The organism is Caballeronia sp. 11_S32, from assembly GCF_056930355.1.
On record NZ_JBXOWH010000002.1, the window covers coordinates 113966 to 575338 of the forward strand.

Annotated in this window: 390 protein-coding genes and 31 pseudogenes (2 of these 421 only partly in view); 231 read left to right on the plus strand and 190 right to left on the minus strand. The window is 61.9% G+C overall.

Annotation, left to right across the window (positions count from 1 at the left end):
• The 10 genes and pseudogenes from AC1Z32_RS08715 to ssuD form a co-directional block, all read left to right on the plus strand.
• A protein-coding gene (locus AC1Z32_RS08715) for an ABC transporter substrate-binding protein (RefSeq protein WP_483478333.1) crosses the window boundary here: on the plus strand, window positions 1-25 show its final stretch. The gene continues 989 nt to the left of window position 1, outside the view; the window shows 25 of its 1014 coding nt (coding positions 990-1014); its start codon lies beyond the left edge, outside the window; it ends in the stop codon at window positions 23-25.
• A 19-nt stretch (window positions 26-44) separates the two neighbouring features.
• The gene (locus AC1Z32_RS08720; protein ID WP_483478334.1) at window positions 45-845 is read left to right on the plus strand and encodes an ABC transporter ATP-binding protein; all 801 of its coding nucleotides are present in this window, start codon (window positions 45-47) and stop codon (window positions 843-845) included.
• Window positions 846-866: 21 nt separating this feature from the next.
• Complete coding sequence (locus AC1Z32_RS08725) at window positions 867-1658, plus strand: ABC transporter permease (protein ID WP_483478335.1); 792 nt, start codon at window positions 867-869, stop codon at window positions 1656-1658.
• Complete coding sequence (locus AC1Z32_RS08730; protein ID WP_483478336.1) at window positions 1655-3271, plus strand: FAD-dependent oxidoreductase; 1617 nt, start codon at window positions 1655-1657, stop codon at window positions 3269-3271. The genes AC1Z32_RS08725 and AC1Z32_RS08730 overlap by 4 nt, the downstream gene beginning before the upstream one ends.
• Window positions 3268-3591 carry a 4Fe-4S dicluster domain-containing protein gene (locus AC1Z32_RS08735; RefSeq protein WP_483478337.1) on the plus strand — a complete coding sequence of 108 codons (324 nt, stop codon included), beginning with the start codon at window positions 3268-3270 and terminating at the stop codon, window positions 3589-3591. Before AC1Z32_RS08730 ends, AC1Z32_RS08735 begins: the two co-directional genes overlap by 4 nt.
• Window positions 3592-3871: 280 nt before the next feature.
• The gene (locus AC1Z32_RS08740) at window positions 3872-4693 is read left to right on the plus strand and encodes an ABC transporter substrate-binding protein (protein ID WP_483478338.1); all 822 of its coding nucleotides are present in this window, start codon (window positions 3872-3874) and stop codon (window positions 4691-4693) included.
• A 12-nt stretch (window positions 4694-4705) separates the two neighbouring features.
• Window positions 4706-5437, plus strand: coding sequence for an amino acid ABC transporter permease (locus AC1Z32_RS08745; RefSeq protein WP_483478339.1), 732 nt, complete (start codon window positions 4706-4708; stop codon window positions 5435-5437).
• Window positions 5434-6129, plus strand: coding sequence for an amino acid ABC transporter permease (locus tag AC1Z32_RS08750; protein ID WP_483478340.1), 696 nt, complete (start codon window positions 5434-5436; stop codon window positions 6127-6129). The genes AC1Z32_RS08745 and AC1Z32_RS08750 overlap by 4 nt, the downstream gene beginning before the upstream one ends.
• A gap of 54 nt (window positions 6130-6183) precedes the next feature.
• Window positions 6184-6438: a hypothetical protein gene (locus tag AC1Z32_RS08755; protein WP_483478341.1), complete on the plus strand. Its 255-nt coding sequence runs from the start codon at window positions 6184-6186 to the stop codon at window positions 6436-6438.
• A 113-nt stretch (window positions 6439-6551) separates the two neighbouring features.
• Window positions 6552-7674 (plus strand): annotated as a pseudogene (ssuD, locus tag AC1Z32_RS08760) (FMNH2-dependent alkanesulfonate monooxygenase).
• A gap of 39 nt (window positions 7675-7713) precedes the next feature.
• On the opposite strand, the gene AC1Z32_RS08765 reads toward ssuD, so the two are convergent.
• From AC1Z32_RS08765 to AC1Z32_RS08785, 5 genes and pseudogenes are all read right to left on the minus strand, one after another.
• Window positions 7714-8589: an ABC transporter permease subunit gene (locus tag AC1Z32_RS08765; protein ID WP_483478342.1), complete on the minus strand. Its 876-nt coding sequence runs from the start codon at window positions 8587-8589 to the stop codon at window positions 7714-7716.
• A complete protein-coding gene (locus tag AC1Z32_RS08770) occupies window positions 8586-9365 on the minus strand; it encodes a taurine ABC transporter ATP-binding protein (protein ID WP_483478807.1) in 780 nt (259 codons plus the stop codon). Before AC1Z32_RS08770 ends, AC1Z32_RS08765 begins: the two co-directional genes overlap by 4 nt.
• Window positions 9362-9847, minus strand: a pseudogene (locus AC1Z32_RS08775) (taurine ABC transporter substrate-binding protein); the annotation flags it as partial. The gene AC1Z32_RS08770 and the pseudogene AC1Z32_RS08775, both read right to left, overlap by 4 nt.
• Before the next feature lie 19 nt (window positions 9848-9866).
• A pseudogene (locus AC1Z32_RS08780) lies at window positions 9867-10352 on the minus strand (LLM class flavin-dependent oxidoreductase); the annotation flags it as partial.
• Window positions 10331-10477, minus strand: coding sequence for a hypothetical protein (locus tag AC1Z32_RS08785; RefSeq protein WP_483478343.1), 147 nt, complete (start codon window positions 10475-10477; stop codon window positions 10331-10333). The gene AC1Z32_RS08785 and the pseudogene AC1Z32_RS08780, both read right to left, overlap by 22 nt.
• 53 nt (window positions 10478-10530) lie before the next feature.
• Between AC1Z32_RS08785 and AC1Z32_RS08790 the strand changes: the two genes are divergently transcribed.
• The 7 genes from AC1Z32_RS08790 (at window position 10531) to AC1Z32_RS08820 (ending at window position 16775) form a co-directional block, all read left to right on the plus strand.
• Window positions 10531-10965, plus strand: a complete 435-nt coding sequence (locus AC1Z32_RS08790; protein ID WP_483478344.1) for a hypothetical protein — start codon at window positions 10531-10533, stop codon at window positions 10963-10965.
• A gap of 435 nt (window positions 10966-11400) precedes the next feature.
• A complete protein-coding gene (locus AC1Z32_RS08795; RefSeq protein WP_483478345.1) occupies window positions 11401-12090 on the plus strand; it encodes a hypothetical protein in 690 nt (229 codons plus the stop codon).
• Window positions 12083-12733, plus strand: coding sequence for an RES family NAD+ phosphorylase (locus AC1Z32_RS08800; RefSeq protein WP_483478346.1), 651 nt, complete (start codon window positions 12083-12085; stop codon window positions 12731-12733). Before AC1Z32_RS08795 ends, AC1Z32_RS08800 begins: the two co-directional genes overlap by 8 nt.
• Window positions 12734-13207: 474 nt before the next feature.
• Window positions 13208-14284 carry a fatty acid desaturase family protein gene (locus tag AC1Z32_RS08805; protein WP_483478347.1) on the plus strand — a complete coding sequence of 359 codons (1077 nt, stop codon included), beginning with the start codon at window positions 13208-13210 and terminating at the stop codon, window positions 14282-14284.
• A 38-nt stretch (window positions 14285-14322) separates the two neighbouring features.
• Entirely contained in the window at window positions 14323-14646 is a 324-nt protein-coding gene (locus AC1Z32_RS08810; RefSeq protein ID WP_483478348.1) for a MocE family 2Fe-2S type ferredoxin, read from the plus strand.
• On the plus strand, window positions 14636-15868 hold the full coding sequence (locus tag AC1Z32_RS08815; RefSeq protein WP_483478349.1) for an NAD(P)/FAD-dependent oxidoreductase: 1233 nt from the start codon (window positions 14636-14638) through the stop codon (window positions 15866-15868). The genes AC1Z32_RS08810 and AC1Z32_RS08815 overlap by 11 nt, the downstream gene beginning before the upstream one ends.
• A 31-nt stretch (window positions 15869-15899) precedes the next feature.
• A complete protein-coding gene (locus AC1Z32_RS08820; RefSeq protein WP_483478350.1) occupies window positions 15900-16775 on the plus strand; it encodes a sugar phosphate isomerase/epimerase family protein in 876 nt (291 codons plus the stop codon).
• Between the two features lie 5 nt (window positions 16776-16780).
• Here AC1Z32_RS08820 and AC1Z32_RS08825 read toward each other — a convergent pair whose 3' ends face one another.
• The gene (locus AC1Z32_RS08825) at window positions 16781-17875 is read right to left on the minus strand and encodes a LacI family DNA-binding transcriptional regulator (RefSeq protein ID WP_483478351.1); all 1095 of its coding nucleotides are present in this window, start codon (window positions 17873-17875) and stop codon (window positions 16781-16783) included.
• A 253-nt stretch (window positions 17876-18128) separates the two neighbouring features.
• Between AC1Z32_RS08825 and AC1Z32_RS08830 the strand changes: the two genes are divergently transcribed.
• The 14 genes and pseudogenes from AC1Z32_RS08830 to AC1Z32_RS08895 all read left to right on the plus strand — a co-directional run bounded on the left by AC1Z32_RS08830 (window position 18129) and on the right by AC1Z32_RS08895 (window position 34469).
• Entirely contained in the window at window positions 18129-18974 is an 846-nt protein-coding gene (locus tag AC1Z32_RS08830; RefSeq protein WP_483478352.1) for a TIM barrel protein, read from the plus strand.
• 114 nt (window positions 18975-19088) lie between these two features.
• Window positions 19089-20015: a sugar ABC transporter substrate-binding protein gene (locus AC1Z32_RS08835; RefSeq protein WP_483478353.1), complete on the plus strand. Its 927-nt coding sequence runs from the start codon at window positions 19089-19091 to the stop codon at window positions 20013-20015.
• 99 nt (window positions 20016-20114) lie between these two features.
• A complete protein-coding gene (locus AC1Z32_RS08840) occupies window positions 20115-21668 on the plus strand; it encodes a sugar ABC transporter ATP-binding protein (protein ID WP_483478354.1) in 1554 nt (517 codons plus the stop codon).
• Window positions 21669-21715: 47 nt separating this feature from the next.
• The gene (locus AC1Z32_RS08845; protein WP_483478355.1) at window positions 21716-22738 is read left to right on the plus strand and encodes an ABC transporter permease; all 1023 of its coding nucleotides are present in this window, start codon (window positions 21716-21718) and stop codon (window positions 22736-22738) included.
• Between the two features lie 42 nt (window positions 22739-22780).
• The gene (locus AC1Z32_RS08850) at window positions 22781-24745 is read left to right on the plus strand and encodes a bifunctional 5-dehydro-2-deoxygluconokinase/5-dehydro-2-deoxyphosphogluconate aldolase (protein WP_483478356.1); all 1965 of its coding nucleotides are present in this window, start codon (window positions 22781-22783) and stop codon (window positions 24743-24745) included.
• Window positions 24745-26646 (plus strand): 3D-(3,5/4)-trihydroxycyclohexane-1,2-dione acylhydrolase (decyclizing), encoded by a 1902-nt coding sequence (gene iolD / locus AC1Z32_RS08855; protein WP_483478357.1) that lies wholly within the window; start codon window positions 24745-24747, stop codon window positions 26644-26646. The genes AC1Z32_RS08850 and iolD overlap by 1 nt, the downstream gene beginning before the upstream one ends.
• On the plus strand, window positions 26643-27587 hold the full coding sequence (gene iolE, locus AC1Z32_RS08860; protein ID WP_483478358.1) for a myo-inosose-2 dehydratase: 945 nt from the start codon (window positions 26643-26645) through the stop codon (window positions 27585-27587). The genes iolD and iolE overlap by 4 nt, the downstream gene beginning before the upstream one ends.
• Window positions 27584-28381, plus strand: a complete 798-nt coding sequence (iolB, locus tag AC1Z32_RS08865) for a 5-deoxy-glucuronate isomerase (RefSeq protein WP_483478359.1) — start codon at window positions 27584-27586, stop codon at window positions 28379-28381. The genes iolE and iolB overlap by 4 nt, the downstream gene beginning before the upstream one ends.
• 148 nt (window positions 28382-28529) lie before the next feature.
• Window positions 28530-29651, plus strand: a complete 1122-nt coding sequence (locus AC1Z32_RS08870; RefSeq protein ID WP_483478360.1) for a porin — start codon at window positions 28530-28532, stop codon at window positions 29649-29651.
• A gap of 14 nt (window positions 29652-29665) precedes the next feature.
• Window positions 29666-29896: pseudogene (locus tag AC1Z32_RS08875) on the plus strand (MurR/RpiR family transcriptional regulator); the annotation flags it as partial.
• Between the two features lie 15 nt (window positions 29897-29911).
• A complete protein-coding gene (locus AC1Z32_RS08880) occupies window positions 29912-30490 on the plus strand; it encodes a MurR/RpiR family transcriptional regulator (protein ID WP_483478808.1) in 579 nt (192 codons plus the stop codon).
• Entirely contained in the window at window positions 30483-31502 is a 1020-nt protein-coding gene (gene iolG / locus AC1Z32_RS08885; RefSeq protein ID WP_483478361.1) for an inositol 2-dehydrogenase, read from the plus strand. The genes AC1Z32_RS08880 and iolG overlap by 8 nt, the downstream gene beginning before the upstream one ends.
• Window positions 31503-31923: 421 nt before the next feature.
• Window positions 31924-33114 (plus strand): porin, encoded by a 1191-nt coding sequence (locus AC1Z32_RS08890; RefSeq protein WP_483478362.1) that lies wholly within the window; start codon window positions 31924-31926, stop codon window positions 33112-33114.
• A gap of 23 nt (window positions 33115-33137) precedes the next feature.
• Window positions 33138-34469 carry an MFS transporter gene (locus AC1Z32_RS08895; protein WP_483478363.1) on the plus strand — a complete coding sequence of 444 codons (1332 nt, stop codon included), beginning with the start codon at window positions 33138-33140 and terminating at the stop codon, window positions 34467-34469.
• A gap of 7 nt (window positions 34470-34476) precedes the next feature.
• Here the strand turns inward: AC1Z32_RS08895 and AC1Z32_RS08900 are convergent, their stop codons facing one another.
• Window positions 34477-35190, minus strand: coding sequence for a FadR/GntR family transcriptional regulator (locus tag AC1Z32_RS08900; RefSeq protein ID WP_483478364.1), 714 nt, complete (start codon window positions 35188-35190; stop codon window positions 34477-34479).
• A 109-nt stretch (window positions 35191-35299) separates the two neighbouring features.
• On the opposite strand from AC1Z32_RS08900, the gene AC1Z32_RS08905 reads away from it, so the two are divergent.
• From AC1Z32_RS08905 to AC1Z32_RS08915, 3 genes are all read left to right on the plus strand, one after another.
• The gene (locus tag AC1Z32_RS08905; RefSeq protein ID WP_483478365.1) at window positions 35300-36505 is read left to right on the plus strand and encodes a mandelate racemase/muconate lactonizing enzyme family protein; all 1206 of its coding nucleotides are present in this window, start codon (window positions 35300-35302) and stop codon (window positions 36503-36505) included.
• Between the two features lie 120 nt (window positions 36506-36625).
• Complete coding sequence (locus AC1Z32_RS08910) at window positions 36626-38029, plus strand: sodium:solute symporter family protein (protein WP_483478366.1); 1404 nt, start codon at window positions 36626-36628, stop codon at window positions 38027-38029.
• 33 nt (window positions 38030-38062) lie between these two features.
• Complete coding sequence (locus tag AC1Z32_RS08915) at window positions 38063-39037, plus strand: 2-hydroxyacid dehydrogenase (RefSeq protein ID WP_483478367.1); 975 nt, start codon at window positions 38063-38065, stop codon at window positions 39035-39037.
• Here AC1Z32_RS08915 and AC1Z32_RS08920 read toward each other — a convergent pair.
• The 3 genes from AC1Z32_RS08920 to AC1Z32_RS08930 are packed head-to-tail and all read right to left on the minus strand — an operon-like array spanning window position 39034 to window position 44806.
• Entirely contained in the window at window positions 39034-40515 is a 1482-nt protein-coding gene (locus AC1Z32_RS08920) for an efflux transporter outer membrane subunit (RefSeq protein ID WP_483478368.1), read from the minus strand. The two genes, AC1Z32_RS08915 and AC1Z32_RS08920, sit on opposite strands and share 4 nt — an antisense overlap.
• A complete protein-coding gene (locus tag AC1Z32_RS08925) occupies window positions 40508-43630 on the minus strand; it encodes an efflux RND transporter permease subunit (protein WP_483478369.1) in 3123 nt (1040 codons plus the stop codon). Before AC1Z32_RS08925 ends, AC1Z32_RS08920 begins: the two co-directional genes overlap by 8 nt.
• Before the next feature lie 6 nt (window positions 43631-43636).
• On the minus strand, window positions 43637-44806 hold the full coding sequence (locus tag AC1Z32_RS08930) for an efflux RND transporter periplasmic adaptor subunit (RefSeq protein ID WP_483478370.1): 1170 nt from the start codon (window positions 44804-44806) through the stop codon (window positions 43637-43639).
• A 185-nt stretch (window positions 44807-44991) separates the two neighbouring features.
• Here AC1Z32_RS08930 and AC1Z32_RS08935 point away from each other — a divergent pair, with 185 nt between their 5' ends.
• Both AC1Z32_RS08935 and AC1Z32_RS08940 read left to right on the plus strand, forming a co-directional pair.
• Window positions 44992-45711 (plus strand): response regulator transcription factor, encoded by a 720-nt coding sequence (locus tag AC1Z32_RS08935; protein WP_483478371.1) that lies wholly within the window; start codon window positions 44992-44994, stop codon window positions 45709-45711.
• On the plus strand, window positions 45711-47030 hold the full coding sequence (locus AC1Z32_RS08940) for an ATP-binding protein (protein WP_483478372.1): 1320 nt from the start codon (window positions 45711-45713) through the stop codon (window positions 47028-47030). Before AC1Z32_RS08935 ends, AC1Z32_RS08940 begins: the two co-directional genes overlap by 1 nt.
• A gap of 791 nt (window positions 47031-47821) precedes the next feature.
• Here the strand turns inward: AC1Z32_RS08940 and AC1Z32_RS08945 are convergent.
• A pseudogene (locus tag AC1Z32_RS08945) lies at window positions 47822-48053 on the minus strand (transposase); the annotation flags it as partial.
• A 247-nt stretch (window positions 48054-48300) separates the two neighbouring features.
• Window positions 48301-48993, minus strand: coding sequence for a FadR/GntR family transcriptional regulator (locus AC1Z32_RS08950; protein WP_483478373.1), 693 nt, complete (start codon window positions 48991-48993; stop codon window positions 48301-48303).
• Window positions 48994-49198: 205 nt separating this feature from the next.
• Between AC1Z32_RS08950 and AC1Z32_RS08955 the strand changes: the two genes are divergently transcribed.
• From AC1Z32_RS08955 to AC1Z32_RS08980, 6 genes are read left to right on the plus strand one after another with little or no spacing between them, the layout of a single operon-like run.
• Window positions 49199-50413, plus strand: a complete 1215-nt coding sequence (locus tag AC1Z32_RS08955; RefSeq protein ID WP_483478374.1) for a mandelate racemase/muconate lactonizing enzyme family protein — start codon at window positions 49199-49201, stop codon at window positions 50411-50413.
• Between the two features lie 46 nt (window positions 50414-50459).
• Entirely contained in the window at window positions 50460-51230 is a 771-nt protein-coding gene (locus AC1Z32_RS08960) for an HpcH/HpaI aldolase family protein (protein WP_483478375.1), read from the plus strand.
• 48 nt (window positions 51231-51278) lie between these two features.
• Window positions 51279-52598 (plus strand): MFS transporter, encoded by a 1320-nt coding sequence (locus AC1Z32_RS08965; protein ID WP_483478376.1) that lies wholly within the window; start codon window positions 51279-51281, stop codon window positions 52596-52598.
• Window positions 52591-53763 (plus strand): M24 family metallopeptidase, encoded by a 1173-nt coding sequence (locus tag AC1Z32_RS08970; RefSeq protein WP_483478377.1) that lies wholly within the window; start codon window positions 52591-52593, stop codon window positions 53761-53763. The genes AC1Z32_RS08965 and AC1Z32_RS08970 overlap by 8 nt, the downstream gene beginning before the upstream one ends.
• 43 nt (window positions 53764-53806) lie before the next feature.
• Window positions 53807-55684: a thiamine pyrophosphate-dependent enzyme gene (locus AC1Z32_RS08975; protein WP_483478378.1), complete on the plus strand. Its 1878-nt coding sequence runs from the start codon at window positions 53807-53809 to the stop codon at window positions 55682-55684.
• A 19-nt stretch (window positions 55685-55703) separates the two neighbouring features.
• Window positions 55704-56504: an SDR family NAD(P)-dependent oxidoreductase gene (locus AC1Z32_RS08980; RefSeq protein WP_483478379.1), complete on the plus strand. Its 801-nt coding sequence runs from the start codon at window positions 55704-55706 to the stop codon at window positions 56502-56504.
• A gap of 231 nt (window positions 56505-56735) precedes the next feature.
• On the opposite strand, the pseudogene AC1Z32_RS08985 reads toward AC1Z32_RS08980, so the two are convergent.
• From AC1Z32_RS08985 to AC1Z32_RS09010, 6 genes and pseudogenes are all read right to left on the minus strand, one after another.
• A pseudogene (locus AC1Z32_RS08985) lies at window positions 56736-57139 on the minus strand (error-prone DNA polymerase); the annotation flags it as partial.
• Between the two features lie 165 nt (window positions 57140-57304).
• Window positions 57305-57997 (minus strand): 2Fe-2S iron-sulfur cluster-binding protein, encoded by a 693-nt coding sequence (locus AC1Z32_RS08990; RefSeq protein WP_483478380.1) that lies wholly within the window; start codon window positions 57995-57997, stop codon window positions 57305-57307.
• A gap of 358 nt (window positions 57998-58355) precedes the next feature.
• Window positions 58356-59162 (minus strand): acetoacetate decarboxylase family protein, encoded by an 807-nt coding sequence (locus tag AC1Z32_RS08995; protein ID WP_483478381.1) that lies wholly within the window; start codon window positions 59160-59162, stop codon window positions 58356-58358.
• Window positions 59163-59239: 77 nt separating this feature from the next.
• Complete coding sequence (locus AC1Z32_RS09000) at window positions 59240-59662, minus strand: tautomerase family protein (RefSeq protein ID WP_483478382.1); 423 nt, start codon at window positions 59660-59662, stop codon at window positions 59240-59242.
• Between the two features lie 60 nt (window positions 59663-59722).
• A complete protein-coding gene (locus AC1Z32_RS09005; RefSeq protein ID WP_483478383.1) occupies window positions 59723-61162 on the minus strand; it encodes a coniferyl aldehyde dehydrogenase in 1440 nt (479 codons plus the stop codon).
• Window positions 61163-61215: 53 nt separating this feature from the next.
• Entirely contained in the window at window positions 61216-62760 is a 1545-nt protein-coding gene (locus AC1Z32_RS09010) for an acetolactate synthase large subunit (RefSeq protein WP_483478384.1), read from the minus strand.
• A gap of 154 nt (window positions 62761-62914) precedes the next feature.
• Between AC1Z32_RS09010 and AC1Z32_RS09015 the strand changes: the two genes are divergently transcribed.
• The gene (locus tag AC1Z32_RS09015; RefSeq protein ID WP_483478385.1) at window positions 62915-63901 is read left to right on the plus strand and encodes a LysR family transcriptional regulator; all 987 of its coding nucleotides are present in this window, start codon (window positions 62915-62917) and stop codon (window positions 63899-63901) included.
• Between the two features lie 250 nt (window positions 63902-64151).
• On the opposite strand, the pseudogene AC1Z32_RS09020 reads toward AC1Z32_RS09015, so the two are convergent.
• Window positions 64152-64522, minus strand: a pseudogene (locus AC1Z32_RS09020) (HEAT repeat domain-containing protein); the annotation flags it as partial.
• Between the two features lie 102 nt (window positions 64523-64624).
• On the opposite strand from AC1Z32_RS09020, the gene AC1Z32_RS09025 reads away from it, so the two are divergent.
• The 3 genes from AC1Z32_RS09025 (at window position 64625) to AC1Z32_RS09035 (ending at window position 65938) form a co-directional block, all read left to right on the plus strand.
• Window positions 64625-64819, plus strand: coding sequence for a DUF7713 domain-containing protein (locus tag AC1Z32_RS09025; protein WP_483478386.1), 195 nt, complete (start codon window positions 64625-64627; stop codon window positions 64817-64819).
• A gap of 39 nt (window positions 64820-64858) precedes the next feature.
• Window positions 64859-65257, plus strand: a complete 399-nt coding sequence (locus AC1Z32_RS09030; RefSeq protein WP_483478387.1) for a hypothetical protein — start codon at window positions 64859-64861, stop codon at window positions 65255-65257.
• A 366-nt stretch (window positions 65258-65623) separates the two neighbouring features.
• Window positions 65624-65938, plus strand: a complete 315-nt coding sequence (locus tag AC1Z32_RS09035; RefSeq protein WP_483478388.1) for a hypothetical protein — start codon at window positions 65624-65626, stop codon at window positions 65936-65938.
• Window positions 65939-66368: 430 nt separating this feature from the next.
• On the opposite strand, the gene AC1Z32_RS09040 is transcribed toward AC1Z32_RS09035, so the two are convergent.
• A complete protein-coding gene (locus AC1Z32_RS09040) occupies window positions 66369-66575 on the minus strand; it encodes a hypothetical protein (RefSeq protein ID WP_483478389.1) in 207 nt (68 codons plus the stop codon).
• 78 nt (window positions 66576-66653) lie between these two features.
• On the opposite strand from AC1Z32_RS09040, the pseudogene AC1Z32_RS09045 reads away from it, so the two are divergent.
• The 3 genes and pseudogenes from AC1Z32_RS09045 to AC1Z32_RS09055 all read left to right on the plus strand — a co-directional run.
• A pseudogene (locus tag AC1Z32_RS09045) lies at window positions 66654-66801 on the plus strand (IS110 family transposase); the annotation flags it as partial.
• Between the two features lie 286 nt (window positions 66802-67087).
• Complete coding sequence (locus tag AC1Z32_RS09050) at window positions 67088-67459, plus strand: BON domain-containing protein (RefSeq protein ID WP_483478390.1); 372 nt, start codon at window positions 67088-67090, stop codon at window positions 67457-67459.
• A gap of 531 nt (window positions 67460-67990) precedes the next feature.
• Window positions 67991-70920, plus strand: a pseudogene (locus AC1Z32_RS09055) (Tn3 family transposase).
• A 138-nt stretch (window positions 70921-71058) separates the two neighbouring features.
• On the opposite strand, the gene AC1Z32_RS09060 reads toward AC1Z32_RS09055, so the two are convergent.
• From AC1Z32_RS09060 to AC1Z32_RS09075, 4 genes are all read right to left on the minus strand, one after another.
• Window positions 71059-71313: a hypothetical protein gene (locus AC1Z32_RS09060; protein WP_483478391.1), complete on the minus strand. Its 255-nt coding sequence runs from the start codon at window positions 71311-71313 to the stop codon at window positions 71059-71061.
• Window positions 71314-71428: 115 nt separating this feature from the next.
• Entirely contained in the window at window positions 71429-72907 is a 1479-nt protein-coding gene (locus AC1Z32_RS09065; protein WP_483478392.1) for an efflux transporter outer membrane subunit, read from the minus strand.
• On the minus strand, window positions 72904-76104 hold the full coding sequence (locus AC1Z32_RS09070; protein WP_483478393.1) for an efflux RND transporter permease subunit: 3201 nt from the start codon (window positions 76102-76104) through the stop codon (window positions 72904-72906). Before AC1Z32_RS09070 ends, AC1Z32_RS09065 begins: the two co-directional genes overlap by 4 nt.
• Window positions 76101-77351: an efflux RND transporter periplasmic adaptor subunit gene (locus tag AC1Z32_RS09075; protein WP_483478394.1), complete on the minus strand. Its 1251-nt coding sequence runs from the start codon at window positions 77349-77351 to the stop codon at window positions 76101-76103. Before AC1Z32_RS09075 ends, AC1Z32_RS09070 begins: the two co-directional genes overlap by 4 nt.
• A 272-nt stretch (window positions 77352-77623) precedes the next feature.
• On the opposite strand from AC1Z32_RS09075, the gene AC1Z32_RS09080 reads away from it, so the two are divergent.
• Entirely contained in the window at window positions 77624-78118 is a 495-nt protein-coding gene (locus AC1Z32_RS09080) for a winged helix-turn-helix transcriptional regulator (protein WP_483478395.1), read from the plus strand.
• 18 nt (window positions 78119-78136) lie between these two features.
• Here the strand turns inward: AC1Z32_RS09080 and AC1Z32_RS09085 are convergent, their stop codons facing one another.
• Window positions 78137-79066 (minus strand): LysR family transcriptional regulator, encoded by a 930-nt coding sequence (locus AC1Z32_RS09085; RefSeq protein ID WP_483478396.1) that lies wholly within the window; start codon window positions 79064-79066, stop codon window positions 78137-78139.
• Between the two features lie 84 nt (window positions 79067-79150).
• On the opposite strand from AC1Z32_RS09085, the gene AC1Z32_RS09090 reads away from it, so the two are divergent.
• From AC1Z32_RS09090 to AC1Z32_RS09100, 3 genes are all read left to right on the plus strand, one after another.
• Entirely contained in the window at window positions 79151-79654 is a 504-nt protein-coding gene (locus tag AC1Z32_RS09090) for a DUF1993 domain-containing protein (RefSeq protein ID WP_483478397.1), read from the plus strand.
• A 263-nt stretch (window positions 79655-79917) separates the two neighbouring features.
• A complete protein-coding gene (locus AC1Z32_RS09095) occupies window positions 79918-80766 on the plus strand; it encodes an LOTUS domain-containing protein (RefSeq protein ID WP_483478398.1) in 849 nt (282 codons plus the stop codon).
• A gap of 294 nt (window positions 80767-81060) precedes the next feature.
• Window positions 81061-81765, plus strand: coding sequence for an RraA family protein (locus tag AC1Z32_RS09100; RefSeq protein WP_483478399.1), 705 nt, complete (start codon window positions 81061-81063; stop codon window positions 81763-81765).
• Between the two features lie 400 nt (window positions 81766-82165).
• On the opposite strand, the gene AC1Z32_RS09105 is transcribed toward AC1Z32_RS09100, so the two are convergent.
• On the minus strand, window positions 82166-82858 hold the full coding sequence (locus AC1Z32_RS09105) for a FadR/GntR family transcriptional regulator (protein WP_483478400.1): 693 nt from the start codon (window positions 82856-82858) through the stop codon (window positions 82166-82168).
• A gap of 338 nt (window positions 82859-83196) precedes the next feature.
• On the opposite strand from AC1Z32_RS09105, the gene AC1Z32_RS09110 reads away from it, so the two are divergent.
• The 7 genes from AC1Z32_RS09110 to AC1Z32_RS09140 all read left to right on the plus strand — a co-directional run bounded on the left by AC1Z32_RS09110 (window position 83197) and on the right by AC1Z32_RS09140 (window position 91005).
• Window positions 83197-84411: a porin gene (locus AC1Z32_RS09110; RefSeq protein WP_483478401.1), complete on the plus strand. Its 1215-nt coding sequence runs from the start codon at window positions 83197-83199 to the stop codon at window positions 84409-84411.
• Window positions 84412-84462: 51 nt separating this feature from the next.
• The gene (locus AC1Z32_RS09115) at window positions 84463-85617 is read left to right on the plus strand and encodes a mandelate racemase family protein (RefSeq protein WP_483478402.1); all 1155 of its coding nucleotides are present in this window, start codon (window positions 84463-84465) and stop codon (window positions 85615-85617) included.
• Window positions 85618-85708: 91 nt separating this feature from the next.
• On the plus strand, window positions 85709-87310 hold the full coding sequence (locus tag AC1Z32_RS09120) for an ABC transporter substrate-binding protein (protein WP_483478403.1): 1602 nt from the start codon (window positions 85709-85711) through the stop codon (window positions 87308-87310).
• A gap of 42 nt (window positions 87311-87352) precedes the next feature.
• The gene (locus AC1Z32_RS09125) at window positions 87353-88402 is read left to right on the plus strand and encodes an ABC transporter permease (RefSeq protein WP_483478404.1); all 1050 of its coding nucleotides are present in this window, start codon (window positions 87353-87355) and stop codon (window positions 88400-88402) included.
• A 77-nt stretch (window positions 88403-88479) separates the two neighbouring features.
• Window positions 88480-89367 carry an ABC transporter permease gene (locus tag AC1Z32_RS09130; protein WP_062607477.1) on the plus strand — a complete coding sequence of 296 codons (888 nt, stop codon included), beginning with the start codon at window positions 88480-88482 and terminating at the stop codon, window positions 89365-89367.
• 15 nt (window positions 89368-89382) lie between these two features.
• Window positions 89383-90246, plus strand: coding sequence for an ABC transporter ATP-binding protein (locus AC1Z32_RS09135; protein WP_062607425.1), 864 nt, complete (start codon window positions 89383-89385; stop codon window positions 90244-90246).
• 15 nt (window positions 90247-90261) lie between these two features.
• Window positions 90262-91005, plus strand: coding sequence for an ABC transporter ATP-binding protein (locus tag AC1Z32_RS09140; RefSeq protein WP_062607476.1), 744 nt, complete (start codon window positions 90262-90264; stop codon window positions 91003-91005).
• A 235-nt stretch (window positions 91006-91240) separates the two neighbouring features.
• Here the strand turns inward: AC1Z32_RS09140 and AC1Z32_RS09145 are convergent, their stop codons facing one another.
• The 5 genes and pseudogenes from AC1Z32_RS09145 to AC1Z32_RS09165 form a co-directional block, all read right to left on the minus strand.
• The gene (locus AC1Z32_RS09145) at window positions 91241-91957 is read right to left on the minus strand and encodes a hypothetical protein (protein ID WP_483478405.1); all 717 of its coding nucleotides are present in this window, start codon (window positions 91955-91957) and stop codon (window positions 91241-91243) included.
• 744 nt (window positions 91958-92701) lie between these two features.
• Window positions 92702-93394, minus strand: coding sequence for an alpha/beta hydrolase family protein (locus AC1Z32_RS09150; RefSeq protein WP_483478406.1), 693 nt, complete (start codon window positions 93392-93394; stop codon window positions 92702-92704).
• 347 nt (window positions 93395-93741) lie between these two features.
• Entirely contained in the window at window positions 93742-94020 is a 279-nt protein-coding gene (locus AC1Z32_RS09155; RefSeq protein ID WP_483478407.1) for a LysE family translocator, read from the minus strand.
• Window positions 94021-94420: 400 nt separating this feature from the next.
• Window positions 94421-94684 (minus strand): annotated as a pseudogene (locus AC1Z32_RS09160) (DUF4158 domain-containing protein); the annotation flags it as partial.
• A gap of 400 nt (window positions 94685-95084) precedes the next feature.
• The gene (locus tag AC1Z32_RS09165) at window positions 95085-95468 is read right to left on the minus strand and encodes a VOC family protein (RefSeq protein ID WP_483478408.1); all 384 of its coding nucleotides are present in this window, start codon (window positions 95466-95468) and stop codon (window positions 95085-95087) included.
• A gap of 1469 nt (window positions 95469-96937) precedes the next feature.
• Here AC1Z32_RS09165 and AC1Z32_RS09170 point away from each other — a divergent pair.
• Together AC1Z32_RS09170 and AC1Z32_RS09175 are read left to right on the plus strand one after the other, a co-directional pair.
• The gene (locus AC1Z32_RS09170; protein WP_483478409.1) at window positions 96938-97531 is read left to right on the plus strand and encodes a hypothetical protein; all 594 of its coding nucleotides are present in this window, start codon (window positions 96938-96940) and stop codon (window positions 97529-97531) included.
• Window positions 97532-97674: 143 nt separating this feature from the next.
• Window positions 97675-98046: a hypothetical protein gene (locus AC1Z32_RS09175; RefSeq protein WP_483478410.1), complete on the plus strand. Its 372-nt coding sequence runs from the start codon at window positions 97675-97677 to the stop codon at window positions 98044-98046.
• Between the two features lie 149 nt (window positions 98047-98195).
• Here AC1Z32_RS09175 and AC1Z32_RS09180 read toward each other — a convergent pair whose 3' ends face one another.
• From AC1Z32_RS09180 to AC1Z32_RS09190, 3 genes are all read right to left on the minus strand, one after another.
• Complete coding sequence (locus AC1Z32_RS09180; RefSeq protein WP_483478411.1) at window positions 98196-98699, minus strand: hypothetical protein; 504 nt, start codon at window positions 98697-98699, stop codon at window positions 98196-98198.
• Window positions 98700-98911: 212 nt separating this feature from the next.
• Window positions 98912-99973, minus strand: a complete 1062-nt coding sequence (locus AC1Z32_RS09185; protein WP_483476817.1) for an IS630 family transposase — start codon at window positions 99971-99973, stop codon at window positions 98912-98914.
• A gap of 39 nt (window positions 99974-100012) precedes the next feature.
• Window positions 100013-100906 (minus strand): LysR family transcriptional regulator, encoded by an 894-nt coding sequence (locus AC1Z32_RS09190; RefSeq protein WP_483478412.1) that lies wholly within the window; start codon window positions 100904-100906, stop codon window positions 100013-100015.
• A 106-nt stretch (window positions 100907-101012) separates the two neighbouring features.
• Between AC1Z32_RS09190 and mdlC the strand changes: the two genes are divergently transcribed.
• The 12 genes from mdlC to AC1Z32_RS09250 all read left to right on the plus strand — a co-directional run bounded on the left by mdlC (window position 101013) and on the right by AC1Z32_RS09250 (window position 114326).
• Window positions 101013-102590, plus strand: a complete 1578-nt coding sequence (gene mdlC / locus AC1Z32_RS09195; RefSeq protein ID WP_483478413.1) for a benzoylformate decarboxylase — start codon at window positions 101013-101015, stop codon at window positions 102588-102590.
• 19 nt (window positions 102591-102609) lie between these two features.
• Window positions 102610-103782: an alpha-hydroxy-acid oxidizing protein gene (locus AC1Z32_RS09200; RefSeq protein ID WP_483478414.1), complete on the plus strand. Its 1173-nt coding sequence runs from the start codon at window positions 102610-102612 to the stop codon at window positions 103780-103782.
• Between the two features lie 12 nt (window positions 103783-103794).
• Window positions 103795-104874 carry an enolase C-terminal domain-like protein gene (locus tag AC1Z32_RS09205; protein ID WP_483478415.1) on the plus strand — a complete coding sequence of 360 codons (1080 nt, stop codon included), beginning with the start codon at window positions 103795-103797 and terminating at the stop codon, window positions 104872-104874.
• Between the two features lie 105 nt (window positions 104875-104979).
• Window positions 104980-106326, plus strand: a complete 1347-nt coding sequence (locus tag AC1Z32_RS09210; RefSeq protein WP_483478416.1) for an MFS transporter — start codon at window positions 104980-104982, stop codon at window positions 106324-106326.
• A 41-nt stretch (window positions 106327-106367) separates the two neighbouring features.
• Window positions 106368-107831 (plus strand): benzaldehyde dehydrogenase, encoded by a 1464-nt coding sequence (locus AC1Z32_RS09215; protein WP_483478417.1) that lies wholly within the window; start codon window positions 106368-106370, stop codon window positions 107829-107831.
• 277 nt (window positions 107832-108108) lie between these two features.
• Window positions 108109-108444 carry an amidase family protein gene (locus tag AC1Z32_RS09220; RefSeq protein WP_483478809.1) on the plus strand — a complete coding sequence of 112 codons (336 nt, stop codon included), beginning with the start codon at window positions 108109-108111 and terminating at the stop codon, window positions 108442-108444.
• A gap of 204 nt (window positions 108445-108648) precedes the next feature.
• A complete protein-coding gene (locus tag AC1Z32_RS09225; protein ID WP_483478418.1) occupies window positions 108649-109602 on the plus strand; it encodes an AraC family transcriptional regulator in 954 nt (317 codons plus the stop codon).
• A gap of 117 nt (window positions 109603-109719) precedes the next feature.
• Entirely contained in the window at window positions 109720-111114 is a 1395-nt protein-coding gene (locus tag AC1Z32_RS09230; RefSeq protein WP_483478419.1) for a Rieske 2Fe-2S domain-containing protein, read from the plus strand.
• Complete coding sequence (benB, locus tag AC1Z32_RS09235) at window positions 111111-111608, plus strand: benzoate 1,2-dioxygenase small subunit (RefSeq protein ID WP_483478420.1); 498 nt, start codon at window positions 111111-111113, stop codon at window positions 111606-111608. Before AC1Z32_RS09230 ends, benB begins: the two co-directional genes overlap by 4 nt.
• A gap of 54 nt (window positions 111609-111662) precedes the next feature.
• Entirely contained in the window at window positions 111663-111914 is a 252-nt protein-coding gene (locus AC1Z32_RS09240) for a hypothetical protein (RefSeq protein ID WP_483478421.1), read from the plus strand.
• Between the two features lie 56 nt (window positions 111915-111970).
• The gene (locus AC1Z32_RS09245; RefSeq protein ID WP_483478422.1) at window positions 111971-113314 is read left to right on the plus strand and encodes an MFS transporter; all 1344 of its coding nucleotides are present in this window, start codon (window positions 111971-111973) and stop codon (window positions 113312-113314) included.
• 88 nt (window positions 113315-113402) lie between these two features.
• Window positions 113403-114326, plus strand: coding sequence for a LysR family transcriptional regulator (locus tag AC1Z32_RS09250; RefSeq protein ID WP_483478423.1), 924 nt, complete (start codon window positions 113403-113405; stop codon window positions 114324-114326).
• A 188-nt stretch (window positions 114327-114514) separates the two neighbouring features.
• Here AC1Z32_RS09250 and AC1Z32_RS09255 read toward each other — a convergent pair whose 3' ends face one another.
• Window positions 114515-115417, minus strand: a complete 903-nt coding sequence (locus tag AC1Z32_RS09255) for a LysR family transcriptional regulator (protein WP_483478424.1) — start codon at window positions 115415-115417, stop codon at window positions 114515-114517.
• 200 nt (window positions 115418-115617) lie between these two features.
• On the opposite strand from AC1Z32_RS09255, the gene AC1Z32_RS09260 reads away from it, so the two are divergent.
• The 8 genes from AC1Z32_RS09260 to AC1Z32_RS09295 all read left to right on the plus strand — a co-directional run bounded on the left by AC1Z32_RS09260 (window position 115618) and on the right by AC1Z32_RS09295 (window position 124622).
• Entirely contained in the window at window positions 115618-116508 is an 891-nt protein-coding gene (locus AC1Z32_RS09260; protein WP_483478425.1) for an NAD(P)-dependent oxidoreductase, read from the plus strand.
• Window positions 116509-116534: 26 nt separating this feature from the next.
• Window positions 116535-118034, plus strand: coding sequence for an aldehyde dehydrogenase family protein (locus tag AC1Z32_RS09265; protein WP_483478426.1), 1500 nt, complete (start codon window positions 116535-116537; stop codon window positions 118032-118034).
• A gap of 83 nt (window positions 118035-118117) precedes the next feature.
• Window positions 118118-119422: an MFS transporter gene (locus tag AC1Z32_RS09270; protein ID WP_483478427.1), complete on the plus strand. Its 1305-nt coding sequence runs from the start codon at window positions 118118-118120 to the stop codon at window positions 119420-119422.
• Between the two features lie 6 nt (window positions 119423-119428).
• On the plus strand, window positions 119429-120424 hold the full coding sequence (locus tag AC1Z32_RS09275; protein ID WP_483478428.1) for a glutamate cyclase domain-containing protein: 996 nt from the start codon (window positions 119429-119431) through the stop codon (window positions 120422-120424).
• The gene (locus AC1Z32_RS09280; RefSeq protein WP_483478429.1) at window positions 120405-121781 is read left to right on the plus strand and encodes a PLP-dependent aminotransferase family protein; all 1377 of its coding nucleotides are present in this window, start codon (window positions 120405-120407) and stop codon (window positions 121779-121781) included. Before AC1Z32_RS09275 ends, AC1Z32_RS09280 begins: the two co-directional genes overlap by 20 nt.
• Window positions 121782-121783: 2 nt before the next feature.
• A complete protein-coding gene (locus AC1Z32_RS09285) occupies window positions 121784-122794 on the plus strand; it encodes a glutamate cyclase domain-containing protein (RefSeq protein WP_483478430.1) in 1011 nt (336 codons plus the stop codon).
• Window positions 122795-123105: 311 nt separating this feature from the next.
• Window positions 123106-123297: a hypothetical protein gene (locus AC1Z32_RS09290; RefSeq protein WP_483478431.1), complete on the plus strand. Its 192-nt coding sequence runs from the start codon at window positions 123106-123108 to the stop codon at window positions 123295-123297.
• Between the two features lie 17 nt (window positions 123298-123314).
• Entirely contained in the window at window positions 123315-124622 is a 1308-nt protein-coding gene (locus AC1Z32_RS09295; protein ID WP_483478432.1) for an NAD(P)/FAD-dependent oxidoreductase, read from the plus strand.
• Window positions 124623-125056: 434 nt separating this feature from the next.
• On the opposite strand, the gene AC1Z32_RS09300 is transcribed toward AC1Z32_RS09295, so the two are convergent.
• Both AC1Z32_RS09300 and AC1Z32_RS09305 read right to left on the minus strand, forming a co-directional pair.
• Window positions 125057-125362: a hypothetical protein gene (locus tag AC1Z32_RS09300; protein WP_483478433.1), complete on the minus strand. Its 306-nt coding sequence runs from the start codon at window positions 125360-125362 to the stop codon at window positions 125057-125059.
• Between the two features lie 221 nt (window positions 125363-125583).
• Window positions 125584-126036, minus strand: coding sequence for a monooxygenase family protein (locus tag AC1Z32_RS09305; RefSeq protein ID WP_483478434.1), 453 nt, complete (start codon window positions 126034-126036; stop codon window positions 125584-125586).
• 60 nt (window positions 126037-126096) lie between these two features.
• On the opposite strand from AC1Z32_RS09305, the gene AC1Z32_RS09310 reads away from it, so the two are divergent.
• The 4 genes from AC1Z32_RS09310 (at window position 126097) to AC1Z32_RS09325 (ending at window position 128324) form a co-directional block, all read left to right on the plus strand.
• A complete protein-coding gene (locus AC1Z32_RS09310) occupies window positions 126097-126660 on the plus strand; it encodes a TetR/AcrR family transcriptional regulator (protein ID WP_483478435.1) in 564 nt (187 codons plus the stop codon).
• A gap of 118 nt (window positions 126661-126778) precedes the next feature.
• Entirely contained in the window at window positions 126779-127585 is an 807-nt protein-coding gene (locus AC1Z32_RS09315) for a hypothetical protein (protein WP_483478436.1), read from the plus strand.
• A gap of 176 nt (window positions 127586-127761) precedes the next feature.
• On the plus strand, window positions 127762-127998 hold the full coding sequence (locus tag AC1Z32_RS09320; protein WP_061172474.1) for a type II toxin-antitoxin system ParD family antitoxin: 237 nt from the start codon (window positions 127762-127764) through the stop codon (window positions 127996-127998).
• Window positions 127995-128324 (plus strand): type II toxin-antitoxin system RelE/ParE family toxin, encoded by a 330-nt coding sequence (locus AC1Z32_RS09325; RefSeq protein WP_483478437.1) that lies wholly within the window; start codon window positions 127995-127997, stop codon window positions 128322-128324. The genes AC1Z32_RS09320 and AC1Z32_RS09325 overlap by 4 nt, the downstream gene beginning before the upstream one ends.
• Window positions 128325-128373: 49 nt before the next feature.
• On the opposite strand, the gene AC1Z32_RS09330 is transcribed toward AC1Z32_RS09325, so the two are convergent.
• From AC1Z32_RS09330 to AC1Z32_RS09340, 3 genes are all read right to left on the minus strand, one after another.
• Window positions 128374-128661, minus strand: a complete 288-nt coding sequence (locus tag AC1Z32_RS09330; RefSeq protein WP_483478438.1) for a CppA family protein — start codon at window positions 128659-128661, stop codon at window positions 128374-128376.
• Between the two features lie 102 nt (window positions 128662-128763).
• Window positions 128764-129186, minus strand: coding sequence for an RES family NAD+ phosphorylase (locus tag AC1Z32_RS09335; RefSeq protein ID WP_483478439.1), 423 nt, complete (start codon window positions 129184-129186; stop codon window positions 128764-128766).
• 239 nt (window positions 129187-129425) lie between these two features.
• Window positions 129426-130100 carry a hypothetical protein gene (locus tag AC1Z32_RS09340; RefSeq protein ID WP_483478440.1) on the minus strand — a complete coding sequence of 225 codons (675 nt, stop codon included), beginning with the start codon at window positions 130098-130100 and terminating at the stop codon, window positions 129426-129428.
• Between the two features lie 346 nt (window positions 130101-130446).
• Between AC1Z32_RS09340 and AC1Z32_RS09345 the strand changes: the two genes are divergently transcribed.
• Window positions 130447-130716 (plus strand): CopG family ribbon-helix-helix protein, encoded by a 270-nt coding sequence (locus AC1Z32_RS09345; RefSeq protein WP_483478441.1) that lies wholly within the window; start codon window positions 130447-130449, stop codon window positions 130714-130716.
• Window positions 130713-131036 (plus strand): type II toxin-antitoxin system RelE/ParE family toxin, encoded by a 324-nt coding sequence (locus AC1Z32_RS09350; RefSeq protein WP_483478442.1) that lies wholly within the window; start codon window positions 130713-130715, stop codon window positions 131034-131036. The genes AC1Z32_RS09345 and AC1Z32_RS09350 overlap by 4 nt, the downstream gene beginning before the upstream one ends.
• 375 nt (window positions 131037-131411) lie before the next feature.
• On the opposite strand, the gene AC1Z32_RS09355 is transcribed toward AC1Z32_RS09350, so the two are convergent.
• Both AC1Z32_RS09355 and AC1Z32_RS09360 read right to left on the minus strand, forming a co-directional pair.
• Window positions 131412-132242, minus strand: a complete 831-nt coding sequence (locus tag AC1Z32_RS09355) for an HAD hydrolase-like protein (RefSeq protein WP_483478443.1) — start codon at window positions 132240-132242, stop codon at window positions 131412-131414.
• A gap of 343 nt (window positions 132243-132585) precedes the next feature.
• Window positions 132586-133479 carry a cupin domain-containing protein gene (locus AC1Z32_RS09360; RefSeq protein ID WP_483478444.1) on the minus strand — a complete coding sequence of 298 codons (894 nt, stop codon included), beginning with the start codon at window positions 133477-133479 and terminating at the stop codon, window positions 132586-132588.
• Window positions 133480-133711: 232 nt separating this feature from the next.
• On the opposite strand from AC1Z32_RS09360, the gene AC1Z32_RS09365 reads away from it, so the two are divergent.
• The 12 genes from AC1Z32_RS09365 to gpmA all read left to right on the plus strand — a co-directional run bounded on the left by AC1Z32_RS09365 (window position 133712) and on the right by gpmA (window position 149299).
• The gene (locus AC1Z32_RS09365) at window positions 133712-135253 is read left to right on the plus strand and encodes a GMC oxidoreductase (RefSeq protein WP_483478445.1); all 1542 of its coding nucleotides are present in this window, start codon (window positions 133712-133714) and stop codon (window positions 135251-135253) included.
• Between the two features lie 13 nt (window positions 135254-135266).
• Complete coding sequence (gene aroE / locus AC1Z32_RS09370) at window positions 135267-136115, plus strand: shikimate dehydrogenase (protein ID WP_483478446.1); 849 nt, start codon at window positions 135267-135269, stop codon at window positions 136113-136115.
• A 634-nt stretch (window positions 136116-136749) separates the two neighbouring features.
• Window positions 136750-138291 (plus strand): sugar ABC transporter ATP-binding protein, encoded by a 1542-nt coding sequence (locus AC1Z32_RS09375; RefSeq protein WP_483478447.1) that lies wholly within the window; start codon window positions 136750-136752, stop codon window positions 138289-138291.
• 18 nt (window positions 138292-138309) lie between these two features.
• Window positions 138310-139347 (plus strand): ABC transporter permease subunit, encoded by a 1038-nt coding sequence (locus AC1Z32_RS09380; protein ID WP_483478448.1) that lies wholly within the window; start codon window positions 138310-138312, stop codon window positions 139345-139347.
• An 82-nt stretch (window positions 139348-139429) separates the two neighbouring features.
• A complete protein-coding gene (locus tag AC1Z32_RS09385) occupies window positions 139430-140380 on the plus strand; it encodes an ABC transporter substrate-binding protein (RefSeq protein WP_483478449.1) in 951 nt (316 codons plus the stop codon).
• Window positions 140381-140478: 98 nt separating this feature from the next.
• Window positions 140479-141390 (plus strand): carbohydrate kinase family protein, encoded by a 912-nt coding sequence (locus AC1Z32_RS09390; RefSeq protein ID WP_483478450.1) that lies wholly within the window; start codon window positions 140479-140481, stop codon window positions 141388-141390.
• Window positions 141391-141421: 31 nt separating this feature from the next.
• Window positions 141422-142903 carry a glucose-6-phosphate dehydrogenase gene (zwf, locus tag AC1Z32_RS09395; protein WP_483478810.1) on the plus strand — a complete coding sequence of 494 codons (1482 nt, stop codon included), beginning with the start codon at window positions 141422-141424 and terminating at the stop codon, window positions 142901-142903.
• 163 nt (window positions 142904-143066) lie between these two features.
• Window positions 143067-144095 (plus strand): hypothetical protein, encoded by a 1029-nt coding sequence (locus AC1Z32_RS09400; RefSeq protein ID WP_483478451.1) that lies wholly within the window; start codon window positions 143067-143069, stop codon window positions 144093-144095.
• 90 nt (window positions 144096-144185) lie between these two features.
• Window positions 144186-145820: an NADP-dependent glyceraldehyde-3-phosphate dehydrogenase gene (locus AC1Z32_RS09405; protein ID WP_483478452.1), complete on the plus strand. Its 1635-nt coding sequence runs from the start codon at window positions 144186-144188 to the stop codon at window positions 145818-145820.
• Window positions 145821-145834: 14 nt separating this feature from the next.
• Complete coding sequence (gene pyk, locus AC1Z32_RS09410; protein WP_483478453.1) at window positions 145835-147250, plus strand: pyruvate kinase; 1416 nt, start codon at window positions 145835-145837, stop codon at window positions 147248-147250.
• A 4-nt stretch (window positions 147251-147254) separates the two neighbouring features.
• Window positions 147255-148550, plus strand: coding sequence for a phosphopyruvate hydratase (gene eno, locus AC1Z32_RS09415; protein ID WP_483478454.1), 1296 nt, complete (start codon window positions 147255-147257; stop codon window positions 148548-148550).
• A complete protein-coding gene (gene gpmA, locus AC1Z32_RS09420; RefSeq protein ID WP_483478455.1) occupies window positions 148550-149299 on the plus strand; it encodes a 2,3-diphosphoglycerate-dependent phosphoglycerate mutase in 750 nt (249 codons plus the stop codon). The genes eno and gpmA overlap by 1 nt, the downstream gene beginning before the upstream one ends.
• Window positions 149300-149787: 488 nt before the next feature.
• Here the strand turns inward: gpmA and AC1Z32_RS09425 are convergent, their stop codons facing one another.
• The 5 genes and pseudogenes from AC1Z32_RS09425 to AC1Z32_RS09445 all read right to left on the minus strand — a co-directional run bounded on the left by AC1Z32_RS09425 (window position 149788) and on the right by AC1Z32_RS09445 (window position 155181).
• Window positions 149788-150177 carry a hypothetical protein gene (locus AC1Z32_RS09425; RefSeq protein ID WP_483478456.1) on the minus strand — a complete coding sequence of 130 codons (390 nt, stop codon included), beginning with the start codon at window positions 150175-150177 and terminating at the stop codon, window positions 149788-149790.
• Between the two features lie 486 nt (window positions 150178-150663).
• Entirely contained in the window at window positions 150664-151815 is a 1152-nt protein-coding gene (locus tag AC1Z32_RS09430) for a porin (RefSeq protein ID WP_483478457.1), read from the minus strand.
• A 487-nt stretch (window positions 151816-152302) separates the two neighbouring features.
• Window positions 152303-152626, minus strand: coding sequence for a ProQ/FINO family protein (locus tag AC1Z32_RS09435; protein ID WP_483478458.1), 324 nt, complete (start codon window positions 152624-152626; stop codon window positions 152303-152305).
• A gap of 53 nt (window positions 152627-152679) precedes the next feature.
• Window positions 152680-153576: pseudogene (gene hisD, locus AC1Z32_RS09440) on the minus strand (histidinol dehydrogenase); the annotation flags it as partial.
• A 717-nt stretch (window positions 153577-154293) separates the two neighbouring features.
• Entirely contained in the window at window positions 154294-155181 is an 888-nt protein-coding gene (locus tag AC1Z32_RS09445) for a LysR family transcriptional regulator (RefSeq protein WP_483478459.1), read from the minus strand.
• A 103-nt stretch (window positions 155182-155284) separates the two neighbouring features.
• Here AC1Z32_RS09445 and AC1Z32_RS09450 point away from each other — a divergent pair, with 103 nt between their 5' ends.
• The 5 genes from AC1Z32_RS09450 (at window position 155285) to AC1Z32_RS09470 (ending at window position 160997) form a co-directional block, all read left to right on the plus strand.
• A complete protein-coding gene (locus AC1Z32_RS09450; RefSeq protein WP_483478460.1) occupies window positions 155285-156721 on the plus strand; it encodes an N-acyl-D-amino-acid deacylase family protein in 1437 nt (478 codons plus the stop codon).
• A 24-nt stretch (window positions 156722-156745) separates the two neighbouring features.
• Window positions 156746-158062 carry an MFS transporter gene (locus tag AC1Z32_RS09455; protein ID WP_483478461.1) on the plus strand — a complete coding sequence of 439 codons (1317 nt, stop codon included), beginning with the start codon at window positions 156746-156748 and terminating at the stop codon, window positions 158060-158062.
• 103 nt (window positions 158063-158165) lie between these two features.
• Window positions 158166-159509, plus strand: coding sequence for an aspartate aminotransferase family protein (locus AC1Z32_RS09460; RefSeq protein WP_483478462.1), 1344 nt, complete (start codon window positions 158166-158168; stop codon window positions 159507-159509).
• Entirely contained in the window at window positions 159506-159676 is a 171-nt protein-coding gene (locus AC1Z32_RS09465) for a hypothetical protein (RefSeq protein WP_483478463.1), read from the plus strand. The genes AC1Z32_RS09460 and AC1Z32_RS09465 overlap by 4 nt, the downstream gene beginning before the upstream one ends.
• Window positions 159660-160997 carry an AtzE family amidohydrolase gene (locus AC1Z32_RS09470; RefSeq protein ID WP_483478464.1) on the plus strand — a complete coding sequence of 446 codons (1338 nt, stop codon included), beginning with the start codon at window positions 159660-159662 and terminating at the stop codon, window positions 160995-160997. Before AC1Z32_RS09465 ends, AC1Z32_RS09470 begins: the two co-directional genes overlap by 17 nt.
• Before the next feature lie 1118 nt (window positions 160998-162115).
• Here the strand turns inward: AC1Z32_RS09470 and AC1Z32_RS09475 are convergent.
• From AC1Z32_RS09475 to argH, 7 genes are read right to left on the minus strand one after another with little or no spacing between them, the layout of a single operon-like run.
• Window positions 162116-163492: an MmgE/PrpD family protein gene (locus AC1Z32_RS09475; RefSeq protein ID WP_483478465.1), complete on the minus strand. Its 1377-nt coding sequence runs from the start codon at window positions 163490-163492 to the stop codon at window positions 162116-162118.
• A complete protein-coding gene (locus tag AC1Z32_RS09480; protein WP_483478466.1) occupies window positions 163489-164370 on the minus strand; it encodes a polysaccharide deacetylase family protein in 882 nt (293 codons plus the stop codon). Before AC1Z32_RS09480 ends, AC1Z32_RS09475 begins: the two co-directional genes overlap by 4 nt.
• A complete protein-coding gene (locus AC1Z32_RS09485) occupies window positions 164367-165224 on the minus strand; it encodes a polysaccharide deacetylase family protein (RefSeq protein WP_483478467.1) in 858 nt (285 codons plus the stop codon). Before AC1Z32_RS09485 ends, AC1Z32_RS09480 begins: the two co-directional genes overlap by 4 nt.
• A complete protein-coding gene (locus AC1Z32_RS09490) occupies window positions 165211-166047 on the minus strand; it encodes an ABC transporter substrate-binding protein (RefSeq protein WP_483478468.1) in 837 nt (278 codons plus the stop codon). The genes AC1Z32_RS09485 and AC1Z32_RS09490 overlap by 14 nt, the downstream gene beginning before the upstream one ends.
• Before the next feature lie 47 nt (window positions 166048-166094).
• Window positions 166095-166871 (minus strand): amino acid ABC transporter ATP-binding protein, encoded by a 777-nt coding sequence (locus AC1Z32_RS09495; protein WP_483478469.1) that lies wholly within the window; start codon window positions 166869-166871, stop codon window positions 166095-166097.
• Between the two features lie 10 nt (window positions 166872-166881).
• Window positions 166882-167751: an amino acid ABC transporter permease gene (locus AC1Z32_RS09500; protein WP_483478470.1), complete on the minus strand. Its 870-nt coding sequence runs from the start codon at window positions 167749-167751 to the stop codon at window positions 166882-166884.
• The gene (argH, locus tag AC1Z32_RS09505) at window positions 167745-169178 is read right to left on the minus strand and encodes an argininosuccinate lyase (RefSeq protein ID WP_483478471.1); all 1434 of its coding nucleotides are present in this window, start codon (window positions 169176-169178) and stop codon (window positions 167745-167747) included. The genes AC1Z32_RS09500 and argH overlap by 7 nt, the downstream gene beginning before the upstream one ends.
• A gap of 127 nt (window positions 169179-169305) precedes the next feature.
• Here argH and AC1Z32_RS09510 point away from each other — a divergent pair, with 127 nt between their 5' ends.
• Window positions 169306-170193, plus strand: a complete 888-nt coding sequence (locus tag AC1Z32_RS09510; protein WP_483478472.1) for a LysR substrate-binding domain-containing protein — start codon at window positions 169306-169308, stop codon at window positions 170191-170193.
• A gap of 554 nt (window positions 170194-170747) precedes the next feature.
• On the opposite strand, the gene AC1Z32_RS09515 is transcribed toward AC1Z32_RS09510, so the two are convergent.
• Entirely contained in the window at window positions 170748-170915 is a 168-nt protein-coding gene (locus AC1Z32_RS09515) for a hypothetical protein (protein WP_483478811.1), read from the minus strand.
• 478 nt (window positions 170916-171393) lie between these two features.
• On the minus strand, window positions 171394-173643 hold the full coding sequence (locus AC1Z32_RS09520; protein WP_483478473.1) for a beta-glucosidase: 2250 nt from the start codon (window positions 173641-173643) through the stop codon (window positions 171394-171396).
• Between the two features lie 206 nt (window positions 173644-173849).
• Here AC1Z32_RS09520 and AC1Z32_RS09525 point away from each other — a divergent pair, with 206 nt between their 5' ends.
• Window positions 173850-174839, plus strand: coding sequence for a LacI family DNA-binding transcriptional regulator (locus AC1Z32_RS09525; RefSeq protein ID WP_483478474.1), 990 nt, complete (start codon window positions 173850-173852; stop codon window positions 174837-174839).
• A 73-nt stretch (window positions 174840-174912) separates the two neighbouring features.
• On the opposite strand, the gene AC1Z32_RS09530 is transcribed toward AC1Z32_RS09525, so the two are convergent.
• From AC1Z32_RS09530 to AC1Z32_RS09540, 3 genes are all read right to left on the minus strand, one after another.
• Entirely contained in the window at window positions 174913-175182 is a 270-nt protein-coding gene (locus tag AC1Z32_RS09530) for a DUF3140 domain-containing protein (RefSeq protein ID WP_483478475.1), read from the minus strand.
• Between the two features lie 515 nt (window positions 175183-175697).
• Window positions 175698-176213 (minus strand): DUF3455 domain-containing protein, encoded by a 516-nt coding sequence (locus AC1Z32_RS09535; RefSeq protein ID WP_483478476.1) that lies wholly within the window; start codon window positions 176211-176213, stop codon window positions 175698-175700.
• 360 nt (window positions 176214-176573) lie between these two features.
• The gene (locus tag AC1Z32_RS09540) at window positions 176574-177107 is read right to left on the minus strand and encodes a hypothetical protein (RefSeq protein WP_483478477.1); all 534 of its coding nucleotides are present in this window, start codon (window positions 177105-177107) and stop codon (window positions 176574-176576) included.
• A 475-nt stretch (window positions 177108-177582) separates the two neighbouring features.
• On the opposite strand from AC1Z32_RS09540, the gene AC1Z32_RS09545 reads away from it, so the two are divergent.
• On the plus strand, window positions 177583-177933 hold the full coding sequence (locus tag AC1Z32_RS09545) for a hypothetical protein (RefSeq protein ID WP_483478478.1): 351 nt from the start codon (window positions 177583-177585) through the stop codon (window positions 177931-177933).
• A gap of 675 nt (window positions 177934-178608) precedes the next feature.
• On the plus strand, window positions 178609-179670 hold the full coding sequence (locus AC1Z32_RS09550) for an IS630 family transposase (protein ID WP_483476817.1): 1062 nt from the start codon (window positions 178609-178611) through the stop codon (window positions 179668-179670).
• Between the two features lie 1710 nt (window positions 179671-181380).
• Here the strand turns inward: AC1Z32_RS09550 and AC1Z32_RS09555 are convergent.
• Window positions 181381-182442 (minus strand): IS630 family transposase, encoded by a 1062-nt coding sequence (locus AC1Z32_RS09555; RefSeq protein ID WP_483476817.1) that lies wholly within the window; start codon window positions 182440-182442, stop codon window positions 181381-181383.
• Window positions 182443-182562: 120 nt separating this feature from the next.
• Between AC1Z32_RS09555 and AC1Z32_RS09560 the strand changes: the two genes are divergently transcribed.
• Both AC1Z32_RS09560 and AC1Z32_RS09565 read left to right on the plus strand, forming a co-directional pair.
• A complete protein-coding gene (locus tag AC1Z32_RS09560) occupies window positions 182563-183480 on the plus strand; it encodes a LysR family transcriptional regulator (protein ID WP_483478479.1) in 918 nt (305 codons plus the stop codon).
• Window positions 183481-183577: 97 nt separating this feature from the next.
• On the plus strand, window positions 183578-183808 hold the full coding sequence (locus AC1Z32_RS09565) for a hypothetical protein (protein ID WP_483478480.1): 231 nt from the start codon (window positions 183578-183580) through the stop codon (window positions 183806-183808).
• Between the two features lie 495 nt (window positions 183809-184303).
• On the opposite strand, the gene AC1Z32_RS09570 is transcribed toward AC1Z32_RS09565, so the two are convergent.
• A complete protein-coding gene (locus AC1Z32_RS09570; RefSeq protein ID WP_483478481.1) occupies window positions 184304-184432 on the minus strand; it encodes an HU family DNA-binding protein in 129 nt (42 codons plus the stop codon).
• Window positions 184433-185634: 1202 nt separating this feature from the next.
• On the opposite strand from AC1Z32_RS09570, the gene AC1Z32_RS09575 reads away from it, so the two are divergent.
• The 3 genes from AC1Z32_RS09575 to AC1Z32_RS09585 all read left to right on the plus strand — a co-directional run bounded on the left by AC1Z32_RS09575 (window position 185635) and on the right by AC1Z32_RS09585 (window position 188622).
• Window positions 185635-186186, plus strand: coding sequence for a hypothetical protein (locus AC1Z32_RS09575; RefSeq protein WP_483478482.1), 552 nt, complete (start codon window positions 185635-185637; stop codon window positions 186184-186186).
• Between the two features lie 625 nt (window positions 186187-186811).
• On the plus strand, window positions 186812-187372 hold the full coding sequence (locus AC1Z32_RS09580) for an aminotransferase class I/II-fold pyridoxal phosphate-dependent enzyme (protein WP_483478483.1): 561 nt from the start codon (window positions 186812-186814) through the stop codon (window positions 187370-187372).
• 77 nt (window positions 187373-187449) lie between these two features.
• Window positions 187450-188622 carry a glutamine amidotransferase-related protein gene (locus AC1Z32_RS09585; RefSeq protein ID WP_483478484.1) on the plus strand — a complete coding sequence of 391 codons (1173 nt, stop codon included), beginning with the start codon at window positions 187450-187452 and terminating at the stop codon, window positions 188620-188622.
• 47 nt (window positions 188623-188669) lie between these two features.
• Here AC1Z32_RS09585 and AC1Z32_RS09590 read toward each other — a convergent pair.
• Window positions 188670-189645, minus strand: a pseudogene (locus tag AC1Z32_RS09590) (threonine ammonia-lyase).
• A 295-nt stretch (window positions 189646-189940) separates the two neighbouring features.
• Entirely contained in the window at window positions 189941-190072 is a 132-nt protein-coding gene (locus tag AC1Z32_RS09595) for a hypothetical protein (protein WP_483478826.1), read from the minus strand.
• Between AC1Z32_RS09595 and AC1Z32_RS09600 the strand changes: the two are divergent.
• Together AC1Z32_RS09600 and AC1Z32_RS09605 are read left to right on the plus strand one after the other, a co-directional pair.
• Window positions 190026-190670: pseudogene (locus AC1Z32_RS09600) on the plus strand (NAD(P)-dependent oxidoreductase); the annotation flags it as partial. The gene AC1Z32_RS09595 and the pseudogene AC1Z32_RS09600 sit on opposite strands and share 47 nt — an antisense overlap.
• A gap of 280 nt (window positions 190671-190950) precedes the next feature.
• Window positions 190951-191666: pseudogene (locus tag AC1Z32_RS09605) on the plus strand (IS5 family transposase); the annotation flags it as partial.
• A 259-nt stretch (window positions 191667-191925) separates the two neighbouring features.
• On the opposite strand, the gene AC1Z32_RS09610 reads toward AC1Z32_RS09605, so the two are convergent.
• A complete protein-coding gene (locus AC1Z32_RS09610; RefSeq protein ID WP_483478485.1) occupies window positions 191926-192840 on the minus strand; it encodes a LysR family transcriptional regulator in 915 nt (304 codons plus the stop codon).
• Window positions 192841-192959: 119 nt separating this feature from the next.
• On the opposite strand from AC1Z32_RS09610, the gene AC1Z32_RS09615 reads away from it, so the two are divergent.
• From AC1Z32_RS09615 to AC1Z32_RS09625, 3 genes are read left to right on the plus strand one after another with little or no spacing between them, the layout of a single operon-like run.
• Complete coding sequence (locus tag AC1Z32_RS09615) at window positions 192960-193703, plus strand: SDR family oxidoreductase (protein WP_483478486.1); 744 nt, start codon at window positions 192960-192962, stop codon at window positions 193701-193703.
• Between the two features lie 19 nt (window positions 193704-193722).
• Entirely contained in the window at window positions 193723-194520 is a 798-nt protein-coding gene (locus AC1Z32_RS09620; RefSeq protein WP_483478487.1) for a sugar phosphate isomerase/epimerase family protein, read from the plus strand.
• Between the two features lie 40 nt (window positions 194521-194560).
• Window positions 194561-195910, plus strand: a complete 1350-nt coding sequence (locus AC1Z32_RS09625; RefSeq protein ID WP_483478488.1) for an MFS transporter — start codon at window positions 194561-194563, stop codon at window positions 195908-195910.
• A 408-nt stretch (window positions 195911-196318) separates the two neighbouring features.
• Here the strand turns inward: AC1Z32_RS09625 and AC1Z32_RS09630 are convergent, their stop codons facing one another.
• The gene (locus AC1Z32_RS09630) at window positions 196319-196549 is read right to left on the minus strand and encodes a hypothetical protein (protein ID WP_483478489.1); all 231 of its coding nucleotides are present in this window, start codon (window positions 196547-196549) and stop codon (window positions 196319-196321) included.
• A gap of 475 nt (window positions 196550-197024) precedes the next feature.
• On the opposite strand from AC1Z32_RS09630, the gene AC1Z32_RS09635 reads away from it, so the two are divergent.
• The 4 genes from AC1Z32_RS09635 (at window position 197025) to AC1Z32_RS09650 (ending at window position 203069) form a co-directional block, all read left to right on the plus strand.
• Window positions 197025-197366 carry a hypothetical protein gene (locus AC1Z32_RS09635; protein WP_483478490.1) on the plus strand — a complete coding sequence of 114 codons (342 nt, stop codon included), beginning with the start codon at window positions 197025-197027 and terminating at the stop codon, window positions 197364-197366.
• Complete coding sequence (locus AC1Z32_RS09640; protein WP_483478491.1) at window positions 197350-198630, plus strand: hypothetical protein; 1281 nt, start codon at window positions 197350-197352, stop codon at window positions 198628-198630. Before AC1Z32_RS09635 ends, AC1Z32_RS09640 begins: the two co-directional genes overlap by 17 nt.
• A 696-nt stretch (window positions 198631-199326) precedes the next feature.
• Window positions 199327-200826, plus strand: coding sequence for a metallophosphoesterase family protein (locus tag AC1Z32_RS09645; RefSeq protein WP_483478492.1), 1500 nt, complete (start codon window positions 199327-199329; stop codon window positions 200824-200826).
• A complete protein-coding gene (locus AC1Z32_RS09650) occupies window positions 200823-203069 on the plus strand; it encodes a CHAT domain-containing protein (protein ID WP_483478493.1) in 2247 nt (748 codons plus the stop codon). The genes AC1Z32_RS09645 and AC1Z32_RS09650 overlap by 4 nt, the downstream gene beginning before the upstream one ends.
• Window positions 203070-203366: 297 nt before the next feature.
• On the opposite strand, the gene AC1Z32_RS09655 is transcribed toward AC1Z32_RS09650, so the two are convergent.
• The gene (locus tag AC1Z32_RS09655) at window positions 203367-204170 is read right to left on the minus strand and encodes a hypothetical protein (protein ID WP_483478494.1); all 804 of its coding nucleotides are present in this window, start codon (window positions 204168-204170) and stop codon (window positions 203367-203369) included.
• On the minus strand, window positions 204163-204474 hold the full coding sequence (locus AC1Z32_RS09660) for a hypothetical protein (RefSeq protein ID WP_483478495.1): 312 nt from the start codon (window positions 204472-204474) through the stop codon (window positions 204163-204165). Before AC1Z32_RS09660 ends, AC1Z32_RS09655 begins: the two co-directional genes overlap by 8 nt.
• A 210-nt stretch (window positions 204475-204684) precedes the next feature.
• Here AC1Z32_RS09660 and AC1Z32_RS09665 point away from each other — a divergent pair, with 210 nt between their 5' ends.
• From AC1Z32_RS09665 to AC1Z32_RS09680, 4 genes are all read left to right on the plus strand, one after another.
• On the plus strand, window positions 204685-204963 hold the full coding sequence (locus AC1Z32_RS09665; protein WP_483478496.1) for a hypothetical protein: 279 nt from the start codon (window positions 204685-204687) through the stop codon (window positions 204961-204963).
• Between the two features lie 770 nt (window positions 204964-205733).
• Complete coding sequence (locus AC1Z32_RS09670) at window positions 205734-207308, plus strand: methyl-accepting chemotaxis protein (RefSeq protein ID WP_483478497.1); 1575 nt, start codon at window positions 205734-205736, stop codon at window positions 207306-207308.
• Between the two features lie 7 nt (window positions 207309-207315).
• Window positions 207316-207996 (plus strand): PAS domain-containing protein, encoded by a 681-nt coding sequence (locus AC1Z32_RS09675; protein WP_483478498.1) that lies wholly within the window; start codon window positions 207316-207318, stop codon window positions 207994-207996.
• Window positions 207944-208735, plus strand: a complete 792-nt coding sequence (locus tag AC1Z32_RS09680) for a putative bifunctional diguanylate cyclase/phosphodiesterase (RefSeq protein ID WP_483478499.1) — start codon at window positions 207944-207946, stop codon at window positions 208733-208735. The genes AC1Z32_RS09675 and AC1Z32_RS09680 overlap by 53 nt, the downstream gene beginning before the upstream one ends.
• Before the next feature lie 210 nt (window positions 208736-208945).
• Here the strand turns inward: AC1Z32_RS09680 and AC1Z32_RS09685 are convergent, their stop codons facing one another.
• Window positions 208946-209458, minus strand: a complete 513-nt coding sequence (locus AC1Z32_RS09685; protein ID WP_483478500.1) for a lipocalin-like domain-containing protein — start codon at window positions 209456-209458, stop codon at window positions 208946-208948.
• Between the two features lie 1571 nt (window positions 209459-211029).
• Here AC1Z32_RS09685 and AC1Z32_RS09690 point away from each other — a divergent pair.
• The 3 genes and pseudogenes from AC1Z32_RS09690 (at window position 211030) to AC1Z32_RS09700 (ending at window position 215123) form a co-directional block, all read left to right on the plus strand.
• Window positions 211030-212214 (plus strand): porin, encoded by a 1185-nt coding sequence (locus AC1Z32_RS09690; RefSeq protein ID WP_483478501.1) that lies wholly within the window; start codon window positions 211030-211032, stop codon window positions 212212-212214.
• 307 nt (window positions 212215-212521) lie between these two features.
• Entirely contained in the window at window positions 212522-213181 is a 660-nt protein-coding gene (locus AC1Z32_RS09695; RefSeq protein ID WP_483478812.1) for a response regulator transcription factor, read from the plus strand.
• Window positions 213182-213970: 789 nt separating this feature from the next.
• Window positions 213971-215123, plus strand: a pseudogene (locus AC1Z32_RS09700) (porin).
• 595 nt (window positions 215124-215718) lie between these two features.
• Here the strand turns inward: AC1Z32_RS09700 and AC1Z32_RS09705 are convergent.
• From AC1Z32_RS09705 to AC1Z32_RS09725, 5 genes are all read right to left on the minus strand, one after another.
• The gene (locus AC1Z32_RS09705; protein ID WP_483478502.1) at window positions 215719-216666 is read right to left on the minus strand and encodes an electron transfer flavoprotein subunit alpha/FixB family protein; all 948 of its coding nucleotides are present in this window, start codon (window positions 216664-216666) and stop codon (window positions 215719-215721) included.
• A gap of 2 nt (window positions 216667-216668) precedes the next feature.
• Window positions 216669-217418, minus strand: a complete 750-nt coding sequence (locus AC1Z32_RS09710; RefSeq protein ID WP_483478503.1) for an electron transfer flavoprotein subunit beta/FixA family protein — start codon at window positions 217416-217418, stop codon at window positions 216669-216671.
• Window positions 217419-217452: 34 nt separating this feature from the next.
• A complete protein-coding gene (locus AC1Z32_RS09715) occupies window positions 217453-218592 on the minus strand; it encodes an acyl-CoA dehydrogenase family protein (protein ID WP_483478504.1) in 1140 nt (379 codons plus the stop codon).
• Window positions 218593-218604: 12 nt separating this feature from the next.
• Window positions 218605-219813, minus strand: coding sequence for an acyl-CoA dehydrogenase family protein (locus AC1Z32_RS09720; RefSeq protein WP_483478505.1), 1209 nt, complete (start codon window positions 219811-219813; stop codon window positions 218605-218607).
• Window positions 219814-219986: 173 nt separating this feature from the next.
• Window positions 219987-221387, minus strand: a complete 1401-nt coding sequence (locus AC1Z32_RS09725) for a GntP family permease (RefSeq protein WP_483478506.1) — start codon at window positions 221385-221387, stop codon at window positions 219987-219989.
• 636 nt (window positions 221388-222023) lie between these two features.
• Here AC1Z32_RS09725 and AC1Z32_RS09730 point away from each other — a divergent pair.
• From AC1Z32_RS09730 to AC1Z32_RS09775, 10 genes and pseudogenes are all read left to right on the plus strand, one after another.
• On the plus strand, window positions 222024-223478 hold the full coding sequence (locus AC1Z32_RS09730; protein WP_483478813.1) for an aldehyde dehydrogenase family protein: 1455 nt from the start codon (window positions 222024-222026) through the stop codon (window positions 223476-223478).
• A gap of 58 nt (window positions 223479-223536) precedes the next feature.
• Entirely contained in the window at window positions 223537-224760 is a 1224-nt protein-coding gene (locus tag AC1Z32_RS09735) for a CaiB/BaiF CoA transferase family protein (RefSeq protein WP_483478507.1), read from the plus strand.
• Window positions 224761-224856: 96 nt separating this feature from the next.
• Entirely contained in the window at window positions 224857-226398 is a 1542-nt protein-coding gene (locus tag AC1Z32_RS09740; protein ID WP_483478508.1) for an acetolactate synthase large subunit, read from the plus strand.
• Window positions 226399-226496: 98 nt separating this feature from the next.
• Window positions 226497-227405, plus strand: a complete 909-nt coding sequence (locus AC1Z32_RS09745) for an NAD(P)-dependent oxidoreductase (protein WP_483478509.1) — start codon at window positions 226497-226499, stop codon at window positions 227403-227405.
• A gap of 44 nt (window positions 227406-227449) precedes the next feature.
• On the plus strand, window positions 227450-227917 hold the full coding sequence (locus AC1Z32_RS09750) for a cupin domain-containing protein (protein WP_483478510.1): 468 nt from the start codon (window positions 227450-227452) through the stop codon (window positions 227915-227917).
• A gap of 58 nt (window positions 227918-227975) precedes the next feature.
• Window positions 227976-228308, plus strand: coding sequence for a DUF1330 domain-containing protein (locus AC1Z32_RS09755; RefSeq protein ID WP_483478511.1), 333 nt, complete (start codon window positions 227976-227978; stop codon window positions 228306-228308).
• Entirely contained in the window at window positions 228308-229264 is a 957-nt protein-coding gene (locus AC1Z32_RS09760) for an SDR family NAD(P)-dependent oxidoreductase (RefSeq protein WP_483478512.1), read from the plus strand. The genes AC1Z32_RS09755 and AC1Z32_RS09760 overlap by 1 nt, the downstream gene beginning before the upstream one ends.
• Before the next feature lie 297 nt (window positions 229265-229561).
• Complete coding sequence (locus tag AC1Z32_RS09765) at window positions 229562-230356, plus strand: IclR family transcriptional regulator (RefSeq protein WP_483478513.1); 795 nt, start codon at window positions 229562-229564, stop codon at window positions 230354-230356.
• A gap of 389 nt (window positions 230357-230745) precedes the next feature.
• Complete coding sequence (locus tag AC1Z32_RS09770) at window positions 230746-231621, plus strand: site-specific integrase (protein ID WP_483478514.1); 876 nt, start codon at window positions 230746-230748, stop codon at window positions 231619-231621.
• A 21-nt stretch (window positions 231622-231642) separates the two neighbouring features.
• A pseudogene (locus tag AC1Z32_RS09775) lies at window positions 231643-232811 on the plus strand (IS91 family transposase).
• Window positions 232812-233442: 631 nt separating this feature from the next.
• Here AC1Z32_RS09775 and AC1Z32_RS09780 read toward each other — a convergent pair.
• Window positions 233443-234470: pseudogene (locus AC1Z32_RS09780) on the minus strand (IS110 family RNA-guided transposase).
• 374 nt (window positions 234471-234844) lie between these two features.
• On the opposite strand from AC1Z32_RS09780, the pseudogene AC1Z32_RS09785 reads away from it, so the two are divergent.
• Window positions 234845-234976 (plus strand): annotated as a pseudogene (locus tag AC1Z32_RS09785) (IS5-like element ISCARN85 family transposase); the annotation flags it as partial.
• Between the two features lie 79 nt (window positions 234977-235055).
• On the opposite strand, the gene AC1Z32_RS09790 reads toward AC1Z32_RS09785, so the two are convergent.
• From AC1Z32_RS09790 to AC1Z32_RS09845, 12 genes are all read right to left on the minus strand, one after another.
• Window positions 235056-236450, minus strand: a complete 1395-nt coding sequence (locus tag AC1Z32_RS09790) for an ATP-binding protein (RefSeq protein WP_483478515.1) — start codon at window positions 236448-236450, stop codon at window positions 235056-235058.
• A gap of 356 nt (window positions 236451-236806) precedes the next feature.
• Window positions 236807-236968, minus strand: coding sequence for a hypothetical protein (locus tag AC1Z32_RS09795; RefSeq protein WP_483478516.1), 162 nt, complete (start codon window positions 236966-236968; stop codon window positions 236807-236809).
• A gap of 261 nt (window positions 236969-237229) precedes the next feature.
• On the minus strand, window positions 237230-237502 hold the full coding sequence (locus AC1Z32_RS09800; protein ID WP_483478517.1) for a hypothetical protein: 273 nt from the start codon (window positions 237500-237502) through the stop codon (window positions 237230-237232).
• Window positions 237503-237703: 201 nt separating this feature from the next.
• Entirely contained in the window at window positions 237704-238375 is a 672-nt protein-coding gene (locus AC1Z32_RS09805) for a hypothetical protein (RefSeq protein ID WP_483478518.1), read from the minus strand.
• A 25-nt stretch (window positions 238376-238400) separates the two neighbouring features.
• On the minus strand, window positions 238401-239642 hold the full coding sequence (locus AC1Z32_RS09810; RefSeq protein ID WP_483478519.1) for a cytochrome P450: 1242 nt from the start codon (window positions 239640-239642) through the stop codon (window positions 238401-238403).
• 37 nt (window positions 239643-239679) lie between these two features.
• On the minus strand, window positions 239680-240438 hold the full coding sequence (locus tag AC1Z32_RS09815) for a glucose 1-dehydrogenase (protein WP_483478520.1): 759 nt from the start codon (window positions 240436-240438) through the stop codon (window positions 239680-239682).
• A 133-nt stretch (window positions 240439-240571) separates the two neighbouring features.
• Complete coding sequence (locus AC1Z32_RS09820; protein ID WP_483478521.1) at window positions 240572-241813, minus strand: cytochrome P450; 1242 nt, start codon at window positions 241811-241813, stop codon at window positions 240572-240574.
• 44 nt (window positions 241814-241857) lie between these two features.
• Window positions 241858-243078: a porin gene (locus AC1Z32_RS09825; RefSeq protein WP_483478522.1), complete on the minus strand. Its 1221-nt coding sequence runs from the start codon at window positions 243076-243078 to the stop codon at window positions 241858-241860.
• A gap of 84 nt (window positions 243079-243162) precedes the next feature.
• Window positions 243163-243645 (minus strand): hotdog family protein, encoded by a 483-nt coding sequence (locus AC1Z32_RS09830; protein WP_483478814.1) that lies wholly within the window; start codon window positions 243643-243645, stop codon window positions 243163-243165.
• A 46-nt stretch (window positions 243646-243691) separates the two neighbouring features.
• Window positions 243692-244837, minus strand: coding sequence for a CaiB/BaiF CoA transferase family protein (locus AC1Z32_RS09835; RefSeq protein ID WP_483478523.1), 1146 nt, complete (start codon window positions 244835-244837; stop codon window positions 243692-243694).
• A complete protein-coding gene (locus tag AC1Z32_RS09840; protein WP_483478524.1) occupies window positions 244834-245841 on the minus strand; it encodes a ketopantoate reductase family protein in 1008 nt (335 codons plus the stop codon). Before AC1Z32_RS09840 ends, AC1Z32_RS09835 begins: the two co-directional genes overlap by 4 nt.
• Window positions 245842-246002: 161 nt before the next feature.
• A complete protein-coding gene (locus AC1Z32_RS09845; RefSeq protein WP_483478525.1) occupies window positions 246003-246935 on the minus strand; it encodes an AraC family transcriptional regulator in 933 nt (310 codons plus the stop codon).
• A 118-nt stretch (window positions 246936-247053) separates the two neighbouring features.
• On the opposite strand from AC1Z32_RS09845, the gene AC1Z32_RS09850 reads away from it, so the two are divergent.
• The 3 genes from AC1Z32_RS09850 to AC1Z32_RS09860 are packed head-to-tail and all read left to right on the plus strand — an operon-like array spanning window position 247054 to window position 249036.
• Entirely contained in the window at window positions 247054-247851 is a 798-nt protein-coding gene (locus AC1Z32_RS09850; protein WP_483478526.1) for an SDR family NAD(P)-dependent oxidoreductase, read from the plus strand.
• Between the two features lie 20 nt (window positions 247852-247871).
• Window positions 247872-248075: a hypothetical protein gene (locus tag AC1Z32_RS09855; protein ID WP_483478527.1), complete on the plus strand. Its 204-nt coding sequence runs from the start codon at window positions 247872-247874 to the stop codon at window positions 248073-248075.
• 1 nt (window position 248076) lies between these two features.
• Window positions 248077-249036: a LysR substrate-binding domain-containing protein gene (locus AC1Z32_RS09860; protein WP_483478528.1), complete on the plus strand. Its 960-nt coding sequence runs from the start codon at window positions 248077-248079 to the stop codon at window positions 249034-249036.
• Window positions 249037-249052: 16 nt separating this feature from the next.
• Here the strand turns inward: AC1Z32_RS09860 and AC1Z32_RS09865 are convergent, their stop codons facing one another.
• The 16 genes from AC1Z32_RS09865 to AC1Z32_RS09940 form a co-directional block, all read right to left on the minus strand.
• Window positions 249053-250213, minus strand: a complete 1161-nt coding sequence (locus tag AC1Z32_RS09865; protein WP_483478529.1) for a CaiB/BaiF CoA transferase family protein — start codon at window positions 250211-250213, stop codon at window positions 249053-249055.
• Between the two features lie 24 nt (window positions 250214-250237).
• Window positions 250238-251485: an NAD(P)/FAD-dependent oxidoreductase gene (locus AC1Z32_RS09870; protein WP_483478530.1), complete on the minus strand. Its 1248-nt coding sequence runs from the start codon at window positions 251483-251485 to the stop codon at window positions 250238-250240.
• Window positions 251482-251733 carry a ferredoxin gene (locus tag AC1Z32_RS09875; RefSeq protein WP_483478531.1) on the minus strand — a complete coding sequence of 84 codons (252 nt, stop codon included), beginning with the start codon at window positions 251731-251733 and terminating at the stop codon, window positions 251482-251484. Before AC1Z32_RS09875 ends, AC1Z32_RS09870 begins: the two co-directional genes overlap by 4 nt.
• Before the next feature lie 43 nt (window positions 251734-251776).
• Window positions 251777-252952 carry a cytochrome P450 gene (locus tag AC1Z32_RS09880; RefSeq protein ID WP_483478532.1) on the minus strand — a complete coding sequence of 392 codons (1176 nt, stop codon included), beginning with the start codon at window positions 252950-252952 and terminating at the stop codon, window positions 251777-251779.
• 87 nt (window positions 252953-253039) lie between these two features.
• Window positions 253040-253735: an SDR family NAD(P)-dependent oxidoreductase gene (locus tag AC1Z32_RS09885; protein ID WP_483478533.1), complete on the minus strand. Its 696-nt coding sequence runs from the start codon at window positions 253733-253735 to the stop codon at window positions 253040-253042.
• Window positions 253736-253901: 166 nt separating this feature from the next.
• On the minus strand, window positions 253902-255569 hold the full coding sequence (locus AC1Z32_RS09890; RefSeq protein ID WP_483478534.1) for an ATP-dependent acyl-CoA ligase: 1668 nt from the start codon (window positions 255567-255569) through the stop codon (window positions 253902-253904).
• Between the two features lie 20 nt (window positions 255570-255589).
• A complete protein-coding gene (locus tag AC1Z32_RS09895; protein ID WP_483478535.1) occupies window positions 255590-256462 on the minus strand; it encodes an acyl-CoA thioesterase in 873 nt (290 codons plus the stop codon).
• An 11-nt stretch (window positions 256463-256473) separates the two neighbouring features.
• Window positions 256474-256785 (minus strand): 2Fe-2S iron-sulfur cluster-binding protein, encoded by a 312-nt coding sequence (locus AC1Z32_RS09900; RefSeq protein ID WP_483478536.1) that lies wholly within the window; start codon window positions 256783-256785, stop codon window positions 256474-256476.
• Between the two features lie 22 nt (window positions 256786-256807).
• Window positions 256808-258064 (minus strand): NAD(P)/FAD-dependent oxidoreductase, encoded by a 1257-nt coding sequence (locus AC1Z32_RS09905; protein ID WP_483478537.1) that lies wholly within the window; start codon window positions 258062-258064, stop codon window positions 256808-256810.
• 6 nt (window positions 258065-258070) lie between these two features.
• A complete protein-coding gene (locus AC1Z32_RS09910; RefSeq protein ID WP_483478538.1) occupies window positions 258071-259234 on the minus strand; it encodes a CaiB/BaiF CoA transferase family protein in 1164 nt (387 codons plus the stop codon).
• Window positions 259231-260097, minus strand: coding sequence for an enoyl-CoA hydratase-related protein (locus AC1Z32_RS09915; protein ID WP_483478539.1), 867 nt, complete (start codon window positions 260095-260097; stop codon window positions 259231-259233). The genes AC1Z32_RS09910 and AC1Z32_RS09915 overlap by 4 nt, the downstream gene beginning before the upstream one ends.
• A 29-nt stretch (window positions 260098-260126) precedes the next feature.
• A complete protein-coding gene (locus AC1Z32_RS09920) occupies window positions 260127-261626 on the minus strand; it encodes an aldehyde dehydrogenase family protein (RefSeq protein ID WP_483478540.1) in 1500 nt (499 codons plus the stop codon).
• Between the two features lie 22 nt (window positions 261627-261648).
• Entirely contained in the window at window positions 261649-262791 is a 1143-nt protein-coding gene (locus AC1Z32_RS09925; protein WP_483478541.1) for an acyl-CoA dehydrogenase family protein, read from the minus strand.
• Window positions 262788-263753, minus strand: a complete 966-nt coding sequence (locus tag AC1Z32_RS09930; RefSeq protein WP_483478542.1) for a cupin domain-containing protein — start codon at window positions 263751-263753, stop codon at window positions 262788-262790. Before AC1Z32_RS09930 ends, AC1Z32_RS09925 begins: the two co-directional genes overlap by 4 nt.
• 43 nt (window positions 263754-263796) lie before the next feature.
• Entirely contained in the window at window positions 263797-264702 is a 906-nt protein-coding gene (locus AC1Z32_RS09935; protein ID WP_483478543.1) for a fumarylacetoacetate hydrolase family protein, read from the minus strand.
• Window positions 264699-266378 (minus strand): FAD-dependent oxidoreductase, encoded by a 1680-nt coding sequence (locus AC1Z32_RS09940; protein ID WP_483478544.1) that lies wholly within the window; start codon window positions 266376-266378, stop codon window positions 264699-264701. The genes AC1Z32_RS09935 and AC1Z32_RS09940 overlap by 4 nt, the downstream gene beginning before the upstream one ends.
• A 440-nt stretch (window positions 266379-266818) precedes the next feature.
• Between AC1Z32_RS09940 and AC1Z32_RS09945 the strand changes: the two genes are divergently transcribed.
• The 4 genes from AC1Z32_RS09945 (at window position 266819) to AC1Z32_RS09960 (ending at window position 271746) form a co-directional block, all read left to right on the plus strand.
• Window positions 266819-268474: a spinster family MFS transporter gene (locus AC1Z32_RS09945; protein ID WP_483478545.1), complete on the plus strand. Its 1656-nt coding sequence runs from the start codon at window positions 266819-266821 to the stop codon at window positions 268472-268474.
• Between the two features lie 71 nt (window positions 268475-268545).
• The gene (locus AC1Z32_RS09950) at window positions 268546-269301 is read left to right on the plus strand and encodes an electron transfer flavoprotein subunit beta/FixA family protein (RefSeq protein ID WP_483478546.1); all 756 of its coding nucleotides are present in this window, start codon (window positions 268546-268548) and stop codon (window positions 269299-269301) included.
• Window positions 269301-270230, plus strand: coding sequence for an electron transfer flavoprotein subunit alpha/FixB family protein (locus tag AC1Z32_RS09955; protein ID WP_483478547.1), 930 nt, complete (start codon window positions 269301-269303; stop codon window positions 270228-270230). The genes AC1Z32_RS09950 and AC1Z32_RS09955 overlap by 1 nt, the downstream gene beginning before the upstream one ends.
• 37 nt (window positions 270231-270267) lie before the next feature.
• Window positions 270268-271746 (plus strand): MmgE/PrpD family protein, encoded by a 1479-nt coding sequence (locus AC1Z32_RS09960; RefSeq protein ID WP_483478548.1) that lies wholly within the window; start codon window positions 270268-270270, stop codon window positions 271744-271746.
• Window positions 271747-271765: 19 nt separating this feature from the next.
• Here AC1Z32_RS09960 and AC1Z32_RS09965 read toward each other — a convergent pair whose 3' ends face one another.
• From AC1Z32_RS09965 to AC1Z32_RS09980, 4 genes and pseudogenes are all read right to left on the minus strand, one after another.
• Window positions 271766-272533 carry a glucose 1-dehydrogenase gene (locus AC1Z32_RS09965; RefSeq protein WP_483478549.1) on the minus strand — a complete coding sequence of 256 codons (768 nt, stop codon included), beginning with the start codon at window positions 272531-272533 and terminating at the stop codon, window positions 271766-271768.
• Window positions 272527-273759 carry a cytochrome P450 gene (locus AC1Z32_RS09970; RefSeq protein ID WP_483478550.1) on the minus strand — a complete coding sequence of 411 codons (1233 nt, stop codon included), beginning with the start codon at window positions 273757-273759 and terminating at the stop codon, window positions 272527-272529. Before AC1Z32_RS09970 ends, AC1Z32_RS09965 begins: the two co-directional genes overlap by 7 nt.
• A gap of 26 nt (window positions 273760-273785) precedes the next feature.
• Window positions 273786-275156, minus strand: a complete 1371-nt coding sequence (locus AC1Z32_RS09975; protein WP_483478551.1) for an MFS transporter — start codon at window positions 275154-275156, stop codon at window positions 273786-273788.
• A gap of 511 nt (window positions 275157-275667) precedes the next feature.
• A pseudogene (locus AC1Z32_RS09980) lies at window positions 275668-275887 on the minus strand (3-keto-5-aminohexanoate cleavage protein); the annotation flags it as partial.
• On the opposite strand from AC1Z32_RS09980, the pseudogene AC1Z32_RS09985 reads away from it, so the two are divergent.
• The 8 genes and pseudogenes from AC1Z32_RS09985 to AC1Z32_RS10020 form a co-directional block, all read left to right on the plus strand.
• Window positions 275887-276324: pseudogene (locus AC1Z32_RS09985) on the plus strand (IS5 family transposase); the annotation flags it as partial. The pseudogenes AC1Z32_RS09980 and AC1Z32_RS09985 overlap by 1 nt on opposite strands.
• Window positions 276325-276343: 19 nt before the next feature.
• Window positions 276344-276502: pseudogene (locus AC1Z32_RS09990) on the plus strand (HEAT repeat domain-containing protein); the annotation flags it as partial.
• Window positions 276503-276684: 182 nt separating this feature from the next.
• Window positions 276685-277929: an acyl-CoA dehydrogenase family protein gene (locus AC1Z32_RS09995; protein ID WP_483478552.1), complete on the plus strand. Its 1245-nt coding sequence runs from the start codon at window positions 276685-276687 to the stop codon at window positions 277927-277929.
• 29 nt (window positions 277930-277958) lie between these two features.
• A complete protein-coding gene (locus tag AC1Z32_RS10000; RefSeq protein ID WP_483478553.1) occupies window positions 277959-279356 on the plus strand; it encodes an LLM class flavin-dependent oxidoreductase in 1398 nt (465 codons plus the stop codon).
• Window positions 279353-281053, plus strand: coding sequence for an ABC transporter ATP-binding protein (locus AC1Z32_RS10005; protein ID WP_483478554.1), 1701 nt, complete (start codon window positions 279353-279355; stop codon window positions 281051-281053). Before AC1Z32_RS10000 ends, AC1Z32_RS10005 begins: the two co-directional genes overlap by 4 nt.
• Window positions 280995-282710 (plus strand): ABC transporter substrate-binding protein, encoded by a 1716-nt coding sequence (locus AC1Z32_RS10010; RefSeq protein ID WP_483478555.1) that lies wholly within the window; start codon window positions 280995-280997, stop codon window positions 282708-282710. Before AC1Z32_RS10005 ends, AC1Z32_RS10010 begins: the two co-directional genes overlap by 59 nt.
• 5 nt (window positions 282711-282715) lie before the next feature.
• Window positions 282716-283708, plus strand: a complete 993-nt coding sequence (locus AC1Z32_RS10015) for an ABC transporter permease (RefSeq protein ID WP_483478556.1) — start codon at window positions 282716-282718, stop codon at window positions 283706-283708.
• Entirely contained in the window at window positions 283705-284583 is an 879-nt protein-coding gene (locus AC1Z32_RS10020; protein WP_483478557.1) for an ABC transporter permease, read from the plus strand. Before AC1Z32_RS10015 ends, AC1Z32_RS10020 begins: the two co-directional genes overlap by 4 nt.
• 23 nt (window positions 284584-284606) lie before the next feature.
• Here AC1Z32_RS10020 and AC1Z32_RS10025 read toward each other — a convergent pair whose 3' ends face one another.
• Window positions 284607-285419 carry a MetQ/NlpA family ABC transporter substrate-binding protein gene (locus tag AC1Z32_RS10025; RefSeq protein ID WP_483478558.1) on the minus strand — a complete coding sequence of 271 codons (813 nt, stop codon included), beginning with the start codon at window positions 285417-285419 and terminating at the stop codon, window positions 284607-284609.
• A gap of 179 nt (window positions 285420-285598) precedes the next feature.
• On the opposite strand from AC1Z32_RS10025, the gene AC1Z32_RS10030 reads away from it, so the two are divergent.
• The gene (locus tag AC1Z32_RS10030; RefSeq protein ID WP_483478559.1) at window positions 285599-286774 is read left to right on the plus strand and encodes an acyl-CoA dehydrogenase family protein; all 1176 of its coding nucleotides are present in this window, start codon (window positions 285599-285601) and stop codon (window positions 286772-286774) included.
• A gap of 46 nt (window positions 286775-286820) precedes the next feature.
• Here AC1Z32_RS10030 and AC1Z32_RS10035 read toward each other — a convergent pair whose 3' ends face one another.
• The 3 genes from AC1Z32_RS10035 to AC1Z32_RS10045 form a co-directional block, all read right to left on the minus strand.
• Window positions 286821-287171: a DUF3088 domain-containing protein gene (locus tag AC1Z32_RS10035; protein WP_061169310.1), complete on the minus strand. Its 351-nt coding sequence runs from the start codon at window positions 287169-287171 to the stop codon at window positions 286821-286823.
• Window positions 287172-287269: 98 nt separating this feature from the next.
• Window positions 287270-288601 carry an LLM class flavin-dependent oxidoreductase gene (locus AC1Z32_RS10040; protein WP_483478560.1) on the minus strand — a complete coding sequence of 444 codons (1332 nt, stop codon included), beginning with the start codon at window positions 288599-288601 and terminating at the stop codon, window positions 287270-287272.
• A gap of 80 nt (window positions 288602-288681) precedes the next feature.
• Window positions 288682-289326 carry a peroxidase-related enzyme gene (locus tag AC1Z32_RS10045; RefSeq protein ID WP_483478561.1) on the minus strand — a complete coding sequence of 215 codons (645 nt, stop codon included), beginning with the start codon at window positions 289324-289326 and terminating at the stop codon, window positions 288682-288684.
• 207 nt (window positions 289327-289533) lie between these two features.
• Here AC1Z32_RS10045 and AC1Z32_RS10050 point away from each other — a divergent pair, with 207 nt between their 5' ends.
• Both AC1Z32_RS10050 and AC1Z32_RS10055 read left to right on the plus strand, forming a co-directional pair.
• Window positions 289534-290106 carry a peroxidase-related enzyme gene (locus AC1Z32_RS10050; protein WP_483478562.1) on the plus strand — a complete coding sequence of 191 codons (573 nt, stop codon included), beginning with the start codon at window positions 289534-289536 and terminating at the stop codon, window positions 290104-290106.
• Between the two features lie 22 nt (window positions 290107-290128).
• Window positions 290129-291331 (plus strand): acyl-CoA dehydrogenase family protein, encoded by a 1203-nt coding sequence (locus tag AC1Z32_RS10055; RefSeq protein ID WP_483478563.1) that lies wholly within the window; start codon window positions 290129-290131, stop codon window positions 291329-291331.
• 39 nt (window positions 291332-291370) lie between these two features.
• Here AC1Z32_RS10055 and AC1Z32_RS10060 read toward each other — a convergent pair whose 3' ends face one another.
• From AC1Z32_RS10060 to AC1Z32_RS10080, 5 genes are all read right to left on the minus strand, one after another.
• The gene (locus AC1Z32_RS10060; protein WP_483478564.1) at window positions 291371-293308 is read right to left on the minus strand and encodes a family 2A encapsulin nanocompartment cargo protein cysteine desulfurase; all 1938 of its coding nucleotides are present in this window, start codon (window positions 293306-293308) and stop codon (window positions 291371-291373) included.
• Window positions 293283-294215 carry a family 2A encapsulin nanocompartment shell protein gene (locus tag AC1Z32_RS10065; RefSeq protein WP_483478565.1) on the minus strand — a complete coding sequence of 311 codons (933 nt, stop codon included), beginning with the start codon at window positions 294213-294215 and terminating at the stop codon, window positions 293283-293285. Before AC1Z32_RS10065 ends, AC1Z32_RS10060 begins: the two co-directional genes overlap by 26 nt.
• Window positions 294216-294313: 98 nt before the next feature.
• Window positions 294314-294544, minus strand: coding sequence for a helix-turn-helix domain-containing protein (locus tag AC1Z32_RS10070; RefSeq protein ID WP_483478566.1), 231 nt, complete (start codon window positions 294542-294544; stop codon window positions 294314-294316).
• Window positions 294541-295485 carry a serine O-acetyltransferase EpsC gene (gene epsC / locus AC1Z32_RS10075; RefSeq protein ID WP_483478567.1) on the minus strand — a complete coding sequence of 315 codons (945 nt, stop codon included), beginning with the start codon at window positions 295483-295485 and terminating at the stop codon, window positions 294541-294543. The genes AC1Z32_RS10070 and epsC overlap by 4 nt, the downstream gene beginning before the upstream one ends.
• 31 nt (window positions 295486-295516) lie before the next feature.
• Window positions 295517-295984 carry a rhodanese-like domain-containing protein gene (locus tag AC1Z32_RS10080; protein ID WP_483478568.1) on the minus strand — a complete coding sequence of 156 codons (468 nt, stop codon included), beginning with the start codon at window positions 295982-295984 and terminating at the stop codon, window positions 295517-295519.
• A 284-nt stretch (window positions 295985-296268) separates the two neighbouring features.
• On the opposite strand from AC1Z32_RS10080, the gene tauA reads away from it, so the two are divergent.
• Genes tauA through AC1Z32_RS10095 form a run of 3 tightly spaced genes read left to right on the plus strand, consistent with a single transcriptional unit; the run spans window position 296269 to window position 298951 of the window.
• Window positions 296269-297303: a taurine ABC transporter substrate-binding protein gene (gene tauA, locus AC1Z32_RS10085; RefSeq protein ID WP_483478569.1), complete on the plus strand. Its 1035-nt coding sequence runs from the start codon at window positions 296269-296271 to the stop codon at window positions 297301-297303.
• Window positions 297300-298079, plus strand: coding sequence for a taurine ABC transporter ATP-binding protein (locus tag AC1Z32_RS10090; protein ID WP_483478570.1), 780 nt, complete (start codon window positions 297300-297302; stop codon window positions 298077-298079). Before tauA ends, AC1Z32_RS10090 begins: the two co-directional genes overlap by 4 nt.
• Entirely contained in the window at window positions 298076-298951 is an 876-nt protein-coding gene (locus tag AC1Z32_RS10095; protein ID WP_483478571.1) for an ABC transporter permease subunit, read from the plus strand. The genes AC1Z32_RS10090 and AC1Z32_RS10095 overlap by 4 nt, the downstream gene beginning before the upstream one ends.
• 39 nt (window positions 298952-298990) lie before the next feature.
• Here the strand turns inward: AC1Z32_RS10095 and AC1Z32_RS10100 are convergent.
• The 7 genes and pseudogenes from AC1Z32_RS10100 to AC1Z32_RS10130 form a co-directional block, all read right to left on the minus strand.
• Window positions 298991-299149, minus strand: a pseudogene (locus tag AC1Z32_RS10100) (alkanesulfonate monooxygenase); the annotation flags it as partial.
• Between the two features lie 374 nt (window positions 299150-299523).
• Window positions 299524-300207, minus strand: a complete 684-nt coding sequence (locus AC1Z32_RS10105) for an SDR family NAD(P)-dependent oxidoreductase (protein ID WP_483478572.1) — start codon at window positions 300205-300207, stop codon at window positions 299524-299526.
• Window positions 300208-300223: 16 nt separating this feature from the next.
• Window positions 300224-301564 carry an NAD(P)/FAD-dependent oxidoreductase gene (locus AC1Z32_RS10110; RefSeq protein WP_483478573.1) on the minus strand — a complete coding sequence of 447 codons (1341 nt, stop codon included), beginning with the start codon at window positions 301562-301564 and terminating at the stop codon, window positions 300224-300226.
• Window positions 301565-301587: 23 nt separating this feature from the next.
• Window positions 301588-302385: an amino acid ABC transporter permease gene (locus AC1Z32_RS10115; RefSeq protein WP_483478574.1), complete on the minus strand. Its 798-nt coding sequence runs from the start codon at window positions 302383-302385 to the stop codon at window positions 301588-301590.
• A 51-nt stretch (window positions 302386-302436) separates the two neighbouring features.
• On the minus strand, window positions 302437-303246 hold the full coding sequence (locus AC1Z32_RS10120) for an ABC transporter substrate-binding protein (protein WP_483478575.1): 810 nt from the start codon (window positions 303244-303246) through the stop codon (window positions 302437-302439).
• 34 nt (window positions 303247-303280) lie between these two features.
• Window positions 303281-304006: an amino acid ABC transporter ATP-binding protein gene (locus AC1Z32_RS10125; RefSeq protein WP_483478576.1), complete on the minus strand. Its 726-nt coding sequence runs from the start codon at window positions 304004-304006 to the stop codon at window positions 303281-303283.
• A 46-nt stretch (window positions 304007-304052) separates the two neighbouring features.
• Complete coding sequence (locus AC1Z32_RS10130; RefSeq protein WP_483478577.1) at window positions 304053-305378, minus strand: NAD(P)/FAD-dependent oxidoreductase; 1326 nt, start codon at window positions 305376-305378, stop codon at window positions 304053-304055.
• A 147-nt stretch (window positions 305379-305525) separates the two neighbouring features.
• On the opposite strand from AC1Z32_RS10130, the gene AC1Z32_RS10135 reads away from it, so the two are divergent.
• Window positions 305526-306428 carry a LysR substrate-binding domain-containing protein gene (locus AC1Z32_RS10135; RefSeq protein ID WP_483478815.1) on the plus strand — a complete coding sequence of 301 codons (903 nt, stop codon included), beginning with the start codon at window positions 305526-305528 and terminating at the stop codon, window positions 306426-306428.
• A 73-nt stretch (window positions 306429-306501) separates the two neighbouring features.
• Here AC1Z32_RS10135 and AC1Z32_RS10140 read toward each other — a convergent pair whose 3' ends face one another.
• Both AC1Z32_RS10140 and AC1Z32_RS10145 read right to left on the minus strand, forming a co-directional pair.
• Window positions 306502-307266 (minus strand): glutathione S-transferase family protein, encoded by a 765-nt coding sequence (locus AC1Z32_RS10140; RefSeq protein WP_483478578.1) that lies wholly within the window; start codon window positions 307264-307266, stop codon window positions 306502-306504.
• The gene (locus AC1Z32_RS10145) at window positions 307238-307450 is read right to left on the minus strand and encodes a hypothetical protein (protein ID WP_483478579.1); all 213 of its coding nucleotides are present in this window, start codon (window positions 307448-307450) and stop codon (window positions 307238-307240) included. Before AC1Z32_RS10145 ends, AC1Z32_RS10140 begins: the two co-directional genes overlap by 29 nt.
• 65 nt (window positions 307451-307515) lie before the next feature.
• On the opposite strand from AC1Z32_RS10145, the gene AC1Z32_RS10150 reads away from it, so the two are divergent.
• Window positions 307516-308859 carry a polyhydroxyalkanoate depolymerase gene (locus tag AC1Z32_RS10150; RefSeq protein ID WP_483478580.1) on the plus strand — a complete coding sequence of 448 codons (1344 nt, stop codon included), beginning with the start codon at window positions 307516-307518 and terminating at the stop codon, window positions 308857-308859.
• A gap of 228 nt (window positions 308860-309087) precedes the next feature.
• On the opposite strand, the pseudogene AC1Z32_RS10155 reads toward AC1Z32_RS10150, so the two are convergent.
• Together AC1Z32_RS10155 and AC1Z32_RS10160 are read right to left on the minus strand one after the other, a co-directional pair.
• Window positions 309088-310089: pseudogene (locus AC1Z32_RS10155) on the minus strand (LysR substrate-binding domain-containing protein).
• Window positions 310090-310114: 25 nt separating this feature from the next.
• Window positions 310115-311443, minus strand: a complete 1329-nt coding sequence (locus tag AC1Z32_RS10160) for an MFS transporter (RefSeq protein ID WP_483478581.1) — start codon at window positions 311441-311443, stop codon at window positions 310115-310117.
• Between the two features lie 257 nt (window positions 311444-311700).
• On the opposite strand from AC1Z32_RS10160, the gene AC1Z32_RS10165 reads away from it, so the two are divergent.
• The 7 genes from AC1Z32_RS10165 to AC1Z32_RS10195 all read left to right on the plus strand — a co-directional run bounded on the left by AC1Z32_RS10165 (window position 311701) and on the right by AC1Z32_RS10195 (window position 318913).
• Entirely contained in the window at window positions 311701-312519 is an 819-nt protein-coding gene (locus AC1Z32_RS10165; RefSeq protein WP_483478582.1) for a class II aldolase/adducin family protein, read from the plus strand.
• Window positions 312520-313064: 545 nt separating this feature from the next.
• Window positions 313065-314333, plus strand: a complete 1269-nt coding sequence (gene oxlT, locus AC1Z32_RS10170) for an oxalate/formate MFS antiporter (protein ID WP_483478583.1) — start codon at window positions 313065-313067, stop codon at window positions 314331-314333.
• A 309-nt stretch (window positions 314334-314642) separates the two neighbouring features.
• Entirely contained in the window at window positions 314643-315347 is a 705-nt protein-coding gene (locus tag AC1Z32_RS10175) for a hypothetical protein (RefSeq protein WP_483478584.1), read from the plus strand.
• Between the two features lie 211 nt (window positions 315348-315558).
• The gene (locus AC1Z32_RS10180; protein ID WP_483478585.1) at window positions 315559-315975 is read left to right on the plus strand and encodes a CopG family transcriptional regulator; all 417 of its coding nucleotides are present in this window, start codon (window positions 315559-315561) and stop codon (window positions 315973-315975) included.
• A gap of 33 nt (window positions 315976-316008) precedes the next feature.
• Window positions 316009-317112, plus strand: a complete 1104-nt coding sequence (locus AC1Z32_RS10185; RefSeq protein ID WP_483478586.1) for an extracellular catalytic domain type 1 short-chain-length polyhydroxyalkanoate depolymerase — start codon at window positions 316009-316011, stop codon at window positions 317110-317112.
• A 607-nt stretch (window positions 317113-317719) separates the two neighbouring features.
• Complete coding sequence (locus tag AC1Z32_RS10190) at window positions 317720-318151, plus strand: hypothetical protein (protein ID WP_483478587.1); 432 nt, start codon at window positions 317720-317722, stop codon at window positions 318149-318151.
• Window positions 318152-318469: 318 nt separating this feature from the next.
• The gene (locus AC1Z32_RS10195) at window positions 318470-318913 is read left to right on the plus strand and encodes a GreA/GreB family elongation factor (RefSeq protein WP_483478588.1); all 444 of its coding nucleotides are present in this window, start codon (window positions 318470-318472) and stop codon (window positions 318911-318913) included.
• Window positions 318914-319119: 206 nt separating this feature from the next.
• Here AC1Z32_RS10195 and AC1Z32_RS10200 read toward each other — a convergent pair whose 3' ends face one another.
• The 11 genes from AC1Z32_RS10200 to AC1Z32_RS10250 all read right to left on the minus strand — a co-directional run bounded on the left by AC1Z32_RS10200 (window position 319120) and on the right by AC1Z32_RS10250 (window position 329294).
• Entirely contained in the window at window positions 319120-319323 is a 204-nt protein-coding gene (locus AC1Z32_RS10200; RefSeq protein ID WP_483478589.1) for a DUF2970 domain-containing protein, read from the minus strand.
• A 113-nt stretch (window positions 319324-319436) separates the two neighbouring features.
• Complete coding sequence (gene scpA / locus AC1Z32_RS10205) at window positions 319437-321605, minus strand: methylmalonyl-CoA mutase (RefSeq protein WP_483478590.1); 2169 nt, start codon at window positions 321603-321605, stop codon at window positions 319437-319439.
• The gene (locus AC1Z32_RS10210; RefSeq protein WP_483478591.1) at window positions 321602-322429 is read right to left on the minus strand and encodes a Pnap_2097 family protein; all 828 of its coding nucleotides are present in this window, start codon (window positions 322427-322429) and stop codon (window positions 321602-321604) included. Before AC1Z32_RS10210 ends, scpA begins: the two co-directional genes overlap by 4 nt.
• Window positions 322430-322438: 9 nt before the next feature.
• Window positions 322439-323728 (minus strand): MSMEG_0569 family flavin-dependent oxidoreductase, encoded by a 1290-nt coding sequence (locus AC1Z32_RS10215; RefSeq protein ID WP_483478592.1) that lies wholly within the window; start codon window positions 323726-323728, stop codon window positions 322439-322441.
• A 24-nt stretch (window positions 323729-323752) separates the two neighbouring features.
• On the minus strand, window positions 323753-324037 hold the full coding sequence (locus tag AC1Z32_RS10220; RefSeq protein WP_483478593.1) for an MSMEG_0570 family nitrogen starvation response protein: 285 nt from the start codon (window positions 324035-324037) through the stop codon (window positions 323753-323755).
• A 13-nt stretch (window positions 324038-324050) separates the two neighbouring features.
• Window positions 324051-325238: an MSMEG_0565 family glycosyltransferase gene (locus AC1Z32_RS10225; RefSeq protein WP_483478594.1), complete on the minus strand. Its 1188-nt coding sequence runs from the start codon at window positions 325236-325238 to the stop codon at window positions 324051-324053.
• The gene (locus AC1Z32_RS10230; RefSeq protein WP_483478595.1) at window positions 325226-326176 is read right to left on the minus strand and encodes a sll0787 family AIR synthase-like protein; all 951 of its coding nucleotides are present in this window, start codon (window positions 326174-326176) and stop codon (window positions 325226-325228) included. The genes AC1Z32_RS10225 and AC1Z32_RS10230 overlap by 13 nt, the downstream gene beginning before the upstream one ends.
• Window positions 326173-326733, minus strand: a complete 561-nt coding sequence (locus AC1Z32_RS10235; RefSeq protein ID WP_483478596.1) for an MSMEG_0567/Sll0786 family nitrogen starvation N-acetyltransferase — start codon at window positions 326731-326733, stop codon at window positions 326173-326175. Before AC1Z32_RS10235 ends, AC1Z32_RS10230 begins: the two co-directional genes overlap by 4 nt.
• Window positions 326734-326735: 2 nt before the next feature.
• Window positions 326736-327806: an MSMEG_0568 family radical SAM protein gene (locus AC1Z32_RS10240; RefSeq protein ID WP_483478816.1), complete on the minus strand. Its 1071-nt coding sequence runs from the start codon at window positions 327804-327806 to the stop codon at window positions 326736-326738.
• Window positions 327799-328806 carry a Nit6803 family nitrilase gene (locus tag AC1Z32_RS10245; RefSeq protein WP_483478597.1) on the minus strand — a complete coding sequence of 336 codons (1008 nt, stop codon included), beginning with the start codon at window positions 328804-328806 and terminating at the stop codon, window positions 327799-327801. The genes AC1Z32_RS10240 and AC1Z32_RS10245 overlap by 8 nt, the downstream gene beginning before the upstream one ends.
• A gap of 5 nt (window positions 328807-328811) precedes the next feature.
• The gene (locus AC1Z32_RS10250; RefSeq protein ID WP_483478598.1) at window positions 328812-329294 is read right to left on the minus strand and encodes an MSMEG_0572/Sll0783 family nitrogen starvation response protein; all 483 of its coding nucleotides are present in this window, start codon (window positions 329292-329294) and stop codon (window positions 328812-328814) included.
• A 36-nt stretch (window positions 329295-329330) separates the two neighbouring features.
• On the opposite strand from AC1Z32_RS10250, the gene AC1Z32_RS10255 reads away from it, so the two are divergent.
• From AC1Z32_RS10255 to AC1Z32_RS10280, 6 genes and pseudogenes are all read left to right on the plus strand, one after another.
• Window positions 329331-329624, plus strand: coding sequence for a hypothetical protein (locus tag AC1Z32_RS10255; protein WP_483478599.1), 294 nt, complete (start codon window positions 329331-329333; stop codon window positions 329622-329624).
• A gap of 51 nt (window positions 329625-329675) precedes the next feature.
• A complete protein-coding gene (locus tag AC1Z32_RS10260; protein WP_483478600.1) occupies window positions 329676-331067 on the plus strand; it encodes an aminotransferase-like domain-containing protein in 1392 nt (463 codons plus the stop codon).
• A gap of 409 nt (window positions 331068-331476) precedes the next feature.
• Window positions 331477-332369, plus strand: a pseudogene (gene rbsK, locus AC1Z32_RS10265) (ribokinase).
• 52 nt (window positions 332370-332421) lie between these two features.
• Window positions 332422-333741 (plus strand): MFS transporter, encoded by a 1320-nt coding sequence (locus AC1Z32_RS10270; RefSeq protein WP_483478601.1) that lies wholly within the window; start codon window positions 332422-332424, stop codon window positions 333739-333741.
• Window positions 333742-333779: 38 nt separating this feature from the next.
• The gene (locus AC1Z32_RS10275; protein ID WP_483478602.1) at window positions 333780-334739 is read left to right on the plus strand and encodes a dihydrodipicolinate synthase family protein; all 960 of its coding nucleotides are present in this window, start codon (window positions 333780-333782) and stop codon (window positions 334737-334739) included.
• A 65-nt stretch (window positions 334740-334804) separates the two neighbouring features.
• Window positions 334805-335920: a LacI family DNA-binding transcriptional regulator gene (locus tag AC1Z32_RS10280; protein WP_483478603.1), complete on the plus strand. Its 1116-nt coding sequence runs from the start codon at window positions 334805-334807 to the stop codon at window positions 335918-335920.
• Window positions 335921-335926: 6 nt separating this feature from the next.
• Here AC1Z32_RS10280 and AC1Z32_RS10285 read toward each other — a convergent pair whose 3' ends face one another.
• Window positions 335927-336121, minus strand: a complete 195-nt coding sequence (locus AC1Z32_RS10285; RefSeq protein WP_483478604.1) for a hypothetical protein — start codon at window positions 336119-336121, stop codon at window positions 335927-335929.
• Between the two features lie 41 nt (window positions 336122-336162).
• Complete coding sequence (locus tag AC1Z32_RS10290; protein WP_483478605.1) at window positions 336163-336792, minus strand: CGNR zinc finger domain-containing protein; 630 nt, start codon at window positions 336790-336792, stop codon at window positions 336163-336165.
• Window positions 336793-336934: 142 nt separating this feature from the next.
• Between AC1Z32_RS10290 and AC1Z32_RS10295 the strand changes: the two genes are divergently transcribed.
• Both AC1Z32_RS10295 and AC1Z32_RS10300 read left to right on the plus strand, forming a co-directional pair.
• The gene (locus AC1Z32_RS10295; RefSeq protein WP_483478606.1) at window positions 336935-337789 is read left to right on the plus strand and encodes an alpha/beta fold hydrolase; all 855 of its coding nucleotides are present in this window, start codon (window positions 336935-336937) and stop codon (window positions 337787-337789) included.
• Window positions 337790-337834: 45 nt separating this feature from the next.
• Window positions 337835-338806, plus strand: coding sequence for a zinc-binding alcohol dehydrogenase family protein (locus tag AC1Z32_RS10300; protein ID WP_483478607.1), 972 nt, complete (start codon window positions 337835-337837; stop codon window positions 338804-338806).
• Between the two features lie 20 nt (window positions 338807-338826).
• Here the strand turns inward: AC1Z32_RS10300 and AC1Z32_RS10305 are convergent, their stop codons facing one another.
• Both AC1Z32_RS10305 and AC1Z32_RS10310 read right to left on the minus strand, forming a co-directional pair.
• Window positions 338827-340164 (minus strand): NAD(P)/FAD-dependent oxidoreductase, encoded by a 1338-nt coding sequence (locus tag AC1Z32_RS10305; protein WP_483478608.1) that lies wholly within the window; start codon window positions 340162-340164, stop codon window positions 338827-338829.
• Window positions 340165-340181: 17 nt separating this feature from the next.
• On the minus strand, window positions 340182-340607 hold the full coding sequence (locus AC1Z32_RS10310) for an HAD family hydrolase (RefSeq protein WP_483478609.1): 426 nt from the start codon (window positions 340605-340607) through the stop codon (window positions 340182-340184).
• A gap of 343 nt (window positions 340608-340950) precedes the next feature.
• On the opposite strand from AC1Z32_RS10310, the gene catB reads away from it, so the two are divergent.
• A complete protein-coding gene (catB, locus tag AC1Z32_RS10315) occupies window positions 340951-341640 on the plus strand; it encodes a type B chloramphenicol O-acetyltransferase (protein WP_483478610.1) in 690 nt (229 codons plus the stop codon).
• 250 nt (window positions 341641-341890) lie between these two features.
• On the opposite strand, the gene AC1Z32_RS10320 is transcribed toward catB, so the two are convergent.
• The gene (locus AC1Z32_RS10320; RefSeq protein ID WP_483478611.1) at window positions 341891-342451 is read right to left on the minus strand and encodes a hypothetical protein; all 561 of its coding nucleotides are present in this window, start codon (window positions 342449-342451) and stop codon (window positions 341891-341893) included.
• A gap of 317 nt (window positions 342452-342768) precedes the next feature.
• Between AC1Z32_RS10320 and AC1Z32_RS10325 the strand changes: the two genes are divergently transcribed.
• Window positions 342769-342966, plus strand: coding sequence for a hypothetical protein (locus AC1Z32_RS10325; protein ID WP_483478612.1), 198 nt, complete (start codon window positions 342769-342771; stop codon window positions 342964-342966).
• A 118-nt stretch (window positions 342967-343084) separates the two neighbouring features.
• Here AC1Z32_RS10325 and AC1Z32_RS10330 read toward each other — a convergent pair whose 3' ends face one another.
• The 3 genes from AC1Z32_RS10330 to AC1Z32_RS10340 all read right to left on the minus strand — a co-directional run bounded on the left by AC1Z32_RS10330 (window position 343085) and on the right by AC1Z32_RS10340 (window position 346731).
• Window positions 343085-344104, minus strand: a complete 1020-nt coding sequence (locus AC1Z32_RS10330; protein ID WP_483478613.1) for a porin — start codon at window positions 344102-344104, stop codon at window positions 343085-343087.
• Window positions 344105-344227: 123 nt separating this feature from the next.
• Complete coding sequence (locus tag AC1Z32_RS10335) at window positions 344228-345352, minus strand: L-talarate/galactarate dehydratase (protein WP_483478614.1); 1125 nt, start codon at window positions 345350-345352, stop codon at window positions 344228-344230.
• Between the two features lie 83 nt (window positions 345353-345435).
• Entirely contained in the window at window positions 345436-346731 is a 1296-nt protein-coding gene (locus AC1Z32_RS10340; RefSeq protein WP_483478817.1) for an MFS transporter, read from the minus strand.
• 368 nt (window positions 346732-347099) lie between these two features.
• On the opposite strand from AC1Z32_RS10340, the gene AC1Z32_RS10345 reads away from it, so the two are divergent.
• Window positions 347100-348170 (plus strand): LacI family DNA-binding transcriptional regulator, encoded by a 1071-nt coding sequence (locus AC1Z32_RS10345; RefSeq protein WP_483478615.1) that lies wholly within the window; start codon window positions 347100-347102, stop codon window positions 348168-348170.
• A gap of 348 nt (window positions 348171-348518) precedes the next feature.
• On the opposite strand, the pseudogene AC1Z32_RS10350 reads toward AC1Z32_RS10345, so the two are convergent.
• Window positions 348519-348932: pseudogene (locus AC1Z32_RS10350) on the minus strand (IS30 family transposase); the annotation flags it as partial.
• Window positions 348933-349134: 202 nt separating this feature from the next.
• Between AC1Z32_RS10350 and AC1Z32_RS10355 the strand changes: the two are divergent.
• From AC1Z32_RS10355 to AC1Z32_RS10370, 4 genes are all read left to right on the plus strand, one after another.
• Window positions 349135-349557, plus strand: coding sequence for an ACT domain-containing protein (locus tag AC1Z32_RS10355; protein WP_483478616.1), 423 nt, complete (start codon window positions 349135-349137; stop codon window positions 349555-349557).
• A 151-nt stretch (window positions 349558-349708) separates the two neighbouring features.
• Complete coding sequence (locus AC1Z32_RS10360; protein ID WP_483478617.1) at window positions 349709-350011, plus strand: hypothetical protein; 303 nt, start codon at window positions 349709-349711, stop codon at window positions 350009-350011.
• A gap of 94 nt (window positions 350012-350105) precedes the next feature.
• On the plus strand, window positions 350106-350951 hold the full coding sequence (locus tag AC1Z32_RS10365) for a DUF3667 domain-containing protein (protein WP_483478618.1): 846 nt from the start codon (window positions 350106-350108) through the stop codon (window positions 350949-350951).
• A gap of 821 nt (window positions 350952-351772) precedes the next feature.
• Window positions 351773-353695: an SMP-30/gluconolaconase/LRE-like region family protein gene (locus AC1Z32_RS10370; RefSeq protein ID WP_483478619.1), complete on the plus strand. Its 1923-nt coding sequence runs from the start codon at window positions 351773-351775 to the stop codon at window positions 353693-353695.
• Window positions 353696-354185: 490 nt separating this feature from the next.
• Here the strand turns inward: AC1Z32_RS10370 and AC1Z32_RS10375 are convergent, their stop codons facing one another.
• From AC1Z32_RS10375 to AC1Z32_RS10390, 4 genes are all read right to left on the minus strand, one after another.
• Complete coding sequence (locus AC1Z32_RS10375) at window positions 354186-354446, minus strand: hypothetical protein (RefSeq protein ID WP_483478620.1); 261 nt, start codon at window positions 354444-354446, stop codon at window positions 354186-354188.
• A 171-nt stretch (window positions 354447-354617) separates the two neighbouring features.
• Window positions 354618-355070: a thioesterase family protein gene (locus AC1Z32_RS10380; protein WP_483478621.1), complete on the minus strand. Its 453-nt coding sequence runs from the start codon at window positions 355068-355070 to the stop codon at window positions 354618-354620.
• Window positions 355071-355078: 8 nt separating this feature from the next.
• Complete coding sequence (locus AC1Z32_RS10385) at window positions 355079-355981, minus strand: alpha/beta fold hydrolase (protein ID WP_483478622.1); 903 nt, start codon at window positions 355979-355981, stop codon at window positions 355079-355081.
• 11 nt (window positions 355982-355992) lie between these two features.
• Window positions 355993-356736, minus strand: coding sequence for a class I SAM-dependent methyltransferase (locus AC1Z32_RS10390; protein ID WP_483478623.1), 744 nt, complete (start codon window positions 356734-356736; stop codon window positions 355993-355995).
• 73 nt (window positions 356737-356809) lie between these two features.
• Between AC1Z32_RS10390 and AC1Z32_RS10395 the strand changes: the two genes are divergently transcribed.
• Both AC1Z32_RS10395 and AC1Z32_RS10400 read left to right on the plus strand, forming a co-directional pair.
• On the plus strand, window positions 356810-357775 hold the full coding sequence (locus tag AC1Z32_RS10395; protein WP_483478624.1) for a LysR family transcriptional regulator: 966 nt from the start codon (window positions 356810-356812) through the stop codon (window positions 357773-357775).
• Window positions 357776-358118: 343 nt separating this feature from the next.
• Window positions 358119-358276, plus strand: a pseudogene (locus AC1Z32_RS10400) (peptidase M19); the annotation flags it as partial.
• A 141-nt stretch (window positions 358277-358417) separates the two neighbouring features.
• Here AC1Z32_RS10400 and AC1Z32_RS10405 read toward each other — a convergent pair.
• Window positions 358418-359641 (minus strand): GlxA family transcriptional regulator, encoded by a 1224-nt coding sequence (locus tag AC1Z32_RS10405; RefSeq protein ID WP_483478625.1) that lies wholly within the window; start codon window positions 359639-359641, stop codon window positions 358418-358420.
• On the opposite strand from AC1Z32_RS10405, the gene AC1Z32_RS10410 reads away from it, so the two are divergent.
• The 3 genes from AC1Z32_RS10410 (at window position 359595) to AC1Z32_RS10420 (ending at window position 363689) form a co-directional block, all read left to right on the plus strand.
• Window positions 359595-361205, plus strand: coding sequence for an L-serine ammonia-lyase, iron-sulfur-dependent, subunit alpha (locus tag AC1Z32_RS10410; protein WP_483478626.1), 1611 nt, complete (start codon window positions 359595-359597; stop codon window positions 361203-361205). The two genes, AC1Z32_RS10405 and AC1Z32_RS10410, sit on opposite strands and share 47 nt — an antisense overlap.
• A 9-nt stretch (window positions 361206-361214) precedes the next feature.
• Window positions 361215-362237 carry a proline racemase family protein gene (locus AC1Z32_RS10415; RefSeq protein ID WP_483478627.1) on the plus strand — a complete coding sequence of 341 codons (1023 nt, stop codon included), beginning with the start codon at window positions 361215-361217 and terminating at the stop codon, window positions 362235-362237.
• 111 nt (window positions 362238-362348) lie between these two features.
• Window positions 362349-363689 (plus strand): MFS transporter, encoded by a 1341-nt coding sequence (locus AC1Z32_RS10420; RefSeq protein ID WP_483478628.1) that lies wholly within the window; start codon window positions 362349-362351, stop codon window positions 363687-363689.
• 409 nt (window positions 363690-364098) lie between these two features.
• Here the strand turns inward: AC1Z32_RS10420 and AC1Z32_RS10425 are convergent, their stop codons facing one another.
• Window positions 364099-365388: a cytochrome-c peroxidase gene (locus tag AC1Z32_RS10425; protein WP_483478629.1), complete on the minus strand. Its 1290-nt coding sequence runs from the start codon at window positions 365386-365388 to the stop codon at window positions 364099-364101.
• 23 nt (window positions 365389-365411) lie between these two features.
• A complete protein-coding gene (locus AC1Z32_RS10430; protein ID WP_483478630.1) occupies window positions 365412-365855 on the minus strand; it encodes a FixH family protein in 444 nt (147 codons plus the stop codon).
• A gap of 231 nt (window positions 365856-366086) precedes the next feature.
• On the opposite strand from AC1Z32_RS10430, the gene AC1Z32_RS10435 reads away from it, so the two are divergent.
• Window positions 366087-366755 carry a helix-turn-helix domain-containing protein gene (locus tag AC1Z32_RS10435; protein WP_483478631.1) on the plus strand — a complete coding sequence of 223 codons (669 nt, stop codon included), beginning with the start codon at window positions 366087-366089 and terminating at the stop codon, window positions 366753-366755.
• A 121-nt stretch (window positions 366756-366876) separates the two neighbouring features.
• Here AC1Z32_RS10435 and AC1Z32_RS10440 read toward each other — a convergent pair.
• The 3 genes and pseudogenes from AC1Z32_RS10440 to AC1Z32_RS10450 all read right to left on the minus strand — a co-directional run.
• Window positions 366877-367495 (minus strand): annotated as a pseudogene (locus AC1Z32_RS10440) (aldehyde dehydrogenase family protein); the annotation flags it as partial.
• Window positions 367496-367550: 55 nt separating this feature from the next.
• A pseudogene (locus tag AC1Z32_RS10445) lies at window positions 367551-367601 on the minus strand (hypothetical protein); the annotation flags it as partial.
• Window positions 367602-367796: 195 nt separating this feature from the next.
• On the minus strand, window positions 367797-368978 hold the full coding sequence (locus tag AC1Z32_RS10450) for a M24 family metallopeptidase (protein ID WP_483478632.1): 1182 nt from the start codon (window positions 368976-368978) through the stop codon (window positions 367797-367799).
• A 384-nt stretch (window positions 368979-369362) separates the two neighbouring features.
• Here AC1Z32_RS10450 and AC1Z32_RS10455 point away from each other — a divergent pair, with 384 nt between their 5' ends.
• The 5 genes from AC1Z32_RS10455 (at window position 369363) to AC1Z32_RS10475 (ending at window position 373596) form a co-directional block, all read left to right on the plus strand.
• A complete protein-coding gene (locus tag AC1Z32_RS10455; RefSeq protein ID WP_483478633.1) occupies window positions 369363-369674 on the plus strand; it encodes a cupin domain-containing protein in 312 nt (103 codons plus the stop codon).
• 2 nt (window positions 369675-369676) lie between these two features.
• Window positions 369677-371311 (plus strand): choline dehydrogenase, encoded by a 1635-nt coding sequence (locus tag AC1Z32_RS10460; RefSeq protein ID WP_483478634.1) that lies wholly within the window; start codon window positions 369677-369679, stop codon window positions 371309-371311.
• 80 nt (window positions 371312-371391) lie between these two features.
• Window positions 371392-372258, plus strand: a complete 867-nt coding sequence (locus tag AC1Z32_RS10465; protein WP_483478635.1) for a glycine betaine ABC transporter substrate-binding protein — start codon at window positions 371392-371394, stop codon at window positions 372256-372258.
• Window positions 372259-372377: 119 nt separating this feature from the next.
• Entirely contained in the window at window positions 372378-372644 is a 267-nt protein-coding gene (locus AC1Z32_RS10470) for a hypothetical protein (RefSeq protein WP_483478636.1), read from the plus strand.
• Between the two features lie 70 nt (window positions 372645-372714).
• The gene (locus AC1Z32_RS10475; RefSeq protein ID WP_483478637.1) at window positions 372715-373596 is read left to right on the plus strand and encodes a LysR family transcriptional regulator; all 882 of its coding nucleotides are present in this window, start codon (window positions 372715-372717) and stop codon (window positions 373594-373596) included.
• A gap of 274 nt (window positions 373597-373870) precedes the next feature.
• Here the strand turns inward: AC1Z32_RS10475 and AC1Z32_RS10480 are convergent, their stop codons facing one another.
• On the minus strand, window positions 373871-374452 hold the full coding sequence (locus AC1Z32_RS10480) for a TetR/AcrR family transcriptional regulator (protein ID WP_483478638.1): 582 nt from the start codon (window positions 374450-374452) through the stop codon (window positions 373871-373873).
• Window positions 374453-374730: 278 nt separating this feature from the next.
• Here AC1Z32_RS10480 and AC1Z32_RS10485 point away from each other — a divergent pair, with 278 nt between their 5' ends.
• Window positions 374731-375624, plus strand: coding sequence for an NmrA family NAD(P)-binding protein (locus AC1Z32_RS10485; protein WP_483478639.1), 894 nt, complete (start codon window positions 374731-374733; stop codon window positions 375622-375624).
• A 666-nt stretch (window positions 375625-376290) separates the two neighbouring features.
• Here AC1Z32_RS10485 and AC1Z32_RS10490 read toward each other — a convergent pair.
• Both AC1Z32_RS10490 and AC1Z32_RS10495 read right to left on the minus strand, forming a co-directional pair.
• Complete coding sequence (locus AC1Z32_RS10490) at window positions 376291-377862, minus strand: glycoside hydrolase family 3 C-terminal domain-containing protein (protein WP_483478640.1); 1572 nt, start codon at window positions 377860-377862, stop codon at window positions 376291-376293.
• Window positions 377859-378539, minus strand: coding sequence for a glycoside hydrolase family 3 N-terminal domain-containing protein (locus AC1Z32_RS10495; protein ID WP_483478641.1), 681 nt, complete (start codon window positions 378537-378539; stop codon window positions 377859-377861). The genes AC1Z32_RS10490 and AC1Z32_RS10495 overlap by 4 nt, the downstream gene beginning before the upstream one ends.
• 206 nt (window positions 378540-378745) lie before the next feature.
• Here AC1Z32_RS10495 and AC1Z32_RS10500 point away from each other — a divergent pair, with 206 nt between their 5' ends.
• Window positions 378746-379735 (plus strand): LacI family DNA-binding transcriptional regulator, encoded by a 990-nt coding sequence (locus AC1Z32_RS10500; protein WP_483478642.1) that lies wholly within the window; start codon window positions 378746-378748, stop codon window positions 379733-379735.
• Window positions 379736-379938: 203 nt separating this feature from the next.
• On the opposite strand, the gene AC1Z32_RS10505 is transcribed toward AC1Z32_RS10500, so the two are convergent.
• Together AC1Z32_RS10505 and AC1Z32_RS10510 are read right to left on the minus strand one after the other, a co-directional pair.
• Complete coding sequence (locus tag AC1Z32_RS10505) at window positions 379939-380205, minus strand: DUF3140 domain-containing protein (protein WP_483478643.1); 267 nt, start codon at window positions 380203-380205, stop codon at window positions 379939-379941.
• A 340-nt stretch (window positions 380206-380545) separates the two neighbouring features.
• On the minus strand, window positions 380546-381061 hold the full coding sequence (locus tag AC1Z32_RS10510; protein ID WP_483478644.1) for a DUF3455 domain-containing protein: 516 nt from the start codon (window positions 381059-381061) through the stop codon (window positions 380546-380548).
• A 496-nt stretch (window positions 381062-381557) separates the two neighbouring features.
• Between AC1Z32_RS10510 and AC1Z32_RS10515 the strand changes: the two genes are divergently transcribed.
• The 4 genes from AC1Z32_RS10515 (at window position 381558) to AC1Z32_RS10530 (ending at window position 387011) form a co-directional block, all read left to right on the plus strand.
• Window positions 381558-381974 (plus strand): nuclear transport factor 2 family protein, encoded by a 417-nt coding sequence (locus AC1Z32_RS10515; protein ID WP_483478645.1) that lies wholly within the window; start codon window positions 381558-381560, stop codon window positions 381972-381974.
• A gap of 1119 nt (window positions 381975-383093) precedes the next feature.
• On the plus strand, window positions 383094-385412 hold the full coding sequence (locus AC1Z32_RS10520) for an EAL domain-containing protein (protein WP_483478646.1): 2319 nt from the start codon (window positions 383094-383096) through the stop codon (window positions 385410-385412).
• A 6-nt stretch (window positions 385413-385418) separates the two neighbouring features.
• The gene (locus tag AC1Z32_RS10525; protein WP_483478647.1) at window positions 385419-386156 is read left to right on the plus strand and encodes an iron-containing redox enzyme family protein; all 738 of its coding nucleotides are present in this window, start codon (window positions 385419-385421) and stop codon (window positions 386154-386156) included.
• 123 nt (window positions 386157-386279) lie between these two features.
• Entirely contained in the window at window positions 386280-387011 is a 732-nt protein-coding gene (locus tag AC1Z32_RS10530) for an OmpW/AlkL family protein (RefSeq protein WP_483478818.1), read from the plus strand.
• 588 nt (window positions 387012-387599) lie between these two features.
• On the opposite strand, the gene AC1Z32_RS10535 is transcribed toward AC1Z32_RS10530, so the two are convergent.
• Window positions 387600-388502, minus strand: a complete 903-nt coding sequence (locus AC1Z32_RS10535; protein ID WP_483478648.1) for a LysR family transcriptional regulator — start codon at window positions 388500-388502, stop codon at window positions 387600-387602.
• Between the two features lie 106 nt (window positions 388503-388608).
• Between AC1Z32_RS10535 and AC1Z32_RS10540 the strand changes: the two genes are divergently transcribed.
• The 5 genes and pseudogenes from AC1Z32_RS10540 (at window position 388609) to AC1Z32_RS10560 (ending at window position 394546) form a co-directional block, all read left to right on the plus strand.
• Window positions 388609-389268, plus strand: a complete 660-nt coding sequence (locus AC1Z32_RS10540; protein ID WP_483478649.1) for a peroxiredoxin-like family protein — start codon at window positions 388609-388611, stop codon at window positions 389266-389268.
• A 115-nt stretch (window positions 389269-389383) separates the two neighbouring features.
• Complete coding sequence (locus tag AC1Z32_RS10545; protein WP_483478650.1) at window positions 389384-390181, plus strand: LysR substrate-binding domain-containing protein; 798 nt, start codon at window positions 389384-389386, stop codon at window positions 390179-390181.
• Window positions 390182-390334: 153 nt separating this feature from the next.
• Window positions 390335-390916 (plus strand): annotated as a pseudogene (locus tag AC1Z32_RS10550) (efflux RND transporter periplasmic adaptor subunit); the annotation flags it as partial.
• A 23-nt stretch (window positions 390917-390939) separates the two neighbouring features.
• Entirely contained in the window at window positions 390940-394194 is a 3255-nt protein-coding gene (locus AC1Z32_RS10555; protein WP_483478651.1) for an efflux RND transporter permease subunit, read from the plus strand.
• Between the two features lie 10 nt (window positions 394195-394204).
• The gene (locus tag AC1Z32_RS10560) at window positions 394205-394546 is read left to right on the plus strand and encodes a TolC family protein (protein WP_483478652.1); all 342 of its coding nucleotides are present in this window, start codon (window positions 394205-394207) and stop codon (window positions 394544-394546) included.
• On the opposite strand, the gene AC1Z32_RS10565 is transcribed toward AC1Z32_RS10560, so the two are convergent.
• Window positions 394510-395421: a LysR family transcriptional regulator gene (locus tag AC1Z32_RS10565; RefSeq protein ID WP_483478653.1), complete on the minus strand. Its 912-nt coding sequence runs from the start codon at window positions 395419-395421 to the stop codon at window positions 394510-394512. The genes AC1Z32_RS10560 and AC1Z32_RS10565 overlap by 37 nt on opposite strands.
• A 488-nt stretch (window positions 395422-395909) precedes the next feature.
• Between AC1Z32_RS10565 and AC1Z32_RS10570 the strand changes: the two genes are divergently transcribed.
• A complete protein-coding gene (locus AC1Z32_RS10570) occupies window positions 395910-396548 on the plus strand; it encodes a glutathione S-transferase family protein (RefSeq protein ID WP_483478654.1) in 639 nt (212 codons plus the stop codon).
• A 545-nt stretch (window positions 396549-397093) separates the two neighbouring features.
• Here the strand turns inward: AC1Z32_RS10570 and AC1Z32_RS10575 are convergent.
• The 10 genes from AC1Z32_RS10575 to AC1Z32_RS10620 form a co-directional block, all read right to left on the minus strand.
• A complete protein-coding gene (locus AC1Z32_RS10575; RefSeq protein ID WP_087660052.1) occupies window positions 397094-397282 on the minus strand; it encodes a hypothetical protein in 189 nt (62 codons plus the stop codon).
• A gap of 81 nt (window positions 397283-397363) precedes the next feature.
• Window positions 397364-397549 carry a hypothetical protein gene (locus AC1Z32_RS10580; protein WP_483478655.1) on the minus strand — a complete coding sequence of 62 codons (186 nt, stop codon included), beginning with the start codon at window positions 397547-397549 and terminating at the stop codon, window positions 397364-397366.
• Window positions 397546-398607: an IS630 family transposase gene (locus AC1Z32_RS10585; RefSeq protein ID WP_483476817.1), complete on the minus strand. Its 1062-nt coding sequence runs from the start codon at window positions 398605-398607 to the stop codon at window positions 397546-397548. Before AC1Z32_RS10585 ends, AC1Z32_RS10580 begins: the two co-directional genes overlap by 4 nt.
• A 52-nt stretch (window positions 398608-398659) precedes the next feature.
• Window positions 398660-399721 (minus strand): IS630 family transposase, encoded by a 1062-nt coding sequence (locus AC1Z32_RS10590; protein WP_483476817.1) that lies wholly within the window; start codon window positions 399719-399721, stop codon window positions 398660-398662.
• 97 nt (window positions 399722-399818) lie between these two features.
• Window positions 399819-400721 (minus strand): NAD(P)-dependent oxidoreductase, encoded by a 903-nt coding sequence (locus AC1Z32_RS10595; protein WP_483478819.1) that lies wholly within the window; start codon window positions 400719-400721, stop codon window positions 399819-399821.
• An 81-nt stretch (window positions 400722-400802) separates the two neighbouring features.
• Window positions 400803-401117, minus strand: a complete 315-nt coding sequence (locus AC1Z32_RS10600) for an EthD family reductase (protein ID WP_483478656.1) — start codon at window positions 401115-401117, stop codon at window positions 400803-400805.
• Between the two features lie 106 nt (window positions 401118-401223).
• On the minus strand, window positions 401224-401718 hold the full coding sequence (locus AC1Z32_RS10605; RefSeq protein WP_483478657.1) for a (2Fe-2S)-binding protein: 495 nt from the start codon (window positions 401716-401718) through the stop codon (window positions 401224-401226).
• Window positions 401715-402575, minus strand: a complete 861-nt coding sequence (locus AC1Z32_RS10610) for an FAD binding domain-containing protein (RefSeq protein WP_483478658.1) — start codon at window positions 402573-402575, stop codon at window positions 401715-401717. Before AC1Z32_RS10610 ends, AC1Z32_RS10605 begins: the two co-directional genes overlap by 4 nt.
• Window positions 402572-404959 carry a xanthine dehydrogenase family protein molybdopterin-binding subunit gene (locus tag AC1Z32_RS10615; protein ID WP_483478659.1) on the minus strand — a complete coding sequence of 796 codons (2388 nt, stop codon included), beginning with the start codon at window positions 404957-404959 and terminating at the stop codon, window positions 402572-402574. The genes AC1Z32_RS10610 and AC1Z32_RS10615 overlap by 4 nt, the downstream gene beginning before the upstream one ends.
• A 50-nt stretch (window positions 404960-405009) precedes the next feature.
• Window positions 405010-406347: an MFS transporter gene (locus AC1Z32_RS10620; protein WP_483478660.1), complete on the minus strand. Its 1338-nt coding sequence runs from the start codon at window positions 406345-406347 to the stop codon at window positions 405010-405012.
• A gap of 361 nt (window positions 406348-406708) precedes the next feature.
• Here AC1Z32_RS10620 and AC1Z32_RS10625 point away from each other — a divergent pair, with 361 nt between their 5' ends.
• From AC1Z32_RS10625 to AC1Z32_RS10635, 3 genes are all read left to right on the plus strand, one after another.
• Complete coding sequence (locus AC1Z32_RS10625) at window positions 406709-407473, plus strand: enoyl-CoA hydratase/isomerase family protein (RefSeq protein ID WP_483478661.1); 765 nt, start codon at window positions 406709-406711, stop codon at window positions 407471-407473.
• Between the two features lie 52 nt (window positions 407474-407525).
• Window positions 407526-408437: an SMP-30/gluconolactonase/LRE family protein gene (locus tag AC1Z32_RS10630; RefSeq protein WP_483478662.1), complete on the plus strand. Its 912-nt coding sequence runs from the start codon at window positions 407526-407528 to the stop codon at window positions 408435-408437.
• Window positions 408438-408559: 122 nt separating this feature from the next.
• The gene (locus AC1Z32_RS10635; protein ID WP_483478663.1) at window positions 408560-409336 is read left to right on the plus strand and encodes a TetR/AcrR family transcriptional regulator; all 777 of its coding nucleotides are present in this window, start codon (window positions 408560-408562) and stop codon (window positions 409334-409336) included.
• A gap of 880 nt (window positions 409337-410216) precedes the next feature.
• Here the strand turns inward: AC1Z32_RS10635 and AC1Z32_RS10640 are convergent.
• From AC1Z32_RS10640 to prpB, 6 genes are all read right to left on the minus strand, one after another.
• Window positions 410217-410714, minus strand: a complete 498-nt coding sequence (locus AC1Z32_RS10640) for a hypothetical protein (RefSeq protein ID WP_483478664.1) — start codon at window positions 410712-410714, stop codon at window positions 410217-410219.
• Between the two features lie 12 nt (window positions 410715-410726).
• On the minus strand, window positions 410727-411023 hold the full coding sequence (locus tag AC1Z32_RS10645; protein WP_483478665.1) for an LLM class flavin-dependent oxidoreductase: 297 nt from the start codon (window positions 411021-411023) through the stop codon (window positions 410727-410729).
• A gap of 321 nt (window positions 411024-411344) precedes the next feature.
• The gene (gene prpF / locus AC1Z32_RS10650; protein WP_483478666.1) at window positions 411345-412538 is read right to left on the minus strand and encodes a 2-methylaconitate cis-trans isomerase PrpF; all 1194 of its coding nucleotides are present in this window, start codon (window positions 412536-412538) and stop codon (window positions 411345-411347) included.
• A gap of 58 nt (window positions 412539-412596) precedes the next feature.
• Entirely contained in the window at window positions 412597-415194 is a 2598-nt protein-coding gene (gene acnD / locus AC1Z32_RS10655; protein ID WP_483478667.1) for a Fe/S-dependent 2-methylisocitrate dehydratase AcnD, read from the minus strand.
• A 277-nt stretch (window positions 415195-415471) separates the two neighbouring features.
• Entirely contained in the window at window positions 415472-416638 is a 1167-nt protein-coding gene (prpC, locus tag AC1Z32_RS10660; protein ID WP_483478668.1) for a bifunctional 2-methylcitrate synthase/citrate synthase, read from the minus strand.
• A gap of 23 nt (window positions 416639-416661) precedes the next feature.
• On the minus strand, window positions 416662-417558 hold the full coding sequence (prpB, locus tag AC1Z32_RS10665) for a methylisocitrate lyase (RefSeq protein ID WP_483478669.1): 897 nt from the start codon (window positions 417556-417558) through the stop codon (window positions 416662-416664).
• A 197-nt stretch (window positions 417559-417755) separates the two neighbouring features.
• On the opposite strand from prpB, the gene prpR reads away from it, so the two are divergent.
• The 4 genes from prpR to AC1Z32_RS10685 all read left to right on the plus strand — a co-directional run bounded on the left by prpR (window position 417756) and on the right by AC1Z32_RS10685 (window position 426179).
• On the plus strand, window positions 417756-419702 hold the full coding sequence (prpR, locus tag AC1Z32_RS10670; protein WP_483478670.1) for a propionate catabolism operon regulatory protein PrpR: 1947 nt from the start codon (window positions 417756-417758) through the stop codon (window positions 419700-419702).
• Window positions 419703-420253: 551 nt separating this feature from the next.
• Entirely contained in the window at window positions 420254-421453 is a 1200-nt protein-coding gene (locus tag AC1Z32_RS10675; protein ID WP_483478820.1) for a DUF2235 domain-containing protein, read from the plus strand.
• 318 nt (window positions 421454-421771) lie between these two features.
• Window positions 421772-422746 carry a cysteine synthase A gene (locus tag AC1Z32_RS10680; protein WP_483478821.1) on the plus strand — a complete coding sequence of 325 codons (975 nt, stop codon included), beginning with the start codon at window positions 421772-421774 and terminating at the stop codon, window positions 422744-422746.
• 604 nt (window positions 422747-423350) lie between these two features.
• Entirely contained in the window at window positions 423351-426179 is a 2829-nt protein-coding gene (locus AC1Z32_RS10685) for a bifunctional YncE family protein/alkaline phosphatase family protein (protein WP_483478671.1), read from the plus strand.
• Between the two features lie 395 nt (window positions 426180-426574).
• Here the strand turns inward: AC1Z32_RS10685 and AC1Z32_RS10690 are convergent, their stop codons facing one another.
• The gene (locus AC1Z32_RS10690; protein ID WP_483478672.1) at window positions 426575-428068 is read right to left on the minus strand and encodes a replication initiation protein; all 1494 of its coding nucleotides are present in this window, start codon (window positions 428066-428068) and stop codon (window positions 426575-426577) included.
• A 1308-nt stretch (window positions 428069-429376) separates the two neighbouring features.
• Between AC1Z32_RS10690 and AC1Z32_RS10695 the strand changes: the two genes are divergently transcribed.
• The 3 genes from AC1Z32_RS10695 to AC1Z32_RS10705 all read left to right on the plus strand — a co-directional run bounded on the left by AC1Z32_RS10695 (window position 429377) and on the right by AC1Z32_RS10705 (window position 435269).
• Entirely contained in the window at window positions 429377-430597 is a 1221-nt protein-coding gene (locus AC1Z32_RS10695; RefSeq protein WP_483478673.1) for a ParA family protein, read from the plus strand.
• Window positions 430594-431571 (plus strand): ParB/RepB/Spo0J family partition protein, encoded by a 978-nt coding sequence (locus AC1Z32_RS10700; RefSeq protein WP_483478674.1) that lies wholly within the window; start codon window positions 430594-430596, stop codon window positions 431569-431571. The genes AC1Z32_RS10695 and AC1Z32_RS10700 overlap by 4 nt, the downstream gene beginning before the upstream one ends.
• A gap of 3461 nt (window positions 431572-435032) precedes the next feature.
• Window positions 435033-435269, plus strand: a complete 237-nt coding sequence (locus AC1Z32_RS10705; protein WP_483478675.1) for a hypothetical protein — start codon at window positions 435033-435035, stop codon at window positions 435267-435269.
• Between the two features lie 195 nt (window positions 435270-435464).
• Here AC1Z32_RS10705 and AC1Z32_RS10710 read toward each other — a convergent pair whose 3' ends face one another.
• Complete coding sequence (locus AC1Z32_RS10710; protein ID WP_483478676.1) at window positions 435465-435935, minus strand: YbhB/YbcL family Raf kinase inhibitor-like protein; 471 nt, start codon at window positions 435933-435935, stop codon at window positions 435465-435467.
• A gap of 1137 nt (window positions 435936-437072) precedes the next feature.
• Between AC1Z32_RS10710 and AC1Z32_RS10715 the strand changes: the two genes are divergently transcribed.
• From AC1Z32_RS10715 to AC1Z32_RS10735, 5 genes are all read left to right on the plus strand, one after another.
• Window positions 437073-437957: a LysR substrate-binding domain-containing protein gene (locus tag AC1Z32_RS10715; RefSeq protein WP_483478677.1), complete on the plus strand. Its 885-nt coding sequence runs from the start codon at window positions 437073-437075 to the stop codon at window positions 437955-437957.
• Between the two features lie 138 nt (window positions 437958-438095).
• A complete protein-coding gene (locus tag AC1Z32_RS10720) occupies window positions 438096-439337 on the plus strand; it encodes a CaiB/BaiF CoA transferase family protein (RefSeq protein ID WP_483478678.1) in 1242 nt (413 codons plus the stop codon).
• On the plus strand, window positions 439334-440110 hold the full coding sequence (locus tag AC1Z32_RS10725) for an enoyl-CoA hydratase-related protein (RefSeq protein ID WP_483478679.1): 777 nt from the start codon (window positions 439334-439336) through the stop codon (window positions 440108-440110). Before AC1Z32_RS10720 ends, AC1Z32_RS10725 begins: the two co-directional genes overlap by 4 nt.
• 28 nt (window positions 440111-440138) lie before the next feature.
• Entirely contained in the window at window positions 440139-440960 is an 822-nt protein-coding gene (locus tag AC1Z32_RS10730; RefSeq protein ID WP_483478680.1) for an enoyl-CoA hydratase-related protein, read from the plus strand.
• A 64-nt stretch (window positions 440961-441024) separates the two neighbouring features.
• On the plus strand, window positions 441025-442398 hold the full coding sequence (locus AC1Z32_RS10735; RefSeq protein WP_483478681.1) for an MFS transporter: 1374 nt from the start codon (window positions 441025-441027) through the stop codon (window positions 442396-442398).
• 49 nt (window positions 442399-442447) lie between these two features.
• Here the strand turns inward: AC1Z32_RS10735 and AC1Z32_RS10740 are convergent, their stop codons facing one another.
• Entirely contained in the window at window positions 442448-443824 is a 1377-nt protein-coding gene (locus tag AC1Z32_RS10740; RefSeq protein ID WP_483478682.1) for an NAD-dependent succinate-semialdehyde dehydrogenase, read from the minus strand.
• A gap of 164 nt (window positions 443825-443988) precedes the next feature.
• Between AC1Z32_RS10740 and AC1Z32_RS10745 the strand changes: the two genes are divergently transcribed.
• Window positions 443989-444972 (plus strand): AraC family transcriptional regulator, encoded by a 984-nt coding sequence (locus AC1Z32_RS10745; RefSeq protein ID WP_483478683.1) that lies wholly within the window; start codon window positions 443989-443991, stop codon window positions 444970-444972.
• A gap of 46 nt (window positions 444973-445018) precedes the next feature.
• On the opposite strand, the gene AC1Z32_RS10750 is transcribed toward AC1Z32_RS10745, so the two are convergent.
• The 3 genes from AC1Z32_RS10750 to AC1Z32_RS10760 are packed head-to-tail and all read right to left on the minus strand — an operon-like array spanning window position 445019 to window position 447973.
• Complete coding sequence (locus AC1Z32_RS10750) at window positions 445019-445366, minus strand: NIPSNAP family protein (protein ID WP_483478684.1); 348 nt, start codon at window positions 445364-445366, stop codon at window positions 445019-445021.
• Window positions 445363-447093 carry an FAD-dependent oxidoreductase gene (locus AC1Z32_RS10755; protein WP_483478685.1) on the minus strand — a complete coding sequence of 577 codons (1731 nt, stop codon included), beginning with the start codon at window positions 447091-447093 and terminating at the stop codon, window positions 445363-445365. Before AC1Z32_RS10755 ends, AC1Z32_RS10750 begins: the two co-directional genes overlap by 4 nt.
• A 34-nt stretch (window positions 447094-447127) precedes the next feature.
• Entirely contained in the window at window positions 447128-447973 is an 846-nt protein-coding gene (locus AC1Z32_RS10760) for an SDR family NAD(P)-dependent oxidoreductase (protein ID WP_483478686.1), read from the minus strand.
• Between the two features lie 124 nt (window positions 447974-448097).
• Between AC1Z32_RS10760 and AC1Z32_RS10765 the strand changes: the two genes are divergently transcribed.
• Window positions 448098-449030, plus strand: coding sequence for a helix-turn-helix domain-containing protein (locus AC1Z32_RS10765; RefSeq protein ID WP_483478687.1), 933 nt, complete (start codon window positions 448098-448100; stop codon window positions 449028-449030).
• A 27-nt stretch (window positions 449031-449057) separates the two neighbouring features.
• Here the strand turns inward: AC1Z32_RS10765 and benC are convergent, their stop codons facing one another.
• The 3 genes from benC to AC1Z32_RS10780 form a co-directional block, all read right to left on the minus strand.
• Window positions 449058-451856 carry a benzoate 1,2-dioxygenase electron transfer component BenC gene (benC, locus tag AC1Z32_RS10770; protein WP_483478688.1) on the minus strand — a complete coding sequence of 933 codons (2799 nt, stop codon included), beginning with the start codon at window positions 451854-451856 and terminating at the stop codon, window positions 449058-449060.
• Window positions 451857-452186: 330 nt separating this feature from the next.
• Window positions 452187-452903: a transposase gene (locus AC1Z32_RS10775; protein WP_483478689.1), complete on the minus strand. Its 717-nt coding sequence runs from the start codon at window positions 452901-452903 to the stop codon at window positions 452187-452189.
• A 271-nt stretch (window positions 452904-453174) separates the two neighbouring features.
• On the minus strand, window positions 453175-454389 hold the full coding sequence (locus tag AC1Z32_RS10780) for a LacI family DNA-binding transcriptional regulator (RefSeq protein WP_483478690.1): 1215 nt from the start codon (window positions 454387-454389) through the stop codon (window positions 453175-453177).
• A gap of 145 nt (window positions 454390-454534) precedes the next feature.
• On the opposite strand from AC1Z32_RS10780, the gene AC1Z32_RS10785 reads away from it, so the two are divergent.
• Both AC1Z32_RS10785 and AC1Z32_RS10790 read left to right on the plus strand, forming a co-directional pair.
• Window positions 454535-455839: an MFS transporter gene (locus AC1Z32_RS10785; RefSeq protein ID WP_483478822.1), complete on the plus strand. Its 1305-nt coding sequence runs from the start codon at window positions 454535-454537 to the stop codon at window positions 455837-455839.
• Window positions 455840-455878: 39 nt separating this feature from the next.
• The gene (locus AC1Z32_RS10790) at window positions 455879-457039 is read left to right on the plus strand and encodes an L-talarate/galactarate dehydratase (RefSeq protein WP_483478691.1); all 1161 of its coding nucleotides are present in this window, start codon (window positions 455879-455881) and stop codon (window positions 457037-457039) included.
• Window positions 457040-457098: 59 nt separating this feature from the next.
• Here AC1Z32_RS10790 and AC1Z32_RS10795 read toward each other — a convergent pair whose 3' ends face one another.
• The gene (locus tag AC1Z32_RS10795) at window positions 457099-458007 is read right to left on the minus strand and encodes a LysR family transcriptional regulator (protein WP_483478692.1); all 909 of its coding nucleotides are present in this window, start codon (window positions 458005-458007) and stop codon (window positions 457099-457101) included.
• A 107-nt stretch (window positions 458008-458114) separates the two neighbouring features.
• Between AC1Z32_RS10795 and AC1Z32_RS10800 the strand changes: the two genes are divergently transcribed.
• The 3 genes and pseudogenes from AC1Z32_RS10800 to AC1Z32_RS10810 all read left to right on the plus strand — a co-directional run.
• Window positions 458115-459191, plus strand: a complete 1077-nt coding sequence (locus tag AC1Z32_RS10800; RefSeq protein WP_483478693.1) for an Ldh family oxidoreductase — start codon at window positions 458115-458117, stop codon at window positions 459189-459191.
• Between the two features lie 68 nt (window positions 459192-459259).
• Window positions 459260-460579, plus strand: coding sequence for an MFS transporter (locus AC1Z32_RS10805; protein ID WP_483478694.1), 1320 nt, complete (start codon window positions 459260-459262; stop codon window positions 460577-460579).
• 150 nt (window positions 460580-460729) lie between these two features.
• A pseudogene (locus tag AC1Z32_RS10810) lies at window positions 460730-461005 on the plus strand (enolase C-terminal domain-like protein); the annotation flags it as partial.
• Window positions 461006-461115: 110 nt separating this feature from the next.
• On the opposite strand, the pseudogene speB reads toward AC1Z32_RS10810, so the two are convergent.
• Window positions 461116-461373 (minus strand): annotated as a pseudogene (speB, locus tag AC1Z32_RS10815) (agmatinase); it runs 683 nt beyond the window's last position.

Genomic DNA, 461373 nt, shown 5'->3' on the forward strand with positions numbered 1-461373 from the left:
CAATCAGGCAGTGGCCAGCCACTGATGCATCGGGAGGCGCAGCTATGAGTGCATCGATCGATGTGCGCAATGTCGCGAAGGGATATCGCGTGAATCAGCGCGATCGGTTTGCGGTCCTCGACGACATTTCCTTTCGCGTGCGCGCGGGCGAATTCGTCTCGCTCGTCGGCCCGAGCGGATGCGGCAAGACCACGCTGCTCGATCTCATCGGCGGACTGACGCTGCCGGATTCAGGCGACATTCTGATCGGCGGCCGCGAGGTCGAAGGGCCGGGACTGGATCGTGGCATCGTGTTTCAGCAGTACGCGCTGTTTCCGTGGAAGACGGCGCTCGGCAATGTCGCGTTTGGCCTGGAAGCGAAGGGCGTCGCGAAGGCGGAGCGTCATGCGAGGGCGCGGCGCTTTCTGGAACTCGTGGGTCTCGACGAGTTCGCCGACCGCTATCCGCATCAATTGTCGGGCGGCATGAAGCAGCGCGTCGCCATCGCGCGTTCGCTCGCTTACGAACCCGACGTGCTGCTGATGGACGAGCCCTTTGCCGCGCTCGATGCGCAGACGCGCGAATCCTTGCAGGACGAATTGCTGCGCATCTGGAAACGCACGGGGACGACCATCGTCTTCATCACGCATTCGATCGACGAAGCCATCTATCTCGGTCAGCGCGTGCTGGTCATGGCGGCGACGCCGGGACGCATCACGCATGTGCTGCCGGTGAACGTGCCGAAGAGCGATACGAACGAGGACGTGCGCGCGACGCCCGAGTTCGTGCGCTTGCGGCACGAGATCTGGCAACTCATCCGCTCGCGTCGCGGCGCGGGACATTTGCAGGTCGCGCATGCGGCCTGATCCAACTTAGAAGGAGAATCGATGAGTACGGTCATCGCAGCGCCCGCGCGTCTCGCGTGGGGCTTGCCGCGTGCGGTTCGGTCGAGCATCGCAATCGTGGCGTTCTTGGCGCTGTGGGAAGCGCTGCCGCGTCTGAACTGGGTCGACGCGACTTTTCTGCCGCCGTTTTCCGTGGTGCTTCGCGCGTTGTACGACATGGCGCTGTCGGGCGAGTTGTGGCTGCATCTGCTCGCCAGCGCGGCGCGCGCGCTGAGCGGCTTCGCCATCGCGGTAGCGATCGGTGTGCCGCTGGGCTTGTTCATCGGCTGGTATCGCACGCTGGCCGAAGTACTCGATCCGCTGCTCGAACTGTTTCGCAATACCGCGCCGCTCGCCTTGCTGCCGGTGTTCGTGCTCATGCTCGGCATGGGCGAAACGTCGAAGGTGTCGATGGTCGTCTATTCGTGTATCTGGCCCGTCGTGCTCAACACCGTGAGCGGCGTGCGCAACGTCGATCCGCTGCTGATCCGCTCCGCGCGATCGATGGGTCTCAGGCCGCTGCAATTGTTCGTCAAGGTCGTATTGCCTGCTTCGGTGCCGTCGGTGTTCACGGGCATTCGCATCGCGGGCGCGTATTCGATACTCGTGCTCATCGCGGCGGAGATGGTCGGCGCGAAGGCGGGGCTCGGATATCTCGTCAACTATTCGCAATTCACCTTCGAGATTCCGAAGATGTACGCGGGCATCATAACGCTGGCGTTGCTCGGACTCGCCTTCAATCAGGCGGTGCTGATCGCCGAGAAGCGGCTCGCCGCATGGAAGGAGCAGGCATGACGCAACGCGTTGGCGTATCCGGTGGACAAGGTCATTACGACGCGGACGTGCTCGTGATCGGCGGCGGGCCGGCGGGCGCGTGGGCCGCGCTCGGCGCCGCCGCGAAAGGCGCGCGCGTGGTGCTCGCGGACAAGGGCTTTTGCGGTACATCGGGCGCGACGGCGCCCTCGGGCACCGGCGTTTGGTACGTGCCCCGCGACGAGGAAGCGCGCGCACGCGCCAGGGCGAGCCGCTACGCACTCGGCGGCGAACTGGCCGAGCACGCGTGGATGGATCGCGTGCTGGAGCAGACTTACATCAACTGCGAGCGCCTGGCGGAATGGGGCTATCCGTTTCCCATCGACGCTGCCGGAAACGCGCGCCGCACCTCGTTGCAGGGCCCCGAATACATGCGGCTGATGCGCAAGCGCGTGAAGGAAGCGGGGGTGCGCATTCTCGATCACAGTCCGGCCCTGGAACTGCTTGTCGACGAGGGCGGCGCGGTGGCGGGCGCGGCGGGCGTGCATCGGCAGATCGCCGAGAGTTGGCGCGTGCGGGCCGGCAGCGTCGTCATCGCGACGGGCGGCTGTGCGTTCCTGAGCAACGCGCTCGGCTGCAACGTGCTGACGGGCGATGGCCATCTGATGGCCGCCGAAGCCGGCGCCGAGTTCTCCGGCATGGAGTTTTCGAACGCATACGGTCTGGGACCGGCGTTTTCATCGGTGACGAAATCGCTGTTCTACAACTGGGCCTCTTTCTACGATGCAAGCGGCGCGGCGATCCCTGGCGCGGGTTCATCGCACGGACGTGGGGTCATCGCGAAGACGCTGGAATCGCAACCGGTGTTCGCGTGCCTCGACCGCACGGATGCCGATATTCGCGCGTGGATGCGCCGCTCGCAGCCGAACTTCTTTCTGCCGTTCGACCGGATGAACGTCGATCCCTTTACGCAGCATTTCCCGATCACGTTGCGGCTCGAAGGCACTGTGCGCGGCACGGGCGGCCTGCACGTGACCGACGCGACCTGCGCGACCTCCGTTCCCGGCCTCTACGCCGCCGGCGACGCCGCCACGCGCGAGCTGATCTGCGGCGGCTTCACGGGCGGCGGCAGCCACAACGCCGCATGGGCGATGTCGTCGGGTCTGTGGGCAGGCGCGGGCGCGGCCGATCACGCCCGCACGGTGCGCGCACGGCGCACGCCGCGTACGCTGCTCCGCGCAGGCGGCGCGGCCTTGCGCGACGGCGGCGGAAACGCGCCCATCGATGCCGCCGCGATCATCCGCGCGGTGCAGGACGAAGTGCTGCCGACGCAGCGCAACTGGACGCGTCGCGCGGATCTGCTCGAAGACTCCCTCGGGCGCCTCGATACGCTGTGGCATCAAGTGCGAGGCGCGGCGGTATCGGATCGAAACCAGGCGGTGCGTGCGCGGGAAGCCGCCGCGATGCTCGCCGTGTCGCGCTGGATGTATCGCAGTGCGCTCGCCCGCACGGAGACGCGCGGCATGGCGCGCCGGCAGGATTACGAGGCGGCCGATGCGGCGCAGCGGCATCGTCTGCTGAGCGGGGGTCTCGACGAAGTCTGGGTCGCGCGCCACACGGTGCGTCAGGTAGCGAAGGAGGATGTGGCCGCATGATCGAACGCATCGATAACGAACGCTGCACCGGCTGCGATATCTGCGTGCGCGTGTGCCCGACCAATGTGTTCGATGCATCGGCACGGCCGGACGGCGCGCCGGTCATCGCGCGGCAGGACGATTGTCAGACGTGCTTCATGTGCGAACTGTACTGCCCCGAAGACGCGCTGTACGTCGCGCCTCAGACGACATCAGGCGTGAACGTCGACAGAGCGGCGACGCTCACGGGCAGTTATCGACAAGTTGTGGGCTGGCGTCGCGGCCAGCGTTCGAGTGCAGCGGATGACGCGAGCTACGAACTACTGGGCCGCGCGCACTGAGAAAGCTGCGTCAAAGGCATAGCGCCGCGCGCAATCATGCACCCGCGCGACGCAGTCCGCGGGAACTGCATCGTCGGATGCGGTTGGATGTCGCGCATCGGCGTTCGAGTCGATCACGCGTAAATGCGCGGCCGCGCGCATCCCGCCAAATCGCGCTGCCTTCTTTCGACGTGACAAAAACTTCGTTCCACCGGGGCCGCCGCGCCGATAGAGTGCGAGCCTCGTCATCGTGCCGACGCATCGCGACGCACACCGGCGTAACACACAAGGAATCTCATCCATGAAAATCAAGACCTGGGGCGCGGTGCTTGCTGCACTGCTGGCGGTGGCATCGGCCGCCGCGCATGCGGATCGGCTGGACGACATCAAAAAGGCGGGCGTGCTGCGCGTCGCGGCGTTCGACAGCAACCCGCCGTTCGGCTTCGTCGATCCGAAGGACAACCAGATCGTCGGTCTCGATGTCGATTACGCGCGCGCCGTGGCGAAGAGCCTCGGCGTCAAGCTGGAAGTGCAGCCGACCAATCCGGCTAATCGCATCGCGTTCCTGAAGTCGGGCAAGGTCGATCTCGTCTTCGCCAACTTCACCATCACCGACGAACGCAGGAAGGAAGTCGATTTCAGCACGCCGTACTTCGCATCGGGCACGCAGTTCATCGCGAAGAAGGGCGTGTTGAAGTCACCCGCTCAACTCAACAGCCTGCGCATCGGCGCGGACAAGGGCACGACCAACGAACAGCAGGTGCGCGCGAAATTCCCGAGTGCGACCATCGTCGCTTATGACGACACGCCTTTCGCGTTCGCCGCGCTGCGCACGGGCAACGTGCAGGCGATCACGCAGGACGGGCCGAAGCTGGTCGCGCTGCTCGCACGCGTGCCCGACAAGGCCAGCTACGAGATTCCCGCCTTCACGATCTCCAACGACTACGAGGGCGTCGGCGTGCCGAAGGGCGAGACGCGCCTGCTCGATGCCGTGAACGGCACGCTCACGAAGCTCGAAACGGACGGCGAAGCCACGCGCATCTACGACAAGTGGTTCGGACCGAAGAGCGCCGCGCCGCTCCCGCGACTGTTCAAGATCGGCGATCCGCAGAAGATTGGCTGATCGCCGTCGACCATGCAAGGCTGGCTCGATCCGAAATATCTCGCGTGGCTGGAGCAGGGCCTCGCCGTCACGCTGAATCTTTCCACGTGCGCGGCGATCTGCGCGACGCTGCTCGGCTTCGTGCTGGCCATCGCGCGGACTTCGCGCAATGCAGCGCTTGCATGCGTTGCGGCATCGTATGTCTTCGTCTTTCGCAATTCGCCGCTGCTCGTGCAACTGCTCTTCTGGTATTTCGGCGCGGCCGCCTTGCTGCCGTCCGGCTGGATGACGTGGCTCAACACGCCGCATGCCGCGACGCTCGGACCATTCGCATTGCGCTGGCCGAGTTTCGAGTTGTTCGCCGGCTGGGTCGGCTTGACGTGCTACACGACGGCGTTCATCGGCGAGGAGTTTCGCGCGGGGATGCGCGGCGTGAGTGCCGCGCAGGAGCAGGCGGCGGCCGCGCTCGGCATGAGCCGTTACGCGGCGCTTCGCTATGTCATCCTTCCGCAGGCGTTACGCATCGCGACGCCGCCGCTCGCGGGGCAGTACATGAACGTCGTGAAGAACTCGTCGCTGACTATGGCCATCGGGGTCGCGGAGCTTTCTTACATGTCGCGTCAGATCGATACCGAAAGTTTCCGGACGTTTCAGGCATTCGGCACGGCGACGGCGTTCTATGTGCTGACGATCGCTGTCATCGAGGTGGCACTGGTTGTCTGGCAGCGCACTGGCGTACACGCGCTGCACCGGGGCAACGCATGACCGACTTCGACTGGCTTGCCTCGCTGCGCTATCTCCTGCTCGGCGCGTTTCCGTCGGGACCATTGGGCGGCATCGCGCTGACGGTGGCGCTCTCGATAGCCTCCGCGTTGCTCGCGGCGATCGTCGGGCTTGCGGGCGGCATCGCGCTCGCCATGACGCGCGGCTTCGTGCAGCTCGCATTGACCGCAATCGTCGCGTTCTTTCGCGCCATTCCCGTGCTGATGCTGATCTTCTGGACCTTCTTTCTGATGCCGATTCTGCTGCACGTGAACGTGCCCGGACTCGCGACGGTCGTGTGCGCGCTGGCGCTGATCGGCGGCGCGTATCTGTCGCATTCGGTGCATGCGGGCATCGTGTCGATCGGCAAGGGGCAGTGGCAGGCGTCGCTGTCGCTCGGGCTCACGCGCTGGCAGGCGCTGCGCGAAGTCGTGCTGCCGCAGGCCGTGCGCGTGATGATGCCGTCGTTCGTCAATCAGTGGGTGTCGCTTATCAAGGACACGTCGCTCGCGTATATCGTCGGCGTGCCGGAATTCACGTTCCTCGCGAATCAACTCAATAACCGGTTGATGGTTTATCCCGCGCAGGTCTTTCTATTCGTCGGCTTCGTTTATCTGATGCTGTGCGGTGCGCTGCAAGGGCTTGCACATGTGCTTCTTGCGCCTGCAATGCATCGCAGAAAAGCTCGTTTGTGAAATGCATCGTGCGGGCCTAGATTGAGAGCCATCATTCTTCGAAGGTAGCGAGTCATGGCGCCACTCCTGACGCATTACTGGCACATCCTGTCCAACCGCTTCGACCAGTCGGGCGAGCAACGCTTTCTGCGCGAAGCGCGGCGCGCGATGGGCGCATGCGATGCGCCGCGCCCGGTCTCGCCCGGCAACGACGAGGCGAGCCGCACCGAGCGGCTCAGGTACATCGCATTATTCGCGCAGGCCGGGTACTTCAACATGGGCCATGCCGTCGATCTGTGCCAGCCGCCGGTCGAACTCCCGCCTTTCTGAATTCGCCGGAGCGCGTCTTAGCAACGCCAGGCATATCCATAGCTGCATTCGATGGTTAGCGCGTAGTGCGCGTGTCGCTAGACTCGGCGCGATTCGCTGCTTCGGAGTGCATGATGAGTCTCGACGTTTTCTGGTTCCTGCCCACCTCGGGAGACACACGCTACTTGGGTGTGTCGGATTTCGGCCGCGCGCCGACCAACGCCTACATGCGGCAGATCGCCGTCGCCGCCGATGAGCTGGGCTACGACGGCCTGCTGATTCCGACCGGCAGCAGTTGCCTCGATCCGTGGGTGACCTCGGCGAGTCTCGCGCCGGTCACGCGCCGCATCAAGTTGCTCGTCGCGCTGCGCACGTCGCTCGGAAACGTCACGGCGTCCGCGCGTCAGGCCGCAACGCTCGACGAAGCACTGGGCGGCCGGCTGCTGCTCAATGTCGTGCCGGGCGGCGATGCGACCGAACTCGCCGCCGATGGCGTCTTTCTCGATCACGAAGCGCGCTACGAATACGCGGACGAGTTCCTGCGCGTGTGGCGCAAGCTCTTCACGGGCGAATCGATCGATTTCGACGGCAAGCATGTGCGCGTCCGAGGCGCGAAGAACTTCCATGAGCCCGTGCAGAAGCCTTATCCGCCGTTGTATTTCGGCGGTGCTCGTCGGAGGCCGCGCACGAGATCGCGGCGGAGCACGTCGATACGTATCTGACCTGGGGCGAGCCGCCCGCCGCCGTCGCGAAGAAGTTCGCGGACGTGCGCGAGCGCGCCGTGGCCGCACGGTGCGCTTCGGTGTGCGCCTGCATGTGATCGTGCGCGAGACGAACGAGGAAGCATGGGCCGCGGCAGATTCCCTGATCAGCCGCCTGACCGACGAGGACATCGCGCAATCGCAGCAGAACTTCGCGAAGATGGATTCGGTCGGGCAGCGCCGCATGGCGGAACTGCACGGCGGACGGCGCGATCGACTGGAGATCGGCCCGAACCTGTGGGCGGGCGTCGGGCTGGTGCGCGGCGGCGCGGGAACGGCGCTCGTCGGCGATGCGCAGACGGTGGCCGCGCGCCTTCAGGGATATGTCGATGCAGGCGCAGACAGCTTCGTCCTGTCGGGCTATCCGCATCTGGAAGAGGCGTATCGCTTCGCGGAGCTGGTGTTCCCGCTGCTGCCCGGCAAAGGCCGCGTGACGAGCGATGCGCGCCAGACCGGAGGCGCATTCGATATCCGCGCGGGTCAGGCCGCGCGCTGAGGTCTCGCGGTGAGGTCGCAGTGAGGTCTCGCGGCGCGATCACCTTCCTTTCCACGGCACGAGCCGCCGCTCCAGCGCGCGCATGCCGAAGTCGAAGATCCACGCGGTCGCGCCGATCAGCACGATGCCCATCACCACCACGTCGGTACGCAGGAAGCTCGATGCGTTGAGCACCATCTGCCCGAGCCCGGCGGTCGCGGCCACCATCTCAGCGGCGACGAGCGTGGTCCATCCGAACCCGACCGCGATGCGCAGGCCCGTCAGGATTTCGGGCAGCGCGGCGGGCAACACTACGTGCCACACCACTTGCCTGAAGTTCGCGCCGAGCGACCACGCCGCGTTCACCTGTTCGGCGCTCGCGCTCCGGACGCCCGCGCGCGCGGCCATCGCGATCGGCGCGAAGCACGCGAGCCAGATGACGACGATCTTCGCGGTCTCGTCGATGCCGAACCAGATCACGACGAGCGGCAGATACGCGAGCGGCGGCAGCGGCCGATAGAACTCCAGCGGCGGATCGAGCACGCCGCGCGCGATGCGGCTCACGCCCATCAGAATGCCGATCGGCACTGCGGTGATCACCGCCAGCGCGAATGCGCCGAACACGCGAATCGCGCTCCATAGCAGATGCTCGTAGAGCGGCAGGCCACCCTGCAGCCGCCCGTGCACGGCATCGACGAAGGCGCGCCACACCGCTTCGGGCGAAGGCAGAAAGAGCGGCGGCAGCCAGTGAAAATGCGTGGCCGCCCACCAGAGCAGCGCGAGTGTCGCGACGCACAGCACGCTGGGCACGGCCGTCGGGCCCGCGCCCGGCATGCCGCGATAGCGCGCACCCCGTTTGACGCGGGTGGCGCGTCGTGCAATGCGCGGCGGTGTCGCTGCGCGCGGCAGTCGCGCGTCCTGAGCGGGATGGGTCATGCCACCTCCGTTTCAGTGCGATGCAGGCGGCGCGTCAGCCGCTCGCGCCACTCGATGAACGCAGGCGATGATTTCACGGCGCGCGCATCCCGGTTCCGGACGAATTCACGCGAGAACGGCAGTTCGTGCACCTCCTCGATCCGCCCCGGACCGGGCGTCATCAGCACGAGCCGCGTCGCGAGGAAAAGCGCTTCCTCCACGCTGTGCGTGATGAAGAACACCGTCTTGCCCGTGCGCGCCCACACGTCGAGCACCAGTTCCTGCACGGTTTCGCGCGTGAGGGCGTCGAGTGCGCCCATCGGTTCGTCCATCAGCAGCACTTCGGGATCGCTCGCGAGCGCGCGCGCGATGCCCACGCGCTGCTGCATCCCGCCCGACAACGCGTAGACCTTCGCGTGCTCATGCTGCGCGAGGCCGACGAGCGCGAGCGTACGGCGTGCGATCGCGTGCCGCTCGCTTCGCTTCATGCCGCGAAAACGCAGTCCGAGCGCGACGTTGTCGAGCACGTCGAGCCACGGCATCAACGCATATTTCTGGAACACCACGCCGCGCTCGGCGCCGGGCCCGACGATCGGCTCGCCGTTGAGCGACGCCTCGCCTTCGGTCGGATCGAGAAAACCGGCGAGGCAATTGAGCAGCGTGGTCTTGCCGCATCCCGACGCGCCCAGCGCCACCACGAATTCGCCGCTGCCTATCTGCAAGTCGACGCCCTTCAGCGCGGGCGTGCTCGCGCCTTCGTACGTGACGCCGAGATTGCGGATGGAAAGCGACGTCATTTCGCGGCCTGCTGCGCGAAGCGCGGATCGACACCCGTGGAGTAATCCGCGAGCACGTTCTGGATCGTGCCCTGCTGCTTGAGGAACTGCGCGGTCGCGGCGAGCGATTTTGCCGCGCCCGACTGCTGGCCGCCGCCGAGCCATGTCGGCGACGCCTGCTCGCCCGCGTTCGGGAAGGCATAGAGCGCGAGGCTCGCGGGCACGTCGGCGGCCTTCGCGCCCGACTCCTGCGCGACCGCCTGAACCTGTTTCGAGCCGGCGCCCCAGTCGGCCTTGTGATCGCGGTATTGAGCGTCGGTGTCGGCGAGCACCTTGACGAGGCCGTTCAGGAACGCGGGATTGTCCTGCGCGAACTTGCGCGAGGCGACGAAGCCGTCGAAGGTCGCCTTGCCGGATTCGGTGGCGACCTGTCCCGACGTGATCAGCACACGGCCGTTCTGCTTGACCTTGGCGAGCACGGGGTCCCAGATATAAGTCGCGTCTTTCGGTGTGGCCCATCGCGCGCGCGGCGCTGTCGAGATAGCCGGTCACGATGTTCCAGCCGATGCGGCCATCGGTCAAATGATCGAGCGTGGAAAAGCGCCGCGCGAGCAGATAGGGCGCCTCGTACGTGAGATTGACCGTGATGCCGAAGCCGAGATTCCGCGTGGCGGCCGCCATCGCGGAGACGAGCATCATCGGATCGTTGACGGGCAATTGCACCGACTCCTTCAGCGTGACATCAACTGATTGTCGATAGATTTCGTACACGCCGACGATATCCGCGATGAAAATCCCGTCGAACAGGCCGCGCTCCAGCAGCTTCGCGAGATCGGTCCAGTAGGAGAGCTTCCGATAATCCGTCGAACGATCGCGCGGATGGGTCCACAGGCCATGATTGATATGGCCAACACAGTTCATGTTGAACACGTTCAGAATGATTTGCTTCTTGCTCATGGCAGGGCGTGTGGCGAAAGAAGGGAAAGTCAGGCCACTGCGATGCGCCATTGCCCCGGCGGCAACGTGCCGTTCACGGCGAAGTCGCCGACGATGCGGTCCTTGTAGATGCGCGGGTTATGCGAAGCGATGGTGCGCGCGTTGCGCCAGTAGCGATCGAGTCCCGAAGTGCGCAACGTCGCGAAGCGCCGAGTGCGTCGAAGACGTTCGCGCTGGCGTCGAGAATCAGTTGCGACGCGACGGTCTGCGCCTGCAAGATCTCGATCTCGGTTTCCGCGATGATGGCGAGCGCATCCGGCTCGTCGAACGACGCCACCGCGCGTTCGAGCGCGCGCGCCGCCTGCGCGACGATCGCGCCGGCCGTCCATGCGTGCACGCGGGCGCGGCCGATTTCCGATACGGCGCGCACAAGCTACAACCGGCTGGCACGCTAGTACTCGATTTGACGTCGGAGACTATCGTGCCGCTGTGTTCGCCGAAGCTGATGGAAGGCGTGCACCCGATTCGCACGGTGGCGGATCTGAAGCATCACACGCTGATCCACAGCGAGAACTGCCTCGTCGGATGGCGCGACTGGATGCGCATTGCATCGAAAGACGCCGCTCGATATTTCACGCGGGCCGCGCTTCGATCGCTCGTTCATGGCGATCAGTGCGGCGGCTGATGGGGTCGGCGTGTGTCTGGAGAGTTTGCTGCTGGTGCAGCGGGAACTTGATACGGGCAAGCTCGTGGCGCCGTTCGGGTTCGATGGGTTGAGCGTGAATGGGTAGCTGGAGTAGTCGTGTGTCACGTCGCTTCGGGCCAAAGGGTCGGTCGTGAAGCGCGTCGACGCCCGATAGCGCGACAAAGCGTATCCGCAGCCGCGGGTCATGCCGCCGCACTCTATTTGGGGTCGGAATCGAACTAGTTTCATTGGAAACGTTTGCCTCGGCAACGAACCGATATAAGGTTACGAATGCGCCTCACGACTGCGCTGTGCGCTGCCGTCCCCGCGGTCGCTGGTACGAGGAGAGATCCCGATGCTCCGTGCCTCAATCAATTGAAATGTGAGAATTATGATATATATAGAAACTATCACAATCCTAATTTGAGGATGAACATGGCCAAGGCGCAATCGGCGGGTCCGAAGGGTGCGGCCGCCGCGCATATTGCGTTGGTATCGCCCCTGGGGAGTACCATCCAGGCGGTCGCCAGCGATATCGGTCGCTACGTGATGGCGCTCGACGCCACTCGAGCGGCCGCGACAATGTTAATCGACAAGATCCAGACAGCGGATTTCACGCCGGCAGCGAAGATCGAGATGACACGCCAGGTCCGCCTTAGCGTCAGTGAGCAGGAAGGGCTTGTGTTGCAGGGGCTTGTCGACGCGTCTCCCGTCACGCTGTTGACTGACTCGCTGGCAGAATTGGAAGCGAAGGCGGTGAAAGCTGTACTTAACGGGACGACGTGGTTAACTGCGCAGAGGGTCGGCGAGCGGCAAAATCCTGACGCGACGAATCAGCATGCAGTGACGAGCCGGTGGAAGAGGGAGGGCAAGATTTTTTCGATTGAGCGCGCCGGGCAGACACTTTATCCCAAGTATGCCTTCGACGAGCTCGGCAACCCAATCCCTGAAGTCACGCAGATCCTGGAGATTTTCAAGGGCTACCGGCCGTTTCGAATCGCGTCTTGGTTCGAGTCGACGAATAGTATGCTCCGCGGCAAGCGCCCGCGTGAGGTTCTCGCAACGAATCCACAAGCTGTGATCGAAGCGGCGAAGGATCACATTGTTGGGGCCGTGCATGGTTAGTTCGGTGTTCCCGCCGCCGGCGTTTCCACTCACGCTCAGCAAGGTCTCGACTGGTACGTGGTTCCGTGTTCACCCGCTCGACTCGACGACAGGCAACTACGCGCCGGACGCTTTCAACGATTCCGGTCTTGGTAACGCTCATTTCAGTCCTCTGCATCGACCGGACAACGGGACAGTCATTCCGACAATCTATGCCGCCGCATCTGAGCGAGGGGCGATCATGGAAGTGGTTCTGCATGACGTGCCTACGCCGTCTGCCGGCTATCAGCACGACTTGGAGAGGGACCTCGCTTCGTCTTTGCACCTGAGCCAAATCGGGTTGGCGGACCTGAAACTGGCGAATCTGACCGCAACGGGATTGCGTGGACCGGGCCTGGCGCCATCGGATCTGTTTGATGGCGACAAGACCGACTATCCGCGCACACGTGAATGGGCGCTATGGGTATGGCAAAACATGCCCGAGGCGCAAGGGCTGATGTGGATGTCAAAGCAGGACAACCAGTCAATGGCCGTGATGCTGTTTGGCGACCGGATGTCCGCACCCATCGTCGATTTGAAGCGGTCCCGTCACATTGAGCGCTACGAGCATCTGATCGTCGAGTTGCTGGCCGAAATGGGCGCAACCGTCACGCCGGCCCTTTAGGATGTAAAGCTTGTGAAACGAACTATGAGTTAGCCATTTACAATGAATGAAAATGTGCGCTAATTCTATTTATGTGAATCGACTTACGACGCGGAGATGCTGATGCACCCGCTTCGGTCTAAGTCATCCGCGGTCGGGCCATGAGGAGTCGTACGTCTGCACCGATCTCCAGACGCTCGGACGACGGCTCCCCAACAGCGAGCTGACGCTCGATCGTGATCGCAAGCATTGCTCGATCGTACAAACAGCGTCATTTCGCACTTCCCCGGGTTTCCGGAAGGGTTGGGCGCCGATATGAGCCTGCATGGACCTGCTGACGGTTAAAGATTAGACATTGGTTTCGTCACGTCCTGTGAACGGTTGACGATATTTCATCAACGTTTCCGTTGAGCGTCGCCACCCCGGCGCTTATGTTTGATTCCAACAACACAACGCCGTTCGAAGCACGCGGCATATGGGATCAAGGAGACGTAAGTGTCGAACACGGAGACAGGCTCGCGCGATGCGGGCACCCCTGCAGGTCATCAGGCTTACCGGCTCATTGACGGCGCCGGCGATCGTGCGCAAGCCGCGGGACTTGTCAATGCCGAATGGTACAAATGCCCGGTGCCGCGCCCCACGATGAAATCGCTGATGCAGCGTGACGATTCGCGCGCGATCCGCGACACCGTGATCTGGTATGCGACGATCATTGCGAGTGGCGTGCTCGCATGGCTCGCGTGGCGCGCGGATTCGTGGTGGGCGGTGCCCGCGTTCTTCCTGTACGGCACGCTCTATTGCAGTCCGGCCGATTCGCGTTGGCACGAGTGCGGGCATGGCACGGCGTTCAAGACACGCTGGATGAACGACGTGCTGTATCAGGTCGCTTCGTTCCAGGTATTTCGCCGCGCGACCGTCTGGCGCTGGAGCCATGCGCGCCATCATACCGACACGCTGATCGTCGGCCGCGACCCGGAGATCGCCGCGCCGCGTCCGACGGACTGGATTGCGCTGCTGCTCAACATCTTCGCGATCAAGCACGTGTGGAACGAGTTGCCGAAGATGGTCCTGGCGGCGTTCGGGAAGATCGGTACGGAGGAGAAGACCTTCGTGCCGGAGTCCGAGTTGCCGAAAGTCATCCGCGAGGCTCGCGTGTCGCTGCTGGTCTATGCAGTCGTGATTGGCGCGTGCTTCGTGTTCCGCTCGCCGTTGCCGTTGTTGTACATCGGATTGCCCAGTCTCTACGGCGCGTGGCTCTATCTCTACTTCGGCTTGACGCAGCATGCGGGCCTGCCGGAAAACGTCCTCGATCATCGCAAGAACTGCCGCACGGTGAAGATGAATCCGGTGTTCCGGTTTCTCTACTGGAACATGAACTACCACATCGAGCACCACATGTTCCCGATGATCCCGTTCCACGCGCTGCCGCGCCTGCACGAGACCGTCAGGGCGGATATGCCGCCGCCTTATCCGAGCAGTCTGTCCGCCTATGCGGAGATTATTCCGGCGCTGATTCGCCAGACGCGTGACCCGGCTTATCACGTCACGCGGCCCGTGCCGAGCGCATCCTGAACTGGCGCGGACAAACACAAAACACAAGGAGACACGAAATGAGCCAATGGATCGATGCAGTCGCATTCGACGAGATCGACGACGAGGACGTGACGCGTTTCGACCACGCGGGCCGGACCTATGCGATCTACCGCGTGGAGGACGCCGTGTACGCGAGCGACGGACTCTGCACGCACGAGCACGTTCATCTCTGCGATGGCCTCGTGATGGGGCACGTGATCGAATGCCCGAAGCACAATGGCCGCTTCGACGTCCGCGACGGCCGTCCGCTCGGCGCGCCCGTCTGCGAGAAGCTCAGGACCTATCCGGCGAAAGTCGAGGGCGGCCGCATCTTCCTCGAGGTCCAGCGCGATGTCCAATGAACGTGTCATGGCGATCGTCGGGGCCGGCCACGTCGGCGGCCGCGCCGCGCAGACGTTGCGCGAAGCGGGCTGGCGCGGCGGCATCGCGCTGATCGGGGCGGAACCGCATCTGCCGTACGAGCGGCCGCCGCTGTCGAAAGATCTGCTGACGGGCGAGCGCGACGCGCGACAGTGCGGCCTGCGCGCGCCCGAAGCCTGGCGCGATGACGGCATCGATCATGTGGTCGCGACCGTGCAGTCGTTCGATCCAGCGGCGCGCACGCTGAAGCTGTCGGATGGCCGGACGATCGCCTACGAAGCAATGCTGCTCGCGACGGGCGGCCATGCGCGCCGTCTTTCGATTCCCGGTGCAAACGGCGCGGGCGTGCACTGTCTGCGCACGCTCGACGACGCCGACGCGATCGCGCGGCGGCTCGCGCCCGCGTCGCGGATCGTCATCGTCGGCGGCGGTTTTATCGGTCTCGAAGTGGCTGCGTCTGCCCGTGCGCGCGGGTGTGAGGTGACGGTCATCGAAGGCGGTGCGCGGCTGCTCGGGCGTGCCGTGCCTGCCGCGATCGCGGCGCGCGCCCACGAACTGCACGAGCGCAACGGCGTGAAAGTGCTTTTGGGCGCGATGCCCAAAGCGTTCGAGCGGCGCGAAGACGGCACGCTTGCCGTGACTCTGGACTCGGGCGAGAGGCTCGACGCCGGTACGGCGGTCGTCGGCATCGGAATCGAGCCTGCTGACGAACTCGCGCGCGCGGCGGGCCTCGACGTCGAGCGCGGCATTCTCGTCGATGAAGCGCTCGAGACATCAGCGCCCGGTGTCTATGCCGCGGGCGATGTCGCGGTGTTCCCGAGCCGCTTCGGGCCGCATCGCATTCGTCAGGAAACCTGGCACAACGCGGAAACGCAGGCGCGCGGGGCCGCACGCAACATGCTGGGCGCACGCGAAGCGTATCGGGAGCTGCCCTGGTTCTGGTCGGATCAGTACGACCACCAGCTTCAGGTCGCGGGCGAACCGTCGCTCGGAAAGCGCTCGATCGTGCGCAACATCAGCGGCGACGCGGAGATTCACTTCGACGTCAACGAAGCGGGGCAGCTCGTCGGTGCGAGCGGCTTCGGTCCGATGAGTGGCTTGGCGAAGGAGATGCGGCTTGCACGGATGCTGGTCGAGCGCGGCGTCTTGATCGAAGGCGCGCAACTGGCGAACCGCGACGTCAAGCTCAAGAGCCTGCTCTGATGCGGGCGACAACGATACGAAAGGAGATGTAATGGCGCAACGACTGCTTGTGTTCCAGTCCCTCTGGGCGATGGAGCGCCGCCATACCGATGGCTACGAGCGCTCGCTCGAAGAGAACATGCGCTTGATCGCCGAAGCCGGTTTCGACGGCATCAGCGCGCACTGTACGGACCGCGACAGCGTGAAGCGGATGGCAGGGTTGCGAAGGCAATACGGGCTGGCAGCGGAAGGGCAATGCTTCCCCAGGACTGTCGATGACCTGCAGCCGGTGCTCGATCTGGCGACGGAGTTCGGTCTGCATCACATCGATCTGCAACCCGACACGCGTCCACGGACGACACGCGAAGCGCTCGCGCTGCTGGATGGCTGGCGACGCCTGGCGGAGCAGGTGGATTTCCCCGTGTACATCGAGACGCATCGCGACCGTATGACGACGGACCTGTACTTCACGCTCGATCTGCTCGACGCGCGTCCCGAACTCACGCTGTTGGGCGACATTTCGCACTACGTCGTCGGGCGCGAAATGGCGTACCCGGTTTCCGTCGAAAATCACGCGCTCATGCAGCGCATTCTCGACCATTCATGGGCTTTTCACGGCCGTGTCGCGAGCCCCGAGCAGGTGCAGATCGAGTTGTCTTTCGCGCCGCACCGGAAATGGGTGGACCTGTTTCTCGACTGGTGGCGCTATGGTTTTCGATCGTGGCGCCGCCGCGCGGGTGCGGACGAAACCCTCGCGTTCACCTGCGAGCTCGGGCCGCAGCCTTACGCGATCATCGGACCCGACGGCAACGACACGACGGACCGGTGGGCCGAGTCGCTGCAGCTACAGGACTGGATACGCGAGCTATGGCGCGAAGTGGAAGCGGACAGCGCCGACGAGCATCGGGCGTTGGCCGCTTCGAGCTGAACCGCTCACCTCGCTGAAATCGCGAGGGGTGACTGCGTTCCGCCGTCGACCAGATACGGGCTCGTCCGTACGTTGGCCGAGCAGAAGATTCTGAACTCCACGGGTCCGGGCGGCGCGGGCGCATCCACCACGCCGCATGCATTGAGCGCATGCTGCAAGGCAGAGATGACCTGACCGTCAGGGTCCTGATCGATCGCGATATCCATCGTTCCCCGCTCGATGTACTGTTTGTGGCGGTCGAGCATCTCGTGACCGACCCAGACCACGTTCCCGGCCGCGCCCGTCTTGCGCAGCGCGGCCTCGATCCCCTCCGATCCATATCCGCTGTTGTAGATGCCGACCACGTTGCCGCGTTTGAGCGCATTCAGCACGGCGCGATGACAGCGATCGACGTCGTCCAGTGTTTCCATCTCTTCGTCCTCGCAGACGAGGTGCGGAAACGCGTCGACCAGCGCGGCGCGGCATCCGCTGATCCGGTCGATATGCGCCCGGTAGTCCTTGCGCGTGCACAGCAGCAGCACGCGGCCCGGCTGAGACGCGAGCCGTCCGACGAAGTAGCCCGCCGTGCGGCCCGCGGTTGCATTGTCGATGCCTGCGTAGTGCAGGCGCTCGATGCCCGCGATGTCGGTCACCATCGTCACGACAGGCACGCCCTCGGCGATCACCGTATGCAGCGCCTCGCGCACGGCGGGCGTGTCGTGCGTGGTGACGATCAGGCCGGAGCGCCTGTAGCCCGGCTTGAGGATCGCGCGCGTGATGATGTCGTCGTCGGCCTCGGGAAGGATCTGGCGATGCAGGACGATTCTGCGGTCCAGCATCTGCATCGAGCGTTGCAGCGCCACGTTGAGCCGCTGGAAAAACGGCGTGTCGTTGTGCGGGATCAGCACGTCGATATGCACAAGACCATGCCGCGTATCCGGCAGCACGCGCGGCACGCCGAGCTGCTGGGCCGCCGCCACGACGCGCGCCCGCATCGCGGCGGACACGCTTCCGCGCTCGTTCAGCACGCGGTCCACCGTCGCGGGACTCACGCCCGCGGCCTCTGCAATCTCGACGAAACGCGGCGTGCGCTTGCGCCGGGGCGAGCTCGCGTGGGTCATGTCCTTGTCTCCGTGTTGTCGGCTCGTTCGGCCGCTTGCTTGTTCATCGCATTGCAGCACGTCTTCCGCGTGCTTTCGATGCTGCCGCTGACGATAAATCATCAACGTTTTCGTTGAGGCGCGTCAATGGGTCACTTACCTTTTCTCATATCGGCGAGGCCTTCGAATCAGTGTCCAGCGCCCGATGACGCAGCGAGAGAACGAAGAACGCCTCGGCCAGAAAAATTCCAAGTTGCATACACCGGAGACAACGATGAGCGATGAACTGAAGTTTTCCCTTAACCGCATGAGCGCGCCGAAGCTGACGTTCGCCGAATATCTGGCGCTGTGCCAGCGTCTCGGCATCGAGGCGATCGAGATTCGCAACGATCTGCCCGGCGTCGAAATCAGCGACGGCACGCCGGCCACGCAGATCAAGGAGCAAACCGATACGTCCGGCATCCGCATCCTCTCGATCAACGCACTGCAGCGCTTCGAGCAGTTCGATGCGACGCGGCTGAAGGAAGCGGTCCAGCTCGCCAAGTACGCGGCGGCGTGCGGCGCGATGGCGCTCGTGCTGTGCCCGACCAACTCGCTGCTCGATACGCGCACGGCGGCCGATCGTCATGCCGATCTCGTTCATGCGCTTACGCAACTGAAGCCGGTATTCGACGATCACGGTCTCGTCGGCCTCGTCGAGACGCTCGGGTTCGAAGAATGCGCCTTGCGCCGCAAGTCCGATGCAGTGAAGGGCATCTACGATGCCGCGGGCGAGCGTCACTTCAAGCTGGTGCACGACACCTTCCATCATCACCTGTCCGGCGAGGACATCTTCTATCCCGATCTCACGGGCCTCGTGCATATCTCCGGCGTCGAAGAGGCTGCGCTGCCGGTTGGCGAGATGCGTGACGGCCATCGCGTGCTGGTAGGCCGTGATGACCGTCTCGGCAATGTTCGTCAACTCGCGACGCTGCGCGCGCGCGGCTATCGCGGTCATGCGTCGTTCGAGCCGTTCGCCGAGGAAATCGCCCAGGCCGTCGATATCGAGCAGCGTCTGCGCGAAAGCATCGACCACATCCGTCAGGGCCTCGAATCGGGCGCCCTGCGCGAGGCCGCGTAACGCGCCTTTCTCGCACCGCACATCAGCATCGAAAAGCAGTCGCAGACCGTGAATAACACGGCATGAAGGTTCGGCGCGCCTCGCGCCGGACCAGTCAACATAACGGAGACAACCATGAAGTTCCTCACACGATCGCTGCTCGCGCTGGCGGTGGCGGCAGCACTTCCTCTCTCGGCTCAGGCAGCCACGACCATCGGCGTCTCGATGGCGCACTTCGACGACAACTTCCTGACGACGGTCCGCGAAGCGATGGCGACCGAAGGCAAGGCGAAAGCGGTCAACCTCGACTTCGAAGACGCACAGGGCGATGTCGGCCGCCAGGTGAGCCAGGTCGAAGCCTTCGTCGCGCAGCACGTCGCGGCGATCATCGTGAATCCCGCCGATGCATCGGCGACGAAGCGCATGACGGATGCCGCGCGCAAGGCCGGCATTCCGATCGTCTATGTCAATCGCAAGCCGAATGAAGCGATGGGCAACGGCGCTTATTTCGTCGGCTCCGACAGCCTCATCGCCGGTCATCTGCAGATGGAGTACCTCGCGAAGAAGCTGAACGGCAAAGGCAATATCGCCGTCATGCTCGGCGAGCTCTCGACCGATGCGACCCGCGACCGCACGCGCGGCGTCAAGGACATCGTGACGAAGAATCCGGACATTCATGTCGTCGCGGAACAGACGGCCAACTTCGATCGCAGTCAGGCCATCAACCTGATGAGCCAGTGGCTCAGCGCGGGCAAGAAGTTCGACGCCGTCGCCGCGAACAACGACGAAATGGCGCTCGGCGCTCTCATCGCGATGCGCCAGGCGGGCGTCTCGCCGAAGACGGTGCTGATCGCCGGCGTCGATGCGACCAAGGACGCGCTGTTCGCGATGTCGAAGGGCGACCTCGCCGTCACCGTGTTCCAGGACGGCAAGGGACAGGGCAAGACCGCCGTCGACATGGCCGCGAAGCTCGCGGGCGGCGACAAAACCGTGCAGAGCGAAGCATGGATTCCGTATCAGCTCGTCACACCTGACAACTACAAGACCTTTGTGAACCGGTGAGCCGTTCACCCTCGTGAATGGCGACGGGCAAGGCTCTCATGCCATGCCCGCATCGGGCGGGGAAGTGTCCTCTACACGCTTTGTCAGGAGAGAGCGAAGATGCTGGACTCAACCATCGCAGCACACCGCTCGCAGGAGCGGCGCAATACAGTTCAGGGACAGGCCGGGCCGCTTTTCGCGGCGAGCCACGTCCGCAAGGCATTTCCGGGCGTGGTCGCGCTCGCCGACGTTTCCATCGACATTCATGCCGGCAGGGTTCACGCGCTCATGGGCGAGAACGGGGCGGGCAAGTCCACGATGATGAAGGTCATCGCGGGCATCCATGCGCCCGATGAAGGCACGCTGCATTTCAGGGGCGAGCCGGTCACGCTCAGGTCGCCGCGCGACGCGCTCGACCGCGGCATCGCGATGATCCATCAGGAACTGAACCTGCTGCCGGACATGACGGTGGCGGAGAACATCTGGATTCGCCGCGAGCCGCGCAACCGGCTCGGGCTCGTCGATCATCGCGCGCTGAACCGGCGCACGCGCGAGCTCTTCGCGCAGCTCGATATCGACATCGATCCGCAAGTCGATCTCGGTACGCTCAGCATCGCGAACCGGCAGATGGTGGAGATCGCCAAGGCCGTCTCTTTCGACTCCGACCTGCTGATCATGGACGAGCCGACCTCGGCCATCACCGACAAGGAAGTCGAGCATCTGTTCCGCATCATCGGCGAGCTGAAGGCGCGCGGCAAGGCGATCATCTACATCACGCACAAGATGGACGAGGTGTTCCGCATCGCCGACGACATCTCGATCTTCCGCGACGGGCATCACATCGTCACGCGGGCGGCGCGCGAGTTCGACAAGCAATCGCTGATCGCCGCCATGGTCGGCCGCGAACTCACTCAGGTCTTCCCGAAAGAGACCGTGCCAATCGGCGACGTGGCGCTTTCGGTGCGTGGCCTGGGAAGGCGCGGTGCGTTTTCCGATGTGAGCTTCGATGTCCGCTACGGCGAGATTCTCGGCGTAGCGGGTCTGATGGGCTCGGGCCGCACCGAGGTGATGGAGTCGATCTTCGGCATCTATCCGGCCGACGAAGGCGAGATCCGCTTCGAACGCGAGGTAGCCACGATCCGCACGCCCGCCGATGCGATTCGCGCCGGCGTCGCATTCCTCACCGAGGATCGCAAGGGCACGGGACTCTTTTTGCAGCTTTCCGTCGGCGACAACATGGAGATCTCGGCGCTCAGGCGCAATTGCGCATTCGGCTTCGTCAGGCAGCAGCGGATGAACGAGGAATGCGAGGACATGTGTCGCAGCCTCAAGGTGAAGACGCCGGGTCTCGATCAGATCATCGAGAACCTGAGCGGCGGCAATCAACAGAAGGTGCTGCTCGCGAGATGGCTGCTCAACCAGCCGAAGATCCTGATTCTCGACGAGCCAACGCGCGGCGTCGACGTCGGCGCCAAGGCCGAGATACATGCGCTCATCACGCAGCTCGCAAGGAATGGCGTGGCGATCGTGATGATCTCGTCGGAGCTGCCCGAGGTGATCGGCATGAGCGATCGCGTCGCAGTGATGCATGAACGCAGGCTGGGCGGCATTCTGCCCCGCGAGCGCGCGACCCAGGAAAACATCATGACGCTCGCATCCGGCGAGCGCATCTGAACCGATATCCCAAGCGATATCTGAAGCGATAACGGAAGGAGACGAACATGCGTGTACCCGCTATTTCCGCAACCCCCGATTCGGAGCGCGCCGCGCCGCGCAAGTGGCGCCTGCCTCAGGAATCGAGCATTCTCGTCGTGCTGATCGCCATTGCGCTCGTATTCGAGGCGCTCGGCTGGATCGAGCGCGGCCAGTCGTTTCTCTATAACCCGCAGGGACTGCTGATCATGGTGCTGCGGGTGGCGGAGATCGGGCTCATCGCGGTCGGCGTGACGATGGTCATTATCGCGGGCGGCATCGATCTGTCGTCGGGCTCGGTCGTCGCGTTGTCGGCGATGGTGGCGGGCAGCCTCGCGCAAGCGGGCGACTTCGGCGCGACGGTGTTTCCCGGCGTCGCCGATCTGCCCGTCATCGTGCCCGTGCTCGCCGGCGTCCTGGTGGGCGGCGCATGTGGACTGCTCAACGGCACGCTGATCGTGCGCTCGAACGTGCCGCCCTTCATCGTCACGCTCGGCATGATGGTGTCGGCCCGCGGTCTCGCGCGCTACTACACGCACGGCCAGCCGATCAGCATGTTCACCGACGCGTATTCGGCCATCGGCGCGGGCGCCAGGCCCGTTGCGATCTTCCTCGTCGCCGCGCTGGTGTTTCATGTCCTGCTGCGCTACACGCGTTTCGGCAAGTGCCTCTACGCGATCGGCGGCAATGTGCAGGCGGCGCGCGTGTCGGGCATCGGCGTCGGCCGCAACCTGATCGCCGTCTATGTGATCGCGGGTCTCCTGAGCGGGCTGGCGGGCGTGGTGGTCTCGGCGCGTGCGCAGACGAGCCAGTCGGGCATGGGCCTCTCGTATGAACTCGATGCCATCGCCGCCGCCGTCATCGGCGGGACGAGTCTCGCGGGCGGCATGGGACGCATCACCGGCACGGTGATCGGTGCGCTGATTCTCGGCGTGATTTCGAGCGGGTTCATCTTTCTCGGCATCGATTCGTATATCCAGGAGATCGTCAAGGGCGGAATCATCGTCGCCGCCGTGATCGCCGACCAGTACCGCAAGCGCCGCGCCCGGTGAACGCGGACTTCCATCGACATTCATACGCTTGCACACACACTCATGATCCGACATCTTTCCTTTGCCGCGAACCGTCCGCTCGACATCATCTGCCTCGGGCGCCTCGCGGTCGATCTGTACGCGCAGCAAATCGGCGCGCGCCTCGAAGACGTGACGAGCTTCTCGCGTTACCTCGGCGGCTCGTCGGCCAATATCGCATTCGGCTGCGCGCGTCTCGGGCTCAGGTCCGCGATGCTCTCGCGCGTCGGCAACGATCATATGGGCCGCTTTCTGCTGGAGGCGCTCGAACGCGAAGGCTGTGACATCAGCCACGTGAACGTCGACCGCGAACGCCTCACCGCGCTCGTTCTGCTTGGACTCAAGGATCGCGACACGTTCCCGCTCGTGTTCCACCGCGAGAACTGCGCGGACATGGCGATCGACGAAACGGACTTCGACGAGGCGTTCATTGCTTCGAGCAAGGCGCTGCTCATCACGGGGACGCACTTTTCGACCGAGGGTGTGCTTCGGGCGAGCATGACGGCGCTGAAGTATGCGCGGCGCAATCATGTACGCACCGTGCTTGACATCGACTACCGGCCGGTGCTGTGGGGACTGACGGGCAAGGCGGACGGCGAAACGCGCTTCATCGCCGATGGCAGCGTCAGCGAGCATCTGCAAGGCATCCTGCCCGAGTTCGACCTGATCGTCGGGACGGAGGAAGAGTTTCGTATTGCCGGTGGACACGATGACCTGCTTGCCGCGTTGCGCCGCGTGCGCGAAGTGAGCGCGGCGACGCTGGTGCTCAAGCGCGGTCCGCTCGGCTGCACGATCATCGACGGCGACATTCCCGCCGATCTCGACGGCGAATCGCATTTTCGTGGCGTACAGGTGGAGGTGCTGAACGTGCTGGGCGCGGGCGACGCGTTTCTCTCCGGCTTCCTCAAAGGCTGGCTGCGCGGTGAGGATTACGCGACGTGCTGCGCGTACGCGAATGCATGCGGTGCCCTGGTGGTGTCGCGTCATGCGTGCGCGCCGGCGATGCCCACGCCCGTCGAGCTCGATTATTTCCTAGCGAATGCAGCGAAACTGTCGCGCCCGGATCAGGACGCGGCGCTGAACCGGTTGCATCGCGTGAGCGTGCCGCGCCGGGAATGGAATGAAGTGCTCGGATTCGCGTTCGATCATCGGCGGCAGTTCTTCGAACTCGCGCAGCAGACGGGCGCCGACGAAGCGCGCATTGCCCGGCTCAAGCAGCTTTTTGTGCGGGCGGTGCAAGAGACGGAAGCGGCAGGTGGTCATGCAGGCAAGATGGCCGTTCTCATCGATGATCAATATGGTCAGGACGCGTTGAACGCGGCGACCGGACGCGGCTGGTGGATCGGACGGCCGGTCGAGCTGCCGGGCTCGAATCCGCTGCAATTCGAGCATGGGCGTTCGGTCGGCTCCGAGCTCGTGAGCTGGCCCGCCGAGCACATCGTCAAATGCCTGGTCCAGTATCACCCCGACGATGAGCCGATGCACCGGCTCGAACAGGAAAGCCAGCTACGCGCGCTGTATGACGCAACGCAAGCAAGCGGGCACGAGCTGCTGCTCGAAGTGATTCCGCCGAAGCGGCTTCCGCATGCGCCGGGTACCGTCTTGCGCGCGCTCAAGCGGCTCTACAACCTCGGCATCCATCCGGAGTGGTGGAAGCTCGAACCGGTGAGCGCGGCCGAATGGCGCGATATCGACGCGCTGATCGAAGAGCGCGATCCGTATTGCCGCGGCGTCGTGCTGCTGGGTTTGAACGCGCCTGTCGCGCAGCTCGCCGCAGGATTCGAAGCGGCGAGCACGAGCAGGACATGCCGCGGCTTCACCGTAGGCCGCACGATCTTCCAGGAACCGAGCCGCGCGTGGCTGGCCGGAGAAATCGGCGATGAGGCGTTGATCGCGGATGTGCGCCGCAACTTCGAATCCCTGATCGGGCTCTGGCGCGAGTCGCGCGCCCAGGCCTTGCAACCCGCACGTGAGGAGCGCGCCGCGTGATGAACACAATTCGACTCACTGCCGCGCAGGCCCTCGTGCGCTATCTCGCGGCGCTGCGCACACGCGATGAAGAGACGGAAGGCGCGCCGCTCGTGCCGCTCTTCGGCGGCGTGTTCGCGATCTTCGGACATGGCAATGTGGCGGGCATCGGTGAAGCGCTGCATCAGCATCGCGATGCGCTGCCGACGTATCGCGCGCATAACGAGCAGGCGATGGCGCACTCGGCCATTGCGTATGCAAAGGCGCATATGCGGCGGCGGATGATGGCCTGCACAACATCGATCGGCCCGGGCGCGACGAATCTGGTGACGGCGGCGGCGCTCGCGCATGTGAATCGCCTGCCGGTGCTGCTGCTTCCCGGCGATACCTTCGTCTCGCGCGCACCCGATCCGGTTCTGCAACAGATCGAAAGCTTCGGCGATGCCACCGTGTCCGCGAACGACTGTTTCAAGCCGGTGTCGCGATACTTCGATCGCATCGTCGCGCCCGAGCAGTTGTTGAGCGCGCTGCCTCGCGCGATTCGCGTATTGACCGATCACGCGTTGTGCGGACCGGTTACGCTGGCGCTTCCTCAGGACGTGCAGACGCACGCCTACGACTTTCCGCTCGATTTCTTCGAGCCCCGCGTCGTCGCATTTCGCAGCACGCAGCCGGCGACCGATGAAATCGCGGCCGCTGTCGAAGCGATTCGCGCGGCGCGGCGTCCGTTGATCGTGGCGGGTGGCGGCGTGTTGTACGCGAAGGCGTCCGCTTCGCTGCGCGCGTTCTGCGAACGTCATGAAGTCCCCGTGTGCGAAACGCAGGCAGGCAAGGGCGCGCTGGCGTGGGATCACCCGGTGCAACTCGGGGCTGTGGGCGTGACGGGTTCGCCCGCCGCGAATGCGCTCGCGCGTGACGCCGATCTCGTGATTGCCATCGGCACGCGCCTGCAGGATTTCACCACCGGCTCGCACTCGCTGTTCGGCGCGGCGACGGCCGTCAGCATCAACGTGAATGGTTTCGATGCGGGCAAGGCGTGCGGCATCGAAGTGCTCGCGGACGCGCGGCTCGCGCTCGAAGCGCTCTCGCTCGAACTGAGCGGCGAGAAGGCGGGCGCGCGTGCCGTGTGGCAAAGCAGCGAAGCATGGCAAGAGCAGGCGCGCGTCGCGGCGCGGGACTGGCGCGCGACCGTCGCCGAAGTGTCAGGCAGGCGTGAGCCGCCGTCCGGCAAGCTGCCCTACGATGCCGAAGTCATCGGCGCCGTGCAGCGCTCGCGGGCCGATTCGACGTCGCACGATATCGTCGTCTGCGCCGCCGGCACGCTGCCCGCCGAGCTTCACAAGCTATGGCGCACGAGCCGCCCCGGCGGCTATCACGTCGAGTACGGCTATTCGTGCATGGGCTATGAAATCGCGGGCGGGCTCGGCGCGAAGATGGCGCGGCCGGAGCGTGAGGTCATCGTGATGGTCGGCGACGGCAGCTATCTGATGATGAACAGCGAGATCGCGACATCGGTGATGCTCGGCATGAAGCTGATCGTCGTCGTGCTCGACAACCGCGGCTATGGCTGCATCAACCGGCTTCAGCAGGCATGCGGTGGCGCGCCATTCAACAACCTGCTCGACGACTGCCTGCAAGGACCGCACGGCGCGCCGCCGATCGACTTCGCCGGGCACGCGCGGGCGATGGGCGCGCACGCGGAGCATGTCGCGAACCTGGCCGAATTCGAAACCGCGATGCAACGCGCGCGCGATGCCGATCGCACGTTCGTGATCTGCATCGACACGGACCCGGCGCGCACGACGGCCGAAGGCGGCTGCTGGTGGGAAGTCGCCGTGCCGGAAGTGTCGGAACGCGACGAAGTGCGCCGCGCGCGTTCCGCTTACGAACAACACAAGCAATCGCAAAAGAGCTCCCTATGACAACGGCAACTTCTTTCGACGTGAAAATCGGCATCAATCCGATCTCCTGGTTCAACGACGATCTTCCCTCGCTCGGCGGAGAAACGCCGCTCGAAGTCGCGCTCTCGGAAGGCAGCGAGATCGGCTATCAGGGCTTCGAACTCGGCAACAAGTTTCCGCGCGAGCCGCGTGCATTGCGCGAAGTATTGTCGCGTCATCGGCTCGAACTGGTTTCGGGCTGGTATTCGGGGCGTCTCGCCGAACGATCCGCGGATGAAGAGATCGCCGCGATCGCGCCGCATCTCGAACTGCTCGCGCAAGGCGGGGCGAACGTGATGGTCTACGGTGAAGTGTCCGGATCGATCCAGGGCGAACGCGGCGTGCCGATGCACAAGCGCCCCCGCTTCATCTCGGACGAGCAATGGCGCGGCTATGCGCAGCGGCTCGACAGCCTCGCGCGCTTCACGCTTGCTCGCGGCGTCCGGCTCGCGTATCACCATCACATGGGCGCGCATGTCGAGTCGCCCGATGACATCGACCGCCTGATGGCGCTGACATCGAACGATGTCGGCCTGCTGTTCGATAGCGGTCATGCGTCGTTCGGCGCGAGCACGTCGACCTTCGATGCTGTGGCGCCTTTGGAAGTGCTGCAGCGTCATATCGCGCGCGTCTGTCATGTTCACTGCAAGGACGCGCGTCCGCGCATCATCGAAGCGGCGCGCAACCGCGACTGGAGCTTTCTCGATGCCGTCATCAACGGCGCGTTCACGGTGCCGGGCGACGGAGCGATAGATTTCGAACCTCTGATCGAGGTGCTGCGCGCGCATGGCTATCGCGGTTGGCTGGTCGTCGAGGCCGAGCAGGACCCGGCCGTGGCGCCGAGCTATAAGTATGCGCAAGCGGGTTTTCGTCATCTGCGCACGCTCGTCGATGGCGCGAACGCCCGCCGGGAGGCCGCATGAGTCTCATTGTCAAGGGAAAGCAGGAGGGGCGGGTCATTGCTTCGGTCACGCCGCAAAGCGCGCAATGGCGCTACGTCGGATTCGCGGCGCATCGTCTTGCACGGGGTGAAACGCTGTCGTTCGACACGGGCGAATCGGAAGTCTGCCTGGTGGTGATGACGGGCATCGTCAGCGTTGGAATTCCGGGGCAGACGTGGCGCGAAATCGGCTCGCGGCGCAGCGTCTTCGATGCGCAGTCTCCTTATGCCGTCTATGTTCCGCCACGAACCGCCGTATCGGTCGATGCCCGCGACGCGGCTGAAATCGGCATCGCGAGCGCACCGGCGCAAGGCCGCCTGGAGCCACGGCTGATCGAGCCCGCCACGATGACGCGCTCGACGCGCGGCGACGGCGCGAACCTGCGCCACGTGTGCGACATCCTTCCGCAAACGGAGCCTGCGGAGTCGCTGCTGGTGGTGGAAGTGGTGACGCCGGCCGGGCATTCGTCGAGCTATCCGCCCCACAAGCATGATATCGACGCCATCCCCGCCGAGAGCTTTCTCGAAGAGACGTATTACCACCGGATCAACCCGCCGCAAGGGTTCGGGTTTCAGCGCGTCTACACGGACTCGCGCGATATCGACGAAGCGCTGCTCGTCGAGGATCACGATGTCGTGATGGTGCCGCGCGGCTACCATCCGGTCGTGATGCCGCACGGCTATGACGGCTACTACCTGAACGTGATGGCCGGGCCGAAGCGCGTCTGGCATTTCAGGAACGATCCGGCGCATGAGTGGATGCTGAACCCGGCCTGAAGATAGACGCGAGTTCTGCCTGCTGATCTGAACGATCCGGACGACTATCAAGCGATAAGCCCGGATCGAGATGATCTTTTCACGTCAGTTAGAGATACGAAGTAAATCGACGAAGTCGAATACATAACTAAGCATGTTTGGAGACACGATGAAGAAGTCAATGACGGCCGGACTGGCGACGATGGCATCGCTGGCGTGTGCGGCGGCGCATGCGCAAAGTTACGTGACGCTTTACGGCGTCGCGGATGCGGGCTTCGACTATCTCAGTTCGGTGCAGACGGGCACGGGCGGCACCGCATCCCGCGTGCGTGCCCAAAGCAGCGATTGGGGCGCGAGCCGCTTCGGCCTCACCGGTCGCGAAGACCTGGGCGGGGGCTTCGGCGCGATCTTCAGTCTCGAATCGGGCATCAATATGATGTCGGGTACGGCGGGCAATGGCAATGGCCGCCTCTTCAGTCGCAAGGCGCTCGTCGGCGTGCAGAACGACCGCTACGGCAAGTTCACGATGGGCCGCAACCTCTTCATCGCGAACGATCAATGGGATTTCGATCCGCTGATGCAGCAGGCGTATTCGGCGACTGCGCTGGTGCGCAGCCGCAATGTGCCGATCACGAGCAACAACGTCGAGTATCAGTCGCCGAAATGGGGCGGGCTCAGTCTTCACGGTCAGTACACGTTCGGCAATCAGCCGGGCGGCTTCAATCTGGGCGCGCCGAACGAAGCGGGCCGCAGCGATGGCATCCAGATTACGTACGCCAACGCGTACTTCATGTTGCGCGGCATGTATGACGAGCTCCGCGACGTGAACGGCCAGATGAGCAACGTCTTCACGAGTTCGCGCGAGTTCTTCGCAGGCGCAAACGTCTATCTGGGCACAGTCATTCTGCAGGCCGCCTACACGCACCTGAGCGCACCCGACACGCCCGCGGGCCTCGCGCATACGGCCGATCATTACTGGGCGGGCGCGAAGTATCAGGTGACGCCAATGCTCGGCATCGACGGCGCGGTCTATCACATCCGTGTTGGATCCGGCGGGGGCGATGCGACGCACGACCCGTCCGGACACGCAACGATGCTCGCGCTCGGCACCACCTACAACCTGTCGAAGCGCACGCTGCTCTACGCAACGGTCGCCCATGTGTGGAACTCGAGCGCGTCGAGTTTCTCGGTGGCGAACAACAATCCCGGCAGCAATAACGACAATCTCGACAATCCCTTGCCGGGACATTCGCAAACGGGCGCGTACTTCGGCATCAATCACGCGTTCTGAATGCGCCAGAAGCCATGTGTGCTGCCGCCACTGTCGAGACACTACTGCAGCGTATCGCCGCCATGTATCCGCGCTTGCCTCGGCGACTGCGGGAAATTGCGCACTACGTCGAGCGAAATCAGGCGTGGCTGGCGCTCGATAACGCGTCCGACGTTGCGATCCGATGCAACGTGCGGCCCGCGACGGTCTCTCGCTTTGCGCAACGAATGGGCTTTTGCGGCTTCAGGGACTTTCGCGCGGTGTTTCGGGATGAATTCGTCATGGAGGAACGCGGTTGCTCAGGCAGCGCTTCGCAGAGGCAATCGCTGCACGCATTGCTGGACGAGTTGAGGTTTTCATTTGCGGACTCGCTTTCCGCTATCGACGACGAGACCTATCACACAACCGTCGATCTGCTCGCCGGTGCGACGCAGGTGCATGTGCTCAGCACGCCACGCGGCGAGGCGCTCGCAGCCCACTGGAGTTACGCATTGCAGTTTCTCGGCAGACGCGCAAGCGTCATCGACATGCACGCAGAAGCGGCATATGGACGCTGGCATGTCGCAGCCTTGGACGAGGTGTTGATAGCGGTCTTGTTCGCACCATATCCGGCGCGCGTGCTGTCGGAGATTCGTGAAGCGTCGCAACGCGGCGTGGACGTGATTTGCATCACCGACCGCACGCATCCGCGCTTCGTGCGCGATGCCGCGATCGTTCTTCGCGTGCCCGCGCCTTGTGGTCTCGATTTTGATTCAGTCGCCGTCACGATGTGCATGTGTCAGGCGCTGCTAACCGCTCTTGCCGCAAGGCTCGGGCTTTATTTCGATGAAACCGTTCAAACGGGAGAATACGATGATTGAAGTGGCATTGTTCGGAGCGGGCCGCATTGGCAAGATCCACGCGTCGAATCTGGTTCGCCAGCCGGGCGTGCGGCTGAAGTATGTCGTCGACATGCACGCGCCTTCCGCGCAGGCGCTCGCTCAGACGCACGGCGCGAAGGTGGCCGACGTCGGCCTGGCGCTCGGCGATCCGGCGGTGAGCGCGGTGGTGATCGCGTCGAGTACGGATACGCACGCGAATTTGATCATTGCCGCGGCGAATGCCGGAAAGGCGGTGTTCTGCGAGAAGCCCGTCGATCTCACGGTCGAACGCTCGCGCGAAAGTGCCGAAGCGGTCCGTCGCAACGGTGTCGTTTGCATGATCGGGTTCCAGCGCAGGTTCGATCCGACGTTCGCGGCACTGAAGGCGCGGATCGAACGCGGCGAGATCGGCGATCCCGAGATGCTCGTTATCACGAGCCGCGATCCCGGCGCGCCGCCCGTCGACTACATCAAGAGCTCGGGCGGGATTTTCAAGGACATGCTGATCCACGATCTCGACGTCTTCCGCTGGATCATGGGCGATGACGCGCAAACGCTGCACGCGACCGGCAGTTGCCTCACCGATCCCGCCGTGCTCGCCGCGGGCGATATCGATTCGACCGCGGTCACTATCCGCACGAAGCGCGGCTTGCTGTGTCAGATCAACACGTCGCGGCGCGCGGCTTATGGATACGATCAACGCTTCGAAGTGCTCGGCAGCAAGGGAATGCTGCAAGCCGGAAACGTGCGTCCGACTGAAGTGGCGGCGTGGTTGGCCAACGGAATATCGACGGATGTGCCGGAGCCCTTTTTCCTCGAGCGCTATCGGCAGGCATACGCGGCGGAAATCGCGCACTTCGTCGAGGCGTTGACGAAAGGCACGCCGGTTCGGACGAGCATCGAAGACGGCGTCAAGGCGCTCGAGCTTGCCGAACTTGCGACATCGTCATGGCAAAAGGGCGCGGCGCTCGCCGTATCGAACGAAGAACCGTCCGAAGCGGTCGCCGTCTGAGAAATCTTCTCGCTTGCGCCTTGCGAAATATCTCGTTGGGCGCAAGCGTCTCGTGTCTTGTCACCGGGAGCGGCGGAAAAAGCTGCGGCTCCAGGCCAGCCGATGAACTCCGCGAGTCGCGCCTTTAGCGCCACTCGCGGCCAACTCCTGCCCCAGGCGTCCCTGCCCTTCATAGCGTTCGAACTCGTTCAAACACTCGCGCTTCAATCGACGCCAGCATTTCCGCGTCTCCCTGTCAGACAGATTTTTCGATTTGTTTGACGGCGGTCTAGGCTTTTTCATAATATTCGTCAGCCGCTTGCAACGCACATGACTCTCGGTTCATCGGGCTAAAGACTTGCGGATCGACGCGTTTCGTGTTGCACGTCGACAATTAATCCTATTAGATTCGTACAACTACACAAACTCTTGCGGAGACAAGATGTACAACCATCGCCAACGCCTTCTTCTGGCGGCTATCAGCTCTGCCTGCCTGGCAACCGCGGCCCACGCTCAAAGCAGCGTGACGCTCTACGGGATTATCGATGAGGGCATCAACTACAACAGCAACGTCGGCGGCAGCCGGTCCTATGCGCTGCAAAGCGGCGTCACGAACGGCAGTCGCTGGGGCATGCGCGGCACGGAAGATCTCGGCGGTGGCCTCAAGGCGGTTTTCGTGCTGGAGAACGGCTTCGACGTGAATAACGGCAAGATTGGGCAGGGCGGTCTACTCTTCGGGCGGCAGGCCAACGTGGGACTCGGCAACGGCGTCGGCACCGTGACCGTCGGGCGTCAGTACGATCCCGAAGCCGATCTCGTCGGTCCGTTTGAAGCCGGCAATCAATGGGCGGGCAACATCGGCGCGCATCCGGGCGACCTCGACAACTTCAACAACGCTTATCGCACCAACAACTCCATCAAGTTCAGGAGCGTGGCGTTCAACGGGCTTTCGGTTGCGGCGGCCTATAGTCTCGGCGGCATGGCTGGCGACGCGACCAGGAATCAGATCTGGTCGCTCGCGGCGCTGTATTCGAACGGCCCGGCGTCGATCGCGGCTGGCTATCTCAATGTGAGAAACCCCAACCTGAGCTTCTTCGGCAACTCCACGACTGGCACGCCGTCCGCCGCCACCGCCAACACGAGCTATCCGATCTTCAGCGGCTTCCTTTCCGCGCACAGCTATCAAGTGGCGAGCGCGGGCGGCGCCTATACGTTCGGCACCGCCACCGTCGGCGTGACGTATTCGAACATTGCTTTCAAGTCGCTCGGCGATCTCTCTTCGGGACCGAATCCGAACGGCTATCAGGGAAGCGTTCACTTCAATAACGTCGAAGGTAACTTCCGCATCTTCGCGACCCCCTCGTTGCTGATCGGCGTGGCCTACGACTACACGAAGAGCAGTTCGGTGAGCGGCACGGCAGGCAGCAACGACGGCGCGACCTATCACCAGGCGATGGCCGGTGTCGACTATTTCCTCTCCAAGCGCACCGATGTCTATCTGCTGGGCGTGATCCAGAAGGCTTCGGGCACGGACTCGCGCAATCGCCCGGCCGTGGCGAGCATCAACAATCAGTCGCCGTCGGATAGCGATCGTCAGGCGGTGGTGCGCGTCGGCCTGCGTCACCGTTTCTGAGCCAACGTCAGGAGGACTTTCACATGTACAGAAAAGCCGTGGCCGGCATCGCGGAATCGTCGAGGAGCAGGGTCCGCTATGTCGTGCTCGCGATGATCTTCACGATCACCGCACTCAACTACGGAGATCGCGCGACGCTCTCGATCACCGGCTCCGCGCTCAAGGGCGAGTTCGGCATCGGACCTGTCGAGATGGGCTATCTCTTCTCCGCGTTCGCGTGGGCGTACACGCTTTCGCAGTTGCCGAGCGGATGGCTGCTCGACCGCTTCGGCGCGCGCCGCGTCTATGCGGGCAGCATCGTGTTGTGGTCGTGCTTCACGCTGTTGCAGAGTCTCGCGGGCACGGTGACCGCGGCCGGCAGTGCGGTCACGCTGCTCTTCGTGCTGCGCTTCTGCATGGGCGCGGCGGAAGCGCCGGCATTCCCGGCCAACGCCAAAGTCGTGTCCATGTGGTTTCCCGCGAGCGAGCGCGGCATGGCCTCGGCGGTGTTCAACTCGTCGCAGTATTTCTCGGCGGTCGTCTTCACGCCGTTGATGGCCTGGATCACGCACGCATTCGGCTGGCGCTTCGTGTATCTGACGATGGGCATCGCGGGTATTCTCGTCGCGCTCGCGTGGCTCAGGGTGATGAAGGACCCGGCGCAACATCCCGGCGTGAATCGCGCGGAGCTGGATCATATCCGTCAAGGCGATGCAGGCGCTGCGAAGACGGCGACGCCGCCGGCGGCAGCCGGATGGCCGCTCGCCCGGCAGTTGCTTTCGAACCGCATGCTCCTCGGCATCTACCTCGCTCAGTTCTGCATCAGCGTGCTGACGTATTTCTTCCTGACGTGGTTTCCGGTCTATCTGGTGCAGGCGCGCGGCATGACGATCGTGCAGGCCGGGTTCATCGCTTCCGTGCCGGCGATCTGCGGCTTTGTCGGCGGCATGCTAGGCGGTCTGGTCTCCGACGGTCTCATCCGCTACGGGCGTTCCCTCACGTTTGCACGCAAGTTGCCGATCGTGACCGGCATGGTGATGTCGATGTCGATCATCGGCTGCAACTACGTGTCGGCGGACTGGCTCGTCATCGCGCTGATGTCGCTCGCGTTCTTCGGCAAGGGCTTCGGCGCGCTCGGCTGGGCGGTGGTTGCGGATACGTCGCCGAAGGAAGCGGTCGGCCTGTGCGGATCGATCTTCAACCTGTTCGGCAATCTCGCGGGCATCGTGACGCCGATCGTCATCGGTTATCTGGTCGCACGAACGGGCTCGTTCAGCGGAGCGCTCGTGTTCGTCGGCGGGAGCGCGCTCGTCACCGTGTTCAGCTATCTGCTCATCGTGGGGCGCATCGAGCGCGTGAAGCTGCAAGCCGCCTGATGAACGGTCACTTGTTGAACAGACGCGCGATGCCGCCTTCGATATGGTCGCGCATCGCGTTGCGTGCGCCGTCGGCGTCGCCTGCGTCGATGGCGGCAACGATCTGCGCGTGCTCGTCAATCACCGCCTGACGACGCGGCGCGACCGGGCTCGCGCCCGACAGGTCGCGCACGAGACGGATGCTGAAGCTCATCTGTTCCAGCAAGGCCCCCAGCGTGTGCGCAAAGAACCGGTTGCCGGTCGCCTGTGCCACGGCCATGTGAAACGCGATGTCCTGATCGATGCCGGATTCGCCCGACGAAAATGCTTCGGCCAGTCGCGCATGACATTTCTTGAGCTTCGATATCGCGAGCCGGTCGCCGAGCTGCGCCGCGCACGCCGCGCTTTCGCCTTCGAGGCTGCGGCGGAACTCTAGGAAGTTGCGCACGTCGGGAATGCTGCCGAGCGTCGCATACGACAGGATCTGCGACGCGGGCTCCTGCGCGCTGACATAGTGGCCCGACCCCTTCCGCGAATGAATCTTGCCTTCCGAGCGCAAACGCGCGAGTGCCTGGCGCAGCATGGGGCGTGACACGCCGAAGCGCTCTGCCATCGTCTGCTCGCCCGGCAGACGCGCCCCCGTTTCGAACTCTCCGCTGCCGATCAACGCGAGCAACTGGTCGTAAGCATATTCGTCGCGCGTATGCACGGGTATCTGGGAAGAAGGGCGAAGTGAATGCACGATAGCTCCGAGTTGTTCAAACCTGTCAGACAGACTATCAGATTAAATTGACAGCATAAAGCGCGGTCGACAGAATCGGTTCAACGTTCAGCCAATCGGGTCTCGCACCGTGCCAAAGATCATCAACCTCCGCACCATCCGCCTGCCGCAGCGTCCCAAGCTCGTCTGGGTCGAAATCGAAACCGACGACGGACTCACCGGTCTGGGCGAGACCTTTCGCGGCGCGCAGGCCGTCGAGGCGGTGCTGCACGAGCTGGTCGCGCCTGCGCTGCTGGGCCGTCCCGCCGAACATGTCAGCGCGATCACGCAAGAGCTGATGGGCTCGTATGTCGGTTTCAACAGCAGCAGCGCGGAAGTGCGCGCGGCCAGCGCGGTCGACATCGCGCTGTGGGACCTGGCCGGCAAGCGCGCGGGCGTGCCGGTGCACGTGGCGATCGGCGGCGCGATGCGCGAGCAGGTTCCCGTCTACAACACGTGCGCCGGCTACGACTTCAACACATCGCAGGGCGCGCGGCGCAGCATAGGCTCGCAGGAAAGGAGTGCGGGCCCATACGACGACCAGCTCGCCTTCATGCGCGACGCCGGCACGCTCGCCGAAAGTCTTCTCGAAGAGGGCTATGGCGCGATGAAGATCTGGCCGTTCGACGACTTCGCGCTGCAAAGCCCGCATCACATCACGCTCGCCGACCTGAACGCGGGACTCGAGCCGTTTCGCAAGATTCGCAAGGCGGTGGGCAGCCGCATCGAGATCATGTGCGAGTTGCACAGCCTGTGGGGGGCGCGCGCGGCCGCGCGCATCTGCGATGCGCTCGCGGACTTCGACGTGCTGTGGGTCGAGGACCCCATCGCGAAGATGGACAACTTCAGCGCGGTGGCCGATCTGCGCCGCCAGACGCGCGCGCCGATCTGCGGCGGCGAGAACCTCGCGGGCGTGAAGAGCTTCCGCGACATGCTGGCCGCCGACGCCCTCGATGTCGTGATGGTCGATCTGACCTGGTGCGGCGGCATCACCGAGGCGCGCAAGATCGCCGCGCTCGCGGAAGCGCACGCGAAGCCGCTCGCGCCGCATGACTGCACCGGACCGGTGGCGCTGATGGCGGGCCTGCATCTCGCGCTGCACGCGCCCACGGCGATCTATCAGGAAGTCGTGCGGGCGTCGCTTGCGAGCTGGTATCCGGAGATCGTCGATCGCCTGCCGGTCATTCGCAACGGCGTCGCGCTCGCGCCCACCGATCCGGGTCTGGGCACCGCGCTGTTACCGGAGGTTCGCGAAACCGAAGGTGCGGTGATACGCGAGAGCCGCATGTCGCGTTGAATTAACGAAGCATCCACGGCACAAGCCGCCGTCGTCCGCAAGGACGAGCATGCGCATCCGGACCTGCGCAGGGAGAGCGGCTGCCCGCAACTATTTGCACTTTCACACTGGAGACAGGAAGTGTTGACACGAGCCACGTTGATCATCGGCGTCACCGCGATCTACTTCGCGCTGATCGCCTTCATGGGTTTTAGCGTTCGCCGGCATGCGTCGAGCAGCGCCGGTTTCACCGAAGGCGGCAAGACCTTCGCGCCGTGGCTGATCGCCGCGCTGATGCTGTCGGAGTTCATCGGCAGCTCGGTGAGCATCGGCACCGCGCAGAAGGGCTTCGAGGACGGCATTTCGGCGGGATGGAATCTCGTCGCGCTGTCGATGGGCTTTCTCCTGCTCGGCGTGCTGCTCGTCGGCCGCTACCGTCGCACGAAGCTGAACACGATCTCCGCAATTCTCGAACAGACGTACGGAAAGGGCGTGCGCTACGCAGCGTCCGTGCTGACGATTTTCTCGCTGAACGTGGTTGCGGTCGCGCTCTATGCGAGCGGCGGCGCGGTGCTGGGCGCGGTCATGCAGATCGATCGCGGCGTGGCAACGGTCATCGTCGGTCTCGTCGCGATTTTCTTCGTGACGGTCGGCGGATTTCGCTCGGTGGTCTACACGAACACGCTCAACGCGATCATCAAATATGTGGGCATCGTGCTGGCGCTCGCGTTCGCGTTGTCCGAGTCGGGCGGGTATGCGCATCTGCGCAGTGCGCTCGCGCCGCGCATGTTCGATATCACCGGCGTCGGGCTGTCGCAGATCGTCGCGTGGATGATCGCAGGCGTAGGCTCCATTTTCGCCACGCAGTATGTGATTCAGGGCATCGTCACGACGCCCGATGACCGTGGCGCGCGCCGTGCGTGCTACTACGTCGCCGCGCTGATGATTCCGTTCGGCGCAATCGTTGCGCTGATCGGCGTGTGCAGCGCGTACCTGTATCCGGGCATCAAGTCGATCGATGCCTTCCCCGCGCTGATCGCGCACATGCCGCCGTTGGCCGCGAGTATCGTCGTGATCGGACTGGCTGGCGCGCTCTTCGGCGGCATTTCGGCGAGCACGATCGCATCGGGCACGCTGATCTTGCGGGATTTCTATGAGCCGCTCTTCAGGAAGCAGGGCGACGATCGTTCCTCCTTGCGCTTCATTCGGATCACCACGGTTGTCATCGGCCTGATTCCGCTGGTGCTCGCGCTCTTTGCAAGCAAGATCCTGCTGATCGCGTTCCTTGGCAAGTCGCTCAGGGCGACGCTCGCCGTGATGATCCTGCTGTGCTTCTATGCGCCGCGCTTCGGCACGCCGCGCGGCGCGATGACCGGCATCGTGCTGTCGATCATCGCGACGATTTCGTGGTTCATCGCGGGCAATCCTTATGGCGTTGACAGTTCGTACTTCGCGCTCGGCGTACCGGTGGCCGCGATGACGATCAGCCACGTCCTCAAGCTTCTGCATCGCGGCGCGCAGTCCGCAACCACAGAACGCTCTTGATGCATCGATTCACCTTCATTCATGGATTCCGTGATGGCGACACCCGCAACCGAACTTGCCCCGCGTCCGCTCAGCGTATTGGTCGCGGGTCCGATTCATCCCGGTCTCGTAGATCGCATCGAGAACACGTATGAGAGTTCGCGACTCTGGGAGCAACCGGACCCCAAAGCATATCTCGCGCAGCAAGGCGCGCGTTTCGATGTGCTCGCGACGAGTGGCGCGATCGGCGCGGACAAGGCGCTGATCGAATCGCTGCCGAATCTTCGGCTGATAGCGAGTGTTGGCGTGGGCGTCGATCCGATCGATCTGGACGCGGCGCGCAGCCGGGGCGTCGCCGTGACGAATACGCCGAACGTGCTCAACGCGTGCGTCGCCGATGCGGCGCTCGGCTTGCTGTTGGGCACGGCGCGGCGGATTGCTGAAGCCGACCGATTCGTGCGCGCCGGGCATTGGTCCGAGCGCAAGTTTCCGCTAGGCACGAAGATCGGCGGGAAGCTTTGCGGCATCATCGGAATGGGTGCGATCGGGCGCGAGATCGCAACGCGCGTGAGTGCATGCGGGATGCGGGTCGCGTATCACGGGCCGAACCGCAAGAGCGAACTGCCTTACGAGTACTTCGACTCGATCATGGAGCTCGCGCGCGCGTCGGATGTGTTGATGCTGTCCTTGCCTGGAGGCGGGAACACGCGCCACATCGTCGACCGAAACGTCCTCGCCGCGCTCGGCTCAAAAGGCATTCTTATCAACGTCGCCCGCGGCTCCGTCGTGGACGAAGCAGCGCTGGTCGACGCGCTGGCAAAAGGCGACATCGCTGGCGCGGGACTCGATGTATTTGAGAACGAGCCGCACGTGCACGAATCGCTGCTGTCTCACGACAACGTGCTGCTCACGCCGCACATCGGAAGCGCCACTCTCGAAACGCGCGATGCAATGGCGCAACTCGTTCTTGCGAACGTGGACGCTTTCGCGAGAGGATTGCCGCTGATCACTCCTGTCTCGAACAATTAGCGGCCAACCACGTTGAGCTGATTCGTTTGGTTTGAACCCTGGCGTTTTTCGTCCGATATCGGTTTCTCTCGTCGCGCCAACGTTGCATCGTCTTGCCCGGCCTGCTTGGTCCATCCGCCGCCCAGCGCCGTATAAAGCGTCACTGCGCTGCTCTGCTGCGCGGCGCGATCCGTGATGAGTTGCGTCTGCGCAGTCAGCAGCGTGCGTTGTGCGGTGAGCAGGGTCAGGAAGCTGTCGAGGCCGCCCCGAAACCGTGAGTTCGCGATGTCGTAATACTGCTGCGCTGCATCGACGTACTGGGTGTCGGCTGCGATCTGATCGGCATAGGTCGCGCGCGCCGCCAGTGCATTCGCGACTTCCTTGAACGCGGTCTGGATCGTGCCTTCATACGCGGCGATCTGAATGTTTTTCGAAATCGCAGCGGCGTCGAGCGTTGCGCGCAGGCTGCCGAATTCGAAGATCGGTGTCGTGATCGACGGCGAAAACGCCCATGCACCGCTGCCCGCCTTGAAGAGCGACGACAGCGAACCGCTCGCGACGCCGCCCGTCGCCGTCAGCGAGACGCTCGGGAAGAACGCGGCCCGCGCCGCGCCAATATACGCGTTGGCCGCTTTCAGCGAATGCTCCGCTTCGACGATATCCGGCCGTTGCGTGAGCAGCGACGATGGCAATCCTTCGGGCACGGCGGCGAACAGCGACGCATCGGGCAGCACGCGATCTTCCGGGAAGCCATCGGGCAGAAACGTGCCGATCACGGCGACCAGATTGTTGCGATCCTGTTCCACCGCGCGCCGGTACGACGCGACGCTCGCCATCGCGCTCGTGAGCGACGTGCGGGCCGATTGCACGTCTTCCATCGATCCGCTGCCGAGTTGCGCGGCGCGCAAGGTCGTATCGTAGGTATCGCGATAGGACTTCACAGTGCGCTCGGTCATCTCCAGCAACGCGCGATCCGACAGCCACGTGACGTAATCGGTCGCGGTGGTCGAAATCAGGCTGATCTGCGTGCTGCGCTGCGCGGCATCGGTGGAGAGATATTGCTCCAGCGCCTGATTCTTGAGACTGCGAATGCGCCCGAAGAAATCGAGTTCCCATGCGCTCGCGCCGACTTGCACGCTCGCGCTGCGGCTCGTTACGCCCAACGATCGCGAAGCGGATTGCGAAGCCGTCGCGGTGATCGCGGGGCCGAGTTCCGCGCGCGTGACGCGATACTGCGCCTCGTACTGCTCGACCTTCAGCGCCGCCTGCCGCAGATCGCGATTGTTCGCGAGCGCGAGTTCGATCACCTCGCGCAGAGACTCGTCCTGCACGAAGGTGCGCCAGTCCGCGAGCGCGCCTTCCGACGTCTGCGCGGACCGGGTCGATTCGTACTGGGGGTAATGCGCGGGAATCGGCGCGGCCGGACGTTCGTAGTGCGGTTCGAGCGTGCACGCGGTCATCGCGAACACCATGAGCACGATGGCGATCAGCTTACTCATGGGCGCCTCCGGCTCGCTTGACCACCGCGAAGAACACGGGCACGAAAAGAATCGCGAACAGCGTCGCCGCGATCACGCCGCCGAGCACGCCCGTGCCGAGGCTTTGCCTGCTCGCCGCGCCCGCGCCGCTGGCGATGGCCATCGGCAGATCACCGAAGCCGAACGCGAGCGATGTCATCACGATGGGCCGCAGACGCAGGTGCGCCGCCTCGATCGCCGCCTGCCGCACGCCATGCCCGCGCTCGTGCAGCGATTTCGCGTATTCGACGATGAGAATCGCGTTCTTCGTCGCAAGGCCGATGGTTGTCAGCAAGCCGACCTTGAAGTAGATGTCGTCGGAAAAGCCCCGTATATGCGCGGCAACCAGCGCGCCGACAATGCCCAGCGGCACGACGAGGATCACCGAGAACGGCACCGACCAGCTTTCATACAAGCCGGCGAGACACAGGAATACGACGACGAGCGACAACGCATAGAGATACGTCGCCTGGGAGCCCGCCAGTTGTTCCTGATACGACTGACCGGTCCATTCCATCGCGATGCCTTGCGGCAGTTGCGCTACGAGCGCCTCGACGGCCTTCATCGTGTCGCCGCTGCTCACGCCTGCGGGGCTTTGCGCGGTCATCTCCATCGACAGGCTGCGGTTGTAGCGCTCGACTTGTGGCGAACCGGTCGTCCAGTGCCCGGTGGCGAACGCGGAGAAGGGCACCATCGCGTTGTCGTAGCCGTTCGTCGCCGATGCGCTCGCGTTGGCCGACGCGACGAACCACTTGTCGATGTCCGCCGGCATCATTCGGTATTGCGGCAGCGCCTGCACATAAACTTTCTGGATGCGGCCCGTATCGACGTAGTTGTTGACGTAGCTCGAGCCGAACACCGTTTGCAGCGTGCTGTTGATGTTCGACGCGCTCACGCCGAGCGCGGAGGCTTTCAGATAATCGATGTCCACCGCGTATTGCGGCTCGTCGGCCATGCCGGCCGCGCGCATGCCGGAGATGCGCGCGTCCTTGGAGGCCAGCGCGATCAGCTTCTGCTTCGCCGCGACGAGCGCATCGTGGCCGAGACCGGCCGTGTCCTTCAGTTCGAAATCGACGCCGCTGTAACTGCCGAGGCCGCGCACGGCCGGCGGATTCGTTGCGAAGACCTGCGCTTTCCTGATGCTGCGGAAATGCCGGTTCGCATCGTCGATGATCGTGGCGGCGCTCTGGCCTTGCCTGGTGCGATCTTTCCAGTCCTTCAGCTTGACCATCGCCATCGCCATGTTCTGGCCGGTGCCGGAGAAGCTGAAGCCATCGAGCATGACGATATTCGCCACTTCGGGCCGCTTCATGTAATACGTTTCCACCTGTTTTGCCACCTGATTCGTTTGCACGCCCGAACTACCTGCCGGAAGCGTGATGAGCGTCATTAGCGTGCCCTGATCTTCGTCCGGTAGGAACGAAGACGGCAGTTGCATGTACAGCAGTCCGGCGACGCCGCAGATCGCCGCATACGCCGCCATGGTTCGCAGCGGGCGCGCGACGAGTTTCGTCACTGCGCGCTCATATCGGCGCGTGCCGCCTTCGAATTTGCGATCGAACCACGCGAAGAATCCGCGGCGGGCGTGTGTCTTGTCGACGGGACGCAGCAGCGTTGCACACAGCGCGGGCGTGAGCGTCAGGGCGAGCAGCACGGACAACAGCATCGCGGACGTGATCGTCAGCGAGAACTGGCGATAGATTTCCCCGGTCGATCCCGACATGAACGCCATCGGAATGAACACCGCGGTCAGTACCGCCGTGACGCCGACGAGCGCGCCGCCGATTTCGCTCATCGCTTTCACCGTCGCGTCGAGCGGACTCATGCCTTCGGCGAGCAACCGCTCGACGTTTTCCACGACGACGATCGCATCGTCCACCAGCAGGCCGATGGCGAGCACGAGTGCGAACAGCGAGAGCACATTGATCGTGAAGCCGACCGCCGCCATCAGCGCGAAGGTGCCGAGCAGCGCGACCGGCACGACGATGGTCGGAATCAGCGTCGCGCGCAGGTTGCCGAGGAACAGATACATCACGAGAAACACGAGCACGACCGCTTCGATCAGCGTCTTCACGACTTCGGAGATCGAGGCAGAGATGAACGGCGTCGTATCGTGCGGCACGCTGAGTTCGACGCCGCCCGGCAACTGCTTCTGCAGTACGGCGAGTTGCGCCTTCACCGCTTTCGCCACGGACAGCGCGTTCGCGCCGGTCGCGAGTTGAATGCCCATCGCGGCCGACGCCTTTCCGTCGATGCGCGATGTCATGTCGTACGAGTCGCCGCCGACTTCGACCTTCGCGACGTCCTTCAGATAGACGCGCGAACCGTCCGTGTTGACGCGCAGTTGAATGTCGCCGAACTCGTCGGCGGTCTTGAGAAAGCCGCGCGTGACGATGGTCGCGTTGATCGCCTGCTTCGCGGTCGACGGCGCGCCGCCAATCTGCCCGACCGACAGTTGCGCGTTCTGATTGCTGATCGCGGTCGTCACGTCGCTCGGCATCAGGCCGACGCTGCGCAATTTGACGGGGTCGAGCCATACGCGCATGGAGTGTTGCGCGTTGAAGAGCTGAATCTGTCCGACACCGTTGATCTGCGTGAGCGGGTCTTCGATCCGCGTCGCCATCAGGTTGCCGAGATCGATCGCGCTCATGCGGCCATCGGTCGATGTCAGCGAAACGACCATCAGAATGTCCGATGACGTCTTCGTGATCTGAATGCCTTGTTCCTGCACGGCGGTGGGCAGCGAGGCATTCGCTTCCTGCACCTTGTTCTGCACCTGCATGGCGGCGACGTCCGCGTTGGTCCCGGACCTGAACGTGAGCGTGATGGTCGCGGTGCCGGCCGAGCTGCTCGTCGAGGACATGTACATCAGATTGTCGATGCCGACCATGTCCTGTTCGATGACCTGCGTGACGGTGGTCGCGAGCGTATCGGCGGACGCGCCGGGATATGTCGCGCTGATACGGATGGAAGGCGGCGCGACGCTGGGGTACTGCTCGACCGACAGCGTGCGCAACGACAGCGCGCCGATCATCATGACGACGATGGCGATGGCCCATGCCAGCACGGGCCGATGAATGAAGAAGCGGGAGAGCATGACGAATCAGTCTCCCTGCGCAAGCGATGTTTTTGCGGCACTTTCGACGGGGGATACCGTCATGCCCGCACTGATCGTCTGCAGGTTGTCCGTGGCGATGCGCTCACCCGCATGCAAGCCGCTCGTCACGATCCAGTCGCCGCCGTGCGCCTGATCGGCGCTCACGCTGCGGCTTTCCACGACGTTTTGCGCATTCACGACGAGCACGCTCGATGTGCCGCCCGAACCGCGGCTTACGAGCGTCTGCGGCACGAGCAGCGCGTCCTGCTCGCCTTCGCTCAGACGCGCCTGCACGAACATGCCGGGCATCAGTTCATGCTCGGGATTGGGAATCAGCGCGCGCAGCGTGATGGACCCCGTCGTTGAATCGACGGTGATATCGGAAAAGAGCAGCTTGCCCGGATGCGCATAGGTTGCGCCGTCCTCGGTCTGCAGCGTGACTTCGCTCGTGCCCGCCTGCAACTTGCCGGATGCGATCGCCTTCGACAGGCGCAGCGCCTGCGCGCTCGAACGCGTGACGTCGAGGTAGAGCGTATCCATCGACTGGATGGTGGCGAGCGCGCTCGTCTGATCCGACGTGACGAGCGCGCCCGCTGTGACGCTCGACTTGCCGATCTTCCCGCCGATCGGCGCGACGATGCGTGTGCGTGCCAGATTCACGCGCGCGGTTTCGAGGGCCCCGCGGTCGGTGACGATATCGGCGCGGGCTTCGTCGGCGGCGGCGAGATAGTTCTCGACGTCCTGTTCGCTGACGCTCTTCACCTTCAGCAGTTCCTGATAGCGGCGCGCCGTAGCGTCGGCGGCTTTCGAGGTCGCGATGGCTTTCTGCAGCGTGCCGCGCGCGGTGTCGTACGCGGCCTGATGGCTGGCGGCATCCAGTTCATAGAGCGGCTGTCCTGCTTTTACCGTCGAACCTTCGGTAAAGAGCCGCTTCTGCACGATGCCGTCCACTTGCGGACGCACATCCGCGATTTCGGTCGATGAAAGGCGTCCCGACAGATCGTCGACGATCTCGATGCGTTGCGCGCGCAATGTGCTCACGGTGACTTGCGGCGGCGCCCCGGCCGTGGGCGCCGCCGAAGCGGTCTGGTCCTTGCACGCGGCAAGCGCGAAGGCGCAAAGGGCGGAAAGCGCGAGAGTACGAAGAAGTGTGTGTCCGGATGCGTGGTCGATCATGCTGAAGTGTGGGAGATACCGAGGCTCCCAACAATAGCCGTGCGGTTCGAAAGTATCAACTAAGTTATTGATTCATATAGACATTCACATATTGTGTCTAGATTGACACGAACGCGCGTCGCATTTCTGGTGGACAATTGGCGTCTGCCCGCTTCGCTTCCTTTTTTCTGTCGACGTCAATCGAATTGAGCGCATCCCATCTTCTCCTCGTCGAAGACGATCCTGACATCAGCGCCTCGCTCGCGGACTTTCTGCGCGGCAAGGGCTACGAGGTGCATGTGGAAGCGAGCGCCGAAGGCGCGCGCGACGCCCTCGCGCAAGGCACGTTCGACGTCATGCTGCTCGACGTGATGCTGCCCGGCGAAGACGGTCTGAGCCTGTGCCGGCACGTGCGCGCGTCGGGCGGCCCGCCGGTCATCATGCTCACCGCGTTGTCGGAGGCGACCGACAAGGTGATCGGCCTCGAACTCGGCGCGGACGATTACGTGACCAAGCCTTTCGATTTGCGCGAGCTGCTTGCGCGCATTCGCGTGGTGCTGCGTCGCGGGCAGCCGAACGACACGGCGGCGAAGGAAACGCCGACCGAACTCGTGATGAAGTTCTCGGGCTTCACCTTTTATCCGTACCGGCGCTTTCTGCGCTCGCCGAAGGGCCTGCGCGTGCCCCTGACTGGCGCGGAAACCGATCTGCTGCTCGTGCTGTGCCAGCACGCGCGGCGCGTGCTGTCGCGCGAGGAGCTGATCAGCCTCACGCGCGGCAAGAACTTCCCGATTGCGGCGCGTTCCGTCGATCTGCTGATCAGCCGCCTGCGCCGCAAGCTCGCGGGCGACGATCCGCTCGACGAACCCATCCGCACCTTGCGCGCTGACGGTTACGCGTTCGAACCCGAAGTGACGGTCGTCTGATGCGACGCGTGCTGGCGTTTTTTTCGACGACACTCGGGCAGATCCTTGCGATCGTCGCCGGTTCCTCGGTGGCGTCTTTCCTTCTCTTCATCGCGTTGCTGTTCTATCCGGGCGCGCCACCGAGTCCGCCGTGGCCCTGGCAGACGACTTATCGGATTGCGAGCCTGGTGCGAACGCTGCAATCGATGCCCGTCGAGCAGCGTACGAATGCCGCTGCCGCGAATCAGCGTGCGAACATGCGCGTGCAGTTGACCGACGCGCCTGCGCCGTGCCAGAACCAGACGCTCGATGCACACGATCTTGAAACGTCGCTGCAGGCCGAACTCCATGAGGCAGGCGAAGGCATCACGGTGCGTTCCTGCGATGCCCGCCATGCCGAGCGGGACATGCAAGTGCTGATTCCGCTGGGCGGCCGCATGCTCGAAATTCGTACCGATCGCGTGGGATCGGAGCCGCCACGCTTCACGTTCCCGTTCTACGGTTCGTTGCTCTTCCTGTGCGTGGGCCTGCTGGCCCTTTCGGCGTGGGCCGTATGGCGCGTCATTCGTCCGCTGCGCCGTCTCTCCGAGAAAGCCGATGCATTCGGACGCGAGATCGCGATCGCGCCGATCGAAGAAGAGGGACCGCTCGAAATACGGCGCGCCGCGCACGCGTTCAATCTGATGCAGGAGCGCATCACGCGTCACATGCAGAGCCGCACGCGCATGCTGGCGGCCATCAGCCACGATCTGCGCACGCCGCTCACACGCATGCGCCTGCAACTTGACAACGACGAACGCGAAGTGGACCGCACCAAGCTACTGCGCGATCTCGGCCTGATGCAAACCATGGTGAGTTCCGCGCTCTCGTTTCTGACGAGTAACGCGAATGCCGAAACGAAGGAATGGCTGGATCTGGGAGCGCTGCTCGAAGCCTTGTGCGACGAGTACGCGGAATCCGGCGCGGACATACGCTACGAAGGCGCCGGCCAGCTTCCGCTGTTCTGCCGGCCCGACGCCATCCAGCGCGTGCTCACGAATTTGATCGAAAACGCCATCCACTTCGGCACGGTGATCGTCGTGTCGGCGAGTGTGAAAGGGCAGGAGATCGTGATCGACGTGATGGACGATGGACCGGGCATTCCGCCCGAACGCCTGGAGGACGTGATCGAACCGTTCGTACGGCTCGATCCGTCGCGCGCGAAGCGGCCCGGCAGCGTGGGCCTCGGATTGTCGATCGTCGATGAAATTTTGCGCGCGCACGGCGGCAGGCTGACCTTGGCCAACCGGGAACCATCGGGGCTGGTTGCTCGTATCTCCCTTCCTGTGGAACGCTGGTAGCTTATTTGAGGCCTTGCGGATCTTTTGATCGTGAAAACTGCCGCATGGACGCCTACTTGTCTCCCATACACTTACCGATCGCAAGGGTAGCCACGAAGGACTATTGATCTTTCCATAGTGCGACACGTGTCGCCGTCCGCCGAGCGTGATTCGGCATGCAGTAACGGATGGCAAAGCTCTTTTCTGCCTTGTCACATTCAGCATCGGAAATACTGGAGGTTGAAGATGTGACCTGCTGTGCGATCAGCAGTTGCCTACCCGGACATGCGTGATTGGTAACGATCGGGTATGAAGCTCCGGGGACAATGTACTTATCGAAAGACGGTTCACCCTGGTGACAGGGGGATTCGACACTGCCAGCAGCCGCGCGGTGTGAAGGCTAGGCAAGTTCCGCATGCACAACGTAAGTGAATTGCCGTGTGAGCCCTCGTAAGGTCAGAAGAGCCCAAACTGCTGAATGGCTCTAACCAAAAGGTGTGTGGCTGGTTGCACTTCTTATGGATGAGTCCACGTCGCCAGAGATGCCACCGGGGGATAAGCAGGTGCTAAACGGATAGGCCCGACAACAAGTGGGTCGGCAGGATTGGGAACGTGGTAACCCCGATTTCCCGCCCTTGCTCCAATGTATCGGAGTGGCGGCACGGTTACTATCCGGGCGTGAGCGCGTGTCATATTTGCGCTCAGCAAGCCGTTTATAGGTGTGCAGTCTGTCTCGCCGCTTCTGCCAAATTGCGTTCCTGACGAGTTGCCGCGTTTCTGAGAGGGAACGCGGCTACCCACTAATCTTGACATCACCACAGGGATGCATAAATCCAGGACGCGGCAGTAATCGAAGTGCTGCGCGCCCTTGAGTTTGTTGCGAGCGACGGTCTGCAACTCGTCGAGGTTGTCGGGGCAGAAGTTCGCGATCGCGGGGCGTTTGAGCCATGTCCACAGATACTCGACGGGACTGAGTTCTGGACAGTACGGCGGCAGGAAAGCGATTTGAATGTGGCCCTCGAGAGAGTCCAGGTATTGCCGGACAATTGCCGCGTGGTGGAACCTGGCACCGTCTTATATAGATGATCAACAGCGGCTGCCTCAGCGCGCAAATGGGCAATGGAAGATGTATCGCGACATCTGGACGACGAACTCGCACGCGCCGAAGAAATGAAGCCGCCTGATCGAACGCGAAAACGAGACGCGCGAGACTTATCGGCTAGCGCTCAACTACAAGCGTGACGAAGTATCGAGCATTCGCAACCGAGGCCGCACGACGCGACGATGCGGCTCAACTTTGGTCGCCAAAAAGCCGCTCAATGCCGCCAAGCAGATGCGCGCGCATGGCTTGCCGGGCGCGCTCCGGATCGCGTTCCGCGATCGCCTGCACAATCTCGCCGTGTTCACGGATGATCGCTTCCTTGCGCGTCGCGACAGTTTGCGCCGACAGGTCGCGGATCAGCCGCACGGACAGACGCATCTGGTCGGCGAGCGATTCAATCGTCAGCGCATAGAAGCGGTTGCCGCTCGCGTGCGCGATGGCGATATGGAACGCGATGTCTTCGTCGATGCCCGGACGCCGTTCGTCGAACGACTGCAACATGTGTTGCTGGGCGCCGTCGATCGCCGCGTTCGCGCCTTCATTCGCCACCGATGCCGCCAGGGCCGCGCCTTCGGTTTCGATGGTCATGCGGAACATCAGAAAGTCGCGCACATCGGAGATGCCGGCCAGCGACCCATACGCGATGGCAGGCGGCGCCGCGCTCTTCGATAGCACGTAATGCCCGGAACCCTTGCGCGACACGATGCGGTTCTCCGTGCGCAACCGTTCCAGCGCGAGGCGCAGCACGGGCCGCGAGATGCCCAGCTCCTTCGCCATGCGGTCCTCGCTCGGAAGCCGCGTGTTTTCGGGGAAGCGGCCGTCGTCGAGCATGACGACGAGCGCGTCGTATGCGTGCCGCGTGAGCGAAGTCTCCTGATTCATGGCGTCGACCGAAGCGTTGAGAATAAGAAGGCTGTATAACAGCTTTCGTCTTTCGAACGCAAGAATCAGTGTTTTCCCGAGTATCGAACAAAAGCTGTATCACAGCTTTTACTGCTGGTTGACACTTTTTCGGGCCGAACCAGATACTGCGTCCATGCTTGAAGCGGCACTCAGTCAACTCAGGAACTCAGGAACTCAGCCCAACATGTCGATCGTCACTGCACTTCGCACACTGCGCATTCGCGAGCATCCCAATCTCATCTGGGTCGAACTCGAAACTGATGACGGCCTGACGGGCCTCGGCGAATCGTTCCGTGGCGCGGAAGCGGTCGAAGCCGTGTTGCACAGCCAGGTCGCGCCGTGGCTCGTTGGACGCGATGCGCAACATATCGAAGCCGTATCGCATCATCTGATGACGCCGTATGTCGGCTTCAACAGCAGCAGTGCGGAGACGCGCGCCGCGAGCGCCGTCGATATAGCGCTGTGGGACCTCGCGGGCAAGCGGCACGGCGTGCCGGTGCATGTCGCGCTCGGCGGATGCGTGCGCGAGTCGGTGCCGGTCTACAACACGTGCGCGGGTTATCGCTTCAACACGTCCGGCGCGGCGCGGCGCGACATCGGCAGCACGGATGCGATGTCCGGTCCGTATGACGATCAGATCGCCTTCATGCGCGATGCCGGACGCCTTGCCGAAAGCCTCCTCGAAGAAGGCTATCGCGCGATGAAAATCTGGCCCTTCGACGTGTTCGCGCCGAAGAGCAATGGCCATCTGCTGAGTCTGACCGAGCTGAAGCAGGGACTCGAACCATTCCGCAAGATTCGCGCGGCCGTGGGCGATCGCATCGAGGTCATGTGCGAATTGCACAGCCTGTTCGGTGCGCATGCGGCGGCGCGCATCTGCAATGCGCTCGAAGATGTCGGCGTGTTCTGGGTCGAGGATCCGCTCAACAAGATGGACGATGCCGCCGCGCTCGCCGATCTGCGCCGCCGCACACGCGTGCCGATCTGCGGCAGCGAAACGCTCGGCAGCGCGCGGCAATACCGCGATCTGCTCGCCGCCGACGCACTCGATATCGTGATGCTCGATCTGGCATGGTGCGGTGGCCTAAGCGAGGGGAAGAAGATCGCCGCGCTCGCGGGCATGTACGCCAAGCCGCTCGCGCCGCACGATTGCACCGGTCCCGTCACCCTGATGGCCGGACTTCATCTCGCCGTGCACGCGCCGACCGCGATCTTCCAGGAAGTGGTGCGCGCGACGCTTGCCACGTGGTATCGCGATCTCGTCACCGAGTTGCCCGTGCTGAGTCGTGGCATGGCTCTCGCGCCGACCGCCGCCGGCATCGGCACGGAATTGCAGCCGTCGATTCGCACCCGCGACGACGTCATCGTGCGCGAAAGCGGATCGCCGCGTCATCGCTGAAGCCTCGACACTCACGATCGATACGATTCAATCATTCACAATTCGTATGACTAATCAAATCAAACAGGCGCTGAAGGAAGGCAAGCAGCAGATCGGCATCTGGTCTTCGATTCCGAGTGCGTTCGTGACGGAACTGCTCGCCGGAAGCGGCTACGACTGGATTCTGCTCGACACCGAGCACGCACCCGCCGGCGTGCCGCAGATGATCGAACAACTGCGTGCCGCCGATGCGGCGCGTCCCGGCGCGGGCGTGCGCACATCAGCCGTCGTGCGTCCCGCATGGAACGATGCGGTGCTCATCAAGCAGTATCTGGACATCGGGGCGCAGACGTTGCTGCTTCCGTTCGTGCAGAACGCGGACGAAGCCCGCTACGCCGTCGCCGCCACGCGCTATCCGCCACTGGGGATACGCGGAGTAAGCGGGGCGATGCGCGCGTCGAACTTCGGCCGCGATGCGTCGTACCTCCATTGCGCGCACGAAGACACCTGTCTGTTGGTTCAGGTCGAAACGCGCGAGGCGCTCGCCGAGATCGAAGGCATTGCACGCATTGACGGCATCGACGGCATCTTCATCGGACCGGGCGATCTGTCCGCGAGCATGGGTCATCCCGGCGACTCGAAACATCCGGAAGTGGAAGCCGCCATCTGCGATGCCATCGTGCGCATCCGCGCGTGCGGCAAGGCGCCGGGCATCCTGATGGCGGATGCCGGACGCGCATCGAACTATCTGCAACTGGGCGCGCAGTTCGTCGCAGTGGCGATGGATGTGGGCGCGCTACGCACGTCACTCGAACACAGCCTTCGGCAATTCCGCTGACGACATCCATACCGACGCATCGATAACACCCATCAGGAGACGGAAGACATGAGCAACGAAGGCCTTGGCCGCGCCGGCGTGCGCGCGCAGTTTCTCATCGCGTTACTCGCGATGTTCGCATGCGGCGTGTGCGACGCGTTATGCGCGGGACTCGCCGCGGATCTGCAGCGCACTTACCTCGACGGCATCGACCGGGCGCACTCGGCCACGATGATCGCCAACGCGCTCGGCTGTTCGTTTCTCGGCTTCACAGTGATGCTCGTCGTGTGTAGTCTGCTGCTCGACAAGGTCGGCATGAAGGCGATGCTGCTTTTCTCCGGTGTGCTGTTTCTGCTCGCGAGTTTCGCGCTCGCCTATTGCGGAATGCTCGCCGAGGGGCGCAGCGTGTATTACCTGATCGTCGCCGGCATGTTCCTCGGCGGTGCGGCCCACGCGGTGGTCGAAGGGACGGTGAACCCGCTCATGGGCACCCTGTTTCCGAAAGGCTCGACGCACTACATGAGCATGCTGCACGCTTACTATCCGGCCGGCCTCATCACGGGCGGCGTGCTGTCGGTGATGAGCAATCCCGCCACGCTGTCGTGGCACTACCTGTTCCTCGTGATCGCGGCCATCGCCATCATTTACACGAGCATGACCTTCGGCCGCCAGTTCGCGGGCACGACGAGCACGCTGCTCGGCGTCGATTTCCGCAGCCAGTTCGTCGAGTTGCTGAAGCGTCCGAGCTTCTTCATGTGGTTCGGCATCATGCTGTTCACCTCGACGATGGAAATTGCGCCGCGCGAATGGATCGACGTGACCTTGTCGAATGTGGTCGGCATGCGCGGCATTCTCATCGTCGTGTACGTGGCGGCCTTGCAGTTCGTCGGACGTCATTTCGCGGGCTTCTTCGAGAAGCGCCTGTCGGTCGAAGGCTTGCTCGCGGTGTCCGCGCTGTTGTGCGCGGCGGGCCTGTTCGGATTGGGGTATGCGCACTCGCCGGCCTCGGCGCTGGTTGCCGCGACCTTGTGGGGCTTTGGCATCTGTTATGTGTGGCCGGTGATGCTGTCCATCGCGACGGATCGCTATCCGCGTGCGGGCGCGATCGGCGTCGGCTTCATGGGCATCGCGGGATCGATCTCGATCTATGTGGCGATGCCGTTTCTCGGCCGAATCGTCGATGCCGCGAAGCTGAAGGCAGCCGGCGGTCCCGACGCGCTCGCTGCGATGACGGCGGAACAGGTGCAGGAAATCTCGCGTCAGGCGGCAAGCTATTCCTTCTTGCTCGTGGGCGCGATTCCCGCCGCACTGGTGATCGTGTTCGCGGTGTTGTGGATGCGGCGCGACAAGCGCGCGATGCCCGCTGCCGCCGGAGTCTACGATGCCTGAGCGTCACGCAAGCGGTGGCTTTCTCGATTCGTCGGCGCTGCAGCGCGTCTTCGCGAACCGCCGGGTGGATGCCTTGCTCGCATGCAGCGTGGATTCGGTGTTCGTCGCGAGCGGACATCGCACCTGGCTCGACGAAAAGATGCAGACGTGGATGGTCTCTCCCTCCGGCGACGAATCGCCGCGCGCCGGATACGCGGTCGTCTTGCCGGACGGAAGAACGGGTCTGGTTGCAAACGGGGTCGTGCGCGCGGACGCGCAAGCCTGCGGTCATGACACTGTCGTGCTGTTCGGTCGCGGTCAGCGACACGCCACGCCCGATGCTGCGTTGAACGCCTTGCTTCACGAAATGGATCTCGTGGGCAGGCGCATCGGCTGGGAAGCGCAGGTCATCCCGCGCGAGGCGATGGAACAGGCCGCGCCGATGTGCTCTTTCGTCGATGCCAGCATTGCCTGGCGCGTGCTCAAGTCGGTCAAGAGCGCGGGTGCCATCGATACGATGCAGCAAGTCTGCGCACTGACCGAGCGCGCCTTGAACGAGAGCCTGCCGTCGTGGACCCAACGCGACGATCCGCGCGCGGCACGCCGCCGCTTCATGAGCCTTGTCGCGGAAAGCGGCGCGGAGTTCGACCACTTCGCGTGGGGCATGGCGGGCGGCGGCGTATCGGTGCGCCTGCCGCCGCCACGTGAGCTTGGCACCTTGTTCTTCGATGCAGGCGCGCGCCTCGAAGGTTTCTATTCCGACACTGGCCTGACGCTCGCGCACGGCGCATGCTCGCCGCGCGACGAACAGCGTTACGCCGATGCGCTCGGCGTGCTGAACGCGGGCCGCGCGAAGCTGCGCGCAGGCGTGCGCGCGTCGCAGGCATGGCACGCGATGCAATCGGCATCGCCCGATTCGACGCTCGTCGCGCAAGGGCACGGCCTCGGCACGTCGATCCGTGAATGGCCGTTCTTCGGCGCAGAGACCGGGCGCTGCGTTCATGACGGTATCGGCGAATACGAGATCGATCAGCCGCTGGTCCAAGGGATGGTCGTCAATCTGGAAGTGGCGGGGCATTGGCCCGATGGCGCCTCGGTGCAGGTCGAAAAGACGTTTCTCATCGAGGCCGACAGCGCGCGCCCGCTTGCCGATCAGCCGCGCGACCATCCGTTGATACTGAATTGAAACCGAAACGATTGAACACGATTCGAAACACAGGAGAGAGATGATGGCTTCCAACACCGTGCGCCTGACGACCGCGCAAGCAATCCTGCGCCATTTCGGCGCGCAAAAGGTCTCGCGCGACGGCGCGATCGTGCCGCTCGTCGGCGGCGTGTTCGGCATTTTCGGACATGGCAACGGCGCGGGCTTCGGCCATGCGCTGAGTCTCGGAGAAGGTGATCTGCCGTTCTTTCAAGGCAAGAATGAGCAGGCGATGGTCCATGCCGCCATCGGCTACGCGAAGTCGCATCGATTGATGTCGACGCTCGCGGTGACGACATCGCTCGGGCCGGGCGCGACGAATCTCGTGACGGGCGCGGCGACCGCCACCGTGAATCGCGTGCCGGTGCTGCTTTTGCCGAGCGACGTATTCGCTTCGCGCCGTCAGGGGCCGATTCTGCAGGGCCTGGAAATGCCGCAGGATTTCGGCATGTCGGCGAACGACACGCTGCGTCCCGTGAGCCGCTATTTCGATCGCATCACGCGGCCCGAGCAGATCATTCACTCGCTGCCCCATGCGACCGCCGCGTTGCTGGATCACGCGAATGCAGGCGCGGTCACCATTGCCGTGTGCCAGGACGTGCAGGGCGAAGCGTACGACTTTCCCGCGCATCTGTTCGACGAACGCATTCACACGATCGATCGCGCAAGACCCGACGCGCGCGCGCTCGGCGAAGTCGTCGCGGCGCTGACGCAGGCGAAGCGCCCGCTGATCGTCGCGGGCGGTGGCGTGCGCTATGCGGGCGCGGAGGCCGCGCTGGCCGAGTTGAGCAATACGTATGGGATTCCCGTCGTGGAGAGTCTCGCCGGGCGCACGGGCGGTCGCGGCGTCGAGGCGAATCTCGGTGGCATCGGCTTCATCGGATCGCCGGCGGCGAACGCGGCGGCGGAACGCGCGGACTTCGTGCTCGCAGTCGGCACGCGCCTGGCCGATACGCTCACCGGATCGCAGACGTTGTTCCAGGCTCCCGAGTTGAAGATCGCCGCCCTCAACCTGTCCACGCACGACTTGGGCAAGATGGGCGCGCTGCCGTTGCGCGCCGATGCCCGCGAAGGCCTTGCCGCATTGTCGCGCGCGCTGTCGGCGACGCCGTATCGGGCGGATGCATCGTGGAAGGACTTCGTGACGAGCGCGCGCGAACAATGGCTTACGCAGGTCGACGCGATACGCGAGCATACGCAACCGGCGTTGACGGGATTCGAGGTCGTGTCGGATATCGCGAACGCGACGGGCGTGAACGATCGCGTGGTGTTCTCGTCGTCGACGGCGATCGGTCACGCGCACGCGATGTGGAACGCATCCAAGCACGGCGAACTCGACATGGAATACGGTTTCAGTTGCATGGGTTACGAATTGCCCGCCGCGCTCGGCCACGGACTCGGCGATCAGGTGCGCGGACGCATCGTCGCGGTGGTCGGCGACGGTACCTATCTGATGTGTCATTCGACCGAACTCGTGACGGCTGTGCAGGAGGGCGTGTCGATGACCATTGTCGTGCTCGTCAATCAAGGATGGCAGTGCATACGCGGTTTCCAGATGCACAACGTCGGCGAAGAGTTCGGCACGCAGTTCCGCCGCAAGGTGACGGGCACGCGCGGCCTGACGGGCGAGTATGTCGAGGTGGATTACGCCGCCAATGCGCGTTCGCTCGGCGCGCAGGGCTTCGATGTCCGCACGCGTGCCGAATTCAGGGATGCGCTCGCCCGAGCCGCGACGATCGAAGGCCCGGTGCTGATCGCCGCGCATACGAATCTCGAGGCCTTGCCGTTCGGTTCCGGCGCGTGGTGGGAAGTCGGCTCGCCGGATGCGCAGGAGCCGAAGACGCTGGCCGCGCATCGCGAGGTATTCGCCGAAAAGGCGAGCCGTCACCGCTGGTTCGTCTGAGTTCGAGGGAGACGTGACGATGCAAGAACAAGCACTCAGCTATTCGCCGCCGCATTTGCCGAGCGGCCGGATGCGCGGCATGACGGCGATCGTGACCGGCGCGGGCAGCGGCGTCGGCGCGGAGATCGCGCGCGTGTTTCATGCGGAAGGCGCGCGCGTCGTGCTGAATGGGCTAACGGGCGCCAAACTCGATATCATCGCGACGGAACTCGGCGACAACGTGCACGTGCTGCCCGGCGACGTCACCGACGACGCATATCTGACGCGGCTCGCCGCCTTCGCCGAACGATGCGCGGGCGGCGCGGTGCAGGTGCTGGTCAACAACGCGGGCGCGACGATCCGCGGTTCGCTCGACGACACCACGCCCGAGAACTTTCGCTCGGCCATCGACGTGAATCTCGGCTCGGCGATACAGCTGACGCGCCTGGTCGCACCGAAGATGCGCGAAGCGCGGGAAGGCTCGATCATCAACATGGCGTCGATCACGTCGTTGAGCGGTCTGGCGGGCGCGGTGGCCTACACCGCATCCAAGGCGGGGATGACGGGCGTCACGCGTGCGCTGGCGGTGGAACTGGCGCCGTTCAACGTGCGTGTGAACGCGGTGTGTCCGGGCGTCATCGATACTCCGATGACCTACGAACACGCCGATGCGCAAGCCGACCCGGCCGCGCACTACGAGATGCTCAAGCGCCGTCAGCCGATGAACCGGCTCGCGAGCGCGCGAGATTGCGCGCTCGCGACGCTGTTTCTGGCAGAGCCGGCATCGTCGTTCATCACCGGCGCGTTTCTACCTGTGGATGGAGGGCGGCAAGCCGTTTAATTCGCTCGTGCATGGGATGAACGTTTGAGGCGTCATGGGGCGTGTCCGAGTCTTGACCAGATCGGACACTGAAAAATAGCGGGTTCGAACGGCCGAGCATAAGAATCGATCAGAGTCGGATGAAGCGAGTTCAAGTCAAGAGAACAGGCAGAAATTCAGCCTTGCGTCTGAAGCGGCAGACGAGCACGATTCACTCAGGCCACGCTGATGTGACTCTCACCGAAAGTGGATTCAACAGAAATTTCGACTGACAGTCACGAGCCCACCCAGCAGATGTGACGTCCCTACAAGACGCCGAACCACGAGGTGGCGGACCTCCCTTTCACATTGACAGGTACCGTACACCGCAAGCCACGCGGCACCTAACGCTTCGCGCCGCTGCTATTCCAGAAGCGACGGCCAGACGATCACATTCACGTTTCCGGTCTTTTCCTCCGGCGTCGCGAACATCACGCTTTTGCCGTGCCGGGCCTTTGTCTGACGGTAACGAGTCCCGAGCCGCGTGCGAGCCGACCGCTTCGATAGGTGCGCTTGGTAGACGCCGGCATCAGTCGCTGTTCGCGAAGCGTCGGGCGCAAAAGGGAAAGGGGATGTCGCCCTAGTGTTAGCGCCGAGGCGTGGTAGTCGCTGACGATGATGCTGTCATCCCTTCGTCGATTTCGGTCTGTTCCAGAACACGACGTTTCTGGCCAATCGACAGGCGATAGATCTCACAACAGACCCAAGTCAACGGCAGATTCAAACACTCTTGGCGCCGCGTTGCGAGTCAACTGATGAAGATTTGGATTACGAATGAGCGGTCAAAAAATGCTAAAAATCTGCGTCGATCGAAAAGAGAAAGTGCCCGTACATGGCCGAATCGAAGACATGCCTGAGGGGCGCAGATAAAAGCTGCCGAACGGGCCGTTCATGACGAGCTCGCTGCCGGGTGCCGCGCGCTCGCTCAGGAAGCCGCTCATCAGTCCGCCGGGTACGTTGCGAATGAGGAAAGAGACGGTGTCTCCGCCGCTCGTCATCGAACTGAACGAGTAGGCCCGGTGGCGATGCGCCTCGTCGGGCACCTGCAGGTTCGCGTATTGACCCGGAAGGAAGTCGAGGGTCTTCAGGCCGTCGCCCTGGAGTTCCAGCGCGAAGGTGCTGTCGGAGAGGCGCTGCACGTCCTTGATACGCGTGATATAGCTTTCCTGACGCGTGCCGCATGCCTCCGAGCCGGTCGGGACCAGCACCACGCAGTCCGAAGTCGGGCGCATCTGGCACGCGAGCGCGTAGCCGGTGTGGGCCTCTTCATGCGAGAGCGCGTCCTCGATATAGTCGCCGAGCGAGTAATCGCCCGATTCCACGCGGCACTTGCAGGTGGCGCAGGCGCCTTCGCGGCAGTCCATCGGGATGCTGATGCCTTGACGGTATGCGGCGTCCACCACGGACTCGCCACCGTTGCAGTCGATGAAGCGCGTAACGCCATCCTCGAAGTTGAGCGCAATGTTGTAGCTCATTCACTTGTCCCCAGTCTCGTGTGTTCCGAAGCGCGAAGGCTTGGGCTTGCAGCAGGATTCGATCGATGAACCGCACTGCTGTAGACCGGATTCTAGGAATGGGTAGTAAGCGTCGCTATCCGGAATCTGCGGCGCACGGGGGCCGCAATATCCGCTTTTTGCGCGCGCTGTCGCGAGCGTGAAAACGTGTGTTTTCCCTAAGGCGCTGAACTACTGGTTTGTCCGCATTTCTTCGGACGTCCAGGTCATCAAAGCCATCCGAAGCGGTCCAGGGAAGAGCAAATGCCGAAGCGCAATGACAGCGCGCTCCCACTTGCAGGTGGGAGCGCGCCGCGGCCCTCGGTCTTATGTGTCTTGCTTAGTTCGTGTTGTCGACCAGAGTCTTGAGATCCGTCACGCTGTAGGCCATCGAGCCACGGAACCCGGCACCCGTGCGGACGGGCTGGAGATCCGAAATCTCTTCGCCTTCCGCGAACGGGAACGAGAGTTTGCCTTGGCCGGTCCACACGTCCTCGATCTGCGCGTTATCCATAATCGACAGCACGAGCTCGTTCACGGCCGGCTTGTCGTGCTGGCCCGCGGCGAGACGCGGGAAATAGCGGAGATTGACGACCGGGCGTCCGGCGATGCCGAGCTTCGACACGTCAGCGACTGCCGATTCCAGCGTGACTTCGGCGCGAGCCAGACGCTGGCCGGCGGCGGAAGCCGTCGCGGCGAAGCGGCTGCCCGCCGCGACCGGCACGGCGGCGGGGCTGAGCGCAGCGAACGAGCGCGTCTGGTGCACCTGGCCGTAGCGCTTCGGGAAGCCTTGAATCAGCCCGCGCATCATCGCGGAGTCGTTGTCCACGAAGATATACGGGCAATACGAAACCGGTTTGCCGTCGTACAGCGCGTCGACGAGGACGAAGAACTCGCGGTACTGATAGCGCGCCGGATCGAGCATCTCGTCATTGTCTGCGGTGAACTGCCAGTCGATGAAGAGCGCCGTCGCGTGGCCGGGCGAGGCCGGGTCGGGGCTCAGGCCTTTGGGCAGCACGGCCGCAGCGGCAGCGGGATCGGCCCAGAATTCGACGAGAATGAAGTCTCCGGCATAGTGCCAGGGCGGCGGCGGCGCGATACTCGAAAGGCCGCGGGGCGAAAGAGGGACGGCGAACTGCTTCGGCATAACAACTCCAGATTGAAAGAACGACTAGAAGGGTGAGGGGCGTGACTGGACCGCTTTCGCGGTTTGCGTGGTTTCCATCAGGGGGTGCCCGTGGTCACCGGCGCATCCCTGGCCGGAATGGCCGCGTTGCGGCCGGCCAGCCCGTTGCCGGGCGACCAGTTTTCGCCCGCGACCTCGATGATGTTGATGAAGACATCGGCGGGATCGATGCCGGTGCTGGCTTGCAGCCGCTTGACGAGGTGTTCGTAGAAGCGCTTCTTGTCCTCGGCGGTGCGACCGACTGTCAGCGTGATCTGAATCAGCAGCAGGTCCGGGCTGCGCGTGAACGGGAATGTCATGTTTGCGAGGAAGTTGGCCTCTTCATGTTCGGTGATCGTCATGAAGAACGCTTCCGGGTGAACGCCCAACGCGTCGCGCAGGGACTCATGAATACCTTGCAGGACAGCGGTACGGTATTGCGCCGGCTTGCCCGCGCGCATTAAGACATGTGTCATCGGCATGAAAGACTCCGTTCGGCTATGGCTGTTTTGATCGTGTTTCGCGCGTCGGCCCGTGACGCATCAGGCGTCGATCAGGCCGTGAACGGCAGATTCGGAGCCAGGCAGGTACGGCGCCCGCATCAGGAGGTTCGATTCGCCGCCCGCGCTCTGGAAAACGACCGGCTTCGCATGGCTGAACGTCCGATACCCGTACTCGCCGTGATAGTGGCCCATGCCGGACGCACCCACGCCGCCGAACGGCAGGGTGTCGAAGAACACATGGGTCATCGCGTCGTTGACGACAAGGGCGCCCGAAGTGGTGCGACGGCTTACCTGCTCGTGCTCGTCTGCGTCGTCGCCGAAGTAGTAGAGCGCGAGCGGACGAGCACGAGCGTTGATATACGCAAGCGCATCGTCGAACGCCTCGTAGGTCACGACCGGCAGCACGGGACCGAAGATTTCCTCCCGCATCACACGCATGGCATCGGTGGTGCGGGTAAGGATGATCGGCGCCATCTTGCGTACGGATGGATCGGAGAGATCTTCGCCAGCAGGGGCAAGGCTCATGACGCTGGCGCCTTTCTGGCGGGCATCGTCGACGAGCGCGAGCTGGCGTTCGAAGCCACACAGGTTGATCATCGCGGTGTAATCGGGATTCTCGCGCATGGTCGGATACATCCGCGCGACCGCCGCCTCCGCGTGCTCGACGAATGCGCCGACGCGGTCCGCGGGGATCAGGACGTAGTCGGGCGACAGGCAGATCTGGCCAGCGTTGAAGGTCTTCACGGTCAGCACGCGCTCGGCGGCGCGCCGCAGGTCCGCGTCCTTGCCGATGAGAACCGGCGACTTGCCGCCAAGTTCGAGCGTGACCGGCACGAGGTTCTCTGACGCTGCGCGCATGACGTGATGCGCGACCTGTGTGCTGCCGGTGAACACAAGATGATCGAACGGCTGCGCACTGAACGCCGCGCCCGTTTCTGCGCCGCCGAGCACGGTCGTCAGTTCATCGCTGTCGAAATAACGGGCGATCAGCTCGGCCAGCAGTTCGGATGTGGCGGGCGTCAGCTCCGATGGCTTGAGAATGGCCCGATTGCCCGCGGCGAAGGCGCCGCCAAGCGGCCCGAATGCCAGCACGACGGGAAAATTCCACGGGCTGATGACCCCCAGCACGCCGAGCGGCTGATAGTCGATCCGCGTCCTGACGCCGGGAAAGGGCTCGGCGGTCGCGGGCCGCGCCATCCACGTCTCAAGATGCTCGCGATTGAAGCGCAAGGCCTCGACCGATGCGAGGATGTCGGCGAGCAAGGTCTGCTGCGTGCCGCGACAGCCGTAGTCGGCGTTGATCGCGTCGACGAGCGCGCCTCTGTTCGAGCGCAGCAGATCGATGGCGCGGTCGATGCGGTCGCGGCGGAGCGCGGCGGACGGTGGCCCGCCCCTGAGCTGTGCCTGCTTCATGGCGTCGAGCTGGGCGCGAATCTGTGCGGCGGTGGGTTCAACGGGAAGTCTAAAATAATTGCGCATGCTAAATACCTATGTTTTTTGAATGGCTGGGTGATTCCGCGTGTTCCGGTTGCTTAGATGACAGCCTCGATCAGCATCGGGCCACGGCGCTTCATGGCGTGCGCGAATGCGCCGTCGAAATCGGTGGCCGATTCGGTGCGAACGGCTTCCACGCCCATGCCCTTGGCAAGAGCGACCCAGTCGAGCGACGGATTCTCGAGATCGAACATGGATGCCGCATGCGCACCGTCCGAGCGTGCACCCACGCGCTTGAGTTCGTTGGCGAGGATCCTGTAGCCGCGGTTCGCGTAGATGACGGTGACCACGTCGATGTTTTCCCGCGCCTGCGTCCAGAGCGACTGGAGCGTGTACATGGCGCTGCCGTCGCCCTGAAGGTTGACGACCTTGCGGTCGGGACAGGCGATTCCGGCGCCGATCGAAACGGGCATCATGCAGCCGATCGCGCCGCCGGTGAGCGTCAGGAGATCGTGCGGCGCGGCGGACTCGGTGAGACCCGAGTACGTCATCGCCAGCGATGCTTCTTCGGTGACGATGGCGTTATTGGGCAAGTGCCGGGCGACGCTGCGCATGATCGACTCCGCATCGAGCGCGCCGTGTGGCGAAAAGTCGTCTGCCGCGCGCACGCTCGTACGGGCGATGGCATTCCGGGCGCCGAGCGCGTCGACAAGAGATTCGAGCGCCGCCGCGCCGTCTTCATGCGGATGCGACAGGACGGCGATGCGGCATCCTTCGGGCGTGAGCCAGCTCGGCTTGTCCGGGTAGCCGAAGAAGCTGACCGGCGCTTGCGCGCCGACCAACACGAGCAGTTCAGTGCCCGAGAGGAACTCGACAGCCTGCTCCGCGAAATACGGCAGCCGTTCGACCGTGACGCGTCCGGCGCCTCGCTCGATGCGCGGCGCGAACGTGTCGCAGAGTAGCCGCGCGCCGGTCTTCGCGGCGATCTTGCCTGCGGCGCGAAGGCCGTGCCCCTGCAACGCCTTGCCGCGGAGCAGAAAGGCGGTCCGCACGCCGCTCTGCGCGAGTGCGGCGATGCGTCCGACGGTGTTGTCGCTTACGAGCGCGCGCGCCGGGGCCGGCAGCGGCGAAGGCACGCCGTCGGCCTGCGACCAGGCCGTGTCGGCGGGCAGGATCAGTGTCGCGATCTGACCCGCGCCTTGCAGGGAAGCCTGGACGGCGCGAGCGGCGTCGGCGCCGACTGTCAGCGCGCTGCCCGACGAATGGGTCCAGTCCGAAACGGGGCGGGCGAAGCCCTTGATATCGGAGGTGAGCGGCGCTTCATAACGGGCATGGGTCGATGCATGATCCCCGACGATATTGACGACCGGGCTCGATGCGCGGCGGGCATTGTGAAGATTGGCGAGACCATTAGCCAGGCCCGGCCCGAGATGCAGCAGTGTGCAGGCAGGCTTGCCAGCCATTCTGCCGTAGCCGTCGGCCGCCCCGGTCACGACGCCTTCGAAAAGGCCGAGAATGGGCCGCATGCCCTCGACCGAATCGAGCGCGGCCACGAAATGCATCTCGGACGTGCCCGGGTTTCCGAAGCAGACATCCACACCACTCGCAATCAGCGAACGCAACAGACTTTCAGCACCGTTCATTTTTGCCTCACCTTGAACCTTGAAATCGAACCAACAAACTGATCTTTGCTCCCGGGCCATCCCAGCGCGCAGACTCAGGAAGCGACGTATGGACTGATCCTAGTCATGTTGCCGTCGTGAGAAAATACGGCCGGATTCGAAATATTGTTACGCCATGCGCAAAAATCTCGACTATGGATTGCTCCACGCGATGACCGCGTTCGTGCGGGTTGTCGACGCCGGCAGCTTCACCGCGGCGGCCGAACACATGGAGCTGACTACGGCGCAGGTTTCGAGGCTCGTTTCCGAACTGGAGAATCGCCTGCAGGCGAAGCTGCTTCAGCGGACGACGCGGCGGATGGCCGTGACGAGTGCAGGCGAGCGCTATGCAAACCAGTGCCGGACGATCCTCGAACTGGTGACGGAAGCGGAGGGCGAGGTAAGCGGCGCGCGAATTCAGCCGACTGGACGATTGCGACTGCTGTGTATGGCGAGTTTTGGCGATCGTTACGTAGTGCCGCTCGTCGCAAAGTACTGCGCGATGTATCCGGCGGTGGCCGTCGAGTACAGCGCCTCGCAATACGTGCCGGATCTGCTGGCGGAAGGTGTGGATGTGAGCGTCTATCTCACTCAGAGCCTGCCGGACTCGAGCGTCGTTGCGCAGCGGCTGGGCGCGATTCACGGGGTGCTGTGCGCCGCACCGGATTACCTCAGGCGGCATGGATCGCCGAAGACCGTACCGGATCTGGCCGGTCACGTCTGTTTGCGCCTCGTCAATGCGTCGACGACGCCTCAGTGGGAGCTGACCGACGGAAAAGACATGCACACGATTCAAGCTGCGGGTCCGCTGGTCGGCGATCATCCCGAGGCGGTCGTGCATGCGGCGTGCTGCGGACTGGGCATTGCGTTGCTGCCCGGATTCGCGGTGGTGGACAAGATGCGCAGCGGCGAACTCGTGCACGTCCTGCCGCAATGGCGTTCGCCGGATGTGGGCGTCTATGTCCTGATGCCTTCGAGGAAGTTCCTCGAAGCGAAGACGCGCGCTTGGATAGAACTGCTGAAGGCGGAGCTGCCGCCGGCGCTCGGGCGCGATGCAACCGATATCGACAGGGATGGGAAATCGAAGCCGCGACGCTCACGTGCCGTAAGTGCCTCGCGCTGAATGCGACCGCGTGACCGCCGGAACAGCGCGAATCCTAATTCGAAGCCGCGCAGTGGGCGATTTCATACCGGGACGTCCGATAGCAGCGCGCACAGCGTCGGTGAGAGACTATGCCGCGCGATCGCTGCATCGCGTTCGTCGCGCGCAATGCATTGCAGAAAAGCTTTGTTGTGGAGTCGTTCGCGTTGTCCTGGATTCGATCAATCGAGCGGACCCGGAGTGACACCGTGAGTGATGCTTTGGGCGCGCGTCAGCCGTGCCGTGCGCCGATCTGCGCAATCGCGATGCGCGCGGCCTTGCGCACTTCGAGATCGCCGTCCTGCAGCGCGGCTTCGAGCACGGGCAGCGCATCGATGTTGCCGAGTTCGCCGAGGGCGAGCGTCGCTTCCTTGCGCACGTTGCTGATCGGATACGTCAGCAGTTCTGCGACGGCACACGTGCTCGCGGCATCGCGCAAACGGCCCAGCGCGCGCGCCGCCTGCAACGTCACCTGCCAATAATCGTCCTCTAACGCGCGACGCGCGCGGACACCAGACGCAACTTGCCGAGCGTGGCCGCCGCTTCTTCGCGCACGCGCTGGTTATCGTCGTGAAGCGCGACGGTCAGTGTGTCGAGCACCGAGTTGCGTTAGCATCTGCCCAAGATCGTCCCACGAGACGGATTCGTCGCGCGCTATCGGTCAGGCACATCGATTTTCATGAGCGCCGGATCATTGACAGCACGGTGCGAGGGCGCATCGAATGGGATGAGTCGCAGGCGGGGCGCGTGCCCCTCGTGGTGGTCGACGGCAAGGACGGTTCCGGCTTGATATCGCTGACCCGAGCGAAGAGCTTTGAGTCGCGCTGCCGACGCGGCAAGACCGGCGGCAAACTCCGGGCCCCGAACCGGTATCCCAACCCGGCACGTTACAACCTGTGAGTAGAGCCATGGGTCGCAGTCAGATACGACGATCTTTCTTTGGCTTTCGACTTCGTCAGCTATGCGGCGCCAACGGAGCATAACGCGTATGTCTCGCTCGATACGGGCAAAATCTATGGGACGTCCGATTCCAGCGACGCGTTCGACGAGGAGATTCCTGACGACCTTGAAACTTCCGACCGCTACCTTGCGATACCGCACAAGAACGAGCTCGATCTCGGACGACGTCTCGCCTTGCGCTTTGTGGCGCAGGAGCTGCCCACGTGTTACGACCAGGTTGAAGGATTTTTCCATCGGCAAGGGGCTTATGCGCGTTTCAAGGATTTGCTGGAGCGTGAAGGCGTTCTCGAGCGCTGGTATTCGTTTGAAGCCCATGCTGTCGAAAGCGCGCTGAGGCAATGGTGTGCCGAAAACGAGCTTGAGCTTGTTCAGACGTGACGGGCGCTGTTCCGCTTTCGCAACGCCAGGTGCGCTGTCGCCGGTGAGTATTCTGATGCCGCGTCCGGCACCGGGAAGCGCGATCGGCTGTGGGCGATGTGAAAATGAGCGATTCCAGATCGCCAGGAGCGGCTGCACATGAGGTCTGGTATCGGGTGAAGAGGCGCTTGATTCCCACGGGAGAGCAGCAGGCCGTGATCGAGGCGGCGCTTCACGCCCGGAGACCTCAAGATCAAGGGATTTGCCGGCGCGTGCAAGACTTCTACCCGACATTTCGGCCACCGGCGTGGCATATAGGTCGCGTTCAACCGGGAAATCGCGGCAAGCGCAGCCCGGCGCTTTCCACCTCACGTCGGCGCACGAACGATGCATTCGCTGGCGTGGGCTTGCGTCAGTCCGTCGCTGAGAAGCCGGGTGAGCCTACAGGGCGAGCCGCCGCACGAACTGGCCGCACGCTACGGGCATGGCCCGCCGGAAGTGCGGACGGTGACGGGCAAGGCCGCCGAGATCGCGCCGTTCGAGATCGGGCGGATGATTGCTGATGGGCTGGACAGGTTTTGCCGGTCCACTGACATCCAGCCGGCAATGCATCATATTGTCGTCGATGAAAAGATCGACGAAGCCGTAGCCGCGCAACCGCGCATCTACCTGCTGCCTTACGTCGGGCGTCTGTGGGAATAGGGCGCGGCAACCCGCGCGAGTCGCGCCATTTCCCTGACGTGCTCCTGAAGCTCTGGGCGCTCTCGGAGCCACGCATCGAAGCCGACTTCATTCTCTTCGCCGACGCGCAGGACAGCGACGGTGCCAATGCTGTCGGTCCTGGGCCGGCAGCGCCACGCGCAGATCATCTATGTATGTACGCGATCCTTACCAGCAAATCTACGAGTGGCAAGGCGCGATCAATGCGATGGCGCAGATCGACGCGCCCGAATGCGCGCTTTCGGAGTCGTTCCGCTTTTGCGCCACGTTCGCGGCGCTCGCCAGCTGTCGAGCGCGATCGAAAAGCGCGAGCCAGAAACGGGACGCTTGACTGCCACATGAACGAACCTAGAATGCACGTGCGCGGCCCGGCGGGTCAATCTGCTCTTTTTTGTACAAAATGCCCACAACTCTAGCGCCATTCTTTCGCCAATACCTCGCGGTAGCCTACGGCGCGCTGCTGCAGACGGCAACCGCCCGTCGCTGGCTGTCCGGAACTTTCCGGCTGGACGGTGACGACTTTGCCACCGGTGAGCCTATCGAGTTCGTCGAAGGCCGGGTCCTTCAGAGTGAGGAGTTCGCCCGGCTCTTGATGATCTTCGACGGAGGTCGGGTTCATGCGCAGAACCAGCTGGACTTCGGTCCCGACATGTCACCGCCCGGCATTTACTTTACGTAGACGGCAAGGCGAAGCGTGATGCAGTTTCATTGGGTAAGCCCGGAGACAGAAGAGGTCGTGAAATCGGGCGATCAAACGAGCGGCCTTCCTTGAGTATTTTGCGAACCGAGAAAGATGCCTTATCGGAATGGAGTCATCCAGCGGATCGCAGCATTGGGCTCGGCGCCCGACGCGATCGACCGCGAGAACCGACCGATCTTCGGTATAAATCCTGGCGCATTTAAGCCTTCGTCGAGCGCAAGGTCTTGCGCGCGATGACGAAGAAGTGTATTGCATTTAATTAAATGGGGAACGGTCTCAGGATTAGGCAGCAGCACGTCGATGAAAAGATGAAAATATTCGGGTGAGGAGGAGCTCGAGCGCAAGCATCTGACAATCCTTGAATTCCTGGGGTGCTCCCGCTGAGGAATGGAGAAAGGGTCTTCACTGAGGCGTCAACACTGGAGAAAGACATGAAGGCAAACAGAGCGCTCAAACTGACTGGTGGTGCATTGATCCTTGTTGCATCCTTTAATGCCTGGTCTCAAAGTAGCGAGCCAGCCGCGACCTCGGCTGATTCAGGCGCTGCCACTGCGACGCAAGCCCCGTCCAAATCCGCGATCCGGAAGGCGAATCGAGCCATGAGCAAGAAGGTGCTTAAAGCGCTCCAGAAAGGCGGTGTCGACACCAGTGGCATCAGCGTTCTTGTCAAAGGTAGCGCCATCACACTCGCAGGACACGTCCCCGAAGCCGCCCAAAGCGACAAGGCCAGTTCTATAGCGAAAGGCGTTTCCGGCGTCACGTCCGTGAAGAATGCACTGAGCATTCAGGAACCTGGGACTTGAGCTTGCTCCTAGACCGGCCGAGGCATTTCCATAGCATCGGGAATGCCTGCTCTCCATCTCCCTGACAACACCCCTAGCGCCAAGTGCTTGGCGTGGCCCTTGCGACGGCGACAGACGTGATGCTCGGTCAATCGCGAGCTTGCTCGATCTGAGGTCTCGAGGTCGCGCCGTCGCCTGTATCGGCCTAAGCGTGACAAAACCGTGAACGAAATCCCGTCCTAGTCATAATCCGTTTCGATCAACGTAACGGACGAATCACTTGAGCTGTCGCGCTGTGAACACCACTGGCAGTCACTGGCGTTCACTAGCCGGGGTCCCTTCGATTCCAGTGCATTTTGCGACGGTAGGGCGATCTAGGCGCGACGCGGGTTTGCGACACGGCCCTAATATAATGTTGAGTAAAATCAATTGCTTGCTGTCTGGGTGGGGCGTTCAGTCATGGTCGACCTCATGTTCTCGCATGCAATAGTCGTCGCCCCGTCATTCGCTGTCGCTATGCTCCTGATCCGTCATTCGCTTCGAGGGGGCGCGATGGAACACTGGCAGGTCACTTATCTTGGCATCCGGCAAATCCCTCGCGAACTTACCGACTTTGACCTTGCCATGTTCTTCAGCTTTTCAGCGAAGGAGCGCGCACTGATCGAGGCGCGTCGCGGCGACCTATACCGACTTGCCGTCGCACTCCACATCGGCTTTATTCGGATGAACGGCCGCACGCTCGACGCCTACAAGCAAGTTCCCAAGGTGCTCTGGAATCACCTTGGCGCGCAACTGGAACTCGATCCGCCCGATCTCGGCACACTGCGGACGCTGTATGAAACGCGGGCTCGCACGCTCGTCGATCACCAGGTCCTCGCATATCAGACGCTCGGCTTTCGGCCGATGGTTGAGCACCAGCGCCGGTACGTCATGCGTTGGCTCAAGGAGCGCCTGACTGGTCGGTCCGAACGCGGTGACTTGCTGTACGATTTGAAACGCTGGCTCTACGAGCATCGCATTCTAATCGCCCACGATCGAATGCTCAGGCGGCACATTACTATGGCTGCACATGATGTGGAGGAATCCTTAACGGAGGCGATAACTTGTGCGTTTGGCGACGCGACACTGAACCACTGGAGTCGGCTGTTGGCACAACCTGACAGTGACCATGGAAGCTTGCAGCGATGGTTGTGGGCCGTACCTCTGCGGCAGTCTACGCATCAGATGGGTGACGTGTTTTCAAAGATCGATCGCCTTTACGAGATCGGTGTACATCAAGGCTGGCCGACGATTTGCAACGAGGCCGCTGTGCGGCACTACGCGCGGCGTTGCGCACGTCGGTCTCCTTCGATAGGTAAGCGCATGCAGCAACGATCGCGCAAGTTGGAAGCAGCCTGCTTCATGCGTTACGCGCTGTGCTCCGCAACTGATCAGTTGCTATCGATGCTGCGCCGCTGGATTCTAAAGGCGGCCAACGATGCGATGCGCGAGGTCGAAGAAGTCCTATTAGATCCGAAGGTGCGTTTCCACGAATTTGCATCGGCTGTAAAAGCCGTCGCACTTGACACCGTGTTATCGCGCGAAGAGCTCAGCGAGAGGCTATGCGGATTGGCCGATCAGGTTCTTGACCAACGTACACCGACCCGGCGCAGTCTGATTCGCGCACGTCTGATCGAGAAACGAGGAAAAGCGCGTGCGATGCTTGCCAGGCTCATCCGTCTCCCATTCGAAGCCCAGACCGTACACCCAGTCATCAACGCACTTGAGGTGCTGCGCGAAATCTACGTCCGTAAGAGCTACACCCTGCCGGACGGTGTCGTAATCCGACTCGGGCGAGCCTGGCGAGAAGCGATCGACAGCTATGACCGGTACAAGGCGCTATTGGCTTTCGAGTGGGCGACGCTCTTTGCTCTGCGTGTTTCATTGCGTAATGGCTCCGTTTTTATCGCGCACAGCTTCGCGTTCCGCACTCAGGCGATGCTCCTGATCTCGCCAGACGAATGGAAAGCGAAACGCAACCATTTTTATGGTCATTTGAAGCTCCCGCAAGACCCAAAAGAATTTCTCGGCCCGCTGATCGAACATCTTGACCGAAGTTTGATCGTGCTGCGCGACGCAACCACGCGCGGCGAGGTTCATATCGACAGCGCGGTACATCTTGATCCACTGTCGGCTCAACCTACGAATCTCGCACTCGAGGCCTTGCGGCGGGCGATCTTTTCTGCCTGCCCTCATGGGCAACTGCCCGAAATTATTTTAGAGATTGATAGCACGACGCGTTTCGGTTGGCTTCTGCTCGGACGCGCCCCCCGCTCACGTGTTGAACTGCTGATGGTCTACGCGGCGGTCCTAGCGCACGGAACATCGCTGACGGCGGCCGACATTGCTCGCATGGTGCCGGAACTGGCTTCCGCGGCGATCAGGCAAATGATGAACCGCATTGCCGATGAGCGGAAGCTGCGACAGGCTGCCGATCTAGTGTTGAGATTCATGCATCGGCATCCGATCGCGGCACATTGGGGACGCGCCAACCTGGCGTCGTCGGACATGATGTCGCTGGAAACGGCGCGTACAGTCCGGGAAGCACGAGTCGACCCGCGTCGGCGCACGAAATCGATCGGTATGTACACCCATGTGCGCGATCGCTGGGGTATTTTCTACGATCAACCCATCATCCTAAACGAGCGGCAAGCCGGAGCAGCGATCGAAGGCGTGATCCGTCAAAGCAGTGCCGACGATGTTGCCCAGCTTGCAGTAGATACCCATGGTTTTACGGACTACGCCATGGGTTTGGCACGCATCCTAGGTTTCGACCTGTGCCCGAGACTCTCGCATCTTCGCGACCGCCGTTTGCATGTCCCGCAACACCATACCGTCCCTGCGGAACTGATTACGGTCACCGATCGCGATGTTCGGATGGATTTGATCGAGAGCATCTGGGACGAGTTTGTCCGAGTCGCCGCTTCAGTGCAGACCGGCCAATGCACCGCGGTGCAGGCGTTATCGCGCTTCGGTTCAGCCGCACGAGGACAGCCGATATACGATGGCGGCACACATATTGGGCGGCTATTCCGGACAATATTCCTGATCGATTACTTCACCAATCCAGTCTTTCGCGCCGAGTTGCAGCACGTGCTCAATCGTGGTGAGGCAGTTCATACCGTGCAGCGGGCGATCCACAGCGGGAAGATACCTCTGGAACTGGCCAAGCACCATGACTCGCTTGCTGCGGTGTCCTCTGCACTGGCTCTGCTCTCGATGTCGTGATGGCATGGAACACGATGCACATGCGGCGCGCGGTCGACCAGATAGAGGCGATAAGTGGAGAGACCGTTCAGGCGGGCGATTTGCGGCGCATTGCGCCCACGCATCTCGAAAGTATCAACTTGCGCGGAACGTTCGATTTCCCGATCGAACGCTATGCACGGCATTTGCTGCCCAGCGCGTCCGAGTTGAACGAAAAGCAGCAACGGCTCGCTTGAACCGCAGTGCCGCGGCGGGTCGCGTCGAACGCCGCTCGAGGGACGCATGGCACGCGCATCGCGCCGCGCGACCATCTCGGCGGGGGAGACCTGAGCGTAAAACAACCAGACAGCAAGCGCCTGATTTTATGAGATATTTTAACGGGGCCGGCTCGCAAACCCGCATTGCGCCAAGATCGTCCTACCGTCGCAAAATGCACTGGAATTGAAGGGACCCCCAATCGTGGGGCCCAGCAGGGCATAGCTCAGCGCGTAGACGCTGATCAACTGTCCCGCCGCGCCGATGCTCACGCCAAACGAATGAGCGATCTCAGGCAGGATGCCCGCGAAGACGAAACTATCGGTGCCCAGCGCGAACATGCCGAGCGAAAGTGTGAGTAGTCGGCGATCCATTTCGACCTCGATTGAAGTTTGAAGAATTCCGTTGCTTGACGAAACTATAGGGAAGGCGACCCGACTGCACTACCGGGCGGAAGTGGGAAGCTGTTCCCCATAAAGTGGCGAGGCCTCAGTTCTTGGCGGCGACCTGCTGCTGCGGCGTGTCCCAGCCGCCTCCGAGCGAACGGAACGTCCTGACGGCGGCGCGTGCGGCATCCGCCCGGGTCGCATCGAGATCTGCGCGCGAATTGAGCAGTTGACGGTCGGCGTCGAGGACGTCGGTGAGCGTGATCGAACCCGCACGATATGCCTTCTCGGACAGGTCCCGCGCCTTCGTCAAGGCATCCACTTCCTGCTGGATCTCCTGCGCGCGAATCTCCGTTTGCGAAAGCGTCATGAACGCGTTTTCGACGTCCTCGGTCGCCTTGAGCGCTGCCTCCCGATACTGCGCCAGCGCCTCCGCGTATGAGCCGCGCGCATTCCTGACCTCGGCGTCCACCTTGCCGAAATCGAACAGCCGCCAGCGCAGCGCGCCGGTGCCGACCGCCTGGAACGCCTTCGCGCTCAGGAAGTGGCTGGCCGAAAGGCTGTCGAATCCCAGCGCGCCGGAGAGCGAGATCTTCGGGTAGTACTCGGCCAGCGCGACGCCAATCGCTTCGTTGGACGCCGCCAGATGCCTTTCCGCCGCGATGATGTCCGGGCGGCGGCGCAAAACATCGACCGGTGTATCGCCACTGCCGATGGCCGGCACGCCCGGAATCTCGCCCGCGTGCGCGCCGAGTTCCGCCGCGTAAGTGCCGGGCTGCGCGCCCAGCAGCACATCGAGCCGGTTCAGTTGCGCTTCGAGCGCGACCCGCAGGCTCGGCACCGTGGCGCGAGCCTGACGCAACAACGCTTCGGCCTGAGCGACTTCGCGTTCGTCGGATGCGCCGGCCCGCTTGCGCGCTTTCACGAGTTCGAGCAGACGCGCGTCGGTATCCACCTGATCCTGCGTGACGGCAAGCTGCGCCTGCAGACCGCGGATTTGCAGATAAGCGTCGGCGGCATCGGCGGCGACGGTGACGCGCGTGCCGAGTTGCGCGGCCTCGGCGGCCTGCTCTTCGTCGGTCGCGGCAGCGTGTGCGCGTCGCAACCCGCCTGCGAGATCGATTTCCCAACTCGCCGTCGCGCCCGCCACGTACTCTTTCTGATCGCGGCTGTAGTTGGGGAACGCGCTCGCGAGCGCGCCAAGCGGACTCTCCACGCTCTGATGTTCCGCCGAGTACGACCCACCGGCATCGACAGTCGGAAGCAGTTGCGCGCCGGCCGCCTGCGCCGCCGCGCGCGCCTGAGTGACCCGCGCGATCGAGGCCTGAATGCTCAGGTTCTGAGCCAGCGCGCGTTGCACGACCGCAACCAGTTCCGGATCGTCGAAGCCGGCCCACCAGTTGTCGAGGTGCGGCGCGGGCAGTGTGGTTTGCCGGTCAGCCACTTGCTGCGCGTTATGAAACGGCGTCAGGTGCGTTTCGGGCGCGACGTAGTCGGGTCCGACCGCGCACGCGGCAAGAAAGGCACTCACGAACAGACCGCCAGCAACCGCTTTCATGGTCCTGACCAGGAGCTTGTTCATTTCGCTTCTCCACTGCTGAGTTTGCGCGGCAGGGCGCGCACGTCCCGCTTTCCACGAGCGCCGAGGTTGCGTACGAAGGCATAAAAGGCAGGCGTGAAGGCGAGGCCGAAGAGCGTCACGCCGAGCATGCCGGAGAACACCGTCGTTCCGAGCGACTGCCGCATCTCCGAGCCGGCGCCGGCGGCGATGGCGAGCGGCGCCACGCCTGCGATGAAGGCGAACGACGTCATCAGGATCGGACGCAGGCGCACATGGGCGGCGTGCGTGGCGGCATCCTCCGCGTCGACGCCGTCTTCTTCCTGACGTTGCTTGGCGAACTCCACGATCAGAATCGCGTTCTTGGCCGCCAGCCCGACGAGCACCACGAAGCCGATCTGCGCAAGAATGTCGATCGGCATGCCGCGCATATTCAGACCGATCGATGCCGCGAGCAGACACATCGGCACGATCAGCACGATGGCGAGCGGCGTCTTCCAGCTTTCATACTGCGCAGCCAGCACGAGGAACACAAAGAGCGCGGACGCGGCGAAGACCACGAGCGGCGACATGGTTTGTTCTTTTTGCTGATGCGCCAGATCGGTCCATTCGTAGGCGATGCCGTTCGGCAGCACTTGCTGGGCGAGTTGTTCCATGCGTTCGATCGCATCGCCGGACGACAGTCCAGGACCGGCCGCGCCCATGATTTCCGCCGCGGGATACATGTTGTAGCGCGGCACGCGATACGGCTGCGTGTTGCTGTGGAACGTCGCCACGCTGCTGATCGGCACCATGTCGCCCGATGCGTTGCGCACCTTCAATCGGCCGATGTCTTCCGGCGTGCGGCGGAACGCTTCGTCGCCCTGAACGCGCACCTGATACGTGCGTCCCATGAAGTTGAAGTCGTTGACGTATTGCGAACCGAGGTAAAGCTCCATCGTCGAGAACACGTCCGTTGGCGTCAGTCCGATTTTTTGTGCCTTGAGACGATCGACGTCCGCATAGACCGATGGGGCACCTGCGTCGTAGAGCGTGAACACGCCGCCGAAGGTCTTGTCCTTGTTCGCTGCCGCGACCAGCGCGTGGGCCGCGTCGGCGAGCGCTTGCGATCCGAGTCCGCCGCGGTCTTCGAGCATCAGCTTGAAGCCGCCCGCTGCGCCCAGTCCCTGCACCGGCGGCGGATTCACCACCACGACGACCGCGTCCTTGACCACGGACACGCGCTTGCGCAGTTCGACCAGCATCGAGGCCGCGTTGACGCCCGGCACATGCTTGTCGTACAGGGACGGCAAACCGTAGAACAGCGTGCCCACGTTGGGCGCGATCGTGCCGGTCGTGACATCGAAACCGGAGACGGGCGACGTGTGCGTGACGCCCTTGAGTCCGGGTGTATCGAGCACGATTTCGTTGATCTCGCGAATCACCTTGTCCGTGCGTTCCAGACTGGAGCCGGGCGGAAGGAACGCGATCACCGCCTGATAGCCGATGTCCTGTTCTGGAATGAAGCCCGTGGGCATTCTCGACATTTGCAGGCCCGTCGCCCCGATCAGACCGGCGTAGACGACCAGCATGACCGTGGTCGCGCGCACGGCGCGGCCGGTCATCTTTCCGTATTTCGACGACAGCCATTCGAACGACGCGTTGAAGCGGCCGAAAATCGCATGATGCAGGCGGCCGAGCGCGGTGGAGCCGCCGTGCGTCTTCTCCATTTCGTGCGGCTTGAGCAGCACCGCAGCGAGCGCCGGGCTCAGCGTGAGCGACACGAAGCACGAGATGATGGTGGACGCGGCGATCGTGATCGCGAACTGCTTGAAGAACAGGCCGGAGATGCCGGACATGAGCGCCGTCGGTCCGAACACGGCACACAAGGTCAGCGCGATGGCGATGATCGCGGTCGAGACTTCCTTCATCGTCCGATGCGCGGCCTCGCGCGGCGTCATGCCGAGCGTCATGTTCCGCTCGATGTTCTCGACCACGACAATGGCATCGTCCACGACGATCCCCACGGCGAGCACCAGCCCGAACAGCGAAAGGTTATTGATCGACGCGCCGAACAGCGACAGGATGGCGAACGTTCCGACCAGCGATATCGGAATCGCCACGACCGGAATGATCGTCGCGCGCCAGTTCTGCAGGAACAGATACACCACGCCGACCACCAGCAGAATGGCGATGCCGATCGTCTTCGCAACTTCATGGATCGATTGCGACACGAAGGTCGTCGGGTCATAGATCTTCATGTAGTCGATGCCCGGCGGAAAGGTCTTCTTCAGTTCGGCCATCTTGGCCCAGACGTCGTGTTCGACCTGGACGACGTTTGCATCCGGCGTTGCGATCACGAACCACGGCGTGGCCGCGTAACGATCCGCATAGGCCTTCGAGCCGTAATCCACCGAGCCGAGTTCGACGTGACCGATATCGCGAATGCGCGTCACGCGTCCCTGAGCGTCCGACTTCACGATGACGTCGCCGAACTGCTCCGGCGTGCTCAAACGGCCGAGCGCCTCGACGTTGATCTGATACGCACCCGTGCCTTGATTCGAAACGGGCGGCTGGTTCAGCACGCCGGCGGACACGGCGGCGTTCTGCGCGCGAAGCGCGGCGAGTATTTCACTCGCGCTGATCCTGTACGAAGCCGCTTTGTCGGGATCGATCCAGATGCGCATTGCGTATTGCCGTTCACCGAACAATTGAAAGTCCGAGACGCCCGGCAAGCGCGCGATCTGGTCGCGCACCTTGAGCATGTAATTCGACAGGTACTCGGGGCTTCGCGAACCATCCGGCGAATAGACGTGGACGCCGAGCAGCAGCGCCTGAATCGTCTTCTTCACTTGTACGCCTTGCAACTGCACGTCGGCGGGCAGGCGCGAGAGCGTGTCTTCCACGCGGCTGCGCGTCAGCAAAAGCGCCGTATCCGGATTCGTGCCGACCTTGAAGATCACGGTGATCGTCAGTTGCCCATTGCCGGTCGACTGGCTCGAGATGTAGTCCATGTTCTCGACGCCGTTGATCGACTGTTCGAGCGGCGTTGCGACCGTGCGCGCGATCGTATCGGCCGACGCGCCGGGATACGACGTCGTGATCTGAATCGTCGTCGGAACGATGTTCGGATACTGCGCCACCGGCAGCTTGATCATGGTCGCGAGACCGATGAGCAACACGAAGATGTTGAGCACTGCGGCAAAGCGCGGATGCTCGATGAAGAAGTGCGTCAGTCTCATGATTTCGCTCCTTCGGCCACTTGCTCCGCGGTGAACCGGATGGTTCCGGAGCGCGGAGAAATCTTCGAACCCGGATGAACGGATGGAATGCCGTCGATCACGACGCGGTCCGTCGGCGCAAGCCCGGAGCGGATTACGCGCAAGCCGACGCGCAGATCGCCGATCTGCACTTTTCTCGGCGTGGCGACATCGTCCGCGCCGACCACATAGACCATGTGGTCGGTCTGGTCGTCGAGCACGGCGGCATCGGGCACGAGCAACGCGGGTTGCGGCGCGGTCGTGGCGAGCCGCACGCGCGCGAAGCCGCCGGGCGTCAATGAGAGATCGCGATTCGGAATCGTGGCGCGCGCGTGGATCGTGCCGCTCGAACGGTCGAGCGTGTTGTCGATGAAATCGAGCTTGCCGCTGCGCGTGAATTCGCTGTCGCCGGTCGGCGAGATGTTCACGGTGCCGGCCAGCGGTCCTGGCCGGCCCGCGCGCGAACGCTGGAAGGCGGCATAGTCGTTTTCGCTGATGTCGAAATCCAGATAGACCGGATCGAGCGAAACGATGGTGGCGAGCAGCGTCGTCGGACCGCTGCCCGCGCGGCTGCCGGAGATCAGATTGCCGGCGGAAACGAGATGCGTGCCGATGCGCCCGGTGAACGGTGCCGTGATCCTGCAGCGATCCAGGTCGAAACGCGCATCGCGAACCAGTGCGTTTGCCCGGTCCACGGCCGCTTGCGCCGCGCGCTGCTCGGCCACGCTCTGATCGACGTTCTCGACGGTTCCCGCTTCCGAGCGTTGCAGTTCCTGCGCGCGGGCCAACTGGCGCGTGGCGAACGCCAGCCGCGCGTTGGCCGATGCGAGTTCGGCGCTCGCCTCGCTCAGCTTGATGCGATACGGTTCCGGATCGATCTCGAAGAGCAGGTCGCCCTGATGAACGATGTCGCCGTCCTTGAAGTGGATCTCCGTCAGCGTGCCGCCGACCTGCGCGCGCAGTTCCACGCGATTCACGGCTGAAAACTGCCCGAGAAACCCGAGCCGGTCTTCGATATCGCGCTGCAACGGCGCGCTGATCGTCACCGATGGCGGCGGCGGCGCGACGACCGGTGCGGCGCCGGAGCCGTGCAGATAAAACGCCGTCGCGGACAGGGCGACGAGCACCGCGCCCGCAACGCCTTTGCCGATCCATCGAGCGGAACGGGATGTCGCCGGGGTATCGGGAGCGTCGACTCCCAGCCCAGCCGGATCAAGTTGGTTTTCCATGCTAATCCTAAGTAGATTGAGTGGCCGGGCGACGTCGAGACCTGTTTCGGCTCGCCCATCGGCGATCGTTCTTCAATGCATCTCGCGGTATCGATCCCGGAGGGACGTCCCGGTGATGACGCGCGGTTAAGTTTCGTGACGCAACTATAGGCAAGACAGTTGCGTCACGGTACTGGCCGAAACCGGGAAGCTCTTCTCCGAAAAGTGGTTAAGTTGTGTGACGCAACTTGAGCTAGCATCTGGCCATCATGTATAGAAAGCGTTTCGACGGAATGGATTGTTCGATCGCTCGCGCCCTCGACGAGGTAGGCGAGTGGTGGACGCTGCTGATCGTGCGCGAGTGCACGCAGGGCAGTCGCCGCTTCGACGAGTTTCAGAGCGGGCTGGGCATCGCCCGAAACGTGTTGACGGTGCGGCTCGAGCGGCTGATCGAACTGGATATACTCGAACGCTTCCCGATCGAGAAGCGCGCGAATACGTTTGGCTACCGGCTGACCGCGAAAGGGGGGGACTTATACCCGGTGCTGGTTGCGCTCATGCAATGGGGCGACAAATGGCTCAGGCCGAACGGCAAGCCGCCGATCGAACTGGTCGAACATGCGAGCGGGAGTTCCGTCGAGACCGTGGAGGTGCGGGGAACGGGCGGGCAGGCGCTGGGCTATCGGGATGTTCGCTTTTCGGCCGGTCCCGGCGCGACGAAGAAGACGCGCGATGTCATCAAGAATCGCAATGAACGGGTGCTCGGCGACCGGAACAAGGAATCGTGACGGTCGGCGGGCCGAGTTTCAGCGCCGCTTCTGCTTGCCGAACCGGGACAGGGATTCCCTGAGCCGGGGCGCCGCGAAGTCGATGAAATGCCGCAGCTTAATCGCCATGAGGTTTCTGGAGACGTGCACCAGATGAACCGGCACCGGCTCGATTTCGAACTGCGGCAGCAGTACTTCGAGTTGTCCGTGGCGCAATGCTTCGTCGGCGTCGTGCTCGAAAACGTAGGTGATGCCCGCATCGTCCGACGCGGCGCTGACGGCGGCATCGGGCGACGTCACTTCAAGCCGCGCCTTCACGTCCAGCAGATAGACCTTGTGCGTGGACGGAAGCTGAAAGCGCCACGGTGACAGATACGGGCTATTGAAGACGACGCACGAATACTTCACGAGATCGTCGGGTTCGCGCGGCGGCGTGTGTTTGGCGAGAAAGGACGGACTCGCGCAAAGAATCGGACGCAACGAACCGATCCGCGTGGCGATCATACTGCTGTCGGGCAACTCGCCGATGCGCACGGCGAGATCTGCGTGCGAATCGATGAGGTCGATGTTCCGGTCGGAGAGAAGCAGGCGAGCCGTAATGTCCGGATACTGTGCAAGGAACTGGTTGATGACCGGCAACACGTGCAGGCGGCCGAGCTGCACGGGCGCGGTGATGACCAGTTTGCCGCGCGCGGCCGCGAATTCGCCGGTGGCTTCGTGCTCCTGTTCGCGCACGAGATCGAGAATGCGCCGCGCCGCCGCGACGTATGACATGCCCGCATCGGTCAGGGTGAGCTTGCGCGTGGTTCGTATGAGCAACCGGGTGCCGAGCATCTCTTCGAGATCGGCGACCTTGCGGGTGAGCGTGCTGACGGGAATCTTCAGTTCCCGCGCCGCCGCCGACAGGCTTCCGCCGTCCACGGCGCTCACCAGCATTTCCATGGCTTCCAGTCGGTCCACTGCGTTCACCCAACGAGAATTTCGTCGCAGCATTGTAGGGGAAGTGGCCGGCAGAGGCTCGGATTCATCCGCATCCGTTTCTGGAGACTCACCATGTATGCACAGGCTATCGCGCAATGCATCGAGGCAGTCCGGTCGATGGAGACGTATCTGAACAAGGCCGAGCGCTTTGCGAACGCGAAGAAGTTCGATGTCGCCGTCCTGCTGTCGACGCGGCTCGCGCCCGACATGGGCAGTTTGCTCTATCAGATACAAAGCGCCTGCGACTATCTGAAAGGCGGCGCGGCGTGGTTGTCGGGACAGGAGCCTCCGCGACACGAAGACAACGAGCAGACGCTGGACGAAGCGCGTGCGCGCCTGCGCAAGACGATCGACTTCGCCGCAAGCGTGACGGCCGCGCAATACGCCGACGCCGCGAGCCGGATCGTGAAAGTGTCATGGGTACCGGGCAAGCTGATCGGAGAAAACTACTTGCTGCAGATCGTCATTCCAAACATTTATTTTCATGTTTCGATGGCTTACGCTATCCTGCGCGCGAATGGCGTCGACCTCGTGAAGAAGGACTTCATTGGGCTCGTCGATTCGTTCGACGCTTGATAGCTGAGCGATCGCGTGTGGAATGGAAGCGGCCGTTGCTTAACATGGGTCAGACGGCCGTTCAGGGTCGATTACGGAATTGCGCCGAGACGCTAGCGTCAGCGGCGGGCGCCCGATCGCTGAAACAGGAACGAACTGTGGAGGCTTACTTCAACAAAAGGCGTGATTCAATTGGAGTCGTGTAACCTCTCATCCTTGGAAAGGCTTATGGCGTTCGGGCTGTATGCCCCTGTCGAAGTTCTGATGTTGATGTTGATAAAAATATGAACAGTGACTCCGTGCCAGAACAGCAACGAGAGGTTCAACGTCTTCTAGGCCGCTGCATGCTGCGGCTCCAGCAATATGAGCGGCTGATGAAGGCGCTCCTCGTCGACCATGAAATCGATGGCGAGATCTACACATTGAAGCAAGCTCGAGCGCAGCGCGTTGACGAGTTCGCGACTGACACTCTCGGTCTTTTGGTGAAGAAGCTGTTCGGTTCGTTCGTCGTCGCTGATGATGCTCACAAATCGATGCCCAAAGGGCGAAACGTTGCTCCAAAGGCTCCTGCGTTCAGCTACCGGATCAGTCTACAGATGTCGGCAGCGGACCACGCACAGGTTGTGGCGGAGTTGGAGAATCTGGTCAACGTGCGAAATCGGTTGGTGCACCACTTCATTAATTACTTCGATCTCTGGTCTGTCGATGGTTGCGCTGCTGCACAAGTCAAGCTTAGCGAGCATTACGCGCTCATTGACGGACACTGCAATAGGCTGCAGCACTGGTCCACACGAATGAATGAAGCGAAGTCAGCCATGTTGGACGAAATGGGGACGCCGGCATTTTTAAACTTATTGGTCGACAGCAGATTACCTGGCGAGATGATTGAAGGCGCGATCGCTGGAATCGTTTGCGCGCTGCGTGAAGCTGCAGCCGAACTGGCGATCGATGGTTGGACAAGGCTCGATGACGCAGTGGCGTTCGTTGTCGAAAGGTACCCTGCCCAAACACCGGACAAGTGCGGTTGTCGGTCCTGGAAGCAGGTGCTCCACGAATCGCGCATATTCGAGTTGCGGTACCGTACGAACGGCGGTGATTCTCGCTTCGCCTGGTTCAGGGAACGAGGGGCGTAACACCGACGCACGTTTTCAAACTTCCGCGCCGGACAGCAGCCGATCGGTTGGAACCCGCATACCACCGAGAATCGGACAATCGTGCATCGCAGCGGCGTTTGCATCCCATCCGCACCAACCAAGAGCGCTCCATGTCTGCGGCCATCGGTCATCAGAGGAATTTCCCGAGAACCGTCATTCAAGCGCGTCACCCCTTGGTCAAGGGGTTCGGGGTTCGGTCTTCGGTCGCTGTCGCTACCAGCGAAACTTTTGGTCTACTATCGGCTGACGATCCATTCACCCAAAGAGATTGAAATGATCATTCCTGCTGTGATGCGTCCTTCAAGCGAGCTCGTGGGTCGATATCGAGAGTTAATCGCGTCGTACGACTCCGTGACGTGTGCGTTGTCCGACTGTATGGGCCGATTCGGTGCGATGTCGGTTTCCCTTCGGCCCATCTTCGAACCTCTTTCCTTTGTGGGCACCGCAGTCACGGCCAGGGCGCTAGCGTCGGACCTCGCGGCGCCGTTCAAGGCGATTGACGTAAGCGAACCGGGGGACGTCATCGTGATTGACGCCCATACGTCGGCTAGTACCGCGTTCTGGGGGGAGAACATGACGTTGTCCGCGCTAAACCGTGGCGTTGTCGCTGCAGTTATCGACGGAGCCTGCCGCGATGTGCCGGAAATTCGCCGACTTCGGTTTCCGGTCGTGTGCCGCGGTATCGTGCCCAATGTTGCGGCCATCGCCGGTTACGGTGAAGTGAACGTTCCTGTTCAGTGTGGCGGCATACCGGTCTCACCAGGCGATATCGTTGTGGGAGATGAAAACGGTGTAGTGGTGGTGCCGTTCGCCCGCTGCGAAGAGATCATCGGCAAGGCCGAGGAGCTACTGGAAACAGAGCACGTTCTCCAGGACCGGCTACGTGCGGGAGGCACGATTGGACAGCTCGTAGATGTCGACTCGGTGTTTGCCAATACGTTTTCGTATCAGCAGCGCGCCGTGCGTGATGACAAATAGAGCATTTTGACCTGTCCGGCGCGTTCGAGGATCAAATGATCGAAGGTCTGTTTCCTGAAATCCGATCGACCGCAAGGGGTCCCAAGTACGCGTTGCCGGCGGGTCCAGCTCAGCATTCGCTATTGCCGAGGCACGAACGGCGGGAAAGCGTCGCATGGCTGCCCGACCGAAGTCTGTAGCTCAGCTTCGACAAGCCGATTGGCGGTCCGCAAGTAGTGGCCTTTGGCCGACCGCATAGCGATCCTTACTATCCATTGGATCACTGACACGCGATTGTCGATTGGGGAGTAGGACGGTCTATTCCCACGATTGCAAGCTGCGGTTATTCAGTTCAGGTCGTTCTAATGGACTCGTCTCTTAAGGGCGCTCTTCGTCGATCACGGCGAAAACCCGAAGCGGGTTACCCTTTCATCCGCGCAAGACTATTCGACAGATGCATCCGCATGGCCGCGCGTGCAGCCTCCGAATCCCGGCGCGCGATCGCTTCGTAGATATTCAAATGCTCGGTGTTCACGCGCGCAGAGTAGTTTGCGGGATCGAGTCGTGCGCGCGGCGCGAATGCCGGATCGAGCGTCGTCAGCACATCGACGAAATAGGCATTGCCGGTTGCCTGCGCAATGCGCATGTGGAAGCGGAAATCGTACGGCGCGGGGTCCTCGCCGGCACGCGCGTGCGCGTCGATCGCTTCGAGCGCCTCGAGGATTTCCGCGTGGTCTTCCCGGGTCGCGCGCACGGCGGCGAGCGCGGCGCTCTCCGCTTCGATGCAGATTCGTAATTCCAGGATCGCGAAGACATCGCGCCGTCCGCTCGCGGCCGCAGGCTTGAAATCGACCGCGGGTGCGGGGCTCGGCAGGACGAAGCTGCCGATGCCATGACGCGTTTCCACGAGACCGTTGGTTTGCAGCCTCTGCACCGCCTCGCGCACGACGGTCCGACTTACCGCGAACTCCTCCATCAGCGCCACTTCGGTAGGCAGCTTTTCGCCGACCTTGAGCACGCCTGCACGAATCTTTTCGATGAGCCGGTCAATGACTTCCTGCGCGCGCGCCGCTGGGCGTCGGATGGAAGGCGGAGTCGAGGTGTCGGGCGGCATGGAGATTGGCGCGAGCGGTAACGACGGAATTATACGATCCCGTGTGATGTGACGACGGACGTTGAGTCATTCAGGATGATAAGTATTAATACTGAGTGATGGTATGTCATGGTCGACGGTTGTCAATTGGGAAATCGCAAACCATCGCCGACATATTGAGTTTAAGTAACTGATAAATATATGAAAATATCTAAAAGCAAAGATTTTATCCGCGATTACGGGTTAACTCTCATTTGATGAGTGATGTGATGACCGTAGTATCCGTCGCTATGTTGTACGACGACGAATCACTCTTAAAAGTCGTCGTAACACTTCACACCAACAACGATGGAGACGACATGGAAAAGGTCCGGTCACGAGCGCCGCGCTTCATGGGCAGCATCCTTGGAATGCATCGAATCGGGTTCGCGGCGGCGGTCTGCGCCGCATTTCCGGTCGTCGCGAATGCGCAGTCGTCGATCACCCTGTACGGCGCGGTCGACGATGCGCTCGCGTATATCAGCAACCAGCACGGACACTCGAACATCTTCCTCAAGAGCGGAAGCCTCGAGTCCAGCAAGTTCGGGTTCAAGGGCGTGGAAGATCTGGGCGGCGGAACGCAGGCGCTGTTCCGGCTCGAAAGCGGCTTCAACCTGAATACCGGCGCGATGTCCGACAAGGACACGATCTTCGGCCGCCTCGCCTGGGTCGGCGTGACCAACCCGCAATACGGCACGCTCACGTTCGGCCGCCAGTACACGCCTTATCTGCTCTATGTCGGCGCGCTCGGCCCCGCGCCGGCGCTCACCGGCGCGACCGGCGCGCACCCCGGCGACATCGATCAGCTGGACGTCGACAGCCGCGCGAGCAACGCGATCACCTATACGACGCCGTCCTTCCACGGGCTGCAGGTGAGCACGCTCTATGCGCTCGGCGGTGTCGCCGGCCAGTTTCCGTCTGGCAATACGTTCAGCACGGCGGCACGCTATACGGCGGGCAAAGTCGATGTCGCGGTCGGCTATCTGCGGGTGACGAACAACAACGTGGCCGGCACCTTCAGCCCGACCGCGACCGGCACGTTCGACCAGTCGCCCATCAATGCAGGCTATGTGAGCACCCATGCGGTCCAGTACATCGCAGCCGCCGGCAAATATGTGTTCGGGCCGGTGAAGATCGGTCTCAACTATTCGAATACGCAGTACAAGCCGGGTTCGGGCTCGCTTTTCACGGACACGGCGATCTTCAACAACTACGGCATCACCGCCGAGGCGAACCCGACGCCGTTCACCGGGCTCGCAGCGGGGTACAGCTATACCCGTGCAACCTCGGCGAACGGCATCAGCGATCCGGCGCGGTTCCATCAGTTCTCGTTCGAGCAGACCTATTTCGTCTCCAAGCGCAGCACGGTCTACTTGCTCGAGGCCTATCAGATGGCGCGAGGCAAGACGCTCGGCTCGAAAGGCGCGGGCAATATCGTCGATTCGGTCGCGACCGTCGGACGGATCGGCGAATCGATGCCGTCCTCGGGCGGTTCGCAGTTCGTAGCCATGGTCGGTTTCCGCCATGCGTTCTGATCGGGACTCGGCCGATACGAAGTTCAAGTTCTCACAGTGACAGGAAGTCTCATGAAAATCGAGCGGGTCAAAGGCGTCGCATTTACCTATCCGAGCAAGCGCGGCGTGGACAGTGAAGGGCATTCGCACGTGGGCGAGGAGCGCCCGGCCGAACTGGCGATGCTGACGGTGGAAACCGACGACGGCCACGCCGGCCACGCATTCGCGCCGCCGGAGGTGATTCGGCCGTTCGTCATCGATTCGGCGCTGCGCAAGTCGCTGATCGGCCGCGATCCGCTGATGCGCGAGCAGATCTGGCATGACCTCGCGCTGCGCCAGCGCGGCAGCGCCGGCCAGTTGACCGACCGTGCCCTGGCGGCCGTCGAGCAGGCGCTGTGGGATCTGGCAGGCCGCGCGTTCGGCGTGCCGGTGTACAAATTGATCGGCGGCTACCGCGACAAGGTGCCCGCCTACGGCAGCACCATGTGCGGCGACAGCCTCCCCGGCGGACTCGCGACGCCCGAGGACTTCGCGCGCTTCGCGGAGAAGCTCGTCGAGCGCGGCTATCGCGCGATCAAGCTGCATACGTGGATGCCGCCGGTTTCGTTCGCGCCCAATCCGAAAATGGATGTGAAAGCCTGCGCCGCGGTGCGCGAGGCGGTCGGCCCGGACATCGCGCTGATGCTCGACGGCTACCACTGGTACAGTCGGATGGACGCGCTCTACATCGGCCGCGAGCTGGAGAAGCTCAAATTCACGTGGTTCGAGGAGATGATGAGCGAATCGAGCATGGCGTCCTACACGTGGCTGTCGCAGCAGCTCGACATTCCCGTGATCGGCCCCGAGACCGCGAGCGGCAAGCACCACACGCGTGCGGACTGGGTGGCGGCGGGCGCGTGCGACATCCTGCGCGCCGGCGTGCCGGGTGTCGGCGGCATCGCGCCGACGCTGAAGGTCGCGCATCTGGCCGAATCGTTCGGCATGGATTGCGAGGTGCACGGTAACGGCGCGGCCAATCTCGCCTGCGTCGCGGCCATCAAGAACTGCCGCTGGTACGAGCGCGGCCTGCTGCACCCGTTCCTCGACTACGATGAAGCACCGGCCTATCTGAATGCGCTGCCGGACCCGATGGATGCCGAGGGCTTCGTGCATCTGTCCGCGTTGCCGGGGCTGGGCGAGGACATCAACTTCGGCTATATCGAAGCGAACGCGACGCGCGCGTGGTAAGCGCGTAACAGTCCATCGATATTTCGCGCAAGACGCCGCTGCCGCCCCGACGCACCGGGCGCGCGACAGCCGGCGCAGGAGGAGACGCAACATGAAACTGCCGTACGTGCCGGCGCTCGCCGCCATGCTCTGCGCAGGATACGTCGCGGCCGCGCATGCCGCGACGCCCGCCGACCAGTTGCTGGTCGGCATGAACATGAACAACGTGCTGACGCTCGACCCCGCCGCGGCGACCGGCAACGACGTGATGCCGGTTGCGGCGAACCTGTACGACTTCCTGGTCGAGCTCGATCCGAAGCAGGTCACGCACATATTACCGGGGCTCGCCGAAAGCTGGACCGTGTCGCCCGACCGGCGTCGCATCGACTTCAGGTTGCGCGCCGGTGTGACGTTCCAGTCCGGCGATCCGCTCACCGCCGACGACGCCGCGTGGTCGCTGCAACGCACCGTCAAGATGAACCGCGCGCTCGCCTCGCCGTGGAAGAGCTACGGCTTTTCCGCGCAGAACGTCGACACGCTCGTGCGCGCCGCCGATGACCGCACGTTGTCCATCACGCTGCCGCACGCCGTCGATCCAACGCTCGTCATCTACACGCTCGCGACGTCGATCGGCGCGGCGGTGCTCGACCGGCGCGAAGTGCTCGCGCACGCCCGTGGCAACGACTACGGCGGCGGCTGGCTCGCGACGCACGCGGCGGGCTCGGGCGCGTTCGCGCTCGCGCAATGGAAGCCGGAAGACGTAATGATCCTCACGCGCAATGCCGCGTACTGGCGTGGCCCGGCGAAGCTGCGGCGCGTGGTGCTGCGGCACATTCCGGAATCGCAGGCGCTGCGCTTCATGCTCGATCGCGACGATATCGATCTCGCGCTCGGCCTCTCCGCGCCCGATCTCGTCGCGATGCGCCGCGACCCGCACGTCGACGTGATGACGGTGGCCACCGGCGCGATGTACTACGTCGCGCTCAGCATGCAGAGCAAGCCGTTCGCGGATGCGCGGGTGCGCGAGGCCGTGCGCAGACTGATCGACTACGACGGCATCAACCGCTACGTGATGGCGGGCTACGGTGTGCCGCATCAGCGGCCGGTGCAGTCCGGCCTGCCGGGCTCGCTGCCCGACCCCGGCTACCGGCTCGACGTGAGCCACGCTCGCGCGCTGCTCGCGCAGGCCGGCTACGCCGACGGCTTCGACACGACCATTCGCGTGCTGGCCGACCCGCCGTTCCTGAACATCGCGACATCGCTGCAGGCGACGCTCGCGCAGGCCGGCATCCGCGCGCAGGTAATTACCGGCACCGGCAATCAGGTGTACGGCGCAATGCGCGACCGGCGCTTCGATATCGTGGTCGGGCGCGGCGGCGGAGGGCTCGAGCCGGACCCGTTTTCGAACGTGCGCGCGCTCGTCTACAACCCCGACAACCGCGATGCGGCGAAGCTGACCAACTTCCAGGGCTGGCGCACCGGCTTCGCGGACGAGCAGATCAACCGCTGGTTCGCGTCCGCGCAGGCGGACCCCGATCCGCAAAGCCAGGCGAAGCTGTATCAGGCGATCCAGCAGCGCTACGCCGAACTCGTCGGCCCGATCCTGCCGGTGTCGCAATCGACCAACACCGTCGTCGTGAGACGCGGCGTGGACGGTTACGTGCCGAGCCCCGTCTGGACCACCCGGCTCTGGGCCGTGGGCAAGACGTCGTGAACCTCGCGCAGTTCCCAACTCCATTCCGTGCAGGCGACTGAAATGAACCTGACTTTACCGATGTTCTCCGGCGCGACGCGCCGGCGCGTGGCCGGCATCGGCGCCCGCGTCGCGAAGGCGGGCGTGAGCCTGATCGGTCTGCTCACGCTGACCTTCGTGATCGGCCGCGTGATGCCGATCGATCCGGTGCTGTCCGTCGTCGGCCCCGACGCCGATCAGGCGACCTACCGCGAGGTGTATCGACAGCTCGGCCTCGACAAGCCCGTCTGGGCGCAATTCGGCTCTTATCTTGACCATCTCGCGCATGGCGATCTCGGCCGCGCGCTTTTGACGGGCCGCCCGGTCGCCGAGGATATCGTCCGCGTGTTCCCGGCAACGGTCGAGCTCGCCACCGCGGCGATCGTATTCGGCGCGCTGCTCGGCATTCCGCTCGGCGTCTTCGCGGCGACGCGGCGCGGGCGCTTCGCGGACCAGGCGATCCGCGTCGGCGGCATGCTCGGCTATTCGACGCCCATTTTCCTTGTCGGCATGCTCGCGCTGCTGGTGTTCTACGCACATTTCGGCTGGACGGGCGGTGTCGGACGCGTCGGGCTGGGCGAGGAGGGCGTCGTTGCGCCCGTGACCGGCTTTCTGCTGATCGATGCGGCGCTGCGCGGCGACTGGGCCGTCTGGAAAAGCGCGCTCCATCACCTGATGCTGCCCGCGACGATTCTCGGCCTGCACTCGACCGCCTATATCAGCCGCATGACGCGCAGCTTCATGCTGACGCAGCTCTCGCAGGAATACGTGCTGACCGCGCGCGTAAAAGGGCTGTCCGAGCGCGCGGTCGTGTGGGGCCACGTATTTCCGAACATCCTCGTGCAATTGCTGACTGTCGTCGCGCTCGTGTACGGCACGTTGCTGGAAGGCGCCGTGCTGATCGAGAGCGTGTTCGCGTGGCCGGGCTTCGGCCAGTACCTGACCAGCAGCCTCCTGCTCGGCGACATGAACGCGGTGATGGGCTGCGTGCTGCTCGTCGGGCTCGTCTTCATCGTGCTGAACCTGTTGACCGACGTGCTGTACCAGGTCGTCGATCCCCGCACGCGACCATGAATGCGCCGCCGCTTCCGTCACGCGCCTCATCGCGCGCCATGCCGGCCTCCGCTCAACCCAACCCGTTGCCCGATACGATGAACCCGTCTTCCGTTTCCGTTCGCCCGCAGCCGGCTTCGTCCGACCGGCTCGCCGCGCTCCTGCGTCACGCGCGCCGGCTACTGCGCACTCCGATGACCTGTGCCGGCGCGATCGTGGTCGCACTGCTCGTCGTCGTGGCCGTGCTGGCGCCACTCGTCGCGCCCGCCGATCCGTACGCCCAGCATCTCGCCTTCGCGCTCGCGCCGCCCGGCGCGGGCCACTGGCTCGGCACAGATGAGTATGGCCGCGATATCCTGAGCCGGCTGATTTATGGCACCCGCATCACGCTGTTCATCGTCGTGCTGGTGAGCGTGATCGTCGGGCCGATCGGCCTTGCCATCGGCACGGCGTCCGCGTATTTCGGCGGCTGGGTCGATACCGTGTTCATGCGCGTGACCGACATCTTCATCTCGTTTCCGAGCCTCGTGCTGGCGCTCGCGTTCGTCGCCGCGCTCGGGCCGGGAATCGAACACGCGGTGATCGCGATCGCGCTCACGTCATGGCCGCCGATCGCGCGCCTCGCGCGCGCCGAAACGCTTTCGTTCCGCAACGCGGACTTCATTGCCGCCGTCCGGCTGATGGGCGCGCGGCCCATGCGCATTCTCGTCTGGCACGTGTGGCCGATGTGCGTGTCCTCGGTCATCGTGCGTCTCACGATGAACATGGCGACGATCATCCTGACCGCCGCCGGCCTCGGCTTTCTCGGCCTCGGCGCGCAGGCGCCGTCGCCGGAGTGGGGCGCGATGGTGTCGGCGGGGCGGCGCTACATGATGGATGCATGGTGGCTCGTCGCGGCGCCCGGCGGCGCGATCATGATCGTGAGTCTCGCCTTCAACCTGCTCGGCGACGGATTGCGCGATCTGCTCGATCCGCGCGCGAACTGAACCACGGAGCGCGACATGACCAATCAATCCTTCAGCCTCGCGGCAGATCCGAAGCTCGTCGTCGATGGCCTGCGCGTCAGCTTCGCGACCGAGACCGGCATCACGCACGCCGTGCGCGACGTGTCTTTCACGCTTGGCAGCGAGAAGCTTGCGATCGTCGGCGAATCCGGCTCGGGCAAGTCGACGGTGGGCCGCGCGCTCCTGAAGCTGCATCCGCGCCATGCGGCGATCGACGCCCGCGCGCTGCGTTTTGCCGACACCGATCTGCTGCGCGCCGACGAAGCGACGATGCGCACGATCCGCGGTCGTCGCATGTCGATGATCATGCAGGACCCGAAGTTTTCGCTGAATCCGGTGAAGACGGTCGGCGTGCAGATTGCGGAGGCGTATCGCGCGCACGTCAGGTGCAGCGCCGTCGAAGCGCGCGAGCGAACGCTCGTGATGCTCGAGCGCGTGCGCATTCGAGACCCGCTGCGGGTGTACGGACAGTACCCGCACCAGATTTCCGGCGGCATGGGGCAGCGGGTGATGATCGCGATGATGCTGATTCCCGAGCCGGACGTGATCATCGCGGACGAGCCGACTTCTGCGCTCGACATCACCGTGAGGCTGCAGGTGCTCGAGGTGCTCGACGAACTGATCGCGAAGCGCGGCATCGGGCTCATCTTCATCAGCCACGACCTGAATCTGGTGCGGCACTTCTGCGACCGCGTGCTCGTGATGTATGCGGGGCGCGTGGTCGAATCGTGCGCGGCGGACGATCTCGAGCACGCGCGGCATCCCTATACACGCGGGCTGATCGACACGCTGCCGCGCATCGACCGGCGCCGCGAGCGGCTGCCGCAACTGCAGCGCGACCCGGCATGGAAAGGACTCTGAGGAGACGGCATGAGCATGATCGATATCGCAGGACTCGACCTGACCTTCGGTGACGGCGAGCGCGCGCACCACGTGCTGCGCGACATCCGGCTGTCGGTGCAGACGGGCGAAGTGTTCGGGCTCGTCGGCGAATCCGGCTGCGGCAAGAGCACGTTGCTGCGTTGCCTCGCGGGGCTGATCCGTCACTGGAGCGGGGACATTCGGATCGACGGGCGCGCGTTCGGGCATGCGCTTTCGCCCGAGCGCTGCCGTACCGTGCAGATGGTGTTTCAGGACCCGTACGGCTCGCTGCATCCGCGCCATACGATTGCGTCGGCGCTTGGCGAGCCGCTGCGCATTCACGGCATGCGTGACGTGGATGCGCGCATCGATCGCGCGCTGACCGATGTCGGCCTCGACGCTTCGTTCCGGACGCGTTTCCCGCATCAGTTATCCGGCGGACAGCGCCAGCGCGTGGCGATCGCACGCAGTCTGATGCTCGAGCCGCGCATCCTGCTGCTCGACGAACCGACCTCGGCGCTCGATGTTTCCGTGCAGGCCGAAGTGCTTAATCTGCTTTCCGACTTGCGGCGCGAGCGCGGTCTAACTTACGTGATGGTCACGCACGATCTCGGCGTCGTTGCGCATCTGTGCGACCGGATTGCAGTAATGCGCGAAGGGAAGATCGTCGAAACGCTCGCGGTCGAATCGCTTCTCGAGGGCCGAGCGCAGCAGGATTACACACAGTCCTTGCTCGAGGCCTCTATTAGGTATGCATGACGCATATCGGGTCCACTAGAGGCCGCTCAGATGTCACCTTGCTCATGTTGCGTCACGCGCGAGGGGCGCGGGGACGCATGCACTTTTCATTCGCTGTTGCTGTCAGACCGGATCCGGCCCATGAGCGGCCCTTGAACCTGCAAGAAAAATTGGCAGCATTTAGATACAAATCGGCCATTCTGAGCGCCCGAATCAGTGGAATCAGTCTGTCGCCAGCGTCCCCTGGATCAAGGAATCAAGCGTCGCCTTTCCTGTCAGAATCACCCGTGTCGACCTCCGGCGACACGCCGAAATTGTCGATCAGGATGTGGAGGCTGAGTAGGAGAACCCAGATCGGGAAAACAAGCACGATCCAAACTATGTAGTGACCAGCAAAGAGCAACGCGAGCGCGGTGGCGTATCCAATAAACGCAATCCAGCGCGAAACAAAGCCTGTACGAAGAGCAAGTGTACTGGTGGCCATCGTGAATACTGCGGCCATGCGGACCGCGTAAATATTCATGGCTTCGTCTGCAAACTCTCGCGCGACGGTGAACGTGACCGAGCCGGGAAGTCGATCGAACCCAATCCTATACGCGGCCACAATCCCGCCGACAAACGCGGCCGCGGCAAACAGCATCGCTAGGAACAGGAGGCCACTGCCCATGAACACCGTAGCAAAGAAGCGATCCTCGCGATCGCCCAGACGATCCCGCAGCACGCCAATGAACCAGAGAAAGGCAATGCCAGCAAACGGCACCAGGTTGATCGCAACAGTTACCGTACCCGAACTTTCTCGAAGCCACTGGCCCGCTTCGATAGGGCCGACCGGAACAGAACGGCGCAGCAGCAGAAGGCCGGTAATCATTAAGACAGAAAACAAGATGCCGGCGACGGCAGCAGCTCGGGGGGCTCTGAGCCGCTTGCCCGGGTCGATCCAATGAAGTCGCGAGTCCTTCGTTGAGGGATTCATGTTCAGCGTCCGTGATCTGTGTGGGTACTTTGTTCATGCCAGGCCAAGCGGCGGCCAACTTCAAGTCTTGACAGGGATCGATCCAACGAGGCGGCAATTCAGGCGCCGCGAAACAACTGTGAGGACTGTTACCGGCGCTTTCGTTCACGCTGCGGTGCCGATTGCCATTCCACTCGGGAAATCGTCCGTGGCGTCACGCAGCGAGGCGCGGCGTCGGAGATGGCAGGCGTGCTGCTCAAGTTCTTCGCACTGCGGGTTATCCAGCACTTCCGCGTGCGTCAAGACGAGCGGCAGGCATATTCCCGCCGCCTGCAATGTTGCGTGTCATTGCTTCATTTGTGTCGTCGATCGGACGCTCGCCGGCTCTTCACCGGTGGCTCAAGTGGGTCGGTTTCGGGCGACCGCGTCGGGCAGTGACCGGCCAATGCGCGTCGTTCGACGCTCCGCCAGTCTGATTCCGTCCGCCTACCTGAGCGGTCACTCACGGATCGGCGGCGACACCGGAGGTGTGTCGGCCAAGTCAAAGCACATGCCCTCCGCGATTTCCGGGGCGGATCACCGCAAGCGGATCTGACAAATTCACTCACTCGGCACTGGGAAAACGTCGCTGACGCGACAGGCGTCGCTTATCGTGGCTATGCGACAGACCATCTTCGGATAGCGAAGGGATTGAGCGGGCGAGTGCAGCACGGCGAGTTCGCCGGCTCGCCGTCCCGGCTCTGCTGCTAGCACTCCTGCGCTTGCTCAGGTAACGGGCACGAACTCTCCTTCGGCGAAGAACCACGCCGACATCGTCCGTGCCAGCTCGAGCACGACCTCCGCATCGGCCCGGCCGGAGGACTTGCGCACGTGGAACGAATGATCTGCGTCGTCCACCACATGCAGCGTGGCGCGTGGCCCCAGCGTCTCGACGACCGACCTCAGCAGGTGAAGCTCGGCCAGCTTGTCGCGCGTGCCCTGCAGGAAGAGAATCGGCACCGTGACGTCCGCCAGGTGCTGTGCCCGGTCCACGCCGGGCGCGCCCGCCGGGTGCAGCGGGAACGCGACGAAAGCGAGGCCACGCACGTCGTCGAGCGGGGAGATGGCTTGGGCCTGGGACGTCATGCGGCCGCCGAACGACCTGCCGCCCGCGAACAGCGGCAGGGCTGGCAGCCGACGGCGGGCCTCTGCGACGGCTGCCCGCACGGCAGCATGTGCCACGGCCGGCGAGTCCACCCGCTTGGAGCCCCGCTCCATGTACGGAAACTGGTAGCGCAATGTGGCGACATTAGCCGCCGCAAGCGCGTCGGCCAATGACGACATGCCGGCGTGCTGCATGCCCGCCCCGGCACCGTGCGCGAAGACATACAGGGCTCGCGCGTCCTCCGGCACGCGGAGGAGCGCAGAGACCTTAGTGCCGTCGGGCAGTGCCAGGGAAAGCGATTCTGGGTCGTCCATCGTATTCAGGTCGTGTCGTTGTGGCCTTTGCGCCGATTCTGCATCAATGAGGCATCGGGGAGCGTTTGTGGCGGCCTCCGGCAAGGCATTGCGCAGGCGGAGTTTGCCGGCCGATCCATGGAGCGCGCCCATCGTGAACGGCGCCGCAGTCGCGATGTGTCGGTTGACGACCGCAAGCCCGACGGCGTAATTGCACGCCCATCATTGTCAGCGAGCTGTTACGACACTGCAATCAGCGTACATAGAACACGCTAGGGTTGAGCATATTCGTCAGAACCCTCTCCAGAAGGCGCTATCCTTTCGCTGCATCTCGGAATCCGCGCCCGTCGAAGTCTCGGCACGCGGCTTCAGGAGCAGCATCGCACCCAACCATAGCAAATATCCGGCACCGGCAACTTCACGACCGTGTAGGCCACTTCCGAGGCTCGAAGCAATGCGCCAAGACCCAGCGATACCGCGGCGCCCCATATCAGGCAGCCAAGTGCTATCCCGATTGCTGTCAAAGTCGCGGGGCGGCGTCCTTCTGCCGTAGCCGACCGCAGTACGATCGCGGTATCCACTCCCGGCGTAATGGTAAGAATCGATGCGGCGCCGACGAACGCAAGGAGCAGCGGAAGGTTGACCATACGACAAGATCGCTTTCGGTGACGTTGAAAACCCAAATGCCCGGGCGCTGAATAAATGGCCCAGGCGAAGACTCTGATTTATCACATCGACGGATCGCCTCGCCGCCTGCGACCCAGCAATCGGCGAGGCTTGAAGCGCGGATCGGGGCGACCTTGGAGTCAGTGGGTGGGAGCAGCCGATTTGCGGCCGGTAGTATGAACGCATAGCGCCAGAGCCGCGAAGACTGCACCGAGGACGCATACTGCCGTCCAACCAGCACGATTCCATGCAAGGCTCGCCGCAGCAGACCCGGCTGCACCGCCCAGGAACATACCGCCCATAAGGATTGCATTCAGTCTGTTACGGGCTTCGGGCCGTAGTGCTTGAATGACGTGTTGGTTCGACACCTGTGAGCCCTGTGCGCCGAAGTCCGAGATATTCGCAAGCCCAGATCTGATGCTCGTACTGCGTCTTGTAGCGTTGGTAGAGCGTGCGAAGCGAGGCAATCGTCGGGGTAGGTAGGTCGAGCCGCTCACCGACGTACCGCAGCAACTGGCGCGGCAAGGTGCCAACATGGTCAAGGGTATCACCGCTCGCCCGCAGAAAGACCAACTGAATCGCGGCACCCGCGCGTCGGTCGCGCCGGAAGCGCGCGTTGATCGCGGCGACATCATTTTCGGCGAGCCGCGAATTTGCTAAGGACGGGATGCGCGGATCTCATCGAGGCTACGGGCGTGCTTCGGCAACTGCCCATCTGGCAAGCCAGATACATGCATGCAGACCGTTTCGACGTCACGAACAAGAAGCTTGCAAAAGGCGTCGGGTCCATACATGCACGAAAAGGACGATTACCCCTTAAAAGAAACCACGGACTCCCTGATTCGGCAGTCAATAACGTGTCGTAGCACTGAGATGCTGAATGGGGAAGGTCGCAGCGGACTCAGGCTTCAAGACCTATGACGCGATGCGTAAGGCCTTTCAAGCGAAGCTCGGAATCCCACCGCTGTATATAGAGACCGCTTTGACGCCACCGCGGAAAGTGGCGTCAAAGCGTGATGCAGCGAGAGGTCGACCCGCTATCGACTTACTCCGGCTTGAAGCAGTACACCGCCAGCTTGTTGCCATCGAGGTCGCGAACATAGGCCGCGTAGGCGTTCGGAGCCCAACCACGCGTACCTGCGGCGCCTTCGCACATGCCCCCAGCGGCCAGTGCCTTCTTGTGGAACGAGTCAATCGACGCGCGGTTCGGAGCCTCGAACGAAACGGTGACGCCGTTGCCGACCGTTGCGGGCTGGCCATTGGCCGGCTTCAGAACGAAGAACGACGGCGCGCTTTCGCCCCAAATCGAACCGTTGTTGTCGAGGTCAGCAATTCGCTTGAGACCAATTTCTCCCAGGACTATGTCGTAAAAGGAGCGTGCTTTCTCGAGGTCGTTCGTGCCAACGGTGACGTGAGTGTAGACGGTCATGACGTTCCCTAAGGTCAGTGAGGTTGATGAGACGAAGCGGTAACGAATTGGGACGACCACGTGGATGAGGACGCGGCCGAGAAACTCAATCGATGACGACGGAACGGACGGATTCGCCCTTCGTCACTAGGTCCAAGCCCTCGTGAATCTGGTCGAATCGATGTTTACTTTGCCTTCCATGTAATCAAACTTGTTCCGAGAATGATGTCGCAGTTGGAGGCAAGGTGGCCGATTCGGTCCAATTCTGGCTTAAATCCAGTGCATGTTGGCCAAGCCGTTGGAGACCGCTATCTTTGACGCAGCTCGTCTCGGTCCACGCCGTCCATCGATGTGGGATTCAGTTGACGCATCGAGCTGGCCAAGTCCGTTGACTGCCCTCCGCCAACGGACGGAGGCAGGAGACCTCTCCCGTTTTCGTCCACGGCTTCTATGCGGAGCCGGTCTTCAAGGCAGAACCTGCTAATACGAGTCGTAGCTTAGGAAGTGAGGGCAGCGTTGTCCTCAGATGCTGCGAATGTGAATCCTCAAATCAAGCAAAAAAAAGGTACCGACAGAAGCGACTATTCGTCGCGTAACGGACCGTTCGTCCGGCGCGACAATAGGTCAAAGAGCGTCGCAGCAGCGTCAAACTCGTCTGTTAGTCTGTATCAACGCTGCTCCTCGCACCGCGAAGTAGAGGAAAAGGGGCGCCAGCCTGCCGAAAGACCGACTATCGAAGGGAGTCCATCAATGTCGACATGTTTCGCTGTACTCCATCAAGGAGACGACCAAACTCTCCAATCTTCCGAACACAGCATCTTGCAGGCGATTGCGGAGGAAGCCAGCATCCAGTTCGAGCCTGGCTTCGCGGGAAGAAGTTACCTTGAGGTGCCGAGGAGCGAGGATGTGAAGCACGCCATCGAAGCGCGCTTGGAACAGAATCACATGTCCTTCAGCGTCGTGACACGCATCGCGTATTAGCCAGATAGTCGCCCACATCCGTTCCAGCGATTGAGGGCAATCCCCCCAGGCTGACGAGAGACCAGGTGAATCACGCATTTACGCCGCCGAGCGACTCCGAGGGTCGCTCCCAACCGGTCCCCAATGAGATGCAATAATCGGCTTCGGCCGAAAGTGCCCCAAAGTATGAGCGGCGATTCAAAGCCAATGCGACGCCGCTATTTCGGGCTACCTATGCAGTCGCAGGTCAATCGGTTCCGCTAACGCACTGAATCGGTGTCTTCCGCCTGTTACCAGCGTGCTCCGGGCGCCGGCGTGGTGAAGTCGCGGAGTTCCTTCGAGGCCGAGCGATAGCCTGACTTCGACATTCTCCGCTTCGGGTTGAAGCCGCTCTGCATCAAGAGTAACGTGGTCACCCTGTGAGCACGATTGCGTACTATCTGAGCTACTCATGACGGCTCCTGTGCGCAAGGTAGACGAACGCGCCGAACATGGAGCGTCGCAGAGGTGGCAGGGAGGGTGATATCGGCATGGAAGACACATCGAAGGCGCGCTACTTGATTTCCGCGGAGACCGCGCAGGAAAAAGCCGAACTTTTGCAGGAACTTGCCGGCGGCAAGAATGCGTTGCGAATCAATCAAGCGCTTGAAGCAGTGGCGTTAGGATGCGGGTTCGACCGGTGGCGCGAGCTGGTCGCTACTAACGCGAGATTGGCGGCAGGCGATGCCAATTCCCTCGACATCTCGGCCTTCATGCTGGCCGATGACGAACATGTCGACACGGCGACTCTGGAGGCACGCCGCGTGCTGCAGACCGAAGCGGTTCGAGGTGTCATTACATGTTCATATGCGCGGGCGCAAGAACTCGTGACTCAGTGGGCATTGTCTGGCACACCGCAAGCACTGGAAACGACTTCGCCAGACGATGGGCGTCACGACAAGACCGGACGCTTAGTGGTCGATGACAACTCAGAGCAAACGCTTCGGAACGCTCTCGACGATGCTCTGCTTGCGGCCACGCAGGAGGGTGGTCCTGACGAACTGCCGTACACGTCGTCTTCTACGCCCCCTTCGCCGGTCGCAGTGACATACAAGAAGCGTCGTTTGCCAACCGATGAGAGGTAGGCTGTTGGTGACCGTAAACCTATGCATCGGGTGGACCAGTAGCCGGCATGAGCACGACTTGCCGGCGGGGCAGGTGAACCCTCTCATGGGCGACGCCGAGACCGGGAGTCAAGGCGGGCGTTCCGGCCATCTCGACCAGAAACATGGGACGACTGTCTCTGTGCGGCAGCACACCATCGCACGTGACCATCGCTCGGAACTTTGTGGACACGATGATGGGGCAAGTCGAGAAGAATGCAGACGAAGCTGGGGCAGTTGCACGTGTCGCGGAAGCCGCCAGAGAGGTGCAAGCCGCATCAAGCGCATTGGAAGAGCATTTCAAAGCAGAAAGGGCGGAGCCGACGGTGCAGCTGGCAAGGCTTGCTGCAGCGATGAGCGAACTTCAGAAAGCACGAGATGAGTTTGATGCACTTCTTGCAGCTAAACGCTCGCCGCAGAGCAAGGTCGCCTCGCTTCTCAACGACGCTTTGGCACCTCCGATGACCATGGCTGCGACGAAGGTGTCCGACCTTTGACGGCGCAATCTACGAAACACATCGTTTCACCGTACCGCTTGAGTCGACCGGAAGAGAGCGTCTATATTGTGCAAGCGTCTTGCATGGGCGCGTTCATCTTGGCCCGTCGTTCGCGACGGGTTTCTTTTCGATAACCAAACCCGGCTCGTTCAACCCGATTGCGACGCAAAAGGATTGATAGGTCGCACGCCGTCTCGGTCTTTCACACGTTCGAGCATCTGCACCTTCTCCCAGTCTGAGACCATAGCCTGCAGCCCGCGCACGACATCCGCTTCAATTGCCTGCAATCCAGCGTCTCCTCGAAAGCTTGCTCTGAAGACAGTATTCCAACGGTACTGGAAATGTCTGGAGACTTCGCCAATACGGTCCGGCGTCCCAGCGTCCGCAAAGATAACGGATTGAGGGGAGAAGACGTCGTAGTAGATGACGTGCGGTTGGTCGTTTTGCACAGCGACACTTGGCTCCTCGCTGACTAGCAGCGATGCCACAAGCTCTATCGAGCCCTTCATACCCCTGGGCGTTTTGAAGACCCATACGCGCTTCGGCAAGCGATGTGACAACTCAACAATCTTCGCGCTACTGGAGCCAATCAAACCGACCGAGCCGTTCTTGACGTTCTGCTCGAAACTCTGCGAGTGATAGAAAATATCCATTCGCTACTCATCCACCTCAGTTGTTTGTAATGTCACGCGACCACGGTATGTTACCAACTTCGCCTTTCAAGCTCGGTGACACGCGCGAGTCGTCACGTCCAGAACAGTTCTGCTGATACTTCATCGACGTCAGAAGAACGCGGGTCCTCGCAGATTGTGTTGGGACAGTTTCGCAGAGGTTCCGCTGTTCTCGAAGAACCTAGTCGACTGCGTCATTGATTTGGCACCTGGCGGATTCGACGCGAAGGATCGTCATACTTCCACTTGATCGGCTTCGGATTTTTGTTGTGCTCGCGGATGTAGCGCATGAGTTTGCGATTCAGATCCTTTACTGAAGTGAAGATGCCCCGGGCGATCACATCACGCTGGATGCGCGAGAACCAGTTTTCCACTTGGTTAAGCCACGACGAGTAGGTCGGCGTGAAGTGCAGACGTACGTTGCGATGCGCGTTGAGGAAGGTGGCCACCCGCTCCGTCTTATGGCTACTCACGTTGTCACAGATGACATGGATTTCTCTGCGTTTGGGCTGGCTGGCCACGACGTCGGTCAGGAAGGCCACAAACTGTTCGCTGGTGTGGCGCGGCGCTGTTCTGCCCAGCACCTCGCCGGTCGCAGTATTGAACGCCGCGAACAGGCTGAGCGTGCCGTTGCGCTTGTACTCGAAGCCGTGACTCTCGGCGCGCCCCGGCGACAGCGGCAGCATCCGGTCCTTGCGGTCGAGTGCCTGAATCGCGGTCTTCTCGTCCACACAGAACACCGCTGCGTGCGCCGGCGGGTTCAGGTAAAGCCCGATCACGTCGGCTGCTTTGGCCTCGAAGTCCGGGTCGTTGGAGACCATGTGCCGCTCCAACTGCTGCGGCTTGACCCCATGCTTGCGCCAGATGCGCTGCACGGTCGAGACCGACACGTCGCCGAGCTCTGCCGCAAGCTTATAGCTGCTCCAGTGTGTCGAGCCGTCGGTGGGTTTGTGCTTGAGAGTACGGTTGAGCACACGCGCCTCAAGTCTGGCTGGCGGCTGCTTGGGAGCGCGCCCGGGATGTCGGGCGTACATGCCAGACAGTCGCTCGCTAAGAAAGCGCCCCGACCAGCGCGCGATGAAGCGCGAGTCGCAACCCAGTGTGCGCATGATGCTGTCGCGCGATTCGCCGTCCTCGAGCATCAGGATCAACTTCGCGCGTCGTACGTCCGCCGCACGCACCGTTCGGCTGCGCGCCGCCGACAGCAGTTGCTCGCGTTCGGTATCGGTCAGATTCATTTTGCCCATGACCCGCATCTGAACACACTTGGGGTGCCAATTCAATGATGCAATGCACTAGACATGGCTCAAGGTCCGCTTTATCGTTTCGCAAAACCACTGCTGAGCGCCCGAGTCCTCAGCATGCGGGTACCAGTACAAGTTCACCTCGAACGGCTGTATCTGGAACGGTAGCGGCAGGACCTTTAGACGTCCATCCGTCGCAAAGGCTTTCGCGACACGTGTTGGTAGCGCCAGCACGAGGTCTGTTGTTGCAATCGACGAAAATAGGCTGGTGAAGTGTGGGACCCGGAGGACTATCTTCCGTTTGAGGCCCATCTCGCTCAAAGCGTCCTCGACAAGATGGTGGCCGGTGAAGGGTGCCACCACGACGTGGTTTGCAGCCACGAATTCTTCTAACGACAGCGTATCGCCGATGCTCGGATGTGATTCGCTCAACAGGCACGAATAGCTCTCGCTGAACAAAGTCGCTTTTCTTGCCTCGCCGCCGACAAACTGCAGATTTCCGACTACAGCATCGACGTAGCCGGTCTGCAACCATTCAGCAATGACGCTGCTATCGATTTGCACGATTTCGAGGCCAACCGACGGTGCGACCGTTTGAAACTCGCGAATCAGAAGGGGAAGGAAATACAGTTCTCCCAGGTCGGAGAGCGCAAGCCTAAATGAGCGCTCCGACTTCGAGGGGTTGAACTGTCGCGTCGCGGAGATGGCTGACTCGATGCTGTTCAGGGCTCCCCTGAACGAGTTGAACAACTGCGTCGCATTGAACGTCGGGACCATCCCCTCACGAGTGCGCGTGAAAAGCGGGTCGTGGAGCAAGTCCCGCAGTCGATTCAACGAGTAGCTGACGGACGGCTGAGTGATATTAAGCCGCTTCGCTGCCCCGCTAACGCTCTGCGTCTCGTAAATTGCGACGAACGTTCGAATCAAATTAAGGTCGGTGCTCATGGTTACCACCAATATAGATGGTATCTATTATAAGAACAGAAAAACGATGATTGGTCTTATTTTCTTCGGCCTCATAGCATAGGTCCATCGAGACGGAACTGATGCCATGAAGACCATTCACCAAGCGTGCTACGAAATCCTCAGAACCCAGGGTTTGACAACCTTCTTCGGGAACCCGGGCTCCAACGAACTCCCGTTTCTCAAGGATTTCCCGAGCGACTTCAATTACGTTCTCGGGTTGCACGAGGGCGCCGTTGTAGGGATGGCGGATGGCTACGCTCAGGCAACGGGCCGTCCGACCTTGGTGAATTTGCATTCCGCAGCGGGGACGGGCAACGCAATGGGCGCGCTCGCCAACGCATGGAACTCCCACACGCCGCTTGTCGTGACGGCCGGTCAGCAAGTTCGCGCCATGGTCGGTGTGGAGGCCCTGCTCGCAAACGTCGATGCTGCTTCGCTGCCGAAGCCGCTGGTCAAGTGGAGCTCCGAGCCCTCCTGCGCGCAGGAAGTGCCGCTCGCACTCAGTCGCGCTATTCATACGGCGAGCACGGGCGCGAAAGGTCCCGTCTATCTGTCGGTCCCGTATGACGACTGGAAACGAGAGGCTGCTCCGGGCGTTGACTATCTCGCCACGCGCCGCGTTGAAATGGCGGGTGTCCCAACGCCCGCAATGCTTCAGAGTCTTGCTCGCGAACTCGAGCAGGCTAAGACCCCGGCGATGATTGTCGGTCCGGATGTCGACGCGAGCGAAGCAAACGGCTTCGCAGTGGCGCTCGCTGAAAAGCTGTCGATGCCGGTCTGGATGGCGCCTTCTGCGCCGCGTTGCTCGTTCCCGACGACCCACGCTTGCTTCCGCGGCCTCTTGCCCGCAGGCATTGCGAGCATCAGCCGACTGCTCGAGGGTCATGACCTGGTGCTCGTGGTAGGCGCGCCCGTCTTCCGTTATCACCAATACGAACCAGGCGATTTCCTCCCCCAAGGAACGCGTCTCATCGCAATCACTTGTGACATCAACGAGGCTACGCGCGCGCCGATGGGCGATGCAATCATCGCCGAAATCGTGCCGACTCTCGAGGCGCTGACCAATGCGGTCTCGAAGTCGTCTCGCCCGAGGCCCGCCGCTGTTCGCCGTCCGGAACCGGCTCCTGCTGAAGCAGGACGGTTGGCGCCGGAACGCGTTTTCGACATTCTCGATGAAATGGCGCCGCGTGACGCAATCTACGTGAACGAATCGACGTCGACCACGAACATTCTGTGGCAGCGCCTGCGCATGACCGAACAGGGTAGCTACTACTTCGCGGCCGCCGGTGGTCTCGGCTTCGCACTTCCCGCGGCGGTTGGTATCCAGTTGGCAAAGCCCGGGCGCCGCGTCATTGGCGTGATTGGCGACGGCTCGGCGAACTACGGCATTCAGGCTCTGTGGACGGCGGCGCGGTACAACATCCCGACCATCTTCATCATCATGAAGAACGGCACGTATGGCGCGTTGCGATGGTTCGCTGGTGTTCTGCAGGCCGAGAACGTGCCGGGGTTGGACGTTCCTGGGTTGGACTTCTGCGCGCTCGCACGCGGCTACGGTGTTGAAGCGCTGCACGCCGATTCGGCCGAGTCGCTCACTTCGGCCTTGCGACAAGCCCTTGCTCGAAAGAAGCCAGTGTTAATCGAAGTTGAGACTCGGGCTTAAGGCGCAGAGGTACTGTGTTATGAAAATGCTCGTAAATGTCGCTGATTTTCGCGCTAGCGCCAAGGCGCGCCTCCCTAAGATGGTGTTCGACTATCTCGAAGGCGGGGCGGAGGATGAGATTGGACTTCGCCGTAACCAAGACACCTTCAGGAAAATCAGGTTTCAGCCGCGCCGTCTCGTTGATGTCAGTTCTCGCAGTACGCAAGTGAACATCCTCGGGAAGGCGGCGAGCGCTCCGCTCGTCATCGCGCCGACCGGTTTGAACGGGATTTTCTGGCCACAAGGCGACCTGGCCCTCGCGCGCGCTGCTGGCAAGTTCGGAATTCCTTTCGCGTTGTCGACGGCATCGACCGCTTCCATCGAAGAGGTGGCGAAGGCGGCGACCGGTGATATCTGGTTTCAGTTGTATGTGGTCCACCGCAAGCTCGCTGAGCTGCTGGTCAAGCGCGCGTTGAACGCGGGTTACACGACGCTCATCCTGACAACCGACGTCGGTGTGAACGGCAAACGTGAACGCGACCTGAGGAACGGCTTCGGGATGCCCGTGAAGTATTCAGCGAAGACCATTCTTGACGGCGTGCTGCATCCGCGCTGGTCTTTGGACCTGGTCAGATATGGGATGCCGCAACTGGCAAATTTTGCAAGCCAGGACGTGCAGGACACTGAATTGCAAGCTGCGCTGATGAGCCGGCAGATGGACGCGAGTTTCGCGTGGAACGACCTGAAGTGGCTTCGCGACCTGTGGCCGCACAAGTTGCTGATTAAAGGCATCAGCCGGGTTGATGATGCGCGTCGCTGCATCGAGCTCGGAGCAGATGGGGTGATTCTTTCGAATCACGGGGGTCGGCAACTGGACAGCGCCATAGCGCCAGTCGAAGTGCTGCAGGAAACCGCGAAGAGCATTGCCGCGCCGGTTTTCGTTGATAGCGGCATTCGCCGTGGCTCAGATGTGGTCAAAGCAGTGGCGTTGGGGGCAAGTGCAGTGCTTCTCGGACGAGCGACGCTTTACGGTCTCGCGTCTGGTGGAGAAGCCGGTGTCGACGCGGTCCTCGCGCTCCTCAAGGGCGAAATCGACACGACGTTGGCGCAAGTTGGTTGTCCTTCCGCCAGCCAGCTCAACTCGGATTTTTTATGGAATGGCGGTCGTTGCAATGTCGATGACTTGAGCATCGCCGACTCGGTATCTGTATAAGAGGTTGCTGTCGTGGAAGATATTCAAATTACTGGCCTGCATGCAAGAGCTGTCAATGTGCCGCTTCAATACCCCGTGAAGACGGCAGTTGGCACCGTCGCTACGGCTTCGCTGGTGTTGATTGACCTGCTTACGAACGCGAATGTCACCGGTCACGCGTACGTGTTCACTTACACGCCCTTGGCGCTGAAGCCGACTCTCCAGATGGTCGAGGCGCTTGGTGCGCTCGTGAAGGGCATGCCACTGTCTCCCCATGATATCGACCGCGCGTTCAACGCCCGTTTCCGTCTTATCGGCAACACGGGCATCGTGCGCATGGCCACCGCAGGCCTCGACATGGCCGCGTGGGACGCGAAGGCAAAGGCCCATCGGTTGCCGCTCGTCGAGTTGCTTGGCGGAAAAGCGCGTCCGGTGGCTTCGTATGACAGCCACAGCATGGATGACGTGGAACTGGGCACAAAGCGCGCTCGCGATGCAGTGGAAGCCGGCTTCAAGGCCGTCAAGACGAAAATCGGTTACGCGACGCTCGAGTACGACCTGAAAGTCCTGCGGGCGTTGAAGCAGGTGACGGGCGAATCGGCGCAACTCTTGGTCGACTACAACCAAGGTCTGTCGGTGCCGGAAGCAAAACGTCGCGGCCGTGCTCTGGAGGCTGAAGGCATTTCGTGGATTGAAGAGCCGACTTTGCAACATGACTATGCCGGCCACGCATCAATCCGTGAGGCGCTAAAAATTCCAGTTCAGATGGGTGAAAACTGGTTCGGCCCCGACGAAATGCAAAAGGCTGTTGACAGCCGCGCGTGCGACTTCTGCATGCCGGACCTTATGAAAATCGGCGGCGTCACCGGCTGGTTGAAAGCCAGTGCAATCGCAGAACAACACAGCTTGCCGATGTCGAGCCACATCTTCCAAGAATTCAGCGCGCATGTTCTTGCGGTAAGCCCGACCGCCCATTATCTCGAACGGATGGACCTCGCGGGTCCCATCCTCGAGCCGGTTCTTGAATTCAAAGACGGGCAAGCGCATTTCGGCAATGAGGCCGGCGCCGGAATCCGCTGGAAAGAAGACCAAGTGAATAGGTTCTTGGTTTAAAAAACAACCTTGAAACATACCGTCAACGAAGCGAACAATTGCAGATTCGTTGTACTAACTCAAAGCCGGCAAGAGCTTGTCCACAGTTTAAATTTGGAGACAAAGATGGACCATCACGCCGCCGTTGGTGACGCGTTGTTCAACACGCGCCTTAACTCCCGCCATCTCATGGTCATGTTTTGGTGTTCGTTGCTGATGCTTTTTGACGGGTACGACCTGGTGATTTACGGGTCAATCCTCCCCCAACTCATGCATGATTGGCAGCTCTCGCCGGTCACCGCAGGGTTCATCGGAAGTAGTGCGCTGTTTGGGATGATGGTGGGCGCCCTGACACTGGGCAGCTCTTCTGACAAATTCGGCCGCCGCCGCATCATCCTCCTTTCCTTGGTGCTCTTCGGGATTGCAGCGTTTGGCAACGCCTTCTGCACCAATACGACCGAGTTCGCCCTCTGCCGGTTCATGACGGGCCTGGGTCTTGGAGCCATGGTGCCGAACATCGTGGCGCTGGTGACGGAGATGTCGCCTCGCAGCAAGCGCAACATCATGGTCACCGTCATGTTGAGCTTCTTTTCCGTTGGCGGTGTTGTTGCCGCGCTAATTGGGAAAGCAATCACGCCGGAATTTGGCTGGCGCGCGAACTTTCTTATCGCTGGCATCCCGCTGCTGTTCTTCCCGGTCTTTTACAAATGGCTCCCCGAGTCAATCAGCTACCTGATTGCTCACAAGCGCTTCGCTCAAGTCGAACCCGTCTTGCGCAGTTATGCCCCGGACTTTCACGGCAGTGCGCCAAGTTTGGCGGCCGAGGAGGAAGACGTGGAGCAGGCTCGTGTGCGCGCCGTTGAGCTGTTTTCCCATGGTCGACTGATGGACACCCTGTTCCTCTGGGTTGCGTTCGGCATGTGCATGCTGATGGTCTATGGCCTCAATACATGGTTGCCCAAGCTGATGGCCGCAAACGGCTATTCCCTCGGCTCGAGCCTTTCGTTCCTGATTACATTGAACATCGGCGCGGTCATCGGTGGCTTGTGCAGCGGTTGGTTGGCGGACCGCTTCGGTGGCAAGCCCACATTGATTCTCTTCTTTGCAGTGGCTGCCGTCTCTATCGGATTGCTGGGCTACAAGCAGTCCCCCATCGTCTTGAACATCTTGTTGATGGCGGCCGGCGCAACGACCATCGGAACGCTGTGTATCGCTCACGCATTCGCCGCGCAGCTCTATCCGTCCGGTATCCGTTCGACCGGTGTAGGTTGGGCGGCCGCGGCAGGACGCTTCGGCGCCATGGCTGGTCCGGCTCTCGGTGGGTATCTGCTCGCACAAAAATTTGCCGTCAGTTTCAGCTTTCTCGTATTCGCAGCACCGGGAATCGTTGCCGCAATCGCGGTCTTGCTGATTTCGAGCCGCCGCGTCCGCGCTGAACATCCGGTGCACACGCTCGCTTCACAGGCGAAGTGAATATCCAGGAAAAGCATCAACATGCATCACGGAGAAATAGTATGAGCAATATTGGTGAGTCGCAAGTTTGGAACGGGCGCATTTTTTCGGACGGCTGGAAGACGGCGGCGGGTGGGACCCAGGCAGTCGTCGAGCCGGCGACCGGCGAGAGCATCGGATTGATTGGTGTCAGTTCGGCCGAAGACATCGATAACGCGGTCGTTTCTGCGACGAAGGCTCAGGAAGCGTGGGCATCGATGCCCTTTGACCAGCGTGCAGCAATCATGCGAGAGGCAGCACGTCTTTTGAAGGAGCGCGCGCCCGAAATCAACGAGTGGAACGTTCGAGAGTGCGGCTCGACGCGCCCGAAGGCTGAGTGGGAGATGCACGCAACATACGAGCAATTGCAGATGGCAGCGGCGATTCCCATGCAGTCCGAGGGAGCGCTTTATCCTTCGGCGATTCCAGGCCGGATGAACATCTGCCGCCAAGTACCGGTGGGTGTCGTCGGCGTCATCGCACCTTGGAACTTCCCGATTCTTCTTGGGATGAGGTCTGTTGCGCCCGCTCTTGCGCTTGGCAATGCGGTCATCTTGAAGCCGGACCCGCAGAGTGGGGTGGCTGGTGGTCTTCTGCTGGCTAAAGTCTTTGAAGATGCGGGCCTGCCTGCTGGCGTATTGCATGTGATTCCGGGCGGTCCGGCTGCGGGCGACGCACTCGTGCGCCATCCGAAGGTCGCCATGATTTCGTTCACCGGCTCGACGGCGGTTGGTCGCTCCATCGGCGAAATCTGCGGTCGCATGCTGAAGAAAGTTGCGCTGGAGCTCGGCGGGAACAACGCCATCGTCGTCCTCGAGGACGCGGACATCGAGGCAGCAACGTCCAGCGGGGCATGGGGTTCATTCCTGCACCAAGGTCAAATCTGCATGCAGACTGGCCGTCACCTTGTGCACCGGTCCATCGCTGAGAAATACGCACAGCGACTCGCCGAGCGTGCTCGTAACCTCGCGGTCGGAAATCCCGCGAAGGAGCAAGTGCATCTGGGCCCGCTGATTAACCAGAAGCAGCGCGACCGAATCAATGACATCGTTCAGTCGAGCGTTGGCGCAGGCGCCACGGTTTTGGCTGGTGGGAAGTACAGCGGACTGTTCTACGAACCGACCGTTCTCGCCGGCGTGAAACCGGGTATGGCGGCTTACGAACAAGAGATTTTCGGGCCCATCGCTCCAATCACCGTCTTCGACAGCGACGACGAAGCAGTGGAACTGGTCAATTCCTCGGAATACGGGCTGGCTGCGGCTGTCCACACGCAGTCGATGTCGCGCGGTCTGGCAATCTCATCGCGAATCCGCGCCGGCATGGTTCACGTCAACGACCAAACGGTGAACAACGAGTTCCATGTCCCCTTTGGCGGCATGGGCGCGTCTGGCAATGGCGGCCGCTTCGGTGGGCCAGCAAACGTGCATGAGTTCACGCAAACCCAATGGGTCAGCCTGACCGACAAGCCAATCCAGTATCCGTTCTGAGATGACGTAATAGATGGATGGAACCCAGCCACGGACTCGTTGTTCGTGGCGGGTCAAAGAGCACGTGCATAGAAAGCTGTAGACTTGGAGACAGTCAATGAATAAGCCCACATCGATGAGTCGTCGCACATTCGTCACTCGTGCAGGTACCCTCGCGCTCGCGCCAGCAATCGGCGTCGGCTTCTCCGCATGCGGCGGAGGGAGCGACTCATCACCTCCGCTTCAGACGGACCAATCACAGCAGCTTTCGCTAACTGCAACACAGGCCGTCTCCGCGATGGCAACGGGTCAGCTTTCCGCGGAAACATATGTTCGGACACTGCTTGGAAGAGCGAGCTCCCTGTCGAATCTTCACGCTTTCATTACGCTCAACCAAGGTGCCATGGCATCCGCGCGCGCGGTCGATGCTGCACGGGCCGCGGGTCAGAAGTTGCCGCCGTTGGCCGGCTTGCCCATTGTCGTCAAAGACAACATCTGGGCAGGAGAAGGTCACTGGTGCCATTCGGCGTGGATAATCTGCGGCGCTAAATTGCGCCGATGGCATTCAACTGCGTGCGGTTGGTGCTCGTTTCGAGTGACCGGGTGTACGCATACGCCTCGTACCCAACCTTAGAGGTATTGAATCATGCCTAAAGGGTGTTTGACGCGCTCAATGTGACACCTTCTAATATCGAGTCGTCGAATGAAGAGTTCGGTCCAATCCACACCTTCGACGCAGAATCGGTACGTAACAGTAAACCCCAATATCGGCCATTGCATGACTGGGGCCAACTGCTGCTGACAAGAACAGTTCCCCTACTGCGGCCGCCAAGACTCGATGCTGTCCCTCAATTTGTCGTCCAAGAGCTCAGTGTTCACAGGCGCCGACCCACGAGAGGTATCTGCGTACGTCAACCGCGTTGTCGGCCGGCATTCAATTCAGGTGCCGGGCGAGATTAAACCGAACGCGCGTCTACTCCTCGGACGAGTCTCCGAAATTGGCCTGTGCAACATCAGTTATGGCGGTCCCGTTGAGATAGCGACAGAGTCCCTCCGCGATTCATACCAATTGCAGGTGCTGCTGCGCGGTACGTCTGTTTGGACGGGAGCCGATTGTCGCCACGAGTTCAGACCGGGCGAGTTCCTCGTAATCAATCCCGTGGACCCGGCGCAGGTGCAGTACTCAAGCGACTGCGAAAAGCTCATCGTCACGCTTCCCATCGAAGTAGTCGAGGCGGCGGCCCGTGAAGAGCAGGAGTGCGTGCTCACAAAGAGCCTACGCTTCGTCGAGCCCATCCACGCGGTGACTTCAGTTGAGGGACTTGCCGGCTTGCTGGCGCTAATGTGCGAAGAGGCGGGAAACATGTCTTGCGACTCAGCGATGCAACATCACTACTCGCAGATACTGGTTCGCAAACTGCTGGCCCAGCTTGAGACGAACGCGCTCGATTTATCGGCTCGTGGAACAAATCAAGCTTTCGAGAAAATAAAAAATTACATCCTAGATAACCTCTATGAAGACGTGTCGCTTGAGTCGATTGCCGTTGCGTCGAATGTGAGCTTGAGAAAATTATATGTTTTGTTTAAATCACACGCTCAAGAGAGTCCGCGCGACTTCATTCAACGCTTAAGGCTCGAGCGGGTTCGTTCTGACCTCCTTCAAGCGCGCACGTCGGACAGCGTTACAGAAATCGCGACTCGCTGCGGCTTTTCTCACCTTGGACGCTTTTCTGCGCTCTATAAAGCTCGCTACGGCGAACTCCCGTCTCAGACGCTTTCTCGGCTGCGGTAATTCTTGCTGCATTTGCGAATCTGCAGAAAGCGGATAGCAGGTGTGCAGTGACTGGATATTGCCGGTGCTTCTCCTTCGTGAAAATGGGTAGAACCAGAACACTAGGAGGAGCAAACCGTGAATACCCCATGCAATTCGACGGCTGACGCGGACGTTGTGCGTCAGTTGGTCTCCGAATCTGTCGAAGACGACCCTGTCAACGGTCACTTCCGGTGCCGTCGCGACATTTTCACCGATGCCGCGTTGTTCGAATATGAGATGAAGTACATCTTCGAACAAAACTGGGTCTTCTTGGCGCACGAAAGCCAGGTCCCAAATCCCAACGACTACTTCGTCTCTAGTATTGGTCGCCAACCCGTCATCATCACGCGAGACAAAACCGGAACGCTAGGCGCCGTTATCAATGCCTGTGCGCATCGCGGCGCCGAGCTTTGTCGGCGTAAGCAAGGAAACAAAGGCACTTTCACCTGCCCGTTCCACGGTTGGACCTTCAGCAACACAGGAAAGCTCCTGAAGGTAAAGGATGGACAGGCGGACAACTATCCAGAAGGGTTCAACGTAGACGGTTCGCATGACCTCACGCAGGTTCCGTCCTTTGCGAACTATCGCGGATTTCTGTTTGGTTCGATGAACCCCGACGTTGGGTCGATTGAGGCGCACCTGGGAGGGAGCAAAGCCGTTCTTGACCAAATCGTCAATCAGACAACTGGTGAACTCGAAGTGCTGCGCGGCAGTTCTTCATACGTCTACGACGGAAATTGGAAGCTGCAAATCGAGAACGGGGCTGACGGATACCACGTCAGCGCAGTTCACTGGAACTATGTCGCTACGGTAGGTCGTCGCGACCGTTCGGACGATAACATCCGTACTGTTGACGCAAATGCCTGGTCGAAAAGCGTCGGCGGATTCTACGCCTTCGAGCATGGGCATCTGCTCCTGTGGACGCGGCTACTCAATCCGGAGGTGCGTCCCGTTTACAGCCGTCGTGAGGAATTGAAGGCGCGACTTGGCGAAGAGGTGGCCGACGCCATCGTCAATCAAACGCGCAATCTCTGCATTTACCCGAATCTCTACGTGATGGACCAGGTATCCACGCAGATTCGCGTGGTCCGTCCCATTTCGGTAGACAAGACCGAAGTCACCATCTATTGCTTCGGGCCTCGCGACGAGAGCGAACAAGACCGCAACACGCGAATTCGCCAATACGAGGATTTCTTCAACGTCAGCGGCATGGGAACGCCAGATGACCTCGAAGAATTCCGTGCATGCCAAAGCGGCTTCAAGGGTTCCGCCGCCCAATGGAACGACCTTAGCAGAGGCGCGCCCCGGTGGGTAAATGGCGCGGATGAAAATGCGGCGCGTATCGGCTTGAATCCGATTCTCAGCGGGGTTCGAATCGAAGACGAAGGGCTCTTTGTGCAACAGCACCGATACTGGTCTGAAACGATGCTGCGCAACCTTTCGGCTGAAAAGAAGGTCATCAACGTGAAACCGGCGGAGGTGCTGGAATGACGAGCTTCGAAAACCTGTATCTCGACATCTGTGCATTCCTCTTCCGGGAGGGGCGCTTGCTGGACGACCGGAAGTTTGACGAATGGCTGGAATGCTACGACCCGGAAGCTGTTTTCTGGATGCCTTGCTGGGATGATTCCGACGCGCTGGTGGATGACCCAACAAAGCATATCTCCCTTATCTACTATCCAAATCGTATTGGGCTCGAAGACCGTGTCTTCCGCCTTAATACGGAGCGCTCCGGTGCAAGTAGTCCCGAACCGAGAACCACCCACAACATCTCCAATGTAGAAATCGTGGGGCGCGTGGAGCAGACGGTGAAGGTACGGTTCAACTGGCATACGATGAACTACAGGTACAAAACACTCGACCACTTTTTCGGAACGTCGTACTACACGTTGAAGACCGGCACTTCAGGTTTTTCAATCCTCGACAAGAAAGTGGTTTTGAAGAACGACCTGATTCACCAAGTCATCGACATTTACCACATTTGACGCTTTCCCGGCACTGCCACTTTGACGTAGGCCGATGGTCTCAGAAGAAGTGACTTGACTCATCGCTTCACTTCCAAGACATCGGTCAACGCTTGTCGGGTCAAACGCGCCTGCAATCCTGCAAAGCGTGAAGGGCTCTCGCTGGTCAAACCACCGGTCAGATTTGTGCCGGAGTTCCGCCGTCGACGACTGACTTACGTCGGCGACCTTCCGGGCGAGAGGCACATGTTTCAGCCAAACGCGGAAACCCAGATTTCCGCCTATTCGAACATACAGACGGCTACCAGCGGGAACGGAATGGAATGAATACGTTGTTTTGATGTTCCGAACGGTCCCGCTAAGGATAGTCAATGGAGACAACCATGAAACAGTCAGCGTTCTTGCATGAGGTCGCAAGCGGACCGATGAGCGGCTTTCAGATACGCGCTATCGCGTTGTGTGTTCTGATGAACATGCTGGATGGATTTGACGTTTTAGCTCTGGCGTTTGTAGGCCCGCATCTCTCGGCTGACTGGCATTTGAGCGGAAAGGAACTTGGATACTTACTTAGCGCGGGCCTGTTCGGAATGGGAGCAGGGTCCGTTCTCGTCGCACCGGCGGCGGACAAATACGGAAGGCGGACACTTATCCTTCTTTGCTTGCCCACGATTGCTCTTGGCATGATGCTTTCTGCTTATGCGCAGAATCCGATTCAACTCCTCGTTCTACGAGCGGTAACGGGACTTGGTATCGGCGGAATTCTTGCAAGCATGAACGTCACCACATCGGAGTATTCCACCAATAAATGGAGAAGTACCGCAATCAGTCTTCAAGTGGCCGGCTATCCAATCGGAGCAACGCTCGGAGGACTTCTTGCCAACGAGGTGTTGAAGCACTTCGGCTGGCGAGGTGTGTTCATCCTGGGCGGCGCCGCAACAGCGGTTCTTGTCCCGCTGGTCATGCGAGGGTTGCCCGAATCGATTGACTTCCTGGTAACGAAGCGTCCGAAGGATGCTCTAACGAAGCTCAACAAGGTTCTTGAGCGAATGGGGCGAAATACTCTGTCGCAACTACCGATGGTGGAGACTGATGAGGTCTCAAAGAATCCTTGGGCCACCATTGTCTCAGGCAGCTATCTGTGGCGGACGATTGCTTTGTGCACGACTTGGCTGCTTGTAATGTTCAGCATCTACTTTGTTTTGAGCTGGACACCAAAGCTTATCGTGGCTGGGGGAGGTGCCCCGCACGAAGGTCTACGAGCCGGCATCCTACTCAACGTCGGGGGCATTTTCGGCGGTGCCCTGTTTGGTCTCGTCGCTGTTAAGCTCGGAACGCGCTTGCTCGTCTCTGCCTACTTTGTGGCCACAGCCTTTCTTTTTGCGTATCTGGGCATGCAATTGTCTGCTTTCGGCACAGGAACAGCACTGTTTGTTGTTGCGGGAGCCGGTGCCTTCGGGTGTATGACGGGCATGTATGCGCTAACTCCGACTGTCTATCCGGCAGATTGTCGAGGAACGGCTATGGGGTTGGCTATCGGGATTGGTCGCGTTGGGGCTGTAATTGCACCTATCGCAGCAGGTACGCTCGTCGATAAGTCATGGTCGTCGTCAACGATTTATAGCTTGTTCGCCATTCCTCTAGTGATTGCAGTCATCGCAGTGCTCGCGGTAGGAAAGGGCAAATCAGCTGCCTCGATTCCGGTCGGGGCCGTTGTTAAGTCGGAGTAAGCGAGAGGAGGTCGAATCGTTGGGCGTTCGTCCGGGTTCGGTAGAAAGTTGCCTGAGCCCGGTCGGCCCACATCTAAGAGATGTTGACATGGAGCTGCGACACCTCCGCTACTTCGTCGCGGTGGCCGACGAGCGGAACTTCACGCGTGCAGCGCGACTTCTAAATATCGCTCAACCGCCGTTGAGCCGCCAAATACAACAACTCGAAGAGGTGCTCGGAGTTCAGCTATTTGAGCGAAATTCTCGACCATTGAAGCTGACTGAGACTGGTAAGTTCTTTTATTCCCACGCAACCCGGATACTGACTCAAACATCGGAGTTGGAGTCAATGACGAGGCGCGTGGGGAGCATCGAACGCAGTCTTTCTATTGGGTTTGTCGGTTCAACGCTGTACGGCATGCTGCCGAAGCTCATCCGGCGCTTCCGCGACGAGAACGCAACAGTAGAGTTGAGTCTTCACGAGCTGTCCACGATGGACCAAATTCGCGCGCTCAAGGATGGCCGCATTGATGTCGGGTTCGGACGGATTAGGCTGGAGGATGCGAACATTCGAAGGGTGATTCTCCGCGAGGAGAGAATGATTGCCGCGTTCCCCCATGGACATTCTCTGACACTCACGAAATCCGCTCTCGCGCTGCACGAACTCGTGAACGAGACGCTAATCATATTTCCGCAAGCACCGCGACCCAGCTTCGCGGACCAGGTGCTCTCCGCTTTCCAAGACCGCACGTTGAAACCTCGCCGAATCTATGAGGTGCATGAGTTGCAAATTGCGCTCGGCCTTGTGGCGGCCGGCGAGGGCATTTCAATTGTTCCAAGCAGTGTGAATGGCCTGAAGCGCGACGATGTCATCTATAAAGAATTGGACGACCCGACTCTAGTATCGCCTGTCATTATGAGCATGCGTTTGCTGGATGAGTCGCGCGATGTCAAGGAGATGCTTGAACTCACCTATCGGCTGTATGAGGAAGAACTGGTTCCGCATGTGCCGCGCGGTGACAAGGGTCGGTAGGTCCACCGCATCTTATAGAAACAATCGTCCACTAATGTCCGCCTTTCACGTCTTCGAATCCCTCCCACGGTATCCGAGCGAGACGGTGTGCACGTGTCGTTCGGTGTGTTCCACATCGTCGCGGACATGGAGGCACTCGCGCACGCAATACGCACCCGTCAAAACTAGAGCGGTGAGTGCACGCTCTGTCAGAGCTCCTTCGCGCAGAGCACGAGCGCGTCAAGTACTGCGGCAACAGCAGGCCTTTTCGCGGTGCCTTTCGACAAAGCGACGAAGACCCGGCGATTGAGGACCGGGTCGATGGGCAAAACCGAGAAGTCCGGGTCCTTCTCCGCCTGTCGCAGCCCCAGCCTTGGTAACACTGCGACGGCGCCGCCAGTGCGAACCATTTCAAGCGTCACAGCCATGTTTCGGCTACTGGTTGTGACTCGCGGCGTGAAGCCCCCGGCATAACAGGCGTTTAGAAGGAACGTGTGATATGTCGCGGCAGATTGATTGAGCGCCCAGCGTTCGTGAGCGAGGTCAGACAGATGGACTGACTTGCGACCGGCGAGCTTATGGCTGGACGACACGACCGCGTCGAAATGGTCCACGCACAGCGGTCGAAATTCAAGCACGTTGGCCAGCGCCTCCGCGCTTACGAGGTCGTCGACGATGGCGAGGTCGGTCTGCTTGGCGGCCGCCGCTCGCAGCCCTTCAGATGGTTCTAGTTCAGTGAATATCACGTTCAGTTGCGGGTGCTCTTGCAGCAGACGCTGAACGGCGAGTGGTACTACGCTGCTCGCCAAGGAGCCGAAGGCCGACATGCGCACTTCGCCGCTCACTTCCACATTGGCTGCAGCCACCTCCGCTTCGATTTCTTCTACCAGTTGGAAGAGGTCTGTGGCTCTAGCGACGAGCCGCCGACCGGCGGGCGTCAGTCGGACACCCCTCCCGGACCGCTCGATTAGCACGGTCTCGAGCTCATCCTCAAGTTGCGCAAGCTGTTGGGATACCGCCGGACGCGTCAGGTGAACTGCATCCGCGACGGCGGAAATGGTCCCCAGCACCGACAACTCGTGTAGTAGGCGCAATCGACTGAGATTCAACATTGGCTCTCCTCCCACGGCCAATGGTAACCATTACTTACGCATACCGTCAAAAAGTGTCGTCTTTTTTTTCTTAATTTGACTTCCTATAGTCGAGTCACTGGCACTTGAAACCGACAAAGTTGTCGGTAAAACCCTTAAAGAACAGTTATTTAAGTGCGGTGCTGGCTCAACTAAACGGAATTCAGTCGGAGGAAGTTCAAATGAAGGTTGCATTCATTGGCGTGGGACGTATGGGCGGTCGCATGGCGGCTCGATTGGTCGCGGCGGGCCATCAGGTCCGCGTGTATGACCCGAGCCAAGCAGCGATGGACGCGCTGGCATCGCAGGGTGCTATCGCTATGAAGAGCCCCGCTGAAGCTGCCCAGGATTCGGAGCGCATCCTCCTCAGCCTGCCGAGCCCGAAAACGCTTCGCGACGCGGTGACTGGCACTGAAGGCGTGCTCAAGACGGCCGCGGAGGGCGCCATCATCGTCGATTTCAGCACGGTCGACCCGGCGACGACGAAGGAAATTGCCGCGGCCGCCGCGCAGAAGAACGTCGCCTTCGTCGACTCGCCCGTGAGCGGCGGCGTCGCCGGTGCGGAAAACGGCAAGCTGGTCCTGATGGTCGGCGGTTCGTCGCAGGTTCTGGAACAACTGAAGCCCGTCTTCGATGTGCTCGCAGGCCGTGTCGTTCATTGCGGCGACATTGGTGCTGGCCAACTGACCAAGCTGAGCCACAACCTTCTGACGGCTATCAACACGGTCGCGCTCGGCGAAGTGCTGACTGCAAGTGTGAAGGCCGGAGCGAAGCTCGACGTCCTTTGTGACGTGCTGACGGCGGGCCTTGCTGGCAGCAAGATGCTCGACTACCTGCCGAAAACCCTGTTCACGGCAGAGCGTCCGGCGAACTTCGCCATCGACCTCATGCACAAGGACATCAAGCTTTGTCTTGACGAATTTTCCAACTTGCCGATGCCGCTCGGTCAACTGGTCCTTCAGACGTATAACGCAGCGCGAGCCAAGGGTCTTGGCGGCAAGGACTCCACGAGCGTCAACGAAATCTATGAAGAACTGCTCGGCGTTCGCCTGAGCCTGCCCGCAGCGCAGTAACCCGACACCGTCTTAAGGAAGAAACTGTGAATTCCCGAACCGAAAATCTCAACGCCGAAGTCGTCCTGCCGAAAGTTGGCATCACGGGTCTGCTGGTCAACAACGAATGGCGTACGCCGGCAAAAGGCAAGACGCTTGACATCGAGAATCCGTCGCGTCGTGAAAGGCTCGCAACCATTGGTGCCAGCGATGCGGATGACGTTGGCGCAGCAGTCGCTGCGGCCAAGGCAGCGTTCCCGGCCTGGCGTCGCATGGCATCGCGAGCTCGTGGCGCGCTGCTGAGCGAGTTGGGCAACCGCGTCACGGCAAACGCTGAGGAAATCGCTCGCGTGCTGGCCGCCGAAAGCGGAAACGCGTTGCGTACCCAGAGCCGTCCGGAAGTGCTGGGCGCGGCCGAAGTGCTGCGCTATTACGGTGGCGTTGTCGCTGAGCAAAAGGGCGAAACACTGCCGCTCGGCCCGGGCCTTTTCAGCTACTCAACCCGTGAACCGCTTGGCGTCGTTGGCGCAATCATCCCGTGGAATTCGCCGGTCGTGCTGGCGGCCGTCAAGATTGGCATGGCGCTCGGCACCGGTAACACGCTGGTTCTGAAGCCCGCAGAAGATGCGCCATTGGCTGTTATCAAGATTGCCGAACTTGCGACGGGTCTTTTCCCGGCCGGCGTGTTCAACCTCGTGACGGGCACCGGCATCGAAGCGGGTGCGGCGCTTTCTCAGCATGCGGACGTGGCGAAGGTGTCGTTCACGGGTTCGCTGGAAGTTGGCAAGCTCGTCGCGCACGCCGTTGCAGACCGCATCGGTCGCTCGACGCTCGAACTCGGTGGCAAGAGCCCCTGCATTGTCTACCCGGATGCCGCGACGCCGGAGTATGTCGATGCAACGGTCACCGGCATTATCAACGCGATGCGGTTTGCTCGTCAGGGTCAGTCGTGTACCGCCGGCTCGCGCCTGTACGTGCATAAGGACGTGTGGGACGTCGTGATGCCCAAGCTGGTGGCAAAGGTCAAGGAGCTGAAAACGGGCGATTCGCTCGACGAATCCAACGACATCGGCGCCATCATCAACGAAGAGCGCTACACCGCCGTTCGCGATTTCATCAAGGAGGCTGTGGAATCCGGCGCCCAGGTGCTTACCGGCACGGTCCCGCCGTCGGTCGAAGAAGCGAAGGGCTTCTTCCCCGAGCCGGTCATCTTCGCGGGTGTCGACAACAGCTGGCGTGTCTGCCGCGAGGAAGTGTTTGGGCCGGTCCTGGTCGCCATCCCTTGGACCGACGAACAAGAGGTCATCCAGTGGGCTAACGACACGGTGTACGGTCTGGCAGCCTATGTCTTCACGAACGACATCACTAAGGCGCTGAAGGCCACCGAGCAGATTGACGCTGGATGGTTGCAAGTCAATCGCGCAGGCGGACAGATTCCCGGAATGTCGTATGGCGGTGCAAAGCAGAGCGGTATCGGCGCTGAGTACTCCATTGAAGGCGCGCTCGAGGCCTACACCTCGCGTAAGAGCGTGACTATCAACGTCTAAGCGCAATCTACGAAAGTCGGCCCGGCAAATGACCGGGCCAACGAAGTTGTCGCATATCGGTTGGAGGACATATGAGCTTGCAAATGGCAGCAACCACCGAAGAAACCGCGCACGAGACACGCGGGTCGTCAACACGAGCCGCAATGAGCTCGTTTATCGGGACGACGGTTGAGTGGTACGACTACTTCCTTTATGGCACCGCCGCTGCACTGGTGTTCCCAAAGGTATTTTTCAATGAACTGACTCCGGAGCTTGCGACGCTTGCGTCGATGGCTTCCTTCGCTGTCGCTTTCATCCTCCGTCCACTGGGCGGGATGGTCATCGGCCACTTCGGCGACCGTATGGGGCGCAAGCAGATGCTCGTTTTCACGCTGTTGGTAATGGGCCTTTGTACGGCTGCAATCGGTTTCTTGCCGTCGTACAACTCCATCGGCTATTGGAGTCCGGGTCTTCTGATTCTCCTGCGGGTAGTTCAGGGCTTCGCCCTCGGAGGCGAATGGGGCGGGGCGGCACTGATGTCAGTTGAACATGCGCCAGATGGGAGGCGCGGCCTCTTCGGCTCGACCATGCAGATGGGTGTGCCCGCAGGCTTGCTCGTCTCGACGGGTGCATTCGCTCTCGTGTCTGCGTTGCCGGACGAGCAGTTCTTCAGCTGGGGCTGGCGTCTGCCGTTCATCTTCAGCCTCGCGCTGTTGTTCGTCGGCATGTACATCCGACTGCAGGTGAGCGAGCCAGCAAACTTCGAAAAGGTTAAGGCGGCTGGGAAAGTGTCGCGTGCACCTTTGCTCGAAGTCTGGCAAAACGAGAAGAAGAAGACCCTCATTCTGGTCTTTTTCCAGACGGTGGCAAACGTCGGTTACTTCCTGATTACGGTCTACGCGCTGACCTACATCACGAGTACGTTGCATCTGCCTCGCAGCGTTGCCTCGACTGGCCTGCTCGTCGCGGCCGCTGTTGACCTTTTCATGCAACCGATCTTCGGTTGGCTCTCAGACAAGGTTGGTCGCCGGTTGGTGTATGGGTTCGGTGCAGTCTTCTTCGCGGCCTATGCTTTCCCGCTGTTCTGGCTGCTTGACACCGGAAACCCTGTGCTCATCACCATCGCCCTGTCGCTCGGTCTGGGTATCGGCCATGCCTCAACAGGTTCGCTGCACGGCGTCATTTACGCAGAGCAGTACCCGACCCGCTATCGTTTCAGCGGTTCGTCGACCGCTTACCAGCTCTCGGGAATCATCTCCAGCGCCCCGACGCCATTGATTGCCGCATGGCTTGTAGCGCGAAGTGGCAACTCGATGTCCGTTTCGTGGTACGTCGTGGTAGCGGCCATCATTTCTCTCGTCTGCGTTCTCCTTGTGAAGGAAACGTACCGCGACCCCATCGACCGTTGATTTGCCATGACACCAACGAACGAACAAATCACGGGCGAACGCATTGACCGTTTGATGACCGTAGAGATGAGGCCGCTGAACGGCGGCCTCCCGGCGGGCTTCGTGGTCCCAATGTACGAAGCGTGCCGCGCCCACCACGGCGAACCGCTTAGCTCGCTCGCCGCGCGCAAGCTCGGCGAGGTCCTGTCGAAGGGCGACACGGTGTTCATCGCTACGGGCGCGGGTACCGCTCCGAAACTCCCGCAAGGAGAGACCGATGGTCCGGTCGGAGCGGCCGCGTTGGCTCGCGCGCTCATTCTCGCGTATGGAGTGCGGGTCGTGCTCGTGACGGAGGAGGCGCACGCCGCACCCGTTCGAGCGGTCGCCTCAGTCATCAACGACGATTTGGGAAAAGCCGGAGCGGTCTCGACTGAGTGCTTCGAATTGGGCCTGTTCCCCGGTCGCGAAAAAGCAGAAGACCTGATGAACGAATACCGCCCTTCGGCGGTTCTGTTCGTCGAGCGGGATGGACCTAACAAGGAAGGGTTCTTCCATGGGGTGCGTGGTGATTGCCGCAATCCCGAGGACGTTGGGCACGTGTATCTACTCGCCGACGTCGCACGCAAGCGAGGCGTGCTCACGGTCGGCGTGGGTGATGGAGGGAACGAAGTCGGGTTCGGCGCTGTACGCGACGCGATTGCTGCGGTCCATCCGCTCGGCGCGAAATCCCTCGCGGGCCATGCTTCGGGCGTCGTTACCGTCACCGCAACTGACGTCGTGGTCAGTGCATCGGTCTCGAACTGGGGCGCGTACGGAATCGCAGCCGCTATCGCCGCACGGGAGAAAGATTTGGACGTTCTTCATACCCCGGGCCTTGAGCACCGAATGATTGAGGCCACGGTCGCGGCGGGCGCGAGAGACGGCGCAACGTCACGCGCGGAAGTTGCGGTCGACGGCATCAATTGGGAAGGACACACGGCATTCGTGGAGATGCTGCGAAGCATTGTCGCAGTTTCTTTGTAGGAAAGCGGGCGACCACGCCCGAAATCAAAAGCTTATTGAGGTGGCTCTTATGAGTAGCGTCCAAGCGTTGAAAAAGGCCCCAGCCGCTGCGGCCAAGACCGATAGTTTTGGAAATCCGATTGACCCTACTGTCGGCTTCGCACGCGGGTCCATTATCCGTTCGAGCATCGACGAAGCGCTCAGGCTTCGACACGGGCAAGCCGTTGCGGCGAAGCGTGTCGCGCTGTTGGGAGCAGAATCGATTGGTGTCTTCACAGGAAACCAACGAGATTTTCCCATTCAGGCTGAGGACATCGCGACACTGTGCGAGGAATGGGTCGGTCCTGGCCTTTGCGCAGAAGAGCTTCGTCAAGTTGCCATCGGCCACATGGGCGGCAAGACCGAAGATGCTGTAGCAGTATTCAACCGAACGAGCGCGGGCATTATCGCGACCATCGCCGCGCTTGCAGGCGACAAACCCGTTGTCTCGGTCGTGCCTCCAGGCGGCCGCTCGCACGCCTCCGTCGTTCGCGGTTCAAAAATCGCCGGTGTCCCTGTACACGAGGTTCAGGGCGACAAAGACTGGGGCAAGACGATTGACAGTGCCCGTCCCGCGCTTGTGGTCGTGACGACGGTGACGAGCAGCCTTGAGCGCCTAGAAGACAATATCACTCGCGAAGTGGTTCACTACGCTCACGCATTAGGCGCAACCGTCTTCCTCGATGAGGCCTACGGTGCGCGCTTGCGCACTGTCCTTCATGGCGGCGCTCTGAGTCTGCAGCTCGGCGCTGACATCTCCGTTACCAACTGCGACAAGGCGGGACTTTCCGGCCCGCGCGCTGGCGTACTGGTCGGTCGAGCGGAGTTCGTCACTGCCGCTGCAGCGAAGGGCGCGGAGTTCGGCATGGAAGCACGCGCACCTATCGCGGCGGCGGTACTGCGCTCTCTTCAGAAATATGAACCCCGCGACCTGCGGGAAGAGTCATCCGCAGGCCAGAAACTCGCTGAAGCTCTTGAACAGAAGATGGGAAGGGACATTGTTCAGCGCAGCGACCTCGGACCGATGGTGGACGAGGACGCGGTGCTCCGCGTGCTTCTCAAAATGTCTGGCCGGGAAAGCGAAAAGCCGGTGGTCGTGCCGTGCGAGGCCACATCGGCATTGGGAATGGTCCTGCTTGAAGACCACGGCATTCTCACCGTGAATACACACGGTCAGCCTGGTGCGCGAGTTTCCCTCCGTCTAAAGCCGACCTTGGACGCGCTGGGTCGTACGGGCGGATTTGATGCGGTCGTGTCCGCCGTGCAGAAGTCGCTCGAGAAGGTGGCGGGTCTCATTCACGACCGCGACGCAATTGCGCGCCTTGTAGTGGGGAAGTGAACATGACCGACACAAAGTTTGCAGCAATCGACGAGCGGCTTGACGCACTGGTCTCGCTTGACCTGGGAGGTCGAGGCGTGGAGCAGCTCTACGCCGCAGCCCGTGAACGACAAGGCGGTCCTCTGGTCGGAGCGGCAGCGGATGCGCTTGCTGCAATTCCTGAAAAAGCCAACGTCTTCGTGACCACCGGTTCCGTATCGCGCGCCTGGATTTCTCCGACCATCGGAGAAAACGACGGACCGGCTGGGCTCGCGGCGGTCGTGCGAGCTCTATCCCTCGCGAAAAAAGCGCTTTGCATTACGTTCGTTGAAGAAACTTTGATTGAGACGACGTCCGCGATTTTGACGACAGCAGGTCTCACCGTTCTTCCGTACCAGCAAGCGAAGATTGCACGCGATGATGGAAGCCTCGCCGTCGTATGTGTTGAGCCGTTTCCGCTTCATGAAGCAGGCGCGAGGGACGTATCGAAGGGGCTTATCGAAAAGTACAAGCCTGCGCTGTTCTTCTCGACAGAACGGGTCGGTCGTAACGTCGAGGGCATCTATTGCAGCATGCGCGGCATCGACTACGGTATGGGACGCGCGCGAATCGACTTTCTGTTCGATGAAGCCATCGCCCAGCGGATTCCAACCGTTGCTGTGGGCGACGGCGGGAACGAAATCGGTATGGGTGTTGTGGCAGAAGCGGTACAGAAGTTTGTCAAATTTGGTGACAAGCGCCCAGACGGAAGCGCTGGCATCGGTGCGGTGACTGGCACCGACGTGCTAGTAACGGCCGCTTGCTCAAACTGGGGCTGCTATGCGATAGCCGGCGCCTTTGCCGCTCGCATGGGCAAGATGGCACTGGCGCACACGCCAGCACTCGAGGCGGCGCTGTTAAAGCGCGGTGTCGACGTCGGCTTGATTAACTCGGTAGCCAACGTCATCGACGCAAACGTGGACGGTATTCCGGAAGCGACGCACTTCGCAGTGGTTCAGCTCATCTCGACCATCATCTCGCCCGCCTTTAAGTAAAGCCCGCAGCCTCCGTCCGCGCGCCCCAAGTCAGTCGGTGCGCGGACTTCTCGTCGCTTCTCTCCTTCCTCTCGTGCTTCCCGCTGGTGCTGACCTGAGAACCGGCCGAGCCGCCATGCTCGCCGTTTCGGCGCGATTCTGCGACCTCGAAGCACGTCTCTCTAGCGTCACAAATTCTTTCCAGTACCGTCAAAACATGTCGTCTTTTTTTCCTTTTCTGACCTTCCTATAGTTGACTCATGGATGCCTGAACCGCGGTATCCGCCGACGTTGAACTCGTTAGCCAATTTGGCTGTGCACAGGAGACAGACATGAATTCCCACCTCCACCTGCCGTTCGTCAGCGCTCGTGACGCTGCCGTCGCCGTTTCGGATGCTGCCAGTGATGCAGTGAAGCACCCTTCCGCGTATTCGTCGTTGCTGCAGGCTCCGATGTCGTCGCTTGCCACTAACGCGCACGACCGCGCTGACGTGTTCTTTTCGGCGATTCTTGGCTACAACTAACCCGAGCGAGGCGAGTGATGCATCGAATCGTGATTGTTGGCGGTGGTGCGGGCGGCTTGGAGTTGGCCACCCGCCTAGGTGACCGCTTGGGTAAATCGGGGCGCGCGCATGTGACGCTCGTGGACCGATGGCCCACACATGTCTGGAAGCCGCTGTTGCACGAAGTTGCGGCAGGAAGCCTCGACGCCCACGCGCACCAAATTACATACGCGGCACATGCGCACTGGCACCACTTCTCGTTTGTTCAGGGGGAGATGACCGGTGTCGAGCGCGATGTTCGGCAAGTTCGAATCGGTGCGGTCGTCGACGCGCAGGACAGTGACACCGAGGTATTACCCGCTCGGACTATCGGATATGACACCCTTGTACTCGCACTCGGTAGTCGCACCAATTTCTTTGATGTTCCCGGCGCCGAAGACCACGCCATCACGCTCGATTCGCTCGAACAAGCCGAGCGACTTCGCAAGCGGCTGCTTCAGGCGTGCGTACGGAAGCGGGCGATGCGCGAAGGCGGGCAATGCGAGCCAGTGCATTTGGCAATAATCGGCGCTGGCGCCACGGGTGTCGAATTGGCGGCAGAGCTTCGCCGGATGGAAGCGACCTTTCGCGAGTTCGGTGTGCTGTCGCCGGACGGTCGCACTAGCATGAGAATTACGCTGCTGGAGGCGGGGCGTCGCATTCTACCCGCACTCACCGAAAAGGTTTCTGCTTCGACCCATGTGTCGTTGGAAGAGCTGGGAGTTTCCATCTCTGTCTCGGATTCGGTGACGCGTGTCGCGCCTCAATTCATCGAGACGAAGAGCGGACACGTTATCCCTGCAGACGTCACCATATGGGCCGCTGGAATCAAAGCGCCCGAGGTGCTTGCTTCGCTGGACGGTGTCTCGGTCAACAAAATCAATCAGATAAAGGTATCAAGTTCGCTGCGGAGTGAAAGTGACGAGAACATCTTCGCTTTGGGTGATTGCGCGAGTTGTTCGTGGACCAGCGAACGTATGGTCCCGCCGCGCGCGCAGGCGGCTCACCAGCAAGCGATGTTTTTGTACAAGGCCCTTATTGCGCGCATCGAAGGTCGTCCCATCGGTTCTTTCCTGTATAAGGACCACGGGTCCCTCATCTCTCTCGGCTCTGCAACGGCCGTCGGAAACCTTGCCGGTATAAAGCCATCGCGCAGCATCTTCGTAGAGGGACTTATCGCGAAAGGCATGTATGCAGCTCTCTATCGTAAGCACTTGATGGCGGTTTCCGGGCTTAGGTGCATGGTGGTCGCTTTGATAGCGAACGGGCTTCGCCGGGTCAGTGCACCGCGAGTCAAGCTTCACTGAGTTCCAGGAAGTTTGGTTTCCTTGGAGATTCGTTTCAGACCATTCAATTGGTACGTGAGTCGACTGCGGGTCCCACGGTCACTTAACCGAAACCGCCGGTTTCGTTCGTAAATTGAGCGATATTGGCTTTTAACAGTCGGCTCTTGGCGAAAGGCTAAGAGTCTGCCTTCTCGGCGCGGCTTTGCCGGCAAACTCTCGCTATGGATCAAGAGCACGCATGCGGTTTTGAGATCGATCGTTCGAGACGACCAACAGTGAATGTCAGGGAAGCGCCCCGTAGCCGCCTCGCTGACGCAGATCCCCGAATGTCGGTAACATGCCGATCGAGAGTCAATGTCCCATTTCCGTGACGGAGCGGAGACAGCCGGCATCCATGATTAAGCTTGCTTGGCTTAAAGAGGGCGAACGCTTTCAGGCGTGCGCATAATCGATCGTCAGCGTCTCGCGGAATCATCGTCGGGAGAGTTTTCGTGGACGACCTCGACGTCGACGGTTCGGCCGTCGTCGCCAAACGCGCGGGCCTGCCGACGCAGCGCGCGCGTTTTCCACCAGAAATATCCAATGACGATCGTGCCCACCCCGAACAAGACTGCGAGCAGCACCACCGACAGCATCGCGGCCGCCACGAGCACGACTAAGCTCAGCCCCATGGCCAGCAATCGGCCGAACCATCCGGAACCGCCGACCTGGATATCTTTCTCGTATGCCACACGCCGTGGCGGCGGTCTGCCATTCTCCATTACTTGACTCCTTGCCGCAGGGCGGTGAATACCGGGAGGCGGCGATCAGTGACCCATCGTCCGAATTCGAACCGCTGACGTCTAAGCGTAAGCGTCCGCAAAGTTTTGCGCGCGTGAGAGATGAGGGAATAGCCTCAAGAAACATCCGCGCCATCTTTCCCCCATCCGTGCCCCTTTTGGCACCAGAAACTCATAACGGTTCGATCGGAAATGGAACAGGTCTAATGCGTCGTCATCCGCTGTCGCGCGCTCAGAAACGGTCCATTCGGCTGGCGCTCCGGCGCGAAGCGGTCGAAGCCCACGGGGCCGGGCATGTCGATATAAACCGCTTCCATTCCCTGTCGGCTGTAGCTTTCATGCCAGAAGCCTGCGCCACCGCTGTCGCGGAGAAAGTCGCGCCACCAGCGGGAATGTGGCTCGCTGCGGGTGAAAGCTTCAAGGCTTTCCAGGTCGCGCCAATACTGGCGGAGACCAACATGGTTGAGGGCAAAGAGAAACTGCTCGCTGGACAGCAAGCCGGCGGGCGGGTGCGCTTCAATCAGTCGCAGGCCTTTGCCGATGCCGAGCACGGCCGCGATCCCACGCAGCCTGCGGACGCGAAAGCCTAAGATCACGACCACCAGATCCGGATAGGCGCTGAGATCGACTGATCTACGGGTGACGGAGGCTTGCATGGCGGCTCCTCGAAGTTTACGCTGTAAGCATAGCCCCGAATGATTACAGTGTAAACAGCGATGAGTGATTCCATTTCCTCCCTTCGTGATCGTCTGGTTGACTGCGCGCTGGCCTTGCTCGAACAGGGGGAAAGTGATGTCAGCCTGCGTGCAGTTGCACGGGCAGCAGGAGTGTCGGCGATGGCACCCTATCGCCATTTCGAAGACAAGGCGGCGCTGATGGGTGCGGTCGCGCTCAAGGGTTTTGCGATGCTGGAAGCGGACGCCGCGCGCGCCGATATGGCGGACGATCCGGGCGACGCGCTCACAGCGCAGGGCTTGGCTTACGTCGGTTTCGCTCGCGCGCATCCTGCGCTGTTTCGACTGATGTTCGCGGACGGGGCAGGACTACGCCTGCCGCACGACGAGTGTCAGGACGCTTATGCGCTGATGGTGCGGAGAGTGACAGAACTCGCACCGCACCGGGTTGAGGCGGGTGCGCTTGCCTGCTGGGGGCTGGTGCACGGATTGGCGACGCTGGCGCTCGACGGACGACTCCCGGCTGATCCGGCCGGCGAAAGGGCGGCGCTGGTCCTGATGACGCAGGCACTGAGGACAGCGACGCTCGTCCCCGTCGGTTCCTGACACAAGGAGAGCGCTATCACTTAGACATACCGCATAGCAACCAACTTCGCCGACGCAGTTCGGAAGCCGTGCGGGCCACCGAAGGGCGGGTGAGTTGTCATTGGGTGCGATTTTCACCGTGGAACTGCTCACCATGAATGTTGACCCAGGCTGGTTTGGCCAGATTGAGCGTGAGTGGAAGATGCTACGGCGGGGCGACCCGTCGCTCAACCCAGAGAAGTTCTTCCGTCACGTCCTCTCCGCCAACAAGGCCGGCTTCTTGTCCGCCGAAAGTCTCGCCGCTATCGCCAACGGCCTTCTCACCAGCCCGCTCCACGGGGCACCGCTCCTCGGGCGACGGCTCCTCGAGCGAGTTGGCATCAATCGCCATCCGACCTTGCGCCTGGCGTTCGCCGTCTCGCTTGTCACGGCGACGGGTGGAGAGGCCGACTTCGAAACGGGCAACGCAATATTTGAGGACGTGGTGAAGGATGACTCGGCCGACGGGTGTTTGCGCGGATTGGCGGCAGCAGCACTGGCGGACAGTGCGCGGCTCGGCCGCGGCATGCCGGTTGATGTCAAAAAGCGGTCACGCTCTACGACCGCGCCATTGAACTTGGCCACAAGGCCGCAGCACGCAATCTCGGGCTGTACTGGGAAGGTATGTGGGGCGCGGAATCGTCAAATGAAGCGCTGCCCAACAGCGCTCGTGCAATTCAGACATACAAGCGGGGCGGAAGCGATGCGCGCTGTCAGTCGCGAATTTCGAATCTATTCGAAGCCGTGCAGTGACGGGGAAACGGCCACCTCGCGACGAGGAGTGGCGGTCCGTGTCAAGGCAAGCTGCTCAATCTTCCCGGTGTCTTTTCCGTGCGCTGAATCAGGTAGCGCTCCTGTTCTATCTATTGATAGATTGATGACGTTTGAAATGATGGTCTGGACGTGATCTGGCACGCACAATAGTTTCACGGGAAACGCTCAGTTCGACGTCCCTGAAAAATAGGTACTAGAACAGTGACGCTCTGGCTGGGTGAGACGCGTCAGGCGGATCGGAGACGAGCGAGGCATGCCATCAGACCGCCAACTTTGGCAAATTTTGGCAAGCCTGCTATGCTGGAACCCATGACCACGATGAACATTTCCTTGCCGGAGACGCTGAAAAGTTTCGTTGATGAGCAAGTCAACGAACGGGGCTATGGCACCAGCAGCGAATATGTCCGCGAACTCATCCGCCGCGATCAGCAGCGGCAGCAATTGCGCGCGCTACTGCTGGAGGGAGCGGCATCGGGTCCGACGACGCCGGTTGACGGGAGCTATTTCGAGTCGCTGCGCACGCGCGTGCGTAATGCGCGTAAATGAGGTCGAAGCCGGTTATCCCCACGCATCGCGCGCGGCAGGACGTCGAAAGCGAGATTGACTATTACCTTCTCGAAGAAGGATCTGAGCGCGCCGCGCTGGGGTTTATCGCTGCGGTCGAAGAGGCCTATCTGCGGCTCGGCAGAAATCCCGCAGTGGGATCTCCCCGCTATGCCTACGAGCTCGATCTGCCCGGCCTTCGCTCGTGGCCACTCAAGCGCTATCCGCATCTTGTCTTTTACGTAGATCGAGACGATCACGTCGAAATCTGGCGCGTGATTAATGGTGCACGGGATCTTCCCGCGTGGCTGCTCAACGAAGACGGATAGTCGCGTCGTCAGATCAACCTGCGTTCGGATGCGACCTGCTGCCCGGCACCTACCACGTCGACGTAGCAACCCGTCTCGCCGCTGTTGTTCGCACTGCGAGGATGTTCCGCATGGTCGCCAACGAGTGTTCGGCGATCGGACTCGACGTTTGCCGCCGCGGCACGGCGAAGTCCGGTGTTTGAACACCCAAGCGTCGGCAAACCGCGGACAAATAAGGCTTGCCGGATCCTGTGCATCGTTGGGCGGCGAGGGCGATCGCCGCATCGCCCACATGTCTGCGCAGCCAGTCGAGCGTTCGCCGATCCTTCTCGTTGCAGATCCTGACCAGGTGCTCCATCGTCGCCCTCCATGCTGTATGCAAACACAGTACTGTTAATTTATACAGGTTTTCTGCCGAGGGCAAGTGCTGAAGGATCGGTTCGTCTTGGCGGCTTTCCACCTAAATCAGATTCACGCCCAGATCAGATGCAAGCGAAAGAATCAAATTGTAGAGTTTGAGGTCGGTTATCAGGCCCACGGGGCTGTCCACACACGCCAAGTCATCGCTCGCGACACGATCGCCGAAAAGTACCACGGCAAGTTCGCGATCATGCTGTCGCGATACCCAGCAGAGTCCGTCGAGATCCGAACACTGCTCATGCAGCGCCGCTGCCCACGTACGGGTGTAGGGGTAGCGGTCTGCTTCGGTATCGATCAGCTGTGACCGTTCGATGCCAAGCTTACGCAAGGGCACATTACTCAAGTCTGCCAACACCAGATCACGCCGCAGTGCGATCACCGAGTATCGCTGCGTTTCGAGTTTTGCCTTGTCGTAAGTCTTGAGACCCGGAGCGTACGGCACATCGTGGAAGACGGTTTCCATCGCGGCGCACTCGACGGTAGTGCCCCCGTACAGCGTCGGAATAGGGTGTCCCGCGCTCGTTTTGAATGGGACTGAATCGAGCATTTCCCTTGACGCCAGGATTGAATGCGTCGCCCGCGTATTGCTGATGGTGCACGCGATGGATTGGACGCGAGTGGGACCACCGCGTGCGTTTCACCAAGGAATCGAGCTCATCCGGTGGCGATGGCAGGGTTTGTCCCGCCGATGCCATGCTGCGTTCAACCATGCACAACGCCCTCGATCTCGGCTTCCGCGGCCTCGATAAGCCGCTCCGGTTCAGATTGCAGTACATCCAACGGGCGAGCGCCGCCAAGGTAGCTGTTGACGGAGGCGAACCAGAAAGCCACAGCCCAGCCGTCCTTCTTCTTGCCGAAGACCTTCAGTACGTCAGCGAGCGTACGCCGGGGTCGGTATTTCCTTTCAGGATCTAAACCGTAGGCGGGGAAGTGATCCTTTCCATTGATGTCGATGGCGAAAATCAGCCCGTCATGCTTCCAGCGATTCGGCTGCTGACTCGGATTACTGCCGCTCAGCTCCGCCAACTGCGCGATCTGCGCAGCCGTCAACCAGTCACTTGCCTCGAGAACGCCTTTCATCGCGGCCTTGCGCATCGCCGCTTCCTTCAAGGTATGTTCAGGTACCGGTACGATAGGCGTAACGGCCTTGAGCAACAGCTTTCGCTGCTCTTCGTTTTGCTCGTTGAACAAGGCCTCCGCCAGGGGGCCCAGTCGTTGGATTGCCTCGGCAAGTGCAGTGGCCCGATCAACGGGACCACGGATGGTGACCGTGACGATGGTTTCGTCATTCATCTTTTCGAGCTCTTTTCCGACCGTGGCGGCAGGACCGGTCAACGCGGAAAAGCGCATGCTGAGGCTGGCATCATCGAGTCTCATGGCGAACCTCCAGGATCGCAGAACATGATAGTCATTATGCCATAAGATCAATAATCTCGATCACATATCGCCTTGGCGGCCGACCTGCCAGGCGAACGCTCGCACGCGCGCGCGTCGCAACCCGTCATTCACAGCCCCTCAGAAATTGATCGTCAATTAAGCTCGACTTCCACGTGGTAGCGAACTTCGTATGTATGCAGCTAACAAAAATTCGATCACTTCTATTATGTCAACTCAGACGAATTGAGGGCGATGGCCGGCCTAAATCCGACAATGGGGTGGCGTGCAATCTGTAAATTATTGTTTTACAATAAATTCTATTGTGGATGATAATTGAGGCCCGATCATGGTTGCCGAGACTCGCACACTGACGGCGCAGGTGCCGATTGAGTTGGCTCAGGAAGTGGATGCCCTGTCTGAGTTGCTCGAGCGGCCTCGTCAATGGATCGTCAAGAAAGCATTAGTTCAGTTTCTTGCGCGTGAAGCGGAGAAGCGCCGCTTGATTCAAGAAGGTTTAGACGACGTAAGCGCCGGACGAATGGTATCGATGGAACAAGCGCGCGCTTGGGCCAACAGCCTTGGAACGGAGGAAGAACAGCCGGTGCCCAAAGCGTGACCGTTAAAGTCCTTCCGACTAGTAAAGCGATGTCCGATATGGCGCTGATCGCTGAACACGTGAAGAAATTCAATGACGGCGCGACGGCGCGTCGGATCGTCAACGCGCTGTTCGACGAAGCGGAGCGCCTGGGACAAGATCATTTCCATCGTCTCGGGGAAGAGCTTGACGGTTATGACGGTCCGCCGGCGCGAGAAGTGCACCGCTGGGTCTGCCTCGCAGGTCGGTACGAGTTGCACTACGAAGTCCTACCCGCTTACGCTGAAGAACCGACCGCGATCGCTATTTTGCGCGTGTGGGACACTCGCCAAGACCGATAACGACTGGCAGCATCGCGTCCACACGAGAGCCCCTGCCCCTGCAGCCCTCGACAAGCAGCCGATCGGCAGTCAACATTGGCGAAGCGCGCAAACCTTCCAGTGAGCAGTCGATGGGCAATGTTCGATTTTGCATAGGACTACCTATAAGCAGATGGCAAATTAGTTTATGTAAAATATATAGTTATGCGAGTAATGTCATCGAGATACAAGGCATTCGGCGCTCCCCGCGCCTCAGCGCGATTCAACCCGTGATCACATGGCGTCAGCCGGCCGATGCCCATCCGTGTCCGCTCATTTTGTCAGCAGATCGGTCAGATCGCCGCTGCGCTCCAGCAGGCGCAGCGGCGACTGCGCTTGCAATTCTGATCGCGAACCCTACCCCCACAGCACGCCGACCGACTGGAGGCCGTTTGCGTGGGCGCCCAGCAGGTCCCCCGCGCGGTCGCCGATCATCAGGGCGGTCAAATCGATGACACCCGCAGCCAGCAACTGGCTCAGTTGCTGCTGCTTCGTCATGTCCGCATCGCCGCCGCTGACAAAGCAGAAACGGTCGCGTATTTCGAGCTTCCGGAGAATGCGATCCGCCATCTCCGGACGCCTGGACGTGCACACGCCCAACGGAAGCCCGTGCCGGGAAAACGTGTCGAGCACCGCCGCAATCCCAGGGTAAAGCGCGTTTTCAGAGAAACCCAAAGCTTCATAGCGTTCGCGATACAGCCGAACCAACATGCGGACTAAGGAATCCGGGGCATCTGTGAGAGCCCGGAAAGTCGCCTCGATGTCCGGGCCGACGTAGCGCGCCAGGTCCGGCTCGCGGCATGGCTGAAACCCCGACGATACGAGCGCATGATTGATCGAGCGGCTGAAGCCGGGCATCGGATCGCTCAGGGTTCCGTCGAGGTCGAAGATCAGCGTGCACATGGGCGGGGGCGTAAGCGGCATTTGATTCTTGCTTTTCACAGTTTCCCGCGCGAAGCCGGAAATCGTGGCGCATTCGATATCAAACACGATTGCGAAGTTCGTGCACGAAACCTGACTCGCAGCAGGATGATCGAAACGCCCGGAAAGAACTGGGTGACACCGTAGAGCGTGGTAATGACCAGCGTCAGCATCAGGTTCGGCAATGACAACGTCATCACGATGCACAACCGGCAGGTAAAGCGCAATCACCAATTTCGCGCCGCGTTTCTGTCTGTCCTCCGGCATGTTCGGAAGCAGATTGCGCGTGACGTTGTCCTGTCAGACTCCCCAGCGCTACCGCCGTTGCTCGATAACATGACCAGCACGTTCACGACGAGAGACTGCAGACCGAGATTGATGCCTCCGAGGTGGACCACGCGGACGCGGCTCTTTCAGAAAGAACGGCCTTCGTTTTGAATTTGCGGCGCTGCCGGAGCCATCGCGTGGCTGCTGCGCTAGGCTCACGCGTTGCGCTTGCTGCTCGCGCGTCGGCGTTCCTCTTCGCGGCGATTGCGTGCCTCCTCCAGCATCCTTGGCGTCCCATTTCGGCGAAACTTGGCGAGTGTCGCCACGAATCGACAGCGAAGCACTATGATCCGAACCTACCGGGAGACGGCGATGGCGCGTGGCTCACACAGAAAAGCCGTCGATATTCAGTGGGTGAGCACCCTTTGGTCGCCTTGAATTGTCGGGCGAAGTATGCGGGTTCCGTGTATCCCACTTTTACGCCAACCTGCGCAACAGGCAGGTCGCCTTGAGCAAGAAGCGCACAGGCATGTCCGATGCGCCGCTGAACCACGTATTCGCTTACAGACAGGCGCGTGCTGCGCTTGAACAGCCGCTGTAGCTGACTCGTGCTCAAGTGAGCGAGTTCGGCAAGTCCTTCCAACGAAACCTGCTCGATGTAATGCTCGTTGAGCCAGTCGAGCACACGATTGAGTCTTACTTTGTCGCGCGACCCACCTACGAGCTTGATCTCGCTGGATGCGAGGGACGATCGTTCCGTGTCGTCACAGAGTTCGAGCAGTAACTCCAGAAGTCCAAGCCAATGTCTTGCCGGGGAAGCTCCGACCAACGCCTGCAGCCGAGGGCGGATTTTGGCGCTCGCACTCGAGCTGAAAGCGATGCCCCGCCCGGCCTCTTCGAGAAGACCTTGCACCGGCCTTAACTCCGGTGAGACTTTCACCAAAGACTGGATCCACGGCTCCGTAAACCAACAGACAAGCGCCTGGTGCCGGGGCGCAGTTAGTGTCGCCCTCGACTGCCAAGCATGCGGCAGATTGGGGCCGAGCATGACAAGGTCGCCGTCCCCGTAGTTCTCTACGCGATCGCCCACGAACCTCATCCCAACGCTATTGAGCGTCAGCGTGAGTTCAAACTCGGGGTGATAGTGCCAGTTGAAGGGAAACTCAGGGAGTTGACGATCGAACAGAAGCCAGGACCGGTCCGGCGGGATCACCACGGTTTCAAGCCAGGGGCGCATGACTAGACTCCTTCACGCATTAAGCCGGACTCAGGATGCGGTAATTGTACAAGAACATGCTGCAGCGGTGACACTCCACGACAACCGTTCGAGCCATCATTCCTCCACAAGCAGAGGAGACAAAGATGGCGACCAGACATCCGATAAATACTGCCAGCGGGCGTTGGCGTGGTCGAGTTTTGACCCTGAGAGAACTGCCGGCGCGTGACTGCAACGGAAAGAGGCAAGCGGCATGAACAACCCCGACGTTGTCATCATCGGTTCCGGCGTGGGAGGCGGTGCGATTGCTCGCCAGCTCGCGCCAAGCGGTGCTCGCATCCTTATTCTCGAAAGAGGGCCTCGCCTTCCAGCGGAAGCGGAGAACACGAGTGCAGAGTCGGTGTTTGTCCAACGCCGGTACCGTGCCAAGGAGGAGTGGCAAACCGAAACCGGCCGACGATTCGTTCCCGGGCAATATCACTTCGTCGGCGGCCATACCAAGTTCTATGGCACGGCGATGTTTCGCTTTCGCGAAAGGGATTTCGAGGAGATCAACTTCCGCGATGGAAATTCCCCTGCATGGCCCTTCACTTATTCTGAGCTTGAGCCCTGGTATGCCCAGGCCGAAGAGATCTTCGGCGTTCATGGACGCGCAGGCGACGATCCAACGGAACCCTGGAGGTCTGGGCCATATCCGCACGCACCGATTCCACACGAACCGGTGATTGCCGATTTGGCGCAACGCATGACGGATCACGGGCTCCGGCCGTTTCACATGCCTTCGGCCGTCGACCTTCATCCCGGTGGCAGCTGCATTCGATGCGGCACGTGCGATGCCTTCCCGTGCCGGATCCGCGCCAAAGGCGATGCGGAGTCCAGGCTGATTGACCCTGCCCTTCGATACCCCAATGTGTCGTTGTGGCCGGATTGTCGGGCGACGCGGCTGATTACCGACGATCGCGGAAAAGACATCGTTGGCGTGGAAATACTGCGCAACGGTGCGCTAGAAACCATCCGCGCGCCGCTGTTCGTGCTCAGCGCAGGTGCGATCAACTCAGCGCTGCTGCTCCAACGATCGGCGGACTCGCGAAACCCTGACGGGCTTGCGAACAGCTCGGGCTGTGTCGGTCGCTATTACATGAACCACAACACGACGGGCCTGATGGCGATGATGCCTGGATCAGCGAACGAAACACGTTTTCCCAAGACGCTCAGTGTGAACGACTTCTACTTCGGAACAAGCAGCGACCCCGAGCCGCTCGGGAACCTGCAGATGCTTGGAAAAATCCAGGAGCCGATGATACGAGCGAGCCGCCCGTCGATTCCACGCTGGGTAGGACGGACCATGGCGCGCCATAGCATCGACATGCTGGTGATGTCCGAGGATCTACCGCATGTGCAAAGCACGATCCGCCCGTTGCCCAACAACGGAGTTCAGCTTACGTGGACACGAACAAATCAAGTTGCTCACGCGCGCTTTGTGGAACAGACCAAGAAGCTATGGCGTCGATTGGGGGCGGTCGCGGTTCTATCGCATCCGTTCGGTGTCGAAACGCCCTCTCATCAATGCGGCACCGTCAGGATGGGGCTGGACCCGGCACATGCAGCGCTCGATCCCTGGTGCCGCGCATACGATCACCCGAACCTCTATGTCGTGGACGCGAGTTTTTTCCCGTCGTCCGCCGCTTTGAACCCTGCGCTGACTGTCGCCGCCCAGGCTCTTCGAGTCGGGGACCATATCGCAAGCGCCTGGTGCGCGACCAGGCGGCAATCCGCTGATTCCACCAATGCCTAGAAAGGAACCCAAAATGGAACATAACTTCCTTCAGCCACTGACCGGTTCGTTCGCCCAACCTGCGGCCGAGAATCCGACTGTCATCATGGTTGAGGCGGCATATCGCCACCTCGGCCTCGACTGGCGATACCTCAATGCTGAGGTGTCCCCCGAGCACCTTGGCGACGCGGTAAGAGGCGCCCGCGCCATGAGTTGGCGCGGCTTCAACTGCTCGATTCCCCACAAGGTGGCAGTGATCCAGTATCTCGACGGGCTCGGAGCGTCCGCCGAAATCATTGGCGCGGTCAATACCGTTGTACGGCGAGCAGACGCGCTTATCGGCGAGAACACCGATGGCAAAGGGTTTGTAAAGGCGTTGGAGGAGATCGCTTCCGCGAACGATAAGTCAATCGTTCTATTCGGCGCGGGCGGCGCCGCACGCGCGGTTGCCGTCGAACTGGCACTTGCCGGTGCGAAGAAAATCACAGTCGTCAATCGTGGCAAAGAACGCGGCGAAGATCTAGCCAACCTGCTGATTCAAAGAACGAAGGCGGACGCCAACTTCCACTGCTGGGAGAAAACGTACTCCTTACCTTCCGATACCGACATCGTCATCAACGCGACATCAATCGGACTTTATCCCGACGTCAGCGCTACGCTCGATATCGATCTTGAAAGCCTCAGCAGTCACATGGTCGTGGCGGACGGCATCCCCAACCCTCCTCTCACACAGTTGCTGCGCTCCGCCGAATCTAGAGGATGTCGAATTGCGGATGGACTCGGCATGCTGGTCAATCAAGGGATCATAGCCATCAAATACTGGACCGGTCTGGATGCAGATGCCTCCGTCATGAGGCGGGCACTGCTCGATCTGAAGCTCTAGTCGATTCAAACCTCGCCGATCGCAATCAGCCACATCCGAGGTGACCACCAAATAAGGTCCGCGCGGCTGACTCAGGCGACCCTGCGGACTCGCTCGTTGTCGGCACACGAAACGATTTACTATGCGACGGAGACCAACCAGTGGTTTCGCCTCCTCGGGATTGCCATCTGCGGCGAGTTCCCAACGGAGGCTTTAAGCCGCCGCAGCGCCGGCTAGGGGCAGCCGTGCCAAAGGTGCCACTTTGCACTGCGCAGCCCAACGATGAGATCCGCGGACTCCATGAAGCGCGCCCTAACGGATATTGCTTCGAACGCTATCGTCAATAAACAATACTTTTACTAATCAGTGAACGCAGAAACGTTGGCGCGCACGGCACCGAGACCAACCGACAGGCCATCGCTGTTTGCTTTTAGTTGCGCGTTGCTCATCGATCTAATCGCGACGCCGCCCGCGACGGCCCTCTGGCACCTTTGACGACAGCTAGCCAGAAACTAATTAAAAACCTACTTCTGCTCGCCCCTTGGATTTCCCTAGGGTGACAGTTTTTCTGCTGCCTGATTAAATAAATCAACTTGATTTAATTAGTCGGGCAGCCTCGGATCGAGGTGCCTGCGTCAAATCGCCAGAGGCCACTATGTCCCCCGCGAAGTCGAAATCACCGCTGCTGGAAATGCGCGGCATCAGCAAGACTTTTCCCGGTGTGCGCGCGCTCAACGACGTGCGCCTGTCCGTCTATCCCGGCGAAGTCCATTCGCTGATGGGCGAAAACGGCGCGGGTAAATCCACGCTGATGAAGATCCTGTCGGGCGCCTATCAGGCCGATGCGGGCGGCGAGATCCTCATCGACGGCCGCGCCGTGACCATCGACGGGCCGCTCGCCGCGCGCTCGCTCGGCGTCGCGGTGATCTATCAGGAGCTGAGCCTCGCGCCGAATCTGTCGGTCGCGGAGAACATCTACGCGGGACGCGAGTTGCGGCGCGGCCGGCTGGTCGACCGCTCGGGCATGGAGCGCGGCTGTCAGGATGTGCTCAAGCGCCTCGGCGCGAGCTTCAAGCCGCATACGCTCGTCGGCGATCTGTCCATCGCTGAGCGGCAGCTCGTCGAAATCGCACGCGCCGTGCATGCCAAGGCACGCATACTCGTGATGGACGAGCCGACCACGCCGCTCTCGTCGCGTGAAACCGATCGCCTGTTCGAGCTCGTGCGGCAACTGCGCGAGGAAGGCATCGCGATCATCTATATCAGCCACCGGATGGCGGAGATCTATGAACTCTCCGACCGCGTCTCCGTGCTGCGCGACGGCTCCTACGTCGGCACGCTGATGCGCGACGAGCTGTCCGCCGAAAGCCTCGTGAAGATGATGGTCGGCCGCGACATCTCCGGCTTCTACAAGAAGGAGCACGCGCCCTACGATCCGGGCAACGTCGTGCTCTCCGTGCGCGATCTCGCCGACGGCAATCGTGTGCGCGGCTGCAGCCTCGATCTGCACGCGGGCGAGGTGCTCGGCATCGCGGGTCTGGTCGGCGCGGGGCGCACCGAGTTCGCGCGCCTGATCTTCGGCGCAGAGCCGGCGGTGCGCGGCGAAGTGAAGATGCACGGCAAGCCGCTCAAGCTGCGCACGCCGCGCGATGCCATCGATGCCGGTCTCGTCTATCTCACCGAGGACCGCAAGCATCAAGGCCTGTTCCTCGACATGAGCGTGCGCGACAACATCAACATCACGATCGCCGGACGTGACGCGAAGATCGGCGTGATGGACCTGCCGCGCGGCAACACGCGAGCGAAGGAAGCCATCGCCGCGCTCACCATCCGCGTGCCGAACATGCGCGTGAACGTCGGCGCGCTGTCGGGCGGCAATCAGCAGAAGGTGCTGCTGTCGCGCCTGCTCGAAACGAAACCGGAAGTACTGATCCTCGACGAGCCGACGCGCGGCGTGGACATTGGTGCGAAGTCGGAGATCTATCGAATCATCAACGACCTCGCGCGCTCGGGCGTGGGGATCATCGTGATCTCGAGCGAACTGCCGGAAGTGATCGGCGTCGCGGATCGCGTACTCGTGATGCGCGAAGGAGAAATTGCAGGCGAACTCGGCGGCCATTCGGGCAAGCCGATTTCACAGGAAGGAATCATCGAACTGGCGACGGGCTCGAAGGTCGCGCTCGATCAGGCGGCTTAAGGATATCTGGAGAGAGACATGGCTAACACGACGAAACACCACGACACGGGCGCCGCGCCCATTGCAAAGGCCGAGAGCCCGAAGCAGCGGCAAAACCGCATCGAGCATCGCGAGCGCATGCAGGTGCTGATGCGCACCGCGGGCATGCTGCCTGTGCTGATTCTCTTGTGCATCGGCTTCGGCATCGTCACGGATGGCTTCTTCAGCTTCCAGAACCTGTCGATCGTCACGCAGCAGGCATCCATCAACATCGTGCTCGCCGCGGGCATGACCTTCGTGATTCTCACGGGCGGCATCGATCTTTCGGTGGGCTCGATTCTCTCGGCAGGCGCGGTCACCGCGCTGCTCGCCTCGAACATTCCGGGCTGGGGATGGCTCGGCATTCCGGCGGCGCTCGCGGTCGGTCTCGGCTTCGGGCTCATCAACGGCGCGCTGATCTCGCTGCTCAAGCTGCCGCCGTTCATCGTGACGCTCGGCTCGCTCACCGCCGTGCGCGGCATCGCGCGGCTGATCGGGCATGACACGACGATCTTCAATCCGCAACTGTCGTTCGCGTTCATCGGCAACGACACGCTCTTCGGCATGCCCTGGCTCGTGATCATCGCGCTGCTTGTCGTCCTCGTGTCGTGGTTCATCCTGCGCCGCACCGTGCTCGGCCTGCGCATCTATTCCGTCGGCGGCAATCCCGAAGCGGCGCGCCTGTCCGGTATCAAGGTGTGGGGCATCGAGCTCTTCGTCTACGCGATCTCCGGCCTGCTCGCGGGTCTCGGCGCGGTGATGTCGGCGGCGCGCCTCTATGCCGCGAACGGTCTGCAGCTTGGCCAGTCGTATGAACTCGATGCAATCGCGGCGGTGATTCTCGGCGGCACGAGCTTCGTCGGCGGCGTGGGCTCGATCGTCGGCACGCTGGTGGGCGCGCTCATCATCGCGGTGCTCTCCAACGGCCTCGTGCTGCTCGGCGTGTCGGACATCTGGCAATACATCATCAAGGGCCTCGTGATCATCGGCGCGGTGGCGCTCGATCGTTACCGTCAGCGCGGCTCGGCCCGCACCTGATTTCCCTCACCAATCGCTTATCCGGGCGCTTGCAGGTCCGCTTGCGCCCGGCACAGATCACGGACCCGTCCCGGAGACAAACATGTTCCAGCAGAAAGTCGTTTTCGCAAGCGTCGCACTGGCACTCAGCCTTGGCTTGACGATGAGCGCTGCCAGCGCTGCCGACAAGCCCCTGAAGTCGATTGGGATCACCGTCGGATCGCTCGGTAATCCGTACTTCGTGACGATCGCGAAGGGAGCCGAAGCCAAGGCCAAGCAGATCAATCCGGATGCCAAGGTGACAGCGGTGTCGGCGGATTACGACATGAACAAGCAGTTCACGCAGATCGACAACTTCATCTCGGCACACGTCGACATGATTTTGTTGAATGCGTCAGACCCGAAGGCGATCGAGCCGGCGGTGAAGAAGGCGCAGAAGGCGGGCATCGTCGTGGTCGCAGTGGACGTCGCGGCGGCCGGAGCAGATGCCACCGTGCAGACCAACAACGTGCAGGCGGGCGAAATTTCCTGCGATTTCCTGGCCAAGAAGCTCAACGGCAAGGGCAATGTGGTGATCGAGAACGGACCGCAGGTGTCCGCGGTGATCGACCGCGTGAACGGCTGCAAGTCCGTGCTCGCGAAGAATCCGGGCATCAAGGTTCTTTCCGACGATCAGGACGCGAAAGGCTCGCGCGAAGGCGGCATGAACGCGATGCAGGGTTATCTCACGCGCTTCCCGAAACTCGATGGCGTGTTCGCGATCAACGATCCGCAAGCGATCGGCTCGGACCTCGCCGCGAAGCAATTGCATCGCAACAACATCGTGATTACGTCGGTGGACGGCGCGCCCGATATCGAAACCGCGCTCAAGACCGACACGATGGTCCAGGCCTCAGCGAGCCAGGACCCGTGGACGATGGCGCAGCAGGCAGTGGGCGTCGGCCACGACATCATGAACGGCAAGAAGCCCGCCAATCCGACGATCCTGCTGCCCTCGACGCTGGTGACCCGGGACAACGCCAACAGCTACAAAGGCTGGTCGTCGCCCCGCTGATCCCATAACCGTCCGAGCAGGATCACTATGTCTATTCTTACCCAGTCACCCGCATGGCAAGCGCTCGCCGAGCATCGCGAGCGCCTGAGGTCATCGAAATGACCACGCATCTCCCTCAACTGGTCGTGTTCGGCGAGGCGCTGACCGATTTCATCTGCGAAGACGACCAGCGCTGGCGCAGCGCGGCCGGCGGCTCGTGCTGGAACGTCGCGCGCGTGGGCGCACGGCTTGGCGTGCCGGCTGGATTTGCCGGCACCGTGAGCCAGGACGGCTTCGGCGACGAACTGATGTGGTTAAGTGCTCAAGCAGGTCTCGACGCCCGCTTCACCCGCCAGGTCAAGCGCTCGCCATTGCTCTCCATGGTCATTTCAAGGCATCCGCCGCAGTATTGCTTTGTCGGTGACAACAGCGCCGACCTGGCGTTCGACGCCAATGCGTTACCGTCCGGCTGGCTGGAGGCCGCGCAAATCGTGCACTTCGGCTCGCTTAGTCTGGTTCGACAGCCGCTCGCGGCGCACCTGCTCGAAATCGCGCAGACGGCCCACGCTGCGGGCAAACGGATTTCCTTCGACCCGAACTACCGGACGCTGATGGACGGTCCGGCTTACCGGGAGACGCTGCGCAAGATGGCCGGACTTGCCAGCTATATCAAAGTCTCCGACGAGGATCTGCGTGGGCTTTTTCCCGAGTTCGACGAAACAGCTGCACTGGACCAGCTCCGCAATTGGGCACCCCATGCTGCGCTGCTCGTTACGCGAGGCGCACAGGGCATGCAATTGCTTACCGCGGACGAGGTGCTGTCTCAACCCGCATTTACGGCTCGGGTAACTGACACCGTCGGTTGCGGCGACGCCTGTGTCGGAGCGTGGATGGCGAGCATGCTCATTCGGCCGGACGCACCGCCAGCGTCCCATCTGCGCTTTGCGGCGGCTTGTGCAGCGGTGGTGTGTACGCAGCAAGGGGCCTACGCCCCTACCCTCAACGAGGTGAACGCCCTGCTTGATTCGTAGGATTTCCTGTTCGAAGTTTCTTATGGATGCCATGACTACAGCACCGACAAGCCGTTCTGACCTGCTCGAATTTGCCTTCGTCCTGTTCGGTGGCACAGGGGATCTCGCCATGCGCAAGATCCTCCCTGCGCTCTATGCTGCGCACCGCGACGGGATGCTCGCACCGGAGGGCAAAATCGTCGCCGTCGCGATCACGGCACTGGACTGCAAAGGCTATCTTGCATGGGTCCAGGAGCATGTCAAGCCGCGCGTCCCTGAAACCACGATCGACGACGCGGCATGGCTCAGCTTCCTTGAGCGTATCAGCTACGTCAGGCTGGATGCCGCGCAACCTGACTCTTTCGCGTCGTTGGCCGAAACGCTCCTCGACACTCCCCGCCGACGCATCTTCTATATGGCGACCGGACCGGCGCTATTCGTACCCATCTGCCGAGCATTGGGAGCCGCAGGGCTCACCGAAGGCGCAAGCGTCGTCCTTGAGAAACCGCTTGGCCACGATCTGGAATCGTCCACCGCGATCAACAATGCCGTCGGCAGGATCTTCAGCGAAGACCAGATCTATCGGATCGACCACTACCTGGGCAAGGAAGCGGTACAAAACCTGTTTGCCCTGCGCTTTGGCAATTCGCTGTTCGAGCCGCTGTGGCGTCGCGAATGGGTCGAGAGCATTCAGATCACGGTAGCCGAGGAGCTCGGCGTCGAAGGTCGCGGCAACTTCTACGATCAGACCGGTGCGCTGCGCGATATGGTGCAGAACCACCTGCTGCAGTTGATGTCGATCGTTGCGATGGAGCCGCCCCAATCCATGGACGCGGATGCGGTGCGCGACGAGAAGCTGCGCGTCCTGCGCGCCCTCAAGCCGCTGCGCGGTGATGAGATCCGGCAGAACGTCGTGCGTGGTCAGTATCAGGCCGGGAGTCTCAATGGCACGGCGGTCCCTGCGTACCGTTCCGAGGCGGGCGTCAGGCCGGATAGCGGGACCGAGACATTTGTCGCCTTGAAAGTCGAGGTCGAAAACTGGCGTTGGGCCGGTGTGCCGTTTTTTCTGCGCACCGGGAAGCGGCTGGCAGCCCGCGTCGCTGAAATTGTCGTCAATTTTCGGACCGTGCCGCATTCCGCGCTGGGGCCAACGGCCCTACGTCCGGGTTCGAACCGGCTAATGATCCGGCTGCAGCCGACTGAATCGATCCGGCTCACTGCCCTTGCCAAGCAGCCGGGTCTGGGGATGACGCTACAGGGTGTCTACCTTGATCTCGCATTCGACCAGTTCTTTCAGCACGCGCGAATGGAAGCCTACCAGCGCCTGCTGCTCGATGTCATCGCGGGCCGGCTTGCCCTGTTCGTGCGTCGCGACGAGCAAGAGGCCGCATGGAAATGGGTCGCTCCGATCATCGATCATTGGACCGCTCCGGAAAGTGCTCCAAAACTCTACGCGTCGGGAACTTGGGGGCCGGCCGCGAGCAGCGCACTGCTCGCGCGTCACAACACATGCTGGCTGGAAGAAGAGAACTAAGTGAAGTCAGGCCACTATCCGGCTGACTTCTGCCTAGTCGTACGCCCCTGGCGGCCGGATCATAGCGCGCGCATCTGAGATGTCCGCGTCATTGGGTATCGCTGTATTTTTAGTCAACCTAAACGCATGTCGATTCAAATTATTTCCTGGTAAGGCGACGATCATGGCTGAGATCTGGCACCTAGAATGGCCTCACGGCGCGCTTGACGTGCATGCAAAAGGCGGCATGCTCGGCGGGGTGGCGCTCAAGCGCGGTGAGCGGCAGGTTCGACCGTTTTACGAGCCGCTATGGATCGGCAATGCAACGCACCAGCAGCCGGAATTACTCAACCACATGAGAAGCGAATTCCCGTGCGTTCCCTTTGGTGTGCCCTATGCACCGGAGACAGTTGTGGAAAGCTGGCAGGAGAGCTTCACCAGATCTGTCGCCGAACCCGATGCTCTATTGGGTGCGAGCGACGACCTCCTGCATGGTTACGGCTGCGTCACGGACTGGACACTCGTGCGGCAGACGGAGTTTGAAATCGAGATCGAACTCGAGTATCCGGACGCCTCACCGATAGCACGCCTTGCTCGCGTGATCCGCGCAGATCCGAAGAGCCCCGCGATCGATTTCTCGCTGAAAGTCGAGGCGCGCAAGAAGACGCACCGTCCGATCGGCTTGCATCCCAATCTGGCGCTCCCCTCCCTCGCCGGCGCATTTCATATCGATCCTGGCGCGTTTCGCTTTGGTGTTGTTCACCCGGCTGGCCCTGAACCCGGCGTGTCCCGCGCAATGCCGGCAGCATTTTTTGACAGGCTTGATCAGGTGCCTCTGCGAGACGGTGGCACAGCCAAGTTTGATCGTTTTCCATTCCCGGAAGATACCGAAGAAATCATCCAGCTTTGTGGCGTTGATGGATCGGTGATTCTGACGGATAACGAATCGCGGGTTGTGTACCGTCTCTGCTGGGATGCCTCTGTACTCCCGTCGCTTCTGCTATGGATCAGCAATCGGGGGCGTAGCTACAGTCCCTGGAATAGTCGCAACCTCTGTTTGGGAGTCGAGCCTGTGGCAAGCGCGTTTGAACTTGGCTGTCATGCCGCGCTGGCGTCCAACCCGATCAATGACCGGGGCGTTTCGACTGCGGTAGCACTTGATCCGAATCTTCCGCTCCAAATCGCTTATCGATTCGAGGTTTTGACTCAATGAACGGGAGGCTCGCTGCTTTCTTCCCTCGCCCTAATGTCGTGATTTCACACAACTGTCTTTAAAGTTCCCACCTCCTCTGGAGATCTGATAATGACCGACGGCAATTCGCAACTCGCACTGCACTTTCCAACACCCGACGGGATTCCGGCGGAACACCGCCTTGGCGCACCCGTTCATCAGCGCGGGTTCCTCGTCGGCGGCGAGATACTCACCTGGAACGGTCCCTTCAAAATCGTGCTCTCGCCAGTGTGCACGCGCGATCCGGCGACCGGCGCCGTGAGTCAGATCGAGATCGGCAGCTACCCACTGATGGGCGAGGCGCAGAGCGACGCCGCTCTCGATGCCGCAGTAGGAGCCTACGACAACGGCCGGGGTCAATGGCCGACAATGCCCGTCGCCGGACGCATCGCCTGCATGCAAGCATTCGTGAAAGGCATGGTCGAGCGCCGACAGTTGATCGTCAACCTCCTTATGTGGGAAATCGGCAAGAGCCTCGTCGACTCCCGCAAGGAGTTCGACCGCACCATCGAGTACATCCAGGCCACGATCGAGGCCCTGAAGGACATGGACAACGGTCATTCGAGATTCATGGTGGTCGAAGGAACCATTGGTCAGGTCCGCCGCACGCCGCTAGGCGTAGTGCTGTGCATGGGACCGTACAACTATCCACTGAACGAGACGTTCTGCACTCTGATTCCGGCGTTGCTGATGGGCAATACGGTGGTCCTCAAGCCGCCACAGTATGGCACCCTGCTGTTCGAGCCGCTGCTCGAAGTGTTTCGAGATGCGTTTCCCCCGGGCGTGGTCAACACGATCCACGCACCGGGTGAACTCGTGGTGCCGCGCATGCTGGCCTCGGGCAAGGTCAACGTACTGGCATTAATCGGCTCGAGCCGCGTTGCGGACCATCTGAAAAAGCAACACCCCAAATCTCACCGCCTGCGTGCAGTGTTGGGCCTCGACGCGAAAAATGCGGCCATCGTGCTGCCCAATGCCGACCTGGATCTCGCAGTCAAGGAGTGCCTGCAAGGCGCTTTGTCATTCAATGGACAGCGCTGTACGGCCCTCAAAATGCTGATCGTGCACAGCAGTGTGGTCGACGCGTTCCTGGATCGCTTCACTGCTGAATTAGCGCGGCTCAAAATGGGCATGCCCTGGGAGGCCGCCGTGCAGATTACGCCGCTGCCGGGGCCGCATCGCACTGCCTATATGACCGAGGCGATCGAGGACGCGAAGGCCAAGGGCGCGCGCGTCGTCAACGAGGGCGGGGGTACCTTTTGCAACACGCTGTTTAACCCGGCTGTCGTCTATCCGGTGCGGGAGGGGATGAAACTGTACCGTGAGGAGCAGTTCGGTCCGGTGGTCCCGGTGATGAGCTTCGATGCCGTGGAGGAAGCACTGGACTACGTCATCACCTCGGATCACGGGCAACAGGTGAGCATCTTCGGAACCGACGCTTCACAGATCGGTGCGCTCGTCGATCCGATGGTCAATCAGGTCTGCCGGGTGAACATCAACTGCCAGTGTCAGCGCGGGCCGGACGTGTTCCCATTCGCGGGGCGCAAGGATTCGGCCGAAGGCACGCTCTCAGTCAGCGACGCGCTGCGCGCGTTCTCCATCCGCTCAATGGTTGCCACGAAACAAACTGAGGCGAACAAGGAACTCCTCAACACCATTGTGCGCGAGCATCAGTCCAAGTTCATCAACACAGACTTCATCTTTTGAGTGGATCGCACATCATGCATCGCAAACGTAACGCCAAGATCGTCGCGACACTGGGACCGTCGAGCTGCGACCTGACCACCGTGCGCGCCCTGTTCGACGCTGGAGCTGACGTATTCCGGCTCAACTTCAGTCACGGTACGCACGCCCAGCACCAGGAGCGGCTCGAGATCATCCGCCGCGTCGAGCGGGACGCTGGTCGCCCTATTGCCGTGCTGCTCGATCTGCAGGGTCCGAAGCTGCGCATCGGCACGCTCGCGAATGGTCCGGTCACGCTGCAAGCCGGTGCGGTGTTTCGCCTTGATCTGGACCATACCCCGGGCGATGCCACGCGCGCACCGCTGCTACACCCGGAGATTTTTGCCGCGCTCGAGACGGACACCGAATTGCTGATCGACGATGGCAAGGTGCGTCTCAAGGTGGTGAGCTTCGGACCGGACTTCGCTGACACGCAGGTCGTCACCGGCGGCACGATATCGGACCGCAAAGGTGTGAATGTGCCTTCGGTGCTGCTGCCCATCGCCGCCATGACACCCAAAGACCGCGCCGACCTCGAGTTCGGGTTGACGCTGGGCGTCGATTGGGTCGCACTATCGTTTGTGCAAAGACCCGAGGATGTGCACGAGGTGAAGACAATTGTCCAGGGGCGCGCCGCCGTACTGGCCAAACTGGAGAAGCCGGCGGCAATCGAGTCGCTTGCCGCGATTGTAGACGCGGCCGACGCGATCATGGTCGCGCGTGGCGACCTCGGGGTCGAACTGCCGGCCGAACAAGTGCCGCGGATTCAGAAACAGATTGTGAGGGCGTGCCGGGCCGCTGGCAAACCCGTCGTCGTTGCCACGCAGATGCTGGAATCGATGATTAGCTCACCGGTACCGACTCGCGCCGAGGCGTCCGACGTGGCTAACGCGGTGTACGACGGCGCTGATGCTGTAATGCTGTCAGCTGAGTCCGCATCCGGGACTTATCCGCGCGAGGCAGTTGCGATGATGGACCGCATCATCGCGGAGGTGGAGTCCGATCCAGACTACCGCAGCGCGATCGATGCATCCCAAACGGCGCCGCAAGCCGAGGTCGCTGATGCGATCTGCCTCGCCCTGCAGCAGACCGCGAACCTGCTGCCTGTAGCGGCGATCGTCACCTACACGCGGTCTGGCTACACCAGCCTGCGCGCAGCTCGGGAACGGCCGGTCGTCCCGGTAGTGGGCATGACGCCAGAGTTCGCCACCGCGCGCCGCCTGGCGCTCGTCTGGGGTGTGCACGCAGTTCACGCCGATGAAAGCGTCTCCGACGTACCTGACATGGTGAACAAAGCTTGCGCGGTCGCTCGAGGCGAAGCCTTCGCGCAGACGGGCAACTTCATCGTCGTCGCCTCCGGCACGCCTTTTGGCGTGGCCGGCACTACCAACTTCCTCCACATCGCCAAGGTCTGACTCCATGCACAAGATCAACGACATCCGTGCGATAGAAATCCTGGACTCGCGCGGCAATCCCACCATTGCCGCCTCGGTAACCCTCGAAGGCGGAGCCATCGGCTACGCGGCCGCGCCCTCAGGTGCATCCACTGGCAGCCACGAAGCCCTGGAACTGCGCGATCAGGACCCGCGGCGTTACAGCGGCAAGGGCGTCACGCGCGCGGTGAATCACGTAAATGGCGAGCTGCGATCGGCACTGCTTGGCTTCGATGCGGGCGATCAGGCCGGGCTGGACCAGCGCATGATTGAACTCGACGGCACAGAAGACAAGTCGCGTCTCGGAGCGAACGCGATCCTTGCAGTGTCGCTTGCAGCGGCGAAAGCCTCGGCACAGGCGAGTGGCGAACCGCTCTATCGTTATCTGGCCTCCGAACCTGACGCATCGCTCCAGCTTCCAGTGCCGATGATGAACATCATCAACGGCGGTGCACACGCCGACAACAACGTCGACATCCAGGAGTTCATGATCCTGCCCGTGGGCGCACCGAGCTTCAGGGAGGCACTGCGCCAGGGCGTCGAAGTGTTCCACGCGCTCAAGGGCGTGCTGCAGGCCGATGGGCTCGGCACATCGGTGGGCGACGAAGGCGGCTTCGCGCCGAATCTTCCGTCCAACGATGCCGCCATTGAGGTGATCCTGGGCGCGATCGAGAAAGCTGGCTTCAAGGCGGGCACTGACATCTGGCTGGGCCTCGATGTCGCGAGCTCGGAGTTTCACCGCAACGGGTGCTATAAGCTGGCGTCCGAAGGCAGATCGTTCACCTCGGACGAGTTCGTCGAGCTGCTCGTGAACTGGGCTGAACACTATCCGATCCTCTCGATCGAAGACGGTCTGGCGGAAGACGACTGGTCCGGCTGGAAGCTGCTGACCGAGCGGTTGGGACGCAAAGTCCAACTCGTCGGGGACGACCTGTTCGTCACCAATACGGCAATCCTGCAACGCGGCATCGAGGAGCACGTCGCGAATGCAATCCTCATCAAACCCAATCAGATCGGCACGCTAAGCGAGACGCTGGCGGCGATCAGGATGGCCAACCACGCCGGCTATGCTGCCGTGGTGTCGCACCGTTCAGGCGAAACCGAAGACACGACGATCGCCGATCTGGCCGTGGCAACGAGTTCGACGCAGATCAAGACCGGCTCGCTATGTCGCTCGGATCGTGTGGCCAAATACAACCGGCTGCTCCTGATCGAGGACGAACTCGGTTCCGATGCGGTCTACGGCGGTCGCGCCGCGTTTCCCGTGCTGAGAGGTGCCTAATGTCCACGATCGTTTTGCTACGCCACGGTGAGTCAATCTGGAACGAGGAAAACCGATTCACGGGTTGGGCTGATGTGGGCCTCACCGCGAAAGGACTGGCCGAGGCCCGAGCCGCCGCCGAGTTGCTACGCAGCGAAGGCTTCGAGTTCGACATCGCTTTCACGTCGATGCTCCGACGTGCCAACAAGACGTTGTGGACTGTGCTGGAAGAAATGGATCGAATGTGGATTCCCGTACATCACTCATGGCGGCTCAACGAGCGCCACTACGGGGCACTGCAAGGCCTAAACAAGGCAGAAACCGCCGCGAAGCACGGCGAGGCCCAGGTTAAGATCTGGCGCCGCGCCTATGACATCGCTCCGCCGCCGTTGTCCGATGGCGACCCGCGCATCGGCGTAGACGATCCGCGCTATGCCGATCTCGAGCCGGGAGCGCTGCCAAGGACCGAATGCCTCAAGGACACGGTGGCACGTTTCCTCCCCTACTGGCATTCGACCATCGCACCAGCCGTCCAGTCCGGCAAGCGGGTGATCATCGTCGCACACGGGAACAGTCTGCGCGCTCTAATGAAGTACCTCGACGACATCTCGGACGAAGACATCGTCGAGGTGAACATTCCGACGGGACAGCCTTTGATTTACGAACTGAACGACACGCTCAAGGGCCGCAGTCACCGCTACCTGGGTGACGCCGCAGCGATTGAGACTGCTATGCGCTTAGTGGCCGCGCAAGGCGGCGCACAGCGGTAAGCGCACACGTGCAACCCACTAGCCCAAGCGGGAGAATAGAATTTCGTGAATAATCGTAAAGCCAAGCTCATGCGAGCCGATATCAATGACGCGATTCCAAGGACCGCGCCCGCCGCCACGACAAAACTCGGCGTGCGAGCGACGCGCCGAACACCATCATGCCGACATTGTCGGTCGAACAGAAGATCGTGACCCATCTGATCTCTTCTCCACCTGCATCGAGTTGAGTCCTTCTGCTCGCGGCAGGTTTAGCCTGCCGCGCTCTTCAACGCTTGTCCAAGAAATTCACAACGGCCCTCCCGCGACGCATACTGTGCTCGAGGCATCTGTGTTTGTGTCGCGCGCCGCGCCTTACTGGGTGGACGTTTTAGACTCTTTCCAATTCGACCGCACGTTCACCACACTGTGTCGTTGGGACGAGTTCTCGTCTCGCGATAGATGACGATGTCGAATATTCGACGATTTGAAGATCGGATAAGCGCCTTGCGTCAGCGAAGGTACGCGCTCGATGCGGAGACTCGATGTGTCGTCGAGCGGTCCGGTGCGCTCGGCTGGTATTGTCGCGGAAGATGGGCTATGAGGCCGCGATCGCTGGGGATCTCGTAGAAGACGCAAATCCGCGGCGTAGTTCTCACGGATTGTGCGAACGACCGCATCATCGGGTGGCGTGTCACCGCGTACACGCCGAGTGGCACTTCCGGGAGCGAACTGGATCGACGACCGGTGGGAAGCGTGGGGTTGCGGATCAGCGAGCCCATCAGAAGGTTCGATGCGGTCAGCATGAGCGCGGTGTCAACCGCCGAGACGCCGTTTCCTACTGGCCAGATTGGGGCCTTCAGCGACACATTCCGGTAGACCACACTCAGCCAGCCGAGCATCAAAAACGCATCATTGAATAGACGCCTTGGAACGCTGCTTCACCAATTGCGCGATAAATACTTCCATTGGCACGGCTCCTCGACTGTCACGAAGTCGACTTCGGTATCTGGCGGTCACTGTTCAGCGCTGGTCTCTACAAGTTCTTAGCAGGCAGCGAAACGCACTGCCCTAAATGTTGTGTTTCTCCGCACGGTTCAACGTCTTGCAGGATTGGTCGCTTGCCTGACTCGAATGCAGTCCTTATCTACTGATCTGTTGACTCTCATGCACCAAAGCGCTCGTGCACCGCTTGAACGCGCGTCGACTGAAGTCACATAACAATTCGCTACCACCGTGCGCACTATCGTGCTTTATCCTTGATGTTCGCGTGCTGACGCCTCGACCTTGACGACGTCGGGGAAAAAAGTGTGACTCCTTTCGGGCAGCCACACCAATACGCGCCTCTCGGAGCAGAGTAATATCATGTCGCGGGTTTAAGCAGAACCTCAGAACGAGTGCTGGATGCCAGCGTAGACTCCCGACTGGCTGTGACCGGGTAGCGGGTTGTCTGTTGCGACCGACGTTCCCGGATTGTTGGCATTCAGGCCAAAATTCGCCGCCTTGCTATTGCGTACCGTTGCAATCTGAATATCTAGCAAGGTCCGCTTCGACAAATTGTACGAGCCACCGACCGTATAGATCGTTGCGTTCCCAGCGCCGTTGTTTCCATTGACATGATAGACAGCCGCGATCGCTGCCGCTGCAGGCGTTGCTTGCCACGTCAGGCCGCCCCATTCCTGGTCCAGGGTGGTGGGTTGCCCTGGCAACACGTTCGTCGCGCCCGACGAGCGGGTTGCTTGATAGGCGGCTTGGACTTTGAACTGACCCAGGAACACATTGAGCGCCGCCAGGTACTCGCGGGACGCCGAGAACACGCCACCCGGCGCGTTTGCCGTGTTGACCGGGTCCAGTGTCGCGCCATAGAGCGACCCGTTGGCCGGGTTACGGATCTCGTCGTAGAGTCCGCGGAACTGGAAAAGCGCATTGGTATAGGTAATTTGGGCACCTGCTTCGCGACCTTGCGGCGTTGTGCCGTTGCCGTTCCAGTTCGTCGCGTTTGACAGCGAATACTGGCCGTAAAAGTCAAATCCGGCAACCTTGGGCGACTGGTACGAGATATTGTTGCTCGACGCCGGCCAGTTTCGGCCCCGCACGAGGGACGCGGACGACCAACTGGACTGACCCATCGGATCGAAATCCCAGAGGCCATTTGAGATAAATAGTTCGCGACCAAGGAGGAATGTACCGTAGGTGGGATTCGCGATACCGACTGTCGCCCATCGATTGAAGAGACCTCCGCCACCCGGTCCGGCACCGGTCATCGTGTTGAAGCTACCTTCCAACTGAAATACGGCTTTGTTGCCGCCACCGAGATCCTCGGCGCCCTTCATACCCCAAAGACTTGTGCCCCAGTTCCCGCTTTCAGCACGGAACCGATGCGTCGAACTCGCCGCCGCCCCCCCTGACGATGGTGCCGTCGGAACACCCGACATATATTCCAGTCCCGCGTCGAGACGACCATACAACGTGACGCTGCTTTGTGCGTGAGCCGCAGCGCCACACGCCAGTATCGACGCTGCCAGAATAGTCCTTTTCATCTTTTCCCTCCAAATCCTGTCAAAAAAATTAAGACAAGTTGCCACCATACGATCGGGGAAAGAGCCCCGGACCGCGTTGTTTATATATTTCGTACACCTATATTAAGTATTCGAACTACGTAGACGTCTAAACACGGCCGCACCCGATTGCGAACTTCGGGTAGATCAGCAGTCGGAACAGCAATAAGGTTCACCAACAAACGCGGCACCTTGCGCAGCCTCGCCCGCCTTTTGACCACTTCTACTATGTCCGTCGCATCGGCGAAGTGACGCGAAGCTGTCGCTTCCACCGTCCGTACGATTTGAGTGCCCCAAACAGCAGTTCACCCGCCACCATGATTAACTAAATCATAGTGATTTATTTAATCATCAGGCCCGTTTTCTGTCAGCCTAGGGAATTCCCCTCTGGCGGAGCACAGCTTTGCCGTGGGGCAGCGAAGAAAATATCTTATGAATCAATCACATATATAACAATCGATCATTCTTTTTATGTCAAAGTTAGCATGCGATTGAAGGCGTTTTGTCGGTCATCGCGGCCGACCATGCCGATTTTTCGCAATCTGCTCCCGCCTGCGCGCGAGCCGAGTCTTCTCCTGACTTGTGCTGTACTCTGCTTCGGACAGCGGAGACAACGCCAGTGATTGCGCCGGAAAGATCCACGCGCACATCTACCTTCGACGAGACAGCTCCAATAGCGTTGGCCGCGGCACCAGAGCTTCACGCCGTTACGAGCGTCTCGCTCGCTCAGTCCAAGCGACGCCGCTCGGGCAAGCACGTCCTTGAGAATCCCAAGCTTGACGCTTCGTCGCATTGCTAACGGGATTAACCTTAGCGATTCAACGAGACTACTCCGCGTTTATAAGCAATCTCGCCATAGTCGGCCCACGACACCGATGCGACAGGCGCAGTCGGCAGAATTGCCAACTGGCGTTCGATTTCAGCCGGCAGACCTTCGGCCAGATCCTTGGAGTTGGTCAGGAAAACCGTCGGTGAATTCACGCCATGCTCTGCCTGGCCGAGCAGGTCGGCAGCAATGATTTCGACGTCCGACGATTCGTCTGCAATGACAAGCGTTTCCGTCGGACCCGCGATGAGGTCGATACCGATTTTGCCGAAGAGCTGGCGCTTTGCCTCTGCGACGTAAGCGTTGCCCGGCCCGACAATCATATCCACGGGTCGGAACTGCTTGGTTCCGTTCGCGAGCGCCGCGATAGCCTGGACGCCACCAACGCAATAGATCTCGTCAGCGCCGGCGAGATGCATGGCCGTGATGATGGCGGGGTGCGGCTTCCCGTTAAACGGCGGAGCTACGGCCACGACGCGCTTCACACCGGCCACCTTCGCAGTTAGCACGCTCATGTGAGCCGATGCGAGCAGCGGGTACTTGCCGCCGGGGATGTAGCAGCCTACAGAATTCACTGGAATGTTTTTGTGGCCGAGGATGACACCCGGCAACGTCTCGACTTCGACGTCGTGCAGCGAAGCCTTTTGCACTTCGGCGAATCGACGAACCTGCGCCTGCGCAAACTTGATGTCTTCGAGTTCACGCTCCGACAGAGTGGCGACGCATGCCTGAATTTCCTCGTCGGTCAGCCGAAACGAGGCCGGCGCCCAATTGTCGAATTTCTTCGAGTATTCGCGGACTGCTTCGTCCCCATTCCTGGCAACATCAGCGATGATTTTTTCGACGGTATCGCGAACCTGGTTGGCGATTTCTGCCTGAACTTCAACAGGCCTGCTTCTCTTGAGATAACGAATCACAACAGACTCCTCCATGAGCACTAGAAGCCACATCGCGGGAAGTATCCAAATGCGAGGTGGGCTGACCGCTCCAAATATCTATTTGGATGGAAGAATTCTCTTTCGCCGAGTATCGGAAGGCAATTTCGCATATCCAATCAATATGACGCGATGTGACGCATCGATGTGACGCACTGCTGTTGCGCCCGCAGTGTCAAGTCTGACGCACTGTGCGCGTCGAAGCAGCGGTTGTTAGACCAGTCGCATGCCGCTCGCAGATGCGAGTCTTCGAGTACGAGTCACTTACGAAAGTCCCGCGCGGGCTGGTGCCCTCCAGATGCGTCGGCGCAATCCTTCGGAGCTGCTCGGCCCCAGGCGATTTACCTGCCCGAATATGCGGTTCCCAAGTTCCTTACCGAAGCCTGAGTCAAAGTCACGCCGCCTTTATGCCGGATGCCGAATGGGCCGTCAGCAGGAATCGCCCAAACTCGTCCCGGAGCATGCAACACGTCATCAGCGGTTCACTCACGTTCGTCTCTTTGACTCCCACCTGCCGGGCTAACCCCGACTTTTCCAACAACGCTCACCACGGGGCTCTTAACCACGCAGCTTGTGGCGGTTTGAATCCTGCTCCCGCAAGCCGACTTCGAGGGGCCGCTCCTCATCTTCGGTAAAGCATCGGTCAGTCGATGCTCGCGTTCTTGCCACACACTGCATCAGAATCACGGCTATCCTTAACTAGCCGAACGACGCCCGTAGCAGCTCGCACAGATCGGCGGCGATCGAGGACATCGAAACATGCCGATGCTTCACGATGCCGATCGAGCGCTGCACCTCCGGATTCGCTATCGGCACCGCGCGGATGTTCGGCGCGAAGTGCGCTGACACCGCGAGCGATGGCACGATCGCACATCCGAGCCCCGCATCGACGAGCGCGACGACGCACGAGATGTGTTCGACCTCGTAGAACCATCGCAGACTGATCGACTCATGCCCGAGCAGCATCTCAAGCAATAGCCGGTTGCCGCTGTCGCGCCCGCCGATGATGAGCTTCGTCCCCGCGAGATCGCTCAGCGAGACCCTCTCCTGCTCCGCCCACGGATGCCCGCGATGCACGGCGAGCACGTAACGGTCCGTGAGCAGCGGCTCGAAAGTGAGATCCTCGTCGTCACCGGGATCGAGGCTGATGCCGAACTCGGCGAGTCCCGCCCTCACCTGTCCCAGCACGAAGTCGTGATTGCCGTCGAAGATCTGCACGCCGACCTGCGGATATTTCTCCGCGTAAAGCCGCAGCACATCGGGCAGCACGCGATTCACTACGGTCGGAATGCTCGCGAGCCGCACCTTCCCGAAGCGCTTCTCCGCAATCTCCCGAATCGACGACAGCATCGTGCCGAGCTGAGAAATCTGCTGCCGCGCCATCGGTAGAAACTGGCGGCCGACACCCGTCAGCGCGACGCTGCGCGTTGTCCGGTGAAACAGTTCTACGCCGAGCGCCTGCTCCAGCTTCTGGATGCGCCGCGACAGTCCCGGCTGCGTCAGATGGAGGCGATCGGCCGCCTTCTGGAAGCTGCCGAGCTCCGCCACGGCGACGAACGCCTCAAGCTCTGAATTCTCGACTTTCATAGCTGTTTCGCATGAATCCCTGAAAAACCGGCATTGGACTCGCCTATTTTGGACGACGAGCATTGTGACTGAAACAAAAAGTCATTACCGCAGGACAATACTCATGCACTTTCAATTGATCATCCGAAACGGCGAAATCATCGACGGAACCGGCAGCGCCCGCTTTACCGCCGATGTCGGGGTGAGTGGCGAACGGATTGCGGCGATCGGCGACCTGTCGGCGGGGAGCGCGGATTGCGTCATCGACGCCGCGGGAAAGATCGTCGCGCCCGGCTTTATCGACAGCCACACGCACGACGACGCCTTCGTCCTCACCCATCCCGATGTGACGCCCAAAGTCGTCCAGGGCGTGACGACCGTGATCGCTGGCAACTGCGGCATCAGTCTCGCGCCCCTGCGCGCCGATGCGATTCCCCAGCCGCTCGACCTACTCGGCGTGCCGGCGCGTTTCGCCTACGACAGCTTCGCGGCCTATCTGGACGCCATCGATCGTGCGCCCGCCGCGGTGAACGTCGCCGCGCTCGTCGGCCATTCGACGCTGCGCGTGCGCCACATGAACGACCTCGCCCGCGAAGCCACGTGCGAAGAACGCTCGCGCATGGCAGCCGATGTCGAGGAGGCGATGAAAGCCGGCGCCTTCGGCGTGTCTTCAGGCACGTTCTATCCGCCGGCGGCAGCAGCGAGCACGCAGGAACTTATCGATGTCTGCGCGCCGCTCAAACGTTACCCCGGCGTCTTCGCCACGCATTTGCGCGACGAAACCGCCGACATCATCCCGTCGATGGAAGAAGCCTTCGCAATCGGCCGAGCGGTCGGCGCGAACCTCGTGCTGTCGCATCACAAGGTCGCGGGCAAGGAGAATCACGGTCGCTCGACGGAAACGCTCGCGCTCATCGACGCACAGAGCGCTCGCCAGCCGCTGTGCCTCGACTGCCATCCCTATCCGGCGACATCGACGATGCTGCGCGCCGACCGCATCCGCCAGTCGTCGCGCGTGATGCTCGCGTGGTCCACGAAGCGTCCGGAACTGGCGGGCAAGGATTTCGCGGACATCCTGCCGCTCTATGGCGGCTCGATCGAAGCCGCCATCGAAGACCTGAAGCCAGCCGGCGCGATCTACTTCGTGATGGACGAGCAGGACGTGCGCCGCATCTTCCGCCACGAGAAAACCATGGTCGGCTCCGACGGCCTGCCCAACGACACCGCGCCGCATCCGCGTCTGTGGGGCACGTTCCCGCGCGTGCTCGGCCATTACTCGCGCGAGTTGAAGCTGTTTCCGCTGGAGACGGCGGTGCGCAAGATGACCGGCCTCACCGCCGAGCAGTTCGGCCTCGAAGGACGAGGGCATGTCGCGCAAGGGCAGTTCGCGGATCTCGTCGTGTTCGATCCGGATGAAGTCATCGACCGCGCGACGTTCGACGCGCCGACGCTCGAGCCGAAGGGCATTGAACACGTGATCGTGAACGGCGTGCCGGTCTTTGCAGATGGCAAACCCACCGGCGCGAGGCCGGGACGCGCGCTGCGCAAGATTTCTCGATAAACCATCAGCCGATCAGAGACCGACATGGCCACTCCCCATCAAGCGACGTCGCAAACCGCCACCCATCAGCCGCATACCGCCGACGCGGTGTATCGCAAGGTGACGCAGCGCGTCATCCCGCTCATTCTGCTGTGCTACTTCTTCGGTTATCTGGATCGTGTGAATGTCGGCTTCGCCAAGCTGCAGATGATGAGCGAGCTGAATCTCACGGAAGCCGCTTACGGCGTCGGCGCGGGGCTGTTCTTCGTCGGCTACCTGCTGCTCCAGGTGCCCGCCGGCGTTCTCGTGAAGCGCCTCGGCGTGCGCGCGTGTCTGGGCGGATCGCTGATCGCGTGGGGCATCGTCTCCATCGCGACGCTCGCCACCCGCAACCAGACGACGTTCTACGCACTGCGCTTCCTGCTCGGCCTGACGGAAGCGAGCTTCTTTCCGGCTGTGATTGCGTACTTCAGCCTGTGGTTTCCGTCGTTTCGCCTGAGCAAGGTCATGTCGCTGCTGTTTCTCGCGATGCCGCTCGGGGTGATCATCGGCGGACCGCTGTCGGGATGGATCATGGACGCGACGCACGGCGGCCTCGGCCTGCACGGCTGGCAGTGGATGTTCCTGGTCGAAGGCTTGCCCGCCGTCGTGCTCGGCTTCGTGCTGTTCAGCGTGGTCGTGAATCGCATCGAGGACGCGAAGTGGCTCTCGCGCGACGAGCTCGTGGTAGTGAAAAGCGAACTGGCGCGCGAATCGTCCGACAAGAAACAGGCGCTGCTGCCCGCGCTGAAAGAGCCGACGCTGTGGCTCCTGTGCGCGATCTCCTTTCTCTACAACGTCGGCAACTACGGCCTCGTCTTCTGGATGCCGACGATGGTCAAGGCGCTCGGCCATCTCTCCAACTTCGAGATCGGCGTCGTCAGCGCGATTCCCTACCTCGTCGCGGCGGCCGCGATGGTCCTCAACGCACAGCATTCCGTAAAGACGCGCGAGCGTCGTTGGCATACCGCCGTGCCGGTGTTCGTCGGCGGTATCGCGCTGATCGGCAGCGTGGCGGCGGCGGGCGCACCGGTGGCCGCGGTCGCGTGCCTGACGGTCGCCGTCGCGGGCATCATGAGCACGCTCGCGATGTTCTGGAGTCTGCCGTCGCGCATCCTCGCGGGCACGGCGGCGGCGGGTGGCGCGGGACTCGTGAACGTCGGCGCGGCGGTCGCGGGCTTCGTTGGGCCCTCGATCATGGGCTTTCTCAAGGATCTCACCGGCAGCACGACGGTCGGCGTCGCCCTGCTCGCAGTCACGCTCTTTCTCGCCGCACTGCTGATCCTCGCGATTCCGGCGCGCTACATCAAGGCGGCGCAATGAGTTGCCGAAGCCGTTGTCGATGTGCGTAATGTTGACAACAGATGTTTTTGTGAAGTCGGAATCATACATCGCGTGTTGTGCACGCACTTCGAGGGCTGGCACCATGACCACGGTATTTCATCGCGCGCCGCGCGCCACGCTTCCCGTCGCCGTGCGCGGCGACGGCATCGAAATCATCGATTCGAACGGCAAGCGCTACATGGACGCGTGCGGCGGCGCGGCCGTCTCGTGCCTCGGTCACAGCCATCCGCGCGTGATCGAAGCCATTCAGCGCCAGGTGCAGCAATTGCCTTACGCGCACACGTCCTTCTTCACGACGGAACCGGCCGAGGAACTCGCGGACCGGCTCGTCGAAGCGGCGCCGAAGAATCTCGGCCACGTGTACTTCGTGTCGGGCGGCTCCGAGGCGATGGAAGCCGCGCTCAAGCTCGCGCGCCAGTATTTCGTCGAGAAGGGCCAGCCTGAGCGCCGGCATTTCATCGCGCGCCGGCAGAGCTATCACGGCAACACGCTCGGCGCGCTCGCGATCGGCGGCAACGCGTGGCGCCGCGAGCCGTTCCTGCCGATCCTGATCGAAGCGCATCACGTGTCGCCCTGCTTCGCGTATCGCGAGCAGCAAGCGGGCGAAACCGACGAAGCCTTCGCGCAGCGTCTCGCCGATGAACTCGAAGCGAAGATCCTCGAACTCGGTCCGGAGTCGGTCGCGGCATTCGTCGCGGAAACGGTTGTCGGCGCGACGGCGGGCGCGGTGCCGCCCGTGCGCGAATACTTCCGCAAGATCCGCTCGGTCTGCGACAAATACGGCGTGCTGCTGATTCTCGACGAAGTGATGTCGGGCATGGGCCGCACGGGTTACCTTTTCGCGTGCGAGGAAGACGGCGTATCGCCCGATATTCTCGCCATCGCGAAGGGACTCGGCGCGGGCTATCAGCCGATCGGCGCGACGCTGGTGAGCAACGACATCTTCGATACGATCGTCGGCGGCTCTGGGTTTTTCCAGCACGGTCATACGTACATCGGTCACGCGACGGCGTGCGCCGCTGCGCTCGAAGTGCAGAAGGTCATCGCCGAAGACAAGCTGCTCGACAACGTGAAGGCGCGCGGCGAGCAACTGCGCGCGTCGTTGCGCGAGCGGCACGCGAATCATCCTTTCATCGGGGATGTACGCGGGCGCGGTCTCTTCACCGGCGTCGAGCTCGTGCAGGATCGCGCGAGCAAGGCGCCGTTCGATCCGAAGCACAAGCTGCACGCGGTCATCAAGAGCGAGGCGATGAAGCGCGGCCTCATGGTCTATCCGATGGGCGGCACGGTCGATGGCCGGATCGGCGATCACGTGCTCATCGCGCCGCCGTTCATCACGACGCGCGAGCAGATCGAGACGATCGTCGAGCGCCTGTCCGATGCGATCGACGGCGCGCTTACCACTATCGGCGCGGAGGCCGCATGAGCGACGCTTCGTTGAAAGCATGGGCGGCGAAACTTGGCATCGACGTGTCCGACGCATTGCTGCCCGGCGTCGTGGCGCTGCTCGACACGATGCAGGCGAGCGCAGCGCAACTTGCCGTCGCGCTCGCCGAGACCGAACCGGAATCCGGCGATGAACCGCGCGGTTGAGATCGCCGCGGACGTACGCGCACGGCGGCGTTCGGCCGTCGGCGTGACGCGCGAGGCGCTCGCAGACATCCAGCGCGCGAATCCCGCGATCAACGCGTTCCATCACGTGTTCTCGGACCAGGCGATGCAAAGCGCGCAGCGGATCGACGAACTCGTCGCGGAAGGCGTCGATCCCGGCCCGCTGGCCGGCGTGCCGTTCGCCGCGAAAAGCCTGTTCGATATCGAAGGTCACGTCACAGTCGCGGGCTCGCGCGCACGGCTCGACGCACCTGCGGCCCTGCGCGATGCCGACGCCGTCGCCTCGCTGAAAAAAGCGGGTGCGGTACTCGTCGGCACGACGCACATGGACGAGCTCGCGTGCGGCGCGACCGGAGAGAATCCTCACTTTGGAGACGTGCACAATCCGCACGACGTCGAACGCATGACGGGTGGATCATCGGGCGGATCGGCCGCCGCCGTCGCGGCGGGATGCGTGTCGCTCGCGCTCGGCAGCGACACCAACGGTTCCATTCGCGCGCCCGCCGCGCTGTGCGGCGTGTGGAGCATCAAGCCAACTTTCGGGCGCCTGCGCAAGCGCGGGGTGCTCGCCTACGCCGATTCGCTCGATTGCATCGGCGGCTTCGCGCCCGGCGTCGATGATCTCACGGCGCTGTACGCGGTACTCGCCGGCGACGCAGCGGAGCAACGCCTCGGCGCACTGAGAGTCGCTGTGCTCGGCGGCTTCTTCGAAACCTGGGCATCGCGCGAAGCGTGGGACGCCGTGATGCAAACGGCATCGGTCCTCGGGCCGCACGCAACCATCGTCATGCCCGAAGACGAGATGCAGCTCGTACGCGGGGCCGCGACGATCATCTCGAACGTCGAAGTCGCGGCCGCCCACGCGAAATTGCTCGACGCACCCGCCGAACACGTATCGCCGCGCCTGCGCACGCGCCTGCTCGCGGGCGCGTTGACGCCGGCCGCGTGGTACGCCCGCGCGCTGCGCTATCAGACGCGCTTTCGCGCGCGCATGTCGCGCCTTTTCGGCGACTTCGACATCCTGCTCGCGCCGTGCACGCCGTTCTCCGCACCACGCTTTTCCGACACGACTATCTTGGTCGGTGCACACACACTCGAACCGGCGAAGCATCTCGGCCTGCTGACGCAGCCCATTTCATTCGCGGGCCTGCCTGTTGTCGCCGCGCCCGTGATTGGCGAAGGCCGCATGCCGCTCGGCGTCCAGTTGATCGGCGCGCCGTTCGACGAAGCTACGTGTCTCGCGGCAGCGCGTCGCATCGGGCAAGCTTTGGGCGACACCCAACGAACATCGACCGAAGCATGAGCAACCGACTTTCGCGCCTTCGAGGCCTCCGACGAACCGAAAGCGGTGCTACACGACGCGTACGCGTCAAAGGCGTTTTCCGGTTGATCTGTTGTCAAAGCCATTTTGATGACGACGCACACGCAGCATGCGCTGGAGGTGCTGCACGCCTCTGGAGGTGAATCACCTGGAGCCGAGCAACTCAGGAGGATTGCGCCTACGCATCTGCAGGGCATCAACCTGCGCGGGATTTTCATTCTTCGCGTCGGACGCTACGCAAGCAGACTGCTTCCGAGCCTGGCCCAAGATGCAAGGCGCTTGCCGCAGATCAGCGTGCGTAGAAGTGTCACCTCGAGGCGTTTTCGGGTAGACAGCAAGCCTCTGATTTTGAACACTATTAATTTGGCGACGGAAGGCAAAGCCTTGTCAGAGCTAGAGCGCCCTAACCCGGAAATGACACGGAAATCAAGGTAATCCCTGCAAGCAGCGTTCAAGCGCCGCTTTGGCGCGCGCATACACGACGACATCAGTGTCACCGTAGCCTGCGTCCTGAACGTAATACGTTAAGTACACGGCGCACGAGCTCATTGATCAGAAAAGCGCTCCCGGCTTTGCCCTTGCACGCCACCCACGTCAGATGTTGAGCCGACTAGAGCTCACGTGCCGCACTCGCCTGAATCGGCAGGAGCATCGCTTTGCTGAGGCGGCCATGGGCTTTCCGGCCGGACGGAGCGCACGTTGTATTTAGTGATTTCTCAATGCAACAGGTAGTTCTGCCAGCGGTTCGCGCAACAGATTAGCGCGCTCGCCCTGTTGGCCGCAAAACGCCTCGCCAGCGGCCATTTCCAGTAGCTCCTGCCCTTCTGACTGGTTGTTTAAGTAGGAAGTCCGGTCGTCCAGGTGCCTGCCGGGTCAGCAAAACGGCGCTTTCAGACGCTCGTGGTTCCACACAACGTTGATCGAGCGCCCAATTCGACCTCTAAGGAGAACGGACGCCGATCAGATACGACCAGTGTCCGTAACTTTAAACTCCCAGCCGTTGCGGATCTACGAGGCGAGGCAGGGGCTGTCCCTCAATCCACAGGGAATCCTGAATCCCGGTAAGGTGATTTGATCGACTTTCGGCGCCTTCCCGCCCGCTAGGTGATTTCGGTTTTGCAAGAACCAGCGCGCCCTGCGAGCAGGCGTTCGAGCGCTTTCGCGTCCGCGCACTGTTCGACGCTCAACACGGCATTCGCCAACGAACCGGCTGCATCGTTTCCGATGACATCGGCCACGAGACTCCGGTATTTCGTCAGCAGTTGCGTATCGTCCAGGGGGCGGCGCGGGTCGCCCAGCGGAATCGTCGCCTGAAGCGAACGCACCGAGCCGTCGGCATACGTGACGGTGACTTCGGGTTCGTCGAGATCGGCGAGCGCTGCATCCGGTTCGAGGACGATCCGCTCGATCATCGACGCGACGCGCGCGTCCGTGCGCGCCCGTTCGACGAACGCCTCGATGCCCGCATGGCCGAACACGAGCGCGGCGGCGAGCGCATAGGGCATGCTCATTTGCGCCGATGCCAGATTGACCGGCTTGCGGTCGCCGCACATTCCGTGCACGAAGGCGCTGAGTCTGACGCGCACCTGTGTGACGGGACCGCCGCCCGCCAGTTCCACGAGCGCATCCAGCGCCCCATGAATGCTGCGGCAGCACGCATGCGGCTTGATCGAACAGCGCATGATCTTCCAGTTCGCGCCGAGCTCCGCGAGGAGCGCATCGGCGTCTGCCGAATCCGCCGCGAACGTGCGCAGGAAACCGCCCCACACGTCCTCGAAAACATGGCTCGCGCCGCTCACGCCCTCCGCCGCGAGCAGCGCCGCCGTGAGGCCGCCTTCCGCCGCGCGTCCGGAATGCAGGCGCTTGGTCTGCGACCCGTCGTGGATGAAGCCCCAGAGTCCCCCCGCGAAGCTCGCCGCGTGTCCGAGCGCCGCGCCGGCGCCGCGCGCATCGAGTCCGAGCACGCGCGCGCTCGCGGCGGCGGCGCCGAACACGCCGCAGGTCATCGTCGAATGCCAGCCGCGCCCGTTGTGCGCCGAGTAGCCGCCGCACGCTTCGAGCACGCGCCGCGCGATGTCATAGCCGAGCACGATCGCGTGCAGCAACTCCCTGCCTGAAACGGTCCGCTCGACCCGTCCGAGCGCCGCGAAAACCGCCGGCACGACGACCGCGCCCGAGTGATCGCAACCGCCGGAGTCGTCGAGTTCGAGCGCGTGCGCCGCGACGCCGTTGATGAACGCGGCATCGCGCGCATGCGCACGTCGCGATGTGCCCCAGATGACGGCTTCGCCGGTCGAGTCCATCACCGCACGCGCAACGCGCGCCGGCTCCGTGCGCGCGCCCGCGAGCGCCGCGCCGAGCGTATCGAGCAGATGCCGTTTCGCTTTCTCGACGATCTCATGAGGCAGATCATCGAACGACGAATCCGCGATGAAGTTCGCGAGCCGTTCCGCCAGCAAGTGCTCCCGCATGTTCATACGATGGTGCTCCTGTGACGCTCGAAGATCTCGACCGGATGTCCGGGCTCGTTGGCGCGGCATCGCTCGCGCCACCATGATGCGGCCTGCGCGCCGGTCGCGAACCAGACATCGCCGCGTGCGCGCATGGTCGCGAGCAAGTCCCGCAGCACGCCGATGCGCCCCGCCGTCCCGAGGATCTCCGGATGCAGCCGCATCACGAAGCACAGGCCGAAGCGATGAAACGCCTCGAAGTCGCGCGTCCAGTTGCCGAGCACTTCGCGATACGACGCGATGCGCGACTGGCCGGCCGGTACCGGCGGCGCGAGATTGAACGCGAAGTAAGGCTCGTCTTCGAGTTCCGCGTGCAGCGGCAGTTCGATCAGCGGCGCATCGTGATGGTAGTAAGGCAGGTCGTCGCCATGCCACGTCGAAGTCCACGCGATTCCACGCGCATGCAGATGCGCGGCGAAGCCCGGCGCCCAGTTGCCGGTGAACGGTCGAAAGCCCTCGGGCGGGCGACCCAGGCTTGCGGTGAGCGCCGCATGACCGCTGTCGAAGGCGTGCTTCTGCTGCGCGAGATCGAGTGCATCGAAGTCCTCGCAGGCCTCGCCACTCATACCGATCTCGTGACCCGCCGCGTCGATGCGCGCAACGAGATCGCGATGCGTACGCGCGACCTGTCCGGGCACGAACCAGCTCGAAGGCACATCGAATTCAGCGAACGTCGCGAGCAGGCGATCCACGCCGCGCTTTGCGCCATAGCGCCACACGGACAGCGATTTCTCGCGGCCCCCGATATCCGGGGCCTGCGTGCGAATGCCCAGATCGTCGTTGAAATCAACGGTGAGAATCACCGCACAGCGCGTGCCGCCGGGCCATTTCGCATCGTTCGTCATGCGCTCGCCTGCCCGCTCGAACGCCACCAGTCGGCGACTTCGCTGCCGGTTGCGAACCACACGTCGCCCGCCGCAAGCATGTGATCGATCAAACCCTCGATGAGCGCGATGCGCCCCGGCTTGCCTGACACCTTCGGATGAAACAGCGTGGTCATGCAGAGTCCCTCGTCATGCGAGCCGTCGAACTCGCTGCGCCAGTTGTCGAGCGTCGTCTCGTAGCTCGCGATACGATCGAGGCCCGCCGGAAAGTCCGGCCTGCGCTGATACGCGAGCGATGCGTAATCGTCCAGCTCCCAGCGCGCGGGAATCTCGATCAGGCCGCTGTTCGCATCGAGCACATAGGGACGATCGTCGCCGCGCATCGAGCTCGAATAGCGCACGCCGAACTCCGCGAGAATGCCGGCGGTCTCGACGGTCCAGTCACCCGACGGCGTGCGAAAACCGACCGGACGCACGCCGAGATGCCGCTCGAACAGTTGCATCGATATCTCCATGACTTCGCGCTGGCACCGCGGCGTGAGCGTCCAGAACGCCTCGTGCCGGTAACCGTGATACGCGACTTCATGACCGCCGCGCACGATCTCGCGGCATTGCGACGGCCAGTTCTCCATCACCCACGCGGGTATGAAGAACGTCGCGCGCACGCCGCGTTCGCGGAGCACATCGAGAATCCTGCCGAGCGCGCGCCACGGCCCATAGGCGCCCAGCGTGAAGTACGAGGGATTGCGCCAGATCGAGCCGTCGAGCATGGCGCCCCCGGTCGGGCCATCGAGATCGAACGCGAGCGCGACACACGAACGCCTGCCACCGGGCCAGCGCGGCATCGCGTCGATACGACGCTCAGTTGCTCGCATTGATCAGCGCCTTTTGCACGCCTTGTTCCTGCAAGCCCCACTTGGCGAGAATCTTTTGATACGTGCCGTCGGCGATCAGCTGATCGAAGGCCTTCGACACAGCGTCGTTGACGGCCGCGTTGTCCTTCGCCATGCCGACGCCCATGTATTGCGACATGAACGGCGCCCCGATCGTCACATAGGCGTTCTGATCGATCTTGTTCTGATACGGCATGGTTTCGCCGCCCTGCACGGCTGCGTCGAGCCGTCCCTGACGCAGTTGCATGCGCGCGTCCGACGAACCATCGGTGCCGACGACCGCGATCGCCTTCTTGCCCGTCTTCACGCAATGCTCGTCGCTCCACAACTTGATGTTCGTCGGGAACGACGTGCGCCGGCTCGAACCGATCGTCTTGCCGCAGAGCGCATCCATGTTGGGGAAATCGCCCGCGCGCGTCTTCAGCGCATAGAACTGCGGACCGCTCTTCAGATAATCGAGGAAGTTCACCGACGCGCGCCGCTCGGGAATATCCGTCATGCCCGACAAAATAATGTCGACGCGCCTTGTCGCGAGCGCGCTCAGCATCTGATCGAAGCTCGTTTCCTGCCACACCATCTTCACGCCCATCTTCGCGGCGAGCGCTTCGCCGAGATCGATGTCGAAGCCGGTCAGCTTGTCGGTTTCGGGATCCTTGAATTCGAACGGCGGATAGTTCGGCACCACGGCGGCGACGATTTCCTTCTTGCCGGGCGCGGACGTCTGCGCGGCGGCGACATCGACATGCAGCAGCGCGACGGCGCACACCAGTGCACAGAGGCTTTGCAAACGAAGAGTGGCTTTCATGAAATGCTCGCTCCGGAATCGATTGTTTGAATGACCTTCAGAGGTTCTCAGGCCAGCACGGCCGAAATGAAATCGCGCGTGCGCGCATGACGCGGTTCGGACAGCACCTGCTCCGGCGGTCCCGCCTCGACGATCTGCCCCTGATCCATGAATACGACACGATTCGCCACTTCGCGCGCGAAGCCCAGTTCGTGAGTGACGACGATCATCGTGATGCCGCTTTGCGCGAGACCGCGCATCACGGCGAGCACTTCACCGACAAGTTCGGGATCGAGCGCGGACGTGGGTTCGTCGAACAGCAGCAGTTGCGGATGCATCGCGAGCGCGCGCGCGATGGCCACGCGCTGCTGCTGGCCTCCCGACAACTCCACGGGAAACGCATCGCACTTGTGACCGAGCCCGACGCGATCGAGCAGCGCGCGCGCTTCCGTCACGGCTTCCGAGCGCGGCCGCTTGAGCACATGCACCGGGCCTTCGATCACGTTCTCCAGCGCCGTCATGTGCGGGAAGAGATTGAAGCGCTGGAAGACCATCGCGGTCGCGAGACGCTGCCGCGCGATCTCCTTCTCCGAGAGTTCATGGAGCCTGTTGCCCGTTTGCCGGTAACCGAGCAGTTCGCCCTTCACCCGGAGCGAGCCGTCGCTGATGGTTTCGAGCTGATTGATGCAACGAAGCAAGGTGCTCTTGCCCGAGCCCGAAGGCCCGATGATGCACAGCACTTCGCCCTCGGCGACATCGAGCGTGATGCCCTTCAACGCCTGGAACTCGCCGAACGATTTGCGCACGTCCGATGCGCGCACGACTGGATTCAACCCTGGATTCATGCGTGTCTCCTCACTGACGGCTCGACGCCCGGCCCGCGCCGCGCGCATAGCGCCGCTCGACGCGCGTCTGCAGGAACGAAAGCAACGTGACGACGACGAGATACCAGATCGCCCCTACGATCAGCAGTTCGATCACGCGCCCGTTCGCGTAGTAGATGTTCTGCGCGTTGTGCAGCATCTCCGCGTACTGGATCACGCTCGCGAGCGACGTGAGCTTGACCATGCTGACGAGCTCGTTGCCGATGGGCGGCACGATCACGCGCATCGCCTGCGGAAGAATGATGCGGCGCAGTGCTTGAAGGCGCGGCATGCCGATCGACTTCGCCGCTTCGTACTGACCGGTATCGACAGACAGCAGTCCCGCGCGCACCACTTCGGAGGTATACGCTCCCTGATTGATGCCCAGCCCGAGAAGCGCCGCAAGAAACGGCGTCATGACATCGACCGTGCGCAGCGCGAACATGCCGGGAATGCCGATGGTCGGAAACACGAGCGCGAGGTTGAACCACAGGAGCAGTTGCAGAATGACCGGAGTGCCGCGAAAGAGCCAGACGTAGCCTTGCGCGATGGAACTCAGCACCGGATTGCTGGAAAGCCGCATCACCGCCGTGATGACGCCCAGCGCGATGCCCAACGCCATCGCGAGAATCGTCATGACGATGGTGTTGGCGAGGCCCATGAGAATCGTGCGTGCCGTCAGAAAGCGCCCGACGGTCTGCCACTCGATCTGTCCGCGCGCGAACGCCGCGACGATATATCCGATCACGATGATGATCGCAGCCGACGCCACATAGCGGCCCCAATACCTGCGGCGCACGCGCTCGAGCGGCGGCTGCTCCGCCGTCATCGAATGCTGCGCCTGCTCCGCTGCGCTCAACATGTCGGACCTCCGTATTCGTTTGCCCATTCGCTCTGCCGCGCGAGCGTCAGCTTCAGGCGATCGATCTGCTCGACGACGCGCGCAGGCGCCGTGCCGCCGAAGCCGCTGCGTGCATCGACGGCGGCTTCGAGCGTGAGGCGATCGAGCACATCGACATGAAGCCGTGGATCGACGTTGGCGAGCATGTCCGCCGTCACGTCGGACAACTCGATGCCGCGCTCCTCGCACGCCCGCACCAGCGCGCCGGTGATCTCGTGCGCCTCGCTGAACGGAATGCCTTCCAGCGCGAGCCAGTCCGCCACTTCGGTCGCGAGCGTGAAGCCGAGCGGCGCCTGCCTGCGCAATTCATCGACATTCACGCGCATCGTGCGGATCATGCCGGCCATCGCGGGCAGCGTGAGCGCGAGCGTGTCGATGCCGTCGAACGCGGCGTTCTTGTCTTCGGCAAGATCGCGGTTGTACGCGAGCGGCAGTGACTTGAGCGTCGCGAGCAAGCCGCTCAGATTGCCGATCAGACGCCCCGCCTTGCCTCGCGTGAGTTCGGCGATATCGGGATTCTTCTTCTGCGGCATGATCGAGCTGCCGGTCGCATAGCCGTCGTCGAGTTCGACCCAGCGGAACTGGCGCGAGGTCCAGAGAATCACTTCCTCCGAGAGACGCGACAGGTCCACCGCCAGCATGCTCGTCACGAACAGGAATTCCGCGACGTGATCGCGCGCCGCGACGGCGTCGATCGAGTTTTCGCAGGGCGCGTCGTAGCCGAGCTCGCTTGCGGAGAGCGCCGGGTTCACGCAGATGGCCGAGCCCGCGAGCGCCGCCGCGCCGAGCGGCGAGCGCGCGCTGCGCAGGTCCCAGTCGATCAGGCGATCGACGTCGCGATAGAACGCCTGCGCATGCGCCAGCAACTGATGCGCGAACACCACGGGCTGCGCCGGCTGCAGATGCGTGAAGCCCGTGCTGTAGCTGCGCAGATGCGCCTGCGCCTGAGCGACGAGCGCGTCTTGCAGCGCGATCACATCGCGAGCGATCTTGCGCGCCTTGTCCCGCAGGAACAGGCGCAGGTCGTTGGCGGCCTGGTCGTTGCGCGAGCGTCCCGCGCGCAGCTTCGCGCCCGCCGCGCCCAGGCGCTCCGTCAGCACACGCTCGAGGAACGTATGCACGTCCTCGTCGTGCGGCGACGGCGCAAGCCGCCCTTCGACGAATTCGGCGCGCACCTGCTCCATCTCATCGAGCAGGCTTTGCAGTTCGTCCGCGTTCAGCACGCCCGCGCGGTGCAGTTCGCGCGCATGCGCTTTCGAGCCGGCCAGATCATACGGCGCGAGCCTGAAAAAGCTTTCCTCGGAGCGCGATAGCGCCTTGAGCTCTGCCGCCGGCGCGGATCTGAAACGTCCACCCCAAAGCCGTTCGGTACCTTCCGTCACCTTCATGCCTCGTCCTCGTCACGTTGAGTTCACGACGAGCATAGGCCTACAATTTTTTTGTTTGTAGCGAGATTTTGAACCTGCTTTAATGAAATTTTTCTCAGCATCTCGACTGTGAACCTGTCGAACGATCATGCGTAGCCGCCTGCCGCCGCTCAATCCGCTGCGCGCCTTCGAGGCGACCGCGCGCCATGCCACGGTCGCCAAAGCCGCCGAAGAACTGAACGTCACGGCCAGTGCGGTCAGTCATCAGGTGCGCGTGCTGGAAGAATCACTCGGCGTCGAGCTGTTCGTGCGCTCGCGGGCGCGGCTCAAGCTCACGCCGGCGGGCGAAGCGCTGTTGCCCTCGGTGCGCGGCGCGTTCGAGATGATCGCCACGGCGGTCGCGAAGGTGGGCGAGACGGTCGTCGCGGGGGATCTCGTCGTGTCGGCGCCGCTGTCGTTTACCTCGCGCTGGCTCGCGCGGCATATCGGCGACTTTCTGCATCGCTATCCGGCGATCAAGCTCAAGCTGATTCCGTCGAACGACGACAAGGAAGTCTATTCGCCTGACGTGGACGTCTGCATCCGCTACGGCGAGGCGCACTGGAAGGACCGCACGGTCACGCTGATCGAGCATCCGTCGCTCTATCCGGTGGTGAGTCCCGCGTTGATGAACGGCCCGAAGGCGATCCGCTCACCCGACGACCTGCGCCACTATGCGCTGTTCTGCGAGCACGCGGGTTCGTGGATGCGCTGGCTGATGGAAGCGAAGGTGGAACATCCCGAACGCATGCGCATTCTGGAGATCGGCAACGCGCATATCGCGGTCGAAGCCGCCCTGCACGGTCAGGGTGTCGCGCTCGGCGACAGCATCTCCGTGCGCGACGATCTTGTCGAGGGCACGCTCGTGCGGCCGTTCAAGGCAACGGTGCCGTCGCGGCATCCGTATCACATCGTGCGGCCGCCGGAGCGCGCGGATTCGCCGCTCGCGTCCGTGTTCGTCTTGTGGCTCGAACAGCACCTGAGCGAGTCGGCATGAGCCTTTGCCTCGCGCAATCAAATCGGCCACTTGGATCTCCGCCACGCCCACGTTGATCAGAGGATTCTTTTTATTGGGGCATGTGCTCCTAGCGCCATCTCCGATTCGCCCGGCTTCGATGCCACGAACAAGTTTTTGTGAAATACGTTCTTGATCGGAAAGTATTGGGACGAGAGCGTGTTTCGACTGAGCGACGAAACTGCAAATAGATCTCTCATCTTTACGAAGACACGAGGCACCGGCGAAACTGAGATCCAATCGGATCGACGGTGGGCTGAGCCTATGCCCGCACAGACATGCCGAGATGTCGACAACCGCGAGCCAAATCGGCTTTTTCGTTTGAGAGATGTCGTTGCATAGAGTGCACCGGTCGATCCTTTCTCGGAGAACGGGGGCAGTCGCTCATGAAAGTGGTGACGGTTCTCATGGCGACGCCCCTCACGATGCGTCCATCGGCAAAGTCTTGTCGAAACAAGAGCGCGTCATCTTCCGTCTATGTGACTTCGGACCCGCTACTCATAGAACATCGGCAGACGCTTAAGGGTTCTTCAAAGTTAGCTGCGATCCAACAGGAACTTTCCGAAAAACTCTGTAAGTCGATCGTGCGCGTCCAACGGGAGTACCTTCGAAACATACTGACCAGGACGAACAACGACGATTGCGCCCTTCTCGAGGGATGCCCGTGATTCGTGAATTCTCCGCGTCCCTACTTCGCGCCAGATGTTGGTGCGTTGCCGCTGTCTCTGCCCGAGGAATTGCCGTCGTGCTTGAGCAGTTCCCTCGCGGGAAACCTGTCGATGGTCTGCCGCGCCCGCTTGAGTGCTCTGCGAATTTCCGCTGCGCCCTCCGCCGGATTTGCTTCCAGCCGAGGCTACTGAGCTCTGGAACGGCCGCTAGTTCGGCCGACCGAGAGCGCTGACGAAGGTCCCCCTTCTGGCCGAGAGCGCCAGATCGATGAACGTTCTACAGAGGTGACGGCTAAGTGTCCACATCGCCTTTTCGACGATGTATGGCACGAACTTCATAACCTATTTTCTCCAGACGTACTATCGTTCGTTGAAGCCATACACAGCGAGCGCATGCCGTCAGGGACTCACGGCTTTGACGCGACGCGAACCATCATAAACAACTCAAAAAAACCGTCAAACGGGGCCAGCCGCCCGGCTAAGCACCCGAGCGGCCGGCCTCGATTCACCGCGCCTATTTCCCGACCGACAACGCCGCATTCAGCGACAGGTTATCCGACGCATCGCCCACCAGCACCTGATACTGCCCGCCCGCCGTCTTCCACTGCTGCGAGGCCGTGTCCCACGTGCCGAGCGGATGACTCGCCGCGTTCGGATCGATGACGATCTGCACCGTCTTCTTCTCCCCCGACGCGAGCATGACCTTCTGGAAGCCGACGAGGCGCTTCGGCGGCTGTCCGAGACCCGCCGGCAAGGACAGATACACCTGCGGCACTTCCGCGCCCGCGACCTTGCCGCTGTTCTCGACATCGACTGATACAGTGACGGGCTTCGTGCCATCCGACGATTGCGGGCTTACCTGCAGGTTCGACATTTTGAAGCTCGTGTATGACAGACCATGCCCGAAGGCGAACAGCGGCTTCACGTTCTGCGCGTCGTACCAGCGATAGCCGATCTGCAAGCCCTCCGAATATATGACGGTCGGCTGGCCATTGACGGTCACGCCCGGATATTGCGCTGGCGTGTTCGCGGGCCAGTCGCCCGCCTTTTTCGGGAACGTGACGGGCAGCTTGCCCGACGGATTCGCCATGCCGAACACGAGATTCGCCATGATGTTGCCGTCCTCCTGTCCCGGGAACCAGGTCTCGAGCACAGCCGGCACCCGATCGATCCACGGCATCAGCGCCGACGCGTTGTCCTTCATCACGACCGCCGTGCGCGGATTCGCCGCCGCCACGGCCGCAATGATCGCGTCCTGATTGTTGGAGAGTTCGATGCTCGGCCGGTCCTCCCCCTCCTCCGCGATGGTGCCCGCCAGCACGATCACGACATCGGCGCGCTTCGCCACAGCGACGGCCGCCGCCAGATTGCTGTTGTCGTCCGCTACGACCGTGAGGCTCGCGCTCGCCGCCGATCCCGCCTGCTTCAGCGCACTCTGCACGCCTTCGAGCGGCGTGACCGTGTAAAGCGGAACCACATCGGAGCTGCCGCCACAGCAGCCAGAGACGGCCTTGGTCGCATACGGGGCCTGGCCGATGAGCGCGACGGAGCGAATCGCTTTCGCATGGAAGGGGAGCAGATTGTTCTTGTTCTTGAGCAGGACCGCCGACTGCTCCCCGATCGCACGCGCGATCGCGCCGTCCCGCGCCTCGTCGATCGCCGTCTGCGCGACGGGCCGATCGAAGATGCCGAGCCTGAACATCTGCGTGTAGCGGCGCCGGAGCGCGGTATCGATATTCGATTGCTTGATCTGTCCCGCCGAAAGGGCGGCGTTGATTTTGGCCGGCGTCCACCAGGCCGTGACCGGTCCGACGTCGATGCCCGGCATTTCGTTGTCGAGGCCGGCGAGCATCGTGTTCGCCGTGCTGTGGGTCGCGAAGAAATCCGACTGCACGTAACCCGGGAAGCGCCACTGGCCACGTAGCACCTCGGTGAGAATGTGCTTGTTCTCGCACATCGACGCGCCGTTCACCGAGTTGTACGAGCACATGACCGAGGCCACGCCGCCGTCCTTCACGGCCATCTCGAACGGCAACATGTAGAGCTCGTGCAGCGTCTTGTCGCCGATGTTCTCGTTGATCGTCATTCGATTTGTTTCCTGCTCGTTCCCGACCAGATGCTTGGCCATCGCGATCACGCCGTGCGACTGAATCGCCTTGATCTCTGCGACGCTCATCGTGCCACTCAGGATCGGGTCCTCGCCGAAGTACTCGAAGTTGCGCCCGAGCGTGGGATTGCGCGCGAGGTTCATGCCCGGGCCTTCGAGCACGTGCAGTGCGAGATTGCGCGCCTCGCGGCCGATCACGTCGCCGAACTGGCTCGCGACCGCCGTATCGAACGACGCCGCCACCGCCATGCCCGACGGCAGCGCAGTCGCCTTGCCCAAAGCCGGGCTCGACAGCGATGAGAGTGGCAAGCCGGGCGTACCGGGCGACACGCAATCGTCCTGGCCAACGCCCACGGGTCCGTTGGTCACGCGCAGCGTCGGAATCTGCAGTTGCGGTATGCCCTTGATGTGCCGCGCGCCATAGCATGACGGAATCTCCGGCACCACGCCGGGCGTTCCGGTGAGTTGGGCGATCTTCTGCTGCGAGGTCATCGCGGCGAGCAGGAGCGCCGTGCGTTGCTGCGGCGGCAGCGAGGTATTCATCCACGCATGCGCCTTCGATACGGCCGGCGTGCCGTCGTTGTCGTCATGCCCGCCTCCGCAGCCAGCGGTTACGAACATCGTCATGACGGCGCTCAGGAGCGTAAGGTTCCTCATCACTTGCCTCCTGGTGTCTGATCGAACCTTCGGTACGTTCATTTAATTCGTCATCCTGACCCTGCAGACGTATTCGACCCGCGCATGCGGCCAGGATAACTTGCGTCCGCCGAATCTCCGTATCTACCTCAGAGTCGTCCGGCGTCTTACACTCGAAGTATGCGCGCGGCGCGCTCGTGCAGGTCCGCCCGATCAAAAGTTATTACATGAAAAAACTCTCGGCGACCATCCGCGATGTCGCGGCGCTGTCCGGCGTCTCCGTCGCGACCGTGTCCAAGTACATCAACGGCACGAAACGCTTCACCGAGCCGGTCGAGGCCAAGCTCAAGGCCGCGATCGAGGAGCTCGGCTATCAGTCGAATCCGCTTGCGCGTTCGATGGTGACGAAGCAGACCCGCACCATCGGTCTCACGATCCTCGACATCAGCAATCCGCATTTCACCAACGTCGTGAAGGGCGCGAACCGCGTGGCGCTCAGGCACGATTACACGTTGCTGCTCGTCGATGTCGACGAAAACCAGGCGCGCGAACGGCCGCTCGTCGAAGCGCTCGCGCGCCGTGTCGACGGATTGATCCTGAGTTCGCGCCTGCCGGAGGAAGAGTCGCAATGGTTGCTCGACCTCGACAAACCCGTGGTCCTGCTCAGGCGCAGCGACAAGCTGCCCATTTCGAGTGTCGGCATCGACAACCGGCTCGCCACCTTCATGCTCACTCGACATCTCCTCGACCTCGGTCATCGCAACTTCGCGTATCTGGGCTTCGGGCAGGCGCGCATCAACGACGATCGGATTGCCGGCGTGCGCGATTGTCTGGCCGAGGCCGGGCTCGAACTCGACGTACACGACGCACACGCGCCGACCACGCGCGCCGGCGAGCACGCGTGCTCTCGCGTGATGCTCGGGCCGCGCCGCCCGCAGGCGGTCATCTGCTACAACGACCTCATTGCGCTCGGCTTCATCAAGGCGGCCACAGCGCTCGGCATCAACGTGCCGCGCGATGTCGCGGTGACCGGCATCGACAACGTGCCCTATGGTGAGATCTCCGCGCCTTCACTCACGAGTGTCGATACGCAGAGCGAAACCATGGGCGAGATCGCGATGCAGATGCTCGTCGACGCGCTCTCCGGCAAGGAAGAGATCGAGCATGTGACCATCGAGCCGTGTCTGATCGTGCGCGAGTCGACGCATGCCGCTTGAGTCTCGCGCTGTCGCTTCTTTTTCAAGGCATGAGTGTTTCCGCACGCCCCGCGCAAGACGCAAGGCGTGTGCATTAGATGAGAAAGGAAGCTCCCAATATGGGTTTGGGAAAACGGTTACCCAGAGTATCGAGTTTTGAGATTGCTGACCATTTTTTTCTTCTAAGGGGTTTCCCGTAAAGGCGCGTTCGCCTGTCGTTAGATCGCTTCAGCGGATCGTGGCCCCAGTTCATCAGCGAATAGCGCCAGCGTGAATGTTCGACTTCGTGCCGACGTTGCGCGAGACGCCGCTTCACGTAGCCGATCATCTTGCGCATGTGCGCATAGTCGTCACGGGGTGCCATCCCGTGCTACGAACGCGAGCATTCTTTAACCTGCTGCGCTGACGAAGACCCGATGCAAACCGCCCGGGAGAATTGCGGCTGCCATTTTGGAGCCGCTCGACCGCGCCGACTGTTCCCGCAATGCGCGGGGATGCCCGCCGGCGGCGCGCCCGGACTGCAGCACGCGCCAGAGTCCGTGCTGCGCTGACTGCGGCAAACGCACGACGCCGGGCTCGGTGCGAATCCTAGGCCGGCGCGTCTACCTGGTGGTCGTCACGGCGCTACGTTCGAGCCGCGCGCATTGTTCCAGTATTGAGGGACTACTGCCCGTCAATTCGGTCACGCAAACGCGGGCGCCTCTGGTGGGACGACACCTTTCCCGCCCACGTTGGCGTGGCTCAGTGGCCGTTTGCCGCGCGCGCCAGAACGCGTCCCCGCCTCAACCGTACAGGGATGGTGATGTCCATCGATTGGCTAGAAACAACGAGGTTGTTCGTTTGGCTTAACGAAAACGAACATTCGAAGAACCGGCGCCACTATCGATAAAAAACATAGTCTGCAAGGTAGGGCGAACTGCCGATTTCATGTTCCGTCGAACACGATGCCGCCGGCTTCAACCCGCCAACGGTATTCACTCGCTGGACATATCGGACAACCGAAAGTGTGCCGATTCCGGATGTGCTGCGAGTTTCGAGCAACAGTTGCGGTATGCTCGCGGGCGTTTCGCTGGGCTTCTGTGTGAGCACACGGCCTACGATCCGGCTTCCGTCGTCTGCTTCCCAGGACGGCCCCGCGCCATGCCGGACCGCGGGACGGCCGCTCGCATCGAACAGCGTTGCTTGCGGACTCTTGAACGCCCATTCCAAATGATGCTGCGCGTCGAACTCACACGAGTAAGTCTGCACGCCGGACGCTACCAACGTCATGATGCGCACCGCTTGAGGCGGATCGATGGAAGCCTGGCCAGAATGTTCAGATGCTGTCCCACATGCGGCCACTATCATTGCAATAACGGCGGGGAAGAAGCCTGATCGCAAAATGCTCCTGAACATAGGTCTCTCCCTGAAGAGATGTAGTCCGACGCGAATTGGCCCACGACCAGAGATGTCGGCCGACGATTTCATAATCGGGATGTTACGCGTAATCGCCTGCGCTATGCTCCGTTCTGCGATGCAGAGCGCGGCGGACTTGCTGGAAATCCGGAACGTGCAACTGACGCCCGTCTTTCCCGCCCACCATAGACACGCTCCGTACGTGTCCTTCACACATACGTGGATAGTTAAGCTCCGCCGACGCATGGCGATTTGGGCTGCGACGAGCCTCGCGACAATGGGCCTCTGCGTTGGGATGCCAATCATCTCGCGTCGCCGATCCGACAACACTCCAACGCGCATTTGCATCAGATCGGTTCTTCAGCTTTTTAGTGAGGGAGCGTCTCTCCTAGACAGAAGATCTGTGGCGAGTTCAGTCCGCAGCGCACTGCATTTAGCCCGGATCGCCTCGTAGTCTTCGTGTGACACCCGGCCCGCCTGATCTTTCTCAAGAACAGCATTAATCGATTTCTGGACGTCGAAATATCCGTCTCGGGCACTTCTGGAAAGATACATTCCACCTTGCTTGAAATACCAGTCTCGAAAATCGTGGGTGAGCTGCTGAAGGTCCTTATATTCAAGTTCGGTGTTCCAAGGCCACATCGGCAACATCCCAGTTTTTGCCCAAAGCTCGGCATAGACGGGAACTCGCTTATTCCTGAGATCCGTATCAATGGCACCAGTAAGAGCCAAGGATGCCTTGTAGGATTCTTCTGCGAGCTTCAACTTACTCTCGAACTCTTTCGTTGCCATTCCAGCGATCCACTCAGCGAAAATTTTCCCGAGAACGAGCACCGCCACGATGAGGATTGCCGCCCCGCCCGTGGCGCCCGCTAGTATCGCTTCCCATGGCATAGTCTCTTCTTTGGCGACGCTTCGCCCGTTATCTGAACGCGTTTTTGCGTGATCAGTCGATTGTGGGAGACTGGCTTTACAAGCCGCGCAAACAGAGGTTCAACATATGCAACTTACCCTCCATTTGCAAGGGCTTAACAGCTCACATTCCTGAAAAGCGAACTCGCAGGCACCGGTCGTTGCCGATCCTGCAAGCCACTGGCCCGCAACCTGGCCGATGAAGCCAGGTTTATCTTCGCGAATCGACAGGCCGTTGGTGGTGCGGAGCCGACTCATGAACTTCCGTGCGACGGAACGGGAGAATGTCGCTTCAGGGCCCGACAGCCGCCTGATGCGGACGGGTTAGGGCCACGCCGCGCTTGGAGCATGCTGTCGCGCGGAGGCGGCGCCAACTGGTTTTGCTGTTCCAACTCGGAGACTGAGGAGGCTATGCTGACCTTGGTCGACGCTAACACCAGCAAAGCCGCGCGCGAGGATGAACGATATATTCGAGTTTTCTCAGGATTTCGAGCCGTTCCCCGAAGACCTGCCGAGAAAGGAGTGGCAGACAAAGTCGCTCGATTGCGCCATGGCCGATTATTGGGTGGCAAGCGATGGACGTGTCGCGCGCCGACAGTTTCTGAACGACGATTACTTTGCCAGTGACACAGCCTCCTTCACGGCTTATTTGTTCCACTTCCGAAAAGGCGTGAGATTCGACCTGAAAGTCGTTGTCGCTCACGGGCGCATCCTGGAACTTCGGCGAGAGCGCGAACCTGAAGCGGGGGAAGCGGTGGATGAGTGGACTATCCCGGTACCTGGTCCCGACGCTGAACGTCACGATTGATGCGAGCCGGTTCGCAGACGACTAGCTAAAAGAATAGTAGCTATCCCGCGCAAGTGGAGCCGATCCAAAGGCCACGATGTGCAATTACGTCCACTGCGGGGCATCGCTCTGGCGTTGACTTCTGTCTAAACGCGTCCCGCGTCGGCTGGCGCTTTGCCCCGGAATGTGCCAGTGCTTCAATGTTCTGGACGTCTTTGCCCGTCGCTGCGGAGAACTGCGTGCGCGCATCGCATCGCGGGCGGCACGCTTTCGCAAACGAGCTCTACGTTCACCAACGCGACGGGCACGATTGGCACGCAAAGGTCCGGTAAACAGGGCGGAGCCGACTGTCGAATGTCACATCAAGCGCCAAGACGAACGGCGCTTCCTGTGCCGGGTAACGACTCACGCACTTCGCAATCGCTGTTTCAACGTCGCGAGGCTGCTATCGATCGGCAGCATCGACCCTGAGCGGAAATTCAACAGTCCCGTTGCCAACGACTGCCCGACGATGCCACCCGATATGCCTGTCGTCGCTGGGAACGGGACGAAACCCGGGAGATTGGAGCGTCACCATCAGACAGCGCAAACGTCTTTGTCCGATCTCCGGTGCCACGACACCACTCGACTCCGCTTTCAATGAGATCAGCCCCCTAGTGCATTGCATCATTGAATTGGCACCCCAAGTGTGTTCAGATGCGGGTCATGGGCAAAATGAATCTGACCGATACCGAACGCGAGCAACTGCTGTCGGCGGCGCGCAGCCGAACGGTGCGTGCGGCGGACGTACGACGCGCGAAGTTGATCCTGATGCTCGAGGACGGCGAATCGCGCGACAGCATCATGCGCACACTGGGTTGCGACTCGCGCTTCATCGCGCGCTGGTCGGGGCGCTTTCTTAGCGAGCGACTGTCTGGCATGTACGCCCGACATCCCGGGCGCGCTCCCAAGCAGCCGCCAGCCAGACTTGAGGCGCGTGTGCTCAACCGTACTCTCAAGCACAAACCCACCGACGGCTCGACACACTGGAGCAGCTATAAGCTTGCGGCAGAGCTCGGCGACGTGTCGGTCTCGACCGTGCAGCGCATCTGGCGCAAGCATGGGGTCAAGCCGCAGCAGTTGGAGCGGCACATGGTCTCCAACGACCCGGACTTCGAGGCCAAAGCAGCCGACGTGATCGGGCTTTACCTGAACCCGCCGGCGCACGCAGCGGTGTTCTGTGTGGACGAGAAGACCGCGATTCAGGCACTCGACCGCAAGGACCGGATGCTGCCGCTGTCGCCGGGGCGCGCCGAGAGTCACGGCTTCGAGTACAAGCGCAACGGCACGCTCAGCCTGTTCGCGGCGTTCAATACTGCGACCGGCGAGGTGCTGGGCAGAACAGCGCCGCGCCACACCAGCGAACAGTTTGTGGCCTTCCTGACCGACGTCGTGGCCAGCCAGCCCAAACGCAGAGAAATCCATGTCATCTGTGACAACGTGAGTAGCCATAAGACGGAGCGGGTGGCCACCTTCCTCAACGCGCATCGCAACGTACGTCTGCACTTCACGCCGACCTACTCGTCGTGGCTTAACCAAGTGGAAAACTGGTTCTCGCGCATCCAGCGTGATGTGATCGCCCGGGGCATCTTCACTTCAGTAAAGGATCTGAATCGCAAACTCATGCGCTACATCCGCGAGCACAACAAAAATCCGAAGCCGATCAAGTGGAAGTATGACGATCCTTCGCGTCGAATCCGCCAGGTGCCAAATCAATGACGCAGTCGACTAGGCTAGAACTCCACATCCAACTCATCACTTTCCTGCACCGCTCCGGTGAACCTCATGCACGGTCAATGGCGGCGTAGACGTCTAGAACTTACGGTGAATTCACCTGTTCGCCCGATTTGGAAGGGCTGATCCCGGTGAACTGAGCAACGGCGCGTGGACCTAGCCAATGCGTTCGTCCGCCTGTCTCTTCGCATGAAGCGACTTGCACTCCCCAATGAGATTAGTTTTACTTACTTCAGGATGACCGCAGAACGGGCGTTCGAACGCCCACGGGCATTCCCAACGAAGCCGAAGATCCAATTCGGTTACGACATGGCGTATGGGTTTGGTCCTCGCCTTCTCTGGCTGGTTGATTTGCACAGGTGGAACGAGTAGACCGACAGACATCGCCTGCGGAGGATGATTTGTCTTTACGGAACTGAGTCATTCTCTGAATAGTGACCTGAACAAGACCAATCGAATCGCGACCGGCTCGCAGACGATGAAAAAGATGAGTCATTTTCGCGACACAGTCGCTCAGCCGCAAACGATGAATTCGTTCAATGTTGTGCGACGAGGGAATGAAGTGGTCCTGAACCGACAACCTTGGCTCACCGGCTTTGCTCCAGCGCCGATGAAGCAACCACATAAAAATTGTCCTGCCGCATGGGTCCCGCTTTTTCAGTGCCGGTAGAATTAGCGGACGGATTGGGGTAAGGGAGACACCACGAAGGGGGCGGACAGCTCAGTCATCAACAGATGGTGAGACACGCGATTCATGCAAACTCGCACGCGTTCAAGCGCCGGTTCGATGTGCTGGCTTGCGCCCCGAGCTTAAAGCCAAGCGGCGATTGGCTGCGCCGTTGAGCACTTGCTTCGGTTTAGACCCAACGCGTAATCACCGGATGCTCAACTGGCTTCGCCCGCTCGCTCGCGAAATAGGTCCTTGAGCGTGGTTGGCGGGCCGTTATTACTGCTCGCGACGTCTCGCGAGTTGAGGAACTAGCCGACCGCTCCGCTTCGAACGCCGTAGTTGTCCCACTGGACGTCACTAGGGCAGCAAATATCGAGGAAGCTGTAGCGGTCCCTGTTTGCCGCGATCGACCCTTATCTACATCTACTCGCCTGCTCCCGCGAGCGCGTAAACCTGTGCGACCACTTGGACAAGCACCGTTGAATTTGCGAATTTGCGACGCGCCCCATCGCTGGATCCGATCAATATCTCGGCGCCGCATTGGTCGGCAAAAAGCCGCGTGGAGCAACCGTCAGCGTTCGCGAAATCGGGTAGGAGGCCGGAAACGATCTTGGCGCGCAGGCTGAATGAATTGTTCTGGCCTATAGAGGCACGAAGTGTCAACGATAAGTCGCGTCCAAGTGAAGAGCACGCGGAGCCAGACCATGTTCGACGTGCTGTTTCGTTGCGAGCAATTCTACGAATCAAAATCGAGGTTGCGATCCGCCACGCCCTTACCGTACCTTTGAGTCGGGTTAGCAGCAAGGTGCCCTCCTGAGTTTTCCCGCCGGCTCGGCGGGTTTCTTTTTTCGTAGCCGCATGCGATCGCGAGTCTGAACGCTGGCTCGCCTTCGATAATTGAAACATGACTGACCAAGATCTCAAGGTGGTCGCGCACGCGCCGGGCGCCTCAGGCCAATTCAGCGAACTCGCCACACGGATTAAAGATGCAACCGGCGCTGCATTCGTGGCTCTAGTCGACTGCGTCATTGATTTGGCACCTGGCGGATTCGACGCGAAGGATCGTCATACTTCCACTTGATCGGCTTCGGATTTTTGTTGTGCTCGCGGATGTAGCGCATGAGTTTGCGATTCAGATCCTTTACTGAAGTGAAGATGCCCCGGGCGATCACATCACGCTGGATGCGCGAGAACCAGTTTTCCACTTGGTTAAGCCACGACGAGTAGGTCGGCGTGAAGTGCAGACGTACGTTGCGATGCGCGTTGAGGAAGGTGGCCACCCGCTCCGTCTTATGGCTACTCACGTTGTCACAGATGACATGGATTTCTCTGCGTTTGGGCTGGCTGGCCACGACGTCGGTCAGGAAGGCCACAAACTGTTCGCTGGTGTGGCGCGGCGCTGTTCTGCCCAGCACCTCGCCGGTCGCAGTATTGAACGCCGCGAACAGGCTGAGCGTGCCGTTGCGCTTGTACTCGAAGCCGTGACTCTCGGCGCGCCCCGGCGACAGCGGCAGCATCCGGTCCTTGCGGTCGAGTGCCTGAATCGCGGTCTTCTCGTCCACACAGAACACCGCTGCGTGCGCCGGCGGGTTCAGGTAAAGCCCGATCACGTCGGCTGCTTTGGCCTCGAAGTCCGGGTCGTTGGAGACCATGTGCCGCTCCAACTGCTGCGGCTTGACCCCATGCTTGCGCCAGATGCGCTGCACGGTCGAGACCGACACGTCGCCGAGCTCTGCCGCAAGCTTATAGCTGCTCCAGTGTGTCGAGCCGTCGGTGGGTTTGTGCTTGAGAGTACGGTTGAGCACACGCGCCTCAAGTCTGGCTGGCGGCTGCTTGGGAGCGCGCCCGGGATGTCGGGCGTACATGCCAGACAGTCGCTCGCTAAGAAAGCGCCCCGACCAGCGCGCGATGAAGCGCGAGTCGCAACCCAGTGTGCGCATGATGCTGTCGCGCGATTCGCCGTCCTCGAGCATCAGGATCAACTTCGCGCGTCGTACGTCCGCCGCACGCACCGTTCGGCTGCGCGCCGCCGACAGCAGTTGCTCGCGTTCGGTATCGGTCAGATTCATTTTGCCCATGACCCGCATCTGAACACACTTGGGGTGCCAATTCAATGATGCAATGCACTAGGGCGTCGCGCTCCGGATGTCTTATGCCGTTTTTCAGCTATCCTATAACCTTAGGTTAATTACCCGGACCGAAAGCACATGCGCTTCAAGTTGCGCCAAATGGAGGTGTTTCGCGCCGTCATGCTCACGGGCTCGATCAACGCTGCGGCAAAAATGCTTTATGTGTCACAGCCGGCCGTGAGCAAGCTGGTGTCCCATACCGAAACCACGCTCGGACTGCGTCTCTTCGAGCGTACCAAAGGTCGGCTGATCCCCACGTCGGAAGCACAAGCGCTTTTTCGCGAAGTCGAGCAGGTTTATCAATCGGCTTTGCGGGTCGACGAGTTCGCGCGCTCCCTCGCCCTCGGTCCGGCCAGCCTGCTGCGTGTCGCGTGCAGTCCTTCGCTCGGCCCGGCGATCGTCGCGCCAGCAATCGTCGAATTGAAGCGCAGCATGCCAAAACTGAGAATTGACTGGCATACGACACTCATGTCCGACATGCCGCTCGAAGTCTTGAGCAAAGCCGTGGACGTGGCCGTGACGTCGATGCCAATCGAACATGAGCATTTGGAGGTCGTCCCCTTCATGCGTGGCCGAATGGTCTGCGCGCTCCCTGCGGACCACCCGCTCGTTGCAAAGAAACGCATCGCGCTCGCAGACCTCGAGTCCGAACCGATGATTCTTTTCAGGCGCGACATTCCGTTTGGAACGGTCGTCGTCAGGGCATGCCAGCAAGCAAATGTCGATCTGACCTCGGTGGTCGATGTCACGCGCGCCGACCAGGCTTTGGCCTTGGTGAGAGACGGCCTCGGACTAGCCATCGTCGACGAGTTTGCCGCCACGAACGGAGATTGTGTGGTGCGACCGCTCGTCGAGGAACTCGATATGACCGCAACCTTCGTGTATTCGAAGTTCTCACCGCCACCCAGAGGCGCAATGCTGCTTATGGAGTCCGTCTACCGCCGCGCTGAACAATTGGGGCGGCAAATCGGGCATATGCGCGCTTTTACGACATAGCGCGCCCTGGTCTTACGGCATAACGCGCGAAACACGGTTGTTCGAAGCCTGTGCAGGCGTACTCTGCGTTTTCTCTATCGCGCCAAGAAACAATCGCTTGATCATGCAGGTCCCAGACAACGGACATTCCTTGGCATTAATAGCCTCAAAAGAAGCCGCATCGTTCGGCCTCAGCCCATGGAACAATCTGAGCAAGCATTTTCAGATCATGGCCGACAAAGCGGTGACAGTACCGCGTGCGAAGGTCTTCGACGTTATTGGCCCGGCTGACGCGGGTACCATGATGAGCGTCACGCGCTTGCTCGCGCTTTTTCTCAGCATCGCCTGAAAGGCGCATACGCGCCGCGACCGAATTTGACCGGACGGGGCCAATCCACTAGCGTGTTGCTTGTCGAGGCCGTAGCCGCTCGAATCGTGTCGTCCTTTTCTTACTGCGGCTCGTCGACGGCCGCTTCCTACTCGACGGCGCTCAACGTATTAAAGAAACGGGCTCACATGCCGACATGCACCGGGTAAAGTCAGTATGGCACACCGTCAAGCAGGAGATGATTAAACGTCGCGCTGACGCTGCCGGAGCCGGGCGGTTGAGCGTCGTGGAAGAACGGAAGATCGCCTCAGCGTTCTATAAGCTCGTGCAGTTTGACATGGGCTTTTCGCAGGCAACGACAGCACAATATGTCCCGTCTACGAACGGTTCGCTCATTCGAAGTAGAAGAACTCTTCACAGCCGGCGAGCTCGCATTGCTTGCTCCCTTTTCAAACGAAGAACTGGACGACGCTGTGTCTGCCAAAGGGGCTAACCCAGATACGACTCGCAACCAGCTTAAGCTGCCTTCGCGGCGGCAATCTGGACCGTCTCGCTGGTTCGCAGATTGTGCGCCATTCGCTCGGCGCGCTGGCCGGCTGCAAGACTGCCGAACCCGATCAGTTGAACCGAATTCCCTCCAACCACTTTACCCGAAATGGTGCTTCACGGGCGTTAATTGTCGCTTCCGCAGCAGCCTTGCCGCTGCCTGCCTCGAAAGCCACTGCGTCGATCAGTTCCAGTTGTTCGTTAGTCTCTCCTCCTTCTAGACCGAGCGCCATCTTACCGAACGATGGCGAGAACGTCGGTCGCGCTGTGTATCGCCCGCAGAGACGAACCTCGAAGCGAACTGAGACAGCGTCGCATCGCCGTTTGGGCCATCAAGTGCCCCAAAAATCTGTCAATAAACGCAGCTATTAAGATAACTCTCAGAATCGTTTGGGCGATTCTGGCCAATGGAGGCACATACCGGGCGCAACGGGCTATCGCTTGAAGTGCCTTTCCGCCTGCTTTTGCGACCACTGACCTGTGATGAAGATAAACGGCTCACGGCCCGACTGACAACCTGACAAACAATCCAGTCCCGCAGACTGAGGCGCTTTTTAAGGACAGTCAGGCGCGGCTTCTCATCGAGGGCCGGGCGCTCTGATCCGCGACCATTTCGAGCCCGGATACATTTGCGCAAGCCCTTTTATCTTAGGTCACAGTTCGAGGTTGCAAAGTGACGGCTGACCATACATTTGTTTTTGGCTCCTGAGCCCCGCTTTGGGCGTGTTAGCAATGCTGCGGTTGAAATCCCTACCAGAGTCGAGCCGCCTCGCTGAAGGCGGCTATAACCTAAACACACTCTGTAGAAACTCGAGACGCGCGTCACCGCCCTGCTGTTTCGTCGGGCGCAGTCAGCCGCGTTCATCGAGCGGCGACGCCCCACGTTCGTTAGCCCGGGATTGAGCTCGCCGAGATACACCGGATCTGGACCAGCGATCGGTCTTCGACGGACGATTACCACCCATTGTGGCGGGATGACGCTGTTGTACTCGACGAAGCTTTGGACCATAGTAAGGGGTATGAAAAGATGGCCTTCCTTGGGCCGCGCGTGGTGAACCGCCACGCGCCAAAAACCTGTCTGCGGCAAAAGACCATAACGCGCCACATGCGCGACGCTCCTGCTCAAGAAGCGAATAGATAAATCGTCAGCGCTTGCGGATCTTTCGGCCTCTCGTTCGTTGAGGCTCACATTCTCTTCGCATCAAAGGGCAGGCGCCGACGCGCCTTGACATGGCAACGTCCCGGTCACAGAGGCCCGTATGACGGCATTCGGCTGATCGAAATGGACTGGCAGAAAGCCGGTGCAGGGCCGCGCGGCTTTGCAAGGAAGCATTTGGCCGCCCGGAACTCAGTCGCAGCACCATACATGGCCGCTCGATGCGGCCAGCAAGGAGGTACATAAAATGAAGAACCTTCAAGCAAAGCGCTCGATATTCCTGACGTCCGCACTCCTCGCGTTCGGTGCCGCCGCCCACTTCGGCGTATCGGTCGCCGGCGCGGAGACTCCGGCAGCAGCGAGCGCAGAATCGATGGCGGTGAACATGGCGTCAGGCGGCGTCCAACCGATCGGCGTCGATGCCAGTGCGCTGACCATCACGGTACAGACGCCGTCGGGCGGAACGTCGCGCCTGACTTACGTCAACGAAGAAGGCTGGCGACTCGACGATCGCGATGCACGACTCAAACCCGGCGAAGCGCGGATCACGCCCGCGTCAGCGGAGCAGCAAAAAGGGCCGTCGGCCGCCGAGCAACCGATGACCGTTTTCATTGACGGCCCCACGGGATTCACTTACGTGTGGGTGCGCGATCAGGGGTGGAAGTTCATCGGCCGGCTATCCGACCGCAAGCGCTGATCGCCGGCGCGCATCAATCGTGACGTGGTTAGGTACGCGTGCCTCGTCACGGCCAGAATAAAACCCGCACGTGCTCGTGGAACATGGTCCGCTGCTACGGGCGCGACGGACGCGCCGCCGACACACTATGGGGACCTGAGGCTGGGCGTTCCAACGACACCAGGTCTCTAAGCACCTACGCTCCTACCTCGGCGAATGGCGCATCCGTAGAACCCGGGAGACGCGCTCGAGGCCGACCTTTTTTGGGTCGGCCTTTTTTCTCGTGTGCGCCCACCATGGGCGCACTCTCGTGGGTGCAAGTCCCACCACCGGTTGATCACAGCGAGCGCAGCGCAACTGCGTGAGGGTCCTGCTGGGGCCGACTCCGAACTGCTCCCGTCATTGCAACAGCGAACGATGCGTCGTTCGATATCGCCGACGGTGTTGAACATCGCCAGCGACACGCAGATGCCGCCGCGCTCCGGCGAGACACGCACGTCGTTGCGCGCGAAGAAACCCGCCCACCTTTCGACCGGCAGTTGCAGCACGTAGATGTGATTGCGCCCACTACGCGCTCGCGGACCGACGACGCTCACGCCCAGCGCATCCAGATGTTCGAGGAGCAGGTCGCCGAGCGCCAGCACGTGTGCAGGTCGAACCGCGTCTGCGCGAGCGCACGCTGACGGTCAACGGCGTATCGAAGGTGTATTCGATGACGGGCTGGCGCATCGGCTATGCGGGCGGTCCGGCGTGGCTAATCCGCGCCATGCAGACGCTGCAATCGCAGAGCACGTCGAATCCGAGCACGATCTCGCAAGCGGCGACGCGCGCGGCGCTGGAAGGCGGCACGGATTTCCTGATCGAATGGATCGATGAGTTGCGCACCTGCCGCGATCTCGTGGTCGATACGGTGGCACGCTGCCCCAGCCTGCGTTGCGATGCACCCGATGGCGCGTTCTATGCCTTCGTGGACTGCTCGGGCGTGATAGGTGCTGCTACGCCTTCGGGCGATGTCATCGCTACCGATCTCGACTTCGCCAACTATCTGCTGGAAGCGGCGCATGTCGGCGTGATGCACGGCAGCGCGTTCGGCGTGGAGAACCATGTGCGGATCGCGTATGCTGTGCCGATGCCCACGCTGCGCGACGCGTGCCGGCGCATCGAGACCGCGTGTGCGGCGTTGCCACCCGCTGTCGCCGCGGTTTGAAGCGCCTAAGCACCAGACGCCATGGCCGCGACACGTGTGCCGTGTCGCGGGTTTTTCTTTTTATCGGATGGCCTTCCATGCTCTATCTCATCGAAGACGCTACCCCCGAGCCGGCGCAATTCGGCGCCCTTCCCGCGCTGTTCGCCCGGACTTTGAATGCCGAACTCCGCTGCGCAGGCGTGCATTTCGACGAACAGCGGTTTCCCGATGCGCATCAGCACGTCACAGCGGATGGACGGTTAGTCGCGAGCGGTCTGATCTGGCGCACGCGCACGGGCCTGCCCGATACTGCCGAACCATGCCATGAGATTTTCGCGCTGGCGCGCACGCGCGATATCGTGCTCCTCGTGCAATCGTTCGATGCGTTTCCTACGCAATGCGCCGAAGACGTGGAGATGTTGCGCGTCGTTCATGAAGCCGATAGCGCACAGCTCGTCGAAGATGGTTCGGGCGTGGTTTTGCAAGCGCATCGGGATCGCTATGGCAGATGGCGATCCACGGAAGAAGCCGCATCGCGCGCGAGCGGGCCGTCCATGACGATTGCGCTGATAGGCCGTGAGTGCGACCAGCATCAGCAATACCCCGCGACGCTCGCCGCCCTCGGTGACGCCGCCGATGCGCTCGGCTTCGATCTCGACGTGCGCTTCATCGCGGCCCAGGACATCGACTGCGACAACGCAGAAACTTTGCTCGCCGATGCACACGGCATTCTTTTGCCGGGCGGCGCGGACATGGCGCGCGTGGCGGGACAGATCGAGGCCGCGCGTTTCGGCTGGCTGGCGTCGATTCCGGTCGTGGGTTTGTGTCTCGGCATGCAGTCAATGGCGACGGCCATCGCGCGGCTCGCGTTGAAGAGCGATGAGATCGGCATGAAGGAAGCGCAGCCCGATGCGCGCGTCGCCAGCTTCGAGCCGATTCATGTTGGCGAGGATGGCGAGTTGTTGCATCGCTCAGGCTTGCGGCGGATAAGCCTAGTGCCGGGATCGCGTATCGCGGCCATGCTCGGCGTGCAGGCGAGCATTCTCTGCAATCATCGCCATAGGCTCAATCCGGCGCTCGAAGCGCCGCTCGCGACGCTCGGCGTGACCGTCAGCGCGCGCGACGAGAGCGGCTCGATCGCCGATGCCATCGAGGCCGATAAGCATCCGTTCTTTGCAGGCATGCAGGGGCATCCGGAACTGTCGTCGCGTGATGGCGCGCCGCATCCGTTGCTGGTTGCGTTTCTGGAAGCGGCGGCGCGCCGTTCATAAGCGTAAGCGACCGCTTCGAAAGCGGGCGCTTACGCAAAAGCTCAAACTTAGCTGATCGCCGACGCGAACAACGCGGCATCGACATTCCCGCCCGATGCCACGATCAACACACGCTTGCCGCGCAACGGCGACGCCGCCGGGCCCGTCATCAGGCCCGCCAGCGCGACCGCGCCGCCCGGCTCCACGACCACGCGGAGCATCTCGAAGCAGAATGCCATCGCGCGGCGCACGATGGGATCGTCGGCGGCGAGCACGCCCGCGAGACGCGATCCGTTGATCGAGAACGGCAACTCCGCCGGGACCGGCGCGAGTAACGCATCGCAGATCGACACGCGGCCTGCAGGTTTCGTTTCACGCTGGCCGGATGCGAGCGAGCGGCGCGTATCGTCGAAATCGCTCAGCTCGGCAGCCCACACCTGCGCTTTCGATTGCGCCGCTTCCACCGCGAGAAACGTCCCCGTCGACAATCCGCCGCCGCACGGCACGACGATCGCATCGAAGGCGTCAGCGCCGAAGCGCTCGAGCGTCTCGAACGCGACCGTCGCCTGTCCCGCGATCACCTGATGATGGTCACCCGGCGGCACGACCGCATACTGCCCTTCGCGCGCGAGTTCCGCCGCGACTTCCTCGCGGTTCTCACGCTCGCGGTCGCATCGGACGATGCGCGCCCGCCTTGCGCGCCTTTTCCACCTTGTTTTCAGGCGCATTCGACGGCATCACGACCGTGGTCGGAACATCGAGCATGCGCCCGACCGTGGCGATAGCCTGACCGTGATTGCCCGTCGAATACGCGACGACGCCATCGGGACAGGTGCTGCGGTCGAGCCGCGACAGACAGTTATATGCGCCGCGAAACGTGAACGCGCCCGTATGCTGAAGCGGTTCGAGCTTGAAGAACATTTCCGCGCCGGTGATCTCGTCGAGCAGATCGGAACGCACGACGGGCGTTTGCACGGCGACGCCGCGCAGCCGCACCGATGCATCGAGCACATCGCGGACTGTGGGCGTGGTAAATGACAGCATGTTCGAGTCTCCAGAAATTATGCGGCCGGCGACAGACACGACCGGCCGTGTTGCGTGATGCTTAGAAGCGATGGCGCATGCCGACGGTCACGATCGTCTGCGTGCCCGGACCGTCCACGCCATAAGAAGAGATCGTCGCGCGCGCCGATTGCAGGCCGCCCGAGGTCGTGCGCTGTTCGCCGCTCGCGCGCTGAAATGCGTTCGTCGAATAGACACCGGTACGCTTCGAGAGGTTGTAGAACGCGCCCGCGCTGACCTGGTTGTAATGCGCCGATGCATCGCCCGAAGCGGACGTTTAGGTATAGCCGAGGCCGAAGCTCAACGCCGGCGACACGCGATAGAAGCCGTACACGCGGCCCGTGTTGTAGCGCTCGGTGCTCGTGGCCGAAGCCGTGCTCGCATGGACGCTCTGTCTGCACCGTGACATGCCGCGCTACGCAGCGCAGCAGACGCAAAGGCTCTGGAAGGCGCAAGACTACGTGCGCCCGGCAAGGAAGACGGTCGGCCTGCTCGGATTGGGTGCGTTTGGCGAAGCGGCGGCGCAGCGTCTTTTGCAGGCGGGATTCAACGTATGTGGATGGAGCCGTTCGCGAAAAGCGGTGGCGGGCGTCGACTGTTACGCCGGCGATGACGAACTGCCCGTGATGCTGAGCCGGTCGGATATCCTCGTGTGCCTGCTGCCGCTCACGCCGCAGACCGCGGGTCTGATCAACGGCGAGACGCTTGCCGTTTTGCCTGAGAATGCGTCGTTGATCAACTTCGCGCGCGGTCCGATAGTGGACGACGCATCGCTGAAGGCTGCACTCGATCGCGCAGCTCTCGGGCATGCGGTGCCGGATGTTTTCGCCACCGAACCGCTACCCGCCGATAGTTGGCACTGGGCACATCCGCGCGTTACCGTGCTGCCGCATATCTCCGCGCCGACGGATCGAGAAACGGCGTCGAGCATCGTTGCGGACAATTTCCGACGTTTTCGTGACAGCGGCTCGATCCCGGCATGCGTCGATCGAGGCCGCGGTTATTGAGGCTTCGGGCAGCGGTCTTCAACAGGCCGGCGCAGGCTGATTTCATTACGTCCTGAGAAGGCTCAATCTCGGCTGTACGTTATCCCATAGGCCGACGTTCCATGTCTGACCGTAGTGCTTGCGGCCGCGCTCACGCCGTCCGACGCGAGCGGCGCGCCGTGCGTCGGCTCCAAACGATCTTCGCCGACGCTTAAGAAGCTTTAACAAAATGAACAAGGGGGCTGGTAAGAAGCGCTCATGATGAAGCAGCCGGCTGAGGGTGGTAGCCGAGGTCGGCAAGCCGCTCGACAATCGTGCGGTGCTCACAGGCATCCTCTTCGTCTTGCAGACCGGTCTGCGTTGGGACCTACTTCCCCGCGAGATGGGTTGCGGCAGCGGCATGAGTTGCTGGCGCCGTCTGCGCGACTGGCAGGAGGCGGGCGTATGGGACCAGTTGCACGAGTTGCTGCTTGCGCGGCTACGCGCTGCCGACAAAATCGACTGGTCTCGCGTCATCGTCGACTCCTCTTCAATCCGTGCTGTGGGCTCAGGTCAAAAACCGGACCGAATCCCACAGACCGCGCGCGACCCGGTTCAAAGCACCACCTCATCACCGAAGCGCAGGGCATCCCGCTCGCGGTGATACTGACCGGCGCCAACCGCAACGACGTCACTCAACTTCAAGCGTTAGTCGAGGCTATCCCGCCCATTAGCGGCAAGCCTGGCAGACCACTATCGAAGCCTCGGGTCGTCCAGGGCGACAGAGGCTACGACCACGACAAATATCGACGTCCGCTGCATGCAGCCGGCATTGCGACAGAAATTGCTCGGCGCGGTCAGCCTCACGGTAGCGGATTGGGGAAAACACGCTGGGTCGTGGAGCGGACCATCTCGTGGCTTCACAACTTCCGCCGACTTCGCATCCGCTTCGAACGGCTCGCTTTCATCCACGAGGCCTTCATGAAAATCGCCTGCTGCATCATATGCTGGAGAAAACTGCGAACGTCATTTTGTTAACCCCTATAAGTCATGATCGCGCATGCGGCGTGCTATGCACACTTCGTGCGTCCGCATCGTCAGCACATCAGCGATAAGGGCGACTAGTTCGCCCTTCGACGAGAAATAGATACACCGCTGCGGGGATGACGGACATCGACCCTGAGCCGCCGATCGTTGCGCCGCCGTTGTAGCGTCCGCTTCCAAATGTACAGCGGCCATGCACAAGCTGACCGGGTCACCGGTCCAGCTGTCGTTGCCGCCGCTCATTAATACGGCGTCATTCAGGGACGAAGGCGTCCGGTATCGCGCGCTGCAGGAAAGTCGCTCGCCTGTAGACGGCTTGCATGAACACGCTCGCATTGCGCGATGGCGGCGCAAAGCGCGAGAAGACGAAGTGCGCCGTCAATTCGATGGCTTCGCGCAGCGGGCGAATGACCAGCGCGCTGCCCGTCGTAGCAAAGTTATCGACGATCGTCACGCCAAGCCCGCCTTCCACGAGGGCAAGCGCCTGATCCGCACGCATCACGTCGATCGTCGACTTGAGTTCGACGCCCGCCTGTTGACACGCTTGCGCGATCACCGTTCCGAACGGAATGTCGCGCTTGAAGAGCACGACGGGTTCGTTCTCGAGATCCGCGAGCGAGACGCTAGCCTGCGCTTCCAGCCGATGTCCTTTCGGCATGGCGCAGACCATGTTGCCGTACATGAACGGAACGTTCTCCAGATGCTCATGCAGAACCGGCATGGCAGCGATGGCGACCTCCGCCTCCTTGCTCAGTAGCTCCATTGGCATATCGGCCATCAGCGTGGTCTGCCAACTGACCGTCAGCGCCGGAAGTTTCTTCTTGAGCTCGACGAGCGCCGGCGCGACCACACTCATCGCCAGCGATGCGCTGCACGACACACGCAGAAGACTCGACGGCCCGAGCGCCAGCGCATGCGCGAACTCATCGACGCGTACTGCCGCCTGATAGACCTGCTCCACTTCCCTGAAAAGCGCGTGCGCTTCCGCCGTCGGCACCAGTCGGCCTTTTGATCGCTCGAAAAGGCGCAGGCCGAGTGTCGTCTCGACATGGGAGACCAGCTTGCTCACAGCAGGCTGCGACACGAACAGCAGCTTCGATGCGGCATTGATCGAGCCAGTCAGCATGACCGCGCGAAAAACCTCCATATGGCGAAGTTTGAACCTCATCAGGGCCATCCGGACGGTTAACCAAAAGTTATAGGTTATCGGAGTTTCAGCATACGACAAACCGGGCGCTAGTCCCTAGTATCGATTCAAACGATTTCTAGCCTTTTGAGACAGGGAAAATGAATCAGCTGGATTTGCAGAACCGCGTGTGCGTCGTGACCGGCGGTTCCGGTGCGATCGGCCAGGCCATTGCCGAGCGATTCGTGGCGTCGGGCGCGAAAGTCGCGCTCTGGGATATCGATGGCGCGGCGGCCCTCGCGGCTGCCGAGAACGTTCGTGCCATTTCATCGGCGCAAGTGAATGTGACTGACGCCGCCAGTATTACCGCCGCCGCAAAGGCCACGAGCGAGCGCTTCGGCTCCATCGACGTGTTAATCAACGCGGCGGGCATCAACGGCCCGATCGGCCCCGTCGAGACGTATGCGATCGACGCCTGGCGGCAGGTCATCGACATCAACCTCACGGGCGTGTTCATTTGCTGCCGCGAAGTGCTGCCCTATCTGCGTCGTGCGCGGCATGGGCGCATCGTCAACCTGTCGTCGGTCGGCGGAAAAGAAGGCAACCCCAATCAGGGCGCGTATGGCGCGTCGAAGGCCGGCGTGATCGCGCTGACGAAATCCTTGAGCAAGGAACTTGCGGACACGGACATTCGCGTCAATTGCGTCACGCCCGCCGCTATCGAATCGGACATGCTGCGCAACATGACGACCGACGCACGTAACTTCGTGCTTGCGAAGATTCCGCTCGGACGTGCGGGACGTCCCGACGAGGTCGCGTCTATGGTCGCCTGGCTGGCGACGGAAGAATGCTCCTTCACCACCGGCGCTGCGTTCGACCTCACCGGCGGACGCTCCACCTACTGACCGCAGGGGATGCGATGCTATGAAGAGGCTATCCCTGTCTCATCTCACCGTGCTCGATGTTGCGCCGCAACACATGATCGCGCTGGCCGCGCAGGCAGGATTTCGGGCCGTCGGCATCCGCCTGTGCGCGCCGATGCCGGGCGGCGTCGCGTATCCGCTGCGCACGGGCTCGCCCGAGTTACGCGAGACGCTACGGCTCATGCAGACGCACGACGTCGCTGTGTCCGACATCGAAGTGATTCGCATCGCAGCGGATACACGCGTCGTCGACTATGCGCCCGCATTCGAAACGGGCGCGGAACTCGGCGCACGGCGCGTCTGCATCAACATCGACGATCCTGAGCGCCAGCGCGCCATCGACCGCCTCGGTGTGCTCTGCGATCTCGCCGCGCCTTTCGGCCTCGCGCTCGACGTCGAGTTCATGATCTGGCGACCCGTCGCGCGGCTCGAGGACGCGGTCGATGTCGTCAAGGCAGTGCGCCGGAACAACGCTTTCGTGTTGATCGATGCGCTGCATCTGATCCGCTCGGGCGGCACGGTCGATGCCGTCGCGGCGCTCGATCCCGCCTTGATCGGCAGCGTTCAGCTTTGCGATGCGCCAATCCAAGCGCCGCCAGTGTCGGGGATCATCGACGAGGCACGTAGCAATCGATTGTTGCCGGGCGAAGGTCACTTGCCCTTGAGGGAGTTGCTCGCTGCATTACCCAAGGACGTGCCGCTATCGGCAGAAGTGCCACTCGCCCGCGAAACGGACTCGACGAAACGAGCGGCTCTAGTTCGACAGGCTACTGAGCGGCTGCTGCAAGGTAGTGCCTAGCCGCCTAATCGAATCTTCAAACATATGTACGGAGACAGACATGACGACAAACACGATACAAGACTGCGCCGCGCCAGCGCACGCGCCCGCTGACAGCAGACGGCAAGCGAGGAAGGCGGCCATCGCCGGATGGATCGGCAGCGCGCTCGAATACTATGACTTCTTCATTTACGGTACGGTGGCTGCGCTTGTCTTCCCGCGGATCTTTTTCCCGCCCGGCGATATGGCCGCGGCCACCCTCGCATCGATGGCAACGTTCGGTGTCGCCTATGCGGCACGTCCACTCGGGTCCTTCCTGATGGGGCACTATGGCGACCGCCTCGGTCGAAAAGTCGTGATGGTAGGCACCTTGCTGTTGATGGGCGTATCAACGTTTCTCGTCGGCTGCCTCCCGAGCTATCAGAGCGCAGGGCTTCTCGCACCCGCGCTGCTCGTTGTGCTGCGCATTCTGCAAGGCATCTCGGCGGCGGGCGAACAGGCCGGAGCGAATTCGATGTCGTTCGAGCATGCACCCGCAAATCGTCGCGGCTATTACACGAGTTGGACCTTGAGCGGAACGCAAGGCGGTCAGGTGCTTGCGCCCGCAGTGGTGTTGCCGCTCGCCGCCCTGCTGTCGGAGGATCAGTTGTTGTCCTGGGGCTGGCGGCTACCGTTCTGGTTGAGCGCGGTGGTGGTGATCGTCGGCTTGATCGTCCGTTCACGACTCGAGGAAACGCCCGCTTTCCAGAGTGAGGCCTCGCATGGCGAAATTCCGCAGGCGCCGCTCAAGACGCTTCTGACGACGTACCGTAAGGAACTGCTGCAGGTGTTCTTCGCCGCGCTGATCGCATCCGTCGGCACGACCTTCGCCGTGTTCGCACTGTCGTTCTCGCGCACGATGGAGCACCACATCAGCACGTCCACGATGCTGTGGACAGCCATCATCGGCAATCTGATCGCTGTTTTCACTATCCCGGTCTACGCGACGCTTTCCGACCGAATCGGGCGCCGTCCCGTGTTCATCGCGGGCAACGTTTTGTGTGCGATCGGCGCTGCAATCTTTCTGTGGTCGATAACGACCGGAAGCGATGCGTTGGTGCTCGCAACGGGCGTCTTTCTGGGTGGCGTCGTCTACAGCATTACGAATGCGGTCTGGCCTGCAACGTACGCCGAGCGCTTCCCTACACAGGTTCGACTCTCTGGGATGGCGATCGGAACTCAGTTCGGCTTCGCGATCGCTGGATTCGCACCGCTGATCGAAACAGCGCTGATCGGCAAGTTCGGCACAGCGCCTTGGGTGATGCCCGCAGTCTTCGCGGCGCTTGTGTGTCTGCTGTCTGCGGTGTCGATCTACTCGATGAGAGAAACCTATGATGTTTCGCTTGACCGCCTGGGAAAGCACGTGGACTGAAAACCTTATCCTTCACCTTTAGGCCGATGAGACGCGTGGCAGGAAGGAGAAATGGACCGGCGTGTTCCCTCCTCTTGGTCTCGTGAGAAGTCGAATCCGCGTCTTCTCGCTGTATCACGGGCTCGAATTTCGAGGCCGCTTGATTCTTCGAGGAGTGCGCGGAAATCGAAGCGGCGAGATAGATTTGTTGCTGCCCCTCGGTCCGACTGAAGTGAATCGGTCAAGCGGCGGGTGCCAAGAGTGAACGAGCCATTCGAATGACGGCTTTGCGAGAGCGCCGACCGGCGGAAAATGGCCGGCTTACCGTCGCTCTCGCAGGCACGCGTTACCGGTCAAGGAGGGACAAGATCGATCGGATTCCGTCATCGAACGCTTTCTGAAGATGGCACGTCGTTTCCTGCACACCCCTTAGCATGACGCCGCGTCCTGCTCCAGCAGACTGAGACCGTACTCGGAGACGGCAACCTCCGTCGAAGGCTTCCAGATTTCCCCGTTGATCGGCGAACCATCGTCGAGACGAATATCCGCCGCATTGCCTCTTGCAATCACGCGGTTCCCGCCGAGGATGTCATTTAGCTTTTGCAGGTGATTGGGCCAAGCGCCATTCTTCTTTTGCGCGTCGTCGAAGCCAAATATCATCAGACGCGGCAACGATGCAAGATAAAGGCGCACTCGTCGAGCAGACGACTACGACCGGCCGCCGACTCAACGATCAGGCGGACGCCCTCGACGAAGCGGTGCATCTCTTTACAGTTGCCGGCGAGTTTGGCGGATCGCGCGAAATAACCCGCCCTCACTTCCCTGACCGCCGATCGGCCGGCCTGTGTCTGCCTGGCTGCGCGCGGCGAGTTGGTGCGGGGCTGGCTCGCTACTATGCCGTTTAGCGCGATCAGATCCGGGACGGCCGGAGACTCGACCTCGGCGGTAACCGTTTCGACTGAGCCGCGTCGTCCTGCACGAACGCCATCCGGTCTGCCCCGAGACATGGAAAACGCGGCTCGCTCGCCTATCATTGATTTCATTACACGTCTGAGCAATCGGTGCCGGCTTTCGGCATTGCGCTGAAGCTGGGTGTGTGCGTGTAGTACGGCGACGTACGCAATCGGAGACTCCCATGGATTTGATCATTGATGTGGCGGGTGTGGACCAGGCTGAGGTTGTTCAGGAATTCAGCGACGTTCCCAGCGAAGATCTGGATGTGGTCAAATCGACAGCCCTATTAGGCGATCCGATCGTAACAGCCGTCGTACACGATGTATTTCATAACTTGCCAGCAATCATCAGCTCATTGGCTGCCGTACTGGTGGCCTGGGGAAAGAAAGACGCCCTTCGCCGGGTCGTCCTCAAGAAGGGTGCAAGGACGATCACACTCGAAATTCGCGGTATGTCGGGCGAGGACCTGCATAAGGTACTGGAAAGCCGAATAACGGAATTCCACAATGACGAACCGGATTGAGCTTAAGCACGACGAAAACTACGCGAAACTGCTACACATCAAACGCGATATTTATACAGTCGGTGGGTCCGTCGCGTTCGATCCGGCTGTATTGAATGAAGGCTACGAGGTCTTCCGTAGTGGCGGTGCCGGTTTCCTGTCGATCGCTTCGCCGGTGGCCCGCATGGAGATTTGCGAATGGCGTGGCCGCCATGCCATTGTCTGGGACGCGCGCTGGCTAGAATTTGTCACCGCATTCTGCAGGTTGAACCTCCCGCGCTTCCTGCTTGACGAAACCAAACATCGACCGTTTCGCTGGAACGGGCTCGTTGATCTTGAAAACCTCGTGGCTTTGTTCCTGATGGAACAGTTGTGCTTCCGTGGTGAGAGCGAAGTGGGCCTGGCGCTTTCGCTCAAGAAAATGTTAGTTTCAAATGGCCTGACGGCGACGGCAGTTTTGACGAGGCCACCGCCATTCCCGGATGCCCAGTTGCGGAGGCTTTATAAGGATTGCATACGTTTTTTCGAAGACAGTATGCGGCATCTGACGCTGTCACACGAGTTCACGCATCTAGCTTTCAATCTGGGCGTGCTTCAACATGACGTGGCGGCCGAACAGTTGAAGCCGATGGTTAATCAACTGGTCGACCTCGCGCGGCGCTGGGGCCCTGAAAGTGTCGCTGGATTTCCCGAACAAGAGCGCCGGTTTGGGGGCACGGAAATTATTGAAGAGATATGCAGGAGGCTTCTTGGTGATGGTACTTCGAATGAATCGATCGAAGAGAGCTATTGTGACGTAAATGCGTCCTCTCACTATGCTCGTAGATACGTCGCGCCGCGGGTTGCGCGGCACAACGATAACGCGCTCTTTCGGCGCGGCTACTGGGTAATCGTGAACTACCACACGGCTCTTTTCCTGTTCCATAAGATAGCGTTCACCGCAGATACCATAATCTCCCGTAAAGGCTGGTACGGCGTCGGTTTTTCCGGGGCTGCGGCCGCGCGTGAAGGGATATCGCGAAGCATCTACCGTAGCGCGGTAAAGAATGTGGGGGGGCGATGTACCTTTTCAAACCGGGCGGATGAACTGCAAAAGGATTTTGACCGCCTGGATCATCAGGCCGCGACCTTACTCTCCGAGACCTTCGAGTGCCTGTCTGATTTTGCGTTTGACCAACGCTGGGCCGGCTGGACAGCACGCGCCTCTGATGAGGTGGCGGCCGCAGGCGGCATTGAGGCTGCACGTGACGAGGTGTTGCAATTCCTTGGTTGGCCGCGGCCTTAAACGAAAAAGCCCGCAGGTCTTATACCCTAAGGATACATTTTTTGAGCGGCTGGTGGCTGACCGCCTTGCCAGCAATGGGTTCCTGGCGCTTTGCTAATGTATGTATCAACACTTCAATACATCAATACATACAAACTCCAAGGCCGGTGTGTTTCCGCCGCCCCCCTGAAGGCCGGTTGGCCGCAGCCGACCCGGAACAGACGTCCGCCGTCCTAATCTCGTTGCCGTAAAGCTGCCGGACGAGCCCGCACACAAGCACTGAAGGAGGCCCCGCAGCGGAGGGCACACATCGGCGGGCGGCACTCCGGACGACTAATGTGCGGAGCACGGCCTGAGACCGCGCGGGCTCATCCCCGCGGAAGCCCATCATGCGAGCCATCGGCCGGCGGCCCTAATGGGCGCCTGATGGCGCGCCGTTCTACTATGAGCGCCATCGCGCCGTCCAGACCAAGCTGTACCGCCATGTCCAGCGGCACGCAGCCAGTTTCATCGGCAGACCGGGGTCAGTACCGGGAGCGGGGGCTGCCGCAGTTGATCAATGACGGGTTCGACGCCTTCCTTGAGTGGATGCCGGAGGTGAATGCCTTCTTCCGTTAGCGATGTCTCGGGCGTATGCTGCCATTGCAGCTTTCCCGGGAGGACCACAAGCGACTTCGGTGCTGCTTTCGGCATTGCGCGGTCCGCGGCACGAAACCGGTGACGATCGTCAAACAGGACTATCACCGCATGGTGCATGAATTCGACAAGCTTTACGCGGTCAGCGATCTGCACATTGGCGGCCCGCCCGGCCGCGCGGCATTTCGCGAAACGCAGGCTCTCGACTGGCTCATTAGCCAGGCGGGCGCCGATACCGCCGGGCGGGTGGCGTTCCTGCTCAACGGCGACATATTCGATTTCCTCGCCGATGCCGACAACGCGAAGGAATTCAACGCCGCACCCGATGCTCTGATAGCCGCGCTGACGGGGCCGGATCACGGCTTCGCACCGATATTTGACGCCTTACGTCGCTACGTCGCCAACCCCAACCGCACTCTTGTCCTGCAGATCGGCAACCACGACATCGAGCTTGCCCTTCCCAATGCGCAGGCGGCACTGCGGCGGATGATAGATCCGTCGAACAATGCATTTGACCGCATCGTGTTCGAGACGTCTGGAGCGGGCTGGACTTGCCGGGTCTGCAACCAGGTCGTTCTGGCGCTTCACGGCAACGCCAGCGACCCGTGGAACGAGGTCGACTACCTCGCGCTGGACCGTTTTGCGCGCGCGCTCGAGGCTAACCAACCGACCGGTCCCGCTCCGCAACCGAACGCAGGCACGACGCTCGTCATCCACGTGTTGAACGACATCAAGAAGAACTTTCCATTCGTCGACTTGCTGAAGCCGGAAGGTGCACCTTTAATGGCGGTGTTGGATGCGGTCGACGCGCAACAAAGCACGATAGGGCTTCTCAGAGCGTTGAAGCTTCGCGCGGGAAAGGGTCAATGGTCCGAGCTTCTCCGCGCGGGCGACGATCACGCCGTTTCAGGCACTGATGGCCCGGGCAGCCAGATGCTCGATTTCCTGTCCGCTGCGGAAGTGCCGCGCTCATCGCCGCTGGAGGCGCTTCGTCGCGCGGAAAAGAACTTCAGCGACGGCATCGCACCGCGCGATCTCGTGACCCGCGACGACGAAAAGCTCGGCTCGCTGAAGGACTACGGCCGCGCAAAGCTGCAACGGTTGCAGGCAAGCCTAGGAAGAATGCGCGGTGTTCCGGACGAGAAAGCCCTTCGCATAGCCTTGCGCAAGTGGCTGGCGAAGGACGACACCTTTGACGTCGGAGCGATGAGCGACATCGATGTCCGCATCGCGCGTTCAGCGAGTCGCGGCGTGGACGTGCTCATTGCCGGGCATACGCATCTGCCGCGCGAAGTACATGACTTGCGGGTTATGGCGCCGGGTCCAAGAGTCTACCTCAATACAGGGACCTGGATGCGCGTCCTTAATCTTAAGGGAACGATGTATCTTGAGTCGGACGCGGAGTTCGCGCATCTGATGCAGACGTTTCGACTGAACGACTTGCAGGCCATCGACAAGCTCGTCGACATCGATCTTCGGTGCCGTCCCGTCGCGGTTGTGGACAAGAGCGGCGCCAGCCTCCAGTCGGTGGTTCCCGCTGGCGCGCTGTTCCAATTGAAGCCGATGAAGGCGAGCCAATGACCACGTCGCGGACCATCACCCTCGAGATCCTCCGCGATGGGCCGCCGCACAATCAGCTACTGTCGCCGCTGACCGTCTATCTCGCCAAGTGTCAGAACCGGCCGGCCGAATCGCTGCGCCTCAACATCGAGCACCACGATTTTCTTCGTTGGCAGGCGGGCTTGACCTATGCGAGCGTGCGACGGCTTGAGGGCAGAGCCGACGAACGCAATGCGAAAGCTGAGGAGGTTGCGGTGTCCGGAGTCGAACGCCGGAACGCCATCGTCGATGCGAGCAAGGCGGTCACCAACGTTTTCGGGTTGTTGCGCTCGCTCGGCGCCGAGCTGGCCTGCGAGCCCTGCGAATGGCGACACATCCATCTCGTCATGGACGCCTCCGAGCTCGGGGCGCTGCCGTTCGAGCTTGCGTACGCCGCGCCAGGATTCATGGTACAGGGCGAACGCCTGTTCGCGCAGCAGAATGCCCGCGTAACGCTGACACGCCAGGCCCATCGCGTCGCGTCGTCGGTGGTCTCGTGGCCGAAGCGTCCCCGAATCCTGTTCGTCATCGCGGATGGCGATCTGCCGGGTGAGGCGCACACGCTGGCGCTGCGGCAGGCGATCGATCCGTGGATCGGCATGAACGACGGCGATCCGTCCGTCGAAAATCCGAACGAGCCAGAAGAGGCGGAGGACAATCGGCGCGACACCGCTCTCGCCGAAAACCGCATCCGCGAAGCGGAGCAGATGCTCTGCGTGCTCGAAAATCCGACGCTCGACGAGGTCTCCCGTGAGGTGAGCCGCAAGCGGTTCACGCATGTTCATGTCCTGGCTCACGGCACCCCGATGCCGGACGCGGGCCCGGGGCAAACGCTGTACGGTCTGTGGTTCCGTGGCGTCCACGGTGGGCGCGACGTGGTCGACGGCGACAGGCTTGAAGCCGCGTTGCGCCATCCCCGCGACTGCGAGCATCCGACCGTTGTTACCCTTGCCACGTGCGAGGGCGCCAACTTGTCGGGTGCGATCCTGGGCCCTGGAGGCAGCGTGGCGCACGCGGTCCATACGAAGGGTGTGCCGCTAGTGGTCGCCTCGCAGTTTCCGTTGTCCAAGCTCGCATCGGTGGTGGCAACCGACATGCTGTACAAGGCACTGTTCCGCGGCGAAGACCCCCGCGTTGCGATCCACGCCATAAGACGGGAGCTCATCGTCTCGCATCCCGATACCCACGACTGGGCAAGCCTCGTCCTCTATGCGTCACTGCCGCCGAACCTGGAGGAACAGCTGCGGCAGGTCAAGATGTCGTCCGACAAGCTGGCTGCGGAAACGGCGGCGGAACGATTGAGAGTGACGCTGCGGGGTCATCGCCGGACCCAGATCTTCGACAGCAATCCCGATGACCCAGCCCGCAAGTTGGCCGCGGACCTGTCCGATCGCGTCGCCGCCGATGTGGATCGCCTCGATCGTGCGGTCGCGGCGATCCGCGAGTGGACCGACACGCGACGCGACAGCGCTACGCGCGTCTGGGGATACCGCTTGCTCGCGCGTCTCGCATTGCGCTTGTGGGATGCTTACATGTTGCGTCCCATCCCCGCTTCCATCGAAGAACCAAGTCCGACGACGAAGTGGAGATCGTTCGACAAGTCGGCATCGATATCGTCATATTTGCGGCGCTTCGAGAAGCACGACTTCGCTTCGGGTCAGCGCCCGATCTCGATGTACTCGCCGGACCAGCTACTTCGACTGGCCAAGGATTCGTACGAAGCCGCCTATTTTCTCGACGCGGCGCGGGCGGAGATCTGGGTTCAGGTGGTTGCGCTTGCCTGGGCGCTCAAAGTTCCCGGTACCGAAATGGCGCTCGGCGACTTCACGCGCGATCTCAACGCCACGAGACACATGGCGTGGCTGCTGGCCGAGCGCGCGGCGAACGCGGCGGTCGCGGATCGCGAAGAGCGAGCGATCGCCGCGGCCGTCGGCTTCGAGGCAGAAGTGCTTGCCTATCTCGTATTGGGTGCGGATTGGAAGCCGATCACCGATTCGAAACAGCAGACGGCCGAGCTGGCCATGGAAGCTGCATTCCGCGAGCTCCTGCGTGCCGCCGCGCCGGTCGCCGAGTCGTACCGCGCCCACTGTGCGTGGAAGCAGCTGCGGCGCTATGAAGCGTGGGCGAAAGCCTTCGACAAGTCCGACGAGGAAAAGCGCATCCGTCTGTTTCGCAGGCAACTCGAAGAGCTTGGCGTGCGACAGTATTGGGGACCCCGTACCTGAGCCGAATGGCGGGGCGCTTGGCCTACCGCAGCTGTGCGAGCTTGTCCTCCTTTGAGAAGCAGCCGGTGGCGGCTGTTCACTTCCTATTGCGAGGGACTCCGAAGTCCGCTCGGCCTCAAGGTGTGAGCTTGCCGGAAGCGGCCTCAGTCGAGCGGCAGATACGGGCCCGCACTGAGACGTTGCCACATCGTAGAAGCTCGGCCAGGATGAACCCTCGCACGGTACTACCCCTGCTCCCGACATGAGCGCCTACCTCTGACGATTCGGCCGCTGCCCCGCGTTTCTCCCCAACTTCATTCACGGACTCGGATCTTCTGGTTTTTCGTTCTTAGTCTGAACAAGGCGGCTCTGTACAGCGACGAGTTGATCCTCAGTGATCGCCACCAACCACAGACGTGCGCGCTCCGCGATTTGGCGGTTGTGGTCCTTGAACGGGCCCATTGCCGTAGCGGACTTCCAGACCACAGGGCCAATTCGGCTGCTCCTGCCCGACGGTGCACCCACCAGCAGGCAGTAAGGTCCGAGAGGAAGCGAAACGAACGGAAGGGTCGGACTCGCGAGCCCGCGCCAGTCAATGAACGGCGCCTCGCTGATGAGCAGGGGTACAGGCAAGCCGTAGAGCACACTGAAGTCGTACAGCGTCAATTGCTCGCGCATGCCCGCGTAGATGCGCCGAATATCGTCGACAACTGCAGCACGAATTTCATCGTCGAACATGGGCTCCTGCGCATAGCGTGCATAGGCCTCTTGGGCGCTCAACTGATAAGTGCTGAACAGGCCGAGTTCCATGCAATCCTGGACTGCGCGCTGAACCTCCACGACAGTGCCCGCCTCTTCCGGCTTGCCTAACTGCGCTGCTCTCAAAAATCGGGCAAGCCCCGCCTCCTGGATCGCAGGACCTTTCACAGACGCATCGTCGACAGCATCCTTGTCGAGCGGCACGTAGATGTATTCTTCGTCCGCGAAACGCGACTTCTTGCCTTCGTCAAACTTGATTCCGCAATTGACGCAGTCCAGATATCGAGTACCGATCCGGCCATGCTCCCAAATCCAATTCTTCAGGAGCGGACGTAACGGATGCAGCCTGTCATGGTTAGTCATTTGGAGCCTCCCGGTGCCTCAGTATAGCTATCGTGATCGCGATTCGTCGTCTGTCACGGCTGGGGCTGATTGCCGGCCACAGGTGCTCGGCCATCACGGTCGAACCATGCGCGAACGCGAGCTGCACCAGCGAATCCAACCCCGGCGCGATATCGATCCACTGCGACAACGCCGCTCCGTAGGTCTGCGCGAGCGCCCTGAACACCGCCAGTTCGCCGGAGGTCGGTTTCACGGGCAGCGTAAGAGACCGGCCGTGACCGATTGATCCATGGCGCTCGCTCGACGACGGCAGGTGATCGAGCAATCAAGGTCGAGCGTCACCCGCGCGGCTTCGGCGACTGAGAATGTCGCCCGCATCATTGACTTCGGCGGTTATGGACACCGAGGGCATGCCATCAGGACGTGATCGTGCTCCCTTCCCAAGGGAAGCATCGTGAGAGATTGTCAGACGACGTGCAGGGTCCAGCACTTCGAGCGATTCAAGTTCCTACCGTGCATGCCGTAATGAGTGACCATGAAAGACGATGAACGACCTAGGCCCATCTGGGAAGACGCGTTGCTCGCCGAAGCTCGCGCCCTTGCTCTGACAGTCGCCGCCGTAGGCAGGGCACGCGGCAAAGCAAATCCCGAAGACTTTTCGGCGGACACGGCTGAGTGGCACAGGATCGCTGAGGATTTTGCTCGCGATGTCCTACGCGTGCTCGAGTGCAATTCTGCCTGGCTTGGCAAAAGACTCGATATCGTTCACCGGGAAATCGATGACGACTATCTTGGAATTGGAGCCGCAGGCTGAGGTGCGATCCCGGAAGACCTGGAGCGCAATCGATGCCCAGCCGGACGATGCTCGCTGAGCACATGCTGTTGCCAAGGGAGCCAGGACGAAGCCCACACGTGCGTCGAGCCGACCAATGATCGCGCCCCTACCGTAGGACGTGGCCCTCTGCGCAGCGTGTGCGTCACCTTCTGACAGTCATTGTCAATCGGTCCGTAGTTCGATAACGCGATGCCGCCCAAGAATTCCGATGCCGGACAGCCGGCGGCCGACTTTCCGGTCGAAGACATCTGGCATATTCCTCGATCCGATTCGGTCGACGCTTTCTAGGTTTGACCCACCCTCCACATGCGCTCCTGCCGCGTTTTCTCCTGATCCGGGCGGTTAGTTGAAACTCTTCGACCAAACTGATAGCTCCTGTCTTTGGGCGATTCAGCATCCTTCTTTCGGGCGCGGCTCATCACTAACACGCGAGCGATAGGCTTTATACCGTTCGGGAAAGACGGAAACCAACGTCCACACCAGGTGACTTTGCCGATCCGGCTCCGGGCCTTACGACGATCGGAATACCTCGGGCTTTGTTTGCACCGAAACATCCAAGCGCGCACTTACCCTCTCTGTTACACATCAGTCCCAACATCAAACGTTTGCCGCCCCGCGTCCACTTTTCGTCAATCTCAAATTTCATGTTTGCTGGCCGTAAGCCATGCAAGTGGTCTTCGAATTGGCAGGGATTCACTCGACGACGATACGCGAATGGATCCCATTTAAGCGACAAGGGAAGGAAGAACGTGAAACTCCTCAGAATGCGGGTGAAAACCAAACTGGCGATCGGCTTCGGCATGCTCACGTGCGCCCTACTGATCGTTGCGGCGCTCTCGATCGAGGCGCTGCATGATTCGAATCTGCGCTTTACATCGTTCGTTGCGGGCATCAACGCACGGGCCAGTCTCGCCGCAAGCATCCGCACGGCGGTCGACCGTCGTGCCATTGCCGCGCGCAACCTCGTGCTCGTCACGAAGCCCGCCGATCTCGAGCTCGAAAAAGCCGCAGTCGTCCAGGCGCACGAGGACGTGCAGCTCGATCTGCGCGAATTCAACAAATTGGTCGAGAGCGCGACGGATGTGCCGTCCGATGTGCGAGCACGCGTGGCAGAGATCAATCGAGTGGAGTCGCTGTATGGACCTGTCGCGCTCAACATCGTCGACCTCGCGCTCAAGGGCAAGCACGATGAAGCCATTGCGCACATGAACGACGAGTGCCGTCCCCTGCTCGCCGCGCTCGTCAAGGCGACGCAGGACTACTCAGACATGACGCACGCGCGAGAAGTACAGCTCGTCGCAGAATCGGCGGCGCACTACGCCTTCTCGCGCACGCTGCTGCATGGCGTGTGCGCGCTCGCTGTGCTCTCGGCCATCTTCGCCGGCCTCGTCATCACGCGAAGCATTCTACGTGCGCTCGGCGCGGAGCCAGACACGCTGAGCGATGTCGCGAAACGCGTCGCGGACGGAGATTTGAGTCCTGTGGCGGACGCCCGGAAGGCGCCCGCAAACAGCGTACTCGCTTCGATGAGCACGATGCAGAAAAACCTCGTCGATCTGATCGGCAACGTGCGTGCGTCCGCCGACAGCATCGCAACCGGTTCGAGTCAGATCGCGACGGGCAACGTCGACCTTTCGACGCGCACGGAAGAGCAGGCTGCGTCGCTCGAGGAAACGGCGTCGAGTGTGGAGCAACTGACGTCAACGGTGCGCCAGAATGCCGAGCACGCGCAACATGCCAACGCGTTATCCGCGAAGGCATCGGCCGTCGCACAACAGGGCAATGCTGCCGTGAGTCGCATGATCGAGATGATGACGGACATCAGCGCGCGCTCTTCGATGATCGCGGACATCACCGGCATGATCGAAGGCATCGCGTTTCAGACCAACATCCTCGCCCTGAATGCGGCGGTCGAAGCGGCGCGCGCCGGCGAGGAAGGACGCGGCTTCGCAGTGGTGGCGTCGGAAGTACGCAGTCTCGCGCAGCGATCGTCGAGTGCTGCAAAGGAGATCAAAGAGCTGATCGGGGCCTCGGTGGGGCGCATCACGGAAGGCTCGAACCTCGCTGGTCAAGCAGGCACGACGATGGCCGAAGTTCTACACGCCGTCTCGAAGGTGCGCGACATCATGAACGAGATCGCGGCAGCATCGACCGAACAGAGCCGCGGCATCGAGCAACTGAGCCAGGCGATCGCGCAGATGGACCAGGTAACACAGCAGAACGCGGCGCTCGTCGAGGAAGCGGCGGCGGCGTCGCAATCGCTCGATGAGCAAGGGCGTCGCTTGACCGATGCCGTGTCGTTCTTCCGCCTGGCGACACACTGATTCATCGATGAGCAACAACGAATACCGCTCCTCCTTCGCCACTTTCTCCAGCGGAGAAAGCTTGGCGCCGCCGCGTCCGGATCACGCGACTGATCTCGTGTACCGCCGGCTCGTGCAGCGCATCACCGGTTACGCCATCTACATGCTCGATGTCGATGGCGTCATCACGACCTGGAATGCGGGCGCGCAGCAAGCCAAGGGCTACACGGCAGATGAAATCATCGGCTGTCACTACGCGTGCTTCTATTCGATCGAGGAGCGGCTCGACAACCAGCCTGGTCGCAACCTCGAAATCGCACGGACAACCGGCAAATTCGAAGCGGAAGGATGGCGTCTGCCCAAGGACGGTTCGCGCTTCTGGGCGCACGTCGTCATCGATGCGCTACGCGACGAGCACGGCCATCTATTCGGCTTCGCCAAGATCACGCGCGATTGCACAGAGCACCGGCGTCTGCGCGAAGACACCCTCGATCATGAGCGACGCTTCCGCTATCTTGTGCAAAGCGTTACCGACTACGCGATCTACATGCTCGACACATGGCGTCAAGCACGACGCAGTGCTGCGACAGGCCGATCTTGCGTTGTACAAAGCCAAGCGCGAGGGTCGGAACTGCTATCGCATCTACGAGCGCGGCATGAACGATCCGCTGCGGCTGCGCAACGAGCTCGAAGACGAACTGCGCCGTAGTCTGAGGGCCGATGAACTCGAAGTGCATTACCAGCCGATCATCGACGCACGCACGGGCCAGACCACCGCGATGGAAGCACTGCTGCGATGGACGCATCCGAAGCGTGGGCCGATATCGCCGGCCGAATTCATCCCGATTGCCGAGGAACGCGGCCTCATGCCCGAACTGGGCGCGTGGGTGCTCGAGCGCGCATGCCTCGACGCCGCGCGCTGGCCGGCGCATATCCGCCTGAGTCTCAACGTGTCGCCAGCGCAGTTGCTGTACGAGGATTTCACGCGCGTGCTGGTGCGCTCGCTTAGCGTCGCCGGCCTGCCGGCACGCCGGCTCGAACTGGAGATCACCGAGACTGCGTTGCTGGAGTCCTCGGGCACGCCGCACCGCATTCTCAACGAAGTCCGGGCCTTGGGCGTGGGCGTGACGATGGATGACTTCGGTACAGGCTATTCCTCTTTGAGGCTGCTGCAGAGTTTTCCGTTCACGCGCGTGAAGATCGATCGCGGCTTCGTGAACGGGCTGGGCCGCAATCCGAAGTCCGGCGCCATCGTGCGCGCAATCACCGAATTATGTCGCACGCTGGGCCTGTCGATCATTGCCGAAGGTGTAGAAACGGAAGAACAGAGAGACGCCTTGCTCAACGAGCGGTGCGATGAGTTTCAGGGTTTTCTCATCGCACGGCCAGCCTCGGCTCAGTCGGCAGTCGGCGACGCTGACCCGGGACGAACAGCAGTTCAGCCATAGCCGACACCGCCGACACCGCCGACAAGGCAATATTCGGTTGCTGCCTGTCACTTTGCTGCCGTTGTCGATGTGGTTAGGTTACGGTTAGCTTCGGAGGAACGCGACTGAGTCTTCATGGCCGATTCCTGCTGGATGGCGAGCGCGTGCCAATCGACGGCTGCCGACATTCGCGCAATCCATTGAGGGCCGGCCAAAACGATCACGCTGAAATTATTTCAGCCGCCGCAGAATAACTTCAGCCGTGCCGCCGCTCGAAGCCGGCGTCGCCCATTTCAGCTGTTCCCCATCTACTGTGAACGGTCGCTTTTGCTGCACCCCGTTCCAATTGGGATAGGAACTTGCGATGACATGAAACGTAATCGTATTATCGAGCCCGTTCACTGTGTAAGTGCCGAAGTGCGCGATCATGCCTTGGACCACCGCTTTATTTTCCTCTGCGGTGCCTTCCATTCGATTGTCGGACGCAAACTTTGGAATATCGGCGCGGGAGGTCATGAGAATATAGTGACCGCTCTCGTCGAAGATGGCGATCCCTTGCGGATTGGTCCCGTACATGGCTTGCCGAGTGCCGTCCGGACGCACGATATCGACCGAGACGTACGCCCATGTTCCAATGACCTCATCCCTCAACGTACCAGTCTGGACGGCTCCATGCGTGCAGGAAACGAGCGTGCCCGCCAGCACTACGGAGGCGGAGCACCTGAGAAGACTTTTCCGTCTCATTGCAATCCTCCACAGAGAATATTCAGGCATGAGTCTCCCGAACTGGCTCAGCGCGCAAGTCTGTTTGGCCTCGCGGCAATATACGCCTTGTGAGCAGAAGTAGTCTGATCCTACCAAGGGATATTCAGCGTACTCACATGTTATGTTCAACCGCGACCGGCATAACCCGACCGCTTCGGCCGATCGGCCTTCGGTACGCCGAGGGTCTCTTGACAGAGTGCAACGGCCACTCGCTCGCCGTTGTCGCCGGCGCGTCGTCGGCCATAGCCGACATTGAGGTCGTTTGGATTTAACGTCAGGAGCGCGACATATTGCTGACCTTGGCGGTGTCGCACGGCAGGGCTGCAACTCTCAGCGTCAGCGAACGCACACTCACGACCCATTGCCGACGGTCGCATTCTCGACGATCCAAAGGCAGGTAACGGCGCCGTTGCGGTCATCCCGGAAGGCTCCGCGCGCGAATAGCGTGTCGACGTATCGGCGGGAGCAGAAGTCGACATACGCAACTGGGTCATCGGTGGCAGTTATGGTTGAAACGACGTGCACATCCGGAGCTTGTCACGGCCGTGCGCAGTGGGACCCAAGGCGACAATATCGGTTCCCGTCCGACTGTACCGCAGGACAGCCTGCGTGCAAATGAAAGGTAATGCCGTACTGCGTTCGACTCGGGAAATCGCGGAGCCTTACTGCGCAAGGCTTTGCGGTCGACCGCGCGGCGCGCGGCACAGCATTCCGGCACAAAAGACGCTAAACGCCTCCTTAAAAAGTGTGCCGACGCGCTTTAGAGTCACCGCTCGGGCGAGTTCGCGTGACACGTAAGTGGCGCGCTCGTCCGGAGAAAACCGACACGCGCGATCGCACTAAAAGCTGAAGTCGACCGCCGCGCAACCGGTCGACGGTCCGGTCCGCGGTCCGGGCCATGCGCGGCTTCCAGGACAATCCGGACCCGACCGATTCAATGGACAGCCGCTCGTCATCTGCGGCGCCGGCGCATCGCTGTGCTTTTGGTTCGCAGAAAAGTAAGTCGCGTAGCACACCCAAACGAGGCAACGCGGGCTGTGGTATTCGCCGAATTCGAGATAGCCGAATATGAGAAGCCGGACTTCGATTGCCACGGATTGCTTATTCCCGCACCCGCTTATTCCCGCTTCATATTATCTGACTGGCTAATCGGCCCAGATGCTGATCGGCTTCCACAGAATCGGCAGCGGAAATTGAAACTGAAGTCGCATTACTAGCGGCGCTGGTTGAAGCTAGACGCGAATGCCGGAACGCGAAGTGGCGCTTCGGCTCCGGGAGGATTGCGGCTGGACCCCACTCCCAGCGGCCCGTAGACTGCAGCCGGGCGGATTAGTTCAATCCGAAGTGATGCTTTCTTGCGAGCCGTCATCAGTTGGCAATCCGGTTCAAGTCAGTCTTTGCGCTGTCCGAATACGAGGACCCGTTGGGGCCTGTAATGGATGAAACCAAATGTGTCGCGGAATTGCAACATATTATGAAACGGGGCCGAGCAAGCGGTATCCTTCGCTTCGTCATTGGCGCACAAACCTATAAATACCGGAGTGTATTGTATGAACCGAACGAAAATCGCGACACTCTCGCTGGCGCTCCTCGGCGTCACCGGCGCAGCCCAAGCCCAAAACAGCGTGACGCTCTATGGCGTGATCGATACTGGTCTGGGTTACGTGAGTAACGCCAACTCGAATGGCGACCACCTCTATGGCATGATCAACGGTACCCTATCGGGCAGCCGCTGGGGCGTGAAGGGTCAGGAAGACCTGGGCGGCGGCTTGAAGGCGATTTTCCAGTTGGAAAACGGCTTTGACCCCGGCACCGGCCGACTGAACCAGGGTGGCCGCGAATTTGGCCGTCAGGCATACGTCGGTCTGTCTGGCAATCAGTGGGGCACGGTCACGCTGGGTCGTCAGTACGATCCGTCCGTTGACATGGTGCAAGGCATCACCGCTGACAACTACTGGGGCGCCATCGTCGCAACGCCGGGTGACGTCGACAACTACGACAACGACCTTCGCGTGTCGAACGCCGTCAAGTACGTTTCGCCGAACTTCGCCGGCTTCCAGTTCGAAGGCCTGTACGGCTTCAGCAACCTGGCAGGCGCGACCGGCCAGGGCCAAACGTGGTCGGGCGCAGCAACGTATAACAACGGCCCGTTGGCTCTCGCGGCCAGCTACCTGTACGCAAACAACCCGAGCGCCGGCCGCCCGGTGGCCCAGGCCGATGGCAGCACGACCGGCTGGAACAGCCCGTCGTCGGATTCGCTGTTCAACAGCTCGATCAACATCGGCTATCAGACGGCGCACTCGATCGGCATCGCGCGCGCTGCCGGCCAATACTCAGTCGGCCCGATGACGTTCGGCGCTTCGTATAGCTTCGCGCAGTACAAGAGCGACGGCAACTCGACGTTCACGTCGCAGGAGAAGTTCAACACGGGCAACGCGTTCGTGAATTTCCAGGCTACGCCGGCGCTTCTGCTCGGCCTTGGCTACACGTACACGAAGGCAAGCGGCGATACGGGTGCCCACTACAATCAGGTCAGCTTGGGGGCCGACTACTCGCTGTCGAAGCGCACGGACCTGTACGCTGTCGGCGCATGGCAGGGGGCAAGCGGCACGCAGAAGAACGCGGATGGCCGGACGACTTCCGATGCACAAGCTTCGGTTGGTTCATACGGGTTTTCACCGAGCGGCGCAGACCATCAGGAAGTCGTGATCGTTGGTGTCCGCCACAAGTTCTAAGCACATCTCGGCCACCACGGAAAAGCTCGAACGCGTTTGCGTTCGAGCTTTTTTGTTTATTGCGACGGGTTGACCGGCCTCATGCGGCTATGCGCTCGACAAGGCGGCGTCGTTGGGCTCTACCGAGACAGTGTGAACGTCAATGCTGTAAAGTGTTTTGCGAAGGAAACGTCGTTCGAGGCGCGTCGCCCATTCGGGCAATGCAAGATTCATTGCAACTAAACTGAACGACAATTAGATCCATCGATGCACGGCGGTCAGCGGAACTGGGCTGAGACCATCGTTGGATTTTCAACGACTCTCTGCAATGCGGTTACTTTTGGTTGAGGGCGATGACGCAAAAGCCGAAACGGTGATTGCGTGGATGCGGCTCGCGGACTATTCAATAGACTGGAAAAGTGATGGCGCCGCTGCCAGGCAGGCGCTCTCCCGCGAAAATTATGATCTCCTGCTACTGGCATTGAATGTTCCGCAACTCGACAGCATCGAACTGCTGATTAGCCACCGAAAAGCCGGTGGCACAACCCCTGCAATCATCCTGACAGAACATGGGGAAGCCGCCGAGCGCGTACGCGGACTGTATGCCGGGGCGGACGATCATATGACGAGGCCGTTGGATCAAGACGAGCTCTCGGCCAGGGTTCACTTTTGGTTACGCCGACGCAAAGGGCACGCGCAAAAATTGTTTCGGCACGATGAGCTGATGCTCGACCCCACTGCGCGCGAAGCAAAAATTGCGGGCAAGCCGCTGCATCTCACGCCACGGGAATTTGCGGTATTGCAAGCTTTGATTGAAGTGCCCGCGGCCGTAGTGAGTATGGCGGAACTCAAGAAGAAGGTGTACGCAAGCGCTGGAAAGGAAGAAAGCGGCACAAACACGATTCAGGTCTACGTGAATAGTTTGCGCCGCAAGCTTGGCGAAGACACCATCTTGACCATCCGTGGTGTTGGTTATCGCCTAAGCTGAGGCGTCAGCATTTTGGTATCGTAACTTTGCCGCTTGTCGGACGACCCGCTGGCGCCGCCGAATTCGGCGCTTTCCGGGTTGGCTTCCAACCAGAACGGCCAAGTGACCGCGATTAAACTCCAGACCGGCCAAGTGCGGCCAAACCCATGCCGCATACAGCTGGCGTTGAGCGAGCGTCAACGGCGAAGGGCTCGTCGGCGCTGCAGGCGTCCACCAGGCCTCCCCAATTTTTGCTCCGGGTGCGAGTGTTGCGATCATGATGCCTGGCGATCCGGTTAATGGATCGCGCGTCATGGCACGAACGTATATTCGCCCCCGGACGGCGACGTGCGCGTTGGCGGCGACGGCGGCTATCGTCGACTCCTAGTTTCCGGTGCATCATTGCGGTAATCTTCCCCCCGGAGGCCAATCTTGCCGTCGGTGCTCCGCTTCCCGCCAAAACCTGGCCTTCCTACATCGCCTCGGATGACCGCTTGCCCGGGCGAGCCGCCATCTGAATGTCCGAGGCGCCGATGTCGTTGGGTCATTCGAATGTCTCGCGGCAGACCGGGCCGACCGTCTGTAATTGGCCGCGAGTACGCATCCGCCGATGCGTAGGCCCGATGCTCAGATGTGCCTCTTCCGATAACTGTGGCAATCGCAAGGGATGTTTGGAGGTGATGTGTGCAAGCGACAGCGCCGCCGCTCACTGCAAGTCCCGGCCGGCGCCCCGGTCGGACGCAGCGGGGGGTGCGGGCGACTCTCCCCGCTACGCGCGCGAATTGTCGGTTGCGATTTCGCACTGAACTTATGCATTTGAAGCGGGCTAACAAGAAAGATAGTTCAATCGCCAAATACGCATTTGGCACGTTAGCCGTTGCAAGTATCGCTGTCGCACCTGCCGTTGGGCATGCGCAAAGTAGCGTCATACTTTACGGCATAGCGGATGTCGGCATCGAGCACATCAACGACACCACGGCAGGCGGCGGCCAGACGCGTGAAGTGTCCGGCAACCTGTCCGGCTCGCGCTGGGGCCTGAAGGGCGTCGAGGACCTGGGCAACGGCGTGAAGGCGATCTTTGCGCTCGAAAACGGTTTCAACATCAACGACGGCACGACCGCGCAATCGACGCGCGGCCTCGGCTCGAATCCGACGACGACCTCGCGCCTGTTCGGGCGCCAGGCCCGGGTTGGTCTGTCGTACAAGGGCCAGCAACTCACGCTCGGCCGCCAGAACTCTTTGATGTACGAACAGGCGGTCCAGTTCGACCCGATGGGCGCATCGTCGCGCTATTCGATTCTCTCGATCGACTACGCGATGGCCGCCCGCATCGACAACTCGGCGAAGTACACGGGCAGGTTCGGCCCGCTCACCGCGCAGGAGATGTACAGCACGCGCTATGACACGGGTTACGGCACCGAGGTGCCGGGCGCGGAAATCACGGGCCGCTTCTTCAGCGGAGCGTTGACTTACGCGACCGGTCCCTTCGCGGCGAGCGTGTCCTACGAGCAGCGCAACAGCAACACGGTCGCGACGAACACCGGCACCGAGCGCAGCGCGATGGCGGCCGCGAGCTACGATTTCGGCGTCGTGAAGGCATTCGGCGGCTATCGCTATCTGCGCGCATCGAACGAGTTCCTGCCGGTGAACCCGATCGCCGTCGCCAACGGCTCGGAAGCGAACACGGCCAATCTGTACTACGCCGGCGCGCAATACATGGTGACGCCCGCGTTCCAGCTCACCGCGACCGCCTACTACCAAGACGTGCATTCGATAAGCGCCGATCCGTGGCTCGCGGTGCTGTGCGCGGACTACTTTCTGTCCAAGCGCACTGACCTCTATGCAACCGTCGGCTTCGCGCGCAACAAGGGACAACTCCGCGCTGGGCGTGAACGGTTACGGCACGGTCGCGCCGGGCTACAACCAAGCCGGCGTTGTAATTGGAATGAGGCAGAAGTTCTAACATCCGGTCAACGGTCGGGCGCGCCGCCTCGCCCGACCTCAGCACTGTCAAATTGCCAATGCTTCGCCTTGTGCGACATGCGCCTGACCATCGTCGTATGAGAGGATGGCGATTCCGCCCAACTTATCTCGCGCAACGGCGATCAGTCAAACAATCAAAACGATGCATCCAGCTGAGAGTGCTTAACCTTTCCGAATCTCCGGGCATCTCTCACGGGCGAACGATGATTCACCAGGGGCAGATAGCATGCCCTCGATTTGGAACGAATTTTAATAAGAGCCAGCCTGCAATCCCTTGTCGCGCTTGGACTGGACCAACCGGAACTTCGCGCGAAAAACAAGACCACCCCCAATTGGCATCCATTTTCACGCCGAATGCGAGACGGCCCGCGCCCAAACCTTGTGAATCTGTTTTTCGACCAAGCCCAGATCACGCGCACGCTGTGGCTCGCCTCACCGAATATCTCGTTCGGACGAGGCCGATCCGTTCAGTCTGGCTGCTTCCGGCAGGTCATCGACGATCACCCACAGCTCTCGAACGGGCGGCTTCGCTCCCGGCGTTGATGCAGGCTATTGCCTGCATGGTCCTCAGGGCCTCAAGACAGCTCTTCCAGGAGCTCGGGGACTGCGGTGAACAAATCGCCGACGAGGCCGTAGTCCGCGACGCTGAAGATCGGCGCTTCCGGATCCTTGTTGATCGCGACGATGACCTTCGAGTCCTTCATGCCCGCCAGGTGCTGAATCGCGCCCGAAATGCCCACGGCCACATACAGCTGCGGCGCGACGATCTTGCCCGTCTGGCCAACCTGGAAGTCGTTCGGGACGTAGCCAGCATCCACTGCCGCACGCGATGCGCCGAGTGCCGCGCCGAACTTGTCCGCGAGCGGCTCCAGCGTCTTCGTGTAGTTTTCGCCGCTGCCCAGACCACGGCCGCCTGACACGATGATCGTCGCGCTCGTCAGTTCCGGACGATCGAGCTTCGTCACTTCGCGGCTCACGAACTGCGAGATGCCTGCGTCCGCTGCGGCTTCGATCTTCTCGACTGCCGCGCTGCCGCCTTCGCCCGCAACCGGGTCGAAGCCCGTCGCGCGAACCGTGATGACCTTGATTGGATCGATCGACTGAACGATCGCAATCGCGTTGCCCGCGTAGATCGGACGCTCGAAGGTGTCGGCGCTGTCGACGGCGGTGATATCGCTGATCTGCGCGACATCCAGATGCGCGGCGATACGCGGCGCGATGTTCTTACCGTAGGCCGTCGCGGGCGCAAGAATGTGCGAATAATCCTTCGCGATGTTCAGCACCGTGCCTTCGACGTTTTCCGCCAGGCCATCGGCGAGTTGAGGTGCATCGGCCAGCAGCACTTTTGCCACGCCCGCGATCTTCGCCGCCGCGTCCGCCGCGCCTTGCGCATTCGAACCAGCAACCAGCACATGAATGTCGCCGCCGACGAATTTGCCAACCCCAGCCGCCGCTGCAACCGTGTTCAGCGTCGCCGCCTTGATCGACGCGTTGTCGTGTTCCGCGATTACGAGAATAGCCATTTTCAGATCACCTTCGCTTCGGACTTCAGTTTTTCGACCAGCGTCTTCACGTCCGGCACCATGATGCCCGCGCTGCGCTTCGGCGGCTCCGTGACTTTCAGCGTCTTCAGGCGCGACGTGATATCGACACCTAGATCCGTAGGCTTAATGGAAATCAAAGGCTTCTTCTTCGCCTTCATGATGTTCGGCAGCGTCACGTAGCGCGGCTCGTTCAGGCGCAGGTCCGTAGTCACGACCGCGGGCAGCTTCAGCGACAGCGTTTCCGCGCCGCCATCGACTTCACGCGACACCGTGGCATTGCCATCGGCGATCACGACCTTCGATGCGAACGTCGCCTGCGGCAAACCTGCCAGTGCGGCGAGCATCTGGCCGGTCTGGTTCGAATCATCATCGATGGCCTGCTTGCCGAGAATCACAAGCTCGGGCTTCTCCTGATCGACCAGCGCCTTCAACAGTTTGGCCACGGCGAGCGGTTGCAACTCTTCGTCCGTCTCAACCAACACAGCGCGATCCGCGCCGATAGCCAAAGCCGTACGCAGCGTCTCCTGACATTGCGTCACGCCGCACGATACGGCGATCACTTCCGTAGCAATACCCGCGTCCTTCAGACGCACCGCCTCTTCCACGGCGATCTCGTCGAACGGGTTCATCGACATCTTCACGTTGGCGATATCGACACCCGTGTTATCCGACTTCACGCGGACCTTCACGTTGTAGTCGACCACGCGCTTGACTGGCACAAGAATCTTCACATCCATCTCCCGGTTTGTACTAGCGTGTACGCGCTCAAGACAACTCAGCGCGCCCCAGTTCGACATATCGCGCGAGATGATGGTCTGCATCGCCCAACTGATGATCGATCATCACGAGACGCTTCGCGTAGTGGGAAAGCGGCAGCTCCCACGTCATGCCGATCCCGCCGTGCAACTGAACCGACTCTTCCGCGACGCGCGCGCCGATGCGCCCCGCCGAATACTTCGCCGCCGACAACGCCCGCTCACGCGCGACGTCCGTCTCACCGACCGCCGCCGCCGCATTGATCGCGGCGGAACGCGCCTGTTCGATTTCCAGCAGCACATCGGCCATGCGATGCTGCAGCGCCTGGAACGCGCCGATGGGCACGCCGAACTGCTTACGCGTGCGCAGATATTCGAGCGTGTGCTCCTTCGCGACATCCATCGCGCCGACCGCTTCGGAAGCCAGCGCGACGAGACCGTAACCCACCGCATGCACGAGCGTCGCGTAGCCATCGCCTTCCTTGCCGACGAGCGCATCGGCATCGAGCGTGACGTCATCGAGCGACACCTCCGCCGCGCGTCCGCCATCGATCTTCCGATACCCGCGCACGCTCACGCCTCGCGCATCGCGCGGCACCACGAAGAGCGAAATGCCCGCTTCGTCATGATCGCCGCCCGACGTGCGCGCCGACACGAGCAGCACGTCCGCGTGCTCGCCCTGCTGCACGACGCCCTTCGCGCCCTTCAGCACCCATTGATCGCCGTGCCGCGTCGCGCGCGTGCTCACGCGTGAAAGCTCGTAGTGCGAGCCGGGCTCGTCGTGCGCGAGTGCCGCGATCGCCGCGCCGTCGATCATCTTCACGATGATCCCGCGCTGCCTGTCATTGCCCGACTGCGCGAGCGCGCGCCCGACGATCAGCGCATCGAGGAACGGCTCGACGACGAGCCCGCGCCCGAGCGCCTCGAATACGACGGAGACATCGAAGCCGTCGCCGCCGAAGCCGCCGGACGATTCATCGAAGAACGCGCCGATGATGCCGAGCTCGCAAAAGCGCCGCCACATGTCGCGGCTCAAGCCTTCTTCCGAGCGCGCGATCCGGTCGCGCGTCTCGAACCCATACTGCTCGGCGATGAAGCGGTTCAGCGAATCCGCGAGCATCCGCCGGTCTTCCGTGTGCTGGAAATTCATCGTGCGAATCCTTTAGAGCCCGAGCATCATCTTCGCGATGATGTTCTTCTGAATTTCGTTGGAGCCGCCGAAAATCGACAGCTTGCGATTGTTGAAGTACTGCGCCGCCGCGCTCAATGCTTCATCCGGTCCGACCGGCGCGCCTTCGTAGCCCTCGTCGAGTGCCTCGTCGATGAACGGTTGCGCATACGGTCCCATCGCGCGGCGCATCAGCGACGAGATCTCCTGACGAATTTCGGTGCCGCGAATCTTGAGCATCGAGCTTTCAGCGCCGGGCACGCCGCCGCCCGCCACTGCCGCGATCACGCGCAGATTCGTCGTCTTCATGTTCTCGAGATCGATCTCGACGCGCGCGAGCCGCGCGGCGAACAGGGGATCGTCGATGAGCGCGCGGCCATTGCTCTGCACCTTGCCCGCAGCCGCTTTCAGGCGGCGCAGCGCCGCGACCGAAAAGCCCACGCCTGCGATATTCGTGCGCTCATACGTGAGCAGGTACTTCGCATAGGTCCAGCCCTTGTTCTCCTCGCCGACGAGATTCGCCGCGGGCACGCGGACATCGGTGAAGAACACTTCGTTGACTTCGTGCTCGCCATCGAGCGTGATGATCGGACGCACTTCCACGCCCGGCGTGTTCATGTCGATGAGAAGAAAGCTGATGCCTTCCTGCTTGCGCGCATCCTGCGACGTGCGCACGAGACAGAAGATCATGTTCGCGAAGTGCGCGAGCGTGGTCCACGTCTTCTGGCCGTTGACGATGTAATACTCTTGGCCGTTCTCCATCGCGCGCACGGCGGTGGTTCGCACCGATGCGAGGTCCGAGCCCGCGCCCGGTTCCGAATAGCCCTGGCACCACCAGTCGGAGCCGTCGAGAATGCGCGGCAGCCAGTGACGCTTCTGCGCTTCGCTGCCGTACTTGATGAGCACCGGCCCGAGCATGTTCACGCCGAATGGCACGATGCGCGGCGCGCCCGCAATCGCGCATTCGTTCTCGAAGATGAACTTCTGCACCGCCGTCCAGCCGGGGCCGCCGTATTGCTTCGGCCAGTGATTCGCGAGCCAGCCTTTGGCGTTGAGGATGCCGTGCCATTGCGCCATGTCGTCGCGCGTCAGGTGCTTGCCCGTATGCACTTTGTGCGCGATGCGCTCGGGCAGCGACGTGCGCAGGAATTCCAGCACTTCCGCGCGAAACGCCTCTTCGTCAGCGGTGAATTTCAGGTCCATGACTGTGGTTCCATTTCGAAAATGATGCCTTGAGCGGTTGAGGCCGACTGGTACAGGCTCATGAAGTTCTTGCCGTTAGCGACGAGTTCCACAAGCAGCGGCGATGCAGGCCGAGCACGTCCAGCGGTCGCGAGATGCTCGCGACAATCTGGTCTGGACGTGGAACTCGGATTTCAAACCAGTCCGGTCGCGTAATAAACACCAATCACGAAAACGACCGCAATCGTCTTGATTAGAGTCACGGCGAAAATCTCCGAATACGATTGACGATGAGTCAGACCTGTCACGGCCAGCAACGTAATCACTGCTCCGTTGTGCGGCAGTGTGTCCATTCCGCCGCTTGCCATGGCAACTACGCGATGCAATACGTCCATCGGTATATGTGCGGCTTGCGCGTTCTTGATCAACATCTCCGATGTAGCGGCAAGTGCGATGCTCATGCCGCCCGAGGCGGATCCGGTAATGCCGGCCAACGTACTCACCGACACGGCGGCATTCACGAGCGGATTGGGAATGGTCTTGAGGGCGTCGCCGATTACGACGAAGCCTGACAACGCCGCGATCACCGCACCAAAGCCGTACTCCGATGCTGTATTCATCGCCGCCAGCAATGCTCCACCTGCGGCGGCTCGTGTGCCTTCGGCGAATGCTGCGACAACGCGCCGATATGCCGAGATGACCACAAACGCAATGCCGAGAATCAACGCTGCCTCGACGGCCCAGATTGCGGTCACGGTTTTGATCGATGTGGTCACCGGGGCGAGGACGCCGGGGAGTACGTGCGGCGCAACGGTGTACGACGCGCCGTACCAGACCGGAATCCATTTCGTGAAGAGATAGTTTGCGACGCCAACCAATATGAGCGGCATGATCGCGAGCACGGGATTGGGCAGCGCATGCTCTTCGACGCGAGCCGGCTCGTTCAAGAGCGTACTACCGTAACCTTCGCCCTTCGCCATCACGCTCTTGCGGCGCCACTCCAGATAAATCAGGCCTACGATGAGCATGAAAATGGACCCGGCCGTGCCAAGCGCAGGCGCGGCCCATCCGGTGGTCTTGAAGAACGTGGTCGGGATGATGTTCTGAATCTGCGGCGTGCCCGGAAGCGAATCCATCGTGAAACAGAAAGCACCCAGCGCAATCACGCCAGGCATGAGTCGCTTCGGAATATTGCTTTGTCGATACAACTCTGCTGCGAACGGATAAACCGCGAATACGACGACGAACACTGATACTCCACCGTACGTCAGAAGCGCGCACACAACGATGATTACCACATTCGCACGCGACCGGCCGATAAAGCGGATCGCTGCAGCGACGATCGCCGCCGCGAAGCCCGATATTTCGATTACCTTGCCGAACAACGCGCCGAGCAGAAACACGGGGAAGTAGAGCTTCACGAAGCCCACCATCTTTTCCAGGAAGATGCCTGAAAACACGGGCGCGACGGCAGCTGGCTCAGTCAGCAACACGGCACCTAGTGCTGCGATTGGCGCAAAGAGAATGACGCTATAGCCGCGATATGCGGCCAGCATCAAGAAAGCCAGCGAACAAAGGACAATGATCAGGGCCATGCAAGTCTCCAATTCCATCTATGAGTTATATCGGCCTCTGACATCGCGCCAGTCGCCGTGTTACGTACAACGAATCGAACACTCCGCAATTGAGTGGTAAAGCGGTCGCGTCTGTCAGTCGCGGCCGTGTGTTCCGCGCCATTGCCGGACGCTGAAGAAGCGTTTATGCAACGGCATGACAAAGTGACTAGCAAAACATTCCGCGGCGTGCGTCGGCAGGAACGAAGTGCCAGTGACCGAACGGTAAACCGCCAGCCAGACTTTGTAAATAGGGATATGGCGTTGTCTATAGGATAATTTTTCGGTTGCCTTCCCGTTGATTCTCGGCCGGAGGTTCGCCGACGAGGAACGGGCAAGTCCGTACCTCGGCGAAACGAGAGCCGTGGCGTCGGAGCGGCAATGCGGGACGGTGCGAGGATCGGCAACTGTCTGCCGACGAGGGATGGGCCTGCGCATCGCCTTTTCAGGAAAAACCCTATGACGTTATCCTACAGACAACGCAATATCCCTATTTACAACACCGTTCAATCCGTTTACCGTTCAGTCATCGGCGCTTTCCGGCCTCAATCTGCCTTGCGAGCCTGCGGAGGTCGTCTGAAAGTCCATCTGTTTTGCATCCGAAGACTGAGAGAAATCGTGCTTGATAAGAGACAGTTCTATATCGAAGGGAAGTGGGTAGCGCCTGAGAAAGCCCGCGAACTCCCGGTGATCGATCCATCGACCGAACAGCCTTGCGCTGTCATCTCCATCGGCGATGCGGCAGACGCCGATCGCGCGGCGAGGGCCGCCCGGCTGGCATTCGAAAGCTGGTCGGGAACAGGGCCTGCCGAACGCCTTCGGCTGGTGGAGCGGCTTCTCGACATCTATGAACGACGCGCCCCCGAAATGGCGCGGGTGATCAGTCTGGAAATGGGGGCGCCGATCGACATGGCACTGTCCGATCACGTCGGAGCCGGTGCTTATCACATCAGGAACTTCATCACGGCGTTTCGCGAGTTCCCGTTCGAACGGCCTCTGGGACCGCATGCGCCCAACGATCGCATCCTGATGGAGCCGATCGGCGTCGCCGGCCTGATTACACCGTGGAACTGGCCCATGAATCAGGTCACGCTCAAGGTCGTGCCGGCATTACTGGCAGGCTGCACAACGGTGCTCAAGCCGTCGGAGATCGCACCGCTCTCGTCTATGCTTTTTGCCGAGTACGTCGATGAAGCGGGTTTCCCGAAGGGCGTGTTCAATCTCGTCAACGGCGACGGCATCGGAGTCGGCGCGCGCCTTTCTTCTCATCCCGATGTCGACATGATCAGTTTCACGGGTTCGACGCGCGCGGGCATCGCCATATCGAAAGCGGCCGCCGATACGCTCAAGCGCGTGGTGCTCGAACTCGGCGGCAAGGGCGCGAACCTCATATTCGCCGATGCGGATGCCAATGCGGTCAAACGCGGCGTGCTCCATTGCTTCAAGAACACTGGGCAAAGCTGCAACGCACCCACGCGTATGCTGGTCGAGCGCGCCATCTATGAGCGCGTGGTCGATGAAGCGCGGGCCATTGCTGAGGACGTTTCCGTCGATGCGGCCCACGCACCCGGCAAGCATATCGGTCCGCTCGCCTCCGAAGCACAGTTCCAGAAAGTGCAGGAGATGATTGGGACAGGCATCGACGAGGGTGCACGTCTTGTCGCGGGAGGTCTCGGTCGTCCGCGAGGACATGAAACCGGCTACTTCGTCCGGCCGACCATATTCGCCGATGTGAACAACCAGATGGCCCTTGCCCGCGAGGAGATCTTCGGACCCGTGCTCTCGATCATACCGTTCGACAGCGAGGAGGAAGCCATCGCCATCGCCAACGACACGCCTTATGGGCTCGCGAACTATGTGCAGTCGACTGACGGCGAGAAGCGCAATCGCGTCGCAGGGCGGCTGCGCTCCGGAATGGTCGAAATGAACGGCAGACCGCGCGGCCCGGGCTCGCCCTTTGGCGGCATCAAGGCATCCGGACGCGCCCGCGAAGGCGGCGTCTGGGGCATCGAGGAATTCCTGGAAGTCAAGGCTGTTTCGGGTTGGGCGGATTCGGCCAGCGCGCATGAATAAGCGTGTCATCAGACAACACGGCCCTAACCATCGAGCAGGTTCAATCAGGAGACGGGAGATGTCCAAAGCACTATCCGGAGTACGTGTACTCGATCTGTCGCGAGTGCTCGCCGGACCTTGGGCCAGCCAGACGCTAGCCGATCTGGGCGCCGAAGTGATCAAGATCGAACGGCCCAAAACCGGTGACGACACACGCGGCTGGGGTCCGCCGTATCTCGAGGACGCGCAGGGCAATCTCACCGGTGAGGCTGCCTACTACCTCGCGGCCAATCGCGGAAAAAAATCGGTCACACTGAATATCGCACACCGCGAAGGTCAGGCCATCATTCGCCAGTTGGCATCGCAGGCCGATGTCTTCATCGAAAATTACAAGGTCGGCGACATGGACCGATACGGTCTGTCTTATGAAGACCTTCGCGAAATCAATCCGCGTCTCATCTATTGCTCGGTGACCGGGTTCGGACAGACTGGGCCGTTGGCCTCGCTCGCCGGCTATGACTTCATCGTGCAGGGGATGGGCGGCCTGATGAGCATTACCGGTGAAAGTGACGATCGCCCCGGCGGCGGACCGCAGAAGGTCGGCGTGGCGTTCGCCGACATCATGACCGGCATGTATTCGACGGTCGCCATTCTAGCGGCCATCACGCAGCGCTCGACGACCGGCAAAGGGCAGTACATCGACATGGCATTGCTCGATGTTCAGGTCGCCACGATGGCCAACATGAACCTGAACTACCTCGTTTCGGGTAAGACGCCGCAGCGCCAGGGCAACGCTCACGCGAACATTGTTCCCTATCAGGTCTTCGATGTCAGGGACGGTCAAATGGTGATCGCCGTCGGCAACGACAGTCAGTTCGCGAAGTTCTGCGAGATCGCCGACTGTCTCCATCTTGCGGTCGATCCGAGGTTCGCCACGAACGCTGCCCGCGTGGCGCACCGCGACACCCTCGTTCCGATGCTTCAGGAAGTCATGTCCACGCGTACTGTCGAAGAATGGACGTCGCAATTCAATGAGAAAGGCGTACCGGCCGGCCCGATCAATAGCATCGCGCAGGCATTTGAACATCCGCAGGTGAAGCATCGCCAAATGCAAGTCGCTATCCCGCATCCACTTTCAGGAACGGTCCCGAGCGTGGCGAACCCGATCCACATGTCCGAGTCGCCTGTCAGCTACGACATGCCGCCTCCCACCTTGGGCCAGCACACTGACGAGGTGCTTGCATCGCTTTGCGGCCTGACCGATGAGCATATTCAGGCGCTTCGCCGGGATGCGATCGTATAGGGGCTCAGTGTTGTCGTGGATCGTGTTGAATCGCGCGTCGGTCATGTGTCGTCATGCAACCCGACTCGCACATTGTTGAACCGGAGAAAGTAGAGAATGAACGGCGCTGAAAGTTTAGTCACCACACTGCTGGAGTCAGGGATCGACACCTGCTTTGCCAACCCTGGCACAAGTGAGATGCACTTTGTCGCTGCCCTGGATCAGATTCCCGGCATGCGCTGTGTGCTCGGACTGCAGGAAAACATTGTGACCGGAATGGCCGATGGCTACTATCGCATCGCCGGAAAACCGGCGAGCACGCTGTTGCATTGCGGGCCAGGTCTCGCCAATGGCTGGGCCAACCTGCACAATGCGCGCAGAGCCAATAGCGGGATCGTCAATATCGTAGGCGATCAGGCAACGTATCATCACCCCTACGACGCACCGCTTACCGCTGACACAGCCGGCCTCGCGGGCGCCGTATCGCGCTGGGTTCGCACAAGCAGGCACGCCGCAGATGTCGGCCGTGACGCCGCTGCCGCTGTTGCAGCCGCCCGCACCGCGCCGGGACAGATCGCCACCCTGATCCTGCCTTCCGATACGTCGTGGGATGCGGGTGGCGTCGCCGCCCGCGCTCTTCCCGTACCGGCAGCCCCGATCATCGACCCGTTTGCTGTCGAAAACGCGGCGCGCATTCTGCGCCAGGAGAAGAACGTTTTGGTTCTTCTAGGCGGTCGCTGCGCGATTCCAAAGGCCCAGGCGCTGGCGTGGCGAATCTCCAGCGCGACCGGCGCGACCCTGAAATACGAATATGTGAATGGACGCATCGCGCGTGGATGCGGTCGTCTGCCGGTCGAGCGCGTACCATACAACACCGATCAGGCGATCAAAGTGCTGGAGCCGTTTCAGCACATCATTCTGGTCAATGCGAAGCCGCCAGTCGGGTTCTTCGCGTATCCCGGCAAGCCCTCGACCCAGTATTCCAGCGGCGCTCAGTTGCACTATCTGTCGCGCTTCGATCAAGACCCCGAAGCCGCCCTGCTCGCGCTCGCTGAAGCGCTCGACGCGCCCGTGGTCGATATGCCGGATGCGGGACCGCGCCCCGAAGCCGGCAGCGGCGCGCCGACGCAGGAAGGTCTCGCTCGAACACTCGCGGCCTTGATGCCAGAAAATGCGATCGTTTCGGATGAAAGCATCTCTTATGGACGTGGCTTCTACAAGTTCACGCACGCGGCGGCACCGCATGACTGGCTGCAGCTCACCGGCGGCGCTATCGGTGACGGCCTTCCGGTTGCGACCGGCGCAGCCGTGGCCAGCGGCGGATCGCGAAGAGTGATCAGCCTGCAGGCTGACGGCTCGGCGATGTATTCGCTTCAATCATTGTGGACGCAAGCTCGCGAAAGACTCCCTTGCACGACGATTTTGCTCAGTAACCGCAAGTACAACATCCTGATCGGCGAATACGAGAACGTTGGGGCCATACCAGGTCCGACTGCCATGGGCATGCTCGATCTGTCGAATCCTGATCTTGACTGGGTCAAGCTGGCGAATGGCATGGGCGTTGAGGCCGCGCGTGCAACGACGCTCGAGGAATGCGCCGATCTGATGAAGCAGAGCTTCCGTCAGAACGGCCCTTTCCTGATCGAACTGCTTATCTGATGAGGCCTTGCTCTACGCAAGGCGCGGAATCCAGCAGAAGCGCGGCGTGGCATAGCTGCCATGCTGATGACGCGAAGAATTTTTGGAGACATACGAACGTGAGCGTTATAACGCACGTCGGTTTTCTTGGCCTTGGCAACATGGGCGCCGCAATGGCCATGCGGCTCATTCAACCTGAATCGAAAGTACACGTTTTTGATCCGAACCCCGAGGCTGTAACGCAGCTCGTGGAAGCGGGAGCGGTCGCGCATGCAAGCCCTCGCTCGGTCGCGGATTCGGCCGCTGTCGTCATGGCCTGCCTGCCTAGCAGTGACGTTTGCGAAGCCGCGATCTTCGGTCCGGAGGGCGTCGCGGCCGGCAAGGCCGTGCAGACCTACGTCGAGATGTCGACGATCGGGCCCACCGCGGTCTCGTCGATTGCGAAGAGGCTCGCACGCAACAATATCGCCACGGTCGATGCGCCCGTCAGCGGCGGCCCGTCAGCGGCGCGTGCCGGCACGCTATCCATCATGTTGTCAGGAACGAGCGACAACGTCGCACCTGCAATGCAATGGCTCGGTCATATCGCAAAGAAGATTCACAAGCTAAGCGATCGACCCGGTCAGGCGCAGGCAATGAAGCTGGTGAACAACATCATGCTGGCCGCCAATATGGCTGTCGCATCAGAAGCGCTGGCGATGGGCGCCAAAGCGGGCCTGGACGCCGACGCCATGATCGAAGTCATCAAATCCAGCACGGGGCAAAGCGCAGCGGCGGATATTCTTGCTCGCTTCGCGATCCCCGGAGCATTCGATTTCGGCGCTCATATTTCGATTGTCGCAAAGGACGTGGAACTGGCCATCGCCGAGGCTCGCGCCCTAGAGGTTCTCGTTCCCGTGCTGGACCAGGCGAGAAGCCTTTGGCACTCAGCGATGGAGCAAGGCCGCGGTCGCGACGATTTCACCTCGATCATCAAGCTCGTCGAAGAGCGCAGCAAGGTACTGGTTCGGGGCGCATCACGGCAGTGAGACGCCAACGCGTTCTGACTACGTCGCTATGATTTCGTACACCTATGGAGCAGACAATGGATTCAACCACCGAGAAAGTCGATTTCCTCACGGCTGTCAGTGATAGCGCCAATCTCATGGCGCAACTTGCCTACGCCACCCCGGAGACGGCTCCGCTCGTGCCGGGGCGCCGAACCTTTTTCAAGTACCGCGACCTCGGCGTCACCGATGCCACGAATGGGCGAATGCGCGCTCAGCTCACCATCGCAACCGGAGAAATGCAGCAGACAGGCTGGCACTACCACCTCTGCGAATCGCAGTTCATCTTCACGCTGCGCGGTTGGGTCGATCTCATCTTCGAAGACGGTCGCCATATCCGCGTAAGTGCGGGAGAGTCCCTCCATATTCCGGGCGGGCTCAAGCACAATGAACTCGCGATCTCGGAAGATTTCGAGCTTCTCGAAGTCTCGATACCCGCGAAGATGGGAACGGTGGCTTGCGAGCCGCCTGAGCGTTTCATCGCGCAACGCTAACTTCGGAACGGATAGACACTGAACGCTGTCGGCAAGCGAGCACATCGGCAACGTTGCGTTGTCGAAAACAATCAAGCGTGAGGCAATTCCAGAAATGACTAAAGGCTATATCATCGCCGAAGTGACCATTCGTTCGCCCGGAGCGGAATGGAACGAATACAGTAGCAAAGTCCAGGCTACGCTGGACGCATATGGCGGCACCTTTCTGATCCGTGGAGGTACCCAAAACGTGCTCGAAGGCGGGACCGACACGGGCACCATCGTAGTCCTCGAATTCGAAAGCCCAAAAAAGGCAGAAGACTGGTATGCGTCGGCCGCTTATCAGAATATTTTGCCCCTTCGCCTACGTAATGCAGACGCGCGTGTCATGTGCCTGTCTGGAACGGATTAATGGACAGAGGAGCGACGCCGCGATTTGCGCCTGATGCAGTCGCGGCTTCGTCCGACTATCCGCTAAAAGAGCGTTTTATCTTTCCGTGGATCCACGCGGTCGCCCGGCGCGATCTTCGCATAGCGAACGGTATAGCGACGCGCATATCGATTCAGAGCAAACGACAGACTTCAGAGCTGACTAGCATGATCAACGCAAACGGCCGACTGGCGGGAAAGGTCGCATTTATCACGGGAGCAGACGCGGGCATCGGACGCGCCGCCGCGGAACGGTTTGCCGGCGAAGGCGCCGCCATTGTCATCGCGGAATTCAATACCGATAACGGCAAGTTGGTCGCCGAGGCGATCAACGCAAAAGGAGGAAAGGCGAAGTTCGTTCATTTAGATGTCACGAGCGAAGAAAGTGTGCGTGAGTCGATTGATACCGCCGTCAGGTTCACCGGCAAAATCGATGTCCTGTATAACAATGCGGGCGGATCAAGCGCTGTTGATGCTCGTGTGACAGACTGCCCAACAGAAGAGTTCTGGCGTGCGGTCAAGCTCGATCTGTTTGGTACCTGGGTTACGTGCAAGCATGGAATCGCGTCCATGTTGAGAACCGGAGGCGGATCGGTCATCAATAGCTGCTCGGTCTTTGCGCTCGTTGGTACGCGCGGGAAGGACGCCTACACGGCAGCGAAAGGCGGGATCGCCTCGATTACGCGCTCGATGGCCGTCGAATACGCGCCGCATCAGATTCGCGTGAACGCGCTCGCTCCCGCGGTAACGACGACCGACCGCGTGCTGGACCTCATCGAAAAGCAGCCGGACGTGTTGAAAAAAAGCAGCGAGCGACAACTTCTTGGACTCGTCAAGCTAGAAGAAGTGGCGATGACTGCGCTATTCTTGGCGTCGGACGAATCGAAGACCACGACCGGCCAGATTTTCGCGGTTGATGGTGGATTTTCGAGCTCGTGAAGTGAAAGGGGTGGAAGAATCTGCATCCCCTACGCTCGTGCTGCCTCGTTGACGCGAACAAAAAACGGGAAGAGTATCGATACCACATTCAAGAATGCGGCAGCGAGCGCTTCGTCGACATCGGACTGTGGAATCGACGTGGTAGACTCAGCCGCCTATCAGAGTGGCCCTGTGCGCCTTGATTGAACAAACTCCCCAGGTGTAGGGGCACACGGATTCGCAGACCGACCCCATTGAGAGGCATCGACGACATTGTCAGAAGCGAAAAAGCGAGTCGCACGATTCTCAGGTGCGCCTGTGGACGACACCGCCTCGGCTTCCGCCGGCAACGGCGCAGGACGTCGCCGCATACAATCGGCTGACAAGGCGACGGAAGTCCTGCTCGCGCTTGTCGAGGCAGGAAAAGCGGCGCCCTTGCGCGATTTGGCGCGCGCGGTCGACATGCCGAATAGCCTCGCGCATCGCTACCTGGCCAGTCTGATGGCGAGCGGACTCGCGGTCCAGGACGAGATCACGGGTCTTTACGACCTGGGACCTACCGCGCTTCGCATCGGCGCCTCGGCGCTGGGACGTCTGGATCCCCTGCGCCTTGCAAGCGAGGCCATGCCGCAACTAGTAGCGAGCACGGGGCTTCCTACGCTGCTCAACGTACTGGGTGATCGCGGTCCGACCATCATCCGTTGGGAGCGCAGTTACGTTCCGTTTATCACCACACTATCCGTCGGATCCACGTTCCAGTTGACTAATTCGGCCACGGGACGGGTAATGCTGGCGTTCATGCCAGAGCAGGTCCGGGATCATCTTATCGAGCTAGCAGTCTCCCGAAATCTCGAGCAGCCGCCTGCGAAGTTGCTTGAGCGCCTTGAAAAGATCCGCAAGCGCGGATACGACGAAGCCGAATCGGTCCTTATTCCTGGTCTTGCGGCTATCAGCGCTCCGATACTCGACGTTCAGGAGGAAGCGGTTGCTTGTCTGACCTTGATCGGCGCGAGCGCTGATGTCGGACGAATCAAGGCCAAGGCCATCAAGTGTCTTGTTGAAACGAGCACGCGAGTTTCGCAGGCTTGTGGAAGCAATGCATCGTTCTCTTGATCCAAGCACGATTTGGCGCAGCCCTGCGCCGAGCCACCGTCGAGTTCTACGGTCGTTTCAGGTGAGATGGTGGCGCGCCGTTCAAACATTCGCGACAACGCGCGTGACGCCAAGGCGGGTGTCTTTCCCGGGTGAGAGCCGTGGAACATTGCAACGGTCAGAGATATGACGCGCATCTCGGCATTCGTATGCTCGCTTTTCGAGGCGAAGCCGTCGTTTGGGTGTTTCGTTGGACGCGCGGTCGAATGACGGCGTATGGCCGCTTGGAATAAACCGCTCGCGCGGTAGGGGCTACGGTCAGACGCCGGTGCTCAGGGAGAGGCCGGCATCGTGATTCCGTATGTTGGCGAATGAGGCAATCCGCCTCGTTCTCCGGCAGGAGCGGAATCATGATCTCCTCACAATCAAACGTCAGTCCACTGCGTCAGCGCATGATCGACGACATGCGCATGCGCCAGCTTGCCCCCAAGACGCAGAACATCTACCTGCACATCGTGCGTGAGTTCGCCCGTTTTCTCGGGCGCTCACCTGACACGGCCACCGTCGAGGACCTGCGGCGCTACCAGTTCTATCTGGTCGACCACGGCACATCGGCCGTGTCGCTGAACCACGCGATCACCGGCCTGAAGTTCTTCTTCACAGTCACGCTCGACCGGCCCGAGCTGATGGTCAGGATGCAACCCGTGCGCGTGCCCCGCGTATTACCCGTCGTGCTCAGCCCCGACGAAGTGCGTCGGCTCATCGAGGCCGCTGGTAACCTGAAGCACCAGACCGCGCTGTCGGTCGCGTACGGCGCGGGGCTACGCGCCAGCGAAGTGGTGGCGCTGAAGGTCACCGACGTCGACAGCGAACGCATGACACTGCGTATCGAGCAGGGCAAGGGCCGCCGCGACCGCTACGCGATACTCTCGCCGGTGCTGCTTGAGCGCCTGCGTGTGTGGTGGCGCGTGGCCCGTGCGCAGGGCAAGAAGCTCGATGGCGGGTGGCTGTTTCCCGGGCTCGATCCGCTCGATCAGCTGAGCACGCGGCAACTGAACCGCGCCATTCATGCCGCCGCCGAGGCCGCGAACATCGACAACCGCGTATCCATGCATACGCTGCGCCACTCTTTTGCGACACATCTCCTCGAACAGAAGGTGGATATCCGCGTGATCCAGGTGCTGCTCGGGCACGCGAAGCTGGAGAATACAGCGCTCTACGTCCAGGTGGCCACCGACCTGCTGCATGATGTCACCAGCCCCCTGGACCGTCTGCCCTTCGAATAAGTCAACGCGTCGTAGCGCCTCATGCTGGAGGTTGCGGACATCTTCCGCAGCCACGGGCCAGCGTGGCGAGCCAACACACGCCTGAGCCTGGGGCAGCTGAAGGTCATGTCGGCCATCGAACGGTGACGCACAGCGGCACTGGGCGGACATGTGCTGCGCTGTTCAGGCTGTGCAAAGACAGAAGTGTCCTTTAACTCGTGCCGTGACCGGCATTGTCCGAAGTGCCAGGCCAGCGCCGCATACCGCTGGCTCGAGGCGCGCCAGGCCGATCTGCTGCCCGTCGAATACTTCCACGTCGTCTTCACGCTGCCCGCGCCAATCAGCGCGATCGCCTGGTACAACAAGCGGGTCATCTACGGGCTGCTGTTCGACATCGCCGCCGACACGCTGCGCACGATCGCCGAGGATCCCAGGCATCTCGGCGCCCAGATCGGCACCACGCTCGTGCTGCACACCTGGGGATCGGCACTCACGCATCACCCGCATGTGCACGGCATCGTGCCTGGTGGCGGGCTATCGGCTGACGGTGAGCGCTGGATCGCCTGCCGGCCGGGCTTCTTCCTGCCGGTGCGCGTCCTCTCACGCCTGTTCCGGTGCCGCTTCCTCGAGGCACTCCAAGCAGTTCACCACCGTGGCCATCTGCAGTTCTTCGGCGAGTACACCGGGCTTGCGGATCCCACCACCTTTGCCCGATGGCTTGCGCCGCTACATGCCTGCGAATGGGTGGTCTACGCCAAGCGCCCGTTCGCAGGACCCAAAGCGGTGCTCGAGTACCTCTCACGCTACACGCACCGAGTCGCCATCTCTAACCAGCGCCTCGTCGCCTTCGATGAGCGCGGCGTGACGTTCCGCTGGAAGAACTGCCGTGCCAAGGGCCGCACCCGCTACAGACCATGACCTTCGAAACCGGCGAATTCATGCGCCGCTTCTTGCTTCATGTACTGCCCGGTGGCTTCCATCGCATCCGTCACTACGGACTGCTCACCAACCCGGTGCGCCGCGCCAATCTCGCGAAGGTGCGCGATCTCCTGCACGTCGCGCCCGAGCTCAGCCCGTCACCCCACGACACCGTCATCGAGACCCGGCCCCTCTTCATTTGCCGGCATTGCGGTGCACCGATGATCGTCATCGAGATCCTCGCGCGCAGCGCCCCGATCCGCGCACCGCCTATGCGCCGGGGTCAAACATGAGCGCCATGGCTCCTCGATCTGCCTGTCGAACGTCGGCTTTGCGGCAACGCGGCCCACGAGCGGACGTTTGCGCGCATCGCTCCTGGAAACGCCTCGCAGGCTTACTTCATCATCAAGATTGCACGACTGCACTGCTTCGTCACCCCGTCAGCGCGCTTCAGGTATCCCGATCGGCCGCGCCGCATCCGACACCGCCGAGCATCCTGACCTATCAATCACCATAAGCGCGAAGCTCCAAACGCATCGGAGCACTCCGCGGTTTCCTCCATCGGGCTTATTCGACGCCTGCCGACACATCTGGAGGCACTGTCACATTCCAGCGGCCGATGGCAGGCATCGAATAACCCTATATGACTTTCCTTGTCAATCGGAAGGTGTGGTTTGCAGTGTGCTCATAGGCTAAGTAATTCCCTGAAGCCGGCGTAGCAGTAAATCTCGACGGTGGATCATCCTGATATCCGCGGGTTGGTTTCCGCATTACAGTGGACCGTCTCGTGAGCCTGCCGCATTCTTAAGCCGCAAGTCGGATGATGTCCGTTGCGGGATTATGCCGTGGGTTGCTCGAGTAGCCGGGCTACGCCGCCTTCAGGAAAATTATCAATCTATCGGATGAGCGATGTGCTGCTCGCAATCAGGTTGTCGCTCGGCTACAGGGTAGCGCGAGGGACATCGCCAGGCGCGCGACGTCCCAGATGAAACCCGATAGTTCGCGAGCGACGGCTACTACCGTGGCATTGGCATTCTTGCCACGCGCGGCCAGTGCCGGGTGTCGGTAGCTCCAGGCCGCTTCCACGAGCAACTTTCTTGCATAGCTATTGCCGGTCTTGGTGATGCTCCCCTGCCGTCGTTTGTCGCCTGATGAGTGTTCTGACGGGGTATCACCGAGCCACGCCATCAATTGACGCGGATGGTTAAAGCGCGACAGATCGCCGAGTTCGGCGAGCATCCCAACGGCCGTGGTGAACTGCACACCACGCATCGCCTGCAAGCCCAAGACAGCCAGATAGAACCGCCAGTTGGTCACCGCCTCACGCAAGGCGGCTTCCACACGCTGACATTGCGCGAGCCGATCTTCGATCGTGCGCCGAAGCTCTTCAAACGCGAATTGTTGCCATTCGCTAGCGAACGCATACTGGCTCACCCAGCGTCGGTGAGCAGGCCCCCAGTCAGCATGACCGGTTAGCGTACGTCGTGTGCGAGCAGGAATGACTTGAGCCGCTGCCGCGCGTGCTTCAAAGCGACTTTGGCCGTCATCCATGCGCGGGCGAAGTCACGAAATGCCTCGTCCTCGACGGTCAGAACGTACACGGCTGACAGATCCCCGGTGCGTAGGGACCGCACAAGCTTGACCGCATCGCGGCGGTCCGTCTTGACGCGCTCGCCGGGCTTTCTGGGAATCAACGACGGCGCACACACCATGCAGTCGAACCCCTTCCGGACCAGTTGCCGGTAAAGGCCGTAGCCACATGGCCCTGCCCCATAGACGACGCGTACGTGTCGGGCTTTCGATTGAAGTCGCTTGCGCAGGCGATCGATACCGGTCTTCGTCGTACCGATCTTGCCGAACAGTTCGACCTCGCTCGCGCCGAACGCGTAGGCGACCGTGATCGAGTCCTTGTGAACGTCCTGGCCGACGTACAGCGTGCTATCGTGTTCCATGCTGGCTCCGTGCGGGAAATCGCCGGGTGTGGCACCGTCCACACCGTGCGGCTCTGGCAATAATGCTGATCCGCGTTTGATTTCTCACGGCGGGCCAGCCTCTGCCTCACGGAAGGTCATAGTGTCTTAAGCGAACTCGGTCAGGTTGAGCGCATGGTGGCGCGTCGATTCATCGACGAACTACCGCGACCGTCGGCGATGGCGATCCGCATGTTGAGGTTGCAGCAGCGATTCCTGATGACACCAGCTATTTGGAGCCAGACGTCAATAATCCTTGCCCGCACCAGGAACTCGCCTCTCGCGGCTCGCCATAGGCACGTTAGAAAGTAGTACTACTGTTTGACGCTAAATTCATTTATGTAAAGCTACTTCACGGGCTGATCGTCAGGTTCAACCGATGGTCTACGATCTACACGCGAATGAACCGCTGGTACAAGAGCGGTGTACTGGATCGCGACGTCACGGAATTGCAGCGCGAGCAGATCGTGCACCTCCAAATCACTGCCCAACGTTTCTAAAGCTTCCCAGGACGGCGACCCTTTCGTTGCGGCCTACGTTCGTGCCCAGATCAAGCGAGGCCATTGCTCATGTCTTCAGCGGCAACGTCACCCGAAAAATGGTTTCGCCTGGACGTGAAGCGGCTTCGATGGTTCCCCCATGCCGATTAACCACAATACGATAAGCGACATGCAGACCCACCCCCAGACCTTGCCCTTGCGTTTGACTGACCAGGTTGCACGTAAAGAAAGGCTCGAACAGATGCGGAATTGCGTCCTGCGGAATACCCGGCCCGGAGTCGATAAACTCGACCACGCCACGATCCGCGTCGCGGCGCGTGCGAATGATGAGTTCCCCTTGCCCGTTCATCGCCTCAACGGCATTCTCGATGATCCGGGTCCACACCTGGTTGAGTTCGCTGCCATACGCCGGAAGTCGCGGCATGCCGGTATCAAAATCACGCATTATCACAATGCCCCGCTTGAGTTCGTGCCCCATCACGGTCAGGGTATCTTCGATGCCGGCGTGAATGTCGACCTCCTGCCGCGGCCCCTGGTCCATAAATGTGTAAGACTTCATCGCCTTGACAAGATCAAAGATTCGGGCCGCGCCGCGCTTCGCCTCATGCATCACAGATCGAAGTTCCAGGACTTGGGCTATCCACGAAACTGCCGCACCGAGTTGATCCGCGTTCAGCCGGGCAGCCAACGGCTCGAGATCATCGGATGTGATCCCATGCGCGACAAGACACGGAGCCGCCAGCCACGGCTTCGCCGTGCCATGTGATCCAAGCCAGTCACCAAGCCGCGATTCTGCTTCGCTTACTCGGAGCGCATCACCGACGCTCACACCGGTCTGCACTGCGCTGCGTGCGGCCATGGTTCTCAGCGCATCGACGGTCTCGCGAGGGACCGCGTGCAAGCCGAGCGCCAAGGCTGAATCCTCGAGCGTTGCGAGTCCGTCGAGCATGTAGTCGAGGGCCCGCGACACGGCTGACGCGGGATTGTTAAGTTCATGCGCGAGGCCTGCCGAGAGCTTGCCCAGTGCGGCCAGTTTCTCTCGATTGCGTCCAGAGACTTCGAGCGCGGCTAGAAAGTCGGTCATGCCGCGAGCGACCAGGCGCGTGAAGGAACCGGACAACAAAAAAAGATTGCGGAACGCCGTTTCCGGAAGTGCGGCGATCAGGCAATCGCTCGTCGCCCTCAGCGTCGCGGGATAGGGGATCGACGCCACCAGTGCTGGCGCGCCGAAGAAATCGGGTGCAACGTAACGTTGAGTTGAAAGCTCGCCTTCGGCTCGCCGCGTCGTCGAGACCTCGCCTTCGAGCAGAAGCAGCAAACTGGTGTTCACCTCGCCTTCCGCGAGCAGCACATCTCCCGCCCTAGCGGTGAATTCGGTCAGGTTATCGCACAGCCATTGCAGACGCTCAGGTGGAAGGTCCGAAAAGATCGGCAGTTTGCCCAGTTTGTCGAGTTCGATCATGGTTCACTTTCCCCTCCCGACAGCAGTACGAGCGAGGACGTGGTGCGGTCGTCCACTTGCTTTCGACAAACGCCACGCCGTAGCCTCCCGCCGGAATGTCATCTGCGCGGCCCCAATCGAGAACGGCGACGAAGAGGCAAGCGTCCCGCTCAGAGTGTGTTAGAACCCGTGCTGCAATTCGAGGGAGCGTGCGGGAGAGACCAGACCGGTACCAACAACTCTACTTGAAATCCTGCTACGACATCAGTTGTGTGCGCATGGGTCGGTGACCCCGGTTGTTCAATTCCCCTGTTTGATTACAAACCAGGAAGCGCTAGCCTCGCACCCGGACATCAAGGCCTTGATTTTAAGCCAATTCAGACTTCCCTCTCGTGCCGCGCCTGCGCATACACGGCGTCGAGCACGGCGACGCACAGTCCATCCTTTCTCGAAGAAACGTAGTGCTGTAGCATGCGCTCGTTCGTGCCGGCAGCCGTGGCGATCGCGTCGTCCCGTGCATCCCCAAGCCAAAACTTCATGAAGTGCTCGATGGCGGCTTGAAGAATACGCCGGCGCGTACCTTCAGCATCTCGTCTTACTCGGTGCTCGTTCCTCGCGGCGGCAACCGACCCGGATTGCGTCGGTAACGTAATAGCTGCAATCAGGCCGCCCGCCACCGGAATAGCCTCCAATCCGGGTGCGCGTCGAATTTGCTGCTGAGTTGATTATGTTACTTATGTCGAGTCAGCGCTCCGACGCAAACCGTTCGCAGATCAAGTCGATGGCGGACGTATCGTTGCTCACTTTTTAACATCGATGTAGCGCTCACGCGATATCCGCATCGCCGCGTCGAAGTCGGTGTCAGTGGCTAGATGCCGGTGATCAACACTGACCAGCCAGCCATTTGGGGATTTGCACCATCGAATTCTTCCCTCTTGGTACAGTGCGGAGAACCATCGCCACAGCGAGGCATCCTCTCTGTTGGCGAGCTGGGCCGCCTGCGCACGGACATCATCACATAGAATCATAGGCATACGTATTTGACGCAGATCGTCGCTCGGCGAGTCGAACATACGTGGTGCGGAACTTTGCGTTTCTCAGACCTGACCCTACGGTTTGCGCGGGAAAGGCGAACGGACAACTTCGAGACTAAAAGCTTCGTCATTGCGAACGCGCCAGGCACGCCGAACTCGCAAAGCAAGATCCATATCAGGAGAGGTCGTGGATAAAGCGTAAGTCGTGCATTCGATCGCTGACGAGAAAGCCGTCAGGAATCAGTTCTTGCCAGCACTCACCTGCAAGGCGTATGTCTTCCAGGACTTAGGTTCGACTAGTCCCCACTCAAGGCAGCGGGAGGCCGTGAACTCGTCACGAGCGAACCGCCGCAGATGCTCTTCAGAGATTCCTTCCACCAACAAGATCCACTCTGCGGCAAAGCGATTGCCGCTTCGGCGACTTTCTTCCGTTACAAGCGTCGATGCGGACGGGTCAGGTTCTGCGAAAGTGATCCGCACTATGCCAGGCCGCCCGCACCAGTCGCTTAGCAACGCAGAGGTAATCTCTTCCTTTAACGCCAGCGCATTGAGCGCCCGCACGCCGACCACCATGACGAACCCCGCTTCCGCGCTTCCGGCTTTCGCAAGCAACCGATACGCTGAGCGCCGTCCATCCTGAAACGTCGGAAGCGTGGCGCGCGTCCAGGTGGTAGGGTTATTCAGACGTTCGAGATAATCCGGTCGAGACAGCACGGAAAGACCGTCGACGTCGTAGAGAATCAGATAGCATCGTTTCGCGTCCGTACGCTCGAAGCGCCGGCCCCGCAGAAATCCGGGAATGGCAAGGCGCTCCGGCATATGCTCGCGCGTGTGCCACGCGACGAAGTTCTCTTCGTCGCATTCACACACGGCAAGCGTCGCACAGAGAATGGCTCGTACGGATTGCGTCATGTTGCTCCTTCAATGGAAGCTGAAACTACCATTCGACCGGCAATGAAACCACGCCGAAGACATTGCCGTTGCGCTTGAACTCAAGTGCATCGAAGGGCACGGCGAGACGCAGTGCCGGCAGCCGCTTGAACAGCGCTTCAAATAACACCTGGAGTTCGAGCCGCGCGAGAGGCTGCCCCAGACACTGGTGCACACCGAACGAAAATGCAACATGAGACGCCCCCTTGCTATCGCGACGAATATCGAATCGGTCGGGCTCCGGAAACGCCTCCGGATCGTGATTCGCCGCCTGAACCGGTGCGAACACACCCTCGCCCTTGCGAATCAACTGGCCACCGATAACGACATCCGCGGTCGCCACGCGAGCGGAATTCATGTGCGTGATGGAATGAAAGCGCAACATCTCCTCGACGGCGCCGCGCACGAGTGACGGGTCGGCAATCAGCGCGTCCACCTGCGCGCGATCCTGCAGCAAGCTCAGCAACCCGAGACCGATCTGGTTCGCCGTCGTCTCGTGCCCGGCGAGATACAGCAACGCGCCCATCTGCACGGCGTCGGCATGGGAAAGCTTGCCGGTGTTGATCCATTCGATCGCGAGACGGCTCAGCAGATCGCCACCGTCGCCCGGCTTCCGCTCCTTCGCAAGCAGAAGACGGTCAATGTACTGCTCCATCTCGTGCGCGGATTTCCTGAGCAACTCCGGACTGATGTCGAGATTCATGCGGTTGCTGCTCAGCAGTTGCAGACGCGCGTGGTCTTCATACGGTACGCCGAGCATAATGGAAATGACCACGGAAGGAAGCGGCAGCGCCACATCCTGGATGAAATCCGCCGGCGCGCCCTTTTCGATCATCTTGTCGAGCAACGTATCGAGCGTCTTCTGCACGAAGGGACGCAGTTCGTCGATACGTTTCATCATGAACTCCTTGGTCAGCGTGCGCCTGTACTGGCCATGCTCCGGTGGGTCCATCGTGATGAAAGTCTGATAAGACCGCGACTGCTCCGCCCGCGCTGGCGACACCGACGGATAACCCTGGGTCTGCGGCGAAGCGCTGAAGTGCGGGCTCGTCAGCACGTCCCTCAAGTCCTTCATCTTCGTTACCACCCAAACCGTGCTGCCGTCCCACGTCTTCACGCGCTTGATGGGCTCACTCTCGCGAACGCTCGCGTAACGCGGTGGCGGCTGCAGCGGACATTGGGCCGTTCGCGGCCACGGAAAATGGTCGTCTTCGCGCGTGCACGGCTGGAAGGATGTATCGCTCGTCATGGGTTCTGTCTCCTCGTCTGTGAACTTGTCGATCTGTTCAACGCGCGGTGGCGCCGCCGTCGACGGGCAGCGCCACGCCAACCACGAAGGAAGCCGCATCCGAACAGAGCCACGTCACGGCGTCCGCGATTTCCTCGGGTTGCGCCATCCTGCCGAGCGGATTGGCGAGCTTCGAGCGTGCTATCAGTTCATCGCCGAATCGGGCGCGTGTGAGGGCTGTTTCGACGAGTCCCGGACACACAGCATTGACGCGGATACCTTTCGCTGCGAACTCAATCGCCGCCGCCTTCGTCAACCCCACGACACCGTGCTTCGCCGCGCCGTACACGCCATCCGACGGCACGCCGACGAGGCCGGACCGCGATGCGTTGTTCACGATCGCGCCCTTCCCCAAGGCCAGCATGTGATCCAGTTCCGCTTTCATGCAGTGCCACACGCCCTCCAGATTCACGGACATCACGCGATCCCAGTTGTCCTGCGTGGACACATGGAGACTCGCGGCGCGATCCGGCACGCCCGCGTTGTTGAATGCCATGTCGAGCGCGCCGAACCGCTCGACGGTCGATTGCACCATCGCCTTGACCGATGCCGCATCGGTGACGTCGACCTCGATGAACGTCGCTCGCGTGTCGCAATGCGCCTCGATGAGCCGCACCGTCTCCTCGCCGCCGGTCTTGTCCGCGTCCGCCACCACAACCGCCGCGCCCCTGCGTGCGAAACCCATCGCCGAGGCCCGGCCGATGCCCGATGCGGCGCCCGTGACCAGCGCCACCTTGCCGCCGAAATGTCGATCCATGTGCTGCTTCTCCTGTTTCCCTTCCCACGCTTCGCTATGCGGTCATCGCCAGGCTGGCGAAGAGTGTGATCAGCGCGTCGAGCGTGGCGTGAATACGCTTCGCGAACCAATGCCTTTTCATCGTGACCTCCGCTTACCAACGGACCGGCAGCGCCTTCAATCCGTAGACGAACGACTTGTCCTTGTAACGCAGCGCATCCTCGGGCACGGCGAGCTGAAGATTCGGGAAACGCTTGAAGAGGGTCTCGAACACGACCTGAAGTTCGAGCCGCGCGAGCGGCTGCCCAAGGCACTGGTGAATGCCGAATGAGAATGCGACATGCGACTGCTCCTTCGTATCGCGGCCGATATCGAACCGTTCGGGTTCGGGAAACGCAACGGGATCGTGGTTGGCTCCATGCAGCAGGGCCAGCACGCCCTCGCCCTTGCGAATCAGCTGGCCACCGATCACGACGTCTTCCGTGGCGACCCGATTCGAATTCATGTGCGTGATCGAATGAAAACGCAGCATTTCTTCCACTGCGCCTTTCACGAGCGACGCATCCGCCATCAGCGCCGCGCGTTGCTCGGGATGCTGAAAGAGGCTCAGCAGCCCGAGGCCGATCTGGTTCGCCGTCGTCTCGTGGCCGGCGAGATACAGCAGCGTCGCCATCTGGACAGCGTCGGCATGCGACACCTTGCCGGGATTGATCCATTCGATCGCCATGCGGCTCAACAGATCGCTGCCGTCGCCCGGTTGGCGTTCCTTTTCGAGCAACAGCGCGTCGATGTATTGAGTCATGTGCTTCGCCGACTGCGTCAACGCCTCGGGCGCGATCGACAGATCCATCCGGTCGCCGCTCCATTTCTGCAGCTTGTCGTGGTCCTCGTAGGGCACGCCGAGCATGATCGAGATGACGAGCGAGGGAAGCGGCAACGCGACGGCCTCGATGAAATCGGCCGGCGCGCCCCGGCTTTCCATGTCGTCGAGAAGCTGATCGAGCGACCGCTGGACCAGCGGACGGAGTTCCTGCATGCGCTTGGCCATGAACTCCTTCGTCAGCGTGCGGCGATACTGGCCGTGCTCGGGCGGGTCCATCGTGATGAAGGTCTGATACGACTTCGACTGCGCGGCCCGCGACGGCGACACGAACGGAAAACCGGGCGTCAACGGCGACGCGCTGAAATGCGGGCTTGTCATCACTTCGCGGAAATGCTCCATGTCGGTCACGAGCCACGCGAGACTGCCGTCCCACAGGCTCACCTGAACGATGGGCGCCCGCTCGCGCAACACCGCATACTGACGCGGCGGCACGAGCGGTGCGGCGCTGTCTCGCGGCCACGGAAAGCGCTCCGTGGCGAACGGGCATGTGACGGTACTCTCGGGACTGTTCATTCGTTCCTCGGCGTGGGTTGGATAAGCGCTCTGGCGAGTGCGTTCTAGAAGCGGTGCCGCATGCCGACACGCAGCACCACCTGATGTGCGGTATTCGACGGCGTGATCGTCAGATAGGACGCCACGGCGGACTGCCCGGTCGAATCCACTCCGGACGCGACCTGATAGTTCGCCATGAAGTAGACGTCGGTCCGCTTCGAAAGAAAGTAATCAACAGACGCGTTGAACATGTGATATTTCGCGCTGTCCTTCCCGTCGATTCCACCGCCGACGAGATAGTCATACGAGCCGTTCAGCCAGAGAAAAGGCGTGATGGCATAGCGCGCGAACACGTTGTAGCTGTTGAAGGCCGCATTTCCGGTATAGCCCCGCGGATTGGTGAGCGCGAGATTGCCCGACGAGGGAGAGTTCAAGTCCCCGAACGTGATGTGCGAATAGTCGAAACCGAAGACCAGGCTTTGCACCGAGTATTGAAACGCGGCGCCCATGACCTGGTAATACGCCGCCGAGGCAAACGCGCCATACACCGGGTTGGTCTGAACGCCGCTCGTCGCGCCGAGGTTGTTGGCCGTGCTCGAACTGTTGGGGTTGTTGCCGAAGAACGAGCGGTTCGGGTCGCGGGCGCGCAAATACGCCACGGCCGCCGTGAACGGTCCGTTAGCGTAAGACGCGCCAGCGGAGTAAATGCTGTTGGTGCCGAACGATCCCGCCACGCCGCCGAAGCTGTACAGCCCGCCGAACTTGAACCCGCCGTATGTGTTGCTGGTGAACTTGACGGCATTGTTCACCCGATACGTGTTGCCGAAGTTGTTGATGTCGTTGCCGTGCAGCGCATAGGTGCCGTTGCCGACCGAGCCGGTGATCGGCCCGATGAAATCGACCACCGAGTCGTATTGGCGGCCCATCGTCACCGTGCCGTATGGCGACGCGAGACCGACATACGCCTGCCGGCCGAACATGTTGCCGCCCTGAGCCAGCGTGCCCGTGCCGATATCGAAGCCGTTCTCCAGCACGAAGATCGCCTGATAGCCGCCGCCGAGATCTTCAGTGCCGCGAAATCCCAGGCGATTGCCCTGCATGATGCTGCTGCTCATCGCGTACTGATGGCTGCCCGTCCGTCCTCCGCCGGGCACGGCCGTCTGCGCGTTGTTCACGAAGTTCAGACCGTAATCGATGATGCCGTAAATCAACACGTTGCTCTGCGCGGAAGCGTGTGCGGATGCGAACAACACCAAGGCGGCTGACGGCCATCTCCAATATTTCATTGCTGTCTCCATGTCTCATATCTTTGAGATTTTTGATTTGGATAACTACTTGATTAAGCTGATCGAGTGAGGCGAAATCTCATTTCAACGACAACTCAGGTCCGGCCTGCACAGGGACAGATGCGACATGCCCGGCACGGATGCAGAGCGGAACCGATACAGCACGTTCGCCCGCAGCACGGGTTTCGCGAAGGCGTCGCACTCCATCACGCATTCGAGACTCAGATGCCAGTGGTCTCCCGCCGGCTGAACGGCCCTGACGGTCGCGCCGACGCGCAGCCCCGAACCCGTCGGCACGGGCGCCATGAACTGAACTTGTTCGACCCGGTGAAGGGCGACATTCAGTGTGTCTTCGAGGACGTAGATCTGCTGAAGCAGCGGGATCAGCAAGGCGAGTACGACGCTGCAAGGCGCGAAGGCCTGAAGCGATCCGTCGACGTGGTCCGGCCCACGATCATCGGTCAGCGATTCGAAGCGATCGAGCATCGCCTGATCGACTTCCATCCAGTCGCTGTGACCGAGATGGAAGTCCAGACAGGCGCGTATGCCTTCTACGCCGCTTAGCATAATGGGCACTGGTTTCTCCGGTTCGAACGCGCTTGCCGTGCCTGAGTCACGATCCGAGCAGCTCGGCGTTGCCTTCGCCCAGCGTGGGCGCGGCCTGACGAGGCCTCAGCAGATGCCCGTTGAAGCGCGCGGGATAGCGAATGGCCCGGACCGTGCCCGCAGGCGTTTCCAGTTGCGAATAGAGCTGGTTGTGCCGCACCTGCGGATCGTTCAAGTGAGCGTCGGGGGCATTGACGGGGCCGGCCGGCACGTCGAGTTCGCGAAAGCGCGCCAGCCAGTGCGCGGTCGTGTTCTGCCGGAGCGGGGCGGCGATGCGCTCGAAGAACGCATGCGTCATGTCGCGCTTGCTGGTGATCTTCTTCAACTCGTCCTTCCATTCGGGATGGCCCACTGCGTCGAGCGTGCGGCTCAACTGCTTGCCTGACACCGGCGACACCACCAGATGACCATCGCTGGTCGCGAGCACGGGTTGGGGCGCGAGCGTTTCAGGCGATGCATCGTCGATGAACGCGCGGTTGTGGAACATGTCCGGAAAGTTGTAGTAGGACAGCATGTCGAGCATCGATGTCTCGAGATGGATCGCCTTCTGCGCCCTGTCGCGTGCGATCAGCCCCGAGAGCGCCATCTGGGCGGCGAAGATCGCGGCGACCTTGTCCGCCACGAAGGTGTTCGTCGCGCGCGGCGCGCCGCCCGCCGCTTCGTAGCTGAGCAGGCCGGTGCGGCCCTGGATCAGCGCGTCGAAAGCGGGCTCGGCGGCGAGCTCGCCGTCCGGGCCGTAGCCCGTGATCGAAAGCTGGACGATGCGCGGATTCAGCGCGCTCACCGCCTCGAAGCTCAGGCCGAGCGACGCCGACACATGCGGACGCCAGTTTTCGATATACAGATCCGCATCGTGCAGCAGCGCCTTGAATTTCGCGAGGTCGCCGGCGGACTTGAGATCGAGCGTGACGCTGCGCTTGCCGCGATTCGCGTTGGTCCAGACCGTGCCCACCCCTTTCCAGCCATGCCCGAAATTGCGATACGGATCGCCCGCGGGCGGCTCGACCTTGATGACGTCCGCGCCCAGGTCGGACAACATTTGCGCGCAGAACGGTCCGGATATATAGCTGCATGCCTCGACGACCTTCACGCCGGCGAGCGGTCGTGTGAAGGCATCGTCGTGCGTGGCGGTGGTGGTGGATGCGTGGGTCATGCGTGTTGCTCCTGTTTGGTGTCCTCGTGCGTCGCGGTGACGGCGCGCAGATGCGCCATCGCGAGCACCATGTCCAGCGTGGGTGTGGCGACGTCCGTGAGATCGCGCAGCGCGCGAATCGAGCGGCTGAGAGGTTCGAGTTCGAGCGGCCGGCCTGCCTCGAGATCCTGAAGCATCGACATTCGATGATGCGACGCGCTGACCGTCATGGCGATGCGCCTGTCCGGCGCCGGACCGATGGCAAGCCCCAGTTGCGCGGCGACCGCATCGGCTTCGAACATCATCGCCCTGACAATGGGCAGGACGCCGTGCGCCTCGGCCATCTCGCCGAGCGTGCCTTGCGTGAGCAGCGCGACGGGATTGAACGCGAGGCTGTTGACGAATTTGACCCATATCGCCGCTCGAATGTCCTTGTTCACTTTCGCGTCGACGCCGCTCGCGCACAGCAATTCGCTCAGTGCACGCACGCGTTCGGAGTCGCTGCCGTCGAGCTCGCCGACCGGACAACCGGCTTTCGCCCCGTCCTGCACGATCACGCCCGGCGCGCTCGCATGCGCGCCGATCCAGTAGACACAGCCCAGCACCTGGCTCGGCGCGATCGCACGCCACTGGCGTCCGTCACGGTCGAGCGCAGACAACTGCGTGCCGTCGAAACGGCCGGGAAACTTGTGAAAGAAGTAGTAGGGAATGCCGGTGGTCGGCGGCAGTACTGCCGTGTGCGGTCCGATCAGCGGCGCGATCTGGTCGAGCGCCGCCTCGACCTGATGGGCCTTGAGCGTGATGAACACATAGTCCTGCACGCCGAGCTCGCGTGTGTCCGAGGTGGCGCGCACAGGTACGGTGAAGTCATCGCTCGCGGTCTTGACGCGCAGTCCGTGCGAGCGGATCGCATCGAGCGTCCTGCCGCGCGCAACGACGCTCACTTCGCAGCGGCGGGCGCGCGCGAGATGCGCCGCCAGATAGCCGCCGATTGCCCCGCCACCGAAAATGCATACTCTCAGCATAGTGCGCTCTCTTGCGAATTCCATGAACCGCGCCATGCATCGCTACACCAAGAAGCGATCGCAGACGCCTGCTATGGGCACAAGATACGGGCCACTCCGGCACGAGGGGAAATACTAAAAAACGATGATTCAAGCAGATCGGCGTATAGCTGAAAAAGCGCTTATCGCACGGCCTGCTCGCTTCGTCTCGCGCGTCGGAACGCTGCGGGCGCGACCCCCACCGTGCGGCTGAATGCCGTGCTGAATGCGCTGTCCGAGTAGTAGCCGATGGACAACGCGATATCGATGATCGAACGCTCGCTGTTGATGAGCGCATCCTTGGCGAGCGCGATGCGCCAGTTCGACAGATACGTTGCCGGCGCGACGCCCACGCGCTCGGCGAAGCGCCGTGCGAACGCGGCGCGCGACATGCCCACGTCCTTCGCGAGCAGATCGACGGTCCAGTGACGCGCGACATCCGCGTGCATCTTCTGCAGCGCGAGGTGGATGTGCGGATCGGCCATGCCGCTGAACCACCCCGCCTCGCGCGCGTCGATCCGGGTCAGTGGTCGGCGCCACACTTCGACCAGCATGATTTCGACGAGACGGCTCATCACCAGGTCGTGTCCCGGCAGGTTGCAGCTCGATTCTTCGCCGATCAGCGCGATGAGGCGCGAGAGCCTTCCCGCTTCCTCGTCCGACGAACGGATGTACAGAAAGTCCGGCAGCATGCGCGAGAACAGCGCCGCATGTTCGGGTCCGATCTCGAAGTAGCCCCCGACGAGCTGCACCCTGTCGCCGCTGGAGCCCTCGTCCCATCGCGCGTACTGATCGCTTGCGACTTCCTGCTCCAGCTCGCGCAATGTGGCGCCCGCGTCGAGGTCGCTCACGAGGCAGTAACGGGCGGTCGCCCGCATGAGCAGGTAATCGCCCTGCCGCATGAGCAGCGGCTGGCCGTGGCGCGGCACATACCAGCATTGCCCCGCGACGACGAGGCAGAACACGGGTATGTCCCGGCACGGCACGCTCATGCCCCAGCGGCCGTGCGCCTCGACCGCTCTCCAGCTGATCGCCTGGGGGCGCATGAGCCGGATGATGTCATTGAGGATGTCCATATTGAGACGATCGATAAATTTTCAGAGACGGTCTCTTATAGATTAACTCATCACGTTGCCTTAACTTGTATCTCGACAACCGGTGCTTTCATCGGCAAAAACAAGACGGAGACACGTTATGAAGCTCAAGGACCGGATCGTCGTGGTCACGGGCGCGGCACAGGGCATGGGCCGCGCGATCGCGATCGAAGCAGCGTGCCAGGGCGCCGCGTGGGTCACGCTTGCGGACCTGCAGGAAGACCGCGGTGCGACGGCCGCCCACGAAGTCGCTCAGGCAGGCGCGCAAAGCCGCTTCATTCGCACCGACCTGTCGGACCCGGACTCGATCCGCTACATGATCGATGAAACCGCGCGGCTCGCCGGCGGCATCGACGTGCTCGTCAACAACGCCGGCGTCACCGACGACGGTCTCACGGGCCGCGCGCCGACCATCGAAGACCTGCCCGAGCACGTGTGGGACACCGTGATGAACGTCAATCTCAAGGCGATGTGGCTCGCGAGCAAATTCGCCGCGCCGTGGCTGCGCAAGTCGACGAAGAGCCCGGCCATCGTCAACGGCGCGTCGGTCGCCGGCAGCGTCGCGTATCCGGGTTTGCCCGCGTATGCGGCGAGCAAGGGCGGCGTCGTGATGCTGACCAAGGCGATCGCGCTCGATCTCGCCGATGCGGGCATCCGCTGCAATGCCTTCGCGCCGGGCGCGATCGACACGCCCATGCTGAGCCACAGCGTCGAGCACGCGGTGGATCACGAGAAGGCGCGCGCGCGTCTGTGGGGCACGCATCTGCTCAAGCGGCTCGGGCGTCCCGAGGAAGTCGCGAAGCTCGTGTGCTTCCTTGCGTCCGACGAAGCATCGTTCTCGACGGGCGCCACGTTCAGCGTCGACGCCGGCACGCTCGCGTGGCGCGGCGTGCACTGAGCGCCACGCGAGACGACCCGATGCGAACGACGGCCAGGCACGGCGAAGCAGCGATGTTCGCGCGTCGCCTCACGCGGGCGCTGTCTCTCGCGTTGTACATGACCGACCCGATCCGTCAGACGGCCGACGCGCCCCTCGTCGCCGAATATGCGGGCGGCGCGGCATCGAACCTGCGTGGGCCGACCGCCGCGGTCGGCTGCACGCGAACAGCAAAGGAACGCTGACATGAACATGCGCCAACTCCAGTACTTTCTCGCCGTGGCCGCCGAGCTGAATTTCACGCGCGCCTCGGAACGCGTGAACATCGCGCAGCCGGCGTTAAGCGCGCAGATCATCGCGCTGGAAGACGAACTGGGCACGCCGCTTTTCACGCGCGAGAAACGCAAGGTGCTGCTCACGCCGGCGGGTGAAATCCTCGTCGAGCATGCGCAGCGCGTGCTCAATACCGCGTCGGCAGCCATTGCCGCGGTGCGCGCCTCGGGACGCGGAGCGCGCGCGCATCTGATCGTCGGCTCGATCTACACGGCGATCTACTGCTTCCTGCCGAACACGCTGCGCATCTTCAATACGCTCGCGCCGAATTCGGACGTGAGCCTCCAGGAAATGACCATCTCGCAACAGATCGCGGGGCTCAAGGAAGGCCTGATCGAAGTCGGTCTGGTGCGTGGACATATCTTCGATCACAACATCGTGACCGAGCTGCTGTATCGCGAGTTGCTCGTGGTCGCGGTGCCTGCCGGCAGCGAGTACGACGTTCCCGGCCCCGTTGATCTGCACGATCTCGCCAATTGGCCGCTGATCGCGGTCGCGCGCGGCACCGCGACGGAACGCGGCTACGGCGACAAGATCCTCGATATCTTCGAGGACGCCAATCTCAAGCCCAACGTCGCGAAAGAAGCCTACGACATGCATACGTCCGCGTGTCTCGTCGCGGCCGGCGTGGGCGTCGCGGTCGTGCCGGCCGTCATGCAACTGATGCAGCCGCACGGCGTCGCCTATCGGCCGCTCGCCGTCGAAACCGCGGGCGTCTCGCTGTCGCTCGCGTGGCACAAGGACCGCGTGCCGCCGCTGCTCAATGCGTGGCGCGAAGCCGCGCGCGCAAACGCGGCGCAACTGATCGCTCGTCATCCCGAGTACTTCATCGATACCTCGACGCCGCGTCTCGTCGAAGCCGCCGCGGCCTGACGATCAGCGCCGTCGCTCACGCGCCGTTGAGCCAGTCGTCGATCTCATCGCTGTGCTCGCCCAGATGCGGCGCCGCGCGCAACCCGGCCGGGCGCACGCCGTGAAAGCGCACCGGCAGACGCATCTGCAGGCAATCCCCTTCCGATGGATGCGTCGAGCGTTGGAAGAAGCCCACCGACTTCAGATGTGGATCGTCCAGCACGTCATCGAGATCACGCACTTCCGACGCCGGAATATCGCATTGCGCGAATAACGTGAGCCAGTAGCGCACGGGCTTTTCCGCGACGATGCGGGCCATTTCCGCATTCATGCGATCGAGCGCATGGAAACGCTCGCGCGCCGTGCACAGCTTCTCGCGCTTCAGAAAGTCCGCGCGACCCGTCACGTCGAAGAAGCGCACCCAGCGTTCGTCGGTATAAGGCGCGACCGCGATGTAGCCGTCCGGACACTTCAGCGGCTGACGCAAGGGATCGAGCTGGCGCGGATAGCCCGCCGCATCGGTGGGTGGAACGAACGCGCGGCCATACAGATGCTCCTGCAACAGGAAATGCGTGAAGCTCTCGAACATCGGCACTTCGACGGCCTGACCCTGCCCACTGCGCTCGCGATGCAGCAGCGCGCCGAGCACGGCGTAGGTCGCATGCAGGCCCGCGACCTTGTCCGCCATCGCCATCGGAAGATAGCGCGGCGCCGGATTGCCGTCGGCGCGCGGCAAGAGACTCGCCGCACCGGATGCCGCCTGAATGATGTCGTCGTACGCGGGCCTGCCCGCATACGGTCCGCCCTCGCCGAAGCCCGTGCAATGCACGTAGACGAGCCGCGGATGCTGCTCGCGGAGGGCGTCGTAGGTGAGACCCAGCCGCTCGATCGCCTCGCGCCGCAGGTTATGGATGAACACATCGCAACGGGCGATGAGGCGCAGCAGCGATGCCTTGCCGCGCGGCGTCTTCAGATCCCACACGACCGAGCGCTTGCCGCGATTGAGCGTCATGTGCGCCGGCCCCATGCCGCGCGTTTTCGCCGGCCGTCCGACGCGCCTGATCTCGTCGCCCGCGAGCGGCTCGATCTTGATGACATCCGCGCCCAATTCCGCGAGCGTCGCCGTGCAATAGGGACCGAAGATCACCGACGTCATGTCGAGAATGCGGATGCCGTCGAGAATGGGCGATGAAACCATGAATGTCTTTCTCCGCGCCGGGTCTCAGACCGCTTCCTCGAGCGTCAGCAACAGCCTCAGATCGAACGAAGGGTCGGCGGCCTGCTCGCGCGACGGACTGATGCGCCGTTGCAGGAGCCGTCGCGCGGCCATGTGATCGGCTGGCCGGTTGCACGACTCGACGCCCGTCAGCCGATGATGCCGGTAGCGGAACACCGAGAATGCCCCCGACGCGGGGTCGCCGCGCAGCACGCTGCTGTCGAGCCTGCGCGCGACGCCCGCGATTTGCAGCCGCGCGCCGCCCTGATCGCTCCAGAAGACCGGCGTCTGGCCGTACGGCGCCGTATCGCCGAGCAGGGCGCGCGCGACATGGCGCGCCTGATCGACGGCATTCTGCACGGATTCGAGACGCAGCAGGTCGCCGCCGTCGAACGCATAGGGAAAGGCGGCGCAATCGCCGATCGCGGAGATCGCCGGGTCCGACGTGCGCAGGCGCTCATCGACGATGACGCCGTTGAACACGGACAGCCCGCACGCGGCCGCAAGCTCGCCGTTCGGCACCACGCCCGCGGCCACGAGCACGAGATCAGCGTCGAGCCGCGAGCCGTCGGCAAGCTCGACGCCGCAGACACGATCATCGCGGCCGACGATGCGCTCGACGCGTGCGTCGAACGTGAAGCGCACGCCCGCCGATTCATGATGCGCGGTGCACGCCGACGACATGTCCGCCGAGATGGCCCGCTTCATCACGCGATCGACCGATTCGACCACATGCACGTCGCATCCTCGCGCGGCCGCGATGCTCGCGACCTCCAGGCCGAGGAAGCCCGCGCCGATCACCACCACGCGCCGCGCATCGTCGAGCCCTGCCTTCAACCGTTGTGCATCGGCCACCGAGCGCAGCGACACGACGCCGTGCGCGGGTTGCGTCGAAAACGGCAGCGAGCGATTGCGCGATCCCGTCGCGAGCACGAGATGCCCGTACGGAACGATGCGCCCAGACAGCAGCGAAAGACGCCGCCGCCGGCGATCGATCGCGCCGACGCGCTCGCCCGCCAGCCGCTCGATGCGCGCATCGTCGAACCAGTGCGCTTCTTCGAGGCTCAGTTCGTCTACCGCGACATCGCCCGTCAAAAAGCGCTTCGACAGCGGCGGCCTTTGATACGGCAAGCCCGCTTCGTCGCCGATGAGCCGGATCACGCCTTCGTACCCTTCCTCGCGCAAGGAAGCCGCGACCTGCAGCCCGGCCTGCCCCGCGCCGACGATCACGACCGATTCGGGCCGCGCGTTCACTGCCCGCTCTCCTGCGTGGCTGCGTCGTCCGTCAGTTTCTCGACTTTGATCGCCTTCGACGGGCATTTGCGCGCCGCGCCGAGCACCTTTTCATAGAGCGCCTCGTCCGGCTCCGTCTGCAACAGCTTCACGACGCCGTCCTCGTCGCGCTGGTCGAACACGTCGGCGCTCGACAGCACGCACAGTCCCGCGCCGACGCACACGTCCTGGTCGACGGCCACGCGCAGTTTGAAGTTTCCGTTTGCCATGCCCTACTCTCCTTCATCGCTACGATGAGCGCGCTGCAGTTGATTACCAGGTGACGGGCAAGGATTCGAGACCCTGCACGAAATGATCGCCCTTGCCCTTGACCGCTTCGAGCGGCACGGCGAAACGCAAGTCCGGCATGCGTTCGAAGAGCGTCGCGAACACGACCTGCAATTCCACCCGCGCGAGCGGCTGGCCGAGGCACTGGTGAATGCCATAGCTGAACGCGACGTGATGATCAGCCTTGCGCGTGATGTCGAAACGATCCGGCTGCTCGAACGCGGTGGCGTCGTGATTCGCGCCGGAAATCAGCGCGATCACGCCTTCGCCCTTGCGAATCATCTGGCCCGCCACTTCGACGTCTTCCGTCGCGACCCGGAACGCGTTGTAGTGCACGATGGTGTGAAAACGCAGCATCTCCTCGACTGCATTGCGCAGCAACGAAGGGGTTTCGCGCAACAGACGCAACTGGTCCGGATTGGTCAGGAAGCTGAACACGCCGAGCGCCATCTGGTTCGCGGTCGTTTCGTGGCCGGCCATCAGCAGCAGTTCGGCCATGATGACCAGCTCGCGATGCGTCAGATGCCCCGGCCTGACCTGCTCGACGATCAAACGGCTGAGAAGGTCCGTTCGGCTTTCGGCATCTTTGGCGCGCTCGGTGATCAGCCGGTCGAGATACGACAGGATGCGGTCCGACGCCGCCTTCGGAATCGACGGATCGACATCGAGCAGCACCTTGAGGCGGCTTTGCTCCTGGAAGAAACCATGATCGCTCGCGGGCACGTCGAGCAGGCCCGCGATCACTTCGGACGTGAGCGGCAGAAAGAGGTCCTCGACCAGATTCGCGGGCGGCCCTTTTTCGAGCAGTTCATCCACGAGCCGGCTGAAGATCGATTCGATGCGCGGGCGCATCTCGCTCACGCGCTTGATCATGAACTCCTTGGTCAGCATGCGGCGAAAGTGTCCGTGCTGCGGCGGGTCCATGCGAATGAACGCGGGCTCCAGATCGAGCACGGCGTTGCGCGCGGGCGAGAGGCTCGGAAAGCCGCTCACATGCGGGTCGCCGCTGAAGCGGTTGTCGCCGAGCACGGCGCGCACGTCGTCGTAGCGCGTGAAGAGCCATGCGTCCTTGCCGTCCCACATCCGCACCTGCACCGGCCTCGGCTGCTGCTGAAAGTCGCGGTATTCCGCGGGCGGAACGAACGGGCATTGCCGTGGCATCGGGAACGCCGGCTTGCTGAAAGGACATCCAGACATCGCGCCTCCCCTCACATCCATTGAATGATTGAGTTCATGTCGGGAAGCCGCTCACAGACCGCCGTTGACGTCGAGCGTCGCGCCCGTCACGTAGCGCGCGTCGTCGCTGACGAGAAAGCCGATGGCCGATGCAATCTCTTCCGGCTCCGCTGCGCGTTGCAGGCCCGAACCGGCGATGAGCTTGTCGCGGATCTCCTTGGGCACCTTCTCGCCCATTGCCGTGTTGATCGTGCCCGGCGACACAGCCGCGACGCGAATGCCGTGCGGCCCGAGCGGCTTCGCGAGGCTCTTCGTCAGGTTGATGACCGCCGCCTTAGAGCCGCCGTAGTCCGTCACGCCGCTGCCCGCCGTCGCGACGATCGACGCGAGGTTGACGATCACGCCGCCGCCGCCCGCCTTCACGAGACGCTTCGCCACTTCCTGGCTCAGAAAGAACGGCGCGCGCGCGTTGACGCCGTAGGTGAAGTCGTAGTCGGCAGGCGAGATGTCGAAGAACGTCTTGCCGTGCCAGACGCCCGCGTTGTTGATGAGCACGCGAATGGTGCCGTGCTCCGCGTCGATGGCTTCGACGGCCGAGCGGATTTGCTCGATATCGGTCACGTCGCATTTGCGGTAGGCGTACTCGCCCTTGCCCGACTCGGCAACGTCGAGCCCGACGACCTTATAGCCGCGCTCGCTCAGGTTCCTGCAAATGGCTTGTCCCGTCAGGCCGTTCGAGCCCGTAACGACTGCAACGCTGGTGGTCATGTTTCAACTCTCCTCACGATTTGGTCTTGAACCGGATCATCCTCATGCTCGCTCTTCATCGAGCGGCTCAGGCTCAAGATTCGCGCGGCTGGCGCTGCAGGTCCAATACTGTTTTGCGAGATCCTGAGACCGAATTCCTATCGTTGCCGCTTCGGGAAGGCGCGCATCAGCGCTGAATGACGATGCCCGCGTGCTCGCGATCCCAGCAGTCGGCGGTGACGCCTTCCGCGCGCAGCCGATACTTCTCGACGCGCTCGCTCGGCGTCTTCGGCAGGCTGTCGCGAAACGCGACGTAACGCGGAATCGCGAAGTAGGCGAGGCGCGTCTCGCACCAGCGGACGAGTTCGATCTCCGTCAACTGCTCGCCACTCCTCAACACGATGACGGCCTTCACGTCATCCTCCCCCAACTCCGAAGGCACGCCCACCACGCACGATTCGAGCACTGCCGGATGCGCGCCGATCACGGCCTCGACCTCGAACGACGAGATGTTCTCGCCGCGCCGCCTCAGCGCCTGCTTCTTTCTGTCGACGAAGTGAAAATAGCCGTCGTCGTCCTGCCGCGCGAGGTCGCCCGTGTGAATCCACAGGTTGCGGAACAGTTCCAGCGTCGCCTCGGGGTCCTTGTAGTAGCCGCTCGTGCCGAGATAGGGCCGTTGCGGCCTCACGACCATCTCGCCGGTCTGTCCACGACCGACTTCGTTATCCAGATCGTCGACGACGCGCACGTCATAGCCCGTGATGGCCTTGCCGCACGCGCCCGCGCGTCGGTCCTCGTATGGGTTCACGAGACAACTGCTGCACTCGGTCATGCCGTACAGCTCCAGCAGCCGCGTATTGAAGCGCGCCTCGAACGCATGCCACACATGCGGCGGCGCGGCCGCGCCCACCATCAGGCGCAGCGGATTGTCGGCGTCGAGCGGCGATGGCGCCTGCTTCATCAGGATCGACAGCATGCCGCCGATGAATTTCGCCGACGTGCAGTTCCAGCGGCGACAGTCGTCGAGCATGCGGGTCGCGGAAAAGCGTTCGACGAACACGGCCTGCGCCTCCGCGAGAATCGCGGGACCGGTCGTGCCGTGCGCACTCGTGTGAAAGAACGGCAGGCCGGTGTAGAGCACGTCCTTGTCCGTATAGCGCGAATACTGCAGCGCCTGCGACCAGATCTCGTACCAGTAGTGATGGCTGATCAGCACGCCCTTTGAGCGCCCCGTCGTTCCGGACGTGTACGAGATGGTCGAAAGCTGTCTGAAGTCGACGGGTACGCCGGGTGCGGTTTCCGCGCGGCACATCAGTTCGTCGAAGTGCAAGGCTTCGCGGCCGGGCCATCCCGTGAGATGCGGCAGCGCGCGCCCATCCACGACGATCGTGTGATGCAGCTGCGGCAGCCGCTCCGCGATCGCGCCGAGCGCATCGAAATACGCGGGCTCGGCGACGAGCGCGATGCAATCGGCATGATCGATCTGATACGCGAGCCCCTCGCCCTTCAGCGCGACGTTGATCGGCACGCACACCGCGCCGATCCTGTTCAGGCCGAACCACGCGAACAGGAATTCGACGCGGTTCGCGAGCATCAGTGCAACCTTTTCGCCAGGCCCGACGCCCAGCGCGCGAAAGCCGTTCGCTGCGCGATTCGACATCGCGTTCAGTTCCTCGAAGCTGACGGTCCGATCGCGAAAGCGGAACACTTCGTGATGCGGATTGCGCCGCGCCTTGTCCTCGATGATCCGGCCGATCACGCGATCCGTCTGCGCGTACTCTTGCATCGTCCACTCGTTCCATCTGCGCGCGGCGCGTTCGAACTTGTCGTCCCACTGACCCATCGTGTCGCTCATCCTCAGATTGCGCGACGGCGTCACGCAAGACTTTGATCTTCCATGACCCGCATCAGCCCTTCCTGCATCGCGGTGCTCACCCGCCGCCCGTCCTGATACAGCGCGCCGGCGCCGAGGCCGCGATGGTTCGCCGCGCAAGGCCCCGACATGTCGTAGTAGAACCACGCATCGGGCCGAACCGGCGCATGGAACCACATCGCGTGATCGAGGCTCGCCGAGCGCGCACGGCGGTCCATCGTGCCGTAGCCGCGCGGACGCATCGCGGTGGTCATCAGGTCGAGATCGCTCGCGTAGGCAAGCACGGCATGACAGAGCAGCGGATCGTCGCCGCACGGCTCGCGCAACCGGCACCAGAGCCCGTTGACGGGCGCCATCGCGCCCGGATCGAGCCAGGGCCGCCACAGCTCGCTGCGCCGCTCGAAGAGCCGCATGATCGTCGATACGTGCGAGCGGCGGCGTTCCAGCAGATGCGCTTCGCGTGCATAAAAGTCCGCTTCGGCGGGCAGGTGTTCGGGCGGCGGCGCGGGCGGCATCGGCGCAAGACGTGCGTCCTGGCTCTCGGCTGCCTGAAACGAAGCCGCCCCGATGAAAACCACGCGCTCCTCCTGCGTGACGGTCACACGGCGCGTGCCGAAGCTGCGGCCATCGCGCACCGGCTGCACCTCGAAACGGAGGCGCTTCGTCACGTCGCCGGGATGCACGAAATATCCCTGCATCGAATGCAGGCCGTGCGACTCGCGCACGGTGCGACCCATCGCCATGATCGACTGCGCGAGCAGTTGTCCGCCATAGATGCGCTTCACGCCATCGACGAGCGATTCGCCCGAGAACACGTGACGACTTTCCTCGCGCACCCGCAACGCCGCGAGCAGATCGCTCACCGTCAGCGCCATGCGTCCTCCCTTCAGCCGGGAATCGCGACGACGAGACCGTCCAGTTCCGGCGTGATCTCGATCTGGCAGCTCAGACGGCTGTTGCCGCGCGGCTCGCCGAGACCTTCGAGCATTTCGCGCTCGATATCGCACGCTTCGCCGACCGCGCTCATCCACGCATCGTCCACATAGACCTCGCAGGTCGCGCAACTGCACGCGCCGCCGCATTCCGCGACGATACCCGCGATCATGTTGTCGACGGCCCCCTGCATCACGGAACTGCCGAGCGGCACGTCGACTTCCGTGGTCTCGCCGCTCACCTGCACGTATTTGACGACTGGCATTGCACACCTCTCTCTGGCTGAATCAATCGGACTGCTGCTGCAACGTTTCGAACAACGACTTCAATGGATACGCTTCGTCGGCAAGGCGCGATGCATCGACCGCGATGCCCTCGGCGATCAGGCGCTTGCTGAGCATGAATTCCTGCGCGCGGTTGACGCAATCCGCCGCGACGAGCCGGCCGCGCTTCAGATAGAACGCGCTGAAGCTGCGCCCAGTGTTGCGCGTCCCGCGCACGACGACCTGGTCGTAACCCGTGTTGAGGCCCGCGATCTGTAGCTTGATGTCGTATTGGTCGGACCAGAACCACGGCAGCGCGCGATACGGTTTGTCCTTGCCGCACAGCGCCGCGGCGGCGGCCTTCGCCTGCTCCGTCGCGTTGGGCACGGATTCGAGGCGGATGCGCCCGTAGTATGGCGACGGATGCATCGTGCAATCGCCGGCCGCGACGATATCCGGGTCCGAGGTCCGCGCGCACGCATCCACGACGATGCCGTTATCGATATCGAGCCCGGCTGCCTGCGCGAGTTCGACATTCGGCGCCACGCCCACGCCGATCACAACGAGATTCGCCGGCAACGCCGTGCCGTCACCCAGTACGATCCGCTCGACGCGATCCTTGCCTTCGATTCGATCGACCGTGACGCTCGTGCGAATGTCGACACCCTCCTCGCGATGCACGCGCTCGAAGAACGCGGACACCTCCGGCGCCGTGACGCGCGCGAGCACGCGCGGCGCCATTTCGAGCACGCTCACGCGCATGCCGAGCCGATTGAGCACGGCCGCCGTCTCGAGACCGATATAGCCGCCGCCGACGATCACCGCGTGCCCGCCCGACCGCACATGCTGCCTGATGCGATCGATGTCCGCGATGCCGCGCAGGTAATGGACGCCTTCCAGTTCCGAGCCCGGCAGCGCGACGGTTCGCACGCGCGTGCCGGTGCACAGCGCGAGCTTGTTGTAGGCGAGCGACGCGCCGTCGCGCAGCGTCACCGACTTGCGCTCGCGATCGATCGCGACGACCCGCTCGCCGAGACGAAACTCGATGCCGAATTTGGCATACGCGTCCGCTGTGCGGATCAGCAGATCGCTGCTGCTTTTCTCGCCGAGCAGATACGCCTTCGACAGAGGCGGCCGGTGATAAGGCAGATGCGGCTCGTCGCCGATCACGACGATGCGCCCTTCCCAGCCTTCCTGCCGAAGACTCGGCGCGAGTTGCGCCGCCGCATGGCTCCCGCCGACGATGATGCAGGTCCGCTCCACGATGTCCTCCTGGCTCATCTGATCTCACGCGCTCACGGCGGGCCACGCGTCGCCGCGCCTTGCGAGCACTTCTTGGTTGTGCTCGCCGAGCATCGGCGGCGAGCGATCGATGCGCGTCGGCGTCGCGGAAAAGTTCAGCGGGTTGTTGATGATCTTGAATTCGCCGCCCTTCGGATGCGGCAGCGTCTTCAACAGCTTGTCGACCACGTGTGGATCGCTGAACACTTCAGGCCACGTGCGCACCGCACCGTAGATCGCGCCTGCCGCCGAGAGGCGCGCTTCCCACTCGTCGAGATCGCGCGTCGCGAAGATCGCGGCGAGGCGTTCGTTGACGAGATCGCGGTTCGCGAGACGCGCGGCCTTCGTGGCGAAGCGTTCTTCGGTCTTCAGCTCCGGCGCATCGAGCGCATCGCACAGCACCTGCCAGAACTTGTCGTTGATCGTGATGATCATGATGTCGCGGCCGTCGGAGGTCGCGTACGTGTTGTTCGGCACGATGTCCCAGTGCTGATTGCCCATGCGCAAAGGTGTCTTCGCAGTCAGATCGAAATACACGTCGCGCGGCACCTGGCTGAAGATGCTGGCGTCGAGCATCGACAGATCGACGCGCTGACCTTCGCCCGTGCGCTCGCGTGCCTGCAACGCGGTGAGCATGCCGATCGTCGCGAGCAGCGCGGTGACGAGATCCGAGAACGGAAAGCCCGTCTTGAGCGGCCCGGATTCCTCAGTGCCCGTGACCTGCATGACGCCCGAGATCGCCTGAATGATCATGTCCAGCGCCGGACGATTCCGGTCGCTGCCGTTGCGGTCGAAACCCGAGATCGAGCAATAGACGAGGCGTGGATTCAGCTCACGCAGCGCTTCATAAGCGATACCGACACGCTCCGTGAAACCGGGGCGGAAGTTTTCGACCAGCACATCGGCTTCGGCGGCGAGCGCGCGCGCGGCGGCCTGTCCTTCCTCCGTCTTCAGATCGAGCACGATGCCGCGTTTGTTGCGGTTCACGCCGAGAAAAAACGCACCGTCTCCATTGAGCGTCGTTTCGCCCGAGCGGCGAAACGGATCGCCCTCCGGCTGCTCGACCTTGATCACGTCGGCGCCGCAATCGCCGAGCATCATCGTCGCGAACGGGCCCGTCATCATCTGCGTGAAGTCGAGCACCTTCAGGCCTTGCAGCGCCGTCTTCATGCTTTTTCCTTTTCGGTGTAGAACGCTTCGCGCTCGTGGTTCGACGCACGCACGCCCTTGTCGCGGCGCTGCTTCATGAAGTTGAACTCGTCGGATTCGTAGCGCACGTTGGTGGCGAGCGCATGCAGCACGTGACCGTACGAGAATTGCGCGTCGATGCCGAGCGCGTTCATCGCCAGATTCGTGGCGGCTTTGCCCATCACGATCCCGTCGCGCGGCAAGCGTACGATCCGCTCCGCCCATTCCTCGCCGGCTTCTACAAGCGAGGCGCCTGGCACGACCTTGTTGACGAGACCGTTCGCGAGGCAGGTCTGAGCGTCCCAGACGTCCGCCATCAGCAGCAGTTCGCGCGCCTTGCGCGGGCCGAGCGTCATCATTTCCCAGGCGGCGAAGTAGGCCGCGCCGGACAGCCCGAGCTTCTGCTCCGGATGTCCCATCTTCGCGGTGTCGGCCGCGATGACGAGATCCGACGCTTCGGCCAGATACAATCCGCCGCCCAGACAATAGCCTTTCACCAGCGACAGCGTTGGCTTGAGAAACTTGAAAATGCGCTCGAAGCGTTCGATATACCGCTTGTCGTGCAACAGCCGCGCGCGCTGGCTCGGCTTGCGGGGACGGCCTTTCTCGTCGTAGGTCGTTTCGCCGTATTCCGTGCCGACTTCAGCCAGATCGTGGCCGGTCGTGAAATCTTCGCCGGCGCCTTGCAGCACGACCACCCGCACGTCGTCGTCGGCTTCGGCGCGGTCGTAGCCATCCATGAGTTGATCGAGCATGGCGCTCGTCATCGCGTTCTTCTTCTCCGGGCGGTTGATCGTGATGTAGGCCCGGCCGTCCTTCGCGACATAGTCGATGCTGCCTGTCATGCGTGTTCTCCTGTCCTGTGGGGCGTGCGTCAGTTGTTCAGGTTGATCGCGACCGCCTTGACTTCGGTGTACAGCTCGATCGCCTCGAAGCCGCGCTCGCGGCCCCAGCCGGATTGCTTGTAGCCGCCGTACGGCAAGGTCGCGTCCGGCGATGAAAGCGCGTTCACGTTGACGATGCCCGCCTGCATGCGGCGCGCCATCTTGTGCGCGCGGCCGATGTCCTTCGTCCAGATACTGGCCGCGAGTCCGTAGATGGAAGCGTTGGCGGTGGCGGCAATTCGGTCGAGGTCGTCGTCGTCGAAGGACATCGCGCACAGCACCGGCCCGAAGATCTCTTCGTCGTGCACCTTCATGCCAGGCTTCACGCCCGTCAGCACGGTCGGCTGCACGAAGAAGCCGCGCTCGCCCGACGATCCTCCGCCCGCGTAAAGCGTCGCGCCTTCTTCCTGTCCGCTATGAATGTAGCCCGCCACGCGATCGAGCTGACGTCGCGAGATGACGGGACCCATGTCGGTGCCGGCATCGAGACCGTGGCCCATCTTCATGCCGTTCGCGCGCTTCGCGATGAGTTCCAGCATCGGCTCGAATGCGCGTTCGTGGACATAGAGCCGCGAGCCGGCCGCGCAGATTTGCCCGGCGTGAAAAAAGATCGACGAACACACGCCTGCGGCGGCGGCTTCGAGATTCGCATCGGGAAAGACGATCACGGGCGACTTGCCGCCCAATTCCAGCGAAACACGCTTGAGGTTGCCGCTCGCGGCTTGCAGGATGCGCCGTCCCGTTTCGCCCGAGCCCGTGAACGCAACCTTGTCGATGCCCGGATGCGCGGCGATCGCTGAGCCCACGGGATTGCCGAAGCCCGTCACGATGTTCAGCACGCCCGGCGGAATGCCCGCTTCCAGCGCGAGCTCGCCGAGCCTGAGCGCCGTGAGCGGCGTCTGCTCCGATGGTTTCATCACGACCGCGCAACCGGCGGCGAGCGCGGGCGCGATCTTCCACATCGCCATGTTGAGCGGGAAGTTCCACGGGATGATCTGGCCGACCACGCCCACCGGTTCACGCAGCGTGTACGCGTGCCACTCGCCCGCGAGCGATACGTTGGGCGTCTCGCCGCCCATCTTCGTGGTCCAGCCGGCCATGTAGCGCAGCATCTCGGCGATGCCGACCACGTCTCCATTGCGGCAGAACGGCAGCGGCTTGCCGCTGTTGATGCATTCGAGTTGCGCGAGCTGGTCGCCGTGGGCGTCGATCAGATCGGCGAAGCGCAGCATCATGCGCGTGCGCTCCGAAGGCATGACTTTGCGCCACGGCCCTTCCAGCGCGCGGCGCGCGGCGTCGACCGCACGATCGACGTCCGTGGCCGTCGCTTCGGCTACCGTGGCGATCACTTCGCCCGTCGCGGGATCGAGGATGTCGGTGCGCCTGCCGCCATCGGATGCGATCGTGCGGCCGTCGATCAGCAATCCGTGTTCGCGCGAAAGGAAATCGCGGGCCGCCTCACCCAGCGCCGGATGAAAACTCGTCGTCATGTCAGTGTCCTTGATGGTCAAATCACTTGCCGAGCAACTGCCGCGCGATGATCAGCCGGTGAATCTCGTTGGTGCCTTCGAGAATCTGATTCAGCTTCGCGTCGCGCATGAAGCGCTCGACGGGGTATTCGGTCGAGTAACCGTACGAGCCGTGCACCTGAACGGCTTCGAGCGCGGCTTCCATGGCGACGTCGGTGACGTAGCACTTCGCCATCGACGAAAGCAGCGTGAGACGGCTCGTGTCGCCCGCGTCGATTTCCTGCGTGCTCGTGTAGAGCAGCGTGCGCGCGGCCTCGATCTTCATCGCCATGTCGGCGAGCTTGAACTGGATCGCCTGAAAGTCGCCGATGCGCTTGCCGAACTGGCGGCGGTCCTTCGCGTATTGCACGGATTCATCGAGCGCCGCCTGCGCGAGCCCGAGCGAGGAAGCCGCGACCGAAGGCCGGTTGAGGTCGAGAATCCTCATGCATGCCTTGAAACCGTGGCCTTCCTCGCCGAGCAGGCATTCGGCGTCGACGCGCATGTTCTCGAAGAACACCTGATAGGTCGGCGAGCCGTGACGGCCCATCTTCACTTCCTTGCGCCCGACCTTGAGGCCCGGCGTTTTCGTATCGACGAGGAACACGCTGATGCCCTCGTGTCCCCGCCCTTCCGATGTGCGTGCGAACACCAGCATGAAGTGCGCTTGCGCGGCCCACGTGATCCAGCTTTTCTGTCCGTCGATCACATACGACGCGCCGTCGTGGCGCGCCGTCGTGCGGATTGCCGAGACGTCGGACCCGGCCTCCGGCTCCGTGATCGCGACGGAGGAAATCGTGCGGCCCTTCGCGGCTTGCGGCAGATAGCGCGCCTTTTGAGCCTCGGTGCCGAAATGCAGCAGCGGCAGGATGAGTCCGATCGAATTGTTCGCGCACAGCGTCGACGCGGCCAGCGACACCTTGCCGATCTCCTCCTTCGCGATGCACACCGACGTCAGATCGCCGCCCGGTCCGCCGTATTCCTCCGGCACCCACATCTGCAGGAGGCCGAGATCGCCGAACACCTCGACGAGCGCATCCGGAAAGTCGCGCGTCTCCTCCATTTCCGCGACGAGCGGGCGCACCTTGTCATCCGCGACCCTGCGCACCATGTCGCGCAGCATTTCCTGTTCTTCGCTGAACCTCACTGTGTTCTCCTCGTATGCGACGCGTCAGACAGCGTCACGTCGCGAAAGCCAAGCGCGCGCATCGCGGGCTCGTCGCTCACGCGAATCAGCTGCGCCCGCTCGGACAGGCTCTCGATCGTGAATGCACGCCAGCAGGGAATGGCGATCACGTCGCCGCGTGTAAGCTCGACGGCGCCGAGCGGCTCGACCGTCATGCGCACACGTCCGCTCATCACGGTGTACAGGTTGTTATCGATGCGCGGCCGCTGCTCGCTGCGCTGACCATGCGCGAGCCCGATCGATTGCACGCCGATAGTCTTGAGACATGCCGTGTCGAGATCGAACGCGCCGTGTTTGCTCGCGCCCCGCTCGAGGTCGGCGCGCTTGTGACGCATCGGCGAATCCGGTTCGTGCGACGTCACCGGTTCGTTGCGCTGCGGATGGTCCTCGAAGAACATGCATTCGAGGTTCTGCACGAGCGGCACGTCGAGAAAGTCGATCCAGAAGGCAGGCTCGTCACCGAAGTTGCTATGACCGTGCCAGTGCCACGAAGGCGTGAGCACCACGTCGCCCGGCGCGACGTCGATCTGCACGCCGTTGACGATCGTGAACGTGCGTTCGCCCGCATCGAGAATCAGGCGCAGCGCGTTGGGCGAATGCCGGTGCGAGCGCGCCGTCTCGCCGGGCAGCACGAGCTGGTATGCGGCCACCAGATTGCGGCAGCTCGGATAGATGTTGTCGGCAATCGGATCGACCATGATCAGATTGCGCCGCTCGGCCTGCTCGGGCGAGACGAAGGCGCACGCGGCATCGAGCGCGGCGCGCGCATCGGCATAGCGCCACACGGCGGGCACGAAGCGCGGGCGCGGCGTCGGCCACATCTGCGGCGCTTTCTTGGCCCAGCCCGGAGACAGCGCGCGGGCATGCAAATCTTCGAAGTAGCCTTCAGGCGCGCTCGGCGCCTGCGCGACGGTGTGTGACATCACGGTCCCTCTGTTCGTTGGTCTCTTTGCGACGTGGCGCGACTCACACCGCGAGACCGGCTTTGGCTTCGTCCCATACGGAATGCGCGCCGAGCTCGCCCTGACGCACGCGCAGCTTCATCGAGCCGACGCCGTCGATCACGATCTCCAGCACGTCGCCGTCCTCGACGGGTCCGACGCCCGCCGGCGTGCCGCTCGCGATGATGTCGCCCGGTTCGAGCGTCATCACGGCCGAGGACATCGCGATCATCTCGGGAATGTCGACGATCAGATTGCGCGTCGAAGCGGACTGGCGCTCCTCGCCGTTGACGAACAGACGCATCCGGATGTCGTCGAAGTCCGCGATTTCATCGGCGGTCGTGATCCACGGTCCGGTCGGGCAAAAGGTGTCGAAGGACTTGCGCATGACGCGCTCTTCCTTGCCGCGCACAACCATGTCGAGCAGACAGGTGAAGCCGAACACGTAGTCGCGTGCATCGGCGCGCGTCGTGCCCCGCCCTCGCCTGCCGATGACGATCCCGAGCTCGCACTCATGATGAATCTCACGGCTCCCGAGCGGCGGCAGCACGATGTCGTCCGCAGGACCGCTCAGGCTCGAATTCGCCTTGAGGAAGAATCCCTGGCCGCTCGCCTTGAATGTCGAGATCACGCCGCTGCCAGAGCCATTCTTCATCTCGTCGATATGCGCGTGATAGTTCGCCGGAAACGCGATGATCTTGTTCGGCCACTGCACGGGCGCTTCGAGCCGCACGCTGGCAAGCTGCTGGCTGTCGCGCGTCCTGAGTGCATCGGATAGCGCGGGCCCGCGCTCGTGCCAGTCGGCGATCAGTCGCACCATGCCGACGGGCGGCCATGTGCCCGGCTGTGCGCCCGCGAGATCGGTGACATCGATGACCCGCTCGCCTTCCACGATGCCGATACGGCCCTGATCGAAGGTAACGAGCTTCATCGCGTGACCACCTCTTCGGCGACGGCCGCCTCGGGCTTCACGGGATAGACGCCGCGAATCACGTTGATCAACGCTTGCGCATCCTCGGGCGCCGCGTCGGCGCGCCAGGCCACGTGGCCATCGGGACGCACGAGCACGAGCGCGCGCTCGTAAGCGGCGCGTGCCGCGTCGTTGCCGATATCGACGATCGCGAAAGGCACGCCCGCGGATTGCGCGGCCTCTCGCAGCGGTTCCACATCGAGCGATGCAACGAAGCGCAGCAGCACGAACTCACGGCCGAACAGGTCGAGCGTGGAGCGGCCGGGCGCGAGCCACGCATGCGGCGCGCGATGGCCGGGACGCGAGGTCTGCACATAGGTGCTGACCGTGTCTTCGGGCTCCGGCGTGCCGTCAGGCACGACGATCGATGAACCCTCGTAGCGAAAGCCCAGATGAATGCCGATCGTGTACCACTCGCGCTTCATCATCGTCGTGTAGGCTTCGCCGAAGATGCGACGCGCCTCGTCGCCCGCTTCGCCCGGCTCGAACACGGCGGGACTCAGGTTCTTGCGCGGCGTGAGCATCAGCTTGAGATTGCTGGTCGCCTCGTTCACGTTGCGGATCGCCACCGGACGGCGCTCGAACTCGTACGTGTCCAGCAGATGCGCGCCGCCCCAGCCCTCGACCATCGCCTGCAGCTTCCAGCCGAGGTCCACGGCGTCCTGAATGCCCATGTTCATGCCGAAACCGCCCGTCGGCGAGGTCAGATGCGCGGCGTCGCCGGCGATCTTCACGCGCGCCGTGCCGTAGTCGTCGGCGACGAGCTGGCGGCGAATCCACGGCATGACGGAGATGACCCTGAACTCGACGTCGTCGCGGCCCACGGCACGCCGGAATGCCGCCGCCACGTCGTCTTCCGAGAGTGTGCGCATCTCGCCGTCGCCGACGATCGAAAAGCGCCACCAGTCGCGTCCGTTGATCGCGACCACCGTGCTCCATGTGCCTTCCGGGCCGATGAAGATGTAGCGGTATCCCGGCTTCTTGTCGTGCAGGGCTTCCAGTCCCTTGCACTCGATGATCGCGTTGGTCGTATAGGTCAGCGCGGGCGTGCCCGTCATGCGGATGCCGAGGTTCTCCTTCACGCGGCTCGCGCCGCCGTCGCAACCCACGAGATACTGGCACTCGATCGTATCTTCCTCACCCGATGCGAGGTCGCGCACGGTCACGGCGACGCCGTCCTCGCGCTCCTCATGCGACACATACTCCGTGCCATAGCGGATCTGCACCTTGCCCGTCTTCTTCGCGAAGCGCGTCAGCACGGGATCGAAGAAATTCTGCGGACAGCGCTCGCGCTTTTGCGGGCTCTGCTCGGGACGCGCCTCGTCGCGCACGCTCGGAAACGGTTCGCGCCCGAATTCATAGCCGCCCGAGAGCTGCGAAACCCATGCGTAATCCTGCGGGTAGTCGCGGTTGTAGCCCGCGTTCTCGACATCGTCGACGATGCCCCAGCGGCGGCAAAACTCCATCGTGCGGATGCCGACCATGTCCATCTTGGGCTGGAACACGGTGCCGTCGCCGCGCTCGATGAGCACACAGGGAATGCCTCGCCAGCCGAGATCGCCCGCAAGGGAAAGGCCGATCGGCCCTGCTCCGACAATGACGACCGGGGCGCGCCCGTTCGCTTCGATTTGCGCCATAGCTGAATGCTCCATCATGCTCCACGTGTCGTTAGAACCTAAGTCGCACCGCCATGCTTTCCGGCAGCGGCGCCTCGATGTGAAGCCACTCTAGCAAGCACTCCCGCGCCTCGACCAATACTGTTTGCAGAGGAATTCAGAGGATTTCCCTCTGATACGCACGCAAGGTTCTTCCTCTCAATGGATCGGAAAAACGTATTGGTTTCAGGCCGACAGGCATGGCTATCCTGTGAAGCAGCCGAGGGGCCGAGACGCCCCGGCAGCCGACAAAAGACAAGATCAGGAGACACGACGCCATGCCCGCCATCCGCACCGACTAGCCGCCGCGCGCGAGCGTTTTCAACAAGGTCGGCCTGCCCGCAAGCGCGGGCGCGAGGCCGTCGATTCGCATCTAGCGCCGCGCAGACTCAGGTTGCGGCGCCGCACTTCAAAGGTTCACCATGACGACCCATGAACGTCCCTGGTATCGCTGGTATGTGCTGTTCATCCTGACGCTGATCTACGCTTTCAGTTACGTCGACCGTCAGATCGTGACCATCCTCGCGCCCTATCTGAAGAAGGATCTGGGCGTGTCCGACGCGCAGCTCGGCCTGCTCTACGGCACATCGTTCGCGCTCTTCTACTGCGTGTTCGGCATTCCGCTCGCGCGTCTCGCCGACGGCTGGAGCCGCGTGCGCACGCTCGCGCTCGGCCTGTCGTTCTGGTCGTTGATGACGGCGCTCTCCGGCCTCTCGCGCAACTTCGTGCAACTGGGCACGGCGCGCATCGGTGTCGGTATCGGCGAGGCGAGCGCCACGCCCGCCGCCGTCTCGCTGCTCGGCGATTACTTCGAGCGCGCCCGGCGCGGCACGGTGCTCGCGCTATATTCGGTCGGCGTGTATGTGGGCGCGGGCGCCTCGCTCGCGATCGGCGGTTCGATCGTGTCGGCATGGGAACGGACCTTTGCGAACGGCAGTGCGCCGCTGGGACTCACGGGCTGGCAGGCGTCGTTCATCGGCGTCGGCGTGCCGGGCATGCTGTTCGCGCTGATCGTGCTGCTGACCATTCGCGAGCCGGTACGCGGCCGTCTCGACACCGTGCCCGCGAAGAAGGACCCGCATCCGTTCGCGAGCGCGCTGCGCGATCTCGGCGCGATGACGCCGCCGTGGAGCTGGTTTCGCCTGCAGGCGCTCGGCGCGCCGCGCCGTGAGTATCAGCGCAATTTCGTCTATCTGATGCTGTCGGTCGCGCTCGTGATCGTGGCCACGTGGGGCACGAACCAGGTCCTTTCAGCCGGACATAAAGCCGTGATCGCGACGGTGGGCGGCTTCGATGTCACCAGCAACCTCGTGCAGTGGGTCGCGATTGCCGTCGCATTCTATGTCTGTTCGAACTGGTATCAGGCGACGCGCCTCGGCGACGCCTACGCGCATCGTCTCATCACGGGTTCGCGCACCTTCGCGGCCGTCACTGTCGCCGGCGCGTTTCTCGCGTTCGCGATGAACGCCGTCAACGCCTTCGTATTCGTCTACGCGAGCCGCACGCTCGGCCTGACCGCGCACGCCGGCCTGCATCTCGGCATCATCGCGATCATCGCGGGCGGCAGCGGCATCAGCGTCAGCGGCTATCTGTGCGACTGGGCCAAGCGCAAACACCCATTCGGCCGCCTGTATTTTGTCTGCGTGACCGCGACGGCCTTCAGCGCGGCGAGCGTGGTCCAGTACCTCACACAGAGCATCACCGTGTTCTATTGCGCGTATGCCGTCGCGACGTTCTTCGTGCCGATGTGGTTCGGCCCGCTCCAGGCGACCACGCAGGACCTCGTCATTCCGCGCCTGCGCGGCACGGCGTTCGCCGCGTTCTCGCTCGGGCCGAATATCTTTGGACTGGGCCTCGGGCCGTACTTCGTGGGCCTCGTCAGCGACGCATCCGGCGATCTCAGACTCGCCATTCTCAGCGCGATCGGCGTGCTGCCCGTCTCGATCGGCGCACTGCTGTTCGCGAGCCGCTCGCTGCTGCAGGGCGAAGCGGACGCGCATGCCGAACTCGAACGCTTCAATGCCGAAACGCGCGAGGATGGCTACGTGGAAGTCGGCGGACCCCAGCTTACGCACTGAAGGTCCGCGAACCCGTTTCGAATCATTTCGCTCACTCAACGAAGAAGGAATCAGGTAATGAGGTCGTCAGCATGAAGGTATTGGTTACGGTCAAGCGCGTCGTCGATCACAACGTGAAGGTGCGCGTGAAATCCGATCATAGCGGCGTCGAACTCGACAACGTGAAGATGTCGATCAACCCGTTTTGCGAAATCGCCATCGAGGAAGCGGTGCGCCTCAAGGAGAAAGGGATCGCGACGGAAGTCGTCGTTGTGTCGATCGGACCGGCCGCCGCGCAGGAGCAGTTGCGCACGGCACTCGCGATCGGCGCGGATCGCGCGATCCTCGTCGAAACGGCGGACGCTCCCGGCGCGCTCGCCGTGGCGAAACTGCTGAAGGCCGTCGTCGAAAAGGAACAGCCGCAGCTCGTGCTGCTCGGCAAGCAGGCAATCGACAGCGACAACAACCAGACCGGCCAGATGCTCGCCGCATTGCTGAACTGGCCGCAAGGCACGTTCGCCTCCGCCGTCGACGTCGATACCGCGGCGCGACGCGTGACGGTGACGCGCGAAGTGGATGGCGGACTGCAGACGATCTCCCTGCAATTACCCGCGGTCGTCACGGCCGATCTGCGCCTCAACGGTCCACGCTACACGACGCTGCCCAGCATCATGAAGGCAAAGAAGAAGCCGCTCGACACGGTCGCGGCGAGCGCTTTCGGCGTTTCCCTCGATACGACCCTCGCGACATTGCGCGTCGAGCCGCCGGCCGAGCGCAAGGGCGGCGTCAGGGTCGAGTCCGTCGCGCAGCTCGTCGACAAGCTCAAGACAGAAGCAAAGGTAATCTGATGGCCATTCTCATCATCGCGGAACATTCGAACGGCGTGCTCGGCGCCGCCACATTGAACACCGTCGGCGCCGCGCGCGCGATCGGCGGCGACATCACGCTGCTCGTCGCCGGGCATGACGTGCAGAACGCGGCGCGGCAGGCGGCTGGCATTGCGCATGTGAACACGGTGCTCGTCGCCGATCATGTTGCTCATGCGCATCAGTTGCCGGAAAACATCGCGCCGCTCGTCGTATCGATGGCGGCGGATTACACCCACATCCTGTGCGCGGCAAGCTCGCACGGCAAGAACGTACTGCCGCGCATCGCCGCGATGCTCGACACCGATCCCGTTTCCGACATCGTCGCGGTCGTGTCCGCCGATACCTTCAGGCGTCCCATCCATGCGGGCAACGCGATCGCGACCGTGCAGTCGAGCGCGGCGATCAAGTGCGCGACCGTGCGCGCGACGGCCTTCGCGCCTGTCGAGGCGAGCGGCGGCAACGCCGACATCGTGCCCCTCGCGACCGCGAACGACAGCGGCCTGTCCGTGTTCGTCGACGAAAAGCTTGCGCGCTCGGATCGCCCGGATCTCGACGCCGCCGGCATCGTCGTGAGCGGTGGGCGCGGCATGCGCAGCGCCGAGGAGTTCGAACTGCTCTACCCGCTCGCCGACCGGCTCGGCGCCGCCGTGGGCGCGTCGCGCGCGGCGGTCGATGCGGGCTTTGCGCCCAACGATCTGCAGGTCGGGCAGACGGGCAAGATCGTTGCGCCGCAACTGTATGTCGCCATCGGCATTTCCGGCGCGATCCAGCATCTCGCCGGGATGAAGGACTCGAAGGTGATCGTCGCCATCAACAAGGACGCCGATGCGCCCATTTTCCAGGTGGCGGACTATGGCCTCGTCGGCGATCTGTTCGAGGCGCTGCCGCAACTGAGGGCCGCGCTTTGATGCGCGCTCATTCATCGCTCATTCAGGAGTTGCCCGCATGACCTCGCTCACGCAGACATTGGCCGATTTCACCGTGAAGACCCGTTTCGACGATCTGCCTCGAGCGGTCGTGCACGAAACGAAACGCCTGCTGCTCGATACGATCGGCTGCGCGCTCGGCGCGGTCGATACGCCGAGCGGAAGAATCGCGCTCGAGTATGTGAGCACGCTCGGCGGCGCGCCTCATGCGAGCGTCGTCGGCGCGGAGCAGCGTAGTTCGGCGACCGCGGCCGCCTACGCCAACGCGCGCCTCGCCAACGTGCTCGACGCCGACGACACCTTCCCCACCTCGACGCACTTCGGTAATGCCACCGTGTTCTCCGCGCTGGCGCTGGCGGAGGTCGACAGGCGCAGCGGCCGCGATCTGCTCGGCGCGATCGCCGTGGGCTTCGACGTCGGCGCCCGCATCGGCAGCTGGATGGGCGCGCCGATGCAGATCGAGAACGGCAAGGTGATCGGCTGGAACGAGCTCGGTGGGCCCGCCGCGACGATCGCGTGGGCGGCCATCGGCGCATCGGCGCATATCGCGCGTCTCGACGGCAGGCAGGCCAATCACGCATTCGGCATCGGCGGCAGCAATTCGCCGCAGCCGACCTTGCGCAAGTGGGCGGAATCCATCGATCAACCGATGTACAAATATGCCGACGCCGGCTGGTGCGCGGAAATCGGCGTATCGTCCGCCTTGCTCGCGCGACTCGGGAGCACCGGCTTCAAGGACATACTGGACGGCGAGAATGCCTTCTGGAAGTTCTACGGCTCGCCAGACCACGACGATCACGCTTTGCTCGCCGGCCTCGGCGACGACTGGCAGATTCTCAACACGACCTACAAGCCCTGGCCGTGCTGCCGCTGGATTCATCATCCCCTGACCGCCTTCGCGCAACTGCTGGACGAGCACGCGCTGCGGGCCGAAGAAATCACGCGTGTCGTGGTGCGCGCCAATCCGTTCGCGCTCACGCCCATCTTCCGCGAACAGCAGCCGCGCGATCTGCTCAGCGCCGAGTTCAGCCATGCGCACGCGCTCGCCGCGCTCGTTCACGCGATACCCCCGGGTCCGCGCTGGTACGACGCGACGACCATGAGCGATGCGCGTATCGGGGCTTTCCGCGAACGCGTGACGGTCAGGCCGGAGCCATCGTCATCGAACATCGCCGAGTGGATGACGGGCGGACAATGGCGGGGCGTGCCGGGCGGCGTCGACGTTCATGCGCGCGGCACGGTCTTCAGCGCCACCGCCGACCATGCGACCGGCGATCCGTGGACTGCCGCGACCCGTTTTTCCGATGAGCAAATCCGGCGCAAGTTCGGCGTGATGGTCGGGCTCGATGCCGGCGGCGATGGCCCGGCCGACATTCGGCGCGCGGCCAGTGAAGTGGCGGACGTGGTCATGTCACTCGACGCGTTGCCCGTCGAGCGGCTCACCGCGAGTCTCGACGCATTGTGCCGCGCGATGCGCGCGCAAGCCGTGAAATCGTGATGCGTGGCAGGCGCGGTGATCACGCCACCGCGCCGCCATCCACCGGCAACGCGACGCCGACGACGAAGCTCGCCGCATCCGAGCACAGCCACGCTATGCTTTCCGCGATTTCTTCCGGCTCGCCGATGCGTCCCAGCGGATTCATCGTGGACGCAAGCGCGGGCAGGCGATCACCGAATTTTCTTTCGACGAAGGGGGTTCGCACGAGCCCCGGGCACACGGCATTGATGCGGATGCCCAGCGGCGCACAGTTGACGGCCGCCGACCGCGTAAGCCCGAGCACGCCGTGCTTGCCGGCCGTGTAGATGGCGAGCCGTGGCTTGCCCACCAGGCCCGTGCGTGACGAGACGTTGACGATCGCGCCGCGCCCCGCGGGCAGCATCGCCCGGATCTCGTGCTGCATCGACAGCCATACGCCGCGCAGGTTGACCGACATCAGGCGCTCCCACTGTTCAGCCGAAGCATCGACCAGATCGACCGGCGTTTCGGACAGGCCCGCGTTGTTGATTGCGCAATCGATGCGGCCGTACGTGGTCGCCGTCCGCAGGATGGCCGATTCGACGGACGCGGGACACGCCACGTCGGTTTCGACGAACATCGCCGCCCGGTCATGGCGGCGCAGGCACTCGGCGAGCGCTTCGCCCTCCTCGCGGCAACGGTCCGCGATGACGACGCGCGCCCCTTCGCGCGCCATCAATTGCGCCGTTGCACGGCCTATGCCCGACGCGCCGCCAGTGATGAACGCGACCTTGCCGGCAAAACGCGGCACCTCGCGCCCGCTCACCATGTGACCGGCAAGGCTTCCAGCCGATAGACCTGAGACGTGCTGTTGAATGTCAGCGCCTCGACGGGCGCGGCAAGCCGCAGTCCGGGCAGACGCTTGAACAGCATGCTGAACACCGTATGCAGTTCGAGACGCGCAAGCGGCTGCCCCAGACACTGGTGAATGCCATACGCGAACGCCACATGCTCCTGCGGGTTGCGGTGGATATCGAACATATCAGGGTTCGGGAACACGGCGGGATCCCGATTGGCCGCGAGGATCAGCGGATAGACACCTTCGCCGGCGCGAATCAGGTTCGAGCCGACCATCACGTCCGTCGTCGCCACGCGCGCCGAATTGAAATGAGCGATGGTATGAAAGCGCAGCATCTCTTCGACGGCGCTCGCGAGCAGCGAAGGATCAGCATCGAGTTCGGCCCGCTGGTCCGGGTGCATCAGCAAGGACAGCGTACCGAGCCCGATCTGGCTGCCGGTGGTGCCGTGTCCCGCCGAATACAACAGCGACGCGATCCGCACCACTTCCTCGCGCGTCACGTGTCCGGGACCAATCTGCTCGATGACGAGCCGGCTCAGCATGTCGCGGCCCTCACCGGGATCGGCTTCCTTCCGCGCGATGATCAGGTCGAGATGCGCCTCCATGTTGCGCACGGCCTCCTGCACGACCTCGGGCGACGCGGTGTGATCGTTGCGCGTCGTGCTCCACGCGCCGAGTTGCGCGTGGTCCTCGTACGGCACGCCGAGCAACGCGGAAATCACCATCGACGGCAGCGGTTGCGAAAAGTGCGCGACAAAGTCGAGCGGGGGTCCATGCTCGATCATCTTGCCGATGAGTTCATCGACGAATTGCCAAACCATCGGGCGCAACTCGCTCATGCGCTTCTCCATGAAGTCCTTCGTGAGCATGCGCCGGAAGCGCGCGTGGTCGGGGTCGTCCATGTTGATGAACGCCTGACGCGAGCGCGCCTGCACCGCCCGTGCGGGAGAAACGGACGGATAGCCCGGACGAAACGGGTCAACGCTGAAAAGCGGATTACCCAGGATCATGCGCACATCCTCCCAGCGCGTTGCGATCCAGGCCGCGGAACCGTCCCACAGCCTGACCTTGCTGAGCGGTTGATCCGCGCGCAGGCGCGCATATTCGGGTGGTGGACCGAGCGGCGCGTCCGGACGATGGAAGGGGAATATGCGTTCGGCGGCGTCGTGAGCCGTTGCGTCTGCATCGTTTTGCACTCGTCTTTCTCCTTGCCCTGAAGCCGTCATTCCAGACCGACGCTGCCCGTGGCGGGCACGTCGAGCGTATTGCGATCCGCCTCCGCCTTGGAGCGCGACTGACTGACATGAAAGGCGAGAAACGCCGATATGAGGAAGAAGCCGGACATCACGTAGAGTCCGGTTCGGCTGGTCCCCGTCAGATCGTGCGATACGCCGAGAATCCATGGCCCGACGAGCCCTGCCGTGCTCGCGACCGAGTTGATGAAGGCGATCGCGATCGCCGCTCGCGCGCCACTGAACGACATCGCGGGGATGGTCCAGAAGAGCGGCACCGCGGCCTGCACGCCTGCCGCGCTGATGCACAGGCCAATCAACCCGATGACAGGCGATTCGACTCGCGCCGTGATGCAAAGGCCGACTGCGGAGGCCAGCAAGACGATCAGCAAGTGCCATTTGCGGTCGCCGGTCCGGCGCGAAGTCCATGCGGCGAGGGCGATGCCGACGACCGCTGCCAGCCATGGAATCGAAGAGATCAGGCCCGCCGCGACGGCGTCGACATGAAAGCGTTCCTGCACGATCTTCGGGAGAAAATACGTGACTGCCCAGAAGCCGATGATGATGCAGAACTCGAGACCGATATAGAGCCAGGTCAGCGAATCGCAGATGACGGCTTTGAGCTCGCCCAGACTCGCTTTCGAATGCCCATGACCCGATGCGGTCTTCGAGAGCAGATAGTCACGCTCTTCGTCCGTGAGCCATTTTGCCTCCTTCGGGCCGTCGGGAAGAATAAACAGAACGACGATACCCATCAGCACCGCGGGAATGCCTTCGAGCGCAAAGGCCCAGCGCCAGCCCGCGATGCCCGCCACGCCGTCCATCAGCAACAGTCCGGCCGTGACGACCGAGCCGAGCGCGAGCGACACGGGCACGCTCAGTTCAAGTGTTAGATACGCCTGACCGAGCAGATGCCGCGGATACCAGAACGTCAAATAGAACAGGACTCCGGGAAAGAAGCCCGCCTCCGCGACGCCCAGCAGGAAGCGCAGCGTGTAGAGCATCGGAACACTGTGCGTTGCCGCAAGGAGACAAGTCACGATGCCCCAGCTGATCATGATTCGCGCGATCCAGCGCCGCGCCCCGAAGCGCACGATGGCCATATTCGACGGCACCTCGAAAACGAGGTAGCCGAGAAAGAAGACACCTGCCGCGAAACCGAATGCGGATCCTGTGAGATGCAGCTCTTTGGAGATGGGCGAAAACAGCACGCCGAGATTGGCGCGATCGATATAGTTGATGAAGAAGCACAATATGAGGATCGGAATGATCCGTAGCGTCACCTTCAGGAAGATCTTCCGCTCGATGGCGGCGTGTCTGTCGGACCGTTCGGCGCTTTGCTCGACTAGATTGATTTGCATCGTCTCCTCACCAATGAGAGTGATCGGGCACTGTCGACTGTGTTTCACCGCTTCTTTTTGGCGGCGTCGTGCAAACGTCGGCCAGGCGTCGACAGCGCGCCGCGAGACGCGGCCTTGCCGGCTTCGCACGAATCGCGAAGTCGACGAAGCCCCGGGGCCGCGAAATCAAGCTCGTGGCCCCTGCGATCAGATTGGTTCGCTGAAGGTGGCGCACAACGCTTGCTTCGCAATGCGCGCTTGTGGGTCTGTCCGGATGCGTTTGTCTGCCGGTAGCTTATGCGCAGGCTTGTGAGGCGACCAATATGCTTTTCCGATCCAATGAGAGGGAAAACTTAGTGACAATCCCAGGGCTTTCACCACATTAGGAGCCGCGATAGCCACCGTCTTCACGAGACAAAGCCATGAAAAATTTGACAATCGTGCTATCGGACGAGGTGAAGCGGGAAAAGAGGGGGCCAATAGCCCTTGCGCGCCCTCTGGGTCAAGATGAACGGCTCGGAGAGTATGCTGTTCACCTCAAGTTCAGGATCTCGCGAGCTTGGGATGCCGTTGCGACAGGGCGACCATGCTCCTCGCATAGATCGGGCAATCTGTCGCACAAGCGCGGCATTGGACGGGGCGAGTGTATTCTTGTCCATGCGCACGTTGTCCTCTAACCCGGTGCGGCAGTGTCCACCGAGTTCGAGAGACCAGCGAGCGATCGTGAGTTGGTCGCGGCCAATGCCGGCGCCGCGCGCGACCCGGTTCAAAGCACCACCTCATCACCGAAGCGCAGGGCATCCCGCTCGCGGTGATACTGACCGGCGCCAACCGCAACGACGTCACTCAGCTTCAAGCGCTGGTCGAGGCTATCCCGCCCATCAGCGGCAAGCGTGGCCGACCACTATCGAAGCCTCGAGTCGTTCAGGGCGACAGAGGCTACGACCACGACAAACATCGACGTGCGTTGCATGCAGCGGGCATTGCCACAGAAATTGCCCGGCGCGGTCAGCCGCACGGTAGCGGATTGGGTAAAACACGCTGGGTCGTGGAGCGAACCATTTCGTGGCTTCACAACTTTCGCCGGCTACGCATCCGCTTCGAACGGCTCGCTCTCATCCACGAATCCTTCATGAAAATCGCCTGCTGCATCATCTGTTGGCGAAGATTGAGGAACTCATTTTGTTAAGGCCTGTTATGACGCTATCCCGATCAGCAGCGTGCGCAAGGAAGCCGCGCTTGCGCTGGGCGAGTTCGGCAACGTCGATGCGCTGCCGGTTCTCGAAGCCGCGCTGCAGGACGGCGATCCCGAAGTGCGCAAGGCCTCGCGCATCGCGATTGCGCAGATCGGGACGCGGCACGGCTGACGCCCGCTCGGAGCATCGGTTCGCGTGTAAGCGCGGTTCCATCGCGATAGTCGGCGAATTATGCGTGCGGCTGCGCGGCTTCGAATAGCGACGATTTCGCCTTAGCTTCTGATGATTCATCGTTTAGCGTTAGCGCATTGGTTGCAGATAATCGACACTTTCACGAAGCTCGCATACGCACCATGCCTTTCGATCGCAACGCTCCCTTGCCTTCGGGCGTCGTCGTCGGCGCTGCGTGGGGTCCCGGCCCCACGGAGAACTACGCCGCGCTCGCCTCTTCCTTTCGCTCCGTATTCGCTCGCATTCGCTCGCAGAGCGTGACGCGCGAGCTCGAACGCCGCCTTCCCGCCGATGAAATCGGCTGGCTGCGCGACGCCGGCTTCACGTCGTTGCGCGTGCCGCGTGAATATGGCGGCAAAGGCATCCGCCTCGTCGAATTGTTTGAACTGCTGATCGAACTATCGGAGGCGGATTCCAATATCACGCAGGCGCTGCGCGCGCATTTCGGCTTCACCGAGCATGCACTGGACAGCTCCGTCGAACGACGCGAACGATGGCTCGCGCGGCTCGGCAAGGGCGAGATCGTCGGTGCGGCATGGTCCGAAACCGGCGAGGCGCCGCGCAGCCAGTTCGCGACGCGCCTCACGCGCAACGCGAGCGGCTGGTATCTGAACGGCGCGAAGTTCTATACGACGGGGTCGCTCTTCGCCGACTGGATCCACGTCGGCGCAACGGACGCGCACGACGAGGCGGTTTCCGTCACGGTCAATCGTCATACGGACGGCGTCGAAGTGATCGACGACTGGGACGGCATGGGCCAGCGTCTCACCGCGAGCGGCACGAGCCGCTTCAACAACGTGAAGGTCGATGAACGCGAGATCGTCGCGGGCCGCGCGCCGTTTCCCTACTCCGAGGCGTTCTATCAGCTCGTGCATCTGGCGACGCTCGCGGGCATCGGCCGCGCGGTGGCGAGCGATGCCGCCGCGGTCCTCGCCAGCCGCAAGCGCAGCTATAGCAATGCCGTGACCTCGAGCGCCCCGGAAGATCCGCAATTGCTGCAGGTGGTCGGCCGCGCCCGCGCGCACGCATGGACGGCCGGCGCGATCGTCGCGCAAGCAGCGCGCGCGCTCGAACGCGCGGTGGCGTCGTTCGACAAGCCGGACGCGCTCGCCATCATCGCGGAGACCGAGATCGAGATCTGGCAGGCACAGACGGTCGCGTCGCAACTGATTCTCGACGCCAGCGCGAGCGTATTCGACGCGCTCGGCGCTTCCGCGACGCTGCGCACGTCGGGACTCGATCGCTACTGGCGCAACGCGCGCACGATCGCGTCGCATAACCCGCGCATCTACAAGGACCGCATCGTCGGCGACTTCGCCGTGAACGGCACGCTGCCGCCGGGGCAATGGCGCATCGGCGTGGCCTGACTTTCCCTTCGTTCGCCACACGTCCTTCCATGAGCAAGAAGCAAATCATTCTGAACGCGTTCAACATGAACTGCGTCGGCCATATCAATCATGGCCTGTGGACCCATCCGCGCGATCGTTCGACGGATTATCGGAAGCTCTCCTACTGGACCGATCTCGCGAAGCTGCTGGAGCGCGGCCTGTTCGACGGTCTTTTCATCGCGGATATCGTCGGCGTGTACGACATCTATCGACAATCGGTCGATGTCACGCTCAAGGAGTCGGTGCAATTGCCCGTCAACGATCCGATGATGCTCGTCTCCGCGATGGCCGCCGCCACGCGGAATCTGGGCTTCGGCGTCACGGTCAATCTCACGTACGAGGCGCCCTATCTGCTCGCGCGACGCTTTTCCACGCTCGATCATCTGACCGATGGCCGCATCGGCTGGAACATCGTGACGGGCTATCTCGACAGCGCCGCGCGCGCGATGGGCCACACCGAAATGATCGCGCACGACGAGCGCTACGACCGCGCCGACGAATATCTCGACGTGCTCTACAAGCTCTGGGAAGGAAGCTGGCAGGACGACGCGGTGCTGCGAGATCGCGAAGCGCGCGTATTCGCCGATCCCGCGAAGGTCCGCAAGCTGCATCACCACGGCCGCTATTACGACGTGGAAGGCTATCACCTGTGCGAGCCTTCGCCGCAACGCACGCCGGTGCTGTTTCAGGCGGGATCGTCGGGGCGCGGCCAGGCGTTCGCCGTGCGTCATGCGGAATGCGTGTTCGTGTCGAGCCAGAGCAAGGAAGGCACGCGCAAGCTCGTCGACGCACTGCGCGCACAAGCCGTCGAGGCCGGGCGCGATGCGGACGATCTCAAGATCATCATGGGCATCACGGTTGTCGTCGGCCGCACGCAGCGCGAAGCCGAAGAGAAGTTCGCCGAATACGCGCGGTATGCGAGTCCCGAAGCCGGGCTCGCGCACTTCGCGGCGGGCAGCGGCATCGACTATTCGACTTACGCGCCCGATGACGAACTCGCGCCGCCCGGCGGTCACAAAGGGCGCGGCATCGAATCGTCGGTGCAGCGCGTGACCGATGGCAAGCGCGGCGTCACCGTGCGCCATTTGCTCGAACAGATGCAACTGGGCGGACGCTACACGACGATCGTCGGCGATCCGGTTCAGGTGGCCGACGCGCTGCAATCGTGGGTCGACGAAGCAGGCATCGACGGCTTCAACCTCACGCGCACGGTGACGCCGGAGAGCTACGAGGACTTCATCGATCTGGTGATTCCCGAACTGCAGTCGCGCGGCATCTACAAGACGTCGTATGCAGAGGGCACGCTGCGCGAGAAACTCTTCGGCGGTGGCGCGCGGCTCGCGCCCCGTCATACGGGAGCGGGTTTCCGCAATCTGTCCGAGCCGGCGCTCAGGCAAGCAACATGAGCACGTCGACGCTCCTGCTTCAGATCGATCAGTTGAGCGTGTCCTTCGGCGGGCACGCCGCGGTTCGTCCCTTCGATCTCGCGATTGCGCGCGGCGAGATCGTCGCGCTCGTCGGCGAATCCGGCAGCGGAAAATCGACCATCGCCCTCGCGACGATGGGTTTGCTGCCCGGCCGCGCGCGCATGCAAGGCGAAATCCGCTTCGAAGGGAAACGGCTCTTCGAGCAAAGCGAGCGTGAGTGGAGCGCGCTGCGCGGCAATCGCATCAGCATGATCTTTCAGGAGCCGATGACTTCGCTGAACCCGCTTCAGCCCATCGGCAAACAGGTCGCCGAAGCGCTGACGCTGCATCGGCCAATGTCCGCGCAGGCCGCGCGCAAGGAAGCGCTCGAACTGCTCGAACTCGTGCGGCTGCCCGAACCGCAGCGCCGCTTCGGGGACTATCCGCATCAACTTTCGGGCGGGCAGCGGCAGCGCGTGATGATCGCCATTGCGGTTGCGTGCCGGCCCGGCCTCCTGATCGCCGACGAACCCACCACCGCGCTCGACGTCACCATCCAGGCGCAGATTCTGGAACTGATCGACCGGCTGCGGCGCGAACTGTCGATGGCCGTGCTGCTCATCACACACGATCTCGGCGTAGTCGGGCGCTGGGCGGATCGCGTGGTCGTGATGAAGGACGGCGCGAAGGTCGAGGAAGCGGCGAACAGGCAACTCTTCATGCAGCCGTCGCAGCCCTACACACGCGCGTTGCTCGGCGCGTCGCTGCACTTCGGCGCGGGTCTGCATTATCGCGACGCGCGGCTGACCGATACGCCACGCACCGCGCCGATGCGGCCGGAGAGCGCGCAGGCCCGCGTGCTGCTGGAAGCCCGCGACATACGCGTCGACTATCGAGGCGTGCGCGCCGTCGACGGCGTCAGCTTCGAGATTCGCGCGGGCGAGACCGTTGGACTCGTCGGCGAATCGGGATGCGGCAAGTCATCGATTTCGCGTGCGCTGACGCGGCTCGTCGAGCCAGCCGCAGGCAGCATCGTGTTCGACGGCGAGGACATCACCCATCGGGGACGCCGTGCATTGCGGCCGTATCGAAGGCGTGTACAGATGATCTTTCAGGATCCGTACGGCTCGCTCAATCCGCGTCACACGGTCGAGCGCACGCTCGGTCATGCGCTGGCCATCCACGGCGTCTCGAACCGGCGCGAACGGCAGGCCAGGATTCGCCGCATCGTCGATGCCGTGGGTCTGCCTGAATCGGCGCTCAAGCGCTATCCGCACGAGTTCTCCGGCGGGCAGCGGCAGCGCATCGGCATCGCGCGCGCGCTCGTGCTCAGGCCGGAACTCGTCATCTGCGACGAGCCGGTATCCGCGCTCGATGTCTCCATCCAGGCGCAGATTCTCGATCTGCTCGCCGACCTCAAGCACGAACTCGGCCTCGCCTTGCTCTTCATCTCGCATGACCTGTCGGTGGTCCGGTATATCGCCGATCGCGTGCTGGTGATGCGGGCCGGACGCATTGTCGAAAGCGGGGATCACGTCTCCATCTGGACCTCGCCGCAACACACCTACACGCGCGCGCTGATCGACGCGGTGCCGTCATCGCGCGCGCCATTCTCATCCGACACAAGGAAAATCGATCGTGACTTTGAAGAGCAAGCCGCAGCCGACCTCAACCTCGCCGCTCCTGTTCCGCGATGATCCGCTGGGCGCCGCGGTGGCCGATCTGAAGCGGCGCAGATTGCTCAAGGGTGCGGGCGCGCTGCTCGCGGGGGCCGCGACGCCGTTCGTGTTCACGGGCCACGCGTGGGCCGCGACCGAAACGACGCCGATCACGCTGACCGGCGCGAAACGCGGCGGCACGCTCACGGCGGTCATTCATCCGGAACCGCCGACGCTCGCGTTCTTCGTCAACTCCGCGACGATGATCGGCGCGGTGGCGAGCAAGGTCTTCGATGGTCTCGTCGAGTACGGTCCCGACCTGAAACCGCGCCCGCAACTGGCGGAAAGCTGGAACGTCTCGCCCGACGGTCTCGCGTGGACCTTCAAACTGCGTCGCAACGCGCTGTGGCACGACGGCCAGCCCTTCACTTCCGCCGACGTGAAATTTTCGGCCGAGGAAGTCTGGCTCAAGATCAGCCCGGCATCGCGGCGCGTGCTGCAATACCTGACGAAAATCGATACGCCGGATGCGCATACGGTCGTGCTGCATCTGTCGAAATCGACGCCCGCGACCTTCGGCATTCTCGATTCGCTCGGCACGCCGATCCTGCCGAAGCATCTCTACGAGAACACGGACATCCGCAACAATCCGTACAACAACAAGCCGGTCGGCACGGGTCCATTCAAGTTCACCGAATGGGCACGCGGCGACCGCATCGTGCTCGACCGATTCGAGAAATACTGGGCGCCCGGCCAACCGTATCTGGACCGCATCACGTGGAAGATCACGCCGGACGTCTCGGGCCGCGCCACCGCGCTCGAAACCGGCGCGGCGCAATACGGCGAGCGCAACCCGGTGACCTTCGCCGATGCGGACCGGCTCGCGAAGCTGCCCAGTCTCGTCGTCTCGCGCGAAGGCTATAACGGCTACGCGGCGTGGCTCTGGCTCGAACCCAATTTGCGCGATCCGATCCTCGGCAAGCTCGAAGTGCGTCAGGCCATCGCCCATGCGATCAACCGCGACGTGCTCGTCAAGACCGTCTGGGGCGGCTACGCGGTGCCCGCGACGGGGCCGGAGTCGTCGCTGGTGAAGGCGTACTACACGCCGGATACGCAGCAATATCCCTACGATCCGAAGCGCGCCGAGGCGCTTCTCGACAAAGCCGGCTTTCCGAAGAAAGCGGACGGCTGGCGCTTCAAGATAGATCACGATTTCATTCCCTATGGCGACGACTACCGGCGCACCGGCGAATTCGTGCGGCAGGCGCTGCGGCGCGTGGGCATCGACGTGAATCTGCGCGGACAGGACCTGCCTACATGGATCAAGAACGTCTTCACCGACTACAACTTCCAGCTCATCAGCAGCTGGGGCACGGACGGTCTCGATCCGCAGATCGGCATCGAGCAGCATTACTGGTCGAAGGCGGCGTCGAACGGCACGCCGTGGTTCAACGCTTCCGGTTACGCGAGCCCTGAAATGGACCATGTGATCGAGGCGGCGCAGACGGAAACCGATCCGGCCAAACGGCGCGATCTCTACGTCCAGTTGCAGAAGATCGCGCAGCGCGACCTCTCGCTCATCAATCTGTTCGAGTTCCGCTGGTTCGGCGTCTGGTCGAAGAACCTTCGCAACGTCACCGATACCGCCAGCCATTCGCGCTCCAACTTCGCGCGAGTCTGGTTCGACCAGGCGTGATCATCATGCACTTCACTTCGGCGCTCGCTTCGCGCGCGATCGGGCGCAGGCTGATTCAGCTCGCGCTCGTGCTGCTCGGCACCACGGTGCTCAACTTCGTGCTGCTCAAGCTGATGCCCGGCGATCTCGTCGACGTCATCGCGAGCGAGAGCGGCAACGTGTCGCCGCAATACGTCGCGCAGTTGCGCGCGGCATACGGCCTGGATCAGGGCGTCGCGCGGCAGTTGCTGCACTACGTCGAACACGCGATACGGCTCGATCTCGGCTTCTCGTTTCGCTTCGGCGAACCGGTCGCGACGCTGATCTTCGCGCGCCTGCCCGCCACGCTCGCGCTGATCGGCACGGCGCTCGTCGTCTCGGTGAGCCTCGGGCTTCTGCTCGGCGTGCTCGCCGCGCGCCGCCCGCACGGTGTCGTCGATACGCTCGTGTCCACGCTCGCGACCATAGGCTATTCCGCGCCGATGTTCTGGACCGCGCTGCTGCTGATCGTGGTCTTCGGCGTGCATCTCGAATGGCTGCCGATCGGCGGTGTCGCCGATACCAACGTCGCGCATCGCGGCGCAGCGTTGCTGCTCGATCATCTGCGCCATCTCGTGCTGCCCGCCGCGACGCTCGTGCTGTATTACGTGGCCATCTTCGCGCGGCTCGCGCGCGCGTCGATGATCGAGACGCTGCAGGAAGACTTCATCCGCACCGCGCGCGCGAAAGGCGGCCGGCCGTGGTACGTGACGACGCATCATGCGCTGCGCCATGCGGTGCTGCCCGTGCTCACGATGCTCGGCCTGCAGGGCAGCGCGCTGATCGGCGGCTCGGTCATAGTCGAGACGGTGTTCGGCTGGCCCGGGCTCGGGCAACTGTCGTTCGAAGCCATCAAGAGCCGCGACGTCAATCTGCTGGTCGGCGTTCTGCTGCTCTCGGCCTTTCTGGTGGTCCTGCTCAATCTGATCGTCGATCTGCTCTACGGATTCGTCGATCCACGCACGAGGTCGAACCGATGAAGCTGCTCCATTTCCTGCGTCAGCCGTCCGCGTTCGTCGGCGTGATCCTGCTCGCGCTGGCGCTCGCCGCGGCGCTCTCGGCGAACTGGCTCTTTCCCGGCGATCCGCTCGACATGGTCGCCGCGCCCTATCAATGGCCCGGCGCCGATCACGCGTATCCGCTCGGCACCGATCTGATGGGACGCGACCTGCTCGCCGGGCTGTTCCACGGCGCGCGCGTCTCGCTGTATGTCGGCGGGACGGTCGCGGTCATCGCGCTCGTGCTGGGCGTGCTGATCGGCGGCATTGCGGGCTACTTCGGCGGGCTCATCGACCAGACGCTGATGGCGATCACCGAGTTCTTCCAGACCGTGCCGCCGTTTCTGCTCGCGATCATCCTCGTCGCGATTCTGACGCCGTCGCTCGCGACCATCGTGTTCGCGCTCGGCGTGACGGCGTGGCCGAGCATCGCGCGCCTCACGCGCGGCGAGTTCATCGTGCTGCGCGAGCGCGAGTTCGTCCGCGCGAGCGTGGCGCTCGGCGCGAGCGATGCGCATCTCATCTTCATCGAGATCCTGCCCAATGCACTGACGCCAATCCTCGTTTCGACCGCGCTGCTCGTCGCGAACGCGATCCTGTCCGAGGCGGCGCTGTCCTTTCTCGGGCTCGGCGATCCCAACGTGGTGAGCTGGGGCTCGATGGTCGGCACCGGGCGCGAAGCGCTGCGCACCGCGTGGTACATGATCGCGGTGCCCGGCTCGGCGATCGCCCTGACGGTGCTCGCGCTCAATCTGCTGAGCGATGCCCTGCATGCGGCGTTCAATCCGCGTCTGTCGAGAAACCGCCGTGCCGGCGCGGCGTCGCGGCTGGAAGCGGCCGAAGGGCTGCGGCCTTGAACGCGACGCCGCGCCCATCCGTTTTACTGCGCTGGTCTGGAGAATCCCGCGAAGCGCTGCTCGATCACGCGCCCGAATTCCGCCGACCGGTACGCGTTCGCGATATCCGTCACATAGGGCTTGTCGAGATCGGCCGTGCGTACCGCGACGAGATTCAGGTAATACGGCGGAATCTTTTCGAGCAACAGCGCATTCGTGAGTTTGAGGCCCGCCGCGAGCGCGAAGTTGCCGTTCACGAAGGCATAGTCGACATCATCCAGCGAGCGCGGCAATTGCGCGGCTTCGAGCGGCACGAGTTTGATCTTGTGCGGATTGGACGCGATATCGCGCTCCGACGACTTCACCGGATCGACGCCCGGCTTGAGCGTCACCCAGCCGAGCTGCTGAAGCAGGATGATCGCGCGCGCCTGATTGGTGACGTCGTTGGGCAGCGACACGGTCGCGCCGTCCCTGAGCGCGTCGAGACGCTTGTGCTTGTGGCTGTACAGACCGATGGGCGCGGTCGGCACCTTCACGAGCTCCGACAGCGCGAGCTTGTGATCCTCCGAGAATTTCTTCAGATACACCTCGTGCTGGAAGGCGTTGGCGTCGAGCGCGCCGTCGGCGAGCGCGAGATTCGGCTGCACGTAGTCGCTGAATTCGATGATCGTCACCTTGTAGCCTTCCTTCTCCAACTGCGGCTTGATACCGTAGCGAATCTGGTCCGAGTAGGGACCGGCCGTTGCGCCGAATCGGATTTCGGGCTTGTTCGGATCGGCGGCATGGGCAGGCGATGCAAGCACGGCGCTCAACGCGATGGCCAGCACGCCGGCGCGCAATGGATGAAACGTCTTCATTTGGCTCTCCTCTCGCTTCGCGCCCGCGGGGGAGCGAAGCAGTTATCGTCGATGGTGCGCGACAAGCTTACGAATCCGCTCATCAAAGCCAAACCAATGAATCGATCTATGGTTTTCCGGATTGGCGCCAAAGACCGCTGCCGAACGCGGAACACCTATCACCGACAGGAGACATTTCAATGAGTCGCACGCAAGACGCCCTGTGGACCGAGCCGCTGGAAGCGGTGCTGCGCGAATGGGCCCAAACCGCCGCCGCGCGCGACAAGGCCGGCGGCACCGCCTTTCACGAGCGCCGCCTGCTGCGCGAGAGCGGCCTGCTGCGGCTGTCGGTGCCGGCGGAGCTCGGCGGCGACGGCGCCCCCTGGTCGACGACGCTCGATGTCGTGCGACGCATGGCGCAGGTCGACAGTTCGCTCGCGCATCTGTTCGCGTTTCATCATCTGCAACTCGCGACGATCCGCCTTTTCGGCAGCGACACGCAGATTCGCCATTGGCTCGGCGAGACCGTCGCGCAGGGCTGGTTCTGGGGCAACGCGCTCAATCCGCTCGACAAGGGCACCCGCGCCCTGCCCGATGGCGCCGGCGGCTATGTCTTCGATGGCCGCAAGAGCTTCTGTTCCGGCGCGTGCGATTCGGATCAACTGCTCGCGTCCGCGTTCGATGGCGACGGGCGTCTGCTCATCGGCGCGACGCCGACGAATCGCGCGGGCATCACCGTGCTCGACGACTGGGACAACATGGGGCAGCGTCAGACCGACAGCGGCACGGTGATCTTCGAGAGCGTGCCCGTCGCGGTGGACGAGCTGCTGCTTCATCCCGGACCGCTTTCCAGCCCGTTCGCCACGCTGCGGCCGCTGCTCGCGCAATCGATCCTGTGCCATATCTACCTCGGCATCGGCGAAGGCGCATTGCAGGCGGCGCGCGACGCGACGCTCGCGCAAACGCGGCCGTGGATCGCCTCGCAAGCCGAGCGGCCCGCCGAGGATCCCTACGTGATCGCGCACTACGGCGATTTCTGGGTCGCGCTCGAAGGCGCGCGTCTGCTCGTCGAACGCGCGATGCAGGCCTTCGATCGCGCGTGGCAGCGCGGTCTCGCGCTCACCGAAAGCGAGCGCGGCGAAGTGGCCGTGGCAGTCGCTACCTCGAAGGTGGCGGCTGCGCGGGCCGGGCTGGACGTTGCCAATCGCATGTTCGAAGTGACGGGCGCACGCTCGACCACGGCGGCATTGCGTCTCGACCGCTTCTGGCGCAACGTGCGCGTGCATACGCTGCATGATCCGCTCGATTACAAAGTGCGCGAACTGGGAGACTGGGCGCTTAACGGGCGCATCCCGAAGCCGTCGTTCTATTCGTGAGGGAAGCGCTGCGCCATGCCCGTTCGGCATGGCGCGTCCGATCAGGTCAGTCGTGCACTTTCGGGAAACCGTGCCGCTCTGCCAGCAACGCGAGAATGCGGCGCGTATCGGTGACGAAGCGCTTGTCGCCGTGCGCTTGCGCATCGGGCGGCGCGGGGTATTCGTCGCCGAGCACGAGCACGGGAAGGCTCTGATGCGCGTCGCTCAGCGCTTCGACCGCCGCCCGGCGCGGACGCTCGAACGGCACGCGACGGATATCGAGCCGCGCGTTGCGCGCGGGGTCGCTTGCAAGCAGCCCTTCGATGGGCGCGCCGTCCGGACAGACGAACACTTCGCCCGGGCGCTTCGGATCGGTAAAGCCCGGTTCCAGCAGGATCAGCAAATCGCGTTGGGTCATGGTGTGTGACATGCGTGGTTGAGACGCCGACCAGCGTAGCCATGACGCGCCGCGATTGGAACGAATTTCACCTGATAAGGATATCGATGTCTCGCGCATCACCGATGCGCGAAGAAGCGATTCGACGGCCTCGGCAAGCCGAGATGCTCGCGCAGTGTCGCGCCCTCGTACGCCCGCCGGAAAATGCCGCGCCGCTGCAACTCGGGCACCACCTTCGCGACGAAATCGTCGAGGCCTTCGGGCAGGAATGGAAACATCACGTTGAAGCCGTCGCTGCCCTCTTCGACGAGCCATTGCTCCATCTCGTCGGCGATATCCGTCGCGGTTCCGATCATCTGCAAACCGGAATAACCGCCCACGCGCTGCGCCAGTTGACGGACCGTCAGTCCTTCCGTGCGCGCCATGTCGATCACGCGTTCGCGCGCGCTCCTGCTCGCGTTGGTCTCGGGAATCTCGGGCAGCGGGCCGTCGGGATCGAACGACGAAACGTCGTGGCCGAGCGCGATCGACAGCGACGCGAAGCCGCTGTCGTCGTGCACGAACGTGTCGAGCAATGCGCGCTTCTCCAGCGCCTCGTCGCGCGAATCGCCCACGACGACAAACGCGCCCGGCAGGATCTTCAGATGCCCGCGCGCGCGGCCGGCGCGTTCCATGCGGCCTTTGACATCGGCATAGAAACGCTTGCCCGCCGCGAGATTCGGCTGCGCCGTGAAGACCGCGTCGGCGGTTTCGGCGGCGAGCTGCCTGCCCGCTTCCGATGATCCCGCCTGCACGACCACCGGCCAGCCCTGCACCGGCCGCGCGATGTTGAGCGGCCCGCGCACCGAAAGATAGGGGCCTTTGTGGTCGAGCACGTGCAGCTTGTCCGGATCGAAGAACAAGCCGCTTTGCGTGTCGCGCACGAAGGCGTCATCGGCCCAGCTATCCCAGAGACCCGTGACGACATCGTAGAACTCGCGCGCGCGGCGATAACGCTCGTCGTGCTCCATGTGTTCGTCACGCCCGAAGTTCAGCGCGGCATCGGGATTCGACGTGGTGACGAGATTCCAGCCGGCGCGACCGTCGCTCAGATGATCGAGCGAAGCGAAACGGCGCGCGACGTGATACGGCTCGTCGAACGTGGTCGACGCCGTCGCGACCAGTCCGATACGCTCGGTCACCGATGCGAGCGCGGATAACAGCGTGAACGGCTCGAACGATGTCGCCGTGTGGCTGCGCTTGAGCGCGTTCACCGGCATGTTCAGCACGGCGAGATGATCGGCCATGAAGAACGCATCGAAGCATCCTCTTTCCAGCGTCTGCACGAACTGCTTCAGGTGTTTGAAATTGAAGTTGGCGTCGGGATATGCACCGGGATAGCGCCACGCGCCGGTGTGCAGGCTGACCGGGCGCATGAACGCGCCGAGATGGAGTTGTCGGGAGTGTGGCATCGCGTCGGTTGATCGAGAGTAGCGGGTCGCGCCAAGGTACTCCGACTCGTGAAAAGGCGCTCGAATCACCAGGCTTCGCTTCAGGCGTTCCCCGGATCACGCCCCGCGAAGAACTGGTCGTCGGGCACGACGTTGAGCGCGATGGTCAGGCGGTTGGCGTAGTTGAAGAACGCCGATATCTCCAGCACCTCGGTCACCGCCTGTTGCGTGAAGCCTATCGAGCGCAGCCCTTGCAGATCTTCATCGCGAATGCCGCCGGGATCGCGCGTGAGACGCTCCGAGATTTCCGCGAGCGCCGCCTCCTTCACAGGAAGACGCACATGAAGAAAGCCCTGCGCGATGCGTTGCGCGCGCACGGTATCGCCCAGCGCGTTCCCGAGCGCCTGCGTGTGATTGAACACGCAATAGCTGCATTCATTCGCGGCCGATGTCACCACCGCGATCAACTCGCGCTCCGCCGCCGTCAACTGGCTGCGGTGCGGATCGAACAGATGCTCGTAGAACGTGACGAGCCGATACGCGGTATCGGGATTGATCGACAGCGCCGCGAGCCAGTTCGGCACGAAGCCGTATTGCCGGCGAAACTTCGCGTGAATCGACGCGACATGCGGCGGCAGGCGCGCCTCGTCGGGCACGTTGAAGCGGGAAATGGGTTCGCGTTGGGCCTCGGCGTCATAGGTATTCAGATGATCCGCGAAGGGATCGGAGGGTGCGATCGTGGACATCTTCGGGTTCTCCTGCGCTGAAGTGCGGACCTCAACGTTATCGCAGGCGCCGATGCGCGGTGCGGCTGATTTTTCATAAGCTAATCGGCGTTCGGGCACATCGCGCGGGGCGAATTGCAAATCGCAAATCGATATTGGATCGCACGGCGGAGCGCTGCGCATAATGGGCCGAAGCTTCTCTTCACTCACACGAGCGAGGCATGCGACATGGCAGAAGTCCTGAGCACCGAGGCACCCGTCATCGGCCGGCTGGAGGTTCCCGCGCACGACACCTTGAGCGATGAACTGCGGCAACTGGTCGAGCAGCACGGCGGCGACAACTGGATTCGCGCGCTCGCCCTGAACCCCGATACGGCGCGCCGCTTCACGCAGTACTTCGAAAAGCTCTTCGCCACCGAAGGCCGGCTGCCGATCGACGAGCGCGAATTGATCGCGGTCATCGTGTCGCGCACGAACGGCTGCGGCCTGTGTGCGATCCATCACGCGCATGCGCTCGGCGAGGCGCTGGGCGACCGCGTGCAGGCACGGCGCATCGCGCTCGACTATCACCTCGCTGATCTGTCCGCGCGGCAACTCGCGCTGGCCGAGATCGCCGAAACCATCACCACTTCGCCGCGCGCGATCACGGAAAAGGACTTCGACCGCCTGCGCAGGCTCGGCCTCGACGACGCCGATATCCTCGAAGCGATCGAGACCGCATCGTGGTTCAACCATACGAACCGCATTTTCATCGCCGCCGGCGTCGTACCCGACGAGAAGTATTTCTCGGCGCTGACGTGACGCCGCACACAGGAGAGCCTCGATGAGCGCCGTACTCGAACCCGCCATCGCGCCGCCCGCTCCGGGCGACGCATCGCCCCTGTTGTCCGATGCGCTGCTCGAAGCCATCGGCCAGCGCGCCGCCGGCTACGACCGCGACAACCACTTCTTCTCGGAAGACCTGCGCGATCTCCACGAAGCCAATTTCCTGCGCGCGAGCGTGCCGGTCGAATTCGGCGGCCTCGGCCTCACGCTGCCAAGACTTCTGCGCGAACAGGCAAGGCTCGCGGCCCGCGCGCCATCGACCGCGCTCGCGCTGAACATGCATCTGTACTGGGTCGGCGCGGCGCTGCATCTGTACCGGCGCGGCGACACGTCGGCGCAATGGATTCTCGAAGAAGCGGGCGCGGGCAAGGTGTTCGCCGCGGGTCACGGCGAGCCCGGCAACGATCTCGGTCTCGCGTGGTCATCGGTGAAGGCGACGCCATTGCCAGACGGCGGCTATCGCTTCGACGGGCGCAAGATCTTCACCTCGCTCGCGCCCGCATGGGACTGGCTCGGCGTGCACGGCATCGACGAGTCCGACCCGCAGGCGCCGAAGATCGTGCATGCGTTCATCCGGCGCGACGCGGCGGGTCATCGCACGGTGCAGACCTGGGATGCGCTCGGCCTGCGCGCCACGCGCAGCGACGACACCTGGCTCGAAGGGGCGATTGCGCCGCGCGACAAGGTGATTCGCGTGCTGCCCGCGGGCATTCCCGACGATCCCTTCGTCGACGGCATTCTCGGCGCGGTGCTGCCTGGTCTCGGCGCGGTCTATTACGGCATCGCGAAGCGCGCCTTCCACGTCGCGGTGGAATCGGCAAAGCAGCGCGCATCGCCGGCCATCGGCGGCAAGACTTACGCGTACAAGCCGCTCACGCAGCAGGCGGTCGCGCAGGCGGCCATCGAACTGGCGAGCATCGAGGCACTGGTCGAGCGCGCGGCCGAGCGCTGGTGGACGGGCTACGGAGAAGACGAGCCGTGGATCGCGCATCTGCTCGCGGCGAAACAGCATGCGGTCGATGGTGCGTTGCGCGTGGTGAATCTCGCGCTGAAGATCGCGGGCGCGGCGTCGCTGTCGCGTCACAACGAACTCGAACGGCTTTATCGCGACGTGCGGGCGGGCGCGTTTCATCCACCCAACGCGGATGCGGCGCATGAAGTCATCGGCCAGGCGTGGCTTGGCGTGCTCGGTAAAGTATGAGCGTCGCGGCGCATGGGAGACCATGCGCCGCGTTTCGTTTTACCTGCGCGCGGAAAGATGCCGCACGACCGAGATGAAGCGATCGACTTCGTCGCAGGTGTTGTAAAACGCGAGCGATGGCCGCACCGTCGCTTCGACGCCGAAACGCCGCAGGATCGGCTGCGCGCAATGATGCCCAGAGCGCACCGCGATACCCTCTTCGTTCAGCGCACGCCCGACCGCTTCCGGCGCATAACCTTTCAACACGAACGACAGCACGCTCGCCTTGTCGTCCGCCGTGCCGATCAGGCGCACGCCGGGCACCGGCCGCAGCAGGTTCGTCGCATACGCGAGCAGATCGTGCTCGTAGCGCCCGATATTTTCGATACCGATGCGTGTCACGTAATCGAGCGCCGCGCCGAGTCCGACCGCATCCGCGATATTGCCCGTGCCCGCCTCGAAGCGGCTCGGCGGCCCCTGAAACACGGTGCGCTCGAAGGTCACGTCCTGGATCATGTTGCCGCCGCCTTCCCACGGCGGCATGTCCTCCAGCACCTCGCGCTTGCCGTACACCGCGCCGATGCCCGTCGGACCGAAGATCTTGTGCCCCGAGAACACGAAGAAATCGGCATCGATGCTCTGCACGTCGACACGCATGTGCGACACCGACTGCGCCCCGTCGACGAGCGCACGCGCGCCCGCACGATGCGCCATCGCGACGATCTCCTGCACCGGCACGACCGTGCCGAGCGCATTCGACACCTGCGTCACGGACACGATCTTCGTGCGCCCGTTGAGCATGCGCTGGTACTCGTCGAGCAGCACTTGCCCGGAATCGTCGACCGGAATCACGCGCAGCTTCGCGCCCTTCTCCGACGCGAGCTGCTGCCACGGCACGATGTTCGCGTGATGTTCGAGATGCGACACGATGATCTCGTCGCCCTCGCCCACGTTCTTCATGCCCCATGACTTCGCGACCAGATTGATGCCTTCGGTCGTGCCGCGCACGAAGATGATCTCTTCCGTCGAACTCGCGTTGAGAAAGCGCCGCACCGTCTCGCGCGCGCCTTCGTAGGCATCGGTCGCGCGGCCCGCGATGGCGTGCGCCGCGCGGTGAATGTTCGAGTTCTCGTGCGCGTAGAAGTACGCGAGCCGGTCGATGACGGCCTGCGGCTTCTGCGTCGTCGCGGCGTTGTCGAACCACACGAGCTGCCTGCCGTTCGCGCGCTCCTGAAGAATCGGGAAGTCGCGGCGGATCGCGTTGACATCGAACGGCGGATGCGCGGAGTTTGCGTACGGTGCCGGCTTGCCCTCGTCTTGAGCGAAGTAATACGGCGTACTTTGACGCTCGACGGCGAGCGAGCGCAGGAAATCGTCGCCGGGCAAACCGAACGATTCGGCGGTGACGCCTTGTCCCGGCTTCAATGCTTCGCGATGCACATGCGCGGGTTGACCGCCTTCGTTCAGAAAGTAGTAGCCCGACGTCAGCGCGCCCTCCGCCGAAGGACGTTCGATCGCGCTCGGCTCCGTGCCGAGCGCCGCGCCGCCCACACGCGGCTCTATCGCGGGCGCGACGGTCTGCGCGAGATCAGGCACGCCGTCATGCGAGATCGCGTGCGGCGCGAGCGCGGGCACGCGATTGCCGAGCGAGAGCACATGCAGCGGCGACGACGGTGCGAGATTCGTCCCCGGCGCGTAGCCTTGCGGAATCGACAGACCCGGCACGCCCGTGCCCGTGCCGCCCGGACCCGCGAGCGGCGAACCCGGCGGCGCGGGATTGCTCACGATGCTCGTCGCGGGCGCGGTGAACGGCAGCATCGCCGAGATCGACTCGCCCCCGCCGCTGCCGAGGCTCGCGGCAGCCGGTGTCGCGCTGCCCGGCACGTTCGAGAAGAACTCGTTGGCAAGGCGCGCGAGCGTCGCGACATCGGGCAGACCCGCGGGCGCGTCCGCATGGGGCAGGCTCAGCGGATTAGCGGTAGGTGTCGGGATACTCATGGTACTTGGCGATCTCCACATCATCCAGAACGGCCAGCGCATCCGGCGAATGCACGGCGAGCGAGCAATACAGCGAGATCAGATACGACGCGATCGCGTGATTGTTGATGCCCATGAAGCGCACCGACAGCCCCGGACCCTGCTCGCCCGCCACGCCCGGCTGATACAGGCCGACCACACCCTGACGCTTGTCGCCCACGCGCAGCAACAGAATCTTGGTCTTGCCATCCGCCACCGGCACCTTGTCCGACGGAATCAGCGGAATGCCGCGCCACGTGAGGAACTGCGAGCCGAACAGGCTGACCGTCGGCGGCGGCACGCCACGGCGCGTGCATTCGCGGCCGAACGCGGCGATCGCGAGCGGATGCGTCAGGAAGAACGCGGGCTCTTTCCAGACTCTCGTGAGCAGTTCGTCGAGGTCATCGGGCGTCGGCGCGCCGGTCAGCGGAAACACGCGCTGTTCTTCCGCGACATTCGCGAGCAGACCGTAATCCGGATTGTTGATGAGCTGGCTTTCCTGAAGCTCCTTGATCGTCTCGATCGTCAGGCGCAGTTGCTCCTTGGTCTGATCATGCGGGCTGCTGTAGAGATCGGCCACGCGCGTCTGCACGTCGAGCACCGTGCTCACCGCATTGAGAAAGTATTCGCGCGGCTGTTCTTCGTAAGGCACGAACGTGCGCGGCAGCATGCTTTCGTCTTCGCGCTGCGTGCACAGCGCGCGCACCGCCTCGGGGTTCTTCACCTGATTCAGACGATAGATGCCCGCCTCGACCGGCACCCATTGCAGCAGGTGCGTGAGCCATCGAGGCGTGATCGTCGAGAGTTGCGGGACTGTCTTGGTGGCGTTCGCTAGTTGCCGTGCTGCGTTGTCGCCGAGCGCGGTCGGGCCGCCGACTGTTGCGGTCATGAGATGCTCCGGGGTCTATAGAAGAAGAACGGGAATGCTTATGAACGGGCGTCATTATCACGAGGCCACAAACCCCGTTCAACATGCTATAGCCGTCATCAGGCCGATTCGTCGTGCGGCATGGGCGCGAGAAGACGGGCCATCGGCACGGCGAACGCTTTCGCGATCTTGTCGACGGTGACGATCGACGCGATGCACGCGCCGCGCTCGATTTCCCCAACATAGGACCGGTTCAAGCCCGCATATTCCGCGAGTTGCTCCTGGGTCCAGCCCTGCGATTCGCGCAGCTCGCGCACCGTCGCGCCGAAGTGGCGCACGAGCGTGCTCATGACGTCACCTGCTCGGAGTCCGCGGCACGCACGCGCACGCCTGCCTCGCCGCTTTGCGACAGCGCCTGCGTGACCGACGCGCCCGGTGCGACATCGTGCGTGAGCCATACGTTGCCCCCGATCACCGCGCCGCGTCCGAGCGTCACGCGTCCGAGGATCGTTGCGCCCGCATAGATGACGACATCGTCCTCGACGATCGGATGACGCGCGAGCCCTTTCTCGAGATGACCTTCCGCGTCGCGCGGAAAGCGCTTCGCGCCGAGCGTCACCGCCTGATAGATGCGCACATGATTGCCGATGACGGCCGTCTCGCCGATCACGACGCCCGTGCCGTGATCGATGAAGAAGCCCGAGCCGATGCGCGCGCCCGGATGAATGTCGATGCCCGTTTCCCCATGCGCGAGTTCGGCCACGATACGCGCGAGCAGCGGCAACCCGAGCCGATACAACTCGTGCGCGACGCGATGGTGAATCATCACGAGAATGCCGGGATAGCAGAGCAGCACTTCATCGACGCTGCCCGCCGCCGGGTCGCCCTGATAGGCCGCGAGAATGTCGCTGTCGAGCAGGCTGCGGATGCGCGGCAAGGTCTTCGCGAACGCGCGTATCGCGTCGCTCGCGCGTGTATCGATCGCTTGATCGTCGCGTGGAAGATGTCGGGCTTTGTAGTGCAGCTCGAGCTTCGCTTGTGCAAGCAAGCCTTGCAGCGCGAAATCGAGTGCATGGCCGACGTAGAAGTTCTCGCTTTCCTGGCGCAGGTCGGGCGGCCCGAGCCGCATCGGGAAGAGCGCGCCTTTCAGCGCGCCGATGATATCGGCGAGCGCCTCGCGCGCGGGAAGCTCGCGCCCGCCCGGCTCCAGCGAGCGCTTTTGCGTTTCCCGCCACTGCTGGCGGACCGTCTGAAGCGATTGGACGATGTCGTCGATGTCGAATACAGCCACAGTGCAGTCCTTTCGATGTAATGGGTCCGCTCTAGTCCTGAACCCAGGGCAAGCCGAGATAGCGCCAGCCGTTTTGCGTGCCGCGCCGCTGTTGTTCGTCCAGTTCGCCTTCGAAGCCTTCGCTCACGTTGAACGCATGCGTGAAGCCCGCTTTGGCCGCGGCTTCGGCTGCCGCCGCCGAACGCTTGCCGCTGCGGCACAGAAGCAGCACGACCGCATCCTTGCCGGTCTTCGCTTCCAGCTCGCGCACGAAGCGCGGATTGCGCGTGAGACTCGTGCCTGTCGCCCATGCGACGTGAATGCTTTCGGGGACGTAGCCCACGAACTTGCGCTCTTCGGCGGTGCGCACGTCGACGAGCACGGCGTCGCCGGCTTGCACGAGCGCCCATGCGTCGGCCGGCGATACGCTGCCCGCATACGGCAATTGCGCCGCTGCGCCCGCTTCGCGCGCCCCTTCCAGCACGGGATGAATGATGCGTTCCTGTACTTCGTCGGTCATGACGTCTCCGTTTTCTCGTTTCCTCACAGAAGCCATGGCGTCGACAGCCGTTTGAAGCCGGTTCGCCGTCTATAGCCATCACGTTCGACTATGCGAGACATCGGCCTGAAGCAGAACCAAGCATTTGTCATTTGCAAATGATGGTTTGCATCGAACCGTTCGCAGTTTGGAAAACGGCATATGCGAAGTGCGTTTCACGTCATTTGCTTCGCATGATTCATTCGTAGCCGCGGCACGCGAAGTGCCTATAGTCGAAGGCTTCACCACACCATCCGGCACGCTCCATGAAACACACGATCAATCGCCGCAAGCTGATTGCAGGCATCGCTTCTTTCCTGTTCGCCGCCGTTGCTCTCGGCCCCGTTCACGCGCAGGCCGAGACGCGCGAAGTGGTGATCGGCTATCAGGACATGGTGGTGCCGTGGCGCTATGCGCAGGCGAGCGGCGCCGTCGAAAAGGCGACGGGCTACAAGGTCACGTACCGCAAGCTCGGCAGCGGCGCGGACGTCATCCGCGCGCTCGCGTCGGGCTCCATTCAGATCGGCGAAGCAGGATCGAGCCCGATCGCGGCAGGCCTCTCGCAAGGCGTCGATCTCTCGCTGTTCTGGATTCTCGACAACATCAACGACGCCGAAGCGCTTGTCGCGCGCAACGGCTCCGGCGTCACGAAGCTCGCCGATCTCAAGGGCAAGACGCTCGGCGTGCCCTATGTGTCGACGTCGCACTTCCATGCGCTCGTAGCCCTGCAGCAGGCGGGCGTCGATCCGTCGACCGTGAAGATCGTCAATCTGCGTCCGCCCGAAGTCGCCGCCGCGTGGGAGCGCGGCAATATCGACGCGACTTATATCTGGGACCCCGTGCTCGCCAAGGTCAAGCAGAACGGCCGTGTGCTGATCACGTCGGGACAGGTCGCGACCGAATCGGGCAAGGCGACCTTCGACGGCTTCGTCGCCTCGCGCAAGTTCGCGCAGGACAATCCCGCGTTCCTGAACGGCCTCGTCAAGGTGCTCGCCGACACCGACGCTCAATACCGCGATCACAAGGCCGACTGGGGCGCCGGCTCGAAACAGGTTCAGGCGGTCGCGCAGGAGTCGGGCGCGAACGCCGCCGACGTGCCCGCGAGCCTCGCGCTCTATGCCTTCCCGAACGCGGGCGAGCAGGCGTCGCCGACGTGGCTCGGCGGCGGCCAGCAGTCGGGCGCGGCAAAATCGCTCGCCGCGACCGCGCAGTTCCTCAAGCAGCAGGGCACGATCCAGAACGTGCTCGCGGATTACTCCACGGGTGTCGATCCGCGCTTCGCGCAGCAGGCCGCGAAATGACGTCGCTTTCCATCCGCAATCTCGGCGTCACGTACGAAGGCGCGAGCACGCCCGCGCTGAAGGGCGTCGACTTGCAGATAGGCAGCGGCGAGTTCGTGGTGGCGCTGGGCGCGTCGGGATGCGGCAAGACCACGCTGCTCAATTGCCTCGCCGGTTTTCTCGATCCGACCGAAGGCGAGGCATCGCTCAACGGCGAGCCGATCGTCGGGCCCGGCGCCGAGCGCGGCGTGGTGTTCCAAAAATATGCGTTGATGCCGTGGCTCGACGTGCTCGACAACGTCGCGCTCGGACTGCGTTTTCGCGGCATGAAGCGAAGCGAGCGGCACGCAATCGCACGCCGTACGCTCGCGCTCGTCGGCCTCGCGCAGCATGAGCACGCGAAGGTCTACGCGTTGTCGGGCGGGATGCAGCAGCGCGTGGGCATCGCGCGCGCGCTCGCGAGCGATCCCGAAGTGCTGCTGATGGACGAACCGATGGGCGCGCTCGACGCCCTCACGCGCGAAGCCGTGCAGGAACTGGTGCTCGACGTGTGGGCGCGCACGGGCAAGACGGTGTTCTTCATCACGCACAGCGTGGAAGAGGCGCTTTTCCTCGCGACGCGGCTCGTGCTGATGACGCCCGGTCCGGGGCGGATCGAGGAGGTGCACGAACTGCCGTTCTCGCGTGAATTCGTCCGGAACCGGGATGCGCGCGCCGTGAAATCATCGCCTGCGTTCATCGAGTGGCGCGAGCGGCTGACGCGCCGCCTGCATCGCACTGAAACGGAGGTGGCATGACCCATCCCGCTCAGGACGCGCGACTGCCGCGCGCAGCGACACCGCCGCGCATTGCACGACGCGCCACCCGCGTCAAACGGGGTGCGCGCTATCGCGGCATGCCGGGCGCGGGCCCGACGGCCGTGCCCAGCGTGCTGTGCGTCGCGACACTCGCGCTGCTCTGGTGGGCGGCCACGCATTTTCACTGGCTGCCGCCGCTCTTTCTGCCTTCGCCCGAAGCGGTGTGGCGCGCCTTCGTCGATGCCGTGCACGGGCGGCTGCAGGGTGGCCTGCCGCTCTACGAGCATCTGCTATGGAGCGCGATTCGCGTGTTCGGCGCATTCGCGCTGGCGGTGATCACCGCAGTGCCGATCGGCATTCTGATGGGCGTGAGCCGCATCGCGCGCGGCGTGCTCGATCCGCCGCTGGAGTTCTATCGGCCGCTGCCGCCGCTCGCGTATCTGCCGCTCGTCGTGATCTGGTTCGGCATCGACGAAACCGCGAAGATCGTCGTCATCTGGCTCGCGTGCTTCGCGCCGATCGCGATGGCCGCGCGCGCGGGCGTCCGGAGCGCGAGCGCCGAACAGGTGAACGCGGCGTGGTCGCTCGGCGCGGACTTCAGGCAAGTGGTGTGGCACGTAGTGTTGCCCGCCGCGCTGCCCGAAATCCTGACCGGCCTGCGCATCGCGGTCGGGTTCGGATGGACCACGCTCGTCGCCGCGGAGATGGTGGCCGCGACGGCCGGGCTCGGGCAGATGGTGCTCAACGCATCGAGCTTCCTGCGTACCGACGTGGTGGTGATGGGCATCGTGCTGATCGGCGCGATCGCGTGGATCTTCGACTTCGGCATGCGCGCGCTTGAGCGGCGGCTCGTGCCGTGGAAGGGGCGGTGATCGCACCGCGAGACCTCACTGCGACCTCACCGCGAGACCTCAGCGCGCGGCCTGACCCGCGCGGATATCGAATGCGCCTCCGGTCTGGCGCGCATCGCTCGTCACGCGGCCTTTGCCGGGCAGCAGCGGGAACACCAGCTCCGCGAAGCGATATGCCTCGTCCAGATGCGGATAGCCCGACAGCACGAAGCCGTCCGCACATCACCGACTTACTTGCAATGGCGCTCCCAATGATGCTGCACGCGGACCTGGTGACACACAACCCAATGATGATGCGAGTCAGCGAAATCACGCCCGATGCACATCAGCCATCCATGACGCTGCCTCACCTACCACTTTCTCCCGACTCTCACGTTCCGCTTTACACGCAGATCAAGGAAACGTTACGGAGCCGACGATTAGTTGCATTGCGAGCAGATAGACGTCCAACTAGCGAACCGGCCCTGCCGACGTCTCATGAGTCGGATGAGCGAGCGGCGGCAAGTGACCGTAATGCGTATCTGATGAGTGCACAGGCCAATCCTCCGCGCGGCGCGACGATGGTCACCGCGCGATGGCCAACATGCGCGGCTCTACAGCATCTCCTCATACCGACAATTCACGAGCAACTCCGCCACACTCGTCGTATTCGGCAGCTCGATCGTATTGACGACCAGCAGTGCAAGATCGCGCGGCTGCGTCATCGCCAGGGGTTCGATATCGGCGATGCCAGCGGCCATATCCGTATTGACGAAGCCGGGGCACACGGCGGTCGCACGCACGCCGTCCTCCCAGCCCGCGCGGCGCACCGCGTGGGTGAGGGCCACCATCGCGTGTTTCGACATCTGATAGCCGACGTTGAGGTTTTTCACGCGTTTGCCCGATAGCGACGCAAGCTGCACGAAGCGCCCGGCGCCCGCGCGCCTGAGATGCGGCAGCGCCGCCTGCACGAGCCGGAAAGGCGCCATCACGTTGATGTCGAGCGTCTCCGTGAGCAGCGTATCAGTGCCGCTATCGAAGTCGATCATGCGGCAAATTCCCGCGTTGCTCACCAGCACGTCGATGCGCCCGAAGCGCCCGAGCGTCGCATCGACCCAGGCGCGAGCGGCGGCGGAATCGCGCGCCTCGTACGGATGCAGGAATGCATCGGGCACGCCATCGCCCGCGTGCGGATCGCGTTGCCCGAGCGACAGCCGGTAACCGCGCCGCGCCAGTTCCAGCGCGATCTCCCTTCCAATGCCGCGACTCGCGCCCGACACCATCGCCACTTTCTCCATGTCATTTGCCTTGTCGTCAGAAGCCTGCGTCGATGGTGATTTTCGAGCCATCGCTGAACCGCTCCAGGCGGAACGCGTGCGGATCGACGAGCGGTTTATCCTCGTTGACGAGGTCCGCCATCAGCCTGCCCGCGGCAGGCCCGATGCCGAAGCCATGCCCCGAAAACCCGGTGCCGATGAACATGCCCGGCACGCGCGCGACCTTCGAGATGACCGGAATCGCATCTGGCGTCACGTCGATGTAACCCGCCCAGCGCTGCGCGATGCGCGCGCCCGAAAATTGTGGAAACGCATCGACAAACGCGTTCAGACCCTTGTCGACATAAGGCACGACCGGGTCCGGGTCCAGCGTGCGAATGTGCTCGAACACCGTCGGTTCATTCAGCGGCCAGCGGCGCGGCCGCTTCAGTTCATCGAAGAAGCGCTTGCCTATTTGAATCTGCAACGCGCCCATCTGGCTCTTCAACGCCTCGATGTACTTGAAGAACAGACGGAACGAATCGGGCGTGAGGTCCGCATGCGTGCGCATGCCGTACGCGACTGTGTAACCGCCGTCCGCGCGCTTGCGGAATGCGAACTCCTCGTTGTTGGCGCTGCATGTCGGACCGCCTTCGAGCGGCTCGGTGCGCAAGACGGACGCACGCGTCAGCAGTTGCGGCAACTCGACGCCTAGATTCCCGCAGAAATAGCGCGTCCACGCGCCGCCCGCGACCACTGCCGCGTCGCATCGGATAGTGCCGTGCTCGGTAACGACCGCGCTCACACGCCCGCCGCTCGTCTCGATGCCCCGCACCGCGCATGGCGTGAGAATGCTGACGCCCCGACGGCGCAGCGCGTTGGCGATCGCGGGCGCGGCTTTCTGCGGCTCGGCGCGCGCGTCGCCGGGCGTAAAGATGCCGGCCTTGAACGTCTGCTTCGCGCCTGGAAGCAACGTGGCAATCTCGCGTGATTCGATTTCACGCGTATCGAATGCGTCGTCGCCCGCGATCTGCCGTGCGCGCATGAGCCAGTCGCGGTGACGGGCGAGCACGTCATCATCGTTCGATACGTAGAGAATGCCGCACTGATTGAAGCCTGTGTCGATGCCGAGCGTGCGGTCGAGCGTCCGCCAGATTTTCAGGCTTTCGATGCTGAGCAGGAATTCACGCGGATCGCGCCGCGTGACGCGCACCCAGCCCCAGTTGCGGCTCGACTGCTCGCCCGCGATGTGCCCCTTCTCGCAAAGCGCGACGGACAGTCCCTTCTCGTGCAGCGCAAGCGCCGTTGACACACCCATGATGCCGCCGCCAATCACGACCACATCGGCGCGTTCGGGCAGCTTGATATCGTCGGCGACGGTGTCGACTTTCGGTCCCATGTTGGTTTCATCGAAATGAGAGTTTACGGACGACGCTCGGCCACCGCCGCCTGCTGTGACTGAAGCGCTTCCTCATGGCGCACGTTGCGCGCCTTGCGCGACGCCTTCCGGTGATGCGCGCCGGGATTGCTGAAGCGGTTGGTCCAGCGGTCGAGATGATTGATCGCGTGCGTGAGCGGCACTGTGATCAGCAGATACACGACGCCCGCCGCCACCAGCGGCGACAGGTTCGCCGTATTGACCGCCGCGTTCTGGCCGATGGTGAAAAGATCGCGTTGCGACGTGAGCAGTCCGAGGAAGTACACGAGGCTTGAGTCCTTGACGATCGAGATGAACTGATTCGCGAGCGCGGGCAGGATGCGCCGCACGCCCTGCGGCACGATCACGTGCCGCATGCCGCTCCAGTACGTCATGCCGAGCGCCTGGCAGGCGTACATCTGCCCGCGGCCGACACTTTGAATGCCCGAGCGAAAAATCTCTGCGATATACGCCGATGACACCAGCGCGAGTGCGACGATCGCGAGCGGATACGGGTTCGGCCCGAACAGCGAGAGCCCGATGGGCGCGAGCCCCTGCCCCACCACCAGAATCACCAGAGCGGCGGGGAGCCCGCGGAACACGTCGATGAAGACCTGGGCTGGCCACGTCAGCCAGCGAGTATTCGACACCGCGCACAGCGCCAGCGCCATGCCCGCCACGATGCCGAGCGCGGTCGAGATCACCGACAGGACCAGCGTGTTCACGAGACCCGTGCCGAGCAGCACAGGCAGCGACTCGACCAGCAGCGGCCAATCCAGGAAGTTCTGCAGAAACGCATCCATGGGGACTCTCCTTGTTCGTGGCTTGCGCGCAGACCGCGCCCTTCCTGGCCGTTACTTCATCGCGTAAGGCGGCATCGGATCAGGCTTCGGATAGCCGGGGTTGAACTGCTGGTACAGCTTGAGCCAGGTGCCATCCGCCACCAGCTCTCCCAGCGCCTTGTTGACCGCGGTTTCGAGCTTCGCGTTGCCCTTGCGGATCGGGAAGCCCGCGGGGAGATTCGCGGCGGAGATGTCGAGCTTGTCCGCGAGGTTCAGTTGCGGATACTTGCCTTGCAGGCCTTCCAGCAGCGTCTTATCGATAAAAAAGCCTTCGATGTACTTGTTCCGCAGCGCGAGGAAGCCTGCGTTGATATTCGGGAAGCGCACGATCTGCGCGCCCGGCAGATAGCTCTGCGAATACGTGTCTTCGATGGTCCCCTGCACCACGCCGATACGCTTGTCCTTCACCGAACCGGCATCCGCGCCGATGCTGCTGCCCGGCAGCGTCGCGACGCTCAGCAGACCGGTCAGATAGCCGTCGGAGAAATCGACCATCTTGAGGCGGTCCTTGGTGATCGAAATCGAGCCTGCCGCAAGGTCGACCTGCTGGTTCGCCACGCTCGGCAGCAGGCCCGCGAAGTCTTGCGCGCGAAAGTCGGCGGACAGCCCGAGCTTCGCGGCGATGGCGCGAATCAGTTCGACGTCGAAGCCTGTCATCTTGCCGTTGTCGATATAGGAATATGGCTTGTTGTTGGCATCCACGCCCGCGACGATCTTGCCCGGCGTCAGCGTGCCGACGTCCTCGGCGTGAGCAGCGGTTGCCGCGCCGATCAGGAACGAAGTGGCCAGCGCGAAGTGACGTGCCATTCGGAGAAATCGCATGTTGAGGCTCCCTGGAGATAGACAGCGGATTGGATCAATGCAGGATGCGCGAGAGAAACTCTCTTGCCCGTTCAGAGCGCGGACGCTCGAAGAACGCCTCGCGCGTTTCGTCCGCGACGATCGCGCCGCGGTCCATGAATAGCACGCGGTCCGCGACGCGCTTTGCGAAACCCATCTCGTGCGTCACGCAAAGCATCGTCATGCCCTCCTGCGCAAGTGCAGTCATCACGTCGAGGACTTCGTTGACCATTTCGGGGTCGAGCGCGGAAGTCGGCTCGTCGAACAGCATCGCGACCGGGTCCATCGACAGCGCGCGGGCGATCGCGACGCGCTGCTGCTGGCCGCCCGACAGCTGCGTCGGATATTTGTCTTCGTGTCCTCCTAGACCGACGCGGCGCAACAGCGCGCGCGCCTTGTCGGCGGCTTCGTCACGGGCGCGGCCGAGCACGTTCATTTGCGCGAGCATCAGATTGCGCTGCACGGACAGATGCGGGAACAGTTCAAAGTGCTGGAAGACCATGCCGACGCGCGCACGCAGCCGCGAGAGATTGGCCCGCTTCGCCGTCACATCGATGCCGTCCACCACGATCCGGCCGCCCTGCACCGCTTCCAACCCGTTGACGGATTTGATGAGCGTCGACTTGCCGGAACCCGACGGCCCGCAGATCACGACGACTTCTCCGCGCGCGATGTTCGCGGTGCAATCGGACAGCACGCGATGCCCTCCGTACCACTTCGAAACCTTGTGCAGTTCAATCATTTCGGCTCCTGTTCAGTGCCTCAACATCCTGATGGAACGCGGATCGCTAGGAAAGCGCCGCCCGCACGCGTCCATGCCACAGATCGCCGATCCGGTACAACGCGCTGCCGATCGGCACGGCAAGTGCGCTCGTCATGCCCGCGCTGGAGATCGGGAACGCGCCTTCGCCGAACGCACCGACGTCCGGCTCGACGCCGACCATGTGGTTCCCGATGCGATGCCCGAGGTAACTCATCAGCGCGACGCCGTTGCCGTTGCAGCCAAGCGCATAGTGCACACCGTCGTGCTGGCCGATGTGCGCAAGCTTGTCGCCGGTCATTGCGACAAGGCCTTTCCAGGCATGTGTGATGCGCACGTCGCGCAACGCGGGCCACAGTTGCACCAGCTTCGCGTACAGCCGCCGCGCGGCCTCGCGTTCGTCTATCTCGCGGATCGCGGGCCGCGAGCCGAAGATCATGCGCGTCCCGTCCGGCGACGGACGCGTGTAGAAGAGATTGCGCTTCGAATCGCTGATCATGCGGCGGCCGGGATTGAGCACGTCCATCAGGCCATCGGGCAGCGGCTCCGTAGCGATCTGATAGCTCGCTACCGGCAGCACGCGGCGCGAGAAGAACGGCACAAGCGGCCCGGTATAGCCGTTGGTGGCAACCAGCACCTGCCGCGCCTCGAGCATGCCGCGAACGGTATGGACGCGAAAGCGCGTGCCTTCGATCCGTTCGATGCGCTGCACCGCCGCATGCGAATGCAGCGTCGCGCCGCGACGGCGAGCGAGATCGCGCAGGGCGCGGTGATACTTCGCCGTATGCAGCCCGCCGTATTCGTCGACGAGAATACCGCCGTAGTAATAGTCGGAGCCGATGATGGCCCGTTGCGCGCCGCGCTCGATCACATGCACCGTGACGCCGGTCTTTTCGCGCAGAAGCTGGCCCTGACGACGCAGTACGTCGAAATGCGCGGGCGTGAAGGCCCCGAAGAAACGGCCGGTGATGCGCAGGTCCGCATCGAGCGATTCCTGCGCGACGATCTGCTTGAGGTAGTCGAAACTCGCCATCGACTCCTGCATCAGGCGCGTCAGGCGTTCGGCGGTGACGCCGCTGATCGCATTGGTCAGCGCCAGCTTTTGTCCGCTCGACACCATGCCGCCGCTACGCGTGCTGCCGCCTGCGCCGATCTCAGCGGAATCCAGCACGGCGACGCTTGCACCGTGCTTCGCCGCTTGCGCCGCAGCCGACAGTCCGCAATAACCGCTACCGATGATCGCAAGGTCCGCACTCGCCGGCAGCGGCGCAGGCGCGACTTCGGGCGGGGCCGAATCCCACCAGTACGGCGTGCAGCGGAAGGCTTCGTGGAACAGCAACGCATCGGGACGCATGGACTCGCCTGTGGCTTGATTCGAGCCCAGTGTCGCCCTCGCAAGTCATCCGGTCAAATAGCGACAAAAAGGGCTTCCATTCATTTCTGATATGGCATGCTTGTGACGGCGGCTGATGTTTGTCGAGCTGAATCTCGGGGAATAAGGATGAATCTGAGGCAGATTGAGGCGTTCCGCCTCGTCATGCTGCGGGGCTCGATGACAGCCGCGGCAGAAGAACTTGGCACGTCGCAGCCGAGCATCAGCCGGCTGATCGCAGAACTGGAAGCGGGCACCGGGCTCACGCTGTTCGTGCGCAACGGCGGACGCATTCATGCCACCGACGCAGGCAGCGCGTTCTATCGTGAAGTGGATCGAAGCTTTGTCGGGCTGGAAAAGCTGGAACATTCAGCGCGCGAGATCCTGCAGCTCGGAAGTGGGCGGTTGCGGATCGTGGCTGCGCCAGTCGTCGCGTTATCGTTCTTGCCGGCGGTGATCGAGCGCTTTGTAGACGCGCATCCGCGTGTGGCCGTGTCGCTGGAGATGCGCAGCGAGAGCACGATTCAACGCTGGGTGTCGTCCGGACAATGCGACGTTGGGTTCGCGACCACGACGCCTGACGCGTTCGGCGTGACGAGTGTCGAGTTATACCGGCTTGCGGGCTTGTGTGCGTTGCCCGCGAAGCACGCGCTTGCTGCGCGAAAGCGGATTCGCGCTGTTGACCTGCGCGGTGAACGTTTGATTCTGCCCTCCTACGCCGACGACACGCGCGCCGCGATAGATCGCGCGTTGCGTCCCGCAGGCGCGGACCAGGTGCCGTCGATCGAGACGCCGTATGGCGCGACCATTTGTGCGCTCGTGGCGCGCGCAGCGGGCGTGGGAATCGTCAATCCTCTGGCCACGGTCGATACCGATGCACGTCGTATCGTGTTCAGGCCGTTTTCGCCGGAGATATGGTTTCGCGGTTTCACGCTTTATCCGCAAACGCAGCAGGCGAATCCGGTGGTAGAGGCATTTCTCGAGTTAGTGCGGGAAAGTATGAGGCGGCTGTCGCTTGACGAGGCGGGTTGAAGCCTGAGTCATAGACGGCATGCCCAATGTGAGCGTCCAGTCGCCCGAGAAGCATGGCTTCTTTGCCGCCAAGCTAGAACTCCACATCCAACTCATCAATATCTTCGGTCTCGGCGCTCGCCATGCCGATCCACTCGGCGACAAGCGGATGCTTCAGCACGCGCGCGCAATAGTCGGCGATATCGCGATCCAGCTTGACATCATAGGTAAGAAAGCGCGTGACGACCGGTGCGTACATCGCGTCGGCCGCGCTGATCTCGCCGAACAGCCACGGGCCGTCATACGCGGCGAAGCATTCGCGCCAGATCGCCATGATGCGTTCTATGTCGTCCTGTGCACGCGACCAGATACGGAAGTTGGCGAAATGCGCGCGCAGGTTCATCGGCAATGCAGAACGCAACGCACTGAAGCCCGAATGCATTTCGCCGCAGATCGCGCGGCAATGCGCGCGCGCCTTGCGGTCCTCAGGCAGCAGACCCGCTTGTGGACGGATTTCGTTCAGATACTCCGCGATAGCAAGCGTGTCCCACACGCGAATGCCATCGTGCTGGAGACAGGGCACAAGAATCGACGGTGACAGCAGCAGCAGTTCGGCGCGCGCGGTCGGGTCGTCGACTGGCACCGTGACCGTTTCCACTTCGAGCCCGGCGAGCTTGACGAGCAGCCAGCCACGCATCGACCACGACGAATAGTTGCAACTGCTGATCGTCAGCGTTGGCTTGCCGGCTTGCGACGCTACGGACGCTGGTATCGTGGACGCCGCTGTGGAGGACACGGCTTCGCGCGCCGCGACGGCGCGCGTTCCTGTCTCAACCGCGCGAGTTTTTGCCTGCGCCATCAGAGCCTCCGCTATTCGCCACCGTCGGTAATAAAAACGTCCTGAATCGTTGCGCACGCACCGGATCGGCCTGTTTATGCACCACAATGCAGCCTGCATAGGACATCACGAGTGCGCGGCGCGCAATACGCACGCGCTGCGCGGCGCGCACTCCCCTGCTGGCGCCGAATGCCGCAAGCACCATGCCAATTCTCGCGCAATTGGCATGCACATTGCCTTTCCCGGACGACCCCGATCCGAAGCGCACTCATGAATCCTTTCGCTTACCTGACCTATCAGGCGGCCGCCGATCTGATGCGCCCGTGGCGTGCAGCCGCCACCACCACGCGGATGACGCTGGCAGCACTGCCGGCGCTCGCCGCCAGCTCGTCGGCCCGCACGCTCGACGCGTATTGCGAACTACTGGAGGCGTCCGGGCTGACGCATCATCGCCCGCCTTTCGGCATCGATAGCGTCGAAGTGGATGGCACGCGCGTGGAAGTGACCGAGGAAGTGCTGAAGCGCACGCCGTTCGGCTCACTCTTGCGCTTTCGCAAGGACATCGACATCGAACAGCCACGCGTATTGATCGTCGCGCCGATGTCCGGCCACTTCGCGACGCTGTTGCGTGGCACGGTGCGCACGATGCTCGCGGACCATGACGTCTTCATCACGGACTGGCACAACCCGCGTGACGTGCCGCTGTCGGCCGGACGCTTTGGTTTCGACGAATACGTCGATCATGTGATCGCCTTCATCCGTCGCATCGGACCTGATGCGCATCTGCTCGCTGTCTGTCAGCCGACCGTGGCAGCCCTCGCAGCCGTCTCTCTGATGGCGGCGGACAACGATCCCGCGCAACCCGCGAGCATGACGCTGATGGCGGGCCCTATCGACTGTCGCGTCAATCCGACGGCAGTGAATCGACTGGCGACGAGCAAGCCGATGGAATGGTTCGAAAAGAATCTGATTTGCATCGTGCCGCCTGGCTTTGCCGGCGCGCAGCGGCGTGTCTATCCGGGTTTCGTGCAGCTCGGCGCGTTCATGACGATGAACCTTGAACGGCATGCGACCGCGTTCACGGACATGTACCGCGAGCGCGCAAAAGGCGACCCCGCGAAGGCCGACGCTGTGCGCACGTTCTATCGCGAGTACTTCGCCACAACCGATCTCACGGCAGACTTCTATCTGGAGACGGTGAGCACCGTGTTTCAGCAATACGCGATACCGCGCGGCAACTTGCGCGTGCATGGGCGGCTCGTGGAACCATCGGCGATCCGGCACACCGCGCTACTTACGATCGAAGGCGAGAAGGACGACATCTGCGCAGTGGGACAAACTGTGGCGGCGCAAGACCTGTGCTCGCGCTTGCCGCTTTACATGAAAACGCATCACGTGCAAACAAGCGTCGGTCACTACGGCGTGTTCAATGGCCGCAAATGGGAAGCGCAGATCTATCCGCGGGTGCGCGCGATGATTCACGACAACTCGCCCCGCACTCAATTTTCGCAGCGTGCGAGAGACGACGGCAACGACAATCGCGTCACGCTGCACGCGATGCTACACGCCGATGCGTCGACGCATGCGACCGTTGCGAGAGCTAGCGCGCTTTGAGACGCCACGATGAGCCAAGGCGTCGGGCGCGGGCATCGCGCAAGAGCTCGCGCGCATCGATCGACAAGGCGCGTTATCCCGCCGCGATTCGGCTCGTGGAAACAAACTCCGCAGCGTCTGAGGGCGCAACCGCACACGGCGACACAGAAGACGGCACATCGCAAACCGGCAATCGCGTAGCGCGAGCAGACTGGAATGCGATGTGCACGTGGCAAGTTCTGCCTTCGATTAGCGATCCGGGCGTGATGAGTTCGTTGCGTCGTCCGGTTCCGTTCGGACTGTGGTCGGCTCGTACGGCTCGTTGTCGTTGCCGCCTGCATGCACCGCGCGATACCGGATCATTTCGTCTTCTAGCCATGACGCGAACGTAGCAAACGGTGTCCAATCGCGCCGCAGCTCGGGAAACATGAGATAGGTCTTCTGCGCGTTGATCGCCGCATAATCGCCGATGCGGACCAGTTGGCCAGAAGTGAACTCCTGTTCGATCAGCACGCGCGGCAAGAGCGCGACACCGAGTCCCGCGACCGCAGCTCGAATCGCCATGATGAAAAAGTCGAAGAAATGGTCGTTGCCATCGCGCTGTATGTGCTCCACGCGTTGTTCCGATGCAACCGATTCACTCCACGTCATCCATGCAGAAGGCAAGTCGCGCGTGTGGATCCACGGCATTGACGCAATCTTGTATTCCGCATGATCTGCGATGAACGAAGGCGAGCCCACCATCCACACTTCGTCGTCCGCCAGCAGCACCTTGCTCGCGAGTCAGGGCATTGGCGACTGCTCGAAGTGGATCGCAGCATCGAAGTTCAGGTCCTGGAAATAGGTAGGCTGATCGCGTCCTGTCAACCGCACTTGAATGTTCGGATGTGCGCGATGAAAACCCGGCAAACGCGGCACCAGCCATTGCGCGCCGAAGGTGACGCCGACAGCTATGCGCAGCGTCGATCGTTCGCGGTTCGCGATCAATTGCTGCGTATCCTGCCGGATCTGCTCGAGATTCACGCGGATTCGATGTGCGTAGTCTGCCCCGGCATCGGTCAGCACCAAACGCTGGCTCACACGCCGGAAAAGCTCGACGTCGAGGCTCGCTTCAAGTTCGTTGACCTTTTTGCAGATGGCGCCGTGCGTCTGTTGCAATTCGGCGGCGGCTTTCGAGAAGCTTTGATGACGCGCCGACGCCTCGAACGCCTGTAATGCCGTCAGACTGGGTATTCCTCGACGCAATGACACGGGCGGATCTCCATGGAAATTCCGCTCATTTTAGCGCCATGCCCGCCGAAGGCACTCGGCGTCGCTCGGGGTCCAGTGCGATCGCGAGTGCCGAGCCAATCGTCATCGCCAAGGCAATGGCGATGAACGCGAGTTGAAATGTGCCGGTCGTATCGCGCACCCAGCCGATGAAATATGGCATCAGAAAGCCGGACGAGACACCGATGCTCGTGATGAGCGCGATGCCCGCAGCCGCCGCGCGATCGGTGAGGATGCGGCTCGGCAATTGCCAGAAAGTGCTGATACTGCAAAAGCACGCGGAGGTTCCAATCGCGAGCACCGCGATCGTCGCCAGCGGCGACGAAAGATACAGTGCGCTCGCGAGCGTCACAGCCGAAAGCATCATCGGCCCCGCGACGTAGAGCGCGTGAATTCGCTTGTGACTTACGATGCGTCCCCACAGGATCACGCATACCACTGCTACCGCGAATGGCGCGGACGTGATGAGACCGACCTGCGTCAGTGAGAATTGTGTGCCGCCCTTGAAAGTCTTGACAACCTGCGGCAGGAAATAGAGCAGTCCAATGATGCCCGAATTGATACCGAAATAAACGATCCCCAGCCCCCACACTTTGGGGTTCGTTAGCGCGCGACGCGCGTTTCCGGGCTGAATAGCAGCAGCCGCAACTTGCTCCTCTCCCGCTAGCGCCACGCGGATGATCTGGCGGTCCTTGTCGGAAAGACCGCGCCAGGCGTGAGGGCCATCTGGTAGATAGAACCATGCGATCACGCCCAGAATAATGGCCGGCAAGCCTTCGAGAAGGATCATCGCGCGCCAACCGGTGTTGCCAAAGACGTTCGCGTGCTCCATGATCCAAGTGGAAACCGGCGCGCCGAGCATTCCGGTAAGCGGGATCGACATCGTGAAGAGTGACATCATCCATACACGGTTGCGCGCGGGCATCCACAGCGTAAGGTAGTAGACCATGCCGGGATACAGCCCTGCTTCGAACACGCCGAGCATGAAGCGCGCGACATAGAGCCATTGAGCGTTGGGGACGAAGCTCGTCAGCGAGGAAAGCAGGCCCCAGCTCACGAGAATGCGCGTCATCCAGCGCCGCGCCCCGTAGCGGTGCATGCACAGGTTGCTCGGCACTTCGCACAGAATGTAGCCGAGGAAGAACAGGCTCGCCGAAAGCCCGTATTGCGCAGCCGTCAAGCCGAGCTCAGTGTTCATTGTCAATGCCGCATAGCCGACGTTGGCGCGGTCGAGTTGATTGGCGACGTACATCAGTACCATCAGCGGCGCGAGGCGCCACGCAATGCGCTTCATCAAATCTGGCGGCAAGGTGCTCTGGGTGTCGAGGGGCTGCATGTCAGGTGTCCGGTGCTTGCGTCACGTCATTTAGCACTGACCGAATTTCCATGGCAATCCACGAAAAGTATCTGTCCTGTGACGCTTCGGCATAACCCCGTGTGAAGTCCCGTATCAAGGACATTCCGACGCTGCGGTGACGAAAGCTCACACGACGTTGAGCAAATCGCCATGGACGGCTAGCGCTGTGCCGCACCAGAATGAGAGTCGCGATTGCGACACTGCTTTCCCATTACTTTCATTTCTTAAGGTGCCGTATGTGCCTGGCTGACTCGAACGACTATCAAATCCCTACTCCGATCGGCGGCGCGCTTCCTACGCCGCGTGAATTCGTCGCTGTCGAAGACGAACGCCGCCATCGCAAGCTCAAGCTCGCTGCGGCTTTCCGCCTGCTCGCGCGCTTCGGGCTGACCGAGGGTATCGCCGGTCACGTGACGGTGCGCGATCCGGAGCATCATGACCGCTACTGGGTCAATCAGTACGCGCAACACTTCTCGACCATTCACCCCGACGACCTCATGTGCATCGACGATGCGGGCGTTGTGCATCACGGTACAGGCCCCGTCAACGCTGCGGCGGTCGCGATCCACTGCGGCCTGCATCGTGTAAATCATTCAGCGGTGGCGGCTGTGCACACGCACACGCCCTACGGACGCGCATTCGCTGCACGCGAACGGCTGCTCGCGCCGATCAATCAGGAAGCCTGTTTGTTTTACGAGAACCACGTTGTATTCCGCGGCGATATCGTCGTGCTCGCCTCCGACGAGGGCGCACGTATCGCGCAGACGATGGGCGACTGCAAGGCCGCGATTTTGCTGAACCACGGCTTGCTAACGGTGGGGTCCAGCGTGGATTCGGCGGTGTACCGCTTCATCGCAATGGAGCGATGCGCGCAGGTTCAATTGCTCGCCGAGGCGGCCGGCCCGCTCGAACCCCTTAGCTCCGAGGAGGCCCGAGCGACTCGCCGACATCTGGCATCGGACTACGTTGCTTGGTTAGGATTTAATGGCTTGTATCTCCAGATACTGCGCGACCACGAAGACTTGCGCGGCTATGCGCAGACTTTGCCGTTCTAACGGAGGTTGCCTGGGTTGACCTGTCGCCGGTATTAGTCCGGCGCGCAGCTACAGACTCGTCGTCGGCGAAACCGGACGGCGCACCTTCGTGCGCGACCGGACCTTGCAGCGCGATTGGGACAGCGGCAACGAAGCCCGCCTGAAAGCCAATACCGCCGATCTGTCCTTCAGTCAGCCGCGGCGTCCGATCTTGCCGGAGATGAAGTGTCCGGTGCGAGCCAATTGCAACGTCCGCAGGATCTTGGTCGCGTCGGAAGCGAGGGGGATCCCCCAACTGGCACCAGATTGATGGGTCACACCGTGAAAGGCTTGAGCTTTCAATCAAGTGCGCCGCCAATGTCGCGCCCGGATCGAGAGTACTCGCCCAGCCCTTTCGCACGATGACCACAGCCATCGTGCGCGGCCGCTGAGTCATTCCGGTCTCGATTGCAATCAAGTACCCGGCTTAATGTTGGATTTCCGGAGCCGGGGCCGAGCGAAGCAGCTTGCGGCTTCCATTCATCCCTGCCGTCATTAACCCTGTGTCTTGATGTGGCGATTAACCGGTGCCGCCAGTCCAAGGGCCGCAAGCGCGCCCGCCGTCGCCGCAACATCATCCCTGGCTTCAACTCGGCCTGGGCCTGCTCTGCATGATGGCGATCTCCAGCCCGCAATACGTATGGACGCTGCTGACCAAGGCTCTGTCGACGAAGCTCGGCGTACCGCTGCCGGAACTGCAGGTGACCTTCTCGCTGCTCATCATCCTGCAGACGTTCTTTTCGCCGTTCCAGGGCAAGCTGATTGACCGCTTCGGACCGCGCCTGCTGATCTCGCTCGGCACGGTGATGTCGGGCCTGAGCTGGGTGCTTGCGTCGATGGCCACGAGCACATCGATGCTTTATCTCACGTATGGTCTCGTCGGCGGGCTGGGCACGGGCATCGTGTATGTCGGCGCGGTCGGGCTGATGGTGCGCTGGTTTCCGGACCGGCGCGGCTCCGCGGCCGGCGCGGTGGCGGCGGGCTACGGCATGGGCGCGATCGTGACCACGTTCCCCATCTCGGCATCGCTCGCGGCGCGCGGGCTCGACGCCACGCTGTGGATCTACGGCATCGCATTCGCGATCGTGGGCTTCCTCGCGTCACAGGGCCTGCGCGTGCCGCGCGATACGGCGCTGACGCCGGCATCCGCTGCGACGGCATCGGGCGTGCCGAATCTTCGTCCTTCGCAGATGATGAAGTCGCCGCTCTTCTGGCTCATGTTCGCCATGATGACGATGATGTCCACCTCCGGCCTCATGGTCACCTCGCAGATGGCGACCTTCGCGGCGGACTTCGGCATCACGAAGGTTGTCATGTTCGGCATGGCCGCCCTGCCGCTCGCGCTGACCATCGACCGCTTCACGAACGGCCTCACGCGTCCGCTGTTCGGCTGGGTGTCGGACCGCTTCGGCCGTGAAAACACGATGTTCTTCGCGTTCGCGCTCGAAGGCGTCGCGATGACGCTGTGGCTCCTGACGCGCGACAACTCCGTGCTGTTCGTGCTGCTCTCGGGCGTGGTGTTCTTCGGCTGGGGCGAGATCTTCTCGCTGTTCCCGTCCACGCTGACCGACACGTTCGGCACGCGCCATGCCACCGAGAACTACGGCTGGCTGTACATCTCGCAAGGCATCGGCTCGATCTTCGGCGGGCCGCTCGCGGCGCTGCTGCATCAGCATGCGGGAAGCTGGGTGCCGGTGTTCAGCCTCGCGATCACACTGAATGCCGTCACCGCCATACTCGCGCTATTCGCGCTCAAGCCAATGCGCTCGCCCTTTCTCAAAAAGGCGACTGTCTAAACGTCCAGGCAAGCCGCCAGAGAAATAGCGTTCGACGTGTATGATCGCTTGCCGCCAAGTGCGCCGACCCCACCGCCGGCCTCGGCAACAATGGCGGTCCGGGTCTGTCCTGAAACCGGGTTCTGATTGGCTCGTGGGCGCCGCGGAAGATCGTGGCGCCAATGATCGATATCCGAGCGTAATAGCCGATCAAGCGCCCTGGAAGTCACATCAGCGAGGGGCAGACGATGCCCGATCTCTGCCGGGATGACCAGGCTGAATCGTTACAATGCCTCGACGAGTTCCCTTCGACAGCATCGAATGCGAGAAATGCTGACTTCCTTTTTCTGGAGCGGCGACGCCATCCGCAGTCGTCGCGTAAGCGACATCGTTTTATCTGGCACGCTCGATCTGCCTGCACCTTCTGCGGCCGTGCTTGCGGATTGGCAAAGAGAGACAGCGGTGCGGCTCGCCCTGGAACCTGGGGATGTCGAGCCAATGCATCTGGCGCGTACGCAAGTGCGCTGGCCGGCCTACAAGCGCTGCGTGCAGGCCATGTCCGACTGGACAGGTGCCCTGGGACTGCCCGCAGTGCTTGCCGACAGCGACATGGCGCTGATGGCCTGCCGTGGCGCGAGGTATCACCATGATGGCGAGCAATATGGCGGTGCCGCCTTCTGCAATCTCTTTCTGAGCGAAGACAAGGGTCTGGATTTGCACTTTCCCTCTACGGGCCAACGCATTCCCCTTAAGCGCGGAACCGCCGTGATTTTCGATACGGTTCAGCCCCACGGCGTCATTCCGCGCGGCAGCGACAGTTTTTCTCCGGCCGACTTCGCCCCGGACCAGGACTTCACCCAGATTTTTCTGACGTGGGAACTTCCCATCGAAGACGCCAATATTCGAAATGCGCTGAAGATAGTCTTCGATATCGACCGCCCGACGTCGCTGCAACTCGAGGAAGAGCAAGTCTGGTTGAACGGCTCACGAGCCGCCGTGTGCCCGGAATCGGGTCGGTGGCTCCGCGTTGAGTAGCTATCGGCGTCACAGCCCAGGACCGTGGCACTGGAAGGCGAAGTAAGCGACTTTCACCCATCTTGTCCCTCGCGTGGCTGAAGACGCACAGGCATCGCCTGTGAGCTCCTAAACAGTCCGCGCACCGCCCGATTGCAGCAATCAGCGTTGACGCCCTCTTGAAATCAGCCTATAACCATCCACATGGATGGTATGTGGAGGATTTTTGCAGATGGCGAAAGAAGTGCCGGATCGCTCACGAGGCGGCGAAACCGAAAAAATCACAATCAATCTTGGTCCAGTCGACTTGGGCCAGATCGACCTGCTCGTCGAAGAGGGCTTTTACTCGAACCGCACGGATCTGATTCGTACGGCCATCCGCAATCAGTTGTCGATTCATGCTCCCGCCGTCAAAGACACAGTGACGCGCCGTGAACTCGTCCTGGGACTTCAGCATTTTTCGAAACAAGACCTCGAGGCGGCGTGCGCGGCCAATCAGCGTCTCCGAATTCAGGTGCTGGGATTGGCGAGCATTGCCACGGACGTCTCACCCGAACTTGCGCTGGCAGCGATCGACTCGATTCTGGTCCGAGGCGCGCTCCATGCATCACCGGCGGTCAAGGCCGCGCTCGCGGATCGAATCCGCTAATGCTCCTGACTCTTTCCCGCTAATGGAAGAAACATGAAACTCAACGAAGGATTTCTGGACTCGATGAAAGAGGCATTCGCACTCTTTCGCAGCAACGATCCCGCTGCGGCCGCAGAGATCGTCAAGCGCGCCATGCGTGGCGAACGGACGGACGTGGCAACCGCGCATGCAAACCCGCATGACGACACGACGACAACGCCCTTCGCCGACCTCCTGCAACCCCGGCGTCACGTCCATATGACGCAAACCGAAGCGGACGTGCAGGATTGCGGGCACTTCAGCACGCGGCGCTACGTCAATGCCGCTGGTCAGCGCAATTACAAGGTCTACGTTCCCAGTCATTACCGCAGTGACCCCCTGCCGCTGATCGTCATGCTGCACGGCTGCACGCAGGACGCCGACGATTTCGCAGCCGGCACGCGGATGAACGCGCTTGCCGAAACGCAAGGCTTTATCGTCGCTTATCCGTCCCAGCCGCAGGGCGCGAATAGATCGAAATGCTGGAACTGGTTCAGGCCTGCCGATCAGCAGCGCGACCAAGGCGAGCCGTCGTTGATCGCGGGTATCACACGAGAGGTCATGACGAATTACAACGTCGATCCGAAACGCGTCTTCGTTGCTGGTCTTTCGGCAGGCGGTGCGATGGCGGCAATCGTGGCTCAATCCTATCCCGATCTGTACGCAGCAGCAGGTATTCATTCGGGCCTGCCCGTCGGATGCGCGCACGACCTGCCATCCGCGCTGGCGGCCATGCGCGGCGGCAAGGGCAGAGCCAAAGCGCGGAAACCTGGCCGAGCGGACATTCATCACGCGCAGGCGTCTCAATGCCCGCTCATCGTTTTTCACGGCGATGCCGATGCTACCGTGCATCCTGCCAACGCCAACGAATTGGTACGCGAGTTTTCCGCGAGTGAAGCGATACCCGTTCGCGCGTCGAGCTGTGATAGCCGGGCGAGGAAGCATACGGTCCGACACATGACGTCACAAGCCGGAGTAGATGCCGAATTATGGATCGTCCACGGCGCGCCCCATGCGTGGGCCGGAGGCTCTTCAAGCGGGAGCTATACCGATCCGTCCGGCCCCGACGCCAGTGCCGAGATGGTGCGATTTTTTCTCCAGCATCCGCGTTTTCATTGAGCGTCCCGCGCGCTGCGCTGCTGCTCAGTCCCGCTTCGACCATCACATGGAACATTGCTAAATCGGCGTCGCCGTGTGCACCGCCGTCCTGCAAAAATCGATGGCGAATTTCTGTGCACGGTAGCGGTAGGTTCGGTTTGTCTGTTGCCGCTTCTGCGCGAACCTTGCAAATTGCCAACAGATGCGCTCTAATAGGCCGGCCAGCCACATTCTTGATCACTCACTGGTCACTGCCTCGAGGTCATAGCCGTGTTTTTTGTTCCGCGTTCCCACATTGCCTTTCTTGGCATTCCTGCGTTAGATGGGACGCGTAGTGGCGGGCATCGAAAATCCGACACGTTGAAGCGCACACGAAACCACGCCAGGCGGGCGGACAAGTCAGCACTTCCTTCTGCCCTGCTCTTCGCATAAGTCAAAAAGTCAGCAAAGCGAGAGCCGGGCGCATCATCTTTCTGTAGACCACCGACGGTACTCCATCACGACTTGCGTGAGGGGAGTCCGCTCGCGTGCCGAACAAGCTCGAGATCCATTGCGCTGCTAGAGCGAAGCTGTTCAGCCTTGAAACTGAACAGCTGCGGCATCGGATCGTCTTCGAAGGATTAAAGCCATGAGGACGCAAGCAAAGCGCTGGAATGAAACGCCGACGGTCGGGCAGGAACGCTCCGTAACGATCAGTGCGCACACTTTGGCCTCGCAGCGGAACGTCTCGCAAAGCAGACGCATCGGCTGTGTGACCTACCAGGCTCAACATCGGGGCTATCGTTTGACGGCGCAAGCAGAACCCCTGAAAAGCGCGTTGCATGCAGCGCATCTTGTGATTGAAGGACCAAACTGCCCGACACAGCGCTGCTTCCACGCACTCGATTATTTTTACGACCCAGCACAGGCTTTGCAGTACGCGATCCGGTGGGGGCGGATCTGGATCGACCACCGACTTACGAAAGTCGACACGCAGCGCATCTCGACGAATAGCCTGGCAAGCAGCCCCGAATTGCTTCTGAAAGAGGAACATGCTAACGGGGCCGGTGATCATGAATGAATTGTGCGAAAAAAGAACGCTCCGTTTCGTTGCGCGTAAGTTGGGAAGTCCAAGAGCGGCGCTAGTCTACTGGCTTGACGTAAAGGAGCCGTCCAGTGAAGCGAGCCTCGCCGAGATAATTCAGCGCTTCGGTTCCCTGATGCAGGTCGTGTTTCCTGACGAGCGGCCCGGCGCGTTTGTCAACCGGAGCGCGCTGCTCGATATACAGCAGTTAGGGACCATCGACCGACTCGTTTTCTTGGACGGTTCGTGGCTCGACGTGTGGAATGACCGCGATTGCGCCGATATCTGTAACCTGTATTCCAGCCGGAGGCACACATGTTGTCCGCAAAAACTTCGATGACTGTCAAAGCTGGCCGTATGAGAGGCCGACCGACCGTGTCCGAATCCGACATGGAGCGACTCCGGCAATGTGCGCACATGCCGACTGTGTCACCGACGCAGCGCGCTCTTTTGGATGCCATAGAAGCGACAGCGTTATTTATCGATTCGGCTGAAATGCCACCGGACGTCGTCACGATGAACACGACGGTCGAATGTTCAACTGCCGACGGCACCGAGACTCATATATGGACGCTGGTTTATCCGGGTGAGGCGGACTATCAGCGTGGGCGATTGTCCGTTCTGTCGCCGACGGGCATCGCACTGTTAGGTATGCGTTGCGGACAGACCATAACGTGCCTGCCGCCGAGCGGCGTGCCGGTTCAATACGCCATCGATAAGATCGTGCTGCAACCGGAGAGCCGTCATTTTCCAGGGTGAACTGCATAGCGACGCAGCGAGCGCCCTCTCGGTTGGGCTGCTTGCTGCGCGATTGATTCCGACCACGGAGGCGCCAACAGGATGACTGTCTCCGAGGTCCTGCTTACTTCGTCGCCGATGTGGCGGGGAGGTGGTGGCATCATCGCCGTGCATTTAAGAACGTTCAGAACGCCGCCGTCAATCCGAGGCTATTCTAAAAGCAAGCCTCAGAATCCTTGAGCGGTACTCGCGGCACCGGCGAGCAGGTGGACAGCACCGAACAAGACAGCCCAGATCACCACCGCGATAATGACAGCCACGAAGGGCAATGCGATGAAATTCACCTTGGCGAAGTCCGACTCGTGAGATGAACGCTTCCGGATGCCGAAGAAGCTCCACAAAACAATCCGGATCATACTCAGTAACTGCATGATTTATCTCCTTTCAAGTTGCTCTTATAGTCGCTCATCGACGAAATGAAAAAGAGAAGCAGTTGCTGATTATTTGAGGCAAGCAGTGGACGAATCCAGGTGCCCGGCTGTCCTTACCGCTGCATGCTTCCTTCAGCCGTCCGCCGTCCTTCTTGAGCGGCTTTGGGCTGCGAACTTCTAGACACGGCTGCGCTCATACTCCTCCTTGAGAATGTCCGAATGTCTCGCCTGTGAGCCTCGATCAGTTGCACCAGTCGCTCGATGAGCTCATGCATCGTTACGCCAGGGTTGAATATCTCGGCTATGCCCTGCTCTCGTAGGGAACGCGCATCTTCATCGGGCACGATACCGCCTACGACGATCGGCCCGTGCACGTCCCGTCTCGCAAGCTCGCGCAGGAGTTGAGGCACAAGCGTCCAATGGGCTCCGGCAAGTGACGACACGCCGATTACGTCGCATCTTTCCTCAGCGGCACGCTTTGCCGCTTCCATCGGCGATGCGAACAAGCCGGTCACCTGCACATGAAAGCCTGCGTCCTTAAGCGCCGCTGTCACGATGTTCGCGCCGCGATCGTGTCCATCGAGTCCCAGCTTCGTCATCAGGAGACTTGGTTTTCTACCGAGCTCCGTTTCCAGTCGCGCGACGTGAGCGCATGCTGCGCGCCATGCGGCGTCCTCACTGCGAGCTCCTCCGTACACTCGTGTCGCTTCAGCCTGCGCCGGTTCATGACGAGGCCAAACCGCTTCGAGCGCCCGTGTGCATTCGCCCACTGTCGCCCGGGCGCGCATGCAATCGATTGTCAGTGCAAGCAGGTTGCCGGCATCCTCGTGTGCGGCGCGAGTCAATGCCGAGAGCGTGGTGCTCACGCGATATTCGTCGCGTCGGCGTTTGACTTCGGCAATTCTGCGCGACTGTTGCACGCGCACACGCTCTCCATCGATCGAGACACATGCAGGAGCATCATCATCTGACTCGGTCGACTGAAATGCGTTGGTGCCGACGATCACCTGTTCCCCCGCGTCGATGCGCGCCTGCGTCGCGGCCGCGCCTGCCTGAATCTGCTGCTGCACCCAGCCCGTGCGAATCACCTCGCGAGCGCCGCCGCCCGCCTCGATCTCGTCCATGATTGCGCGCGCTTGCCTGGTGATTCCAGCCGTCAGCGATTCCATCATGTACGAGCCGGCCCACGGATCGATCACATCGCACAAACCCATTTCGCGCTGAAGAATGAGCTGCGTGTCACGCGCAAGTCGAGCCGCCGATGCGGACGGCAGCGCGAGCGCCTCGTCATGCGCGTTCGTGTGCAGCGACTGCGTTCCGCCGAACACCGCGGCCATCGCCTCAACGGTCGTGCGCACGACGTTGTTCTGCGTGTGCGTCGCGCTGAGGGACCAGCCCGACGTTTGGCAATGCATGCGCAACGCGCGGCTTTTCGGCGTGCTCGCACCCTCTTCCGCGGCGATTCGCGACCACAGCAGGCGCGCCGCGCGCAATTTCGCGATCTCCGTATAAAAGTCCGTTCCAATGCCGAAGAAAAAGCTCAGTTGCTCGCAAACCGCATCGACACGCAGGCCTCGCGCACGCAGCGCGCGAAGATACTCGCGTGCGTTGGCGAACGTGAGCGCGAGTTCCAGCGATGCATCCGCGCCCGCTTCCTGGAAGTGATATCCCGATACGGAAAGCGCCTTGAAGCGCGGCATGTGTTCGCTCAGAAACTGCGCGACATCCGCAACGATGCGCATCGACGGTTCCGGTGCGAACACGTATGCATTGCGAACCATGAATTCCTTGAGGATATCGTTCTGCACCGTGCCCGAAAGCGCTGCTTTCGCGGCGCCGCGCTCCTCCGCCGCGACGATATACGCCGCGAGCACCGGCAGCACCGCGCCGTTTATCGTCATGGAGACAGAGACGCGATCGAGCGCGACGCCGTGGAAGAGGCGCGCCATGTCGTCGACGGTATCGATAGCCACGCCTGCGAGACCGACGTCGGCGCTAGCTTCGTCATCGGTGGAATCGTAGCCGAGCTGCGTCGGCAGATCGAAGGCCACAGACAGGCCTTGCGCCCCTTGCGCGAGCGCCTTGCGAAACGCCAGATTCGAATCCGCGGCGTCCGCATAGCCGGCGTACTGGCGAATGGTCCAGGGCTTGGACGTGTACATCGACGCATACGGTCCGCGCACGAATGGCTGCGCGCCGGGTTGCGAATCGAGATGTTCGATGCTGTCGAGATCCGCCGACGTGTAAAGCGGCTTCAATGGAACGCGACGAGGACGGCTCATGCGTGCCTCCGTGTCTTGCGCGTGAGAACGTCCGCGATCTTCCTGCCGTCGCTCGTGCGTTCGATCTCGCACCAGTGCGCCACGCGCGTCTCGTCGACGAATGCGCGCCGAAACGTCAGACGCAGGCGCTCACCGACATCGATGTTCCCGTGATAGTGCAACTCTCGCGAAACGATCTCGGGTGCATCCGCGAGACGCCACGTCTGCCATTCCGCGCGATCGACGAAGGCCTGAAAACTCGCGAAGTAGAGAAAGTCCGCACCGTTGAAATCGTTATAGGGACAAGGCAGAAACTCCAGCGGCGCCCATGTCGTCTCCTCGTGCAATCCGAGTTCGGCGAGGCGCGCGCCGGCCTCACGAAGACGCAACTCGCGCGCGGCCTCCTGCATGCCGGAGATGGCCGAGTTCATCGGAGCGATATCGCCCTTCAGCTTCGCGAAGCTCGCACGCGCGACCGAGCGGTTGTTCCGCGCCTCGGTGCGACGTACGAAGGTGGACATCATCGACACGGCGGCGCTCATTCCGTCGCTCCCGCTTACGCTATGCTCGCTCAGATGCCGAACCGGTCCGACTCGCGACAACTCGGTGCGAATGCGGAACGTATCGTTCTCGCGAACATCATGGATGCCATTCGCGCGCAGACGGATCGACGTGAACGCGGCATACGCGCGGTTGCCCTCATCGGAGATGAAATCGCTTTGCGTTTCGCGCGCGAGCGCATCCCAATGGCGGTCGCCGCACTCCTTCAGCAGCCAGTTCTCCGAGAGGCCCGCAAAGTTCAGTTGCGGCATGCCGGCGCGATACGTGTCGTCGTGATGAGGCATGGCGCACCTTCACGCGCACGCGATCGACACGCGATCCGGCGTGCTCGCACGCTCCGCGCAGATCGCATCGACGATGTATTGCGCATCGCGCGCCACGCCCGAGAAGCGGCCCGAACCCCACGTGTGCAGCCACGGCAGGCCGACGAAATACAGCCCCGGCACCGCCGTCACGCCGCGCATGTGCGACGGATATCCGCGTCCGTTGAACACCGGCGCGTCGAGCCAGCCGAAGTCCGGCGTGAAGCCGATACACCAGACGATCGATGTAATGCCGCTTGCGCGCAGATCGAGTTCCACACGTTCACTCTGCGGTTGCCAGAGCGGCTCGTAACGCTCCGCGCACGGCGCATCGATGCCGTGTTTCGCGATGAATGCATCGATGCTCGCGTTGATGCGGTTATACGTATCGTCGGCTTCGTCGAGATTCGCACGCAGATTCGCGGCGAAGCGCAGCTTGTCCTCGCGATAATCTTCCAGCCGGCCGAACAGTTCCATGCCCTCGACCGCGAATCGGCGCAGGTCGATGTCGCGTCCGCCGTCGCGGCCCGTGACGTAGTGATTGGTGTTGTCGCGCACGCCTTCGCGCAGCGGATGATCGGTCACGGGCATGTCGTAATAGCGCATGTCCGCGAGCCAGTCGACGACATCGCGGCCGCGATAGAAGCGCGCGCAACGCGGCGCCTCGCCAACCGCGAGGTGCACCTTGCGGCCCGACAGATGCAGATCCTCCGCGATCTGCGCGCCCGACTGGCCCGATCCGACCACGAGCACCGCGCCCGGCGGCAGCGCATCGGCATTGCGATATTCCGACGACTGAACCTGCTCGATGCTCTGCGGCAAACGCTCGGCCATGCGCGGCACGATCGGCGTGTGATAGCCGCCCGACGCGACCACGATCTGGTCCGCCGTGAACTCGCCGCGCGTACTTTTCACGAGATAGCGTCCATTTGCGTCGCGGGTCACGCGCGTGACCGCCGCGCCCTCGAGCACCGGCGCATTCACCTTCGCGATGAACGCATCGAGATATTCGATGATCTCGTCCTTCTTCATGAAGCCGTGCGGGTCCGCACCGTCATATGCGTGTCCGGGCAACGCGCACTGCCAGTTGGGCGTCACGAGGCAGAACGTGTCCCAGCGCTGCGTGCGCCACGTATGCGTGACAGTGTGCTTCTCCAGCACGAGATGGCCGATGTTCGCCTGCTGCAAAAAGTGGCTGACCGACAGCCCGGCCTGCCCGCCGCCGACGACGATCACGCTGTAATGCACAGGCGCGGCCTGAGTCGAATCCATGTTGGACATTTCGCTTCCCCTTCCACAAGATAGTCAATCGAGCGCGAGCACGGTCACGCGTGCGCCGTGCGCTTCGCTGAAACGGCTCGCATCCTCTTCGATACGTGCAAGCTGATCGAGCGCGGCCGAGCACGCGAAGCCATACTTCTCGCGCACGCGTTCCGAGCCTATGTTCAATGCCTCGCGCGAGCGCGCGACGAATTCGCCGACGGGGTAGCTTTCGCCCGGAGCGAAGTATTCGCCGACGACCGTCGAAGGCGAGTAGCAGTTCGCCTCCACACCGTCCGGCCAACGAATCAGGAAATGCATGACTGGCATGTTCGTGCCTCGGTTATGGGTTGAGCGCAAGCGGAGCGCGGACGAGCCACTTGCCGTAGATGTCGAGATGACGCGCGGCGCTCGATTGCCATGCGAAGCGCCGCAAAAGTGCAGGGGCCGCATCGGAGAAGTCGATGCCGCTGTCGCCATCGATCGCCTTTCCCAGCGCAGCGGCGATCGACACGGCGTCGTTGGGATCGGTGAAGAGGCACGTCCGGTCGTCGAGATACTCGGTGAATGGAGCGATGCGCGCCACCACGACCGGACGTTCGCTCGCGAGCGCCTCGAGCACGACGAGACCGAAGCCTTCGCGAAGCGAGATCATCGAGACGACATCGGCGAGGCGGAAAAGCGCAGGCATCGAGGCGTCGGGCAGCGCGCCGGTCACGATAACCGGCGTGCCTTTGCCGCTGACGTCGAGTTCCAGTTCGGCGGCACGGGCAAGGAAGCGGCGCGTGTATGCATCATGATCGAGCAGGCTCGCGCCGCCTGCCAGCACCAGTTGCGCGGCCGGCCGTCGCGCGCGCAGCGAGGCGAACGCTTCGAGCAGCATCGATGTGTTCTTGCGCTCCTCGATGCCGCCTACCGCGAGCACGACCGGTCCCGCGCCGAAGCCGAAGCGCTCGCGAAGAGCGCCTCTGTCGCTGTCGGCGCAAACGCCATAGCGCGTCCTGTCGATGCCGTTCGCGACCGTTTGAGCCACCACGCCGTGGGTCGAGCGCATCGTTCGCGTCCACGCTTCGCTCACGCAGAGCACTTGATCCGCGTCCTGCCATGCGCGACGCTGCCAGTGCGCGAGTTGCGCGTCGTCGAAGTGATCGAGATGATGAACGGTGCGCACGAAGCCGTGAATCGCACCCTCTTCCTTTAACTCCGCGAGCGCATTCCCGCCGATGCTGTCCTGCGCATGCAGCACATCGAAGCGGCTGACGTCTTCGTCCATGAGCGCGCGTTTCAATGCGCCGATACGTTGCTCGACCATGCGAACCATGCCCTGCTGTTCGCCTTCTACGCGGGCCAATACGACATGACAGGGAGATGCGCGAAACATTGCCTCTCCGGTGCGCGCCGGCGCGAACACGGTGACGCCGTGGCCAAGCGCATGCAACGCGCGCCCGAGCTCCAGCGTATGCACGACGCCGCCGCGCGGATTCACGGAATGCGTCAGAAGCGCGATGCGCAGTCTGTTCATCGCGCGCATATGAACGGCTCCTCGCGCAGATTCCACAGTAATGCGGCCTCGCCACCGCGCGTCACGACGACTTCGCGCGACGCATCCACTTCGCCGATCACGGCGCCCGCAATTTCACGAGACGCGAAGCGCGCAAGCACTTCATCGACGTGCTCCTTGCGCACCGACAACACGAAGCCGAAGCTCGGAAACGCCGTGAGCCAGCGTTCGATATCGACATCGGCGGGACATGGCACTGCATCGAGATCAATGCGCGCGCCCACGTTCGAGCATTCGAGCAGCATCAACGCGGTGCCGAGCGCGCCCGCCATGCTGATGTCCTTCGCGGCGTCGCACAGGCCGTCTTCGGCGAGCGCGGGCAACAGTTCGAAATCGGCGCGAGCGCGGCCTGCGGGCGCTCCGACCGACGCATTCCAGAACGGATACGGTTCCTCGAAGCCGCCGCGCAGATCGACGGCCATCACGAGCGCATCGCCCGGACGCGCGTCGAAGCTCGTCAAGAGCTTGCGCGCCCGTCCGACGATCGCCACCGCGAGTTGCGCGCCGTCGCTGCGCACGTTGCTGTGCCCGCCGACGACCGGCACCCCGTACGCCACCGATGCCGCCGCCATGCCCGCGAGCACTTCGCCCGCGTCTTCGGCATTGCCGCCCCACAGCGCATCGACGACGGCGAGCGGACGTCCGCCCATCGCGTAGATGTCGCTCACGTTCACCATCACGCCGCTATAGCCGGCAAACCACGGCATCGAGCGAACGAAGTCGCTGACCATGCCTTCGATCGCGAAGAGCAGATAACCATCGCCATCGGGAATTGCGGCACAGTCGTCGCCGATCGCAACCGATTGCGCCGCCGAAGGCAAGCGAGAGAGCACATGCGAGATATCGCGCTTGTGGCGAAAGCCGCGACTCTCGCGCAGACGTTCGACGAGACCGGCGAGCGCGTTCACGGCAGCCTCCGCGCCAGCGCGACGAAGCCGCTCTGCGGCGTGACGCATGGCGGATAAGCATCGAGTTGCGCGCGCATCAGATGATGCGCGCGGCCGAAGAGCGTTTCCTCCTGTTGCGTGTCCCAGCGCAGGCGTCTGAAGAGCGGAACGTTCTGCGCCTGAACGTGCGCGAGAAACGTCTCGCAGCCGAGTGCATGCGCGCTCGATACCGCAAGACGGATGAGCGTCGAACCAATCTTTCCATGCGAGCGGAACGCCGCGTGCACCGCGAGCCGCGAGCCGAACCACACGCGCGGCTCGGTCTCGTGGATGCGCACGGTGCCAACGACCTGCTCCGGCATGCCTGCGACGCAACTCAGCGCGACCAGCAGTTGCGCGCGCTCGTCGATCTCGTCGCGATCATCACCGACGAACACGCCCTGCTCGATGCAGAACACCGCGCGGCGCAGTTTGTACGCTTCGTCCGCTTCCCACGGCAGCGTCGCCCATTTGACGCGATATTCGACCGGCGTGTAGTCGAGATCGAACGCGTCGCCTTCGATGGCTTCGACGAACATGGTCACACCTCGTAAGATGAAAGCGACGAACACGCGCCGCACTTGCCGCAGCCCGCTTTGATATCGGCGGAGCGCATGCCTGCATCGGCGAGCATCTTTCCGACGGGCGCGAGCACGGAGCGCATGAATTCAGGCGTCGGCGCGGGATGATCCTCGAGCGGCGTGCCGCTGATCGGCACGAAGGGCACGATGAACGGGTACACGCCGATCGCGATCAGTTCGCGCGCCGTATCCACGATGGCCTGCGCGCTATCGCCAAGCCCGGCGAGAATGTACGTGCTCACCTGTGCGCGTCCGAACACGGCAACCGCCGCCTCGAATGCCTCCATGTAGCGCGACACGGGCACTGTCGCCTTGCCGGGCATGATGCGTTCGCGCACCGCGGGCGTCACCGCTTCGAGATGCATGCCGAGCGTGTCGATGCCGCTTGCCTTCATGCGCTCGAACCAGCGGTCGTCGTCCGGCGGCTCGCATTGCGCCTGAATCGGCAGATCGACCGCGGCCTTGATCGCGAACGCGCTTTCACAAAGAATCTGCGCGCCGCGATCGGGTGTGGGCGGCGTGCCGGTCGTCAGCACCATATGCTTCACGCCATCGAGCAATACGGCCGCGCGCGCCACTTCCGCGAGCTGCTCCGGCGTCTTGCGTGCGATCGTGCGCCCCGCCGCCAGTGATTGCCCGATCGCGCAGAACTTGCACGACTTGCGGCGGCTTTCGTAGCGGATGCAGGTTTGCAGCACGGTCGTCGCCAGCACGTCGGCGCTGTGCAGCGTCGCGATGTGCGAGTACGGCACGCCGTCGAGCGTCTGCATTCCATAAAAGCGCGGCGCCTTCGGGAAGCTGATGTTGGCAATCGGAATCGCGTTGCGCATCAGCACGCTGGTGCCATGCGCATCCGACTGCCCGGCGACGAACGGCGAGTCCCACGCGGTGCTCGTATGCACGGGCACCATGATGGTCACACCGTCAACGGTCACCGCCTTGTGATCCGACGGTCCCGCGCCGCCGCGCCGGCTCGACACGCCAGCGTGCGGATCGACGAGCCGCAGGCCCGTCGACTGAAGCTCAGTCATCAATTGCCGGCTCGATGCCGGCAGGTTCTCGCGGGCGTTCATCTTCGTACGTGTCCTTGAAAGAAGTGACGGGCGATGCCGGGCGATCGTTGATCGCGAGACTCAGCAACTCGGGGCGCGCGTAGTGCCCGACCGAATCCATCATGCGTTTGCGTTTCGTGATGAGCGACATGTCCAGATCGGCGATCACCATGCCCTCGCCTTCGCGCAACGGCTCGGCGAGATGCTGGCCTTCGGGCGACACGATCGCCGTGTTGCAGCCGCCGCGCAGCGCGCGTTGCAGGTTCGGATCGGGCGTGATGGCTTCGATCTGCGCATCGGTCAGCCAGCCCGTTGCGTTGACGACGAAGCAACCCGATTCGAGCGCGTGATGGCGGATCGTGACTTCGATCTGCTCCGCGAAGATCGGACCGACGAGCGAGCCGGGAAACTGGCTGCAATGGATCTCTTCGTGCTGCGTCATCAGTGCGTAGCGCGCGAGCGGGTTGTAGTGCTCCCAGCACGCGAGCGCGCCCACACGGCCGATGCCCGTCTCGACGACCTTCAGGCCCGCTGCATCGCCTTGTCCCCAGATCATGCGTTCGTGAAATGTCGGCGTGATCTTGCGGCGCTTGAGAAGCAGCTTGCCGTCGGTATCGAAGACAAGCTGCGTGTTGTACAGGCTGCCGTGATCGCGCTCGTTCACGCCGAGGACGACGACCATGTTCGCGAGCCGCGCATGTTCGGCGACCGCCTGCGTGACCGGACCCGGCACCACGACTGCCTGCTCGTACAGCTTCATGTGATCCGCGCCCGATGCCACCGGCGCGCGCACGAACGAGAAGTACGGGTAATACGGCACGAAGGTTTCGGGGAATACGACGAGCTGCACGCCCTGCGCGGCGGCTTCGTCGATGGCCGTGCACACGCGGTCGAGGGTGCCGTTCGGGCGCTCGAAGTCCGGCGTGATCTGCACGGCCGCCGCGCGCACGATGCGCTTTTTGGAAAGGGCATCGGACATGATCGTCACACGGTCCACGTATGGATGACGAGCGCGTTCTCCTTGCGATGAAGCAACTGGAGATCGAGCACGTCGAGCGGGTTGATCGGCCGAATGCCTTCGATGAGCGAAGCCTCGCCGTGACCATAAAGCGCTTGCAATGCAAAGCGGCATGCGTAGACCTTCCCGCCTTCGGCCATGAACTTCTGCAGTTGCTTGTTGAAGTTGAGATGGCCTGGGAACGCTTCGTCGCCGAGCGTCGGGAAGCCGCGTTGCAGGCCGAGCGTGACGCCGGGGCCATAGAGCAGCACGGAGGTATCGAAGCCCTTGCGTTGCAGACGCGTGGCTTGCAGCAGATTCACGAAGCCGATCGAGCCTTCGAACGCGACCGTATGAAACGTGACGAGCGCTTTCTCGCCGGGCTCGGCCTTCACGTCTTCGAAGACTTTCTCTTCGTAGTCGACCAGATAATCGCCGTTCTTGTGAAGCGGTTGATGGACTGCGGGCATGGCATTCTCCGATGTTGGGTTCAGGTCGATACCGTCTTGCTTTATCGCGACGGCGAACGCTCAAACGCAACGGATATGCCAATGATTGGCCCGCGAAATGCAATCACTTTGCAATCAAGCAAAACGAACTTGCGTGCGCGACGCGAAAAAATTTCGTTCAAACCATTCCAGAAGGGCTATCGGCGTGATGCGCGGAAGACCCGCACGCGCGATGTGCGCACGCTTTCAGCGCAGGAAAGCCTATGCGTGGTGCGCGGCACACCGAAGCCGTGCATCGATGCGATCAATGCAATCAAACGCGATCAGCGCATGCGATCTCTTTTCTTTTGATTGATTTGTCATGCTAAGGTGAATCGAACCCTAGCCGAGGACATCGCGGTTATGAATCAACCGGCGCATCACTGGATCAGAAAGCTCGAAGAGAGCAGAAAGCCCGCTTATCTGACGATTCCCGATCTGATCGAAGAAGACCTCGCGAGCGGGCGATTGCGGCCGCGTGACCGGTTGCCCGGTTTGCGCGATCTCGCCGATCTGCTCAGCCTCAACTACACGACGGTCGCGCGTGCGTATGCGGAAGCGCGCAAGCGCGGCCTGCTCGATGCGCGCGCGGGCAGCGGCACTTTCGTGCGCGGCAGGACGCAGACTTTGCCGCTCGCGGGCGGCGGCAGCGTCGAGATGTCGATGAACATGCCGCCCGAACCGCCAGCGCTGGCAGCGCGACTGCGTGCATCGGCGGCGAATCTGATGGAGCGTGCCGATCCGTTTCAGTTGTTGCGCTATCAGGACTTCGGCGGCACGGCGGCGGATCGCGCGGCGGGGCGCGAGTGGCTTCGCAAGCGCGTTCCGGATTGCAACGTCGATACCGTGCTCGTGTGTCCGGGTATTCATGGCGCGCTCGTTGCGCTGGTGTCGCAGCTTGCGCGGCCGGGCGAGATCATCTGTCTGGATTCGCTCGCGTATCCCGGCATCAAGGCGATTGCATCGCAACTGGGCGTGCGCTTGCAGGCCTTGCCCCGGGATGACGAAGGGCCGTTGCCGCATGCGTTCGAAGCGTTATGCAAGACGGAGAAGCCGGGCGCGTTCTACTGCAATCCGACGTTGCAGAACCCGAGCACATTGACCTTGACGAGGCAACGTCGCGAAGCGCTTGCGGATGTGGCCTTGCGCTACAACGTGCCGATCATCGAGGACGAGCCTTACGGCATGCTGCCTGTCGATGCGCCCGTCACGCTCGCCGAGCTCGCACCCGAATTGACCTATCACGTGACGGGTTTATCGAAGACGCTGGGTGCGGGATTGCGCGTGGCATATCTCAAAGCGCCTACGCCGCGACAGACGCAGCGGATCGCGGGCGCGTTGCGGGCAACCACCGTCATGCCGAGTCCCTTCACCGTGCTGCTCGCGACGCAATGGGTCACCGATGGCACGGCTGCGGATGTGCTGTCCGCCATTCGTGATGAGGCGGCGGCGAGGCAGATGATTGCATCGGCTGAGTTGCAGGAACTCGCGTTCGATGCTGATCCGCATGGGTTTCATTTGTGGCTGCCGGTGCCTTCCCTGTGTGACTGGAGTGCTTCGGAGTTGGCCCTGCAGTTGCGGAATCAAGGCATCGGCGCGGTGGCTGGAGCCGCGTTCTCCACGGATGGAAATCCACCGAATGCGTTGCGATTGTGTCTGGGCGGGCCTCAGGATCGGGAAGATTGCCGCGAAGCGCTAAGGCGTGTCGCGGATATGATGGCCGATCCGCATCATCTGCATATGCCGATGCTCTGAAGCGTTGCCCTCAACGCGTCCAGGCTTCAGGCCCGTGTCCACCACGGCCTCGATCACCCTCAGACGGTCGAGTTCGCGCATGCTCAATGTCAACAATGTCGCTCGCTGCATCGCCAGGTCCGCGATTCCGAAGGAACCGGCAAGCATACCGAGGTCCGAACACGATATTTCTATCGGGCTAGAACGCGACGCAGGTCTTTAGGGAATTTCCCTGATCGCGCCAGTTTTCCGTTGCTTCGTACCCGTTTCTCACGTTAATGTAAGCGCTAACACAGCCACTCGTTTGATGCTTTCAGGCAAACCCCGAATGAAATCGTTCGAAACACTCAAAAATGTAAGCGCTAACAATCAGTCGAAATCGATGGATCAGCATTCTTCCGCTCGGATCGTCGTGGTCGGCAGCGCGAACATGGATTTGGTCGTGCACGCGGAGCGGCTTCCAGCGCGCGGCGAAACCTTGCTCGGCGGCGTGTTCACCACATTTGCCGGCGGCAAGGGCGCCAATCAGGCGGTCGCGGCGGCACGTCTCGGCGCGTCGGTGGCAATGCTCGGTTGCCTCGGCCGCGACGAATTCGGCGCGCAGCTTCGGAATGGTCTTCAGCACGAACATATCGACACCGCGCACTTGCACACAGCCGACGATATGTCGAGCGGCATCGCCGTCATCACGGTCGCAGCAGACGGTGCGAACACGATCGTCGTTTCGCCTGGCGCCAACGGCGCGCTCACGCCCGGTCACGTGGATGCCGCATCGGCCGACATCGCCGCCGCCGGCATGCTGATCTGTCAGCTCGAAGTGCCGCTCGGTACCGTGCGGCACGCCATTTCGGTCGCGGCGAGGCTCGGCACGCCGGTGCTGCTGAACCCCGCCCCGGCGCAACCGCTTCCCGACGCGCTCTACGAACAGATCAGCGTTCTCGTCCTCAATGAAACGGAAGCGGCATTGCTCGTGGACGCGCCCGTCGATAGCCCCGCTTCCGCTCGCGAGGCGGCGGCGCGCCTGCGCGCGAAAGGCGTGGAGACGGTGATCGTCACGCTCGGCGCGGAGTCTGGTATTCGACCGCCGACGAGGAAGGCCATCTGCCCGCGCCACGCGTCGATGCGATCGACACCACGGCCGCCGGCGACACCTTCGTCGGCGGCTTCGCGGCCGAGCGCGTGCGCGGTGCGAGCATCCGCGACGCGATCGACTTCGGACAGCGGGCCGCGGCGCTCAGCGTCACGCGTCAAGGCGCGCAGGCATCCATTCCGACGCACGCCGAAGTGCGGACGCAACCCGCGTTCGCGGCGGCGCTTCGATAGACCCGGCTGCTGGCTGCGCAGCCCACCCACAAGACGATACGGAGACGACAGCATGAACCCAACCCCCGCGCCCGAGCAGGCACCGCCCCGCGTGCGCCGCGCCCAGATCGTGGCGCTGACGCTGCTGATGGTGAGCGGCATCGTGAACTATCTCGACCGGGGCACGCTCGCGGTCGCCAATCCATTGATCCGCAAGGATCTCGGGCTGTCGCTCGGAGAGATGGGGCTGCTGCTGTCGGCGTTCTCGTGGAGCTACGCGCTCTTTCAATTGCCGGTCGGCGGCCTCGTCGATCGCGTCGGGCCGCGCAGGCTGCTCGGCCTCGGCCTCATCGTCTGGTCGCTCGCGCAGGCGGCGGGCGGCATCGTGTCGACGTTCGGCTGGTTCGTCATCGCGCGCATCGTGCTCGGCATCGGCGAATCGCCGCAGTTTCCGTCGGCGGCGCGGGTCGTGAGCAACTGGTTTCCGCTGCGCGCGCGAGGCAAGCCGACCGGCATTTTCAATTCCGCGTCGCCGCTCGGAACGGCGCTCGCACCGCTGTGTCTGTCCGTTCTCGTGGTGGAGTTTCACTGGCGCTGGGCCTTCATTGTCACCGGGGCGCTCGGTCTCGTGGTCGCGGTGATCTGGCTCGCGGTCTATCGCGATCCGAACCCGTCCACGCTGACCGCGGAAGAGAAGCGCTACCTGAAGGGCGACGTCGCGCAGACCAAGCCCGCCGAGCGCCTGAGCTTCGCGGACTGGCGCGCGCTCTTCTCGAACGTGACGACGTGGGGCATGCTGATCGGCTTCTTCGGGTCGGTGTATCTGAACTGGGTCTATCTGACCTGGCTGCCCGGCTACCTGACGATGCAGCGCCACATGACGCTGATGCACACGGGCATCGCCGCCTCCGTGCCGTTTTTCTGCGGCTTTCTCGGCTCGCTTTGCGCGGGATGGTTCTCCGACCGCATCACGCTGCGGAGCACTTCGCCGGTGGCGAGCAGACGCAACGCGGTCGTCGTCGCGATGCTCGGCATGGTGGCCTTCACCGTGCCCGCCGCGCTGGTCGAGAGCAACACGATCGCCATCGTCTGCATTTCGGTGGTGATCTTTCTCGCGAACGCGGCGTCCGCCTGCTCGTGGGCGCTGGCGACGGCCGCGGCGCCCGCCAACCGCGTCGGCTCGCTCGGCGCCATACAGAACTTCGGCGGCTTTCTCGGCGGCGCGCTGGCGCCCATTCTCACCGGCTATATCGCGCAGACGTGGTCCTTCGTGCCGGCCCTGCTGACGGCTGCCGTGATCGCCTTCGTCGGCGCGCTGAGCTACCTGTTCCTTGTGCGCAAACCGATCGAAGGCGAAGCGGAACCGGGCAGCCCGGCACGCGCACCCGCTTGAGAAGCGGCCCGTTCAACTCTCTTGAGGACAACATCGACATGACTCTCCCCACTTCTTCGGCGCGCGCGTCGCAATCGATCGAAGGCATCGTGCCCGTCATGCTGACGCCTTTCGATGAAGCCGGCGCCATCGACTATGCCGGGCTCGAACGGCTGATCGAGTGGTATCTCGCGCATGGCTCGGACGCGCTCTTCGCCGTCGCGCAGTCGAGCGAGATGCAGTTCCTGAGCCTCGCGGAGCGCGCGGCGCTCGGCCGCTTCGTGGTCGAGCGTGTGGCCGGCCGCGTGCCGGTGGTGGTCTCCGGCCATATCAGCGACGATCCCGACGCGCAGGCCGAGGAGCTGAGCGCCGCCGCGGCGACGGGCGCGGACGGCATCGTGCTGGTGACGAACCGGCTCGATCCGCGCCGCGAAGGCACGGAATCGTTCGCGGCAAACCTGCGTAGGCTGATGAGCCGCCTGCCTTCCGACATTCCGCTCGGGCTGTACGAATGCCCCGCGCCCTACCGGCGCCTGCTGTCCGACGACGAGCTCAGGATGTGCATCGACACTGGCCGCTTCGTGATGTTGAAGGATGTGAGCTGCGATCTCGAAACGGTGAAGCGCCGCGTCGCACTGGCGAAGGGATCGCCGATGAAGATCCTGAACGCGAATGCCGCGATTGCCTGGGATGCGATGAAGGCCGGATCGGCCGGATTCAACGGTGTGTTCACAAACTTTCATCCGGACCTGTACAACTGGCTGCGTAACCGCTCCGGCGAGGACCCGGCGCTCGCCCGCGAACTCTCGACGTTTCTGGTGCTCGCGGCCGTATCCGAGGCGCTCGGCTATCCGGCGCTCGCGAAGCTGTATCACCAGCGCATCGGCACATTCCAGTCGATTCGCTGCCGCGCGATCGACTATGACGTGCGCGAGCGCTTCTGGGCCCTCGATGCGGTGCTCGACAAGATCGTCGAAGGCACCGAGCATTTCCGCTCGCGCATTGCCGCCGGGGCCTGAGACATGCGTCGCCCTGCCCCGCCGCGAGTAAGATAACGGGCGTCCGTTTCCCAAACCAACTGTTGATGCCTCGCTCCTCCGACTCCGCCCCCGCTCTCGAAGAAGAACCGTCGCCGGCCGGGCGGCCGGCGGGTGCGCGCACGCGCCGCGGCTCGGGCCGCACCGTTTTGTCCGATGTCGCGAAACGCGCGGGCGTGTCCACGGCGACGGTATCGCGCGTCTACAACGAACCCGGCAAGGTGTCCGACAGCGTACGCGAGCGCGTCGAGCGTGCTGCTTTGGAACTGAACTGGTTTCCGAATGCAGCCGGGCGCGCGCTGGCGTCCACACGCAGCCATATCGCGGGCATCGTCATTCCTACGCTCGACGATCAGGTCTTCGCTTCCCAAGTGAGTGGCATGCAGGCCGCGTTCGCCGCGCGCGGCATCACGCTTTTTCTCGGGTGCTCGAACTACGATCCGAACGAGGCGCTCTCGCAGGTTCACGCGATGCTCGCGCGTGGCGTGGAGGCGATCGCGGTCGTGGGCGAGGCGCATCCGCCAGAGCTTTTTGAAGCGCTCCGCGTCTGGCGCGTGCCGTACGTGGTGCTGTATGCGTGGCGTGAAGGCAGTCCGCACGATTGCATCGGCTTCGACAACCGCGGCGCATATGAAGAGATCACCGAGCATCTCGTCGCGCTCGGGCACCGATCGTTCGCGGTTTGCATCCAGCCCACGCGCGACAACGACCGCGTGCAGGCGCGGCTCGCGGGCATTCGCATGGCGCTCGAGCGTCATGGTCTCGCGGTGCGGCCGGAGCATCTGGTCGAAGGTGAGTCCACGCTCGATTTTGGCCGGCGCGCGTTGCGCTCACTCTGGCAACAGCCGGGACCACGTCCGACTGCGGTCATTTGCGGCAACGATCATATCGCGCTTGGCGTTTTACGCGAGGCAGAAGAGTTGGGCATCGCGATTCCCGGGCAACTGTCCGTCACCGGCTTCGACGACCTCGCGATAGCACGTGAAGCGCGCCCGTCCCTGACGACGATGCACGTTGACACGCGCGAGATCGGCACAGTCGCCGCGAGGCATCTGCTGGATGCGCTGGACGGCCGGGCGCCGCGACAAGGGTACGCGGTGCCTGCGGTGCTGAAAGTGCGCGGGTCGACAGGGCCGTGTCTCGCTTCGGCTGGCAAAGGATGATGTCCCTCATGCGCGCCTGCGCACACACTTGTAACCGCTCTGGATGGCAATTCGACGTGGTTCGCAGTTCCTGAGGCAGCCCAGGCTCGTGCTGATTTCGCTGCCGTGCCCCGGAAAATGCTGCTTGCACTGATCGATGACCGAATACACGTCGAACAGCGTGCCGTAGAGATCGAACGCAATCGCCTTGATGTGATTCATGCTGCTTTCTTCTCGTGAACACGTGAAGCCGCGGCTGCGCCTCAGCCGCCCTTTCCTTCCTTGAGCCGCGCGCGATGCGCGGCCACCTTCGCGCGATTGCCGCAGATCGCCATGCTGCACCAGCGGCGCGCATGTCCGCGCGTGTGGTCCGCGAATAGCAGCGTGCACTTCGGGCCTTCGCATGCCTTGACGTATGTGAAGTCTTCTTCGCAGACAAGCTTCGACAGCGCCTCCACGATCGGCATCAAAAGCGAATCGGGCGTCGCGTAGCGACGCTGCATCTCGAACGCGAGTCCGCTCGGCGCACTCGCTTCGGCGACGATCGCGCCGTATCGCTCGTCGCGCTGCAACACGCTGTTGAGCGGTGCGAGCTCGCCCAAATCCTTCGCCTTCAGCGGTCGTCCTTTTCTCTTCTGCACGAAAGCCCTGAACCATTCGCGCAAGCCGCGCGCCTTCGCCGCGACCTCGTCCAGCTCGGCGGACGGGATGTGCGAGCGCATGTTCGCAAGCACTTCAATGGGCACGAGGCCCGCCTGTGCGAGCCATGACAACAGTCCCTCGCCGTCTGCGATCCAGTCAACGGGTTCGTCGACCGGCGTCGCGATCGAGTTCAGGAAATCGAGACCGGGCGCGTCGGCCACGAAGAGTGCCGGTATGGGGCGGTAGTCCATTTTTCGACTCGGGCGTGTTTCTACGATGACTCATCGTAACCGCTAAAAAAGCGCTTGACAAGTTACGGACCCAATTTGTAACCTTCTAATCACAGTTTTACTGGTTACATAATTTCAGTCCCTCATCTGCGGAGAAAACGCCATGTCCACCATCGCGCATCGCCATATCGACGTCGACGGCTTCAACGTGTTCTATCGCGAGGCCGGTTCGTCGGGCGCGCCCAAACTGCTTCTGCTGCACGGCTTTCCGAGTTCGAGTCACATGTTCCGCAATCTGATGCCGCTGCTTGCCGAACGCTTTCATATCGTCGCGCCAGACCTGCCTGGCTTCGGTCTCTCCGATATGCCGAGCCGCGAGACTTTCTCGTACACGTTCGAGAACATCGCGAACGTGATCGATCGCTTTACGGAAGTGATCGGCTTCGATCGCTACGCCGTGTATGTCTTCGATTACGGTGCGCCGACGGGCTTCAGGCTCGCGCTGAAGCATCCGGAACGCATCACGGCGATCGTTTCGCAAAACGGCAATGCCTATGAAGAGGGATTGAGCGACGGCTGGAATCCGATCCGCGCGTATTGGCAGAGCCCGACGCAAGCGAATCGCGATGCATTGCGCGCGCTGCTCACGAAAGAAACGACGAAGTGGCAATACACGCACGGCGTGCCCAATGTGTCCGCGGTCTCGCCCGACGGCTATTCGCTCGACGACTACTACATGAGCCGTCCGGGCGCGCACGAGGTGCAACTCGATCTCTTTGGCGACTATCGCAGCAACCTCGCGCTCTATCCGGCGTTCCAGGCTTACTTCCGCGAGCATCGGCCGAAATTCCTCGCCGTGTGGGGCAAGAACGATCCGTTCTTCCTGCCGCCCGGCGCGGAAGCATTCAAGCGCGACATTCCCGATGCGGAAGTGCGCTTCTTCGATACGGGCCACTTCGCGCTCGAAACGCACGCGGCGCAGATCGCGGCGGCCATCAGCGAACGCCTCGCTCATTAAGACGCGGAAACGTCACCGCGCTCATCGATCCAAAGGAGAAACATCATGCGTGCAATCGTGCTCGAAAAGTTCGGCGGTCTCGACAGCCTCGTCTATGCCGAGATTCCGGAACCGGAGCCGCTGGAAGGACACGTGGTCATCGAGATCAAGGCGTTCGGCATCAATCACGCCGAGATGCACATGCGGCGCGGCGAATGGGCCGAAGCGGCGCAGGTGAGCGGCATCGAATGCGTGGGCATCGTGAAGTCGTGCCCGGGCGGCGAGTTTCCCGTCGGCGCGAAAGTGGCCGCACTGATGGGCGGGCTCGGGCGCACCATCAATGGCAGCTATGCGCAGTTCACGCGCGCGCCGGCGTCGAATGTCGCGCTGATCGAAGCGGAACTGCCCTGGGCCGAACTCGCCGCGATTCCCGAAACCTATGCGACCGCGTGGACGTGCCTGTTTCGCAACCTCGAAATCAGGCAAGGGCAAACGGTGGTGATTCGCGGTGCGACGTCGTCGTTCGGGCAGGCGGCCGTCAAGCTCGCGGTGAACGCGGGCGCGACGGTGATCGCAACGACACGCAGTGCCGCGCGCTTCGCGAAACTCGAAGCGATGGGCGCATCACGCGTTGAAATCGAGGGCCCAGACCTGAGCAAACGCATCGCGGAAGCGAAGCAGATCGACGCCGTGCTCGATCTCGTCGGCAACAGAACGATCCTCGATTCACTCGCGATGCTGCGCCGTGGCGGCCGCGCGTGTCTCGCCGGCTGGCTGGGCGGCCTCGCGCCGATTCCGGACTTCAACCCGCTGCTGCAAATGTCGAGCGGCGTGTATCTGACCTTCTTCGGCAGCTTCGTATTCGGCACGCCGGGCTTTCCGTTGTCGGACGTGCCGCTGCAAGCTATCGCGGCGGACGTGGCCACGGGCCGTCTCGATGCGAAGCCATCGCGCGTGTTCTCCTTCGATGAGATCCGCGAGGCACATCGCGTGATGGAAGCCAACGAAGCGAACGGCAAGCTGGTCGTCGTTCATTGAACCGGGATACGCTGTCGATGTCAGTTCAATTTCACCGTGGGCCGCACCCGTTCACGCAGCCACTGGCTCGCGGCATACATCACCGCTCGCTTGATACCGGTGAGGCCCATGATGTGCCGGCGGTAGAGATACCTGTAGCACGACACCGCGAACCATCCGTCGATAAACAGTGGCCGGCGCAGCAGTTCGCTCATCACGGCGCCCGCCGCGCCCGCACGCCCGAAGGAGATCAGCGTTCCCTGATCGCGGTAGGAAAAAACCGGTACCGCCCGACCGCCAATCCGCCGCACAAACGCATCGGCGAGATAGACGGCCTGCTGGTAAGCCGCCTGCGCGCGCGGCGGCACCAGCGCGTTGCCCTCCTTCGATGCGGCGCACGCGGCGCAGTCGCCCATCGCGTAGATGCCCGAGCCGGGTTCGACTTGCAGTGTTCCGTCGACGATCACCTGTCCGAGCCGGTTCAACGGCAGTCCGTCGAGCCTGCGCAGGATGGCCGGCCCTTCCACACCGGCGGCCCAGATGGTGATGTCGCTCGCGAGCGTTTCGCCGTCCGCGGTCGAGACCGCGTCAGCCCCGACTGAGCCCACACGGCAGCCGAGGCGCACGTCGACGCCAAGCCCGGCGAGCATTTCCCGGGCGCGCGTCGAGATGCGTTCAGGCAGCGCAGGCAGCACGCGCGGCGCACCTTCGAGCAAGCGGATGCGGATATCGCTGGCCGGATCGAGCGAGGCGAGGTGATAGTCGCGCACCATTTCGGCCGAGACGCGCAGCGCGGCGGCCAGCTCAACGCCGGTCGCGCCGCCGCCGATCACCGTCACCGAGACTGGCGTCCTGGCGGCGCCGGGCGTCGCCTGTTGCGCATGGCCCGAGCGCAGCAGGCTCGACAGCAGGCGTCGCCTGAACGCCTCTGCCTGGTCCACCGTCTCCAGCGTCAGCGCATGCTGCTCCGCGCCCGGAATTGAAAAAAAGTTCGTGACGCTGCCGAGCGCGAGCACGAGCGTATCGAAGGAGAGCGTTCTGCGCGGCAGCAGCGCTTGGCCGTCCACGTCGATCGTCTCGTCGATGACGATCTCACGTCGAGCGCGATCGATGCTCGAAAGCGCGCCCTGCTCGAAGCGGAAGTGATTCCACTTCGCGTGCGAGGCGAAATCGATCTGATGGCTCGACGCATCGATCTGTCCCGAAGCGACTTCGTGCAGGAGCGGTTTCCAGAAGTGTGTCGGGAAGCGATCAATGAGGACCACTTCAGCCCGGCGCTTCTTGCCGACGCCATTGCCGAGACGCGTTGCGAGCTCCAGCCCGGCGGCGCCGCCGCCCACGATGACGATGCGATGTTGCGCGTAACTATTTGACATCATGCGTTTCCGGAGGGGCTTCATCGATCAGACGAAATGAACTGCGCGGACCCACGGCGCAACGCATCGCTCAAGGGCACGCAGTGCGTGATGCCCGAACTGCGCGCCTCTTCCTCTCCGCGTTCATCCGCCCCCACCGCAACGACGCGATGCGCGGGCGCCGCGAGCGTATGAAGGGCCACCTCGTAGCGCGACCCGCATTCGCTCGATGACAGGATGGACGAGAAGTACGTGATGCCGTCTTCGCCGAGGGTCTCGCTGATCGCGTCGTTCAGGGTCGCGGCATTGAGTTCGCTCATCAGCAGCAGCGGGTAGCCGTCGTCCCGCACGCTCTCGAGAAAGCGCTTGAGCGCCGCGCTCTGTTCGTTGTTCGCCGCTCGTTTCCTGTCGTCGCCAGCGCGGGTCCAGACTGGGTCCATGTTCGCTACGATCGCGTCGATTGCCATTGCCTGCCTCTCAGAATCGTTGAATGCATGTATGTCGCGGCGAGCCGCGGGCTCGCTTGACGACGTCGTGAGGAAAAATATAAGGTTCGCAAAATATCTACACTATTTAGTATTTATCACCGACCTATAAGTTTTCACTAATATGAAAGACGTCAGCCGTACGCTGCAGTCGTCGCGCGCGTGGTTCAGAAGAAACCGGACTTGAACCTGCTTCCTGGGCGAGCAGTCCTCATATTCATCTAATTCAATCCGCATAAAGTTCGTGTGACAGACAAGCTTCCGGCCATATTCACGCACCACAACTCCCCGAATATGCGCAAGACACACTCCAGCGTGGCACGCCATGAAAAACTACTTCGACAGCCCTTTCAATAGCAAGCCGCTTTCAGAACAGGTGACCAATCCCAACATCATCGTGGGGCGTTACAGCTACTACGCTGGTTACTATCACGGACACTCGTTCGATGACTGTGCCCGCTACCTCGGGTCGGAGTACACCGGCGCGGACCGGCTGTTCATCGGGAGCTTTTGTTCGATCGGAAGCGGCGCGACGTTCATGATGGCGGGCAATCAAGGGCACCGGAACGATTGGGCCAGCACGTTTCCGTTCTTCTACATGCAGGAGGAACCGGCGTTTGCCGACGCCCTCGATGCGTTCGAACGCGCCGGCGACACGATTGTCGGAAGCGACGTCTGGATCGGTTCCGAGGCGATGATCATGCCAGGTGTGCGCATTGGTCATGGCGCCGTGATCGGGAGTCGCGCGCTCGTGACGAGGCATGTCGAGCCCTACACGATCGTCGGCGGCAACCCGGCGAAGCCGATTCGAAAGCGGTTTTCAGACGCAGAGATTGAAATGTTGCTCGAGATGAACTGGTGGGACTGGCCGCTCGAAGAGATCGGCAAGTCGATGAAACGGCTGTGCGCTTCCGATATTGCAACACTGCATGAGCGCTGGCGCGAGTCGTCGTGGTCGGAACGTCGATGCAGACTCGAGACGGCCGACTGTGAACATGCGTATGTGTCGAAGTAGGTCATCCGTGACGGTTTCAATTCACTCTGCATGACGAAGTGTATGAGTCGTACCAGAAACCAAAACCGACTTTGCAGGGGTTCGTCCACGGCGCTCCAACCGATGCGCCGCATCCGCACATTCGAGGAGCATCGCTGAATAGCATGCACGCGAACCGTCTGCCGGATCGATGCTTCATCCTTCGATCTGTGAGGAAGGCGCGGCGGCGGGCGTCGTCGGCGCGTAGCGTTAAGCGAGGACACCCTTTTCTTTATTCTCGCGGTGGTTCAACGCCGCCGTCCGGTCCCGGCTGGCCCTCTTGGTCCGGAAGCGGCTCGTCGAGGCTCTCCGGAGGGGCTGGCAAAACGCTCTTGATCACGACGGGCGGCTCAACAACCGGCACAGCTTCCGGCTGAGGGGTCCTCACCGTGGGGGGCGATTGAGCCACCGGCGGCGGCATGTGCCGCTCGGCGCTCAGGCCCGTTCCGACATTCGAGGTCGTGGTGTTCGCGCTCTTGAGGACGCCGCGGGCGTCGAACAGGAACACGGTTGCCGAGGAGCGCGTGTCTGCTCCACCGATCAGCGACCCGATAAACGGAAGATAGCTTTCCGGGTGCGGCCTCGACGTCACATACGTGTAGACAAGCAACATCGAACCGTCGTCCAGCGTCGTCTGCACCGATGCAGGGCCGAGCGCAGCCGTCACTTCCTGAAGCGTCGTCGCTCCGCGCCTGAACGTAGCCATCTGTTCAGGCATCACCTCGACCCCGGCAGACATGCAACCGACAAGCAGCGCGCCGCCCAGCAGGCCGAGTAACATTCCCTGTTTCATGTTGCCCCCGCCGTATTTAGATTCTAGGACGACGTGGCAAAAACCGGGGGCTTTCGCTCGCACGGCTTTTAGTCCGAGCAGTCGCAACGCGGGGCGCTGATTCAGCTGAATTTTTATATGGGGCCACAAGGGACGTGGCGACCGATTCGGCCGTGCCCGGTGTCCGCCTGCGTTCTGCCCAGCGAGTTCGAGATAGATCACACGTCGCGCCCCGAACGACATTCCGCTTCACCTGTCGGCCTTGAGCCACCAAACTGCACCCTGGCGTTCCATGTCACAACCCCGCACAGCCGGCGTTCGTGCTCACGGAAACGCAGATGGTGCGCGCCGATGCCGTCCTGGCTGCCCAAGAGGGTAGATCCGGTATGAGCGCTCCCGACTTCGTCTCGCAGATGGCTGCAATGAGAAAGGAAACGATTCATCTCATGTGCAAGGAACGTCACGCCGCGCTCTATGAAAGACTTGGCTATCGTTACGTGAGACCGTCGAGCTCCGATCACCGCGCCATGGCATGAGATGGAAATGATGCTTTGATCGCACATTCATATTGCAGCCTGTCACGAAGACAGGAGCGCTCGTGCACCCCGTTCCCGCCAGAGCGCAAGCGCCAGTTCGTTGCAGTCGCGATAGCGATCAGAAGTTATGCTTGATCCCAAGGTTCAGAGCACGATTGCCGGAGCCAGTGTCCGAAGCGTTTCCGACGAAGAAGGTGTTCTGAGCCGCCGCATTCTTTCGTTGCATGATCGCCCCGATTACATAGAGCGAAGTGCGCTTCGAGAGGTTGTAGTAGTAACCGAGCGCGTATTGATTGACGTCCGCGTTTGCAGCGGTATGATCCGCGTGATTAATGAACGACGCTGCGAGTCGCGACACACCGAAGTCGTATGTGAGACCAACGAGAAGATCACGGCTGTCGAGCGCAGGGTTGCCTCCGTTGTCCGCGTACGCAAGTGAAACCTTCACAGGACTGAAATCATAGGCGACCGTCGCGAGCGTCGTTCTTGTCGTCACCAATGCCGGCGCCGCGGCGGTAGGCGTATTGTTGTACGTGCTGTAGATGAAACGCCCTTCGAGCGGGCCATTCGCATAGTTCAATCCGCCCTCTATATGGCGCCCTGCGGGAAAATCGCCCGCGACACCGCCAAACGAGTACAAGACGTCCCCGGAAAAGCCGAACCAGGAAGGAGAGTGATAACGGACGGAGTTATCGATCCGGGCGCCGCCAATCTGCAAGATATTGTTCGCACGGCCCGCGGACCCCGTTCTGAAGGGATCGGCGACGCTGGTCACGGCAAGATACACGAGGGAGTACTGTCGACCCATCTGGACATTTCCGTACGGCCCGTCGACTGCGATTGTGGCCTGGCGACCGAATAGCCCGCCGCCCGCATTCAACGTGCCGTTATTGACGTTGAAGCCGGATTCCAGGACGAAATTGAGACTGTATCCGCCGCCCAGATCTTCCTTGCCTTGCAAACCCCATCGCGATCCTGCTGAGACGCCGCCGCCGAGTTTCACCACTTTTCCGGACGGACCGCCGCCCTCCACGACAAGGCCCGAGTCGAGAATGCCATACAGCGTCGCGGACGATTGGGCGCAGCAGGTACCGACAGACAGAAATGCGGCGCAGCCAAAGGATATGAGGCGTCTCATTGTGCTTTCTCGTTATATCGAAACTTTGATTCGAATCAAAAATTTGGAGCGACAAGAGCCACACCGCGCTGGCGAGCGCCAGCGGGTGAGCCAGGTTGAATTAATTGAATTGCTTGATCGAAGTTAGATGCGAGCGTGTGCCACGCGCCACTGAAGCGATTGCTCAGAGAGGCTGAAGCCGACACCGGGGCGCGTCGGCAAGTACATCAGTCCGTCCTTGATCTCGAGTCGCTCGTTGAACGCCGGCTCGAGCCACTCGATATGCTCGACCCACGTTTCGTTCTGGAAGGCCGCAGCCACGTGGACGTGCTGCTCCATGACAAAGTGCGGCGCGAGCTTAAGACGGTGCTGCTCGGCCTGAGCCATGATCTTGAGGAACGGCGTGAACCCGCCCACGCGCGGGACGTCGGGCTGCAGGAAAGTGACCGAGCGGTTCTCGATCAGATTCTGCACTTCCGCTACGCTGCTCAGCATTTCGCCCGTCGCGATCGGCGTCTTGAGCTTTTCGGAGAGGCGCGCATGTCCCGCGTAGTCGTAAGCGCTGATCGGCTCCTCGAGCCAGACGAGGTTGAACTCGTCGAGTTGGCAACCCGCGCGCAGGGCAGTCGTGTAGTCCCACTGCTGATTCGCGTCGACCATGATGGGTACGCTGTCACCGACATGCTTTCGGACCGCTCGCACGCGCTCGATGTCCTTCGAAAGGTCCGGCTGCCCCACCTTCAGCTTGATCCCGCCAAGACCCTTCTCCAACGATGTATCGACGTTGCGAAGCACTTCATCGAGCGTGGCGTTCAGGTAGCCGCCCGAGGTGTTGTAGCAAGGAATGGCCGTCCTGTAGCAACCGAGAAATTTACCGAGCGACAACTCGACCCGCTTCGCCTTCAAATCCCAGAGTGCCGTATCGAAGGCCGCAATGGCCTGCACCGCCAGCCCGCCGCGGCCAATCGATGCGCCCTGCCACGCGAGCTTCTCCCACAGGCGGCCGATGTCGTTCGGATCTTCGTCGATCAGGAACGGAGCCAGCTCTTGCGCGTGAGCGAAGATCGCCGCACTTCCCGCGCGCAGCGTGTAACTGAAGCCGAAGCCTCGGGCACCGTTGACGGTCTCGATGTCCGCGGTCAGCAGCGCCACGTGCGAAAGCGGCTTTTGGCGGCCGGTCAGCACCTTGGCGTCGCTTACCGCATTCTTGAGCGGCACTTGAATGAGAGAAATCTCTACTTGCTTGATCTTGTCATCGTGATGCGCCATGTCCTCTACTCCTTGATTGATTTGAAGCATTCGTTACTTGAAACGAGTGCGCGTTGCGGCACCCAACCTTCGTTCGAATCGATTCACGCCGTGCGCAACACGACGCGGGAAATTTTCGGCACGATGAACAGATAGCTGACCACTGCGATGAGCGCATGCGCGCCTACATAGGCGAGCGCGCCGGCAAACGAACCCGTCTGCGCGATGATGTAGCCGATCGCAATGGGCGCCGTAATGCCGGCGATATTGCCGACGCAGTTGAAAAGGCTTCCGGTGAGGCCGATGATTTCCTTCGGCGACGTGTCTGCCACGACTGCCCAACCCAGCGCACCGACGCCTTTGCCGAAGAAGGCCAGCATCATGATGCCGACCACCAGATACTGGCTTTCGGCGTAGTTGGCCGCCACCATCATCGTGGAGAGACCGAGGCCCGCGACGATTGGAATCTTTCGTGCCCAGGTCAGGCTGACGCCGCGTTTGATCAGGCGATCGGAGATGAAGCCGCCGGCCAGCCCGCCCAGGAATCCGCACACGGCGGGCAGCGATGCGACGAACCCTGCCTTCAGGATCGAGATGCCGCGCGCCTGAACGAGGTAGACCGGAAACCACGTCAAAAAGAAGTACGTGATCGTATTGACGCAGTACTGACCGAGGTAAATGCCGGCAAGCATCCGGTTCGTCAGCAACTGACGCAGGTATGCCCACTTGAAGGTGCCCACTTGCCGGGTCTTGCCCGTGGTGTTGTCCATGTCGACCAGGCCGCCGCCCGCCTCGATGTATTCGAGTTCCGGCTTGCTCAGACGACGATGATTTCGGGGACTGTCGATGACCATCAGCCATACCAGACCCAGCACGATCCCCGCCCCGCCCATCACGATGAAAATGTGCTGCCATCCGAAGCGCGAGGTCACCCAACCGATGACCGGCGCGAAGAGCACCACGGCAAAGTATTGGGCCGAGCTGAAAATCGCCGACGCCGTTCCGCGCTCCGTGCTGGGAAACCATGCCGCGACGATCCGGCCGTTCGCCGGGAATGAAGGCGCTTCCGCCAGACCCACCAGAAAGCGCAGCGAGAACAACGCGGGCACGACGAGCGCCGGTCCCAAGCCTTCCACGCTCCCTTGCAGCGCCGTGAAAAAGGACCACAGCACGATGCTGCACGCGTAGACCCGTTTCGAGCCAAACCGGTCGAGCAGCCAGCCGCCCGGAATCTGCCCCAGCACGTAAGCCCAGCTGAATGCCGAGAAGATGTAGCCGATCTTCACGGCATCCAGATGCAGATCCACCTTCATCGCCGATGCTGCGATCGACAAGATCGCCCGGTCCGCGTAGTTGAACGTGGTCACGATGAAAAGCATCGCGAGCACGACATAGCGCATCCGGCCGATGGTTCGGGATTGGGCGATTGAATGTCGTCCGGGCGCGGACCAGTCCTGTCGCTCAACGGGCTCCTTTGCTTCCACGATCGTCTCCGTTTCTTGAAATGACAGCGCAATCATATTCCAGTCATCGTACAACCTCGTATACGGGAAAACGATGGTTTTTATCGTTATATCGAGGTCTTTTTGCGTACACGCACCTTATCAGTGCAAAATGATAGCGAATGTCATATTATCTCTTGGTGGCGGCTTCCGTTACGTCTTTTCCGGACCGTGGCGCTGCCGCCGCGCAGGCCGATTCGGGCAAAATAGCGTCGGGCCGGTCAACCGGCGGTCAGTCGCAACCACGAAACAAGGGAGAGAGATGCATGGGAAAGTTGGCGTCGAAGGCAGAGCACGCGGCGTCAGCCATCCACGACGACGTGGAATCGACGCATCTCTCCGCGAATGTCGGTGGCACCACGCTGGCGGACGTCGCCCGGCTCTCGGGTGTGTCGCCGATTACCGTGTCGCGGGCGCTCAACCAGCCTGAGATCGTTTCCGAGCGGACGCGAACGCGAGTCCTGGCAGCCGTCCAGCGCCTGGGATACGTGCCGAACATGGTCGCGGGAAGTCTCGCCACCCGCCGTAGTCATCTGGTCGCCGCATTGGTGCCGAGCATCAGCACGCTCATGTTCGCGCGGATGATCGAAAGCTTCGAAGCGAGCCTGCGCGAGCAGAACTACGAAGTCATATTGGGCGTGACCAACTACGACATCCTGCGCGAGGAGCAGTTGTTGCAAACCATCCTGCGCCGCCGCCCCGACGCGGTTTTTCTCACCGGCGTGACGCACACGGAGCAAAGCCGCAGTTGGCTGCTCGGTGCAGGCATTCCCGTCGTCGAGACCTGGGATCTGACGCGCTCACCGATCGACATGCTGATCGGCTTCTCTCACGAGGACGTTGGCCGATCGGTCGGGCGCTTTCTGTTGTCGAAGGGATACCGTCGGTTCGGCCTTTTGACGACAAGGGAAGAGCGGGCCGGGCTGCGGGCGAGCGGTTTGCTCGCCGAGTTGAAAGCGCACGGCGGCGCTCACCATCACACGGTGCACGTGCTGCCTCCCACGACGCCGCGTTCGGGTCGCACCGGTTTGAATGAGATGCTCGAATCGGGCTTCCGGCCGGACGTCGTCGTGTGCTCCTCCGATTCGACCGCACACGGGGTCATCATCGAAGCCGTCCATCGCGGCATAGACGTTCCGAAGCAACTTGCCGTGATGGGTTTCGGGGACATGGATTCCGCCGCAGACATCGAACCGAGTCTTTCGACTGTGCGCGTCGATCCGACGAAGATCGGCGCCTCGGCAGCGACCGCCCTGCTCAATAAACTCAAAGGGCAGGCTTCGAGCGACCGGATCCTCGACCTGGGCTTCGAGATTTGCCCGCGAGCCAGTACATAGTGCAAGACACGGCACCCGACGTCGAGCGAACCGGGCATCGCGGCGCAATCGATTCGAACACGATCATTCAAAGCGCCGACAGCTCGCCCCTTTTAGAGCCGTCACCGTCGTGCGACGCGCAGCGGTCACAAGAACGACCGCTCTCTAGAGGATGGGACCGTCGCTTTATGGCCGGATCGACCCATCTGCGTCGATATGCTGGCTCGTCGGGCGTATCGAAAAGTCGAGGTACGCCAGCACCAATCGCAGGCTTCGACGCAGTCGCTCTCCTTCGCAGCCTGTCGCTGCTGTTGCATTGCCTCCGATACGATTTGCGAAGCCTGACGTCCCTGCCCGGCCCTTGTCGGTCGTACACCGCCGATGATCGTTCGGCTTTCGTGCCACGGCGTTGAGTTTGGCCTGTGAGTAGACCGGCAGGTCGATGCCTTTCGGGGAGTACTGTCTCGATAGACCGTTGGTATTTTCATTCGAGCGCGTTGCCAGGGGTGTTTCGGATCGCAGAAGTACACGGCGACGTCCGTGGCAATCGTGAAGCGATTGTGGCTCGCCATCTCCATTCCCCGATCCCAGGTGAGCGATTTATAGCGTTCCTGCGGAAGCTTGCCCGCATGTTTGATCAGCGCATTGGCACCCGTTTCGCTGTCTCTGCAGGCAATCTTCACCAACATCACGTAGCGCGTTCGGCGCTCTATAGGCGTTGCAATGGCTGCCGCTGCTGCCACACAGCAGATCGCCCTCCTAGTGCCCGTGCACCGCACGGTCATTCGTGGCAAAGCATTTTAGGGGGGTTGTGGATCAGACGATTAGTTGCATTACACCGAGAGATAAAGCTCCCTCTTTGCAGACCGGTCGTGCGAACGCCCCACGAGTGGGACCATTCGCGTGTCGCTACCTTGCCGGTCTTGTTCGCGCGCCATTGATGAACTAGATTTTTAGTTGCAATGCGACTGGTGGAGGGATTGCCATGGAACTAAGCGTCGAACGTGTCGATGTCTGGGCGGCCACAATCGAGGACAAGCCGGGTGGGCTTGCTCAGGTTTTAAATGCTTTGCGACAGGCTGGCGTCGACCTCCAGTTCGTTGTCGCACGGCGCACGCCCGAAGCACCGGGCAAAGGAGTCGTATTCGTCGCACCGCTGCAAGGGGAAAGCGAGATCCGTGCCGCTACGCAGGCAGGATTCAACATCAGCCCGAGCCTTCACTCGGTCCGTGTGATGGGAATGGATCAACTTGGGATCATCGGACAAGTCGCCCAAATGCTGGCCGACGGCGGCGTCAACCTCCGCGGCGTTTCTGCTGCGGTACTTGGCACGCAGTTTATCGCGTATATCGCTGTCGACTCGCTGCAGGACGCCGAAACTGCGATGGACATTTTGCAGCGGGCCTGATGCGCCCATACGCACTGGCGGACGTTCGAAGTCGCGACGCTAGAACACGCCAAGCACAAGGCAGGCCGCCAGTCCCGCACCTAGCTCCGCGCAGCGCGCGAGATCGCCGCCGCCGACGATCCTTCTCGACATCAGGTCTAGGACGAACGCCGTGCACGGCATCAAACGGTTCAGACACGCGGCCGTCACAATCGCTGGCATTGAATTGGCGCACCGGGTCCGCAAAGGACATGTCGATCTCGCGAGCCTGGGTACGCGATACCCTCGGGAAAGCACTTGCCGCGGATATCAAAGAGGCGACGAGCGCGACCTGCGCCGACCCGTCATCATCGACGCCGCCGGCGTGGTGGCGCCAACATCGCAGGCCCGCGCGATCTCAGCGACCAACCCGTCCACACTTGAACAGGTGGCTGCGAAACTTCGTACCCAGCTTGCGGAGTTCTGCGCGCAGTAAAAATAGCTTCTTTAGGCCGAACGCGGACTGAATTCACGCAATTGAAATGTCACCTGCGGACGCCCATCTGTACGAGCAGTCCAACGAGGGAATCATGTCTGAAATAGAACCATGGACATGTCCGACGTGTGCGATTCACGTCACCACGCCTTTCTGCCCGATGTGCGGCGAGAGCCCACTTTGGCCGCCCGACCTTACGCTGCGCGGGATCGGAGCAAAGGTCCTGCACGCGACAACGAGCATCGACGGGCGACTGCTTCGTACCATCAGCGTCTTGCTACGTCACCCAGGCGAGCTGACAGTCGCGCATCTGATCGGAAAGCGAATGCCTTTCGTTCCGCCGTTCCAGTTGTTTCTGATCTCAAACGCGATCTTTTTCGCGATGCAGTCGCTGACCGACACTCAAGTCTTCGGCTCGACTCTTCAGGCGCACCTTCATCATCAGGACTGGAGTCCGCTCGCCCAGTCGTTGGTTGCCGAGCGCATAGCAAAGCTCCACACCGACCTGCCTCGGTACACTTCGACTTTCGACCGCGCAGCCGTGCTCAATGCGAAATCACTCATTATTCTTATGGTGGTTCCATTCTCTCTGTTGCTGCGGATTACCTTCCTGCGCACGCGAAAGCCATTTGTTACTTTTGTCTATTTCTCGCTCCATCTCTATGCATTCTTGCTTTTGTTGTTTTCACTCGCGCTAGCCGTAGCGGCCATCGAGGTCCGTCTAGGCGGCCTCGGACTCGACTCACCCGTCGTCGACAAGATTCTTTCGATCATAAATCTTGGTGTTTGTGGCGCTTATCTGTTTTTTGCATTAAAGCCTGTCTTCGGCTCTTACGGTATCGTTCGGCTCATTATTTCTGGAGCCATGGCGCTGGTCGCTGGATTCATCGTTGTAGCCTATCGATTTGCAATTTTTTTGATCACGCTATACACAACGTAGCGACCGAACATCTTGTGTAGAGGCGTCTTGAGATGAGCGTTGCGGCGCGGGTCATGATCGTCATTGTGGATGTCGTGGAACTTTCTCCCCGCGTGAGCATGACAGGCCGCTTCCAGTACGGAGCCCATCCAAAAACAGCTCATCGAAGCCCGCTTATGCGTCCGCTTGCAGGGGCACCATGAAGCCGGCGAGATGAGTCTGAGGGGCGATTGCCGACCTATCGGATTCACATAGAAACTCGCATGGGCGAACCCCGTGACGTGAAGCACGCTCTTGCGATCGCGTTCATCGCTGCGCATGATTACCATGCCCGCTTCAACCAGCCTCGGGATTAGATCGGGATTGTCAGCCGCTTCTCCGCGCATCGTGACCACGATCCGCGTCTGGCGCCCCAGCGGCGCCGATCTCAGGATGGCGTTGGTATGGTTGGCGAACAATGCCGGGCCGTTATCGAACGCAATCGGCGGTTACTCGATGATATTGGCGGGAACCGGCTCGCCCAGCAACGCGTGCAGCATTCCCTTAATGATCCGCACGACCAGGCCAGAAATGCCCCTTGATGCGACAACATCATAAAAGCGTAAAGGCGCGCTATCGCACACTTCCGCTCGGTTTCGTCTTCGAATTCCACGTGCAAAGCACTATTTTTCAGAAGCACCTCGATCGACTGTAAAAAGCGTCCCGGTACGCGTCAGCCTGTACGCTGCCCGCCCATCTCGTTACACCGGTCCACATCACCTCACTTGCCAGTCACCTCATTAAAAACTCCATTCGACATCCTGATGAATATTGCTGCTCGTGTTGCACATGTGGGGTAATTCATGAAACGAATCTATGCCGCATTCCTCGCGGCAGTGCTGAGCGGTACGATCGCGCCAGAATGTCACGCGCAGTACACGACTGACTGGATAGCAAATACGTTTGGAACGAACGTCGCTCACGTAGGTAACGCCGCACGCTCGATGTGGGTTGCGCCAGAAGGCACCGTCTACACCGCTTCGATGTGGGACGAGAACGAGGGCGGCATTGCAATCTACAAGAATGGTCAGGCTGCAGGCTCGATCGGTGCACATGGCGAACCACAGGGCAGTGCCATCACCGGCAACGCGACCTATCTGTGGGCGCCTCGCCAGTGGGGGCGCATTAATGGTGTCTATACCAATGGCTTCGTCTTCAGATACGTCAGGGCAACTGGCGTCAACGATCAGCAAATACAGGTGAGCGCTGAAACCACCGAGCGTCGCGCGGACATCATCACGGGCATCGCCACCTGGGGACAGTTCTGGGCAGCAAGCGACCACCCTGGCAACCGCGTCAGGCTCTACAAGACTGATGGGACGTGGGTGAGCGACATCGGCATCACGGACCCGGGTGCTTTGAGCTTTGATCGCAACGGTAACCTCTGGGTGGCCCAGGAAACGACCGGCATGGTGACGCATTACAGCCGCACCGGTTCGTTGCTGGGCTCGCTCGCACTACCGGCGGGTGGCCGGCCACACGCGCTTTACTTCGATCCGACGACCCAATATTTGTGGGTGGGCGACGCTGGGCCGGACCAGAACATCAAGATCTATAACAATTCGGGAGTGTTGGTAAGCACCTTTGGTCTTGCTGGTGGCTATCTCGATACGACGGCCGGAATTAAAGGCCAGGTCGGCGACAAGCGGTTCGCCAAGATCGACGGTATCGGCAAAGACTCGGTCGGCAACCTCTACGTGCTCTCGGAACCGTGGGGCAAGGCATGGGACGAAGGCCGCACGGGCGGCACAGATCTCTATGCGTACAGCCAGACGGGCAAGCTCCTCTACAACCTCCGCTCACTGAATTTCGAGGCGATCGCCGCCCCGGATCCGGCGACTGATGCAAACCTGTTCTATTCCGGCGTGAACATCTATTCAGGCACAGGCAGCGCGGACTGGAAGTTTGTCGCTAACACCGTTGACCCGTTCACCTATCCTTCCGACCCCCGCCTCGACGTGACTTACCGGGGTCGCGGACTGCACTTCGGCATGGTCGCGAGCGCAGGAATGAATAGGATCCTGGTCGCCACCGATCAGAACCCCGACGCCTTCTACTTCTTCCACTTCGACCCGGGCCAAGGCTATATCGCCGTACCGGACGGGGCATTGCCGGGTACGCTATTCAATGCGACCGCTCGAATTCGCAACGGCTTCTGCCTCGACAGCAGGGGCGATGTGTGGGCGGGTCTGGACAAGACGAATCGAATCTGGCACTGGCCGCTGACAGGGTTCGACGCGAACGGCAAACCGTCATGGGGAGCACCCGTCACGGTGACAGTTCCTGCGTCGATCGGTAACCTGAGCCGGATCATCTACCTGCCCGAAAGGGACACGATGATCCTCGGGCAGCGGATCACGGGCAGCACCGACTGGACCGGCATCGGAACCCGCGTAGAGGTCTACCACGGGTGGCTCGCCGGCAACACGACCAACCCCAATCCGGTAATCACCCTCTCGAGTGCGAACCCAAAGTCCCTCACTGCTGCCGGCAACTATTTGTTCGTGGGCTACGTCCACACCGTGCCCAACGTCGATGCCTTCAACCTGACGACCGGAACCCTGGACAACACGTTCATCAACAGCAACCCCAGCAACGTGTATGTCGGCAATGACGTGGATTCGATGTACGGTCTTAGATCGTTCCTTCGATCGACTGGTGAGTATGTGGTCACGAAGGACAACTATAACGGCTCCAATATCGTTGTTTATCGTTGGACTCCTTGATCACCCGTGTCCGTCACGCCTACAACCTGGCCCCCAGCCAGCAATATGGATAACTGCCGTGCGCAGACATCAGCACGCTGCAAATGGATCCTTCACCCGTGAACGGTGAATCCTCGCAGTGGCATCGCGTCCGCATGAGTCGGTTTGCAGGACCGTCTTGGTCGTAATCGGTGTTGCGGTGGAACTACCTGGTGCAATTGCCAGTATCTTGCTGGTAAATGAATTGGCGACGTAAACGTTATCACTTGTATCCACGGCCGAAAGTCGATGATGCGGCGAGTTGTGTGACGGTGTTACTGCCTGCCGAAATCTTCAAGATTTTGTTGTTCGAGTAGTCCGACACATAGACGTTAAAAGCATACGTCGAGGCCAGTCTCGATACGTTCCCCTGTGCAGCCGAAGGCTACCGCCACGTTGCTCGATGTCCTGGAATTAATTCCGTCTTGGACTCGAATTGAGTATCTCCCGACACATTGAAGTTCAGAGCGGCTCAACGGTAACCAAGCGGACGCTTGCTGCAATCATCAGCGGCAGGAATATCGGTAGCGTCACCCTCCAATCCTAACGCCCAGCCTAGGTCGTGCGCAAATTCAATGCATACACTCTCCCACTCCGCAGTTCCAACCGTGAAGTCACGCGGATTGCTTTTGCCGCAAGCCCTTCGAATCGCTTCAATGCTGGCCGCGAGCGCGCGAGCTTCAGCACGCAGCGGATCGTGAAGAAATGCTTTGTGGCGCTGTTCGTTTTTCATTGGTGGGTTTTCGGCGCGTAGCAACCAAACTTTAGCGGTCGCCCAAAGCTTTCTTCAGAATCTCTGTGGTGGAAACGGTCTCATCACCGTCATGGTGTCTGCGACCGCACACACTCCGTGAAGAGTCGCGCAAGTTTCGTGGCTCGCATTGATCGCTAGCCTCCGGGCATTTTAAGTTCTGCCGACTCGTCGCGCAGCACCGTCCATTAGTCGATCCTTCGACACGATAGCGCGCCGGTGTGTGCCTCTGCCTATCTCGCCACCGCAATCCCGGGCGGACACCTCGAAAACAAAGAGCTTGCCGTCCCGCCCTACATACCGTGCTTCGGCGGACACCTCCATTCCGACCGGCGTAGCGGCGAGATGGGTGACGTCGACGACCACGCCGACGGACAATTCACCCGAAGACAGCACGCGACGCATGACGCGCGCCGCGGCCAATTCCATGAGGCCGATCATCCGGCTGGTTGCATACACGGCAGGAAAGGCATCTTCGGCGCTCTGGCTCAGCACTTCGGCTGTATCGGCGCCAGTAACTCGCGTGGTTACCGAAGCCGTGTCTCCTATCGCGAGCACGCCGGGATACTCAGATTCTGGAGTTGCGCTGGCTGAGGTCTGGCTCATGGTTGCCGTCACCCGGCTTGCTGGTTACCAGTGCGCGCATCACCCAGAAACTCGCGAAGGATGCGTGCCGTGTCGTTGGGGAACTGATCGACGAAGAAGTGCCCACCCGGCAGCGATGCGAAACGCATGTTCGCCAGTCGCGGCGCCCAAACGGCCTGCATCTCAAAGAGAGCGTGCATCAGGCCGGCAGAACCGGAAAACACCAGGGCAGGGCACTGGACCTGCCGGCCCAAGTCCTCGTGGTCGAGTTCGAAGTCGATCGTTCCGCCGGCCCGGTAGTCGCAGCAACTGCCGTGAATTGCTGCGGGATCGCGCCATTGTTTTCGATACTCTTCCAATTGCTCAGGGTCGAAGCCATCTGCACCCGTCGCACCCCAGCCGAAGAGGCAGCCTTCATAAAAGGTGTCGGGATCCGCGCCAATGATCTTCTCGGGATAAGGCGCAGGCTGCTGAAGAAAATACCAATGCCAGTAGGCCCGTGCCACGAAACGGTCGACTTCATCGAACATCACATAGGTTGGGATGATGTCCAGAACGGCGAGCGAGAGCACGCTATCAGGGTGGTCCAGCGCCATGCGATGCCCCGTTCTTCCGCCCCGATCGTGTCCGACCAGGTGAAACCGGTCGAACCCCAGCGATCGCATCAATTCACGCTGGTCGGATGCCATTGCACGGAAGGAGTAGTTGGCATGGTCGGGGGCGCCCACCGGCTTCGACGAACCGCCGTAGCCCCGCAGATCCGCACAGACAACGGTGTACTCGTTGGCAAGCAAGGGGGCGACGCGGGCCCACATGTGAAGGTTCTGCGGAAAACCGTGGAGCAATAGAAGCGCCGGACCGCTGCCACCTACGACACAGTTGATTGCCACGTCACCAACATCGACCAAGCGTCGCTCGAAGCCTTCAAACATGATCTCTCCCTTTACAGAATGCCGGCGCGGATCGCGATCGGCCAGGTAACAAGGCGCAGCCGCTCCCGTTCACCCCAGACGGGAACCAGTTCGGCCTCCAAGGCGATGACGGGGTCGCTACCGGTCGCGCCCTGGTAGCGGGAGGTTGCCGACCAGCTGCGGCAATAGCCAAGCAGATCGTCGAGTGTCCACGAAAGCCGGATAGCAAAGGCGGGACTCTCCACCGCGTCGAACGGAAACGGCAACAGCGTGTAGGCGGTCTCGACATGCCGACGCTCGGCAGGCCAGTACGGCCCGACAACGTGGTGATAGAAGTGACTCACTCGCTCCTCGACCGCGTCACCCTCGACATGCAGTACGCCGTAGGTCCAGGCTGCGATCAGTCCGCCGGGCCTGAGCACCCGACGCACCTCGGCGTAGAAGTCATCGAGATCGAACCAGTGCAAGGCTTGCGCGACGGTGACAACGTCCGCACTCGCATCGGGCAACCCGCTGCGACCAGCGGGCGCGACGCGGTACTCCACACGTTCGTGCGGGATTGCCTGCCTGATCTGGGCTTCACTCAGGTCCGTCGCCAGTACCTTGTCGAAGTGAGCCGCCAAGGCGACGGATGCTTGACCATTGCCCGCGCCCACATCCCAGGCGAGATTAAGGCCCGGGCATACGCGAGCGAGCCAATCAAACAGTTCAGCGGGGTATGTCGGGCGGGACCGGACATACTGTTTTGCGACTGCGGTGAAGTGATCTGTATTCATGGCAAGCATCGTAGTGTTCGGGTTTGTATTGGTCAAATATACAATTGACGTGTCATCCATCTAATTTTTAGATATGAAGCTCCGGCGCATTGAAGTCTTCGTCACCGTTGCAACGGCGGGCAGTTTCTCCGCGGCTGCCGATCGCCTCTGCATTGCACAGTCCGCGGTCAGCCTCACGATCCGCGATCTGGAAGCGGAACTGGGCAGCAGGTTGTTCGTTCGAGGAGCGCGTGCGGTGGCCCTGACCGAGAGCGGTCGACTATTGCTCGCCCGTGCCGAGCCGGCGCTCCGCCAACTGCAGCAAGCTGCCCAGGAAATCATCGACCTTGAACACCTCGAGGTTGGTCAAGTGCGGATCGCCGCGCCAGTTGTGGTGACTCAATATTCGCTGGCTCAACCGTTGGCTACGTTCGCCGCACAGCATCCCGGCATCCGTATGCGCGTGGTACAGGCGGGCGCGCGGCAGATCGAAGATCTGGTGCAACGTCATGAAGTCGACATCGGTATCGTGGCAGACCGGCAGTTCCCACGCGAGCTGGAGAGTCGATTGATACAGGAACTGCATAACGTGGCCATCGTGGCGAAGTCATCGTCCTTCGGCGGGACCGGCAGGGTTACGTGGCGCGAGCTGTTGCAGCAGCCTTTGGCTCTGTTTCCAACCGGGTATCACCAACGTGCCCTGGTCGAACAGCACGCAGAAAAGCTGCGCATGCGTCCCAAAATCGTGATGGAAGCAGAAAACCCGACAGTGCTTCTGGAGGTCGCCCGCCTAGGCCTTGCGGCGACTACTCTGCCGGCCCCTGCGGCAATCGGCGTGGACGGTGTGCGCTGCGTTCCATTGCCACAGCGACAAGGCGACCGTTTGCTGGTTGCGGCCTGCTGGTCGAAATCTGTGCCGTTGGGACGGGCTGCGCAAGCCTTGCTGGAGCACCTGGAGCGCCAGTTGCGTGCCACACCCTCGACTCGCACGAATGACGAAGATCGTGGTGAGCATGACCGGCCACGACGCATGCGACGAACGTCGCGGGCCACTGGGTAATTGCCCATCGCACAGGAGGCAAAGAACGTCTCGTTCGAGCCACGCGCGAGATGATGATGAAACGCTCCCGATACCGGCATCACCTCAGGTTGAGCGCACTGCCCTTTCCCGATGAAGAGACGTGGCTGGTCCTGCCAATTGCCGCGACGGCAGCGAATGGGGCACGCAGACGTGCGCTCCACTGAATTCGATCAGTAGTGGATGTTTTTGAGGGACCGCCGTCAAACGTGCCGACTGCAACGAATCGTCTGCGGCATGCGCGGACATGCTGGAAAAAAGGTCAGCTCACTGTCGACGGGCACAACGCACTCTGATGCCCTGACCATGCGGGGCGCGCTGACTCTGCACGGTGTCCATCTGGGAAAGCTTCACCCAAACTGTAGATAGCATCGGCAAGATGAAGCGCCTGATCCGAGAACAGTGATCTCGTCATGCTTGTTCGAAGCGAAAGCGCGGAACAAGACGGGAATAATCCTTGCCTTTCAAAATGCCGATGCGTTTGGAGGAAGGCGGTTGGGGCGAGACGAAGAACAAAAAGATCAGGGGGGCTAACTGGGTCTAACTGTTCGCGTCGGCCCGAGACGTCTGATCTAAGCGTTGCGATACGGTATGCCGTTGCGCGATGCGCCGTCATGCCGTTCGTCATCCAGTCTGGTCCGCCACTGATTCAGCACGCCACTTGGATGGCAGCATGCCGAAGGCCTGAGTAAAGTGTTTGTTGAAGTGAGACAAATCGGTGAAGCCTGTCTCATAAGCGATCTGCGTCACAGGAAGTGCTGTGCTTTGAAGCAGCCAACGACCATGATCCAGTCGGATTCGGCGATAGTAGTCCGCCGGGGACGCCTCCACGTGTTTGAGAAATAATCGCGAGAGCTGGCGCTCGCCGACATGCGCGCGGTCAGCGACGTCGGTGATTGATAGCGGCTCCCGGATATGCTGGTTCATCAAGAAGATGGCGCGTCGAACTTTCGGGTCACTGAGACGAGAATCTGCCCCGAACAGCGGTAGCTGTGGATGGTTAGGCTGCCGCATCTGATCGGAAAGCAAATGCCTCAAGCTCTTGGTCGCCCGCGCGGCTCCACAATGACGCCCGACGAGCGACAGCGCCAAATCCATGGTCGATGTTCCCCCAGCACACGTGATGACGCCTCGATCAACAATGAAAATCTCGTCCGTCACGGGTATGGAATCGGGGAAGAGCTCCAAGAACTCGTTGTAGTGAAACCAATGGACACTGGCCCGCACGCCGTTCATGACGCCCGCTTTGGCAAGCACAAAGGATCCCGTGCAAGCGCCGATTAGGCCGACCCCCTTGGCTTGCGCTTCTTGCACGTAGCTGATGATCCTTCGATCGTACTCAACCGGCTCAGGCAATTGACCGCCGACGACCACGAGATAATCGAACTCGGCAGGATCAGTCAACGCGCTATCCGGCTTAACCTTCAGTCCGCAACTGGCCGACAGAGTCACCCGATCCGCGGCCATCGTCTTCCAGCGACACAGGACTTTGTTCCCCTTGTCCCCCTGACCCGCCGCGTGCCGGAGAACCTCTACAAACCCGGAAAACGCCATGAGCGTAAAGCCGGGCATGAGCAAGAATCCAACGGACAACCCAGGCTCGCTCTTGGTCGGCAGTAGGTCGTCCACTGGCGATGGAAAAGTAGTTGGTCTGACACTCATTGCGCTTTCGCGGGGTACTGGTGATGTCCTGATTCTACTCACATTCGTCCGGTATATACCAGCCACCGACGCAGCCGAACTTCTAATCTTCATCCATCGCAGCACACGCACGCAGACACCAAGAGTAGAGACGCCACCCATGTCCCAAGACATCAGTCTTTTGAACACTGTGATCGGCCCCGTCATGCGAGGACCGTCCAGTTCCCATTCCGCCGCCCCGTATATGATCGGCAAGACGGTGCGGGAACTCGCAATGACCCGAGGCGATGAGATCGTGGCCGCAACTGTCCACTTTGATCCCTCGGGCTCGTTCGCGGAGGTCTACCGGAACCAGGGAAGCGATGAGGGCTTCGCCGCGGGTCTTAGCGGTGTCGCGATCACGTCCGAAGCTTACAAGGTGGCGCTTAGGAACCTTGAGAGCCGTGGCGATTTTGCATTCGCAATCGAAATCACAGCGCTGGGCCGCAACGATCACCCTAATCGCGTCGACTTGCGGCTGACCATGCGGTCCGCTCGCGGCGAGACACGTGTGGACGTGTTCGAGGCAGTGTCACTTGGAGGCGGTGTGTTCCTGGTCACGCGCTGCAACGACGAGAAAATCGATGTTGACGGGACTGCGTTCTCACTGTTGATAGAACACGACGAAACGGCCATATCAACGCTCGATTCATTGCTCGCAGACAAGGCGGATGTCCTTGAGATTCGCAAGCAAACGGGTATGACCGTTTGTGCGCTTGGCAGCGAAGCATCCTCGTCTCTTCTTGAAGAGATCGAGGCACTCACTGGAGTTGCTCGGGTCCGCTGTGCCCGCCCGACACAGGAAGTAGTCCGCAGTCGAGAAACGACTCTTCATGGCGCGGAATACATGCTGCAAATCGTCGGGAACGACGCTGATCTGGCTGATTTCGCATTGGCCTATGAGAGCGATCGACTTCGCATGAGCCGCGACGAGGTGACTCGACGCTTTGACCAGCGTGTCGCCCTGATGGCTCGCACCGTGCAGGACGGACTGCGTGCTGACGACCCGGCTGGGATGAAATACCTGAAGCCCACGGCTCGGCGTTTCGCCAACGCGACGCTACCGGGTCCGTTGGACAACGGATTCCTCAAAGACTCGATTGCAGGCGCCCTCGCGGCAATGGAGCAGACGACAGGTCGTGGAGTGGTGTGTGCGGCGCCGACTGCTGGCAGCGCCGGCATCGTTCCCGGCTGCCTGCACGCGCTCCGGAAGCTCGGTGCAACTGAAGAGCAAGCGAGTCGATGCCTGATGGTAATGGCGCTGATCGGTGCGCTGTTCGCTGTGCGCGGGTCCTATGCAGCAGAAACAGGTGGCTGCTCCGTGGAGACAGGCACCTCCGCGGCGATGGCTGCCGGAGGTCTTACATACTTCTTCGGTGGCAGCCCCAAGCAAATTGTCGACGCTGCCTCGATTTGCCTCATGAACACCCTCGGCCTGATTTGCGACCCGGTCGGCGGAGAGGTCGAGATTCCGTGCCATGCGCGTAACATCGCCGGAGTATCACATGCGTGGAGCGCCACGACAGCCGCGCTTGGCGGCTTCGACGCGGTCATTTCCTTCGACGAACTTGTGGACCAAACCGTCAAGGTTGGCGAGAAGATGCACCCTGACTTGCGTTGCACTGCACGTGGCGGGTGCGCAGCTACCCCCACGGCCGTGCGTCTTGTACGTAAGCGTGCCGCACCAAGCAAACCCGAGGCGACCGTCACACAGGTCGAAAATCTCGCCTGAGGATCAGCCATGGAACTCCCACAGTCTATAGACATTCTCGGCGTTCACGCCGAAGGCGAGATCGGTCGCGTGCTCTTCTCAGGGGCACCTGTCATCCCGGGCGACACGCTGCGCCAAAAGATGAACTATCTCAACGAGGTCGACAGCAGCTTCTTGCGCTTCTGTCTGTCCGAACCTCGGGCTTCGGCCAACATGACGGTCAACCTCCTGCTCGATCCCGTGTCTCCAGATGCGGATGTCGCCTTCATCCCGATGCAGCCGGACGGCGCGCACGCTATCTCCGGTTCGAACTGTATATGCGTCACCACGGGAGCGCTCGAGACCGGCAAGGTCAAGATGACCGAGCCGATTACCTATGTGACGCTGGAGACTCCGGCTGGACTCGTGACCGCCAAAGCCGAGTGTCGGGACGGTAAGTGTGAAAGGGTAACGGTCAAAATGGCGCCTAGTTTTGTCGAGCGTCTCGACGTTCCGCTTGAAGTGCCCGGATACGGCAACGTTTTGGTCGATGTGGCCTTTGGCGGGTGCTACTTTGCACTCGTTGATGCAGACCGACTGGGCATTGCGCTGGATCGAGCGGAAGCACGCAAGCTTGTTGAAATTGCGGCAATCTTCAAGAAGGCCGCCAACGAACAGATTCGGGTGCAGCCCCGCGACGACATTGACATAAGCCGCATCGAGTACGTGTTGTTCACAAGCTGCAAACGAGGGAAGTTCACGAACGTCAATATCATCCACCCTGGCCGTGTGGACCGGTCACCGTGCGGCACAGGAAGCGGGGCGCGGCTCGCGACGATGTACGCGCGCGGTGAGTGCGGGCTGAACACGCCGGTAACCTTCCATAGCCTTATTGGCAGTCAGTTCGAGTGCCAAATCGTCGAATCCGCGGCATTGGATGACCGACAGACGATCACGCATGAGATCTCTGGCCGAGCATGGACGTATTCGCAAGAACGTCATTGGCTCGCTCCTTCAGATCCGTACCCGACCGGGTACACGCTAGCCGATACGTGGGGCCCAGACGTCGACTAAGCCCCAGGCGCCCCTACCGCTTCAGGTGGGGGCGCTCGGACAAGAACCACTCAAGATTCCAGAAAGACAAGCGATTCAATCTTTTACAACGGGTAATCCAGGAGACGATTAATGAGTATAACTATAGGTATTGGTGGAAAGATTCACCGGCCAGCAATTCACACACCGTTTGAAGAAGCACCTCTTCGCGCGGTTCACGTTAAGGCGATAGCTGGGGCGATGGGCGGCCAATTCACAGACGGCTACATCATTGGCATCATCGGCATTGCTCTTACTCTGGCAGCGTCCGCACTGCAACTCGACAACTTCTGGACGGGTCTCATTGCGGCGGGTTCACTTGCCGGAATCTTGGTAGGCAGCATGGTTTCCGGAGCGATCGTGGACCGCATCGGCCGCAAGAGCATCTACAACCTTACGATCTGGATCTTCGCCATTGCGGCGGTTCTTCAGTATTTTGTCACCTCACCATTGCAGCTGCTCGTGCTGCGCTTGATCCTGGGTGTTGCAATCGGAGCCGACTACGCCGTTAGCATTTCTCTGGTGAGCGAACTCTCTCCGCAGCGTCACCGCGGACGGATCATGAGTACTGTTATGGTCGCGTGGGTAGCAGGATTTGTTACGGCATACATCGCCGGCCTTTATATCGAAAAGATCGGTCCTGACGCATGGCGTTGGGCGCTGGCTAGTTGCTTTGTGCCGGCGTTGATTACGCTAATCATCCGTCTGGGTACGCCCGAATCGCCGCTCTGGCTGCTCACCAAGGGCCGTAAGAAGGATGCCGAAGCCGTCGTGACGCAACATTTCGGCAAAGGCATTGCCCTTCCGGTCGTGAGCGACAATCCGAAGTCGGGGTCTTGGTCACAATTGTTCAGTCGGACGTGGCGGCGCAACACTTTCGTTGGAGCCGCGTTCTATTTCTGCCAAGTTATTCCGTTCTTCGCGCTTGGAACTTTCATCCCCAAGGTCTTGGAATCGATTAAGGTGCAAGACACAAGCGCCGGCGCTGTGATCTATAACGTCTTCCTTTTTATCGGTATCTTGCTTGGGCTCTGGATTGTCGAGAAGATTAGCCGTCGCGCTTTTCTGACTGGCTCTTTTTATTTCTGTGCTGCTACCCTGCTCGTACTGACGCTTTGGGTGGGAATGCCGGCATCCCTCGTTGTGGTCCTATTCTCCGCCTTTGCTCTGGTCATGTCGGGCAGTACCGTGCTCGAATACGCCTATCTCCCAGAACTCTTTCCTACGGAACTTCGTGCATCGGGAATCGGCTTTTCCGTGGCTATAAGCCGCCTGGGTGGCGCGGGAGGTACGTTCCTTCTGCCGATCATCATGAACAAGTATGGTGTGCAGGTGACGTTGGGATGTTGTGTCACGGCGCTCGTTGTCGGCGGCATCGTCTGTCAACTGTTCGCACCCGAGCCGGACAAGACTCTTTCGCACGCGTCACATTGAGACGTTGCCGAAACCACCGTCAATTTTTGCCGGGATTTCATTGATTGACGGTGCTCGCCTCAGATAGCCGGACCACGGTCCGGTGCCTTCGCCGGCCTCGGTTGAATCGTGTCGCGATTCAGTTGAGGCCCCGCGCAATCAGCGCCCCCGGGCTTTCCGTGCGTCGAACCTAGTTGCGGACACTATCACGTCACACCATTTCAGTCGGGCCTGGCGTTCTGAAGATGGCCACCGAGAGAGTCGTTGGTGGGCGGCCCAGCATGCGTAAGTCCTCCAAAGACGTATACCGACGCTCCGTGTGCGGTCCGATGCCGCCTCACCGCCGTCCCGATGCCGGCGGGTTATCAAAAACGCCCATAAGGTAAGTGCGATGTCCGTAATGAAATGGCTCTTCGCATTTGAGCCTCCATTAACGATTGGGGCGCTCTACGATGGTCCCAGACAGACTGCCGAGGAACGCGACAACGTCCCGCATTTCGTCTTCCGACAGACGAATTGGTTTGCGTTCAGTATGCCGATCGTCATCTTGTGCAAGCTCTGATTGACCAACAGATGCTTTCGGCGCGCGTACATAGTGCGTCACCACCTCATCCAAAGTTGTGAGCTGGCCTGCGTGCATGTACGGCGCCCTGAGGGCCACGTTGCGCAGGCTCGGCGTCTTGAAGGCGCCTTCCATGGCCGGGTCCCCGGCGGAGATGAAGCTCAGCTCCTGGCAGGCTTGCGGTGGCGCATCGCTATAGCGGCCCAAACAGTTGAACTCGTCCGATATCAGCTTAGAGGTGGCTGGCGCGCGGCCGAGGTCAGGCAGGGTTGGATCTCTTGTCTGAATGCCGGTGTTATGAAAGGCCTGGTCCGTCAGGAGTGGGCCGTTGTGGCACGTCGCACATTGCGCCTTGCCGATGAACAGACGAAGGCCTTTGACCTCTTGGGCTGACAAGGCTTGCTGGCCCGCGCGGTCGCCTGCGAGAAGCGCTGCAACGTACCGGTCGAAGCGTGCCTCGCCGAAGGCCACGGTCCGCTCGTAAGCAGCGATGGCCTTCCCGAGGTTTGCGAAGACGCGATTGATCGCGTCACGCTGTCCGACCGTCAACCGAGACCAGGCCTGCTGCTCCTCAGAGTTGCCCAGCGGGCTCGCGTTGGCGGGCAGACCCTGCAGGTTCGGCAGCGCGCCGAACAGCGCCTCATACTCGCGCCGGTAGTGCGTCTGCACGACCCGAGCGAACTGGACGCGGTTGCCGCCGTGCTCGACGCCATCTTCCAGCGGCCCCAATGCCTGCGACCACTGACTGTCCTTGCGCCCGTCCCAGAACAGAAAAGGGCTGTGCGCCGTCCCTGCGACTGGCATAGTACGACGCTTTCCCGAACCGATGCCCCGCCCGACGGACAATCCATCCTGGAACTGGTGGTCCGGTGAATGGCAACTGACGCAAGACACCGCGCCGTTACGAGACAGGCGCACATCTGCGAAAAGCCGCTTTCCGAGTGAAGCCGCTGCCGCATTGTCGGCCACTGCATTCGATAGGTCAGGCGGAGGAGCCGGGAGCCTACTCAAGCTCATCGAGGATAGAACCGCCTGCTCTTCCTTCGACCAGGCTATGAGGCTATCCGTCGCTTCGGCCGCGCGCCCGAAGACGGCGAGTAAGGCAAGCAAAACCACGAACGCCGTGGCGAGCGTCCTTGGCCTGTGTGGCGGGTTCATGATTCAGGGTTCCTTGTAAGCGCTCAGCGCCGAATCCCGGATTCGTCCACGATGACGTTGAACTCCGCGCCATCGGATTCGCTGCCGGCCTGAATCGCCAGCCGCATATCCCACCAGCCGGTCATGCTGAACTTCATGCCCTCGAGCCCATAAACTCCTGGCTCGACCTCCCGGGTGATCCGGGGCTTGGTAGGAAAGCCGTGACCGTGCTGGGGCATTCCGCCGTCGAAGCCAATCGTGGCGTGTGACACAGGCTTTCCCTCAGACGTTTCCACATACACTTGCCAAGCATGCATCTGGTTGATGGCGGGCCCGGCGGCGGGCGGCTCCATGCGAACCACGAACTTGCCTTGAGCGCTGGGATGCTGCAGCGAAAGGTCCAAGTTCGTCGGCGGGGTGCCGCAGGCGGCTGTAAGGAGAGCTATGGCGACCGCAGCAAGCGCGGTCGGCGCAGATAGTCTGAGCATGTTCGGATCCTTGAAGATCGTGTCGGAGATGCGCTATTTTTATTGCCGAGAGCGGAAACAACTTGAACGAAACGGCTGAACTGAGGAGGTGATGTGACAGCATTGCGGGGGAACTCCAGGCAGCCGTCCATCACCCGAGGGTCGGGACGCGTCTACTTCTGGCAAGGCGGCAGTCTCTGGATCGGCGAAGGTCGGGGCAGAACACAGTGGCACGAGCACCACGCCCATCAATTGGCCCTGGCTTTCAAGGGCAGGTTCCGTTTTCGCACGAACGCCGACGGAGCCTGGGCTGACTTCGAAGGTGCCATCGTCCCCAGCAAATGCCCGCACCAGTTCGAAATTGATGGCGCGGCCACCCTGGCTCACCTCTTTGTGGAGCCTGAGAGCAGCGCTGGCCGCGCCCTCTCGGCACGATACGGCTCTACGGCCGTTGCCGAACTTCCGCGCGCCGCCGCTCGCACTGCAGCAAAATTGTTGTTCGAGGCATTGCAGACGAGCCAGCAGACCTCGAACATGGTCGAAGCTGCAACGTCTGTCATCTCAGCGTTGTGTGGCACCACGACCCGGCTGGACAGGAACCTGGACCCGCGGTTGTGCCGCGCCCTCGACTATATCCGCGCGCACATTCGAAACCCGGTCTCGCTGGGCGAGGTCGCTTCTGCGGTTGCCCTGTCGGAGAGCCGTTTTCGACACCTGTTCGTCGCGGGAACCGGTAGCTCGTTCAGGGCATACGTCCTTTGGCTGCGAATCAATTTGGCCATCGAGGCGGTTATGACCGGCGCCTCGTGGACGGAGGCCGCGCATGAGGCCGGCTTTGCCGACTCGGCACACCTCACTCGCACGCACAAACGTATGTTCGGCATTGAGCCGACTGCGATACGTCATCAAGCTCCGGGGTGATGGCCTCCCGCGCCGTCAACGGTTTCGACGAGGAAGTCGTCCGTTTCGCGCGAAGACTCCTAACGTGATCGGACGTTTTTCAACTCCGACCCCGGTGCGCTCCGTGGGCGGGCGCTCGCCCTCAGAACACGGCCAGATAGACGCCGAGTTCGATTTGGACAGGCTTCGTCCGCGTGTACGCGTTCAGCGCAGCGATTCCGTTCTCACGCCCTATGACAGACTGCTTATAGCCGCCGACAGGCATTTCAGCCGGCGATTCGGCCCACGTGTTCACCCAGCAGATTCCCGCTTCCAGGCGATGGATTATCCAGTTTGCACGGGAAAAATTCTCGATTACAACGCCGGCAGCTAGCCCGAAATCAATATCGTTGGCGCGAGTAATCACCTCGTCTTCTTCGTCGATTACGATGATGCTCATCACCGGACCGAAGATTTCCTCTCGGACGATGCGCATGTCGTCGCGGCAGTCTGCAAAAACCGCGGGCTAAACGAACTGGCCTCCGGCATATTTCGGCGCTCGTCAGGCGCTTGCCGCCGGCCTCGAGCCGCGCGCCCTCGCGGTTGCCGCTCTCGATGCAATCGAGCACTTTTTCCAACTGTGCCGCGCTGACCAACGGGCCGAAGTTTGTGCGCAGGTCCGATGGCGCTCCTATGCGGATGCGCTTCGCTCTCTCGAGAATGAGCGATTCGAACTTCTCGCTGACGCTTCCGTGAACAAACATGCGCGTGCCATTCGTGCAGAAGGACTCTGGAACGTTGCATTGCAGTCAGGGCCGCCCACTCGCGTTGCCCGGCTTTAGCGGCGGTCACGGCGCGGTCGATGTCCGCGTTAGACGCGTGTTGCACGTGTGCAGGTTTCTCGCCCGACGCAGGGTCCAGCGTCTCGAAGGTGCTATCGCTCGTGAAATTGTCGGCGCAGCGCTCACTGTCTTGGACGTCCAAGACGGCTCATGCCTATTCAGCTGCACCATCGTGGCAAAGACGCTGCCGCTACCGAGGTGCGGTAGCGCCAGCGCAGGTCAATCAACGGTACGGTTGGGATTACAGATAGTCCAATTCGAACGGACATTCGGAGAGAGAGACGGGGCCTTCCCGTGAAATGAGCACTGGCTGTTCGAGTTTCACGCCGTCTATACCGCCGGGTACGCCGATATAGCTCTCGACGCAGACGGTCATCCCCTCCTCGAAGACGCCTGGATACTGATAGGCAGGAGCCTCGGGCGGAAAGTACACCAACGGATACTCAACGCCGAACCCGAGACCATGCACGATTTCAGCATATCGGTTGGGCACATACAATTCCGGCATCTTCCAGGAGTGGTCGATGAAGTCGTGGAACGAAAGCCCCGGCCGTAGCAGCGACATGTTGTGCTGCAGTTGTTCATACGCCAACGCGTAGTTCGTCCGCTGCTCGTTGTTCGGCCGCTTGTCGCCAATCACGAAGGACCTTGTTTGGTCCGTGAAAACCCCATGGGGGCCAATCAGGTCGCTATCGAATACCAGCATCTCGCCTGCCTCGATAGTTTTCTCCGACGCCTCGACGAACCACGGGTTCGTGTGGTGACCCGATGCCAGCGCTCTTGTCTCCTGGTACTCGCCGCCATGCTCGATGTTGTACTGATTCAGAAGCGACAACAGGTAGTTCTCGCTGACACCCGGCTTGACGTGTTCTCGCATGTAAGAGATTGCGTCAGTGCAAACTCGCATTGAGTCGCGAATGATTTGAATCTCGTCCGGGCTCTTGAGCGACATTGCACGCTCGAGGGGTCCCTTAGCATCGACGGTTCGAACCCCGAGCTTATCGAGCGCCCGCAGAGGTAGCAGGTCTATGCGGTCAAGTCCCAGCACGGCATCCTTCCCGCAAACCTCAGTGAGCAAATCGGCGATTTCCTCGGCCCATAATTTCGCATGCTCTTCTGACCGCGACCCGGACCCAAAGTAGTCCCACGACTTGGCAGGCCGGGCTTCGTCAATCAACTCATTGCCTGCGGAGAGATGGAGCGCTCCGCCGTAGTCAAACATCACGACTTTGCCAGCAACCGGCACGAAGGCGTAGCGCACCATGTGATGGGAAGACCATACCTGCATATTCCGGCAGTTCGTCGCGTACCTCAGATTCAGCGGGTCGAACAACACGGCTGCGTCGATGCCCTCAGCCTTCAGCATCTCTCGTGTTCGCTCGAGACGTCGTGCGTAAACCTTCTGGTAGTCAACTGTTTCCACGGCTGGGCACCTCGCTGTATAGGGTCATCGCAAACCGAACTCGATTCGTCACGTTCGAATCGTATGTCCGGCCGAGCACCTGCCTCAGCCGAGCTTGGCTGCATGGTCAGAAGGTCGAGAAGCCGAAGCATTAGGGCGATTTTGGAAGAGGACAGCAGCCGCAAGCAATCGATACTTATTGACCCGGTGGTTCAAAATCTTTGAAGCACCACATCAGATAGTTTCGTTTGCCTTGAGCATAACGGCTGGTTACTGTGGATTCGCGTCAAGGCTTGCCGGTAGCGGCCCCACGCCAGAAAGGCTCGCGCAAGCGAGTTCCGGTCTGTCTTGACGCACCCGTACGCATGTTCGCCTCCACATCCAACTGAACCTGGCACGTCTGACATGACCTCATCTAGTTTCACGCCTTCCGTCTCCAAACAACCAGCACCGAGCGACGTTGAACGGACGATTGCCGGTTGGGAAACCTGGCAGTGCAACGACGACACGTTTGCGCATAGGTACGTTCCGGGCGCCACGTTCCTCGTCGTTCGTGGTCAAGCTAAGCTGACTTTCAAGCATGGCGTCGAACTTGACGTCGCCCCTGGCGACCTAGTCTCGATTGATGAAGGTGCAGAGGCCGTGTGGGCCATTTCCGCGCCCATCGAGACCCGCTACACGTACCACCAGAACAGCGGTGTGGCTGCGGGAGCGTGAGCATGAGCCAGGTCGTGGAATTTGACTATGTGATTGGCGGGGCGGGTTCGGCCGGCTGCGTTCTCGCGCGCCGGCTCGCCGACGCTGGAAATCGAGTGTTGTTGATTGAAGCGGGTCCTCGAGACAACTCGTGGGTCATCCGCATGCCCGCCGGCCTCCGCTCGATTTTCAAGCCGTCCTCCAAATACAACTATTGGTTCGAGACTGAGCCACAGCACAACCTTGGCAACCGTCGCATTCAGCAACCGCGCGGGCGCGTTCTGGGTGGCTCATCCTCTATCAACGGAATGACGTGGCTTCGCGGACACCCTCTTGACTATGACCGGTGGGCGCGAGAAGGCGCGACCGGTTGGGACTGGCAAAGCTGTCTGCCGTACTTCCGCAAGATTGAGAGGAGTGACGTCAAGAGCGCATATCGCGGCACCGAAGGGTTCATCCACGCGCAGCGGCAAGAGCTCCTTTGCCCGTTGAATCAGGCATTTCTCGATGCCGGCGTCGAAGCAGGATATCCGCTGACCGACGATGTCAATGGATACCAGCAAGAAGGGGTGTCGCGCTTTGAGATGAGTGTCGACCATGGCATTCGCAACAGCGCTTCGTATGGTTACCTTCACTCGCGCAAAGACGACGGCAATCTAACCATTTGGACGCAGAGCACCCTTCGACAAATCAACATGGTCGGTAATAGGGCCACTGGGTTTCAGGTGCTCCATGGCGGCTCTGTCGTGAACGTTCTTGCTCGCAAGGAGACGCTCCTTTGCGCCGGGGTGTTCGGCTCTCCGCAGATGTTGATGCTTTCTGGAATCGGACCGGGCGACCACCTTAAAGAAAAAGGTATCGACGTGAGGGTAGATTTGCCAGGCGTTGGACGGAACCTCCAAGACCACCTGGAGTGTCACATACAGATTGAGACGAAGGAACCCGTCTCACTGAATCGCGAGCTTCAGCTTCATAGGATGCTACTCGCAGGCGTGCAGTGGTTCGGCTTCAAATGCGGTGTCGCATCTGTCAATCAATGCCATGTCGGCGCCTTTTTGAAGAGCGCTCGAGATACCGTCCACCCCGACATCCAGTTCCACTTCTTTCCAGTCTTCTTTAACAAAGACTGGATTCCAACGCGGCAGACCAACGGCTACCGCATTGGCGTAGGCCCGATGCGCCCGACGAGTCGTGGTCAAGTTCGTTTGAAGTCGAAGGTCGCCGAAGAACCGCTTTCAATCGACCCCAACTACATGGACACCGAGGAGGACTGGCGAGTCATGCGCGAAGCGATTCGGCTTGGCCTGATCTTCTCGAAGCAACCTGCCTTCCGCCGCTTTCACTACCGTGAGGACATGCCAGGAGTCGATGTGAGTGCGACCGACGCTCTCGACGAGTTCATCAAGATGGATGCGTCTAGCGCGTACCATCCGTGCGGCACATGCAAGATTGGACCGAAGAACGACCGCTACGCCGTCGTCAGTCCTGACTTGAAGGTGAAAGGCGTAGAACGACTGCGGATTATCGACGCATCCGTCATGCCGTCCGTTCCCAGTGCAAACATTAACGCAGCAACCATCATGCTGGCGGAAAAAGCAAGCGACATGGTGCTCGGCAAGCCTGCACTGCGCGCTGATGCCCTGAAATTTGTCGCATGACCTGAAGCAAACCGCGGCACACCTAGCTGCGCTGGTCCCACACTAAATAAGGATAACAAACCTTCTAACAGGGAGATTCTATGAAAATGTTCAAGCTACTTAAGTTCCTCTTGACGGCCGCTGTTCTACTGTCCGGAGTGAGCGCGGCCCGCGCCGCCGACGACAAGACAATCACAATTGGGGTCAACAACTGGGCCGAAAACATCGCCGTCGCAAACATGTGGAAAATCCTTCTCGACGAAAAGGGTTACAACGTCAAGTTGCAAAATGCGGACAAGGCGCTTCTGTATAACAGCGTTGCTACGGGTCAAGTTGATGTTACCTTTGAGGTTTGGCTTCCCACATTGGATAAGCCAGCCTACGACAAGGTCGCAGACCGGGTGGTCAAGATTGGTCCGTGGTTCAAAGAGGCGAACCTCGGCCTGGTGGTTCCGGACTACGTGAATATCGACAGCATCGAGCAGCTCAACGCGAACAAGAACCTGTTCGCATCGAGCGGGAAGCCGAAGATTGTGGGCATTGATTCGGGTAGCAGTCTGATGCGTGAAACCGAATCGGCAAAGAAGGCCTATCAGCTCGATTACGATGTCCAACCCTCGTCGGAGTCTGCAATGATTCTATCGCTCGAGCGTGCGGAGCAACGCAAGGAACCAATTGTCGTCACTCTTTGGAAGCCGCACTGGATTTGGTCCAAGTACAAGCTGAAGTACCTGAAGGACCCGAAAGGCGAGTATGGCTCGACCGACTCCATCTACGGGATTGAAACGCAGGCGTTCAAGAAGCAGCATCCCGATGTGGAACGTTGGCTTCAAACTTGGAAGATGGATGACAACTCGCTCGGCGGCTTGATGTCGGAAATCAACAAGCAAGGTGCGACTACGCCGGAGAAGGGAGCGAAGACGTGGATCGATGCGAACCGTTCACTCATCCAGCAGTGGATGAAGTGAGCAACTCGGGCGTATGTGTGAACCTTCAGTCTTTCGCTGTTCGGCTGTTTCGAAATGCGTCTGCCCTCAAGCCCTGACCACATCTGAAGCCGATTCACGAGACTGGTCGAGCGAGTCTCGTGAATGTCACGGCTATCTCTCCTCCGGCGAAGCTCGGTCCGCAATCCGGGCTCGCTATCACGGTCGTCGCCGAGAACATGGTGCCCCCGGAATGGCGTATTCTCGCGGAAGAGAAGCGCCTGCCTCGGCTACCCAAGACAGATCTCGCTCTTCTGAAGGGGCGCACAGAATTCCGGGCAGCCGTGGGCTGCCTGTACAACTACTTCAGGGTCTTCGTTTGCGATACGGACGCGGGCGTCAGCTATCGCCACCTGATTCAACAATAATTGCGTCGGCACATCGGGCAAAGCATAATCGGAGAGTGATTGTTCGATGTTTGCTGGACGGAGCAAGTCGATGCGACGCGGAAAGCTGGACCTGAACGTATTGGAGACGTACGTAACGGTTTGCCTCTCAGGGAGCCTGAAGAGCGCGGCCGAACATCTATTTCTCACGCAGTCAGCCGTGAGTATGCAAATCAAGCGTCTTGAAGAGTGTGTACAACAGCGACTTCTTGAGAGAAACAATCAAAGTCTGCGGGTGACTCCGGCTGGTGAAAAGATGCTCGCTCACGCTCGCGCCATGCTTCGCCTCGAGAACGCTGCGCTGAACGAATTCTTACGCGAGCCGATTGCCGGTGAGATTCGAATTGGGGTACCAGCCGACTATGCTCCTGCCCTTTTGTCTTCAGCCCTTCCCTACCTTCACGACAACTTTCCTGCTGTAGTCCCCTCTGTAGAATGCGATTTGAGTCGGAAACTTCGGCGAAAGATTGAAAACAACGAACTGGACCTGGCGATACTGACGCAGGATGTGGACATAGATTCGGGCTTGCCGCTGTGGGAGGAGAAGCTTGTTTGGGCCGAACCTTTGGAAAGCGAGCAGTGCGCCGACAGCTATACGGCAGTCGGCCTGTTGGACGTCGACTGCGTCTTACGCGACATGACCCTGCGGCTTGCTGCTCAGCAGGCGCCCCTGCATCGGATTGCATTTCGCTCTGGCAATCTACCCAGCATCGTTTCAGCTGTGGAGAACGGGTTCTGCTCATCCCTTCTTTTTCAAAGCTCGCTGAGCCCGACATCCGCCACTTCGACCAAACTGAAGATTACTCCGGTTGGCGACCAGCTCAGAATCAGACTAGCAATCGCGACTGACAAAAAGCCCGGACTGGATTCAATCGCCGAGTTTCTCCAAACGCAACTGCTTCTATCCGTTCGTCGAGCGGAACCCACCTCGTGAACGCGTGGGCTCGTCATCCGAGCTCATCCGACTTCCGTGCTCCACTAAGCCTGTCCGCGCCCGAAATAAGACGGACCCATTTCAGACTCGTGTCTCTTGCTTCGGGGATGTGATTCGCTTCGAAAAGGGCATGCGACGCCAGTGACTCGAGCCGAACGCGAGCATGCATCTTTTTTAGCAGCAACTGCGTTGCTCCGAGACGGCGTGCTCCGTTACCGCGATTTTCGGTTGCCTAGCTAGGGGTTGGCGTTGCCAACATGCGCATTACGCGCCGCTACTCACCGGCCGGAAGATTCGACGACAATATGCCGAGAACCCCCGCTAACGTTTCGCCGAGAATTTGCATCGAAAGCTCACGGTTTGAAACAGCGCGCGAAAGCGCGACCGCACCAACACACGCGCTCAATACAAGAAGCGCGTCGCTGCGCTTCGAAGCAGTCTCCTCGGCCGGTGAAGCTTGCGAAATCAGGTCAACAATCTTGCTCACCTCCGCTGAAACGAGTTCCCTCAAGCCACCAGTGTTGCGCCCCACGTCATTGACCAGCGCCGATATGGGACATCCTGTGACTAAATCGTCCCTGTGCGATTCGGACAAGTAGGAGCGCATCGCCTGGGAAGGCGAGACGGGAATGGCCGATTCCCACGACTCGATGTCTTTCAATGCGTGCTCGAACGCCTCCACGACAAGTTCGTCACGTGAGGAAAAATGCTTGTAGAAGCCGCCAACTGTGAGACCAGCCTCTTTCATCACATCAACGATGCTTACACCATCAATCCCTTGTTCGCGGAAGCGTTTCGCCGCGATAACAACGATTCGCTGATGCGTCTCTAGCTTTTCGGCTTGGGAGTGCCCCATTTCGTCCCCTTACAACTCGTTCAGCGGTGGTTTTTTGTCGGGTCGCGATTGATGCACCTTCGACAATTGTGACTTGCGCCACGCCATGCTGCCGACATCAGGATTATAACTATAATCCTGTTAAGCCCGTTGCGGAAGACAAACACGTGAACTTCGGACCCTGTAAGCGCGCACGCCAATATGTGTGCATATACACAGAGAGCCCCCGTCGTTGGCTACCAGTAACCGCAACGGAAATTGTCTGAACTTGATCTTCAAGCAGAACGAGGAGAAGCATGATGAAGCAACGCAAGATTTTGGTAACAGCGGCGGCCGGAAAAACGGGCGTTCATGTCGTTCGCAACCTTCTCGACAGAGGACATGCAGTCCGCGCCCTTGTCCGCAAGGAAGATGAGCGCAGTGAGGCGCTTCATCGCGCCGGTGCAGAGGTCGTTTCTGGCGACTTGCTTTCGCATGACGATGCCATACGGGCGGCAGAAGCCACTGACGCCGCATACCTGTGTTTCCCCGTGCGACCGGGATTTATTCAAGCGACCGCTTACTTCGCGGATGCCGCTCGTCGCGCGGGGCTCGACGTGGTCGTGAACATGTCCCAGATATCGGCGCGGGAGAACGCTAAGAGCAACGCCGCGCGGGACCATTGGATTGCGGAGCGCGTGCTCGACTGGTCCGAGGTCCCGACCATACATATCAGGCCAACGTTCTTTTCCGAGTGGCTCGTGTTTCCTTGGGTGCGAGACACGATTGTGCGTAACGGAGAGATTACGCTGCCCTTCGGTGATGGCAAGCACGCGCCCATTACCGCTGAAGACCAGGCTCGCTTCATCGCCGCCGTGCTCTCGAATCCCGACGGTCACATCGGGAAAGCGTATGAGCTATGCGGTCCGAGAGAAATGACGCAATCTGAAATTGCCGACGTCGTGAGCGATGTGCTCGGCCGGAAAATCGTCTACAACCCAACGACTCTTGATGGGTATCGCGAGCATCTGAGCCACTACGGCCTGCCGGACTTCACGATTCAGCACTTCATCGAGGTCGCAGTCGACTATCAGAACGGTGTGTTCGAGGGAACGGACACCGTTATCGAGCAGATTACCGGGCAGGCCCCGCAGACTGTTGAGCAATTTGTGACGGCAAACCGGACGGCGTTCGACCGAGAAAGAGTCAACTGAGCGTAGTGACAGGCCGGCGGCGTTTTTGGTCGAAAGCGCCAAGCTCCGTCGGCCGGCAGAAGAGAGTCCGCCGGAAAACGAGTAAGGGACTAGCGCAACGCGAGAGCGGAGAATGTCCCTACGAGAATGTTTGGGTTCGCGTCTCGAAAGACGTGAGCTATTTCCTGTTGGGGACCGTGGCAACGCGCCAGATGTTGGTGCGTTGCCGCTGTCTCCGCCCGAGGATTCGCTGTCGTGCTTGGGCAGTTCCATCGCGGGAACCTGTCGATGGTCTGCCGCGCCCGCTTGAGGTGCTCTGCGAATTTCCGCTACGCCCTCCGCCGGATTCGCTTCCAGACGAGGCTACTTGGCGCTGGAACGGCCGCTAGTTCGCCGGCCGAGAGCGCTGACGAAGGTCCCCCTTCTGGCCGAGAGCGCCAGATCGATGAATGTTCTAAAGAGGTGACGGCCAAGTCGTCCACATCACCTTTTCGACGATGTATGGGACGAACTTCATAACCCATTTTCTCAAGACGTACTATCGTTCGTTGAAGCCACACACAGCGAGCGCATGCCGTCACGGACTCACGGCTTCGACGCGACCCATCATAAACAACTCAAAAAAACCATCAAACGAGGCCAACCGCCCGGCTAAGCACCCGAGCGGCCGACCTCGATTCACCGCGTCTATTTCCCGACCGACAACGCCGCATTCAGCGACAGGTTATCCGACGCATCGCCCACCAGCACCTGATACTGCCCGCCCGCTGTCTTCCACTGCTGCGAGGCCGTGTCCCACGTGCCGAGCGGATGACTCGCCGCGTTCGGATCGATGACGATCTGCACCGTCTTCTTCTCCCCCGGCGCGAGCATGACCTTCTGGAAGCCGACGAGGCGCTTCGGCGGCTGTCCGAGACCTGCCGGCAACGACAGATACACCTGCGGCACTTCCGCGCCCGCGACCTTGCCGCTGTTCTCGACATCCACCGACACGGTGACCGGCTTCGTGCCATCCGACGATTGCGGGCTTACCTGCAGGTTCGACATCGTGAAGCTCGTGTACGACAGACCATGCCCGAACGCGAACAACGGCTTCACGTTCTGCGCGTCGTACCAGCGATAGCCGATCTGCAAACCTTCCGAATACGTGACGGTCGGCTGGCCGTTGACGGTCACGCCCGGATATTGTGCCGGCGTGTTCGCGGGCCAGTCGCCCGCCTTCTTCGGGAACGTGACGGGCAGCTTGCCCGACGGATTCGTCATGCCGAACACGAGATTCGCCATGATGTTGCCGTCCTCCTGCCCCGGGAACCAGGTCTCCAGCACGGCGGGCACCTGATCGATCCACGGCATCAGCGCGGACGCGTTGTCCTTCATGACGACCGCCGTGCGCGAATTCGCAGCCGCAACTGCCGCAATGATCGCGTCCTGATTGTTCGACAACTCGATGCTCGGTCGGTCCGCGCCTTCCTCCGCGATGGTGCCGGCCAGCACGATCACGACATCGGCCCGCTTCGCGGCATCGACGGCCGCCGCGAGGTTGCTGTTGTCGTCGGCGACGACCGTGAGGCTCGCGCTCGCGGCCGATCCCGCCTGCTTCAGCACGCTCTGCACGCCTTCGAGCGGCGTGACCGTGTAAAGCGGAATCACGTCCGAGCTGCCGCCGCAGCAGCCCGACACCGCTTTGTTCGCATAGGCGGCCTGGCCGATCAGCGCCACGGAGCGAATCGCTTTCGGATCGAAGGGCAGCAAGTTGTTGGTGTTCTTGAGCAGCACCGCGGACTGCTCGCCGATCGCGCGCGCGATCGCGCCATCGCCTGCCTGATCGATCGCCGTCTGCGTGACGGGTCGATCGAAGATGCCGAGCCTGAACATCTGCGTGTAGCGGCGGCCGAGCGCGGTGTCGATATTCGACTGCGTAATCTGTCCCGCCGAAAGCGCGGCGTTGATTTTGGCAGGCGTCCACCAGGCCGTGAGCGGCGCGACGTCGATGCCCGGCATTTCGTTGTCCAGGCCGGCGAGCATAGTGTTCGCCGTGCTGTGCGCGGCGAAGAAGTCCGACTGCACGTAGCCCGTGAAGCCCCACTGGCCGCGCAGCACATCGGTGAGGATGTGCTTGTTCTCGCACATCGACGCGCCGTTCACCGAGTTGTACGAGCACATGACAGAAGCGACCCCGCCATCCTTCACCGCCATTTCGAACGGCACCATGTAGAGCTCGTGCAGCGTCTTGTCGTCGATGTTCTCGTTGATCGTCATGCGATTCGTTTCCTCTCGTTCGCGACCAGATGCTTGGCCATCGCAATCACGCCGTGCGACTGAATGGCCTTGATCTCGGCGACGCCCATCGTACCGCTCAGGATCGGGTCCTCGCCGAAGTACTCGAAGTTGCGCCCGAGCGTGGGATTGCGCGCGAGGTTCATGCCCGGGCCTTCGAGCACGTGCAACGCGAGATTGCGCGACTCGCGGCCGATCACGTCGCCGAACTGGCTCGCGACGGCCGTATCGAAAGACGCCGCTACCGCCATGCCCGAAGGCAGCGCGGTCGCCTTGGCCGATGCCGGGCTCGACAGCGAGGCGAGCGGCAAGCCGGGCAGGCTGGGAGATACGCAATCGTTTTGCCCGACGCCGACGGGTCCGTTGGTCACGCGCAATGTGGGAATCTGCAACTCCGGTATGCCGGTGATGTGTCGCGCGCCATAGCATGACGGGATTTCCGGCACCACACCGGGCGTGCCGGTGAGTTGCGCGATCTTCTGCTGCGGCGTCATCGCGGCGAGCAGGAGCGCCGTGCGCTGCTGCGGCGGCAGCGAGGTATTCATCCACGCATGCGCATTCGACGTGGACGGCGTGCCGCCATTGTCGTCGTGCCCGCCGCCGCAGCCAGCGGCGACGAAAATTGCCATGACAGCGCTCAGGATCGTACGGTTTCTCATCACTTCCCTCCTCCTGTTGGATTCAATCGTTTCTTGACCTGTTTACTTCGTCATCCTTATCGAATAGACGTCTTCTATCCGCGCATGCGGCCTGGTTGACTTGCTTCGGCCGAATCTCTATATCTACGTCAGTGCCGTCCGGCGTCGTACACTCGATGCATTCGCGCAGCGCGCCCGCGCGTGCCCACCCGATTAAACGTTTTCACATGAAAAAACCCTCGGCGACCATCCGCGACGTCGCGGCGCTGTCCGGCGTCTCCGTCGCAACCGTGTCCAAGTACATCAATGGCACGAAACGATTCACCGAGCCGGTCGAGGCCAAGCTCAAGGCCGCGATCGAGGAGCTCGGCTATCAGTCGAATCCGCTCGCGCGCTCGATGGTGACGAAGCAGACGCGCACCATCGGTCTCACAATCCTCGACATCAGCAATCCGCATTTCACCAATGTCGTGAAGGGCGCGAATCGCGTGGCGCTCAGACACGATTACACGCTGCTGCTCGTCGATGTCGACGAGAACCAGGCGCGCGAACGGCCGCTCGTTGAAGCGCTCGCCCGCCGCGTCGACGGGTTGATCCTCAGTTCGCGCCTGCCCGAGGACGAGTCGCAATGGCTGCTCGACCTCGACAAACCCGTGGTCCTGCTCAGGCGCAGCGACAAGCTGCCCATTCCGAGCGTCGGCATCGACAACCGGCTCGCCACCTTCATGCTCACTCGACATCTCCTCGATCTCGGTCATCGCAACTTCGCGTATCTGGGCTTCGGGCAGGCGCGCATCAACGACGAGCGCATTGCCGGTGTGCGCGATTGCCTGGCCGAGGCCGGGCTCGAACTCGACGTACACGACGCGCACGCGCCCACCACGCGCGCCGGCGAGCACGCATGTTCACGTGTGATGCTCGGGCCGCGCCGCCCACAGGCGGTCATCTGCTACAACGATCTCATTGCGCTCGGCTTCATCAAGGCGGCCACGGCGCTCGGCATCAACGTGCCGCGCGATGTCGCGGTGACCGGCATCGACAACGTGCCCTATGGCGAGATCTCCGCGCCTTCACTTACGAGCGTCGATACGCAGAGCGAAACCATCGGCGAGATCGCGATGCAGAAGCTCATCGACGCGCTATCCGGCAAGCAAGAGATCGAGCATGTGACCATCGAGCCGTGTCTGATCGTGCGGGAGTCGACGCATGCCGCGTGAGTGCCGCGCCGCCGTTTCGTTTTCGAGGCATGAGTGTCTCCGCACGCCTCGCGCTTGGCGCGAGGCGTGTGCAAAAAATGAGAAGCGGAAGCTCCCAATATGTATCTGGGAAAACGGTTACCCAGAGTAACGAGTTTTGAGATTGCTGACCATTTTTTTCTTCTAAGGGGTTTCCCGTAAAGGCGCGTTCGCCTGTCGTTCGATCACTTCAGCGGATCGTGGCCCCAGTTCATCAGCGAATAGCGCCAGTGTGAATGTTCGACTTCGTGCCGACGTTGCGCGAGACGCCGCTTCACGTAGCCGATCACCTTGCGCATGTGCGCATAGTCGTCACGGGGTGCCATCCCGTGCCACGAACGCGAGCATTCTTTAACCTGCTGCGCTGACGAAGACCCGATGCAAACCGCCCGGGAGAATTGCGGCTGCCATTTTGGAGCCGCTCGACCGCGCCGACTGTTCCCGCAATGCACGGGGATGCCCGCCGGCGGCGCGCCCGGACTGCAGCACGCGCCAAAGTCTGTGCTGCGCTGACTGCCGCAAACGCACGACGCCGGGCTCGGTGCGAATCCTAGGCCGGCGCGTCTACCTGGTGGTCGTCCCGGCGCTACGTTCGAGCCGCGCGCATTGTTCCAGTATTGAGGGACTACTGCCCGTCAGTTGGGTCACGCAAGCGCTGGCACCTCTGGTGGGACGACGCCTTTCCCGCCGCCGCCTCAGCCGTACAGGGATGGTGATGTCCATCGATTGGCTAGAAACAACGAGGTTGTTCGTTTGGCTTAACGAACACGAACATTCGAAGAACCGGCGCCACTATCGATAGAAAACATAGTCTGCAAGGTAGGGCGAACTGCCGATTTCATGTTCCGTCGAACACGGTGCCGCCGGCTTCAACCCGCCAACGGTATTCACTCGCTGGACATATCGGACAGCCGAAAGTGCGCCGATTCCTGACGTGCTGCGAGTTTCGAGCAACAGTTGCGGTATGCTCGCGGGCGTTTCGCTGGGCTTCTGTGTGAGCACACGGCCTACGATCCGGCTTCCGTCGTCTGCTTCCCAGGACGGCCCCGCGCCATGCCGGACCGCGGGACGGCCGCTCGCATCGAACAGCGTTGCTTGCGGACTCTTGAACGCCCATTCCAAATGATGCTGCGCGTCGAACTCACACGAGTAAGTCTGCACGCCGGACGCTACCAACGTCATGATGCGCACCGCTTGAGGCGGATCGATGGAAGCCTGGCCAGAATGTTCAGATGCTGTCCCACATGCGGCCACTATCATTGCAATAACGGCGGGGAAGAAGCCTGATCGCAAAATGCTCCTGAACATAGGTCTCTCCCTGAAGAGATGTAGTCCGACGCGAATTGGCCTACGACCAGAGATGTCGGCCGACGATTTCATAGTCGGGATGTTACGCGTAATCGCCTGCGCTATCCTCCGTTCTGCGATGCAGAGCGCGGCGGACTTGCTGGAAATCCGGAACGTGCAACTGACGCCCGTCTTTCCCGCCCACCGCAGACACGCTCCGTAAGTGTCCTTCACACATACGTGGATAGCTAAGGTCCGCCGACGCATCGCGATTTGGGCCGCGACGAGCCTCGCGACAATGGGCCTCTGCGTTGGGACGCCAATCATCTCGCGTTGCCGATCTGACCGTCCCTCGTCAATGGCACTTTCGCTCTGGATGCCGACGCTTGCCCGGCGCCGCGTCCGACGAATTCAGTTCGCGACTCGGTGACGGTGACCTAAGCTGGAGGAACGCTCGCCGACGACGGTGTGCGAGCGACATGAGGTACGGCGCCACGCGAAGAGAAGAAAGGGAAACATGGGAGCGGCTAGAGAACTCGTACAGCAGGCGTATGAGGCATTCGGACGCGGCGAGGTGGCCGCGATTCTCGAGCTAGTCGCCGACGAAGTAGACTGGCAATTCGTTACCTCTGCCGACCTGCCCTATGCGAGACGACGCACGACGCGCAACGAGGTCGCCGCCTTCTTTGCCGATATTCCGCGAGCCGACCAGATACACGAGTTCGAGCCGCTCGAATTCATCGAGGCGGGCGATCACGTGACGGTGCTCGCCTGGGAGAGGTCGACCGCGCGCGATACAGGCACGACCTTCGAGAGCGACTGGATACACGTTTTCACCGTCCGAGGACGCAAGATTACCCCGCCGCACGCTATGGCATATCACCGAACGGCTGGTCGTCGCAGCCTTTCCAATCGCGTCGCGCTACGCGAGTAGCACGCAAGATCACTCTTTGTGTTTGGTGAGCGTTCACGACTCGATGCCGCGGCGCGTTTTCGCGCATGATGACCGCGCCTGCCAGGCTACCGCCGACCGGTACTCGAAAAATTGCACCGAATTACGGTTTTACCGTAATCGCATTCGAGCGATTGCCGAACCCTTGACCGAACTTCTCCGATTGCGACGCATGCGGCCTCTACGTTAATACATCCGATCTCACCGCTCAGGAAATGCAGAGTCGTGCCGATATTGCGGCAATGGACGCCAGAGACCCATTTCCTACGAGTGCCAGCGAGCTGCGATCGACCGACGCCGAGCTCGCGCATCTGCGCGTCTTGATTGCGACAGCGGTTCGGCATCGAGAGACCGTGTTTCCGCGCAGCTATTGGCGCGCACGCGTGACTGCGCTACTGGCATCGAGCCACCTATTGCCGGCGCAGCTACGCGTCGCCTCTGCACTTCTCGCTCAGATCGATTCGGTCACCGAGAACGTCCAGCCCTAGGCTCACATATTTGTCGGCCTGAAGGATCGCACTCTCATTCCCGCCTAACCGCATTTTCACCTTCGATATCCTACGTAATTGACACGAATATTCGTGAATCCACAATGCAAGCGTAAGCCCGTCTTTTTTGAGCTGTGGATAAGTGGACATCGAACAAGGTAATCACCTACTACATTAAATTCGCACGGTCGCTCTTGAATAGGTAGACGGGTTTTCCACCTCAGCATGTCCGCGAACACATTCGAACGAGCAACAATAAGCTCAGTGGATAAAAACAACAGTTCGCACTCTTTCTTATTATCAAATCCTTTGATCGGTCTTCCTGCAGGTACTATTCGACCCTCGAGATTTTCGAGTAGAGCTTCAAGTTCATATTCCTCGTGCCGTTATAAATCGAAGCGACAGAGTTCACCGCAAAAGACGATCGTTCGAAATAATTCGACGGCGCCTTGCGGCGGGACGCTTTTTGTCGCCAAGCGCAGAGAAAAAACCGATAACAAGGCTCGATATGCCGGCGGCATCGAAGACCAATCGACAGTTATTCAAGACTACATGGCCTTTTCTGGCAGTCGTTGCATCACTGCTAGCGCTTGTCGCAACGAGCCTCTCGATCATGTCGTCTGTTCGCGCGTATATCGGTGGCGAGAGCACGTGGTCGAAAGGCCAGAAGGACGCAGTCTTCTATCTCATACGCTATGCGCAGACCGGTGACGAGGAAGCCTTTCGCCAGTATGAGAGTGCAATCGCCTATCCGCTCAATCTGAAGCGTGCCCGGCTCGCGCTGGAAGGTCTGAATCCCGACCTCGGTACGGCCCGGCAGGCGCTCCTCGAAAGCGGCGTCGACCCCGCCGACGTCAGTTCGGTCATCTGGGTCTTCCGGACCTTCCGCCGCGCCAGCTACTTTGAACACGCCGTCACGTATTGGACACGCGGCGACGCGCTCGTTGACCAGCTTGTCGCAACCGCGCAAAGACTGCGCGTCGCCAAGTCCGCCGGCGCACCCGGCCAGATCGACGTCGAGTTCTTGACGGGCGAAATCTGGAACATCAATTCGGCGATTGCGCCAGTCTCGCGCGCATTCGCCGACGTGCTGGGCTCCGCGTTCCGAAAAACCGCGTTGTTACTCTTCGGCATCAACGTCGTCGTTGCGGCGCTCCTGGTCTCCTTGTCCGTGTGGTATGCCCGCCGCTTCATTACCGCGCGACTCGCCTCGGAGCACGCGTTGAGGCGGAGCGAAGCGCGTGCGAAAGCCACGCTCGGCTCGATCGGCGAGGCCGTCGTTTCAGTCGGGCCAACGGGTCTCGTTGAATTCATCAATCCCGCCGCAGAGCGCCTCTTCTGTCGCGAAGCCGAAGGCTGCGTGAGGCACGAGTTGACCGCAATCGTCTCCATCGCGCGCGAATGGGACCGGCGTCCCGTTGATCCGATCGAGCAGGCGTTGCGCGGCCCCGAGCCGTGGGACCCGAGCACCGATCTCGTGCTGACCAACCGGCAGGGCACAGAGACCGTGGTTCAAGCCATCACGTCCGTCGTGCACGATACGTCCGATACGATCACCGGCGCCGTGCTGCTGCTGCGGAACATGACCCGCGAGCGCGAATACGTCTCGAATCTTTCGTGGCAGGCGTCGCACGATGGCTTGACTGGCTTGCTCAATCGCACGGAGTTCGAGCGGCGCCTGTCCGCATTGCTCGGCGCGCAATCCGGCATCGAGCGCGCGCAGCGCCCCTGCATGCTGATGATCCTCGACCTTGACCAGTTCAAAGTGGTCAACGATACCTACGGCCACGCGGCGGGTGACACCATGCTGCGTGAGGTGGCGGCCCTCTTCAGGCATTGCCTTCGTGAAGAGGATGCGCTCGCGCGCCTGGGCGGCGACGAGTTCGCCGCGCTCATGTCCGATTGCGACGAGCAATCCGCGATGAAAATTGCCGAGCGCCTCAGACAAGAGGTCGCCGCGTTCCAGTGGTCATGCGAGACACACACGTTGTCGACGAGCGTGAGCATCGGTTTGGTCGATCTGCGCGGGCTCGATATGGAGACGGCGATGCGCTTCGGCGATATCGCCTGCTATCTCGCCAAGGAGCGCGGGCGCGATCGCGTGCACCTGGCCGTGCGCGGCGACAAGGAACTCACGCGTCATGCGAGCGCCATGTCATGGTGTGGTCGTATCAAGGACGCATTGGCGAACAATCGCTTTTGCCTCTACGCTCAGGAGGTCCGCGCGGTCCAGCGTGCAGACAGTTTCGGCGAATCCGCGCAGCATCCACGTCACATGGAAGTGCTGCTGCGCATGGTCGGCGACGGCGGCAAGATCGTATCGCCCCACTACTTTTTGCCCGCTGCCGAGCGGTACGGACTGATGTCCGCGATCGACCGCTGGGTCGTGCGCGCCGTGTTTGCGACGCTCGCCAGGACAGGCAATCCCGAGGGCGTTCAGTATGCGATCAATCTGTCGGGAGCGTCGATCGGCGACGAGCGCTTTCTCCAATTTCTGACCGACCAGTTCGAACTCAGCACCATCGCCCCCGAGTCCATCTGTTTCGAAGTAACCGAAACCACCGCGATTGCCAATCTCGCGGCCGCCGCGCGATTTATCCGCGAGTTGAAGAAGCGCGGCTGCAAGTTTTCGCTCGACGACTTCGGTGCTGGCATGTCCTCGTTTGGCTATCTGAAGCATCTGCCGGTCGATTACATCAAGATCGACGGCGGATTCATCAAGGACATGCTCAAGGATGCCGTTAGCAAGGACATGGTGGCGGCAATCAACGACATCGGCCATTCGATGGGGCGTCTCACCATCGCGGAATACGTCGAGAACGAAGCCATCCTGCGCGCGCTGAGCACGATGGGCGTGGATTTCGTTCAGGGATTCCATGTGGGTCGACCGGCCCTTTGGGCGCAGAACGTTGAATTTCTTGCAACGACGTAGGAGGAGATGTTGGATCCCACTTTTCAGCGGGTCGGCGACTTAAAGGACATCGCCAGCTACCCAGCCTGGTTGGGCGATGTTCTGACCGAAACGAACGAGACCAAGCAAACAGTCGTAGGCCATCCCATCTTTGCCGCGATGCGCGAAGCAAAGCTGACGTCGCGACAGGCCGAAGCGTTTCTCGTCAACGGCTGGCCGGTCGTCGAGCAATTTCCGCAGTACATGGCTATGAATCTTCAGAAGCTGCGCTACGGGCATTCGCGCGGTGAGGATCTGGCACGGCGCTATCTGACGCGCAATATCCGCGTCGAGCAAAACCACGCTGACTATTGGGTCGACTGGGCGGCAGCGCACGACGTCAATAAACGGGCTTTGATGAAAGGCAGTGGCCCGTCCCTCGCCTACGCACTTTCTCACTGGTGCTGGAAGAGTAGCGGCTGTGATCCGCTTGCCGCGAGCATCGCCGCCACCAATTTCGCGATCGAAGGCGTTACCGGCGAGTGGTCGACGTTTGTTTGCAGCACTGACACGTACGCGAACAGCTTTCCCACATCGATGCGTCGCAAGGCCATGCGCTGGCTTAGTCTGCACGCGCACTACGACGACGCGCATCCGTGGGAAGCGCTCGAGATCGTCGCGACGCTGCTCGGCAATGCCCCCGGCGTGGACGAGGTGCACGCCGTGAAGCGCAGCATCGAAATGAGCTACGAGTATTTCAAGGTAAGTCTCGACTGCTGTCTATAGAGACTGCCGGTCCAAATGCTTTCCTTTGTTGTGCGTTCATCGCCCTGAGCTTGGTGGCTGAGGCGATGTGGACGTGCTCGCCTGTCACCGATTGAATCTGAAACGAGAAGAGAAGAAATGAAGCTGAAACACATTGCATGCGCCGCCCTCTCAACGATAAGCATGGCGGGCGCGACGAGCGCACATGCGCAGTCGGCGGGCGATTTCCAGGTCAGTGCCGGCTGGCTGCACTTCGCACCGCAGGATTCGAGTGGCCCGTTCAACGTCACCGCGCTGGGCCAGACTGTCACGAAGCAAGGTGCGAGCGCTTCAGTGAGCGATGCAGACACGTTCGGTTTGACGTTGCAGTACTTCGTCACCGATCACATCGCCGTCGAAGCGGTGACGGGCGTGCCGCCCAAGTTTCATCTCACCGGCGAAGGCACGCTCGGCCCATTGGGCGAACTGGGTACGGCCCGAGAGTGGAGCCCGACGCTACTGCTCAAATACTACTTCCTTAATGCCCAGAGCAAGTTTCGCCCGTATGTCGGCGCGGGTGCCTCGTACGTGTGGTACTCAGACGTCAAGCTGAGCCAGCAAATGGCCAACGGCGCGTTCCTCTATTCACCGCAAACCGGCACCGCATTGACGGGGCCCACCAGCGTGCATATCAGCAGTTCGTTCGCGCCGGTCGTGAACGCCGGCCTTTCCTATAACTTCAGCAAACACTGGTCGGCAGCGTTCTCGGTGTCGTATATGTGGCTGTCCGCGCGCGCGACGCTCACGACGAACTCGGCGGTTGGGCAGGTCAAGAGCGAATCCAAGCTCAAGCTGGATCCGATCGTGACGTTCTTGTCGGTGGGATACACGTTCTGAGCCGGTGAGGTGCCGAGTTGGGAGAGGTCGCCCCGGACCCTGCGGGCTCGAACTCTCTCGGCGGGTACCGATAGTTCAGGCGCTGAGTCGAAAACAGCGTTATTCAATCGCGCTCGCGCCTGCCCGTCGATGCGCCCCTTCCCGGCACGCATTGCTTCATCGAACGTCGCTTCGGTCGCCGCATGCCGATGGTCGATGGACACAAGCCAACCTTCATGGGCACGCACCCGGCAAATTCGCGTCTCCCGTAACAGCAGCGAAAGCCATCGCCATACATTCGCGCCTTCGGCGTTGGCGATCGCGCGAGCCTGCAGGCGAACCATGTCTGTCGAAGTTGAGCCGCTTGTTTCAGGTGAGATGGTGGCGCGCCGTTCAAACACTCGCGACAACGTGCGTGACGCCGAGGCGGGTGTCTTAGCCGGGTGAGGCCCGTGGAACATTGCAACGATCAGAGACGTGACGTGCGTCTCGGCATGCGTATGCCCGCTTTTCGAGGCGAAGCCTTCGTTTGGGTGTTCCGTTGGACGCGCGGTCGAATGACGGCGCATGGCCGGTCAGGGACAAACGAAAATGCCGACCAGCCCGCATTCAGTCGCGTGCAGCCGAGATGGGCTCGACTTCCTTCACGAGATAATCGATCAGCGCGCGAGCTGCGGGCCGTAACGCACGGCCCGGCGGAAACACAGCGTGGACCTCGACGGGTTCGAGCTTCCAGTCTTCGAGAATCTGCACGAGCCGTCCGTCCGCGATTTCATTGCGGCATCCCCACCAACCCACCGTCAATATCCCGAGGCCCGCAACGGCAGCGGCCGTCGCGCCTTCGTTCACGGAGGTCGTGAAGCGGCCCTCGCCACGAAACGAGACCTCGCGCCCGTCCTTCCTGAGTGTCCACCCCAAAGATGGCGCACTCGATGGCCCGAGCACGAACGTATGCCGGCTCAGATCGGAAGGTTCGACGGGACGGCCCGCGTTCGCCAGATAGCTCGGCGCGGCAACGAGCATTCGGGCAGAGCGTCCGAGCAGCCTCGATCTCGCGCTCGAATCGGGTAGCGCGCCGAAGCGGATCGCCACGTCGGCCCCTTCCGCGATCAGGTCCTGACGATCGTCCGACATCAGCAACTCGATACGCAACGCAGGATGCAATGCCATGAATCGCCCGATGCGCGGAATCACCTCACGAATGCCGAAACTCGTGGACAACGCCACGCGAAGATGACCGCGCAGGTCCGAATTGCCGCGCGCGAGGTGATCCGCTTCCTCCAGCGCTTCGAGGATCGCCTCGACGCGCACCAGATAGTCGGCGCCGGCCTCGGTCAGTTTCACCGCGCGCGTGCTCCTGACGAAGAGCGCCGTGCCCACGTCCGCCTCCAGTTCGGCAATCTGCCTCGATACGGATGGCTGACTCAGGCCCAGTTCGCGCCCTGCCCGGCTGAAGCTCGACGTATGGGCGACGCGAACGAAGAGCCGCAGCGTCGATAGCTTGTCATTCATTTATCGGGTGAATAACTGAAAGTCGTCCGGGCATTCTACCGGTCCCCGTGCGAATGAATCACTATGAACTCACGCCAACACCGGCGAGCCGACAAGGAGCAGGAAAATGCAACTGCAAGAGAAACTGGATGCCTTCAAATCACACTTCGAGAGCAAGGTCGCGCCGCCCGCAGTCGTTGAAATCTTTCACCGGACCACGGCGGAACTGATTGCGAGCGGCCAGGCGGAGCGATCCCTCAAGATCGGCGACATCGCGCCCACCTTCACACTCACCACGGCCGAGGGCGAACTCGTGTCGTCGACGGCCATGCTCGAACACGGGCCGCTGGTCGTCACGTTTTATCGCGGCGTCTGGTGTCCGTATTGCAACCTCGATCTGCAGGCCATCGAAGAAGTCGCCGAGGAAATCCGTTCGCTCGGCGCGACCCTCGTATCTGTTTCCATGCAGACCGCGACGAACAGCCTGAAGTCGCAACGCCAGAACAAGCTCAGCTATCCGATTCTCGTCGACGAAGGCGGCAAGACGGCCGACGCGTTCGGTATCCGCTTCCGGCTCCAGGACGAACTGATCGACACCTATAAGGGCTTCAACGTCGATTTGCCGACGATCAACGGCGAGCCGAGCTGGACGCTGCCGATGCCGGCCCGCTACGTAATCGCGCCGGACGGCACGATCGCCTACGCCGAAGTCAGCCCGGACTACACGAGGCGGCCCGACCCGAGCGAACTCGTCGCCGTGTTGCAGCGGATGAAGGCGATCGCATAGGGCACGCGCCGATTGTCGCGCATCGTTCGCCAGAGCGTCTCCCGGCCGCGCGTTTATTCGTGACCGGCAAGTTGCCATACTCGCGTCCATTGCGAAGATTCGAACAGGCGAAGCGATGTTGACACGAGAGGCCATTCACTCCGGCGCGTATCTGGAGCATGTCGAGTCGCTTCCTTGCGCCTGGAATCGCGACGATATCCTGCTGTCGCTCGCGGACACGCTGCAACGCAACGGCAAGCTGAAGGTCGACATGCCGGGGGCGATCGGGCGGCTCGTGATCGTGCCCGCGCTCGACGAGTTTCAGTCGCGTCATCCCGAGATCGATCTCATGCTCGGCGTAGACGACAAGGCTGTCGATCTCGTGCAGGACAGCGTCGATTGCGCTATCCGCATCGGACCGCTGCCGGACTCCACGCTCATCATGCGGCGACTGGGCACGGCCGCCATCGCGACTGTCGCGAGTCCCATCTATCTCGAGCGCGCCGGCACGCCCAAAAACATCGCCGATCTGGACGCGCACATCGCCGAGAACTATTTCTCCGGCAAGACCGGGCGCGTCGTTCAGATGACGTCCGTCGCCGATGGCAAGCTGGTCGAGCGCCGCATGCGTTCCCGCCTTGCCGCCAACGATGGCGACGCGTACCTGCAATGCGGATTGAGGGGACTGGGTCCGATCCAGGTGTCGCGCTTCATGGCAATGCCGCACATCGCATCCGGCGCGCTCGTCGAAGTGCTCGACACCTGGCGGCCAGCGCCGCTGCCGATTTCCGCCGTCTATTTCCGCAACCGCCATCTCTCGGCGCAAGTGCGCGCGTTCGTGGACTGGGCCGGCGAACGTATTCAGCGTTGCGACGCGCTGCACGCGGCGGTCTCGTGCGTGCGAACTGCGAAGCACGAGCCAGCCACGGCCTGAGCCGGGACTGTCGCTCCTGCGGCGACGAAGAAACCACTGACAGCCGCTTTATCGCGGCGAATGCGCAACCCATACTGCCTTCAACGTCGCGCGGTCGGAAAGCGGTGCGCGCGCAGTCATATTTCCATTTATCTTTGTTCAGGAATCCAATTCATGTCACCCAAGCTCAAACGTCTGTCGGCTGCGCTGAGTGCCGTGGCTGTGCTGGGCGTGCCCGCTGGCTTATGGCTATTGCGCGACGCGGCCATTCGCCCGTTCGCCGAGGCCCACGCCGCAAACGCGCCGCCGGCCGCCGTCGATGTCGCTGTCGCGACCGTCCTCTCGCGCACCATCACGGACTGGCAAGGCTATTCGGGACGGTCCGAAGCCGTCGATCATGTCGATGTGCGTCCGCTCGTGCCGGGCACGTTCATCGCCGTTCATTTCACGGACGGCGCGTTGGTGAAGAAAGACGACGCGCTTTTCACGATCGATCCCCGGCCCCATCAGGCGGAAGTCGATCGAGCGGCGGCGCAACTCGCGGCGGCGAAGGCGCGCGCGCTCTATACATCGACCGATGCGGCGCCCGCCGAGCGCCTCCTCGCCGACAACGCCATCGCAAAGCGCGACTACGACGAGAAGCAAAATGCCGCGCGCGAAGCCGCCGAGACCGTCAAGGCGGCCGACGCGGCGCTCGAAGCGGCCGAAGTGAGTCTCGGCTACACGAAGGTCACGGCGCCGACCAGCGGCCGCGTGCCTGACGAAACCCAAGCCACATCATGAACATCTCCCGATTCTTCATCGACCGGCCAATCTTCGCGGCCGTGTTGTCGGTGGTCATTCTGCTCGCGGGACTGATCGCTTTGACCAAGCTGCCGACGGCGGAATATCCCGAAGTCGTGCCCCCTTCCGTCGTCGTGCGCGCGCAGTATCCCGGCGCTAATCCAAAGGTGATCGCGGAAACGGTCGCCTCGCCGATCGAGGAGCAGATTAACGGCGTCGAGGACATGCTGTACATGCAGTCGCAGGCGAACAGCGACGGCAACATGACGACCACCGTCACGTTCAAGCTCGGCACCGATCCGGACAAGGCGCAGCAACTCGTGCAGAACCGGGTCTCGCAGGCGCTGCCGCGACTGCCGGAAGACGTGCAGCGCCTCGGCGTGACCACGGTGAAGTCGTCGCCCACGCTGACGATGGGCGTGAACCTGCTATCGCCGAACGATCGCTACGATCTCACGTATCTGCGCAACTATGCGCTCATCAACATCAAGGACCGCTTCGCGCAGGTGCCGGGCGTCGGCGAAGTCGTGCTGTGGGGATCGGGCGACTACTCGATGCGCGTGTGGCTCGACCCGACCAAGGTGGCACGCCAGAACCTGACGGCCACCGATGTCGTGAAGGCGATTCGCGAGCAGAACGTGCAGGTCGCGGCGGGCATCGTCGGCGGCGCGCCGATGACGACCAACGTGCCGCTGCAACTGAGCGTGAACGCGCAGGGACGCCTGAAGACCGAGGAGGAGTTCCGCCGCATCATCCTGAAGACCTCGCCCGAGGGCGCCGTGACGCATCTCGGCGATGTCGCGCGCGTCGAGCTGGGCGCGTCGGACTATGCGCTGCGCGCCGGCATCGACGGCAAGAAGGCGGTGCAGATCATTCTGTTCCAGCAGCCCAACGCGAACTCGCTGCAAATCTCCGACGACATTCGCAAGCTCACCGCCGAAATGCAGAAGGACATGCCCGACGGCGTGAAAGCGGAGATCGTCTACGACCCGACGCAGTTCGTGCGCGAAAGCATCGACGCGGTGGTGCACACGCTGTTCGAGGCGGTCATTCTCGTCGTGCTGGTCGTGATCGTGTTTCTGCAAACGTGGCGCGCATCGCTCATTCCGCTGCTGGCGGTGCCGGTGTCGATCGTGGGCACGTTCTCGCTGATGCTCGCATTCGGCTTCACCATCAACGCGTTGTCGCTGTTCGGCATGGTGCTCGCAATCGGCATCGTGGTGGATGATGCGATCGTCGTGGTCGAGAACGTCGAGCGCAACATCGCGGCGGGGCTTTCGCCGCTCGAAGCCTCGTATGAAGCGATGCGCGAAGTGAGCGGACCGATCATCGCGATCGCGCTGACGCTCGTCGCCGTGTTCGTCCCGCTCGCGTTCATGTCGGGTCTCACGGGACAGTTCTACAAGCAGTTCGCGATGACCATCGCCATCTCCACGGTGATCTCGGCGTTCAACTCGCTCACGCTCTCGCCGGCGCTTTCCGCGCTTCTGCTGAAGGATCATCACGCACCGAAGGACTGGCTCACACGTGCGATGGACCGCGTTCTCGGCCCGTTCTTCAACGCATTCAACAAAGTGTTTCATCGCGGCTCGAAGGGCTACGGCAAGGGCGTCGGCGGCATCATCAACCGCAAGCTCGCGATGATGATCATCTATGCCGTACTGCTCGCCGGCACCGTGCTGCTCGGCAGGATCGTGCCCGGCGGCTTCGTGCCCGCGCAGGACAAGGATTACTTCGTCAGCATCCTCCAGTTGCCGGCGGGCGCTTCGCTGGACCGTACCGAGAAGGTTGTAAACGAGATGGGCGCAATCGCGCGCAGGCAGCCGGGCATCCTGCATACGCCAGAGTTCCCGGGTTTGTCCGTGACGGGCCTCATGAACTCGTCGAGCAGCGGCCTGGTGTTCTCGGTCGCGAAGCCTTCGAAGGAACGCGGCAAGGGCGAAACGGGCGCGGATATCGTCGCCGGCCTGAGCGGACACTACAGCCAGATCAAGGACGCGGCCATCGCCACGTTCCCGCCGCCGCCGGTGCAGGGGCTCGGCACCATCGGCGGATTCAAGCTGCAGATCGAGGACCGCGGCGCGCTCGGCTACGAGACGCTCAACAAGGCGACGCAGGCCTTTCTCGCGGCGGCGGCGAAAGCGCCCGAGCTCGGCCCGTCCTTCTCCAGCTACCAGATCAACGTGCCGCAACTGAACGTGGAGCTCGATCGGGAAAAGGCCAAGCAGCTCGGCGTATCGGTCACCGATGTGTTCGACACGATGCAGATCTATCTCGGCTCGCTCTACGTGAACGACTTCAACAAGTTCGGCCGCGTCTATCAGGTGCGTGCGCAGGCCGACGCGCCGTTCCGCGCAAATGCCGACAGCATCCTGCAACTGAAGACGCGCAACGAACGCGGCGAGATGGTGCCGCTCTCCTCGCTCGTGAAGGTGACGCCGACCTACGGCCCGGAGATGGTCGTGCGTTACAACGGCTTTCTTGCCGCCGACATCAATGGCGGCCCGGCCCCGGGCTACTCGTCCGGTCAGGCGATGGCAGCGGTCGAGCGTATTGCGAAGGAAACGCTTCCGCGCGGCATCAGGTTCGAATGGACCGATCTCACCTATCAGCAGATCCTGACCGGCAACGCCGCGTTCTGGGTCTTTCCGATCAGCGTGCTGCTCGTGTTCCTCGTGCTCGCGGCGATGTACGAAAGCGTCACGCTGCCGCTCGCTATCCTGCTGATCGTGCCGATGAGCATTCTCTCCGCGCTGGCCGGCGTGTGGCTCACGCGCGGCGACAACAACATCTTCACGCAGATCGGTCTGATGGTGCTGGTCGGGCTGTCGGCGAAAAACGCGATTCTCATCGTGGAGTTCGCCCGCGAGCTGGAGATGCAGGGACACTCGATCGTGCAGGCGGCTATCGAGGCATCACGCCTGCGCCTGCGGCCCATTCTGATGACGTCGATCGCTTTCATCATGGGGGTCGTGCCGCTCGTGATCTCAACCGGCGCGGGCTCGGAGATGCGTCGCGCCATGGGTATCGCCGTGTTCTTCGGCATGCTCGGCGTGACCTTCTTCGGTCTCATGCTGACGCCCGTGTTCTACGTGATCCTGCGCAGGCTCTCCGGCGCGAAGCCTCTGCGCGACAGACATGGCCGTCATCCGCACATTCACGGGCCAGACGACACGCCGCTTACGCCCGCTGCGTCGGCAACGTCCGCCCGAACCGCCGAAGCCAAACGCGAACCCGCGTTGCAGGATTGAGGAGAGCATCATGAAGGAACGAGACAGTCGCGCCGATCTGCGCATCCTCGAAGCGCAAACGCAAACGCAGAACGAGGCGCTCCTGGCCTCGCAACGCGCCGCCGATCTCGCGCGCAGACAATACGCGGGGGGCGCGGTGAACTACCTCGACGTGCTCGAAGCCCAGCGCGCCGTGCTTCAGGCGAGGCGAGGCGCCGCGCAGTTGCGGGGCGTGCAAGCGGCATCGACGGTCAGTCTGATCTGCGCACTCGGCGGCGGATGCGATAGTGCGACGCGCCGATTGCAGCGCGGTGACCGCGGCTGCGGTCATGAACATCACTCGTCCACGCGTTGCAAGGTCTCCGCCAGATGATTGACGACCGCGCGCGTCTTCGCCGCCATCTTTTGCCCGAGCGAGATGATCGCGTGCACGGGCGGTCCGTCGACATCGGCTTCGGGCAAGACGTGCACGAGCCTGTTCGCGCGTACATGCGGCAGCGCGACGCGATCGAAGATCTGCGCGATGCCGAAACCCGCGACCGCCGCTTCGACGAGCGCCTGTCCGTCCGCGAGCACCAACACCGGCGGCGGCGCGAACTCTTTCGTCGATGCACCGTGGCGCAAGGTCCAGGGCCGCAGGCGTCCCATCGGTCCACGGAAGATCACGGCGTCGTGTTCTCCCAGTTGATCGACGTCCGCGGGTGCGCCTTTTCGCTCGAGATAAGCAGGCGAAGCGTACAAGCCGAGCCGTAGATCGCACAGCTTGCGCACCGTCAGCTCGCTGTCCTCGGGCAACGTGCCGATGCGCACCACGACGTCCCATCCCTCGCCGATCGGGTCCGACATGCGATCGGTGAGCGCCAGTTCCAGCGTCACCTTTGGATGCTTCGCGCGCAGATCGAGAAAACTCGGCAGCAGCAGACGGCCGAAACCGGCGGGCACGTCGATCTTCACGCGGCCGACGGGCTCCGAGCGACGCGCAGCCAGTTGCTGCTCCGCTTCGCGCAGTCCGTCCAGGGCATCGCGCGCGGCTTGCAGGTAGGTTTCGCCATCCTCGGTGAGGCGCACGGCGCGCGTCGTGCGTTGAAACAGGCGGGTGCCGAGGCGCGCTTCCAGCCGCTGCACCGCCTTGCCGACATTGGACTTGCTGTTGCCCATCTCTTCTGCGGCGCGTGTGAAGCTGCCCGTCTGCGCGACCGCCACGAAGACGGCAATCTCGTTGATCGGTGCGTCCGCGCGCTCGTTCATTTCACGCTCCTTTCGCTGGAAGGCATTGCCGGAAGGTCAGGCGACTTCGAACTGTAGCAGTTGGCCGGGACAGAGCCGGCCACGGCGTCAGTCTGCGTTCCCCGCTGGCTTCCCGCGGATGAACGTTGCCGCTCGCTGCAAGCGGCACGCTGCAGAAGCTCGCCAGGAATGCCTTCCGCGCCGCAGGCGAGCGCGGCGGCACTGCGTGCCGAAGTCCCATCTGCCAGCCAGACAGCCTCGCCATGATGGCTGGAGCGCGTGATTCTAGGTTCTCTGCGACGTCGGATAAAGCTGCCGCCTTGTACAGAGTGTCTCCGCCACGGAGACACTCGCAGCCGCCAATTGTCTCTTCACGAGCGACAGTCCGGCTCCCGTGCCGCCGTTTATCCCGGTTTCGAAACTCGCGATACTGCATTCCAACGGGACGACAAGCAACGACGTCGACGACCCGGCAACCCATCACTGATCCGAGATCCACGAGACCTGCCATGAAACTCTATATCGCTCGAGCCACCTGCTCTCTCGCCGTGCAAGCCGTCTTCAACGAACTGGGTCTTGCACCCGAACTCGTGCATTTCGACGTGTTCGGCAAGACCACGTCCGATCAGTCCGACTTCGCCGAAGTGAACGAACTGCTTTACGTCCCCGCGCTTCAACTGGACGGCGAAGCCGAGCCGCTCACGGAAACGATCACCATCGTGTCGTATGTCGCCGATCAGCATCCTCAGTCGGGTCTGATTCCGAAGCACGGCACGCTCGAACGGGTACGGATGGACCAGCTTCTGACCTTCATCGCGACGGAGATCGCGCAGAAGCACATTCCGCTGATGCGCAAGCTGATGACGCCCGAAGGCATCGCATTCCATAGCAACAAGCTGCTCAAGGCTTATGGCAAGCTCGATGCAATGCTTGCCGACGGCCGCTCTTATCTCACGGGCGAGCAGTTCACCGTTGCCGATGCATACGTGTGGGCGACCATGTGGCACGAACGCTCGGGCGTCAAGCTCGATCATCTGGCGAACCTGAAGGCGTATATCGAGCGCATCGAGGCACGTGCGTCGGTTAGGAAAGCATTGCGCGATGAAGCCGAGATCGTGGCGGCGCACGAACAAGCAGTCGCTGCTTGAACCGTTGAGAACATCCCGAAGGCCGCTTCGGGATGTTCGAACGCAGTTCGCCCAAGGCCCGGCCTTCGTCGTCTCAATCTGCCGGCTTGCGACCCAGGATGGTCATTCGACGCCGCCGATCCTCGACGGCCGCTTATACCTGCAAGCCATCTTCACGTTGTTATCGGAGTTCAGGAAGGCTATAGGAAGGTCGCACCGTTCGAGAATGCGCTGACCATTTGGATAACGGATGACGTCTCGCCATGAGAGCGCGCATTCGATCCGTCCTCGCGGGCTTGAGGTTGCGAAAATGAAGCGGAACGAGACTGTTATGGAGGAGTTTGCTGAACCCGTGCGAACGTTCGTGGAAGACGGTTCGCCGTTCGCGGCTATGAGCCTGCGATTGAAGGGTCCAACGCGAACGTTGAATGCAAAGTGCGAATATCGATGCGCGAAGCAGCCCTTCCCAGATGATTCGTGCGCAGCCGACCGGAGCACCAGATCGCATGGCGATAAGCAAATTGCTGGTGCCCTCCATCCCTGGGCGTGCAGCAGCCGACTACGCGTCAGCTTCTGGTGACGTTGACGGCCACGATTTCGTATCCGGGATCGGTGTGCTCGTTCGCCGCTTTTTCCGCTTCCTCGTACGACAGAAAGGACGTGGCTTCTTCGACCGCAGGTGCCAAGCCCATGTCGCCGTCCTCGGCGGTGCAGAGGAACTGCGCACCCGTCTTCACGACGTAGACTGTCGTCATGCCTCCCTCCATGGTTTGCAGGGGAACTTCCAGTCTAGCAGGCCGGAGAAATCGTACCCGGTTCGCTGAGGCATTTCCGCCTCAATCAGCAACCACCTTCAGCTTCGACTTGCCGTGCTCCACGATCAGGCGATGCTTTGTGTCCACGGCGGACTGAACGACTTCAAAGCCGTGAACAGCCGCGACAAGAACTACACGGCAGGCAAGACGCCTTTTCAGCCATCCGTTTTCTCTGGCATTGTTGAGGCCGCTAGTCGACTGCGTCATTGATTTGGCACCTGGCGGATTCGACGCGAAGGATCGTCATACTTCCACTTGATCGGCTTCGGATTTTTGTTGTGCTCGCGGATGTAGCGCATGAGTTTGCGATTCAGATCCTTTACTGAAGTGAAGATGCCCCGGGCGATCACATCACGCTGGATGCGCGAGAACCAGTTTTCCACTTGGTTAAGCCACGACGAGTAGGTCGGCGTGAAGTGCAGACGTACGTTGCGATGCGCGTTGAGGAAGGTGGCCACCCGCTCCGTCTTATGGCTACTCACGTTGTCACAGATGACATGGATTTCTCTGCGTTTGGGCTGGCTGGCCACGACGTCGGTCAGGAAGGCCACAAACTGTTCGCTGGTGTGGCGCGGCGCTGTTCTGCCCAGCACCTCGCCGGTCGCAGTATTGAACGCCGCGAACAGGCTGAGCGTGCCGTTGCGCTTGTACTCGAAGCCGTGACTCTCGGCGCGCCCCGGCGACAGCGGCAGCATCCGGTCCTTGCGGTCGAGTGCCTGAATCGCGGTCTTCTCGTCCACACAGAACACCGCTGCGTGCGCCGGCGGGTTCAGGTAAAGCCCGATCACGTCGGCTGCTTTGGCCTCGAAGTCCGGGTCGTTGGAGACCATGTGCCGCTCCAACTGCTGCGGCTTGACCCCATGCTTGCGCCAGATGCGCTGCACGGTCGAGACCGACACGTCGCCGAGCTCTGCCGCAAGCTTATAGCTGCTCCAGTGTGTCGAGCCGTCGGTGGGTTTGTGCTTGAGAGTACGGTTGAGCACACGCGCCTCAAGTCTGGCTGGCGGCTGCTTGGGAGCGCGCCCGGGATGTCGGGCGTACATGCCAGACAGTCGCTCGCTAAGAAAGCGCCCCGACCAGCGCGCGATGAAGCGCGAGTCGCAACCCAGTGTGCGCATGATGCTGTCGCGCGATTCGCCGTCCTCGAGCATCAGGATCAACTTCGCGCGTCGTACGTCCGCCGCACGCACCGTTCGGCTGCGCGCCGCCGACAGCAGTTGCTCGCGTTCGGTATCGGTCAGATTCATTTTGCCCATGACCCGCATCTGAACACACTTGGGGTGCCAATTCAATGATGCAATGCACTAGTCGACTGCGTCATTGATTTGGCACCTGGCGGATTCGACGCGAAGGATCGTCATACTTCCACTTGATCGGCTTCGGATTTTTGTTGTGCTCGCGGATGTAGCGCATGAGTTTGCGATTCAGATCCTTTACTGAAGTGAAGATGCCCCGGGCGATCACATCACGCTGGATGCGCGAGAACCAGTTTTCCACTTGGTTAAGCCACGACGAGTAGGTCGGCGTGAAGTGCAGACGTACGTTGCGATGCGCGTTGAGGAAGGTGGCCACCCGCTCCGTCTTATGGCTACTCACGTTGTCACAGATGACATGGATTTCTCTGCGTTTGGGCTGGCTGGCCACGACGTCGGTCAGGAAGGCCACAAACTGTTCGCTGGTGTGGCGCGGCGCTGTTCTGCCCAGCACCTCGCCGGTCGCAGTATTGAACGCCGCGAACAGGCTGAGCGTGCCGTTGCGCTTGTACTCGAAGCCGTGACTCTCGGCGCGCCCCGGCGACAGCGGCAGCATCCGGTCCTTGCGGTCGAGTGCCTGAATCGCGGTCTTCTCGTCCACACAGAACACCGCTGCGTGCGCCGGCGGGTTCAGGTAAAGCCCGATCACGTCGGCTGCTTTGGCCTCGAAGTCCGGGTCGTTGGAGACCATGTGCCGCTCCAACTGCTGCGGCTTGACCCCATGCTTGCGCCAGATGCGCTGCACGGTCGAGACCGACACGTCGCCGAGCTCTGCCGCAAGCTTATAGCTGCTCCAGTGTGTCGAGCCGTCGGTGGGTTTGTGCTTGAGAGTACGGTTGAGCACACGCGCCTCAAGTCTGGCTGGCGGCTGCTTGGGAGCGCGCCCGGGATGTCGGGCGTACATGCCAGACAGTCGCTCGCTAAGAAAGCGCCCCGACCAGCGCGCGATGAAGCGCGAGTCGCAACCCAGTGTGCGCATGATGCTGTCGCGCGATTCGCCGTCCTCGAGCATCAGGATCAACTTCGCGCGTCGTACGTCCGCCGCACGCACCGTTCGGCTGCGCGCCGCCGACAGCAGTTGCTCGCGTTCGGTATCGGTCAGATTCATTTTGCCCATGACCCGCATCTGAACACACTTGGGGTGCCAATTCAATGATGCAATGCACTAGCGAACGACGACGGTCATTAGCAGCAGGCTTGCGCTATCCATCACCAACCGAGGATCAGCCTCGTCCCGTCGCCGCTTGGATCGTGTACTTCGCCATCGCCGACCAGTCGCGGTCTCCCAACCCTGCCGCGACCGTATCGGCCATCCGGCCGTGGACTGCAGCGAGCATCGGCAACGTTCGCCCCGCTTCTCTGGCGGCTTCCGATGCCAGTCGCAAGTCCTTCAGACCGAGCGTCGCCTTGAAACCGGGCTCGTAGTTTTCGCCTGAGATGTTCGCCGAATATATCTGATACGAACGACTGCCGAACAGCGTGTTCAGAATCACGTCGAAAAAGCGTTCACGTTGCAGGCCATTCGCTTCAGTCAGCACGACAGCTTCCGCCATCGCCTCGATCGCCATCGTGATCATCATGTTGCACGCGATTTTCGCGGCATTTGCAGTCGGCGCTTCGTCGCCCATATCCCAGATGCGCCCGCCGATCACTTCGAGCAACGGGCGTGCCGTTACCATGGCATCAGGGGCGCCGGCCGCCAGCACGTTGAGTTCTCCCTTCGCCGCCACGTCGGGGCGTCCGAGCACAGGCGCGGAAACATAGCCAATACCCGCCGCCTCGTGCACGGAAACGAGTTCACGCGCGAACGCAACCGAAATCGTCGATGTGACGACATGCACGAGCCCACGCTTCGCCCGTGCGAGCACGCCAGACGCGACGAGCGTCGAGCGGATTGCGTCGTCGTCGGACAGCATGGTGAGCACCGCGTCGCCCTGGACCGCCTCGACCGGCGATGCGACCATCGTGACGCCGTCCACCGATCCGCCTGAACGATTCCACGCTTTCACGTCATGTCCTGCGCGCGCCAGGTTGCGGGCCATCGCGCGTCCCATCGCGCCGAGTCCGATGATGCCAATTTCCATGTCCTTTCTCCTGTATTTCAGATGAACCGTGTCAGCCGATATTCGTACCTTGCGTCGCCTCGGTCTGAACCATTCCAGGACCAACGCGAGCGCTGCGCCGGCGTTCTTTTCGCAGCCGCTTTTTCAAAGCGCCGTCGCACGCAGGCGGCGCGGCGCAATATCCGTGAAGCGCGGTACGTCGGCCATCACGGCGGGCGTTTCGGGTGACGTAAAGGCCGCTTCGACCGATGCTTCATCGCGAAACCTGCATTCGCAGATCGCAAGCGTTCCGCCCTGTTGCTCTGCCGGGAAAAACGCCGCGACCCCGACAAGGCCGTAGCGCGACCAGTGACGCATCACAAGGGGCAGGTGATGGTCGACGTAATACGCGCGATCGAAGCGCGCACCGGTTTCGCCTTCGTAGATGACGTAGATCGTGACGGTGGCATCTCTTGACACGGTGTTCTCCAGGGGCTCAGGCACGGAAGCAGCCATCGATCGAATGCATCGCACCAGTGATGTCGCGCATGGGCGGCGATGCCGGATTCAGGCGGGTCTCATCACGCTACACGCGCGGGTCGTCGGCCGGCGCGCACGTGTTCTCGCCATGCGCCGCGCGATGGATCGCATTGACGATGCTCTCGTAGCCCGTGCACCGGCACAGGTTCCCGCTGATCGCGCGACGTATCTCTTCGTGACTCGGCGACGCGTTATGCCTCAGAAGGTCCGCCGCCGCGATGATCATGCCGCTCGTGCAGAATCCGCATTGAAACCCATTCTCCGCAATGAACGCCTCCTGCAGCGCCTCGATTCCATCGAGGCCTTCGATCGTCCGCACTTCGTTTCCGGATATCGACGCCGCAAGCACGAGACAGGACTTCCTCACCTCGCCATCGATCAACACCGTGCACGCGCCGCAATCGCCGGTCAGGCATCCGATGCGCGTGCCTTTCGCATCGAGCGCATCGCGAATCAGTTCGACGAGCAGCAGTCGCGAGTCCACTCGTTCAGAACGCGGCTCGCCATTGAGCTTGAGCCGCACCTCGATCGTTCCTTTCATGTCTTCGTTCCCGTGAGCAGGATGCGCAAATGCCGTTTGACGACGCCCGGCACGACGGCGCGACGGTAATCCGCGTCCGCGAGTTCATCGCTCCAGCCTTCGCCGACGAGATCCAGCGCGCTCACCGCCGCATGCTCGATGAACGCATCGGGTGCGAGCAACGTCTGCTCGTCGATCACGAAGCTGCGATACGCGGGCCGCCGGCCCGCCGCGCCGACGGCGAGCCGCACACTGATCTGCTCGCTCCGATGCAAGGAACACGCGACGGTCACAATGGGCCACGAGCTCGCACTCGCCTTGTACTTCTGATACTCACAGGCGACGAGCGCCGCGTCGCACGGCACGCGGATGCCCGTGAGAAACTCGTCTGCGCGGCGCGCGGTGCAGAAGGCGTCGATGAAAAACTCGCGCGCAGCGACATGACGCACGCCCCACGCCGAGCGCAACTCGAACTCCGCCTCGAGCGCCGCGAGGCATCCGGGCGCGTCGGACGAAGGGTTCGCATAGCTCGCCGCCCCGCCAAGCGTGCCCTGATTCAGGATCGAAGCGCCGCCCGTGACTTGCGCGGTCATCGCCGCGAGCAGCGGCGCATGGCGCGCCACGAGCGGCGAAGCAAGCAGTTGCGCATAGGTCGTCATCGCGCCGATGCTCAGATGCGTATCGGCGAGCACGATCTCGTCCAGACCGAGCGCGCCGAGACTGATGAGATGCCCGGGACGCACGAGATTCGCCGACATCGACGGCACCAGCATCGTGCCGCCGCCGAGCACCGACGCATCCTCGCGCAGAGCCGCCAGCAATCCGGCCGCTTCGTCGAGCTCCTTCGGTTGATGAAAATTGAAGTAATGGCCGATCACGCGCGTCGCTCCTTCAGTGAGGCCATCACGCGCGCTGGCGTCGCTGGCACGTGGCTCACGCGCGCGTCGTCACCAAGCGCATTCGCCACGGCGTTACTCACGGCGGCGAGCGCACCGCCCAGCCCCGATTCGCCGGCCCCCTTCATGCCAAGCGGATGAAACGGATTCAGCGTCACACGATGCCCTACGCGAACGGGCGGAAGGTCGTTCGCACGCGGCAACAGATAACTCTTGAAGCGATCGGTCATCATGCGGTGGTGTTCGTCGAACTTGATGAGTTCCCAAAGCGCGACGCCGATGCCCATCACGATAGCGCCCCTGAGTTGCGCTTCGACGAGCGCCGGGTTGATCATCGCGCCGCAGTCGTGCACCACCGCGTAGTCGAGCAGCCTGCTGTTGCCGGTCGCCATGTCGAGTTCCAGCGCCACGGCATGCACGGAGTTCGAAAATGTCGGGTACGTGGCGATGCGGCCTTGCGCATCCGGCTCCACGCGCACGTTCTGCGGCGCGAAGCTGCGCGTCACTTCGAGCGGCAGCGTCACGCCCGCGGCTACGGTAAAGGGCCGCAGATGCGCGCCGAGCGCGAGTTCGGCCACTGCGATCCTCGCGCCGTTCGACTCGCGCCACGCATGGCCGCCGCGCAGTGCGATCTCGCCGGGCGCACCGCCGAGCATGTTGGCGGCGCACTGTGCAAGCCTGTCGCGCAACTCCTGCGCAGCGAGATACGCGGCGGTCCCGCCGTACATGAGCGCACGGCTGCTGGCGTTGCCGGTGCCGACCGGTGTCACGTCGGTGTCGCCTTCGATCACGCTCACCTGATCCGCGCGCAGACCGAGCTCACCGGCGACCATCTGCGCAATGCCGGTGTCGCTGCCGCTGCCCGGAGACGTGACGCCCGTGAGCACCTGCACGTCGCCCGACGGCATCATGCGAACGGTGGATGTCTCGTATCCATTGGGAAAGTTGCCGGGCCGCGCGCCGCCTTCCGGCGTGAGTTCGAACGCAATGCCGATACCGATCCGCCACTCGGTGTCACGCGCGGCGCGCGCCCGCTTCTGCCATTGCGCGTAATCGAACATCGTCAGCAACTGCTCGAGGCTGCCCGGATAGTCGCCGCTATCCACGTTCAGCCCGGACGGCAGTAGACGCGGCAAGGCGTCCCGCGCGATGAGATTGCGTCGGCGCAACTCGACCGGATCCATGCCGGTTTGCCGCGCCAGCAGATCGATCGCGCGCTCCAGCACGAGGTTGCCGATTTCCTTGCCGTAACCGCGTATGGCCTGCCACGGCGGTTGATTGGTGATCGCGAGGGAACACTCGACGTCGCAGTGCTCGATCGTGTAGACGGTCGGAAACACGGCCGGCGTGACGAGCGCCATCGCCCAGCTATGACCGGCACCAATGATGCCGACATCGACCAGGATGCGGTCACGCCAGCCGATCAGCCTGCCTTGCTCATCCGCCGCGATCTCGAAGCTGTGATGCTGCGAACGCGCACCGGCGAGCAGTGTCTCGCGCCGCTCCTCGACCCACGCGACCGGGCGTTTCGTGATCCTGCTGAACAGCGCGACCAGCACTTCTTCGGGATGTCCTGCCATCTTGAGCCCGAACGTTCCGCCGATGCGCGGCGCGATCACACGCACCTGCGACTCCTTCACGCGCAGGGCCGCCGCTATCAGCCAGCGGCTCGTATGCGGGTTCTGAAACGTGCCGGTAAGCGCATAGCGCTCGCCGCGCGCGTCCCACTCGGCGATGTAGCACAGCGTTTCCATCGGCGCACTCGTCGACGGGCCGACTGTCAGTTCGCCCCGGGCGACGTGCGCTGCGCGCTCGAATGCGGCATCGGCGTCGCCCGAACGGATGCGGTCGCGCACGAGCAGGTTCGTATCCCAGCCGGGCTGAACCACCGGCGCACCTTCGCGCAAGGCGTCGCGTGCGTTTGCCGTCGACGCGTGCACCTCGTACTGGACGCGAATCTTCGCGAGCGCCGCTTGAGCGTCGTGAACCGAACTCGCGACGAGCGCCGCGACCGGTTGGCCGAAATACGTGGCGTGACCGAGCGCGAGACAACGACTCTGCAAAGGACCGCGTGCGCCTTTTGTGGGGAGGTCCATTGCCGGAGGCATTGCGTCGCTCATGCGCGCTGCGTCTTCGCCCGTCAGGCCGGCGACGACGCCCGGCATGGCGAGTGCATCGGACAGGTCGATCGAGACGATCGTCGCGCACGCATGAGCGCTGCGCAGGATGGCAAGGTGGAGCGCACCTTCGGGAATGAGATCGGCACTGTAATCGACGCGCCCCGAAACGAAGCGCGCTGCGTCCAGGCGCACCACGCTCTCTCCGAGCAGGCTGCCCGGCGACGCATTCTTGAAAGTCTGTTCCATGTTGGTCGCGTGAGGGTCCGATTGCCCGGACCCCGCCGTTCGTTCGTTACTCATCGGCTCGCCTGGCGTCCCACGCGCATGCACAGCATCGCGCATGCGCCGAGCGCAAGCAGCGTCGTCATCAGATAAAGCCCGCTGTTGAGCGTGCCGCTCAGCGTCTTGAGCCAGCCCATCGCGAACGGACTGGCGAAACCGCCGAGCAGTCCGAGGCTGTTGACGAATGCGATCGCCGGAGCGGCGGCGGACGAGCCGGCGAAATAGTCGGACGCGAGCGACCACAGCAGCGGAATCGTGACAAACACCGTGATGGATGCGATCGTCAGCAGCACGATGGTCGCAGTCAGATCATGCGCCAGAAGCGGCAGCAGCGAAAGCGCGATCGCGCCTGCGAAGGCCGCCAGTGCACCGTGCCAGCGGCGTTCGAGCAGCCTGTCCGAGTTGCGGCAGATCAGCACCATGCCGATCGCCGCGATGCCGTACGGAATGGCCGAAAGCCAGCCGATGCGCTCCACGCTCGTCGCGCCCGCGCTCTTCAGCACCGTCGGCAGCCAGAAGCTCAACGCATAGGTGCCGCAGATGAAGGTGAAATAGGCGAAGCTCATGACGTATACCTTCGGGTCGGCGATGACCTGCCGCAATTGCCCGGCGTGTTCCGCGCCCGCCTCGCGGCCGTCGTCGCGCAACGCGTGGCGCAAGGCGTCGCGCTCCGGTTCGGTGAGCCATTTCGCGCGCTCAATACCGTCCGAAAGGGTGAACCACGTCACGATGCCGAGCAGCACTGCCGGCGCCGCTTCTACGATATAGAGCCACTGCCAGCCCGCCAGACCCGCGACGCCTGCGAGCCGCGACATCGCCCAGCCCGACACCGGGCCGCCGATCATCCCCGCGATCGGAAATCCCGTCATGAAGAGACCGAGGATCTGCCCGCGCCGGTTGCGTGGGAACCATTGACTCAGGAAGTAGACGACGCCGGGAAAGAAGCCCGCCTCGAACACACCGAGCAGAAAGCGCAGCACGTAGAACGCGGTCGGGCTCGATACGGTCGCCATCGCGCAGCCGGTGATGCCCCATAGAACCATGATGCGCGTGATCGTCTTGCGCGCACCGATGCGTTGCAGAAGCAGGTTGCTCGGCACCTCGAACAGAAAGTAGCCGATGAAGAAGATTCCCGCGCCCAGTCCGTACACGGCATCGCTGAAGCCGAGTGCGTCCTGCATCTGCAACTTGGCGAAGCCGACGTTGATGCGATCCAGATACGCGACCACATAGCACACGATCAGAAGCGGCACGAGCCGCATCGCGACCTTGAGATAGAGCACGCGCTGCGTGTCGTCCGGGGCCGTCAGCTGAGCGGGCGCGTTTGCATCGAGAGCGATTTTGCGCGACATGATGACCCTCTCAGTGAAGATGAACGGAACGGCACGTGGATGGCGGAAAGCGTTTCATGAGGCTGTCTCCTTGAGCCTGCCGGCGCGCTGATGGTCCGGCGGCATCTGCTCTTGTCGGGGGCGCACCCGAAGGCGGCGGATCGCTCGCATCGAAAAACTGATCGATCGAACAGTCAGCACAGTAGCGGAGGAGGAAACGTCCGGTCAACCGAAAACACGGCAGTTTCGCCGGGGAATTTCCCTTGTTGACTGATCGATCAGTCAGGACTAGTATCGGCCGCTGAATGCATTGCGCGGCGGCACGTCACCCTTCGCGACGGGCGCCAGCGCGACTTCTCAACGTTCATCAGAGGACAGAGCCGTGAGCAACTTCGACGAATACTCAGACAAGTTCGAGACCATCCGCATGACACGTACCGATGGCGTGCTGGAAATGCACTTCCACACGCACGGCGAGCCGCTGGTGTGGAATCTGACCGCCCATCGCGAGTTCGAACAGGCGTTTCTCGATGTCGGCCGCGACCGGGAAAACGACGTCGTGATCATGACCGGCACGGGCGATGCGTTCAGCGGCCCGGCCATCGCGCCGGGCATGCACCAGAACCGCAATTCGATGACGCCGGCGATCTACGATCCGATCTACTGGGAAGCGAAGCACCTGCTCATCAACCTGCTCAATATCGAAGCGCCGGTGATCAGCGTCATCAACGGCCCGGCCGTGCGGCACGCGGAGATCCCCCTGCTCGGCGACATCGTGCTCGCATCCGACACCGCGACGATCCAGGACACCGCGCATTTCCAGGGCGGCATGGTGCCGGGCGACGGCATGCATCTGATCATGCCGCTGCTGATGGGGCGCGCGCGCGGCCATTACTTTCTATTGACGGGCCAGCGTATCTCCGCAAGCGAAGCGCTGGAAATGGGTCTGGTGAACGAAGTGCTGCCGGCGGCCGACCTTTTGCCGCGCGCCCGCGAACTCGCCAGGCTGATGCTCAAGCAACCGCGTCTCGTGCGACGCTATACGCGTACGTGTCTGAACCAGGAACTGAAAGCTCGGCTGCACGACGTGCTCGGCTACGGACTCGCGCTAGAGGGCATCGCCCGCATGAAAGAAATGGCCGCCTGAGCGGACACCCCGGTTTCTTAGCTGTATCAACATCACGATTCAAGGAGGCAGCATGACTGTCAGCAGTATCACCAGACCGATCGACATGGTGGGTTCGGTCATCGACGTGGTCGATTCCACGCCCGACGTGCTGGGCGAATCGATCATCTGGGATGAGAAAACGCAACTGCTTTGGTGGGTCGACGGGATCGGTCAGGCGATCCATCGCCTCGACATTTCGAGCGGCGCCAAGCGGAGCTGGCCCATGCAGGAAGAGATCGGAAGCATTGGCCTGCGCGCCAAGGGCGGCCTGATCGTCGGCATGCGCTCGGGCTTCTACTTCTTCTCGCCCGAAACCGGCGAACTGACCGAGATCGCGCGTCCCGACGCCGAACGTCCGAAGAACCGTTTCAACGACGGCAAGTGCGATCGTCACGGCCGCTACTGGTCCGGCACCGTGGAAGCGGCCGCCTACACCCCGCGCGGACGCCTGTTCCGTCTGGATCCCGATCTGAAGCCGAAACTCATCATGGAAGGCATCACGTGCATCAACGGGCTCAGCTTCAGCCCCGACAACCGCCTCATGTACATGACCGACTCCTTCAGTTGCCAGATCGACGTGTTCGACTACGACTCGGTCGACGGCGCCATCTACAACCGCCGCAAGTTCGCTGAGGTACCGCTCGGACGCGGCATCTGCGACGGCTCTACCGTCGATGCCGACGGGTGCTTCTGGAGCGCGAACATGGATGGCTGGTGCGTCACACGCTACGACCCGCGCGGACGAATCGACATGGTCATCAACCTGCCGGTGCGACGCGTGAGCAGCCTGTGCTTTGGCGGTCCCGATCTCGATACGCTCTTCATTACCACGGCGCGACGGCGCATGAACGAAAAAGAACTTGCGCAGCAGCCTCTGGCGGGCAACGTGCTCGCCGTGCGGCCTGGTGTGAAAGGGTTGGCAGAGCCGGAATTCCTAGGATAACGGCGCTTGCTCAACAGCGGACCGCGTCGCCTGTCGCGACTCGGTCCGGATCGGGCAGACCCGAGCCGCACGGGGTTAAGGATATACTGACTGATCGATCGAATAGGTGGGAGCTTGCAGACATGAAAACATCACGTGAGAGGAAGGTGTCCGGGACCACGGGCAACGACGCTCTGGAATCCGACCGTGCACCCGGTTCGCGCCTCTCAGCGATCCTGAACGCGGCCGAGAGGGTGTTCGGCGAACACGGCTACGCAGGAGCAAGCATGCGTAAGATCGCCGAGGAGGCCGGCGTCGCGCAAGCGCTCGTGCATTATCACTACGCGAACAAAGACAAACTGTACGAGGCCGTCTTCGAGCGTCGCTCATCGGCAATCAATCATCACCGAGGCAAGCTGCTCGATGCCCTATTCGCGAGAGAGCGTTCCGCGACGATCGAAGACGTATTGACGATCGCCTTCACACCCTTGTCGGAGATTTTCCATGGCGAGGACGCCGCGAACCTGGCACTTTACGTTCAACTCGTGGCCTCTGTCAGCCTCGGTAGCGACGAGCGGTCGCGGCGCATCCGTGAGACCTACTACGATCCCATAGCGGAGCGCATCATCGATGCGTTGTACACGGTCATTCCAGGCATCTCGCGCGAGCACGCGGTGTGGGCCTATCTATTTTCCGTCGGTGCCCGGCAACAAGCGCACGCGCTCAATGGACGCGCCGCCCGTTTGGGCGCGTCTGCCCGCACGTCGAAGTCCACCGCACACTACGAGCAACTCGTGAGATTCGCGGCCGCAGGTATCCGGGCTCTCGTCCAGCAAGCAACTGAAAGCCCTTCCCAATCGCAAAAGAGAATCTCGGCGACGAAACGGGCGCGTCGGACAGACCACGTTCGGCCAGCCTGATGCCCCAGCGTGGCACGGAGTTGGAATACGGTCACCAGTTCCCGATCGCAAAAAGGATTGCCCGCCAATGACATTTCAATAAGGCTGTTCGCCACGCAGTTGCATATGGCCGGCCGAACGAACGCTCGCACTCAAAGTATTGGCGCTCACGCCCATGAAGCCATCGATCGGGATTTATCGAACTGCACGAGGAGATTTACCGGAACCGGGGAATCAGATCTGATGCGCACCAGTGGCGGAATGCTGTTGCCCGACCATAGTTGACTTGGTATCCGACCGCGACAACCGCTCGGTGACTTAACAGGCATTTGCAACGGTCGGACGACCTGACGTCTTTTGCAGCCTCAATGTCACCGGTCGAGTCTGCTTGCCGCAGGAACTTGGCTGCCTGTTCCAGATTCATGCCATATAGGTAGGCAACCTGACGGAATTCAAACCAGGCTGTTTCCTGGTCGAGTCTTCCATCGATTTTCCTGCTGCTCGACGCACAAACATACTTTACGGACCTCATCGCGCAAGCACCTCCTAGTCGTCGCATCATCGGCAGAATCTTCCAGCAGGTCTTTATCCAATCGTTCTTCGCTTGACCGTACCTCTATTTAACCGGACTCGCGCATTCTTCCGATAGAACAAATACGCCCATGAAGGAGAACCACGGCGTCAACCCGCAATGTTCAGTCCGTCGTGGACAGGCGGCCCAGTGCATCGGCGGGATAAGGCGCTTCCCTCGAGTTCGCGTCATGAAGCTCGCGCGGTGCGAATGCCGGGAATCCACTGCCGCGCGATCAAGGCTTCCCGCGCGTCAGGCTTGTCCGTCCGCGTTGTCCGCGCCGGGCGGAGCAACACACGCTTAGTAAAACCGCGGCGAGCGACGAACGCGTCACGCGACCTCGATGTTCGACGTGCGCGGATACGCCGCCTTGCGCCAATCACCCGACTTCGGAACCGGCAAGCCGAGGTTCTCGCGCAGCGTCCCGCCCGTGTATTCCTTGTGGACCAGGCCGCGCCGCTGCAACTCGGGCACGACCATCCGCACGAAATCCTCGTACGCGCGGGGCACGTGCGTCGGCGCGATCACGAAGCCATCGAGGGCGCCTTCGACGAACCGTTGCTCCATCTGGTCGGCGACCGTCTCGGCCTGCCGCAGAACACCGGGAATTCCTCGATGCGCGCGCTTTGAGAAATCCACGAAATCGCACACCGACGGATTCTTCTCGCCCGGGAGCGTCACGACGCGGTCACGGAAACCGGTACAGCCGGAGATCGCGGCCATTTCGGCATCGCTGAATGGATCGCCGTAGCCGCGCTTCGAGAAGTCGGTGTTGAGCACTTCGCACAGCAGCGCGAGCGACTCGATCGGTTTCGCGAGCGAATCCATGTATTCGCGTTCCTACTGCGCGATCTCGTCCGACTCCGCCACGATCGTGTAGCACGCGGTAGAGATCTTCACGTCGTCGGGGTTGCGGCCAGCGTCGGCGAGCGCCTGTTTCATCTCCGCGTATTGCTTCTTGCCCACCGCGAGATTCGGATACACGACGAAGACGAGGTCTGCCCAGCGCGACGCGACCTGACGCCCGCGCCCGCTCTGCCCGGCCTGAATCAGCACCGGATGCCCCTGCTGCAAGCGCGGCGCCGTGAACGGCCCGCGCGACTTGAAGAAGCGCCCTTCATGATCCAGACAATGCACCTTCAACGCATCGGCGAAGCGGCCACTCTCCTTGTCGAGAATCAGCGCGCCGTCTCATGAAAAGCGGCGCCAGATTCAACTGAAGTCCTTGTTTGCCGATTCGCGTCCGAGCGCGATCTTCGTCAGGGAGATTCTCACGGCGGAGTTCGCCGATATCGATATCGAAGGGGAAGTTGCTCGCCTGCAATCCGGCGCGCTATTCGACTGGCCCAGCAGGGTCTTCTGTCATCTATTCACAGTGCCCCGGAGAAATCGATCAAGCTCGCGGCGCCATCGCCAGAAGCGACGGCGGCCACATGGGCTCAGCTTCAGTCTGCCCCCTTAATCCAGCGTCACAACCGGAGCCCGCACCCAGCCTTCCATAAGCACGCGCGCGCTGCGGCTCATGATGGCCTTCTTCACCTGCCATTCGCCGTTCGATTCGACCGCTTCCGCACCGACGCGCAACGTACCCGACGGATGCCCGAAGCGCACCGATTGACGCTCGCCGCCGCCCGCCGCGAGATTCACGAGCGTGCCCGGGATCGCCGCCGCCGTGCCGATCGCAACCGCCGCCGTGCCCATCATGGCGTGATGCAGCTTGCCCATCGACAAGGCGCGCACGAGCACATCGACATCATTGGCGCCAATGCGCTTGCCGCTCGATGCGACATATTCCGCCGGGGCCGCGACGAACGCGATCTTCGGCGTGTGCTGGCGTTTGGCGATTTCATCGAGGCTCTTGATCAGACCCATGCGCAGCGCGCCATACGCGCGGATGGTTTCGAAGCGTTTCAAAGCCGCATCGTCACCGTTGATCGCGTCCTGAAGCTCGGTGCCCGTGTAGCCGATGGCGTCCGCGTTCACGAAGATCGTCGGAATGCCCGCGTTGATCATCGTCGCCTTGAAGGTCCCGACACCCGGGACTTCGAGATCATCGACGACATTGCCCGTCGGGAACATCGCGCCTTCCGCGCCCTCTTCCTCCGCTGCGGGATCGAGAAACTCGAGTTGCACTTCAGCGGCGGGGAACGTCACGCCGTCCAGCTCGAAGTCGCCTGTTTCCTGCACGGCGCCGTTGGTTATCGGCACATGCGCGATGATCGTCTTGCCGATGTTCGCCTGCCAGATCCGCACGATCGCAATGCCGTTGTCCGGCACGCGCTCCGGATCGATCAGGCCGCCTGTGATCGCGAACGGGCCGACCGCCGCCGAAAGATTGCCGCAATTGCCGCTCCAGTCGACGAACGGTTTGTCGATGGAAACCTGGCCGAAGAGATAATCGACGTCATGACCGGGCCGCGCGCTCTTCGAGACGATGACCGTTTTGCTCGTGCTCGATGTCGCGCCGCCCATGCCGTCGATCTGCTTGCCGTACGGGTCCGGACTGCCGATGACGCGCAGGAAGAGCGCGTCGCGCTCAGGGCCGGGCACGCGCGCCGCTTCGGGCAAGTCGTTCAGGCGAAAGAAGACGCCCTTGCTGGTGCCGCCGCGCATATAGGTCGCGGCGATCTTGATCTGAGGTGCGTGTGCCATGTGATTCGAATCCTTTGATAAGAAAAGACGGCGCGCGCCACGCCGTCTTCATGCGATGTCATGCCGCCTCTTTCGACGACTCCAGGAAGTCCTGAGCGAAGCGTTGCAGCACGCCGCCGGCTTCGTAGATCGACACTTCTTCGGCGGTGTCGAGACGGCACGTCACGGGCACTTCAACCCGCTCGCCGTTCTTGCGATGGATGACGAGCGTGAGATCCGCGCGCGGCTTGCGCTCGCCGATGACGTCATACGTCTCGGTGCCGTCGATGCCGTAAGTCTGGCGATTCTCACCTGCCTTGAATTCGAGCGGCAACACGCCCATGCCTATCAAATTCGTGCGATGAATACGCTCGAAGCCTTCCGCGACGATCGCCTCGACGCCCGCGAGCCGCACGCCCTTCGCAGCCCAGTCGCGCGACGAGCCCTGTCCGTAATCCGCACCCGCGATGATGATGAGCGGCTGCTTGCGATCCATGTAGGTTTCGATTGCCTCCCACATGCGCGTGACCCGGCCTTCCGGTTCGATGCGAGTGAGCGAGCCCTTCTTCACCTGCCCTTCGACGACCGCCATTTCGTTGATGAGCGTCGGATTCGCGAAGGTCGCGCGCTGCGCCGTCAGATGGTCGCCGCGATGCGTCGCGTATGAATTGAAGTCCTCTTCGGGCAAGCCCATTTTCGCGAGATATTCGCCCGCCGCGCTGTTCGCGAGAATTGCGTTGGACGGCGAGAGATGGTCCGTCGTGATGTTGTCGCCGAGCACCGCGAGCGGTCGCATGCCGCTCAGCGTGCGTTCGCCCGCGAGCGCGCCTTCCCAATACGGCGGGCGGCGAATGTAGGTGCTTTGCGCGCGCCAGTCGTAGAGCGGGCTGATCGCCTCGCCACTCGCCGCGGTCAGCGCGAACATCGGCTCGTAGACCTTGCGGAACTGCTCGGGCTTCACGCTCTGTTTGACGATGGCGTCGATTTCCTCGTCGCTCGGCCAGATATCCTTCAGATAGACAGGCTGACCATTTTTGCCGACGCCGAGCGCATCGCGTTCGATGTCGAACCGGATCGTGCCCGCGATCGCATACGCGACGACGAGCGGCGGCGATGCGAGAAACGCCTGCTTCGCATACGGATGAATACGGCCGTCGAAGTTGCGATTGCCGGAGAGCACGGCGGTCGCGTACAGATCGCGATCGATGATCTCCTGCTGGATGGCGGGATCGAGCGCGCCGGACATCCCGTTGCATGTCGTGCACGCGAACGCGACGATGCCGAAGCCGAGCTGCTCCAGATCGGGCAGCAGATTGGCTTCCTGCAAATACAGTTCGACCGCCTTCGAGCCCGGCGCGAGCGAGGACTTCACCCACGGCTTGCGCGTGAGACCTTGCGCATTCGCATTGCGTGCGAGCAGCGCCGCGGCGATAACGTTGCGCGGATTGCTGGTGTTCGTGCAGCTTGTGATCGCAGCGATGATCACCGCGCCGTCCGGCATCTGTCCGGGCACTTCTTCCCATTTGCCGGCAATGCCGCGCGCCGCCAGTTCGGAAACCGGCAGGCGCTTGTGCGGATTCGAGGGTCCTGCCATGTTGCGCACGACCGACGAGAGATCGAAGCGCAGCACGCGTTCATATTCGGCTCGCGTCAGCGAATCGGCCCACAGGCCGGCGGTTTTCGCATATTGCTCGACGAGGCTCACTTGCTTGTCGTCGCGGCCGGTCAGGCGCAGATATTCGATCGTCTGCTCGTCGATATAGAACATCGCGGCGTTCGCGCCATATTCCGGCGCCATGTTCGAGATCGTCGCGCGGTCGCCGAGCGTAAGGCTCGATGCGCCTTCGCCGTAGAACTCGAGATACGCGCCGACCACCTTCTCCTTGCGCAGAAACTCGGTGAGCGCGAGCACGATGTCTGTCGCCGTGATGCCCGGCTGCCGCTTGCCGCTCAATTCGACGCCGACGATATCCGGCAGGCGCATCCACGACGCGCGGCCGAGCATCACGTTCTCGGCTTCGAGCCCGCCCACGCCGATCGCGATCACGCCGAGCGCATCGACGTGCGGCGTGTGGCTGTCCGTGCCGACGAGCGTGTCCGGATACGCAATGCCATCGGCCGCGTGAATCACGGGCGACATGCGTTCCAGATTGATCTGATGCATGATGCCGTTGCCCGGCGGAATCACATCGACATTCTTGAACGCTTTTTTGGTCCAGTTGATGAAGTCGAAGCGATCCTCGTTGCGCCGGTCCTCGATCGCGCGGTTCTTCGCGAACGCATCCGGATCGAAGCCGCCGCATTCCACCGCGAGCGAGTGATCGACGATGAGTTGCACGGGCACGACAGGGTTCACTTTTGCGGGATCGCCGCCCTGGTCCGCGATTGCGTCGCGCAGGCCGGCGAGATCGACGAGCGCCGTCTGCCCGAGAATGTCGTGACAGACCACGCGTGCCGGGAACCACGGGAAGTCACGCTCCCGCTTTCTTTCGACGAGCTGCGTCAGCGATGCCTCGAGGATCGCCGGATCGCAGCGGCGCACGAGGTTTTCAGCCAGCACACGCGAGGTGTACGGCAGCGTGTCATAAGCGCCGGGCGCGATGGCTTCGACGGCTGCGCGCGCATCGAAGTAATCGAGCGAGGAGCCGCTCAGGGGTTTGCGGTGTGCAGTATTCATCGCCGTGTCTCAGTCATTGCATGGTCTCTCGGGTGCCATGCTCGAAAGTAATTGTGGGGCAGACCCATCGGTTTCAAAAATCGGGCCATCTGGTTGCCGCTCGCTTCACCGTTCGGGACGGGAGCATTGCCAGAGTATCAATTTGCCAGCGGATTTCACTTGCCCGTGGAAAGCATCATGAATTGAAGCATAAAAAGGGGCCCGGCTGCCCGGGTGTGACAGCAGGGCCCAATCCCTCACGTCTCTCGCGTCTCACGTAGAGGGAACCTGAGCCATTTCAGGGACGCTTGGCCAGCGGGACAAACTCGAGGTTCTCGGGTCCGGTGTAATTTGCGCTCGGCCGGATGATCTTGTTGTCGATGCGTTGCTCGATGATGTGCGCGGCCCATCCCGACGTGCGCGAGATCACGAAAAGCGGCGTGAACATGGCGGTGGGCACGCCCATCATGTGATAAGAAACGGCGCTGAACCAGTCCAGATTCGGGAACATCTTCTTCGCGTCCCACATCACGGATTCGAGGCGCTCGGCGATGTCGAACAGCTTCGTATCGCCCGCTTCCTTCGACAGCTTCTTCGCGACTTCCTTGATGACCTTGTTGCGCGGATCGGAGATCGTGTACACCGGATGGCCGAAGCCGATCACCACTTCCTTGTTCTCGACACGGCGCTTGATGTCGGCTTCCGCTTCGTCGGGCGTCTGATAGCGCGACTGGATTTCGTAGGCCACTTCGTTCGCGCCGCCGTGCTTCGGGCCGCGCAATGCGCCGATCGCGCCGGTGATCGACGAATACATGTCGGAACCCGTGCCCGCGATCACCCGCGCCGTGAACGTCGATGCGTTGAATTCGTGCTCGGCATAAAGATTGAGCGATACATGCATCGCCTCGACCCAAGACTTCGACGGCTCCACGCCATGCAGCAGATGCAGGAAGTGTCCGCCGATGGAATCGTCATCGGTTTCGACTTCGATGCGCTTGCCGTTGTGCGAATAGTGATACCAGTACAGCAGCATCGAGCCGAGCGAGGCCATCAGGCGGTCGGCGATGTCCTTCGCGCCCGGCGCGTTGTGATCGTCCTTCTCGGGCAGCAGCGTGCCGAGCACGGAGACGCCGGTGCGCATGACGTCCATCGGATGTGCGGACGCCGGAATCCATTCCAGCGCGGCCTTCAGATTCGCGGGCAAGCCGCGCAAGGCCTTCAGCTTCGTCTTGTACGCCTTCAGCTCAGCGGCGTTCGGCAGCTTGCCATGCACGAGCAGATACGCGATTTCTTCGAACTCGGAAGTCGTCGCGAGATCGAGAATGTCGTAGCCGCGATAGTGCAAGTCGTTGCCGGTCTTGCCGACCGTGCACAGCGCGGTATTGCCCGCCGTCACGCCCGACAGCGCGACGGATTTCTTCGGCTTGAAACCGCCCGTAGCGGTGCTGTTGTCTGCTTCGCTCATTGATTCGTCTCCAGGAATTTCGATTATTTCTTTGCCGCGAACAACTGATCCAGCTTGTCCTCGTACGCGTGATAGCCGAGATACTTGTACAGATCGGCGCGCGTCTGCATCGTTTCGACGGCCGCCTTTTGCGTACCGTCGCGCTTCACGGTTTCATAGAAGTTCAAGGCGGCGGCATTCATCGCGCGATACGCGCCGCAGCAGTACAAAGCGATATCGACGTTCGCGCTCTTCAGTTCGTCGACGGTGAACATTGGCGTCGAGCCGAACTCGGTCAGGTTCGCGAGGATCGGCACGCGCACGGCCGCCTTGAAGCGGCGATAGTCGTCGAGCGTCTTCATCGCTTCGGGGAAAATCATGTCCGCGCCCGCTTCGACATACGCGACCGCGCGTTCGATCGCGGCGTCGATGCCTTCGGCGGCGGTCGCATCGGTGCGCGCCATGATGACGAAGGAGTCGTCGGTGCGCGCGTCGACGGCGGCCTTCACGCGATCGACCATTTCGCCGGTCGGCACGACTTCCTTGCCCGGCCGGTGCCCGCAGCGCTTCTGCCCGACCTGATCCTCGATATGCACGGCGGCAACGCCCGCCTTGATGAACGAACGGATCGTGCGCGCGATGTTGAAGGCGCCGCCCCAGCCGGTGTCGATATCGACCATCAGCGGCAGCGAGGACGCGTCGGTGATGCGGCGCGCGTCGATAAGCACGTCTTCCATCGTGCTGATGCCGAGATCGGGCATACCGAGCGAATTCGCGGCCACGCCGCCGCCCGACAGATAGAGCGCCTTGAAGCCGACGGCTTCGGCCATCTTCGCGGCATAAGCGGTGATCGCGCCGACGACTTGCAGGGGGGATTCCTCCCGGACGGCCTGGCGGAACCGCGCGCCCGCGGTCTGTGCGGATTGGATTTGGGAACTCACATTCGTCTCCTGAAAAGTGCGCTTTAATAAGCAACTACCTTGCCAGCTTGGCGAATTTTTATAAGTCATTGATTTTGTGTAATTTTTAGATTCGCACCTGGCTCCTTAAATTTCATGGATGAAATTCCATGTTTCGAAGCTGAAATCAGTGATGCATACTGGATGAGCTTCGTCATCTCAATCCACCGTAGACGATCATGCAACCGGAAACCACTTCGCGTCCGCGCATCTGGGCTATCGGCATCAGCCGGCTCAGAGATTTATTCATCGATCTCGCGGGCGCCTATGCCGATCGCGCCGAGCTCGACGTCGTCTCGCTCGGCTATGAGGATGCCGCGAGCCGCATCGAGTCCGCGCACGATGAGCGTCCCGATGTCGTCGTGGCAGGCGGCTCCAACGGGGCGTATCTCAAGAACCGCGTGTCGGTGCCGGTGGTCGTCATCAGCCCGACCGGCTTCGACGTGATGCACGCGCTCACGAACGCGCGGCGCGAAGGCGCGAGCGTCGCGCTCGTCACGCACGGCGAGACGCCCGCGGAAATACGCCGGTTCCTCGCCGCATACGACATCGATGTGATCTGCGAGTCGTATCGCTCAGCGCCGGACGCGGAGAGCCTCGTGCTGGATCTGCGTGACCGCGGCGTCGACGTCGTGGTCGGCCCCGGCCTCGTTGCGGATCTGGCGGCCGACGCGGGCATGAGCTCGGTGTTTCTGTACTCGCGCACGTCGGTCGTCGCCGCGTTCGAGACCGCGCTGGAAGTCGCCCAGGCGATGCGCCACGAAGTTGCGCGGCGCAATCGCCTCGATAACCTTCTGCAGCATCTTCGCGATGGCGTTGTCGCGGTGGATGCAGCCGGTCGCATCGAAGCGATCAACCGCCGGCTGGCTGCCGCGCTCGGCATTGCCGATGCATCGCGCGCGGTCGGGCGTGCGCTGCTCGAAGTCGCGCCCGAACTCGATAGCGTGTTGCCGGTTGCCGATGGCGATGTATTCGGCGCCGTGCGCGGCGTGAGCTATGCGATCCATCGCGGTCCACTGGGAAGCGACGGCGCATCGGGCGGCACGATCTTCACGTTCCAGGAATCGCGCGCGGTCGAGCGGCTCGACCGGACGCTGCGATCGCGGCAGGGCGCGCAGGAATTCGTCGCGCGCTATCGGCTGGAGGATGTCGTCGGCGAGTCGGAGTCGATCGAGCGGGTGCGGGCGCTCGTGCGTCGTTACGCGAAATCCGATGCAACCGTGCTGATTCTCGGCGAAAGCGGCACCGGCAAGGAAATGGTCGCGCAAAGCATGCATCGTCTGAGCCGGCGCAAGGACTTTCCGTTCGTTGCGATGAACTGCGGCGCCTTCCCGGAAGCGCTGCTCGAAAGCGAGCTCTTCGGCTACGACGAGGGCGCATTTACCGGCGCGCGCAAAGGCGGCAAGGCCGGATTGATCGAGGCGGCACATCGAGGAACATTGTTTCTCGACGAAATCGGCGAGATGCCGCCCTCACTGCAAAGCCGCCTGTTACGCGTGCTGCAGGAGCGGGAAGTCATTCGCCTCGGATCGACGGAGCCGACGCGTGTCGACATCCGCGTGATCGCCGCGACGCATCGCTCGCTCGCAGAAGGTGTCGCCGACGGATCATTCAGGGCCGATCTGTTCTATCGCATCAATATTCTGAGCGTCGCGTTGCCGCCATTGCGTGAACGATCCAGCGACATCCTGCCCTTGGCGACGCAACTGCTGACGCAGGCGGCCAAGCGCGACAAAGCGCTCGCGGTGCGCGTTCCCGGCCGCGATGCGGCGGCGCGCGTCCTCGCGCCGCTGGAGCAGGAACTGCGTCGTTACCCGTGGCCCGGCAATGTTCGCGAACTGCAGAACATCGTGGAGCGCATCGCCGTGGAAATCTCGGACATGACAATCGAAAGGGATCGGTCGGTCGAGTTGACGGTGGATGAGCTGGAAACGATCGCGCCCGAGCTGTTCGAGGTTGAACACAACGGCAACGAGGAGCGGTCCTTGCGCGACCTGAGCCGTTCCGTGGAAGCCGATCAGGTTCGCGCTTCGCTGGCCGCATTCGGAGGCGATCGCGATGCCGTGTGCAAAGCCCTCGGCATCAGCAAAACGACTTTGTGGCGAAGGCTTAACGCGAAGCGTTGAAGCTTGCGGCCGACAGGGGTCTTGAGGCTACTGTTCGGCGCATGCTCCTTCGCGGCACCGGCACCATGCTGGTCGCCGAGCGCGCCAGCTAACGTCTCCTTTAGGTTTCGTACGGCAGGATTGGTACGGAAATCTAATGAAATGTCATCAGCCGATCGAATGAGCCGGTTCACGACAAACCGCGCGACCACGAGCGCAACGACCGCCGACGCGCTCAATATGCCGATCCAGCTTCTCAACTCAATCGCTTAATAAAACTTGGGCAGACGTGGCGTTTATCGGATTGCCCGGACCGGAAGTTTCGGCCAAATGCTCGGCAGCGACGGACGTTCACATCATGAAAGTTCTAGCCATTTCCTAAACTGGAATGGCCCCGGTAGTAAGCATCCCTTTTGAAGTTCCGATCGAAAATCGGTGGCTTCACTTCGACCGGCAAAGCGAAGCACGCATTTCCCCCGGGCGAATGATTCCGTCCGCGCTAGCCTGCTCAATGGCAAGGCAGAGCCGACCGCCCCGCCCGCTACACTTCAGGAGAATGAACCGTGAGCAAGATGATCATTTTCTGCGCGGACGGCACATGGAACGGGCCAGGCGGAGACAACAACGACGCTTCACCGCCAAGCAACGTCTGGAAACTCTTTCTGCAACTGGATGGCGAGCTGGATCAGAGCACCCTGTTACAAGGCGCGGAACAGGAGAAGACGCTGGCCGGTCCGGACGGGCATGTCGCGAAATATATACACGGCGTCGGCTCCTCGATGGGTCTCGTGACCAAGATCTTTGGCGGCGTGTTCGGCAGCGGAACGATCGAGCGGATCGTGCGCGGATATACCTTCATTTCGCGAAACTACGAGCCGGGCGACAGCATCGTGCTCGTGGGCTTCAGCCGCGGCGCGTACACGGCGCGCGCGCTCGGCGGGCTCATCGTCGACATGGGACTGTTGAACCCCGCGGCGCACGATCTCACCGACAAGGCGCTGGCCTACCGCCTCGGATCGATGGCGTGGAGGCAGCATCGGGCAAAGCGCGTTGACGACCGCGTTGCCCGCGGCGCAGACGGAACACTGGTCAGCAAGTTCGCCGAGGTACTCGATGGGCTGCCGCATTTCATGTCCGGCACGCTCTCGCCGGGAGAACTCGTTCCCGCGCAGGACGGCGTACTGGCGATCGCCGTGTGGGATACGGTCGGCTCCCTGGGCATTCCGTTGTACGTCGACAGCGACGATGATCGCGTCGACGTGTTCCGCTTCGCCGACACCGACCTGAGCGAGAAGGTCAAGTTCGGCCTGCATGCCGTCAGTCTCGACGAACAGCGCGGCGACTTCGTGCCGACGCTCTGGACGCCGCGCGCGAATGTACGCCAGGTACTGTTCCCCGGCGCGCATTCCGACGTCGGCGGCGGCTATCCGGCCAGCGCGAGCGGCTTGAGCAACGGCGCGTTGTGCTGGATGGTGTCCGCACTAGCGAAGATCGGCGTGAAGTTCCGCGCCGCGCCTGCGCTGATGCCCGGCAACGCCATCGATATCGGACATCGCCCGTGGGCCGAGGGCGCGTTCGTGTTTCGCCCGTTCGGCCCGCGCTCGATGCTGGAAAACCCGGCGCTCGCGAGCCAGTTGCTCTTTCATAACTCGCTGAATTTGAGGCTGGCCGCGACATCGTCGTCGTGGCTGCCTTCCAACGGATCCGATACCTATATTCCGACCGTACTGGAAGCGATCATCCGGGCAAACACGCAATGGGAACAGCCATGAGGCGTTGACGGGTGCGGCGCGACCGCAGGAGGCGTGCCCGTGGCCGCTTCCGCCAGCACATCCGCCGGCAACGACACGCGGGATGAAGAGCCCGAGAAGCGAAATCCCCGCGTTATGCCGGTGCTCCCGAGAACTGCGGGATTCAACGAACGCTCAACGGTCGGCCCGCCCGCGCCGCTCAGGCATGGCCGAAGCCCTGAAGTCCATGACCTTCGCGTACCCGGCCGGCGTTTCGGATATCGGTTACATGCAGCCCTCCGGATAGCCCTGTTCTATGCTTGCAGCATGGTGAGCGCCGTGAACGGGAAGGGGAACGACATGGACGTGCGAAAGGGTTTCGTCGATTGCGTGGGCCGCACACCGCTGATCCGGCTGGCCAGGCTCAGCGCCGAGACCGGTTGCGAGATCCTCGGGAAGGCCGAATTCATGAATCCGGGCGGTTCGGTGAAAGATCGCGCGGCGCTCTACATCATCCGGGACGCCGAACGGCGCGGCACGCTGAAGCCAGGCGGCACGGTCGTGGAAGGCACGGCCGGCAATACGGGAATCGGGCTCGCGCACATCTGCGCGGCACGCGGCTATCGCTGCGTGATCGTGATTCCGGAGACGCAATCGCCGGAAAAAATGGCGATCCTGAGCACGCTCGGCGCCGAGGTGAGACCGGTGCCGGCCTTGCCATACCGCGATCCGAACAACTACCAGAAGATTGCCGGCCGGCTCGCGGACGAGCTCGACAACGCCATCTGGGCAAACCAGTTCGACAACCTCATAAACCGCCAGGCACATTACGAGACAACGGGGCCAGAGATCTGGCGTGATACGGCGGGAACGATCGATGCATTCGTGTGCGCGACCGGCACCGGCGGCACGATGGCGGGCGTGAGCCGCTTCCTGAAGGAACAGAACCCGGACATTCGCATCGTGCTGGCCGATCCCGACGGCAGCGGCCTCTACAGCTATGTGAAAACCGGCGAAATCAAGGCGGAGGGCAGTTCGATCACCGAAGGCATCGGTTCGACGCGCATCACCGCGAATCTCGAAGGCTCGCCGATCGACGACGCGGTGCGCATCGACGACCGGCAGTGCGTGACGATGGTCTACCGGCTGCTGCGCGAAGAGGGCCTGTATATCGGCGGATCGACTGGCATCAATGTCGCAGCGGCCGTCTGGCTGGCTCGCGAGTTGGGCCCTGGACACACGATCGTCACGCTGCTGTGCGATCGCGGGGACATCTACCGCGCGCGGCTGTTCAATCGCGACTGGCTGCGGGAAAAGGGGCTAGACCCGGCATGACGGGTGACAGACTGCCCCGCTATTGAGTATCTACACGTCATGGCGTGAGTGTGACCACACGGCGCACGGGCTCCGACCGGAACCGCGCGAGAGGAATCATTTTCACTTAAGAAATCCTAAAAACCAAAATAGCATTTATGGGAGCCGAGACGAACGGTAATAAAGTCCCGAACCCTTTATGCCTAAGTAGAAGATGCCCAATTCCTAAGCCGGCCTTTTAATTTTCCCAAATAGTTTCTTCTTCCTCCTGTCTGTTCGTGAAGAATAAGAATAGTTTCGATAACCCCAATAAATCGCGGGCGAATGTCTCCCGTCGCTTTCAGAGCCTGAAAGGAAAACGTGGTTCTTCGCCATTCGAATCGATATTGCTATTCGGTATCTATTCACGCCGCTGACATGCGCAAACGTTAAGTTTCCCTGCTTGAGATAAACGAACCCGCATGGAAATCCCGATTATCTGCACCACGAGCAACCCCGCAGATCCGAGAGGCTCCGTCCAGAGGTAGGGTTCTCAACTTTGTTTGTCTTCCGGAGAGACGAAATGAAAAAATGTGCGTTGATTCAGTCTAGCATTACATTAGGATTACTTACCGGACTGATACTCTTGCCGAGCGTCGACGCCGGTGCGGCACCTCAAAGCAACATGGAACTGCTGCCGACTGGCCAGTTCATCTCCCCTGGCGCCATTCCAGGCGCCGTCCAGCAATTGATGAACCCGCAACTCGCGGCCAAGCCGAATCAGGTGGTGAGCGGCGCCATCAAGTCTCAGCTTAGCCCGGACGGCAACACGCTGGCGGTGATCACCGCCGGCTACAACACCGTCTACACGGGCGCCGACAACAGCACGCTGGACCAGGCTGACTCGACCCAGTACATCTTCGTCTATGACGTGTCGGGCGCTAACAAGGCCAATCCGAAGCTAGTGCAGGCCATTCGCCAGAACAACGCGTTCGATGGCCTCGCCTGGAACGGCAATCAGACTCTTTACGGCACAGGCGGCGCCGATGACAAGGTCTATGTCTATCACCGTGCTTCGGCCAATCCGTCGGCGCAATGGTCCCAGACCGCCGTCATCGCGCTGAATCACACCAAGGGTATCGGGTCGGGCGTGAAGCCGAACGCCGGCGGGCTGGCTGTCTCCGCTGACGGCCGGACGCTCGTCGTTGCCAACAACTACAACGATTCGGTCTCCATCATCGACACGACATCGAACACGCTCGTGTCGGAATACGACCTGCGTCCGTTCAACACGTCGGGCCAGCAAGGCGCTCCTGGCGGAGAATATCCGTGGGCCGTTTCGCTGAAGAGCGACGGCACCGCGTTCATCTCGTCCGTGCGCGACCGGGAAGTGGTGGTGCTGAACCTGGCTAATCCGAGCGCACCGCAATTCGTCAAGCGCATCCCGGTGAAGGGCAACGCCTACGGCATGGCCCTCTCGCCCGATCAGTCGAAGCTCTACGTCGCCGTGTCGAATGCCGATCAGATCGCCGTCATCGATACGGCCAGGCTCGACGTTCAGAGGACGATCGACATCGCCAGCCAGTCCGGCGACGGCAATGACCAGGGCAGCGGCAGCAACAAGAAGTACAGCGGCCGCGATACGGTCAACGTGACCGTATCGAAGGACGGCAAGACCCTGTATGCGGTGAACAACGGCGATAACTCCATCGCCGTGGTCTCGCTCACGGGTGAAAACGGCTACCGCGTCAACGGTCTGATTCCGACCGCTTATGCGCCAAAAGACATCACGCTGAGCGCCGATGGCTCGCAGATGTATATCATCAACGGCAAGTCGAACACTGGTCCGAACCCGCTCTACACCAGCGGCACCAAAGCGCAGTATCAATTCGGCCTCGAAAGAAGCACCCTCGTCAGTGCGCCGGTTCCGAGCGCGGACGTGCTCGAGCGCCTGACCACCCAGGTCAACGAGAATAACCACTACTCGGCGAGGGAGTCGGATCACGATCGCGAGGTCATGCATTTCTTGCGCACGCGCATCCGGCACGTCATCTACGTCGTGAAGGAAAACCGCACCTACGACCAGATCCTCGGCGATCTCGGCAACGGCGCCAACGGCGATCCGACGCTCACGATGTACGGCAAGGCCACCACACCGAACTTTCACAACATCTCGAACAACTTCGTCACGATCGACAATTTCACCGATCCCGGCGACGGCTCGATGGACGGCTGGTCGTGGGTGCAGCATGCGCACGTCACGCCGACCGAGGAAGTGTCCCAGCAGGAGAACTACGCCGGCGTGAACCGCGGCATGGCATACGAGTCCGAGGGCTCCAATCGCGGCGTGCCGGTCGGCCTCCCCACCACCGCCTTGCGCGACTTTGCCACGAACGGCGGTTACTCGAACGCCACGTCGTCGCTGCCGGGTGGCGCCGCCAACGCGCTGCCCGGCATCGCGGACGTGACGGAGCCGGACGCGCCGTTCGGCTATCAGAAGGCGAGCATCTACGACGCGGTTCTGCAGGCAGGCGGCTCGGTACGCAACTACGGCGGCATGGTCAACAACGTCGGCTCGATCGGCACGGTCGCGAAGCCGCTGCTCGATCCGGCCGGGGCCAACATCGTCCAGGCTCATCCGCTCAAGCCGTCGCTGCTCAACCTGACGGACCCGTACTACCGCGGCTTCGACCAGGCCTATCCGGACACTTTCCGCGAACTGGAATGGAACCGCGAGTTCCAGCAGTATGTCGCGAACGGCCAGCTCCCCTCGTTCGAATTCGTCCGCATGGGCTCGGATCACACCGGCAGCTATGCCCAGAATGTCGGCCAGATGGGTTCGGCCGAGCAGCAACAGGCGGACAACGACTTCGCGGTCGGCAAGCTGGTCGAGACTGTTGCGCACAGCCCGTACGCGTCGGACACGCTGATCGTGGTGGTCGAGGATGATTCGCAAGCAGGTTCCGATCACGTCGACTCGCACCGGTCGACCGCTTATGTCGTCGGTCCGTATGTGAAGAAGCACGCCGTCGTCAGCACCGCTTATAGCCAGGTCAACGCGCTTCGCACTATCGAAGACGTGCTTGGCACTCAGCACATGGACCTGAACACGGCGTATGCCCGTCCGATGGCCGACCTGTTCGACACCAGCTCGAACAATTCGTGGACCTACACCGCCGTGGCTTCGACACTTTTGAAGAACACGAACGTAGGCAACGTGGCGAGCGGCACCGACGGCAACCAGTTTGCCCAAGGTGAAGACATTCATCCGCTACATGATGCGACGTATTGGGCGAACGCGACGAAGGACTTCGACTTCTCCAAAGAGGATCGCATTCCGCCGGAACTGTTCAACCACGTGCTTTGGAAGGGCGTGATGGGGGACAGACCTTATCCCGTTCCGCACTCGATCTACACGAAGGCCGGCGCCGACGGTTCGAAAACGCTCGCGACTGCCGACGACGACGACGATTGATCAGGCCCTGCGTCGACTGATGCACGAAGTCCGAAGTAGCTCGTCACGGCGGGCGGTTGTCGATCAGCACAACCGCCCGCCTGCTCCCGTACTGTGGATCATTGTTATGGACGAGTTCGGCAGCGGTCCGCCAGGCGGCGCGACCAACATCGTCCACTAAACGTGCGCCCCTCGCCGTTCCATTCCGGCGCATGCTTTCTCATTGTCGAGGCGTCTGGATAACGAATAAATGTCGCTCTCCGGCTTTTAGAGATGAGATAGACCGGGTCTTTCGGCAGGCCGCAAAGCACGAGTTGTCGTTGCAGTATTCACATATTTCTAGAAAGACCATCTGCGCTGCGTATCACGAATCGACCGATAGTCAGAAAAACCGGGCACTCGGTTTGCGTTCGTGCTCACCCGCGGCGGCTGGCCTCCCGAGCAGCTCTTCTTAGTTCGCCTGCGACGAAAGAGGTGAAAGTGTCTGCAACGCTAGGCCACTGCATGATATTGGTCCCGGTGACTTCAGCCGGCTTGAGTCCCTGCCGTGTAATGGCACGCTGTCCGATAGTGCTCGCCGCAACAAACTTGCGGACCAGCTCATCTCTCGCTTTGTTCTCGGCCGCGTTGAAGAAATCCCGAGCTGCGCGCATCTCGTCTTGCCGCTGCTGGTTCGCTGCGGCATCAGCCGCGGCCACACTCTCGGCCACGACCGCCTGTCGAGTTTTCTTCCCTTCGTCCTGCGCCTCTCGCTGGCTCTTGCGCAGCTCTACATCCCTGTCCGCGGTAGCCACACGGTAATCCTCGGCCAGGGCTTTCATCAGGTAGGAGGACGCCCTTCTGATGACATCGCCTTTGGCGATTCTGAACCGGGTGTAGTCGATGGCTTGCTCGATGCGGGCGTCTGTCCAGACGTGACGGTTTTCCCGGATTTGAAGGAACTGTTTCGCGTCGAGACCGAATTCCTTGTGGAGTGTCAGGTAGAGCGCCGCCGATTCCATCATGTCCGCCTGCGCCGCGGCCGACGCTTCCTTGCGTTTCAACCGAAAGCGAATCTGGTCCTTCTTACGCGACCCGGGCGTACCTGCCCGTGTTTCATAAGACATCTCGATATCGGACAGGTCGTTGATCTGCCTGACCGCTGGTTCGAGATAGTCGCGCTTGAAGTATTTGAATTCCGCGTTGTTTGCCCACGACTTTCCCGGCAGATTGCGAACCAGTTCGAGGGGCAGCCACTCCGTCGTGCCGCCGGGCACTGCGGGCAGCACGTGGTCGTAAATGGCTCGCGCGTAGATAAGCTTGAATTTCGAGGTGGTCAGGAGACTCGTCCAGTACGAGTTTTCCGGGTCCTTGATGAGCCGCTGAAGTTCGATAGGCACCCGGAAACGGATTCGCCCGTTTCGTACGCTGACACGGCCAATCAACTCTAGCCAGTCGCCGTCCTCGTCGTTGACTGGAATGTCCCCCACCTCGACGTCTTGCCCGTCCTCGGCATCCTCATCGCCGTCGGAGGCGTCACGTGAGGCATCGGTCATACGCCCTTTCGAGTCTACCGATACGGTGGGCACGCTCGTGACTTCGAGCATGGATGACTTCACGCTGCGGATCACACTGGAAAAATGCTTCTTGTTGTGACTGTCGTATCGCATCAGCCATTTGAAGAAGCTCAGCGAAACGTCGTACGCTTCACTAATTTCCGGTTCCTGCGCGACGATGAAATAGGCAGCGTCGACGAAGCGGCGCGCTGACAACCCAAGGCCAATGATGCGCGCGAATACGCTGTTTTTTTGATACCCGATATCCTTGTCGGAACTGATTGCGTCAATGGCGGTACTTGCTGGGGCGTTCTCGACAAACAGGTCGAGCGCGTATTGAAGCGGAGTTACTCTTCTTTCAACGCTGCTGGCCATGTGGGTTCGCGGGAATCCGTTTACTTAAAATTTTCTGGACTCTAGCACGTAAAGGTGAGATGTCAATGTGAATCTCTCACCTTTCTCCCCTCCCCCCGTCGCCTTGGACACTATCTCTCACCGTCGCGACACAATCTCTCACCCTGATGGGTGTCTTGCGGGACGTGAAGCCCGTCCGTGCAGCCTGTTTCCGGGATATCCACAGCCTCCGACACTACCTCTCACCTTTCGTGGCGAAGGCGCTTCACGTCTCACCTATATGGACACCAACTCTCCCGTTCGCACCTTTGCATCTCACTTGGGCGGACAAAGTCTCTCACCTTGAGTGACAGCAACTCTCACTTTTCGGCGCCAAGTATCTGATTTCACGCGAATCCGGTTGTAGCTGTTAGTTTGTTGGTTCGCTTTTGTTTACAAAAACAACGAACTAACCGTTGAACCCACAGTGGAATCACCGTCGTTTCAGTACAACCGAAATCGGAGGACAGAGTTCGAGCAAGCCTCCGATCGCACATTCCGTGATTATCGTCGCGGGCGAGAGACCTTCTTGAACGGAGCGGCACTGTTTCGGACGGCGCCAATGGAGACCGGGCCGGCGAGGCATCGTGAAAGGTGAGAGATATTGTCGTGTGAGCTTTTTTGTCGGCCAGCGGTGCCGCCCGTTTGATAGGCGCTGGACGCGAAGGTGAGAGATGTTGTCCGGTCGGGTTCTGTTCGCCTGGTCGACTCGACACTGTGTCTCACCTTTGACGTGGGGATGTTGACCTCGTGTTGAAGGAGGCGCACGTCGCTGTTTTGGCGCGCGTGAAACTCCGGGCGTTACCGCGGTGCACCACGAAAGGTGAGAGATATTGTCCGTCCCGTGCACGGTTTTCGCGCCGATAACACCCCGCTTACCTCAGCGCGAGACACGCAGTAGGCCAGAGTCGATGACCTACGTAGCGTGCTGCCCCACTCTCCTTCCGCTTGGCTCAGCGACACGGTTGCTCACTTTGGTCGTGCCGAGCTACGGATGTAGAAGGCGAAAGGCACTATTCGCGTAGCCAAAGTTGCCCTGTTGCGTTTCCAGACACGCTCCTAGGGACGGCCACGCTTCCAAAATCTCTCACTTTTCCGGCGATAGCGGTCCACTGGGAGGGGACGGTGAGAGTCTTTGTCGGGCAAGTTACGGGGCTTTCCGACCGATGTGAGCCGCCGGTAGTTGCGAAAAAACAATGGTTTACGGCCGGTTCTTCATAAAACACCCGTCAATCACCTGTAGTTCCTGTATTCTACGTTTAGACCACTTTTGCAAGGGAAAACTTCTAAATGGCGAATGTCAGCCAACCAATGCCGATAGATCTGACCGTGAGCTTGGCGCAAATCAGTGATTTCGCCGATGTTGTCACGGACTATGCAACGGAGTTGCGCGACCAAATTCTAGCTCCGCGCCCACGCAAGACTCCACCGATGTTCACTACGGGCGAAATTGCTGAGCTGTGCGGACTGACTCGTCAGCAAGTGCATTATCAGGTGTCAAAGGGTGACGGGGTGTTACCTGAGGGGCAGTCGACTGGAACCGGGCGCAGCCGCAGCAGAATGTTTACGCTGGCCGAGGCACGCACATGGGTTCGGCGAGTCTCCGACATCTATCAAACCCCCTTGGTCGAAGGGCCGAGCGACGCCTTCGAAGGAAAGGTCATCATTACGTCGCAGCTTAAGGGCGGATCTGCCAAGACCACTACGACCATGTGCCTTGCGCAAGGATTGAGCTTGCGCGGACGGAAGGTCCTCGTAGTTGACCTCGATCCTCAAGCTTCCTTGTCCGAGCTGTGCGGTCTCTATGCGGAAAAAGAGGTTTTCCCTGACGACACCGTTCTGCCCTTCGTGTACGACCAGAGGGTTGAAGGCGGACTGCTTGCCAGAGTTCAGTCGACCTACTGGGACGGACTCGACATTATTCCGGCACACACCGAACTTGTCGGAGCCGAATATCACTTGCCCGCCATGCAGCTGAAGGTGCCAGGATTCAAGTTCTGGACTGTGCTGCGCGATGGGCTTGCGCCGCTTCGCAAGCACTATGACTACATCCTCCTCGATACGTCGCCTTCGCTTTCTTATCTCAACCTGAACGCGTTGATGGCAGCCGATGCGATGGTCATGCCGATGGTCCCCGAAAATCTGGATTTCTTCAGCTCGTTGTCGTTCTGGCGTCTCTTCTCCGACGTTGCGAAGTCCTTCATCCGCTTCGAAGCCGACAAGAAATATGACTTCGTGTCTGTGCTACTGACGCGCGTCAACAACGGCCCGACAGCGTCGACGCCAGTTGTGCGCACGTGGGCGCACGGCGCATATCGTCATTGGCTGTCCCAGTTCGAAGTGCCGGCGAGTTCAGTAATGAGCTCGGGGGCGCTCGCCTTCACGACCGTGTTCGATATCAGCAGTACGCACAGCCAGGCAAAATCGCTCGCCCGGGTCAAACAACCCTTAATCGACTACTGCCGGTGGATAGATGACCAGTTCGTCAAACAGTGGAGACCCGCACAATGAGCAACCTTCTTCGAGAACAGCTCCTGGCGAAGACCGCCGGTATCAAGGCGACGGACGAGAGGTTGCCGAACGCAGCCCGCCGAGCGGCCAGAACTGAAACGGCACCTGGGATGGCGGGTGCACTGGCTGCAGCACAGCTTCGCGTGCAGGAACTGGAATCAGCGGGTACGGCTTCGGATCTGGCGGTATCTGAGATCGTTCCAAATCCGTGGCAGCCGCGCCGCGTATTCAATGACGCGAAGCTATTGGAGCTTGCTGAGTCGATTCGGGAAGTGGGGCTCATGCAGCCGGTCGTCGTCCGTCGCTTCGAGTCGGGTTACCAGATTGTGGCGGGAGAGCGGCGCTGGCGCGCTCATAAGTTGGTGGGCCTGGATACCATCAAGGCCATCGTAATTGGGTGCTCGGACCAAGACATGGCGGTCCTTGCGCTCGTCGAGAATGTCAGCCGTGATGACCTGACCGACTATGAAATATCGCTGTCGATTCGACAGACCGAAAGGGAATTCCCCAGTCGCAAGCGGTTAGCTGAGGCGCTTGGGATGTCACGCCAAGGGCTCTACCGCTTTCTGTCATATGAGAGTCTGCCCGAGTTCATGCGGAGGGACCTCGACCTTCAGCCTGCGCTGATCTCGGCCACCGCCGCGAACGACATCTCGGTGGTGATGAAGCGGCACGGCGATCCTGCTGTTGAGGCTGCCAGGGACCTCTGGCCTCAGGTCGTCAACGGAGATTTGCTGCAAACGAAATACGCCGCAGCGATTGCAACGCGCGTTGCCAAGCCGAATGAAACGAATGGCAACGGCGGTCGCAGCATTGAGAAGTTTTTTGCAGGCAAAGCGCAGGCCGGCAACATCACTAAGGACGCTAGCGGCTTTACGGTGAAAATCAAAGCCGGAATGCTCAGTGACGAACATGAAAAGGAGATTCGCCAAGTGATTGAGAGGCTCTTTTCGAGCCAGCCGCGTGCCCACTGAGGCTGCATGGCAGATTGTTTTCCAGCCCGCTGTTGCGGGCTTTTTTTCGGCCGTCGGCAGCCTAGTCAGCCGTTGCCAGTCCGGCTCTAACGGGTTCTCGAATCGCTTCTGTGCGCCACGCTGACTAAACAGTGTCACGACTCGTGACACTCGATTGTGCTGGCTGCATGATTGCGGCTCCGGGCGATACTGCTCGCCTCCTGTCGGCCTGCCCTCGAGGAACGCGACAACAGCGTCACAATCCTTGACGCTCGATGGTAGCGCTCTTCTGAGCCGCCTTCTGATTGCCCGTGTCGTTGACAGCTCGCTCCCCGGCTGTATGAGCGGAAGTAGCGACATCGCAGCACTCGGCACGCATCCCGGTGCCAGCCGACCAAAGTGTCACGACTCGCGACACTCGATCGCGGTGGTAACCCTTGGTCATCCCTTGGTTCCGACGGCGCCAGGTAGCACTGCCCCGCCAATAAAAGACGCCCGCCTCGTTGTGCGCCGACGAGCACATCTAAACGTGTCACGACTCGTGACACTCGACATCGCGATTCGCGAGTACTCGTAGAGCGCCTGCTCGGACGGACCGCGTGCCACCGGGCATGACGCACGCGCCGTATGTGGTAGGCAAGGAATGACCCCACAGGGTCGAAAGCCAGAAGAGCGGCGAGCACGCGGTGCCCCGCGCGGACGGGATGGAGAAGGAGCGCAGGCCCCAATCTGCGCACGTGAAGAAACGCCAGCCCGACAGAAACGCCAGGCAAGAAGCTGCACCGCCACGTGCGCAAAAAGCGAGTCGATGAAGATCTTCAGTCTCACGGAGCAGATCGGGTGCCAAGCGGCCAGAGTTGGATGCTGTCCTTCGCGCACGCCCTTAAGCCCGGAAACGCCCGACTCCGCCACCGCTTTTGACCTTGAGCAAATCGCTGGGACGCAACGCCGCACATTGGCCGTAAAACATTCAACATGGTGCGCGACGCGGAGCCGCCGGTGACTGTGCGGTACGCGACCACGTTGCCGGCCTTCGCCAGATCTTGCGGGTCCGCGCGGTTGTCTATTTGATGGCGGCAACCGACCGACCGCGTTGGGGCCTCGGTGCGAGCGCTCGCGTCGCTCCTCTGCCCGGGGCAGCGCGCCACGTAGTCGAATGAGCGGAGAGCAACGATCGGCGAATCGGTAGAGTGCGACTATCGAGTGCCTTTTTCTCCGTGCCCACAAAGCTGTCCAAGCAGGCAGATCACGAGGACGCTGCCAGAGGAGTTTCGGGCGCGCATGGCAATGGCGACTCTCCCCGCGCGCTGATCAAGCACCACCGGCCGAAGGGAATCGATCACGTGCGATCCGTGGATGTCGAAGCCCTTACTCGCTTTTCCTCGACGAGCGCGGAGGCACAACGTGGCGCCCATCGTCGAACCCTCAATGCCTTGTGGGGTTCTCCTGCCTCAACGAGAAGCGGCTATGTGGATTCGATCGCGCCTCTAACCCAGCGCCGCCCGTTCGACGCTGTCCGAGATGAACGCGTGGTGCTCTGCGGGATGCTTCACGAGCGCGACGGCCGGCGCACACGCGGGGCGTGTACATAATCTGGCGAAGGGCCCCGCCCGATGCATTCCTCGACGCGCCGACCGAGATCATCGCCGACCGGTCGATATCGGCGACAACGAGCGTGAAATCCGAGCGCTCGCTTGCGCAACGCGAATCCGGGCAACTATACCCATCGGAATTGAGGATAGGCCTGAGCGCATGCGGCCGCCTGCCGCTCCGCCCAGCATCACGCACGGATGCGCGCTCTCGGAGAGGTGCGCGGCACGAGCGACGATGCGGACATGGAACCGCTTTCCAACCTCTGTGGGGCACGGCGCCTAGTACAGGCCAGCCACAGCCTTCGCCACCTAAATACGAACCAGCAGGCGAGTTCGGAAGGGCGGCAGCGGATTTGGAGGGCACGTCCGATGGCCTGCCCATCCTTGCGCCGAGCCAGTCGAGCCGGCCGAGCGGGGAATTCAAGGATCGAGCGGCCGAGTGCTTCGAAGGGGGGAGCGGAGTAACGAGAGTAACGGGAACGATCTCAACGCGTTCCCTTAGCGAAGGGGAGACGCAGAAGTCATCGGTGGCGCGCATGCCGGCTATATCGTCGCCGTCCATTTGTGCTGTCCATAGAGTGAACGATCTTCGATCGGTCCCGTTAATGTCACGCACGAGCCCGCGCAATGCCACTCTCACTGTTGCCGCTTGGAAGGGAGCGCGACATTCGTTGGCAGAAGTCGGCGAGCCGAGGCAGCAAACTCATCGCGACTCTACGGGCGCATCGAGCCGGGGGCGCGCCACCGTTGCGATGCCGTCGCCGCCCCGCGCGTGACGCTTCTTTTTGCGGGTATGAAAGCGTGCAGTCGTCCGTCGTACGTGGACGACGACGTTTGCCCATCCTCATGCCTCCGATACCGTACATCGCTTCTCCGTCCATGATTAGACGCGGTGAAATAGGGCGTGGCGGAGGAGGGCAGGGGGCCGTCTCAGGCCGAGCGAGCTCGGCACGGTGGCCGCGCTCAGTGTCGGAGGAGACACGCTCTTGTTTGCGCGACCCCTGCAGAGACAACGCGCTTGCTTGCCAGTCGGACGATTCATCGCATGAAGAATTCGATGCTCACAAAACAATAATCGGGATTCCTACATGGCTGGAGACGTCGCGCGATCCTTAAGGGTTGTCGCATCTTTGTGAAACATAACCACGCAAATGGTTGACTGGATAAGTGATTGTTTTACAACGAGTTTTTGACGAAGACGCAGCGAAATCGCGCATTGTTTCACGCTGTCGCGAGCCGGTACGCGCCTCTACCCCCAACTTGCGGCCCGCACCGGCTCACAATTGCCCGTGGGACGCTGTCACGTATCAAACGCAACGAATTCTGTGCACGTTGATACGTTGGGCAATTTCGGCTTCCTGGCGAGCCTTAGGAGACGCAATGACGCTTGTACGGTGACGGCGGCTTTGCGCAATACAGCTTCGAACGGACGGTACAGCTTTACCATTGCTGATCGGCCGGAACAACCGGGGCCGCGTCTAGCTAACTTCGCACCCGGGATCGGAAGGGCCGGCCAATCATCAGCAGCATCACCAAGTCCGTGGTCGAACCGGTTGTCAGCTAAGGGTTGGCCAATAGGCACGGGATGCGCTGGACGGGCGAAGGCACGCTACGTGGCACAGCGTGTCGGCAGGCAGCCGCCGATGGGCAGAACAGACCGTCTTAAACTAGAGATACCGACGAGCTCCGCCTTGCCCGAATTTTGCACGCTAGCAACCCTCCTTGGTAGCATGGCCATGACCTCTGCAAGCTGAAAGCTTCGACGGTGATGTAAGCAGTGAATGCGCTATCCACCAGTCCGGCAACGCATTCATCGCGGATCGACGTTCCGCGATCGAAGCGATCGTGTAGTGGCAATAGTCTCGTCAAACGATGACGCGAGTGCTTGATATGGAATGGAAAGACACACGGCCGACCGCGCCCGGTTACTACTGGCTGCGCTTCGTCGACGAGCGATCGCCCCAACAAACCATCGCGGAAATCTCCGCGGTGCCTGGCGATGGGACGCTCGATTTCGTTGTTATCCTGATGGGAGACGACACCATCATGGAACTCGATGACGCGTACTTCGATGGCGGCCTCTTCGCTGGACCCATCGAGCCACCGTTGACTGAAGATCGACCGTAACGAAACCGCTCGTCGCCTGGCAGTGCGACGGAGTGACGGCTGATGTGCTCGTCGGCGCATTGGTGCTCCGCAATTTCGCTCTGAAAATCGGAGTGCGCTCGACAAATGAATGATGGCGAATCCCGTTGGGGTTCGGCATCTCCTGATTGGCGCCCGTTGGTCGCGTCGCTGACAAGGCTCATCGACCTTGGCGCGTCAGTGTTCGAATGTGCCGAGCAATTCGGTGCGCGCCACCACGTGGCCCGTCATTGCGTGCTCCAACGCTGCCTTGGTGGGATGGTGAAGATCAGGCAGCATCGTGTCGAGCGCGTACAGCCTGAAAAAATAGCGATGGCGGCCGACCGGCGGGCATGGGCCGCCATACGTGGCACGCTGAAAGTCGTTGGTGCCTTGCAGCGCGCCTGCCGGGAGCGCGTCCGCTGCACCGCCTTCCTGCAAACCGGGCGCTGTAGGCGGGATGTTGTAGACCACCCAGTGGACCCACGTCATCCGTGGGGCGGCCGGGTCGGGCGCGTCGGGGTCGTCGACGATCAGTGCAAGACTTTTCGCGTTGGCGGGTACGCCGGACCAGGCAAGCTGCGGCGACACGTCCGCGCCCTTGCAGGTGTGGCGCACGGGAATTTCGCGGCCATCGCTGAAGGCGGTCGAACTCAGGGTTAGTGCCATGTTACGTTCCTGGGCGTTGGTCTTCGGCGCCAACCCGGCGGCGCAGACGAACAAGATCAGAATGGATGCTGCGCAAGTGCGCATCGTATGTGCTCCGTCGGTGTTATTGACAGCCACACGCGAAGCGCGCGAGCGGGAGCAAGTGCACCCTTCCGCGCTCAATGGCTTCGACCGGTGCTCACGTCGTTGTCTCGGCGACGTAAGAAAAACTACTGCAGAGTGAGACCGAACGCAACGAGCGCGCCGCGCGTCTGCGATGAACGAAAACGTTCCAATGGGCTCAGCAGGTACGTAGGAAGTACGGGTCGGAACATGGACTCGTCTCTGCAAGTTTGAACATCTACCTCGACGCGCTCGCAGTGGGGGTTCGCCACCCCTTGGTATTTCCTGTGATTTGTGCGCTTGCACGTCAGACTTAGCGGGCTTCGGGTACCCGACCTTGAGGGTCCGACGGCCTGCATCTATCCTCAGCCTTTGGCTGACTGCCAGCGCGGCGCCCATGCAGTGATTCGCGCTTGTCGCTCATCGTCAAAGTCGATTTCCTGATCTTTCTATAAGGATGTCGAAGTAACGTTTATTTTGTCTTGCGATGCGTGAGCGCCCGAAGTGCGCATGCATGGTGGCTTTGGCTAAGTGTCAGTGGCTCTGGAAAGTGACAGTCGATTGCTCATTCAGCCAGCGCGTGGCCAAAGACGAAGTCGAATGTGTCGCCGACGCCAGGCACTTGCCGATGCCGTCAACGTCGTTGATTCCCCGAGGTAGGCGAAGGGCCGAAGTGCGCTCGAAGTCGCCCACCTCTTCAGAACTGCCGGACCGTCCGTTTGCGTCCGCAAGGACCGCATTCACGGTGCTCGGGAATTGCCACTTCCGATCGCTCTCGGCCGGCGCGGTCGAATGCTGCGTTCATCGTCTTCCGCACAAGGATCCGGCACCATTCATTCTCGTCACGGTCGAGGATCAGCGCCTTTCCCACGCCGGTCGTCTTGGCTTCACTTGTAAGCGCGAGCCGTAGGGCACACGTCCATTCCTCAACGAAGCCTCGATGTGATTCGAGATCGGCTCCCTTTTCTTCGTTCTTCCATTCGTTCTGCGGGCATTTCGCGCCACAATCCGAATAGATATCTACACGGACAGACTATGGAACGTCGTGCGCTGCTTCCCCCGCTGAATCCCACACGGGCGTTTGAGGCGACGGGACGCCTGTTGAGCATCTCCAAAGCCGCTGATGAGTTAGCCGTCACGCCTGCCGCCGTCAGTCGGCAGGTGCGCACGCTCGAAGCCTACCTCGGCGTCAATCTGTTCGAGCGAGTGAAAGGACGACTGGAGTTGACGTCGGCGGGCGCGCGGTATCTGGCGGAACTGATGCCGCTATTCGCATCGCTGCGCGAAGCCACCGACAGCCTGCGCTCGTCCGAGCGGCGCGCGCGCGTGCTCAAGATCCGCTCGCCCGCGACCTTCGCGGTGCGCTGGCTGATTCCGCGTCTCGCGAGCTTTCATCGGCTGCACGAGAACATCGACGTGCAACTGACGACATCTCCCGCTCCGCTGAACTTCGCGCGTGAGGACATCGACGGCGGTATCCAGCTTGGCGACGGCAAATGGCCCGGACTGCGCGTGCAACGTCTGATCGCGAACGAGCTGGTGCCGGTCGCGGCGCCTTCCAGACAGGTCAAGGCCCGCTCGCAGCTGCAGGGTGAAACGCTTTTGCACACGCTCGCGCGCCCGGAAGACTGGACGCTGTGGCTGAAGGCAGCGGGCCTTCCTTTGAACGGGCGCCGCCGTGAGATGCGCTACGAAACGTCGTTGCTCGCGTACCAGGCGGCCATAGAAGGGCACGGTGTAGCGATCGCGCAGAAGGCGCTGGTGCGCGGCGAACTGGAAAGCGGTGTCCTGGTCGCACCGTTTTCATTCGAGCTAGATCGCGGACATCACACGTACTACTTCGCGTGGCCGACGGGACGTCCGCAATCGGATGCACTGAAGATTTTCCGTCGATGGCTGCTCACGCTGCTCAACGAATAGCGCCTGCGAGCCGCCGACTCTTTAACAAAAAGTCAAAGGCTCGTTTCTAAATTGTCGATTGTCCGGGGGGCCGGCGAGTACGTAATCTCGTCGGCATGATTCGCCGCAGTGGCGAGTCACGAGACAGGACAATCACAAATGCCAAGAGACAGCCTCAACGGCGTGCGGGTGATCGATTTCTCGCATGTCCTCGCCGGACCGGTCTGCTCGATGACGCTCGCCGATCTGGGCGCACACGTCGTCAAGATCGAGCCGCCCGACGGCGAAATCGGGCGGCTTATCGGGCCGCCGTGGATAAGCGGTGAAAGCCCGGCTTTCATCAGCGTCAACCGGAACAAGTACAGCGTCGCGATCGATCTGAAAACCGACGCCGGGCGCCAGGCCGTTCGCCGCATGGTGCGGGAGGCGGACGTGCTCGTCGAGAACTTCCGGCCGGGCGTGATGGCGTCGATGGGACTCGACTTCGACGCGTTGCAGCAACTGAATCCACGGCTCGTCTACTGCTCCATTTCCGCGTTCGGCCAGACGGGCGCGAATCGCAAGCGGCCGGGCGTCGATGGCGTGATTCAGGCCGTCAGCGGGCTGATGAGCACGCTCGGCACGACGCACGCCGAGCCGCTCAAAGTCCCGATCCCCGTTGCGGACATGATGGGCGGCTATCTCGCGTCGATCGCGATTCTCGGCGCGCTGCATCAGGTCCGCATGGGCGGCGGCGGGCAGCATCTCGACGTGAGTCTCTACAACGCGACGCTGATGCTGCAACAGATCGGCTTCGCCGCGTTCTTCGCCTCGGGGCGCGAGCCGGAAAAGACGGGCAGTGCCGCGCCTTATGCGTGTCCGAACGAAGCGTTCCCGACGCAGGACGGCTGGATGATGGTCGTCGCCTATCATCCGCAGCGGTGGCACGCGCTATGTGAGGTGCTCGCAACGCCTGCGCTCGAAGCCGACCCGAGGTTCACGACCAACGACGATCGCGTGCGCCATCGCGCGACACTGCATCACATACTCGCTGCGCGTTTCGTCGAACGGACCACGGCGGAATGGATGGAACGGCTCGCGGCGCGGGACATTATTTGCGCGCCGGTCGCAACATACAGCGATGTCATCGAATCTGCGGAATACGCCGAGTGCGGGCTGGCGCAGACGATCGATCATCCGGCCGCGGGCACGATGCGCACGCATGGCTTCGCGCTCGGTCCATCCGACCGTCCGGCCGCGCCAGATCTGCCCGCGCCGCTGACGGGCCAGCACACGCTGCAGATGCTGGAGCGTTACGGCTTCGCCGAAAGCGAGATCGCCGGACTACTGAACGCAGGCGTGATACGTGTGGGCCGCGCATTGCGCGAGACCTGCGACGACGACCGCAAGGTGACCGCATGAGCGCCGCGATGATCCGAAGCGAACGACGCGGACAGGTCGCGCTCGTGCGTCTGGCGTCGGACAACCCGCTCAATCCGCTGACCGACGCGTTGATGGATCAGCTGATCGACGTCCTGCTGCGCAATGAAACCGATCCGCAGGTTCACGCGACCGTTTTGACAGGATCCGACAAGGCCTTCGCCGCCGGCGCGGACATCGTCGCGATGTCGAAGCTCGATTACGCGAGCGCATTCTCGGATGACTACATCGGCCGTAGCTGGGACCGCATCCGCGCGGCACGCAAACCGCTGATCGCGGCGGTGGGCGGCTATGCGCTCGGCGGCGGCTGCGAACTGGCGATGATGTGCGACATCGTCATAGCCGCTGACGACGCGATTTTCGGCCAACCGGAGATCAAGCTCGGCATCGTACCGGGCGCGGGCGGCACGCAGCGTCTGCCACGCGCGGTCGGCAAGTCGACCGCGATGCTCGCGTGTCTCACCGGCGAGCCGCTTGGCGCCAGCGAAGCGTTGGCTTACGGCCTCGTGTCGAAGGTCGTCGCCCGCGAGCGGTTGATCGATGAAGCGATGCGCCTCGGCGAACAGATCGCGCGTCATTCGCTGCCGGTGATCGTCGCGATCAAGGAAGCGGTCAACCGCGCGTTCGAGTCGTCGCTGTCGGAGGGTCTGCTGTTCGAGCGCAGGCTGTTCCACGCGGGCTTTTCGTTCGCGGACCAGAAAGAAGGCATGTCCGCGTTTCTGGAACGCCGGCAGGCCGCATTCCAGAACCGGTAGTGGCCGGGAACAAACAGGAGATTTTTTCGTGTCAGCTTATGCAAACGATGCCAGTTCACTGGTCGAACAGTCCGTCGATGCCGGCGTACTCACGCTCACGCTCAACAGCCCCAGCGACGGCAACGCGCTGAACGTCGCGATGACAGAGGCGCTGTCGGCCCTGCTGGAGCAGGTCAACGGCCGGCGCGACGTGCACTGCGTGCTGCTGCGTTCGTCGTCGCGGCACTTTTGCACGGGTGGCAATGTGAAGGACATGCAAAGCGGCAGCGATCTCATGAGCGGCAGCGTCGAGGAAGTACGCGACCGCCTGCTTCGCAGCCTGCACAGGATCACGCGCGCACTGAGCGGTCTCGAGGTGCCGTCGGTGTGTGCGGTCAATGGCGCCGCGGTCGGAGCGGGTTGCGATCTCGCGCTGATGTGCGATGTCCGCGTGGCGAGCACGAAAGCCGTGTTCGCAGAAAGTTTCTTGCGTCTCGGACTAGTGTCGGGCATCGGCGGGTCCTGGTTTCTGGCGCGTATCGTGGGCTACGCGAAGGCGCTCGAACTGACGCTCACCAGCGAGTTCATCGATGCAGAGGCGGCGCTGAGCCTCGGCATCGTCTCGAAGGTGGTGCCGGAGGAGGCGCTCGACATCGAGGCCCGATCGCTGGCGAAACACATCGCGCAGAACCCGCCGACGGCATTGCGCATGGCGAAGCGGCTCGTGCGCGAAGCGGCCGACGCTTCGCTCCCGACGACGCTCGATATGGCGGCAAGCATGCAGGCCATTCTTCTGTGCGGCCACGAGCACAAAGAGGCCGTCGGCCGATTTCTCGAGCAGCAGGCGGCGAAAAAGCGCACACACATGTGATGCGCCGATACGGCCACCGCGCCGATAGCGCGGGGCCTCACAAACTGAATCGGAGGAGACAACCATGTCCACGACTTCCGGAGCCCGCAATCGAAAGCCCGGCATGCTGCGAATCATCGCCACATCGAGCCTCGGAACGGTGCTCGAGTACTACGATTTCTTTGTCTACGTTGCGCTGACATCGACCTTGACGCACTTGTTCCTTCCTTCGACCGACCGGACCGTCGCCGCAATGGCGGGCGTCGCCACGTTCGGCATCGCGTATGTCGCGCGTCCGTTGGGCACGATCATATTCAGCCCCATGGCCGACCGGGTCGGACGCAAGAAGACGTTCGTCATCACGCTCGCGATCATGGGTATCGCGACGGTGGGAATCGGCTGCTTGCCGACTTATGCGGCGGCAGGCGTGCTTGCGCCCATTGGCCTGATCACGCTGCGCGTGTTGCAAGGCGTTGCGCTCGGCGGCGAATACGGATCTGCGGTGGTGTACGTGATGGAGCATGCGCCCGCGGGCCGCAAAGGCATGGCGACCAGCGTGCTGCAGAGCACCGCGAGCGTCGGCCTGCTGCTGGCGCTGGCGATCGTGTCCGCATTGAAGTTCACGCTCGATGCATCGGCATTCGAATCCTGGGGCTGGCGCGTACCGTTCCTGATCTCGGCGCCGATCGTCGCGGTGGCGACATGGATTCGGCTCGGCATGACCGAAACGCCCGTATTCGCGGAGCTGAAACAGGCTGGCCGTCTTTCGAAATCGCCGCTGCAGGACACGTTGTCGAGCGCGGCGTCGTGGAAAGCGATTCTGGTCGCGATGTTCGGCGCCCAGGGCGGAACGTCTGTGTCGCTCTATACGTCGATCGTCTACATGCTGTACTTCCTGCAGAACGTGTTGAAGGTCGATCCTTCGCGCGCGAATCTGTGCCTCGGTGTGGCAATCGTCGTCGCCGCGCCGCTCTATCCGGTGTTCGGCCGTCTGTCCGACGCGATCGGCCGGTCGCGGGTCATGTTGATCGGCATCGTGCTCTGGATTCTTGCAGCGTATCCGGCTTTCGCGGGCATCAGGACGAATGCGCTCGCGGGCGGCTGGGCCGCGGTGACACTGCTCATCGCGCTGCTGGCCGTATTGACGGCGATGATCATGGCGCCGTTGCCGGCGTTCATCGCCGAATGTTTTCCACCGCAGAGCAGGACCACGGGCTTCGGATTGTCGCAACAACTCGGCAATGTGCTGTTCGGCGGGTTCCTTCCGTTGATCAGTCTTTCGCTCGTCAATCTGACAGGCAACCCGCTTGCGGGCGTGGGGTACTCCATCGTGTCGCTGTTGCCCTGTCTGGCCGTCACGTTCTGCTGGGGACTGCGGCAGGATCGGCTCATTCGTCAGCGCAGTCACGAGGTCCAGTGCGCCAGCCCTGCGGACGCGACCCAGTTGCCGGTGCGCTGAGCCAGCGATGACACGAGGCGCGGCATCTCGATGTCGCGCCACGCGTTTTTCAGGCGAGACCGCTCATCAGCGTGTATTTCACGTGAACATATTCCTCGATTCCATGATGACTGCCTTCGCGTCCGTACCCGGACTGCTTCACGCCGCCGAACGGTACCGAAGCCGTGCCGACCGAGCCCGAATTCAGAATCACCATGCCTGCCTCGAGGTCACGCGAGAGCCGGAATGCACGGCCGAGATCGCGGGTGAACGCATAGGCGACGAGACCATATTCGGTGTCGTTGCTGCGTGCAATGACTTCGGCTTCGGTGGAGAAGCGATAGATCGGGAAGACGGGTCCGAATATTTCGGTCGAGGCGATCGGCATATCGTCCGCGACCTCGACGAGGATGGTGGGCGCATAGAAGAGTCCGCCCTTCGCGTGCGGATGTCCGCCGAGCACGACCTCGGCGCCGCGCTTGCGGGAATCATCGACGAGCTGGCCGACCTTGTCGATGGCCGCGCGATTGATCAACGGGCCGACGACGAACCGTTCCTGCAACCCTTGATCGACCGGAATGGCCTCGACGAGCGCCTTGACGCGCTGAACGAACGCGTCGTGCACGCTCGCCTGGACATACACGCGGTTCGGCGAGATGCAGACCTGGCCGCTGTTGCGCAGCTTCGCGGACACGAGTGCTTTTGCGGCTTCGTCGAGATCGGCGTCGTCGCAGACCACGAATGGCGCGTTGCCGCCGAGTTCCATCGTCATCGTCTTCAGTGTGCCGGCGCACTGCGCGGCGAGCAACTTGCCGACCGTGGTCGAACCGGTAAACGAGATCTTGCGGATGCGCGGATCGTCGGTGATCAGCTTGCCGATCTGCGCGGGGTCGCCGGTCACCATCTCGAACACGCCTTCCGGAATGCCGGCACGGCGCGCGTATTCGAGCAGCTTGTACGCGGTCAGCGGCGTTTCCTCGGCAGGTTTCAAGAGGATCGTGCAACCCGCTGCAAGCGCCGTCGCCACCTTGCGCGTGATCATCATGAACGGGAAATTCCAGGGCGTGATGGACGCGACCGGCCCGACGGGTTCTTTCGTGACGATCACCGCTGCGTCTTTCGCGTGAGTGGGGATGGTATCGCCGTACACGCGCTTGGCTTCCTCCGCGTACCATTCGACGAAGCCCAGCCCATACTCGATTTCGCCGAAGGCTTCCGGCAGGCACTTGCCGTTCTCGCGACACATCAGCTCGGCAAATGCGGTCTTGTCGGCGCTGACGAGGTCGAACCATTTGCGCAGCAGATCACTGCGTTCGCGGGCCAGAGTGCGCGACCAGACCGGGAACGCCGCGCATGTGCGGTCTATCGCCGCGCGCACCTGCGCTTCCGAATGATGTTCGACTTGCCCGACGACTGTGCCGTCGGCGGGATTGAGTACATCGATCATGCTTCATTCTCCGAAGTAAGTGAGCGCTTCTCAGCGCATCGAAGCAGCGTGATTCACGCTGCGGTTGCATGATCGAATGCTAGGGTTGTCGTGACCGGACGAGAACGTGTGATCGTCTGCGAAGCTTGCCCGATCCTATGAACACGCTTCTATCGAGCACCAGCATGAAAACGCATCGCTCTCCCGCATTGCCGACGATGGAAACCGAAGCCGCGGCAATGGCTCGTGTGCACGCTTCGATGGTAAGCCGGCTGCTGGAACTGGCGCCGAACGAAGGCTACAACGCGACGCCGATGCCGGACATTCGCCTGTTGCGATCGAACCGCCCGCTGACGCGCACGCCGGTGCTGTACGAGCCGGGCATCGTGGTCATCGCGCAAGGTCGCAAGCGCGGCTATCTCGGCAGCGAGGTATATATCTACGATGCGCAGCACTATCTGGCCGTCGCGTTGCCGCTGCCGTTCTCCATGGAGACCGACGCCACCGCCGATGAACCGTTGCTCGCGGTGTACGCGCGCCTCGATCCGACGCTTGCCGCCGATGTGTTGCTGCAGATCGACGAGCGCAACGGCGTGGTGCCGGGCGAGCCGGGCGGCATGGCCACGACGAGGCTCGATCTGGCGCTCGGCGAAACCATGCTGCGGTTTCTCGATGCGATGCGCGATCCGCTCGAGGCCGCGCTATTAGGGCCTTCGCTGATACGGGAGATTTACTTTCGCGTCTTTATCGGGGAGCAGGGCGGTTCGATGCGTGCGGCGCTCAACCTGGATGGAAACTTCGGGCGGATTTCCAAAGTGCTGCGCAAGATACATTCGAGCTATGCCGAGGCGCTGACGATCGAAACGCTAGCAAGGGAAGCAACGATGAGCGTGCCGTCGTTTCATATGCATTTCAAGGCGGCCACCAAGACTTCTCCGCTGCAGTACATCAAGTCGACACGACTGCATCAGGCGAGGCTATTGATGGCGCGGCAAGGAATGACCGCCGCTGCGGCGAGTGCACAGGTGGGCTATGAGAGCGCGTCGCAGTTCAGCCGCGAGTTCAAGCGGCTCTTTGGTGGCACGCCTTCGGAAGAATTGCGGAGGATGAAGCGGCATTTCGCGCTGCCGGAAGCGGAGCCGGGGTCGCCGTATGTCTCGTCGCATTGAATCGGTGGTTGAGTGGTGACTAACAGCAAGACGCTCGATCATCGGCTTACTCTGCGAGACTAGCCAGCGAAGCGGCGCGGATCAGCCGTGTCTTTTGTGCCGTGATCAGATGGCCCGACGCCTTGAGATAGGCCGGGAAATCGGGATGCGTATCGCGTGCAAGGCACCGTCGTTCGTAGTCTGCCAGATCGTCATACCCCCACAAGTGGGTGAACTGGTTTTGCGGCCCGACCATGCTTGTCCAGAATCCGAGCGGATGTCCGAGTGTCTCGCGCAGGATCGGCATCGCGAGCGTGTCGAATACGTCGAGAAACTCAGGCATCTTGCGCATCGCGATGGTGTAGACGCGGAGATCCACGAGGGGCTTTGCCAGAAACATGGGCTGGATATTCATGCGTATACCTTGTCTTTGCGGGACATCGCTTTGGTGGCGATGGCGTTACCGGTGACATAGCCGAAAGTCATGTTGGGCCCATGGGTGATACCGGCGCCCGGATAATTGCCGCCCATTACGCTGCGGCGATCATTCCCGACCGCGTAAAGGCCTTCGATCTGGCTGCCGTCGGCGCGCAGCACCTCGCCGGTGACGCTGGTCCTGAGGCCGTCGAACGTGCCCAGATCGCCCATCACTACCTTCACCGCATAGAAAGGGCCGGTCGCGATCGGCGCAACGCAAGGATTGGGCTTGTTGTCAGGGTCGGCGAGATAGCGGTTGAACGATGTGCGTCCGCGCTGGAACGCCGGGTCTTCGCCGCGCTCGGCGTCGCGATTGTAGGCAGAGACGGTCTTCTCGAGCGCCTCAGGAACAATCCCGCAATGACGCGCCAGCTCGCCGAGCGTTTCGCCCTTGACGAGGTAGCCTTTGCGCAACAATGGCCCCACCGGCATCGGCGCGGGCTTGGCATAACCCAGTCCGTACTTGCCGAGCGCCACCTTATCGCAGATCAGCCACATCGCCGTCTCCCGTTCGCGCTCGCAGGCGCGCATCAGCGCAGCGCCAACATCGTGGTAAGAGTTCGATTCGTTGGTGAAGCGCTGGCCGTCGCGCAGCACGCCGATCACGCCGGGCTTGTAGCGGTCGAGCAGATGCGGGAATACGCCTGTGCGGTCCTTGCCGAAGGGCACCTTCGAGACGGGCATCCAGGCCGACGCATCGGCAAAGCCGAGCGCCACGGCGCCGCCCATCTTCTCCGCCATGGTCAGCCCGTCGCCCGTATTGCCGACGGGAGTAGGCGAGAGATGCTCACCGCCACGCTTCACATGCGGATAGACCTGCGCGATGCGCTTGAGATCGTGCGGGAAGCCGCCGCAGGCGAGCACGACGCCGTGTCGCGCGGTGATCCGAAGCTCACCGTCCGCCGCGTCCGCCGCGTCCGCCCGCACGCCGACCACTTTGCCGTCCTCGCTCAGCAGTTCCTTCACGGGTGTCGAAGTGAGGATCGGAATGTCGAGCGTCAGCGCCGACTTCGCGAGCCTTGCGGCGAGCGCGTTGCCGCTGGTTACGTTAATTCCACGGCGGTAAAGCAGCAGCTCCTTGAGGTGCGTAGCCAGACGCCGGGCTACGTAGAAGAAGGAAGCAATCGACTTGGTCGCGCGGAAGAAGTGCTTGAGGTCCGCATTCGAGGAGTTGAACATCATTCCCATGAAGGTGATCGTCTCGAGCGGCAGCTTGAGACGGCGCATGTCCTTGCCGAGCCCGCGAATGTCATAGGGCGCGGCGAGGATCGAGCGGCCGATGTCGACGCCGCCGCGCGCATCCGGGTGATAGTCCGGATAGAGCGTGGGCACGAACTTCATTTCGGTCTCCCGCTCGAAGAACTCGACCATTTTTGGCCCGTGTTCGATAAAGCATTCGACGGCGGCGGCATCGTAGTTGCTGCCCGTCTCGCTCATCATGTATTCGCGCACGCGCTCGACGGTGTCAGCCGGATTCTGCTGCCGGCCATACTTGCTCAGCGGAATCCACAAGACTCCGCCCGACAGCGCGGTGGTACCACCGAACACGGGCTCCTTTTCGAGCACGATGACATCGAGGCCGCGCTTCCTCGCAGTGATCGCGGTGGCGAGGCCCGCGGCACCCGATCCGACCACGACCAGATCGCAAATGATCTCCTTGGACATATCCACTCTCCTTGTCGTTATGGTGTGATGGCGCTCACGCGCCCGGCGTGGCGTTGAAACCGGGGCGCGGGACCATGTCCATCAGCATGCAATCCAGCCCGCCGTCGACGAGCACCTCCGCGCCATTGACGTAGGCAGCCAGGTCGGAGGCGAGGAACAGGGCCGGGCCGGCGAGGTCCTCCGGCTCGCCGATGCGGCGGCTCGCGGTGGCGGCGGCGCGGCGAGCTTCGAAGCCGGGCTCCTCGTAGAACTTCGCGGACAGCGCGGTGCGGATCATGCCGGGCAGCACGCAGTTGCTGCGCACCCCGCGTGGACCCCATTCCGCCGCCAGCTGCCGCGACAGCAGCAGCACGCCCGCCTTGCTTGGGCTATACGAACCGCTATTGGTCTGCGGATTGAGCGCCGCGATCGAGGCAACGTGGACGATACTGCCTTTGCCCGCCGACAGCATGTCGCCCCCGAAAGCTCGAGCACACAGGAGATACCCGGTCAGGTTCACGGCGATAGCCCGATTCCAGTCCGCGATCGAGACCGTCTCGAGCGCTCCGGCGGCCAGAAGCCCGGCATTGTTGACGAGCACGCTGGCCGGGCCGAGCGCTGCGCGAACCTCCGCAGCAGCCGCGGCAACCGATGCTTCGTCCGACACGTCGCAGCCGATCGCCTGCGCCACCGCACCGGCGTTCCGAAGTTCGGCGGCGACAGCTTCAGCGCCTGCAAGATTCCGATCCACGAGCGCCACATGTGCTCCGAGACTGGCGAACGCGCGCGCGATGCCGGCACCAATGCCACTTCCCGAGCCCGTGACCACGCAGACCTTTCCGGCCAGATTCAGCGAGTAGGGGGTCGACGCCGCCGCGCGATTTTCAAGTTCCTGTCTCATGTAGTTGTCCTTCCTTAAGTTTTCCATGTGATCCTGCCTCCTGAAATCCGTACCGCCATTGAACGCCCCAAGCGCCTATGGAACAATGGATAGAGATCACATAGCACAGGACATAACGTGCATCATGGCCAATGACCTGCAGCGCCGCCGGACCGTTCTGCATTTCGCGCTCTATGGCGCAGAAGCCGACCAATCCTGGCTCGACATGGTCCACTACGAACGCATTCCCCTGCGTGCCGGCCGTTTCGACTTCGACATCAAGCCGCACGTCCATGACGCGCTGATCCAGGTGCTCTACGTCACCGCCGGGGGCGGCGAGACCTTCATCGACGGCAAGACCTGGACAGTCGAAGCGCCATGCCTGATCGTCGTGCCAGCGCGCTCGGTTCACGGCTTTCACTTTCGCAGCGACATCGACGGTCACGTCATCACCGCCGCGCAGTCCGCGCTGGAATCGCTGGCAATGGCAGCCGCGCCCGAACTGCTGGAATTCATCCGCACGCCGACGGTGCTGTCGATCGATCCCGACGTCGAACGCGGCACACCCCTGAACACCCTGTTTGAGTCGATCGGACACGAGGCGGAGAGCCACGAGCGCTGGCAGTTCACCGCGGGGGCAGCACTGACGATTGCCCTGTTCGTCAAGATCGGGCGCCTCAGCGAGAGCACCCGGCTTTCAGCCAGTTCCGAGCAGCGGACCATGGCCGTGCGGATCGAGCGGTTCCGCGCCTTGCTCGACCGCCATTGCCGTGAGCGGCGGCCGGTCGCCAGCTATGCCGACGAAATGGGCGTGAGCACCGGCCAGCTCTCGCGGATCTGCCGCGCCACCTTCGGGGTCTCGGCAATCGAGGCAATCGATGCACGCTCGATCCACGAGGCAAAGCGGCTGCTCGGCTATTCGACGCTCAGCGTGAAGCAGATCGCCAGTGAACTGGGTTTTCAGGACGAGGCCTATTTCGGTCGTTTCTTCCGCAAGCAGACCGGACTGCGGCCAACCGAATACCGCTCTGCGGCCCACAATCGATCCTTGCCGCCTGAAAAGGGGAGCGCGGGCTGACTCGGCCGCGCCCCCGGTCATCCGCTTTTAGACCGATAACCCTCGGAACTTCACGAACAGATGTTCCGGCCCGGAGTTGGTCAGATTGTTGCCCCGCACATACTGAATCGGCCGCGCAGGATCCAGCGCGATATCTCCAATCTTGCGGACCAGAGCCTTCGTCGCGATCAGCGTCTCCAGCTTGGCGAGCGGCGCGCCAAGGCATTTGTGCATGCCGTTGCCGAATCCCAAATGGCCGTTGGAATCGCGGTCGATGTCGAACGTTTCGCCCTCGGCAAACTTTCGGCTGTCGCGGTTCGCAGCCGACAGCAGCAAGCGCACCACCGCGCCTTTGGGCAGATCGACGCCCGCGACGGTCGTCGCCTCGGTGGTGATGCGGCTCACGCGCTGGACGGTCCCGCGATATCGCGCCACCTCCTCGACGAAACGTTCGGCGTCGGCGGGGTTTTCGCGGATCCGTCCCAGCAAATCCGGCTGTTCGGTGAACATGCGAAAAGCGTTGGCGACAAGGATAGTCGTCGTGTCGTGCCCGGCAATGAAGACGAAGGCGCACAGCTCCTTCGCTTCCTTTTCCGAAAGCAACCCGTCCTTCCACATGCGCGCGATATGCCCGCCGATCGACTGGCTGTCGGTGCGGGCGAGCCGCTCCATCGCTTCCTTCAGGTAAGCGAAGAAAGCCTGCGCGCTCTGCTCGTCGGTGCCGGTCCCCGGCGCATTGCGGGCGAGGCGCCCGAAGTAGCTGAAGGTCTCGTCCGACCAGAACTTCATCTTCTCCTCATCTTCGTTCGGCACGTCGATCATCGTGGAGATGGTCGAGATGCTGAGCGGGATGGCGAAATCGTTGACGACATCGCCGCCGCCTTTGGCGATCATCGCGTCGAGCAGGTCCTCCGCCCTCTGCCCGATCTGCTCGATAAAGGGATCGAGCGCGAGCGGCAGGAAGGACGGCTGGACAACCTTGCGTAACCGCGAATGATCCGGCGCATCGAACAGCGTCAGGAAAGTCAGCGGCGGCGGACTGACGACCTCGGAGGAAAATAGCTTCGGGTTGCGGATCGCCTGGTAGACATCGTCATAGCGCGACAAGAACCACACGTCCGAAGTCGCCGACTGGCAACGCAGCACCGGCGCGTGCTCCCGCATCCAACGGTAGTGCTCGTAAGGGTCGCCTTGCGAGCCGTCATCGACCACCTTGAATGGTTCAAGCCCGTCGGGCCAGTCCAGTTCGTGTGAATAGGGCGGAAGGGTCTTGGCCGTGAATGGGCAGATCTGCGGCGCGCTTTGCGGCACGGCAGGCGGTGCAGATGGGGCAGAGGGTGGCGCCGCGACGACGGGTGCTGCCTTGCCCGGCGTAATACGCTCCAGCGCCCGGCTCATGGTGGCCTTGGAGTGCTGCGCATGCAGTGCGATCACGTCCCGTGCCGCGTTCAGGTCGCCCAGTTCGAAGGCGGCGACGATGTCCCGGTGCTGCTGGACGATATCGCCGACGATCTCGATCTGACCGGTCAGCGCGCGAGCGATATAGTCCTGCACGGCGAGTTGCCGGTAGAGCGCGATCAGCTGGGCGTTGCCGGAAGCTTCGACGGTGAACAGATGGAACGCGTGGTTCGCGTCGATGTAGCGCGCAACGTCGGTAAAGCGCCGCCCGGATACGAACGGCGCCGTCGCCTCGGCGAGCTGGCGGAACCTGATCAATTGCTCGCTCGACAGCCGCCCCATGGTCAGTTGAGCCGCTCCCAGTTCGAGCGCCATGCGCAGGTCGAAGGCTTCATCGACATCGACAGGAGCGATGCGCTCCTCGCCGGTCTGAACCACGAGGCCGGTGCCAGCGAACTTCTCGTAATAGAAGTTGCGCGGCGTCAGCCCTTCGGACGACAGAAAATCGCGCACCGCATCGACCATCGGCGGCGGGCCGCAGAGGTAGACATCCGCGTCTCCGTCGTTGAGCTGGGAGGCGCTGATGTGGCCGGTCACATAGCCCTTGTTGCGATAGGTACTGTCGGGGCTGGCGACGGTGCACGCATAGGTGAAGTTCGGCAGGCGCTGCGCATAGGTTTCGAGCCGGTCGATGCCAACCAGATCCTCGTCGGTGTTTACACCCAGGATCATGTGGATCGGGTACGGACTGTCGCCGTCCGCGACGATCTTGTCCAGCATCGAGAGAAATGGCGCGAGGCCCGTGCCACCCGCCAGAAACAGCACCGGCCGCTCGATCGGGCGCAGGTAGAAGCTTCCCAGCGGGCCGCGAAACTCGATTGGGTCTCCGGCTTTGGCGGTTTCGCAGAGCCATCTCGACATCACCCCGTGGCGTACGTTGCGCACGAGGAAGGACAGGCGCGGCTCGGACGGCCCCGAGCTGAACGAGTAGGAGCGTGTCTGATCGGTGCCGGGGACCCGGATGTTGACATACTGCCCAGGAAGGAAGCTGAGATCTGCGCGGTTCTCGAGCTCGACAGAGAAAGCGATCGTGGTATCCGACGCTCGCTGGCAGGTGACGATTCGTCCGCTGTGGGAGGACGGTCCGGTACCCGAGACATCGGAGTTCGTGGCGATCTGGATCACACAGTCGGAACGTGGGCTCATCTGGCAGGTAAGAACCTTGCGGGCGCTTGCCTCTTCGGGGCTGAGCGCATCTTCTACGCAGTCGCCCAGAACGTACTCGCCGGACTCGCAGACCGCCTTGCAGGTGCCGCACACACCATCACGGCAATCGAGTGGAATATTGAGCTTGGCGCGAATGGCGGCATCGGTGATTCGCTCGCCCTCCTCGCACTCGATGAAGCGGGTCACTCCGTCCTCAAAACGGAGGGTTATCTGATGGGCCATGACGGTGTCTCCTGTAGAGGCGCCCGAACAACCGCTCGGCTGGCGGTTTCGTCGGTCGGGTTGGCGCGCGGGGTAATCTTGTTTCTCGCAAGCGCCCGGCGGGTTCAGTGACGCCAATTTAGAGCCTCAGCCGCATTCCTCTCAATGGACAGAGACGTCGTTAGCCCGGACAAAACGTGCACCGACGTTTCGTTGAGACTTCACTCCTTGCTAGGTATTCTTGAAAACCGCTGACAGGATTGGATGCGATGTCATACGCACAAAAAAGCCTCGGCCGTGTCCGGCGGGGCTTTCTGGCTGCGTCCCTTATTAACCTGATTTTTCTTTTGGCTAGCGCACCTGTGCGGGGTCGCTCGTCGTGCGAACCTTGCGCGGCCGGTCGCGCAGCAGCAGCGGCATCAAACGTCGGTTGGCTGTCTGCGCTGCCCACTCGCAATACGCGGCGCTGCCGAGCACCCAACCCTTGAGCGTCGACTGCATCAGAATATTGATCTCGGGTTCGTCAAGAGGCTGTGCGCCCAAATCGCGGTAAGCCTGGTGGCGCTCGAGCGGTGTATCGCCGAGCGCGCGGTAGAGTGGATGGTCCTTGATGAAGCTATCGACACGCAGCCCGATGTGGTGCGTGTAGCTCGACCACTGGTAGTTTTCCGGCTCCGCTACAAGGCGGGTGCGCACCGGCGCATGATCGATGGCCTGGCTCGCGAGCAGGAAATAACGGCCGGGCTCAATCACTGTTGCCCGGTACCCGCCACGCCACACCGTACCGCGGCGTCCATGGCGGCGGTTGAAGGTCTCGACATAGCGACGGCCGACCGCCTGCATCGCCATGGCCACGCTCGACTCGTATGAAGGCGTGACGAGGAACTGTACCGCGTCAGGCATGAGTACCCACGCGTGGACTGCCAGATCGGCGACGCGCGCTGCGTCTGCCAGGCAGCCGAGGAAGTAAAGGTAGTCTCCTTCGTCCAGGAATGCGGGCCCGGTGAGCCCCTGCAAGATAACGTGCTGCGGTTGGTCTGGGACGTAATGCCGTGTGAGCCGTGTCATGCTGAATGAACCGCAAATCCGATATGAGAAAGCGATCCGACTGGTATCGGATGCGTGACGGTGCCTAACGTGGTTATGGGCGAAATTCTATCGGTCGCGTGCACGCGCTTGCATCACGAACAGGCCTTATTTCTGGTCTCTTTTCGTTGAATTGCCGATCGCAAACCGGGATCGTGGTGCAACGCGGCGTGGCCGCAGGTTTCCCGGTTTGGTGTAATGGTAGGCGTGGAAGAACAGGAAAAGGCCCCGCAGTTACTTCCTTGATGCTTTCTCAGGCGCTTTCCCGATCGATAATCGAGAAGCCCGTATCTATTCTTCGCGCCGGAATGTCGTTACTGGAACGACCTGCCTCGAACCGTGAGAGCAAGGCCTCCGCAGCCTTCATTCCGATAGTCGTACCTTCGACGCGCACCGTCGAAAGCGAAGGGTAGACGTAGGCAGCGGTGCTGAGATCGCCAAAGCCCATCACCGCGACGTCACGCGGCACCGACATCTTTCGGCTGGCTGCCTCGGCTAAAACGCCCTGCGCGAGCGTGTCCGAACTGCAGACGATGACGTCGGGCCGGGCCTCTTCGAACAACAGCGCAGCGCCTTGTCGTCCTGCCTGAATAGTGGCAGGGGCCGGGAGAATCTTGATGGCCGTATCAACGATCCCTTGTCTGCGAAGTTCCGCGACCAAGCTCTTTCCGCGCCGCAGACCTCTGGGATCATCAACGGAAACGACGCCGAACTTTCGGTAGCCCTTCTCCAGGAGGTGCTGAGCCACTTTCTTGCCGACTTGCTCGTGTGAGAAACCTATGACCGTGTCAATTGGCTTGTTGGTCAGATCCCAAATCTCCACGACGGGGATTTTGGCCTTGGTAAGCCGGTCAACAGTGGCCTTCGTGTGGCTGGTCCCCGCGAGCACGATTCCGTCGGGGCGCCGGCCGAGAATCGCCTCCACCAGAGCCTCCTCACGAGCCGTGGAATACGCCGTGAGCCCGAGAAGCGTTTGATAGCCGACCCCCGTCAGCTTGTCTACCAGAGCCTGAACGGTCTCGGCGAAGATCGAGTTGGCAATAGTCGGAAGCAGGATTGCGACGAGCCGGCTCTTGCTGCTTGCAAGCCCTCCGGCCAGCATGTTGGGCACATAGCCTGTGGCTCGCACCGCGTCGAGCACTTTTTTCTGCGTGTCGCTGCGTACCAGTTCCGGACGATTGAGGGCCCGCGATACTGTCATCGGCGCAACGCCCGCTACTTTCGCAACGTCGATGAGCGTCACGCTCTCCGGCTGCGCGGAAAGCGATATGTGCCTGCTGGAAATTTTCTTCGCCATGTTCGGAGTCTGATAAGCGGCTGTCCGCTGGTGCGGATCGAACGGCTCGTCGAGCCGCCGTACACGAATTAGAACACGAACACGTCGTGTCGCCGATGCGTCGGTGCGTGAACTCACCTTGGGGAAACCACGAATGATTGCGCAATCAATTTTGCTTGAATGATTGCGCAATCACTGTATTATCCATCGCATGTCGACCGGCCGACGCGCGAATGGCCGGCGAGGGCCGACCCAACAGGAGACAAGCGTGGCAGTTCAACCATCAAGCGCTCAAAGCGGCGCAAACCGCACGAGAGTGCGATGGTTCATCCTTGCGATGATCTTTGTGGTGACCGTGTTCAACTACGTGGATCGAGCGACACTCTCGATCGCCGCACCGAGCATGCGACACGACCTCGGCTTCGATGCGCTGACCATGGGCATTGCGTTTTCAGCCTTTGGCTGGACCTACACGGCAATGCAGATTCCGGGCGGTCTCATTCTCGACCGATTCGGTGCGCGAATCGTGCTCGGCACCAGCCTGATCCTATGGTCGGCGCTGACCTTCCTTCAGGGTTTCGTCCATCTCTTCGCGTCGGCGTTCGTGATGCTTTTCGTGCTTCGCTTCCTGATGGGTATCGCCGAGTCGCCGGCATTCCCATGCAACAGCCGCCTGACCGTGATGTGGTTTCCAAGCGCTGAGCGCGGCCTGGCAACGTCTGTTTTCCAGCTTGCGCAGTACTTCGCACTGGCGGTGTTCACGCCGATCATGACTTTCACTGTCAGCGCATGGGGCTGGCACTACGTGTTCTTTACCACGGGCGCCGTCGGTATTCTCATCGGCCTGTGGTGGCTGCGATCAGTGCGCGAACCGCAGCGCGATCATCGCGTCAATGCGGCGGAGCTGGAATACATCGCGGCGGGCGGTGGCCTGCCGACCATGGGCGACAGTCCACAACCATTCAGATGGAAGCAAGTGGGCGCCATCGCGGCTAACCGCATGATGATCGGCGTCTATATCGGCCAGTTCTGTCTGACATCGATCACCTGGTTCTTTCTTACATGGTTCCCGACCTACCTCATCGAAGCGAAGGGCATGTCGATTCTGAAGGTCGGTCTCGTCGCCGCGTTGCCTGCGGTGGCCGGTTGTGTAGGCGGGCTCATCGGCGGGTTGTGGTCCGACCGGATGCTCAAGCGCGGGTTCAGCCTCACGGCCGCGCGCAAAACACCGATCATCTGCGGCCTGGTTTTGTCGAGCACGATCGTGGTGGCCAACTATGTGCAATCGACGACGGTCGTGATTCTCGTGATGTCGATCGCCTTCTTCGCCAAGGGCGTCGGCAATCTCGGCTGGTGCATCGTCGGCGATGTGTCGCCCAGGCATGCCATGGGTATCAGCGGCGGCATTTTCAATCTCTGCAGCAATCTCGCGAGCATCGTCACGCCGCTTGCTATCGGCTGGATGATCAAGAGCACCGGATCGTTTGAAGTTGCTCTCACTTATGTTGCTGCGCTGTCGATCCTCGGCGCCTGCTCTTATCTGTTCATCGTCGGGAAGCTGCAGCGTCTGGATCTGGATGACCATGACGATCCGTCGAGCGAGCGCGTCGCTGCACCCCTGAAACCGCGTCACGGCCTTTGAGCCGTCCGCACATTCGCATTGTCATGTAAGGAAGCAATCATGAACGCAACATCTTCGCTCATCACCGTTACGTCGAACGACTCGATCAAATGGGTCCGCGTCGCCTCTACCTTTCTTCCGCTTGCCAATCCGATCAGCGACGCCAAGGTGCTCACTGGCCGCCAGAAGCCGATGACGGAAATCGCGATACTCTTCGTCGAGATCGAAACGGCCGACGGTCATCGCGGTCTCGGCTTCAGTTATTCCAAGCGCGCAGGCGGCCCCGGCCAGTTCGCGCATGCAAAGGAAATCGCCCCGACGCTGATCGGTGAAGACCCGAGTGACATCGCGCGGCTGTGGGACAAGCTGGCGTGGGCGGGTGCATCGGTGGGGCGAAGCGGGATGGCGGCGCAGGCAATCGGTGCATTCGACGTCGCGCTGTGGGATTTGAAGGCGAAGCGCGCAAACCTTTCGCTCGCGAAATTGCTCGGTGCGCATCGTGATTCCGTGCGCTGTTACAACACGTCTGGCGGCTTCCTGCATACACCGCTCGACCAGCTGCTTACCAATACCGACGTCTCGCGCGAGAAGGGCATCGGCGGCATCAAGCTGAAGGTCGGGCAGCCGGACTGTGCGATCGACATTCAACGCGTTCAGACGGTTCGCAAACATCTTGGCGACAGTTTCCCGCTAATGGTCGATGCAAATCAGCAATGGGATCGCCCGACCGCGCAGCGCATGTGCCGTACCTTCGAACAGTTCAACCTGATCTGGATCGAGGAGCCGCTCGATTGCTACGATGCAGAAGGCCACGCGGCCCTCGCCGCACAGTTCGATACGCCGATCGCCACGGGCGAGATGCTGACGAGCGTGTCGGAACACTGGGAGTTCATCCGTCAGCGCGGCGCGGACTATCTGATGCCGGACGCGCCCCGCGTCGGCGGCATTACGCCGTTCCTGAAGGTGGCGACGCTTGCAGACCATGCGGGACTGATGCTCGCGCCGCACTTCGCGATGGAGCTCCATGTGCACCTCGCGGCGTGCTATTCGCGCGAACCGTGGGTCGAGCACTTCGAATGGCTGGAGCCGCTGTTCAACGAGCGCCTGGAGACGAAGAACGGCCGCATGATCGTGCCGACCCGTCCCGGTCTCGGCCTGAGTCTGAGCGAGCGCGTCGCGGAATGGACGGCGCAGGAAGCCGAGATCGGCACGCGGGCCTGATCCGGACGGGGCGTTCCGGCGCGGGGCACGGAATTCAAAGATGAGATGCGAATAGCAACTCACGGCAACGAGCGAGAAGCGGCGCTGAAGAACGCAGTCAAATAGCGCAGCGCCGTTTCGCTGACTGGGTTACCCGTGTCATCCCGCCAGGCAAGCACAAGCTCGGCGTTGACGGCGTGCGCCTCGACCAATGGCCGAAAGATCACATTGTCGAAGTGGATGCTCTCGGCCGATTGCGGAACGAGCGCCACGCCCAGGTCGGCGCCGACCAAAGCCAATATCGAGTGCGTCTGCGTGACGTGCTGCGTCTCTGCCACGCGGACGTTCATGGCCTGGAGAAGTCCGGTGATCAGCCCATGAAAATATGCGCCCTCGACGGGAGGGTACGTAATCAAACTCTCGCCGGCCAGGTCGGCCACGGCGACGCTCGGTCGTTGTGAAAGGCGATGCTCCTTCGCCACGGCGAGCACGAGCGGCTCGCGAAACACACAGACAGAGCGAACGCCGCGTTCGAGGATCGGCGGTCGCGACAGTCCTATGTCTATCTGTTGCAAACGCAGTGCGTCGAGTTGTTGCGCCGACGTCATTTCTCGCAGCGTCAGCGATACGCTCGGCATCCGCTCCCGCAGAAGCTTCACGAATCGCGGCAGGAACTGATAGCTCGATGCTGCGGTGAAACCTATCGTCAAGGAGCCCTCGTCTCCTGACGCGATGCGCCTCGCGTCGATGACGGCCGCATTCGTTTGTCCGACGATGAGTCTCGCCGATCGCGCGAACGCGGCGCCGGCAGGAGTGAGACGGATGCTGCGGCCACTCCGGTCGAACAACTCGAAGTCGAGCGCGTGTTCGAGCGCCTGAATGTGCCGGGTGAGCGGCGGCTGCGTCATGTTCAAGTGTTCGGCCGCGCGTCTGAAGTTCATCTCGTCGACGACCGCGAGGAAGCAGCGCAACTGGATATAAGTAATCATCGATACAGAATAAGTATCAACCGATGCCTGAGCAAGTCTTTTCGGTATCGGAATTCCTCGATATCTTTGTGCATCAACTGGCAACCACAACGCGCTGCGCCCGACCTATGTCAACCATCGAAACCGTTGAAGCAATCCGCCGCCCGGAAACGGAACTCACTCTGTTAGCCAACCGTCTTCTGCATGCAGCGGGCATGGAAAGCGAGAAGGCGCGCGCTGTCGCTGACCTGCTCGTTCTGACCGACATGATGGGGCGCTCGACTCACGGTCTCGCTCAATGCAGCCCGTACCTGGAAGAACTCACGAATGGAAGGATGACCGCCGCGGGGCGGCCGGAAGTGGTGCGCGACCTGGGCGCCACCGTCGTGTGGGACGGAAATTATCTTCCCGGATTGTGGCTCATGCAGGAAGCCTTATCGCTCGGTTTCGAACGCATCCCCGATTGCGGCGTCTTTACCTTCGCGATGCGCAGAAGTCATCATATCGGCTGTCTCGCCGCGCTTGCGAAGCAGGCCACCGACCGCGGCTACTACGCGATGATCGCGTCTTCCGGTCCACACACCAAACTCGTCGCGCCGTTCGGCGGCAAGCAGGGGCTATTCAGCCCGAATCCGTTCGCATTCGCTTTTCCTACGACCCGGTTTCCGGTGCTGGTCGATACCTGCGCGTCGATTACCACCGTCTCGATGACGCGCCAGAAAGTGGCAGCGGGCGAGATGTTCGATCATGCGTGGCTTCTCGATTCGGAGGGCAAGCCGACACGCGATCCGAACGTCATGGAACGCAGCGAGCGCAGAGGGAGCTTGATGCTCCTGGGCGGAGAGGAGTCGGGCCACAAGGGTTTCGGTCTCGCGCTGATGATCGAAGCACTGACTCAGGGTTTGTCGGGCTTCGGTCGCATGGACGTGCCGACGCGCTGGGGTGCGAGCGTCTATCTGCAAATCATCGATCCGGCGGCATTTGCAGGTGCAGAAGCGTCGATTACACAGATGGATTTCTTTGTCGCGCAGTGCCATGCCAACGATCCTATCGATCCGGCAAAGCCCGTGCGGCTTCCCGGCGAACAGGCTTCGCGCAATATCGAGCAGAGCCGCCGTGACGGCATTCTCCTGTCACCTTCGACGATTTCCACGTTGAGAAGTTGGGCTTCGAGGCTCGGCGTCGATGACCGCATTCTCGTATGACGGACTGGCACGTAAAGCCGGGTTGTCATTAGCAGGACCAAAACCAATAGACGGAGACAGGCGAAATCATGAAGGACGACGCAACCGCGGCCGCTTTGCCGCAAGAACTGGCAAGAACCGAGGGACGTACGAATGTGCGCTGGATGATGCTTGGGTTGGTTTTCATCGGCACGATCATCAATTATCTCGACCGTGCGAACATGTCGGTCGTCGCACCGCTCATTTCGAAAGAGTTCAGCATATCGCCCGTGGCGATGGGCTTTCTCTTCTCCGCATTCTCCTGGGCATTTGCAATAGCGACCATTCCGGGCGGCTATCTGCTCGACCGTTTCGGTACGCGACTCGTCTACGGACTCTGTCTGACCGCTTGGTCGCTCGCGACGACGCTGCAAATCCTTGCGGGCGGTTTCGCCTCGCTGTTCGGCCTGCGCTTTGGCGTCGGCGCCGCTGAAGCGCCTGCGTTTCCAGCGAACAACAAGGTCGCGACGTCCTGGTTTCCTCAGCGCGAGATCGGTGTCGCGGGAAGCGTTTGCTCGATGGGTATCTACCTCGGTACGGCGCTTCTTACGCCTGTGGAGTTCTATATCGCGGAGCGCTATGGCTGGCGCGGTGTGTTTCTGTCGTCGGGTGTGGTCGGATTGATCTGGGCGGTGTTCTGGTTTCTCTTCTATCGCGAACCGGGCAACAGCAAGCTGGTGAACAAGGAGGAACTCGATTACATCCGGCAAGGCAAGGCCACGGGCAGCCCGGCAATCAAGGGCGATGGCTTTCGCTGGGAACATTGTTTGAAACTGCTGAGCTTTCGCCAGATGTGGGGCGTGTGCATCGGCAAGTTCGCTGCAACCACGACGCTTTACTTCTTCCTCACGTGGTTTCCGACGTATCTCATACAGGCTCGCGGCATGACGATGCTGCATGCCGGGGCGGCGGCGATCGGCCCGTATCTCGCGGCGGCGGTCGGCGTGATGTTCGGCGGCTGGTGGGGCGACTGGATGGTTCGGAAAGGCTTCTCGGTGACGACCGCGCGCAAGCTTCCGATGGTCATAGGCCTCCTGCTGACGGGTTCGATCGTCCTTGCAAACTTCACGACCTCGAACGCGCTCGTCATGGTCATCCTGTGTTTCGCGTTCTTTGCGCAGGGCATGTCATCGACGACCTGGGTGATCCTTTCCGAGATCTCGCCTTTGAAGCTGGTGGGAATGACGGGAAGCATCGCGAGCTTCGCAAGCAATATCGCCGGCATCGTTACTCCGATCACCATCGGCTTCATCGTTCAGAAGACGGGATCGTTCGAGTGGGCGCTTGGATTCTGCGCAATCGTGTCTCTCATCGGTGTCCTGTCCTACACCCTCCTCATGGGTCCGATCAAGCGGTTAGAAGTCGAGTAACGTCGGCGCGCGCTCGCCTCGATGATCAGCAATCTGTTCCTACAAAGAGCTCAAAACGCGCATCGTCACGGGAGAAATGCTCAGTAGCGTGGCCGAAGTGCAGAATCTGATCGAAAACCGCTCAGTCACTTTCCTTAACCCGACGTTCCGCGCGCCGGTGGATTTACGCCGTTCCTCAAGATCATGGCGCAGGCCGAGCAGCATCGGCTCAAGCTGGCGCCGCACTTCGTCATGGAGCAGCACGTTCATGTGGCCGTGGCTTTCCAGAACGAAACATGGGTCGAGCACACCGAATGGCTGGAGCCGGCGTTCAACGAGCGCCTCGAAATCAAGGACGGCCTGATGTACTTGTCGACTCGTCCGGGTGTCGGTTTCAACCTTTCGGAGCAAGCTCCTCAGTGGCGCGTGGCACTCGCTCGCATCTGACCTGATTCGTCCACGGCGTCCATCTGCTACCCGACGGCGACACTGCGTGACTGGCTAATCCGCAGTGTACGAACGTCAATGTTTACTATCCGGCTGGAAGGGGGGGCGATCTAAGACGCGTGTCGCTTCGCGAATAGACACAGCATCTCGTACATCATCGTCGCGGCAACGAGCGCGGTGTTGCCGCTTGGATCGTAAGGCGGCGAAACCTCGACAACATCGCCGCCGACCCAGTTGAGTCCGTCGAGCCCGCGCAGCAGTGCGAGCGCTTCGCGCGTCGTCAATCCGCCAATTTCCGGTGTGCCCGTGCCTGGCGTGAAGACGGGATCGAGTCCGTCGACATCGAAGGAGAGATACACAGGCGCATC

Bases quoted from the DNA above. Each gene is read 5' to 3' on its own strand.
- AC1Z32_RS08720 (WP_483478334.1), top strand. From the start codon at position 45: ATGAGTGCATCGATCGATGTGCGCAATGTCGCGAAGGGATATCGCGTG.
- AC1Z32_RS08725 (WP_483478335.1), top strand. From the start codon at position 867: ATGAGTACGGTCATCGCAGCGCCCGCGCGTCTCGCGTGGGGCTTGCCG.
- AC1Z32_RS08730 (WP_483478336.1), top strand. From the start codon at position 1,655: ATGACGCAACGCGTTGGCGTATCCGGTGGACAAGGTCATTACGACGCG.
- AC1Z32_RS08735 (WP_483478337.1), top strand. From the start codon at position 3,268: ATGATCGAACGCATCGATAACGAACGCTGCACCGGCTGCGATATCTGC.
- AC1Z32_RS08740 (WP_483478338.1), top strand. From the start codon at position 3,872: ATGAAAATCAAGACCTGGGGCGCGGTGCTTGCTGCACTGCTGGCGGTG.
- AC1Z32_RS08745 (WP_483478339.1), top strand. From the start codon at position 4,706: ATGCAAGGCTGGCTCGATCCGAAATATCTCGCGTGGCTGGAGCAGGGC.
- AC1Z32_RS08750 (WP_483478340.1), top strand. From the start codon at position 5,434: ATGACCGACTTCGACTGGCTTGCCTCGCTGCGCTATCTCCTGCTCGGC.
- AC1Z32_RS08755 (WP_483478341.1), top strand. From the start codon at position 6,184: ATGGCGCCACTCCTGACGCATTACTGGCACATCCTGTCCAACCGCTTC.
- AC1Z32_RS08765 (WP_483478342.1), bottom strand. From the start codon at position 8,589: ATGACCCATCCCGCTCAGGACGCGCGACTGCCGCGCGCAGCGACACCG.
- AC1Z32_RS08770 (WP_483478807.1), bottom strand. From the start codon at position 9,365: ATGACGTCGCTTTCCATCCGCAATCTCGGCGTCACGTACGAAGGCGCG.
- AC1Z32_RS08795 (WP_483478345.1), top strand. From the start codon at position 11,401: ATGGCCAAGGCGCAATCGGCGGGTCCGAAGGGTGCGGCCGCCGCGCAT.
- AC1Z32_RS08800 (WP_483478346.1), top strand. From the start codon at position 12,083: ATGGTTAGTTCGGTGTTCCCGCCGCCGGCGTTTCCACTCACGCTCAGC.
- AC1Z32_RS08810 (WP_483478348.1), top strand. From the start codon at position 14,323: ATGAGCCAATGGATCGATGCAGTCGCATTCGACGAGATCGACGACGAG.
- AC1Z32_RS08815 (WP_483478349.1), top strand. From the start codon at position 14,636: ATGTCCAATGAACGTGTCATGGCGATCGTCGGGGCCGGCCACGTCGGC.
- AC1Z32_RS08820 (WP_483478350.1), top strand. From the start codon at position 15,900: ATGGCGCAACGACTGCTTGTGTTCCAGTCCCTCTGGGCGATGGAGCGC.
- AC1Z32_RS08825 (WP_483478351.1), bottom strand. From the start codon at position 17,875: ATGACCCACGCGAGCTCGCCCCGGCGCAAGCGCACGCCGCGTTTCGTC.
- AC1Z32_RS08830 (WP_483478352.1), top strand. From the start codon at position 18,129: ATGAGCGATGAACTGAAGTTTTCCCTTAACCGCATGAGCGCGCCGAAG.
- AC1Z32_RS08835 (WP_483478353.1), top strand. From the start codon at position 19,089: ATGAAGTTCCTCACACGATCGCTGCTCGCGCTGGCGGTGGCGGCAGCA.
- AC1Z32_RS08840 (WP_483478354.1), top strand. From the start codon at position 20,115: ATGCTGGACTCAACCATCGCAGCACACCGCTCGCAGGAGCGGCGCAAT.
- AC1Z32_RS08845 (WP_483478355.1), top strand. From the start codon at position 21,716: ATGCGTGTACCCGCTATTTCCGCAACCCCCGATTCGGAGCGCGCCGCG.
- AC1Z32_RS08850 (WP_483478356.1), top strand. From the start codon at position 22,781: ATGATCCGACATCTTTCCTTTGCCGCGAACCGTCCGCTCGACATCATC.
- iolD (WP_483478357.1), top strand. From the start codon at position 24,745: ATGAACACAATTCGACTCACTGCCGCGCAGGCCCTCGTGCGCTATCTC.
- iolE (WP_483478358.1), top strand. From the start codon at position 26,643: ATGACAACGGCAACTTCTTTCGACGTGAAAATCGGCATCAATCCGATC.
- iolB (WP_483478359.1), top strand. From the start codon at position 27,584: ATGAGTCTCATTGTCAAGGGAAAGCAGGAGGGGCGGGTCATTGCTTCG.
- AC1Z32_RS08870 (WP_483478360.1), top strand. From the start codon at position 28,530: ATGAAGAAGTCAATGACGGCCGGACTGGCGACGATGGCATCGCTGGCG.
- AC1Z32_RS08880 (WP_483478808.1), top strand. From the start codon at position 29,912: ATGGAGGAACGCGGTTGCTCAGGCAGCGCTTCGCAGAGGCAATCGCTG.
- iolG (WP_483478361.1), top strand. From the start codon at position 30,483: ATGATTGAAGTGGCATTGTTCGGAGCGGGCCGCATTGGCAAGATCCAC.
- AC1Z32_RS08890 (WP_483478362.1), top strand. From the start codon at position 31,924: ATGTACAACCATCGCCAACGCCTTCTTCTGGCGGCTATCAGCTCTGCC.
- AC1Z32_RS08895 (WP_483478363.1), top strand. From the start codon at position 33,138: ATGTACAGAAAAGCCGTGGCCGGCATCGCGGAATCGTCGAGGAGCAGG.
- AC1Z32_RS08915 (WP_483478367.1), top strand. From the start codon at position 38,063: ATGGCGACACCCGCAACCGAACTTGCCCCGCGTCCGCTCAGCGTATTG.
- AC1Z32_RS08920 (WP_483478368.1), bottom strand. From the start codon at position 40,515: ATGAGTAAGCTGATCGCCATCGTGCTCATGGTGTTCGCGATGACCGCG.
- AC1Z32_RS08925 (WP_483478369.1), bottom strand. From the start codon at position 43,630: ATGCTCTCCCGCTTCTTCATTCATCGGCCCGTGCTGGCATGGGCCATC.
- AC1Z32_RS08930 (WP_483478370.1), bottom strand. From the start codon at position 44,806: ATGATCGACCACGCATCCGGACACACACTTCTTCGTACTCTCGCGCTT.
- AC1Z32_RS08940 (WP_483478372.1), top strand. From the start codon at position 45,711: ATGCGACGCGTGCTGGCGTTTTTTTCGACGACACTCGGGCAGATCCTT.
- AC1Z32_RS08950 (WP_483478373.1), bottom strand. From the start codon at position 48,993: ATGAATCAGGAGACTTCGCTCACGCGGCACGCATACGACGCGCTCGTC.
- AC1Z32_RS08955 (WP_483478374.1), top strand. From the start codon at position 49,199: ATGTCGATCGTCACTGCACTTCGCACACTGCGCATTCGCGAGCATCCC.
- AC1Z32_RS08960 (WP_483478375.1), top strand. From the start codon at position 50,460: ATGACTAATCAAATCAAACAGGCGCTGAAGGAAGGCAAGCAGCAGATC.
- AC1Z32_RS08965 (WP_483478376.1), top strand. From the start codon at position 51,279: ATGAGCAACGAAGGCCTTGGCCGCGCCGGCGTGCGCGCGCAGTTTCTC.
- AC1Z32_RS08970 (WP_483478377.1), top strand. From the start codon at position 52,591: ATGCCTGAGCGTCACGCAAGCGGTGGCTTTCTCGATTCGTCGGCGCTG.
- AC1Z32_RS08975 (WP_483478378.1), top strand. From the start codon at position 53,807: ATGGCTTCCAACACCGTGCGCCTGACGACCGCGCAAGCAATCCTGCGC.
- AC1Z32_RS08980 (WP_483478379.1), top strand. From the start codon at position 55,704: ATGCAAGAACAAGCACTCAGCTATTCGCCGCCGCATTTGCCGAGCGGC.
- AC1Z32_RS08990 (WP_483478380.1), bottom strand. From the start codon at position 57,997: ATGAGCTACAACATTGCGCTCAACTTCGAGGATGGCGTTACGCGCTTC.
- AC1Z32_RS08995 (WP_483478381.1), bottom strand. From the start codon at position 59,162: ATGCCGAAGCAGTTCGCCGTCCCTCTTTCGCCCCGCGGCCTTTCGAGT.
- AC1Z32_RS09000 (WP_483478382.1), bottom strand. From the start codon at position 59,662: ATGCCGATGACACATGTCTTAATGCGCGCGGGCAAGCCGGCGCAATAC.
- AC1Z32_RS09005 (WP_483478383.1), bottom strand. From the start codon at position 61,162: ATGCGCAATTATTTTAGACTTCCCGTTGAACCCACCGCCGCACAGATT.
- AC1Z32_RS09010 (WP_483478384.1), bottom strand. From the start codon at position 62,760: ATGAACGGTGCTGAAAGTCTGTTGCGTTCGCTGATTGCGAGTGGTGTG.
- AC1Z32_RS09015 (WP_483478385.1), top strand. From the start codon at position 62,915: ATGCGCAAAAATCTCGACTATGGATTGCTCCACGCGATGACCGCGTTC.
- AC1Z32_RS09035 (WP_483478388.1), top strand. From the start codon at position 65,624: ATGCATTCGCTGGCGTGGGCTTGCGTCAGTCCGTCGCTGAGAAGCCGG.
- AC1Z32_RS09040 (WP_483478389.1), bottom strand. From the start codon at position 66,575: ATGAACCCGACCTCCGTCGAAGATCATCAAGAGCCGGGCGAACTCCTC.
- AC1Z32_RS09050 (WP_483478390.1), top strand. From the start codon at position 67,088: ATGAAGGCAAACAGAGCGCTCAAACTGACTGGTGGTGCATTGATCCTT.
- AC1Z32_RS09060 (WP_483478391.1), bottom strand. From the start codon at position 71,313: ATGGATCGCCGACTACTCACACTTTCGCTCGGCATGTTCGCGCTGGGC.
- AC1Z32_RS09065 (WP_483478392.1), bottom strand. From the start codon at position 72,907: ATGAACAAGCTCCTGGTCAGGACCATGAAAGCGGTTGCTGGCGGTCTG.
- AC1Z32_RS09070 (WP_483478393.1), bottom strand. From the start codon at position 76,104: ATGAGACTGACGCACTTCTTCATCGAGCATCCGCGCTTTGCCGCAGTG.
- AC1Z32_RS09075 (WP_483478394.1), bottom strand. From the start codon at position 77,351: ATGGAAAACCAACTTGATCCGGCTGGGCTGGGAGTCGACGCTCCCGAT.
- AC1Z32_RS09080 (WP_483478395.1), top strand. From the start codon at position 77,624: ATGGATTGTTCGATCGCTCGCGCCCTCGACGAGGTAGGCGAGTGGTGG.
- AC1Z32_RS09090 (WP_483478397.1), top strand. From the start codon at position 79,151: ATGTATGCACAGGCTATCGCGCAATGCATCGAGGCAGTCCGGTCGATG.
- AC1Z32_RS09095 (WP_483478398.1), top strand. From the start codon at position 79,918: ATGAACAGTGACTCCGTGCCAGAACAGCAACGAGAGGTTCAACGTCTT.
- AC1Z32_RS09100 (WP_483478399.1), top strand. From the start codon at position 81,061: ATGATCATTCCTGCTGTGATGCGTCCTTCAAGCGAGCTCGTGGGTCGA.
- AC1Z32_RS09105 (WP_483478400.1), bottom strand. From the start codon at position 82,858: ATGCCGCCCGACACCTCGACTCCGCCTTCCATCCGACGCCCAGCGGCG.
- AC1Z32_RS09110 (WP_483478401.1), top strand. From the start codon at position 83,197: ATGGAAAAGGTCCGGTCACGAGCGCCGCGCTTCATGGGCAGCATCCTT.
- AC1Z32_RS09115 (WP_483478402.1), top strand. From the start codon at position 84,463: ATGAAAATCGAGCGGGTCAAAGGCGTCGCATTTACCTATCCGAGCAAG.
- AC1Z32_RS09120 (WP_483478403.1), top strand. From the start codon at position 85,709: ATGAAACTGCCGTACGTGCCGGCGCTCGCCGCCATGCTCTGCGCAGGA.
- AC1Z32_RS09125 (WP_483478404.1), top strand. From the start codon at position 87,353: ATGAACCTGACTTTACCGATGTTCTCCGGCGCGACGCGCCGGCGCGTG.
- AC1Z32_RS09130 (WP_062607477.1), top strand. From the start codon at position 88,480: ATGAACCCGTCTTCCGTTTCCGTTCGCCCGCAGCCGGCTTCGTCCGAC.
- AC1Z32_RS09135 (WP_062607425.1), top strand. From the start codon at position 89,383: ATGACCAATCAATCCTTCAGCCTCGCGGCAGATCCGAAGCTCGTCGTC.
- AC1Z32_RS09140 (WP_062607476.1), top strand. From the start codon at position 90,262: ATGATCGATATCGCAGGACTCGACCTGACCTTCGGTGACGGCGAGCGC.
- AC1Z32_RS09145 (WP_483478405.1), bottom strand. From the start codon at position 91,957: ATGAATCCCTCAACGAAGGACTCGCGACTTCATTGGATCGACCCGGGC.
- AC1Z32_RS09150 (WP_483478406.1), bottom strand. From the start codon at position 93,394: ATGGACGACCCAGAATCGCTTTCCCTGGCACTGCCCGACGGCACTAAG.
- AC1Z32_RS09155 (WP_483478407.1), bottom strand. From the start codon at position 94,020: ATGGTCAACCTTCCGCTGCTCCTTGCGTTCGTCGGCGCCGCATCGATT.
- AC1Z32_RS09165 (WP_483478408.1), bottom strand. From the start codon at position 95,468: ATGACCGTCTACACTCACGTCACCGTTGGCACGAACGACCTCGAGAAA.
- AC1Z32_RS09170 (WP_483478409.1), top strand. From the start codon at position 96,938: ATGGAAGACACATCGAAGGCGCGCTACTTGATTTCCGCGGAGACCGCG.
- AC1Z32_RS09175 (WP_483478410.1), top strand. From the start codon at position 97,675: ATGGGACGACTGTCTCTGTGCGGCAGCACACCATCGCACGTGACCATC.
- AC1Z32_RS09180 (WP_483478411.1), bottom strand. From the start codon at position 98,699: ATGGATATTTTCTATCACTCGCAGAGTTTCGAGCAGAACGTCAAGAAC.
- AC1Z32_RS09185 (WP_483476817.1), bottom strand. From the start codon at position 99,973: ATGCGGGTCATGGGCAAAATGAATCTGACCGATACCGAACGCGAGCAA.
- AC1Z32_RS09190 (WP_483478412.1), bottom strand. From the start codon at position 100,906: ATGAGCACCGACCTTAATTTGATTCGAACGTTCGTCGCAATTTACGAG.
- mdlC (WP_483478413.1), top strand. From the start codon at position 101,013: ATGAAGACCATTCACCAAGCGTGCTACGAAATCCTCAGAACCCAGGGT.
- AC1Z32_RS09200 (WP_483478414.1), top strand. From the start codon at position 102,610: ATGAAAATGCTCGTAAATGTCGCTGATTTTCGCGCTAGCGCCAAGGCG.
- AC1Z32_RS09210 (WP_483478416.1), top strand. From the start codon at position 104,980: ATGGACCATCACGCCGCCGTTGGTGACGCGTTGTTCAACACGCGCCTT.
- AC1Z32_RS09215 (WP_483478417.1), top strand. From the start codon at position 106,368: ATGAGCAATATTGGTGAGTCGCAAGTTTGGAACGGGCGCATTTTTTCG.
- AC1Z32_RS09220 (WP_483478809.1), top strand. From the start codon at position 108,109: ATGGCAACGGGTCAGCTTTCCGCGGAAACATATGTTCGGACACTGCTT.
- AC1Z32_RS09225 (WP_483478418.1), top strand. From the start codon at position 108,649: ATGCTGTCCCTCAATTTGTCGTCCAAGAGCTCAGTGTTCACAGGCGCC.
- benB (WP_483478420.1), top strand. From the start codon at position 111,111: ATGACGAGCTTCGAAAACCTGTATCTCGACATCTGTGCATTCCTCTTC.
- AC1Z32_RS09245 (WP_483478422.1), top strand. From the start codon at position 111,971: ATGAAACAGTCAGCGTTCTTGCATGAGGTCGCAAGCGGACCGATGAGC.
- AC1Z32_RS09250 (WP_483478423.1), top strand. From the start codon at position 113,403: ATGGAGCTGCGACACCTCCGCTACTTCGTCGCGGTGGCCGACGAGCGG.
- AC1Z32_RS09255 (WP_483478424.1), bottom strand. From the start codon at position 115,417: ATGTTGAATCTCAGTCGATTGCGCCTACTACACGAGTTGTCGGTGCTG.
- AC1Z32_RS09260 (WP_483478425.1), top strand. From the start codon at position 115,618: ATGAAGGTTGCATTCATTGGCGTGGGACGTATGGGCGGTCGCATGGCG.
- AC1Z32_RS09270 (WP_483478427.1), top strand. From the start codon at position 118,118: ATGGCAGCAACCACCGAAGAAACCGCGCACGAGACACGCGGGTCGTCA.
- AC1Z32_RS09275 (WP_483478428.1), top strand. From the start codon at position 119,429: ATGACACCAACGAACGAACAAATCACGGGCGAACGCATTGACCGTTTG.
- AC1Z32_RS09285 (WP_483478430.1), top strand. From the start codon at position 121,784: ATGACCGACACAAAGTTTGCAGCAATCGACGAGCGGCTTGACGCACTG.
- AC1Z32_RS09290 (WP_483478431.1), top strand. From the start codon at position 123,106: ATGAATTCCCACCTCCACCTGCCGTTCGTCAGCGCTCGTGACGCTGCC.
- AC1Z32_RS09295 (WP_483478432.1), top strand. From the start codon at position 123,315: ATGCATCGAATCGTGATTGTTGGCGGTGGTGCGGGCGGCTTGGAGTTG.
- AC1Z32_RS09300 (WP_483478433.1), bottom strand. From the start codon at position 125,362: ATGGAGAATGGCAGACCGCCGCCACGGCGTGTGGCATACGAGAAAGAT.
- AC1Z32_RS09305 (WP_483478434.1), bottom strand. From the start codon at position 126,036: ATGCAAGCCTCCGTCACCCGTAGATCAGTCGATCTCAGCGCCTATCCG.
- AC1Z32_RS09310 (WP_483478435.1), top strand. From the start codon at position 126,097: ATGAGTGATTCCATTTCCTCCCTTCGTGATCGTCTGGTTGACTGCGCG.
- AC1Z32_RS09320 (WP_061172474.1), top strand. From the start codon at position 127,762: ATGACCACGATGAACATTTCCTTGCCGGAGACGCTGAAAAGTTTCGTT.
- AC1Z32_RS09325 (WP_483478437.1), top strand. From the start codon at position 127,995: ATGAGGTCGAAGCCGGTTATCCCCACGCATCGCGCGCGGCAGGACGTC.
- AC1Z32_RS09330 (WP_483478438.1), bottom strand. From the start codon at position 128,661: ATGGAGCACCTGGTCAGGATCTGCAACGAGAAGGATCGGCGAACGCTC.
- AC1Z32_RS09335 (WP_483478439.1), bottom strand. From the start codon at position 129,186: ATGGAAACCGTCTTCCACGATGTGCCGTACGCTCCGGGTCTCAAGACT.
- AC1Z32_RS09340 (WP_483478440.1), bottom strand. From the start codon at position 130,100: ATGAGACTCGATGATGCCAGCCTCAGCATGCGCTTTTCCGCGTTGACC.
- AC1Z32_RS09345 (WP_483478441.1), top strand. From the start codon at position 130,447: ATGGTTGCCGAGACTCGCACACTGACGGCGCAGGTGCCGATTGAGTTG.
- AC1Z32_RS09355 (WP_483478443.1), bottom strand. From the start codon at position 132,242: ATGCCGGAGGACAGACAGAAACGCGGCGCGAAATTGGTGATTGCGCTT.
- AC1Z32_RS09360 (WP_483478444.1), bottom strand. From the start codon at position 133,479: ATGCGCCCCTGGCTTGAAACCGTGGTGATCCCGCCGGACCGGTCCTGG.
- AC1Z32_RS09365 (WP_483478445.1), top strand. From the start codon at position 133,712: ATGAACAACCCCGACGTTGTCATCATCGGTTCCGGCGTGGGAGGCGGT.
- aroE (WP_483478446.1), top strand. From the start codon at position 135,267: ATGGAACATAACTTCCTTCAGCCACTGACCGGTTCGTTCGCCCAACCT.
- AC1Z32_RS09375 (WP_483478447.1), top strand. From the start codon at position 136,750: ATGTCCCCCGCGAAGTCGAAATCACCGCTGCTGGAAATGCGCGGCATC.
- AC1Z32_RS09380 (WP_483478448.1), top strand. From the start codon at position 138,310: ATGGCTAACACGACGAAACACCACGACACGGGCGCCGCGCCCATTGCA.
- AC1Z32_RS09385 (WP_483478449.1), top strand. From the start codon at position 139,430: ATGTTCCAGCAGAAAGTCGTTTTCGCAAGCGTCGCACTGGCACTCAGC.
- AC1Z32_RS09390 (WP_483478450.1), top strand. From the start codon at position 140,479: ATGACCACGCATCTCCCTCAACTGGTCGTGTTCGGCGAGGCGCTGACC.
- zwf (WP_483478810.1), top strand. From the start codon at position 141,422: ATGACTACAGCACCGACAAGCCGTTCTGACCTGCTCGAATTTGCCTTC.
- AC1Z32_RS09400 (WP_483478451.1), top strand. From the start codon at position 143,067: ATGGCTGAGATCTGGCACCTAGAATGGCCTCACGGCGCGCTTGACGTG.
- AC1Z32_RS09405 (WP_483478452.1), top strand. From the start codon at position 144,186: ATGACCGACGGCAATTCGCAACTCGCACTGCACTTTCCAACACCCGAC.
- pyk (WP_483478453.1), top strand. From the start codon at position 145,835: ATGCATCGCAAACGTAACGCCAAGATCGTCGCGACACTGGGACCGTCG.
- eno (WP_483478454.1), top strand. From the start codon at position 147,255: ATGCACAAGATCAACGACATCCGTGCGATAGAAATCCTGGACTCGCGC.
- gpmA (WP_483478455.1), top strand. From the start codon at position 148,550: ATGTCCACGATCGTTTTGCTACGCCACGGTGAGTCAATCTGGAACGAG.
- AC1Z32_RS09425 (WP_483478456.1), bottom strand. From the start codon at position 150,177: ATGCTCGGCTGGCTGAGTGTGGTCTACCGGAATGTGTCGCTGAAGGCC.
- AC1Z32_RS09430 (WP_483478457.1), bottom strand. From the start codon at position 151,815: ATGAAAAGGACTATTCTGGCAGCGTCGATACTGGCGTGTGGCGCTGCG.
- AC1Z32_RS09435 (WP_483478458.1), bottom strand. From the start codon at position 152,626: ATGCGACGAAGCGTCAAGCTTGGGATTCTCAAGGACGTGCTTGCCCGA.
- AC1Z32_RS09445 (WP_483478459.1), bottom strand. From the start codon at position 155,181: ATGAAAGTCGAGAATTCAGAGCTTGAGGCGTTCGTCGCCGTGGCGGAG.
- AC1Z32_RS09450 (WP_483478460.1), top strand. From the start codon at position 155,285: ATGCACTTTCAATTGATCATCCGAAACGGCGAAATCATCGACGGAACC.
- AC1Z32_RS09455 (WP_483478461.1), top strand. From the start codon at position 156,746: ATGGCCACTCCCCATCAAGCGACGTCGCAAACCGCCACCCATCAGCCG.
- AC1Z32_RS09460 (WP_483478462.1), top strand. From the start codon at position 158,166: ATGACCACGGTATTTCATCGCGCGCCGCGCGCCACGCTTCCCGTCGCC.
- AC1Z32_RS09465 (WP_483478463.1), top strand. From the start codon at position 159,506: ATGAGCGACGCTTCGTTGAAAGCATGGGCGGCGAAACTTGGCATCGAC.
- AC1Z32_RS09470 (WP_483478464.1), top strand. From the start codon at position 159,660: ATGAACCGCGCGGTTGAGATCGCCGCGGACGTACGCGCACGGCGGCGT.
- AC1Z32_RS09475 (WP_483478465.1), bottom strand. From the start codon at position 163,492: ATGAACATGCGGGAGCACTTGCTGGCGGAACGGCTCGCGAACTTCATC.
- AC1Z32_RS09480 (WP_483478466.1), bottom strand. From the start codon at position 164,370: ATGACGAACGATGCGAAATGGCCCGGCGGCACGCGCTGTGCGGTGATT.
- AC1Z32_RS09485 (WP_483478467.1), bottom strand. From the start codon at position 165,224: ATGCGAGCAACTGAGCGTCGTATCGACGCGATGCCGCGCTGGCCCGGT.
- AC1Z32_RS09490 (WP_483478468.1), bottom strand. From the start codon at position 166,047: ATGAAAGCCACTCTTCGTTTGCAAAGCCTCTGTGCACTGGTGTGCGCC.
- AC1Z32_RS09495 (WP_483478469.1), bottom strand. From the start codon at position 166,871: ATGAATCCAGGGTTGAATCCAGTCGTGCGCGCATCGGACGTGCGCAAA.
- AC1Z32_RS09500 (WP_483478470.1), bottom strand. From the start codon at position 167,751: ATGTTGAGCGCAGCGGAGCAGGCGCAGCATTCGATGACGGCGGAGCAG.
- argH (WP_483478471.1), bottom strand. From the start codon at position 169,178: ATGAAGGTGACGGAAGGTACCGAACGGCTTTGGGGTGGACGTTTCAGA.
- AC1Z32_RS09510 (WP_483478472.1), top strand. From the start codon at position 169,306: ATGCGTAGCCGCCTGCCGCCGCTCAATCCGCTGCGCGCCTTCGAGGCG.
- AC1Z32_RS09520 (WP_483478473.1), bottom strand. From the start codon at position 173,643: ATGAGGAACCTTACGCTCCTGAGCGCCGTCATGACGATGTTCGTAACC.
- AC1Z32_RS09525 (WP_483478474.1), top strand. From the start codon at position 173,850: ATGAAAAAACTCTCGGCGACCATCCGCGATGTCGCGGCGCTGTCCGGC.
- AC1Z32_RS09530 (WP_483478475.1), bottom strand. From the start codon at position 175,182: ATGGCACCCCGTGACGACTATGCGCACATGCGCAAGATGATCGGCTAC.
- AC1Z32_RS09535 (WP_483478476.1), bottom strand. From the start codon at position 176,213: ATGTTCAGGAGCATTTTGCGATCAGGCTTCTTCCCCGCCGTTATTGCA.
- AC1Z32_RS09540 (WP_483478477.1), bottom strand. From the start codon at position 177,107: ATGCCATGGGAAGCGATACTAGCGGGCGCCACGGGCGGGGCGGCAATC.
- AC1Z32_RS09545 (WP_483478478.1), top strand. From the start codon at position 177,583: ATGAACGATATATTCGAGTTTTCTCAGGATTTCGAGCCGTTCCCCGAA.
- AC1Z32_RS09550 (WP_483476817.1), top strand. From the start codon at position 178,609: ATGCGGGTCATGGGCAAAATGAATCTGACCGATACCGAACGCGAGCAA.
- AC1Z32_RS09555 (WP_483476817.1), bottom strand. From the start codon at position 182,442: ATGCGGGTCATGGGCAAAATGAATCTGACCGATACCGAACGCGAGCAA.
- AC1Z32_RS09560 (WP_483478479.1), top strand. From the start codon at position 182,563: ATGCGCTTCAAGTTGCGCCAAATGGAGGTGTTTCGCGCCGTCATGCTC.
- AC1Z32_RS09585 (WP_483478484.1), top strand. From the start codon at position 187,450: ATGCTCTATCTCATCGAAGACGCTACCCCCGAGCCGGCGCAATTCGGC.
- AC1Z32_RS09595 (WP_483478826.1), bottom strand. From the start codon at position 190,072: ATGTCACGGTGCAGACAGAGCGTCCATGCGAGCACGGCTTCGGCCACG.
- AC1Z32_RS09610 (WP_483478485.1), bottom strand. From the start codon at position 192,840: ATGAGGTTCAAACTTCGCCATATGGAGGTTTTTCGCGCGGTCATGCTG.
- AC1Z32_RS09615 (WP_483478486.1), top strand. From the start codon at position 192,960: ATGAATCAGCTGGATTTGCAGAACCGCGTGTGCGTCGTGACCGGCGGT.
- AC1Z32_RS09620 (WP_483478487.1), top strand. From the start codon at position 193,723: ATGAAGAGGCTATCCCTGTCTCATCTCACCGTGCTCGATGTTGCGCCG.
- AC1Z32_RS09625 (WP_483478488.1), top strand. From the start codon at position 194,561: ATGACGACAAACACGATACAAGACTGCGCCGCGCCAGCGCACGCGCCC.
- AC1Z32_RS09630 (WP_483478489.1), bottom strand. From the start codon at position 196,549: ATGATATTTGGCTTCGACGACGCGCAAAAGAAGAATGGCGCTTGGCCC.
- AC1Z32_RS09635 (WP_483478490.1), top strand. From the start codon at position 197,025: ATGGATTTGATCATTGATGTGGCGGGTGTGGACCAGGCTGAGGTTGTT.
- AC1Z32_RS09640 (WP_483478491.1), top strand. From the start codon at position 197,350: ATGACGAACCGGATTGAGCTTAAGCACGACGAAAACTACGCGAAACTG.
- AC1Z32_RS09650 (WP_483478493.1), top strand. From the start codon at position 200,823: ATGACCACGTCGCGGACCATCACCCTCGAGATCCTCCGCGATGGGCCG.
- AC1Z32_RS09655 (WP_483478494.1), bottom strand. From the start codon at position 204,170: ATGACTAACCATGACAGGCTGCATCCGTTACGTCCGCTCCTGAAGAAT.
- AC1Z32_RS09665 (WP_483478496.1), top strand. From the start codon at position 204,685: ATGAAAGACGATGAACGACCTAGGCCCATCTGGGAAGACGCGTTGCTC.
- AC1Z32_RS09675 (WP_483478498.1), top strand. From the start codon at position 207,316: ATGAGCAACAACGAATACCGCTCCTCCTTCGCCACTTTCTCCAGCGGA.
- AC1Z32_RS09680 (WP_483478499.1), top strand. From the start codon at position 207,944: ATGAACGATCCGCTGCGGCTGCGCAACGAGCTCGAAGACGAACTGCGC.
- AC1Z32_RS09685 (WP_483478500.1), bottom strand. From the start codon at position 209,458: ATGAGACGGAAAAGTCTTCTCAGGTGCTCCGCCTCCGTAGTGCTGGCG.
- AC1Z32_RS09690 (WP_483478501.1), top strand. From the start codon at position 211,030: ATGAACCGAACGAAAATCGCGACACTCTCGCTGGCGCTCCTCGGCGTC.
- AC1Z32_RS09695 (WP_483478812.1), top strand. From the start codon at position 212,522: ATGCGGTTACTTTTGGTTGAGGGCGATGACGCAAAAGCCGAAACGGTG.
- AC1Z32_RS09705 (WP_483478502.1), bottom strand. From the start codon at position 216,666: ATGGCTATTCTCGTAATCGCGGAACACGACAACGCGTCGATCAAGGCG.
- AC1Z32_RS09715 (WP_483478504.1), bottom strand. From the start codon at position 218,592: ATGAATTTCCAGCACACGGAAGACCGGCGGATGCTCGCGGATTCGCTG.
- AC1Z32_RS09720 (WP_483478505.1), bottom strand. From the start codon at position 219,813: ATGGACCTGAAATTCACCGCTGACGAAGAGGCGTTTCGCGCGGAAGTG.
- AC1Z32_RS09725 (WP_483478506.1), bottom strand. From the start codon at position 221,387: ATGGCCCTGATCATTGTCCTTTGTTCGCTGGCTTTCTTGATGCTGGCC.
- AC1Z32_RS09735 (WP_483478507.1), top strand. From the start codon at position 223,537: ATGTCCAAAGCACTATCCGGAGTACGTGTACTCGATCTGTCGCGAGTG.
- AC1Z32_RS09740 (WP_483478508.1), top strand. From the start codon at position 224,857: ATGAACGGCGCTGAAAGTTTAGTCACCACACTGCTGGAGTCAGGGATC.
- AC1Z32_RS09750 (WP_483478510.1), top strand. From the start codon at position 227,450: ATGGAGCAGACAATGGATTCAACCACCGAGAAAGTCGATTTCCTCACG.
- AC1Z32_RS09760 (WP_483478512.1), top strand. From the start codon at position 228,308: ATGGACAGAGGAGCGACGCCGCGATTTGCGCCTGATGCAGTCGCGGCT.
- AC1Z32_RS09770 (WP_483478514.1), top strand. From the start codon at position 230,746: ATGATCTCCTCACAATCAAACGTCAGTCCACTGCGTCAGCGCATGATC.
- AC1Z32_RS09790 (WP_483478515.1), bottom strand. From the start codon at position 236,450: ATGATCGAACTCGACAAACTGGGCAAACTGCCGATCTTTTCGGACCTT.
- AC1Z32_RS09795 (WP_483478516.1), bottom strand. From the start codon at position 236,968: ATGAAGTTTTGGCTTGGGGATGCACGGGACGACGCGATCGCCACGGCT.
- AC1Z32_RS09800 (WP_483478517.1), bottom strand. From the start codon at position 237,502: ATGTTCGACTCGCCGAGCGACGATCTGCGTCAAATACGTATGCCTATG.
- AC1Z32_RS09805 (WP_483478518.1), bottom strand. From the start codon at position 238,375: ATGACGCAATCCGTACGAGCCATTCTCTGTGCGACGCTTGCCGTGTGT.
- AC1Z32_RS09810 (WP_483478519.1), bottom strand. From the start codon at position 239,642: ATGACGAGCGATACATCCTTCCAGCCGTGCACGCGCGAAGACGACCAT.
- AC1Z32_RS09815 (WP_483478520.1), bottom strand. From the start codon at position 240,438: ATGGATCGACATTTCGGCGGCAAGGTGGCGCTGGTCACGGGCGCCGCA.
- AC1Z32_RS09820 (WP_483478521.1), bottom strand. From the start codon at position 241,813: ATGAACAGTCCCGAGAGTACCGTCACATGCCCGTTCGCCACGGAGCGC.
- AC1Z32_RS09825 (WP_483478522.1), bottom strand. From the start codon at position 243,078: ATGAAATATTGGAGATGGCCGTCAGCCGCCTTGGTGTTGTTCGCATCC.
- AC1Z32_RS09830 (WP_483478814.1), bottom strand. From the start codon at position 243,645: ATGCTAAGCGGCGTAGAAGGCATACGCGCCTGTCTGGACTTCCATCTC.
- AC1Z32_RS09835 (WP_483478523.1), bottom strand. From the start codon at position 244,837: ATGACCCACGCATCCACCACCACCGCCACGCACGACGATGCCTTCACA.
- AC1Z32_RS09840 (WP_483478524.1), bottom strand. From the start codon at position 245,841: ATGCTGAGAGTATGCATTTTCGGTGGCGGGGCAATCGGCGGCTATCTG.
- AC1Z32_RS09845 (WP_483478525.1), bottom strand. From the start codon at position 246,935: ATGGACATCCTCAATGACATCATCCGGCTCATGCGCCCCCAGGCGATC.
- AC1Z32_RS09850 (WP_483478526.1), top strand. From the start codon at position 247,054: ATGAAGCTCAAGGACCGGATCGTCGTGGTCACGGGCGCGGCACAGGGC.
- AC1Z32_RS09855 (WP_483478527.1), top strand. From the start codon at position 247,872: ATGCGAACGACGGCCAGGCACGGCGAAGCAGCGATGTTCGCGCGTCGC.
- AC1Z32_RS09860 (WP_483478528.1), top strand. From the start codon at position 248,077: ATGAACATGCGCCAACTCCAGTACTTTCTCGCCGTGGCCGCCGAGCTG.
- AC1Z32_RS09865 (WP_483478529.1), bottom strand. From the start codon at position 250,213: ATGGTTTCATCGCCCATTCTCGACGGCATCCGCATTCTCGACATGACG.
- AC1Z32_RS09875 (WP_483478531.1), bottom strand. From the start codon at position 251,733: ATGGCAAACGGAAACTTCAAACTGCGCGTGGCCGTCGACCAGGACGTG.
- AC1Z32_RS09880 (WP_483478532.1), bottom strand. From the start codon at position 252,952: ATGCCACGGCAATGCCCGTTCGTTCCGCCCGCGGAATACCGCGACTTT.
- AC1Z32_RS09885 (WP_483478533.1), bottom strand. From the start codon at position 253,735: ATGACCACCAGCGTTGCAGTCGTTACGGGCTCGAACGGCCTGACGGGA.
- AC1Z32_RS09890 (WP_483478534.1), bottom strand. From the start codon at position 255,569: ATGAGCGACACGATGGGTCAGTGGGACGACAAGTTCGAACGCGCCGCG.
- AC1Z32_RS09895 (WP_483478535.1), bottom strand. From the start codon at position 256,462: ATGGCGCTGACGGTGAGCGATCTGCTCGCGGCGTTGCGGGTGCGCGAG.
- AC1Z32_RS09900 (WP_483478536.1), bottom strand. From the start codon at position 256,785: ATGCCAGTCGTCAAATACGTGCAGGTGAGCGGCGAGACCACGGAAGTC.
- AC1Z32_RS09905 (WP_483478537.1), bottom strand. From the start codon at position 258,064: ATGAGCCAGGAGGACATCGTGGAGCGGACCTGCATCATCGTCGGCGGG.
- AC1Z32_RS09910 (WP_483478538.1), bottom strand. From the start codon at position 259,234: ATGAAGACGGCGCTGCAAGGCCTGAAGGTGCTCGACTTCACGCAGATG.
- AC1Z32_RS09915 (WP_483478539.1), bottom strand. From the start codon at position 260,097: ATGACAGGCAGCATCGACTATGTCGCGAAGGACGGCCGGGCCTACATC.
- AC1Z32_RS09920 (WP_483478540.1), bottom strand. From the start codon at position 261,626: ATGACGACGAGTTTTCATCCGGCGCTGGGTGAGGCGGCCCGCGATTTC.
- AC1Z32_RS09930 (WP_483478542.1), bottom strand. From the start codon at position 263,753: ATGTCACACACCGTCGCGCAGGCGCCGAGCGCGCCTGAAGGCTACTTC.
- AC1Z32_RS09935 (WP_483478543.1), bottom strand. From the start codon at position 264,702: ATGAAGCTCGTTACCTTCGATCAGGGCCGTATCGGCATCGTGGAAGGC.
- AC1Z32_RS09940 (WP_483478544.1), bottom strand. From the start codon at position 266,378: ATGGCGCAAATCGAAGCGAACGGGCGCGCCCCGGTCGTCATTGTCGGA.
- AC1Z32_RS09945 (WP_483478545.1), top strand. From the start codon at position 266,819: ATGACGACCCATGAACGTCCCTGGTATCGCTGGTATGTGCTGTTCATC.
- AC1Z32_RS09950 (WP_483478546.1), top strand. From the start codon at position 268,546: ATGAAGGTATTGGTTACGGTCAAGCGCGTCGTCGATCACAACGTGAAG.
- AC1Z32_RS09955 (WP_483478547.1), top strand. From the start codon at position 269,301: ATGGCCATTCTCATCATCGCGGAACATTCGAACGGCGTGCTCGGCGCC.
- AC1Z32_RS09960 (WP_483478548.1), top strand. From the start codon at position 270,268: ATGACCTCGCTCACGCAGACATTGGCCGATTTCACCGTGAAGACCCGT.
- AC1Z32_RS09965 (WP_483478549.1), bottom strand. From the start codon at position 272,533: ATGGTGAGCGGGCGCGAGGTGCCGCGTTTTGCCGGCAAGGTCGCGTTC.
- AC1Z32_RS09975 (WP_483478551.1), bottom strand. From the start codon at position 275,156: ATGCAAATCAATCTAGTCGAGCAAAGCGCCGAACGGTCCGACAGACAC.
- AC1Z32_RS09995 (WP_483478552.1), top strand. From the start codon at position 276,685: ATGCCTTTCGATCGCAACGCTCCCTTGCCTTCGGGCGTCGTCGTCGGC.
- AC1Z32_RS10000 (WP_483478553.1), top strand. From the start codon at position 277,959: ATGAGCAAGAAGCAAATCATTCTGAACGCGTTCAACATGAACTGCGTC.
- AC1Z32_RS10005 (WP_483478554.1), top strand. From the start codon at position 279,353: ATGAGCACGTCGACGCTCCTGCTTCAGATCGATCAGTTGAGCGTGTCC.
- AC1Z32_RS10015 (WP_483478556.1), top strand. From the start codon at position 282,716: ATGCACTTCACTTCGGCGCTCGCTTCGCGCGCGATCGGGCGCAGGCTG.
- AC1Z32_RS10020 (WP_483478557.1), top strand. From the start codon at position 283,705: ATGAAGCTGCTCCATTTCCTGCGTCAGCCGTCCGCGTTCGTCGGCGTG.
- AC1Z32_RS10025 (WP_483478558.1), bottom strand. From the start codon at position 285,419: ATGAAGACGTTTCATCCATTGCGCGCCGGCGTGCTGGCCATCGCGTTG.
- AC1Z32_RS10030 (WP_483478559.1), top strand. From the start codon at position 285,599: ATGAGTCGCACGCAAGACGCCCTGTGGACCGAGCCGCTGGAAGCGGTG.
- AC1Z32_RS10035 (WP_061169310.1), bottom strand. From the start codon at position 287,171: ATGACCCAACGCGATTTGCTGATCCTGCTGGAACCGGGCTTTACCGAT.
- AC1Z32_RS10040 (WP_483478560.1), bottom strand. From the start codon at position 288,601: ATGCCACACTCCCGACAACTCCATCTCGGCGCGTTCATGCGCCCGGTC.
- AC1Z32_RS10045 (WP_483478561.1), bottom strand. From the start codon at position 289,326: ATGTCCACGATCGCACCCTCCGATCCCTTCGCGGATCATCTGAATACC.
- AC1Z32_RS10050 (WP_483478562.1), top strand. From the start codon at position 289,534: ATGGCAGAAGTCCTGAGCACCGAGGCACCCGTCATCGGCCGGCTGGAG.
- AC1Z32_RS10055 (WP_483478563.1), top strand. From the start codon at position 290,129: ATGAGCGCCGTACTCGAACCCGCCATCGCGCCGCCCGCTCCGGGCGAC.
- AC1Z32_RS10060 (WP_483478564.1), bottom strand. From the start codon at position 293,308: ATGAGTATCCCGACACCTACCGCTAATCCGCTGAGCCTGCCCCATGCG.
- AC1Z32_RS10065 (WP_483478565.1), bottom strand. From the start codon at position 294,215: ATGACCGCAACAGTCGGCGGCCCGACCGCGCTCGGCGACAACGCAGCA.
- AC1Z32_RS10070 (WP_483478566.1), bottom strand. From the start codon at position 294,544: ATGAGCACGCTCGTGCGCCACTTCGGCGCGACGGTGCGCGAGCTGCGC.
- AC1Z32_RS10080 (WP_483478568.1), bottom strand. From the start codon at position 295,984: ATGACCGACGAAGTACAGGAACGCATCATTCATCCCGTGCTGGAAGGG.
- tauA (WP_483478569.1), top strand. From the start codon at position 296,269: ATGAAACACACGATCAATCGCCGCAAGCTGATTGCAGGCATCGCTTCT.
- AC1Z32_RS10090 (WP_483478570.1), top strand. From the start codon at position 297,300: ATGACGTCGCTTTCCATCCGCAATCTCGGCGTCACGTACGAAGGCGCG.
- AC1Z32_RS10095 (WP_483478571.1), top strand. From the start codon at position 298,076: ATGACCCATCCCGCTCAGGACGCGCGACTGCCGCGCGCAGCGACACCG.
- AC1Z32_RS10105 (WP_483478572.1), bottom strand. From the start codon at position 300,207: ATGGAGAAAGTGGCGATGGTGTCGGGCGCGAGTCGCGGCATTGGAAGG.
- AC1Z32_RS10110 (WP_483478573.1), bottom strand. From the start codon at position 301,564: ATGGGACCGAAAGTCGACACCGTCGCCGACGATATCAAGCTGCCCGAA.
- AC1Z32_RS10115 (WP_483478574.1), bottom strand. From the start codon at position 302,385: ATGGATGCGTTTCTGCAGAACTTCCTGGATTGGCCGCTGCTGGTCGAG.
- AC1Z32_RS10120 (WP_483478575.1), bottom strand. From the start codon at position 303,246: ATGCGATTTCTCCGAATGGCACGTCACTTCGCGCTGGCCACTTCGTTC.
- AC1Z32_RS10125 (WP_483478576.1), bottom strand. From the start codon at position 304,006: ATGATTGAACTGCACAAGGTTTCGAAGTGGTACGGAGGGCATCGCGTG.
- AC1Z32_RS10130 (WP_483478577.1), bottom strand. From the start codon at position 305,378: ATGCGTCCCGATGCGTTGCTGTTCCACGAAGCCTTCCGCTGCACGCCG.
- AC1Z32_RS10135 (WP_483478815.1), top strand. From the start codon at position 305,526: ATGAATCTGAGGCAGATTGAGGCGTTCCGCCTCGTCATGCTGCGGGGC.
- AC1Z32_RS10140 (WP_483478578.1), bottom strand. From the start codon at position 307,266: ATGGCGCAGGCAAAAACTCGCGCGGTTGAGACAGGAACGCGCGCCGTC.
- AC1Z32_RS10145 (WP_483478579.1), bottom strand. From the start codon at position 307,450: ATGGTGCTTGCGGCATTCGGCGCCAGCAGGGGAGTGCGCGCCGCGCAG.
- AC1Z32_RS10150 (WP_483478580.1), top strand. From the start codon at position 307,516: ATGAATCCTTTCGCTTACCTGACCTATCAGGCGGCCGCCGATCTGATG.
- AC1Z32_RS10160 (WP_483478581.1), bottom strand. From the start codon at position 311,443: ATGCAGCCCCTCGACACCCAGAGCACCTTGCCGCCAGATTTGATGAAG.
- AC1Z32_RS10165 (WP_483478582.1), top strand. From the start codon at position 311,701: ATGTGCCTGGCTGACTCGAACGACTATCAAATCCCTACTCCGATCGGC.
- AC1Z32_RS10175 (WP_483478584.1), top strand. From the start codon at position 314,643: ATGCTGACTTCCTTTTTCTGGAGCGGCGACGCCATCCGCAGTCGTCGC.
- AC1Z32_RS10180 (WP_483478585.1), top strand. From the start codon at position 315,559: ATGGCGAAAGAAGTGCCGGATCGCTCACGAGGCGGCGAAACCGAAAAA.
- AC1Z32_RS10185 (WP_483478586.1), top strand. From the start codon at position 316,009: ATGAAACTCAACGAAGGATTTCTGGACTCGATGAAAGAGGCATTCGCA.
- AC1Z32_RS10190 (WP_483478587.1), top strand. From the start codon at position 317,720: ATGAGGACGCAAGCAAAGCGCTGGAATGAAACGCCGACGGTCGGGCAG.
- AC1Z32_RS10195 (WP_483478588.1), top strand. From the start codon at position 318,470: ATGTTGTCCGCAAAAACTTCGATGACTGTCAAAGCTGGCCGTATGAGA.
- AC1Z32_RS10200 (WP_483478589.1), bottom strand. From the start codon at position 319,323: ATGCAGTTACTGAGTATGATCCGGATTGTTTTGTGGAGCTTCTTCGGC.
- scpA (WP_483478590.1), bottom strand. From the start codon at position 321,605: ATGAGCCGTCCTCGTCGCGTTCCATTGAAGCCGCTTTACACGTCGGCG.
- AC1Z32_RS10210 (WP_483478591.1), bottom strand. From the start codon at position 322,429: ATGCCTCATCACGACGACACGTATCGCGCCGGCATGCCGCAACTGAAC.
- AC1Z32_RS10215 (WP_483478592.1), bottom strand. From the start codon at position 323,728: ATGTCCAACATGGATTCGACTCAGGCCGCGCCTGTGCATTACAGCGTG.
- AC1Z32_RS10220 (WP_483478593.1), bottom strand. From the start codon at position 324,037: ATGCCAGTCATGCATTTCCTGATTCGTTGGCCGGACGGTGTGGAGGCG.
- AC1Z32_RS10225 (WP_483478594.1), bottom strand. From the start codon at position 325,238: ATGCGCGCGATGAACAGACTGCGCATCGCGCTTCTGACGCATTCCGTG.
- AC1Z32_RS10235 (WP_483478596.1), bottom strand. From the start codon at position 326,733: ATGTTCGTCGAAGCCATCGAAGGCGACGCGTTCGATCTCGACTACACG.
- AC1Z32_RS10240 (WP_483478816.1), bottom strand. From the start codon at position 327,806: ATGACTGAGCTTCAGTCGACGGGCCTGCGGCTCGTCGATCCGCACGCT.
- AC1Z32_RS10245 (WP_483478597.1), bottom strand. From the start codon at position 328,806: ATGTCCGATGCCCTTTCCAAAAAGCGCATCGTGCGCGCGGCGGCCGTG.
- AC1Z32_RS10250 (WP_483478598.1), bottom strand. From the start codon at position 329,294: ATGCCCGCAGTCCATCAACCGCTTCACAAGAACGGCGATTATCTGGTC.
- AC1Z32_RS10260 (WP_483478600.1), top strand. From the start codon at position 329,676: ATGAATCAACCGGCGCATCACTGGATCAGAAAGCTCGAAGAGAGCAGA.
- AC1Z32_RS10270 (WP_483478601.1), top strand. From the start codon at position 332,422: ATGAACCCAACCCCCGCGCCCGAGCAGGCACCGCCCCGCGTGCGCCGC.
- AC1Z32_RS10275 (WP_483478602.1), top strand. From the start codon at position 333,780: ATGACTCTCCCCACTTCTTCGGCGCGCGCGTCGCAATCGATCGAAGGC.
- AC1Z32_RS10280 (WP_483478603.1), top strand. From the start codon at position 334,805: ATGCCTCGCTCCTCCGACTCCGCCCCCGCTCTCGAAGAAGAACCGTCG.
- AC1Z32_RS10285 (WP_483478604.1), bottom strand. From the start codon at position 336,121: ATGAATCACATCAAGGCGATTGCGTTCGATCTCTACGGCACGCTGTTC.
- AC1Z32_RS10290 (WP_483478605.1), bottom strand. From the start codon at position 336,792: ATGGACTACCGCCCCATACCGGCACTCTTCGTGGCCGACGCGCCCGGT.
- AC1Z32_RS10295 (WP_483478606.1), top strand. From the start codon at position 336,935: ATGTCCACCATCGCGCATCGCCATATCGACGTCGACGGCTTCAACGTG.
- AC1Z32_RS10300 (WP_483478607.1), top strand. From the start codon at position 337,835: ATGCGTGCAATCGTGCTCGAAAAGTTCGGCGGTCTCGACAGCCTCGTC.
- AC1Z32_RS10305 (WP_483478608.1), bottom strand. From the start codon at position 340,164: ATGATGTCAAATAGTTACGCGCAACATCGCATCGTCATCGTGGGCGGC.
- AC1Z32_RS10310 (WP_483478609.1), bottom strand. From the start codon at position 340,607: ATGGCAATCGACGCGATCGTAGCGAACATGGACCCAGTCTGGACCCGC.
- catB (WP_483478610.1), top strand. From the start codon at position 340,951: ATGAAAAACTACTTCGACAGCCCTTTCAATAGCAAGCCGCTTTCAGAA.
- AC1Z32_RS10320 (WP_483478611.1), bottom strand. From the start codon at position 342,451: ATGAAACAGGGAATGTTACTCGGCCTGCTGGGCGGCGCGCTGCTTGTC.
- AC1Z32_RS10325 (WP_483478612.1), top strand. From the start codon at position 342,769: ATGGTGCGCGCCGATGCCGTCCTGGCTGCCCAAGAGGGTAGATCCGGT.
- AC1Z32_RS10330 (WP_483478613.1), bottom strand. From the start codon at position 344,104: ATGAGACGCCTCATATCCTTTGGCTGCGCCGCATTTCTGTCTGTCGGT.
- AC1Z32_RS10335 (WP_483478614.1), bottom strand. From the start codon at position 345,352: ATGGCGCATCACGATGACAAGATCAAGCAAGTAGAGATTTCTCTCATT.
- AC1Z32_RS10340 (WP_483478817.1), bottom strand. From the start codon at position 346,731: ATGCGCTATGTCGTGCTCGCGATGCTTTTCATCGTGACCACGTTCAAC.
- AC1Z32_RS10345 (WP_483478615.1), top strand. From the start codon at position 347,100: ATGGGAAAGTTGGCGTCGAAGGCAGAGCACGCGGCGTCAGCCATCCAC.
- AC1Z32_RS10355 (WP_483478616.1), top strand. From the start codon at position 349,135: ATGGAACTAAGCGTCGAACGTGTCGATGTCTGGGCGGCCACAATCGAG.
- AC1Z32_RS10365 (WP_483478618.1), top strand. From the start codon at position 350,106: ATGTCTGAAATAGAACCATGGACATGTCCGACGTGTGCGATTCACGTC.
- AC1Z32_RS10370 (WP_483478619.1), top strand. From the start codon at position 351,773: ATGAAACGAATCTATGCCGCATTCCTCGCGGCAGTGCTGAGCGGTACG.
- AC1Z32_RS10375 (WP_483478620.1), bottom strand. From the start codon at position 354,446: ATGAAAAACGAACAGCGCCACAAAGCATTTCTTCACGATCCGCTGCGT.
- AC1Z32_RS10380 (WP_483478621.1), bottom strand. From the start codon at position 355,070: ATGAGCCAGACCTCAGCCAGCGCAACTCCAGAATCTGAGTATCCCGGC.
- AC1Z32_RS10385 (WP_483478622.1), bottom strand. From the start codon at position 355,981: ATGTTTGAAGGCTTCGAGCGACGCTTGGTCGATGTTGGTGACGTGGCA.
- AC1Z32_RS10390 (WP_483478623.1), bottom strand. From the start codon at position 356,736: ATGAATACAGATCACTTCACCGCAGTCGCAAAACAGTATGTCCGGTCC.
- AC1Z32_RS10395 (WP_483478624.1), top strand. From the start codon at position 356,810: ATGAAGCTCCGGCGCATTGAAGTCTTCGTCACCGTTGCAACGGCGGGC.
- AC1Z32_RS10410 (WP_483478626.1), top strand. From the start codon at position 359,595: ATGTCCCAAGACATCAGTCTTTTGAACACTGTGATCGGCCCCGTCATG.
- AC1Z32_RS10405 (WP_483478625.1), bottom strand. From the start codon at position 359,641: ATGACGGGGCCGATCACAGTGTTCAAAAGACTGATGTCTTGGGACATG.
- AC1Z32_RS10415 (WP_483478627.1), top strand. From the start codon at position 361,215: ATGGAACTCCCACAGTCTATAGACATTCTCGGCGTTCACGCCGAAGGC.
- AC1Z32_RS10420 (WP_483478628.1), top strand. From the start codon at position 362,349: ATGAGTATAACTATAGGTATTGGTGGAAAGATTCACCGGCCAGCAATT.
- AC1Z32_RS10425 (WP_483478629.1), bottom strand. From the start codon at position 365,388: ATGAACCCGCCACACAGGCCAAGGACGCTCGCCACGGCGTTCGTGGTT.
- AC1Z32_RS10430 (WP_483478630.1), bottom strand. From the start codon at position 365,855: ATGCTCAGACTATCTGCGCCGACCGCGCTTGCTGCGGTCGCCATAGCT.
- AC1Z32_RS10455 (WP_483478633.1), top strand. From the start codon at position 369,363: ATGACCTCATCTAGTTTCACGCCTTCCGTCTCCAAACAACCAGCACCG.
- AC1Z32_RS10460 (WP_483478634.1), top strand. From the start codon at position 369,677: ATGAGCCAGGTCGTGGAATTTGACTATGTGATTGGCGGGGCGGGTTCG.
- AC1Z32_RS10465 (WP_483478635.1), top strand. From the start codon at position 371,392: ATGAAAATGTTCAAGCTACTTAAGTTCCTCTTGACGGCCGCTGTTCTA.
- AC1Z32_RS10475 (WP_483478637.1), top strand. From the start codon at position 372,715: ATGCGACGCGGAAAGCTGGACCTGAACGTATTGGAGACGTACGTAACG.
- AC1Z32_RS10480 (WP_483478638.1), bottom strand. From the start codon at position 374,452: ATGGGGCACTCCCAAGCCGAAAAGCTAGAGACGCATCAGCGAATCGTT.
- AC1Z32_RS10485 (WP_483478639.1), top strand. From the start codon at position 374,731: ATGAAGCAACGCAAGATTTTGGTAACAGCGGCGGCCGGAAAAACGGGC.
- AC1Z32_RS10490 (WP_483478640.1), bottom strand. From the start codon at position 377,862: ATGACGATCAACGAGAACATCGACGACAAGACGCTGCACGAGCTCTAC.
- AC1Z32_RS10495 (WP_483478641.1), bottom strand. From the start codon at position 378,539: ATGAGAAACCGTACGATCCTGAGCGCTGTCATGGCAATTTTCGTCGCC.
- AC1Z32_RS10500 (WP_483478642.1), top strand. From the start codon at position 378,746: ATGAAAAAACCCTCGGCGACCATCCGCGACGTCGCGGCGCTGTCCGGC.
- AC1Z32_RS10510 (WP_483478644.1), bottom strand. From the start codon at position 381,061: ATGTTCAGGAGCATTTTGCGATCAGGCTTCTTCCCCGCCGTTATTGCA.
- AC1Z32_RS10515 (WP_483478645.1), top strand. From the start codon at position 381,558: ATGGGAGCGGCTAGAGAACTCGTACAGCAGGCGTATGAGGCATTCGGA.
- AC1Z32_RS10520 (WP_483478646.1), top strand. From the start codon at position 383,094: ATGTCGTCTGTTCGCGCGTATATCGGTGGCGAGAGCACGTGGTCGAAA.
- AC1Z32_RS10525 (WP_483478647.1), top strand. From the start codon at position 385,419: ATGTTGGATCCCACTTTTCAGCGGGTCGGCGACTTAAAGGACATCGCC.
- AC1Z32_RS10535 (WP_483478648.1), bottom strand. From the start codon at position 388,502: ATGAATGACAAGCTATCGACGCTGCGGCTCTTCGTTCGCGTCGCCCAT.
- AC1Z32_RS10540 (WP_483478649.1), top strand. From the start codon at position 388,609: ATGCAACTGCAAGAGAAACTGGATGCCTTCAAATCACACTTCGAGAGC.
- AC1Z32_RS10545 (WP_483478650.1), top strand. From the start codon at position 389,384: ATGTTGACACGAGAGGCCATTCACTCCGGCGCGTATCTGGAGCATGTC.
- AC1Z32_RS10555 (WP_483478651.1), top strand. From the start codon at position 390,940: ATGAACATCTCCCGATTCTTCATCGACCGGCCAATCTTCGCGGCCGTG.
- AC1Z32_RS10560 (WP_483478652.1), top strand. From the start codon at position 394,205: ATGAAGGAACGAGACAGTCGCGCCGATCTGCGCATCCTCGAAGCGCAA.
- AC1Z32_RS10565 (WP_483478653.1), bottom strand. From the start codon at position 395,421: ATGAACGAGCGCGCGGACGCACCGATCAACGAGATTGCCGTCTTCGTG.
- AC1Z32_RS10570 (WP_483478654.1), top strand. From the start codon at position 395,910: ATGAAACTCTATATCGCTCGAGCCACCTGCTCTCTCGCCGTGCAAGCC.
- AC1Z32_RS10575 (WP_087660052.1), bottom strand. From the start codon at position 397,282: ATGACGACAGTCTACGTCGTGAAGACGGGTGCGCAGTTCCTCTGCACC.
- AC1Z32_RS10580 (WP_483478655.1), bottom strand. From the start codon at position 397,549: ATGACGCAGTCGACTAGCGGCCTCAACAATGCCAGAGAAAACGGATGG.
- AC1Z32_RS10585 (WP_483476817.1), bottom strand. From the start codon at position 398,607: ATGCGGGTCATGGGCAAAATGAATCTGACCGATACCGAACGCGAGCAA.
- AC1Z32_RS10590 (WP_483476817.1), bottom strand. From the start codon at position 399,721: ATGCGGGTCATGGGCAAAATGAATCTGACCGATACCGAACGCGAGCAA.
- AC1Z32_RS10605 (WP_483478657.1), bottom strand. From the start codon at position 401,718: ATGAAAGGAACGATCGAGGTGCGGCTCAAGCTCAATGGCGAGCCGCGT.
- AC1Z32_RS10615 (WP_483478659.1), bottom strand. From the start codon at position 404,959: ATGGAACAGACTTTCAAGAATGCGTCGCCGGGCAGCCTGCTCGGAGAG.
- AC1Z32_RS10620 (WP_483478660.1), bottom strand. From the start codon at position 406,347: ATGTCGCGCAAAATCGCTCTCGATGCAAACGCGCCCGCTCAGCTGACG.
- AC1Z32_RS10630 (WP_483478662.1), top strand. From the start codon at position 407,526: ATGACTGTCAGCAGTATCACCAGACCGATCGACATGGTGGGTTCGGTC.
- AC1Z32_RS10635 (WP_483478663.1), top strand. From the start codon at position 408,560: ATGAAAACATCACGTGAGAGGAAGGTGTCCGGGACCACGGGCAACGAC.
- AC1Z32_RS10640 (WP_483478664.1), bottom strand. From the start codon at position 410,714: ATGGATTCGCTCGCGAAACCGATCGAGTCGCTCGCGCTGCTGTGCGAA.
- prpF (WP_483478666.1), bottom strand. From the start codon at position 412,538: ATGGCACACGCACCTCAGATCAAGATCGCCGCGACCTATATGCGCGGC.
- acnD (WP_483478667.1), bottom strand. From the start codon at position 415,194: ATGAATACTGCACACCGCAAACCCCTGAGCGGCTCCTCGCTCGATTAC.
- prpC (WP_483478668.1), bottom strand. From the start codon at position 416,638: ATGAGCGAAGCAGACAACAGCACCGCTACGGGCGGTTTCAAGCCGAAG.
- prpR (WP_483478670.1), top strand. From the start codon at position 417,756: ATGCAACCGGAAACCACTTCGCGTCCGCGCATCTGGGCTATCGGCATC.
- AC1Z32_RS10675 (WP_483478820.1), top strand. From the start codon at position 420,254: ATGATCATTTTCTGCGCGGACGGCACATGGAACGGGCCAGGCGGAGAC.
- AC1Z32_RS10680 (WP_483478821.1), top strand. From the start codon at position 421,772: ATGGACGTGCGAAAGGGTTTCGTCGATTGCGTGGGCCGCACACCGCTG.
- AC1Z32_RS10690 (WP_483478672.1), bottom strand. From the start codon at position 428,068: ATGGCCAGCAGCGTTGAAAGAAGAGTAACTCCGCTTCAATACGCGCTC.
- AC1Z32_RS10695 (WP_483478673.1), top strand. From the start codon at position 429,377: ATGGCGAATGTCAGCCAACCAATGCCGATAGATCTGACCGTGAGCTTG.
- AC1Z32_RS10700 (WP_483478674.1), top strand. From the start codon at position 430,594: ATGAGCAACCTTCTTCGAGAACAGCTCCTGGCGAAGACCGCCGGTATC.
- AC1Z32_RS10705 (WP_483478675.1), top strand. From the start codon at position 435,033: ATGGAATGGAAAGACACACGGCCGACCGCGCCCGGTTACTACTGGCTG.
- AC1Z32_RS10710 (WP_483478676.1), bottom strand. From the start codon at position 435,935: ATGGCACTAACCCTGAGTTCGACCGCCTTCAGCGATGGCCGCGAAATT.
- AC1Z32_RS10715 (WP_483478677.1), top strand. From the start codon at position 437,073: ATGGAACGTCGTGCGCTGCTTCCCCCGCTGAATCCCACACGGGCGTTT.
- AC1Z32_RS10720 (WP_483478678.1), top strand. From the start codon at position 438,096: ATGCCAAGAGACAGCCTCAACGGCGTGCGGGTGATCGATTTCTCGCAT.
- AC1Z32_RS10725 (WP_483478679.1), top strand. From the start codon at position 439,334: ATGAGCGCCGCGATGATCCGAAGCGAACGACGCGGACAGGTCGCGCTC.
- AC1Z32_RS10735 (WP_483478681.1), top strand. From the start codon at position 441,025: ATGTCCACGACTTCCGGAGCCCGCAATCGAAAGCCCGGCATGCTGCGA.
- AC1Z32_RS10740 (WP_483478682.1), bottom strand. From the start codon at position 443,824: ATGATCGATGTACTCAATCCCGCCGACGGCACAGTCGTCGGGCAAGTC.
- AC1Z32_RS10745 (WP_483478683.1), top strand. From the start codon at position 443,989: ATGAAAACGCATCGCTCTCCCGCATTGCCGACGATGGAAACCGAAGCC.
- AC1Z32_RS10750 (WP_483478684.1), bottom strand. From the start codon at position 445,366: ATGAATATCCAGCCCATGTTTCTGGCAAAGCCCCTCGTGGATCTCCGC.
- AC1Z32_RS10755 (WP_483478685.1), bottom strand. From the start codon at position 447,093: ATGTCCAAGGAGATCATTTGCGATCTGGTCGTGGTCGGATCGGGTGCC.
- AC1Z32_RS10760 (WP_483478686.1), bottom strand. From the start codon at position 447,973: ATGAGACAGGAACTTGAAAATCGCGCGGCGGCGTCGACCCCCTACTCG.
- AC1Z32_RS10765 (WP_483478687.1), top strand. From the start codon at position 448,098: ATGGCCAATGACCTGCAGCGCCGCCGGACCGTTCTGCATTTCGCGCTC.
- benC (WP_483478688.1), bottom strand. From the start codon at position 451,856: ATGGCCCATCAGATAACCCTCCGTTTTGAGGACGGAGTGACCCGCTTC.
- AC1Z32_RS10775 (WP_483478689.1), bottom strand. From the start codon at position 452,903: ATGACACGGCTCACACGGCATTACGTCCCAGACCAACCGCAGCACGTT.
- AC1Z32_RS10785 (WP_483478822.1), top strand. From the start codon at position 454,535: ATGATCTTTGTGGTGACCGTGTTCAACTACGTGGATCGAGCGACACTC.
- AC1Z32_RS10790 (WP_483478691.1), top strand. From the start codon at position 455,879: ATGAACGCAACATCTTCGCTCATCACCGTTACGTCGAACGACTCGATC.
- AC1Z32_RS10795 (WP_483478692.1), bottom strand. From the start codon at position 458,007: ATGATTACTTATATCCAGTTGCGCTGCTTCCTCGCGGTCGTCGACGAG.
- AC1Z32_RS10800 (WP_483478693.1), top strand. From the start codon at position 458,115: ATGTCAACCATCGAAACCGTTGAAGCAATCCGCCGCCCGGAAACGGAA.
- AC1Z32_RS10805 (WP_483478694.1), top strand. From the start codon at position 459,260: ATGAAGGACGACGCAACCGCGGCCGCTTTGCCGCAAGAACTGGCAAGA.